The 400,574-nt window shown below is 72.7% G+C and carries 359 protein-coding genes, 10 tRNA genes, 3 pseudogenes and 1 riboswitch (1 of these 373 only partly in view); of the genes and pseudogenes, 259 read left to right on the top strand and 113 right to left on the bottom strand.

Features of this window, described 5'->3' with window-relative positions:
- Both AB4K12_RS25610 and AB4K12_RS25605 read left to right on the top strand, forming a co-directional pair.
- Positions 1-664, top strand: a 664-nt coding sequence (locus AB4K12_RS25610; protein WP_368436501.1) for a hypothetical protein, incomplete at its 5' end; no start/stop codon positions are given.
- A gap of 5 nt (positions 665-669) precedes the next feature.
- Entirely contained in the window at positions 670-1,497 is an 828-nt protein-coding gene (locus AB4K12_RS25605) for a hypothetical protein (protein ID WP_368436560.1), read from the top strand.
- Between the two features lie 91 nt (positions 1,498-1,588).
- Here the strand turns inward: AB4K12_RS25605 and AB4K12_RS25600 are convergent, their stop codons facing one another.
- Positions 1,589-2,893 carry a DUF1015 family protein gene (locus AB4K12_RS25600; protein WP_368436499.1) on the bottom strand — a complete coding sequence of 435 codons (1,305 nt, stop codon included), beginning with the start codon at positions 2,891-2,893 and terminating at the stop codon, positions 1,589-1,591.
- 75 nt (positions 2,894-2,968) lie between these two features.
- Here AB4K12_RS25600 and AB4K12_RS25595 point away from each other — a divergent pair, with 75 nt between their 5' ends.
- The gene (locus AB4K12_RS25595) at positions 2,969-4,000 is read left to right on the top strand and encodes an HAD-IIA family hydrolase (protein WP_368436498.1); all 1,032 of its coding nucleotides are present in this window, start codon (positions 2,969-2,971) and stop codon (positions 3,998-4,000) included.
- Positions 4,001-4,060: 60 nt separating this feature from the next.
- Here AB4K12_RS25595 and AB4K12_RS25590 read toward each other — a convergent pair whose 3' ends face one another.
- Both AB4K12_RS25590 and AB4K12_RS25585 read right to left on the bottom strand, forming a co-directional pair.
- Entirely contained in the window at positions 4,061-4,894 is an 834-nt protein-coding gene (locus AB4K12_RS25590; RefSeq protein WP_368436496.1) for a siderophore-interacting protein, read from the bottom strand.
- Positions 4,895-4,938: 44 nt separating this feature from the next.
- Positions 4,939-5,961, bottom strand: coding sequence for an ABC transporter substrate-binding protein (locus AB4K12_RS25585; protein WP_368436494.1), 1,023 nt, complete (start codon positions 5,959-5,961; stop codon positions 4,939-4,941).
- Positions 5,962-6,020: 59 nt separating this feature from the next.
- On the opposite strand from AB4K12_RS25585, the gene AB4K12_RS25580 reads away from it, so the two are divergent.
- The 3 genes from AB4K12_RS25580 to AB4K12_RS25570 all read left to right on the top strand — a co-directional run bounded on the left by AB4K12_RS25580 (position 6,021) and on the right by AB4K12_RS25570 (position 9,081).
- Positions 6,021-7,064, top strand: coding sequence for a FecCD family ABC transporter permease (locus tag AB4K12_RS25580; RefSeq protein ID WP_368436558.1), 1,044 nt, complete (start codon positions 6,021-6,023; stop codon positions 7,062-7,064).
- Complete coding sequence (locus AB4K12_RS25575) at positions 7,061-8,098, top strand: FecCD family ABC transporter permease (protein WP_368436492.1); 1,038 nt, start codon at positions 7,061-7,063, stop codon at positions 8,096-8,098. The genes AB4K12_RS25580 and AB4K12_RS25575 overlap by 4 nt, the downstream gene beginning before the upstream one ends.
- A gap of 137 nt (positions 8,099-8,235) precedes the next feature.
- Positions 8,236-9,081: an ABC transporter ATP-binding protein gene (locus tag AB4K12_RS25570; protein ID WP_368436557.1), complete on the top strand. Its 846-nt coding sequence runs from the start codon at positions 8,236-8,238 to the stop codon at positions 9,079-9,081.
- Here the strand turns inward: AB4K12_RS25570 and AB4K12_RS25565 are convergent.
- Positions 9,029-9,376: a sterol-binding protein gene (locus AB4K12_RS25565; RefSeq protein ID WP_368436490.1), complete on the bottom strand. Its 348-nt coding sequence runs from the start codon at positions 9,374-9,376 to the stop codon at positions 9,029-9,031. The genes AB4K12_RS25570 and AB4K12_RS25565 overlap by 53 nt on opposite strands.
- A 69-nt stretch (positions 9,377-9,445) precedes the next feature.
- On the opposite strand from AB4K12_RS25565, the gene AB4K12_RS25560 reads away from it, so the two are divergent.
- The 6 genes from AB4K12_RS25560 (at position 9,446) to AB4K12_RS25535 (ending at position 15,772) form a co-directional block, all read left to right on the top strand.
- Entirely contained in the window at positions 9,446-9,685 is a 240-nt protein-coding gene (locus AB4K12_RS25560; protein WP_368436489.1) for a hypothetical protein, read from the top strand.
- A 13-nt stretch (positions 9,686-9,698) separates the two neighbouring features.
- Entirely contained in the window at positions 9,699-10,505 is an 807-nt protein-coding gene (locus AB4K12_RS25555; RefSeq protein ID WP_368436555.1) for a TlyA family RNA methyltransferase, read from the top strand.
- The gene (locus AB4K12_RS25550) at positions 10,502-11,452 is read left to right on the top strand and encodes an NAD kinase (RefSeq protein WP_368436487.1); all 951 of its coding nucleotides are present in this window, start codon (positions 10,502-10,504) and stop codon (positions 11,450-11,452) included. Before AB4K12_RS25555 ends, AB4K12_RS25550 begins: the two co-directional genes overlap by 4 nt.
- 275 nt (positions 11,453-11,727) lie before the next feature.
- The gene (gene recN, locus AB4K12_RS25545; RefSeq protein ID WP_368436486.1) at positions 11,728-13,494 is read left to right on the top strand and encodes a DNA repair protein RecN; all 1,767 of its coding nucleotides are present in this window, start codon (positions 11,728-11,730) and stop codon (positions 13,492-13,494) included.
- Between the two features lie 271 nt (positions 13,495-13,765).
- Positions 13,766-14,512, top strand: a complete 747-nt coding sequence (locus AB4K12_RS25540; protein ID WP_368436484.1) for a hypothetical protein — start codon at positions 13,766-13,768, stop codon at positions 14,510-14,512.
- Positions 14,513-14,647: 135 nt separating this feature from the next.
- On the top strand, positions 14,648-15,772 hold the full coding sequence (locus tag AB4K12_RS25535; protein ID WP_368436482.1) for a glycosyltransferase family 4 protein: 1,125 nt from the start codon (positions 14,648-14,650) through the stop codon (positions 15,770-15,772).
- A 265-nt stretch (positions 15,773-16,037) separates the two neighbouring features.
- On the opposite strand, the gene AB4K12_RS25530 is transcribed toward AB4K12_RS25535, so the two are convergent.
- Entirely contained in the window at positions 16,038-17,687 is a 1,650-nt protein-coding gene (locus tag AB4K12_RS25530; RefSeq protein WP_368436480.1) for a PucR family transcriptional regulator, read from the bottom strand.
- A gap of 45 nt (positions 17,688-17,732) precedes the next feature.
- Positions 17,733-19,535: a glycoside hydrolase family 15 protein gene (locus tag AB4K12_RS25525; RefSeq protein ID WP_368436478.1), complete on the bottom strand. Its 1,803-nt coding sequence runs from the start codon at positions 19,533-19,535 to the stop codon at positions 17,733-17,735.
- A 447-nt stretch (positions 19,536-19,982) separates the two neighbouring features.
- Between AB4K12_RS25525 and AB4K12_RS25520 the strand changes: the two genes are divergently transcribed.
- The 9 genes from AB4K12_RS25520 (at position 19,983) to AB4K12_RS25480 (ending at position 30,948) form a co-directional block, all read left to right on the top strand.
- Entirely contained in the window at positions 19,983-21,629 is a 1,647-nt protein-coding gene (locus AB4K12_RS25520; RefSeq protein ID WP_362260510.1) for a CTP synthase, read from the top strand.
- 75 nt (positions 21,630-21,704) lie between these two features.
- Positions 21,705-22,334: an NUDIX hydrolase gene (locus tag AB4K12_RS25515; protein ID WP_086575470.1), complete on the top strand. Its 630-nt coding sequence runs from the start codon at positions 21,705-21,707 to the stop codon at positions 22,332-22,334.
- A gap of 196 nt (positions 22,335-22,530) precedes the next feature.
- On the top strand, positions 22,531-24,648 hold the full coding sequence (locus tag AB4K12_RS25510; protein ID WP_368436475.1) for a tetratricopeptide repeat protein: 2,118 nt from the start codon (positions 22,531-22,533) through the stop codon (positions 24,646-24,648).
- A 194-nt stretch (positions 24,649-24,842) separates the two neighbouring features.
- Positions 24,843-25,958 (top strand): alanine dehydrogenase, encoded by a 1,116-nt coding sequence (gene ald / locus AB4K12_RS25505; RefSeq protein WP_086570328.1) that lies wholly within the window; start codon positions 24,843-24,845, stop codon positions 25,956-25,958.
- Between the two features lie 332 nt (positions 25,959-26,290).
- Positions 26,291-27,418: a ParA family protein gene (locus AB4K12_RS25500; RefSeq protein ID WP_362260460.1), complete on the top strand. Its 1,128-nt coding sequence runs from the start codon at positions 26,291-26,293 to the stop codon at positions 27,416-27,418.
- Complete coding sequence (locus tag AB4K12_RS25495) at positions 27,403-27,945, top strand: hypothetical protein (protein ID WP_368436473.1); 543 nt, start codon at positions 27,403-27,405, stop codon at positions 27,943-27,945. Before AB4K12_RS25500 ends, AB4K12_RS25495 begins: the two co-directional genes overlap by 16 nt.
- Positions 27,942-28,973: a ScpA family protein gene (locus AB4K12_RS25490; protein ID WP_368436552.1), complete on the top strand. Its 1,032-nt coding sequence runs from the start codon at positions 27,942-27,944 to the stop codon at positions 28,971-28,973. The genes AB4K12_RS25495 and AB4K12_RS25490 overlap by 4 nt, the downstream gene beginning before the upstream one ends.
- A gap of 11 nt (positions 28,974-28,984) precedes the next feature.
- A complete protein-coding gene (scpB, locus tag AB4K12_RS25485; RefSeq protein ID WP_368436550.1) occupies positions 28,985-29,650 on the top strand; it encodes an SMC-Scp complex subunit ScpB in 666 nt (221 codons plus the stop codon).
- Complete coding sequence (locus AB4K12_RS25480; protein WP_368436471.1) at positions 29,650-30,948, top strand: pseudouridine synthase; 1,299 nt, start codon at positions 29,650-29,652, stop codon at positions 30,946-30,948. The genes scpB and AB4K12_RS25480 overlap by 1 nt, the downstream gene beginning before the upstream one ends.
- Before the next feature lie 43 nt (positions 30,949-30,991).
- On the opposite strand, the gene AB4K12_RS25475 is transcribed toward AB4K12_RS25480, so the two are convergent.
- A complete protein-coding gene (locus AB4K12_RS25475; RefSeq protein WP_086570773.1) occupies positions 30,992-31,354 on the bottom strand; it encodes a DUF952 domain-containing protein in 363 nt (120 codons plus the stop codon).
- Positions 31,355-31,386: 32 nt separating this feature from the next.
- Between AB4K12_RS25475 and AB4K12_RS25470 the strand changes: the two genes are divergently transcribed.
- The 4 genes from AB4K12_RS25470 (at position 31,387) to der (ending at position 35,441) form a co-directional block, all read left to right on the top strand.
- Positions 31,387-32,472: a prephenate dehydrogenase gene (locus AB4K12_RS25470; protein ID WP_368436470.1), complete on the top strand. Its 1,086-nt coding sequence runs from the start codon at positions 31,387-31,389 to the stop codon at positions 32,470-32,472.
- A 99-nt stretch (positions 32,473-32,571) separates the two neighbouring features.
- Complete coding sequence (gene cmk, locus AB4K12_RS25465) at positions 32,572-33,285, top strand: (d)CMP kinase (protein WP_362260450.1); 714 nt, start codon at positions 32,572-32,574, stop codon at positions 33,283-33,285.
- Between the two features lie 44 nt (positions 33,286-33,329).
- Positions 33,330-33,917 carry a lysophospholipid acyltransferase family protein gene (locus AB4K12_RS25460; RefSeq protein WP_368436549.1) on the top strand — a complete coding sequence of 196 codons (588 nt, stop codon included), beginning with the start codon at positions 33,330-33,332 and terminating at the stop codon, positions 33,915-33,917.
- A 63-nt stretch (positions 33,918-33,980) separates the two neighbouring features.
- The gene (der, locus tag AB4K12_RS25455; RefSeq protein WP_362260448.1) at positions 33,981-35,441 is read left to right on the top strand and encodes a ribosome biogenesis GTPase Der; all 1,461 of its coding nucleotides are present in this window, start codon (positions 33,981-33,983) and stop codon (positions 35,439-35,441) included.
- Between the two features lie 258 nt (positions 35,442-35,699).
- Here der and AB4K12_RS25450 read toward each other — a convergent pair whose 3' ends face one another.
- Together AB4K12_RS25450 and AB4K12_RS25445 are read right to left on the bottom strand one after the other, a co-directional pair.
- Positions 35,700-36,179 (bottom strand): hypothetical protein, encoded by a 480-nt coding sequence (locus tag AB4K12_RS25450; protein ID WP_368436467.1) that lies wholly within the window; start codon positions 36,177-36,179, stop codon positions 35,700-35,702.
- A complete protein-coding gene (locus AB4K12_RS25445) occupies positions 36,176-36,952 on the bottom strand; it encodes a hypothetical protein (protein WP_368436465.1) in 777 nt (258 codons plus the stop codon). The genes AB4K12_RS25450 and AB4K12_RS25445 overlap by 4 nt, the downstream gene beginning before the upstream one ends.
- Before the next feature lie 252 nt (positions 36,953-37,204).
- Here AB4K12_RS25445 and AB4K12_RS25440 point away from each other — a divergent pair, with 252 nt between their 5' ends.
- Both AB4K12_RS25440 and AB4K12_RS25435 read left to right on the top strand, forming a co-directional pair.
- Complete coding sequence (locus tag AB4K12_RS25440; RefSeq protein WP_368436463.1) at positions 37,205-38,455, top strand: glycosyltransferase family 4 protein; 1,251 nt, start codon at positions 37,205-37,207, stop codon at positions 38,453-38,455.
- On the top strand, positions 38,452-39,438 hold the full coding sequence (locus AB4K12_RS25435; protein ID WP_368436461.1) for a hypothetical protein: 987 nt from the start codon (positions 38,452-38,454) through the stop codon (positions 39,436-39,438). Before AB4K12_RS25440 ends, AB4K12_RS25435 begins: the two co-directional genes overlap by 4 nt.
- Before the next feature lie 18 nt (positions 39,439-39,456).
- Here the strand turns inward: AB4K12_RS25435 and ctaD are convergent, their stop codons facing one another.
- Positions 39,457-41,136 (bottom strand): cytochrome c oxidase subunit I, encoded by a 1,680-nt coding sequence (gene ctaD, locus AB4K12_RS25430; protein ID WP_368436459.1) that lies wholly within the window; start codon positions 41,134-41,136, stop codon positions 39,457-39,459.
- A 493-nt stretch (positions 41,137-41,629) separates the two neighbouring features.
- Between ctaD and AB4K12_RS25425 the strand changes: the two genes are divergently transcribed.
- Positions 41,630-41,845, top strand: a complete 216-nt coding sequence (locus AB4K12_RS25425) for a proteinase inhibitor I78 (protein WP_086570761.1) — start codon at positions 41,630-41,632, stop codon at positions 41,843-41,845.
- 87 nt (positions 41,846-41,932) lie between these two features.
- Here the strand turns inward: AB4K12_RS25425 and AB4K12_RS25420 are convergent, their stop codons facing one another.
- Both AB4K12_RS25420 and AB4K12_RS25415 read right to left on the bottom strand, forming a co-directional pair.
- Positions 41,933-42,967, bottom strand: coding sequence for a phosphatase PAP2 family protein (locus AB4K12_RS25420; protein WP_368436457.1), 1,035 nt, complete (start codon positions 42,965-42,967; stop codon positions 41,933-41,935).
- A 260-nt stretch (positions 42,968-43,227) separates the two neighbouring features.
- Positions 43,228-44,418: a hypothetical protein gene (locus AB4K12_RS25415; protein ID WP_368436455.1), complete on the bottom strand. Its 1,191-nt coding sequence runs from the start codon at positions 44,416-44,418 to the stop codon at positions 43,228-43,230.
- A 168-nt stretch (positions 44,419-44,586) separates the two neighbouring features.
- On the opposite strand from AB4K12_RS25415, the gene AB4K12_RS25410 reads away from it, so the two are divergent.
- Positions 44,587-46,167, top strand: coding sequence for an MFS transporter (locus tag AB4K12_RS25410; RefSeq protein ID WP_368436453.1), 1,581 nt, complete (start codon positions 44,587-44,589; stop codon positions 46,165-46,167).
- An 81-nt stretch (positions 46,168-46,248) separates the two neighbouring features.
- On the top strand, positions 46,249-47,433 hold the full coding sequence (locus tag AB4K12_RS25405; RefSeq protein ID WP_368436451.1) for an acyl-CoA dehydrogenase family protein: 1,185 nt from the start codon (positions 46,249-46,251) through the stop codon (positions 47,431-47,433).
- 81 nt (positions 47,434-47,514) lie between these two features.
- Here the strand turns inward: AB4K12_RS25405 and AB4K12_RS25400 are convergent, their stop codons facing one another.
- Entirely contained in the window at positions 47,515-47,961 is a 447-nt protein-coding gene (locus AB4K12_RS25400) for a cell division protein SepF (protein WP_368436449.1), read from the bottom strand.
- Positions 47,962-48,236: 275 nt separating this feature from the next.
- Here AB4K12_RS25400 and AB4K12_RS25395 point away from each other — a divergent pair, with 275 nt between their 5' ends.
- From AB4K12_RS25395 to AB4K12_RS25365, 7 genes are all read left to right on the top strand, one after another.
- The gene (locus tag AB4K12_RS25395) at positions 48,237-49,499 is read left to right on the top strand and encodes a DUF5685 family protein (RefSeq protein ID WP_368436447.1); all 1,263 of its coding nucleotides are present in this window, start codon (positions 48,237-48,239) and stop codon (positions 49,497-49,499) included.
- A 405-nt stretch (positions 49,500-49,904) separates the two neighbouring features.
- Entirely contained in the window at positions 49,905-51,791 is a 1,887-nt protein-coding gene (locus tag AB4K12_RS25390; protein WP_368436445.1) for an FAD/NAD(P)-binding protein, read from the top strand.
- Between the two features lie 100 nt (positions 51,792-51,891).
- Positions 51,892-52,929, top strand: coding sequence for an LLM class flavin-dependent oxidoreductase (locus AB4K12_RS25385; protein WP_368436443.1), 1,038 nt, complete (start codon positions 51,892-51,894; stop codon positions 52,927-52,929).
- The gene (locus AB4K12_RS25380; RefSeq protein ID WP_368436441.1) at positions 52,926-54,254 is read left to right on the top strand and encodes an NtaA/DmoA family FMN-dependent monooxygenase; all 1,329 of its coding nucleotides are present in this window, start codon (positions 52,926-52,928) and stop codon (positions 54,252-54,254) included. Before AB4K12_RS25385 ends, AB4K12_RS25380 begins: the two co-directional genes overlap by 4 nt.
- 340 nt (positions 54,255-54,594) lie before the next feature.
- Positions 54,595-55,506 carry a S1 family peptidase gene (locus tag AB4K12_RS25375; RefSeq protein WP_368436440.1) on the top strand — a complete coding sequence of 304 codons (912 nt, stop codon included), beginning with the start codon at positions 54,595-54,597 and terminating at the stop codon, positions 55,504-55,506.
- 224 nt (positions 55,507-55,730) lie between these two features.
- A complete protein-coding gene (locus AB4K12_RS25370) occupies positions 55,731-56,720 on the top strand; it encodes a slipin family protein (protein WP_368436438.1) in 990 nt (329 codons plus the stop codon).
- A gap of 282 nt (positions 56,721-57,002) precedes the next feature.
- The gene (locus tag AB4K12_RS25365; RefSeq protein WP_368436436.1) at positions 57,003-57,971 is read left to right on the top strand and encodes a S1 family peptidase; all 969 of its coding nucleotides are present in this window, start codon (positions 57,003-57,005) and stop codon (positions 57,969-57,971) included.
- 92 nt (positions 57,972-58,063) lie between these two features.
- On the opposite strand, the gene AB4K12_RS25360 is transcribed toward AB4K12_RS25365, so the two are convergent.
- Both AB4K12_RS25360 and AB4K12_RS25355 read right to left on the bottom strand, forming a co-directional pair.
- Positions 58,064-58,513, bottom strand: coding sequence for a subtilase-type protease inhibitor (locus AB4K12_RS25360; RefSeq protein WP_368436434.1), 450 nt, complete (start codon positions 58,511-58,513; stop codon positions 58,064-58,066).
- A 484-nt stretch (positions 58,514-58,997) separates the two neighbouring features.
- Complete coding sequence (locus tag AB4K12_RS25355; protein WP_368436432.1) at positions 58,998-60,035, bottom strand: DUF3533 domain-containing protein; 1,038 nt, start codon at positions 60,033-60,035, stop codon at positions 58,998-59,000.
- A gap of 156 nt (positions 60,036-60,191) precedes the next feature.
- Here AB4K12_RS25355 and AB4K12_RS25350 point away from each other — a divergent pair, with 156 nt between their 5' ends.
- From AB4K12_RS25350 to AB4K12_RS25260, 19 genes are all read left to right on the top strand, one after another.
- On the top strand, positions 60,192-63,698 hold the full coding sequence (locus tag AB4K12_RS25350) for a DNA polymerase III subunit alpha (protein WP_368436430.1): 3,507 nt from the start codon (positions 60,192-60,194) through the stop codon (positions 63,696-63,698).
- Positions 63,695-64,759 carry a hypothetical protein gene (locus AB4K12_RS25345; protein ID WP_368436428.1) on the top strand — a complete coding sequence of 355 codons (1,065 nt, stop codon included), beginning with the start codon at positions 63,695-63,697 and terminating at the stop codon, positions 64,757-64,759. Before AB4K12_RS25350 ends, AB4K12_RS25345 begins: the two co-directional genes overlap by 4 nt.
- 211 nt (positions 64,760-64,970) lie before the next feature.
- A complete protein-coding gene (locus AB4K12_RS25340) occupies positions 64,971-65,795 on the top strand; it encodes an esterase/lipase family protein (protein WP_368436548.1) in 825 nt (274 codons plus the stop codon).
- A gap of 96 nt (positions 65,796-65,891) precedes the next feature.
- The gene (locus AB4K12_RS25335) at positions 65,892-66,398 is read left to right on the top strand and encodes a DUF402 domain-containing protein (RefSeq protein ID WP_368436546.1); all 507 of its coding nucleotides are present in this window, start codon (positions 65,892-65,894) and stop codon (positions 66,396-66,398) included.
- 12 nt (positions 66,399-66,410) lie between these two features.
- Complete coding sequence (locus AB4K12_RS25330; RefSeq protein WP_368436426.1) at positions 66,411-67,943, top strand: carboxyl transferase domain-containing protein; 1,533 nt, start codon at positions 66,411-66,413, stop codon at positions 67,941-67,943.
- Positions 67,944-68,090: 147 nt separating this feature from the next.
- A complete protein-coding gene (locus AB4K12_RS25325; protein WP_368436545.1) occupies positions 68,091-69,059 on the top strand; it encodes a FecCD family ABC transporter permease in 969 nt (322 codons plus the stop codon).
- Positions 69,056-70,114: a FecCD family ABC transporter permease gene (locus AB4K12_RS25320; RefSeq protein ID WP_368436425.1), complete on the top strand. Its 1,059-nt coding sequence runs from the start codon at positions 69,056-69,058 to the stop codon at positions 70,112-70,114. Before AB4K12_RS25325 ends, AB4K12_RS25320 begins: the two co-directional genes overlap by 4 nt.
- The gene (locus AB4K12_RS25315; protein WP_368436423.1) at positions 70,111-70,935 is read left to right on the top strand and encodes an ABC transporter ATP-binding protein; all 825 of its coding nucleotides are present in this window, start codon (positions 70,111-70,113) and stop codon (positions 70,933-70,935) included. The genes AB4K12_RS25320 and AB4K12_RS25315 overlap by 4 nt, the downstream gene beginning before the upstream one ends.
- Positions 70,936-70,974: 39 nt before the next feature.
- On the top strand, positions 70,975-71,985 hold the full coding sequence (locus tag AB4K12_RS25310; RefSeq protein ID WP_368436421.1) for an ABC transporter substrate-binding protein: 1,011 nt from the start codon (positions 70,975-70,977) through the stop codon (positions 71,983-71,985).
- 130 nt (positions 71,986-72,115) lie between these two features.
- A complete protein-coding gene (locus AB4K12_RS25305) occupies positions 72,116-73,339 on the top strand; it encodes an acetyl-CoA carboxylase biotin carboxylase subunit family protein (RefSeq protein WP_368436419.1) in 1,224 nt (407 codons plus the stop codon).
- Positions 73,336-75,090, top strand: a complete 1,755-nt coding sequence (locus tag AB4K12_RS25300; RefSeq protein ID WP_368436417.1) for an IucA/IucC family protein — start codon at positions 73,336-73,338, stop codon at positions 75,088-75,090. Before AB4K12_RS25305 ends, AB4K12_RS25300 begins: the two co-directional genes overlap by 4 nt.
- Positions 75,087-76,286, top strand: a complete 1,200-nt coding sequence (locus AB4K12_RS25295; RefSeq protein WP_368436415.1) for an MFS transporter — start codon at positions 75,087-75,089, stop codon at positions 76,284-76,286. Before AB4K12_RS25300 ends, AB4K12_RS25295 begins: the two co-directional genes overlap by 4 nt.
- 1 nt (position 76,287) lies before the next feature.
- A complete protein-coding gene (locus AB4K12_RS25290; RefSeq protein WP_368436413.1) occupies positions 76,288-78,051 on the top strand; it encodes an IucA/IucC family siderophore biosynthesis protein in 1,764 nt (587 codons plus the stop codon).
- Positions 78,048-79,232 carry a type III PLP-dependent enzyme gene (locus AB4K12_RS25285; RefSeq protein ID WP_368436411.1) on the top strand — a complete coding sequence of 395 codons (1,185 nt, stop codon included), beginning with the start codon at positions 78,048-78,050 and terminating at the stop codon, positions 79,230-79,232. The genes AB4K12_RS25290 and AB4K12_RS25285 overlap by 4 nt, the downstream gene beginning before the upstream one ends.
- Before the next feature lie 186 nt (positions 79,233-79,418).
- Positions 79,419-81,275, top strand: coding sequence for an asparagine synthase (glutamine-hydrolyzing) (gene asnB / locus AB4K12_RS25280; protein WP_368436409.1), 1,857 nt, complete (start codon positions 79,419-79,421; stop codon positions 81,273-81,275).
- 81 nt (positions 81,276-81,356) lie between these two features.
- Positions 81,357-81,731 carry a GntR family transcriptional regulator gene (locus tag AB4K12_RS25275; RefSeq protein ID WP_368436407.1) on the top strand — a complete coding sequence of 125 codons (375 nt, stop codon included), beginning with the start codon at positions 81,357-81,359 and terminating at the stop codon, positions 81,729-81,731.
- Between the two features lie 83 nt (positions 81,732-81,814).
- Positions 81,815-83,206, top strand: coding sequence for a xylan 1,4-beta-xylosidase (locus tag AB4K12_RS25270; protein WP_368436405.1), 1,392 nt, complete (start codon positions 81,815-81,817; stop codon positions 83,204-83,206).
- Between the two features lie 60 nt (positions 83,207-83,266).
- Positions 83,267-83,536 (top strand): hypothetical protein, encoded by a 270-nt coding sequence (locus tag AB4K12_RS25265; protein WP_368436404.1) that lies wholly within the window; start codon positions 83,267-83,269, stop codon positions 83,534-83,536.
- On the top strand, positions 83,536-84,171 hold the full coding sequence (locus AB4K12_RS25260) for a hypothetical protein (RefSeq protein ID WP_368436402.1): 636 nt from the start codon (positions 83,536-83,538) through the stop codon (positions 84,169-84,171). Before AB4K12_RS25265 ends, AB4K12_RS25260 begins: the two co-directional genes overlap by 1 nt.
- Positions 84,172-84,233: 62 nt before the next feature.
- Here the strand turns inward: AB4K12_RS25260 and AB4K12_RS25255 are convergent, their stop codons facing one another.
- From AB4K12_RS25255 to AB4K12_RS25230, 6 genes are all read right to left on the bottom strand, one after another.
- Positions 84,234-87,731: a lipopolysaccharide biosynthesis protein gene (locus AB4K12_RS25255; protein WP_368436543.1), complete on the bottom strand. Its 3,498-nt coding sequence runs from the start codon at positions 87,729-87,731 to the stop codon at positions 84,234-84,236.
- Between the two features lie 103 nt (positions 87,732-87,834).
- On the bottom strand, positions 87,835-88,668 hold the full coding sequence (locus tag AB4K12_RS25250) for a polysaccharide deacetylase family protein (protein ID WP_368436400.1): 834 nt from the start codon (positions 88,666-88,668) through the stop codon (positions 87,835-87,837).
- A complete protein-coding gene (locus AB4K12_RS25245) occupies positions 88,665-89,711 on the bottom strand; it encodes a glycosyltransferase family 2 protein (protein ID WP_368436541.1) in 1,047 nt (348 codons plus the stop codon). The genes AB4K12_RS25250 and AB4K12_RS25245 overlap by 4 nt, the downstream gene beginning before the upstream one ends.
- 26 nt (positions 89,712-89,737) lie before the next feature.
- Positions 89,738-90,562, bottom strand: coding sequence for a glycosyltransferase family 2 protein (locus AB4K12_RS25240; RefSeq protein ID WP_362260387.1), 825 nt, complete (start codon positions 90,560-90,562; stop codon positions 89,738-89,740).
- 448 nt (positions 90,563-91,010) lie between these two features.
- A complete protein-coding gene (locus AB4K12_RS25235; protein WP_368436397.1) occupies positions 91,011-92,105 on the bottom strand; it encodes a GNAT family N-acetyltransferase in 1,095 nt (364 codons plus the stop codon).
- Position 92,106: 1 nt separating this feature from the next.
- Positions 92,107-92,451, bottom strand: a complete 345-nt coding sequence (locus AB4K12_RS25230; protein WP_368436395.1) for a hypothetical protein — start codon at positions 92,449-92,451, stop codon at positions 92,107-92,109.
- Between the two features lie 471 nt (positions 92,452-92,922).
- Between AB4K12_RS25230 and AB4K12_RS25225 the strand changes: the two genes are divergently transcribed.
- The gene (locus AB4K12_RS25225) at positions 92,923-93,726 is read left to right on the top strand and encodes an SGNH/GDSL hydrolase family protein (RefSeq protein ID WP_368436393.1); all 804 of its coding nucleotides are present in this window, start codon (positions 92,923-92,925) and stop codon (positions 93,724-93,726) included.
- Here the strand turns inward: AB4K12_RS25225 and AB4K12_RS25220 are convergent.
- Complete coding sequence (locus AB4K12_RS25220; protein ID WP_368436391.1) at positions 93,723-95,369, bottom strand: serine/threonine-protein kinase; 1,647 nt, start codon at positions 95,367-95,369, stop codon at positions 93,723-93,725. The genes AB4K12_RS25225 and AB4K12_RS25220 overlap by 4 nt on opposite strands.
- Before the next feature lie 238 nt (positions 95,370-95,607).
- Between AB4K12_RS25220 and AB4K12_RS25215 the strand changes: the two genes are divergently transcribed.
- On the top strand, positions 95,608-95,904 hold the full coding sequence (locus tag AB4K12_RS25215) for a hypothetical protein (protein ID WP_368436390.1): 297 nt from the start codon (positions 95,608-95,610) through the stop codon (positions 95,902-95,904).
- Between the two features lie 158 nt (positions 95,905-96,062).
- On the opposite strand, the gene AB4K12_RS25210 is transcribed toward AB4K12_RS25215, so the two are convergent.
- From AB4K12_RS25210 to AB4K12_RS25200, 3 genes and pseudogenes are all read right to left on the bottom strand, one after another.
- On the bottom strand, positions 96,063-96,812 hold the full coding sequence (locus tag AB4K12_RS25210) for a GntR family transcriptional regulator (RefSeq protein ID WP_368436388.1): 750 nt from the start codon (positions 96,810-96,812) through the stop codon (positions 96,063-96,065).
- A 25-nt stretch (positions 96,813-96,837) separates the two neighbouring features.
- Positions 96,838-98,204 (bottom strand): annotated as a pseudogene (hmgA, locus tag AB4K12_RS25205) (homogentisate 1,2-dioxygenase).
- Positions 98,205-98,320: 116 nt separating this feature from the next.
- Complete coding sequence (locus AB4K12_RS25200; RefSeq protein ID WP_368436386.1) at positions 98,321-98,845, bottom strand: DUF2165 domain-containing protein; 525 nt, start codon at positions 98,843-98,845, stop codon at positions 98,321-98,323.
- A 129-nt stretch (positions 98,846-98,974) separates the two neighbouring features.
- On the opposite strand from AB4K12_RS25200, the gene AB4K12_RS25195 reads away from it, so the two are divergent.
- Complete coding sequence (locus AB4K12_RS25195; protein ID WP_368436384.1) at positions 98,975-99,595, top strand: TetR/AcrR family transcriptional regulator; 621 nt, start codon at positions 98,975-98,977, stop codon at positions 99,593-99,595.
- 26 nt (positions 99,596-99,621) lie between these two features.
- Complete coding sequence (soxR, locus tag AB4K12_RS25190; RefSeq protein ID WP_086568773.1) at positions 99,622-100,071, top strand: redox-sensitive transcriptional activator SoxR; 450 nt, start codon at positions 99,622-99,624, stop codon at positions 100,069-100,071.
- 58 nt (positions 100,072-100,129) lie between these two features.
- On the opposite strand, the gene AB4K12_RS25185 is transcribed toward soxR, so the two are convergent.
- Positions 100,130-100,741: a hypothetical protein gene (locus tag AB4K12_RS25185; RefSeq protein ID WP_368436382.1), complete on the bottom strand. Its 612-nt coding sequence runs from the start codon at positions 100,739-100,741 to the stop codon at positions 100,130-100,132.
- 194 nt (positions 100,742-100,935) lie between these two features.
- A complete protein-coding gene (locus AB4K12_RS25180) occupies positions 100,936-102,288 on the bottom strand; it encodes an alpha/beta fold hydrolase (protein WP_368436380.1) in 1,353 nt (450 codons plus the stop codon).
- Between the two features lie 224 nt (positions 102,289-102,512).
- Here AB4K12_RS25180 and AB4K12_RS25175 point away from each other — a divergent pair, with 224 nt between their 5' ends.
- Entirely contained in the window at positions 102,513-103,271 is a 759-nt protein-coding gene (locus tag AB4K12_RS25175) for an SDR family NAD(P)-dependent oxidoreductase (RefSeq protein ID WP_368436378.1), read from the top strand.
- A 100-nt stretch (positions 103,272-103,371) separates the two neighbouring features.
- Complete coding sequence (locus AB4K12_RS25170) at positions 103,372-103,983, top strand: TetR/AcrR family transcriptional regulator (RefSeq protein ID WP_368436539.1); 612 nt, start codon at positions 103,372-103,374, stop codon at positions 103,981-103,983.
- A gap of 14 nt (positions 103,984-103,997) precedes the next feature.
- Here AB4K12_RS25170 and AB4K12_RS25165 read toward each other — a convergent pair whose 3' ends face one another.
- The 4 genes from AB4K12_RS25165 to AB4K12_RS25150 form a co-directional block, all read right to left on the bottom strand.
- On the bottom strand, positions 103,998-105,230 hold the full coding sequence (locus tag AB4K12_RS25165) for an acyl-CoA dehydrogenase family protein (RefSeq protein WP_368436376.1): 1,233 nt from the start codon (positions 105,228-105,230) through the stop codon (positions 103,998-104,000).
- Positions 105,231-105,235: 5 nt separating this feature from the next.
- Positions 105,236-106,258 carry a phosphotransferase family protein gene (locus AB4K12_RS25160; RefSeq protein ID WP_368436374.1) on the bottom strand — a complete coding sequence of 341 codons (1,023 nt, stop codon included), beginning with the start codon at positions 106,256-106,258 and terminating at the stop codon, positions 105,236-105,238.
- A gap of 110 nt (positions 106,259-106,368) precedes the next feature.
- Positions 106,369-107,316, bottom strand: a complete 948-nt coding sequence (locus AB4K12_RS25155; RefSeq protein ID WP_368436372.1) for an MBL fold metallo-hydrolase — start codon at positions 107,314-107,316, stop codon at positions 106,369-106,371.
- Between the two features lie 78 nt (positions 107,317-107,394).
- Positions 107,395-107,835, bottom strand: a complete 441-nt coding sequence (locus tag AB4K12_RS25150; protein WP_368436370.1) for a MarR family winged helix-turn-helix transcriptional regulator — start codon at positions 107,833-107,835, stop codon at positions 107,395-107,397.
- A 149-nt stretch (positions 107,836-107,984) separates the two neighbouring features.
- Here AB4K12_RS25150 and AB4K12_RS25145 point away from each other — a divergent pair, with 149 nt between their 5' ends.
- Entirely contained in the window at positions 107,985-109,517 is a 1,533-nt protein-coding gene (locus tag AB4K12_RS25145; protein ID WP_368436368.1) for an MFS transporter, read from the top strand.
- Positions 109,514-110,431 (top strand): NADP-dependent oxidoreductase, encoded by a 918-nt coding sequence (locus AB4K12_RS25140; protein ID WP_368436366.1) that lies wholly within the window; start codon positions 109,514-109,516, stop codon positions 110,429-110,431. The genes AB4K12_RS25145 and AB4K12_RS25140 overlap by 4 nt, the downstream gene beginning before the upstream one ends.
- A 49-nt stretch (positions 110,432-110,480) precedes the next feature.
- Here AB4K12_RS25140 and AB4K12_RS25135 read toward each other — a convergent pair whose 3' ends face one another.
- The gene (locus tag AB4K12_RS25135; protein ID WP_086568792.1) at positions 110,481-111,008 is read right to left on the bottom strand and encodes an NUDIX hydrolase; all 528 of its coding nucleotides are present in this window, start codon (positions 111,006-111,008) and stop codon (positions 110,481-110,483) included.
- Between the two features lie 31 nt (positions 111,009-111,039).
- Positions 111,040-111,924: a DMT family transporter gene (locus AB4K12_RS25130; protein ID WP_368436364.1), complete on the bottom strand. Its 885-nt coding sequence runs from the start codon at positions 111,922-111,924 to the stop codon at positions 111,040-111,042.
- A 393-nt stretch (positions 111,925-112,317) separates the two neighbouring features.
- Between AB4K12_RS25130 and AB4K12_RS25125 the strand changes: the two genes are divergently transcribed.
- The gene (locus tag AB4K12_RS25125) at positions 112,318-113,274 is read left to right on the top strand and encodes a hypothetical protein (RefSeq protein ID WP_368436362.1); all 957 of its coding nucleotides are present in this window, start codon (positions 112,318-112,320) and stop codon (positions 113,272-113,274) included.
- A gap of 35 nt (positions 113,275-113,309) precedes the next feature.
- A complete protein-coding gene (locus AB4K12_RS25120) occupies positions 113,310-114,860 on the top strand; it encodes an APC family permease (protein WP_368436360.1) in 1,551 nt (516 codons plus the stop codon).
- 18 nt (positions 114,861-114,878) lie between these two features.
- On the opposite strand, the gene AB4K12_RS25115 is transcribed toward AB4K12_RS25120, so the two are convergent.
- The 3 genes from AB4K12_RS25115 to AB4K12_RS25105 all read right to left on the bottom strand — a co-directional run bounded on the left by AB4K12_RS25115 (position 114,879) and on the right by AB4K12_RS25105 (position 117,394).
- Complete coding sequence (locus tag AB4K12_RS25115) at positions 114,879-115,283, bottom strand: (2Fe-2S) ferredoxin domain-containing protein (protein ID WP_368436358.1); 405 nt, start codon at positions 115,281-115,283, stop codon at positions 114,879-114,881.
- 61 nt (positions 115,284-115,344) lie between these two features.
- Complete coding sequence (locus AB4K12_RS25110) at positions 115,345-116,133, bottom strand: ferritin-like domain-containing protein (RefSeq protein WP_368436356.1); 789 nt, start codon at positions 116,131-116,133, stop codon at positions 115,345-115,347.
- Positions 116,134-116,344: 211 nt separating this feature from the next.
- Positions 116,345-117,394, bottom strand: coding sequence for an LLM class F420-dependent oxidoreductase (locus AB4K12_RS25105; RefSeq protein ID WP_368436354.1), 1,050 nt, complete (start codon positions 117,392-117,394; stop codon positions 116,345-116,347).
- Between the two features lie 149 nt (positions 117,395-117,543).
- On the opposite strand from AB4K12_RS25105, the gene AB4K12_RS25100 reads away from it, so the two are divergent.
- Both AB4K12_RS25100 and AB4K12_RS25095 read left to right on the top strand, forming a co-directional pair.
- Complete coding sequence (locus tag AB4K12_RS25100) at positions 117,544-118,527, top strand: aldo/keto reductase (RefSeq protein WP_368436352.1); 984 nt, start codon at positions 117,544-117,546, stop codon at positions 118,525-118,527.
- Entirely contained in the window at positions 118,524-120,677 is a 2,154-nt protein-coding gene (locus tag AB4K12_RS25095) for a helix-hairpin-helix domain-containing protein (RefSeq protein ID WP_368436350.1), read from the top strand. Before AB4K12_RS25100 ends, AB4K12_RS25095 begins: the two co-directional genes overlap by 4 nt.
- Positions 120,678-120,751: 74 nt before the next feature.
- On the opposite strand, the gene AB4K12_RS25090 is transcribed toward AB4K12_RS25095, so the two are convergent.
- On the bottom strand, positions 120,752-121,513 hold the full coding sequence (locus AB4K12_RS25090; protein WP_368436348.1) for a hypothetical protein: 762 nt from the start codon (positions 121,511-121,513) through the stop codon (positions 120,752-120,754).
- Positions 121,514-121,560: 47 nt separating this feature from the next.
- On the opposite strand from AB4K12_RS25090, the gene AB4K12_RS25085 reads away from it, so the two are divergent.
- On the top strand, positions 121,561-121,749 hold the full coding sequence (locus tag AB4K12_RS25085) for a DUF5703 family protein (protein WP_086568809.1): 189 nt from the start codon (positions 121,561-121,563) through the stop codon (positions 121,747-121,749).
- A 134-nt stretch (positions 121,750-121,883) separates the two neighbouring features.
- Here AB4K12_RS25085 and AB4K12_RS25080 read toward each other — a convergent pair whose 3' ends face one another.
- The 3 genes from AB4K12_RS25080 to AB4K12_RS25070 all read right to left on the bottom strand — a co-directional run bounded on the left by AB4K12_RS25080 (position 121,884) and on the right by AB4K12_RS25070 (position 124,602).
- Positions 121,884-122,720 (bottom strand): chaplin, encoded by an 837-nt coding sequence (locus tag AB4K12_RS25080; protein ID WP_368436346.1) that lies wholly within the window; start codon positions 122,718-122,720, stop codon positions 121,884-121,886.
- Positions 122,721-122,888: 168 nt separating this feature from the next.
- Positions 122,889-123,122 carry a chaplin gene (locus AB4K12_RS25075; RefSeq protein ID WP_362260724.1) on the bottom strand — a complete coding sequence of 78 codons (234 nt, stop codon included), beginning with the start codon at positions 123,120-123,122 and terminating at the stop codon, positions 122,889-122,891.
- Between the two features lie 151 nt (positions 123,123-123,273).
- Positions 123,274-124,602 carry a M20/M25/M40 family metallo-hydrolase gene (locus tag AB4K12_RS25070; RefSeq protein ID WP_207247184.1) on the bottom strand — a complete coding sequence of 443 codons (1,329 nt, stop codon included), beginning with the start codon at positions 124,600-124,602 and terminating at the stop codon, positions 123,274-123,276.
- A 235-nt stretch (positions 124,603-124,837) separates the two neighbouring features.
- Here AB4K12_RS25070 and AB4K12_RS25065 point away from each other — a divergent pair.
- Positions 124,838-124,922 (top strand) — tRNA-Leu (locus AB4K12_RS25065).
- 113 nt (positions 124,923-125,035) lie between these two features.
- On the opposite strand, the gene corA is transcribed toward AB4K12_RS25065, so the two are convergent.
- Positions 125,036-126,028 (bottom strand): magnesium/cobalt transporter CorA, encoded by a 993-nt coding sequence (gene corA, locus AB4K12_RS25060; RefSeq protein ID WP_368436343.1) that lies wholly within the window; start codon positions 126,026-126,028, stop codon positions 125,036-125,038.
- Positions 126,029-126,099: 71 nt separating this feature from the next.
- On the opposite strand from corA, the gene AB4K12_RS25055 reads away from it, so the two are divergent.
- The 5 genes and pseudogenes from AB4K12_RS25055 to AB4K12_RS25035 form a co-directional block, all read left to right on the top strand.
- Positions 126,100-126,798 (top strand): histidine phosphatase family protein, encoded by a 699-nt coding sequence (locus AB4K12_RS25055; protein WP_368436341.1) that lies wholly within the window; start codon positions 126,100-126,102, stop codon positions 126,796-126,798.
- 93 nt (positions 126,799-126,891) lie between these two features.
- A complete protein-coding gene (locus tag AB4K12_RS25050) occupies positions 126,892-127,482 on the top strand; it encodes a DUF3090 domain-containing protein (protein ID WP_368436339.1) in 591 nt (196 codons plus the stop codon).
- The gene (locus tag AB4K12_RS25045) at positions 127,446-128,321 is read left to right on the top strand and encodes an SCO1664 family protein (protein WP_368436337.1); all 876 of its coding nucleotides are present in this window, start codon (positions 127,446-127,448) and stop codon (positions 128,319-128,321) included. The genes AB4K12_RS25050 and AB4K12_RS25045 overlap by 37 nt, the downstream gene beginning before the upstream one ends.
- A gap of 117 nt (positions 128,322-128,438) precedes the next feature.
- Positions 128,439-129,668, top strand: a complete 1,230-nt coding sequence (mshC, locus tag AB4K12_RS25040) for a cysteine--1-D-myo-inosityl 2-amino-2-deoxy-alpha-D-glucopyranoside ligase (protein ID WP_368436335.1) — start codon at positions 128,439-128,441, stop codon at positions 129,666-129,668.
- A gap of 284 nt (positions 129,669-129,952) precedes the next feature.
- A pseudogene (locus tag AB4K12_RS25035) lies at positions 129,953-132,094 on the top strand (TIM-barrel domain-containing protein); the annotation flags it as partial.
- A gap of 36 nt (positions 132,095-132,130) precedes the next feature.
- Here AB4K12_RS25035 and AB4K12_RS25030 read toward each other — a convergent pair.
- The 4 genes from AB4K12_RS25030 to metH form a co-directional block, all read right to left on the bottom strand.
- Positions 132,131-132,619 carry a nuclear transport factor 2 family protein gene (locus tag AB4K12_RS25030; protein ID WP_368436334.1) on the bottom strand — a complete coding sequence of 163 codons (489 nt, stop codon included), beginning with the start codon at positions 132,617-132,619 and terminating at the stop codon, positions 132,131-132,133.
- An 83-nt stretch (positions 132,620-132,702) separates the two neighbouring features.
- Positions 132,703-133,788 carry a S1 family peptidase gene (locus AB4K12_RS25025; RefSeq protein ID WP_368436332.1) on the bottom strand — a complete coding sequence of 362 codons (1,086 nt, stop codon included), beginning with the start codon at positions 133,786-133,788 and terminating at the stop codon, positions 132,703-132,705.
- A 226-nt stretch (positions 133,789-134,014) separates the two neighbouring features.
- A complete protein-coding gene (locus AB4K12_RS25020; protein ID WP_368436330.1) occupies positions 134,015-134,380 on the bottom strand; it encodes a peptidase inhibitor family I36 protein in 366 nt (121 codons plus the stop codon).
- A gap of 127 nt (positions 134,381-134,507) precedes the next feature.
- The gene (gene metH / locus AB4K12_RS25015) at positions 134,508-138,014 is read right to left on the bottom strand and encodes a methionine synthase (protein WP_368436328.1); all 3,507 of its coding nucleotides are present in this window, start codon (positions 138,012-138,014) and stop codon (positions 134,508-134,510) included.
- Between the two features lie 298 nt (positions 138,015-138,312).
- Between metH and AB4K12_RS25010 the strand changes: the two genes are divergently transcribed.
- The 9 genes from AB4K12_RS25010 (at position 138,313) to AB4K12_RS24970 (ending at position 150,303) form a co-directional block, all read left to right on the top strand.
- Positions 138,313-139,077 carry an IclR family transcriptional regulator gene (locus AB4K12_RS25010; protein ID WP_368436326.1) on the top strand — a complete coding sequence of 255 codons (765 nt, stop codon included), beginning with the start codon at positions 138,313-138,315 and terminating at the stop codon, positions 139,075-139,077.
- Between the two features lie 320 nt (positions 139,078-139,397).
- Positions 139,398-140,180 (top strand): MIP/aquaporin family protein, encoded by a 783-nt coding sequence (locus tag AB4K12_RS25005; RefSeq protein WP_086569143.1) that lies wholly within the window; start codon positions 139,398-139,400, stop codon positions 140,178-140,180.
- Positions 140,181-140,224: 44 nt separating this feature from the next.
- Positions 140,225-141,760 (top strand): glycerol kinase GlpK, encoded by a 1,536-nt coding sequence (gene glpK, locus AB4K12_RS25000; RefSeq protein WP_362260746.1) that lies wholly within the window; start codon positions 140,225-140,227, stop codon positions 141,758-141,760.
- 2 nt (positions 141,761-141,762) lie between these two features.
- Positions 141,763-143,370 (top strand): FAD-dependent oxidoreductase, encoded by a 1,608-nt coding sequence (locus AB4K12_RS24995; RefSeq protein ID WP_368436323.1) that lies wholly within the window; start codon positions 141,763-141,765, stop codon positions 143,368-143,370.
- A 123-nt stretch (positions 143,371-143,493) separates the two neighbouring features.
- On the top strand, positions 143,494-144,534 hold the full coding sequence (locus AB4K12_RS24990) for a glycosyl hydrolase family 18 protein (RefSeq protein ID WP_368436321.1): 1,041 nt from the start codon (positions 143,494-143,496) through the stop codon (positions 144,532-144,534).
- A 143-nt stretch (positions 144,535-144,677) separates the two neighbouring features.
- A complete protein-coding gene (locus AB4K12_RS24985) occupies positions 144,678-145,718 on the top strand; it encodes a PAC2 family protein (RefSeq protein WP_362260752.1) in 1,041 nt (346 codons plus the stop codon).
- A gap of 141 nt (positions 145,719-145,859) precedes the next feature.
- Entirely contained in the window at positions 145,860-146,552 is a 693-nt protein-coding gene (locus AB4K12_RS24980) for an HAD family hydrolase (protein WP_368436318.1), read from the top strand.
- A 458-nt stretch (positions 146,553-147,010) separates the two neighbouring features.
- Complete coding sequence (locus AB4K12_RS24975; protein WP_368436316.1) at positions 147,011-148,606, top strand: ABC transporter substrate-binding protein; 1,596 nt, start codon at positions 147,011-147,013, stop codon at positions 148,604-148,606.
- Between the two features lie 98 nt (positions 148,607-148,704).
- Entirely contained in the window at positions 148,705-150,303 is a 1,599-nt protein-coding gene (locus tag AB4K12_RS24970; protein ID WP_368436314.1) for an ABC transporter substrate-binding protein, read from the top strand.
- A 114-nt stretch (positions 150,304-150,417) separates the two neighbouring features.
- Here the strand turns inward: AB4K12_RS24970 and AB4K12_RS24965 are convergent, their stop codons facing one another.
- Together AB4K12_RS24965 and AB4K12_RS24960 are read right to left on the bottom strand one after the other, a co-directional pair.
- Positions 150,418-151,089, bottom strand: coding sequence for a response regulator transcription factor (locus AB4K12_RS24965; protein WP_362260759.1), 672 nt, complete (start codon positions 151,087-151,089; stop codon positions 150,418-150,420).
- Positions 151,090-151,104: 15 nt separating this feature from the next.
- The gene (locus AB4K12_RS24960) at positions 151,105-152,034 is read right to left on the bottom strand and encodes a RecB family exonuclease (protein WP_368436312.1); all 930 of its coding nucleotides are present in this window, start codon (positions 152,032-152,034) and stop codon (positions 151,105-151,107) included.
- Positions 152,035-152,160: 126 nt separating this feature from the next.
- Between AB4K12_RS24960 and AB4K12_RS24955 the strand changes: the two genes are divergently transcribed.
- The 3 genes from AB4K12_RS24955 (at position 152,161) to AB4K12_RS24945 (ending at position 155,106) form a co-directional block, all read left to right on the top strand.
- Positions 152,161-153,393, top strand: coding sequence for a site-2 protease family protein (locus tag AB4K12_RS24955; RefSeq protein ID WP_362260877.1), 1,233 nt, complete (start codon positions 152,161-152,163; stop codon positions 153,391-153,393).
- 95 nt (positions 153,394-153,488) lie between these two features.
- On the top strand, positions 153,489-154,376 hold the full coding sequence (locus AB4K12_RS24950; protein ID WP_086569162.1) for a tRNA (adenine-N1)-methyltransferase: 888 nt from the start codon (positions 153,489-153,491) through the stop codon (positions 154,374-154,376).
- A gap of 163 nt (positions 154,377-154,539) precedes the next feature.
- The gene (locus AB4K12_RS24945) at positions 154,540-155,106 is read left to right on the top strand and encodes a hypothetical protein (RefSeq protein WP_368436309.1); all 567 of its coding nucleotides are present in this window, start codon (positions 154,540-154,542) and stop codon (positions 155,104-155,106) included.
- Between the two features lie 4 nt (positions 155,107-155,110).
- Here AB4K12_RS24945 and AB4K12_RS24940 read toward each other — a convergent pair whose 3' ends face one another.
- Complete coding sequence (locus tag AB4K12_RS24940; protein ID WP_086569165.1) at positions 155,111-155,407, bottom strand: ferredoxin; 297 nt, start codon at positions 155,405-155,407, stop codon at positions 155,111-155,113.
- A 242-nt stretch (positions 155,408-155,649) separates the two neighbouring features.
- Here AB4K12_RS24940 and arc point away from each other — a divergent pair, with 242 nt between their 5' ends.
- From arc to prcA, 5 genes are all read left to right on the top strand, one after another.
- A complete protein-coding gene (gene arc, locus AB4K12_RS24935; protein ID WP_086569213.1) occupies positions 155,650-157,416 on the top strand; it encodes a proteasome ATPase in 1,767 nt (588 codons plus the stop codon).
- A gap of 320 nt (positions 157,417-157,736) precedes the next feature.
- Positions 157,737-159,248: a depupylase/deamidase Dop gene (gene dop, locus AB4K12_RS24930; protein ID WP_368436307.1), complete on the top strand. Its 1,512-nt coding sequence runs from the start codon at positions 157,737-157,739 to the stop codon at positions 159,246-159,248.
- Positions 159,249-159,430: 182 nt separating this feature from the next.
- The gene (locus AB4K12_RS24925; RefSeq protein WP_086569168.1) at positions 159,431-159,649 is read left to right on the top strand and encodes a ubiquitin-like protein Pup; all 219 of its coding nucleotides are present in this window, start codon (positions 159,431-159,433) and stop codon (positions 159,647-159,649) included.
- 109 nt (positions 159,650-159,758) lie between these two features.
- A complete protein-coding gene (prcB, locus tag AB4K12_RS24920) occupies positions 159,759-160,601 on the top strand; it encodes a proteasome subunit beta (RefSeq protein WP_368436305.1) in 843 nt (280 codons plus the stop codon).
- 46 nt (positions 160,602-160,647) lie between these two features.
- Positions 160,648-161,412, top strand: coding sequence for a proteasome subunit alpha (gene prcA / locus AB4K12_RS24915; RefSeq protein WP_368436303.1), 765 nt, complete (start codon positions 160,648-160,650; stop codon positions 161,410-161,412).
- Between the two features lie 17 nt (positions 161,413-161,429).
- Here prcA and AB4K12_RS24910 read toward each other — a convergent pair whose 3' ends face one another.
- Positions 161,430-162,635, bottom strand: a complete 1,206-nt coding sequence (locus AB4K12_RS24910) for a LacI family DNA-binding transcriptional regulator (protein WP_368436301.1) — start codon at positions 162,633-162,635, stop codon at positions 161,430-161,432.
- 99 nt (positions 162,636-162,734) lie between these two features.
- On the opposite strand from AB4K12_RS24910, the gene AB4K12_RS24905 reads away from it, so the two are divergent.
- From AB4K12_RS24905 to AB4K12_RS24850, 12 genes are all read left to right on the top strand, one after another.
- Positions 162,735-164,003: an MFS transporter gene (locus tag AB4K12_RS24905; protein WP_368436299.1), complete on the top strand. Its 1,269-nt coding sequence runs from the start codon at positions 162,735-162,737 to the stop codon at positions 164,001-164,003.
- 9 nt (positions 164,004-164,012) lie between these two features.
- A complete protein-coding gene (gene pafA, locus AB4K12_RS24900; RefSeq protein ID WP_368436297.1) occupies positions 164,013-165,374 on the top strand; it encodes a Pup--protein ligase in 1,362 nt (453 codons plus the stop codon).
- 153 nt (positions 165,375-165,527) lie between these two features.
- Complete coding sequence (locus tag AB4K12_RS24895; RefSeq protein ID WP_368436295.1) at positions 165,528-166,508, top strand: FKBP-type peptidyl-prolyl cis-trans isomerase; 981 nt, start codon at positions 165,528-165,530, stop codon at positions 166,506-166,508.
- Positions 166,509-166,573: 65 nt separating this feature from the next.
- Positions 166,574-166,948 (top strand): FKBP-type peptidyl-prolyl cis-trans isomerase, encoded by a 375-nt coding sequence (locus tag AB4K12_RS24890; protein ID WP_368436293.1) that lies wholly within the window; start codon positions 166,574-166,576, stop codon positions 166,946-166,948.
- Between the two features lie 116 nt (positions 166,949-167,064).
- The gene (locus tag AB4K12_RS24885; RefSeq protein ID WP_368436291.1) at positions 167,065-168,036 is read left to right on the top strand and encodes a helix-turn-helix transcriptional regulator; all 972 of its coding nucleotides are present in this window, start codon (positions 167,065-167,067) and stop codon (positions 168,034-168,036) included.
- Between the two features lie 21 nt (positions 168,037-168,057).
- Entirely contained in the window at positions 168,058-169,020 is a 963-nt protein-coding gene (locus AB4K12_RS24880) for a helix-turn-helix transcriptional regulator (protein WP_368436289.1), read from the top strand.
- Positions 169,021-169,055: 35 nt separating this feature from the next.
- Positions 169,056-169,295: a hypothetical protein gene (locus AB4K12_RS24875; protein ID WP_107431044.1), complete on the top strand. Its 240-nt coding sequence runs from the start codon at positions 169,056-169,058 to the stop codon at positions 169,293-169,295.
- Between the two features lie 89 nt (positions 169,296-169,384).
- On the top strand, positions 169,385-169,594 hold the full coding sequence (locus AB4K12_RS24870; RefSeq protein WP_086569189.1) for a hypothetical protein: 210 nt from the start codon (positions 169,385-169,387) through the stop codon (positions 169,592-169,594).
- 218 nt (positions 169,595-169,812) lie between these two features.
- Positions 169,813-170,094, top strand: coding sequence for a Sec-independent protein translocase subunit TatA (gene tatA / locus AB4K12_RS24865; RefSeq protein WP_362260780.1), 282 nt, complete (start codon positions 169,813-169,815; stop codon positions 170,092-170,094).
- 69 nt (positions 170,095-170,163) lie between these two features.
- Positions 170,164-171,102, top strand: a complete 939-nt coding sequence (gene tatC / locus AB4K12_RS24860) for a twin-arginine translocase subunit TatC (protein ID WP_362260782.1) — start codon at positions 170,164-170,166, stop codon at positions 171,100-171,102.
- Positions 171,103-171,209: 107 nt separating this feature from the next.
- Positions 171,210-172,103 carry a diacylglycerol kinase gene (locus AB4K12_RS24855; RefSeq protein WP_368436286.1) on the top strand — a complete coding sequence of 298 codons (894 nt, stop codon included), beginning with the start codon at positions 171,210-171,212 and terminating at the stop codon, positions 172,101-172,103.
- Positions 172,104-172,147: 44 nt separating this feature from the next.
- On the top strand, positions 172,148-174,973 hold the full coding sequence (locus tag AB4K12_RS24850) for a DEAD/DEAH box helicase (protein WP_368436284.1): 2,826 nt from the start codon (positions 172,148-172,150) through the stop codon (positions 174,971-174,973).
- Positions 174,974-175,015: 42 nt separating this feature from the next.
- Here the strand turns inward: AB4K12_RS24850 and AB4K12_RS24845 are convergent, their stop codons facing one another.
- The gene (locus tag AB4K12_RS24845) at positions 175,016-175,978 is read right to left on the bottom strand and encodes a LysR family transcriptional regulator (RefSeq protein ID WP_368436282.1); all 963 of its coding nucleotides are present in this window, start codon (positions 175,976-175,978) and stop codon (positions 175,016-175,018) included.
- Positions 175,979-176,048: 70 nt separating this feature from the next.
- Between AB4K12_RS24845 and AB4K12_RS24840 the strand changes: the two genes are divergently transcribed.
- Positions 176,049-177,173, top strand: coding sequence for a TDT family transporter (locus AB4K12_RS24840; RefSeq protein WP_368436281.1), 1,125 nt, complete (start codon positions 176,049-176,051; stop codon positions 177,171-177,173).
- Here the strand turns inward: AB4K12_RS24840 and AB4K12_RS24835 are convergent.
- The 3 genes from AB4K12_RS24835 to AB4K12_RS24825 are packed head-to-tail and all read right to left on the bottom strand — an operon-like array spanning position 177,100 to position 180,746.
- A complete protein-coding gene (locus tag AB4K12_RS24835; protein ID WP_368436279.1) occupies positions 177,100-177,870 on the bottom strand; it encodes a helical backbone metal receptor in 771 nt (256 codons plus the stop codon). The two genes, AB4K12_RS24840 and AB4K12_RS24835, sit on opposite strands and share 74 nt — an antisense overlap.
- 22 nt (positions 177,871-177,892) lie before the next feature.
- On the bottom strand, positions 177,893-179,704 hold the full coding sequence (locus tag AB4K12_RS24830; RefSeq protein ID WP_368436277.1) for an ABC transporter permease/substrate binding protein: 1,812 nt from the start codon (positions 179,702-179,704) through the stop codon (positions 177,893-177,895).
- Complete coding sequence (locus tag AB4K12_RS24825; RefSeq protein ID WP_368436274.1) at positions 179,697-180,746, bottom strand: glycine betaine/L-proline ABC transporter ATP-binding protein; 1,050 nt, start codon at positions 180,744-180,746, stop codon at positions 179,697-179,699. The genes AB4K12_RS24830 and AB4K12_RS24825 overlap by 8 nt, the downstream gene beginning before the upstream one ends.
- A gap of 173 nt (positions 180,747-180,919) precedes the next feature.
- Between AB4K12_RS24825 and AB4K12_RS24820 the strand changes: the two genes are divergently transcribed.
- From AB4K12_RS24820 to AB4K12_RS24810, 3 genes are read left to right on the top strand one after another with little or no spacing between them, the layout of a single operon-like run.
- Positions 180,920-181,825 carry a 5'-3' exonuclease H3TH domain-containing protein gene (locus tag AB4K12_RS24820; RefSeq protein WP_368436536.1) on the top strand — a complete coding sequence of 302 codons (906 nt, stop codon included), beginning with the start codon at positions 180,920-180,922 and terminating at the stop codon, positions 181,823-181,825.
- A 56-nt stretch (positions 181,826-181,881) separates the two neighbouring features.
- Positions 181,882-182,739 carry a siderophore-interacting protein gene (locus AB4K12_RS24815; RefSeq protein ID WP_368436273.1) on the top strand — a complete coding sequence of 286 codons (858 nt, stop codon included), beginning with the start codon at positions 181,882-181,884 and terminating at the stop codon, positions 182,737-182,739.
- A 55-nt stretch (positions 182,740-182,794) separates the two neighbouring features.
- Positions 182,795-183,436 (top strand): hypothetical protein, encoded by a 642-nt coding sequence (locus tag AB4K12_RS24810; protein ID WP_368436272.1) that lies wholly within the window; start codon positions 182,795-182,797, stop codon positions 183,434-183,436.
- Between the two features lie 343 nt (positions 183,437-183,779).
- On the opposite strand, the gene AB4K12_RS24805 is transcribed toward AB4K12_RS24810, so the two are convergent.
- From AB4K12_RS24805 to AB4K12_RS24795, 3 genes are all read right to left on the bottom strand, one after another.
- Positions 183,780-184,529: a gamma-glutamyl-gamma-aminobutyrate hydrolase family protein gene (locus tag AB4K12_RS24805; protein WP_368436270.1), complete on the bottom strand. Its 750-nt coding sequence runs from the start codon at positions 184,527-184,529 to the stop codon at positions 183,780-183,782.
- A 29-nt stretch (positions 184,530-184,558) separates the two neighbouring features.
- The gene (eat, locus tag AB4K12_RS24800; RefSeq protein WP_368436268.1) at positions 184,559-186,031 is read right to left on the bottom strand and encodes an ethanolamine permease; all 1,473 of its coding nucleotides are present in this window, start codon (positions 186,029-186,031) and stop codon (positions 184,559-184,561) included.
- Between the two features lie 121 nt (positions 186,032-186,152).
- Positions 186,153-186,863 (bottom strand): FadR/GntR family transcriptional regulator, encoded by a 711-nt coding sequence (locus tag AB4K12_RS24795; RefSeq protein WP_368436535.1) that lies wholly within the window; start codon positions 186,861-186,863, stop codon positions 186,153-186,155.
- A gap of 88 nt (positions 186,864-186,951) precedes the next feature.
- Here AB4K12_RS24795 and AB4K12_RS24790 point away from each other — a divergent pair, with 88 nt between their 5' ends.
- From AB4K12_RS24790 to AB4K12_RS24775, 4 genes are all read left to right on the top strand, one after another.
- Positions 186,952-188,319 (top strand): glutamine synthetase family protein, encoded by a 1,368-nt coding sequence (locus AB4K12_RS24790; protein WP_368436266.1) that lies wholly within the window; start codon positions 186,952-186,954, stop codon positions 188,317-188,319.
- A gap of 12 nt (positions 188,320-188,331) precedes the next feature.
- Positions 188,332-189,699 carry an aldehyde dehydrogenase gene (locus AB4K12_RS24785; RefSeq protein ID WP_086573613.1) on the top strand — a complete coding sequence of 456 codons (1,368 nt, stop codon included), beginning with the start codon at positions 188,332-188,334 and terminating at the stop codon, positions 189,697-189,699.
- Positions 189,696-190,481, top strand: a complete 786-nt coding sequence (locus AB4K12_RS24780; RefSeq protein ID WP_368436264.1) for a 3-oxoacyl-ACP reductase — start codon at positions 189,696-189,698, stop codon at positions 190,479-190,481. The genes AB4K12_RS24785 and AB4K12_RS24780 overlap by 4 nt, the downstream gene beginning before the upstream one ends.
- Positions 190,482-190,576: 95 nt before the next feature.
- Positions 190,577-191,845, top strand: a complete 1,269-nt coding sequence (locus AB4K12_RS24775; protein WP_368436262.1) for a haloacid dehalogenase-like hydrolase — start codon at positions 190,577-190,579, stop codon at positions 191,843-191,845.
- 9 nt (positions 191,846-191,854) lie between these two features.
- On the opposite strand, the gene AB4K12_RS24770 is transcribed toward AB4K12_RS24775, so the two are convergent.
- Entirely contained in the window at positions 191,855-193,051 is a 1,197-nt protein-coding gene (locus tag AB4K12_RS24770; protein ID WP_368436533.1) for an alanine racemase, read from the bottom strand.
- A gap of 161 nt (positions 193,052-193,212) precedes the next feature.
- Here AB4K12_RS24770 and AB4K12_RS24765 point away from each other — a divergent pair, with 161 nt between their 5' ends.
- The 4 genes from AB4K12_RS24765 (at position 193,213) to AB4K12_RS24750 (ending at position 197,029) form a co-directional block, all read left to right on the top strand.
- Positions 193,213-194,061 (top strand): hypothetical protein, encoded by an 849-nt coding sequence (locus AB4K12_RS24765; RefSeq protein ID WP_368436261.1) that lies wholly within the window; start codon positions 193,213-193,215, stop codon positions 194,059-194,061.
- Positions 194,058-195,236, top strand: coding sequence for a type VII secretion-associated serine protease mycosin (gene mycP / locus AB4K12_RS24760; RefSeq protein ID WP_368436259.1), 1,179 nt, complete (start codon positions 194,058-194,060; stop codon positions 195,234-195,236). Before AB4K12_RS24765 ends, mycP begins: the two co-directional genes overlap by 4 nt.
- A 113-nt stretch (positions 195,237-195,349) precedes the next feature.
- Positions 195,350-196,090 carry an SseB family protein gene (locus AB4K12_RS24755; protein ID WP_368436257.1) on the top strand — a complete coding sequence of 247 codons (741 nt, stop codon included), beginning with the start codon at positions 195,350-195,352 and terminating at the stop codon, positions 196,088-196,090.
- Positions 196,091-196,213: 123 nt separating this feature from the next.
- A complete protein-coding gene (locus AB4K12_RS24750) occupies positions 196,214-197,029 on the top strand; it encodes an MIP family channel protein (protein WP_368436531.1) in 816 nt (271 codons plus the stop codon).
- Between the two features lie 95 nt (positions 197,030-197,124).
- On the opposite strand, the gene AB4K12_RS24745 is transcribed toward AB4K12_RS24750, so the two are convergent.
- A complete protein-coding gene (locus AB4K12_RS24745; protein ID WP_368436256.1) occupies positions 197,125-197,502 on the bottom strand; it encodes a DUF1844 domain-containing protein in 378 nt (125 codons plus the stop codon).
- Between the two features lie 385 nt (positions 197,503-197,887).
- On the opposite strand from AB4K12_RS24745, the gene infC reads away from it, so the two are divergent.
- The 10 genes from infC (at position 197,888) to AB4K12_RS24695 (ending at position 208,655) form a co-directional block, all read left to right on the top strand.
- Positions 197,888-198,526 carry a translation initiation factor IF-3 gene (infC, locus tag AB4K12_RS24740; RefSeq protein ID WP_086568975.1) on the top strand — a complete coding sequence of 213 codons (639 nt, stop codon included), beginning with the start codon at positions 197,888-197,890 and terminating at the stop codon, positions 198,524-198,526.
- 129 nt (positions 198,527-198,655) lie between these two features.
- Positions 198,656-198,850 carry a 50S ribosomal protein L35 gene (rpmI, locus tag AB4K12_RS24735; protein WP_086568974.1) on the top strand — a complete coding sequence of 65 codons (195 nt, stop codon included), beginning with the start codon at positions 198,656-198,658 and terminating at the stop codon, positions 198,848-198,850.
- Positions 198,851-198,945: 95 nt separating this feature from the next.
- Positions 198,946-199,332 carry a 50S ribosomal protein L20 gene (gene rplT, locus AB4K12_RS24730; protein WP_071964710.1) on the top strand — a complete coding sequence of 129 codons (387 nt, stop codon included), beginning with the start codon at positions 198,946-198,948 and terminating at the stop codon, positions 199,330-199,332.
- Between the two features lie 144 nt (positions 199,333-199,476).
- Positions 199,477-200,331, top strand: a complete 855-nt coding sequence (locus tag AB4K12_RS24725) for an RNA methyltransferase (RefSeq protein ID WP_362260823.1) — start codon at positions 199,477-199,479, stop codon at positions 200,329-200,331.
- Positions 200,332-200,367: 36 nt separating this feature from the next.
- The gene (locus AB4K12_RS24720; RefSeq protein WP_368436254.1) at positions 200,368-201,489 is read left to right on the top strand and encodes an ATP-binding protein; all 1,122 of its coding nucleotides are present in this window, start codon (positions 200,368-200,370) and stop codon (positions 201,487-201,489) included.
- A 138-nt stretch (positions 201,490-201,627) separates the two neighbouring features.
- Complete coding sequence (pheS, locus tag AB4K12_RS24715; protein WP_368436253.1) at positions 201,628-202,749, top strand: phenylalanine--tRNA ligase subunit alpha; 1,122 nt, start codon at positions 201,628-201,630, stop codon at positions 202,747-202,749.
- Entirely contained in the window at positions 202,749-205,259 is a 2,511-nt protein-coding gene (gene pheT, locus AB4K12_RS24710; protein ID WP_368436251.1) for a phenylalanine--tRNA ligase subunit beta, read from the top strand. Before pheS ends, pheT begins: the two co-directional genes overlap by 1 nt.
- 202 nt (positions 205,260-205,461) lie before the next feature.
- A complete protein-coding gene (locus tag AB4K12_RS24705) occupies positions 205,462-206,643 on the top strand; it encodes a PP2C family protein-serine/threonine phosphatase (RefSeq protein WP_368436249.1) in 1,182 nt (393 codons plus the stop codon).
- A gap of 85 nt (positions 206,644-206,728) precedes the next feature.
- The gene (locus AB4K12_RS24700) at positions 206,729-208,066 is read left to right on the top strand and encodes a transcriptional regulator (RefSeq protein ID WP_362260832.1); all 1,338 of its coding nucleotides are present in this window, start codon (positions 206,729-206,731) and stop codon (positions 208,064-208,066) included.
- Positions 208,067-208,124: 58 nt separating this feature from the next.
- Entirely contained in the window at positions 208,125-208,655 is a 531-nt protein-coding gene (locus AB4K12_RS24695) for an NUDIX hydrolase (protein WP_190065001.1), read from the top strand.
- A gap of 38 nt (positions 208,656-208,693) precedes the next feature.
- On the opposite strand, the gene AB4K12_RS24690 is transcribed toward AB4K12_RS24695, so the two are convergent.
- Entirely contained in the window at positions 208,694-208,951 is a 258-nt protein-coding gene (locus AB4K12_RS24690; protein WP_086568989.1) for a hypothetical protein, read from the bottom strand.
- Between the two features lie 191 nt (positions 208,952-209,142).
- A complete protein-coding gene (locus tag AB4K12_RS24685) occupies positions 209,143-210,000 on the bottom strand; it encodes a 3-hydroxybutyryl-CoA dehydrogenase (protein WP_086568987.1) in 858 nt (285 codons plus the stop codon).
- A 184-nt stretch (positions 210,001-210,184) separates the two neighbouring features.
- Here AB4K12_RS24685 and AB4K12_RS24680 point away from each other — a divergent pair, with 184 nt between their 5' ends.
- The gene (locus AB4K12_RS24680; RefSeq protein ID WP_368436247.1) at positions 210,185-211,429 is read left to right on the top strand and encodes a glycoside hydrolase family 10 protein; all 1,245 of its coding nucleotides are present in this window, start codon (positions 210,185-210,187) and stop codon (positions 211,427-211,429) included.
- 13 nt (positions 211,430-211,442) lie between these two features.
- On the opposite strand, the gene AB4K12_RS24675 is transcribed toward AB4K12_RS24680, so the two are convergent.
- Complete coding sequence (locus tag AB4K12_RS24675) at positions 211,443-211,640, bottom strand: DUF1918 domain-containing protein (RefSeq protein WP_368436245.1); 198 nt, start codon at positions 211,638-211,640, stop codon at positions 211,443-211,445.
- A 121-nt stretch (positions 211,641-211,761) separates the two neighbouring features.
- Positions 211,762-212,685, bottom strand: coding sequence for a DMT family transporter (locus tag AB4K12_RS24670; protein ID WP_368436243.1), 924 nt, complete (start codon positions 212,683-212,685; stop codon positions 211,762-211,764).
- Here AB4K12_RS24670 and AB4K12_RS24665 point away from each other — a divergent pair.
- Positions 212,684-214,129: a PLP-dependent aminotransferase family protein gene (locus AB4K12_RS24665; protein ID WP_368436241.1), complete on the top strand. Its 1,446-nt coding sequence runs from the start codon at positions 212,684-212,686 to the stop codon at positions 214,127-214,129. The two genes, AB4K12_RS24670 and AB4K12_RS24665, sit on opposite strands and share 2 nt — an antisense overlap.
- On the opposite strand, the gene AB4K12_RS24660 is transcribed toward AB4K12_RS24665, so the two are convergent.
- Positions 214,126-215,052, bottom strand: a complete 927-nt coding sequence (locus tag AB4K12_RS24660) for a LysR family transcriptional regulator (protein WP_368436239.1) — start codon at positions 215,050-215,052, stop codon at positions 214,126-214,128. The genes AB4K12_RS24665 and AB4K12_RS24660 overlap by 4 nt on opposite strands.
- Before the next feature lie 103 nt (positions 215,053-215,155).
- On the opposite strand from AB4K12_RS24660, the gene AB4K12_RS24655 reads away from it, so the two are divergent.
- Positions 215,156-216,589, top strand: a complete 1,434-nt coding sequence (locus AB4K12_RS24655; RefSeq protein WP_368436238.1) for an MFS transporter — start codon at positions 215,156-215,158, stop codon at positions 216,587-216,589.
- A gap of 118 nt (positions 216,590-216,707) precedes the next feature.
- On the opposite strand, the gene AB4K12_RS24650 is transcribed toward AB4K12_RS24655, so the two are convergent.
- Positions 216,708-217,178, bottom strand: coding sequence for a MarR family winged helix-turn-helix transcriptional regulator (locus tag AB4K12_RS24650; protein WP_362260846.1), 471 nt, complete (start codon positions 217,176-217,178; stop codon positions 216,708-216,710).
- An 88-nt stretch (positions 217,179-217,266) separates the two neighbouring features.
- On the opposite strand from AB4K12_RS24650, the gene AB4K12_RS24645 reads away from it, so the two are divergent.
- The 6 genes from AB4K12_RS24645 to AB4K12_RS24620 all read left to right on the top strand — a co-directional run bounded on the left by AB4K12_RS24645 (position 217,267) and on the right by AB4K12_RS24620 (position 223,349).
- A complete protein-coding gene (locus AB4K12_RS24645; protein WP_368436237.1) occupies positions 217,267-218,232 on the top strand; it encodes an NmrA/HSCARG family protein in 966 nt (321 codons plus the stop codon).
- 160 nt (positions 218,233-218,392) lie between these two features.
- Positions 218,393-219,421 carry an N-acetyl-gamma-glutamyl-phosphate reductase gene (argC, locus tag AB4K12_RS24640; RefSeq protein ID WP_368436236.1) on the top strand — a complete coding sequence of 343 codons (1,029 nt, stop codon included), beginning with the start codon at positions 218,393-218,395 and terminating at the stop codon, positions 219,419-219,421.
- A gap of 97 nt (positions 219,422-219,518) precedes the next feature.
- Positions 219,519-220,670 carry a bifunctional glutamate N-acetyltransferase/amino-acid acetyltransferase ArgJ gene (gene argJ / locus AB4K12_RS24635; RefSeq protein ID WP_368436235.1) on the top strand — a complete coding sequence of 384 codons (1,152 nt, stop codon included), beginning with the start codon at positions 219,519-219,521 and terminating at the stop codon, positions 220,668-220,670.
- Positions 220,667-221,596 (top strand): acetylglutamate kinase, encoded by a 930-nt coding sequence (gene argB / locus AB4K12_RS24630; RefSeq protein WP_368436234.1) that lies wholly within the window; start codon positions 220,667-220,669, stop codon positions 221,594-221,596. Before argJ ends, argB begins: the two co-directional genes overlap by 4 nt.
- Positions 221,593-222,783 (top strand): acetylornithine transaminase, encoded by a 1,191-nt coding sequence (locus tag AB4K12_RS24625; RefSeq protein WP_368436233.1) that lies wholly within the window; start codon positions 221,593-221,595, stop codon positions 222,781-222,783. The genes argB and AB4K12_RS24625 overlap by 4 nt, the downstream gene beginning before the upstream one ends.
- A gap of 23 nt (positions 222,784-222,806) precedes the next feature.
- Positions 222,807-223,349 carry an arginine repressor gene (locus AB4K12_RS24620; protein ID WP_362260858.1) on the top strand — a complete coding sequence of 181 codons (543 nt, stop codon included), beginning with the start codon at positions 222,807-222,809 and terminating at the stop codon, positions 223,347-223,349.
- Positions 223,350-223,455: 106 nt separating this feature from the next.
- On the opposite strand, the gene AB4K12_RS24615 is transcribed toward AB4K12_RS24620, so the two are convergent.
- Together AB4K12_RS24615 and AB4K12_RS24610 are read right to left on the bottom strand one after the other, a co-directional pair.
- Positions 223,456-223,532, bottom strand: a tRNA-Pro gene (locus AB4K12_RS24615).
- A gap of 97 nt (positions 223,533-223,629) precedes the next feature.
- A complete protein-coding gene (locus AB4K12_RS24610) occupies positions 223,630-224,172 on the bottom strand; it encodes a Uma2 family endonuclease (protein ID WP_368436232.1) in 543 nt (180 codons plus the stop codon).
- 173 nt (positions 224,173-224,345) lie between these two features.
- Here AB4K12_RS24610 and AB4K12_RS24605 point away from each other — a divergent pair, with 173 nt between their 5' ends.
- The 5 genes from AB4K12_RS24605 to AB4K12_RS24585 all read left to right on the top strand — a co-directional run bounded on the left by AB4K12_RS24605 (position 224,346) and on the right by AB4K12_RS24585 (position 230,167).
- Positions 224,346-225,539, top strand: coding sequence for an argininosuccinate synthase (locus AB4K12_RS24605; RefSeq protein WP_368436231.1), 1,194 nt, complete (start codon positions 224,346-224,348; stop codon positions 225,537-225,539).
- On the top strand, positions 225,536-226,969 hold the full coding sequence (argH, locus tag AB4K12_RS24600; protein ID WP_368436230.1) for an argininosuccinate lyase: 1,434 nt from the start codon (positions 225,536-225,538) through the stop codon (positions 226,967-226,969). Before AB4K12_RS24605 ends, argH begins: the two co-directional genes overlap by 4 nt.
- Before the next feature lie 63 nt (positions 226,970-227,032).
- Positions 227,033-227,584, top strand: coding sequence for a TetR/AcrR family transcriptional regulator (locus AB4K12_RS24595; protein WP_368436229.1), 552 nt, complete (start codon positions 227,033-227,035; stop codon positions 227,582-227,584).
- Complete coding sequence (locus tag AB4K12_RS24590; RefSeq protein ID WP_368436228.1) at positions 227,581-229,134, top strand: MFS transporter; 1,554 nt, start codon at positions 227,581-227,583, stop codon at positions 229,132-229,134. The genes AB4K12_RS24595 and AB4K12_RS24590 overlap by 4 nt, the downstream gene beginning before the upstream one ends.
- A gap of 199 nt (positions 229,135-229,333) precedes the next feature.
- On the top strand, positions 229,334-230,167 hold the full coding sequence (locus AB4K12_RS24585) for an alpha/beta fold hydrolase (RefSeq protein ID WP_368436227.1): 834 nt from the start codon (positions 229,334-229,336) through the stop codon (positions 230,165-230,167).
- A gap of 16 nt (positions 230,168-230,183) precedes the next feature.
- Here the strand turns inward: AB4K12_RS24585 and AB4K12_RS24580 are convergent, their stop codons facing one another.
- Positions 230,184-230,861 (bottom strand): 1-acyl-sn-glycerol-3-phosphate acyltransferase, encoded by a 678-nt coding sequence (locus tag AB4K12_RS24580; protein ID WP_086566653.1) that lies wholly within the window; start codon positions 230,859-230,861, stop codon positions 230,184-230,186.
- Between the two features lie 212 nt (positions 230,862-231,073).
- On the opposite strand from AB4K12_RS24580, the gene AB4K12_RS24575 reads away from it, so the two are divergent.
- The 3 genes from AB4K12_RS24575 to AB4K12_RS24565 all read left to right on the top strand — a co-directional run bounded on the left by AB4K12_RS24575 (position 231,074) and on the right by AB4K12_RS24565 (position 233,360).
- The gene (locus AB4K12_RS24575; protein ID WP_368436529.1) at positions 231,074-232,240 is read left to right on the top strand and encodes a glycerophosphodiester phosphodiesterase; all 1,167 of its coding nucleotides are present in this window, start codon (positions 231,074-231,076) and stop codon (positions 232,238-232,240) included.
- 76 nt (positions 232,241-232,316) lie between these two features.
- Positions 232,317-232,811 carry a sigma-70 family RNA polymerase sigma factor gene (locus AB4K12_RS24570; RefSeq protein WP_368436226.1) on the top strand — a complete coding sequence of 165 codons (495 nt, stop codon included), beginning with the start codon at positions 232,317-232,319 and terminating at the stop codon, positions 232,809-232,811.
- A 48-nt stretch (positions 232,812-232,859) separates the two neighbouring features.
- Complete coding sequence (locus AB4K12_RS24565; protein ID WP_362260873.1) at positions 232,860-233,360, top strand: GNAT family N-acetyltransferase; 501 nt, start codon at positions 232,860-232,862, stop codon at positions 233,358-233,360.
- Here AB4K12_RS24565 and AB4K12_RS24560 read toward each other — a convergent pair.
- Together AB4K12_RS24560 and AB4K12_RS24555 are read right to left on the bottom strand one after the other, a co-directional pair.
- Positions 233,357-233,779 carry a hypothetical protein gene (locus AB4K12_RS24560; protein ID WP_368436225.1) on the bottom strand — a complete coding sequence of 141 codons (423 nt, stop codon included), beginning with the start codon at positions 233,777-233,779 and terminating at the stop codon, positions 233,357-233,359. The two genes, AB4K12_RS24565 and AB4K12_RS24560, sit on opposite strands and share 4 nt — an antisense overlap.
- Before the next feature lies 1 nt (position 233,780).
- Positions 233,781-234,140, bottom strand: a complete 360-nt coding sequence (locus AB4K12_RS24555; RefSeq protein ID WP_086566660.1) for a hypothetical protein — start codon at positions 234,138-234,140, stop codon at positions 233,781-233,783.
- A 476-nt stretch (positions 234,141-234,616) separates the two neighbouring features.
- On the opposite strand from AB4K12_RS24555, the gene AB4K12_RS24550 reads away from it, so the two are divergent.
- The 8 genes from AB4K12_RS24550 to AB4K12_RS24515 all read left to right on the top strand — a co-directional run bounded on the left by AB4K12_RS24550 (position 234,617) and on the right by AB4K12_RS24515 (position 245,737).
- Entirely contained in the window at positions 234,617-235,666 is a 1,050-nt protein-coding gene (locus AB4K12_RS24550; protein ID WP_368436224.1) for a methionine ABC transporter ATP-binding protein, read from the top strand.
- A complete protein-coding gene (locus AB4K12_RS24545) occupies positions 235,663-236,421 on the top strand; it encodes a methionine ABC transporter permease (protein WP_086566663.1) in 759 nt (252 codons plus the stop codon). Before AB4K12_RS24550 ends, AB4K12_RS24545 begins: the two co-directional genes overlap by 4 nt.
- A gap of 89 nt (positions 236,422-236,510) precedes the next feature.
- Positions 236,511-237,380 carry a MetQ/NlpA family ABC transporter substrate-binding protein gene (locus AB4K12_RS24540; RefSeq protein ID WP_362261550.1) on the top strand — a complete coding sequence of 290 codons (870 nt, stop codon included), beginning with the start codon at positions 236,511-236,513 and terminating at the stop codon, positions 237,378-237,380.
- 167 nt (positions 237,381-237,547) lie between these two features.
- Complete coding sequence (locus AB4K12_RS24535) at positions 237,548-238,189, top strand: GNAT family N-acetyltransferase (protein WP_362261552.1); 642 nt, start codon at positions 237,548-237,550, stop codon at positions 238,187-238,189.
- Positions 238,190-238,294: 105 nt separating this feature from the next.
- The gene (gene cbiE / locus AB4K12_RS24530) at positions 238,295-239,497 is read left to right on the top strand and encodes a precorrin-6y C5,15-methyltransferase (decarboxylating) subunit CbiE (protein WP_368436223.1); all 1,203 of its coding nucleotides are present in this window, start codon (positions 238,295-238,297) and stop codon (positions 239,495-239,497) included.
- Positions 239,498-239,715: 218 nt separating this feature from the next.
- Positions 239,716-243,186 (top strand): nicotinate-nucleotide--dimethylbenzimidazole phosphoribosyltransferase, encoded by a 3,471-nt coding sequence (cobT, locus tag AB4K12_RS24525; protein ID WP_368436222.1) that lies wholly within the window; start codon positions 239,716-239,718, stop codon positions 243,184-243,186.
- Between the two features lie 353 nt (positions 243,187-243,539).
- A complete protein-coding gene (gene cobA, locus AB4K12_RS24520) occupies positions 243,540-244,772 on the top strand; it encodes a uroporphyrinogen-III C-methyltransferase (protein ID WP_368436221.1) in 1,233 nt (410 codons plus the stop codon).
- A gap of 146 nt (positions 244,773-244,918) precedes the next feature.
- The gene (locus AB4K12_RS24515; protein WP_086575423.1) at positions 244,919-245,737 is read left to right on the top strand and encodes an RNA methyltransferase; all 819 of its coding nucleotides are present in this window, start codon (positions 244,919-244,921) and stop codon (positions 245,735-245,737) included.
- On the opposite strand, the gene AB4K12_RS24510 is transcribed toward AB4K12_RS24515, so the two are convergent.
- Entirely contained in the window at positions 245,734-247,107 is a 1,374-nt protein-coding gene (locus tag AB4K12_RS24510; protein WP_368436220.1) for a protein kinase, read from the bottom strand. The two genes, AB4K12_RS24515 and AB4K12_RS24510, sit on opposite strands and share 4 nt — an antisense overlap.
- Before the next feature lie 687 nt (positions 247,108-247,794).
- Here AB4K12_RS24510 and AB4K12_RS24505 point away from each other — a divergent pair.
- The gene (locus AB4K12_RS24505) at positions 247,795-248,001 is read left to right on the top strand and encodes a hypothetical protein (RefSeq protein WP_368436219.1); all 207 of its coding nucleotides are present in this window, start codon (positions 247,795-247,797) and stop codon (positions 247,999-248,001) included.
- A 216-nt stretch (positions 248,002-248,217) separates the two neighbouring features.
- Here the strand turns inward: AB4K12_RS24505 and AB4K12_RS24500 are convergent.
- The 6 genes from AB4K12_RS24500 to AB4K12_RS24475 all read right to left on the bottom strand — a co-directional run bounded on the left by AB4K12_RS24500 (position 248,218) and on the right by AB4K12_RS24475 (position 248,749).
- Positions 248,218-248,292 (bottom strand) — tRNA-Val (locus AB4K12_RS24500).
- A 22-nt stretch (positions 248,293-248,314) separates the two neighbouring features.
- A tRNA-Val gene (locus AB4K12_RS24495) sits at positions 248,315-248,386 on the bottom strand.
- 14 nt (positions 248,387-248,400) lie between these two features.
- Positions 248,401-248,472, bottom strand: a tRNA-Val gene (locus AB4K12_RS24490).
- 19 nt (positions 248,473-248,491) lie between these two features.
- Positions 248,492-248,566: transfer RNA gene (locus AB4K12_RS24485), tRNA-Val, on the bottom strand.
- A 1-nt stretch (position 248,567) separates the two neighbouring features.
- Positions 248,568-248,641 (bottom strand) — tRNA-Cys (locus tag AB4K12_RS24480).
- A gap of 35 nt (positions 248,642-248,676) precedes the next feature.
- A tRNA-Gly gene (locus AB4K12_RS24475) sits at positions 248,677-248,749 on the bottom strand.
- A 188-nt stretch (positions 248,750-248,937) separates the two neighbouring features.
- Between AB4K12_RS24475 and AB4K12_RS24470 the strand changes: the two genes are divergently transcribed.
- The 3 genes from AB4K12_RS24470 to AB4K12_RS24460 are packed head-to-tail and all read left to right on the top strand — an operon-like array spanning position 248,938 to position 251,671.
- Complete coding sequence (locus tag AB4K12_RS24470) at positions 248,938-249,990, top strand: chorismate-binding protein (protein WP_368436527.1); 1,053 nt, start codon at positions 248,938-248,940, stop codon at positions 249,988-249,990.
- On the top strand, positions 249,987-250,808 hold the full coding sequence (locus AB4K12_RS24465; protein ID WP_368436218.1) for an aminotransferase class IV: 822 nt from the start codon (positions 249,987-249,989) through the stop codon (positions 250,806-250,808). Before AB4K12_RS24470 ends, AB4K12_RS24465 begins: the two co-directional genes overlap by 4 nt.
- A 41-nt stretch (positions 250,809-250,849) precedes the next feature.
- On the top strand, positions 250,850-251,671 hold the full coding sequence (locus tag AB4K12_RS24460; protein WP_368436217.1) for a GNAT family N-acetyltransferase: 822 nt from the start codon (positions 250,850-250,852) through the stop codon (positions 251,669-251,671).
- A gap of 33 nt (positions 251,672-251,704) precedes the next feature.
- Here AB4K12_RS24460 and AB4K12_RS24455 read toward each other — a convergent pair whose 3' ends face one another.
- Positions 251,705-252,211, bottom strand: coding sequence for a DsbA family protein (locus tag AB4K12_RS24455; RefSeq protein WP_086574477.1), 507 nt, complete (start codon positions 252,209-252,211; stop codon positions 251,705-251,707).
- Between the two features lie 184 nt (positions 252,212-252,395).
- On the opposite strand from AB4K12_RS24455, the gene AB4K12_RS24450 reads away from it, so the two are divergent.
- The gene (locus AB4K12_RS24450; protein ID WP_368436216.1) at positions 252,396-252,842 is read left to right on the top strand and encodes a hypothetical protein; all 447 of its coding nucleotides are present in this window, start codon (positions 252,396-252,398) and stop codon (positions 252,840-252,842) included.
- Positions 252,843-252,911: 69 nt separating this feature from the next.
- The gene (locus AB4K12_RS24445) at positions 252,912-253,055 is read left to right on the top strand and encodes a hypothetical protein (RefSeq protein WP_179199106.1); all 144 of its coding nucleotides are present in this window, start codon (positions 252,912-252,914) and stop codon (positions 253,053-253,055) included.
- 20 nt (positions 253,056-253,075) lie between these two features.
- On the opposite strand, the gene AB4K12_RS24440 is transcribed toward AB4K12_RS24445, so the two are convergent.
- Both AB4K12_RS24440 and AB4K12_RS24435 read right to left on the bottom strand, forming a co-directional pair.
- Positions 253,076-253,609 carry a CGNR zinc finger domain-containing protein gene (locus tag AB4K12_RS24440; RefSeq protein WP_368436215.1) on the bottom strand — a complete coding sequence of 178 codons (534 nt, stop codon included), beginning with the start codon at positions 253,607-253,609 and terminating at the stop codon, positions 253,076-253,078.
- A 214-nt stretch (positions 253,610-253,823) separates the two neighbouring features.
- Positions 253,824-254,237 carry an SsgA family sporulation/cell division regulator gene (locus tag AB4K12_RS24435; RefSeq protein ID WP_003959770.1) on the bottom strand — a complete coding sequence of 138 codons (414 nt, stop codon included), beginning with the start codon at positions 254,235-254,237 and terminating at the stop codon, positions 253,824-253,826.
- A gap of 191 nt (positions 254,238-254,428) precedes the next feature.
- Here AB4K12_RS24435 and AB4K12_RS24430 point away from each other — a divergent pair, with 191 nt between their 5' ends.
- The 4 genes from AB4K12_RS24430 to AB4K12_RS24415 all read left to right on the top strand — a co-directional run bounded on the left by AB4K12_RS24430 (position 254,429) and on the right by AB4K12_RS24415 (position 255,716).
- On the top strand, positions 254,429-254,860 hold the full coding sequence (locus AB4K12_RS24430) for a TIGR02611 family protein (protein WP_368436214.1): 432 nt from the start codon (positions 254,429-254,431) through the stop codon (positions 254,858-254,860).
- A gap of 74 nt (positions 254,861-254,934) precedes the next feature.
- A tRNA-Val gene (locus AB4K12_RS24425) sits at positions 254,935-255,006 on the top strand.
- Between the two features lie 56 nt (positions 255,007-255,062).
- Positions 255,063-255,581, top strand: a complete 519-nt coding sequence (locus AB4K12_RS24420; protein WP_368436213.1) for an SRPBCC family protein — start codon at positions 255,063-255,065, stop codon at positions 255,579-255,581.
- Positions 255,582-255,644: 63 nt separating this feature from the next.
- Positions 255,645-255,716: transfer RNA gene (locus tag AB4K12_RS24415), tRNA-Val, on the top strand.
- Between the two features lie 57 nt (positions 255,717-255,773).
- Here AB4K12_RS24415 and AB4K12_RS24410 read toward each other — a convergent pair.
- Entirely contained in the window at positions 255,774-256,499 is a 726-nt protein-coding gene (locus tag AB4K12_RS24410; protein ID WP_368436212.1) for a 3'-5' exonuclease, read from the bottom strand.
- 165 nt (positions 256,500-256,664) lie between these two features.
- Between AB4K12_RS24410 and AB4K12_RS24405 the strand changes: the two genes are divergently transcribed.
- The 6 genes from AB4K12_RS24405 (at position 256,665) to AB4K12_RS24380 (ending at position 263,441) form a co-directional block, all read left to right on the top strand.
- On the top strand, positions 256,665-257,243 hold the full coding sequence (locus AB4K12_RS24405; RefSeq protein ID WP_362261580.1) for a DUF4365 domain-containing protein: 579 nt from the start codon (positions 256,665-256,667) through the stop codon (positions 257,241-257,243).
- Positions 257,243-258,421, top strand: coding sequence for a hypothetical protein (locus AB4K12_RS24400; protein ID WP_368436211.1), 1,179 nt, complete (start codon positions 257,243-257,245; stop codon positions 258,419-258,421). Before AB4K12_RS24405 ends, AB4K12_RS24400 begins: the two co-directional genes overlap by 1 nt.
- An 83-nt stretch (positions 258,422-258,504) precedes the next feature.
- On the top strand, positions 258,505-260,481 hold the full coding sequence (thrS, locus tag AB4K12_RS24395; protein ID WP_368436210.1) for a threonine--tRNA ligase: 1,977 nt from the start codon (positions 258,505-258,507) through the stop codon (positions 260,479-260,481).
- 143 nt (positions 260,482-260,624) lie between these two features.
- Entirely contained in the window at positions 260,625-261,185 is a 561-nt protein-coding gene (locus AB4K12_RS24390) for an HIT domain-containing protein (protein ID WP_086573687.1), read from the top strand.
- 109 nt (positions 261,186-261,294) lie between these two features.
- Entirely contained in the window at positions 261,295-262,128 is an 834-nt protein-coding gene (locus AB4K12_RS24385) for a polysaccharide deacetylase family protein (RefSeq protein WP_368436209.1), read from the top strand.
- A 149-nt stretch (positions 262,129-262,277) separates the two neighbouring features.
- The gene (locus tag AB4K12_RS24380; protein ID WP_368436208.1) at positions 262,278-263,441 is read left to right on the top strand and encodes a hypothetical protein; all 1,164 of its coding nucleotides are present in this window, start codon (positions 262,278-262,280) and stop codon (positions 263,439-263,441) included.
- A 42-nt stretch (positions 263,442-263,483) separates the two neighbouring features.
- Here the strand turns inward: AB4K12_RS24380 and AB4K12_RS24375 are convergent, their stop codons facing one another.
- On the bottom strand, positions 263,484-265,139 hold the full coding sequence (locus AB4K12_RS24375; RefSeq protein WP_368436207.1) for a hypothetical protein: 1,656 nt from the start codon (positions 265,137-265,139) through the stop codon (positions 263,484-263,486).
- A gap of 163 nt (positions 265,140-265,302) precedes the next feature.
- Positions 265,303-267,510: an elongation factor G-like protein EF-G2 gene (locus tag AB4K12_RS24370; RefSeq protein WP_368436206.1), complete on the bottom strand. Its 2,208-nt coding sequence runs from the start codon at positions 267,508-267,510 to the stop codon at positions 265,303-265,305.
- Between the two features lie 256 nt (positions 267,511-267,766).
- On the opposite strand from AB4K12_RS24370, the gene pgsA reads away from it, so the two are divergent.
- The 15 genes from pgsA (at position 267,767) to AB4K12_RS24295 (ending at position 283,189) form a co-directional block, all read left to right on the top strand.
- Complete coding sequence (gene pgsA, locus AB4K12_RS24365) at positions 267,767-268,426, top strand: phosphatidylinositol phosphate synthase (RefSeq protein ID WP_368436205.1); 660 nt, start codon at positions 267,767-267,769, stop codon at positions 268,424-268,426.
- Positions 268,423-269,355, top strand: a complete 933-nt coding sequence (locus tag AB4K12_RS24360) for a phosphatidylinositol mannoside acyltransferase (RefSeq protein ID WP_368436204.1) — start codon at positions 268,423-268,425, stop codon at positions 269,353-269,355. Before pgsA ends, AB4K12_RS24360 begins: the two co-directional genes overlap by 4 nt.
- Positions 269,352-270,512: a glycosyltransferase family 4 protein gene (locus AB4K12_RS24355; RefSeq protein WP_086573676.1), complete on the top strand. Its 1,161-nt coding sequence runs from the start codon at positions 269,352-269,354 to the stop codon at positions 270,510-270,512. Before AB4K12_RS24360 ends, AB4K12_RS24355 begins: the two co-directional genes overlap by 4 nt.
- A 144-nt stretch (positions 270,513-270,656) precedes the next feature.
- A complete protein-coding gene (locus tag AB4K12_RS24350; RefSeq protein ID WP_368436203.1) occupies positions 270,657-271,199 on the top strand; it encodes a hypothetical protein in 543 nt (180 codons plus the stop codon).
- Between the two features lie 81 nt (positions 271,200-271,280).
- Positions 271,281-272,192: a pyridoxal 5'-phosphate synthase lyase subunit PdxS gene (pdxS, locus tag AB4K12_RS24345; protein ID WP_086573673.1), complete on the top strand. Its 912-nt coding sequence runs from the start codon at positions 271,281-271,283 to the stop codon at positions 272,190-272,192.
- A 120-nt stretch (positions 272,193-272,312) separates the two neighbouring features.
- Positions 272,313-272,903, top strand: coding sequence for a pyridoxal 5'-phosphate synthase glutaminase subunit PdxT (gene pdxT / locus AB4K12_RS24340; protein WP_086573671.1), 591 nt, complete (start codon positions 272,313-272,315; stop codon positions 272,901-272,903).
- Positions 272,904-272,965: 62 nt separating this feature from the next.
- Positions 272,966-273,718, top strand: coding sequence for a YebC/PmpR family DNA-binding transcriptional regulator (locus tag AB4K12_RS24335; protein ID WP_086573669.1), 753 nt, complete (start codon positions 272,966-272,968; stop codon positions 273,716-273,718).
- A 126-nt stretch (positions 273,719-273,844) separates the two neighbouring features.
- Positions 273,845-274,396, top strand: a complete 552-nt coding sequence (ruvC, locus tag AB4K12_RS24330; protein ID WP_086573668.1) for a crossover junction endodeoxyribonuclease RuvC — start codon at positions 273,845-273,847, stop codon at positions 274,394-274,396.
- On the top strand, positions 274,393-275,013 hold the full coding sequence (ruvA, locus tag AB4K12_RS24325; RefSeq protein ID WP_368436202.1) for a Holliday junction branch migration protein RuvA: 621 nt from the start codon (positions 274,393-274,395) through the stop codon (positions 275,011-275,013). The genes ruvC and ruvA overlap by 4 nt, the downstream gene beginning before the upstream one ends.
- A 52-nt stretch (positions 275,014-275,065) precedes the next feature.
- Positions 275,066-276,145: a Holliday junction branch migration DNA helicase RuvB gene (gene ruvB, locus AB4K12_RS24320; RefSeq protein ID WP_368436201.1), complete on the top strand. Its 1,080-nt coding sequence runs from the start codon at positions 275,066-275,068 to the stop codon at positions 276,143-276,145.
- 165 nt (positions 276,146-276,310) lie between these two features.
- Positions 276,311-276,808: a preprotein translocase subunit YajC gene (gene yajC / locus AB4K12_RS24315; protein ID WP_362261608.1), complete on the top strand. Its 498-nt coding sequence runs from the start codon at positions 276,311-276,313 to the stop codon at positions 276,806-276,808.
- Positions 276,809-276,956: 148 nt separating this feature from the next.
- A complete protein-coding gene (gene secD / locus AB4K12_RS24310; protein WP_368436200.1) occupies positions 276,957-278,771 on the top strand; it encodes a protein translocase subunit SecD in 1,815 nt (604 codons plus the stop codon).
- Between the two features lies 1 nt (position 278,772).
- Complete coding sequence (secF, locus tag AB4K12_RS24305; protein WP_368436199.1) at positions 278,773-279,891, top strand: protein translocase subunit SecF; 1,119 nt, start codon at positions 278,773-278,775, stop codon at positions 279,889-279,891.
- A complete protein-coding gene (locus tag AB4K12_RS24300) occupies positions 279,888-280,454 on the top strand; it encodes an adenine phosphoribosyltransferase (protein ID WP_368436198.1) in 567 nt (188 codons plus the stop codon). Before secF ends, AB4K12_RS24300 begins: the two co-directional genes overlap by 4 nt.
- A 185-nt stretch (positions 280,455-280,639) precedes the next feature.
- Complete coding sequence (locus tag AB4K12_RS24295; RefSeq protein WP_368436197.1) at positions 280,640-283,189, top strand: bifunctional (p)ppGpp synthetase/guanosine-3',5'-bis(diphosphate) 3'-pyrophosphohydrolase; 2,550 nt, start codon at positions 280,640-280,642, stop codon at positions 283,187-283,189.
- Positions 283,190-283,254: 65 nt separating this feature from the next.
- On the opposite strand, the gene AB4K12_RS24290 is transcribed toward AB4K12_RS24295, so the two are convergent.
- Positions 283,255-284,484 carry a DUF349 domain-containing protein gene (locus AB4K12_RS24290; protein ID WP_368436196.1) on the bottom strand — a complete coding sequence of 410 codons (1,230 nt, stop codon included), beginning with the start codon at positions 284,482-284,484 and terminating at the stop codon, positions 283,255-283,257.
- A gap of 222 nt (positions 284,485-284,706) precedes the next feature.
- On the bottom strand, positions 284,707-285,522 hold the full coding sequence (locus AB4K12_RS24285) for a peptidylprolyl isomerase (protein ID WP_368436195.1): 816 nt from the start codon (positions 285,520-285,522) through the stop codon (positions 284,707-284,709).
- A 198-nt stretch (positions 285,523-285,720) separates the two neighbouring features.
- On the opposite strand from AB4K12_RS24285, the gene AB4K12_RS24280 reads away from it, so the two are divergent.
- The 4 genes from AB4K12_RS24280 (at position 285,721) to AB4K12_RS24265 (ending at position 289,913) form a co-directional block, all read left to right on the top strand.
- Entirely contained in the window at positions 285,721-286,431 is a 711-nt protein-coding gene (locus AB4K12_RS24280) for an MBL fold metallo-hydrolase (protein WP_368436194.1), read from the top strand.
- 11 nt (positions 286,432-286,442) lie between these two features.
- A complete protein-coding gene (gene hisS, locus AB4K12_RS24275) occupies positions 286,443-287,711 on the top strand; it encodes a histidine--tRNA ligase (RefSeq protein WP_368436193.1) in 1,269 nt (422 codons plus the stop codon).
- A 59-nt stretch (positions 287,712-287,770) separates the two neighbouring features.
- On the top strand, positions 287,771-288,430 hold the full coding sequence (locus AB4K12_RS24270) for a vitamin K epoxide reductase family protein (protein WP_368436192.1): 660 nt from the start codon (positions 287,771-287,773) through the stop codon (positions 288,428-288,430).
- Between the two features lie 103 nt (positions 288,431-288,533).
- The gene (locus tag AB4K12_RS24265) at positions 288,534-289,913 is read left to right on the top strand and encodes a replication-associated recombination protein A (protein WP_368436191.1); all 1,380 of its coding nucleotides are present in this window, start codon (positions 288,534-288,536) and stop codon (positions 289,911-289,913) included.
- An 8-nt stretch (positions 289,914-289,921) separates the two neighbouring features.
- On the opposite strand, the gene AB4K12_RS24260 is transcribed toward AB4K12_RS24265, so the two are convergent.
- Positions 289,922-290,632, bottom strand: coding sequence for a DUF2470 domain-containing protein (locus tag AB4K12_RS24260; protein WP_368436190.1), 711 nt, complete (start codon positions 290,630-290,632; stop codon positions 289,922-289,924).
- Positions 290,633-290,826: 194 nt separating this feature from the next.
- Between AB4K12_RS24260 and rpsD the strand changes: the two genes are divergently transcribed.
- From rpsD to nusB, 15 genes are all read left to right on the top strand, one after another.
- The gene (gene rpsD / locus AB4K12_RS24255; protein ID WP_086566727.1) at positions 290,827-291,441 is read left to right on the top strand and encodes a 30S ribosomal protein S4; all 615 of its coding nucleotides are present in this window, start codon (positions 290,827-290,829) and stop codon (positions 291,439-291,441) included.
- A 218-nt stretch (positions 291,442-291,659) separates the two neighbouring features.
- On the top strand, positions 291,660-292,103 hold the full coding sequence (locus tag AB4K12_RS24250; RefSeq protein ID WP_086566726.1) for a DUF948 domain-containing protein: 444 nt from the start codon (positions 291,660-291,662) through the stop codon (positions 292,101-292,103).
- A gap of 8 nt (positions 292,104-292,111) precedes the next feature.
- Positions 292,112-292,441: a DUF6167 family protein gene (locus AB4K12_RS24245; protein ID WP_086566724.1), complete on the top strand. Its 330-nt coding sequence runs from the start codon at positions 292,112-292,114 to the stop codon at positions 292,439-292,441.
- Positions 292,441-295,110: an alanine--tRNA ligase gene (gene alaS / locus AB4K12_RS24240; protein ID WP_368436189.1), complete on the top strand. Its 2,670-nt coding sequence runs from the start codon at positions 292,441-292,443 to the stop codon at positions 295,108-295,110. Before AB4K12_RS24245 ends, alaS begins: the two co-directional genes overlap by 1 nt.
- Positions 295,107-295,580, top strand: a complete 474-nt coding sequence (gene ruvX / locus AB4K12_RS24235) for a Holliday junction resolvase RuvX (protein WP_086566721.1) — start codon at positions 295,107-295,109, stop codon at positions 295,578-295,580. The genes alaS and ruvX overlap by 4 nt, the downstream gene beginning before the upstream one ends.
- Positions 295,581-295,704: 124 nt before the next feature.
- A complete protein-coding gene (mltG, locus tag AB4K12_RS24230) occupies positions 295,705-297,615 on the top strand; it encodes an endolytic transglycosylase MltG (RefSeq protein ID WP_368436188.1) in 1,911 nt (636 codons plus the stop codon).
- A complete protein-coding gene (locus tag AB4K12_RS24225; protein ID WP_368436187.1) occupies positions 297,612-298,454 on the top strand; it encodes a shikimate dehydrogenase in 843 nt (280 codons plus the stop codon). The genes mltG and AB4K12_RS24225 overlap by 4 nt, the downstream gene beginning before the upstream one ends.
- A 256-nt stretch (positions 298,455-298,710) precedes the next feature.
- Positions 298,711-299,895 (top strand): chorismate synthase, encoded by a 1,185-nt coding sequence (gene aroC, locus AB4K12_RS24220; RefSeq protein ID WP_368436186.1) that lies wholly within the window; start codon positions 298,711-298,713, stop codon positions 299,893-299,895.
- Positions 299,892-300,437: a shikimate kinase gene (locus AB4K12_RS24215; protein WP_368436185.1), complete on the top strand. Its 546-nt coding sequence runs from the start codon at positions 299,892-299,894 to the stop codon at positions 300,435-300,437. Before aroC ends, AB4K12_RS24215 begins: the two co-directional genes overlap by 4 nt.
- Before the next feature lie 7 nt (positions 300,438-300,444).
- Positions 300,445-301,536, top strand: a complete 1,092-nt coding sequence (gene aroB / locus AB4K12_RS24210; protein ID WP_362261650.1) for a 3-dehydroquinate synthase — start codon at positions 300,445-300,447, stop codon at positions 301,534-301,536.
- On the top strand, positions 301,533-302,000 hold the full coding sequence (gene aroQ / locus AB4K12_RS24205; RefSeq protein ID WP_368436183.1) for a type II 3-dehydroquinate dehydratase: 468 nt from the start codon (positions 301,533-301,535) through the stop codon (positions 301,998-302,000). Before aroB ends, aroQ begins: the two co-directional genes overlap by 4 nt.
- Before the next feature lie 131 nt (positions 302,001-302,131).
- A complete protein-coding gene (locus AB4K12_RS24200; protein WP_245872103.1) occupies positions 302,132-302,800 on the top strand; it encodes an AAA family ATPase in 669 nt (222 codons plus the stop codon).
- 66 nt (positions 302,801-302,866) lie between these two features.
- Positions 302,867-303,976 (top strand): aminopeptidase P family protein, encoded by a 1,110-nt coding sequence (locus AB4K12_RS24195; RefSeq protein WP_086566708.1) that lies wholly within the window; start codon positions 302,867-302,869, stop codon positions 303,974-303,976.
- A gap of 50 nt (positions 303,977-304,026) precedes the next feature.
- Complete coding sequence (efp, locus tag AB4K12_RS24190) at positions 304,027-304,593, top strand: elongation factor P (RefSeq protein WP_086566707.1); 567 nt, start codon at positions 304,027-304,029, stop codon at positions 304,591-304,593.
- Positions 304,594-304,595: 2 nt separating this feature from the next.
- Positions 304,596-305,024: a transcription antitermination factor NusB gene (gene nusB / locus AB4K12_RS24185; protein ID WP_362261656.1), complete on the top strand. Its 429-nt coding sequence runs from the start codon at positions 304,596-304,598 to the stop codon at positions 305,022-305,024.
- A 110-nt stretch (positions 305,025-305,134) separates the two neighbouring features.
- Here nusB and bldD read toward each other — a convergent pair whose 3' ends face one another.
- Complete coding sequence (gene bldD / locus AB4K12_RS24180; protein ID WP_004948690.1) at positions 305,135-305,635, bottom strand: transcriptional regulator BldD; 501 nt, start codon at positions 305,633-305,635, stop codon at positions 305,135-305,137.
- Positions 305,636-305,871: 236 nt separating this feature from the next.
- Here bldD and pyrR point away from each other — a divergent pair, with 236 nt between their 5' ends.
- The 14 genes from pyrR to AB4K12_RS24110 all read left to right on the top strand — a co-directional run bounded on the left by pyrR (position 305,872) and on the right by AB4K12_RS24110 (position 322,415).
- Entirely contained in the window at positions 305,872-306,441 is a 570-nt protein-coding gene (pyrR, locus tag AB4K12_RS24175) for a bifunctional pyr operon transcriptional regulator/uracil phosphoribosyltransferase PyrR (protein ID WP_190065082.1), read from the top strand.
- 89 nt (positions 306,442-306,530) lie between these two features.
- Positions 306,531-307,517: an aspartate carbamoyltransferase catalytic subunit gene (locus AB4K12_RS24170; RefSeq protein ID WP_368436182.1), complete on the top strand. Its 987-nt coding sequence runs from the start codon at positions 306,531-306,533 to the stop codon at positions 307,515-307,517.
- 2 nt (positions 307,518-307,519) lie between these two features.
- Complete coding sequence (locus AB4K12_RS24165; RefSeq protein ID WP_368436181.1) at positions 307,520-308,806, top strand: dihydroorotase; 1,287 nt, start codon at positions 307,520-307,522, stop codon at positions 308,804-308,806.
- Complete coding sequence (locus tag AB4K12_RS24160; RefSeq protein WP_368436180.1) at positions 308,803-309,378, top strand: hypothetical protein; 576 nt, start codon at positions 308,803-308,805, stop codon at positions 309,376-309,378. Before AB4K12_RS24165 ends, AB4K12_RS24160 begins: the two co-directional genes overlap by 4 nt.
- A complete protein-coding gene (carA, locus tag AB4K12_RS24155; RefSeq protein ID WP_368436179.1) occupies positions 309,375-310,517 on the top strand; it encodes a glutamine-hydrolyzing carbamoyl-phosphate synthase small subunit in 1,143 nt (380 codons plus the stop codon). The genes AB4K12_RS24160 and carA overlap by 4 nt, the downstream gene beginning before the upstream one ends.
- Positions 310,510-313,821 (top strand): carbamoyl-phosphate synthase large subunit, encoded by a 3,312-nt coding sequence (carB, locus tag AB4K12_RS24150; protein ID WP_368436178.1) that lies wholly within the window; start codon positions 310,510-310,512, stop codon positions 313,819-313,821. Before carA ends, carB begins: the two co-directional genes overlap by 8 nt.
- 82 nt (positions 313,822-313,903) lie before the next feature.
- Complete coding sequence (locus AB4K12_RS24145; RefSeq protein WP_368436525.1) at positions 313,904-315,022, top strand: quinone-dependent dihydroorotate dehydrogenase; 1,119 nt, start codon at positions 313,904-313,906, stop codon at positions 315,020-315,022.
- Positions 315,019-315,870 (top strand): orotidine-5'-phosphate decarboxylase, encoded by an 852-nt coding sequence (gene pyrF / locus AB4K12_RS24140; RefSeq protein WP_086566692.1) that lies wholly within the window; start codon positions 315,019-315,021, stop codon positions 315,868-315,870. The genes AB4K12_RS24145 and pyrF overlap by 4 nt, the downstream gene beginning before the upstream one ends.
- 257 nt (positions 315,871-316,127) lie before the next feature.
- Entirely contained in the window at positions 316,128-316,451 is a 324-nt protein-coding gene (locus AB4K12_RS24135) for an integration host factor (protein WP_086566690.1), read from the top strand.
- Positions 316,452-316,523: 72 nt separating this feature from the next.
- Complete coding sequence (gene gmk / locus AB4K12_RS24130; protein ID WP_368436177.1) at positions 316,524-317,114, top strand: guanylate kinase; 591 nt, start codon at positions 316,524-316,526, stop codon at positions 317,112-317,114.
- Positions 317,115-317,148: 34 nt separating this feature from the next.
- On the top strand, positions 317,149-317,421 hold the full coding sequence (rpoZ, locus tag AB4K12_RS24125) for a DNA-directed RNA polymerase subunit omega (RefSeq protein WP_030360466.1): 273 nt from the start codon (positions 317,149-317,151) through the stop codon (positions 317,419-317,421).
- 143 nt (positions 317,422-317,564) lie between these two features.
- The gene (gene coaBC / locus AB4K12_RS24120) at positions 317,565-318,767 is read left to right on the top strand and encodes a bifunctional phosphopantothenoylcysteine decarboxylase/phosphopantothenate--cysteine ligase CoaBC (RefSeq protein ID WP_362259596.1); all 1,203 of its coding nucleotides are present in this window, start codon (positions 317,565-317,567) and stop codon (positions 318,765-318,767) included.
- A 187-nt stretch (positions 318,768-318,954) separates the two neighbouring features.
- Positions 318,955-320,163, top strand: a complete 1,209-nt coding sequence (metK, locus tag AB4K12_RS24115) for a methionine adenosyltransferase (protein WP_362259599.1) — start codon at positions 318,955-318,957, stop codon at positions 320,161-320,163.
- A gap of 107 nt (positions 320,164-320,270) precedes the next feature.
- Entirely contained in the window at positions 320,271-322,415 is a 2,145-nt protein-coding gene (locus tag AB4K12_RS24110) for a primosomal protein N' (protein WP_368436176.1), read from the top strand.
- Positions 322,416-322,512: 97 nt separating this feature from the next.
- Here the strand turns inward: AB4K12_RS24110 and AB4K12_RS24105 are convergent, their stop codons facing one another.
- Entirely contained in the window at positions 322,513-323,016 is a 504-nt protein-coding gene (locus tag AB4K12_RS24105; RefSeq protein WP_368436175.1) for a hypothetical protein, read from the bottom strand.
- Positions 323,017-323,275: 259 nt separating this feature from the next.
- Between AB4K12_RS24105 and fmt the strand changes: the two genes are divergently transcribed.
- The 14 genes from fmt (at position 323,276) to AB4K12_RS24035 (ending at position 339,250) form a co-directional block, all read left to right on the top strand.
- The gene (gene fmt / locus AB4K12_RS24100; RefSeq protein WP_368436174.1) at positions 323,276-324,220 is read left to right on the top strand and encodes a methionyl-tRNA formyltransferase; all 945 of its coding nucleotides are present in this window, start codon (positions 323,276-323,278) and stop codon (positions 324,218-324,220) included.
- A gap of 39 nt (positions 324,221-324,259) precedes the next feature.
- On the top strand, positions 324,260-325,687 hold the full coding sequence (locus AB4K12_RS24095; RefSeq protein WP_368436173.1) for an RsmB/NOP family class I SAM-dependent RNA methyltransferase: 1,428 nt from the start codon (positions 324,260-324,262) through the stop codon (positions 325,685-325,687).
- Between the two features lie 89 nt (positions 325,688-325,776).
- Positions 325,777-326,463, top strand: a complete 687-nt coding sequence (rpe, locus tag AB4K12_RS24090; RefSeq protein ID WP_362259609.1) for a ribulose-phosphate 3-epimerase — start codon at positions 325,777-325,779, stop codon at positions 326,461-326,463.
- A 169-nt stretch (positions 326,464-326,632) separates the two neighbouring features.
- Entirely contained in the window at positions 326,633-327,622 is a 990-nt protein-coding gene (locus AB4K12_RS24085; protein WP_179199007.1) for a sugar-binding transcriptional regulator, read from the top strand.
- Between the two features lie 258 nt (positions 327,623-327,880).
- Complete coding sequence (locus AB4K12_RS24080) at positions 327,881-328,036, top strand: hypothetical protein (RefSeq protein ID WP_368436172.1); 156 nt, start codon at positions 327,881-327,883, stop codon at positions 328,034-328,036.
- A 129-nt stretch (positions 328,037-328,165) separates the two neighbouring features.
- Positions 328,166-329,404 carry a hypothetical protein gene (locus tag AB4K12_RS24075; RefSeq protein ID WP_368436523.1) on the top strand — a complete coding sequence of 413 codons (1,239 nt, stop codon included), beginning with the start codon at positions 328,166-328,168 and terminating at the stop codon, positions 329,402-329,404.
- 20 nt (positions 329,405-329,424) lie between these two features.
- Positions 329,425-329,934: a hypothetical protein gene (locus AB4K12_RS24070; protein WP_368436171.1), complete on the top strand. Its 510-nt coding sequence runs from the start codon at positions 329,425-329,427 to the stop codon at positions 329,932-329,934.
- On the top strand, positions 329,931-331,262 hold the full coding sequence (locus AB4K12_RS24065) for an MFS transporter (RefSeq protein WP_368436170.1): 1,332 nt from the start codon (positions 329,931-329,933) through the stop codon (positions 331,260-331,262). Before AB4K12_RS24070 ends, AB4K12_RS24065 begins: the two co-directional genes overlap by 4 nt.
- Before the next feature lie 126 nt (positions 331,263-331,388).
- Positions 331,389-332,831, top strand: coding sequence for a GuaB1 family IMP dehydrogenase-related protein (locus tag AB4K12_RS24060; RefSeq protein ID WP_086572784.1), 1,443 nt, complete (start codon positions 331,389-331,391; stop codon positions 332,829-332,831).
- A 367-nt stretch (positions 332,832-333,198) separates the two neighbouring features.
- Positions 333,199-334,929, top strand: a complete 1,731-nt coding sequence (locus tag AB4K12_RS24055) for an amino acid permease (protein ID WP_368436169.1) — start codon at positions 333,199-333,201, stop codon at positions 334,927-334,929.
- Positions 334,930-335,051: 122 nt separating this feature from the next.
- Positions 335,052-335,618: a GNAT family N-acetyltransferase gene (locus AB4K12_RS24050; protein ID WP_368436168.1), complete on the top strand. Its 567-nt coding sequence runs from the start codon at positions 335,052-335,054 to the stop codon at positions 335,616-335,618.
- Positions 335,619-335,716: 98 nt separating this feature from the next.
- Positions 335,717-336,172, top strand: coding sequence for an Lrp/AsnC family transcriptional regulator (locus AB4K12_RS24045; RefSeq protein ID WP_086572781.1), 456 nt, complete (start codon positions 335,717-335,719; stop codon positions 336,170-336,172).
- 513 nt (positions 336,173-336,685) lie between these two features.
- Positions 336,686-337,486, top strand: a complete 801-nt coding sequence (locus AB4K12_RS24040; protein WP_368436167.1) for a carbon-nitrogen hydrolase family protein — start codon at positions 336,686-336,688, stop codon at positions 337,484-337,486.
- Between the two features lie 57 nt (positions 337,487-337,543).
- Positions 337,544-339,250 (top strand): flavin monoamine oxidase family protein, encoded by a 1,707-nt coding sequence (locus AB4K12_RS24035; protein WP_368436166.1) that lies wholly within the window; start codon positions 337,544-337,546, stop codon positions 339,248-339,250.
- A 65-nt stretch (positions 339,251-339,315) separates the two neighbouring features.
- Here the strand turns inward: AB4K12_RS24035 and AB4K12_RS24030 are convergent, their stop codons facing one another.
- On the bottom strand, positions 339,316-340,008 hold the full coding sequence (locus AB4K12_RS24030; RefSeq protein ID WP_368436165.1) for a DUF5995 family protein: 693 nt from the start codon (positions 340,006-340,008) through the stop codon (positions 339,316-339,318).
- 149 nt (positions 340,009-340,157) lie between these two features.
- Positions 340,158-341,576: a uracil-xanthine permease family protein gene (locus AB4K12_RS24025; protein WP_368436164.1), complete on the bottom strand. Its 1,419-nt coding sequence runs from the start codon at positions 341,574-341,576 to the stop codon at positions 340,158-340,160.
- A 207-nt stretch (positions 341,577-341,783) separates the two neighbouring features.
- Between AB4K12_RS24025 and AB4K12_RS24020 the strand changes: the two genes are divergently transcribed.
- A complete protein-coding gene (locus tag AB4K12_RS24020; protein ID WP_368436163.1) occupies positions 341,784-342,605 on the top strand; it encodes a hypothetical protein in 822 nt (273 codons plus the stop codon).
- Positions 342,606-342,667: 62 nt separating this feature from the next.
- On the opposite strand, the gene AB4K12_RS24015 is transcribed toward AB4K12_RS24020, so the two are convergent.
- Positions 342,668-343,879 (bottom strand): MFS transporter, encoded by a 1,212-nt coding sequence (locus AB4K12_RS24015; RefSeq protein WP_368436162.1) that lies wholly within the window; start codon positions 343,877-343,879, stop codon positions 342,668-342,670.
- A gap of 44 nt (positions 343,880-343,923) precedes the next feature.
- Complete coding sequence (locus AB4K12_RS24010; RefSeq protein ID WP_368436521.1) at positions 343,924-346,296, bottom strand: glycosyl hydrolase family 18 protein; 2,373 nt, start codon at positions 346,294-346,296, stop codon at positions 343,924-343,926.
- 375 nt (positions 346,297-346,671) lie between these two features.
- Positions 346,672-346,803, top strand: a riboswitch (FMN riboswitch).
- Positions 346,804-346,971: 168 nt separating this feature from the next.
- Between AB4K12_RS24010 and ribD the strand changes: the two genes are divergently transcribed.
- From ribD to AB4K12_RS23960, 10 genes are all read left to right on the top strand, one after another.
- The gene (gene ribD, locus AB4K12_RS24005) at positions 346,972-348,126 is read left to right on the top strand and encodes a bifunctional diaminohydroxyphosphoribosylaminopyrimidine deaminase/5-amino-6-(5-phosphoribosylamino)uracil reductase RibD (RefSeq protein WP_368436161.1); all 1,155 of its coding nucleotides are present in this window, start codon (positions 346,972-346,974) and stop codon (positions 348,124-348,126) included.
- A 1-nt stretch (position 348,127) separates the two neighbouring features.
- Positions 348,128-348,739: a riboflavin synthase gene (locus AB4K12_RS24000; RefSeq protein ID WP_086574940.1), complete on the top strand. Its 612-nt coding sequence runs from the start codon at positions 348,128-348,130 to the stop codon at positions 348,737-348,739.
- Complete coding sequence (locus AB4K12_RS23995; RefSeq protein WP_207247222.1) at positions 348,736-349,395, top strand: nicotinamide mononucleotide transporter family protein; 660 nt, start codon at positions 348,736-348,738, stop codon at positions 349,393-349,395. The genes AB4K12_RS24000 and AB4K12_RS23995 overlap by 4 nt, the downstream gene beginning before the upstream one ends.
- On the top strand, positions 349,392-350,687 hold the full coding sequence (locus AB4K12_RS23990; protein ID WP_368436160.1) for a bifunctional 3,4-dihydroxy-2-butanone-4-phosphate synthase/GTP cyclohydrolase II: 1,296 nt from the start codon (positions 349,392-349,394) through the stop codon (positions 350,685-350,687). Before AB4K12_RS23995 ends, AB4K12_RS23990 begins: the two co-directional genes overlap by 4 nt.
- Before the next feature lie 31 nt (positions 350,688-350,718).
- Positions 350,719-351,204 carry a 6,7-dimethyl-8-ribityllumazine synthase gene (ribH, locus tag AB4K12_RS23985; protein WP_086574934.1) on the top strand — a complete coding sequence of 162 codons (486 nt, stop codon included), beginning with the start codon at positions 350,719-350,721 and terminating at the stop codon, positions 351,202-351,204.
- A gap of 33 nt (positions 351,205-351,237) precedes the next feature.
- Positions 351,238-351,507 carry a phosphoribosyl-ATP diphosphatase gene (locus tag AB4K12_RS23980; RefSeq protein ID WP_086574932.1) on the top strand — a complete coding sequence of 90 codons (270 nt, stop codon included), beginning with the start codon at positions 351,238-351,240 and terminating at the stop codon, positions 351,505-351,507.
- Between the two features lie 75 nt (positions 351,508-351,582).
- Entirely contained in the window at positions 351,583-352,431 is an 849-nt protein-coding gene (gene hisG, locus AB4K12_RS23975; protein WP_368436159.1) for an ATP phosphoribosyltransferase, read from the top strand.
- 73 nt (positions 352,432-352,504) lie between these two features.
- On the top strand, positions 352,505-352,951 hold the full coding sequence (locus tag AB4K12_RS23970; RefSeq protein ID WP_368436158.1) for a PH domain-containing protein: 447 nt from the start codon (positions 352,505-352,507) through the stop codon (positions 352,949-352,951).
- Positions 352,952-353,115: 164 nt separating this feature from the next.
- A complete protein-coding gene (locus AB4K12_RS23965) occupies positions 353,116-354,447 on the top strand; it encodes a hemolysin family protein (RefSeq protein WP_368436519.1) in 1,332 nt (443 codons plus the stop codon).
- Positions 354,444-355,523: a hemolysin family protein gene (locus AB4K12_RS23960; RefSeq protein ID WP_368436157.1), complete on the top strand. Its 1,080-nt coding sequence runs from the start codon at positions 354,444-354,446 to the stop codon at positions 355,521-355,523. Before AB4K12_RS23965 ends, AB4K12_RS23960 begins: the two co-directional genes overlap by 4 nt.
- 32 nt (positions 355,524-355,555) lie before the next feature.
- On the opposite strand, the gene AB4K12_RS23955 is transcribed toward AB4K12_RS23960, so the two are convergent.
- Both AB4K12_RS23955 and AB4K12_RS23950 read right to left on the bottom strand, forming a co-directional pair.
- On the bottom strand, positions 355,556-357,466 hold the full coding sequence (locus AB4K12_RS23955) for an AAA family ATPase (RefSeq protein ID WP_368436156.1): 1,911 nt from the start codon (positions 357,464-357,466) through the stop codon (positions 355,556-355,558).
- A 523-nt stretch (positions 357,467-357,989) separates the two neighbouring features.
- Entirely contained in the window at positions 357,990-358,541 is a 552-nt protein-coding gene (locus tag AB4K12_RS23950) for a uridine kinase (protein WP_368436517.1), read from the bottom strand.
- A gap of 337 nt (positions 358,542-358,878) precedes the next feature.
- On the opposite strand from AB4K12_RS23950, the gene AB4K12_RS23945 reads away from it, so the two are divergent.
- Together AB4K12_RS23945 and AB4K12_RS23940 are read left to right on the top strand one after the other, a co-directional pair.
- Positions 358,879-360,252, top strand: a complete 1,374-nt coding sequence (locus tag AB4K12_RS23945) for a peptidase C39 family protein (protein WP_368436155.1) — start codon at positions 358,879-358,881, stop codon at positions 360,250-360,252.
- 645 nt (positions 360,253-360,897) lie between these two features.
- Positions 360,898-363,075 carry a putative bifunctional diguanylate cyclase/phosphodiesterase gene (locus AB4K12_RS23940; protein WP_368436515.1) on the top strand — a complete coding sequence of 726 codons (2,178 nt, stop codon included), beginning with the start codon at positions 360,898-360,900 and terminating at the stop codon, positions 363,073-363,075.
- Here the strand turns inward: AB4K12_RS23940 and AB4K12_RS23935 are convergent.
- Positions 363,009-363,497: a DUF779 domain-containing protein gene (locus AB4K12_RS23935; protein ID WP_368436154.1), complete on the bottom strand. Its 489-nt coding sequence runs from the start codon at positions 363,495-363,497 to the stop codon at positions 363,009-363,011. The two genes, AB4K12_RS23940 and AB4K12_RS23935, sit on opposite strands and share 67 nt — an antisense overlap.
- Positions 363,498-363,648: 151 nt before the next feature.
- Here AB4K12_RS23935 and AB4K12_RS23930 point away from each other — a divergent pair, with 151 nt between their 5' ends.
- Entirely contained in the window at positions 363,649-364,350 is a 702-nt protein-coding gene (locus AB4K12_RS23930; RefSeq protein WP_368436153.1) for a nucleotidyltransferase domain-containing protein, read from the top strand.
- Between the two features lie 17 nt (positions 364,351-364,367).
- Positions 364,368-365,039 (top strand): DUF4291 domain-containing protein, encoded by a 672-nt coding sequence (locus AB4K12_RS23925; RefSeq protein ID WP_368436152.1) that lies wholly within the window; start codon positions 364,368-364,370, stop codon positions 365,037-365,039.
- 110 nt (positions 365,040-365,149) lie between these two features.
- Here the strand turns inward: AB4K12_RS23925 and AB4K12_RS23920 are convergent, their stop codons facing one another.
- Entirely contained in the window at positions 365,150-365,923 is a 774-nt protein-coding gene (locus AB4K12_RS23920) for a class F sortase (protein ID WP_368436151.1), read from the bottom strand.
- A gap of 19 nt (positions 365,924-365,942) precedes the next feature.
- On the bottom strand, positions 365,943-366,689 hold the full coding sequence (locus tag AB4K12_RS23915) for a hypothetical protein (protein WP_368436150.1): 747 nt from the start codon (positions 366,687-366,689) through the stop codon (positions 365,943-365,945).
- Positions 366,690-367,241: 552 nt separating this feature from the next.
- Between AB4K12_RS23915 and AB4K12_RS23910 the strand changes: the two genes are divergently transcribed.
- Together AB4K12_RS23910 and AB4K12_RS23905 are read left to right on the top strand one after the other, a co-directional pair.
- Positions 367,242-368,528, top strand: a complete 1,287-nt coding sequence (locus AB4K12_RS23910; protein ID WP_368436149.1) for a globin domain-containing protein — start codon at positions 367,242-367,244, stop codon at positions 368,526-368,528.
- A gap of 87 nt (positions 368,529-368,615) precedes the next feature.
- Complete coding sequence (locus AB4K12_RS23905; RefSeq protein WP_368436148.1) at positions 368,616-369,233, top strand: pyridoxamine 5'-phosphate oxidase family protein; 618 nt, start codon at positions 368,616-368,618, stop codon at positions 369,231-369,233.
- Positions 369,234-369,281: 48 nt separating this feature from the next.
- Here AB4K12_RS23905 and AB4K12_RS23900 read toward each other — a convergent pair whose 3' ends face one another.
- A complete protein-coding gene (locus AB4K12_RS23900; RefSeq protein WP_368436147.1) occupies positions 369,282-369,650 on the bottom strand; it encodes a carboxymuconolactone decarboxylase family protein in 369 nt (122 codons plus the stop codon).
- Between the two features lie 88 nt (positions 369,651-369,738).
- Between AB4K12_RS23900 and AB4K12_RS23895 the strand changes: the two genes are divergently transcribed.
- Complete coding sequence (locus AB4K12_RS23895; RefSeq protein WP_368436513.1) at positions 369,739-370,605, top strand: LysR family transcriptional regulator; 867 nt, start codon at positions 369,739-369,741, stop codon at positions 370,603-370,605.
- A 214-nt stretch (positions 370,606-370,819) separates the two neighbouring features.
- On the opposite strand, the gene AB4K12_RS23890 is transcribed toward AB4K12_RS23895, so the two are convergent.
- Complete coding sequence (locus AB4K12_RS23890; protein ID WP_368436146.1) at positions 370,820-371,641, bottom strand: class I SAM-dependent methyltransferase; 822 nt, start codon at positions 371,639-371,641, stop codon at positions 370,820-370,822.
- On the bottom strand, positions 371,638-372,945 hold the full coding sequence (locus tag AB4K12_RS23885; protein ID WP_368436145.1) for a multiprotein-bridging factor 1 family protein: 1,308 nt from the start codon (positions 372,943-372,945) through the stop codon (positions 371,638-371,640). Before AB4K12_RS23885 ends, AB4K12_RS23890 begins: the two co-directional genes overlap by 4 nt.
- A gap of 180 nt (positions 372,946-373,125) precedes the next feature.
- On the opposite strand from AB4K12_RS23885, the gene AB4K12_RS23880 reads away from it, so the two are divergent.
- The 5 genes from AB4K12_RS23880 (at position 373,126) to AB4K12_RS23860 (ending at position 376,639) form a co-directional block, all read left to right on the top strand.
- Positions 373,126-373,353, top strand: a complete 228-nt coding sequence (locus tag AB4K12_RS23880) for a hypothetical protein (RefSeq protein WP_368436144.1) — start codon at positions 373,126-373,128, stop codon at positions 373,351-373,353.
- Positions 373,354-373,575: 222 nt separating this feature from the next.
- The gene (locus AB4K12_RS23875) at positions 373,576-373,707 is read left to right on the top strand and encodes a hypothetical protein (RefSeq protein WP_278186254.1); all 132 of its coding nucleotides are present in this window, start codon (positions 373,576-373,578) and stop codon (positions 373,705-373,707) included.
- A 19-nt stretch (positions 373,708-373,726) separates the two neighbouring features.
- The gene (locus tag AB4K12_RS23870) at positions 373,727-374,911 is read left to right on the top strand and encodes a cupin domain-containing protein (protein ID WP_368436143.1); all 1,185 of its coding nucleotides are present in this window, start codon (positions 373,727-373,729) and stop codon (positions 374,909-374,911) included.
- 29 nt (positions 374,912-374,940) lie between these two features.
- Positions 374,941-375,801 carry an aldo/keto reductase gene (locus tag AB4K12_RS23865; protein ID WP_368436142.1) on the top strand — a complete coding sequence of 287 codons (861 nt, stop codon included), beginning with the start codon at positions 374,941-374,943 and terminating at the stop codon, positions 375,799-375,801.
- A complete protein-coding gene (locus AB4K12_RS23860) occupies positions 375,782-376,639 on the top strand; it encodes a hypothetical protein (protein ID WP_368436141.1) in 858 nt (285 codons plus the stop codon). The genes AB4K12_RS23865 and AB4K12_RS23860 overlap by 20 nt, the downstream gene beginning before the upstream one ends.
- A 91-nt stretch (positions 376,640-376,730) precedes the next feature.
- Here the strand turns inward: AB4K12_RS23860 and AB4K12_RS23855 are convergent, their stop codons facing one another.
- A complete protein-coding gene (locus AB4K12_RS23855) occupies positions 376,731-377,135 on the bottom strand; it encodes an FKBP-type peptidyl-prolyl cis-trans isomerase (RefSeq protein WP_368436140.1) in 405 nt (134 codons plus the stop codon).
- Between the two features lie 899 nt (positions 377,136-378,034).
- Here AB4K12_RS23855 and AB4K12_RS23850 point away from each other — a divergent pair.
- Positions 378,035-381,736 carry an NB-ARC domain-containing protein gene (locus AB4K12_RS23850; protein ID WP_368436139.1) on the top strand — a complete coding sequence of 1,234 codons (3,702 nt, stop codon included), beginning with the start codon at positions 378,035-378,037 and terminating at the stop codon, positions 381,734-381,736.
- Positions 381,737-382,180: 444 nt separating this feature from the next.
- On the opposite strand, the gene AB4K12_RS23845 is transcribed toward AB4K12_RS23850, so the two are convergent.
- The gene (locus AB4K12_RS23845) at positions 382,181-383,704 is read right to left on the bottom strand and encodes an aldehyde dehydrogenase family protein (RefSeq protein WP_368436138.1); all 1,524 of its coding nucleotides are present in this window, start codon (positions 383,702-383,704) and stop codon (positions 382,181-382,183) included.
- A gap of 10 nt (positions 383,705-383,714) precedes the next feature.
- Entirely contained in the window at positions 383,715-385,001 is a 1,287-nt protein-coding gene (locus AB4K12_RS23840; protein WP_368436512.1) for a GAF domain-containing protein, read from the bottom strand.
- Positions 385,002-385,216: 215 nt separating this feature from the next.
- On the opposite strand from AB4K12_RS23840, the gene AB4K12_RS23835 reads away from it, so the two are divergent.
- Positions 385,217-385,465 carry a holin gene (locus AB4K12_RS23835; RefSeq protein ID WP_368436137.1) on the top strand — a complete coding sequence of 83 codons (249 nt, stop codon included), beginning with the start codon at positions 385,217-385,219 and terminating at the stop codon, positions 385,463-385,465.
- 332 nt (positions 385,466-385,797) lie between these two features.
- A complete protein-coding gene (locus AB4K12_RS23830) occupies positions 385,798-386,475 on the top strand; it encodes a hypothetical protein (protein ID WP_368436136.1) in 678 nt (225 codons plus the stop codon).
- Between the two features lie 210 nt (positions 386,476-386,685).
- Here the strand turns inward: AB4K12_RS23830 and AB4K12_RS23825 are convergent, their stop codons facing one another.
- On the bottom strand, positions 386,686-386,862 hold the full coding sequence (locus AB4K12_RS23825) for a zf-HC2 domain-containing protein (protein WP_086573201.1): 177 nt from the start codon (positions 386,860-386,862) through the stop codon (positions 386,686-386,688).
- 61 nt (positions 386,863-386,923) lie between these two features.
- Between AB4K12_RS23825 and AB4K12_RS23820 the strand changes: the two genes are divergently transcribed.
- Positions 386,924-387,559 (top strand): sigma-70 family RNA polymerase sigma factor, encoded by a 636-nt coding sequence (locus tag AB4K12_RS23820; RefSeq protein WP_368436135.1) that lies wholly within the window; start codon positions 386,924-386,926, stop codon positions 387,557-387,559.
- 77 nt (positions 387,560-387,636) lie between these two features.
- Here the strand turns inward: AB4K12_RS23820 and AB4K12_RS23815 are convergent, their stop codons facing one another.
- The 3 genes from AB4K12_RS23815 to AB4K12_RS23805 are packed head-to-tail and all read right to left on the bottom strand — an operon-like array spanning position 387,637 to position 390,919.
- Positions 387,637-388,122, bottom strand: coding sequence for a copper chaperone PCu(A)C (locus AB4K12_RS23815; RefSeq protein ID WP_368436134.1), 486 nt, complete (start codon positions 388,120-388,122; stop codon positions 387,637-387,639).
- The gene (locus tag AB4K12_RS23810) at positions 388,119-390,671 is read right to left on the bottom strand and encodes a heavy metal translocating P-type ATPase (RefSeq protein WP_368436133.1); all 2,553 of its coding nucleotides are present in this window, start codon (positions 390,669-390,671) and stop codon (positions 388,119-388,121) included. Before AB4K12_RS23810 ends, AB4K12_RS23815 begins: the two co-directional genes overlap by 4 nt.
- Positions 390,671-390,919: a hypothetical protein gene (locus AB4K12_RS23805; protein WP_368436132.1), complete on the bottom strand. Its 249-nt coding sequence runs from the start codon at positions 390,917-390,919 to the stop codon at positions 390,671-390,673. The genes AB4K12_RS23810 and AB4K12_RS23805 overlap by 1 nt, the downstream gene beginning before the upstream one ends.
- Positions 390,920-391,140: 221 nt before the next feature.
- Between AB4K12_RS23805 and AB4K12_RS23800 the strand changes: the two genes are divergently transcribed.
- Positions 391,141-392,397 (top strand): cytochrome P450, encoded by a 1,257-nt coding sequence (locus AB4K12_RS23800; RefSeq protein ID WP_368436510.1) that lies wholly within the window; start codon positions 391,141-391,143, stop codon positions 392,395-392,397.
- A 7-nt stretch (positions 392,398-392,404) separates the two neighbouring features.
- On the top strand, positions 392,405-393,403 hold the full coding sequence (locus AB4K12_RS23795; RefSeq protein ID WP_368436131.1) for an L-tyrosine/L-tryptophan isonitrile synthase family protein: 999 nt from the start codon (positions 392,405-392,407) through the stop codon (positions 393,401-393,403).
- Here the strand turns inward: AB4K12_RS23795 and AB4K12_RS23790 are convergent.
- From AB4K12_RS23790 to AB4K12_RS23780, 3 genes are read right to left on the bottom strand one after another with little or no spacing between them, the layout of a single operon-like run.
- Positions 393,396-394,193 (bottom strand): ABC transporter ATP-binding protein, encoded by a 798-nt coding sequence (locus AB4K12_RS23790; RefSeq protein WP_207247243.1) that lies wholly within the window; start codon positions 394,191-394,193, stop codon positions 393,396-393,398. The two genes, AB4K12_RS23795 and AB4K12_RS23790, sit on opposite strands and share 8 nt — an antisense overlap.
- Positions 394,190-395,266, bottom strand: coding sequence for an iron ABC transporter permease (locus tag AB4K12_RS23785; protein ID WP_086573211.1), 1,077 nt, complete (start codon positions 395,264-395,266; stop codon positions 394,190-394,192). Before AB4K12_RS23785 ends, AB4K12_RS23790 begins: the two co-directional genes overlap by 4 nt.
- Complete coding sequence (locus AB4K12_RS23780; protein WP_368436130.1) at positions 395,267-396,328, bottom strand: ABC transporter substrate-binding protein; 1,062 nt, start codon at positions 396,326-396,328, stop codon at positions 395,267-395,269.
- A 221-nt stretch (positions 396,329-396,549) separates the two neighbouring features.
- Here AB4K12_RS23780 and AB4K12_RS23775 point away from each other — a divergent pair, with 221 nt between their 5' ends.
- Positions 396,550-397,287, top strand: a complete 738-nt coding sequence (locus tag AB4K12_RS23775) for a PIG-L deacetylase family protein (protein ID WP_086573215.1) — start codon at positions 396,550-396,552, stop codon at positions 397,285-397,287.
- On the opposite strand, the gene AB4K12_RS23770 is transcribed toward AB4K12_RS23775, so the two are convergent.
- The 4 genes and pseudogenes from AB4K12_RS23770 to AB4K12_RS23755 form a co-directional block, all read right to left on the bottom strand.
- Positions 397,191-398,438, bottom strand: coding sequence for a PP2C family protein-serine/threonine phosphatase (locus AB4K12_RS23770; protein WP_368436129.1), 1,248 nt, complete (start codon positions 398,436-398,438; stop codon positions 397,191-397,193). The genes AB4K12_RS23775 and AB4K12_RS23770 overlap by 97 nt on opposite strands.
- 208 nt (positions 398,439-398,646) lie before the next feature.
- A complete protein-coding gene (dhaM, locus tag AB4K12_RS23765; protein ID WP_368436508.1) occupies positions 398,647-399,072 on the bottom strand; it encodes a dihydroxyacetone kinase phosphoryl donor subunit DhaM in 426 nt (141 codons plus the stop codon).
- Positions 399,073-399,156: 84 nt separating this feature from the next.
- A pseudogene (dhaL, locus tag AB4K12_RS23760) lies at positions 399,157-399,771 on the bottom strand (dihydroxyacetone kinase subunit DhaL); the annotation flags it as partial.
- Positions 399,772-399,857: 86 nt separating this feature from the next.
- On the bottom strand, positions 399,858-400,574 hold the 3' portion of the coding sequence (locus AB4K12_RS23755) for a glycoside hydrolase family 18 protein (protein ID WP_368436128.1). The gene runs 516 nt beyond the window's last position; the window shows 717 of its 1,233 coding nt (coding positions 517-1,233); its start codon lies beyond the right edge, outside the window; the stop codon is at positions 399,858-399,860.

Below are 400,574 nucleotides of genomic sequence, written 5' to 3'. Positions count from 1 at the left end.
CGCGACGACCGTCCCGGTGGCTTCCGTCGCGACGACCGCCGTGACGAGCGTCCGTCCTTCCGCCGTGACGACGACCGTGGTGGCTTCCGCCGCGACGACCGTGGCCCGCGCCGTGACGACGACCGCGGCGGTTTCCGCCGTGACGAGCGCCGTGACGACCGTGGCCCGCGCCGCGATGACGACCGTGGCGGCTTCCGCCGCGACGACCGTCGCGACGAGCGCCCGGCCTTCCGTCGTGACGAGCGTCGTGACGACCGTGGCCCGCGTCGTGACGACGACCGTGGCGGCTTCCGCCGCGACGACCGCCGTGACGACCGTCCGGGTGGCTTCCGTCGTGACGAGCGCCGTGACGACCGTGGCCCGCGTCGCGATGACGACCGCGGCGGCTTCCGCCGCGACGACCGTCGCGATGACCGTGGCCCGCGCCGTGACGACGACCGCGGCGGCTTCCGCCGTGACGAGCGCCGTGACGACCGTGGTCCGCGCCGCGACGACGACCGTGGCGGCTTCCGTCGCGACGACCGCGGCGGCGACCGTGGCCCCCGTCGTTCGTTCCGTGACGACCGTCAGGGCGGCGGCTACCGCGGCGGCCGTGACGACCGTTCCGGTGGCTACGGGCGCCGGGACGACCGCGACCGTGACCGCGGTGACCGGGAGCCGGTGAAGCGGCTGCCGATCCCCGAGGACGTGACGGGCGAGGAGATCGACAAGGACGTGCGGCAGGAGCTGATGAGCCTGCCCAAGACCCTCGCCGAGGACGTCGCCCGCAACCTGGTCATGGTGGCCAACCTGCTGGACGAGGACCCCGAGCAGGCGTACGAGTACTCCCGGGTCGCCCTGCGGCTCGCGTCGCGCGTCGCCGCCGTGCGTGAGGCCGCCGGCTTCGCCGCGTACGCCACGGGCAAGTACTCCGAGGCCCTCGCCGAGTTCCGTGCCGCGCGCCGGATGACCGGTTCGGTCGAGCTGTGGCCGGTCATGGCCGACTGCGAGCGCGGCATGGGCCGCCCGGAGCGCGCCCTGGCCATGGCCGGCGAGCCCGAGGTGCAGAAGCTCGACAAGGCGAGCCAGGTCGAGATGCGCCTGGTCGCCGCCGGTGCCCGCAAGGACATGGGCCAGGCGGAGGCGGCCGTCGTGACGCTGCAGAGCCCCGAGCTGGCGTCGAACTCCGTCCAGCCCTGGACCGCGCGCCTGCGCTACGCGTACGCCGACGCCCTCCTCGACGTCGGCCGGGAGGCCGAGGCCCGTGAGTGGTTCGCCAAGGCCCTCGAGGCCGACCAGGGCGGCACCACGAACGCCTCCGACCGGCTCGCCGAGCTGGACGGCGTGGAGTTCACGGACGCCATGGAGGAGGACGCCGACGAGGCCGACACCGCCACCGAGGCCGACACCGCCGTCGAGGTCGAGGCCGACGCCGAGCCCAAGGCCGAGGCCGAGGCTAAGGACGCCGACGCCGACGCCGACGCCGAGGCTCCCAAGGAGACCGGCGACCAGGGCTGATCCGTAGCGATCGCACGTCGAACAACGCCGAGGGCGGGGGCCCGGATCATCCGATCCGGGCCCCCGCCCTCGGCGTTTCGCGTATCAGGGCTCAGTTCAGGGCCAGGCTCCGCAGCACCAGGCCCGTGGCTGGCTTGGGGCCGAACGACGTGGACTTGCGCGGCATCGTCACGCCCTGCTCGGCCAGCTCCCGCACGACGTCCTCGCGGACGGGGTGCATCAGGACGGCCGTACCGCCGTGGCGCTCGGCCTGCTTGACGGCCGCGGCCGTCTCGTGGATGTAGCCGATGTGCTCCGGGTCGTCGGGAACCCGCCAGATGTTCTCCAGCAGGACCGAGTGCAGCACCGTCGCGTCCAGCTCGCGCCAGGCCTGCGGGCGGTCGGCCGGGACCGTGCGGTCCAGCAGCAGCGGGTCGGGACGGTCCAGCAGGTGGAAGCGGCCGTCGCCGGCGAGCAGGAAGGCGTTGCCCGGCCCCGAGGCGGCCTCGGCCAGCGCCTCGAGGGCGTTGGGCAGCGGGCCCTCGAGGGTGCGGACGCGGAAGGCGCCGCCCAGCGCGGCCAGGGCGTCCTGGACCGGCAGCCGGTGCAGGAGGCGGTGGATGGCCCGTACGCGCAGCGGGTAGCGGGCGGTGTCGACGAGCAGGACGAGGCCGAAGTCCCAGGGGCCCGGCGCCGGCTGTTCGGCGCGCAGCCGCAGGTAGGTGGCCCAGCGGTGGTGGCCGTCGGCGATCAGGGCGTGCCGGCGGCCGAGGTCGTGGTCGATGAGGGCGAGGTCGTCCGGGTCGGTGATGGACCACAGGCGGTGGGCGTAGCCGTCGTCGGTGGCGGTGGACAGCAGCGGCTCGGTGCGGATGACGCGTTCGATGACGGCTGCCGCGCCCTCCTCGTCGTCGCCGCCCCGGTAGGAGAAGAGGAGCGGCTCGAGGTTGGCGCCGGTGTCGCGCATCAGGGCGGCGCGGTCCTCGATGATGTGCGGCATGACGTCCTCGTGGGGGAGGACGACGCCCTCCTCACGCGGGGTGAGGTGCAGTGCGCCGATGAGGCCGCGCTGGAGTATGCCGTCGCCGCTCTGCTCGTACACGTAGAGCGCGGGCTCGGGGTCGGCGGCCAGGATCCGCTCCTCCTGCCAGCGGCGCAGGGTCTCGGCGGCCTGGCGGTGCCGGTCGGCGGCGGTGGCGGCCTGGGGGAGGATGAGGCGGACGATGTTGTGCGGGTCGGCGGTCTCCAGGTGGCGCAGGCCGTCGGGCCGCACGACGACGTCGTACGGTGGCGAGGTGACCGACGCGAGGCTGCCGACCCGCTCGGGGACGTAGCGCAGCCCTCGGAAGGGGGCGAGGCGCAGCCCCCGCTCTGCGGGGCTGCCGTTGGCGCCGTTGCCATGGCCTGGAGTGCTCATTGTGAAATGTTATGTCTCGTGGCCGGATGAGCAATGATCGTGGGAGAGACGTACAGCACAAGGAGCGAACACAGCATGAAGCAGACCGTCCGCACCCGGCCCGGCGGTAGCGAGCGGCGGCTGGACGCCGCCTATGACACGGCGCTGCTGGACCTCGACGGCGTGGTGTACGCGGGCGGCGAGGCCATCGCGCACGCCGTGGAGTCCCTGGGGACGGCCCGGGACGGCGGGATGCACCTGGCGTACGTGACGAACAACGCGGCGCGCACCCCGGAGACCGTGGCGGGGCACCTGACCGAGCTGGGGGTGCCGGCCGAGCCCGCGGACGTGATCACGTCGGCGCAGGCCGTGGCCCGGCTGATCTCCGAGCAGCTGCCGTCCGGCTCCCGGGTGTTGGTGATCGGGGCGGAGGGGCTGCGGGTCGCGCTGCGCGAGCGCGGGCTGGTGCCGGTGGAGTCGCTGGACGACGACCCGGCCGCGGTGGCGCAGGGGTACGGCGGTCCGGACATGCCGTGGTCGCGGCTGATGGAGGCGTCGTACGCGGTGGCGAGCGGGCTGCCGTGGTTCGCCTCGAACACCGATCTGACGATTCCCAGCGCCCGGGGCATCGCGCCGGGCAACGGCTCGGCGGTGCAGGTGGTGCGGATAGCCACCGGCGCGGAGCCGCAGGTGGCGGGGAAGCCGCTGCCGCCGATGCACCGCGAGACGATTCTGCGGACCGGTGCCGAGCGGCCGCTGGTGGTGGGCGACCGGCTGGACACGGACATCGAGGGCGCGCACGCGGGGGGTGTGGACTCGCTGCTGGTGCTGACCGGGGTGACGACGGCCGCGCAGCTGCTCACCGCGCCCCCGGAGCACCGGGCGACGTATGTGGCGGAGGACCTGCGGGCGCTGCTCGTGCCGCAGCCGGAGGTGTCGGAGGCCGACGGCGGGGCGTTCCGGTGCGGCGGGTGGACGGCGTCGGTGGACGGTGAGGCGCTCGCCCTCGAGGGTGACGGTGACCGCGCCGACGCGCTGCGGGCGCTGTGCGCCGCGGCGTGGACGGCGGCGGGGGACGGTACGTGCGCGCTGGACTCCGCGAAGGCGCTGGCCCGGCTGGGCTGGTAGCGGGTGTGGTCGTGATGCCGGGGCGGACGCGAACGCGTCCGCCCCGGCATCACGTTCCGGTCAGCCCAGTTCCGCCAGGAGGTCCTCTTCGGTGGCGCCGCGCCGCCAGTAGCCGGTGAAGGTCACCGCCCGGCGGTCGACGCCGCGGTCGCCGACGAGGTGGCGGCGCAGGGCGCGGACGGTGCCGGATTCGCCGGCGATCCAGGCGTAGGGCGTGCCGGAGGGCAGCCGTGCGGCGCGGACCGCGTCGAGGGTGGGCTGTCCGGCGACGCCGCGGATCAGCCAGGTGATGTCGGCGTCGGCCTCGGTGGGCAGGTCCGTCACGTCGTCGGGGTGGGCGACCTCGAGGAAGACCTTGGCCGGGGTGCCGGCCGGGAGCCAGGCGAGGATGCCGGCCGCGGCGGGCAGGGCGGACTCGTCGGCGGTGACCAGGACCCAGTCGGTGCCGGCGGGCGGCTGGAAGTCGACGCCGCCGTTCTCCTCGGCGGTGGGGCCGAGGATGGCGACGCGGTCGCCGGGGCGGGCGGTGCGGGACCACAGCGACGCGGGCCCGCTGTGCCCGTCGTCCGTTCCGTGCTGGACGAAGTCGACGTCGAGCTCGTCGGGGTCGTGGCGCAGTTCGCGCACGGTGTACGAGCGCATGACGGCCCGTACGGCCGGGTCCTGGACGCGCCATTGGGCGTACCAGCCCACGCCCCGGTCGTCCGGGAGCACCGGGGCGGGCTGTCCCGGCCGGGGGAGGAACAGCTTGAAGCGCTGGTCGCGGCCGCCGGTGACCATCTCGCCGAGCCGGTCGCCGCCGAAGGTGACGCGGACCAGGGAGGGGCCGACCCGTTCGGTGCGCAGGACGTGCAGGTCGAACCAGCGGTAGGGCGGGGGCGGGGCTTCGGACATCGCTGGGGGCGGTCCTTTCGGTCGGTGCGGTCGGGGGCCCGGCGTCAGGACGTCTTCTTGGCCTTCTCGATGGCCGCGGCGAGGTTCTCCAGGAGGGGTGCGCAGCCGGCGTAGGAGAAGCGCGGCTCGCTCAGCCAGGGGGAGACCTGGCCGGCCTTGACGGCGGGGAGCTGCGCCCAGGTGGGCTTGGCGGCGAGGTCCTTGGGCTGCAGGGCGGAGGTGCGGCTGTCGAGGATGATGAGGTCGGCCTGGTACTTGTCGGCGTTCTCCCAGCTCAGGCTCTCGAAGTAGCCGCCCTTGTCGAGCTTGTCGGGGACGACGAGGTCGACGCCGAGCTCGCGGAAGTACATCAGGTCGGCGTTGACGGCCGGGTTGGAGACGTAGAAGAGGTCGGCGCTGCCGGAGGCGGCCATGACCTTGATCCGGTTGGTTTTGGCGGCCTTGCGCAGGGTCTCGGCGGCCTTCTCGAAGCGGGCCTTGGCGTCGGTGACCTTCTTGGCCGTCAGGTCGGCGCCGAGGGAGTCGGCGAGGGCGGCGTAGCGCTTGATGGGCTCGAGCATGGAGACCCGGGCGGAGGTGAGGCCGACGCTGGGGGCGAAGCCGAGGATCTTCTTCTTGCTCTCCTCCGGCACGTACCACAGGGCCTCGGGCTCGAACATGTTGCTGACGAGCAGGTCGGGCTTGAGGGCCGCGTACTTCTCGATGCCGAACTCGCCCCAGGCGTTGCCGAGGACGGTCAGCTTGTCGATGTCGAGGTCGCCGGCCTGCGGGTCGGGCTTGCCGTCCTTGAGGGTGGTGGGGCCGAAGACGCCGACGCATTCGACGCCGAAGTCGTGGAGGGCGGCGGCGGTTCCGGTGAAGGCGACGATGCGCTGGGGGGTCCTGGCGGCCTTGACGGTCTTGCCGCGGTCGTCCTTGAAGGTCCAGGCGCCGTCTCCGCCGGAGTCGCCGGAGGCCGATGAGGACGAGCCGCCCCCGCAGGCGGTGAGGAGGGCGCCGAGGCCCAGGGCGCCGCCGGCGGTGAGGAAGCCGCGACGGGAGGGAGCAAGGGTGCGGGGGGTGCTCATGGGGTAGTGCTTCTCTCGAGTGAGGATCAGATGTGAGGGTAGGCTAACCTAACCGGGTGTTGGTCGACAGTGCCCCTCCCCCCACCGCCGCCCCGGAGGCGGAACCCCGCCGCCGCGCCGCCCCGCGCGCCGCCGGACTCCTCGCCGCGGTGGGCGCCCTCCTGCTGGTCCTCGTCGCGTCCGTCGCCGTGGGGGCCAAACAGATCCCCCTCGACCAGGTCTGGCACGGGCTCTTCCACTACACCGGCAACGAGACCGACGTGGTCGTACGCGACGTACGCGTCCCCCGCACCCTCCTCGGCCTGCTCGTCGGCGCGGCGCTCGGCCTCGCCGGCACCGTCATGCAGGCCCTCACCCGCAACCCGCTCGCCGACCCCGGCCTGTTCGGCATCAACGCCGGCGCCGCGGCCGCCGTGGTCTCCGGCATCGGCTTCCTCGGCGTCAGCTCCCTGACCGGCTACGTCTGGCTCGCCTTCCTCGGCGCCGCCGCCGTCTCCGTGGTCGTCTACGCGCTCGGCGGCAGCCGGGGCGCCACGCCCGTACGCCTCGCGCTCGCCGGCACCGCCGTCACCGCGGCCCTCAACGGCTACGTCTTCTCCGTCCAGTTGCTCGACACCGCCGCCCTGGACCGGATGCGCTTCTGGACCGTCGGATCGCTGGCCTCCGCCAACTCCACCGTCGTCACCCAGGTCGCGCCCTTCATCGTGGTCGGCGTCGTGCTCGCCCTGACGCTGGCACGGCCCCTCAACGCCCTGGCCCTCGGCGACGACCAGGCCCGCGCGCTCGGCACCCGGCTGACCGCCACCCGCGTCCTCGCGCTGGCCGCCGTCACCCTGCTGTGCGGCGCGGCGACCGCCGCCTGCGGGCCCGTCATCTTCGTCGGGCTGATGGTGCCGCACGTCGTCCGCGTCTTCACCGGCCCCGACATGCGCTGGATCCTGCCCTACGCGGCCGTCCTCGCACCCGTCCTGCTGCTCGGCTCGGACATCGCCGGCCGCGTCGTCGTCCGCCCCTCCGAACTCCAGGTCGGCATCGTCACCGCCCTGCTGGGCGGACCGCTCTTCATCCACCTCGTACGGCGCCGGAGGATGGCCCGACTGTGAAGCACGCAAGGACCCTGCGCACCCGCGGCGGGCTCTCCGTCCGCCTCGAGACGCGCGCCGCGCTCGTCGTGCTGCTGCTCGCGGCCGGGGCGCTCGCCGCCTCCGTCGCCCTCATCGGCACCGGCGACTACCCCATGACCTTCGCCGACGTCGTCCGCACCCTGACCGGCGACGGCACCCCGGCCCAGGACTTCGTCGTCCACGACCTGCGGTTGCCCCGCGTCCTGGTCGGCCTGCTCGCCGGCACCGCCCTCGGACTGGCCGGCGCCGTCTTCCAGTCCGTCTCCCGCAACCCCCTGGGCAGCCCCGACGTGATCGGGCTGGGCCAGGGCTCGACCGTGGGGGCGCTGCTCGTCATCGTCCTCTTCCAGGGCGACCCCCCGGCCGTCGCCGCCGGATCCCTCGCCGGAGGCGTCCTGTCCGGCGCCGCGATCTACGCGCTCGCCTGGAAGAAGGGCGTACAGGGCAACCGGTTCGTCCTCGTCGGCATCGCCATGGCCGCCATCCTCACCGCCGTCATCGGCTACCTGCTCACCAAGGCCAACCTCACCGACGCCGCCCGCGCCACCGTGTGGATGGTCGGCTCCCTCAACGGCCGCGACTGGGACCAGGTCCGGCCCCTGCTCCTCGCGTGCGCCGCGCTCGTCCCCCTCGTCCTCGGCCACGGCCGCGCCCTGCGCATGCTGGAGAGCGGCGACGACACCGCGTACGCGCTCGGCGTGCCCGTCGAGCGGACCCGGCTGGTCACCATGGCGGCCGCCGTGCTGCTGACCGCCGCCGCCACGGCCGCCGCCGGGCCCATCGCCTTCGTCGCCCTCGCCGCGCCCCAGCTCGCCCGGCGCCTGACCCGCACCCCCGGCCCCAACCTCATCGCCGCCGCCTGCACCGGCGCCACCCTGCTGGTCACCGCCGACTGGGGCTCGCAGCGGCTCTTCGGCGCCGACCGGCTGCCCGTGGGAGCGCTCACCGGCATGCTCGGCGGCTGCTACCTGCTGTGGCTGCTGTTCACCGAGCGCCGCGCGGGGCGGATATGAGCACGGCCCGCCCCCGTACCCCCGCACAAGGAGAGAACACCGTGAGCGACGCACGCGTGGCCACCGGCCCGCAGACCACCGCGAAGGCCGCACCCCACGCGGGCGGAGCAGCCGGCAGCACGACCACGACGAGCCGGCTGACGGCCGAATCCGTCACCCTCGCCTACGACGGACGGGTCATCGCCGAGAACCTCTCCGTCGCCGTCCCCGACAACTCCTTCACCGTCATCGTCGGCCCCAACGCCTGCGGCAAATCCACCCTGCTGCGCGCCCTGTCCCGCATGCTCAAGCCCGCCTCCGGCGCGGTGCTGCTGGACGGCGCGGCCATCGGCTCCTACCCCGCCAAGAAGGTCGCCCGCACCCTCGGACTGCTGCCCCAGTCCTCCGTGGCCCCCGACGGCATCACCGTCGCCGACCTCGTCGCCCGCGGCCGCTACCCCCACCAGGGCCTGCTGCGGCAGTGGTCACCCGAGGACGAGCGGATCGTCGCCGAGTCGATGGACGCCACCGGCGTCGCCGCCCTCGCCGACCGGTACGTCGACGAGCTCTCCGGAGGCCAGCGCCAGCGCGTATGGATCGCCATGGCCCTCGCCCAGCGCACCCCGCTGCTCCTCCTCGACGAACCGACCACCTACCTCGACATCCAGCACCAGATCGAGGTCCTCGACCTGTGCGCCGAACTCCACGAGACCCAGGGCCGCACCCTCGTCGCCGTCCTGCACGACCTCAACCACGCCGCCCGCTACGCCACCCACCTCATCGCCCTGCGCGACGGGCGCGTCGTGGCCGAGGGACCGCCCGCCGAGGTGGTCACGGCCGAACTCGTCGAGCGCGTCTTCGGACTGCGCTGCCAGGTCATCGACGACCCGCAGACCGGCACCCCCCTGGTCGTCCCCGCCGCCCGCAGGCCCCGCACGGCCCGGGCCGGCGCTACAGGATCGCCCGCAGCCGCAGCACGTCCCGCAGGCTCGCCTTCAGCCTGACCCGGCCGCCGGCCCAGGCCCGCGCGAAATTCAGCTCGCCGTCGACCAGGGCCACCAGATCGTCGCCCGTCATCTCCAGCGCGATCTCCGCCCGCGCCTCCGGAGCGCCCGGAAGAGTACGCACCTCCCGGATGTGCCCCTCGCGCAAATGGCCTACAAAGGTGACGTCGAGATCGGTGACATGGCAGCTCAGCGAGCGGTCGGGCGTGGCGGCGACACGGAGCTCGCCGCTCGCGCCCGCGAGATTCTCCGCCAGCCGGTCGAGTGCGGCACGGCACTCCTCGATCGTCGCCATCGCCATGGACGGTACACCGGCGAGCCCGGAACACCGGAGAAGCGCCCGACAAGGGGTAGCGTCGGTTTCATGACCGACGCGACCCAGCCGCACCAGCCACCCCCGGCGCCCCGCCCCCCGGGCGCCGAGCGCGCCCCCACCGGCGACGCCGGCGTGGACGCCCACCTGGCCCGGCTGGCGGACGCGGACGACCTCGAGGTGAGCGGCCACCTCGAGGTGTACGAGGATGTACACCAGGGACTGCGCGACGCGCTCGGCGCGCTCGACCAGCGCCCCGGACCCCCTCGGCCGTACGACAACAGGAGCTGAACCGCACGTGGCAGTGACCCGCCGCCGACTCGACGCGGAGCTGGTGCGCCGCAAGCTGGCCCGTTCGCGCGAGCACGCGAGCCAGCTGATCGCCGCCGGCCGTGTGACCGTCGGCGGTACGACGGCGACCAAGGCCGCCACCCAGGTGGAGACCAGCGCCGCCCTCGTCGTCACCCAGGACGACAGCGACCCCGACTACGTCTCCCGCGGCGGCCACAAGCTCGCCGGCGCCCTCGCCGCCTTCGTCCCCCTCGGCCTGAAGGTCGAAGGCCGCCGGGCCCTGGACGCCGGCGCCTCCACCGGCGGCTTCACCGACGTACTGCTGCGCTCGGGCGCCGCCCACGTCGTCGCCGTCGACGTCGGCTACGGCCAGCTCGCCTGGTCCCTGCAGAGCGACGAACGGGTCACCGTCAAGGACCGCACCAACGTCCGCGAACTGACCCTGGAGCAGATCGACGACCTGCCCGTCGACCTCGTCGTCGGCGACCTGTCCTTCATCCCGCTCGGCCTCGTGCTGCCCGCCCTCGTGCGCTGCGCCGCCCCCGACGCCGACCTGGTGCTGATGGTCAAGCCGCAGTTCGAGGTCGGCAAGGAGCGCCTGGGCAGCGGCGGCGTCGTACGCAGCGCCCAGCTCAGGGCCGACACCGTACGGGCCGTCGCGGGCCGCGCCGCCGAACTCGGGCTGGGCGTCATGGGTGTTACCGCCAGCCCCCTGCCGGGTCCGTCCGGCAACGTCGAGTACTTTCTGTGGCTGCGCGCCGGTGCGCCTGAACTGGACCCGGCGGACGTTGACCGTGCAGTGGCGGAGGGGCCCCGTTGACCACTTCAAAAGCACCATCAGCAGCACCGGCCGAGCCGGAGGCACAGACAGGACGCACCGTCTTCCTGCTCGCCCACACCGGCCGCCCGGCGGCCATCCGCAGCGCCGAACTCGTCGTCCAAGGACTCCTGCGCTGCGGCATCGGAGTACGGGTCCTCGCCGAGGAAGCCGCCGACCTGCCGCTGCCGCCCTCGGCGGAACGCGTCGAGGCCGGCCCCGGCCGGCCCGACGTCCTCGCCGGCTGCGAGCTGCTCATCGTCCTCGGCGGTGACGGCACGCTGCTGCGCGGCGCCGAGTTCGCCCGCCAGTCCGGCGTGCCCATGCTCGGCGTCAACCTCGGCCGCGTCGGCTTCCTCGCCGAGGCCGAGCGGGACGACCTCGACAAGGTCGTCGACCGCGTCGTGACCCGGGCGTACGAGGTCGAGGAGAGGATGACCCTCGACGTGCTCGTACGCACCGACGGGCACATCGTCCACACCGACTGGGCGCTGAACGAGGCCTCCGTCGAGAAGGCCGCCCGGGAACGGCTCCTGGAGGTCGTCACCGAGGTCGACGGCCGGCCCGTCTCCCGCTTCGGCGGCGACGGAGTGGTCTGCGCCACGCCCACCGGCTCCACCGCCTACGCCTTCTCCGCGGGCGGGCCCGTCGTCTGGCCCGAGGTCGAGGCGCTGCTCATGGTGCCCATCAGCGCTCACGCGCTGTTCGCCAAGCCGCTGGTGACCGCCCCCGACTCGGTGCTGGCCGTCGAGGTCCAGCCGCAGACGCCCAACGGCGTCCTGTGGTGCGACGGACGGCGAACCGTGGAGCTCCCGGCGGGGGCGCGGGTGGAGGTGCGGCGCGGTGCCGTGCCGGTCCGCCTGGCGCGCCTGCACCACGCCTCGTTCACCGACCGGCTGGTGGCGAAGTTCGCCCTGCCCGTCGCCGGGTGGCGAGGGGCGCCGCACTAGCCCGGGGCGGCCCCCTCGGGTCCGGGCCGGGGCCGGCCCGGACCCGGCCCGGGGTGCCGGTGGTCGCCGTCCGGGTGCCCGCGAGGGTGGTGAACGCGACTGCCGTGGTGACGGCGAACGACGTGTCGGGACCGCCCGGAATGTGGATGATCATGGTTCCGCCCTGTCCCCCCAAGGGATCCCCGCACGATCGGGCCGTCACCCGGAACGGCGGCGGGACTCTCCCCGGACCGGTCGACGGGGGAGGCCGTCGCGAGCGGCCCCCGGAACCTCGTATGGTCGTATCCGTGTTGGAGGAGATGCGGATCCGGTCCCTGGGCGTCATTGACGACGCCGTTGTCGAGCTGTCACCCGGTTTCACCGCGGTGACCGGCGAGACCGGCGCCGGCAAGACCATGGTCGTCACCAGCCTCGGGCTGCTGCTCGGCGGGCGGGCCGACCCCGCGCTCGTACGCATGGGGGCCAAGGCCGCCGTCGTCGAGGGCCGGCTCGCCGTCGACGCCCGCTCGGCCGTCGCCGCACGGGCCGAGGAAGCCGGCGCCGAACTCGACGACGGCACCCTGCTCGTCAGCCGCACCCTCTCCGCGGAGGGACGCTCACGCGCCCACCTCGGCGGGCGCAGCGTGCCCGTGGGCCTGCTCGGCGAGCTCGCGGACGACCTCGTGGCCGTCCACGGCCAGACCGACCAGCAGGGACTGCTGCGGCCCGTGCGGCAGCGCCAGGCCCTCGACCGGTACGCCGGCGACGCCGTCTCCGTACCGCTCGCCACCTACACCGGCGCCTACCGCCGGCTGCGGGCCGTCGCGGCCGAACTGGCCGAGCTCACCACCCGCGCCCGCGAACGCGCCCAGGAAGCGGACCTGCTCCGCTTCGGCCTCGACGAGATCGCCGCCGTCGAACCCCAGCCCGGCGAGGACGCCGACCTCGCCGCCGAGGCCTCCCGGCTCGGCCACGCCGAGGCCCTCGCCTCCGCCGCCACCGCCGCGCACGCCGCGCTCGCCGGCGACCCCGAGGACCCCGAGGGCATCGACGCCGCCACGCTCGTGGCCGGCGCCCACCGCGCCCTCGAATCCGTACGGTCCCACGACCCCGCCCTCGCCGGCCTCACCGACCGGATCGCCGAGATCGGGATCCTGCTGCGCGACGTCGCCGGAGAACTGGCCGGATACGCCTCCGACCTCGACGCCGACCCCCGCCGGCTGGCCGCCGTCGAGGAGCGCCGGGCCGCGCTCACGCAGCTGACGCGCAAGTACGGCGAGGACATCACCGAAGTCCTCGCCTGGGCCGAGCGCAGCGCCGCGCGCCTGGGCGAACTGGACGGCGACGACGACCGCATCACCGAACTCACCGAGGAACGCGACACGCTGCGCGCCGAACTCGGCGACCTCGCGCAGACGCTGAGCGACGCCCGGACCGAGGCGGCGAAGCGTTTCGCCGACGCGGTGACGGAGGAACTCGCGTCGCTGGCCATGCCGCACGCGCGCGTCTCCTTCGCCATCCGGCAGAACGAGATCGGTGGCGGAGCCGCCGACGCCTCCGCGTCCGGTATCGAGGTCGGCGGGCGCGCCGTCACCTACGGGCCGCACGGCGCGGACGACGTCGAACTGCTCCTCGCCCCCCACCCCGGCGCCCAGCCGCGGCCCGTCGCCAAGGGCGCCTCCGGCGGTGAGCTGTCGCGCGTCATGCTCGCCGTCGAGGTCGTCTTCGCCGGGTCCGACCCCGTGCCGACCTATCTCTTCGACGAGGTCGACGCCGGAGTCGGCGGCAAGGCCGCGGTCGAGGTCGGGCGGCGCCTGGCCCGGCTGGCGCGGACCGCGCAGGTAGTGGTCGTCACGCACCTGCCGCAGGTGGCGGCGTTCGCGGACCGGCACCTGGTGGTGGAGAAGACGCACGACGGCGCGGTGACGCGCAGCGGGGTGCGGGCGATGGAGGGGGAGGCGCGGGTGCGGGAGCTTTCGCGGATGCTGGCGGGGCAGGAGGACTCGGAGCTGGCGCGGGCGCATGCGGAGGAGTTGCTGGAGGCTGCGCGCGGGGGGTGCTGACGTTTGGTGCGGGTCTGTGTGCGGGTGTTCGTGCGGGTGGGTTGTGGGGCGGGGCCGGGGTGGGATGGGCCGGGCCCTTACGGGACTGGATTATTTACGGCCCGGAGCCCTCTGACGTGATGGTTGGCCCGCACCTGGGCCGCAAATAACCCTGACGTCCCTCTCAGGGCCCGGCCCATCCCACCCCGGCCCCTCCGGCCGGAGCCCCGTCCGCGGGCGGGTGGGCGCAAACGGGCCCACCGGGGCGCACCTGGCCACGTACAGTCGGTCCATGGGGATCGGGACGGCCGCGTTGCTCGCGCGGGGGACATACGAGGCACTGCGCCGCACCCGGCCCGGAGGGGCCGGGGTGTGGGACCGGAAGAACAGGTCCGGGCGGACCGTCGACCTGTGCGGTGGGCCCGCGGCGGTGACGGGCACCGTGGCGGCCGTGGTGACCGCGTCCGCGTTGTCCGGCCGGCATCGGGTCGCCGGGGCGGTGGCCGTGCTGGTGGCCGGTGGGTGCGGGGCGTACGACGATCACGCCGGTGCCGGCGATCCGCGGCGGGGGTTCCGGGCCCATGTGTCGGCGTTGCGGCAGGGTGAGGTGACCAGCGGGGCGGTGAAGCTGCTGGGTATCGGGGCGGCCGGGATCGCGGCCGGTGTCGTGCTGAAGGAGCGGCCGCTCGACCGGCTGCTGGCCGGGGTCGTGATCGCCGGCGCCGCGCACGCGGTCAATCTGCTCGACGTGCGGCCCGGCAGGGCCGGCGCGGCGGTGCTCGCGCTCGGTACGGGCGGGATGCTGCGCGGCAGGGCGGCCGGGCAGGTGGCCGCCGGGCCGGTGGGTGCGGCGGCGGCCCTGATCGCCGACGATCTCGGTGAGCGGACGATGCTCGGCGACGCCGGCGCGCACGCGCTCGGCGCCGGTCTCGGGCTCGCCGTGGTGGCGGGCAACGGCCGGGCCGGGCTGGCCTTTCACGCCGCCGTGTTGACCCTTGCGGCGGTAGTCGCGGACGCAGGGAATCCCCAAAGTGGGTGAATCCGGAGATCTGTTAGCGAGGTGGGACGGGCCGGCCTCGGGACGGTGGTGCCGGGATGTCAGCGGAGGCTGGCATCCTGGCCTCAGCACCTCGCCGTACGCCCCGCCCGACGTCGACCCAGGAGCTTCCCCCGCGTGAGCAGCACACCCGGCCCCTCGCACGGGCGGCCGCCCCTGCACGCTGTTCAGATCCTGGGCAGCGGGAGCGCGGGCAGCGGGGCGCATGTGCGGTCGCTGGCCGACGGGCTCGTGGCGCGCGGGCTGCGGGTGACGGTGTGCGGGCCGTGGGGGACGGGCGAACGCTACGAATTCACCGGCTCCGGGGCGTCCTTCACACCGCTGGGCCCGGGCGCGGGCGCCCTGACCGTCGCCGAGATCCGGGCGGCGAGCGCCGGTGCGGACGTGGTGCACGCGCACGGTCTGCGGTCCGGCGCCCTGGCCGCGCTGGCGCTGCGGGGCCGCGCGACGCCGCTGGTGGTCACCTGGCACGCCCGGGTACGGGCCGAGGGGCCGCGGTCCCATCTCGTACGGCTGATGGAACGCCAGGCGGCACGGGCGGCGGCCGTGCTGCTCGGCACCTCGTCCGACCTGGTCGATCAGGCACGGCGGCGGGGCGCGCGGGACGCCCGGCTGGCGCCGGTGGCGTTGCCGGCGCCGCGCACGCGGCCGGACGAGGACGAGTGCGTACGGCTCAAGGCCCGGGCCGAACTGGGCGCGATGGCCAGGCCGTTGATCGTCACCGTGGGCCGGCTCGAGCCCGGCCAGGGACACGGCTTCCTGCTGGACGCCGCCCGGCTCTGGCGCGAACTGGACCCCGAACCCCTGCTGATCATGGCCGGTGAGGGCGGCGGACGCGCCGCGCTCCAACGCCGGATCGAGGACGAACAACTGCCGGTCCTGCTGGTGGGGCGCCGCGACGACGTCCCGGAACTGCTGGCCGCGGCGGACGTGGCGGTCCTGCCGAGCCGGTGGGAGGCGCGGTCCCTGCTGGCGCAGGAGGCCTTGCACGCCGGTGTTCCGCTGGTCGCCACGGCCGTTGGTGGGGTGCCGGAGCTTGTCGGTGACGCGGCGGAACTCGTCCCGTACGGGGATGCGGCGGCGTTGGCGGGAGCGGTGGCGCGGCTTCTGGACGATCCCGTTCGCTGTGCGGAGCTTGTGAGTGCAGGGCGGGTGCAGTCGGCGACGTGGCCGTCCGAGGATGACACCGTGGCCCACGTCCTGAGCGTGTACGACGAGCTCAGCCAGCGCCAGCCGAGTTGACGGCCGGGCCCGTGGCCCCCAAACGGGCAGGCGGGGCGAATGCCCACCCACCGGTCCGCGGCTCGACTGACGGCCGGAGGGGCCGGGGTGGGATGGGCCGGGCCCTGAGAGGGACGTCAGGGTTATTTGCGGCCCACGTACGGGCCAACCATCACGTTCAGAGGGTTCCGGGCCGTAAATAATCCAGTCCCGTAAGGGCCCGGCCCATCCCACCCCGGCCCCGCCCCCACAACGCACCCGCACAACGCACCCGCACGAACACCCGTCACCCCACATGCCGCCGAGCCCGCAGCGCAAGACCCAGCGCCAGCACCGCCTCCGGGTCCTCCAGGTCCGTGCCGAGCAGTCGCCCGATCCGCCCCAGCCGGTCGTACAGCGTCTGCCGGTTCAGGTGCAGCTCCCGTGCCGTCTCCGCCTTGCGGCCCGCGTGGGCGAGGTAGGCCTCGAGCGTCGGCAGCAGCGCCGGCCGCGAGGCCGCGTCATGGGCCAGCAGCGGGCCGATCACCCGCTGGACGAACGCCGCCAGGTCCCCGTGCGAGCGCAGCCGCCACAGCAGCACGTCCACGTCCAGCCGCCGCACGTCGTACCAGGGCGTACCCCCCGCCTCCGCCGTCTCCGCAGCCTCCGCGGCCCCAGCCGCGTACCGCAGCCCGGCCCCCGCCGTCTCCCACGTGGCCGGCGCGCCCACGACCACCACCGGCGGCCGGAAGCCCGCCCGCTCCGCCCCCGCCCGGAGTGCCGCCGCCACCCGGTCGGCCACGGCGGGACGGTCCTTCTCGGCGCGCAGCCCGACCAGCAGCGGTACGCGCCCCTCGGGCAGCCGGACGCCGAGCAGGACGGGGGCGCCGACGCCGGCCAGCTCCTCCTGGAGGGAAGCCGCCAGTACGGCCCAGCTCTCGGCGGGGACGAGGTCGTCGGCGGTCCGGGTCACCACGGGGAGCAGAGGTCCAGGGCCCGGCCGGAAGCCCAGCACCCGGGCCTGGGCCGCGGCGTCCGCCGCGTCCAGCCGGCCCTCGGCGAGGTCGGTGAGGAAGTCGCCGCGGCCGCGGGCGGCCAGTTCCTCCTCCTGTCGGGCCCGCATCAGGACGACGGCCAGGAGCCCGGCGGCCCGGTCGGCGGCGATCCGGTGGACGGGCGCCGGAGCCCCGTGCACGGGCAGCACGACGAGCCGGGCCCGCACGGTGTCCGTACCGCCCCTCGAGCCCCCCGAGCCTCCTGAGCCCCCCGAGCCGGCTGGCCCGCCGGGAATGTCGGCGATGACGCTCCCCGGCAGCCCGGCGGCGGAGGCGCGCAGCCCGGCCCAGACCTGCAGTGGGTCGGCGGAGCCGGGTTCGGCGGGAGGGGTGGGCGGTCCGGCCGCGTAGAGCAGGCGGCCGTCGGGAGTCTCGAGGAAGACGGGGTTGCCGGCGAAGTCGGCGAAGAGCCGTAGCAGCTCGGGTACGCCGCCCCCGCCCAGGAGCACCTCGGTGCAGCGCCGGTGCACGTCCTCGGCGCGGCGGAGCAGGGCGTAGTGGGCGTTGACGAGCTCGGTGTGGATCTCCTCGGTGACGGCCACGAACGGCACCTCCCGGTGCAGCTGCACCAGGGGCAGGGCGCAGGAGCGCGCGGTGTCGACGACGGCGGCGGGGAGGGTGGTGAAGCGCGCGCCGAGTTCGACGACGAGGGCGGCGATGCCGCGGTCGGCGAGGCCGCGGACGAAGGCGCGCTGTTCGGCGGGCCGGCTGCCGAGGCCCAGGCCGGTGGTGAGGAGCAGTTCGCCGCCCTTGAGGAGGGCGGCGATGTTGGGTGCCTCGCCGGCGTGGACCCAGCGCAGGGGGCGCCGCAGCGCGTCGCCGCCGACGAGCACCTCGGGGAGGCCGCGCCGCAGGGTGGGCAGCGCCAGGGCTTCCGCCACGGTGATCGTGCCTTGTTCCATGGCGGGGAACCTAACAGGGCGGTGTGCCGCCCCCCGGCGCGGCGGTCAGCCGCCGAAGGCGCTGGAGGCGGTGAGCCGCAGCGCGGTGTCGATGAGCGGCACGTGGCTGAAGGCCTGCGGGAAGTTGCCGACCTGCCGCTGGAGGCGGGAGTCCCATTCCTCGGCGAGCAGTCCGAGGTCGTTGCGCAGGTCGAGCAGCTTCTCGAAGAGCCGGCGGGCCTCGTCGACGCGGCCGATCATGGCCAGGTCGTCGGCGAGCCAGAAGGAGCAGGCGAGGAAGGCGCCCTCGTCGCCCTCGAGCCCGTCGACGCCCGCGTCGGTGCCGGCGGTGGGGTAGCGCAGGACGAAGCCGTCGGGGGTGGACAGCTCGCGCTGGATGGCCTCGATGGTGCCGATGACGCGCTTGTCGTCGGGCGGCAGGAAGCCCATCTGCGGGATGAGCAGGAGGGAGGCGTCGAGTTCCTTGGAGCCGTAGGACTGGGTGAAGGTGTTGCGCTCCTTGTCGTAGCCCTTCTCGCAGACGTCCCGGTGGATGTCGTCGCGCAGCTCGCGCCAGCGCTCGAGGGGGCCGTCGACGTCGCCGGACTCGATGAGCTTGATGGTGCGGTCGACGGCGACCCAGGCCATGACCTTGGAGTGGACGAAGTGGCGGCGCGGGCCGCGTACCTCCCAGATGCCCTCGTCGGGCTCGTTCCAGTGGTCCTCGAGGTAGCCGATGAGGCGCAGCTGCAGCACGGAGGCGTAGTCGTTGCGGGCGAGGCCGGTCATGTGGGCCAGGTGGAGGGCCTCGATCATCTCGCCGTAGACGTCGAGCTGGAGCTGGCCGGCGGCGCCGTTGCCGACGCGGACGGGGGTGGAGTTCTCGTATCCGGGCAGCCAGGGCAGCTCGGCCTCGCCGAGCTCGCGCTCGCCGGCGATGCCGTACATGATCTGCAGGTTCTCGGGGTCGCCGGCGACGGCGCGCAGCAGCCATTCGCGCCAGGCGCGGGCTTCCTCGCGGTAGCCGGTGCGCAGCAGGGAGGAGAGGGTGATGGCGGCGTCGCGCAGCCAGGTGTAGCGGTAGTCCCAGTTGCGGACGCCGCCGATCTCCTCGGGCAGGGAGGTGGTGGGGGCGGCGACGATGCCGCCGGTGGGGGCGTAGGTGAGGGCCTTGAGGGTGATCAGGGAGCGGATGACGGCGTCCCGGTAGGGGCCGTGGTACGTGCAGTGGCCGACCCATTCCCGCCAGAACTCCTCGGTGGCCTCCAGGGAGCCCTCGGGGTCGGGCAGTGCGGGCGGCTCGCCGTGCGAGGGCTGCCAGCTGATGGTGAAGGCGACGCGCTCGCCGGGGGAGACGGTGAAGTCGGAGTAGGTGGTGAGGTCCTTGCCGAAGGTGTCGGCGGTGGTGTCGAGCCAGACCGAGTCGGGGCCGGCGACGGCGACGGTGCGGTCGCCCACCTTGTGCACCCAGGGGACGACCCGCCCGTAGGAGAAGCGCATGCGCAGGGCGGAGCGCATGGGCACCCGGCCGCTGACGCCCTCGACGATCCGGATCAGCTGGGGTGCCCCGTCGCGCGGGGGCATGAAGTCGATGATCCGGACGGTGCCGCGGGGGGTGTCCCATTCGGATTCGAGGACCAGGGAGTCGCCGCGGTAGCGGCGGCGGTCCGCGTGCGGTGGCGCCGCTCCGGAGGGGTGCGCCGGGCCGATCCGCCAGAAGCCGTGTTCCTCCGTGCCGAGCAGGCCCGCGAACGCCGCGTGGGAATCGAATCGGGGCAGGCACAGCCAGTCGGCCGTGCCGTCCCGGCAGACCAGGGCAGCGGTCTGCATATCGCCGATGAGTGCGTAATCCTCGATACGCCCGGCCACGTCATCTCCAGTCGAACGGCATCCAGGACCCCTTCAGGGGTCGAACGGCATCCAGGGCCCTGCGGGGCCCTTTGCTGGTCAAGCGATCTTCGACGAGCTCTGTTCCGGAGTGGCCCTTCCCAGAGGTAGCTGGGGGAGGGCGTGGTGCCGTGCCGGCCGGCTCGCTGCGTGTGTCCGAGCAGGATACGACGCCCAGTTGGCAGACGCGCGACGGTTGGCCGGGGAACTTGTGCCGAATGGGTGGCCTGTGACGACCGCCCGTGACGCAGGGTCGGCGGGGGCGTCGCGCCGCGTCACCGGAAGCGGCCGGGCCCGGTCGCTGATACCCTGGTACCCCGTGGACCGGTGGGCGCAAGACCCCCCAACCGCAGCGACGGCACCCCCGAAAACACCGGGTGATCGCCGGAACGCACCCTCACTCGCGACCACGGGAGCCCCCCTTTGGCCATTGCCGCAAAGCCCACGACGACCAAGCACATCTTCGTCACCGGGGGTGTCGCCTCCTCGCTCGGCAAGGGGCTGACCGCCTCCAGCCTGGGCGCGCTGCTCAAGGCCCGGGGCCTGCGGGTGACGATGCAGAAGCTCGACCCGTACCTGAACGTCGACCCGGGCACGATGAACCCGTTCCAGCACGGCGAGGTGTTCGTCACCAACGACGGCGCCGAGACCGACCTGGACATCGGTCACTACGAGCGCTTCCTCGACGTCGACCTCGACGGCTCGGCGAACGTCACCACCGGCCAGGTGTACTCCACGGTGATCGCCAAGGAGCGCCGCGGCGAGTACCTGGGCGACACCGTGCAGGTCATCCCGCATATCACCAACGAGATCAAGCACCGCATCCGCCGGATGGCGACCGACGACGTCGACGTCGTGATCACCGAGGTCGGCGGCACGGTGGGCGACATCGAGTCGCTGCCGTTCCTGGAGACCGTGCGCCAGGTCCGCCACGAGGTCGGCCGGGACAACGTCTTTGTCGTGCACATCTCGCTGCTGCCCTACATCGGCCCCTCCGGCGAGCTGAAGACCAAGCCCACCCAGCACTCCGTCGCCGCCCTGCGCAACATCGGCATCCAGCCCGACGCGATCGTGCTGCGCGCCGACCGTGACGTCCCCACCGCCATCAAGCGCAAGATCTCGCTGATGTGCGACGTGGACGAGGCCGCCGTGGTCGCCGCGATCGACGCCCCCTCGATCTACGACATCCCCAAGGTCCTGCACACCGAGGGCCTGGACGCCTACGTGGTGCGCAAGCTCGACCTGCCCTTCCGCGACGTGAACTGGACCCAGTGGGAGGACCTGCTGGACCGCGTCCACAACCCCTCGCACGAGGTCACGGTCGCGCTGGTCGGCAAGTACATCGACCTGCCCGACGCCTACCTGTCGGTGACCGAGGCCATCCGCGCCGGCGGCTTCGCCAACCGCGCCAAGGTCAAGGTCAAGTGGGTCGCCTCCGACGACTGCAAGACCCCGGCGGGCGCCCGGGAGCAGCTGGCCGACGTGGACGCGATCTGCATCCCGGGCGGTTTCGGCGACCGTGGCGTCAACGGCAAGGTCGGCGCGATCACCTACGCCCGCGAGAACAAGGTCCCGCTGCTGGGCCTGTGCCTGGGCCTGCAGTGCGTGGTCATCGAGGCCGCCCGCAACCTGGCCGGCATCGAGGGCGCCAACTCCACCGAGTTCGACCCCGCCACCGCCCACCCGGTGATCTCCACGATGGCCGAGCAGATGGACATCGTCGCCGGTGAGGGCGACATGGGCGGCACGATGCGCCTGGGCATGTACCCGGCCAAGCTCGCCGAGGGCTCCATCGTCCGTGAGGTCTACGGCGACCAGCCCTACGTGGAGGAGCGTCACCGTCACCGCTACGAGGTGAACAACTCCTACCGCGGCGAGCTGGAGAAGAAGGCGGGCATCCTCTTCTCCGGTACCTCCCCGGACAACAAGCTGGTCGAGTACGTCGAGTACCCGCGCGACGTCCACCCCTACCTGGTGGCGACCCAGGCGCACCCCGAGCTGCGCTCCCGCCCGACCCGCCCGCACCCGCTCTTCGCGGGTCTGGTCAAGGCCGCCGTCGAGCGTCAGCAGGGCTGATCTGTACGGTTGACCGGGGTGAGGGCCTCCGCTACGGAGGCGCTCACCCCGGTTTCGTATTTCTGGAGGACGCAGATGGGCAGCTTCACGGACACCCCCGCCGAGTGGCGGGTCAAGGCGAGCGCCACGCCGTTCCGGGGCAACAAGACCAGCGTGCGCACGGACGAGGTGGTCATGCCCGACGGCACCACCGTCACCCGTGACTACCAGGTCCACCCCGGTTCCGTGGCCGTCCTCGCCCTCGACGACCAGGACCGGGTGCTGGTCCTGAGCCAGTACCGCCACCCCGTGCGGCAGCGGCTGTGGGAGATCCCCGCGGGCCTGCTGGACGTTCCCGGCGAGAACCCGCTGCGCGCCGCGCAGCGCGAGCTCTACGAGGAGGCGCACGTCAAGGCCGAGGACTGGCGGGTGCTGACCGACGTCTACACCACGCCGGGCGGCTGTGACGAGGCCGTGCGCATCTTCCTGGCGCGCGGCATCTCCGACGTCGAGGGCGAGCGCTTCGAGGTCGAGGACGAGGAGCTGGACATGGAGCTGGCGAGGGTTCCGCTGGCGCTGCTGGGGCGCGGCATCCTCAAGGGCGAGCTCCACAACAACTGCCTGGTCGTCGGCGTTCTTTCGGTCATGGCCGCGATGGCCGGGGACGGCCTGGACGCGCTGCGCCCGGCCGACGCCCCCTGGCCGGCCCGCCCCTTCGAGGCGTGAGCGACGGGGCGCCCCGCGGCCGCCGCGGGGTGCCCCGGACGGGTGCCGTGGTCCGACCATCGGTCAACCCGAAGAGGTGATCTTCAGCATGGCGGGTCGGCGTTACCCGGAGTGCGGGGGGCGGTGAACTAGGCTCGATATGTTCCCGCCGCGGCCGCGGCGGGCTCGCACGTGCAGGTGGAACGGGAGTGGGCCCGTGGCGGAGCGGACGGTGGAGACCGGCGGACCGGCGGCGGCCCCGCCCGAGCGGCGGCTGCCCGCCCCCGCCCCCGGAATGAGCCCCCGTCAGACGGCCGCCGCCGTACCGGCGTCGGCGGACCGTCCGTTCGTCGGCCGGCAGCGCGAGCTCAAGGAGCTGCGCGCCGACATCATCCGGGCGGGCCTGGACACCCTCTCCGGCCGTAAACAGCCGTGCAGTCGGGTCCTGCTCATCGCCGGCCGACCCGGCTCCGGCCGCACCGCGCTGGCCGAGCGGCTGGCCGGCCAGCTCACCAGGGAGTACCCGGACGGAGTACTGCGCGCCCGCCTCACGGGTGCCGACGGCTCACCCGTGCCCACCGAACGCACCGCCCGCGCCCTGCTCGCCGCCCTCGGCGCGCCCGTGCCGGCCGGGGCCGAGGAGGACGAGCTGACCGCCGCGCTGCGCGCCGCGCTGAACGGCAAGCGGGCGCTGCTGCTGCTGGACGACGCGGCGGGCGCCGAGCAGGTGGACCCGCTGCTGCCGGACGAGCCGGAGTGCCTGGTCGTCGCCGTCTCCCGGGGGCCGCTGACCGGGGTGCCGGACGTCCGCCCGTGCGCGCTCGGCGGCCTGGACAAGGCGGCCGCCGTCGATCTGCTGGAGTGGTACGCGGGCCCGACGCGGATCACCTGCGACCCGGTGGCGGCCGGTGCCGTCGTGGAGGAGTGCGGCGGCCAGCCGGCCGCGCTGGTGCTCGTCGGCGGCTGGCTGGCCGCCCACTCGAAGATGTCGGTGGTGGACGCGGCCAAGCGGCTGCGGGAGCCGCCGCCGGCCGGGCGGCCCGAGAGCGCGGCCCGGCCGCTGGCGCGGGCGTTCTCGCTGGCGTACGAGGCCCTGTCGCCCACCGCCGCGCGCATCCTGCACCTGCTGGCGCTGGCCCCGGCCGGGCTGGCCGACGCGCATGTGGCCTCCGCGCTGGCGGGCTGCTCGCTGACCACCGCCCAGTCCGTGCTGGAGGACCTGACGGCCCGTGGCCTGCTGCGGCTGGAGGCTCCGGAGGGCGAGGGCGGCGTGCTGCCCGCGCAGTACCGCGTGCCCGGCTGCCTGGCGCCCATCTTCACGGCGCTGCTGCAGGCGCAGGAGCGGCCGGCCGAGACGGAGCTGGCGCGGGCCAGGATGCTGGAGCGGACGGTGCGGCAGCTGTACTCCTGCCGCGCGGTCACCGAGCGCGACGACCCGGCGGTCCGCCGCAGGATCGAGCAGCTGCCCAGGCCGCTGCGCTTCCCCTCGGCGCGCGCGGCCGAGGAGTGGCTGCTGGCCCGGCTGCCGGCGCTGCTCGCCGCGGCCCGGCTGGCGGTGGAGGACGGCCGGCTCGACACCCTGGCGCGGCGGCTGGTCTCCGCGCTGACCCGGGCGCTGACGGCCCATCTGGGCCCGGAGGCCGCGGCCCCCGAGCTCTACGGGCTGCACCAGCTCGTCCTCGATGTGGCCCGGCGTTGCGAGATGCCGCTGGAGAAGGCCGCGGCGCTGCTCAACCTCGGTGACCTGGACGCGCGGGCCGGGCGCACCGCGGAGGCCCTCGAGCGCTACCGCCAGGCGCTGGACTCGGCGCGGGAGGCGGGCGATCCGTACGCCGTCAGCCGGGCGCTGGAGTCGGTGGGCGCCGCGCATCAGGAGCTGGGGGACTGGCAGCGGGCCGCCGACTGGTACCGGCGCGGGCTGGAGCTGCGGCTGACCCGTGGGGAGCTCGCCGACGAGGCGCGGCTGTACGGGCGGCTGGGCGCGGTGCACGCGTACGCGGGCCAGTTGACGGAGGCGCTGCGCGACTGGCGGGCGGCGGCCGCGGCGTGCCGCCGGCTGCGGGACGTGCCCGGGCACGCGCGGGCGCTGAGCGAGGTGGCCCGGGTGCTGGAGCACGCGGGGCGGCCGAGGGAGGCGCTGCGCACGTACCAGGAGGCGGTGGAGTGCGCGCAGCAGGCGGGCGACGCCCGGCTGGAGGCCGCGCTGCGGCTGCGGCTGGCGGACGTGCTCGAGTGGGCGGGCGACGTCCCGGGGGCGGGAGCGCAGCGTCAGGCGGCCGAGCAGCTGCTGGACCGGGCGGGGCGCGCCCCGTCGCAGGACGGTGGGTCACCCTGACGGTGCAACGCAGGGTAACCGATCGTGAACCTAAGAAACAGATGGCGTAGCGCTCAAAGATTGGTGCATTGCAAGGCTAGACAGCGGGGGATCCTTCATTAGACTGGCAACGCCGCGATCGACGCGGTCTGCACTGGTGTGCCCGGGCATATCAGGAATAGCCTGTCATTCTCTGAACAAGGACCGTGATCGACGTGAAGGTCGGCATCCCCCGCGAGGTCAAGAACAACGAATTCCGCGTGGCCATCACCCCCGCCGGGGTGCTGGAGCTCGTGCGCAACGGCCACCAGGTCTTCGTGGAGAAGGGAGCCGGTCTCGGCTCCTCCATCACCGACGCCGAGTACGTCGGCGCCGGTGCCGCCATCCTGGACACCGCTGACGACGTCTGGGCCACGGCCGACCTGCTGCTGAAGGTCAAGGAGCCGATCGCGGAGGAGTACCACCGCCTCCGCAAGGGCCAGACCCTCTTCACCTACCTGCACCTGGCCGCCTCCCGCGAGTGCACGGACGCCCTGCTGCAGTCCGGCACCACCGCCATCGCGTACGAGACCGTGGAGCTCGCCAACCGCGCGCTGCCGCTGCTCGCCCCGATGTCCGAGGTCGCGGGCCGGCTGGCCCCGCAGGTCGGCGCCTACCACCTGATGCGCTCGGCCGGCGGCCGCGGCGTGCTGCCGGGCGGCGTCCCGGGCACCCACGCGGGCAAGGCCGTCGTCATCGGCGGTGGCGTCTCCGGCTGGAACGCCGCGCAGATCGCCGTCGGCATGGGCTTCCACGTCACCCTGCTCGACCGTGACATCAACAAGCTCCGCGAGGCCGACAAGGTCTTCGGCACCAAGGTGCAGACGATCGTCTCCAACGCCTACGAGCTGGAGAAGGCCGTCGTCGAGGCCGACCTGGTCATCGGCGCCGTCCTGATCCCGGGCGCCAAGGCCCCCAAGCTGGTCACCAACGAGCTCGTCGCCAAGATGAAGCCCGGAAGTGTACTTGTCGACATTGCGATCGACCAGGGCGGCTGCTTCGAGGACTCCCGTCCCACCACCCACGCGGAGCCGACCTTCCAGGTCCACGACTCCGTCTTCTACTGCGTCGCCAACATGCCGGGCGCGGTGCCGAACACCTCCACCTACGCGCTGACCAACGCCACGATGCCCTACATCGTGGAGCTGGCCAACCGTGGCTGGCAGGAGGCGCTGCGTCGTGACGCCGCGCTGGCCAAGGGTCTCAACACCCATGAGGGTCAGGTCGTTTACGGCCCCGTCGCCGAGGCGCACGGCCTGCCGCACGTCGAACTGAGCACCCTCCTCGGCTGAGTCGGCGCACGCCGTCGGCAGTCGACGAAAGAACAGCACATACCCGGCCGGGCCTTGTTCAGCAAGGCCCGGCCGGGGTGTTTCGCCATGGTTTCGCCCGACCGTGATTCTTCCGGGTTAGGGGCCGTACACCCTTGACAGAAGCCTGTTCGATTGCCGACACATCGTGCCGTCTCCGGCGGATTGTGTTGCTGCGGACCGCCGACACGCCATAGAGTCGCCAACCGTCGGCATGGTGCCACGCTGACCTATCTAGATGTTTCCTGGTCACCAAGGAGGTAGGACGACTTGTGAATGAGTCGACATTTGCTCCCGGGGGTGGTCACCCAGGAATGCCTGCGCTGGGCCAGAGTCCCGTGGGACTCCAAGCTGTCGGCTCCGTCGCTGTCCACACCTTCGCAGCCCACCAGAACATCCAGAGCATGACGACAGCCCACCAGAGCATGGACGGTCAACACGTGAACGCCATGGCCGGCAACCGGGGTGGGGCGGAATCCACCCGTCTCGCCGAGTACGAGGAAGTGTCGGACGGTCACTTCTACGACCCCGACGCGGAGTACGAGCCCGACCCCGAGTACGCGGCGACCCTCGCGCCCGACGCCGCCCGCCAGCGCCGCGAGCGCATCGGCCCCACCGGGCGTCCCCTGCCGTACTTCCCGATCCCCGGACCGCTGGCCGACCACGGCCCGGCGAAGATCATCGCGATGTGCAACCAGAAGGGCGGGGTCGGCAAGACCACCTCGACCATCAACCTGGGCGCGGCCCTCGCGGAGTACGGCCGCCGGGTGCTGCTCGTCGACTTCGACCCCCAGGGCGCGCTGTCCGTCGGGCTCGGAGTCAACCCGATGGAGCTGGACCTGACGGTCTACAACCTGCTCATGGAGCGGGGCATGTCGGCCGACGAGGTGCTGCTGAAGACGGCCGTGCCGAACATGGACCTGCTGCCCAGCAATATCGATTTGTCAGCGGCCGAGGTCCAGCTCGTCAGCGAGGTGGCCCGTGAGTCGACCCTCCAGCGGGCCCTGAAGCCCCTGATGGCCGACTACGACTACATCGTCATCGACTGCCAGCCCTCGCTCGGCCTGCTCACCGTCAACGCCCTGACGGCCGCTCACAAGGTGATCGTGCCGCTGGAATGCGAGTTCTTCGCGCTGCGCGGCGTGGCCCTGCTCACCGAGACCATCGAGAAGGTCCAGGAGCGGCTCAACCCCGAGCTCGAGCTCGACGGCATCCTCGCCACGATGTACGACTCGCGCACCGTGCACAGCCGCGAGGTGCTCGCGCGCGTGGTCGAGGCGTTCGACGATCACGTCTACCACACGGTCATCGGCCGTACGGTCCGCTTCCCCGAGACCACGGTCGCGGGCGAGCCGATCACCACGTACGCGTCCAACTCCGTCGGCGCCGCCGCCTACCGTCAGCTGGCCAGGGAGGTGCTCGCCCGGTGTCACGCCGAGTGAGTCTGCCCGGCGCCGACGAACTGTTCCGCACCACCGGCGGCATGGGACTGCAGTCCTCCTCCCCCCGCCGGAAGGCGAACGGCGAGACGCCGGCGAGGGTGCCGCAGCCGGGCGACGCGCCCGACGGGGAGCGGCCGGGCAAGACGGCCGAGCGGGACGGGCGCGCCCCGGCGGCCCCCGCCGCGGCCGGCCCGGAGCAGGACGGCGAGCGGCGCCCCGCCCCGCCGGAGCGCGACCGCGCCACCACGGCCGCCCGTACGGCCTCCGAGCCCGCCACGGGCAAGCGCCGCGGCCGCGGCGCCGGACGGCGGCCCAGCGGCCGTGAGCGGCACGACGAGAAGATCACCGTCTATGTCTCCGCCGAGGAGCTCATGGACCTCGAGCACGCCCGGCTGGTGCTGCGCGGCGAGCACGGGCTCGCGGTGGACCGGGGCCGGATCGTCCGGGAGGCCGTCGCCGTCGTCCTGGCCGACCTCGAGCAGCGCGGCGACGCGAGCATCCTCGTACGGCGCCTGCGCGGCCGCTGAGCGGCCCGGCCGCGCTAGCCTCCTGCCGTACGCCGCTTCGGCCCGTACGGCCCGTTCCGCACCCGCACCCTGGAAACCCGATGCCCGCAGTCCCCGCCACCCCGGTCCGCCGTGCCCTGGGCCACGGCCCGGACGGGCCGCCGCCCCCGCCGCAGCGGGAGCCGGAGCCGCGGGACGGGACCGCGGGGAGCGAGCCGGGGGAGACCGGGGCCGAGGCCGGTGACGGGCGGTTCACGGTCCGGCTGGACAACTTCGAAGGACCGTTCGACCTCCTGCTGCAGCTGATCGCCAAGCACAAGCTGGACGTCACCGAGGTCGCCCTGTCCAAGGTCACCGACGAGTTCATGGCGCACATCCGGGCGATGGGGCCGGACTTCGACCTGGACCAGACCACCGAGTTCCTCGTCGTCGCCGCCACCCTCCTCGACCTCAAGGCCGCCCGGCTGCTGCCCGCCGCCGAGGTCGAGGACGAGGCGGACCTCGCCCTGCTGGAGGCCCGCGACCTGCTGTTCGCACGGCTGCTGCAGTACCGGGCGTACAAGCGCATCGCGGAGATCTTCAGCGACCGGCTGGCCGCCGAGGACCGCCGCCGGCCCCGCACGGTCGGCCTGGAGCCGCACCACGCCGAGCTGCTGCCCGAGGTCGTCCTCGGCATCGGCCCCGAGCGCCTGGCGGAGCTGGCCGCCAAGGCGATGCGGCCCAGGCCCGCGCCGCAGGTCTACGTCGACCACATCCACGCGCCGCTGGTCAGCGTCCGCGAACAGGCGGAGGTCGTCGTCGCCCGGCTGCGCGCGGAGGGCGAGACGGACTTCGGCCGGCTCGTCGAGGACGCCCCGGACACCCTGACCGTCGTGGCGCGCTTCCTGGCCCTCCTGGAGCTCTACCGCGAGCGCGTGGTGGTTCTGGACCAGGGCGAGGCGCTGGGGGCCCTGAAGGTCCGCTGGACGGGCGCGGAGGACGCCGCCCCGCTGGTGACCGACGAGTTCGACCGCGAGCCGGAGACCGAGCCCGAGGAGGGGACGGCGTGAGCGAGGACCTGATGACGGACGCGAGCCGGGAGACGCCACCGGACGGACCGGCGCCCGCTGGGGCGGCGGTGACCCCGCTCGCCCTCAAGCCGGCCCTGGAGGCCGTGCTCATGGTCGTCGACGAGCCCGCCACCGAGGAGCACCTCGCCGGGGTCCTCGGGCGGCCCCGCCGCGACGTCGCCACCGCCCTGCGCGAGCTGTCCGACGACTACACCGCCCAGGGCCGGGGCTTCGACCTGCGGCAGGTGGCCGGGGGCTGGCGGTTCTTCACCCGCGCCGAGTACGCCGACGCCGTGGAGGCCTTCGTCCTCGACGGGCAGCAGACCCGCCTCACCCAGGCCGCGCTGGAGACCCTGGCCGTGGTCGCGTACCGTCAGCCGGTCAGCCGTTCGCGGGTCTCGGCCGTCCGCGGAGTGAACTGCGACGGCGTCATGCGCACCCTCCTCCAGCGCGGTCTGGTGGAGGAGGCGGGGACGGAACCCGAAACAGGTGCGATCCTGTACAGGACGACGAATTACTTTCTGGAGCGCATGGGCCTGCGCGGCCTGGACGAGCTCCCGGAGCTCGCCCCCTTCCTCCCCGAGGCGGAAGCGATCGAGGGCGACACTCAGGAAGGTGTGCCGTCGTTCGATCCGGACGCACCGGACACCGACGCAGACGACAAGACGGAACTTTGATGCGAAGCAGCGGCAGGAACAGCGGAAGCGGCAACCGGGACGACCGGGGCGGCCGGGCAGGGTCTCCCCGTCCGGGGTCCGGGGGCGGACGCGCGGGCGGCGGTCGTTCCGGCGGCGGGCGCCCCGAGAGCGGCGGCCGCTCCGGCGGCGGGAGCTACGGCGGCGGTCGCTCCGGTGGCGGCGGCTACGGCGGTGGCCGCTCCGAGGGCGGTCGCGCCGGGGACCGGCGTGACGACCGCCGTGACGACCGGCAGCAGGAGCGCCCCCGCCGTCCGCGCCCCGAGGAGCGCCGCTACGACGTGGGCCCCGACGCCGAGCGCACCCGGGGCGGTGCCACCAGCGGCCGCCAGAGCGGTCCCACGAGCGGTCGCGGTGCGGCCGCCCGCGGCGGCGCCAAGGGCGGCCCCCGCAAGAGCTCGACCGCCGGTGCCGGCGGCCGCAGCAGCGGTCCCGCCCGTGGCCACGGCTATGCCCCGGCCCGCCCGCGCGAGCTCGACGCCAAGATCGAGGAGCGCAACCGGGAGCGGCACAACAAGCCGCAGGTGAAGACCCCCAAGACCTTCCCCGGCGCCGAGCAGGAGGGCGAGCGTCTGCAGAAGGTGCTGGCCCGGGCCGGCATGGGCTCGCGGCGCGCCTGCGAAGAGCTGATCGAGATGGCGCGCGTCGAGGTCAACGGCGAGATCGTCACCGAGCAGGGCCTGCGCGTGGACCCGGAGAAGGACGAGATCAAGGTCGACGGCCTGACGGTCGCCACCCAGTCGTACCTCTTCTTCGCGCTGAACAAGCCGGCCGGTGTCGTCTCCACCATGGAGGACCCCGACGGCCGCCAGTGCCTCGGCGACTACGTCACCAACCGCGACACCCGGCTCTTCCACGTCGGCCGTCTCGACACGGAGACCGAGGGCATCATCCTGCTCACCAACCACGGTGAGCTGGCCCATCGCCTGACGCACCCCAAGTACGGCGTGCAGAAGACGTACCTCGCGGCCATCACGGGCCCGCTGCCGCGCGACATCGGCAAGCAGCTCAAGAGCGGCATCCAGCTGGAGGACGGCTGGGCCCGCGCCGACAACTTCCGGGTCATCCAGCAGACCGGAAAGAACTACCTCGTCGAGGTGACCCTCCACGAGGGCCGCAAGCACATCGTGCGCCGCATGCTCGCCGAGGCCGGCTTCCCGGTCGAGAAGCTGGTCCGCACCAGCTTCGGCCCGATCCCCCTCGGCGACCAGAAGTCGGGCTGGCTGCGCCGCCTGACGAACACCGAGGTCGGCATGCTGATGCGCGAGGTGGAGCTCTAGCAGGCCCTTCTCCCGGGGCGCTCCGGCCCCGGGAGACGGCCCGCTACGACCACAGGGCCAGGCCCGTCGCCCGGCCCTCCTCGTCCCGCTGGATCTCCATCATTCCCTCGACCGCGTCGCGGGTGATGCGCCCGAAGACGTGCGGGAAGAGGGTTCCGGGGGCCACCCCCGGCGGCGGGGCCGGGTCCGCGGCCTCCCAGCGGACCATCACGTCGAGCTTGTGCTCGTCGATCAGCAGGACCATCAGCGGGCCCGGCACGTCGCGGTAGTACGCCGTCGCCACCGCCAAGGTGGTCGCCTCGTCGGGCGAGCAGTGGACGAAGCCCTCCTCGCCGAGGGACGCGGGGGAGTAGGGACGGTCGGGCACGGCCAGCCAGTCGTCCAGGGGGACCACATGAAAGATCATGGGAACGTTCTACCCCGACTAGGCTGAGCGCCGTGAGAACCGCCCTTGTGATCGGAACCGGACTGATCGGCACGTCCGCCGCCCTCGCCCTCGCCGGCCGCGGCGTCCAGGTGCACCTAGTGGACCACGACCCCGCCCAGGCCCGTACGGCCGCCGCGCGCGGCGCCGGCACGGACCAGGCGCCCGAGGGACGCGTGGACCTCGCCGTCGTCGCCGTACCACCCGCGCACGTCGCCGACACGCTCGCCGAGGCCATCAGGGGCGGGATCGCCCGCGCCTATCTGGACGTCGCCAGCGTCAAGGGCGGCCCCCGCCGCGAACTCGAGGCGATGGGCTGCGACCTCACCGGCTACCTGGGCACCCACCCGATGGCCGGGCGCGAGCGCTCCGGCCCCATGGCGGCCACCGCCGACCTCTTCGAGGGCCGGCCGTGGGTGCTCACCCCGACCCGCGAGACGGACACCGAGGTCCTCAACCTCGCCCTCGAGCTCGTCGCCCTGTGCGGCGCCGTCCCCGTCGTCATGGACGCCGACGCCCACGACCGGGCCGTGGCGCTCGTCTCGCACACCCCGCAGCTGGTCTCCAGCCTCGTCGCCGCTCGCCTGCAGGACGCCGACGAGACGGCCGTACGCCTGTGCGGCCAGGGCATCCGCGACGTGACCCGGATCGCCGCCTCCGACCCGCGCATGTGGATCGACATCCTCTCCGCCAACCCCGGGCCCGTCGCCGACGTCCTCGCCGGCATCGCCGCCGACCTCGACGAGACCGTCACCGCCCTGCGCGCCCTGGAGTCCTCGGACGAGGACACGCGGCTGGGCGGCGCGGCCGGCATCGAGGACGTGCTGCGCCGCGGCAACACCGGCCGCTCCCGCGTGCCGGGCAAGCACGGCGCGGCCCCGGCGGCGTACGAGACGGTGACCGTCCTCATCGGCGACCAGCCGGGCGAGCTGGCCCGGATCTTCGCCGACGCCGGCCGGGCGGGCGTCAACATCGAGGACGTCCGCATCGAGCACGCCACCGGCCAGCAGGCGGGCCTGATCCAGCTGATGGTCGAGCCCGCCGCGGTGACCGGTCTCACGGCGGCCCTGCGGGACCGGGGCTGGGCGGTGCGGCAGTAGGGCGGCCGCGCGCCCGCCGGTCCGGGGCGGTCCGGCGAGACAGTAACCTTGTGTGAGCCTGATATGGATCGCTATTTCTCCGCCCCGTGCACAAGGAAGGTGTCTGACACCGTGGAAACCGCCGCCCGGACCGCCCCGGCAGCTGTCATCGTCGGCATCGACGGCCCCTCCGGCACGGGGAAGTCCAGCACCTCCAAGGCCGTCGCCGCCAAGCTCGGCATGCGCTACCTCGACACCGGCGCCCAGTACCGGGCGATCACCTGGTGGATGCTGAGCAACGGCATCGACGTCGACGACGCCGCCGCCGTGGCCGACGCCGCGGGCAAGCCCGAGATCGTCTCCGGCACGGACCCGTCCGCCCCGACCATCGCGGTCGACGGCGCGGACGCCTCCGGGCCGATCCGCACCCAGCAGGTCACCGCCGCCGTGAGCGCGGTCAGCGCCGTGCCCGAGGTGCGCACCCGGCTGACCGAGCTGCAGCGGGCCATCGCCGCCGGTGCCCCGGAGGGCATCGTCGTCGAGGGCCGCGACGTCGGCACCACCGTCCTGCCGGACGCCGACGTCAAGATCTACCTCACGGCCTCCCCGGAGGCCCGTGCCGCCCGCCGCAGCGGCGAGCTCAAGGGCAAGGAGGCCACCGACCTGGCCGCCACCCAGGCCGCGCTGGTCAAGCGGGACGCCGCCGACTCCGGCCGCAAGACCTCCCCGCTGGCCAAGGCCGCCGACGCCGTCGAGGTGGACACCACCGAGCTGACCCTGGAGCAGGTCATCGAGTGCGTGGTCACGCTCGTGGAAGAGAAGCGGTCGGCGTGACCGCATCCGGTGCCGCCGTCGGGCGGCGGATCGGCATCGGCCTGATGTACGGGCTGTGGAAGCCGCGCGTGCTGGGCGCCTGGCGGGTGCCCACCGCGGGGCCCTGCATCCTGGCCGTCAACCACACCCACAACATCGACGGCCCGATGGTGATGGGCACCGCGCCCCGACCCGTGCACTTCCTGATCAAGAAGGAGGTGTTCGTGGGTCCGCTCGGCCGGTTCCTGCGCGGGATCGGCCAGCTCGAGGTGGATCGCGCGGGCGCCGACCGCACCGCGATCACGGGCGCGTTGAAGGCCCTCGAGGACGGCGGCGTGCTGGGCATCTTCCCCGAGGGCACCCGGGGCGAGGGCGACTTCGCCTCGCTGCGCGCGGGCCTGGCCTACTTCGCCGTACGGTCGGGAGCCCCGATCGTGCCGGTGGCGGTATTGGGGAGCGCCGACCGCGCGGGACGTGTCATAAAGGGTCTGCCGCCGCTGCGCAGCGGCGTCGACGTGGTCTTCGGCGACCCCTTCGAGGCCGGCGACGGCAGCGGCCGCCGTACGCGCAAGGCGCTGGACGAGGCGACCGTGCGCATCCAGGAGCACCTGGCCGCGCACCTGGCGGACGCCAAGCGGCTGACCGGCCGCTGAACGAGACTTTTCAGTAGTGGGCCGTAAGGGTCCGCCGATGACGAAGAACGAGGAAACGACTTCATGAACGACCAGATCCACTCCGGCGACGAGCACGGTGAGCTTGGCGACGCCGAGTACGCGGAGTTCATGGAGCTCGCGGCGCAGGAGGGCTTCGACGCCGAGGAGGTCGAGGGCGCGCTCGGCGAGGCCGGTCACGGCCCGCTGCCCGTCCTCGCCGTCGTCGGCCGCCCCAACGTCGGCAAGTCGACGCTGGTGAACCGCATCATCGGCCGCCGCGAGGCCGTCGTCGAGGACCGTCCGGGCGTGACCCGCGACCGCGTCACCTACGAGGCCGAGTGGGCCGGCCGCCGCTTCAAGGTCGTCGACACCGGCGGCTGGGAGCAGGACGTCCTCGGCATCGACGCCTCGGTCGCCGCCCAGGCCGAGTACGCCATCGAGGCCGCCGACGCCGTGGTCTTCGTGGTGGACGCCACCGTCGGCGCCACCGACACCGACGAGGCCGTCGTCAAGCTGCTGCGCCGGGCGGGCAAGCCCGTCGTGCTGTGCGCCAACAAGGTCGACGGCCCCTCCGCCGAGGCCGACGCCGCCATGCTGTGGTCGCTGGGCCTGGGCGAGCCGATGCCGGTCTCCGCGCTGCACGGCCGCGGCACCGGCGACATGCTGGACGAGGTCCTCAAGGCGCTGCCCGAGGCCCCCGCCCAGACCTTCGGCGCCGCCCTCGGCGGCCCGCGCCGCATCGCCCTGATCGGCCGGCCCAACGTCGGCAAGTCCTCCCTGCTGAACAAGGTCGCGGGGGAGGAGCGGGTCGTCGTCAACGAGCTGGCCGGCACCACCCGCGACCCGGTCGACGAGCTGATCGAGCTCGGCGGCACCACCTGGAAGTTCGTGGACACCGCGGGCATCCGCAAGCGCGTCCACCTGCAGGAGGGCGCGGACTACTACGCCTCCCTGCGCACGGCCGCCGCGGTGGAGAAGGCCGAGCTCGCGGTCATCCTCATCGACGCGAGCGAGTCCATCTCGGTCCAGGACCAGCGCATCATCACCATGGCCGTCGAGGCCGGGCGCGCCATCGTCATCGCGTACAACAAGTGGGACACGCTCGACGAGGAGCGTCGCTACTACCTCGAGCGCGAGATCGAGACCGAGCTCCAGCAGATCGCCTGGGCCCCCCGGGTCAACGTCTCGGCGCAGACGGGCCGGCACATGGAGAAGCTGGTCCCGGCGATCGAGACGGCGCTGGCGGGCTGGGAGACCCGGGTGCCGACCGGACGGCTGAACGCCTTCCTCGGCGAGCTGGTGGCCGCCCACCCGCACCCGATCCGCGGCGGCAAGCAGCCCCGCATCCTCTTCGGCACCCAGGCGGGCACCAAGCCGCCGCGCTTCGTGCTCTTCGCCTCGGGCTTCATCGAGGCGGGCTACCGCCGCTTCATCGAGCGCCGGCTGCGTGAGGAGTTCGGCTTCGCGGGCACGCCGATCCACATCTCGGTGCGGGTCCGCGAGAAGCGCGGCCGCAAGAAGTAGGGGGCGCCCCGGGGGCTCGGCCGGGGGTCCGGGGGTTGTCCCCCGGGTAAGCACCGTATCGAGCGCCGACTGCGTGAGGAGTTCGGCTTCGCGGGTACGCCGATCCACATCTCGGTGCGGGTCCGCGAGAAGCGCGGCCGCAAGAAGTAACGGAGACCGCCGTCGGCGGTCACCGGCCGGCCACGGCCCGCCGGTCCGCCCCGGGCCCCCATGCGGGGTCCGGGGCTCCGTCGTAAGCGATTACGGCGGGAGCCGCGGCTAGAAGCCGCGCGTACGGCCGTCGCGCTGGCCGGGCGGCAGGGCGGGCAGCGCGCTGCCGCGCCGACCGCCGTAGTAGGAGTCCCAGACGGCGTTGTAGGCCGAGGGCCCCTGGTAGGGGGAGTTGCCCGCGGGGATCTGGCCGGTGTGGCCGCCGTACCCGCCCGGCCGGGGGCCGAAGTCCTTGAACCTCAGCTCCTCCTCTCCCGAACGGTCCCCGGGCAGGGCCCGGAACGACCGGCGGTACTCGGAGCACAGAGCGTCGTAGATCGGGGTGACCGAGCCGGGGTGACCGTCCGAGGAGGCGTCGCGGGGTGGCCGCATGCCGGGGATGTAGTTCTGGTACGAGGTCCGGGCGGGTTCGTATGAGTACACATCCCTGCCAACGACCTCGAGGCCCGTCGGATGCGGGCCCGGACGCGAATGGCCCGCCAGGACGATGTCCGTGGAGTGCACGATGCGAGCGCCGTCCTCGTTCATGTGCCCGCCAGCGGCATGGTGCCACCGACCAGCCGGCCGGCCGCGGCGGCCCGGTCCAGGGCGGCGCGCAGCAGGTCCTCGCGCGGCTGGGCGCCGATCGTGCCGGACGGGGTGCAGAGGACGAGCACCTGGCCGGACTTGTTGAGGGCGGCCCGCCATTCGTCGGCGACCTGCATCGGGCGGTGCGCCTGCCACCACGCCTGCGCCGGGGTGCCGCCGACGGCCGGCTGGAGGACCGCGTGCAGCTTGCCCAGGGCCACCAGGACCGACCAGCCCGGCAGCTGCCCGGGGATGTCGTTGACGTCGGTCACGGAGGAGAAGCCCTGCTCGCGCAGCAGGTCCAGGAAGACGTCCACGGGGCCGCTGGTGCCGGGGCGGGCGATCGGGCCGAGCGGCTCGACGACCAGGGCCGGGTGGACGTCCCCGGCGGCCAGCACCAGGCCGCTGGTCACGCCGAGCTCGGCCTGCAGCGGCACCTCGGCCTCCGCCCCGCCGCCCTCGCCGGTGATGGACCGCACGGCGCCCTGCAGCTGCTCCTCCGCGACGGGGACGACCTGGGAGGGGATGCAGGCGGCGTGGGCGAAGGCCAGCACGGCGGTCTCGTCGCCGACGAACAGCACGGTGCTGGTGCGCTCCCGCTCGGTGTTCCCGGGCGTGCGGCAGGACGTGCAGTCGTAAAGACCCGGGGCGCTGTCGCCGCCCAGCAGGCGCTCCGCCTCTTCGTCACCGATCTCGGCGCGTACTTCGTCGCTGACATCGAGCATGCGCGGCACGGGGTCTCCTCGAACTTGGGTGTCGTACTCGGTGCGGGGGTGCCGGGTTGCGTCCGGCTCCTCTGGAGACAACGGACGATCCGGGGCCGGGGTCACGCCCCGGAAAAGTTCCCGGGATCCGCTACCGATTCCTCATCGCTTGGGGAACGAGTTGGTGATCTAGGCCAACCCGGCGGGCCACGCCACGGTCTAACCTCTCAGTGGAGGCGGGCTACCGGGAATGTCCGCGGCACACCGGCTGCATGGGGACGAATGCACATCTCATTCCTGATTCACAACGCGTACGGGATCGGCGGCACGATCCGCACCACGTACAACCTCGCGGGCACCCTCGCCGAGCACCACGACGTGGAGATCGTCTCCGTCTTCCGCCACCGCGACGAGCCCGTCTTCGCCCCCAGCGGCAAGGTGCGGCTGCGCCACCTGGTGGACCTGCGCAAGGACAGCCCGGGCTACGAGGGCGACGAGCTCGAGTACCGCACGCCGGCCTCGTTCTTCCCCGCCGCCGAGGGCCGCTACAAGCAGTACAGCGCGCTCACCGACCGGAAGATCGCGGAGCACCTGCGGGGCCTGGACTGCGACGTGGTCGTCGGAACCCGGCCCGGTCTGAATGTGCACATCGCCCAGCAGGCGCGCCGCGGTCCGGCCCGCGTGGGTCAGGAGCACCTGACGCTGAGCACCCACTCGTCGCAGCTGAAGCTGACGCTGCGCACCCACTACCCCCGGCTGGACGCGGTCACCACCGTCACCGAGGCCGACGCCCGTACGTACCGCAAGCTGATGCGGCTGCCCGGGGTGCGCGTCGAGGCCGTGCCCAACAGCATCCCCGCCCCGGCGCTCGCCCCCGCCGACGGCAACGGCAAGTGGGTGATCGCCGCCGGCCGGCTCGCGCCCGCCAAGCGCTACGACGTCCTCATCCGCGCCTTCGAGAAGGTGGTCGCCGAGCGCCCCGACTGGCGGCTGCGGATCTACGGCGCCGGCGCCGAGCGCGGCAAGCTGCGCGCCCTGATCGACAAGCGCGGTCTCTACAACCACGTCTACCTCATGGGCCCCGCCACTCCTCTGGAGCCGGAGTGGGTCAAGGGCTCCATCGGCGCCGTCACCTCCAGCCTGGAGTCGTTCGGCATGACGATCGTCGAGGCCATGCGCTGCGGCCTGCCGGTGGTCTCCACCGACTGCCCGCACGGCCCCGGCGAGATCATCGACGACGGCGTCGACGGCCTGCTCGTCCCCGTCGGCAAGGTCGACGCCATCGCGGCGGGACTGCTCAAGCTCATCAACGACGACGACCTGCGCCGGCGGATGGGCGCCAAGGCCCTGGAGAACTCGGCGCGCTTCGACCCCGCCGAGGTCGCCGGCCGCTACGAGAGCCTCTTCGCCGACCTCGCCGGCCGCGGCAACCTGCGCGGCTCGCTGCACCGCACCCGGGGCGCCCTGCTCAGCAGCGCCTTCCAGGCCAAGGACAGAAGCCGCACCGCCCTGCGAAGGGTGCGTGCCGCATGACCCCTTCCACCGCGCCCGGCGACGCCGGCGACGGCCTGCCCGCAGCGGCCCCCTCGACGGGCCGTCCGACCCCCACCTCCGAGGAGTGCGCCACCGTGTCTGCCCCTCCCCTGGCCTTCGGCGCGGGGAACCCCAGCGCCGACTGCATCGCGGACTCCGCGGGCGGACTCACCTTCGACCTCGACGTTCCCGGCCACTCCGCCGCCGACGCCGCGCACTGGTCCGCGGCGCTGGTGCTGCGCCGCCGGGGCGCCGACGCCGTCGAGAGCCCCGAGGAAGAGGTACGGTTGCCGTTGACGCCCAACGGCGACGGCCGGCTGCGCGCCGTGCTGCCCAGCACGGTCGCCCTGCCCGAGGGCCGTTGGGACGTGCATGTCGCCTGCGGTGAGGCCCCCGCCCAGCGGCTGGTGCCCGGCATCGCCGACCTGCGGTCCCTGGTCGACCGCAGACCCGGCCCGAGCACCTCGCCGCTCGCGGTCCGCATCCCGTACGCGACCAAGCACGGCAACCTGTCGCTGCGCAGCTGGCTGCGCGGCCCCCACGCCGAGGCCGGGGACCTGCGCGTGGAGGCCGCCGGGATAACCGGTCGGGGCACCCTTCACCGCGTCGAGAACCCTCAGGCGTGGCTCGACGGCGCGGTCCTCGAGGCCCGCTGCCGCCGCGCCGGGGAGCTGGTGCGGACCGTGCCGGTCACCGCCGAGGGGCAGGACTTCTCCTTCACCCTCCCCTTCGCGGTGCTGTGCGAGGAGTGGCAGGGCGGCCCGGAGGTGTGGGACCTGTGGCTGCGCGGCGGCCCGGAGGGCGCCGAGGAGGTCCGCGTGGCGCGTCTCCTCGACGACGTCGCCGACAAGAAGCAGATCTTCACCTACCCGGCGCGGGACGTCGCCGCCCCCTACGCGCCCGCCCAGGTGGGGCCGTACTACACCGTCGACAACGACCTCTCGGTCCGGATCGACGAACGGCCGCCGGTGGGCGGCAGGTAGCCACCCACTCCTGAGGGATCAGCCGGCGGGCCCGGCCGCCACCGGCGGCTCGGCCCGCCGCACCGTCTCCGGGTGGTGCAGGTCGAAGGCCGGCGACTCGGAGCGGATGCGGGGGATGGCGGTGAAGTTGTGGCGGGGCGGCGGGCAGGAGGTCGCCCACTCCAGCGAGCGGCCGTAGCCCCAGGGGTCCTCCACCTCCACGCGCTTGCCGTACCGGGCGGTCTTCCAGACGTTGTAGAAGAACGGCAGGTTGGACAGGCCCAGCAGGAACGCGCCGATCGTGGACAGGGTGTTGAGCGCGGTGAAGCCGTCGGCGGCCAGGTAGTCGGCGTAGCGGCGGGGCATGCCCTCGGCGCCCAGCCAGTGCTGGACGAGGAACGTGGTGTGGAAGCCCGTGAAGAGCGTCCAGAAGTGCATCTTGCCCAGCCGCTCGTCCAGCAGCTTCCCGGTGAACTTCGGCCACCAGAAGTAGAAGCCGGCGAACGTCGCGAACACCACCGTCCCGAACACCACGTAGTGGAAGTGCGCGACGACGAAGTAGGTGTCGGTGACGTGGAAGTCCAGCGGCGGCGAGGCCAGGATCACCCCGGTGAGCCCGCCGAAGAGGAAGCTCACCAGGAAGCCCACCGCCCACAGCATGGGCGTCTCGAAGGACAGCGAGCCCTTCCACATCGTGCCGATCCAGTTGAAGAACTTCACGCCCGTCGGCACCGCGATCAGGAACGACAGGAACGAGAAGAACGGCAGCAGCACCGCGCCCGTGGCGAACATGTGGTGGGCCCAGACCACCAGCGACAGCGCCGTGATGGTCATGGTGGCGCCGATCAGCGTCAGATAGCCGAAGATCGGCTTCCTGGAGAACACCGGGATGATCTCGGTGATGATGCCGAAGAACGGCAGCGCGATGATGTAGACCTCGGGGTGGCCGAAGAACCAGAACAGGTGCTGCCACAGCAGCGCCCCGCCCCACTGGGCCTCGAAGACCACGGCCCCGAACCGCCGGTCGGCCTCCAGGCACAGCAGCGCGGCGGCGAGCACGGGGAAGGCCAGCAGGATCAGGATCGAGGTGAACAGCACGTTCCAGGTGAAGACGGGCATCCGGAACATCGTCATCCCCGGTGCGCGCATGCCGATGACGGTGGTGAGGAAGTTGACCGCGCCGAGGATCGTGCCGAAGCCGGACAGCGCCAGACCCATGATCCACATGTCGGTGCCGATGCCCGGTGAGCGGACCATGCTGCTGAGCGGGGCGTAGCCGGTCCAGCCGAACGTCGCGCCGCCCTGGGGCATCAGCAGGCTCGCGACCACGATCAGGCCGCCGAAGAGGTAGAGCCAGTACGAGAGCATGTTCAGCCGGGGGAACGCCACGTCCGGCGAGCCGATCTGCAGCGGCATGATCGCGTTGGCGAAGCCGGCGAAGGCCGGGGTGGCGAACAGCAGCAGCATGATCGTGCCATGGGCGGTGAACGCCTCGTTGAACCGCTCGTTGGTCAGCAGCTGCAGGCCGGGGCGGGCGAGCTCGGCGCGCATCACCATGGCGAGCAGGCCGGCGACGAGGAAGAAGCCGAACGACGTGATCAGGTAGAGGTGCCCGATCTTCTTGTGGTCGGTGGTGGTCAGCCAGTCCACGATGATCCGGCCGGGATGTCGTGCCCGGGCCGGGCCTTCCGTGGTGGCCTGCGCGGTGTCGGTCCCCATCCGGTGCCCCCTCGCTGTCGGCTCGCACGGGCTGCCCCGCCGTGGTGCGACGCGGAGTCAGTCGGCCATCCGCCATGATGCTCGCCGCGGGGGCGTCCGCGCGAGAGCGCCTCTGTCGACGGGCCGTCAAATCCGGCCTGCCGGGCCGGAGCCGATGTTCCCGGAATTTTATATTCCGGCCCGGGGGCGGAGGCGGAAGCGGAGGGGCCGTCAATTCTCCCGTCCTGCTGCCGCATGGGGGGGTGGGCGCGGAATTCACCGGGAGTTTCCGTGCACCGCCGGCGGAACGCGGGAAAAGCGCGGTGAATTCACCGCGAGGGTATTGCGAAGGCTTCGGCGGGGATGGGGAAAGGCACGTATGAGTGATGCGCGGCGCGGTAAACCCCCATGAGTTCACTGTGACAGAAGTGTGACCAGTGGCGGACCGGGCGGGGACGGAAGTATGCGGGGGCCCGGCTTCCGCGCCCGTCCCATGACGCCTACGGTGGCTGCCATGGCACCTCTTCCCGATCTCCCCGCAGAGCCGGACGACGACCTCGACGCCTATGTCGGCCTCGAGGCCGAGGCGGCGGCCGACCGGGCCCGCGCCCGGGGCTGGACGGACGTACGAGCGCTGGCGCCCGGCACGATCATCACCCTGCAGTATGTGTTCGGCCGGCTGAACTTCGAGGTGGCGGACGGCACGGTGCGCCGCTGCTGGAAGGGCTGAGGAGCCGGCGCCCGGGCCCGTACGCGAAGGCGGCCCCGGACGGTGTCCGGGGCCGCCTTCGCGTGTGCGCCGAGGAGAAGCCCTGGGTCAGCCGCCCGCGGTGCCGGCCGTACGGCCACGGCCCGTGGCCGGGCCGAGCGGCGCGGTGCGGGGCACGCGGTCGGCGTGCGGCGGCCGGCGGCTGCCGGTCGGGGTGACCGGCGTCCGCTCGGAGCGGATGGTGTGCGTCCGGGGGGACAGATGTGACCGGCCGTCGGCGACGCGGGGAGGCGTCCCGCCGCCTGGGCGGCTGCCGGCGCCCACGGGCTCGCGCGCGGGCAGTTCGTCGTCGACGGCGGTGCGCGGCGCGCCCAGCGCGACGGCCGCGGGGACCGGGGCCGGGACGAGGGTGACGCGGCGCTCGCGCAGCCGCCGCCACAGGGCCAGCAGCCCCGCCTCGGCGCGGGCCATCAGCGGCTCGAACCAGGGCAGGACCAGCAGCACCATCAGGCCCGCGGTCCAGCCGAGGGTCACATCGCTCATCCAGTGCGTGCCCAGGTAGACGGTCGTCATCCCCACGCCCAGCGCCAGCAGCGCGGCGATCACCGAGGCGATCCGGCGGGCGTGCGAGGTGGTGGCCAGATAGGCGAGGACGCCCCAGGTCACCACCGCGTTCGCGGTGTGGCCCGAGGGGAATATGTCGCCGCCGGCGAACATCTCGTTGGAGCCGATCGAGGTGGCGTAGTGCGGGCCGAGCCGGCCCATGCCGATCTTCGCGGCGCCCACGGTCGCGTTGAGCAGCAGCAACGACGTGCCCAGCACCAGCAGCGGGCGCAGGGTCTTCTGCTTGTGCGTGCACCAGCCCAGCCACGCGGCGACCGCCACGGCGGTCGGGCCGCGCTGGCCCAGGACCACGAAGTAGTCCAGGAAGGTGTGGATCTCCGGCCACTGCTTGTACGGCCGGAAGAGCATGACCTGCCAGTCGAACCGCACCGGCCAGGACGTGGTGAGCACGCCGACCACGATCGCCACATAGACCACGGAGGTCGCCACGAAGATCCCCAGACGGGTCCGGGTCATCCGTGGTCGCACGGGATCGGTCGGGCGCTCCTCCGCTGGGACGAGCTCGTCGTTGGTACGCACTCAATCGACGTTACATTGCGTGACGGGAAGCTTCGGCCGATCGAGGCGCTTTGTGATGACGATGTGATGTGGAATGCGTCTCAATCGTGGCGCCCCGCAGGTTTGAAACCGCGGAATAAGAAACGGATAAAGGTGCGTCAGTTGCACCTCCGGCCATTGCCCGGCCGTTTAATTCTTTTATGTACGGCGGAGTTTATCGGCGATTGGCCGGGCGGCTCCGCCACGTTTCCCGCCGGCCGCCGGGCCCCGCCGAATTACGATCATGGCGGGCCGGAGCCGTGCAGCCAGAACGCCCCGTAGACGGCCGAGGCGAGGACCACGGCGGAGACGATCGCCGCCGCGCGTACCGTGCGTAGTCGGGCCAGGGCCACCGCCAGGGGCAGCAGCAGCGGGAAGGCCGGCATCATCAGCCGCGGCTTGGAGCCGAAGTACCCCTTCGCCGTCAGCGCCAGCAGCAGCACCGTGCCCGCGTAGACCAGCAGCGGCAGCGGCTGCCCCTGCCGCACCCCGGCCCAGTACAGCCGCAGCACCAGGGCGACGCCGATCAGCAGGCCCAGCCCGGCGGCGAACGCCGGGGACGCCAGGCGCTCGGCGATGAAGGAGCCGAACGCCAGCCCGCCGTCGAAGCCGTTGCCCCAGCCGCCCTGGACGTCCAGATAGCCCGTCGGGCTGCCGGTGCGCACGCCGACCCAGACGAAGTACGCCAGCCAGCCCAGCGGCGCCAGCGCCGCGCCGAGCAGCAGCCGGGCGAGGGGCGGCCGTTCCCCGCCGTCGCGGCGCGCCCGGACCAGGGCCGCGGCCGCGGTGATCCATACGGCCGCGACCACCGCCGCGCCCACCGGCCGGGTCAGCCCCGCCAGCGCCGCGAACGCGCCCGCCCACACCCAGCGGCCGCTGAGCACGGCGTACACGCTCCACGCCGCCAGCGCCGTGAAGAGCGACTCGGAGTACGCCATCGACTGCACCACGCCGACCGGCAGCGCCGCCCACAGCACGACGAGCAGGACGCCGGCCCGCCGCCCGTACAGCCGCTCGCCGACCGCGAAGATCCCCCAGGCGGCGAACAGCGAGGCCACCCCCGCGACCACCAGGCCCGCGTCGTTCGCCGAGAGCGGCACGAGCGCGGACAGCGCCCGCTCCAGCCACGGCAGCAGCGGGAAGAACGCCAGGTCGGAGTGGACCTTGCCGCCCGCCAGATGAAGGGTGTAGCCGTAGCCGTCCTCGGCGATCCGGGCGTACCAGAGGGAATCCCAGCGCGCTGACAGCAACTGATGCGGACCCTTGCCGTCCGCCAGGCCCCACAGGGCCAGCGCCACGACGCCCAGCGCCCGCACCGCCGCGTACAGCAGCAGGGCGGGCGCGGCCAGGCTCAGGGCCCGGCCCCGGGGCGGGGCGGCCGCGCCGGAGGCCGCGCGGGAGGCCGCACCGGAGGGGGTGGCGAGAGAGGTCATCCGTCGATTGTCCCAGCACCGGCGACGTGCGACGTCGTGTGAGAGCTGCCACGTGGGTTCCGCCGGGACTCGCGTACTCTGTCGACTCACTCGCCCCTCGACACCGCCGGGGCCCATTTCCCCCAAGGCCCCCGAGCGGCCGCGAGCGCATGACACGGAGGTGTGTGGATGTCCGGGACGACCACGGCCGGGCCCCGTCGGCCGGTCGGCGTTCCCCGGCCGCGCCGCGCGGAGGACCCCGGCGTTCCCGGGGTGAGCCGGTGGACCGTGCTCGTCGTCCTGTGCGTCAGCCTGCTGCTCGTCGCCGTCGACGCCACCGTCCTGCACGTCGCGGTGCCGGCCGTCACCGAGGACCTGCGGCCGAGCGCCATCCAGCTGCTGTGGATCGTCGACGTCTACCCCCTGGTCTGCGCGGCCCTCCTCATCCTCTTCGGCACCCTCGGCGACCGGGTCGGCCGCCGCCGGGTGCTGCTGCTCGGCTACGGGCTCTTCGGGGTGGCCTCCGCGCTCGCGGCGCTCGCGACCGCGCCGGAGGTCCTCATCGCCGCCCGCGCGCTGCTCGGCGCCGGCGGCGCGATGATCATGCCGGCGACGCTGTCCATCCTGCGGCAGGTCTTTCCCGACCGGCGGGAGCGGGCCGTGGCCATCGGCGTGTGGAGCGCGGTGGCCGCGGTCGGCGCCGCGGTCGGACCGCTGCTCGGCGGCCTCCTGCTGGAACACTTCTGGTGGGGCTCGGTCTTCCTCATCAACATTCCGCTGATGGCGGTCAGCCTCCCGGTCGGCCGGTGGCTGCTGCCCGAGTCGACCGGCGACCGCGACGGCCCCTGGGACGTGCTCGGCGCGCTGATGGCCGCGTTCGGCCTGTTCGGCGCGGTCTTCGGGGTCAAGCGGATCGGCGGCGCCGACCCGCTCTCGCTGGGCACGGTCGTCCCGGCGGCGCTCGGCATCGCGCTGCTCGTCCTCTTCGTCCGCCGCCAGCGGCGCCGCCGCCACCCGCTGGTCGACCTCGCGATGTTCGCGCGGCCGGCCTTCGGCACATCGGTGGGCTGCATCGTGCTGGCCATGCTGGCGCTGGTCGGCCTGGAGCTCGTGGCCGCGCAGTACCTGCAGCTCGTCCTCGGCCTCACCCCGCTCGAGACCGGCCTGCGGCTGCTGCCGCTCACGCTCGCCGCGATGGCGGCCGGGCTGGCGGGCTCCCGGATCCTGCAGCGCTTCGGGCCGCGCACGATGGTCGTGACGGGATTCGTGCTGACGGCGATGGCGGTGCTCTCGCTGACCGTGATGGGCCGCCAGGACCAGCCCGCCGTCCTGGTCGTGGGCTTCTTGGTGCTGGGCTTCGGCCTGGAGACCACCCTCTTCGGGGCGTACGAGTCGATGCTGAACGAGGCCCCGGCCAGGAGCGCGGGCGGCGCCGCCGCGATCGGCGAGACCTCCTACCAGCTGGGCGCCGGCATCGGCATCGCGCTGCTCGGCAGCGTGATGAACGCCGCGTACACGCCGGGCGTGGAAGCCGTCCCCGGCGTCCCCAGCGCGGCGGGCGCCTCGGCGCGGCACTCGCTGGGCGAGGCCTACGCCGTCGCCGACCGGCTGGGCGGCGCGCCGGGAGCGGCGCTGCGCGCCGCCGCGCGCGACGCGTTCGTGCACGGCCTGCACGTCACCCTGGCGGTGAGCGCGGGGCTGCTGTTCCTCGGGGCGCTGGCCGCGCTGCGCCTGCCGCGCGTGATGGACTGCGGACGGCCCACGGACTGACGGGCGGCCGGCGGCCGGCCGGGTCTGGACGAGCGGGGTTACCCGGCCGTAGCGTCTGCGGTAACCGATGATCACCGCACCGTGCCGGAGGCTGACGTGTTCGACCCGCATGATCCGCTCGGCATCGACGACCTGCTCACCGACGAGGACCGGGCGATCCGCGACACCGTCCGCGCCTGGGCCGCCGACCGCGTCCTGCCGCACGTCGCCGACTGGTACGAGCGCGGCGAGATCCCCGGCATCCGCGAGCTCGCCCGTGAGCTCGGTTCGCTGGGGGCCCTGGGCATGCAGCTGACCGGCTACGGTTGCGCGGGCGCCAGTGCCGTGCAGTACGGGCTGGCCTGCCTGGAGGTGGAGGCCGCCGACTCCGGCATCCGCTCGCTGGTGTCCGTACAGGGCTCCCTCGCGATGTACGCCATCCACCGCTTCGGCTCCGAGGAGCAGAAGCGGCAGTGGCTGCCGGGCATGGCCGCCGGGGAGATCATCGGCTGCTTCGGCCTCACCGAACCCGACCACGGCTCGGATCCGGCGGGCATGCGGACCTACGCCAAGCGCGACGCCGGCGGCGACTGGGTGCTGACCGGGCGCAAGATGTGGATCACCAATGGTTCCGTCGCCGGGGTCGCGATCGTCTGGGCGCGGACCGACGAGGGCATCAGGGGGTTCGTCGTCCCCACCGACCGGCCCGGCTTCTCCGCTCCGGAGATCCGGCACAAGTGGTCGCTGCGCGCCTCGGTCACCAGCGAGCTGGTGCTGGACGAGGTCCGGCTGCCCGCCGACGCCGTGCTGCCGGAGGTCACCGGGCTGCGCGGGCCGCTGAGCTGTCTGAGCCACGCCCGCTACGGGATCGTGTGGGGAGCGATGGGCGCGGCGCGCACCTGCTTCGAGACGGCGCTCGCGTACGCGCGGAGCCGGGAGCAGTTCGGCAGGCCGATCGCCGGCTTCCAGCTCACCCAGGCCAAGCTGGCCGACATGGCGGTGGAGCTGCACAAGGGGATCCTGCTGGCCCATCATCTGGGGCGGCGGATGGACGCGGGGCGGCTGCGGCCGGAGCAGGTGAGCTTCGGGAAGCTGAACAACGTGCGGGAGGCGATCGAGATCTGCCGTACCGCCCGGACGATCCTGGGCGCGAACGGTATCTCCCTCGAGTATCCCGTCATGCGCCACGCGACGAACCTGGAGTCGGTGCTGACCTACGAGGGCACCGTCGAGATGCACCAGTTGGTGCTGGGCAAGGCGCTGACCGGCGTCGACGCGTTCCGGTGAGGGCCGGCCCAGCACTCCGCTCCACGCGCCGTACACACCCGGGGGGCGTTCCCCCGGGCCCCGGCCGGGGGCGTCGGCGGCTCAGCTCTGGTTGAAGAAGCCGCCGTTCACGCGGCCCATGGGCTCGCCGCTGACGACCTTGTAGTCGGCGGGGGTGAGCAGGAAGACGCGGTTGGCCACCCGCTCGATCGAACCGCGCAGCCCGAAGGTCAGGCCGGCGGCGAAGTCCACCACCCGCTTGGCGTCGCTGGGTTCCATGCCGGTGAGGTTGACGATCACCGGGACGCCCTCGCGGAACAGCTCGCCGATGCCCCGGGCGTCCCGGAAGCCGTCCGGGGTGACCGTGGCGATGCGGGTGCCCTGCTCCTGCGCGACCTCGTCGGCCACCCGGACCTTGGGGTTGGTCACCCAGGAGTCGCCGGGCTCGGGCCCCTCGTCCGAGTCCTCTTCGTAGCCGCCGTAGTAGCGCTCGTCATCGCTGTCGTCGACGAGGCCAAGCCAGGCACTCGCCTTGCGCACCGATCCCATGGACGCCTCCTCTCACACGCGGTGTGTTCCGCCCGCTCCTCTATGGTCGTCCATGATGCGGATGATGTGCCAAGTGGATGGCGGCCATGCGGGGATTTCGTGACGCATCTGGTGCAAAGTGGGTGGCGGTGCGTCAGAAACTCCTATGAGTGGACCGCAGGCGTTGGACCTGGGCATATGCGGCATGCTGCGGACGGGGCGGGTTCCGGCCGAGCACGATTGTCCCCGGTGAATAGGATGCCCGGGCACATCGACACCACACACGGGGGCACGTTTTGTTCGGGATCATCAGGCCATGCCGTCACCGGCTGTCCGAGAGCATGCGAACGGAGTGGATGGCCCATCTCTGCGGCCTCTGCCTGGCACTGAAGGGCGATCACGGGCAGCTTGCTCGAATAGCCACCAACTACGACGGTCTGGTCATATCCGTGCTGGTGGAGGCGCAGTCCGCCCGCCCCGACGGCCCGGAGGGCGCCGCCTCCTGGCGGCGCACGGCGGGGCCCTGCCCGTTGCGCGGGATGCGCTCCGCGCCCGTGGCGCAGGGCGAGGGCGCGCGGTTGGCCGCGTCGGTCTCGCTCGTCCTGGCGTCCGCGAAGATGCGCGACCATGTCGCCGACGGTGACGGGATGTTGGCGCGCCGTCCGGTCGCGGCGGCCGCCCGCCGCGTCGCCGCGGTGTGGGACCGTGCGGGCGCCCGTACGGGATCGGAACTCGGCTTCGACACGGCGGTCCTGGTCGACGCCGTCGAACGGCAGGCCGGGCTCGAGGCGCTGGCCACGGCCGGCACCCCGCTGCTGGAGGTGACCGAGCCCACCGAGACGGCCACCGCCGCCGCCTTCGCCCACACCGCCGTTCTGGCGGGGCGGCCGGACAACCGCGAACCGCTCGAGGAGGCGGGCCGGCTCTTCGGCCGGCTCGCCCATCTGCTGGACGCCGTCGAGGACCTGGACGAGGACGCCCGGGCCGGCGCCTGGAACCCCATCGCCGCCACCGGCACCCCGCTCGACGAGGTGCGGCGGCTGTGCGACGACGCGGTGCACGGCGTGCGCCTGGCGCTGCGCGACGTGGAGTTCGCGAGCAAGGCGCAGGGCAGGCTCGCGCACATCCTGCTGGCGCACGAGCTGGAACGTTCCGTCGACCGGGCGTTCGCGGGCGGCGGGTGCGCGACGGGCGCGGGCCATGAGCACCACGGCGACCACCCGCCCGCGCCCGAGGGCTCCTACGCCCCCTACGGCGCACCGCCGATGCCGCCGCCGCCCGGTCCGCCCCGGCCGCCGCGGCGCCGGCGCGGGCTGATCGCGGGGTGCGCGGTATGGACGGGGATGTTCTGCACCGGACAGATCTGCTGCAGGGATCCCTACCCGGACCCGTGGTCCGGGGAGCCGCGCGAGGGCTGGTGCGCCAAGTGCTGTGACAACTGCGACGGGGGCTGCGACGGCTGCAGCAACTGCGACGGCTGCTGCGACTGTTGCAACTGCTGTGGTGGCGATGGCGGCGGCTGTGATTGTGGATGCGACGGCTGCGGTTGCGACTGCTGAGGAGACGAACCGGCTGAGCGGAGCGAGGGGAGGGCGCGGCCGAACGGTCGCGCCGGTGAAGGCAGCGGGGCCGGGCGCCCGGGGGCGCGGCCGGGGGCACCTCCCGGCGGTGGCCGGGAGAGGGCGGGGTCAGCGCGTACAGGAGGCGGACCACACCCGACCGAAGTCGATGTGGTCGCGGGTGACCAGCCGCTGCCTTTGTCGCATGGGCCAAGTGGAGCAGGCATCCGTTTCTCCGTCAACTGCCCCCGGACGCCCGGTCCATAGTGTGGACGGCGTCCCGGACAGGCTTGACAGCGGGCCGTGGCACCGGCATAGCCTCGACGTCCGGCCGTGCTGAGGGGCGCGGTCGCCCTGTGAAGGCAGCTCATCCCGTGTTCGATCCCGCATCCACGGAGCCTTCGCATGCCCGCACACCCCCGTCCGTCGTCGGACGAACCCGCCTCCACCCTCGCCTCCGCCCCCGTTCCGTCCCTCGCCGTCATCGGCGCGGGCCCCCGGGGCACCGGCCTCCTCGAGCGCCTCGCCGCCAACGCGCCCGCGCTCCTGGGGGCCGGCCGCCTCGATGTGCACCTCGTGGATCCCCACCCGCCCGGCGGGGGCCGGATCTGGCGGCGCGACCAGTCGCCGCTGCTGTGGATGAACTCCCTGGCCGAGGACGTCACGATGTACACCGACGACAGCGTCGAGATGGCCGGGCCGGTGCGCCACGGACCCTCGCTCGCGGAATGGGCGGCCCGCGTCCGCGACGGTGAGGAAACGATCCCGCTCGATCCCGGAACCGCCGCCGAGGCCCACCGCCTGACGCCCAGGAGCTTCGCCGGACGACGGCTGCAGGGCGCCTACCTCACCTGGGTGTACGAGCGCGCGGTCGCCTCCCTGCCACGGGGGATCACCGTCCACGAGCACCGCCGGCGCGCCGTGCGGCTCGCCGGACCGCCCGACGGCGGGCAACGCCTGTGGCTGGAAGGACGTACCGAACCCCTCCACGCCGACCTCGTCGTCCTCGCGCTCGGCCACCTCGACGCCGAGCCCGCCCCCGAAGAACAGGCCCTGGCCGCCTTCGCCGCCGACCACCGACTGACCTATCTGCCGCCCCGGTTCACCGCCGACGCCGACCTCGGCGGCCTGCACCCCGGCGAGCCGGTGCTCGTCCGCGGCCTCGGCCTCGCCTTCATCGACCTGATGGTCCTGCTGACCGAGGGCCGCGGCGGGCACTACACCGCCGACGACGCCGGAACCCTCACCTATCACCCCTCCGGCCGCGAGCCCGTCCTGCACGTCGGCTCCCGGCGCGGCGTGCCCTACCGCGCCAAACCCGGCTACGCCTGGCATGGCGAACGGCCCCCGCTGCCCCGCTTCCTCGGCCCGGCGCGCATCGAGGAACTGCGCCGCCGCCCCGGTCCGCCCGACGCCCGGCGCGACCTGTGGCCGCTCGTCGAGAAGGAACTGGGCTTCGCCCACTACCACCGCCTGTTCACCGCCCACCCGGGACGCGTGAGCGTCGGCTGGGCCGACTTCGAGGAGAAGTACGCCGCCTGCGAGCCCGGCAGCGCCGCCCTCGACACGCTGGTCGCCGCGTCCGTGCCCGACCCGGCCGACCGCCTCGACCTCGCCGCCCTGGACACCCCGCTCGCCGGGCTGCGCCTCCCCGACGGCGACTCCCTGCAGGCCGTCCTGCGCGCGCACATCGAGGCCGACCTGGCACGGCGTCACAACCCCTGTCACAGCCCCGACCTCGCCGTCTTCCAGGCGCTGCTGTCCGTCTACGGACAGCTGGCGGGGCTCGGCGACACCGGTCCCCAGTGGCACGGCTTCTTCAGCTATCTGGCCTCCGGCCCGCCCGGCCCCCGGCTGAGGCAGCTGCTCGCCCTCTCCCGGGCCGGGCTGGTGCGCTTCCTCGGCGCGGACACGGCCGTGGAGGCCGATCCGGTGCGCGGAGTGTTCCGGGCGCACAGCCCGAGCGTGCCCGGCCGTGCCGTCGAGGCCCGCGCGCTGGTCGAGGCCCGGCTGCCCGAGCCCTCGGTGGCCCGGTCCCGGGATCCGCTGCTACGGGGACTGGCCGACGAAGCCGGTGTCACCGCCGGGGGGTTGCTCACCGTGCGTCCGGAGGACGGGCGGCTGCTGGGGCGCGACGGGCGGCCCCACCGCCGCCGGTTCGCGCTCGGGCCGCACACCGACGCCCGGGCGTCGGCGGCGTTCGCGCGGCCGCGCGGCAACGCGCCCGCGTTCCGCCAGAACGACGCCACCGCGCGCGCCGCGCTCACGTTCCTGCGCGACCGCACGGGCTGAGGCCGGCCGGCGCCCGCGGGCCCGTTCGCCCGCGCGCCCCCGGACCGGCCGGAACGACCGCCCACCCCGTTCACCCACGGCTCTCCCAAGGGATCCCTTCATGCCCGAACCCACCCGCCCCCTCCACCTCGCCGTCGCCCTCGACCGGCCCGGCGCCCACGACGCCGGGCCCTACGTACGGGCCGCCCGGCTCGCCGAGCGCGGCCGGCTGGACTTCGTCACCCTCGGCGACTCCTTCGCCCCGCCCCGGCGCGGGGCCGGCCGCCCGGACGCCGTCGCCGCCCTCGCCCGGGTCGCGCCCGCCACCGAGCGCATCGGCCTGGTGCCGACCGTCACCACCACCCACACCGAGCCCTTCCACGTCTCCTCCGCCCTCTCCACCCTGGACTGGGTGAGCCGGGGCCGCGCCGGCTGGAACGTGGCGGTCTCCACCGACGAGGCCGAGGCCCGGCACTTCGGCCGCCGCCCGGCGCCCACCGCGCGGGCGGCGTGGCGCGAGGCGGAGGCGGTCGCCGACGTCGTCGCCCGGCTCTGGGACAGCTGGGAGGACGACGCCGAGATCCGGGACGCGGCCACCGGGCGCTTCATCGACCGCGACAAGCTGCACCACGTCGACTTCCAGGGCCCCGGCTTCAGCGTCCGCGGTCCCTCCATCGTCCCCCGGCCCCCGCAGGGCCGCCCCGTCATCGCCGTCGAGGCCACCGCCGAGCCCTCCCGGGAGACCGCCGCCCGCCACGCCGACGTGGTCTTCGTCCGCGCCGAGCACGCCGGCGACGCCCGTAGGGTCCGGGCCGTCCGGGACGACCTGCGCCGACGCGCCCGCGACCACGGCCGCGACGTGGCCGGCGCCGGCCGGATCGTCGTACTGGCCTCCCTGCCCGTCGCGCTGTACGCGGCGGCCGACGCCGTCGCCCTCGCCGACCTCGTCGGCGACTGGTACGCCGACGGCGTGGCCGACGGCTTCCACTTCCGGCCCCGCGACCTCGACCGGGACCTCGCCCTGCTCGTCGACGGCACCGTGCCCGTACTCCAGCACCGCGGCCTGTTACGCGCCTTCTACCCGGGCGGCACCCTGCGCGAGCACCTGTGCCTGCCCCGCCCCGCCAACCGCTACACCCGTGTGAAGGAGACGGCATGACGCCCCGTCAGCCGAGGAAGCCGGCCCGTCGTCCGATGCACCTCGCCGCGCACTTCCCCGGGGTCAACAACACCACCGTCTGGGACGATCCCCGCTCCGGCAGCCAGATCGACTTCGCCTCCTTCACCCACCTCGCCCGCGTCGCCGAACGCGGCCTGTTCGACTTCTTCTTCCTCGCCGAGGGGCTGCGGCTGCGCGAGCACAAGGGCCGCGTCCACGACCTCGACGTGGTCGGCCGCCCCGAGTCGCTGACCGTGCTCGCCGCCCTGGCCGCCGTCACCGAGCGGCTCGGGCTGGCCGCGACCGTCAGCGCCACCTTCAACGAGCCCTACGAACTCGCCCGCCGCCTCGCCTCCCTCGACCACCTCAGCGGCGGGCGCGCGGCCTGGAACGTCGTCACCTCCTCCGACGCCTTCACCGGAGAGAACTTCCGCCGCGGCGGATACCTCGAGCACACCGAGCGCTACACCCGCGCCGCGGAGTTCGTCGCCACCGCGCGCGAGCTGTGGGACTCCTGGACGCCGGAGGGCACCCCCCGCCCCTTCGCCCACCACGGGCGGCACTTCTCGGTGTCCGGGGAGTTCGACGTCCCCCGCCCGCCGCAGGGCCACCCCGTCGTCATCCAGGCCGGGGACTCGGGCGAGGGCCGGGAGTTCGCCGCCGCTGCCGCCGACGTCGTCTTCAGCCGGCACGGCACCCTCGAGGAGGGCCGCGCGTTCTACGCCGACGTCAAGCGCAGGCTCGCGGCGTACGGCCGCGCCCCCGCCGACCTGAAGATCATGCCCGGGGTCACCCACGTGCTCGGCGACACCGCCGCCGAGGCCCAGGAGCGGGCCGCCGGAATCCGCCGGCGTCAGGTCTCCCCGCAGACCGCCCTGCTGATCCTGGAACAGGTCTGGGGCCGCGACCTGTCCTCCTACGATCCCGACGGGCCGCTGCCCCGTATCGACCCCGATCCCGGCGCGGAGGTCTCCCACGGCCGGGTCCGCCACCACGACCGGCTCGCCGTCGCCGCCCGGTGGCGGGCGCTGTCGGAGGCCAAGGGGCTCTCCATCCGGCAGACGGTGATCGAGACGACCGGGCGGCAGTCCTTCGTCGGAACCCCGCGCCAGGTCGCCGACGAGATGGCGCGCTTCGTGGCCGCGGAGGCCGCCGACGGCTTCATCCTCGTCCCGCAGCTGACCCCCGGCGGGCTCGACGAGTTCGTCGACCGCGTCGTTCCCCTGCTCCAGGAGCGCGGCGTGTTCCGGACGGAGTACGCGGGCCCCACCCTCCGCGATCACCTCGGGCTGGCCCGACCCGTGGCGAAGGGCCGACCGGCATGAGGCGGCGCGCCCGACGGTCGGATTCCGGCCGTCCCCGGGCGGTGGTCCGAGGAGCCCGGGGCCGGCGGGGGAGCGGAACCCCCTCGCGGGCCGAGGCGTCGAAGGAGTGCGGCGGGAGCCCGCGGAGCGCGGTCCCGGCGGCCGGGAGAGCCGTCGGGGCTCCTTGTCGTGCGCCGGGGGCGCGTCTGAAAGATGCTCTTGCGCTGTGCCCCCTTGCGCCCGAATACTCCCGAGCAGCGCTTGTCAGGGGCACGGCGAAAACGGAATCCGGTGTGCCTTTTGACCGCGCCTCACGGGCCCGCGCACGCCCCGGCCCCCGACCCCACTCGGGAGGAACAACGTGAGGATCAGGCGCACCACCCCCCAGGGCCGTACCGCAGGACGAGCCAGGATCGTCGCCGCGACGTCCGTACTCGTCGCCGCCTCCGCCCTCGCCGCCACCGACGCCCGGGCGCAGCCCGCCGGATTCTCGGCGGCGCGGCTGTCCTCCGCGAGCGCCGCCGTGGAGTCGGCGGACGTCGCGGGCACCGCCTGGGTCGTCGACCCCGCCACCCGCACGCTCGTGGTCACCGCCGACTCCACCGTCTCCCCGGCGGACATCGCCAGGATCAGAGCGCAGGCGGGACCCGACGCCGAGGCGATACGCGTCGAGACCGTACCCGGCGCCTTCAAGAAGCTCATCGCGGGCGGCGACGCCGTCTACGCGCCGAGCTGGCGCTGCTCGGCCGGCTTCAACGTCCGCAAGGGCAACACCTACTACTTCGTGACCGCCGGCCACTGCACCGAGGGCAAGCCGCAGTACTACGCCAACTCCGGCCACACCACGAGCATCGGCCCCACGACGGGGACCAGCTTCCCGGGCAACGACTACGGCATCGTGCAGTACACCAACGGCTCGCTTCCCCACCCGAGCGAGGTCGACCTCTACAACGGCCGCTCCCAGCGCATCACCGGCGCGGGCAACGCCTCCGTGGGCCAGAGCGTCCAGCGCAGCGGCTCCACCACCGGGGTGCACGGCGGCAAGGTCACCGGGCTGAACGCCACCGTCAACTACGGCGGCGGCCAGGTCGTCCGCGGCCTGATCAAGACCGATGTGTGCGCCGAGCCGGGCGACAGCGGCGGCGCCCTCTTCGCCGGGTCCACCGCCCTGGGCCTCACCTCCGGCGGCAGCGGCAACTGCCGCTCGGGCGGCACCACCTTCTTCCAGCCGGTCACCAAGGCCCTCAGCGCCTACGGAGTGAGCATCTTCTGATCCTCTCCGTGACCCGCCCCCTCCACCGGGGCACCGCAGACGTCTGACCGCGAGCGTTCCGCCCTTCCCCAGCCTGCGGCCAGCAGCACAGGAGCCCCCGGCCCCTCCAGGGCCGGGGGCTCCGCCACGCCCCGCGGATCGGGGCGCCGCCGTGCTCGACCGCGCCGCGACGCGGGCATACCGTGGACGTAACACCTGACGTGCACGGCGGCAGGGGGTCCGTGATGGTCGAAGACCTCGTGGTGGTGGCATTCGCCACCCTCTCGGCGGGCGTGGTGTACCTGGGCGCCGCGGCCCGGGTGGTCCGGCAGTACGAGCGCGGAGTGGTGCTGCGCCTGGGGCGGCTGCGGTCCGAGATCCGCCAGCCGGGGTTCACGCTGATCGTTCCGGTGGTGGACCGGCTGCGGAAGGTGAACATGCAGATCGTCACCATGCCGGTGCCCGCCCAGGAGGGCATCACCCGGGACAACGTCACCGTCCGGGTGGACGCCGTCGTCTACTTCAAGGTCGTGGACCCGGCCGAGGCCGTCATCATGGTCGAGGACTACCGCTTCGCGGTCTCCCAGATGGCCCAGACCTCGCTGCGGTCCATCATCGGCAAGAGCGACCTGGACGATCTGCTGTCCAACCGCGAGAAGCTCAACCAGGGGCTGGAGCTGATGCTCGACAGCCCCGCGGTGGGCTGGGGCGTGCACATCGACCGGGTGGAGATCAAGGACGTCTCCCTGCCGGAGACCATGAAGCGGTCGATGTCGCGGCAGGCGGAGGCGGAGCGGGAGCGCCGGGCGCGGGTGATCAACGCGGACGCGGAGCTGCTGGCGTCGAAGAAGCTCGCCGAGGCGGCGCAGACGATGTCCACCCAGCCGTCGGCCCTGCAACTGCGGCTGCTGCAGACCATCGTGGCCGTCGCCGCCGAGAAGAACTCGACGCTGGTGCTGCCCTTCCCGGTGGAGCTGCTGAGGTTCCTGGAGCGGTCGGGCGCCGCCCCGGCTCCCGGCGCCGCGCCGGAGACCGCGCCCGCCCCGGAGTCCGCCCCCGCTCCCGAGGCCGCCCCCGAGGTCACCTCGGGGACCGTCCCGGGCCTGAGCCCCGCCCCCGAACGGGAGCCCGGGCTGCCGGCCGGACGCGAGCGCGAGGAGGAGCCGCGGGCCGCGCGCGACGAGCCGGGGTCGTCGGCCAGGTGGGAGCCCGAGCCGCCGTTCGGGCCCGAATAGGAACCTCGGGCCCGAATAGGAACCGTGACGCGGCCCTGAGCGAAGCTTCCGTCCCACGACTCCCGTGAACGACGGGCGTCGGCTTGCGGCATGCCATGGGGGCGCGCGTATGAAAATACGCGCGACTGGAAGTCGCCCTTGTGCACTCCCTCGCCCGATCGGGACACTCGACGGACCAACTTGGCATGGACGCGACCTCCTATCGGGGGTGCGGCTGTGTCGTTCGTCCTCCGGGCCCGTGTCCTGCGCGCGCGGGCCCAACCCCCCACTGGAGGTGCCGAGTTGAAGCTTCGTCGGATGCCCGTGCGCGCCGTCCTGGCGGGCGCTGCCATCGCCGCCCTGGCCATCGTGACCCCTACGCCGCAGCAGGCCCAGGCGGCGCCCGGTGACGGCGGGGGCGGCGGGCTCGTCGCCGGTGTCGTCGACACGCTCGACCGGGTGACGGGCGCGCACCCCGGGCGGGCGCGGATCGCCCGGGCCCGGCTGGAGTCGGCCCGGGCGACGCTGGACGAACGCGTCGCGATCCCCGGCACCGCGTGGGTGACGGACCCCAGAGCCGGCCGCGTCGTCGTGACCGCCGACCCCACCGTCACGGGCGCGAAGCTGGCGAAGCTCAACGAGGCCGTCGCCGGGCTCGGCGAGGCGGTGACGATCCGCAGAACGTCCACCAGGCTCACCCGGTTCATCGCCGGCGGCGACGCCGTCTGGGGCCCCAACGCCCGCTGCTCGCTGGGCTTTCCCGTCAAGCGGGCCGGCAAGCCGGACGGCTTCCTGACGGCCGGTCACTGCGGCAACGCCGTCACCACCTGGTCCGCGACGCGGGGCGGCCCCCCGATCGCGCGGACCGAGGCGTCGACGTTCCCCGGCGCGGACCACGCCGTCGCGGCGTACACCGCGGCCGTCGACCACCCCTCCGCCGTGAGCCTCTACGACGGCACCTCCCAGCCCATCACCGGCGCCGGGCCGGCGGCCCTGGACGAGGCCGTCAGGCGCAGCGGTTCCACCACCGGGGTGCACGCGGGGAAGGTCACCGGCCTCAACGCCACGGTCAACTACCCCGAGGGCCAGGTCAGAGGGCTGATCAAGACCAATGTCTGTGCCCAGCCCGGCGACAGCGGCGGGCCGCTGTTCGACGGCCCCAAGGCGCTGGGGCTGCTCTCCGGCGGCAGCGGCGACTGCGTGCTCGGCGGGGAGACGTACTACCAGCCGGTGCAGGCGGCCCTCGCCGCCTACGGGGCGACGCTCGGCTGATCGCGCCGGCGCCCCCGCACGAGCCGCGGCCCCCGGACACACCTCCACGGTGTCCGGGGGCCGCTTCCCGTGCCGGGGCCGGGCGTCGGTCGTCAGAACTCGAAGACCGTGCCCTTGCCCGCCTTCAGCTCACAGGGGTTGGCGAAGGTGCGCTCGAAGCTGACCCGGCGGCCTTCCCATACGCCTTCGGCCGTCACCGTGCTCGGGTTCCACTCCCGAGTACAGGCGGTGCCCTCCTTGACCTTGGTGACCTTGTCGAAGTCACCGCCGGTCACGCGCAGTTGGGCGCAGGCACCGCGGGTGTTCGGGTGAGTTCCGCCGGCCTTCGGTGTGCACGTGAGGGTCACGGCGCGCTGGACGCCGGCGCTGGCCGCCGAGTCGCCCTGACCGATGGTCAGTACGAGCGCTGAGGGCGCGTACAGACTCTGGGTCTGTGCCGCGGGTATGGGCGTGGGCGAGGCGGTCGCCGACGTCGCGGCTCCCGCCAGGCCGCCCAGTGCCAGCGCGGCTCCCAGCGCGATTCCCCCAGTGATGTACCGCATTCCGAACACTCCCTTGTTCGTCGGTGCAGATAACGGACGGAAGTCTTGCCGAAGTTGTGCATGAACGCACCCCGAACGAACACTTTCAGTCGCTGGTTGAAAACCCTGCGTAGCGCCGCCACGTGGCCGGATTCGATGTGAGGCAGGTCTCCTCGTGCGCCGCGCGATGCGGGGTAGGCCCGGCGGCATGTCCGACTTGGGGGAGAAGGTGGGGAATTAATGTTTCAGGGATATTGACCAGCGCGAATTCCTTGTAATCATTGATGGAATATCAAGCTCGCCTGTGAAAGCATGATTTATGGCGCGGTCGGGTCGCTGGTTCTCATGAGTCTCGCGTCGAGCGGGGACGCCCCGGCAGCCCGGCCGAAAAGAGGCTCGCCCGCCCCGCGCGCGGCCGTCGGAGCGTTTTCGGAACGTCGCAGCAATGGCCGAAGACCACTCAGACCGACTGTTCGGTCTGTCGTCGAGGGGCCCTTCGCCGCCGTCAGGCGGAGTCGGCGGGCCGACGGCGGGCCCGGCGGGCCGCGCCGATCAGCGTGACGGCCGCACCGCCCGCCGCCCAGGCGGAGAGCACCAGCAGCGGGCAGGTCAGCGCGTTGCCGTGGAAGTAGGCGAGGGAGCGGGCTGACCAGGTGCCCGCGCCCGGCGGCAGGGCCGGGCCGATGGCGCGCCAGAACGGGGGCAGCAGGGGGTAGGGGTACGCCCCGCCCGCGCTGGGGTTGCCCAGCACGACGACGACGGCGATCGCCAGCCCGATGCCCACGATCCCCGCGAGGCCCTGGAAGGCCAGGGTGAGGGCGCCGACGGCGAGGACCACCAGCGCGCCCAGCCCCCACAGCCCCAGGATGCCGGCCGGCAGCGCCCCCAGCACCGGGCCCGCGATCACGGCGCCGAGCAGGCCGGCGACGATCGCGTAGACGGCGATCGCCCCCAGCCGGATGACCGCCCGGTGGGGGTTGGCCGGGCGGGCGCCCGCGCTGACGGCGAGGATCGCGGCGCACAGGTAGCCGCCCACGCACCAGCCCACGACCAGGTAGAACGAGCTCAGCCCGCGGGCGTCGCCGACGGCCGCCGGGTTCACGTCGACGACCTTCAGGGTGCGCCCCTCGGCCTTCTCGGCGCGGGCGACGACCGCCTCGGTGGCCTGGGCGAGCGAGGCGCCGGAGCCGGTGGCGACCAGCAGGGTGTCCGTGTCGCCGCGCGGGTCGACGATCAGGGCCCCGTCGAGGTCGCGCTCGTCGATCAGCCGCCGCGCCTCCGCCCGGTCGTGGACCGCGCGCGGGTCGAGCGGGTCGCCGGGCAGCGCGGCCAGCTTGTCCACCAGGGAGCCGGTGATCTGCCGGGGGGCGACCACCCCGATCGGGATCTCCTTCGGCCTCGGACTGTGGAAGGCGCCGATATAGGAGATGACGAACGCGAGCTGCAGCACCAGCGCGCCGATCACCAGCAGCGCCGCCCGGCCCGTCACCGCCTCCCGGACCTCCTGCGCGAAGCGGGTGCCGCCGTCGGGGGTGCTGGCCATGCCTCGAGCCTGCGGGGTCCGGGGGGTCCGCGCAGGCGGTGGGAGCCGTTCGGGTGTGCCGTTCGCATTGATTCGTACGAACGTTCGAGAAGTGGTTTATGGTGGAGACACAGGGGCGGTTTTCGGCCAGGGGGTGAGCGAGCGGCAGGAGGTGCGATGGCGTCGTTCTCGAGGACACCGTCGTCCCCGGCGGCCTCCGCGTTCACCCACCTGCGCACCGCCTCGGGCTTCTCCACGCGGTACGGCGCCGCGCACCCCGAACGGCTGGCCGAGCGGGCCGCCGAACGCGGCATGGACGCGCTCGCCCTCACCGACCGCGACAGCCTGGCCGGCGCGGTCCGCTTCGCCAGGGCCGCCGCCGAAGCGGGGGTGCGTCCGCTGTTCGGCGTGGACCTGGCCGTCCGCGAGCCGCTGCCCGCCGACGGGCCCACGGTGCGCCACCGCACCCCCGCCCGCGGGGGCGCCTTCGTCGACGAGTCCGCGCCCCGCGCCGTCTTCCTCGCCCGGGCCGGCGCACCCGCCTGGGCCGCGCTGTGCGGCCTGGTGTCCGCCGCCCACGCCGGGGGCGCCGACCGGCCGGAGCTGGCCCGGGAGGACCTCGCGGCCGCCGCCGGCGGGGCCCGCGCCCCGCTGACCGTCCTGCTCGGACCGGACTCCGAGATCGGCCGCGCGCTGGCCGCGGGACGCCCCGACCGGGCCGAGCGGCTGCTGCCGCCCTGGCGGGAAATGTACGGTGACTCCCTGCGGCTGGAGGCCGTCTGGCACGGCCGCTCCGGCACCGGCCCCGGCTCCCTGCGGCTCGCCGCCCGTACCGTCGGCTTCGCCGCACGGCAGGGCGTACCCGCCGTGCTGACCAACGCCGTCCGCTACGCCGACCCCGGCCAGGGGCCCGTCGCCGACGTCCTGGACTCCGCCCGCCGCCTGGTGCCCGTCGACCGCCGCAGGCCCGAGGCCCTCGACGGCGGGGAGCGCTGGCTCAAGGACCCCGCCGCCATGGCCGCCGTCGCCGAGCGCGTCGTGGAGGCGGCCGGATTCCGTCGCACCGACGCCCGCCGGCTGCTGGCCGCGACCGAGGACACCGCCGCCGAGTGCCTGGTCGACCCCGAGGACGACCTGGGCCTGGGCTCCGTCCACTTCCCCGAGCCGCACCTGGTCGGGGCCGGCCGCCGCACCGCCGCGCGCGTGCTGCGCTCCCGCTGCGCCGCGGCCATGGTGCTGCGCGGCCACGACCGCGACCGCCGCTACTGGGACCGGCTGGAGGAGGAGCTGCGCATCATCGAACAGCGCGGCTTCCCCTCGTACTTCCTCACCGTCGCGCAGGTCGTCGACGACACCCGGGGCCTGGGCATCCGCGTCACCGCCCGGGGCTCCGGCGCCGGCTCCCTGGTCAACCACCTGCTGGGCATCGCCCACGCCGACCCCGTCGCGCACGGCCTGCTGATGGAGCGCTTCCTCTCCACCCGCCGCAAGGCGCTGCCCGACATCGACATCGACGTCGAGTCCGCGCGCCGCCTCGAGGTCTACCGCGCGATCTTCGACCGCTTCGGCGCGGAGCGGGTCGCGACCGTCTCCATGCCCGAGACCTACCGGATCCGGCACGCCGTGCGCGACGTGGGCGCGGCCCTCGGCATGGACCCGGCCGAGGTGGACGCCCTCGCCAAGGCCTTCCCGCACATCCGGGCCCGCGACGCCCGCGCGGCGCTCGCCGAACTGCCCGAGCTGCGCGGCGTCGCCACCGGGCCGCACGGCCTCGCCGCCACCCGGCTGTGGCAGCTGGTCGAGGCGCTGGACGGGCTGCCGCGCGGCATCGCCATGCACCCGTGCGGGGTGCTGCTCTCCGACGCCACCCTGCGCGGGCGCACCCCCGTCGTGCCGACCAGCGGCGAGGGCTTCGCGATGTCGCAGTTCGACAAGGACGACGTGGAGGAGCTGGGGCTGCTCAAGCTCGACGTGCTGGGCGTGCGGATGCAGTCCGCCATGGCGCACGCGGTGGGGGAGATCGAACGGGTCACCGGGCGCCGGATCGACCTCGACGACCCCGCGCAGGTGCCGCCGGGCGACAGGAGGACCTACGAGCTGATCCGCTCCGCCGAGACGCTCGGCTGCTTCCAGATCGAGTCGCCGGGCCAGCGCGACCTGGTCGGGCGGCTGCAGCCCTCGACCTTCCACGACCTCGTGGTCGACATCTCGCTCTTCCGGCCGGGGCCGGTCGCCGCCGACATGGTCCGCCCCTTCATCGAGGCCCGGCACGGCCGCGCCCCCGCCCGCTGTCCGCACCCCGACCTGGCCCCGGTGCTGAGCGAGACCTACGGCGTGGTCGTCTTCCACGAGCAGATCATCGAGATCCTGCGGATCATGACCGGCTGCGACCGGGGCTTCGCCGACGAGACCCGGCGCGCGCTGTCCGACTCCCGCCTGGTGGGCCGGGTGCGGGCCTGGTTCGCCGAGCGGGCGCGCGGGCGCGGCTACCCGACCGACGTCGTCCGCCGCACCTGGGAGATCGTCGAGGCGTTCGGTTCGTACGGCTTCTGCAAGGCGCACGCCGTGGCCTTCGCCGTGCCGACGTACCAGTCGGCCTGGCTCAAGGCCCACCATCCGGCGGCCTTCTACGCCGGGCTGCTCACCCACGACCCCGGCATGTACCCCAAGCGGCTGCTGCTCGCGGACGCCCGGCGGCGCGGGGTGCCGATCCTGCCGCTGGACGTGAACCGCTCGGGGGCCGCCTATTCGATCGAACTGATGTCCGGTGATGCGGTGGGTGAGAGGCGCTTCGGCATCCGCCTCGCCCTGCGCGAGGTGCGGGGCATCGGCGAGGCCGAGGCCCTGCGGATCGCCGACGGCCGCCCGTACACCTCGCTGACGGACCTGTGGCGGCGCGCCCGGCCCGCGCGTCCCGTCGCCGAACGGCTGGCGCGCGTCGGCGCGCTGGACGCCTTCGGCGCCAACCGCCGGGACCTGCTGCTGCACATCGCCGAGCTGCACGGACGGCGGGACGCCGAGGGCGCCGTCCAGCCGACGCTCGTCGACAGCGCCCGGGCCGAGCCGGTCGGCCTGCCCGACCTGGACGCGGACGAACGGCTCGGCGCCGAGCTGAAGGTGCTCGGCATGGACGCCTCGCGCCATCTGATGACCGACCACCGGGCGTTCCTGGCCGAGCTGGGGGCGATCCCGGCCTCGCGGCTGCGCGACGCGCGGCACGGCGAGACCGTCCTGGTCGCGGGCGCCAAGGCCGCCACCCAGACGCCGCCGGTCCGCTCCGGGCGGCGGGTCATCTTCACCACCTTCGACGACGGCACGGGCCTGGTCGACTGCGCCTTCTTCGACGACAGCCACGCGGCCTGCGCCCACACGGTCTTCCACTCCTGGCTGCTGCTCGTGCGCGGCGTGGTCCAGCGGCGGGGCCCGCGCAGCCTGAGCGTGGTGGGCGCGGCCGCGTGGGACCTCGCGGAGCTGGTGCGGCTGCGGGCCGAGGGCGGGCTGGGGGCGGTCGCGGCGGTCCTGGCCGCGCCCCCGGGCGCGCCCGCGCCCGCGGAGACCGGCCGCCGCATCCGGCTGTCCACCGGCTACGCCCTCCACCCGTGGGCGGACCTGCGGCCCGCCGGCGAGGGGGCGGCCACCGGGCGCAAGCTGTGGCACGCGAGTCCGGGGAGCGCGGGACGATGACCGAGCGCCGGCTGTCCCCGGTCCCGCCCCTTCCCGCGACCGGAAGCCCTTCCCCCGGACCCCCGGAGGAGGCGACCGTCCTCTATGCGCACTTCCACCCGGCGACCGGCGCCGCCCTCGACGAGGAGACCTACGACGGCCTGCTCGCGCTGCTCGCCGAGATCACACCCGTCGTCCAGGCCGTGCCGCCCGACGCCGCCCTCATGGACGTACGCGGCGCCGTCCGCTACTTCGGGCACGACCCGGCCGGGCTGGCGGAACTGCTCCGGGTGCGGACCCTCGCCCGCTACGGCGCCGACTGCACGGTCGGCATCGCCGGCAACCCGATGCTCGCGCGGATGGCCGCGCACGACGGCCCGCCCGGGGCGGTCCGCAGGCTCCCGGGCGAACCGGAGGCCGTGGCCGCGTTCCTGGCGCGCAAGCCGGCCGCCGCGCTGTACGGCGTGGGACCGGCCACCGCCCGGACCCTGTGCTCGTACGGGCTCGACAGCATCGGCCGGATCGCCGCCGCTCCGCCGGCCGCGCTCCAGCGCATCCTCGGCGCGGCCGCCGGGCGGCGGATCCACGAGCGGGCGCACGGCATCGACCCGACGCCCGTCACCCCGGACGCGCGGGCCCGCTCGATGGGCGCCGAACACCGCTTCGGCGGCGACGAACTGGACCCGGAGCGGCGGCGGCACGCGCTGCTGGCGCTCGCCGACGGGCTGGGCGCCCGGATGAGGGCGGGCGGCCAGGTCGCCCGTGGCCTGAAGCTCACCGTCCGGTACGCGGACGGCTCGACGAGCACCCGGTCGAGGACCTTCGCCGAACCCACCGCGCACACCCCCGAGCTGACCGCCGCGGCCTACGCGCTGCACGCGGCCCTCGCCCTGCAGCGGGCAAGGGTGCGGGCGGTGGCGCTGCGCGCCGAGGGGCTGTGCGAGGCGGGACGCACGGCGCACCAGCTGACGTTCGACCCGGCGGACGAGAAGGCGCGGCGCGTGGAGGCGGCGGTGGACCGGGCGCGGGCGCGCTTCGGCATGGCGGCGGTGGGGCCCGCGGCGACGCTGGACGTGGCGTAATCACGCCACCGTCGATTTCGGTGAATTTGCTTGACGCAAGCATGGAAATCGCCACACCCTACTCGCAAGTAAGTTAACGCCCTTTTAATGCGCCGGTAACACCCGTTGCCGGTGCTTTTCGGCATACCCAACCCCCCACCTGCAAGGAGTTCACGTGAAGCTGCGCCGCAGAAACTGGAAGTCGCTCCGTTCCGTATGCACCGCGCTGACCCTGGCCGTGGGTGCCGCCGTCGTGCCGACCGCCGCGACCGCCGCCCCGAGCGCGGAGCGCACGGTCACCAGTGGCTGGAACGACTACTCCTGCAAGCCCTCCGCGGCCCACCCGCGCCCCGTCGTCCTCGTCCACGGGACGCTCGAGAACTCCACCAGCAACTGGTGGGCGTTCGCGCCCTACCTGGTCAACCGCGGCTACTGCGTCTTCTCCTTCGACTACGGCAAGCTGCCCGGCATCCCCGCCTTCTACGGCCTCGGCCCCGTCGCCAAGTCGGCCGAGGAGCTGGCCGGCGACGTCGACAAGGTGCTGGCCGCCACCGGCGCCTCCAAGGTCGACATCGTGGGCCACTCGCAGGGCGGGATGATCCCCCGCCAGTACATGAAGTTCAACGGCGGCGCGAAGAAGGTCAACGCCCTGGTGGGCCTCGCCCCCAACAACCACGGCACGACCCTGTCCGGCATCACCAAGCTCCTGGACATCGTCCCCGGCGCGCGCGGCGTCATCAGCGCCACCGCCCCCGGCCTGACCGACCAGGTCGTCGGCTCGGACTTCATGAAGCGCCTCAACGAGGGCGGCGACACCGTGCCCGGCGTCCGGTACACCGTGATCGCGACCCGGTACGACGAGGTCGTCACGCCCTACGAGACCCAGTTCCTCTCCGGTCCGAACGTCCGCAACGTCACGGTCCAGGACCTCTGCCCGGTCGACATCTCGATGCACCTGACCGTCGGCACGATCGACCGCGTCGCCTTCCACGAGGCGGCCAACGCCCTCGACCCCGCCAACGCCACCCCGGCGAACTGCGCGTCGATGGTGAGCTAGCGGGGAACCGGCCGGACGGAAAATGAGTGGCTCCGCGCCGCGCGGCGGGAGAGGCTGCGGCCGTTGACCGACGACGAGGCGTGGAGCGGGGATTCGATGACGAGCGGGGCATTGACGGCGGGCGGAGCGGTGACGGTCCGTCTGGTGAAGGCGGGCCGGACCAAGGTGAGCTATCCCGCCGGGGTCGTGTACGACGACGGCACCCATGTCGTCGTCACGGCGCCGTGGGCGGGGGACGGCACCCGCGACTTCGGGTTCGTGCGCTTCGAGCACGGCGACGTCTTCACCGAGCACTACTGGCGCGACCGCTGGTACGCCGTCAAGGAGGTGCGCGACGCGGCCGGCGGGCTCAAGGGCTGGTACTGCGACGTCACCCGGCCCGCCCTCGCCTCGCGGGACGCGCTCGTCGTCGAGGACCTCGACCTGGACCTGTGGGTCTCGGCGGACGGGGGCACCGTCCTGCGCCTGGACGAGGACGAGTTCGCCGACAGCGGCCTGGCCGGGCGCGACCCGGCGGCCGCCGAGGCGGCGCTGCGGGCGCTGGACGAGCTGGAGGCGCTGGCCCGTTCGGACGGATTCGACGGTCTTCTCGCCCGGGCGTGACAGGGTGACGCCATGACCGATACCGGCAAGCGCACCTCCGCCCTCGACCTCGTCCTGGCCGTCGTCGACCCCGGCAGCTGGCGCTGCTGGGACGAGCCCGTCGCGCTGACCACCGACGATCCGGACTACCGCGCCGATCTGCTCGCCGCCCGGGAGCGGACCGGGCTGGACGAGTCGGTGATCACCGGCGAGGGAAGGGTGCACGGCCGCCGAGTGGCCCTGGTGGCCTGCGAGTTCCGCTTCCTGGCGGGGTCGATCGGCGTCGACGCGGGGGAGCGGCTGGTCCGGGCCGTGGAGCGGGCCACCGCCGAGGGGCTGCCGCTGCTGGCGGCGCCCGCCTCGGGCGGGACGCGGATGCAGGAGGGGACCATCGCCTTCCTGCAGATGGTGAAGGTGGCCGGCGCGATCACCGATCACAAGGACGCGGGCCTGCCCTACCTGGTGTACCTCCGCCACCCCACCACCGGCGGCGTGCTGGCCTCGTGGGGTTCGCTCGGTCATCTCACCGCCGCCGAACCGGGCGCCCTCATCGGCTTCCTGGGCCCGCGCGTGCACGAGGCGCTGTACGGCGAGGAGTTCCCGCCGGGCGTCCAGGTCGCCGAGAACCTGCTGGCGAACGGGCTGGTGGACGCGGTGCTGCCGGCCGGGCGGCTGGCGGAGGTGGCGGCGCGGGCGCTGTCGGTGCTGTGCGCGGACGGCGCCCGCGAGCGCCCGTCCGCCCCGCCCGCCGCCGATCCCGCGCCCGCCGCGTACGAGGACGCGCCGCCGGTGGAGGAGTCGATCCGCCGGTCGCGGCGGCCCGACCGGCCGGGCGTGCGCGAGTTCCTGGGCGCCGCCGCCACCGACGTCACGCTCCTCAGCGGGACGGGCGCGGGCGAGCGCGACCCCGGGCTGCTGCTCGCGCTCGCCCGCGTCGGCGGCACGGCCTGCGTGGTGCTCGGCCACGACCGGGGCAGCCACCCCGACCCGGCCGCCGGGCAGGCGCTGGGGCCCGCCGGGCTGCGGGCGGCCCGGCGCGGCATGCGGATCGCGGCCGGACTGGGCCTGCCGCTGCTCACCGTGGTGGACACGGCCGGCGCCGCGCTCTCCCGGGAGGCGGAGGAGGGCGGGCTGGCCGGCGAGATCGCCCGCTGCCTCGCCGACCTGGTGAACCTCCCCGCGCCCACCCTGTGCCTGCTGCTGGGGCAGGGGGCCGGCGGCGCGGCCCTCGCGCTGCTTCCGGCGGACCGGGTGGTGGCGGCCCGGCACGCGTGGCTCTCCCCGCTGCCGCCCGAGGGCGCCTCGGCGATCCTGCACCGCACGACGGACCGGGCGTACGAGATCGCGGCCCGCCAAGGGGTGCGCTCCGCCGACCTCTTGGCGAACGGAATCGTGGACCGCATCGTAGAGGAAGGACGGCCGGAGGACAGGACCTTCCTTACGGTTCTCGGGCGGGTGATCGGAGGGGACATGGCTGCTCTGACGGCGCGTGACCAGCGGGAGCGGCGCGCGGCGCGCCGGTCGCGCTATCGGCGCCTCGGCGGCGCGGGTGTTGTTCAACCCTAAAGAAAAGGGATCTTTAGGGGTATACGTTCGGAGAGAATTGACAAGGTTAGGTTTGCCTAACCTAAGGTCATCCTCGTGAACGTGACCGATGCCCCGCCGGACCGGGCGTCGCGGTCCGCCGCCGGGCTGCCCGCGACAACGCGCAGGCTGCTCCTCCTCGTTGGGGGAGCGGCCCTGCTCGTCGGCTGCGCGGCCCTCAGCCTCGCGGCGGGCTCCCGCTCCGTGCCCCTGGCCACGGTGTGGCACGCCCTGACCGACGGCGACCAGAGCCGCGACGGCCTTGTCGTCACCGGGCTGCGCGTGCCGCGCACGGTGATCGGCATCGTGGTGGGCGCCGCCCTCGGCGTCGCCGGCGCCCTCGCCCAGGGCATCACCCGCAACCCGCTCGCCTCGCCCGCCACCCTCGGCATCAACCACGGGGCCGGCTTCGCCGTGGTCGTCGCGAGCTACGCCCTGCACCTCACCCACCCCGCCCAGTACCTGCCCTTCGCCTTCGCCGGCGCCGCGCTCGCCACCCTCGCGGTCCTCTCCCTCGCCCGCCGCGCCGGCGACCTGGACCCCGTACGTCTCGCGCTCGGCGGCACCGTGCTGGACGCCGTGCTCATCTCCTGGACCTCCGCGGTGATGCTCACCAGCCACCGCACCCTGGACGAGGCCCGCTTCTGGCTGGCGGGCTCGCTCGCCGGACGGCAGACCGACATCCTGCTGCCCGTCGCCGTGCCGCTGGCCGTCGGCCTCGTCCTCGCCCTGGCCATCGCGCCCGCGCTCAACGCCCTCGCCCTCGGCGACGAGACCGCCCAGGCGCTCGGCGTCCCGGTCGCCAGGATCCGCGCCGCCGGGGGAGTGGCGGTCATCCTGCTCGCCGCCTCCTCCGTCGCGGTCGCGGGCCCGCTCTCCTTCGTCGGCCTCGCCGCCCCCCACCTCGTACGCAAGCTCGTCGGCGCCGACCACCGCTGGCTGATCCCCGGCTGCCTGATCGCGGGGCCGCTGCTGCTGCTCGCCGCGGACGTCCTCGGCCGCGTCGTGCTGCGCCCCGTGGAGCTGGAGGTCGGCATCGTGACCGCCCTGCTCGGCGCGCCGATGCTCGCCTTCCTCGCCCGGAAGGTGGCGCGATGACTCCCCTGACAACAGAGACGACCCCCCGCGCGGCGGGCGGCGCGCTCGCCCGGCAGCGCCGGCGGACCGCCCTGCTCGGCGCGGCCGCCACGGCCCTGCTCGTGACGCTGACGGCGATCGGGCTCGGCACCGGCGAGGTGTCGATCCCGCCCCTGGACGCCCTGCGCGGCCTGGTGGGCCTCGGCGACCCCGGGAACGTGATGCTCGTTCAGGAGCTGCGCGCGCCCCGGGTGCTCTCCGCCGTGGCGGCCGGGGCCGGACTGGCCGTCGCCGGCGCCATCCTGCAACGGGTCGCCCGCAACCCGCTCGCCTCGCCGGACGTCGTCGGCGTGACCGGCGGCGCCTCCCTGGCCGCCGTGGCCGTCATCGCCTCCGGCGCTCCGGCCGCGCTGATCTCGCCGGCCGCGCTCGGCGGCGGCCTGCTCGCGGCCGTGCTGCTCGGACTGCTGGCCTGGCGCGGCGGGTTCACCGTCTCCCGGCTCGTCCTCGTCGGCCTCGCCGTGCAGTCCGGCCTCGCCGCCGCCGTCAACCTCCTCATCGTCCGCTTCCCCGCCGAACTCGCCTCCTCCGCCCTCCAGTGGACCACCGGCTCGGTCTACGGACGGACCTGGACCGAGGTCGACGCCGGAGGAGCGGTGATCCTCGCCGGCATCGCCGCCGCCCTGCTCGGCCACCGCCAACTGTCCGTCCTCGACCTCGGCGACGACAGCGCGGGCGCGCTCGGCCTGTCCCCGGGGGCCGCCCGGCTGCGCCTGTTGCTCCTCGCCGTGGTGCTGGCCTCCGTCGCCGCCGCCCTCACCGGGCCCGTCGGTTTCGTGGCCCTGGCAGTACCGCACATCGTGCGGTTCCTGGCCGGGCCGGCCACCGCCGGCACGCTCGTGCTGACCGCGCTCGCCGGCGCCGTCCTGCTGCTGGGCGCCGACCTCGCCGTCCTGCACCTCCTGCCCGTCCACGGGCTGCCCGTCGGCGTCCTCACCGCGACGCTCGGGGCGCCCTGGCTGCTCGTACTGATGCTGCGCCACATGAAGCCCAACGCTGGGAGTGCCACCCGATGAGCGCGACGAACGCCAACCAGCTCGCGGCCCACGGCCTGACGCTCGGCTACGGCGGCACCGTCATCGTCGACGGAGTCGACCTGACCCTCCCCGGCGACGCCGTCACCGCCGTCGTCGGCCCCAACGCCTGCGGCAAGTCCACCCTGCTGCGCGGCCTGGCCCGGCTGCTCGCCCCCACGGCGGGCACCGTCACCCTCGACGGCGCCGACATCCACCGGATGTCCGCCCGCGCCCTGGCCCGCCGCATGGGACTGCTCCCGCAACAGGCCGTCGCCCCCGAGGGCATCACCGTCGAAGCGCTCGTACGCCTCGGCCGCTACCCCCACCAGCGCATGCTCACCCCCTGGTCCGCCGCCGACCAGGCGGCCGTCGAGGAGGCCCTGACCCGCACCGGCACCGACGCGCTGCGCGACCGGGCCGTGGACGAACTCTCCGGCGGCCAGCGCCAGCGCGCCTGGATCGCCCTCGCCCTCGCCCAGGACACCCCCCTGCTGCTCCTGGACGAGCCCACGACCTTCCTCGACCTGCGCCACCAGCTCGACGTGCTGGACCTGGTCGAGGAGCTCAACTCCGAGGCCGGACGGACCGTGGTGATGGTCCTGCACGACCTCGGCCAGGCCGCCCGCTACGCCGACCACCTGGTCGTCATGCGCGACGGCCGCCCGGCAGCGGCCGGGCCCCCGGCGGACGTCCTGACCGCCGAACTCGTCGAGGAGGTCTTCCGGGTTCCCTGCCGGGTCGTCCCCGACCCGGAGACCGGCACCCCCCTGGTCGTCCCCCGCGACCGTTCCCGCAGACGCGTGACGCCCGCGGCCTCCTGACCTCCCCCCACCCCAACCGCTCGAAGAAGGAACCCCGCCATGACCGTGCTCCGACCCGCCCCGAAGAGACTGCGCAGAGTGTCCGCGACACTGCTCGCTGTGATCGTCGGCAGCTCGGCGCTCGCCGCCTGCGGTGGCGACGACAAGAAGGAGGCCGAAGGCGCGAACAAGCCGGCCGCCTCCGACGCCGGCTTCCCGCGCTCGATCACCCACGCCATGGGCACCACCGAGATCAAGAAGAAGCCGCAGCGCGTCGTCGTCCTCGACACCGGCGAGCTGGACGACGTGACCATGCTCGGCGTCACGCCGGTCGGCGCGGTCTCCCCCCACATGAAGACCGAGGGCGGCTTCCCCTCGTACCTCGGCGACAAGACGAAGGACGCCAAGGACGTGGGCCCCATGGCGGAGCCCAACATCGAGCGCATCATGTCGCTCAAGCCCGACCTGATCCTGTCCTCCAAGGTCCGTCACGCCAAGGTCTACGACAAGCTCAAGGGCATCGCCCCCACCGTCTTCACCGAGACCACCGGCGCGCCCTGGAAGGACAACCTCAAGGTCCACGCCAAGGCGCTCGGCCTGGAGAAGGAAGCGGCCTCGGCCATGGACGCGTACGAGAAGCGCGCCAAGGCCCTGGGCGAGGAGATCAAGAAGAAGAACGACGGCAAGATGCCGACCGCCTCCGTCGTCCGCTTCGTCGCCGGCCCCACCCGCCTCTACCAGAAGCAGTCGTTCAGCGGCATCGTCCTGTCCGACATCGGCCTGCGCCGTCCCGAGTCGCAGGACGTCGACAAGCCCATGCTCGAGGTCTCCCCGGAGCAGATCGACAAGGCCGACGCCGACATGGTCTTCGTGACCGTCGCCGACGACCCCAAGAAGACCCAGCAGGACGCCGTTCAGGGCAACCCGCTCTGGAAGGGCCTGGGCGCCGTCAAGAACGACAAGGTCGTCCAGGTGCCCGACGAGACGTGGATGTCCGGCATCGGCGTCCAGGCCGCCGGCCACGTCCTCGACGACATCGCCAAGGCCGCCGGCGTCGACGCCCCCAAGTAGCCGGCCCGGGCGGCCGGCGCCCCACGGCCGCCCCGCACGACCCTCCTCCCCACCTCCTGTGCCGGGCCGCGTATGCGGCGCGGCCCGGCACAGGCGCCCCCGAACACCCCTGCCTCCGAAAGGTGCCCCTGTGCGGCTGCATCTTCTCGCGCTCAACCCGACCGACTCCGTCACCGAGGGCTATCTGCCCGCCGCCGCCCGCCTGGGCCTCGCGGTCACCCTCCTGACCGACCAGCCCGAGGCCCACCGGCGCGCCTACGCGCGTCATGTCGCCGACGGCGGCGAGGCCCTGCCCCGACTTGAGCTGGTGCACTGCGACGTACGCGACTTCCGCGAGGTCATAGGCCGCATCTCCGAGCTCGGCCGCCCCGACGCCGTCTTCACCAACAGCGACCACCTGCAGACCCAGGCGGCGCTGGCCGCCGACTACCTCGGCCTGCCCGGCAAGGACTGGAAGGCCGCCCACAACGCCAAGAACAAGGCGCAGCTGCGCCGGGCCCTGGCCGACTCGGGCCTGGACGCCGTGCGCTCCGTGGAGCTGCGCCCCGAGCAGGACGTCGCCGAACTCGCCGAAGCCGGCCTCCCCTTCCCGTGCGTGGTCAAGCCCCGCGAAGGCGTCGCCAGCGAGGACGTCGTCCTCGTCCGCGACGCCGCCGAACTGGCCGAACGCTGCCGGGAGATCCGTGCCCGCCGGCCGGAGACGGCCCTCGTCGTCGAGGAGTACCTGGACGGGGAGCTGCACACCCTGGAGACCCTCGGCGACGGCACCACCCTGCACCCCTACGCCGCCTTCCGCACCCGGCTCTCCCCGCTGCCGTACTTCATCGAGGAACGCCTCGACCTGCTGCCCGAACCGCCGCGGCCCCACAGCGAGCAGGTCCTCGCCCAGCTGAGGGCGCTGGGCATCGGGTTCGGCGTCTGCCACACCGAGTACGTCGTCCAGGGCGACCGCGCCCGCCTCATCGAGGTCAACTACCGCTCCATCGGCGACCAGTGCGACCTCGTCCTCGCCCCGCTGCTGGACATACCGCTCTTCGAACACATCCTGCGCACCCACCTCGGTGAGCCACTCCCGGCCGAACTCGGTGCGCGCACCGACGGCCGGGTACGTATGGAGTACGTGTGCGCCGAGCGCGGCGGCGTCCTCAAGGCCGCGCCCGGCGCGAGCGAGACCGAGCGCGACGGGGTCCGGCTGGTCTACCGGCCGCTGCGCGAGCTCGGCGAGGAGCACCCGCATTACCGCACGAACCGCGACTACCTGGGGGTGTTGCGGGCGACCGGTACCGACCAGGACCGGATCGACCGTGCCGTCGCGGAATTCCTGGCCGCCCGGCGATGGGAGATCGTCTCATGAGCGCGGCCGAGACGACCGCACCGGCGCGCGACGCGCTGGAGGAGGAGCTCCTCGGCAGGGTGCTCAGCACCCTGCTGCGCGAGGACGCCTACCAGCTGCGCTCCAAGGCGGTCGCCGAGAGGCGTCCCGACGGCGACTGGCTCCGGCTCCCCGTCACGGGGGAAACGTTGCTGCTCCCGGTCGGGCCCGAGGGCTTCCAGTGCGAGGTCCGGGCCCGCGACGCCGTCCTGGAGACCGCCGAGGGGCCGGTGCGGGGCCTGCGCCCCGCCCTCGCCCGGCTGCGCGCGGCCGCCGCCCCCGAGGACCGGCCCGGCTTCGACGCCTTCCTCGCCGAGTGCGACGAGGCGCTCGCCGCGCTCCGCCTGCACGGCCGGGTGCGCGACGACGTCGTGCGGCGGCTGGCCGACGCCTACGGACACTCCACCGCCGCGTGGACCGGGCTGCGCGGCTCGCTCGCCTTCGACACCCTGGCCGCCTTCCGCGACCATCCCGTCTACCCCACCGGACGCGCCCGCTCGGGCCTGACCGAGCGCGAACTACGCGCGTACGCCCCCGAGTTCCACCCCTCCTTCGCCCTGCGCTGGCTCGCCCTGCCGCATACCGCCGTCACCGGCGACCGGGCCGGACTGCCCGACTGGTGGCCCACCCCCGCGGCGCTGGGCCTGCCGCACCTGGACGCCACCCACCTGGCGCTGCCCGTCCACCCGCTGACCGCCGGCGCCCCGCTCGCCGAGGCGCTCGCCGCCACCGGCCTCGCCGGCTCCGCCCACCTCGCCGACAAACCCCTGCTGGAGGTGACCCCGACCCTGTCCATGCGGACCGTCGCCGTCGCCGACGACCCCACCACCCACCTCAAGCTCCCGCTGGCCACCGCCACCCTGGGCCTGCGCAACCGGCGCACCATCCAGCCCGGCACCCTCCTGGACGGCGAGGTCGGCCAGCGGCTGCTCGAGGAGATCGTCGCGGCCGAGCCGCGCTTCGCCGGCGCCGTGCTCGTCGCCGACGAACGCACCCACCTCGGCGCCGGCCACGAACTCCTGGCCACCCTGGTCCGCCGCTACCCGGACGGGCTCGCCGGCGCCCACGTCGTCACCGTCGCCGGGCTGCTCGCCCGCACCCCCGACGGACGCCTGGTGGCCGACGCGCTCGCCGACCGGTACTACGGCGGATCGCTCGTCGCCCTGGTCGACGCCTATCTGACGCTGCTGCTGGACTGGCACACCACCCTCTTCTCGTACGGCATCGCCCTCGAGTCCCACCAGCAGAACACCTCCGTCGTCCTCGACGAGATCGACGGCCGCCCCCGGATGCGGCTGCTGCTCAAGGACAACGACGGGCCGCGCGTGCACTCCGTCCGGCTCGCCGCCCGCCTGGGCGGCGAGGCCGCCGACCTGCTGGGCTTCGACGACCGGCGCATCCTCGTGGCCGGCGACGGCCCCGTCGCCGACGTCTTCGCCACCATCACCGTCCACCTGTGCGCCGGCGCCCTGGCCTTCGAACTCGCCCGCCTGGGCCGGGGAAGCCTCGAGCAGTGGCTACGACAGCTGCGCGAGCGGCTCGCCCAGGCCGTGGGGCGGATCGCGCCCGGCCCCGCCGCCGTGCTGCGCGCCCGGGTCCTGGACGCCGACCGGCTCCCGGTCAAGGCCATGATCACCGCGGGCACCCTGCTCACCAAGGAACGCTCCGGCGCCGCCGACATCAACAAGCACTACGTCGACGGCCCCAACTACCTGCGCGGGGCCCCGCGGTGACCGCCGTCCTGGAGCGCACCGGGACACGGGCGCCCGCCGGCCTGCGCACCCGGCAGATCCACGCGGTGGCGGCCTGCTACTTCGTCGCCTCCTTCGCGGCGCTGGGCCTGCCCCCCTACCTCACGGCGATCCTGCCCTCGCTCGGCGACACCGAGGCCCGCTGGGCCGGGCTCCTCTACATCGTGCCGACCGTCTTCGGTGCCCTCGGCGCCCCCCTGTGGGGGCGGCTCGCCGACCGCTACGGCCGCAAACGGCTGCTGCTGCGCGCCCAGCTGGGCCTCGCCGTCTCCTTCCTCCTCGCCGGATGGGCGGACAGCCTGCCCGCCTTCACCGCCGCCCTCGTCCTGCAGGGCGTCCTCGGCGGCACCTTCGCCGCCTCCAACGGCTACCTCGCGGCCGCCCTCGACGGGCACCGCCTGTCCTGGGCGCTGACCCTGATGCAGGGCGCCGCCCGGCTCGCGCTCGTCGCCGCGCCGATCGTGGTCGGCTCGCTCTCCCCGTGGGTCTCCCCGCACCGCCAGTACGCCCTGCTCGCCGTGCTGCCGCTGGCCGCCGCCCTGATGCTGGCCGCACTCCCCGAGCCGCCGCGCCCCGCGCCGCCGGCGGCCGGGACGCCGGCCGCCGGCGAGGCGGAGGTCCCGGCCGCCCGTTCGCCCCGCGCCCTGTACGCCCTCGAGTTCGCCTTCGTCCTGGCCACCGTCATCTCCTACCCGTACCTGATCACCCTGGTCGAGCAGCGGCTGCCCGGCCTCGGGCCCTTCGCGAGCGGCGTCCTCTTCGCTCTGCCGCACATGTGCTACCCGCTGCTGGCCAGGCCCGTGCACACCGCCGTCGCCCACCGCCCGCTGCTCGGCGCGGTCAGCGGCTTCGCCCTGGTGGCCGTGGCCCTCGCCGGGCACTGGGGCGCCGGCACCGTGCTCTCCTTCGTCGCCCTGCGGCTGCTGCTCGGCGCCGGGATGACCCTCGGCCTGGTGAGCCTGTCCGCGCTCGCCGCCGACGCCTGCCGCGGCCGCGGGCCCGGCCGGATGTTCGGCACCTTGGAGTTCATATCCAAGGCCGGGGCCGTCGTCGCGGGGGCGGTGGCCGCCGTCTCCAACGACGTCTGGGGCCCGGCCGCACCCATCGTCGCGGGATCCGCCGTCGCCGCCCTGACGGCGCTCGTCAGCACGCCAACCCTCCTCCGCTGGAGTCGCTGAAATGTCCTCCTCCGCTTCCTCCGCCGCCTCCCTGCGCCCGAGCCCCCCGGCGCCCGACGGCCTCCCCGGCGCCGACCACGTGGTCGCCCACACGCTCCTGAACTGCCTGCTGCGCGAGGTCTCCGGCCCCGAGCACCAGACCGCCGTCACCGACGGACACCTGCTGCTGCGACTGCCCCGCGGCGGGGCCCTGCTGCGGGTCCGGCTACGCCGCGCCTCCCTGATCGGCGCCCACCGCTTCACCGGCCCGGTCACCGAGGAACGCGACGGCGTCTGGGAAGAGCTTCCCTGGCGCACCCTGGCCGCGTACATCCACCACGAGCTGGAACTGCGCACCGGCGTCCGCAACGACGAGTTCCTCGGCCAGGTCGCCGCCGGCCACGCGGGCGTGAGCGCGGCCCTCGAGGCCTGGCGCCCGGCCGCCGGCGACCTCACCCCGGCCGGGCGCTACCTCGACTCCGAGCAGTCCCTGCTCTTCGGCCACCGCTTCCACCCCACCCCCAAGGCACGCACCGGCTCCCCGGAGGACTGGGCCCGCTACGCCCCCGAGGCCCGCGCCTGCTTCCCCCTGCGCCACCTGGCCGTACGCCGCGCGCTCGTCCGCGAGGAGGCGGCCCGCCCGGGCGCCCTCGCCGCGCTCGACCGGCAGGGGAGCGTGCCCGAGGGCTACGTCCTGCTGCCCGCGCACCCCTGGCAGTACGCCATGCTCGAGGACCACCCCGCGCTGCGGGCGGCCAGGGAGCGCGGCGACGTCCTCGACCTCGGTGAGCGCGGCGCGGACTTCGCGCCCACCGCGTCGGTGCGCACGCTCTACGACGGCCGGGACTTCCTGAAGTTCAGCCTCAACATCCGCATCACCAACTGCCTGCGCAAGAACGCCGAGTACGAGCTGACCGGCGCCGTCGCCCTGACCCGCCTGCTGGAGCCGGTGGCCGGCGACCTGGCCGCCCGCTTCCCCGGCGCCGGCCTGCTGCGCGAACCCGGCTACCGCACCCTGGACCTCGGCAGCCGCGAGCTCGCGGAGGGCTTCGGCGTCATCGTCCGCGAGGGCCTCGACGCCCGCCTCGCGCCCGGCCTGACCGCCCTGCTGGCCGGGGCCGTCGCCGACGAGTACCCCACCACCGGCGCCCAGGTCGCCCGGCTGCTCGCGGGCACCGGACCCGACGCCGCGCTCACCTGGTGGGACGACTACCTGTGGCTGCTCGTCCCCCCGGTGCTGGCCGCCTACTTCGACCACGGCGTCGTCCTCGAGCCCCACCTGCAGAACGTCGTCGTCGGCGTCGACGACGACGGCATGCCCCGCCAGGTCCTGCTGCGCGACCTGGAGGGCACCAAGCTGCTCGCCGAGCACCACGGGGCCGCCCTCGCGGAGCTCGCCCCCGAGGTGGCCCGCCCGATGACGTACGACCGCGAGCGCGGCTGGGACCGCGTCGTGTACTGCCTGCTGGTCAACCACCTCGCCGAGGTGCTCGCCGCCCTCGCCGACCGCCACCCCCAGCTCGAGCCCGAACTGTGGTCCGCCGTACGCCGGGTGCTGGCCCGGCGCGCGGAGGCGCACGGCAACCCGCCGCTGCTGCGGGCCCTGGTCGCCGGCGTGCCGCTGCCCGCCAAGGCCAATCTGCTCACCCGCTGGGAGCGCAAGGCCGACCGGCACGCCGGGTACGTCCGCATCGGCTCGCCCCTGGTCTCGGACCTGCTGTCGGTGGCTCGCGGCGGTCAAGGCTCGACGGAATCCCGCACCGAACCCTGGAGCGCCACCCAGTGATCACCCCCCGAGCCGCCGCCCACGCCGAACGCCTGCCGGCCGGCGAACTGCCCGCCTACCTCTACGACCTCGCGGCCCTCGACGAGCACGCCGAGCGGGTACGGGCCGCGCTGCCACCGGACGTGGAGCTGTACTACGCGGCCAAGGCCAACCCCGCCCCCGAGATCCTGCGGGCCCTCGCCCCGCACGTCGACGGGTACGAGGTCTCCTCCGGCGGCGAACTGGCACACGTCCGCCGGGCCGTGCCCGGCCTCCCGCTCGCCTTCGGCGGGCCCGGCAAGACCGAGGAGGAGCTGCGGCTCGCCCTCGACCTGGGCGTCGAGCGCCTGCACGTGGAGAGCGAGAACGAGCTGCGGCTGCTGGCCCGGCTGGCCGGCGAGCGGCCCGGCCGGGCGCCCGTGGACGTCCTGCTGCGCGTCAACCTCCCCGTGGGGGACGGCGATCTGGGCGGCGCGGCGCTCGCCATGGGCGGCAGGCCCAGCCCCTTCGGCCTCGACCCGCGCCGCGCCGAGGCCTGTGTCCCCTCGCTGGGCCCCGGGCTGCGGCTGCGCGGCGTCCACGCCCACCTCGCCAGCGGCCTCGACGCGCCCGCGCAGCTGGCCCTCGCGGCCCGGATCACCGCCTGGGCGCGGGAGTTCGGCGACCGGCACGGCCTGGGCTCGATGGAGGTCAACGTCGGTGGCGGCATGGCCGTCGACTACGCGAGGCCGCACACCCGCTTCGACTGGGCCGGCTACGGGCAGGGGCTCGGCACCCTCGGCGAGCGGTACCCGGACGTCACCCTGCGCATCGAGCCCGGCCGGTCGATGACCGTCCACGCGGGCTGGTACGTCACCGAGGTCCTGGACGTCAAGCACAGCCACGGCGAGGCCTTCGCGGTGCTGCGCGGCGGCACCCACCACCTGCGCACCCCCGCCGCCAAGGGCCACGACCAACCCTTCACGGTGCTGCCCGTCCAGGACTGGGACCTCCCCTGGCCGCGCCCTGCGGCCCTGGACGAGCCGGTGACCCTCAGCGGACAGCTGTGCACGCCCAAGGACACCCTCGCCGCCCGGGTGCCGGTGGCGGAGCTGCGGGTGGGGGACCGGGTGGCGTTCTCCATGGCCGGCGCGTACGCCTGGAACATCTCGCACCACGAGTTCCTGATGCATCCGGCCCCGTCCTTCCACTTCCTGTCCTGAGCAGGCCGTCGTACCCTCCCGGGGCCGCCCGCCGTCGCCCCGCCGCCCACCAGCCGGTTCCCGGCCGTTTCGGCGACCGTAGATGGTGGATGCATCTATGTGGGCGTAGCGTCGTCCGACACGGTCCGCCGCACCCGCGGCGGGCCGTGCCCACGGGGGACCGTCTACCGAGAGGGGACACCGCCCATGTGCGGAATCACCGGCTGGATCTCCTACGACCAGGACCTCACCACCGCCCGCGGCACGCTGGAGGCGATGACCGCCACCATGGCCTGCCGCGGGCCCGACGCCGGCGGCGTCTGGCTGGACACCCACGCCGCCCTGGGCCACCGCCGGCTGGCCGTCATCGACGTCGAGGGCGGCCGCCAGCCCATGCTCGCCGAACACGGCGGCCGCACCCCGCTCGCCCTCACCTACAGCGGCGAGGTCTACAACTACCGTGAACTGCGCGCCGAACTGCGCTCCCACGGCCACGCCTTCCGCACCGACAGCGACACCGAGGTCGTGCTGCGCGCCTACCTCCAGTGGGGCGAGGCCTTCACCGAACACCTCAACGGCATGTACGCCTTCGCCCTGTGGGATCCGCGCACCGAGGAACTCCTGCTGGTCCGCGACCGCATGGGCATCAAGCCGCTGTACTACCACCCCACCGCCGACGGCGTGCTCTTCGGCTCCGAGCCCAAGGCGATCCTCGCCCACCCCGCCGTGCGCCCCGCCGTCGACGCCGAGGGCCTCGCCGAGCTGATGGCCTTCACCAAGACCCCCGGCCACGCCGTCTACAAGGGCATGCGCGAGCTGCGCCCCGGCCACATCGCGCGCGTGCGCCGCGAAGGCCTGATCTTACGCCGCTACTGGGCCCTCGAGGCCGACGAGCACACCGACGACCTCCCCACCACCGTCTCCCGCATCCGCGAACTGCTCGAGGACATCGTCGCCCGCCAGCTCGTCGCCGACGTGCCCCTGTGCACCCTGCTCTCCGGCGGACTCGACTCCTCCGTCATCACCGCGCTGGCCGCCAAGGGCCTGGCCGGCGCCGGACGCGGACCGGTGCGCTCGTTCTCCGTCGACTTCACCGGCCACACCGAGAACTTCCGGGCCGACGCCCTGCGGCCCACCCCCGACGGCCCCTACGCCCACGCCCTCGCCGAGCATGTGCGCTCCGACCACAGCGACATCGTGCTCGACACCGCGGACCTCGCCGACCCCGCCCACCGCGACGCCGTGCTGACCGCCCGCGACCTGCCCGTCGCCGGCTTCGGCGACGGCGACACCTCGCTCTACCTCCTCTTCAAGGCCATACGTCAACAGTCCACCGTCGCGCTGTCCGGGGAGTCGGCCGACGAGGTCTTCGGCGGCTACGCGTGGTTCCACAACCCCGAGCACGTGGCCGCCGACACCTTCCCCTGGATCGCCGCCCGCGTCGCCGACCACTTCTCCGGAGAGGGCAGCGGGGGCCGCACCGGGCTCCTGGACCGAGGACTTCTGGCCAAACTCGACCTGCCCGGCTACACCGACGCCGGCTACCGCCAGGCCCTCGCCGACGTCCCCCGCCTGCCCGGCGAGAGCGGGCGGCAGAAGCGGATGCGCGAGATCAGCCACCTGCACCTGACCCGGTTCGTACAGATGCTGCTCGACCGCAAGGACCGGGCCAGCATGGCCACCGGCCTCGAGGTGCGGGTGCCCTTCTGCGACCACCGCCTGGTCTCCTACGTCTTCAACACCCCCTGGGCGATGAAGACCTTCGACGGCCGCGAGAAGTCCCTGCTGCGCGCCGCCACCCGCGACCTGCTCCCCGCCGCCGTCGCCGACCGGGTCAAGAGCCCCTACCCCAGCACCCAGGACCCCCGCTACGCGGCCGCCCTGCGCGCCGAACTCGGCCGGGTGCTCGCCGACCCCGGCGCCCCCGTGCACCCCCTGCTCGACACCGCCGCCGTCTCCGACGCGCTCTCCGGGGACGCCGGAGAGTCCTTCCGCGCCGCCACCGAAGTGGCCCTCGGCCTCAATACCTGGCTCGCCTCCCACGGCGTCCGGCTGGAGCTCTGAAACCCAGCGGGCCTGCGGGCACGGTGGGCACGCCTGGCGCACAATGGACGGCACACCGCCCGCCCAGCCAGGAGTCCCACCGTGGCCTTGCAGATGACCGTCGACCCGGACGCCGCCGAGCCCCCCTTCGAGCAGATCCGCGCCCGCATCGCCGAGCGCGCACGCTCCGGCGCCCTCCCGGTCGGCTACAAACTGCCGACCGTACGCGGCTTCGCCGAGGAACTGGGCCTGGCCGCCAACACCGTGGCCAAGGCCTACCGCGCACTCGAGGCGGACGGTGTGATCGAGACCCGCGGCCGCAACGGCACGTTCATCGCCGCCCGCGGCGACACCGCCGAGCGCGAGGCCGCGGCGGCCGCCGCCGCGTTCGCCCAGCGGGCACACCGCCTGGGCCTGGACCAGGAGGCGGCCCTGGCCGCCGCCCGGGAGGCGCTGCGGGCGGTCTACGAGCCCTGAGCCCCACGGGCGAAAGACCCTTCGACGTCCCGCCTGCCGTGAAGGCACCGCACGTCCGTTCCGCCCCGGTTACCCTTTCCGTGATGGGACGTCATGGTGGATCTCGGACGTCGCCGCGGGCGACGTCGTGGCGGTCGTGGACGCCGCGGGCACGGCTCGTCGTCCTGCTCACGACCGCGTTCGCCGCCCTGCTGGCGGTGGTCGCCGTGAGCCTCGCGGTACGCCCCGGCGGGACCGGGGACGCCGGGGGCCGCGTCGGCGGGGCCGCCGCCGACATCGGCTGGGGCTTCACCCACACCCAGTACAGCGCCGATCTCGGCCAGGACCCCGCCCGCCGCACCGCCGCACGCACCCTCTCCGGCGACCGGCTGCCCCAGAACCAGCACATCATGGGCTGGGGCGTCGACAACCCCGAGCCCAGAAAAGGGCGTTACAACTTCTCCGACCTCGACCGGCGCGTCGCGCTCATGCGCGCGACCGGCACCACCCCCGTCCTCACCCTGTGCTGCGCCCCCGACTGGATGAAGGGCGGCGACGAGCACACCGACTGGTCCCAGAAGTCCCTGGAGAAGGCCCCCGACCGGGCGCACTACAAGGACTTCGCCAAGCTCGCCGGCGTCATCGCCAAGCGCTATCCCGACGTCCGGCACTTCATCGTCTGGAACGAGTTCAAGGGCTTCTACGACGAATCCAGGAAGCGCTGGGACTACGAGGGCTACACCGAGCTGTACAACCTCGTCTACAAGGAAGTGAAGAAGAGGAACAAGCACGCCCTCGTCGGCGGGCCGTACGTCGTCATGGACAGCGAGGCCCCCGGAGCCGACTCCAACGCCTCCCGGGTGAGCGGCCCCTGGGGCGCGGTGGACCAGCGGGCCGTCGACGCGGTGGAGTACTGGGACGAGCACAAGGAGGGGGCGGACTTCGTCGTCGTGGACGGCGCCAGCTACACCCGTACGGGCAGCAGGACCGTGCCCGACGAGTTCCGGGCCACGGCCAAGTTCACCGACGTCAGCGCCTGGCTGAGCCGCACCACCGGGCTTCCGGTGTGGTGGGCCGAGTGGTACGTCGAGCCCGCCGACGAGCACGACAACCGCCGCATGTGGAACGAGACCCACCGCGTGGCCGTGCAGGCCAGCGCCCTGATGCGGCTGGCCGAGGCGGGCGTGGCGGGCGCCTTCTACTGGAACCCCGAGGAACAGGGCGCCGACTGCCCCGGCTGCCTGTGGCGCAGCACCGAACTGGGCGACGGAGGAGGGCAGCTGCCGATGCTGGACCTGCTCACCCGCTTCGCCAAGGCCTTCCCGCCCGGCACCCGGCTGCGGGAGGTGGACGTGGGCGGCGAGGACCGCGCTCAGGTCCAGGTGCTCGGCTCCGCCGGCGCGGTGCTGGCCGTCAACACCCAGGACCACGCCGTCACCGCCCGCATCGACGGCCGCGAGGTCCGGCTAGGGCCGTACGAGACCCGCTGGCTGTGAGGCCGGCGGCACGGCCCGCCGCGAGCGGCTCCCTCCCCACCGAGCGAAAGGAAGACCGCCATGCCCGAGACCGCCATGCCGGAGGAGGCGAGCCAGGCGCTGGTCATCGCCGACGCGGAGAACAACTACTACGTCCTGCCCCGCGAGGTCGTCGAGATGGCGCGGGCGGCGCCCGAGGCCCGGGCCGCCATCGACGAACGCCTCGGCGCGCAGGGCAGGATCCCGCTCGCGGAGGGCTACACCTTCGTCGGCGTGCTGCGCCTGCCGACCGAGGGGGAGATGACCCACTACACCACCGAGGCCTCCTGGCCCGTGGCCACCACGCCCTGATGACCGCCGCCGAGCCGCCGCTCCCGCTGCGCGCCACGGTCACCCGGGCCCAGCAGCGCGCCTTCGCGGACTGGGGGTACGTGCCGCTGGCCGGGCTGTGGGACCGCGCCCTGGCCGAGGCGGTCGCGGCGGAGGGCCGGCGGCGGCACGCCGTCGCCGAGGTCCCCCGCGACGGCCCGCGCACCCCCGTCCCCGCCCGCCGCGCACCGCGCCGGCCCACCCCCACCACGAGCGGGCCGCTGCTGGCCCGGGTGCACCTGGCGCTGGTCGGCGCGGCCAGGGCGCTGACCGGCCGGCTGCTCGTGCCGACCTTCGCGGCCTACGGCTACTACGAGGGCGACGACGAGGTGTTCCTGCACGTCGACACCGAACAGTGCGATCTGACGCTGCTGACCGTCGCGTTCGGCGAGGTCGGCCCGCTGCATGTGCATCCCGGCCTGATCGGCAGCACCATGGAGCGGCTGGGCGAGCTGGAGGGCGACCCCGGCTGGGACCGCACCGGCGGCATCCGCGTCACCTACCCGGACACCGGCGTCACCGCCCTCGACGGCCACGTCCTGCCGCACCACCGGCCCGGCCGCCCGCGCCCCGGCCTCCACGCGGTGGCCGCCCTCTGCTACCGCTCCCTGTACTGACGCTGCCCCCCGCCGCCCCGGCGCTCCCGTGACGACCGGCTCACCACCGGCATACGACCGGCTTACGACAGCGTCACCAGCCGCCACACCAAGGACCCCAGCACCACCGCCAGCAAGGGCAACGCGAACCAGAACGAGCCCTGCAGCCACCGCAGCTGCCGCACTCCCGGCCGCACCCCCACCCTCACCAGCTCCCTGGCCGCCAGCAGCATCAGCAGCGCCGCCGCGGCCAGGGCGCCGACCACCGACACCGGCGTCCACGTCACCCGTGGCCCCGCCGGGCCGGGCCGGGGGTCCGGGGCGGGGCCGGCGGGCTTGTCCTTCAGCTCGTACAGCACGGCGTCGTCGTTGGTGAGCACCCGGCGCAGCTGCGGCAGCCCGTCCAGCGAGCCGCGCAGGCGCTGCTCCCAGCCGGGTGCGTAGCCCGCGCTGAACTCGAGGTAGACGGACTGGCCCCGGCTGACCATCAGATAGGCGTTGGGGCCGGCGGCGCGCAGCCTGTCCACGAGAGCGGGCGCGTGCGCCGTGTCGCGCGGGGCGAGCGTGGGTTCGTACAGGACGCGTTCCATGTCGCGCGCTCCCCACGGTATGGCGGGGGTGACGTCGTTGACGGTGTCGCTGCTCATCCACAGCAGCCGCACGGTGGGCCGGTCGTGGCGGTAGACGTACTCCATGGCCGCGACCTCGCCGGGACGGACGCGCTCGAAGGGTTCGTTGCCCCAGCGGGCCACCAGGAAGCCGAGCACCAGCACCAGCCCGGCCAGCAGCGCCGCCAGCGGAGCCCGCCATCCCCCCTCGCCCCCGGCTCCGGGCCGGGGGAACAGCGCGAGGGCGGCCAGGACGCAGGCGCCCGGCAGGGCGAACAGGAAGACGCGCAGGGCGACCTCGCCGCCGTAGGACTGCATCCCGAAGGCGAGGAACGGCACACAGGCGAGGACCAGCAGCGACCTGTCGCCGATGCCGGCCCGGCGGCGCCGCCACCAGCCCAGGGCGGCCAGGGCCAGCACGCCGCCCGCGAGGGCGACACGGACGTAGAGCACCGCCTTGTGCGTGGCGCTGCCGCCCTCGATGCGGCCGGAGACGGACGAGGAGACGTTGCCGCCGAGCGAACCCAGCCCGCCGAAGAGGTCGTCGAAGTGGCCCGACCAGTACGGCTCGGCCAGGAAGCCGACCCACACCGCGAGCGCCACCGCGCACAGCAGGGGCAGCCCCGGCAGGGACAGCCGGCGGGCCAGGGCGAGCGCGGTCACCACACCCAGCATGACGAACGGGGTCAGCTGGTGGCTGGCGACCGAGGCGACGAACAGGGCCAGCAGCAGTGCCAGCAGGACCGCGGCCTCGCCCCGGCCCACCGGCGCGACCTCGCGCTCGCCGGGCAGCAGCGCGCCGCGCAGCTGACCGGGCCAGCGGAACCACACCAGCAGCACGGCGACGAAGAGCAGATAGAACAGGTAGTTCAGCGACTGGGGGGAGAAGTAGTCCTGCCCCACCCAGCCGCTGAGCGCGAACAGCCACAGCGCCGTCCACTTCGCCCGCCGGCCGGCCCGGACAGCGCGCGACAGCAGCCACAGCGGTGCCAGGCCGAGCAGCTGGATCGCCAGGGGCCACCAGCGCAGCACCCCCTCGAGGTCGTCCATGCCCGCGGCGCGGGCGGCGAACGCGACCAGCGCGAAGAAGCCCGGCCAGCTCCAGCGGGCGTCCAGGTCGGGCGCGGCCGTGCCGAAGCGGTCGAGGTAGTCCAGGAAGCCCAGGTGCTGCCAGGCCGTGGCGAAGCGCGGCTGATCCTCCAGCACGGCGGGCACGGCGTGCAGGGACACCACGGTCGCCAGCAGCACGGCGGCCGGCAGCCAACGGCCGGGCCGCGGCAGCCACAGCGTCCAGGCGAAGGCCGCCACCAGCAGCCCCGCGCCCAGCAGCGTCGCCACCGGCAGCACGGACACCAGCCCGAACCCGCCCATGCCGTCCAGGTCCACCTCGCCGACGGCCGTCAGCGGCAGCCAGTACAGCGCCAGCGCGGCCGCCAGCAGCAGCCAGACCCCCACCACGGGCGTACGCCACCGGCGCGCGGGGCGCGGCACGACGCCCCCGGCCGGGGCCGGGGGCGCGGGGGCTCGCTCGACCGCCTCGGGGGCGGGCCTGACGTCGGGGCGCCGCTCCGGATGGTCGATGTCCAGCCGTACGCCCAGCGGCAGCGTGTCCGCGTCGAGCGCCGAGCGCAGCGCCCAGCGCGGGCCGAACCCGCCGCCCTCGCGCTCGCCCGGCCGGCCGTCCCCGCGGTCGCCGTGCACCGCGAGATCGGCCAGGTCCCCGTCGGGCGGGGTCTCGGCGTCCCGGGGCGCGGCCTCGCGCTCGGCCTTGCGCTCGGCCCGCAGGACCGAGCGCAGCTTGACGGCGGCGATGGTGACGATCACCGTGAGGCTGCAGATCTCCGCCACCCCCGCGCCCACGAGCCCCATCCGCGGCAGCAGCACCAGCGTCAGCCCCAGCACCAGCGCGCACAGCAGCCCCTGCAGATAGGCCAGTCCGGCGGTGCGGCTCTGCGCCCGCAGCACCGCGAAGTAGACCTCCATCACCACGCGCAGCGCCGCCCCGACCGCGAACCAGCGCAGCAGGGGGGTGGCCGCGTCGGCGTACCCCCGGCCGAAGACCCGCAGGACGTAGGGCGCGAGCAGGAAGAGCAGCAGGCACACCGGCACCATGAGCTTGGCCATCCGGCGCAGCGCCGCCCGGCAGTTCTCCGCCAGCCGCGCCGGGTCGTGCGAGCCCTCCACGGTCAGCGAGGCGCCCATGTTGATGGCGAGCAGATTGACCGTGCCGGCGATGGTGGAGGTGATGTAGAAGTAGGCGTTGTCGGCCGGGCCGACCTGCGCGGCGACGAGCACCGGCACCAGATAGACCACGGCCAGCGAGAACAGCGACCCCGTGCAGTCCCCGGCCAGGAAGCGGCCCATCTCCCGGTAGGAGGCCGGGCTCGCCGTCCGTTCGGTCGCCGCGACATGCGCGGGCACCAGCCGCCGGAAGACCAGCCAGCCCAGCGGCAGCACCGACACCGCGATCGAGACCACCCAGGAGACGAACACCCCGGACACCGGCAGCGCCACCGCCAGCGCCACCAGCAGGGCGAGCTTCACCACCGAGAAGACCGTGTTGCCCACCGGTACCCAGAAGGCGCTGCGCAGCCCGGTCAGCACCCCGTCCTGCAGGGTGAGCACCGACCAGGCCACGGCGGCCGCGACGAACCCCAGCCCCGCGAGCGGGCCGTGCAGGAAGCGGTACGACGGGCCCCAGCGGTCGAGGGTGAGGACGAAGACGCCCGCCGCGACCGCGACGAGCAGCGAACTCCCGGCGTACGTACGCCCGACCAGGGCGCCGGTGGTCCGCCCCGCGACCGGGATGAAGCGGGCCAGCGCCCCCGTGAGGGTGATGGCCGTCAGCCCCGCCAGGAGCTTCATCGCGGCGATGGCCGCCGAGCCCCGGCCCACCGACTCCTCGGTGTAGTAGTGCGCGGCGGCCAGCCAGAAGCCCAGCCCCAGGACGCCGCTGATGCCGGTGTTGAGCATTAGGGCGAAGGCGTTGCGGAACAGCGGGCTGCCGCTGCCGCGCCCGGGCAGCCGCAGCCGCCGGGCGGCCGGCTCCACGGCTCTTTCGGGCCGGGTGGACGTTTCAGGCACGGGATCCGTTCGCTTTCCTGATGCCGCTGTTCCTGACGAGAGGGCTGTTCCTGATGAGACCGCGGGTTCTTCGGACGACGGCGTACCCCTTGGTCAGCGCCCGGTCCCGGGCGAAGAGCCGGCCGATCGCCCTGCCCTCGACGAGCCGTTCGAACTCGGCGAGGGACGTCGAGCGGCGCACGGTCACCCGCTCCAGGGCGTACGGGCCCTGGTGGCGCGCGGCCAGCGCGTTCCCCACGGCGAGGGACACCCCGAACCCGGCCGCGCGCACCGTATCGCGCACCCGGCGGCTGGAGTAGCCGTAGGGATAGGCGAACGACTCGGGCGGGTGACCCAGTTCGGACGTCAGTACGTCACGGCAGTGCGCCACCTCGAACCGCAGCCGGTCGTCGGTGAGCTGGTCGAGCTGGGGATGGGTGTGGCTGTGCCCGCCGATCTCCAGCCCGGCCGCGGCCAGCTCCCGGACCTGCTCCCAGTGCAGCATCAGGTCCAGCGCGCCCCCCGTCTCGTGCTCGCCGCGCAGCCAGCCCGTGGAGGCGAACAGCGTGGCCGTGAAGCCGTACGCGGCGAGCACGGGAAGGGCGTAGCGGTGCACGCCCTCGTAGCCGTCGTCGAAGGTGATCAGTACCGGCCTCGGGGGCAACGCGGCGCCCGTGCGCCAGGCGGCGGCCAGCCCTCCGGCCGTCAGCGGCGTGCAGCCGTGCCGGGCCAGCAGCCCCATCTGCTCCCCGAAGGAGGCCGGCGAGACCGACAGCCCGTACGCCGCGCGGGCCGGCGAATGGGCCACCGAGTGGTACATCAGGATCGGCACCGGGCCGTCGCTCATGCGCCCGCCCCTTCGGGCGCCGCCGCGCCGCCCGGCACCGCCTCACGCCCCGTCCCCGGCGCGACCGCCGCCACCGCGAACCGGCCGCCGCCCCGGCGCGCCCGCAGCGTGCCCAGGGCGTAGCCCCCGGCCGCCGCGGCCACCCCGGCCACGATCGCCCCAGCCCGGCCCGCGCCGCCGGGCCGCCCCAGCAGCGCGTCCCGCACCCCGCGCCCGACGCCGGCCGGAAGCACCCGGGTGGTGTAGCGGCGCTCGGTCGAAAGCCCCTCCTGGGCGCCCACGCTCCGCGCCACCAGCGCCTTCGACAGGCCCTCGGCGTACGCCCGGGTGCGGAAGTAGCGGAACCGCTCGCGGACCGGCGGCACCCGGTGATGGATCACCGAGCGGTCGTCGATCAGCAGCACGGCGCCGGGCAGCGCCCGGGTCAGCCGGATGCACAGCTCCGTCTCCTCGCAGCCCAGCGGCAGCCGGTGGCCGTCGCGGCCGATGCCGGCGGCGAACCCCCCGGCCGCCTCCAGGGCCGATCTACGGAAGGAGGCGTTGCCGCCGAGGACGTTGCGCACCGCCACCTTGCCCGGCGGCAGCCCCCGGTACGTACACCCCACGACCCAGTCGAACTCCTCCGGGAACCACGCCGGACGGCGGCGGGAGGCCCACACCGGCTGGGTGCGGCCGCCCACCGCCATCACCCTCGGGTCGGCGTAGCCCTCGGCGAAGTGCAGCAGCCAGTCCCGCTCGGCGACGGCGTCGTCGTCCAGGAAGGCGACGACCTCGCCGGCGGAGGCGGCGACGCCGGTGTTGCGGCCCGCCGACAGGCCGCGGGGGCCCGCGTTGGCGAGCACCCGCACCGGCCGCGCCCCCGCGCCCGCGCCGTCGTCGCCGTAGGCCTTGGCCAGGCGGCGCAGCAGCGCGGGGTTGTGGTCGACCACGAGCAGCGTCTCCAGCGCGGGACAGGACTGCTCGCGCACCGAGGCCACCGCGGCGAGGATGTCGCCCCAGCGGTCCTCGGTGTAGACGCAGATCACCACCGAGACGGTCGGCATGCCGGTCCGTGGCGTGGGCACAGCGCTCAAGAGACTTCCCCGCGGTTGGCGGTGGGCGCGATGGCGAGCGTCCCGCGCCCCCCGGGGGAGCGGCGGCCGGTGCCGCGTTCGCGCAGGATGACCTTCAGCACCCGTAGTCCGTCGCGCACGGCCCGCAGGTTGCTGGTGCCGTGGATGCGCACGAACTCATGGCTGGGAATCTCCTGTACGCGCAGCCCGGCCTTCACCACTCTGATGTTCATCAGGGTCTCGACCTCGAAGCCGGCGCAGTCGAGGGCGATCTCGTCCAGGCAGTGCTTCCAGAACGCGTTGTAGCCGTAGCACAGGTCGGTGTAGCGCGCGCCGAACTTGTGGTTGACCATCGAGGTCAGCACGCGGTTGCCCAGTTTGCGGATCAGCGTCATGTCGTCCGTGCCGCCGCCGTTGGCGAAGCGGGAGCCCTTGGCGAAGTCCGCTCCTCCCACCAGTGCGGAGACATAGCTGACGATCTCGCCGCCGTCCGCGGAGCCGTCCGCGTCGACCATCACGATGATCTCGCCCGTGCAGGCGGCGAAGCCCGTGATCAGGGCGTCGCCCTTGCCCTTGCCGAGCTGCTCGACGACCTTGACCTCCGGGTAGAGGTCGCGGGCGACCCGCACGGTGTCGTCGGTGGAGTTGCCGTCGACGAGAACCACTTCGTGGATCCAGTCCGGCAGGGTCTTGAAGACGTACGGAAGGTTCTCCGCCTCGTTCATGGCGGGAATGACGACGCTCACCGGTGGCGCTATCGCGAAGTGCGAGGTCACCGGTCGGTAGCGGCCTGATGTCTCCGGATCCTCTTCACTGGCCGCCGGCCGCAGGAACGCACTCATGTGTCTTCTTTCCCTCTCGTCCGGTGGACCGCCTGCCCCAGCGGTCCAATCGTGTATCCGGTTCGAAAAGGGGGTACTCGCCGTGCCCGCCCGGCATGAAAGACCATGCGGGCAGGGCGAGTTGGCAAGTATCACCGAGCCGCGCGGCACGCGACCCGGCGCTGTTGACTGGCCGAGCGCGGCACCCCCTGCCGCGCCCCGCGCCGGACATCATCGCGACGCTGTGAGCCCTCCCCGAGCCGCTTGGAGATGATGGGCCGATGCGGGTAGATGTACGACGGTATTGAAGCTTGAGACTGTATGGCAAGAGGTGGGGCGGAGACTCCTCCTTTGGTGTTTTTTGCGCCTATGCAACTATCCGTACCCTCTCAGCTCTTGACGACGGCTTCGCCGGGTCCGGTCCGCCCGGTCCATCCGGTATTCCCCCCGGGCGTCGTCGCCCGGGCCGTCACTCGCCGTGCCGGATGCGCCCCACACGCTTGAGCAGCCGGTCGGCCGGCTCGAACAGCTCCGGCCGGGACAGCACGGTGTTGCGCAGCGCGCGCACCGGCGCCCGCCGGGCCCGGTAGCCCAGCGCCACCGGATGCCGCCGGGTCACCCAGCCCTCCGAGACGCTGAGCTCACGGGTCTTGAGCGAGTCCTTGTACGCCTTGCCGCCCCGGCCCAGGTCCAGGTAGGCCAGCCCGTCCGCGGCGGCCCCCTCGGCCATCCGCATGTGCAGCACCAGCCCGGGGGAGTAGCGCGCGAACTCCGGGTCGTACGCCGGGAACCAGCAGGCCAGCACCGTCGTCGAGCGCAGCCCGAAGTGCGCGGCGACCGGCCGTCCGGCGGCGTAGAGCACCGACAGCAGCCCGGCGAATGACTCCGTGCGGGTGTGGAACAGCTGCTCGACGAGATGGGATATCCAGGGGCGCGCGAAGCGGTCCGCACGCCCTGTTCTTCGGTACTGCGCCGATTTCCAGCCGGTCAGGACCCGCAGCGCGGCCGGATCGCGCTCGTCGTGGACGTACCGGATCTCCCCAACGTCGCGCGCCAGCCGCCGCTCCTTGGCCAGCGTGGTGCGGGTGAACTTCGGCGACTGCTTGCGCAGCGCCGCCAGATAGCGCTCGTAGCCCTGGTCGACGTCGATGACGGGCGAGGCGTACGAGCCGGAGGCCGCCATCTCGAACGGCTTCTGCCCCTCCACCAGGTGGTCGAACTCCCACAGCGACAGCCCGCAGGCGAGCAGCAGCTCGCGGGTGTCCCACTGGAAGCCGGGCCGGTGCACCAGGCCCTGGGCGTCGGAGACGCCCAGTCCGATGGCCCGCCCCACCCCCAGCGAGGAACGCTGGAAGGGGAAGTACGCCACCGGCTCCCCGTCCTCCCGTACGACCGCTATCCGCGCCCCGCGCCGGCAGCGCCCCACGGCCAGTGCGAACTCCGGAGCGAGGAAAGGATTCGCGAGCTGCGGCGAGCCGTCCTCCACGGCCCGTCGCTGCATCGCCGACCACTCCGCCCGGTCGGCCGCGGTGAGCTCGCCGGGCCGGTACACGCTGATGTCCACGTCACGAAGCCCGACTTCTCGTGGCGCGGCCCCGATGGCGCCACGCGTGTGCCAGCAGGAACACCAGAAGGCTGACCGCCGCGACCGCCGCGACGCCGCCCCGCACCGTCCAGGCGTGCAGTGCCAGCATGACCTGGGCGATCAGCAGGTCGACGGCCACGGCCGCGCCCGCGGCCACCACCGCCCGGCTGAGCGGGTCCAGGCCGCGCAGCGCGGCCGCCACGGCGCACGCGGGCGCCACGATCAGGAAGAACAGCGTGAACGGCGCGCGCAGGGGCGATCCGATGTCGGCGAGCGCCAGCACTCCGCCCACCCCGGCGATGGCCGCGGCCGCGCCCGCCACCACGGGGAGCGAGTCCCCCGCGGGAGCCCTTCTCCCGCCGTCACCGCCGCCCGTACCGTCCCGTTCCGCCGAATCGTCAAGACCGGTGAGATCAGTGAAGCTCTGCATTGGCGACTTAGCCCCCCGAAGCGCCGGATGCCGGGCTTCAATGTCGCGCAACGGGCAAAGGCACGTCAAGATGTGAAGGCCGTGCGAACAGCCCCCGAACGGTACGCCCGCCACAACCGGAAGCTGTCCGTCGGATGAACAGTCGGTGCGTCGTGACGATGATCCGACGTCCCGTCAATCAGGGATCCCCCGGGGTGGATTGACAACCGTCGAGAGTTCAACTGCTTCGAACGGAATGTCATATACACGACATGAATCAGCCATCCTCCTAGGGTGTCGATCACCCGGTTTTGGCATGGACACTTCCAGCAACGCCGGGCCGCTGCTACCACGGTGGTGGCAGAAAACCCTGCTAAGGGAGATTCCATGAAACTGTCCCGGGTCGCGGGTGCCGCATCCGCGCTGTCCCTCACCGCCGCCCTCGCCCTCGGCGTCCCCGGCGTCGCGCACTCTGCCGAGCGAGCGTCAACCCCCGCCTATGTGGCGCTCGGTGACTCCTACTCCTCCGGCGTCGGCGCCGGTTCCTACGACCCCGCCGGCGGTTCGTGCAAGCGCAGCACGCGGTCGTACCCCGCCCTGTGGGCGGCGCGCAACGCCCCCTCCTCCTTCGCCTTCACGGCGTGTTCCGGCGCCCGAACGGGTGATGTTCTCGCCGGCCAGCTCGGCCCGCTCAACTCCTCCACCGGACTCGTCAGCATCAGCGTCGGCGGCAACGACGCCGGCTTCGCCGACACCATGACGGCCTGCGTCCTGGGCGGCGACAGCTCCTGCCTGGACCGCATCGCCAAGGCCCGCGCGGTCATCCAGAACGAGCTGCCCGCCAAGCTGGACGACGTCTACTCGGCCATCAGATCCAGAGCCCCCCGGGCCCAGGTCGTCGTCCTGGGCTATCCGCGCTTCTACCGGACCGGCGGCCTGTGCGCGGGCCTGAGCGACACCAAGCGCAAGGCCATCAACGCGGCCGCCGACCACCTCGACACGGTCATCGCCAAGCGGGCGGCCGACCACGGCTTCGCGTACGGGGACGTCAACACGACGTTCACCGGGCACGAGCTGTGCTCGGGCAGCGCGTGGCTCAACAGCGTGTCCCTGCCGGTGGACGAGTCGTACCACCCGAACGCCGCCGGGCAGGCGAACGGATACCTGCCGGTGTTCGACAAGGCGGCCTAGCCCGAAACTCCTCCGTACAGGCCCGACCCCGACGGCTTCGACGCGGATGCCGATGCCGATGCCGAGGGTGCCGGCCCGGACGGGCTCGGCGCGGCGGGGGAGGAGGACCCGCCGCTCGGCGCCTGTGCGCAGGACACCGTGAACGGCACCCGCTCCGAGGACGCCGTGCGGGGGCTCTTGACCTCCACCGCGATCCAGTCCTTGTCCGGATCCCCGCTCCGGTGGCCGGTCTCCACGTGCTCCACGAGCTGCGTCAGCCCCGCGCCCGCGCCGAATCGCAGGGTCTTCCATCCGCCGTCGCTCACATGGCCGCTGCCCGTCACCCACCGGTAGACCACCTCCACCGGAGCCCGGTCCACGGCGATGCCCGCCTGGAAGGAGGGGGCCGAGGAGCGCGGCGGCGGGCAGGGGCCGGAGTAGCTGTCGCGCAGCGCGGTCACGACGACGTTCACCGCGGACGAGCCGGAGCCCCCGCCGGGGCCGGAGGCCGAGCCGGACGCGGCGCCGGCCCCGGCCTTCCCGTCGCCGCTCGCGGCCGACGCGCCGCCGCCCGGCGAGCCGCCCGCGCCCGACCCGCCGCCGCGGGTCAGCCCCCACACCAGGCCGGCCGCGGCCAGCGCCGCGACCAGCACGCCGGCCACCAGTACCGTCCGGCCGCGCCGCCCCCGGGACGCGGGGGCGTCCCCCTGCCCTCCCGTCCCTTCCGGCGCCGGCTCCGGTCCCGCTCCGCGCGCGGGCGGGGCCGGGTCGGCCGGTGCGGCAGCGACGGTCGGCGCGTACGCCGGGCCCGCCGCCGCCCGGTCGCCCGGCGCCGTACCTCCCGCGGCCACCGTCCGCAGCATGTTCTCCGCCTGCGGCACGCTGGGCCGTTCGGCGGGATCCTTGCGCAGCATCGCCGCCAGGACGGGGGTGAGCGCGCCCGCGCGCTGGGGCGGGGGGAGCTCGGCGTCGACCACGGCCCGCAGCGTGCTGAGCGGGGTGTCCTGACGGAAGGGGGTCCGCCCCTCGACGGCGGCGTAGAGCGTGACGCCCAGCGACCACAGATCCGACTCCGGGCCGGGCGGACGCCCCAGCGCCCGCTCGGGCGCCAGGTACTCCGGCGAGCCCACCAGCTGCCCGGTCGCCGTCAGCGCCGAGCTGCCCTCGAGCGTCGCGATGCCGAAGTCGGAGAGCACGACACGCCCGTCGTTACCTATGAGCACGTTTCCCGGTTTCACATCGCGGTGGAGTACGCCCACGGCGTGCGCGCCCCGGAGCGCGGCCAGTACCTCCGCACCGATTCGTGCCGCGCGGGCGGGATCGAGGAGGCCCTCGGCCTCGAGCAGGTCCGCGAGCGACACGCCGCGCACGAGCTCCATGACGATCCACGGGCGGCCGTCGTCGCCCACCACGTCATGGACGGTGACGACGTTGCGGTGCGACACGCGGGCGGCCGCGCGCGCCTCCCGCTCCAGCCTGGCGTACAGCTGCCGCACGTCGGGACCGGGCATCCCGGCGGGGGCCAGGACCTCCTTGACCGCGACCTCCCTGCCCAGCACCTCGTCCCGGGCCTGCCACACCACGCCCATGCCGCCGTGCCCCAGCCGCCGCTGGAGCCGGTAGCGGCCCGCCAGCAGTCGTCCCGTGCCGGAAGTCCCGTCCATGACGTCCGTCCCTCCCCCGAGAGCGATTCGGGGTGAATGTACCGCAACGGAGTGTGATTGCCCCCTGTGCGGCAGCGGAATGTCCCGGCCAACTCGCGCACGGTGACGGCAGGTTCACGCCAGGCTCGTCAACGCCCTTGACGGGGTGGTGAATCCGACCCGCGGATGCGCGGGTGACGCGATGGGGCGATAGGGTTACTCTGCCTGGGCCGGGTGCCTCGTACGGGTGGGGAGTCTCATGGATCAGATAGCAATGCGCAGCAGGCCGCGTGTGCCTGCCGTCAGCTACGGAAACGGCGCGTCCAGCGCGCGCCTCGACCGTCACCTCGCGGTGCTCGGCGGCCCCGCCGTGCCGCAGCGCGAGGCCGAGGGCGCGACCGTGCTGATGCGCGAGCTCACCGCGCGTGACAACACCCGTGCCGGACAGAGCAAGACCGCCCGGGTCTCCCTGTTCGCCCCGATCAAGCGGCTGCGCCGTTCGCTCTTCGGCAGCCACAGCGGCCCCGCCACCAGCGCCGGCAGCAGCCCCGCCTGACGGTCCCCCCCGGCCCGAACCCGCACGGCCCGCCCTCACCCCCAGGGGCGGCCGGCTCCACCGGCACTCCGTCGTCCCCTCACCCGGGCCGTCCCCTTCGCCCGGCCGGCCCGCCCGCAACCACCGGCATCCGGCGGCTCCATGGCGCCCGCGCGGTCTCAGTGCGCGTCGAGCGTGACCGTGAAGGAGAAGCGGTCGCCGCGGTAGCGGATGCGGGCCACGTCGACGGGACGGCCGGAGTCGTCGTAGGTGACGCCCGTGTAGTGCAGGATCGGGCTGAGCAGCGGCACCTGCAGCAGGCGGGCCGTCTCGGGGTCCGCCAGACGGGCCTCGACGGTGTCGGTGATGCGGCTGATGCGCACCCCGACCGCGTCCCGCAGCACCTTGGTCATCGGCCAGCGGGTCAGGTCCGCGAGGTCGATGCGCTCGGCCACCTCGGGGCGCACGAAGTTCTCCGCCCAGTTCGTCGGCTCGCCCGACGCCTCCTCGGACCGCAGCCGCCGGTAGGCCGGCACCTCGTCCAGGCCGGGGAAGTACTCGGCCAGATCGGCCGGAACCGCCGTCGGGCCGTGCTCCAGGACGGCCGTGCGCTCGCCGGACTGCTGGGCGACGATCGTGTCGACCGAGCCCAGCAGCCGTACGGGCGAGCCACGCCGGGCGCTGGGCTCGATGAAGGTCCCGCGCCGGCGGTGCCGGCTGATGAGCCCCTCCGCCTCCAGCTCCTTCAGCGCCTGTCGCATGGTCAGCACGCTCACGCCGTAGTGGCCGGCGAGGGCGTCCTCGGTGGGCAGGCGCAGCGGGTCGTCCGGGCGCCGCCCGAGTATCGAGGCACGCAGCGACTGCGTGACCTGGTACCACAGCGGGAGCTTGCGGTTGAGCGCGAGGGAGTCGGGGGCGAAGGTGGTCACGGGAAACTCCGGCTCTACGGTGGCGTCAGCGACTGAAGTGGCGCTCCAGACCCTGCCATACCCCGTCGTAGCCGCTCTGAAGATGGTCGGCCTCCGCCGCCTGCGGCGTCAGCGTCACCGGCCAGCGGGTCTCGAACATGAAGGCGAGGCCGTCGTCGACCTTGTGCGGGGCCAGCTCGGCCGCGCTCGCCCGGTCGAAGGTCTCCCGGTCCGGGCCGTGCGCCGACATCATGTTGTGCAGCGATCCGCCGCCGGGGACGAATCCGCCCTCGCCCGCGGTCTTGGCGTCGTAGGCGCCCTCGATCAGGCCCATGTACTCGCTCATCACGTTGCGGTGGAAGTACGGCGGCCGGAAGGTGTCCTCGCCGACCAGCCAGCGGGGCGCGAAGACCACGAAGTCCACGCCGGCCAGGCCCGGGGTGTCCGACGGCGAGGTGAGCACCGTGAAGATCGACGGGTCCGGGTGGTCGTAGCTGACCGAGCCGATGACGTTGAAGCGGCGCAGGTCGTAGACATAGGGGACGTGGTTGCCGTGCCAGGCGACGATGTCCAGCGGGGAGTGGTCGTACGTCGCCGACCAGAGGTTGCCGCAGAACTTGTTGACCACCTCGACCGGGCCCTCGGTGTCCTCGTAGGCCGCGACCGGCGCGAGGAAGTCCCGGGCGTTGGCCAGGCCGTTGGCGCCGATGGGGCCGAGGTCGGGCAGCACGAAGGGCTGTCCGTAGTTCTCGCAGACGTAGCCGCGGGCGGTGGCGTCCAGCAGCTCGACGCGGAAGCGGACCCCGCGCGGGATCAGGGCCACATGGCCGGGCTCGGCGCGCAGCAGCCCGAACTCCGTGCGCAGCAGCAGCCCGCCGCGCTCCGGGACGATCAGCAGCTCGCCGTCGGAGTCGCTGAAGACCCGGTCCATGGAGGACGTGGCGTGGTAGAGGTGCACGGCCATGCCGGCGCGCTGGGTGGCGTCGCCGTTGCCGCCCAGCGTCCACAGCCCGGCGAGGAAGTCCGTGCCCGGGGCGGGCTCGGGCAGCGGGTTCCAGCGCAGCCGGTTGGGGTCGGGGACGGTCTCGGTGAAGGGCGCGCCGCGCAGCGCGCCGCCCGGCACCCGGGTGAACGGCGGGTGGGCGGCCGACGGGCGGATGCGGTACAGCCACGACCTGCGGTTGTGCCGGCGGGGCTCGGTGAAGGCGGAGCCGCTGAGCTGCTCGGCGTACAGGCCCAGCGGCGCCCGCTGCGGGGAGTTGCGGCCCTGCGGCAGCGCGCCGGGCACGGCCTCGCTGCTGTGCTCGTTGCCGAAGCCGGACGAGTACACCAGCGCCTCGGCCGTCTTTCGTGCCTGCTCGTTGCCCGTACCGCTCATCGCGCGCTCCCGCTGCCGGTGGATCCCTCATGGATTCCTATGGAGGACCGTAGGATTCCTGGCGGGGCACGTCAATGGATCAGCTGCCGGAACGGGTGACGCCGCCCGGAAACGGCCGTCGCGGCGGCCGGATCCCCGAGCCCGGCGGCGCTCAGGACCCGGGCCTGCCCGGGTGCCACTGCGGGGACGGCAGATGGATCAGTACGAGGACGAAACCGGCGAGGGTGACGTTGCGGAGGGCGGCCGCGAGGCCGTTCCACTTGGCCGACTGCCACATCGCGAACCACTCGCCGCCTATGGCCATGAAGCCCAGCCCGAACAGCAGCAGGAGCATCACCAGCCCCGCCGTGGTGGCCCGCCGGGCCGGGGCGTAGCCCTGCCCGCCCGGCCGGAGGCCGCGCAGCCAGAGCAGGGTGGCCGCGATGAGCACCAGCGCGGCCAGTACCTCCCAGCCGATGATCGCGACGTAGACGGCGTCCTGGACGGTGCGGTTCGTGATCGCCCGCCACATCAGGTCCTCGTCCTGGAACGTGGTGTCCATCGCCAGGACATGCCGGACGAACTCCTGGTTGGTGCCGAAGTCGGTGATGTTGCCGAGGGCGACGAGCGTGATCAGGACCGCCACCGTGGCGGTCAACGCCGTGGCCGCCGCCGGCAGGGTGCGCTCAGCGGTCATGGCGGTATGCATGCCCGGGCGGCCGGTCCCGTACGCACCCCTAAGCGCTTGCTCAGGCGCCGGGGTATGGTGTGCGTTCCCTTCCGTCGGCGAACAGGGCCCGCAGCGGCCCGGAGAGCGGGGCACGCTATGGGCGCGCAGGCGCAGCGCACCGAGGAGTGGGCCGACGTCACGCCCGACGCCGCCCGGCGGCTGCTCACCGCGGCCGTCGAGGCCTTCGCCGAACGCGGCTACCACGCCACCACCACACGGGACATCGCCGGCCGCGCCGGCATGAGCCCCGCCGCACTCTATATCCACTACCGCACCAAGGAAGAGCTGCTCTACCGCATCAGCGGCGTCGGCCACCGCCTCGCCCTCGGCATCCTGCGGCAGGCCCGCGACGGCGCCGGCACCCCCGCCGAGCGGCTCGCCGACGCCGTGCGCCGCTTCGTGCGCTGGCACGCCGAACACCACACCACCGCCCGCGTGGTGCAGTACGAGCTCGGGGCGCTCGGCGAGGAGCACTACGCCGAGATCGTCGCGCTGCGCCGGGACACCGACGGCGCGGTGCGCGACATCATCGAGGACGGCGTCGCGGCCGGCGACTTCGACGTCCCCGACGTGCGCGGCACGACGCTGGCCGTGCTCTCCCTGTGCATCGACGTCGCCCGCTGGTTCAACGCGGACGGCAAGCGGAGCCCCGAGGAGGTCGGCGAGCTCTACGCCTCCCTGGTGCTGCGCATGGTCGGCTGCGCGCAGGAGCGTTGACGTACAGCTGACGTACAGTCGGATCCGTGCCCCAGATTCCACTGAAAGTCCACGAGCTCACGGTCGGGCAGCTCGCCGCCCGAAGCGGGGTCGCCGTCTCGGCCCTGCACTTCTACGAGGCCAAGGGGCTGATCACCAGCCGCCGCACCAGCGGCAACCAGCGCCGCTACAGCCGTGACGCGCTGCGCCGGGTCGCCTTCATCCGCGCCTCCCAGCGGGTCGGCATCCCGCTCGCCGTGATCGGCGAGGCGTTCGCCAAGCTGCCCGACGGGCGCACCCCCAACCGGGCCGACTGGGCCCGGCTGTCGGAGGCGTGGCGCACGGACCTGGACGAGCGGATAGCGCGGCTGGCCAGTCTGCGCGACCGCCTCGACAGCTGCATCGGCTGCGGCTGCCTGTCCCTGGACTCGTGCGCGCTGTCCAACCCCGAGGACCGCATAGGCGAGCGCGTCGACGGCTCGTTGCTCAGCGGCTGAGCCGCGGCGGCGGGCCGCCGGGGGCCGGCGCTCCCCTGCTCGTGCGGGGAGCGCGCCCTCACACCGTCGCGTACCGCTCCGCGAAGGCGTACCGCCGGGCCGAGAACAGCGCGGCGGGGGTGAGTACGGACACCGGGACCACGATGCCGCAGTCGGTGCAGACCGGTCCCTCGAGCGGATAGCGCTCCAGGTCGGTGCGCCACTCGATGCGCTCCTGGGCGCACACGGGGCAGGCCTCGCCGGGCGCGGACTCCATGGCCGCGATCACCCGGCGCAGGACGTCCGCGAGCCGGGCGTCCGGCGTCACATCGGGCGACGCGCAGGGCACGATGTCACAGCCGCCCCAGGTGTTGCGGTGCCAGTCGTCGACGGCACTGGGCTGGCGGATGCCGTCGTGCTTCTCGCGGCGGCGCCGGCCCGCGAACCCGGCCTCGTACGTCAGCCAGACCTCGCGCGCCTCCTCCAGCTCGGCCAGCGCGGAGATCAGCAGGGTGGGGTCGGGAGCGCGGTCGTCGGGGGCGAGGCCGGCGCGGGCGCACAGATGTCGCCAGGTCGCCCGGTGCCCGTAGGGGGCGAAGCGTTCGAGGCATTTGCGCAACGAGGTCCGCCGTAGCGCGATGGTGTTGCGGGGATTGCGGACCTCTCGGGCCAGTGCTCTGAAACCTGCCACTGCATCCCACCTCCGACGGCGCGGACTCGGATCGACATGGAAGGGACGTATCCCGTCGCCCATCGGATCCATCCGATCTTCGGATCCTCCGGACGCGCGTACGCCCGACTTCGGTCTGCTACCCCCAAAGGCCGCACAGATGTGAACTTCCGCGAACGTGGCGGATGATCGCTCACGGATGTGCCCGCCCGCGGTCAGCGGACGAGCCGCCCGGCCAGCAGGACCAGGCGCGCCAGCTCGCCGTGGCAGATGTCGCTGTGGGCGCCCGAGGGCGGGCCGCCGCGCCGGACGACCGCCGAGACGTCGACGTTCACGCAGCCTTCGGCGGGCAGCCCCTCCAGGGCCTCGGCGAGCGGCAGGGTCGTGGTGCCCTCCACGGCCTGGACGCCGTCGTGGCCCATCGCGCCCCAGCGGACGTCGCGCGGGCCGAACGCCGAGGCGGGGTCGCGGGAGATCTGGGAGGCGAGCGGGTAGAGCAGCCCCAGCGCCTGGTCGTGGTCGGAGTGGCAGCACACCACCGGGCCCCGCACCTTGGCGTGCAGCCCCTTCAGGGCGCCGCCGCGGCCGGCGTCGAAGGGCAGCCGGGGCGCGAAGGCGTAGTGCGAGAAGGCGCCTTGGAGCAGCGTGAGGGAGTGCACGCACCCGGTGCGCTCCGGAAGCGCGCCGAGCGCGAACGCCATGAGCCGCCCGCCGAAGCTGTGCCCCACCAGATGGACGCGCAGCTCGGGGGAGGTCTCGGCGAGCAGCCCCAGCACCGGCCCGAGTCCCGCGCCGCCGACCGTGCCCGCGCGCCGTTTCATCTCCCAGTACGAGCCCTGGCGCAGCAGCTCGAGGGCGCCGCTCCACAGCCGCCGGCCGAGGTCGCCGAAGAGCTCGGCCCCGGCCGCGTCGGGTGCCGCGTCGGGGGGAGCCTCCATGGCGGCCAGCGCGTCCGCGAAGCGGCCGCAGACGCGCGCCGGGTCGTCGGCGAACATCACCGGCTCCGCGGCGGCCTCCGCGTCCGGCTCCATGTCGTGCGCGGAGGGGCCCGCGGTGGCCGCGGCGTCCGTCCGGCGCGGGGCGACGAGCCGGCGCACGAGGGCCGCGAACTCCTCCAGCCGGGCCGGGTCGTCCGGCCGTTGCTCGAGCAGTTCCGCCAGCCGGTCCAGCAGCGACTCGCTGCCGGGGAAGGCGCGGGCCAGCGCCCGCAGCGTCGCGGGCTCGAGGCAGGGCGCGGGGGCCGGCGTGGCGGCCGGTGCGGCGGCTTGCGCCGGGAAGTCCGGAATCGGCTCGTCCGTGAACCGCATGGACGGCCAGATCACGCCGGCGTAGCCGAGGCGCGCGGGGCTGTCGGCGTCCCTGAGGAGGGCGGGGAAGGGGGCGAGGAAGCGGTCGTAGAGGAGGGTGGCGGTCGACCGGTCGTTGTTCCAGCCGTGCGAGAAGATCACCAGGTCGGTGAGTCCCCGCTCCGTCACCCCGCGTACCAGGGCGTCCCGTGCGCCCGCGTCGGGATCCCCCTCGGCGTCGAACGTCAGCTCCCAGTACGGCTCCACGGATATGCCCGCCATGGCGCGTCCCCCTGCCCCGGTCCGATGTGCGCGCATCTTCCTGCCGTCAAGGGGACATGTCCAGCCTCTTCCGCACCTGTTCACCCGTCCGTGATTCGCAGGGTGAACCCTTGTGCGGGGGCCGGGCGGACGTGAGCCCGGGACGGGCCGTGCCCGGCGCCCTTCCGCCCCGACATACCGACCGGTTAGTCTGCCCGGGCCGTCGGTGCGAGGGAGGCACGAGCGTGAAGTCCGTACGGAACGCGGGAGTTGTGGTCACCGGGGCGGGCGGCGGCATCGGGGCCGCGCTCGCCCGCAGGTTCGCCGCCGAGGGGGCCCGGGTCGTGGTCAACGACCTCGACCCCGCCAAGGCCGCCGCCGTCGCGGAGGAGACCGGCGCCGTCGCCGTCCCCGGCGACGCCTCCGCCGTCCTGCCCGCCGCCCGCGAGGCCCTGGGCGGAGTGATCGACGTCTACTGCGCCAACGCCGGCGTCGCCCACACCGGCGGCCCGGAGGCCGCCGAGGACGACTGGGCCGCGGCCTGGGACGTCAACGTCATGGCCCACGTCCGCGCGGCCCGCGAGCTGCTCCCCGGATGGCTCGAGCGCGGCAGCGGGCGGTTCGTGGCCACCGTCTCCGCGGCCGGCCTGCTCACGATGGTCGGCTCGGCTCCGTACAGCGTCTCCAAGCACGCGGCCCTCGCCTTCGCCGAATGGCTCTCGCTCACCTACCGCCACCGGGGCGTCGACGTGCACGCCATCTGCCCGGCGGGCGTCCGCACGGACATGCTGCGCGACAGCGGCGCGGTGGGGGACCTCCTCCTGCGGCCCACCGCCGTCGAACCCGACGCCGTGGCGGACGCGCTCTTCAGGGGCATGGCCGAGGGCCGCTTCCTGATCCTCCCGCACCCCGAGGTGGCCGGCTTCGCCGCCGCCCGCGCGGCCGACCCCGACCGCTGGCTCGAGGGGATGAACCACCTCCAGCGCAAGGTCGAGGACCTGTGACGGCCCGGGAGTCCGCCGGAGGCGGAACCGCGCGGGCGGTCGCGGGACTAGTGTGCGGGGCGTGCACGGAGCACAGCGGCGGAAGGGCGGGCAGCGGGCGATGACGACCAGGGCGGCGACGGCCAGGGCGACGGACAACGGCGGAAGGCCGGTGCCACGGCGGTTGCTGGCCGCCGCCACCCGGCTGTTCGCCGAACGGGGCTACGACCGGACGTCCGTACAGGACATCGTGGAGGCGGCGGGTGTCACCAAGGGCGCGCTCTATCACTATTTCGGGTCGAAGGACGATCTGCTGCACGAGGTCTACGGGCGGGTGCTGCGGCTCCAGCAGGAGCGGCTCGACGGCTTCGCGGGCGCCGACGCCCCGGTGGAGCGGCGGCTGCGGGCCGCCGCGGCCGACGTCGTGGTGACGACCCTGGAGAACCTCGACGACACGAAGATCTTCTTCCGGTCCATGCACCACCTCGGCCCCGAGAAGTGCAAGCAGGTGCGTGCCGAACGCCGCCGCTACCACGAGCGGTTCCGGGCCCTGGTCGAGGAGGGCCAGCGCTCCGGCGTCTTCAGCTCCGCGACCCCGGCCGACCTGGTGGTGGACTACCACTTCGGCTCCGTCCACCACCTCGGCAGCTGGTACCGCCCGGACGGCGCGCTCGCGCCCCAGCAGGTCGCCGACCACCTGGCGGACCTGCTGATGCGGGCGCTGCGGCCGTAGTACCCGCCCCCGGGTCAGCGGTGGCGCGCGAGCTCCCGGCGGGCCAGCGAGCGCTGGTGCACCTCGTCCGGCCCGTCGGCCAGCCGCAGCGTCCGCGCCGCGGCCCACAGCTCGGCCAGCGGGAAGTCCTGGCTCACCCCCGCCGCCCCGTGCAGCTGGACGGCCTTGTCGAGGATGTCCACGACCGTGCGCGGGGTGGCGATCTTGATGGCCTGGATCTCGGTGTGGGCGCCCTTGTTGCCCACGGTGTCCATGAGCCAGGCCGTCTTCAGCACCAGCAGCCGCAGCTGCTCGACGGCCACGCGCGCGTCCGCGATCCACTCCCGCACCACGCCCTGCCCGGCGAGCGGCTCGCCGAACGCCGTCCGGGTCAGCGCCCGTCGGCACATCAGCTCGATGGCGCGCTCGGCCATGCCGATCAGGCGCATGCAGTGGTGGATGCGGCCGGGGCCGAGCCGGGCCTGGGCGATGGCGAAGCCGCCGCCCTCCTCGCCGATCAGGTGGCCGGCGGGCACCCGGACGTCGTCGAAGACGACCTCGGCGTGCCCCCCGTGGTAGTGGTCCTCGTAGCCGTAGACCGTCATGGCGCGCCGGATCCGGACGCCGGGGGTGTCACGGGGCACCAGGATCATCGACTGCCGGCGGCGGACGTCCGGGGCGCCCGGGTCGGTCCGGCCCATCACGACGAAGATCCGGCACTCCGGGTGCAGGGCACCGGAGATGTACCACTTACGCCCATTGATGACGTAGGTGTCGCCGTCCCGCTCGATGCGCGTCTCGATGTTCGTCGCGTCGGAGGAGGCCACCTCGGGCTCCGTCATCGCGAAGGCCGAGCGGATCTCGCCGGCCAGCAGCGGGCGCAGCCAGCGCTCGCGCTGTTCGTCGTTCCCGAACTGCGCCAGCAGCTCCATGTTCCCGGTGTCGGGCGCCGCGCAGTTCAGGGCCGTGGGGGCCAGCTGCGGGCTCCGGCCGGTGATCTCGGCCAGCGGCGCGTACTGCAGATTGGTCAGCCCGGCGCCGCGCTCCTCGCCGGGCAGGCCGGGGGTGTCGGGGAGGAAGAGGTTCCACAGCCCGCGCCGGCGCGCCTCCGCCTTGAGCTCCTCCACCACCGGCGGTACGTCCCACGGCGAGGCGAGCTTCGCGCGCTGCTCGGCGGCGGTGGCCTCGGCCGGGTGGACGTGCTCGTCCATGAAGGCCAGCAGCCTGCCGCGGAGTTCCTCGGTGCGGGCGTCGAATGCGAAGTCCATGGGACTCAGCCCTCCTTGAGGGTGGTCAGGCCGTTGCGGACGAAGAGCGGGACGAGCTGCCCGATGCGGTCGAAGCCCGCGCCGACGGTCTGCCCCAGGGTGTAGCGGTAGTGGATGCCCTCGAGGATCACGGCGAGCTTGAAGTAGGCGAACGCGGTGTACCAGGGCAGCGCCGTGACGTCGCGGCCCGAGCGGGCGGCGTACCGCTCGACGATCTCGGCGGGCGCGGGATGGCCGGGCGCCTCGCGCGTGGTGGTGAGGGGGGAGCCGGGAACGGCCCGCTGCTCGCTGTACATCACCAGCAGGCCGAGGTCGGTCAGCGGGTCGCCGAGCGTGGACATCTCCCAGTCCAGGACGGCCCGTACGGTGTCATCGGCGCCGACGAGCACGTTGTCGAGCCGGTAGTCGCCGTGGACGACGGCCGGCGCGGGGGAGCGGGGCAGCGCCCCGCCCAGCGCCGCGCGCAGCTCGTCGATCCCGGCCAGCTCACGGCTGCGGGAGGCCTCGAGCTGTTTGCCCCACCGCCGCAGCTGCCGCTCCAGGAACCCCTCGGGCCGCCCGAAGTCCGCGAGCCCGGCCTCCTCGGGATCCACGGCGTGCAGGTCGACGAGCGTGTCGGCGAGGGCCAGCACGACCTCGCGGGTGCGCTCCGGGCCGATCGCGGCGAGCTGGGCCGCGGTGCGGTACGGCGTGCCCTCGACGAACTCCATGACGTAGAAGGGCGCCCCGAGCACGTCCTCGTCCTCGCACAGGAGCAGCGCCTGGGGCACGGGGACCGCCGTCCGGCGCAGCGCGCTGATCACCCGGTGCTCGCGCCGCATGTCGTGCGCGGTCGCCAGGACGTGCCCGAGCGGCGGCCGGCGGACCGCCCACCGCGTCGTGCCGTCGGTGACGGCGTAGGTGAGGTTGGACCGGCCCCCCTCGATCAGCCCGGCCGTCAGCTCCCCGCCCACCAGCCCGGGCAGCGCCCGGTCCAGATGGGCCCGGAGCCGCTTCGGATCGAGTCCGGGGGGATTGCCCTTGCTCATCGCACGCTCCTCGTCAGGGGAGTTGACCGCCACGTCCGGAGGCCATCATGCCGACCGGTCGGTATGCCGTCCAGAGGGAGCCCCCGGCCGGGGCCGGTGGGCGGGGCGGCTCACGCGTGACAGGCGATCGGGCGGCCGCCGTTCATCGTCTGCATGTCGGCGAGCACGGTGGGCGCGTCGAGCGGGGCGCCCAGCGGCAGGCCGTCCAGTTCGGCGTAGGCGCGGTGGAGGTTGGCGACCAGGCGCTCGCTCTCGCGCAGGGCCGCGAACTCGCCGAGGTCGGCGTCGCGGGCGGCCTCCAGCGGGGTGCGGCCGGCGGCGTGGGACGTACGGGCCAGGTCCTCGACGAAGCGCAGGTAGGCCTCGACGGTGTCGTACACCCCGGGGTCGGTGACCCGCCCGTGGCCGGGCACGACGACGGGCGCGTCGAGGGCGCGCAGCCGCTCCACGGCGCGCAGCGAGCCGCTGAGCGAGCCCATCATGAGGAAGGGCGTGCCGCCGTGGAAGACCAGGTCGCCGGTGAAGACGACGCCGTGCTCGGGCAGGTGGGCGATGGTGTCGCCGACGGTGTGGGCGACGCCGGGGTGGATCAGGCGCACCTCGGTCCCGCCGATGTGCAGGGTGAGGGTGTCGGTGTAGGTGAGCGTCGGGGCGGTGACCTCGACGTTGCCGTAGTCGACCTCGGGCCACAGGGTGTGCAGCTGCAGGCCCGCGGCGAGCACCTCGGCGCGGCAGTCGGCGTGCCCGATGACGGTGGCCTCGGGGGTGAAGACGCAGTTGCCGTAGGTGTGGTCGCCGTGGTGATGGGTGTTGACCAGGAGGGAGGGCCGCGGGGCGCCGCCAGCCGCCACCGCGTCGCGCAGCAGCAGGGCCCGCCGCTCGGTGGGCGCGGTGTCGATCAGCAGGGTGCGCCCGCCGCCGGTGACGATCCCGGCGTTGTTCAGGCACCAGCCGCCGTCGGGCTGGATGTAGGCGCTCACCCCGGGGGCGAGCGGGACGGTGTAGGGCTCGGTACCCTCGGCTCCCGGAGCGGGTGCGATGGTGCGCGTGCTGGTCATGCGAAGGCCTCCCGTGCCGTCCGCCGCCCGGCCGGGCGGATCCGATCACCCGTCAGAATACGGGCGGGGGCCGCCGCTTCACCCCCGGTGCTCGAGTCCGGGCCGCAGTCGCTCGAGGAGGCCGTACAGGGCCGTGCGCTCCGTCTCGTCGAGGGCGTCGAGCGCGCTGTGCGTGGCCTGCATCTCGGCGCGCACCCGGCGGATGGTCTCGCGGCCCTCGTCGGTGGCGACCACGTTCTTGACCCGGCGGTCGGCCGGGTCGGGCTCCCGGCGCACCAGGCCGCGCGCCTCCAGCCGGTCCACGATGCCGGTGACGTTGGAGGCGTCGCACAGCAGCAGCGCCGCCAGGCCGCGCATGGGCACCGGGCCCTTGAGCTGGGCCAGCAGCTTGGCCTGGACGGAGGTCAGGCCGTGGCGGGCCGCGGCGGCGGCGAAGTCCTGCCACTGGGCGGTGCCGAGCGCGGCGACGAGCTCCAGGAGCTGGGCCTTGGTCGGGGTGTGGGGGGTGGGGCCGGTCATGGCCTCGAGTGTACTCAAGAGCTTTATGTCATTAACCATTAACTTGACTACCTGAAGTATCCCCGCCTACCGTGGTCCGAGTTGCTTGACGATCTCAAGCATCAATGTCGTGAAGTAACACGAGCAACGTGAAGGAACACCCCCGCCCCATGACCTCCCAGGCCCCCGCCGCGCAGGGCAGTCGGCGCAACGAGACCGTCATCGTCTTCGCGCTGAGCCTCGCCGCCATGGTCGTCTCGATGATGCAGACCCTGGTGGTGCCGATCCTCGGCCTCATCCAGAACGACCTCGAGACCACCTCCGCCAACGTCAGCTGGGTCACCACGGCGACCCTGCTCTCCGCCGCCGTCTTCACCCCGCTGCTCGGCCGCTTCGGCGACCAGCACGGCAAGAAGCAGACCCTGGTCGGCGTGCTGATCGTCATGGTCGCGGGCTCCGTCCTCGCCGCCGTGACCCACTCCCTGCTCTGGCTGATCGTCGGCCGGGTCCTGCAGGGCGCCGCCACCGCGATCTTCCCGCTGGCGCTGTCCGTGCTGCGCGAGGAGATCCGCCCGGCCAAGCTGCCCGGCGCCATGGCCATGGTCAGCGGCACCCTCGCCTTCGGCAGCGGCCTGGCGCTGGTGGCCACCGGCCTGCTCACCTCCGGCGACAACCCCGACTACCGCAGCGCCTTCTGGCTGGCCACCGGCCTCGCCACGCTCGCCCTGATCGCCGTCGTCGCCCTCGTCCCCGCCACCCGTGAGACCACCGGCGGCCGCACCGACGTCCTCGGCGCCCTCACCCTGGCCGCCACCCTGGTGCTGCTCCTGTTGCCCATCACCCAGGGGCACGAGTGGGGCTGGTCCTCCGCCCGTACGCTCGGCTGCTTCGCCGGCGCCGTGGTGATGGCCGCCCTGTGGACCGTGGTCGAGCGCAAGGTCCGCGAGCCGCTGGTGGACATGCGGATGTTCGCCCACCGCCCGGTGCTCTTCGCCAACGTCGCCGGCCTGCTCGTCGGCTTCGGCTCCTTCGCCCTGTTCATCGGCGTCTCCTACCTCGTGCAGATGCCGTCGAAGATCACCGGCTACGGCTTCTCCGCCAGCGTCCTGCGCGCCTCGGTGGAGTACCTGCTGCCCAGCACCATCGTCTCGCTGCTCGCGGCCCCCGTCGGCGGCCAGCTCGTCCGCCACAAGGGCCCCCGCCTGGTGCTGCTGCTCGCCTCGCTGATCGGCACCGCCGGCTTCGTGTGGATCGCCCTCGACCACGAGCACACGTTCTCCGTCATCGCCGCCGGCATGCTCGTCGGCGCGGCCATCAGCTTCGGCTACGCCGCCATGCCCGCCGTGATCGTCGCCAGCGTGCCGCCCAAGCAGACCGGCATCGCCAACGGCATCAACTCCATCTCCCGCTCGACCGGCAGCGCCATCGGCAGCGCCATGATCACCACGGTGCTGGCCTCCAAGAGCATCGAGCACCTGCCGCCGGGCGCGCCCAAGCTGCCCGCCGAGAGCCAGTTCACCCTCACCTTCGTGATCGCCGGCACCGCGTTCCTCCTGGTCGCCCTGGTGGCCTGGGCCGGCCTGCGGAGGATCCACACCCTGCGGGCCGCCGAGGTGGCGGGCCCGGCCCCGGCGGCCGACGCTGGGACGGGCGGCCGGACGCCGGAAGCGGCCGCACCGAGCGACAAGGAGACGGCACGATGAAGGCTGTCAGCTACCGCGCCTACGGGGGCCCCGAGGCCCTGGAGTACGGCGAGCTGCCCGACCCCCGCCCCGGCCCGGACAGCGTCCTGGTGCGGGTCAGGGCCGCGGCCGTCAACCCCGTCGACTGGAAGGCCCAGGCCGGCTACCTCGCCGGCATGATCGACCCGGTCTTCCCCGTCATCCCCGGCTGGGACGTCTCCGGCGTCGTCGTCGCCCTGGGCGCCGACACCCCCGAGTTCCAGGTGGGCGACGAGGTCATGGGCTACGTCCGCGAGGACTTCCTCTCCCGGGGCACCTTCGCCGAGTACGTCGCCGCCCCGGTGCGCACGCTCGCCCGCAAGCCCGCCAACCTCTCCTTCGAGGAGGCCGCGGGCCTGCCCCTGGCGGGGCTGACCGCCTTCCAGAGCCTGAAGGCGGCGCGGGCCGGCGAGGGCGACACCGTCCTCGTGCACGCCGCGGCCGGCGGCGTGGGCTCCATGGCCGTCCAGCTCGCCCGGCACCTCGGCGCCCGGGTCATCGGCACCGCCAGCGAGCGCAACCACGACTACCTGCGCTCGCTGGGCGCCGAGCCCGTGACGTACGGCGAGGGCCTGAACGAGCGGGTACGGGCCATGGCGCCCGGCGGCGTGGACGTCGTCCTCGACCTCGTGGGCGGGGTCGTCAAGGACTCGGCCGAGGTGACCGCCGAGGGGGCCCGCCTGATCTCCATCACCGACCCGGAGGTCACCGGGCTCGGCGGCCGCCTGCTGTGGGTCCGCCCGGACGTCGCGGACCTCACCGCGCTCGGCCACCTGGCCGAGCAGGGGGTGCTGTCCGTGGAGGTCGCCCGGGTCCTGCCCCTGGAGAAGACGGCCGAGGCCCAGCGGCTCAGCGCCGAGGGCCACACCCGGGGCAAGATCGTGGTGACGCCCTAGGGGGACACCCCCTAGGCGTCCTGGGAGGTACGCCGGCCGGACGGGCCGCTCAGCCCGTCCGGCGGTGCTCCCGCAGCCGGGCGTAGGCGGCCAGCCCGTCCGGCACCCACTCCCACGCGTCCAGGCGCGAGCGCAGCTCCTCCTCCGCCAGGAAGTCCCACCAGGCCACTTCCTCCTCCTGCGGCGCGACCGGCAGCTCGCAGCGGACCTCGTAGACCGCCGACCACCACCGCCCGCCGGGCCCCTCGTACAGGAACCGGAACAGCGGCGTGGGCGCGGGCAGCCCGCTGACCCCCAGCTCCTCCTCCGCCTCGCGCAGCGCGGCCTCGTCGTAGGACTCGCCGGTGCCGAGGACCCCGCCCACGAACATGTCGTACCGCGAGGGGAAGACGAGCTTGCGGTCGGTGCGGCGGTGCACGAAGATCCGCCCCCGCGCGTCCCGGGCCTGGACGAACACACAGCGGTGGATCAGGCCCTTCGCGTAGACCTCGCCCCGCGGCGCCCGCCCGACGACCCGGTCGTGCTCGTCGACGACGTCCAGCACCTCGTCGGCCGCGAGCGGCTGCTGATCACTCATGCGGCCATCCAACCAGCCCCCGGCCCCCGCGTCAGTGCGGCTGCAGGTCCCGCACCCGCCCCTCGGGGGTCATCCCCGACGGCATCGCCGGATGGCGGCCGATCAGCACGATCCCGCACACGATCGCCACCAGGCCCGCCGCCTGCCAGGCCAGCGCCCCGGGCGTGGTGCGCAGCCGGTCGCCGAGGAAGCCCACCCCGCAGGCGATCCCGGCCAGCGGCTGGGCCGCGGTCAGCGCGGGCAGCGACATCCGCAGCGGCGCCGTCTCGAAGGCGCTCTGCACCAGCAACAGTGCCGTGAGCCCCAGGGCCGCCACCGCGTACGGCTGCCAGCTGGTGACCAGCGCCGCCGCGCCATGGGCGTCCAGGCGGTCGCCGGTCACCCGGGTGAGGGCGTCCTGGACGCCGTAGAGCAGCCCGGCGGCGACGGCCAGCAGGGCGGCCTCCGTGCTCATCCGCACCCGTTTGGAGATGGCCGCGAGCAGCAGCGCGCCGCCCACCATCACGCCGACGATCAGCCAGTGCCGCAAGGGGTCGGTGACGGTGGCGCCGCCGGTCGGCCGGCCCGCGACGATGAACGCGGCCACCCCGCCCGCGAGCAGCCACAGCCCGGCCCAGCCCGCGAGGCCCAGCGGCTGTTTGGTCTGCCAGCGGGAGAGGGCCATCGCGAACAGCAGGTTCGTCGCCATCAGCGGTTCGACCAGCGAGACCTCCCCCCAGTTGAGCGCGAGGGCGCCCAGCACCATCCCGCAGACCATGAACGCGATGCCCGCCAGCCAGCGCGGCATGCGCGCGAGGTCCAGCAGCAGCCGGAAGGAGAGGAAGTCGCTCATGGGGGCGTGCTGCGCGGCGTTCTGCTGCAGCACGAACCCGACGCCCAGACAGCATGCCGCGCTCACGGCGAAGGCGAAGACCATCACGTCGCACCTCAAGACCGTGCGGTCGAAGGGGATTTGAACGAAAGCTGGCAGAAATGCAACAGAAATACGGTAGCCGCCCTGGGGGCGGTGTGGCGCCCGAGTACCCCTCTTTCGGCCGTTCATCCGGAACAGCCGTGCCCATCCCTTAAGGTCGAACATGAGTACGTCGCATATGCATGCGTCAATCGGGGGTGCGCGGGGGCCGTCCCGCCCTGGCGGATCCGGCAACTTGTACTGACGGTACGTTACTTGACGTTACGTCAGCATCAAGATCGGTCTTGACGCGGAGCCGTGACTACCGGTTTGCTGTGCGTGATCGAGCAAGCTTATTCACCGGCGCCCGGCGACCCGGCGCCCGGAGGGGACGTACGCCGTGGAGGAAGCCCGCAGATGACGCCCCCGCCCCCCTTGGGCCGCTCCCGGAACAAGGAGGGGCCGGCCTTCGAAGCGGCCCTCGACGACCATGAGCTGGCCACCGTCCGGGACGCGCTGGCCCGGGGCCGCTGGGCCGACGCCCGGCAGCTCCTCGCCCGCACCGGAGACGACTGGGACCGCCGCGGCCACCGCCTCGTCGTCCTCGCCGAGGGCCCCACCAGCGTCGCCTGGGCCCGCGAATGGCAGCTCGCCGAGCCCGACAGCCCCGACGCCGCCGCCCTCCTGGCCTGCGCCACCGTCGCCCGGGCCGTCCACGGCAGGGACAACCCCGACGTCGCCCGCGCCCTGTGCCTGGACGCCGCCGGAATGGCCCCCCGCGACCCGACCCCCTGGCTCGGCATCCTCATCCTCGCCCACGGCACCGGCACCGACGGCGAGCGCGTCCGCGCCTTCGACCAGGTGCGCGCCCGGCACCGGGACCACCACCACGCCCACCACCTGATGGCCGCCTGCCTGGCCGAACACCAGGACGGCGACCGCGACGACCCGCTCCACGAGGTCTACGACTTCGCCTCCTGGGCCGCCGAGCAGGCCCCCGCCGACTCGCCGCTGGCCGTCCTGCCCGTCGTCGCCCACGCCGAGCGCTACCGCGTCCTCGCCCGCGCCGGCCTCGAGCCCGCCGACCCCGCCCGGTCGGGGCACTGGGGCACCCGCCGCGCCCGCCAGGTGATGAAGGCCGCATTCGACTGGTGGCTGGAATGGGACGTCGACGACGGCACCGCCCACCCCCGGCGCAAGGTCGACCTCAACTTCCTCGCCCACGCCAAGCTCCACGAGGGCCGCCCCGCCGAGGCCGCCGCCCTGCTCACCCGGATCGGACCGCACGCCACCCACGCCCCCTGGTCCTATCCCGACCGGGATCCCAGGAAGGCCTTCAGGGCCGCCCGCCGCGCCGCCCTCGGCGCCGCCTGAGCCGGCCCCACCCCACGGGAAGGACCACTCCCGCCATGCCGACGGGCACCACCAGCGAGATCAGCACCTTCAAGGGCCGGGCCAGACGCCTGCGCGCCGACCGCATCGGCGTGGCCGGCCTGCTGCTGTCGGTCGTCGCCGCCAGCGCCCCCCTGATGGTGACGGCGGGCGTCATGCCCACCACCTACGGGACGATGGGCATCGTCGGACAGCCCCTGCTCTACGTCGCCCTCGGCGCCGTCCTGACCCTCTTCTCCGTCGGCTACGCCGAGATGAGCCGGCACGTCCACAACGCCGGCGCCTTCTACGCCTACATCGCCCGCGGCCTGGGCGGCACCGCCGGAGCCGCCGCCTCCGTCGTCGCCCTCGTCTCCTACAGCACCATGCAGGTCGGGATCTACGGCATCTTCGGCCACGAGCTGGCCACCCTCCTCGACGACCACCTCGGGGTGAGCGTCGCCTGGTGGGTGCCCGCGCTCGCCGCCGTCGCCGTCACCGGCGCCCTCGGCTGGCTCAAGACGGACCTCAACGTCAAGGTCCTCGGCGTGCTGCTGCTCGTCGAGTGCGCCATGGTCGCCGTCTTCGACGTCGCCGCTTTCGCCGGCCCCGGCACCGACGGCCTGTCCTTCCACTCCTTCGACCCCGCCACCCTCTCCGGCGCCGGCCTCGGCACCGCGCTCTGCCTGACCATCGCCTCGTTCGTCGGCTTCGAACAGGCCGCCGTCTACGCCGAGGAGACCAGCCGCCCGCAGGTCGTCGTCGCCCGCGTCACCTTCCTCGCCGTCGGCTTCATCGCCCTCTTCTTCGCCGTCGGCTCCTGGGCCCTGAGCGTGGCCGCCGGCCCCTCCCGGATCGTCGAGGCGTCCCGGGACGCCGGCCCCGGCCTGCTCTTCGTCCTCGCCGAGGACCGGCTGGGCGCCGGCTTCACCGACGTCATGCACCTCTTCTACGTCACCGGGACGTTCGCCGCCCTGCTCAGCTTCCACAACGTCGTCGCCCGCTACGCCTTCGCCATGGGCCGCGAGGGCCTGCTGCCCGCCGCCGTCAGCCGCACCGCCCGCACCAGCGGCGCCCCCGCCCACGGCTCGCTGCTGCAGAGCGTCGTCTCGCTCCTGGTCGTCACCGTCTTCGCCGTCACCGACGACCGCCCCCACGGCGACCCCACCACGCCCGTCATCCGCCTGTTCACCTGGACGGGCAACGTCGGCGCGCTCGGCGTCATCCTCCTCATGGCCGCCACCAGCGCCGCCGTCATCGCCTTCTTCGTACGCCGCGGCGCGGCCCGCGCCCAGGCCCCGCGCCTGCTCGCCTCCGCCGTCGCCGGACTGGCCCTGCTGGTCATCACCGGCTACGCGGTCGCGGACTTCGGCGCCCTGCTCGGCACCGGCCCCCGCTCCGCCCTGCGCTGGCTCCCGCCCGGCGTCATCGGCCTCGCCGCCGTGGCCGGAACGGTCCTCGGGCTGGTGCTCAAGGCCGTACGGCCCGAGGCGCACGGCCGGATCGGGCTGGGCAACGAGGCGTTCCAGCTGGAGCGCGCGGCGGAGGCCGCGACGGACCCCGCCACCTCGCGCACGGGCGCCCGATGAGGCCCCGCCCGCGGCCCGTCAGCCCTCGAGCGCCTTGCCCACCCGCCGCGAGACGGTGAACTCGTAGAGGTCCAGCACCCCCGGCGCCTCCGCGAGCCCCGGCCCGCCGGCCCGCACCCAGGCCGCGATGTCCGCCAGCGCCTCGTCGTCGTTGACCAGGCCGAGCCACACGGGCCGGCCCCCGGCCGCCCGGCCCGCCGCGGACGGCTGCACCACCGTCACGTTCGCCTGGTCGCACACGTCCAGGCACTCCGACGCCCGCACCTGCGCGGCCTCGCCCACGGCCCGGCGCAGCCGCCCGATCTGCCCGGCGTGGTCGACCCCGGGCACCTTGCGCGCGTCGCCGCAGCAGCAGCCCCGGCACACCGTGATGCGGCAGGGCGCGGCGGAAGGGGCGGGAACGCGGGCACTGTTGGAGATCATCCGGCAGATGATACGCACGGCCCGCGTACGGCCCGCGGGCCCCGGGCGCGGGCGGTGGGCCTCAGGCGAACTCCGGTTCCACCGTGGCCGGACCGCCCAGGGCGTCGCGGCGCCGGGGCATCCGCAACGTGACCATCCGGCGCCAGCCGCCGAGGCGTTCGTAGGCGTACAGGGCGTGGATGCCCGCCGTCAGCGCCGCCGACTTCGCCCGGGGCCAGTCCAGGACGCGGCCCATGCGGTTCATGACGGCGAGGCTGACGTCCCGGTAGATCGCGATCTCGGCGAGCGCGCTCTCGCGCAGCAGGTCCTGGATGAGCCGGCCGTGGCCCTCCGCGGCCAGGCGCAGCAGCTCCTCGTGGCAGTAGGCCAGGTGGTTGGCCTCGTCCTGGCAGATCATCCGGAAGGCCTTGCCGATCTCCGGATGGTCGCCGAAGTGCGCGGTGAGCATGTTCATCTGCTCGGAGGCGCGCTGCTCGGTGACCCGGCTGTGGGCGAGGTAGGCGATGATGTCGCGCTCGGTCAGCGGGGAGTCGGCGCGCAGCTTGGCGTGCGGCAGACCGATGCCCTCCCGCTCGAGGATCCTCGTGTAGTCCGTCTCCGGCGGGACGTCGATCCGTCGCAGGCCGCGCCTGTGCAGCAGGGCGTCGAAGATCCGGCCGTGCTTGTCCTCGTCCGCGCCGTGCCGGGCGATCCTGGGGGCGAGCGCCCGCCGGCTCTCGGGCACGAGGGCGGCGATCCGGCCGTTCTCCCAGCCGCCCTGATGCTCGCCGCTCGCGGCGATGGAGCAGAACAGCCGGTAGGAGTCGTCGTTGTCGAGGATCTCCTGGAACAGACTTCTGGCCGTGAGCATGGCCGTCACCTCCGTAGGCACAGTCAAGTGCCCCGCACGGGGCGCGGCAATCAGGGGCCGCCGCGCGCTCGGCCGAACGGAGGATTTCGTACGGGGATTCAGGGGCCGTCCGGCGCGTAACCACCGGGGCGTCCCGGCGTTGTGCTCGGTGTCGGCCGTGGCGGGGAAGACGACCCCCGAGCCCCCACCACGGCCGCGGCCCCTCCCGGCGTTACGCCAGCCCGGCCCGCTCGAGCGCCTCGACGCCGGTGCGCAGGCCCGCGATCCGCTCGTCCAGGGTGAATCCCGCCGGGGCCAGCGACAGGGTGGTCACCCCGGCGTCGGCGTAGGCCTGCATCCGGTCGGCGATGCGCTCCACACCGCCCAGCAGGGCGGTGGAGTCGATCAGCCGGCGCGGGACGGCCGCGGCGGCGCCCGCCTTGTCACCGGAGAGGTACTTCTCCTGGATCTCGGCCGCCTCCTTCTCGTACCCCATGCGGCGCGCGAGCTTGTTGTAGAAGTTCTGCTTCGCACTGCCCATGCCGCCCACGTAGAGGGCGGTGTACGGGCGGAAGATGTCGGCGAGCGCGTCGATGTCGTCGCCCACGGCCATGGGGACGGTCGGGACGACGTCGAAGCCCTCGAGGTCCTTGCCCGCCTTGGCGCGGCCGGCCCGCAGGGAGCCCAGGGTGGTCTCCTCGGCATGCTCCGGGGCGAAGAAGATGACCAGGGCGCCGTCGGCGATCTCGCCGGTCTGCTCCAGGTTCTTCGGACCGATGGCCGCGATGTACAGCGGGATGCGCTCGCGCACCGGGTGCACGGTGAGCTTGATGGGCTTGCCGGGGCCGTCCGGCAGCGGCAGCGTCCAGTGCTCCCCGTCGTGGGTGACGCGCTCGCGGGCCATGGCCTTGCGGACGATCTCGACGTACTCGCGGGTGCGGGCGAGCGGCTTGTCGAACTTCACGCCGTACCAGCCCTCGGAGACCTGCGGGCCGGAGACGCCCAGGCCCAGGCGGAAGCGGCCGCCGGAGAGCGAGTCGAGGGTGGCGGCGGTCATCGCCGTCATGGTGGGCGTACGGGCGGGGATCTGGAAGATGGCCGAGCCGACGTCGATCCGCTCGGTCTGCGCCGCGACCCAGGACAGCACGGTCGGCGCGTCGGAGCCGTACGCCTCGGCCGCCCAGCAGACCGCGTAACCCAGGCGGTCGGCCTCGCGGGCCACCGCGAGGTTGTCCGCGTCCATCCCGGCTCCCCAGTAGCCGAGGTTGATTCCGAGCCTCATCCGACTCATCCGGGGCACCCCTTACTGATCAGTAACGTCGTCGTTGCGGGGACTCTAGCGCGCCTGCCCGGGGTACGTCATCGGCGAGTTGTCCACAGACAGTGGCGGCATGGCGACGCACCGCGGCCCGGACAGTAATCTCAGCGCTCATGGAACAAAGGCATCTCGGCCGCACGGGCCTGCGGGTATCCCGGCTCGGGCTCGGCACCCTCACCTGGGGCCGGGACACCGGGGAGCACGACGCCGCCGAGCAGCTCAAGTCGTTCCGGGACGCGGGCGGCACGCTCGTCGACACCGCCGACGTCTACGCCGACGGGGGCGCGGAGTACCTTCTGGGCCGGCTGCTGCGGGACCTCGTCCCGCGCCGCGACGTCGTCATCGCCACCAAGGCCGGCAGCGTCCTGGACCCCGGGCGTCGCGTCGACTGCTCACGCGGCCACCTGCTCGCCGCCCTCGACGCCTCGCTGGAGCGGCTGGGCACCGACTACGTGGACGTATGGCAGATACACGCCTTCGACCCGGCCACGCCGGTCGAGGAGACGCTGCAGGCCGTCGACCTCGCGGTCGGCAGCGGCCGGGCCCGCTACGCCGGCGTCTCCAACTTCTGCGGCTGGCAGCTCGCCAAGGCCGCGACGTGGCAGCTCGCCGCGCCGGGCGCGCGCACCCGGCTGGCCTGCACGCAGATGGAGTACTCCCTGCTGCAGCGCGGCATCGAGCGCGAGGTGCTGCCCGCCGCCCGCGACCTGGGGCTCGGCGTGCTGCCGTCCTCGCCGCTGGGCCGGGGCGTGCTGACGGGAAAGTACCGCCGTGCCACCCCGTCCGACTCCCGCGCCGCCTCCGAGCACCTGGCGCCCTTCGTCGAGCCCTACCTCGACGAGACGGCGACCCGCATCGTCGACGCCGTCGCCACGGCCGCCGACGGCCTGGCCACCACCTCCCTGCAGGTGGCCCTCGCCTGGATCCGCGACCGCCCCGGCGTCGTCGCCCCCATCGTCGGAGCCCGCACGGCGCAGCAGCTGAGAGAGGCACTGTCAGTGGAGGCCCTTACGCTTCCGGACGAGATCTGCCAGGCGCTCGACGACGTGTCGGCGCCCGTGCACCGCTACCCGGACCAGGACTGGAGCACGCTGTGAACGACCACCGCCTCGCCGGCGAGGCCACCGACGAGGCCCCCGAGGCGGCCACCACGGTGGCCGCCGAGGAAGGCGACGGCCCGGGCACACCCCCGGGCCCGGACCCGGACGCCCCCGCCGAGCCGGGTGAGGCCGGTGGTACGGACGCGTCCGGTGGTACCGGCGACTCCGGTGCCAGGGAGGGCTCGGGAGCCGCGGCCGCGCCGGAGCCCGGCCCTGCCGCCGAGACGCCCGGGACGCCCGAGGAGCCCGGGTCGGCCCGGCGGTCCGCCGTCGCCGAGGCGCTCGCCGCGGCCGTGCGGGCCGTGGAGAGCGGGGAGCGCCCGGCCGCGTCGTTCTTCAACGAGCCGAAGCCCGCCGCGCGTCCCGCACGCCCGGCGCGCCCCGCGCCGGCCCCGCGCGCGGCCGCCGCGCCGCCCGCCCGAGCGGCGGTGATCCCGCCCAGCGCCGAGCTGACCGAGGTGCTCGCCGCCGGCGGGGCACCGGAGCAGCTGGCCGGGCCGGTCGCCGCGACGCTCGGCGAGCACGCCGCCGAGGCCCTGCGGGAGGACCCGTGGCGGCTGCTGGCCGTGCCGGGTGTGCGGCCCGAGCAGGCGGACGGCTTCGCGCGGGCGCTGCTCGGAGCGGAGTGCGGGCCGGGCGACGAACGGCGGGCACGGGCCCTGGTCGGCTGGCTGCTGGAGCGCGCCGCCCTCACGGGGCACACGGTGCTGGAGTCCACGGCCCTGCGCGCCGAGCTCGCCCGGCGCTCCGTCCCGGACGCGGACGAGGCGCTGCAGAGCGCCGTCGCCGAGGGCTCGGTGCTCGTCTTCCGTGAGGGGCCGGAGCCCGAGGAGACCGAAGAGACCGCGGAGGCGGACGGGAGCGGGGAGCCGGTCCGGCTGCTGCTGGGCCTGGACCGCTACGCCATGGCCGAGGAGAGCCTCGCCGACGGCCTGGCCCGGCTGGCGAACGCCGCCGGCCGGGACGAGGACCTCGCCGGCTGGGAGGACGCCGCCGCCGGCGCGCCCTCGCCGTCCGCCGCCGAGCTGATCCGTGCCGTCGCGTCCGCCGGCCTGGTCACCCACAGCGGCGGAGAGGCCGCCCGGGCCGAGCCCGCCGCGCTGATCGCCGCCGCCGAGGGACTGGGCCTGCGGGCCTGCGCCGCGGCGCACACCGAGGACGGCCGCCGGCGCCTGGCCGCGCTCGGCGTCACCGACGCCGTGACCCTGACCGGCCTGCTCTCCGGCCAGGAGGGCCCGGGGCGCGACGAGGACGGCGCCCTGGCCCTGGACGTCCTGGCCGTCCTGGACGCCCCCCAGCTGGACGTGGAGACGGCCGCCCTGCTGGTGGAGTCGCTCGCCGACGGCACCCGCCTCGTCCTCTCCGGAGACCCGGGCGTCCTGTGGTCCGCGGGTCCCGGCCGGGTGTTCGCGGACGTCGTGGCCTCCCGTACGTGCCCGGCGGTCGTCTCCCGCACCCCCGACCCCGGCCCCGTCGGCGAGCTGGTCTCGGGCATCGCCGTCGGCGAGCTCCAGCAGGTGGACGCCCCCGGCAAGGAGGTCGTGATCGTTCCCGTGCGGGATCCGGGCGAGGCGGTGCACCGCACCGTGCAGCTCGTCGCGGACTCCGTGCCGCGCGCCATCGGCGTGCCCGCCGAGCGCACCCAGGTCATCACCCCCGGGCACGGCGGCCCGGCCGGCACCCGCGCGCTCAACGCGGCGCTCAAGGAGCGGCTCAATCCCGGCCCGGGCCGGTTCGGCGGCTTCGACCCGGGCGACCGCGTCGCGTACGTGCCGGCGCCCGGCCGGATGGTCCCCGGCGCCGTGGTCTCGGCGGACGCGGACGGGCTGCGGCTGGACTGCGGCGGCACGCCCGTGGTCGTACCGCCGGCCCGGGTGGCCGAGGAGGTGCGTCACGGCTGGGCCGTGACGGCCCACCAGGCCGCCGGGACGCGCTGGGAGGCCGCCGTGGTGGTGCTGCCGGGCGACGCCGCGGCGACGCTCACCCGGTCGTGGGTCTACACGGCCTTCAGCCGGGGCGAGCGGCATCTGTCGGTCGTGCACGGGGTGGACCAGGCGCTGGCCCGCGCGGTCGCCGAGGTGCCGGCCACGGAGCGCGACACCCGGCTGCGGCCGCTGCTGGAGGCCCAGCTGCGGCCCGCCGGCTGACCGGCGCGCCCCGGGGGCCGCTGGGCCTCCGGGGCGGGCCTCGGTGGATCACCGGGCGGGGCCGCCCGCGGGGATCACCGCTTGGGCGTGCGGACGCCCCCGGTGCCGGTGCCGTCCTCCTCGTCCCCGTCGAGGTCCAGCTCGTCGTCGATCCCGTCGTCCAGCCCCTCGGCGTCGTCGAGGTCGTCGTCGGGGTCGTCGCCGAGAGCCGTCTCCTCGTCGAAGACGGCGCTGACGTCGAAGCGGCAGACGACCCGCTGGGCGTCGGGCTGGTCGAAGGGCGCGGACAGCCACTCGCCGGGCTCGGCGGGATCGTCGGCGGCGGCCACCCACAGCGTGGAGTCGCCCTCCTCCAGGCCGAACTCCTTGTGCCGGGAGGCGATCTCGTCGGGTTCGTACTCCCCGAAGAGCACGCCGAGGGCCGTGTGCACGTTGTGGCCCACGCCGCCCGGGCCGGCCGCCGCCGTGTCCGTGTCGGTGGCGTCGGGATCGAGGTCGGCGACACGCTGGGCCTGGGCGAGCAGACGCTGGGGCTCGACCACGGCGTAGTCCCTGCGGATCAGCACGCTGAGCGCACTGGGTTCCTCGGGCCCGGCGTAGGCGGGCAGCGTGTCGTCCCCGGGGATCTCGAAGGGGGTGACCTCGTCATAGGCGTCGTAGAGCAGCTCGTCGTACGCCTCGGCTGTCGCGGCCAGCTCGTTGAACGCGGCGTAGACGGCCGGGTCGTCCTCCCCCGAACGGCGTTCGACGGCCTCGAGGTGGCGGTCCAGAGCGGCTTTGACCGCCTCGGCGGCGGCCCGTACCTCGGCAGCGGTTGGCTGCGCAGCATCAGACATAGTGCAGACGCTATCCGCACCGGGCCCGTTCCCGCACAATAGATGCGATGCCGGAATACGAATTCTGTGATGTGTATGTGCCCCGGGGCGTCTCCCGGAAGGCCGCCACACGACTGCTGACCGACCACGCCGAGTACGGACACTGGGAGTTGGACCGACTGCGCCTCTATCCCGACGGCAGCCGCAGGGCACGGCTGCGCCGCCGGATCATCCGCCAGATCCGGGCGACCTGGTGACCGGGTGAACACGCCGACCGGGTGACGGCCCCGCCGAAACGCGTCAGGGAGCGGGCCCCGCGACCGCGGGACCCGCTCCCTGTGTGTCCTCGGGCCGGCTGCCCGTCTTTCAGGTCGGGCAGCCCTGAGCGTCCTCAGCCCTGGGCGCCGCGCGCACGGCGGTAGAGCATGGCACCGCCGAGCAGCAGGCCCGCGCTGGCCGCGCCGGCCGCGCCGAGCTGGCCCGCACCGGTGTGCGCGAGCTCGGCGGCCTGCTGGGCCACCGTCGCCGGACGGTGCTCGGAGCCGAGCGCCGTCGGAGGCATGTGCGCGTCCTTGACCTCCATGGCGGGCTTGGCGTGGTGGTCGCCGGGCGCGCCCGGGTGACCGGCAGGCCGGTCCTGGTGGCCGGCCGGCTTGTGGCCCGGCTTCTCGTCGCCGGGCTTGCCGTGGTGGCCGCCGGGCTTGTGCTCGTGGCCGCCCGGGTGGCCGGGCTTGTCGCCGTGCGGCGGCTGGTGGCCCTGCTCGTGACCGTGGCCGTGCTCGTGACCGCCGGACTGGGCGTGTCCGTCGTTGACGCACGTGTTGCTGGTGGCCGGGTTGCCGATGCCGACGACGTTGACGCTGTTGCCGCACGCGTTGACCGGGATGCTCACCGGGACCTGCGCGGTGTTGCCGGAGACGACACCGGGCGAGCCGGTGCTCTTGCCCTGCGCCAGCGCGCCGCCCTGGTGGCCGTGGCCGCCGCCCTCGTTGACACACCGGTTGCCCGTCGCGGGGTTGAGCAGCCCGATCACGTTCACGGTGTTGCCACAGGCGTTCACCGGCACGTGGACCGGAACCTGGACGGTGTTGCCGGACGCGACACCGGGGGAGTTCGCCGCGACACCCCGGGCTCCCGAGTCCGCCGAGGCGTAACCGCCCGTGACCGCCGCGAGCACTCCACTCGCCGCCGCTGCCGTGATCAGGCCCTTCTTGGTGACCTGTCGCATTTCCTCTTGCCCCTCTACTGCTTTCTGTGCCATGCGGAATACGCAGGGGCGTCATGACCCCGCCCACGCGCGAAAGACTCACGGGTCGAAAGCCGGGTGGCTCCGGCGCACATGGCATGTGCCCCGGAGCCACCCGGTTTTCAATCCTTCACGGGATGAGACGCAACGTCACTTGTTGACGCAGACGTTGCCCGCGGCGGGGTTGAGCAGCCCGACTACGTTGATCGTGTTCCCGCACAGGTTCACCGGCACAGCCACCGGGACCTGGACGACGTTGCCCGAGACGACGCCGGGGCTGTTCACCGCAGCGCCCTGCGCACCCCCGCTGGCGGCGGCGATGCCCGCGCCCGCGAGAACGAGGCCACTGGTGGCAGCCGCAGCAGCGACGACCTTCTTGAGCATTTTTCCTCCTTGTTGGCAATGCGGTCCCAGCCGCGGACCGCACACCTGTAACGACGAGGAGGGAATGGGGCTACGTAACCACTCCGGCGTTCACTCTTTCTGGTTAACAAAACGCCAAATGTGTGCAGTCTGACGCTCGTTCAGACGCGGCTCAGCACTGATCCAGGAATCGATCGAGCACGCGCGCCCCGAATTTCAGACCATCCAACGGCACCCGCTCGTCGACGCCGTGGAACATTCCCGCGAAGTCCAGCTCGGGCGGCAGCTTCAGAGGGGCGAAGCCGAAGCAGCGGATGCCCAGGTCGTCGAAGGACTTGGCGTCGGTGCCGCCGGAGAGCATGTACGGCACCGCCCGCGCGATCGGGTCCTCGGCCCTGAGCGCCGACTGCATGGCATCCACCAGGTCGCCGTCGAAGCTGGTCTCCAGGGCCTTGTCCGCGTGGACGTCCTCCCGCCGGACCCGGGGCCCCAGGATGCGGTCCAGGTCGGCGAGGAACTCCTCCTCGTACCCCGGCAGGAAGCGGCCGTCGACGTGCGCCGTGGCCTGTCCCGGGATCACGTTGACCTTGTAGCCCGCGCCGAGCATCGTGGGGGCCGCGGTGTTGCGCAGCGTGGTGCCGATCATCTTGGCGATGCCGCCGAGCTTGGCGAGCGTGGCCTCCATGTCCTCGGGGTCGAGGGGGGTGCCGAGCGCGTCCGACAGCTCGTCCAGGAAGGACCGTACGGTCTTGGTCACCCGCACCGGGAACTCGTGCCGGCCCAGCCGGGCGACCGCCTCGCACAGCTCCGTGATGGCGTTGTCCTTGTTGGTCATCGAGCCGTGGCCCGCCGTGCCGTCCACGGTGAGCCGCATCCAGTGCATGCCCTTCTGGGCGGTCTCGATCAGATAGAGCCGCAGGTTCTCGTTGACGGTGAAGGAGAAGCCGCCCACCTCGCCGATGGCCTCCGTCACCCCCTCGAAGAGGCCGGGGTGCTTGTCGACCAGATGGCGGGCGCCGTACGTGCCGCCCGCCTCCTCGTCGGCGAGGAAGGCCAGCACGATGTCGCGCGGCGGCTTGCGGCCCGAACGCAGCCGGTCGCGGACCACCGCGAGCGTCATCGCGTCCATGTCCTTCATGTCGACCGCGCCGCGCCCCCACAGGCACCCGTCCGCGATCTCGCCCGCGAAGGGATGGTGGGTCCAGTCGTCGGCGTCGGCGGGCACCACGTCGGTGTGCCCGTGGATGAGCAGGGCCGGCCGGGAGGGGTCGGCACCCTCTATCCGCGCGACCGTGGAGGCCCGCCCCTTGTGCGACTCGATGATCTTCGGCTCGAGGCCCACCTCGGCGAGCTTCTCGGCCACGTACTCGGCGGCCAGGCGCTCGCCCGGCCCGGAGTGGTCGCCGTAGTTGCTGGTGTCGATGCGGATCAGGTCGCGGCACAGATCGACGACCTCGCTCTCGGCGCTCAAGCCGGCGGTGGCCGGCTTCGACTCGCTCACGCTGCCTCCTCGTCGTTGCCCGCCGGTCGGCCGGTCCGCGCGCGAGCGGCGGCCTCCGGCGGAGGTCCACCGCCATCCTCCACCCGGCGTTCCCCCAGCCCAAGGCCGCAATGCCGCCGACACGCCCCGGCAACGATCACGGCCCCCGCGATCCGGCCGGGTGATCGAGCACCCCCGGATGTTTGCTATTGTTTTCCATGTCGCCGCGGGGAACACCGCGAACGACAGACACCTTGTCCGGGTGGCGGAATGGCAGACGCGCTAGCTTGAGGTGCTAGTGCCCTTTATCGGGCGTGGGGGTTCAAGTCCCCCCTCGGACACAAACGAGAACCCCACTTCGGTGGGGTTCTCTTGTTTTACCCGGCGGGTGTTCTACCCGGCGGGCCGGCCGGGCCCGCCGGGCAGCCGCCGGCCGCCGGTCGCCCGGCCCGGTTCACAGCCAGCCGCGCCGCTTGAAGAGGCGGTGCAGCCAGAAGACGAGGCCCGCCATCAGGATCAGCACGGCCGGGTAGCCCCATGGCTCGCGCAGCTCGGGCATGTGGTCGAAGTTCATGCCGTACACCCCGGCGACCATCGTCGGGACCGCCGCCATCGCCGCCCAAGCGGAGATCTTGCGCATGTCGTCGTTCTGCTGGACGCCCATCTGCGCGAGGTGGGCGGAGAGGATGTCCGTCAGCAGGCGGTCCAGGCCGTCGACGGACTCGTTGGCCCGCGTCAGGTGGTCGCTCACGTCGCGGAAGAACGGCCGGGCGCGCTCGTCGACGAACGGCAGGCCCGACGCCGCCAGCCGTATCACCGGCTCGGTCAGCGGGACGGTGGCCCGGCGGAACTCCACCACCTGGCGCTTGAAGGAGTAGATGCGCGACGCCGTATGCCGGGTGTCGCCGCCCGGCGGGGCGAACACCTCGGCCTCCAGGTCGTCCAGGTCCGCCTGCAGCATGGCCGACACCTCGATGTAATGGTCGACGACGTCGTCGCTCACCGCGTAGAGCACCGCCGTCGGCCCGTGCGCCAGCAGCTCGGGGTCCTGCTCCAGGCGGCGGCGCACCCGGGCCAGCGGGCTGCCCTCACCGTGCCGGACGGTCACCACGAAGGAGTCGCCGAGGAAGAGCATCAGCTCGCCGGTGCTGACGGTGTCCGCGTCGTCGTCGTAGACCACCGGCTTGAGCACCACGAACAGCGAGTCGTCGTACACCTCCAGCTTCGGCCGCTGATGCGCGTTGAGCGCGTCCTCCACGGCCAGCGGGTGGAGCGCGAACTCGCTCGCCACCAGCTCGAACTCCTTCTCGGTGGGCTCGTGCAGCCCGATCCACACGAAGGCGTCGCCGGCCGCCCGCGCCTCGTCGAGCGCGTCGGAGAAGTCGGAGGGCCCTTCGGTGCGGTGCCCGTCCCGGTAGATGGCGCAGTCCACGATCACGCGGGGCATTCTGCCCTGCCTGCCGGAACGTAGTCGCGGTAGCCGTCCGGGGCCGTGGCGGGCGTCGTAGGCTGGCTGCCATGCCCACGCTGATCCTGGTCCGGCACGGCCGGTCCACCGCCAACACCGCGGGAGTGCTCGCCGGCCGGACTCCCGGCGTGGCCCTGGACGAACGCGGCGCGGCGCAGGCGGCGGCCCTGCCGGCCCGGCTGGCCGGCGTCCCGCTGGCCGCCGTGGTCACCAGCCCGCTGCTGCGCTGTCGCGAGACGGTCGCGCCCCTGCTCACCGCCCGGCCCGAGCTGTCCTCGTACACCGACGAGCGCATCGGCGAGTGCCACTACGGCGACTGGACGGGTCGCAAGCTCACCGAGCTCGCCGACGAGCCGCTGTGGGAGACGGTCCAGCGCCACCCGTCCGCCGCCGCCTTCCCCGGCGGGGAGTCGCTGCGCGCCGTGCAGGCCCGCGCCGTGGACGCCGTACGGGAGTGGAACGAGCGGATCGAGCGCGAGCACGGCGAGAACGCCGTCTATCTGATGTGCACCCACGGCGACCCCATCAAGGCCGTCGTCGCCGACGCCCTGGGCCTGCACCTCGACCACTTCCAGCGGATCACCGCCGACCCGTGCTCGGTCACCGCCGTCCGCTACACCCGGCTGCGCCCGTACCTGCTGCGCCTCGGCGACACCGGCGACCTGGCCGGTCTCGCCCCGGCCCCGGCGGCCCGTGAGGAGGGCCACAGCGAGGACGCGGCCGTGGGCGGCGGCGCGGGGGCCCCGTGATCGACCGGCGCAGTAGGGTGGTGACGCGGGACCGCCCCTGATCCCGCACCCGGAACAGTCACTTCCGACCACCGAACCCAATGGAGCAGGACGTTGTCCCGTCAGGTGTTCCTCTATGACCCGCCGGACCGCTTCGTCGCCGGTACGGTCGGGCTGCCGGGCCGCCGCACTTTCTTCCTCCAGGCCAGCGCCGCCGGCCGGACCACCAGCGTCGCCCTGGAGAAGGCCCAGGTCGAGGCGCTCGCCGAGCGCGTCGACGAACTGCTGGACGAGGTGGTCCGGCGCACCGGTGGCAGCGCCCCCGTGCCCGCCGTGGCCCCCGTCGAGTTCGCCGACACCGCCCCTCTGGAGTCCCCCGTCGAGGAGGAGTTCCGGGTCGGCACCATGGCACTGGCCTGGGACGGCGACGGCCAGCGCATGGTGGTCGAGGCCCAGGCCCTGGTCGAGCTGGAGGCGGACACCGACGAGGACCTCGCCGAGGCCGAGGAACGGCTGCTGCAGGACGAGCTGAACGGCCCGCCGATGCTGCGGGTGCGGCTGACCGGAACCATGGCCCGGGCCTTCGCCAAGCGCGCCCTGGAAGTCGTCAACGCCGGCCGGCCCCCGTGCCCGCTGTGCAGCCTGCCGCTCGACCCGGAGGGACACGTATGTCCGCGCCAGAACGGATACCGCCGCGGAGCCTGACCCCGCACGAGCTGCTCGCCAAGGGCGAGCTGACGGTGCGTGGGCAGATCCGCGAGGCGTCCAACGCGGTCCTCTACTGCACGGTCGAGTACGAGGGCGTGAGCGCCGCCTGTGTGTACAAGCCGGTCGCGGGGGAGCGACCGCTGTGGGACTTCCCCGACGGCACCCTCGCCCAGCGCGAGGTGGCGGCCTACGAGCTCTCCGAGGCCATGGGCTGGGGCCTGGTCCCGCCCACGGTGCTGCGCGACGGGCCGTACGGGCAGGGCATGTGCCAGCTGTGGATCGAGGCCAGCGAGGCTGGTGAGGCCGACGAGGCCGGTGAGGACGCCGAGGACACCGGAGAGGCGGCCGGGCAGGACCGGCTGCTCGCCCTGGTCGAGGGCGACGAGCCCGGCCCCGGCTGGAAGGCCGTCGGCTACGCCGACGTGGGCGAGAACCGCACCGCGCTGCTCGTCCACGCCGACGACGAGCGGCTGCGCCGGCTGGCCGTCCTCGACGCCGTGATCAACAACGGTGACCGCAAGGGCGGCCATCTGCTGCCCGCCGCCGACGGGCGGCTCTACGCCATCGACCACGGTGTGACCTTCAACGCGGACGACAAGCTGCGCACGCTGCTGTGGGGCTGGGCGGGGGAGCCGCTGACCGAGGAGGCCCTGGAGGCCCTACGGCGACTTTCGGCCGATCTGGCCGAGGGCCGCCCCCTGGCCGTCCGGCTGGCGGAGCTGATCACTCCGGCCGAGATCGAGGCCCTCCGGGGCCGGGTCGCCGAGCTGCTGCGCACCGGGCGCCACCGTGAGCCCAGTGGTCAGTGGCCGGCGATCCCCTGGCCGCCGGTGTGATCTTTACGGGCCGACGCATGGGAATACACACGTCGGGAGCGGTGCGCAAGAAGGGAACTTCGGCCAACCCCCGCGCCCGGTTCGTATCCGGAACGTGCATCCGGTTACGCTCAAGTCATGCATGCCTGGCCCGCTTCTGAGGTTCCCGCCCTGCCCGGCAGTGGCCGCGACCTCCGGATCCACGACACCGCGACCGGCGAGCGAGTGACCCTCGCCCCCGGTCCCGTCGCCCGTCTCTACGTGTGCGGCATCACGCCGTACGACGCCACCCACATGGGGCACGCGGCGACCTACAACGCGTTCGACCTCGTGCAGCGCGTGTGGCTCGACACCAAGCGGCAGGTGCACTACGTCCAGAACGTCACCGACGTCGACGACCCGCTGCTGGAGCGGGCCGTCGCCAACGGCGACGACTGGACCGCCCTCGCCGAGCGCGAGACCGCCCTCTTCCGCGAGGACATGACCGCCCTGCGGATGCTTCCGCCCCGCCACTACGTGGGCGCCGTGGAGTCGATACCCAAGATCGTCCCGCTGGTGGAGCGGCTGCGCGACGCCGGTGCCGCCTACGAGCTCGAGGGCGACATCTACTTCTCCGTGGCCTCCGACCCCACCTTCGGCAGCGTCTCCGGCCTCGACGCCGAGGCCATGCGCCTGCTGTCCGCCGAGCGCGGCGGCGACCCCGAGCGCCCCGGCAAGAAGAACCCCCTCGACCCCATGCTGTGGATGGCCGCCCGCCCGGGCGAGCCCAGCTGGGACGGGGCCTCCCTCGGCCACGGCCGCCCCGGCTGGCACATCGAGTGCGTCGCGATCGCCCTCGAGCACCTGGGCATGGGCTTCGACGTCCAGGGCGGCGGCTCGGACCTGATCTTCCCGCACCACGAGATGGGCGCCTCGCACGCCCAGGCGCTCACCGGCGAGAACCCCTTCGCCAAGGCGTACGTCCACGCCGGCATGGTCGCCCTCGACGGCGAGAAGATGTCCAAGTCCAAGGGCAACCTCGTCTTCGTCTCCGCGCTGCGCCGCGAGGGCGTCGACCCGGCCGCCATCCGGCTCGCGCTGCTGGCCCACCACTACCGCGCCGACTGGGAGTGGACGGACGCCGTGCTGACCGGGGCCGTGGAGCGCCTGGACCGCTGGCGTGCCGCCGTCTCCCGTCCCGACGGCCCCTCCGCCGACGCCCTCGTCGAGGAGATCCGCGAGGCCCTCGCCGACGACCTCGACGCCCCGGCCGCGCTCGCCGCGGTCGACCGCTGGGCGGCGGCCCAGGCCGCCGACGGCGGCACGGACGAGGGTGCGCCGGGCGTGGTCTCCCGCGCGGTGGACGCGCTGCTGGGCGTGGCGCTGTAGCCGACGCACGGGAGCCGTGAGGCCCCCGCCCCACCGGCTTCGGGGGCGCTCCCCGCGGGTCCTCCGCGGGGAGCGCCCCCGTTCGTTCTCCCGACCGGTACGGCCGTGAGAACCGTGTTCGTCGGCGCCCGCGGCGGCCGGTGCGATAAGTCCACGCGCCCGGTGCGCCAGTCCATGGTCGCCCGCACGCCCGGTGGACTATCCACGCGGTCATGAGCATGCGACAGCGAACACGACGGCTGAGAGCGGTGGTCGCCGGCGCTCTCCTGGCGGCGGTGGCGACCATGGCCGGCCCGGTCCACGGAGCGCGGGCCGTCGCCGCCGAGGAGACCGTGGGCGACGTCACCGGCTTCGCGACGGCCGGGCCCGTCTTCCACCTCCGGGCGGGCACGGCGGCGGTGCGGGTGAGCTTCGTGACGGCGGACTCGTTCCGGGTGGAGCTCGCGCCCGACGGTACGTTCACCGACCCCACCGGCAAGGACATCGTCCAGCGCCAGGGCCCGCCCCCGCAGACCCACTGGCGCGAGCGGGCCGACCGCTACGAGCTGGGCACCGCGGCGGTCACCCTGCGCGCGTACAAGCACCCGCTGCGCTTCGCCCTGCATCGCGCCGACGGCTCCCGGCTGTGGGCCGAGACCAAGGGCCTGACCTGGACCGCGGACCGCACCACCCAGACCCTGGCGCGCGGCGCGGACGAGCAGTTCTTCGGCGCCGGGATGCAGAACGGGCGCGGCAACACCTCGCACCGGGACAAGACGGTCGAGGTGGGCGTCGACTACGACTGGAACGACGGCGGGCACCCCAACTCCGTGCCCTTCTACCTCTCCTCGGCGGGCTACGGCGTCTACCGCAACACCTACGCCCCCAACACGTACGCCTTCGCCGACCCCGTGACGGCGAGCGCGCGGGAACGGCGCTTCGACGCGTACTACTTCGCCGGGACGTCGGCGAAGGACGTCATCGGCCGGTACACACGACTGACCGGACGGCCCTTCCTGCCCCCGCTGTACGGCCTGGAGATCGGCGACTCCGACTGCTACCTGCACAACAAGAACCGCGGCGAGCGCCGCACGCTGGACGCGCTGAAGGTCGCCGACGGCTACGTGGCCAACGACCTGCCGCTCGGCTGGATGCTCGTCAACGACGGCTACGGCTGCGGCTACGAGAACCTCGCCGAGGCGAACAAGGGCCTGGGCGACCGGAAGATGACGATGGGCCTGTGGACCGAGGACGGCCTGGCGAAGCTCGCCGACCAGGTGAAGGCCGGTCAGCGGGTCGCCAAGCTGGACGTGGCCTGGGTCGGCGACGGCTACAAGTTCGCCCTCGACGGCTGCAAGGACGCCTACAAGGGCATCGAGGACAACAGCGACGCCCGCGGCTTCACCTGGGCCCCCGAGAGCTGGTCCGGCGCCCAGCGGTGCGGAGTCCAGTGGTCCGGCGACCAGAAGGGCTCGTGGGACTACATCCGCTGGCAGATCCCGACCTACGCGGGCGCCACCATGTCGGGCCTCGCCTACACCACGGGCGACGTGGACGGCATCTTCGGCGGCAGCCCGAAGACGTATGTGCGCGACCTGCAGTGGAAGGCCTTCCTGCCGGCCGTGATGACCATGGACGGCTGGGCCCCCAGCGACAAGCAGCCGTGGCGGTACGGCGACCCGTACACCTCGATCAACCGGAAGTACCTGAAGCTGAAGGAGTCGCTGCTGCCGTACATGTACTCCTACGCGGCCCAGGCGACCCGCACGGGCGTCGGGCCGGTGCGCCCGCTGGCGCTGGAGTACCCCGACGACCCCAGGGCGTCGTCGGACGCGGCGAAGTACGAGTTCCTTACGGGCGAGTACTTCCTCGTGGCGCCCGTCCACGAGGACACCGACGTCCGTGACGGCATCTATCTCCCCCGGGGCACCTGGACCGACTACTGGACGGGCCGCACGTACCAGGGCCCGACCACCGTGAACGGCTACCGGGCCCCGCTGGACACGCTGCCGCTGTTCGTGAAGGCCGGCGCGAACATCCCGATGTGGCCCGGCATCCGCTCCCACGAGGACCGCACCGCGGACTCGCCCGTGGCCTGGGACGTCTACCCGAAGGGCACCTCGTCCTTCACCCTCTACGAGGACGACGGCGTCACACGGGCCCACCGCACGGGCGCGTACGCGGAACAGGAGCTGACGGTCCGGGCGCCGTCGGACGGCCCGGCCGGCGACGTGACGCTGTCCCTGTCCGCTCTGAAGGGCGACTACCGGGGCAAGCAGACGGCCCGCCCGAACCACTTCACGGTCCACACCGCCACCGCCCCGGCCACGGCCGCCCTGGACGGGCGGCCCCTGCCGAGGCTGGAGTCGAAGGAGGCCTTCGAGGCGGCCGACGAGGGCTGGTGGTACGACGCCTCCGACCGCGGCGGCGTCGTACGGGCGAAGACGGGCGTCCGGCCGACGGACCGGGGGCTGACGCTGGCGCTACGGGCGCGGTGACCCGGCCGACCGCGGCTCGGGGACGGCCGGCAGCACCGGCGGGTCGCCCTTGGTCCAGGTGATGTTCAGGACCATCCGGCGCAGGCGCCAGCCGTCGGGGGTGCGGACGGCCTCGGCGTCGACGTGGCCACCGGACTCGAAGAGGCGCTCGGGGGTGCCGAGCACGTGGGTGCTGAGCTGGTTCCAGCGGACGGTGGCGCGGTCGCCCTCGAGGTCGACGGCGATGTTCGAACCGAAGTGGACGGTGCGCGCGAAGAGCGCCATGGCCTCGCGCATGGAGGTCAGCTGGGCCTCGGCGCCTTCGTGCGTGCCGGCCGGGGTCCGGGTGGAGGCGTCCTCGGTGAAGACGGAGCGGGCCCAGCCGCCGTCGAAGGCGCGCTCGTCGAGCGAGCGGAGGTAGTCCGTGACGAGGCGTTCGATGGCGGCGCGGTCGGCGAGGGCGTGGAGTACGGAGTTCTGCTGCTGCGATTCCATGGTCATATCGTGTGACCTCAAGGGAGGTTGAGGTCAACCCCCGGCCCCGGGGGAGGGTCCGGGGGGTGCGGCCCGCGGGACGTTCAGCCGACGCGGACCCCGTAGGCGGTCAGCGGCTCCGTCACCGGCTGGAAGTACGTCGTGCCGCCCGCGGTGCAGTCGCCGCGGCCGCCCGAGGTCAGGCCGAGGGCCGTGGCGCCGTCGAAGAGAGGGCCGCCGCTGTCCCCCGGCTCGGCGCAGACAGTGGTCTCGATCAGGCCGGAGACCGTGCCCTCCGCGTACTGGACGGTGGCGTTGAGGGCGGTGACGGTGCCTCCGTGCACCCCGGTGGTGCTGCCGCTGCGCTGCACGGCCTCGCCCACGAAGGCGTCCGCGGCCCGGGAGACGGGCTGCGCCGAGCCGTTGTAGAGGTTCACCTCGGAGGGGTGCTCGATGCCGGGGCCGTACTTCACGATCCCGTAGTCGTCGCCGGGGAACCGGCTGCCGGTCGCGCGTCCGATCTCCCGGCCGCTCGCGTCGTTCCACACCGCGCGGCCGTTCGTGCAGTGACCGGCGGTCAGGAAGTACGGGGTGCCGTCGCCGCCGAGCACGTTGAAGCCGAGCGAGCAGCGGGCGCCGCCGCTGAGGACGGCGTCGCCGCCCCGGATGTAGGTCGTGAACCGCGCGTCGGTGCGGCGCGTCTCGACCTTGTCGCCGAAGGTGCCCGCCATCGTGCTGAGGTTGCCGAACCGGGGGGTGTCGACGGTGCGGTCGGCGGTGACGACGATCTTGTTGATCCTCGGGTCGATCGCCCAGGCCGTGCCCGGCGTGTTGGCCTTCTCCCGCAGCGCGGTACCGGCCGCGTCGAGCTGCGCGGTGGTGTGCTTCACCGTCCGGGGCTCGGCCCCGGCCTTGCGCACCGTCGCGGCGCCGGCCTCGTCGACCACGTTCACCACGAGCTTCTTCGTGGCGGCGTCGTAGTACGAACCCGCCGCCCCCGCCTTGAGCTCGCCGGCGAGGGACGCCGAGAGGGTTCTGGCCTCCTCGCCCGAGAGGTCGCGCGGTTCGGCGTACGAGGCGGCCGGGGCCGGGCCCGCGGCGGCGCCGGCCATGCCGAGGCCGGCGGTGAGGGCCAGGGCCGCCAGGCCGGTGAGGGCGGCCGCCGTGATCCCGGAGATCGAGCGCTGCATGGTCAACTGCCTCCTGCGGGTGGCGGGGCCCGGCCGCGCGGGGGCGGCGACCCCGGAGGGCACGACGAGCGCGCATACACCGTCACCATACGTAGGCGCATCGATGCATTGCGTAGCGACGCTCACGTTAGGGGGCGCCCCCGGGGCGCACACAAGAGTGGTGTGGCGCGCGAGTGGTGTGGCGCGCGCCCCACCTGCCCTCGCGGGACCGGGCGCCCGCGTCAGGTCAGCACGGCCGCGCGGACCGGGCCTCGAGGCCCAGGCCCGGGGTGTACGAGCCCGATGTGAGGACGACGGGCCGGCCGCCGTAGGACGGCCGCGGGTAGAGGCACCAGGCCACGCCGGTCTGGTTCTTCGCACTGCGGACCGCCGGGTCGAGGCGGGGCGCGGCGCGCGGGAACATTCTCACGCCGCCCCCCGAGTCGGGCTCCGACCAGGTGCACAGGCCGACGATGTGCGGGCAGATCGGCATGCGCGCCCGCCCCTGCGCGTCGGCCGTGGACGCCGGCAGCAGGACCGCCGTTCCCACGGCCGCGGTGGCGACCGCGAGCGTCACCGCCTTCGACATCGCATGCCTCGTCGCACGCCTCATGGCCGTTCCTCCCTCGTTTCCGGCGATGGGGCCACCGCCAGGCGGTGGCCTTTCCCGCGAGCATCGCCGGCAAACGGGGGCAACAGCCGCAATCCTCCGATCGGGTGCGTCGAGCGACTCCGCCGCGCTACCGCGCGTTGAAGTACTTCGCCTCCGGATGGTGGATCACGATCGCGTCCGTGGACTGCTCCGGGTGGAGCTGGAACTCCTCCGACAGCCGCACGCCGATGCGCTCCGGCTCCAGAAGGGCGGCTATCTTCGCCCGGTCCTCCAGGTTCGGGCAGGCGCCGTAGCCGAGGGAGAAGCGGGCGCCGCGGTACTTCAGGGCGAACATGCCCTCGACGTCGTCCGGGTCCTCCGCGCCGAAGCCCAGCTCGGCCCGCACGCGCGCGTGCCAGTACTCCGCGAGCGCCTCGGCCAGCTGGACGGACAGGCCGTGCAGCTCCAGATAGTCGCGGTAGGCGTCCGCCGCGAAGAGCTTCGCCGTCGCCTCGCCGATCCTCGAGCCGACCGTGACGACCTGGAGGCCGACCACGTCCGTCTCGCCCGACTCCTCCGGGCGGAAGTAGTCCGCGAGGCACAGCCGGCGCCCGCGCCGCTGGCGCGGGAAGGTGAAGCGGGTGCGCTCGGTGCCGTCCTCGTGCAGCAGGATGAGGTCGTCACCCTTGCTCACGCACGGGAAGTAGCCGTAGACGACGGCCGCCTCCAGCAGGTTCTCCGTGTGGAGCTTGTCCAGCAGTCCCCTCAGGCGCGGCCGGCCCTCGGCCTCGGCCAGCTCCTCGTACGTCGGGCCGCTCGTACGGGCCTGCTTCAGGCCCCACTGGCCCTTGAACAGCGCGCCCTCGTCCAGCCAGGACGCGTAGTCCTTCAGCGGAATGCCCTTGACCACGCGCGTACCCCAGAAGGGGGGTTCGGGGACGCGGTTGTCCACGGCGACGTCCGAGCGCACCGACCCCTCGGGCTCCTCGGCCTCGAGCACGGGCACGTCCCGCTTGGGCACGCGCCGCTGCTTGAGCTCCGGCAGGGCCGCGCCCGGCACCCCCCGCTTGACGGCGATCAGCGCGTCCATCAGCCGCAGGCCCTCGAACGCGTCGCGGGCGTAGCGCACCTCGCCCTCGTAGATCTCGTGGAGGTCCTGCTCGACGTAGGCACGGGTCAGCGCCGCACCGCCGAGGATCACCGGGTAGGTCGCCGCCAGCTTGCGCTGGTTCAGCTCCTCCAGGTTCTCCTTCATGATGACGGTGGACTTCACCAGCAGGCCGGACATGCCGATGACGTCGGCCCGGTGCTCCTCGGCGGCCTCGAGGATGGCCGAGACCGGCTGCTTGATGCCCAGGTTGACGACGTTGTAGCCGTTGTTGGACAGGATGATGTCGACGAGGTTCTTGCCGATGTCGTGGACGTCGCCGCGCACGGTGGCGAGCACGATCGTGCCCTTGCCCTCGGCGTCCGACTTCTCCATGTGCGGCTCGAGGTGGGCGACCGCGGTCTTCATCACCTCGGCCGACTGCAGCACGAACGGCAGCTGCATCTGGCCGGAGCCGAAGAGCTCGCCGACGACCTTCATGCCCTCCAGCAGGGTGTCGTTGACGATGTCGAGCGCCGGACGCCCGGTCAGCGCCTCGTCGAGGTCGGCCTCCAGGCCGTTCTTCTCGCCGTCGACGATGCGCCGGCGCAGCCGCTCCTCCAGCGGCAGGGCCGCCAGCTCCTCGGCCTTGCCGGCCTTCATGGACTTGGTGTCCACGCCCTCGAACAGCTCGAGGAACCGCTGCAGCGGGTCGTACCCCTCGCGCCTGCGGTCGTGGATCAGGTCGAGGGCGACCTCGCGCTGCTCCTCCTCCAGCCGGGCGATCGGCAGGATCTTGCTGGCGTGCACGATGGCCGAGTCCAGGCCCGCCTCGACGCACTCGTTGAGGAAGACGGAGTTGAGCACCATGCGGGCGGCCGGGTTGAGGCCGAAGGAGATGTTCGACAGGCCCAGCGTCGTCTGGACGTCGGGGTGGCGGCGCTTGAGCTCGCGGATGGCCTCGATGGTGGCGATGCCGTCGCGCCGGGACTCCTCCTGCCCGGTGGCGATGGTGAAGGTGAGGCAGTCGACGATGATGTCGCACTCCCGCACCCCCCAGTTGCCGGTGAGGTCGGCGATCAGCCGCTCGGCCACGGCCACCTTGTGCTCGGGCGTACGGGCCTGGCCCTCCTCGTCGATGGTCAGGGCGATCAGCGCGGCGCCGTGCTCGACCGCCAGCCGGGTGATGCGGGCGAAGCGCGAGTCGGGTCCGTCGCCGTCCTCGTAGTTGACCGAGTTGATCACGGCCCGGCCGCCCAGCTTCTCCAGGCCGGCCCGGATGACGGCGGGCTCGGTGGAGTCCAGCACGATGGGGAGGGTGGAGGCGGTGGCGAAGCGGCCGGCGATCTCGGCCATGTCGGCGACGCCGTCCCGGCCGACGTAGTCGACGCACAGGTCGAGCAGGTGGGCGCCCTCGCGGATCTGCTCGCGGGCCATCTCCACGCAGTCGTCCCAGCGGGCGTCCAGCATGGCCTCGCGGAACTTCTTCGAGCCGTTGGCGTTCGTCCGCTCGCCGATGGCCAGGTACGAGGTGTCCTGGCGGAAGGGCACGGTCTGGTAGAGCGAGGCCGCTCCCGGCTCGGGGCGCGGCGCGCGCTCGCTCGGGGTCAGGTCCCGCACCCGCTCCACGACCTGCCGCAGGTGCTCCGGCGTGGTGCCGCAGCAGCCGCCGACCAGGGACAGCCCGTACTCCCTGACGAACGTCTCGTGGGCGTCGGCCAGCTCGGCGGGGGAGAGGGGGTAGTGGGCGCCGTTCCTGCCCAGCACCGGCAGGCCGGCATTGGGCATGGCGGAGACGCGGGTGCGGGCGTGGCGCGAGAGGTAGCGCAGGTGCTCGCTCATCTCGGCGGGGCCGGTGGCGCAGTTCAGGCCGATCATGTCGATGCCCAGCGGCTCCAGGGCGGTCAGCGCCGCGCCGATCTCGGAGCCCAGCAGCATGGTGCCGGTCGTCTCGACCGTCACCTGGACCAGCAGCGGCAGGTCCACGCCGGCCGCCGTCATGGCGCGCCGGGCGCCGACGACGGACGCCTTGGTCTGCAGCAGGTCCTGGGTCGTCTCCACCAGGATCGCGTCGGCGCCGCCGGCGACGAGGCCCTCGACGTTCCGCTGGTAGGCGTCGCGCAGCGTCCCGTACGAGGTGTGGCCGAGGGTGGGGAGCTTGGTGCCGGGGCCCACCGAGCCCAGGACCCAGCGGGTGCGGCCGTCGCCGGCCGCGTACTCGTCCGCCACCTCGCGGGCGATGCGGGCGCCGGCCTCGGAGAGCTCGAAGATACGATCGGAGATGTCGTATTCGCCCAGAGCGGAGAAGTTCGCTCCGAACGTATTGGTCTCCACGCAGTCCACGCCGACGGCGAAGTAGGCCTCGTGCACCGAGCGCACGATGTCGGGGCGGGTGACGTTCAGGATCTCGTTGCAGCCCTCGAGCTGCTCGAAGTCCTCGAGGCTGGGGTCCTGCGCCTGAAGCATCGTGCCCATCGCCCCGTCGGCCACCACCACTCGGGTGGCGAGGGCCTCGCGCAGTTGCGCGGCTCGGGCGGGCAGAGGGGTCGATGGCGTACGCGAGGCCATGGATGTGCTCCCGGGTGTGCGACGGCTGTCGGCTTTACGCCCTCCCTGCAGAGGGCGCACGCCGCAAGCGTAGCCGCAGCGCGCCGCGCGGGCAGGGGGCGTCCCAGGGGGCGGACGGGCGGCGTCCGGGGGCGGTGTACGGCGGGGGTGGCCGGATTGGGCCGGGAGGCGGGTCTCAGCGATCATGGAGAAGCCTGCTGTCGGGTACCCCCTGGTCGGCATCGGCCGATAGTGTTCAGCATTGCCGAACGGATACAAACGGATACAGCCGGTCGGCGGCGTGTAAGGAGGTTGCTCGATGGCACGGACCATCCAGTCGCTCGAACGGGCTGCGGCGATGCTGCGGTTGCTCGCGGGCGGCGAGCGGCGGCTCGGACTGTCCGACGTGGCCTCCGCGCTGGGGCTCGCCAAGGGCACCGCCCACGGCATTCTGCGGACCCTGCAGCAGGAGGGCTTCGTCGAGCAGGATCCCGCCTCGGGCCGCTATCAGCTGGGGGCCGAGCTGCTGCGGCTGGGCAACAGCTACCTGGACGTGCACGAGCTGCGGGCCCGGGCCCTGGTGTGGGCCGACGACCTGGCCCGCTCCAGCGGTGAGAGCGTCTATCTGGGCGTGCTGCACCAGCAGGGCGTGCTGATCATCCACCATGTCTTCCGGCCGGACGACAGCCGTCAAGTGCTGGAGGTCGGCGCGATGCAGCCGCTGCACTCCACCGCCCTGGGCAAGGTGCTGTGCGCCTACGACCCGGTGGCGCACAGCGAGGTGGCCGAATCCGACCGCGAGGCGTTCACCCCCAGCACCGTCACGGCCCTGCCCGATCTCGAGGGCGTGCTCGATCTCACCCGCGCCCGCGGCTGGGCCGCGGACGTGGAGGAGACCTGGGCGGGCGTGGCCTCGGTGGCGGCGCCCATCCACGACCGGCGGCGGATGCCGGTGGGGGCGGTCGGCGTCATGGGCGCCGTGGAGCGCGTGTGCGAGAAGGGCGAGGTACAGGCCCGCCTGGTGGCGGCCGTCCGCGACTGCGCGCGGGCCGTCTCCCGCGACCTCGGCGCGGGGCGTTTCTAGGTCCCGGAGCGGGCCTGCGGAACGGACCGTGCGGTCCGTTCCGGGGGCCCCCGAGATCCCCTCGTTACCCACCGGTATCCATACGGAGATTTCCGGCCAGTTGGCCCAAAGTTTTCGGTCACAGAACCCTTGACGCGCCCTTAACCGTGCAGAAAACTGCCGTGCATCGGTCGGCATTGTCGAACACCTAACGACAATATTCGCTATGGTGTGCAGTGCGTGCAGTGACATGAGGCCGATCACCGCCCTCACGGAGGGCGCGGACCGCCGGAGCTACCCGGGGTTCGCCTTCCCCTGGACGAAGGACAAAGGAGTCGCGGGTGTCCAGCTCCGACATCTTCACCGGTGAGCTCATCGGTACCGCAGTGTTGATCCTGCTCGGCGGCGGCGTGTGCGCCGCCGTCACCCTGAAGCGCTCGAAGGCGCAGAACGCGGGCTGGCTCGCCATCACGTTCGGCTGGGGCTTCGCCGTACTGGCCGGTGCGTACATCGGCGCCAAGTCCGGCGCGCACCTCAACCCCGCCGTCACCCTCGGCCTCGCCATCGACGGCGCCGTCAAGTGGAGCGACGTTCCGCTCTACATCGGCTCCCAGATGCTGGGCGCGATGATCGGTGCGTCGCTGGTGTGGCTCGCCTACTACGGCCAGTTCAAGGCCCACATGACGGACCCGGAGCTCGTCGAGAGCCTCAACCCCGCCGAGGGCATGGTCGACCAGACCGCGACGCCCGAGGCCGGCCCGGTGCTGGGCGTCTTCTCGACCGGCCCCGAGATCCGCAACGTGGTGCAGAACCTCGTCACCGAGATCATCGCCACCGCGGCGCTGGTGCTCTTCATCCTCACCATGGGTCTGACCAAGGGCCTTGCCACCAGCGGCACGGGCACCCTGATGGTCGCCTTCGTCGTCGTGGGCATCGGCCTCTCGCTCGGCGGCCCGACCGGCTACGCCATCAACCCCGCCCGCGACCTCGGCCCGCGCATCGTGCACGCGCTGCTGCCGCTGCCCAACAAGGGCGGTTCAGACTGGGGCTACGCCTGGGTTCCGGTGGTCGGCCCGCTCGTCGGTGCCGCGCTCGCCGCAGGCATCCACAAGATCGCGTTCTGATCGCACCCGCCGAGACCCTTCAGACCTCAGGAGCAGACACCACCATGACCGAGACCACCGGCACCCACGCCCAGGGCCCGTTCATCGCCGCGATCGACCAGGGCACCACCTCCTCCCGCTGCATCGTCTTCGACCGCGACGGACGCATCGTCTCCGTCGACCAGAAGGAGCACGAGCAGATCTTCCCGAAGCCGGGCTGGGTCGAGCACGACGCCATGGAGATCTGGACGAACGTCCAGGAGGTCGTCGCGGGCGCCGTCGAGAAGGCCGGGATCACCGCCGCCGACGTCAAGGCCATCGGCATCACCAACCAGCGTGAGACCACGCTGCTGTGGGACAAGAACACCGGTCAGCCGGTCTACAACGCCATCGTCTGGCAGGACACCCGCACCGACGCCCTGTGCAAGGAGCTCGGCCGCAACGTCGGTCAGGACCGCTTCCGCCGTGAGACGGGCCTGCCGCTGGCGTCCTACTTCTCCGGCCCGAAGGTCCGCTGGCTGCTGGACAACGTCGAGGGCCTGCGCGAGCGCGCCGAGGCCGGCGACATCCTCTTCGGCACCATGGACTCCTGGGTCATCTGGAACCTCACCGGTGGCACCGACGGCGGCGTGCACGTCACCGACGTCACCAACGCCTCCCGCACGATGCTGATGAACCTCCGCAGCCTCGACTGGGACGAGCGCATCCTGGAGTCGATGGAGGTCCCGGCCGCCGTGCTGCCGGAGATCCGCTCCTCCGCCGAGGTCTACGGCACCGCCAAGGGCGGCGCCCTGGCCGGTGTGCCCGTCGCCTCCGCGCTCGGCGACCAGCAGGCGGCCCTCTTCGGTCAGACCTGCTTCTCCGAGGGCGAGGCCAAGTCGACCTACGGCACCGGCACGTTCATGCTGATGAACACCGGCGACGAGCCCGTCAACTCCTACAACGGCCTGCTGACCACCGTCGGCTACCGCATCGGCGACCAGAAGCCGGTCTACGCCCTCGAGGGCTCCATCGCCGTCACCGGCTCCCTCGTGCAGTGGATGCGCGACCAGATGGGCCTCATCAAGAGCGCGGCCGAGATCGAGACGCTGGCCAGCTCCGTCGAGGACAACGGCGGCGCCTACTTCGTGCCGGCCTTCTCCGGCCTGTTCGCCCCCTACTGGCGCTCCGACGCGCGCGGCGTGATCGCGGGCCTGACCCGCTACGTCACCAAGGCGCACATCGCCCGCGCCGTGCTCGAGGCCACCGCCTGGCAGACCCGCGAGATCACCGACGCCATGACCAAGGACTCCGGCGTCGAGCTGACCGCGCTCAAGGTCGACGGCGGCATGACCTCCAACAACCTGCTGATGCAGACGCTCTCGGACTTCCTGGACGCACCCGTCGTGCGCCCGATGGTCGCCGAGACCACCTGCCTCGGCGCCGCCTACGCCGCCGGCCTGGCCGTCGGCTTCTGGCCGGACACCGACGCCCTGCGCGCCAACTGGCGCCGGGCCGCCGAGTGGACCCCCCGCATGGACGCGGACACGCGTGACCGCGAGTACAAGAGCTGGCTCAAGGCCGTCGAGCGGACCATGGGCTGGATCGAGGACGAGGAGTAATCATGACAACCCCGCAGAGCGTTCCGACCCTGGGAACGCACCCGGCCGCCGGTGCCAACCCGGGCCGAGCCGAGACCCGGGAGCGACTGTCCAACGCGACGTACGACCTCCTGGTCATCGGCGGCGGCATCCTGGGCACCTCGGTCGCCTGGCACGCCGCGCAGTCGGGACTGCGGGTCGCGATGGTGGACGCCGGCGACTTCGCCGGCGCCACCTCCTCCGCCTCCTCCAAGCTCGTCCACGGCGGTCTGCGCTACCTGCAGACCGGCGCGGTCAAGCTGGTGGCGGAGAACCACCACGAGCGCCGGGTGCTGGCCAAGGACGTGGCCCCGCACCTGGTCAACCCGCTCACCTTCTACCTGCCCGTCTACAAGGGCGGCCCGGTGGGCGCGGCCAAGCTCGGCGCCGGTGTCTTCGCCTACTCGGCGCTGTCCGCCTTCGGCGACGGCGTCGGCAAGGTGATCTCCCCGGCCAAGGCCAAGGCCGACAACCCCGGCCTGCGCACGGACAACCTCAAGGCCGTGGCGGTCTACTACGACCACCAGATGAACGACTCCCGCGTGGCCGTCATGACGGTCCGCGCGGCCGTCGAGTCGGGTGCCGTGGTCCTCAACCACGCCGAGGTGACCGGCCTGCGCTTCACGCACGGCAAGGTGACCGGCGCGGAGCTCAAGGACCGCATGGACGGGACCGAGTTCGGCATCGACGCGCGCGTCGTCCTCAACGCCACCGGCCCGTGGGTGGACCACCTGCGGAAGCTGGAAGACAAGGGCGCCGCGCCGTCGATCCGGCTCTCCAAGGGCGCGCACATCGTGATGAAGCGCAAGTCGCCGTGGAAGGCCGCCATGGCCACCCCGATCGACAAGTACCGCATCACCTTCGCCCTCCCCTGGGAGGACCAGCTGCTGCTGGGGACCACCGACACCCAGTACGAGGGTGACCCGGCGGACGTGCGCGCCACCGAGGAGGACATCCAGCAGATCCTCGACGAGGCGGCGTTCTCCATCCAGGACGCGGACCTCGACCGCGACCTGATGACGTACGCCTTCGCCGGCCTGCGCGTGCTGCCCGGCGGCCCGGGCGACGTCGCCCAGGCCAAGCGCGAGACGGTCGTCTCCGAGGGCAAGGGCGGCATGCTCTCTGTCGCCGGCGGCAAGTGGACGACCTACCGTCACATCGGCCGTACGGTCATGAAGAAGCTGGCCCAGGTGCCCGGCAGCCCGCTGACCGAGGACATGGAGCCCATCTCCAGCCTGGTCCGCCGCACCCCGCTGCCCGGTGTCGCCAACCCCAACGCGGTCGCCCACCGCCTGCTGGTGGACCGCGAGCCCGGCAGCCGCATGGATCCGCTGACGGCCCGTCACCTGGCCACCCACTACGGCTCGCTGTCCTTCGACATCGCGCGCCTGGTCAACGAGAACCCGGAGCTCGGCGAGCGGATCCACGAGGACGGCCCGGAGATCTGGGCCCAGGTCGTGTACGCCCGTGACAACGAGTGGGCCGAGACGGTCGACGACGTGCTGCGCCGCCGCACCACCCTGACGATCCGCGGCCTGGACACCGAGGACGTCCGCGCCCGGGTCAAGGGCATGCTGAACGACAAGAGCTGACGCTCTCGCGGACGCGCGAGCGGAAGGGGAGGGGCGCCCGGGGTGCCCCTCCCCTTCCGCATGCGATCCGAACGCAACCGCCGTGGGCTCGAACACGTCCCTCGAAGGGAAGAGGGGGACGACATGAACCGGCCAAAAAAGCGGCGCACGACGCTGCTCAGGCGCCTCGCGGTGCGCGTCGCGATCGGCCTCGCCCTGTTGGTGCTGATACCCGTCGTGACGGCGGGCAGCGCGCTGCGGGCGTCGTACGCGGGCTCGCCGGCCCGGGACGCGGTCACGCGCGGCAGGGACGCCGTCTGGCTGGGGCACGCCTGGATCGACGGCCGCCGCGGCGAGGCCGACCTGGCCCGGCTGAAGCGGCGGATCGGGGACACCGGCATCCGCGACCTGTACGTGCACGCCGGCCCGCTCGAGAACGACGGCACGCTGCCCGCCTCGGCCTACCGCGACGCCGCCTGGCTCATCGGGGCCGTGCACCGCGAGCTGCCGGGCGTACGGGTGCAGGCGTGGCTGGGGAACAAGCTGGTGACCGGGCCGGGCGGCGCGGGGCTGTGGCTGGGCTCGCCGGCCGCCCGGGCCGCTGTGGTGGCCTCCGCGCGCCAGGTGATGCGGGCCGGGTTCGAGGGCGTGCACGTGGACGTCGAGCCGGTGCCCACCGGCGACGCCGCCTTCCTCGCCCTGCTCGACGACCTCCACCCGGCCGTGCGGTCCGCCGGCGGGGTGCTCTCGGTGGCCGCCCAGCAGATCGACCCGCTGCCCTCGATGCACAGCGCGGCCCGCGTGATGGGCAGCAAGAAGTGGTGGACCCAGAGCTACTTCGGCAAGGTCGCCCGCCGGGTGGACCAGATCGCCGTCATGTCGTACGACACCGCGCTGCCGTGGGAGAACCTCTACGGCGGCTATGTGGCCCGGCAGACGGCGCTCGCCCTCGAGGTGACCCCGGCGACGACGGACCTGCTGATGGGCCTGCCCTTCTACCACACCGACAACTGGGGCCATCAGAGCCGGGCCGAGACCGCGGCGGCCGCCGTGCGCGGCGCCCGGCTGGGATTGACCCGCGAGGACCACGGCCGGCAGCGGTTCGGGATGGCCCTCTACGTGGACTTCGCGGCCACCGAGGCGGACTGGCGTGCCTACCGCGGCCAATGGGGCGTGCGTGGCTGAAAGGCCTCCCCCACGGGGGCTGCGAACGGGGGTCGTCGAAGTCGTAGGCTTGGGGCACACGCACGACAACGACAACTGCACGGAACGGCAACCGGCGACGCCCTGGACATCCGAGGGGCAGACCGGTCGGAAGGAGGCGCTGGGTGATCGAGCTTGAGGGGGTTCCCGAGCTGATCGACCCGGTCATGATCTGTGCCTTCGAGGGCTGGAACGACGCCGGTGACGCCGCCTCCAGCGCGGTCGCGCATCTGGACCGGGAGTGGAAGGGCGAGGTCTTCGCGGCGCTCGACGCCGAGGACTACTACGACTTCCAGGTCAACCGGCCCACGGTCTGGCTGGACGGCGGCGTCCGCAAGATCACCTGGCCGACCACCCGGCTCTCCGTGGTGCGCACCGGCGGCGACAAGGGCGCGCCGCGCGACCTCGTCCTCGTGCGCGGCATCGAACCGAGCATGCGCTGGCGCTCGTTCTGCAACGAGATCCTGGGGTTCGCCCACGAGCTGGGCGTGGAGATGGTGGTGATCCTGGGTTCGCTGCTCGGGGACACCCCGCACACCCGGCCCGTTCCGGTCAGCGGCGTGACCTCCGACCCGGACCTGGCCCGCACCCTGGACCTGGAGGAGTCCCGCTACGAGGGCCCGACCGGCATCGTCGGCATCCTCCAGGAGGCGTGCACCCACGCCGGCGTCCCGGCGGTGAGCCTGTGGGCGGCGGTTCCGCACTACGTCTCCCAGCCGCCGAACCCGAAGGCCACCCTGGCCCTGCTCAACCGCCTCGAGGACCTGATCGACCTGCGCGTCCCGCAGGGCGAGCTGCCCGAGGACGCGCGGGCCTGGCAGCTGGGCGTCGACCAGCTGGCCGCCGAGGACAGCGAGGTCGCCGAGTACGTCCAGTCGCTGGAGGAGGCGCGGGACACCGCGGATCTGCCGGAGGCCTCCGGCGAGGCCATCGCCCGGGAGTTCGAGCGCTATCTGCGCCGCCGTGACGGCCAGCCGGGGCAGCCCGGCCAGCCCGGCGGGCTGGCGGCGGAGCCGGGCCTGACCGAGGGCGGCCGGGACGCCTCGTACCTGAGGGACACCACGAGCGGGCGTACGCGGCCTCCCAGGCCTCCCGCCAAGGATGAGGACGAGGGGGCGGCCGAGGGCCCCGAGAGGGGCCAGGACGGCCCGAAGGACGAGGACTGACCCTCCCGTCCCGGCTTTCGCGGTTTATTGACGCGACGCACCGTAATGGTCGGTCGTACACTTGTCTGCCCGGTGAAGGCCGGTTCACCGCCCCGTACGGGGGTGGGGGACCGGCCTTCTCGTCCCCCAGGAGGTGTGCGGATGACCAGCAGCATTCCCGCTGTCGACACCCGTTCGGAGGCGTCGGCCCTGCAGGCCGTCCTGCTCGACATGGACGGCACTCTGGTCGACACCGAGGGTTTCTGGTGGGAGGTCGAAGTCGCGGTCTTCGCCGAGCTGGGACACCAGCTGCTGGAGGAGTGGCGCGAGGTCGTCGTCGGCGGCCCGATGGCCCGCAGCGCCTCCTTCCTGATCCAGGCCACCGGCGCGCGGATCGCGCTGGCCGAGCTGTCCGTCCTCCTCAACAGCCGCTTCTCCGAGATGATCGTCCGCGGGGTGCCGCTGATGCCGGGCGCCCGCCGGCTGCTGGCCGAGCTGGCCGCGCACTCGGTGCCGACGGCGCTGGTGTCGGCCTCGCACCGGGAGATCATCGACCGGGTTCTGCACAGCCTGGGCCCCGAGCACTTCACGCTCACCGTCGCGGGCGACGAGATGGCCCGGACCAAGCCGCACCCGGACCCGTATCTGCTGGCCGCCGCCCGGCTGGGCGTGGACCCCGCGCGCTGTGCGGTGGTGGAGGACACCCTCACGGGCGTGACGGCGGCGGAGGCGGCCGGCTGCCGGGTGGTGGCGGTGCCCTCGGTGGCGCCGATCCCGCCGGCGGCGGGGCGTACGGTCGTCCGCTCCCTGGAAGAAGTCGACTTGTCTTTTCTGCGGGGCCTGATCAAGGTCTGATCCCCGCGGGGCCTGCTCACGGGAATGCACCGGCGCATGCACTGAGCGTGCGGCGCCGGAATGACCAAGAACTCTTAGCGTTTGGTCGATTGTTTTCCGTGACGAATGCGGCGGCTGAATTCACGCGGTCGGCCAGGAAATCGAGCACGTGACGTTCGTCACCGGATCCGAAGTCCGCGCGTCGCCTTGCGTCGCCCCGCGAGGGTGTTCTCGAGAGCTGAAGCGCGCCCTTGTGTCCCGTTTGGTGATCTCCTGCCGGAATCGTTCCGGCGTCCGAATATCGGACATTCACCTGTCGTTATCACTGCGTGATTTTGCGTCGACTTCGACCTGTTCCGGGGGCGGCGGCCGCGCGCACTAATCTTTTCGCGAGAACTTCACGGCTGCCCGTATGACCAACACATCGACTATCGGTAAGGTCCGGGCAGTCGAACGCACCACAGGGAGAACCCCAGACAATGAACCGCAAGACGTTGGTCCTGCCGATCGTGGCAGGCCTGCTGGCACCCGCCCTCGTCGCCTGTGGCGGGGGCGAGGGGACCGGCGGGCACAAGGCCATCGTCATCGGCACGACCGACCGGTTCGAGGAGACCACCGACGCCCCGGCGCCGTTCGACCCCGCCGCCGCGTACGACATCGGCGCCTGGAACGTTCTCCACAGCACCTTCCAGACACTCCTGCGGCTGCCCCGCTCCGGCACCGAGCCGGTCGGCGACGCCGCCGAGAAGTGCGTGTTCGGCGACCGCAAGAACGAGCAGCTCCGCTGCACGCTGCGCAGCGGCCTGAAGTTCTCCAACGGGCACGCGCTCACCGCCGAGGACGTCAAGTTCTCCATCGACCGCGCCCGGACGATCAACTTCGAGAACGGCCCGGTCTCCCTGCTGAACAACATCGACAAGGTGGAGACCCCGAGCGAGCGCGAGGTGGTCTTCCACCTCAAGTCGCCCGACGCGACCTTCCCGCAGAAGATCGCCACCCCGGCCGCCTCCATCGTCGACAGCGAGTCGTACCAGAAGGACAAGCTGGGCAACGGCTTCACGACGGTCGGCTCCGGCCCGTACACGCTGAAGACCGAGGCCAAGGACGGCCGGGTGGTCAAGGCCACGTTCAGCAGGAACGGGAGCTACAAGGGCTCCGTGAAGGTGCTGAACGACAAGGTCGAGATGCGCTTCTACGACGACTCCGCGTCGATGGAGAAGGCGCTCAAGAGCGGCGACGTCGACATCATGAACCGCGCCCTGCTGCCCGAGCAGATCGGCCGGCTGCGCACCGCCACGGACCAGGGCGTCCGCCTGCTGGAGTCGCCCGGCCAGGAGATCAGCTACCTCGCCTTCAACACCGAGGACCCGTCGGTCAAGCCCAAGGCCGTGCGCCAGGCCGTGGCCCAGCTGGTCGACCGGCAGGAGCTGGCCCGCGACGACTACAAGCGCACGAGCGAGCCGCTGTACTCCCTGGTGCCCAGCGGCATCGCCGGCCACCAGAACTCCTTCTCCAACAAGTACGGCGAGCCCAGCACCGAGAAGGCCCGCGCCCTGCTGAAGGCCGCGAACATCACCACCCCGGTGCCGCTGACCCTCACGTACACCACCGACCACTACGGTGAGACCACCGAGAAGGTCTTCAAGTCGCTGCAGAAGCAGCTCAACGGCAGCGGTCTCTTCAACGCCAAGGTGCAGGGCGTGAAGTGGGCGGACTTCCGCCCCGAGGCGGCCAAGGGCAAGTACGCCGTCTACGGTATGGGCTGGTTCCCCGACTTCCCGGACGCGGACAACTTCATCGCCCCGTTCGTCGGCAAGGACAACTTCCTCTCCTCGCCCTACCGCAACCCGAAGATCTCCAACGAGCTGATCCCGCAGTCCCGCGAGGCCGCGCAGCGCGACGCGGCCGCCAAGTACTTCCAGCAGGCCGCGGACCTCGTCGCCGAGGACGTGCCGGTGCTGCCGCTGTGGCAGGCCAAGCAGTACGTCGCGGTGCGGGAGAAGATCACCGGCGCCGAGTGGGCGCTGAACTCCGCCTCCGAGCTGCAGCCGTGGGAGCTCACCCGCGGCTCCTGACGGCCGGCGCCACCTCGATTCGAACCACCAACGCAAGTCCGGCTTCACCGGTTTCACCAGATGGTCTTCTGCGATCAAGAACTGTGAGGAAAGTGCACGTGAGGAAACGTGACCAGTGGCTCGCCGCCCCGCTCGGCGCGGGGCTTGCCGCCGCCCTGCTGAGCGGGTGCGGATCGGAAGACGGCAACGCGGCCGGCACCGGGCAGTCGGTGGTCATGGGCATGTCGGACGAGGTGCTCTCCACCGACCCGGCAGCCGGTTATGACCCGGGTTCCTGGCTGCTCTTCAACAACGTCTTCCAGTCGCTGATGAGCTTCCCCAAGGGAAGCACCACTCCGCAGCCGGACGCTGCCCAGAGCTGCAAGTTCAAGGACGACACCAGCACGGTCTACGAGTGCACGCTGGTGGAGGGGCTGAAGTTCAGCAACGGCCACGACCTCACCTCCGAGGACGTCGCCTACTCCTTCCGCCGCACGCTGAAGATCGACGACAAGGGTGGTCCGGCGTCGACCATGCTGTCGACGATCAAGAACATCAAGACGCCGGACAAGTCGACCGTCGTCTTCCAGCTCAAGCGCTCCGACGCGACCTTCCCACAGAAGATCGCCTCCGGTGCCGGCTCGATCGTGGACCACACGGAGTACCCGAAGGACAAGCTCCGCACCGACGGCAAGGCCGTGGGCTCCGGGGTCTACAAGCTGGAGTCCTTCGACAAGAAGACGAAGGCCGTCTTCAAGCCCAACGGCTCCTACAAGGGCCCGGCCACGCTGCAGAACAGCGGCATGACCCTCAAGTTCTTCGACGGCAAGCAGGACGAGCTCAAGACCGCCGTGCAGAAGGGCGACGTGGACCTGGCCTACCGAGGCCTGGCCATGAAGGACATCGCCGACATCGAGGCCGCCGACGCCGGCGACAAGGGCAGCCTCAAGGTGATCGAGGGCACCAGTGCGGAGGTCCAGCACCTGGTGTTCAACACCAAGGACTCCGTGGTCGGCAAGATCGGCGTCCGCAAGGCGATCGCCTACACCATCGACCGCTCGACGCTCGTCCGCGACGTCTACAAGCGCACCGCCGAGCCGCTGTACTCGATCGTCCCCAGTGGCATCACCGGCCACCGGACGCCGTTCTTCGACGCCTACGGCGACCGCCCGCAGCCCGACAAGGCCGCCGCGGCCATCAAGTCGGCGGGCATCTCCGGCAAGGTCAAGCTCACCCTGTGGGCCACCCCGGTGCGTTACGGCCCGGCCACCGTGGCCGAGTTCAACGAGATCGCCAAGCAGTTGAACGCCAGCGGTCTCTTCGAGGCCGACGTGCAGAGCGTGCCGTTCGACCAGTACGAGAAGGACATCGCCGCCGGCAAGTACGGCGTCTACGTCAAGGGCTGGATTCCTGACTACCCGGACCCGGACAACTTCACCGCGCCGTTCTTCGGCGAGGACAACGTGCTGGCGAACAACTACCAGTCCAAGGAGATAGCCGGCATCCTGCCGAGCACCGCCGCCCAGGGCAGCCGTGCCGCGACCGTCGCCGACTTCACCAAGGTCCAGAACGCCGTCGCCCAGGACGTGCCGGTGCTGCCGCTGTGGCAGGGCAAGCAGTACGCGGTGGCCAACGAGCAGATCTCCGGTCTGCAGTGGACCCTGGACGCCTCGACCGTCTTCCGTTTCTGGGAGATCAGCAAGGGCGCCAAGGGATAGCACTCCCCGTCGACACGACGACGCCCCGGCACACGATGACCGTGTGCCGGGGCGTCGTCGCGTCGCGGCGCCTCACCGCGCTCGCGGCCTGAGGCAGTGTCGTACGGGGTGGGGTCACTGCGCCCCGGGGCGCACCAGTCCGCTCTCGTAGGCGTAGACGGCGGCCTGCACCCGGTCCCGCAGGCCCAGCTTGGTCAGCACATGCCCCACATGCGTCTTGACCGTGGTCTCGCTGACGAACAGATCCGCCGCGATCTCGGCGTTCGACAGGCCCCGGGCCACCAGCTTGAGCACCTCGACCTCACGGTCGGTCAGCGTGTGCAGGGTGTCCGGCAACGGCTCCTCGCCCGACGGCAGATGCCCGGCGTACTTGTCCAGCAGCCGCCGCGTGATGCTCGGCGCCAGCATCGCCTCGCCGCCCGCCACCACCCGGATCGCCTGTACCAGCTCATGGGCGGGCGCGTCCTTGAGCAGGAATCCACTGGCCCCCGCCCGCAGCGCCTCGACCACGTACTCGTCGAGGTCGAAGGTGGTGAGCACCAGCACCTTCGCCGGGCCGTCACGCTCCGGGCCGGTGATCTGCCGGGTGGCCTCGACGCCGTCCATGCGGGGCATCCGGATGTCCATCAGCACCACATCGGGCTGCAGGGCCCGGACCTGGTCGATGGCCTGCAGACCGTCCCCGGCCTCCCCGACGACCGCGAGATCCTGCTCGGCCTCCAGGATCATGCGGAAGCCGGTGCGCAGCAGAGGCTGGTCGTCGACCAACAGGACGCGGATCGCCACAGGAGAACTCCTTCGCTAGACCGCGTCCATTCTGCCCTGCGCCTCGCCGGCCGGGGCAGTCGGACCGTCGTCCGGCGCCGTCCGCGGCGCCGGAACGGGCAGCGGATACGGCGGGGGAGTGCCGCCGAACTCCGGGCAGAGCGCCTGGTGGTCGCACCAGCCGCACAGCTTCGTCGGCCGCGGCCGCCAGTCGCCGGTGTCGGTGGCCAGGGAGATCGCCTCCCACAGCGCGCGCAGCTTGCGCTCCACCGCCAGCAGCTCCGCCTCCACCGGGTCGTACGTCAGCACATCGCCGCTGCCCAGGTAGACCAGCTGCAGGCGACGCGGCATGCGGCCCTTCAGCCGCCACATCACCAGCGCGTAGAACATCATCTGGAACAGCGGGGTGTCGCGGTACCGCGGGGCGGGGGCCTTGCCGGTCTTGTAGTCCACGATGCGCACGTCGCCCGACGGGGTCACGTCCACCCGGTCGACGATGCCGCGCAGCTTCAGCCCCGAGTCCAGCACCGTCTCCACGAACAGCTCCCGCTCGGCCGGCTCCAGCCGCGTGGGGTCCTCGAGGGTGAACCACCGCTCGACCAGCCGCTCCGCGTCCGCCAGCCACGTCGCGAGCCGGTCGGCGTCCTGGCTGCCGTCCTCCCGCAGGAACAGCTCCGCCAGCTCCGGCTTCGAGCCCAGCAGCCGCTCCCACTCGCCCGGGACCAGCCCCTTGGCCCGCGGCGCCGTCCGCTCGGCCGCCGGGGCGTCGAAGAGCCGCTCGAGCACCGAGTGCACCACCGTGCCCCGGGTGGCCGCCGCGCTCGGCTTCTCCGGGAGCTTGTCGATCACCCGGAAGCGGTAGAGCAGCGGACACTGCATGAAGTCGGCCGCGCGCGACGGCGACAGCGAGGCCGGGCGGGCGGCGGCCGGCGCCGGGGCGGCGGAGGGCTCGGGGGCGGTATCCATGACACAAACCCTACGGCCGGTCACTGACAGTCGGACGCATACCATCGACGGTAGACCCCTTCGCACTGCATGATCGTAAGAATGCACCACGTGGGTGCGAATGACCGGATCCGACGAGGGGACACCGTGGACAACAGCGGGCAGGGCCAATCCGGCGGCGTCGGAGGCGCCGGCCGACCGGCCGGGCCCGGGGACCGTAAGCCGCAGCGCCCGCGCGAGAGCGGCGGCGGCATCCTCATGGGCCGGCCCTTCGGGGTGCCCGTCTACGTCGCTCCCAGCTGGTTCCTCGTCGCCGCCCTCATCACCTGGGTCTTCGGCGGCCAGCTCGACCGCGTCCTGCCCGAGCTGGGGCGCGTCCGCTATCTGGTCGCCCTCTTCTTCGCGGTCGCCTTCTACGCCTCCGTCCTGGTCCACGAGCTGGCCCACACGGTCGCCGCACTGCGCTTCAAACTGCCGGTGCGCCGCATCCAGCTGCAGTTCTTCGGCGGCGTCTCCGAGATCGAGAAGGAGACCGAGACCCCCGGCCGCGAATTCGTGCTGGCCTTCGTCGGGCCGCTGCTCTCGCTCGTCCTCGCCGGGCTCTTCTATCTCGGCGTGCTCGCCGTCGAGCCGGGCACCGTGCCCGCCGTGCTGCTCGCCGGGCTGATGGTCTCCAACCTCCTCGTCGCGGCCTTCAACCTGCTGCCCGGCCTGCCGCTGGACGGCGGCCGCATGCTCCGGGCCATCGTGTGGAAGATCAGCGGCCGGCCCATGACCGGCACCGTGGCCGCCGCCTGGGTGGGCCGCGCCCTCGCCGTCTCCGTCCTCGTCGGCCTCCCGCTGCTCACCCACCGCGACTCCACCGAGGAACTGGGCGGCCTCGACACCCTCACCGACGCCCTGCTCGCCGCCATCCTCGCCGCGATCATCTGGACGGGCGCCGGGAACAGCCTGCGCATGGCGCGGCTGCGCGAGCACCTGCCCGCCCTGCGGGCCCGCGCCCTGACCCGGCGCGCCGTCCCCGTCGAGACCGACACCCCGCTGTCGGAGGCCCTGCGCCGCGCCAACGAGGCCGGGGCCCGCGCCCTGGTCGTCGTCGACGGACAGGGCAACCCCACCGCGCTGGTCCGCGAGGCCGCCATCGTCGGCGTGCCCGAGCACCGCCGCCCCTGGGTCGCGGTCGGCACCCTCGCCCAGGACCTGCGGGACGGCATGCGCATCCCCGCCGAGCTCTCCGGCGAGGACCTCCTCGACGTGCTCCGGGCCACCCCCGCCACGGAGTACCTGGTCGTCGAGGACTCCGGCGAGGTCTACGGCGTCCTGTCCACCGCCGACGTCGAGCGCGCCTTCGTCGCGGCCATGGCCAGGCCCTCGTCCTGAAGGCTCCGCGGGCCTCCTGGTGCTTCGTGGTGCTTCATGGCGCCTCGCGGCGCCTCGTGGTGCTGAGGCCTCCGCGGGCCCGGTAGGCTGGTCACATGTCCGAACCGACCGGTGCCGCCCGCCGTCGCGGGCCCTTCCAGGTCGGGGACCAGGTCCAGCTCACCGACCCCAAGGGACGCCACTACACGTTCACGCTCGAGGCCGGGAAGAACTTTCACACCCACAAGGGTTCTTTCCCGCACGACGAGCTGATCGGTGCTCCCGAGGGCAGTGTTGTCCGTACCACGGGAAACGTCGCCTACCTCGCGCTGCGCCCCCTGCTCCCCGACTACGTCCTGTCCATGCCCCGCGGTGCCGCCGTGGTCTACCCCAAGGACGCGGGGCAGATCCTGGCCTTCGCCGACATCTTCCCCGGCGCCCGCGTCGTCGAGGCCGGTGTGGGCTCCGGTTCGCTCAGCAGCTTCCTGCTGCGGGCCATCGGCGACCAGGGCATGCTGCACTCCTACGAGCGCCGCGCGGACTTCGCCGAGATCGCGCAGGCCAACGTGGAGCGCTACTTCGGCGGCCCGCACCCCGCCTGGCAGCTGACCGTCGGTGACCTGCAGGACAACCTCTCCGACACCGACGTCGACCGGGTCATCCTCGACATGCTCGCCCCGTGGGAGTGCCTGGAGGCCGTCTCCAAGGCGCTCGTGCCCGGCGGCATCCTGTGCTGCTACGTGGCCACGACCACCCAGCTCGCGCGGACCGTGGAGTCCATCCGTGAGATCGGCTGCTTCGCCGAGCCGCAGCCGTGGGAGTCGATGATCCGCAACTGGCACGTCGAGGGTCTCGCGGTCCGCCCGGACCACCGGATGATCGGTCACACCGGCTTCCTGGTCACCGCCCGCCGCCTGGCGGACGGCGTCGAGCCCCCGATGCGCCGCCGCCGTCCGGCCAAGGGCGCCTACGGCGACGACTACGAGGGCCCCAACAAGGGCTGACGCCCGCCCGTACCACCGAGCGCCGCCGCCGAGTTCCATGAACTCGGCGGCGGCGCTCGTGCGTTGAGTGAATCCAGGGCCCATGCCCGCCGTAGGACGGCCGGGCGTCGTATGGCACGATGCGGAAGATCCTCGTCCCCAGCTCTCACAGGAGTCGGTGCGCGTGCAGTCCCCGGCAGGACCCGAGCCCCACCCGCACACCCGTCCCCGCCCGGTCCACTGGCTGGCCACCGCCGCCGCCCTGGCCGGCGTGATCGCCGGCGTGGCCCTCCTGGGCCCCGGCGACGCCACCGCCACCGCCACCGCGCCGGCCACCGCGGCCGCGGCGCCCGACGCCCGGGCCGTGCGGTATCCGGTCCACTGCGGGCCGGCGCGCGCGGAGGTCGTGCGCGCGGTCGCGGGAGACCTCGACGGCGACGGCCGGGCCGAGACGGCGGCGGTCGTGCGCTGCCCCGCGGGGGCGGGCACCCCGCCCAGCGGCGTCTACGTCCTCGCCCCGGCGGCCGCCCCGGGGGCCGCGCCCCGGATCGTGGCGACGCTGGTCGACCCCGGGCAGAAGATGAACGTCACCGGCCTCACCGTCACCGAGCGCACCGTTTCGGCCACTCTTCTCGGCTACTCCGCGGCAGCCGTCCCGCGCTGCTGCCCCGACCTGAGGCGTGCGGTCAAGTGGCACTGGCGCGAGGGGAAGTTCGCGCTGACCCCGCTGCCGGTCGCCACGCGTGCGTGAGCCGTTACGCCGCGTCCGGCCCGTACACCTCGACCTTGTCCGAGACGCGCCGGACGTGGATGCAGTCGCCCGGGCACTCCCGGGCCGAATCCCGCACGTCGTCGAGCAACGGCAGCGGGACGCGCGTGGTGGCACCCTTGTCCTGGAGCAGCTCGTCGTCCGCGCTCTTCACATAGGCGAGACCGTCGATGTCCAGCTCGAAGACCTCGGGGGCGTACTGGGCGCAGATGCCGTCACCGGTGCACAGGTCCTGGTCGATCCAGACTTCCAGCTCACCGAGTCCCTCTTCCTGCACGGTCATCTCGCCTGCCGTTTCCTGCGTACGTGAACCAATTGGAGCCAGCCCTGACGGGTGTTGACCGACTCGACGATACAACCGCCCGCTTTCCGATGTTGATGGGTGGGTATTCCCCTCACGTGAGGACGTGCGCAAGGGTGAAGATCGGACACACTCCGACCGGGTTTGTGATCTAGGGGTTTCAACCTGCACCGGCCCAGGTAGGGTCAGGAAGCGTCCAGCTCCCCTTGGAGGAGGTGAGGACCGTGGCAGCCCACGACGACGACATGAACCGCGGCATCCGGCCGGGACGAGGGTCTGACGACCCCGCGGGCCAGGTTGCCTATCTCGAGCAGGAGATCGCCGTCCTGCGCCGCAAGCTCGCCGACTCTCCGCGCCACACGAGGATTCTCGAAGAGCGGATCGTCGAGCTCCAGACGAACCTGGCCGGCGTCTCCGCACAGAACGAGCGCCTCGCGAACACCCTCCGCGAGGCCCGGGACCAGATCGTGGCCCTCAAGGAGGAGGTCGACCGGCTCGCGCAGCCGCCGGCCGGCTTCGGGGTCTTCCTGGCGGCGAACGACGACGCCACCGCCGACATCTTCACCGGGGGCCGCAAGCTCCGGGTGAACGTCAGCCCCGGCGTCGGGCTCGAGGAGCTCAGGCCCGGCCAGGAGGTCATGCTCAACGAGGCCCTCAACGTGGTCGACGCCATGGCGTACGAGCGGCACGGCGACATCGTCACCCTCAAGGAGATCCTCGAGGACGGCGAACGCGCCCTGGTCATCGGGCACACCGACGAGGAGCGGGTGGTGAGGCTCGCCGAGCCGCTGCTGGACACCACCATCCGCCCCGGCGACGCCCTGCTGCTCGAGCCCCGCTCCGGCTACGTCTACGAGGTCATCCCGAAGAGCGAGGTCGAGGAACTCGTCCTCGAAGAGGTCCCGGACATCGACTACACGAAGATCGGCGGCCTGGGGAACCAGATCGAGCTGATCCGCGACGCGGTCGAGCTCCCCTACCTCTACCCCGACCTCTTCAAGGAGCACGAACTGCGGCCGCCCAAGGGCGTGCTGCTGTACGGCCCGCCCGGCTGCGGCAAGACGCTCATCGCCAAGGCGGTGGCCAACTCCCTTGCCAAGAAGGTCGCCGAGGTCACCGGCAAGCCCGCGGGGAAGAGCTTCTTCCTCAACATCAAGGGTCCCGAGCTGCTCAACAAGTACGTCGGCGAGACCGAGCGGCACATCCGGCTGATCTTCCAGCGCGCCCGGGAGAAGGCCAGCGAGGGCACGCCGGTGATCGTCTTCTTCGACGAGATGGACTCCCTCTTCCGCACCCGCGGGTCCGGGGTCAGCTCGGACGTGGAGAACACCATCGTCCCCCAGCTGCTCTCCGAGATCGACGGCGTGGAGGGCCTGGAGAACGTCATCGTCATCGGCGCCTCCAACCGCGAGGACATGATCGACCCGGCGATCCTCCGCCCGGGCCGGCTCGATGTGAAGATCAAGATCGAGCGCCCGGACGCCGAGGCCGCCAAGGACATCTTCTCGAAGTACCTGACCGAGACCCTGCCGCTGCACGCCGACGACCTCGCCGAGCACGGCGGGTCCGCCAGGGCGGCCGTCGGGGGCATGATCCAGTCGGTCGTCGAGCAGATGTACGCCGAATCCGAGGAGAACCGCTTCCTGGAGGTCACCTACGCCAATGGTGACAAGGAAGTCCTCTATTTCAAGGACTTCAATTCCGGGGCGATGATCCAGAACATTGTGGACCGGGCGAAGAAAATGGCCATCAAGGCCTTCCTGGACCACAACCAGAAGGGCCTGCGCGTCTCCCACCTGCTCGCCGCCTGCGTGGACGAGTTCAAGGAGAACGAGGACCTGCCCAACACCACCAACCCGGACGACTGGGCCCGTATCTCCGGAAAGAAGGGCGAGCGGATCGTCTTCATCCGCACCCTGGTCACCGGAAAGCAGGGCGCCGACACCGGCCGCTCCATCGACACCGTGGCCAATACCGGCCAGTATCTGTAACACCGCCGTCCGGCTGCGGATGTCCCTGAAGTTCCGCCTTCCCCGCCTCCGGGCGGGGGAGGAACCAGGGCGTCCGCAGCCGGACGCGTTTTGCACCATGTGTTGCACCACTTGTGGGACTCGCACAAGCGATGTTTTCCGACCGCCACAAGAACCGGAGCAATGACTGTAATGATCTCCCCAGGGCCGCAAAGCCGTTCTAGGCTCTTCGGTACCGCCGCCGAGCGCAGTGGGGGATCGGGGACCGTGCACGTTCTGGATGCGCAGCGGTACTTGAGCGGCCACCCCACCCGGGGGCGCCGCCGGGCAAGGAGGGCCGCATGACCGTACGGCGAGTAATGGGCATCGAGACGGAGTACGGGATCTCCGTCCCGGGTCACCCGAACGCCAATGCCATGCTCACCTCGTCCCAGATCGTCAACGCCTACGCGGCCGCGATGCACCGGGCACGCCGTGCCCGCTGGGACTTCGAGGAGGAGAACCCGCTGCGGGACGCCCGCGGCTTCGACCTCGCCCGCGAGGCCGCGGACTCCAGTCAGCTCACCGACGAGGACATCGGGCTGGCCAACGTCATCCTCACCAATGGCGCACGCCTGTACGTCGACCACGCCCACCCGGAGTACAGCTCCCCGGAGATCACCAACCCCCGGGACGCCGTCCTCTGGGACAAGGCGGGGGAACGGATCATGGCCGAGGCCGCCGAGCGGGCCGCCCAGCTGCCCGGAGCCCAGCCGATCCACCTCTACAAGAACAACACCGACAACAAGGGCGCCTCCTACGGCACCCACGAGAACTACCTGATGAAGCGGGAGACCCCCTTCTCGGACATCGTGCGCCACCTGACGCCGTTCTTCGTCTCCCGCCAGGTCGTCACCGGCGCCGGCCGCGTCGGCATCGGCCAGGACGGCCACGAGCACGGCTTCCAGATCAGCCAGCGCGCCGACTACTTCGAGGTGGAGGTGGGCCTGGAGACCACCCTCAAGCGGCCCATCATCAACACCCGGGACGAGCCGCACGCCGACGCCGAGAAGTACCGCCGGCTGCACGTCATCATCGGCGACGCCAACCTCTCGGAGATCTCCACCTACCTCAAGCTGGGCACCACCGCCCTGGTGCTGTCGATGATCGAGGACGGCTTCATCGCCGTCGACCTCGCCGTCGAGCAGCCCGTGCGCACCCTCCACCAGGTCAGCCACGACCCCTCCCTGCGACGCCTGATCACGCTGCGCAGCGGCCGTACGCTCACGGCGGTGCAGCTGCAGATGGAGTACTTCGAGCTGGCGCGCAAGTACGTCGAGGACCGCTTCGGGGCGGACGCGGACGAGCAGACCAAGGACGTGCTCACCCGCTGGGAGGACGTCCTGAACCGGCTCGAGCACGACCCGATGAGCCTGGCCGGGGAGCTGGACTGGGTGGCCAAGCGGGAGCTGCTCGAGGGCTACCGCCGCCGCGACGGCCTGGGCTGGGACGCGGCCCGGCTGCACCTGGTGGACCTGCAGTACGCGGACGTGCGGGCGGACAAGGGCCTGTACAACCGGCTGGCGGCCCGGGGCCGGATGAAGCGCCTGCTGGACGAGGCCGACGTGGCCCGCGCCCGCACGGCCCCGCCCGAGGACACCCGGGCCTACTTCCGCGGCCGCTGCCTGGAGCAGTACGCCGAGGACGTGGCGGCCGCCTCCTGGGACTCGGTCATCTTCGACCTGCCCGGCCGTGACTCCCTGCAGCGGGTCCCCACGCTGGAGCCGCTGCGCGGCACCCGCAACCACGTCAAGGAGCTCCTGGACCGCTGTCGCACCGCCGAGGACCTGGTGCGGGTGCTCTCGGGCGGCTGACGCCGGGATCTCCCCGGCGATGCCGGGGGAAGGGTCTGAGAAGCCCGGGATGAGGGAATCATCAGGGTGGTTCCGGGACGTTGTAGCAAGTGCGGGGCCGATGCCGGGCCCTGCTTGTAGGGTCTGATCTTGTACGGCGCTACATCCGGAAGTTTCGTCCGAACACGAGCGGGGTGAGGGGTATGGCGACCAAGGACACCGGCGGCGGGCAGCAGAAGGCCACGCGTTCGACAGAGGAGGTCGAGGAGCAGGCGCAGGACGCGCAGGTCTCCGAGGACCTCAAGGAGCGCCAGGAGAAGCTGTCGGACGACGTGGACTCCGTGCTGGACGAAATCGATGACGTGCTCGAAGAGAACGCCGAGGACTTCGTACGTTCGTTCGTACAAAAGGGCGGACAGTAGGGCCGGCACTCCGTCCCGTGTCCCGTGCCGGGGCACGGGACGGACGGCTTGACGGCCCGGCGGTATGGTCCCGTTCAGTATTTCTAGATGATCTCTTCGAAGGATTCGTGTGGAAGCCAACTTTCCCAGTACAGGGCGTCTGCCGGCTGCCTTCCTGACGCCCGGCTCCTCGTCGTTCATGGACTTCCTCGGGGCGCACCAGCCGGAGATGCTGCCGCGCAACCGGCAGCTGCCGGCGCAGGGCGTCATCGAGGCCCCGCACGGCACGACCATCGTCGCGGTCACGTTCCCGGGCGGAGTGGTGCTCGCCGGTGACCGGCGGGCCACCATGGGCAACGTGATCGCGCAGCGCGACATCGAGAAGGTCTTCCCCGCCGACGAGTACTCCGCGGTGGGCATCGCCGGCACGGCCGGGCTGGCCGTGGAGATGGTCAAGCTCTTCCAGCTGGAGCTGGAGCACTTCGAGAAGGTCGAGGGGGTCTCGCTCTCGCTGGAGGGCAAGGCGAACCGCCTGTCGACGATGATCCGCAGCAACCTCGGCATGGCGATGCAGGGGCTGGCCGTGGTGCCGCTGTTCGCCGGCTGGGACGTGGACCGCCAGAAGGGCCGCATCTTCTCCTACGACGTGACCGGCGGGCGCTCCGAGGAGCACGGCTACGCGGCGACGGGCTCCGGTTCGCTGTTCGCGCGCGGTGCGCTGAAGAAGCTCTTCCGGGAGAACCTGACGGAAGAGCAGGCCGCCACGCTCGTCGTGCAGGCGCTCTACGACGCCGCCGACGACGACTCGGCGACCGGTGGGCCCGACCTCGCGCGCCGCATCTACCCCATCGTCACCGTCATCACCGACGACGGCTTCCGCAGGCTCACCGACGCGGAGGCCGCCGAGGTGGTCCGCGCCATTCACGAGCGGCGGCTCGAGGAGCCCGACGGCCCGCGGGCCGGGCTCCTGTGACGCCTTCGACACTGACGGAATCCCACACGAGAAGGGACGGATAACGGTGTCGACGCCGTTCTATGTCTCACCCCAGCAGGCCATGGCCGACCGCGCCGAATACGCCCGCAAGGGCATCGCGCGCGGCCGCAGCGTCGTGGTCCTCCAGTACAACGACGGCGTCCTCTTCGTCGCCGAGAACCCCTCCCGCGCGCTGCACAAGGTGAGCGAGATCTACGACCGGATCGCCTTCGCGGCGGTCGGGAAGTACAACGAGTTCGAGAACCTGCGCATCGGCGGCGTGCGCTACGCGGACCTGCGCGGCTACACCTACGACCGGGACGACGTCACGGCCCGCGGCCTGGCCAACGTCTACGCCCAGACGCTGGGCACGATCTTCTCCAGCGCGGGCGAGAAGCCGTACGAGGTCGAGCTGATCGTCGCCGAGGTCGGGGCCGGCCCCGAGGACGACCAGATCTACCGCCTGCCGCACGACGGCTCCATCGTGGACGAGCACGGCTCGGTCGCCGTCGGCGGCAACGCCGACCAGATCAGCAACTACCTCGACCAGCGGCACCGCGACGGCATGACGCTCGCCGAGGCGCTCAAGCTCGCCCGGGCCTCCCTCGCCCGCGACACCAACGGCACCGAGCGCACGCTGACCCCCGAGCAGCTGGAGGTCGCCGTCCTGGACCGGACGCGGCCGCAGCAGCGGAAGTTCAAGCGGCTGCTGGGCCGGCAGCTCTCGCTGCTGCTGGAGGAGGGCTCCGGCGCCACGTCCGTCGCGGACGTGGCCGACGAGTCCGGCGAGGACACCGGCTCGGAGGGCTGATCCGCCCTCCCCACCGACTACCCCACCGACGCCTCACGCCGCGCGCCCCGCCGGGTCTCCCGCCCGCCGGGGCGCGCGGCGTCGTACGGCCCGCTGGTCCCCCGGGTGACCAGCTCCACCGGCACGGTCGTGGCCGTCGCGGGCTCCCCGTCGAGCACGGCCACCAGGGCCCGCATCCCCGCCGCGCCCACTGCCTCGGCGGGCAGGCGGACGGTGGTCAGCTCCGGCTCCACGGCGGTCGCGAGCGAGAGATCGTCGAAGCCGGTCACCGACACCTCCTCCGGCACCCGCAGCCCCAGCCGCCGGGCGGCCTTGCAGGCGCCCGCCGCCAGGACGTCGTCGTCGCAGATCAGGGCGGTCGGGCGGGGTCCGGGCCCGGTCAGCGCCCGCTCGGCCGCGCGCAGGCCGGCGGCCACGGTCAGGGCGGCCGGCTCGGTGCGTACCACCGCCGCGTCCGCCGTGGCCCCGACGGCGTCGGCCAGGGCCCGGGCGCGGACCCGGAAGGTCCAGGAGTCGACGTCGGCCGCGAGGTGCGCGACGCGCCGGTGGCCCAGGGCCAGCAGATGCTCCGTCACCTGGCGCATGCCGTCGGCGATGTCGAGGTTGACGGTCGCCACGGCCTCCGTGCGGTCGGGGTCGCTGTCCAGCATGACCAGGGGCAGGCCGCCCTCGCGCAGGTCGCTCAGGGCGTCCGCCGCCATGGAGGAGGCGATCACGCCGTCGAGGGTCGCCCGGGCCGAGGCGAAGGGGTCACGGGCCGGGCCGGTGCCCTCGGGGGAGGGATAGAGGACGACGCCGACGCCGTGCTCGGCGGCGACGCGGGCGGCGCCGGTGTAGACGCCGGCGAAGAACTCGTTGGTGAGGGCGGGGACGACCAGCAGCGCGGTGCGGGTGCGGCCCAGGCGCAGGTTCCGGGCGGCGAGGTTGGGGCGGTAGCCCAGCTCGCGGGCGGCGGCGCGCACGGACTCGGCGGTGGGCTCCGAGACCCGGCCCCGCCACTTGCCGCCCATCACCAGGGAGACGGTGGCCTGGGAGACGCCCGCGGCGCGCGCCACGTCCCGGCTGGTGGCCCGGGCGGCCGCGGCGTGCCTGCCCCGGACGGTCGGCCAGCGCGTCCCGGCGCCCGTGTCGTCCCCGTCCCCGCGCTTGTCCTCGGCCACCGCCGCGACACCCCTCTCCGCTGCCTGCAGAACCGCGCGGGTGGACCCGCGGGCTGCCGTCATGGTACGTATAACGGCGCTAGTTATACGTAAAACCGGGATGGCTCGGTCATAAGACTACCGGGCCTGTCAAAAACAGACCGGTTTCAGGAGAGGCGGACCATGGCGGCGGCGGGCGGCGGATACGTCGAGATGCTCAGAACGCGGCACGCGGCGCGACTGCTCACCGGCACCCTGGTGGGGCGGCTGCCCAACGCCACGGCCGCGCTGGCGATCGTGCTCTTCGTGCGCGCCGAGGGCGGCAGCTTCACCCTCGCCGGAGCGCTCTCCGCGGTCTACGGCGTGGCCAACGCCGTCGGCCAGCCACTGCTCGGCCGGGCCGTCGACCTCTACGGCCAGCCCCGCGTCATCCTGCCCTCGGCGCTGATGACCGCGCTGGGCATGGCCTGCTTCACCGTCGTGGGCCTCGACCCGCTGCCGCTGTCCTACCTGGCCATGATCGTGGCCGGCTTCTTCGCGCCGCCGCTCGAGGGCGGCCTGCGGGCCCTGTGGCCGTCGGTGCTCAAGAACGAGGACGACCTCCACGCCGCGTACTCCCTGGACGCGATCGCGCAGGAGCTGATCTACGTGGTCGGCCCGCTGATCGTCACCCGGATCGTGGCGATCTGGTCCGAGGCCGCCGCGCTGAACGCCCTCCACCTGATGGGCGTCGTCGGCGCCCTCGCGGTGGTCACCTCGCCGCCCTCCCGGAAGTGGCGCAGCGAGCCCCGCGAGGCGCACTGGCTCGGCGCGCTGCGCTCGCGCGGGCTGCTGGTACTGCTGGGCACCTTCTTCTTCATCGGCTCGGCGCTGGGCTCCATAGCCGTCGCCGCGGTGGCCTACGGCGACGCGCACGGCGGCGGCAACATCGCCGGCTGGCTGCTGTCGGCCCTGGGCGTCGGCGCCCTGATCGGCGGCTCCGTCCACGGCGCCCGGCAGTGGCCCGGCAGCCCCGAGCAGCGCCTGCGGGTGCTCGTGGGCGGGCTGGCCCTGCTCTACGTGCCGCTGGTGCTGACGCCCGGTGTGGTGGCCATGACGGTCCTGGCCGGCGTGGCGGGCCTCTTCCTCGCGCCCTGCCTGGCCACCGCCTTCGTGGTCGTGGACCGGCACGCGCCGCGCGGCACGGTGACCGAGGCGTTCTCCTGGCTGGTGACCTCCTTCGGCGTCGGCGCGGCCATCGGGACGGCCTTCGTGGGGCCGGCGGTCCAGTCCGGCGGCGCCCGGGCGGGCTTCCTGGTGGCGGTCGGCGGCGGGGCCGCTGCCCTGCTCGTCATGGTGCTGGCCCGGCGCTCCCTGCGGGCCCCCTCGGTCCCCTCGCCCGTGGTGGCCCGGTCGGAAAATGATCGAAGCGGTGCTGTCGAACCCGGTTTCAGCGCAGGGCATCAGGCGTAGTGTTCAGGCATGGACCGCCGCATTTTCGGGCTGGAGAACGAGTACGGCGTCACGTGCACCTTCAGAGGACAGCGCCGGCTGTCCCCTGACGAAGTGGCGCGGTACCTCTTCCGCCGTGTCGTTTCCTGGGGCCGCAGCAGCAATGTCTTCCTGCGCAACGGCGCTCGCCTCTACCTCGACGTGGGTTCGCACCCGGAGTACGCAACACCGGAGTGCGACAGCGTGACCGAGCTGGTCACCCACGACAAGGCGGGGGAGCGCATCCTCGAGGGCCTCCTCGTCGACGCCGAGAGGCGTCTGCACGAGGAGGGCATCGCGGGCGACGTCTACCTCTTCAAGAACAACACCGACTCCGCCGGGAACTCCTACGGCTGCCACGAGAACTACCTCGTCGCGCGGCACGGGGAGTTCTCGCGTCTCGCGGACATCCTCATCCCCTTCCTGGTCACCCGGCAGCTGATCTGCGGCGCCGGGAAGGTCCTGCAGACCCCTCGCGGCGCGGTCTACTGCGTCAGCCAGCGGGCCGAGCACATCTGGGAGGGCGTCAGCTCCGCCACCACCCGCTCGCGCCCCATCATCAACACCCGGGACGAGCCGCACGCCGACGCCGAGCGCTACCGCCGGCTCCACGTCATCGTCGGCGACTCCAACATGTCCGAGACCACGATGCTGCTCAAGGTCGGCGCCACCGACCTCGTGCTGCGCATGATCGAGGCCGGCACGGTGATGCGCGACCTCACCCTGGAGAACCCCATCCGGGCCATCCGCGAGGTCAGCCACGACATCACCGGCAGACGCAAGGTGCGCCTGGCCAGCGGCCGGGAGGCCTCCGCCCTGGAGGTCCAGCAGGAGTACTACGAGAAGGCCGTGGACTTCTGCGAGCGCCGCGGCATCCGCACGGGCACCGTGGAGCGGGTGCTCGAGCTGTGGGGCCGCGCCCTGGAGGCGATCCGGGACGAGGACCTGGACCGTATCTCCACCGAGATCGACTGGGTGATGAAGCACCAGCTCATCGAGCGCTACCGCGCCAAGAACAACATCACCATGTCGCACCCGAGGATCGCCCAGATAGACCTCGCCTACCACGACATCCACCGCCGCCGGGGCCTGTACTACCTCCTGGAGCGGCGCGGGCAGGCCGCCCGGGTGTGCGACGACCTCAAGATCTTCGAGGCCAAGTCGGTGCCCCCGCAGACCACTCGCGCCCGGCTGCGCGGCGACTTCATCCGCCGGGCCCAGGAGCAGCGCCGGGACTTCACCGTCGACTGGGTCCACCTCAAGCTCAACGACCAGGCGCAGCGCACGGTGTTGTGCAAGGACCCGTTCCGGTCGGTGGACGACCGGGTGGAGAAGCTCATCGCCGGAATGTGACGGCGGGGGCGGCGGAGGCCGCAAAAGGCACGCGTGTGCGCCGGGTTCACCGTACCCGGCGCACATCCGTGTCGGACGGGGTTGATCGGCGCGATACAGGCCGTAGAGTGACGGGCACTGCCCAGCCGACCCCTATAGCCCGAGTTGGACTTGATGAACCACACGAAGAACGCGCGTCGCCTCGCCGCGGCGTTGGCCGTGCCCGTCCTGCTGCTGACCGCCTCGGCGTGCGGGTCCGACGACGGCGGCTCGTCCGACGCCAAGGTGACGGTGGAGGGGAAGTTCGGCGAGAAGCCCGAGATCTCCGTGCCGAAGGACACCAAGCCGGCGGACAAGCTCGTCGTCAAGACCCTGACGGAGGGGACGGGCGCGAAGGCCGAGAAGGGCTCGTTCGTCCGGCTCGATTTCGCCGGGCAGACGATGAAGGACAACAAGCCGCTGGGCGGTACCTGGGCAACCCAGGACAAGTCGGGCAGCAAGGGCCCGCGCCGCCAGATGGTCCAGCAGCTCGGCCAGCCCAGCCAGGAGATGCCCGCCAAGGTGCTCGACGCCGTGATCGGCCAGAAGGCCGGCTCCCGCATCGAGGTCGAGGGCACGGCCAAGGCGCTGATCGGCGACCAGCTCAACCCGCAGGCGGGCGTCAAGCCCGAGGACGGCCTGGTATGGGTCATCGACGTCGTCGGTGCCCAGAAGGTCGACCCCAAGGCCGAGGTCAAGGGTGAGCAGGCCAAGCCGGAGGAGGGCATGCCGGAGGTCAAGGCCAACGCCCAGAAGGCCGCGGACATCACCATTCCCAAGGACACCAAGCCGCCGACGGACCTCAAGGACCAGGTCCTGATCAAGGGCAGCGGCCCGGAGATCAAGGCCGGCGACGGCCTGATCGCCCAGTACACGGGCGTGAAGTGGGAGGACGGCAAGAAGTTCGACTCCTCCTGGGACCACTCCGGGGCCACCGCGTTCCAGATCGGCACCGGCTCGGTCGTCCAGGGCTGGGACAAGGGCCTGGTCGGCAAGCATGTGGGAGACCGGGTGGAGCTGGTGATTCCGCCGAAGTTCGGTTACGGGGGCCAGCCGGGCAGCGAGCTGGACAAGAACACCCTGGTCTTCGTCGTGGACATCGTGGGCAAGGTCTGATCCGCTGATCGGGATCTGCCAGAATTGCACGGTTGTCCGCAGGATTGATTCGTAGGAGCACGTTCGTGAACATCGAGAAGCCCGAGATCGACTTCCCCGAAGGCGACGTCCCGTCCGACCTCGAGATCACCGAGATCTGGGAGGGCGACGGCCCCGTGGCCAAGGCCGGCGACTTCGTCAAGGTCCACTACGTGGGCGTGGCCTTCTCCACCGGTGAGGAGTTCGACGCGAGCTGGAACCGCGGCAGCGCGCTGGAGTTCAAGCTCGGCGCCGGCCAGGTCATCGAGGGCTGGGACAAGGGCATCCAGGGCATGAAGGTCGGTGGCCGCCGCAAGCTGGTCATCCCCGCCCACCTCGCCTACGGCGAGCGTGGCGCCGGCGGCGGTGTCATCGCCCCGGGCGAGACGCTGATCTTCGTTTGCGACCTGATGGGCGTCTGAGACACCCCGAACGAAGGCCGAGGGCCCGTGCCAGCCTGGCGCGGGCCCTCGGCTTTTGTCGTACGAGCCGTGAGCGGTACGGTCAACGGTTGAGAGCACAAGTAGAGAGGGCGTCGATGGCGATTGCCAAGGCCGAGCGGCTGATGAACCTGGCGTTGTGCCTGCTGGGCACGCGCCGCCCGCTCAGCAAGGGGGAGTTGCGGGCTTCGATCGAGGCATACATCGAAAGTGGTGCAGGGGCCTCGGGCGAGTCCGGGAACGACGACGCCTTCAACCGGATGTTCGAGCGTGACAAGGACGACCTCCGCGAGCTCGGCCTGATCATCGAGACCGTCGAGGGCCTCGACGGCGAGACCGGCTACCAGGCCCGCCGCGACAGCAACCGGCTCCCCGCGATCACCCTCGACGTCGAGGAGGCCGCCGCCCTGGGGCTGGCCGCCAAGGTCTGGCAGCAGGCCCGGCTGGCCGGCGCGGCCAGCGGCGCGCTGCAGAAGCTGCGGGCCGCCGGGATGCCGCTGGCCGAGGACGGCTCCCACAGCGTCCTCGAGACCCGCATCCCCGCGCACGAGGCCGCCTTCGAGCCCCTGATGCTGGCCGCCCGCGACCGCCGCCCCGTGGTCTTCGACTACCGCAAGGCCAACGCGGTCCACCCCGAGCAGCGCCGCGTCGAGCCCTGGGCCCTGGAGTTCTGCCGCGGCCACTGGTACCTGGCCGGCTGGGACCGCGACCGCCAGGCCGAGCGCGTCTTCCGCCTCTCCCGCATCACCGGCAAGGTCCGCTCCCGGTCCCTGCCCTTCACCGCGCCCGTGCCCGACCACGTCACGGTCCGCACGACCGTGGAGAGCTGGGCCGGGGAGACGGCCACCGGCACGGCCCGGATCAAGGTGCGGGCGGGCCACGGCTACCCGCTGCGGGCCCGCGCCGGCGCCACGCGCGACCTCGGCGACGGCTGGGACGAGCTGGAGATCCCCTCCGGGCACGGGCTGGACGCCTGGCTGGTGGAGTTCGGACCCGACGTGATCGTGCTGGAACCCGCCGAACTGCGGGCCGATGTGATCGACCGGCTGCGTGCCGTGGCCAAGGGCTGAGAGGAACGGGAGCGACTTCTGATGGCAGCCAACGCCATTGACCAGACCCGGCGGATGCTGTCGCTGGTCACCTACCTGCGCGAACGGCCCGGTGCCCGGGTCGCCGACGTCGCCCGCGCCTTCGGCATCACCGAGGACGAGCTGATCGGCGACCTCGACGTGCTGCCCATGTGCGGCACCAGCTTCCGCGGCGGCGACCTGCTCGACATCGACACCGACGGCGACCGCATCTGGTGGCACAACCCCGACGCCTCCGGCACCAGCACCGGCGAACCGCTGCGCCTGGCCGCCGACGAGGCCACCGCGCTGCTGGTCGCGGCCCGGGCCGTGGCCACCCTGCCCGGCCTGCGCGAGAGCGACCGGCAGGCGCTGCTGCGCGCCACCGCCAAGATCGAGGCCGCGGCCGGCGAGGCGGCGGGCGCCAGCTCCCGGCTGTCGGTCCGCTTCGAGTCCGAGGGCGGGGTCTTCGCCGACGTCGACCGGGCGATCTCCGAGCGCCGCCGCGTCTGGCTGCGCTACTACTCGCCCGCGCGCGACGAGCTCACCGAGCGCGAGGTCGACCCGATCCGGCTGTTCGCCGTGGGTCACACCTATATGGAGGCGTGGTGCCGGCTGTCCGAGGCGCGGCGCACCTTCCGCCTCGACCGGGTGGCCGAAATCCGACTGCTCGACGAGCCCTCCGACCCCCCGCCGGTCGAGCTGCGCGACCTGTCCGAGGGCCTGGTCCAGCCCGCCGCCGAGGACCCCGAGGTGGTCATCGAGGTCGGCCCCGGAGGCCGCTGGGTCGCCGAGTACTACCCCCACGACAGCGCCGAGGAGCTCCCCGAGGGCGGCCTGCGGATCACGCTGCGCACCCCCGACCCCGCCTCGCTGCGCCGCCTGGCGCTGCGGCTGGGCCGGGACGGGCGGATCGTCTCCCCGCCCGAGCTGTCCGTCAGCGCGCGGGAGGCGGCACGCGAGGCCCTTGCGGCGTACGGCGAGTGAAGGGGAACGTGAAGGTGGACGGCGCAGGGGACGTCATGGACGCGAGGACGTCGGTGGCCGCGGTCTTCAAGGCCGCGTGCCCCGACTGCCGGGGCAGCTTCGAGCTGGCGGCCGGCGCGCTGCGGCTGGCGATCGGCGCCAGCGACCGCACCACCTTCTACTCCTTCACCTGCCCCGACTGCGGCTCCGCGGTCCGCAAGCCGGCCGGCGAGCGGATCGTCGAGCTGCTCACCGACGGCGGCGTGCGCACCCTGCGGTTGCACATCACCGCCTGACCCCACCGCCCCACCCCACCCCGCCCGACCAGCGAGATCCGGCCAAGTGTTCCCCCGGCCGGTCCTCGCCCCCCGATAGGCTCGTCCCCATGTTCTGGCCCATGCTCGCCATCGCCCTCGGCTTCTGCGGCATCGCCGTCCTCGCGGTCCTCGCCGCGCGCGTCTTCGCCGAGGTACGGCGGCTCTCCCGGCAGGTCTCCGAGGCCTCGCACCGGATCACCCGGGCGGCCGAGGACCTGGAGCGGGCCGCGTCCCCGCTGGCGGCACAGACCGCCCGTACGCTGCGCGAAGGCCGCTGAACGTCGCATACGGGGGCTCTCCTGCGGTTTCGGGCGGACGGTACGCTGGTCGAGGTGGCCCTGTTGACGAGGCGGAGGGTCGCGACTGGGAGTATGCACAGGGATTGCCGAGCGTTTACCCCTGCGCGTTACGATCGCTGCCGTACGGCTGATGGACATATGTCCGGTCAGCCGGCCGGTCCCACACCCATCCCGCTTCGGTGAGAAGGTAAACCCTTATGTTCGGACGGCTCGGAGCTCCGGAGCTCATCCTCATCCTCGTCGTCGTCTTCCTGCTGTTCGGTGCGAAGAAGCTTCCGGACATGGCGCGCTCCCTCGGCAAGTCCGCCCGCATCCTCAAGAGCGAGGCGAAGGCCATGAAGTCCGAGAACCAGGACAACGCCGCCGCCCCCGCCGACCCGCCCGCGGCCGAGCAGGCCCCCCGTACGATCAAGGCCGCGCCCGGCGACGTGACCTCCCGCCCGGTCGGCGAGCCGAGCGACCGTACGACCCAGCGCTGACCCCCGGACAGACTTCAGACGGCCGCCGTGTTCGGGCGACCGTCTGCCGCACGAGAATAGGGACGTGGGTTGCCGAAGTCCGCCCGCAAGAAGGAGAAGGACCCCGAGGGGCGGATGCCGCTCGCGGAGCATCTGCGTGAGCTGCGCAACCGGCTGGCGAAGTCCGTCCTCGCCATCGTGATCGTCGCCGTGGTGGCCGCCTTCTACTACAAGGACATCATCGAGGTCTTCAAGCACCCGATCCAGGAAGCGATCGGCTGCAAGATCTCCTTCGCGGAGCTCGCGAACAAGGACAGCCGCCAGCAGTGCGCCAACATCACCATGTCCGGCCTGGTCGGACCGTTCACCCTGATGGTGAAGGTCTCGCTGGTCTCCGGCCTGGTGCTGGCGAGCCCGGTGTGGCTCTACCAGCTGTGGGCGTTCCTCGCGCCGGGGCTGCACAAGACCGAGAAGAAGTACGCCCTGGGCTTCGTCGCCGCGGGCGTGCCGCTCTTCGCGGCGGGCGGTTTCTTCGCCTACAAGGTCCTGCCCTCCGCGGCGAAGGTCCTCATCGAGTTCACCCCGGGCGGCGTCGACAACCTGCTGCCGCTCGATGAGCTCATCGACCTCGTCACCCGCCTCGTGGTCGTCTTCGGCCTCTCCTTCGAGCTGCCGCTGCTGCTGATGATGCTCAACTTCGGCGGAGTGCTCACCGGCCGCCGCATGCTGGGCTGGTGGCGCGGCATGATCATGGGCGTCACGGTCTTCTCCGCCGTGGCCACCCCGACCGTCGACCCGTTCTCGATGTTCCTGCTGGCCGGCCCGATCATCGTGCTGTACTTCATCGCGGTGGGCATCGCGCTGCTGAACGACAAGCGCAAGCGCGAGGCCAACCCCGACCAGCTGCTCTCCGACGACGAGGCCGCCCCGCTCGACCTCACCCCGCAGCCCATCGGCGACTCCGAGCCGCTGCCCCCGCTGACCGAGCAGTCCGCAGGCCACGGCAAGGGCTACGACGACGTGACGTGACCGGGCGCGCACGACGCACCCGGACCCGACCCGCGAAGGGGCGGCCGCTGATCCCAGCGGCCGCCCCTTCGTCGTACCCCGCCCCCGCCGACCGGTAGTGTCCCCGGGTGACCAGCGACATCACGTTATTCGTCAACCCCACGGCCGGCCGGGGCCGCGGCGCCCGGGCGGCCGCGCCCGCCGCCCGCGTGCTGCGGGACGCCGGATTCCACGTCCGTACGGTGGTGGGCGCCGACGGCCCGGACGCGCTGCGGCGCGCCCGCGAGGCCGTCGCCGGAGGCACCGGAGCGCTCATAGCCGTCGGCGGCGACGGCATGACCTCGCTGGCCCTGAACGCCGTCGCCGGCACCCCCACCCCCCTCGGCGTGGTGGCCGTCGGCACCGGCAACGACTTCGCCCGCGCCGCCGGACTGCCCGTCCGCGACCCCGTCGCGGCCGCCACGGTGGTCGCCGCCTCCCTCAAGGGCGACGGCGGCCGGGCCGTCGACCTCGGCAGGGTCGGGGAGCGCTGGTTCGGCACCGTCCTCGCCTCCGGCTTCGACTCACGGGTCAACGACCGCGGCAACCGCATGCGCTTCCCCACCGGGCGACTGCGCTACGACGCGGCCCTGCTCGCCGAGCTGGCCGCGCTGCGCCCCATCCCCTACCGGCTGCGCCTCGACGACGGCCCCGAGCTGCACCTCCGGGCCACCCTCGTCGCGGTCGGCAACGGACGATCCTACGGCGGCGGCATGCGCATCTGCGCGGGCGCCCGCCTCGACGACGGCCTCTTCGACGTCACCGTCGTCGGCCCCTGCCGCCGCTCCACCCTGCTCACCGTCTTCCCGAAGGTCTACCGCGGCACCCACCTGAGCCACCCCACGGTGACCACCCACCGGGCCGCGAAGGTGACCCTGGAGGCGGACGGCGTCACCGGCTACGCCGACGGGGAACCCCTCGGCCCGCTGCCGCTCACCGCCGAGACCGTACCCGCCGCCGTGCGGCTCCTGGGAGCTCGATAAAGATCGGGTGGCTGTCGGAGGTCCCCGGTAGGCTCGTAGACAAGATGACCGACGACATGTCCCCTGCTGAGCGCTACGCCCTGGCACGGCAGCGCGCCGCGGAGCAGGCCACCGCGCTCGCCCCCTTCCGCGAGATGTACGAATTCGAGCTTGACCCCTTCCAGATAGAGGCCTGCAAGGCCCTGGAGGCCGGGAAGGGAGTGCTGGTCGCGGCACCGACCGGCTCCGGAAAGACCATCGTGGGCGAGTTCGCCGTCCACCTGGCCCTCACCCAGGGCCGCAAGTGCTTCTACACCACGCCGATCAAGGCCCTGTCCAACCAGAAGTACAACGACCTGGTCCGGCGCTACGGCGCCGCCAAGGTCGGCCTCCTGACCGGCGACAACAGCGTCAACGCCGACGCCCCCGTGCTGGTGATGACCACCGAGGTCCTGCGCAACATGCTCTACGCGGGCTCGCAGGCGCTCATAGGCCTCGGCCACGTGGTCATGGACGAGGTGCACTACCTCTCCGACCGCTTCCGCGGCGCCGTCTGGGAAGAGGTGATCATCCACCTCCCCGAGTCGGTGACGCTGGTCTCCCTGTCGGCCACCGTCTCCAACGCCGAGGAGTTCGGCGACTGGCTGGACACCGTCCGCGGCGACACCGAGGTGATCGTCGCCGAGGAGCGCCCCGTCCCGCTGTGGCAGCACGTGCTGGCCGGCCGGCGGATGTACGACCTCTTCGAGGAGGAGACCGACCACGGCGGCCGCGGCGCCGCCCGCCGCGAGGTCAACCCCGACCTGCTGCGCATGGCCCGCATGGAGAACAGCCGCGTCTACAACCCCCGCGAGCGCCGCCGCGGCAAGATGGTGCGCGAGGCCGACCGCGAGCGCGAGCGCCGCCAGCGCAGCCGCATCTGGACCCCAGGCCGCCCCGAGGTCATCGAGCGCCTGGACGCCGAGGGCCTGCTGCCCGCCATCACCTTCATCTTCAGCCGCGCCGGCTGCGAGGCCGCCGTCCAGCAGTGCCTCTACGCCGGCCTGCGGCTCAACGACGACGCGGCCCGCGCCCGGGTCCGCGAGATCGTCGAGGAGCGCTGCGCCCCCATCCCGGACGAGGACCTGCACGTCCTGGGCTACTTCGAATGGCTCGAGGGGCTCGAGCGGGGCATCGCCGCCCACCACGCGGGCATGCTGCCGACCTTCAAGGAGGTCGTCGAGGAGCTCTTCGTCAAGGGCCTGGTCAAGGCCGTCTTCGCCACCGAGACCCTGGCCCTGGGCATCAACATGCCCGCCCGCACCGTGGTCCTGGAGAAGCTCGTCAAGTGGAACGGCGAGCAGCACGCCGACATCACCCCCGGCGAGTACACCCAGCTCACCGGCCGCGCCGGCCGCCGAGGCATCGACATCGAGGGCCACGCGGTCGTCCTGTGGCAGCGCGCCATGGACCCCGCCGCGCTGGCCGGCCTGGCCGGCACGCGCACGTACCCGCTGCGCTCCAGCTTCAAGCCGTCGTACAACATGGCGGTCAACCTGGTCTCGCAGTTCGGCCGGCACCGCTCGCGCGAGCTGCTGGAGACCTCCTTCGCCCAGTTCCAGGCGGACAAGTCGGTCGTCGGCATCTCGCGTCAGGTGCAGAAGAACGAGGAGGGCCTCGCCGGGTACCGCCAGGCCATCGAGTGCCACCTCGGCGACTTCGAGGAGTACGCCCGCCTGCGCCGCGACCTGAAGGACCGTGAGACCGAGCTGGCCAAGCAGGGAGCGGTCCAGCGGCGGGCCGCCGCGTCCGCCTCGCTGGAGCGGCTCAAGCCGGGCGACGTCATCCACGTCCCCACCGGCAAGTACGCCGGCCTCGCGCTCGTGCTCGACCCGGGCGTGGCCCCCGCCCGCACCGACCGCCACCGCGGCTACGACCACCACGAGGGCCCGCGCCCGCTCGTCCTGACCGCCGAGCGGCAGGTCAAGCGGCTCGCCTCGATCGACTTCCCGGTGCCGGTCGAGCCGCTGGAGCGGATGCGCATCCCCAGGTCCTTCAACCCGCGCAGCCCGCAGTCCCGCCGCGACCTCGCCTCCGCGCTGCGCACCAAGGCCGGTCACCTCGATCCCGGCCGGCAGCGGCGGGGTCGGGCCGCGGCCGCCGACGACACCGAGATCGCCCGGCTGCGCACCGCCCTCCGCGCGCATCCCTGCCACGGCTGCGACGAGCGCGAGGACCACGCCCGCTGGGCCGAGCGCTACCACCGCCTGCAGCGCGACACCCGGCAGCTGGAGCGGCGCATCGAGGGCCGGACGAACACCATCGCCCGGACCTTCGACCGCATCTGCGCGCTGCTCACCGAGCTGGGCTATCTCCACGGCGACGAGGTCACCGAGAACGGCCGCCGGCTGGCCCGGCTCTACGGCGAGCTGGACCTGCTGGCCTCCGAGTGCCTGCGCGACGGCGTCTGGGACGGCCTGAAGCCGGCCGAGCTCGCGGCGTGCGCCTCGGCGCTGGTCTACGAGGCCCGCGCCGCCGACGACGCGGCCCCGCCGAAGCTGCCCTCGGGCGCGGCGCAGGACGCCCTCGGCGAGATGGTCCGCATCTGGGGCCGGCTCGACGCCCTGGAGGAGCAGCACAAGATCAACCAGACGGAGGGCGTCGGCCAGCGCGAGCCGGACCTCGGCTTCGCCTGGCCCGCCTACCGCTGGGCCCTGGGCCACGGCCTGGACGAGGTGCTGCGGGAGATCGACATGCCGGCGGGCGACTTCGTGCGCTGGACGAAGCAGCTGATCGACGTCCTCGGCCAGATCGCGGCGGCGGCCCCGCCCGGCAGCCCGGTCGCGCGCAACGCGCGCAAGGCCGTCGAAGGACTGCTGCGTGGCGTCGTGGCGTACTCGTCGGTGGGCTGAATCCGCCTCAGGGCGTGTCTGATGCCCCGGACGGGCCGGTGCTCACCGGCCCGTCCGGGGCTCCTCCGCGTCCGCCGGGCGCGAGCGCGTCAGTCCCAGCAGGTCACGCGCCGGCCCCACCGGCCGGTGGCCCGTCGGCCACACCGCGCGCAGCGCACGCCGCAGGGGGACGTCCGCCACCGGGATCTCCACCAGGCGCCGCCCCGCCAGCTCCTCGCCGATCGCGAGTTCGCTGATGACCGAGGGGCCCGCCCCGCTGACCACCGCGGCCTTCGCCGCCGTCGTCGAGGCCAGCTCCAGCAGCGGCTCGGCCGCCGCGAGCCCGCCGTGCGCGGCCAGTGCCGCGTCCAGGACCTGGCGCGTCCCCGACCCCCGCTCCCGAAGGATCAGGGGTGTCGCCGCCAGCTCGCCCGCGCTCAGCGCCGCCCGGCGGCGCGCCCAGGGGTGCTGCGGGGCGGTGACGACGACGAGCCGGTCGTGGCCGATCACCGTGCCGTCCAGGCCGGGCGGCACGTCCAGCCCCTCGACGAAACCAAGGTCCGCCTCCCCGGCGAGCAGCCGCGCGGCGACGGCGGTGGAGTTGCCGGCGAGCAGCGAGACGGCCGTGTCCGGCCGCTGCGTGCGCAGCGCGACCAGCCATCCCGGCAGCAGGTACTCGGCGATGGTCATGCTGGCGGCGACCCGCAGGCGCGCGTCGCGCCGCCCCCGCAGCGCCTGCGCGCCCGCGTCGAAGGCCTCGGCCGCCTCCACGATCCGCCGTGCCCAGTCCGTGACGAGCACCCCGGCGTCCGTCAGTCGCGAACCGCGTGGCGAGCGCTCCACCAGCGCGACCCCGAGCTGACGCTCCATGCCGCGCAGCCGGCCGCTCGCGGCGGGCTGGGTGATCCCCAGCTCCCTCGCCGCCCGCCCCAGGCTGCCCAGCCGGGCCACGGCGAGCAGCAGCTCGAGCGCCCCGAGGTCGGGCACCCGGTGCGCCAGCGGCACTCGGAACGGCTCCTGGGTCATCAGTCCAGCTTATGCCCTCATAGCCACATCGTCCCTGGTGAGGGCCTCGCCCCGGGGAGAGGGTGGAACCATGAGCACGCACAGCCACCCCACACCCCTGCGCCACCTCGGCCCCAACTGGTACGCCACCGTCATGGGCACCGCCATCGTCGCGTCCGCCGGGGCCGCCCTGCCCGTCCACGTGCCGGGCCTGCGCGGGGCGTACGAGGCGGTGTGGGCGCTGGCCGTGCTGCTCCTGCTCGCCCTCCTCGCCGCCCGCGCCGCCCACTGGGGCCGCCACCCCGACCAGGCCCGGCGGCACCTCGGCGACCCGGCCGTCGCGCCCTTCTACGGCTGCCTGGCGATGGCCGTGCTCGCCGTCGGCGGGGCCACGCTCTCCGTGGGCTCCGGGGTCGTCGGCGAGCGCGCGGCCGTGGCCGCCGACGCCGTGCTGTGGGTGGCCGGCACCGGCATCGGGCTGGCCGCGGCGGCGGCCATCCCGTATCTGATGGTCACCCGCCACCGGATAGCGCCGGGCGACGCCTCCCCGGTGTGGCTGCTGCCCGTCGTCGCGCCGATGGTCTCCGCCGCGCTCGGCCCCGCGCTCGTGCCGCACCTGCCGGCCGGACAGTGGCGGGAGGCGATGCTCCTGGGCTGCTACGCGCTGTTCGGCGCGAGCCTGCTGGCGACGCTCGTCATCCTGCCCGCCGTCGTCGCGCGCCTGATCCACCACGGGCCGCTGCCGCTCGCGCTGACCCCCACGCTCTTCCTCGTCCTCGGCCCGCTGGGCCAGTCCACGACGGCCGTGGGCAACCTCGCCGACGTCGCACCGGGAGCGGTCGCGGCCCCCTACGCCGACGCCCTGGCCGGCTTCGCGGTCCTCTACGGCGTGCCCGTCATGGGCTTCGCCCTGCTGTGGCTGGTCCTGGCGGCTGCCATGACCATCCGTGCCGTCCGCGGCGGCATGGGCTTCGCGATGACCTGGTGGGCCTTCACCTTCCCCGTCGGCACCTGCGTCACGGGCGCCGCCGGCCTCGCCCGGCACACCGGGCTGACCGCCCTGACCTGGGTGGCGGTCGGGCTGTACGCCCTGCTGGTGACGGCGTGGGCCCTGGCTGCGGCCCGCACGGCGGCCGGGCTGGTCAGTGGCCGGCTGCTCGCAGCGCCGCGCCCAGCACCGCCGGCGCCCGCACGAGCGATGGCCCGTACCACGTGAGATGACGCCCGCTGACGAGCGCGGACGGCAGGCCGGGGAAGGACTCCGGCCCGTCGTCCGCGCCGAAGCGGTACGGCTCGTCGGGCAGCACGACCAGCTCGGCGCCGCAGGAGTTGAGCTCCTCGAGCGGGATGCGCGGGTAGCGCTCGCCGTGCCCGGCGTGGACGTTGGCCACCCCGAGGCGGGCGAGGACGTCGCCGGCGAAGGTGTCCCGGCCCAGCACCATCCAGGGCCTGCGCCACACGGGCACGACGGCCCGCGTCAGGGGCCCCTCCGCCCGTACGTCGCGCCACGCGTCGCGCGCGTCGTCGAGCCAGCCGGGACGGGCCAGCCGACAGCCGCGCACCAGGACGCGCTCCAGCTCGGCGAACGCCTGCTCGAGCGTGCGGACTTCGGTGACCAGGACGTTCAGCCCGGCCGCCCGCAGGGCGCCGAGGTCGGGGGCGCGGTTCTCCTCCTCGTTGGCGACGACGAGGCCGGGGGCCAGGGCCACGATCCGTGCCACGTCGGGGTTCTTGGTGCCCCTGACGCGGACGACGTCGAGGTCCGCGGGGTGTTCGCACCAGTCGGTGGCCCCGACCAGCAGCTCCGGCGCCGTGGCGGCCACGGCCTCGGTCAGCGAGGGGACCAGGGAGACGACGCGGCGTACGGCGGGGCGAACCCTGGACGCGGGACACGTCGGGGTCGTCGGGGTCACCGCCCCACCGTACGCCTGTTCGTCAGTTGCCGGCAGGCGCCATCCTGTCGGCGTAGCCCGGGTGGGCGTCGAGCCAGCGGCGGGCGGACTCCTTCTCCTTGCCCTTGCCGCCGTTCTGGATCTCCGCCTCGAGCGAGGAGAGGTCCTTCTCGGTCATACGGAAGTTCTTCATCCACTCCGCGACGCGCGGGAAGTCCTGGGCGAAGTCCTTCTTGCCCACCGCGTGGATCTCCTCGCCCTTGCCCCAGGCGCCCTTGGGGTCCTTGAGCTTCTTCAGGTCGTGGGTGCCGTACGCCCAGTGCGGCGACCAGAGCGTGGTGACGATGGGCTCCTTCTTCTTGATGGCCCGGTCGAGGTCGGCGAGCATCGCGGAGGTGGAGGACGAGACGACCTTGTACTCGCCGTCCAGACCGTACTCCTTGAGCACCGTGTCGTTGAGCCGGGACATCATGCCGGCGCTGGCCTCGATGCCGGTGATCTTGCCGCCGAACAGCGCGCCCTTGCCCTTGAGGTCCGCCAGGGAGTCGACGCCCTTGACGTAGGAGGGCACGGACAGCTCCAGCGAGGTGGGGCCGTACCAGGAGCCGAGGTCGGCGAGCTTGTCGCCGTAGCGGTCCATGTACTGCTTGTGGGTCGTGGGCAGCCAGGCGTCGAACTGCAGGTCCATCTGGCCCTGCGCGAGGGCGGTGTAGAGCGGGCCCGGGTCGAGCTGCTGGACGGTCGGCCTGTAGCCGCGGTCCTCGAGGACGTTCTGCCAGAGGTAGGTGGAGGCGACCGCCTCGTCCCAGGGGAAGTACCCGAGCTTGATGCTCTTGCCCCGGCCGACGTTCTGGCCGGCGGCCACGCTCTGCCGGCCGTCGTCGCCGCCGACCAGGCGCAGGCCGCCGCCGAGGAGCGCGAGGACGACGATGCCGACGGTGGCCACCGCCGTGCCGGGACGGTAGCGCAGGAACGCGGGGGTGGCCCGGCGCGCCGAGGCGGCGGCCTTGGCCGAGGCCCGGCGGCCGAGCGGGGAGACCCGTCGGCCGAGCGCGCCGGTGATGCGGTCGAGGTACATGGCGAGGACGACGACCGCGAGGCCGCTCTCGACGCCGCCGCCGATGTCGACCTTGGTGACGGCGGAGTACACGGCCTCGCCGAGACCGCCGGCGCCGGCCATGCCGGCGATGACGACCATGGACAGCGCCAGCATGATCACCTGGTTGACGCCCGCCATGATGGTGGGCAGGGCCAGCGGGAGCTGGACGCGCACGAGGGTGTCGCGCGGGGTGGTGCCGAAGGCCCGGGCGGCCTCGACGAGTTCGCCGTCGACCTGGCGGATGCCGAGCTCGGTCATCCGCACGCCAGGGGGCATCGAGAAGACGATGGTGGCGATCAGGCCGGGGATGGGCCCGATGGAGAAGAACATCACGCCCGGGATCAGGTAGACGAAGGCGGGCATCGTCTGCATGACGTCCAGTACGGGCCGCAGCACCCCGCTCACCCGGCGGGAGCGCGCCGCCCAGATGCCGAGGGGGACGGCCACGAGCAGGGTGATGAGGCTGGCGACGAGGACGAGCGAGAGCGTCGCCGTCGCCTCGTCCCACAGCCCGAAGGAGTCGATCAGCGCGAGCCCGGCGAAGGCGAGCACGCCGGCGGCCAGTCCGCGCAGCCACCAGGCGAGGACGGCGAGGATGCCGGCGGTGATCAGCGCGTCGGGCGCGCCGATGACGGCGTCGACGCCCTCGTACAGGCCGGTCAGCACGGTGTTGACGGCGTCGAAGAGCCAGGAGAGGTGCGTCTGCAGCCAGCCGACGGAGCTCTCCGCCCAGCCGCCGAGGTCGATGCTAGGCACGGGCGGTCACCTCCTCGGTGGTGGTGCGGGGTTGTTCGCCCAGCGCGGCCAGCAGTCCCTCGCGGGTGACGACGCCGGCCGGTTCGCCGTCCTCGCCGGTGACGGCGACGGGGGAGCCGCTGCGGGAGAGGGGCGCGAAGAGCTCGGCCACGGGCGTGCCGGCGTCGACGGTGGTGGCGGTGGCCGGGACGGCGGCGGACGGCTCGTCCATGATCGAACCGGCGGTGAGCACGCGGGAGCGGTCGACGTCCTGGATGAAGGAGGCGACGTAGTCGTCGGCGGGCCGCACGAGGATGTCCTCGGCGGTGCCGTTCTGCACGATCCGGCCGTCGCGCATGACGGCGATGCGGTCGCCCAGGCGCATGGCCTCGTTGAGGTCGTGGGTGATGAAGACGATGGTCTTCTTCAGCCGCTTCTGCAGGTCCAGCAGCTGGTCCTGCATGTCGCGCCGGATGAGGGGGTCCAGCGCGCTGAAGGACTCGTCCATCAGCAGCAGGTCGGCGTCGGTGGCCAGCGCGCGGGCGAGGCCGACGCGCTGCTGCATGCCGCCGGAGAGCTCGTCCGGCCAGGAGGTCTCCCAGCCGGCGAGGCCGGTCAGTTCCAGGGCCTCGGCCGCGCGCTCCTCGCGCTCGCGGCGCGGGACGCCGCGGACCTCGAGGCCGTAGGCGGCGTTCTCCAGCACGCTGCGGTGCGGGAAGAGGGCGAAGTGCTGGAAGACCATGCTGATGTTGCTCGAGCGCACCTCGCGCAGCTCGCGCGGGGACAGCGCGGTCAGGTCGCGGCCGTCGTAGCGGACGCTGCCGGAGGTCGGCTCCAGCAGTCCGTTGAGCATGCGCAGCAGCGTGGACTTGCCGGATCCGGAGAGCCCCATCACCACGAAGATCTGGCCGGCCTCGACCTCGAACGACGCGTCGATCACCGCCGCGGTGGTGCCGTCGGCGCGCAGCTCGTCGCGGCTCGCGCCGTCCTCGAGCCGTCGGACGGCGGCTTCGGGTCGTCTGCCGAACACCTTGTACAGGTGCTCGGCCTTCAGCCTGGACACATAGACCTCTCGGGTTGAACTCGTTCCCGCCCGCCTCCCCCAACCGGGCCGGGCCACTCCGGGCTCGCGCCTGCCCCGGGCCATTAAGGGCAAACCGAACAGTGATCCACTTCACATCCCGGTGCGGCGCTGTCGGTGGCGTGCGGCATGATCGAGCCGTGACCCGACGCCTGATGCTCCTCGACACCGCCTCCCTGTACTTCCGCGCCTATTACGGGGTGCCGGACTCGGTGAAGGCCCCCGACGGCACGCCCGTGAACGCGGTGCGCGGCCTGCTGGACTTCATCGCCCGCCTGGTCCAGGATCGCCACCCCGACGACCTGGTGGCCTGCATGGACTTCGACTGGCGGCCGCACTGGCGGGTCGAGCTGATCCCCTCGTACAAGGCGCACCGGGTGGCGGAGGAGACGACGTCCGGCCCCGACGAGGAGGAGGTGCCGGACACCCTCTCCCCGCAGGTGCCGGTGATCGAGGCCGTGCTGGACGCGATCGGCATCGCGCGCGTGGGGGCGGCGGGGTACGAGGCCGACGACGTGATCGGCACGCTGACCGGGCGGGCGGCGGGCCCGGTGGACATCGTCACCGGCGACCGCGACCTCTATCAGCTCGTCGACGACCGGCGCGGGATCCGGGTGCTGTACCCGGTCAAGGGCGTGGGCACGCTGAACGTCGTGGACGAGGCGGTGCTGCGGGAGAAGTACGGGGTGGACGGCCCGGGCTACGCCGACCTGGCGCTGCTGCGCGGCGACCCCAGCGACGGGCTGCCGGGAGTTCCCGGGATCGGGGAGAAGACGGCCGCGAAGCTGCTGGCCTCCTTCGGCGACCTGGCCGGGATCATGGCGGCGGTCGACGACCCGGCGGCGAAGGTCACCCCGGCGCAGCGCAGGCGGCTGGACGAGGCCCGCCCCTATCTGGCGGTGGCGCCGAAGGTGGTGCGGGTCGCCTCGGACGTGCCGCTGGCACCCTTCGACGCGGCGCTGCCGGCCGCTCCCCGCGATCCGGCCGGCCTCGAGGAGCTCTCGGCGCGCTGGGGGCTGGGCGGATCCCTGCAGCGGCTGCTCTCCTCTCTTCCCGGGTGAGATGTTAGGTTAGGCAGGCCTAACTTATCGTGATCAGGGGATCAGGGGAGAACGCCATGGCAGACCGTCCCGTCCGCAAGAAGCCGCAGCTCACGCAGGCGCACGTGGTCCGCACCGAGCGGATCGCGCCGCACATGGTGCGGGTGGTCCTCGGCGGCGAGGCCCTCGCGGACTTCGGCGCCGGTGAGTGCACCGACCACTACGTCAAGCTGCTCTTCCCGGTGCCGGGCGTGGCCTACCCGGAGCCCTTCGACATGGAGGTCATCCGCGGCGACCTGCCGCGCGACCAGTGGCCGCGCACGCGCACGTACACCGTGCGCTCCTTCGACCGCGCGGCCCGCGAGCTGGTGATCGACTTCGTCGTCCACGGCGACGAGGGCCTGGCCGGCCCGTGGGCCGCGGCGGCGCGGCCGGGCGACGAGATCCGCATGCTGGGCCCCGGTGGCGCGTACGCCCCGGACCCGGCCGCCGGCTGGCACCTGCTGGCGGGCGACGAGAGCGCGCTGCCCGCGATCGCCGCGTCCCTCGAGGCGATGCCGGAGGGCGCGGTCGTGCGGGCCTTCGTCGAGATCGCCGACGAGAGCGAGGAGCAGAAGCTGGAGCTGCCCGCCGGCGTGGAGGTCACCTGGCTGCACCGCGGCGGCTCCCCGGTGGGCGAGGCCCTGGTCGCGGCCGTGCGCTCGCTGGACTTCCCGGCCGGGGACGTGCAGGCCTTCGTGCACGGCGAGGCCGGGTTCGTGAAGGAGCTGCGGCGTCACCTGCGCATGGAGCGCGAGGTGCCGCGCGAGCGGCTGTCCATCTCGGGCTACTGGCGGCGCGGCCACGACGAGGACGGCTGGCAGGCCTCCAAGCGCGAGTGGAACCAGCAGGTGGAGGTGGAGCAGGAGGGCGGCCCCGCGACCGCCGCCGGCTGAGGCCGGAGGTGACCTGACGGACCGTCCGCCACGGCCGCTCTCGTATTCTCGCCGCATGAACCCTGCCCGGACCTCGCTGGCGGCCCTGGCCGCGGCGGCCCTCGTCCTCACGGCCGCCCCCGGCGCCGCCGCGGACCCCTCCCTGTCCGACTCCGAGAGCTCGATATCGAGCGGTGCCCCCACCCAGCGCGGCCGCGAGGTGGTCTTCACCGTGACCACCGGGCAGACCACGCTCGACGAGCACGACGGCTATCTGACCGTCGAGTCGCCGGCGTTCGCCAAGAAGCTCACGCTGCGGGCGAAACGTTTCCAGGAGGGCAAGAACGGCGAGCTCTACACCAAGGTCGCGGGCATGGTGCTGTGCGACATCGAGCCCGGCACCTACCCCGTGGAGCTCAGGGACGGCGGCGAGGACGAGCCGGCGGACTCCGTCGAGCTGACGGTCGTCTCCGCGATGGACCCGGGCAACCGCGAGTTCTGCGCCGGCCCCGCCGACTACGACTCCGCCGTCGACAGGACCAGCGAGACGGCGCCGGACGAGGACGAGGAGGAGGACGGGGGCGTCACCCTGGGCGAGCTCGCCGCCGTCATCGCCGGCACGGCGGCCCTGGCCGCCGCCCTCGCGGCGACGGCCACCTATCTCCTCACCCGGCGGCGTCGCGGCAAGGGGCCGGAGGGGCCGGACACCCCGGCGTGACCGCCGGACGGGAACGGCACCCGGCCCCACCCGCCCGGGTGGACCGCGCCCAAAGCCCGGACGCCGGGGCGCCGGGCCGGGAACGATGCCGGGCATGCCGGCCGACCCTCACCCCGCGCCCCGTGCCCCTCTCGTGCGGTGCAACCGCTGCCACCACCCCCTGTGGTGGGACCTGACGCCGGGGCGGCCCCCGTGCTGGTACTGCTCGCCGTGCGGGCACCCGGCGGAGCGCAGGATCAACGCCGCCGCCGTCCCGCCCCCGTGCCCCCGGGGGTGTTCCTCGCCGGTCACCGAGATCCGGGACGGGGCGCGGCGGCACATCTGCCACTGAACGCCGCGGGCGTCACCGGCGCGAGGCCGCCGCCCGCACCAGCGCCTGGGCCAGGCGCAGGTCGTCCCGGGCCTCGGGGTGCCACTGGACGCCCAGGGCGAAGCGGTCGCCCGGGTACTCGAGGGCCTCCACCGTGCCGTCCTCCGCGTGGGCCGTGGCCGTCAGCCCGTCGCCCAGCCGGGCCACCGCCTGGTGGTGGTGGGTGGCCACGTCGAGGGCGTCGGGCAGCAACCGGGCGGTCAGCGTGCCCGGGACCGGCTTGACGAGGTGGCCGGTGAAGACGCCCGCCCGGGGGTTGTGGGCGTCGTGGCCCACCTCGTCCGGGAGGTGCTGCAGCAGCGTGCCGCCCGCGTGGACGTTCATCAGCTGCATGCCGCGGCACACGCCCAGCACCGGAACGCCCTGGTCCAGCGCGGCGGCCAGCAGGGCCAGCTCCCAGCGGTCGCGTTCGGGGACGGCCGCGCCGGTGCGCGGGTGGGGCTCCTCGCCGTACAGGGCCGGGTCCAGGTCCTCGCCGCCGGCGAGCACCAGGCCGTCCAGCCGGCCGATCACGGAGGCGGCGGCCGCCGGGTCGTCCGGCGGCAGCATCACCGCCAGGCCGCCGGAGCGCTGGACGTACTCGGGGTAGGCGGCCGGGAGCAGGGCCGCGGGCAGGTCCCACGCCACCCCCCAGCGGGCCCGGGTGAGGTAGGTGGTGACGCCGATCAAGGGTGTCCCGTCGGACCGTGACCGGGGCGGCTGTGACTGAACGTTCAATTCCATGGTCCTTTCCTGCCTGTCGCGCCCGCGCGTCAATCGCGGGCCAGTTCCGCTTCCGCCCGGGCCAGCGCCGCGAACTCCTCCTCGGGTGCGCTCGCCACCAGGCGGTGCCGGCTGTAGAGGGCGAAGTACGCCGCGGCGACGGCGTACACGCCGAGCGCGATCAGGGCCGCCGTCACGTCCACCAGGAACGTGGCCACCAGTGCCGAGCAGGCCAGCAGGAACGCCACCGTCGAGGTCACGGTCCCGCCCGGCGTGCGGTAGGGCCGGGCCAGGCCCGGCTCACGGCGGCGCAGCACGATGTGGGAGAGCGACATCAGCGCGTACGAGATGGTGGCGCCGAACACGGCGACGTTGAGCATCCGCGCCCCGTCGCCGCTGGCGGCGGCCAGGGCGAAGCCGAGCGTGCCCGGTACCAGCAGGCCCAGCCAGGGGGCCTTGCGCCGGCTGGTGAGGGAGAGGAAGCGGGGGAGGTAGCCGGCCCGGGAGAGGGCGAAGAGCTGACGGGAGCCGGCGTAGATGAGGGAGAAGAAGGAGGCCACCAGGCCGGCCAGCCCCGCGTAGTTGACGATCCGGCCGAGGGTGGTGGGCCGGCCGTCCGGCTGCAGCGCGGCGACCAGCGGATTGCCCGCGTCCTTGATGGCGTCGGCCCCGCCCGCCCCGGTGGAGGCGAGGAAGGTCACCAGGGCCAGGACCAGCAGGATGCCCATCGAGGTGGCCATGGCCCTGGGCAGCGTACGCGCCGGGTCGCGGGTCTCCTCGGCGGCCAGCGGCACGCCCTCGACGCCGAGGAAGAACCACATGCCGAAGGGGAACGCCGCCCAGATGCCCAGCAGCCCGAACGGCAGCCAGGACGAGGACCCGAAGGCGTGCGGGTCGGCGGGGATGTCGTTGAGGCGGGCGGCGTCGAAGTCGGTGAAGGCCCCCACGGCGAAGACGACCAGGGCGGCCACCGCCACGCCCGTGACGACGAAGCTGAACCGCAGCGCCTCGCCGACGCCCCACAGGTGGATGCCGATGAAGAGCGCGAAGCAGGCGAGATAGACCGGCCAGGAGGAGGTGAGGCCGAACAGGTGGAGGGATTCGACGTAGTCGCCGATGAAGAGGGAGATGGCGGCGGGGGCCAGGACGTACTCGATGAGGATGGCGGTCCCGGTCAGGAAGCCGCCCCAGGGGCCGAGGGCCCGGCGTGCGAAGCCGTAACCGCCGCCCGCCGTGGGGAGGATGGCGGCGAGCTCGGCCAGGGCGAAGACCATACAGGTGTACATCAGGCCCATCAGGGCGGCGGCGACGGCGAGTCCGCCGAATCCGCCCTGGGCCAGGCCGAAGTTCCAGCCGGAGAAGTCGCCGGAGACGACGTAGGCGACGCCCAGGCCCGTGAGCAGGAGGGGTCCGGCGCTGCCCCGGCGCAGGGTGCGCCGGTCGAGGTAGCCGGTGGATCCGGGGGAGCCGCCGGGCGGGGCGGCGGGGGGCGGTGCGCTGGGGGAGTCCGTGCGATCGGCCATGAGCCGCTCCTGCCTGGAAATGCCGGGGGGCAAAGGTTTTGCGCCATACCTTTGCCCCGGCGGCGGCCGCAACGCAACCCCTGTGCGTTAAACCCGGGTTACTTCCCCTCTCCCGCGCCGGTCACGCCAGGAAGCCGCGCAGCAGCGCCGCGGTGCCGCAGCAGTGCTCGCGCATCACCTCGCGCGCACCGTCCGCGTCCCGGTCCAGCACCGCCTCCACCAGCGCGGTGTGCTGCCGCTGCGAGTGCTCGAGGTTGCGTACGAGCAGCGGGATGCCGTCCAGCAGGTCGTTGACGGTGGCGCGGACGGCGGCGTACTGCGCGGCCAGCGTCGCCGACCCCGACAGCTCGGCCAGCGTCAGGTGCAGCAGGGTGTCCAGGCGGCGGTAGTCGGCCAGCGGCGCGTCGTGGGTGGCGGCCAGCGCGGCGCGCAGCCGCCGCGTCTGCTCGCCGGTCAGCCCATGGGTCGCGCACAGGCCGGCCGCGCCCACCTCCAGCACCTCGCGGAAGCGCAGGGTGTCCTCGACGTCCACCGCCGCGACCCGGCGCCGCACCTCCTCCTCGCTCGCCGAGCGCGTCCTGGCCAGCACGAACGTCCCGCCGTAGCGGCCGCGCCGGCTCTCCACCAGCCCCTGGTCCTGCAGCACCTTCAGCACCTCGCGCAGCGTCACCCGGCTGATGTGCAGACGCTCGGCCAGTTCGCGTTCGGCGGGCAGCCGTTCGCCCTGGGGCACCAGTCCCAGCCGCACGATCTGCAGGATCTGCTCCAACGCCTCCTCGAAGCCGTTGCCGGCCCGGACGGGCCGCAGTACCGGCGCCAGCCGGTCGTCCATCTCGTGCCCGGTCATCATTCCCCCCTTCCCAATCAATGGTCTACGGCCCTACCTTAAGACCTCCGGCCGCACCGACAGGAGGCCCACCGTGGCAGACCGCACGCCCCCGCTCACGGTCGACGAGCTGCGCCGGCTCGTGGACACCGGGGAGATCGACACCGTCGTCCTCGCCTTCACGGACATGCAAGGACGGCTCCAGGGAAAGCGGTTCGCCGCCCGGTTCTTCCTCGACGACGTCCTCGAACACGGCACCGAGGGCTGCAACTACCTTCTCGCGGTGGACGTCGACCTCAACACCGTCGACGGCTACGCGATGTCGTCCTGGGAACGCGGCTACGGCGACTTCGCCATGCGCGGCGACCTCTCCACCCTGCGCCGCACGCCCTGGAACCCCGGCACCGCCCTGATGACCGCCGACCTGGCCTGGCACGACGGCACCCCCGTCGTCGCCTCCCCGCGCCAGATCCTGCGCCGCCAGCTGGACCGGCTCGCCGAGCACGGCTGGAGCGCCTACGCGGGCACCGAGCTGGAGTTCATCGTCTTCAAGGACACCTACGAAGCCGCCTGGAACCGCGGCTACCGCGAGCTGACCCCCGCCAACCAGTACAACAGCGACTACTCCGTCCTCGGCACCGGCCGCGTCGAACCCCTGCTCCGCCGCATCCGCAACGAGATGGGCGCCGCCGGCATGACGGTGGAGTCCGCCAAGGGCGAGTGCAACCTCGGCCAGCACGAGATCGCCTTCCGCTACGACGAGGCGCTGACCACCTGCGACCAGCACGTCGTCTACAAGACCGGCGCCAAGGAGATCGCCGCCCAGGAGGGCATGGCGCTCACCTTCATGGCCAAGTACAACGAGCGCGAGGGCAACTCCTGCCACATCCACCTCTCGCTGCGCGACGAGGCCGGGCGGCCCGTGCTCGCCGACGACTCCGGCCCGTACGGCATGTCCCCGCTGATGCGGCACTTCCTCGCCGGACAGCTCGCCGCGCTGCGCGACTTCACCCTCCTCTACGCCCCCAACATCAACTCCTACAAGCGCTTCCGGCCCGGCTCCTTCGCCCCCACCGCCGTCGCCTGGGGCCCCGACAACCGCACCTGCTCCCTGCGGGTCATCGGCCACGGCCACTCCCACCGCTTCGAGAACCGGCTGCCCGGCGGCGACGTCAACCCCTACCTCGCCGTCGCCGGCATGGTCGCCGCCGGGCTCTACGGCGTCGAGCACCGGCTCGAGCTGCCCGAGGCCTGTACCGGCAACGCCTACACGGGCGACGCGGCACACGTCCCCGCCACCCTGCGCGAGGCCGCCCAGCTGTGGGAGAACAGCCCGATGGCCCGCGAGGCCTTCGGCGACGACGTCGTCGAGCACTACCTGAACATGGCGCGTGTCGAGCAGGAGGCGTACGACACCGCCGTCACGGACTGGGAGCGGTTCCGCTCCTTCGAGCGGATGTAAAGGACAGCCGCCTTGGACATCGTCAACCCGGCGACCGAAGAGATCGTCGCCACCGTCCCCGACACCACCCGCGAGGACGTCGACGCCGCCGTCGCCCGCGCGGCGAAGGCCCAGACGGCATGGGCGGCACTGCCCCCCGGCGACCGCGCCCGCCATCTGCGCCGCTTCGCCGACGCCGTCGACACCCACCTCGAGGAGCTCGCCCAGCTGGAGGTCCGCGAGGCCGGCCACCCCGTCGGCAACGCCCGCTGGGAGGCGGGCAACGCCCGTGACCTGCTGGAGTACGCGGCCGGGGGAGTCGAGCGGCTCAACGGCTCCCAGATCCCCGTGCCCGGCGGCCTCGACGTCACCTTCCACGAACCGCTCGGCGTCGTCGCCGTCATCGCCCCGTGGAACTTCCCGATGCCCATCGCCGCCTGGGGCTTCGCCCCCGCGCTCGCCGCGGGCAACGCCGTGCTTCTCAAGCCCGCCGAGACCACCCCGCTGACCGCCCTGCGGCTGGCCGGCCTGGCCCTGGAGGCCGGGCTGCCCGAGGACCTCTTCCAGGTGCTGCCGGGCGCCGGGCCGGTGGCGGGCGACGCACTCGTCGGGCACCCGGGCGTCGCCAAGGTCGTCTTCACCGGCTCCACCGCCGTCGGCAAACAGATCATGGCCAAGTGCGCGGCGGACGTGAAGCGCGTGACCCTCGAACTCGGCGGCAAGAGCCCCAACATCGTCTTCGCCGACGCCGACGTCGAGCGCGCCGCCGCGGCCGCCCCCGGCTCCTTCCTCGACAACACCGGCCAGGACTGCTGCGCCCGCAGCCGCATCCTCGTCCAGCGCCCGGTCTACGACCGCTTCATGGAGCTCCTGGAACCGGCCGTGAAGTCCTTCGTCGTCGGCGACCCCACCGACCCGGCGACCCAAATGGGCCCGCTGATCTCCGCCGCCCACCGCGAGCGCGTGCGCTCCTACGTCCCCGAGTCCGCCCCCGCCGCCATCCGCGGCGAGGTCCCGGCGGGCAAGGGGTTCTGGTACCCCGCCACCGTGCTCGAGGGCCGGCCGGAGGACCGTACCGCCGTCGAGGAGATCTTCGGCCCCGTGGCCGTCGTCATCCCCTTCGAGGACGAGGCGGAGGCGGTACGGATCGCCAACGCCACCGACTACGGCCTGGCCGGCTCCGTGTGGACCCGCGACGTCTCCCGCGCCCTGCGGGTCTCCCGGGCCGTCGCCGCCGGCAACCTCTCCGTCAACTCCCACTCCAGCGTCCGCTACTGGACGCCGTTCGGCGGCTTCAAACAGTCCGGCCTCGGCCGGGAGCTCGGCCCCGGCGCGGTGTCCGCCTTCACCGAGACCAAGAACGTCTTCATCGCCATCGACCCCGTGGAGGAGTCCAAGTGACCGACCAGAGCCCCGTCTGCCGCCGCCTCGTCGGCCGCACCGCCGTCGTCACCGGAGCCGGCAGCGGCATCGGCCTGGCCACCGCCCGCCGGCTGGCCTCCGAGGGCGCGAACGTCGTCTGCGCCGACATCGACGAGAGCGCGGGCAAGGCCGCCGCGGCCGAGACCGGCGGCCTGTTCGTCAAGGTCGACGTCACCAGCCCCGAGGAGGTCGAGGCGCTCTTCAGGACCGCCCACGACACCTACGGCTCGGTCGACATCGCCTTCAACAACGCCGGCATCTCGCCGCCCGACGACGACTCCATCCTCACCACCGGCCTCGAGGCCTGGAAGCGCGTCCAGGAGGTCAACCTCACCTCCGTCTACCTCTGCTGCAAGGCCGCGCTGCCGTACATGCAGCGGCAGGGCAAGGGCTCCATCATCAACACCGCCTCCTTCGTCGCCGTGATGGGCGCCGCCACCTCCCAGATCAGCTACACCGCCTCCAAGGGCGGCGTGCTGGCGATGTCCCGCGAGCTGGGCGTGCAGTTCGCCCGCGAGGGCATCCGCGTCAACGCGCTGTGCCCGGGGCCGGTGAACACCCCGCTGCTGAAGGAGCTCTTCGCCAAGGACCCCGAGCGCGCCGCCCGCCGCCTGGTGCACGTGCCCGTCGGCCGCTTCGCCGAGCCCGAGGAGATCGCGGCCGCCGTCGCCTTCCTCGCCAGCGACGACTCCTCCTTCGTCAACGCCGCCGAGTTCCTCGTCGACGGTGGCATCGCGGGCGCCTACGTCACCCCGCTGTAGGGTCCATGATCAAGTGCCGGGACCGGCCCACGGCGTACGCTCCGGCGCCGGTCCCGCCGCGAGCCCTGCCCTCCTCACGCACCAAAAGAGAGCACATGCGCACCAAGTCCGCCATCGTCGTCGGCCTCGCCGCCGCCGCGGCCCTCGCCGCGTCGGTCCCGGCCACCGCCGCCCCCGCCCACGAGGCCCCCCGCCGCAACTGCCCCCAGCTCGACACCAAGCTCCCGTGGGCCGGCGACAACCGCGCCAGGCTCCAGAAGATGATCGACGAGCGCGGCACCTGTTCCGGCAAGAACGGCCCGCGCCCGGTCGCCGCGTTCGACTGGGACAACACCGTCGTCAAGAACGACATCACCGACGCCACGCTCGCCTGGGCCCTCAAGCACGACAAGATCCTGCGGCCCAGGAGCTGGAAGGACACCAGCGCCTGGCTCACCACCGCCGCCGACAAGGCCCTGACCAAGGCCTGCGGCACCGCCGTGCCCGTCGGCCGGCCGCTGCCCACCTCGAAGAACACCGCCTGCGCCGACGAGATCTTCGAGATACGCGAGAAGTCGCAGACCATGTCCGGCGAGACGGCCTTCGCCGGCGACTGGAACCACCGGCGCACGGTGCCCGCCTACGGCTGGATCCCGCAGCTGTTCTCCGGACACACCCCCGCCGCCCTGACCTCCTTCGCCCGCCAGGCCCGCGCCGAGCAGCTCGCCGCGCCCGTCGGCGCCAAGCAGACCGTCGGCACCCACACGATCGCCGGGTACATCCGCTACTACGACCAGCAGAAGGACCTGATCCGCACGCTCAAGGCGGCCGGCTTCGACGTCTACATCGTCTCCGCCTCCTCCGAGCCGATCGCCGAGGCCTGGTCCAGCGGCGTCGGCCTGGACCGCAAGCACACCATCGGCATCCGCAGCATCACCAAGCGCGGCCTCCTCACCCCCGCCCTCAAGGGCTGCGGCGGCGTCGAGACCGGCCGCGGTGACGCCCTGCCGTACATGGACGGCAAGCGCTGCATGATCAACCAGGAGATCTTCAAGATCAAGGGTGCCAAGGCCTGGAAGCAGCAGGACTTCTCCCACCGCATCGCCCTCGGCGCGGGCGACGCCGACACCGACGTGACCTTCGTCAACGACGCCACCGGCGCCCACGTCGCCATCAACCGCAACAAGTCCGAGCTGATGTGCCGGGCCTACGACGACGTGGACGGCCGCTGGGTGGCCAACCCGATGTTCATCGACCCGATGCCGCGCAAGTCCGGCGCCTACCCCTGCTCGACGACCGGCGCCACGGCCGAGGACGGCTCGAAGGTGCCCGTCCGGCGCGCCGACGGCTCCGTCATCGCGGACCAGGTGGACAAGGCGTTCTGAGCCGAGCGCTCACAGGAACGTCCGCCCCTCGCCCCGGTAGGTGGCGACCGTGTCGACGACGCGGTCGCCATCGACGAGGTGCAGCGCGGGGAAGCGCTCGCACAGCTCGCCGGCCTTCGCGTGCCGGAACCACACCCTGTCGCCGATCAGCAGGTCGTCCGCCGCCTGGCCCAGCAGGGGCGTCTGCACCTCGCCGGCGCCCTCCCGGGGCGCGAGCCGCAGCCCCGCCGGGAGATACGGCACCGGCAGCCGGTCCGCTCCGGCCGTGCCGGACGCGGGGTAGCCACCACCCAGCACGGTCACCACGCCCACTCCCGGCCGACGCACCACGGGCAGCGCGAACAGCGCCGCCGGGCGGGCCCGGAACGCGCTGTAGTCGTCGAACAGGCGGGGCGCGTACAGGCCCGAGCCCGCCGCGACCTCCGTCACCGCCGGCTCGGAGGCGGTGTCGTGCACGCTGCCGGTGCCGCCGCCGTTGACGAACTCCAGGTCCGCCACCTCCCGCACCGCCCGCACGGCCTCGTCCCGCAGCGCCCGCAGGTGGGTGCGGGCGGCGGACTGCATCAGGCGGACCGCACGGGCGCGCAGCGGACGGCCCGCCGGGCTGTCACCCACGCCCGCCACATGGGCCTCATAGGCCATCAAACCCACCAGTCGGAAGCCCGGTCTGCGATGGACGGCCCGGGCCAGCTCGGCCAGTCTGCCCGGATCGCTCACTGGTGACCGTAACGCCCCGATCCGTACCCGCCCGCCGAGCAGCCGCAGCGAGACGTCCAACTCCAGGCACACCCGTACCTCTTCGCGCCCCTGCCGGGCGGCGTCGATCAGCGCCAGCTGGGCCGGGTCGTCCACCGTCACCGTGACCGCGCCCGCCAGCTCGGCGTCCGACGTCAGCTCGGCGAACCCCGCGCGGTCGGCCGAGGGATAGGCCAGCAGCACGTCCGCCACACCCGAGCGCGCCAGCCACAGCGACTCGGCGAGCGTATGGCTCATCACGCCCGCGAAGCCCTCCCGCGCCAGCACCCGGTCCAACAGTGCCCGGCAGCGCACCGACTTGCTCGCCACCCGCACCGGCTTGCCCCGCGCCCGCCGCACCAGATCGGCGGCGTTGGCGTCGAACGCCCGGAGGTCGACCACCGCCAGCGGAGCCTCGAGGTGGGCGGTGGCACGGTCGTAGCGCACTCGGTCCGACGGCATGGCGCGCAGCTTGCCAGAAGGCGAATCGCGCTGGATAGGGGGAGGGCGCGGGCGAATGGCACCCGCCGTGCCACGCACCGTAAAGTGGCGCGCACGCCGGGCCCTTCGGGCCGCGGCCGATGTCCGACATGGGGCGGTTCGGCGAGCCGGGCCCGCGAGGGGGAGCGCACGTGAGCACCGAAGCGGATGCCCTCGTGCCGCCTGCCGCTCCGCTGTACCCGCCGCCGCCTCCGGGGCCGCCCCCGGCCGCCGGCGCACGGCCCGCCGCCCGCAGGAGCGCGGCCGCCGCCGTATGCCTGTTCGCCGGACTGGGGCTCATAGCCGGGGCCGCCGCCGGAAGTTGGCTCACGGGCGGCCGGCCCGAGCCGCCCGCCGACCGCGCGGCGTACGAGCGCGGCGCCACCGTCTGGCGCACCGTACCCGTCGACGAGCTCTTCCCCCGCAGCGTGCACGGCGACGCGGCGGGCCCCGGCGGGGCTCGGCGCGACTGGACCCGCGTCGGCGTCGCCCCCGACGGCGACTGCCGGGGCGCCTTCGACCCCCCGCTGGCCGAGGCCCTCGCCCCCGTGGGCTGCCGGCGCCTGCTGCGCGCCACCTACGCCGACGTCACCTCCTCCAGCGTGACCACGGTCGGCCTGATGGTCACGGACACCGGCACCTCCGGCATGCGGGAGCTGCGCGAGCGGTTCGCCGCCGAACGCCTCGACGAGCGCGCCGGCCTGATGCCCCGCCCGTACGCCCCCCGGGGCACCGTCGCCGAGCGGTTCGGCGACGCCCAGCGCGCCAGCTGGCGCATCAGCGTCCTGACGGACGTCCCCGCCGTCGTCTACTCCGTCACCGGCTTCGCCGACGGCCGCACCGGCACCCCGCCCCAGCCCGCCGCCCGGGCAGTCGCCCCCGGCGCGACCACCGCGCCGGCCCAGGCGGGCCTCGGTCACGACGCGACCGCCCTCGAGGAGGCAGTGGAGCGCGTATTCCGCCGGAACGCGCACAAGCCGGGCTCCGGGAGCGGCCGATGACGATCCGGCGGCGCCGCCCGCGCGTCCTCGCCCCGCTCGCCGCCGCCCTCGCCCTCGCGCTGGTGGCCGCGCCGCCCGCGCACGCCGACGCCATAAGGGCACAGGAGTGGGCGCTTCAGGCGTTGCACGCCGAGGACGCGTGGCGGACGACCAAGGGCGCGGGCGTGACCGTCGCCGTGCTCGACACCGGCGTCGACGACGGGCACCCGGACCTGCGCGGCCGGGTGCTGCCGGGCAAGGACCTGATCGGGTTCGGCGCGGCGCCGGGGGAGCGCTCCTGGGCCCGGCACGGGACCGCCATGGCCGGCATCATCGCCGGCCGGGGCCACGGCCCGTACGACGCCGGCGGCGTCATGGGCGTGGCACCCGAGGCCAGGATCCTGCCCGTGCGCGTGATCCTCGAGGACGCCGACCCCGCCCGGCCCAAGGCCCGCGGGGCGCGCGGCAGCGCCCTCGCCGACGGCATCCGGTGGGCCGCCGACCACGGCGCCGACGTCATCAACCTCTCCCTCGGGGACGACAGCGACACCGCGCACCCCGAGCCGCGCGAGGACGCCGCGGTGCAGTACGCGATCGGCAAGGGCGCCGTCGTCGTCGCGTCGGCCGGCAACGGCGGCGAGAGCGGCGACCACGTCTCCTACCCCGCCGCCTACCCCGGCGTGATCGCCGTGACGGCCGTGGACCGCTACGGGGCGCGGGCCGCGTTCTCCACCCGGCGGTGGTACGCCACCGTCAGCGGGCCGGGCGTCGACGTCGTGATCGCCGACCCCGACCGGCGCTACTACGAGGGGTGGGGGACGAGCGCGGCCGCCGCGTTCGTCTCCGGCGCCGTCGCCCTGGTCCGGGCGGCCGGCCCCGGCCTGAGCCCGGCCGAGATCCGCGCGTTGCTGGTGCGCACGGCGCAGGACGCTCCGCCCGGCGGGCGCAGCGACGACCTGGGGGCCGGGCTGGTGGACGCGGCGGCGGCGGTGGCCGCCGCCGGCCGGGGCACGCTCTCCACACGCGGCGGGGCGGCGGAGGCCCCGCGCTACTTCGGCGGAGGCCCGGGCCCCGCCCGCCGGGACGGCGCCGGCGACGCGCCGCCGACGCCGGCCCTGGCCGCGGGCGGCGCGGGAGCGGTGCTGCTCGCCGTGGCGGCGGTCCTGCGCCGGCGGCGCCCGCGCGGGGCGGCCTGAGCCCGTCCGCGGCCGCGCCGGGAGCCGGTCCCCGGCCCGCACCCGGACCCGGGCCGGCCCCCGGTCCCCGACGCCCCGCGAAGGCCGCCGGCACCGCCCGATAGGCTCGCCCCGTGGCCCTGAAGAACATCCCCGATCCCGGTTTCTCCGACGACGACGGCTCCGCCGACCCGGCGCTGACCGAGGCGCTCGCCGCCTGGGCGGCCGACCGGTCCGCCGAGGGGCGGGTGCTCGCGGCGCTGCCGGGAGCACGACTGCTCGTCCCCGTCGTGGCGGTGCTCGGCGAGGTGGAGACCGGGCCCGACGGGCTCCGGCGCGAGAAGACCAGCGACATGGCCGTGCCGACGCTGCAGGCGCCGGACGGGCGGCGGGCGCTGCCCGCGTTCACCTCGACGGAGTCGCTGGCCCGCTGGCGCGCGGACGCCCGGCCCGTGGCCGTACCGCTGCACCAGGCGCTGCAGGCGGCGGCGCACGAGAAGGCGGACACCATCGTGCTCGACCTGGCCGGACCGGTGACGTACCCGCTGACCGGCCCCGCGCTGCTCGCGCTGGCCGAGGGGCGCACCAGCGCCGACCCGCTGGCCGACCCGGCCGTCGCGGACGCGCTGCGCGGCGTGCTGGCGGCCGAGCCGGGCGTGCTGCGGGCGCACCTGGCCCCGGCCCCGGAGGCGGACGGCACCCTGGTGCTGACGCTGGCGCCGCAGGCGGCGGCCGGCGAGGTCGTGGGGCGGCTGGCCCGGGCGCTGGCGGCCGACGAGGTGCTGCGGGCCCGGCTCGTGAAGGGCCTGGAGGTGGCCCTGCTGCCGGCCGGGGCGACGGTGCCGGCGGGCGCGGAGGCGCTCTTCAGCCGCTGATCTCCGAGAGGCGCCGGGGGAGAGACCGTCCGACAATTGCGTACGGACGGTCCACGAGATCCTCGGGAGGACGCCATGGACGCCCTGAAGAACGTGAAGCCGGCGTGGGAGAACCTCGACCCGGTGAAGACGAGGGCCATTTCCGCCGAGTTCCTCGGGACCCTGCTGCTGGTCTTCTTCGCCGTCGGCTGTGTCGTCCTGGCCGCCGACTACATCGGTGTGCTGGGCATCGCGCTGGCCTTCGGCTTCACTCTTCTGGCCCTCGCGTACGCCCTCGGACCGGTCTCCGGCTGCCACGTCAACCCGGCGGTGACGCTGGGGCTGCTGCTCGAGCGCCGGATCTCGCTGCACACGGCCATCGAGTACTGGATCGCCCAGGTGCTCGGCGCGATCGTCGGCTCGGCGATCCTCTTCCTGCTGGCCAAGCAGGTGCCGGGGCTCAAGACCCACGGCGCCTTCGGCAGCAACGGCTTCGCCGAACGGTCGGCCGTGCACCTCAACACCGGCGGCGCGTTCCTGGCGGAGGTCGTGATGACCTTCCTGCTGGTCTTCGTGGTGCTCTCGGTGACGCACCGGGTCGCCGTGGTCGGCTTCGACGGGCTGGCGATCGGCGTGGCCCTGGCCGTCGTCCACCTCATCGGCGTGCCGCTGACCGGCACGTCCGTGAACCCGGCCCGCAGCATCGGCCCGGCGCTCTTCGCGGGCGGCGGGGCGCTGTCCCAGCTGTGGCTGTTCATCATCGCCCCGCTGATCGGCGCCGCACTCGCCGCCTGCGCGCACCGGGTCACCCACCCCCTGCACTCGCCGGCCATCGTCGCGGACGACATCGCGGCCCCCGAGCGGCTGGCCGCGCGGCCGGCGGCCGGCCCGCGGGGCGGCCCCGGCGGCACGGCGGACGAGCGGGGCCCGGAGGGCGGCGCGGGGACCGGCCCGGCCTGAGCCCGGCGGGGCCGGCCGCGCCGGCCGTCAGGAGGACGCGGCCGTCAGGAGGACGCGGCCGTCAGCAGGACGCGGCCGTCAGGAGCAGGCGGTCGTCAGGAGTAGACGGGCCCGGTGAACTTCTCGCCGGGCCCCTTGCCGGGCTCGTCCGGCACCACGGACGCCTCGCGGAAGGCCAGCTGCAGCGACTTCAGGCCGTCGCGCAGCGGCGCGGCGTGGAAGTTGCTGATCTCGGTGGCGCTCGCGGTGACCAGGCCGGCCAGGGCGTGGATCAGCTTCCTCGCCTCGTCCAGGTCCTTGTGCTTCTCGCCCTCCTCGGCGAGGCCCAGGTTGACCGCCGCGGCGCTCATCAGGTGCACGGCGACGGTGGTGATCACCTCGACCGCGGGGACGTCCGCGATGTCGCGCGTCATGCTGTCGAAGTCCGGTGCGCCCTCGTTGTCGGGGGTGGCCTCGGGGGTGGCGTCGCTCATCGTTGCTCTTCCGTTCTTCACGTTCTTCGTTCCGCGGCGGTGCGCACCAGCCTAGGGGCAGGGCCCCGGCGCGCTCGGGTGGGGACCTGACCGGCTCGCTGGTATGCTGGACCACGACCGGCCGGACACCCGTGTGCCCGGCCCACAAGTGGAGGCTCCGATCTCCCACCTGACCGACCCCTGGTCGGCAGGTCTCGGGTCAGACAGGTGGCCCATCGTTCCGTACGGACGATGGGGAGCTGTCTATCGCGCCTCGCGGCTCACCGCGGCGGTGCTCCCTGAGTGTGAGGAGCCCTGCCTGTGACCCGTCCGGGGCGTTTTTTGCGTCTCGCGCGACGCGGCGGTCACACCGAAAAGACGTTACGCGGCTGTCCGCCAGGCGGCCGTGTGGTGCTACCGAGGAGGCCCCATCAGCGCCGAGCCCCGCATCAACGACCGGATCCGAGTCCCCGAGGTGCGACTTGTCGGTCCCAGTGGCGAGCAGGTCGGCATCGTGCCGCTTGCCAAGGCACTGGAGCTTGCGCAGGAGTATGACCTCGACCTGGTCGAGGTCGCGGCGAACGCCCGTCCGCCGGTCTGCAAGCTCATGGACTACGGGAAGTTCAAGTACGAGTCGGCCATGAAGGCCCGTGAGGCGCGCAAGAACCAGGCGCACACGGTCATCAAGGAGATGAAGCTCCGGCCGAAGATCGACCCGCACGACTACGACACCAAGAAGGGTCACGTCGTCCGGTTCCTCAAGCAGGGCGACAAGGTCAAGATCACGATCATGTTCCGTGGTCGCGAGCAGTCCCGGCCCGAGCTGGGCTACCGACTGCTGCAGCGCCTCGCGGAAGACGTCCAGGACCTGGGTTTCGTCGAGTCGAACCCCAAGCAGGACGGCCGCAACATGATCATGGTCCTCGGTCCGCACAAGAAGAAGACCGAGGCGATGGCCGAAGCCCGCGAGGCGCAGGCCGCCCGCAAGGCGGAGCGCCAGGGTGGATCCACCGCGGACGCCGCTGAGGAGCCCGCAGAGGCGTGATCCCGGGGCCCGCAGCGGCCCCGGCGCTCACTCCGGGGCGTCCCCGCCCCGGAACAGCAACCAACAGTTGACGCTCCCATGCGCCCTGAAACGGGCCGGGAGTGCCACCGACGAGGAGAGAACGGCGCTATGCCGAAGAACAAGACGCACAGCGGTGCCAAGAAGCGCTTCAAGGTGACCGGCTCCGGCAAGGTGCTCCGTGAGCGCGCCGGCAAGCGCCACCTGCTCGAGCACAAGTCGTCCCGCCTGACGCGTCGCCTCACCGGCAACGCCGAGATGGCCCCGGGCGACGCCGCGAAGATCAAGAAGCTTCTCGGCAAGTGACGTCCGGCGCCTCCGCGCCGAACGCCCGCACCGGGACCCAATCGAATTCGGGCCGTGTGAGAACCCACCACGGCCCCGCTACAAGGAGTTAACAAGTGGCACGCGTCAAGCGCGCAGTCAACGCGCACAAGAAGCGTCGGGCGATCCTCGAGGCGGCCAGCGGTTACCGCGGCCAGCGGTCGCGTCTGTACCGCAAGGCCAAGGAGCAGGTCACCCACTCCCTGGTCTACAACTACAACGACCGCAAGAAGCGCAAGGGCGACTTCCGTCAGCTGTGGATCCAGCGCATCAACGCCGCTGCCCGCCAGAACGGCATGACCTACAACCGCCTCATCCAGGGTCTGAAGGCCGCCAACATCGAGGTGGACCGCAAGATCCTGGCCGAGCTCGCGGTCAACGACATGAACGCGTTCGCCGCGCTCGTCGAGGTTGCCCAGAAGGCGCTGCCGGCCGACGTCAACGCGCCGAAGGCTGCCGCCTGATCCAGGCGCCACCAGGCGTTGAAGCGGACCCGCAGGCCCCCGCGGCCTGCGGGTCCGCTGCCTTTTGCCGCTTGACGCCGCTTGCCGCTCGCCGCGCAGTCCGCGAGGCCGTACGACCCCACCCAGTGAAGTGAGCCGCCGCCCATGGGCACCCCCGAGCTGATCTCCCCGCGTTCCCCCCGCGTCATCGCCGCACGGCGGCTGGCCAAGCGTAGTTTCCGGGTGAAGGAGCGCCGGTTCATCGCCGAGGGCCCCCAGGCCGTGCGCGAGGCGATCGAGCACCGCAGCGGCGGCGAGCCGACGCTGATCGAGCTCTTCGCGACCGTCGAGGCCGCCGAGCGGCACGCCGAGATCATCGGCGCCGCCCAGGACGCCGGGGTGCGCTGTCACCTCGCCGCCGACGATGTGATCGCCGACCTGTCGCAGACCGTGACCCCGCAGGGCCTCGTCGGCGTCTGCCGCTTCCTCGACTCGTCCTTCGAGGAGATCCTGGCCGCCCGCCCCCGGCTCGTCGCCGTCCTGGCGCATGTGCGCGACCCCGGGAACGCCGGCACCGTGCTGCGCTGCGCGGACGCCGCGGGCGCGGACGCCGTCGTGCTCACCGACGCCTCGGTCGACCTCTACAACCCCAAGTCCGTGCGGGCCTCCGTCGGCTCGCTCTTCCACCTGCCGGTGGCCGTGGGCGTTCCGGTGGAGCTGGCCGTGCAGGGGCTGCGGGCCGCGGGCGTACGGATCCTGGCCGCCGACGGCGCGGGCGACCGCGACCTGGACGCCGAGCTGGACCGGGGCACCATGGGCGGGGCCACCGCCTGGGTCTTCGGCAACGAGGCCTGGGGCCTGCCGGAGGAGACCCGGGCGCTCGCCGACGCCGTGGTGCGCGTGCCCATCCACGGCAAGGCCGAGTCGCTCAACCTCGCCACGGCCGCCGCCGTGTGCCTGTACGCCTCCGCCCGTGCGCAGCGCGCGTCCGGAGGGTGCCGCTCCGTGACCTCCAGCTAGTAGGGTGGCGCTCCGGGGGCTCGGGAGGGGGTGCGGATGAGGTACGTCAGAACTTCCGGGAGCGTGGCCGGCACCTGCCCGGCGGCGTCCCCCGCGGGCTTCGGCCTGCACCCCGACGACCTGCCCGACGGCCTGGTCGTCGCCGATGCCGCCGGCCGTGTGACCTGCTTCAACTCCGCCGCCGCCCGCATCACGGGCGTCCGCGCGGGCGACGCCGTGGGCAGGCCCCTGGAGAGCGCGCTGCCCCTGGAGGACCTCGACGGCCGCCGCTGGTGGGCGCTGACCGACCCCTACGGAGGCCTCGCCACCCGCACCGGGCAGCCCGAGCGCAATCTGCTGCTGCCCGGCGGCCGCCAGGTGCTGGTCTGCGCCCGCTACGTACGGGAGCGGCCGGGCGGCCCCGTGACGCGCGTCGTGGTCCAGCTGCGCGGCACCGAGGCGCGCCGGCGCACCGAGCGCAGCCACGCCGAGCTGATCGCCACCGTCGCCCATGAGCTGCGCTCCCCGCTGACCTCCGTCAAGGGCTTCACCGCGACGCTGCTGGGCAAGTGGGAGCGGTTCACCGACGACCAGAAGCGGCTGATGCTGGAGACCGTCGACGCCGACGCCGACCGGGTCACCCGGCTGATCGCCGAGCTGCTGGACATCTCCCGCATCGACTCCGGCCGCCTGGAGGTGCGCCGGCAGCCCCTGGACATCGCCGCCGCCGTGCACCGCCACGTCCAGGCGCACGTGCGCGCCGGGCAGAGCGAGGACCGCTTCGTGGTCCATGTCGCGAAGGAGCCGCTGCCCGCGCTCTGGGCGGATCCGGACAAGATCGACCAGGTGCTGGGCAACCTCCTGGAAAACGCGGTGCGCCACGGCGAGGGAACGGTCACCATAGAGGTGGCACCAGCAGTGATGAAGGCCCGTGCGGAGGGGACGGCGGTCACCGTGAGCGATGAGGGCCCCGGCATCCCCGAGGAGTCGATGGCCCGCGTCTTCACCCGCTTCTGGCGGGGCAGCAAGCGCGGCGGCACGGGCCTGGGTCTGTACATCGTCAAGGGCATCATCGAGGCCCACGGCGGGACGATCACGGTGGGACGCGCCCCCCGCGGCGGCGCCCAGTTCCGATTTACCCTGCCCGTGAGCGCCCCGGCCTTCCTCACCCAGGCCTGAAGCCGCGCCCCACGGGCTCACCGGACCACACGCGCCCCTTAGACTCGACCTTTGGCACCTTTGGCATCACCTGGCCAATGTCGTCGGGCAAAAGCCGCGCAGCGAAGCGAAGCCAGCCAACTGGAAGCACGGGAAGAGATGTCGGCACCGAATAAGTCGTACGACCCTGTCGAGGTCGAGGCACTGAAACCGCAAGAGATCGAGCGCATGCGGGACGAGGCGCTCGCCGCCTTCGCCGCCGCCGCCGACCTGGAAGCCCTCCGCGAGGCGAAGGCCGCCCACATGGGCGACCGCTCCCCGCTGGCGCTGGCCAACCGCGAGATCGGCGCCCTGCCCCCGCAGGCCAAGGCCGAGGCGGGCAAGCGCGTGGGCATGGCCCGCGGTGCCGTGAACAAGGCCCTCGCCGCCCGTCAGGCGGAGCTGGAGGCCGAGCGCGACGCCCGGGTCCTGGTCGAGGAGGCGGTCGACGTCACGCTGCCCCACGACCGTGTCGCCGCCGGCGCCCGGCACCCGCTCACCACGCTCTGCGAGCGCATCGAGGACGTCTTCGTGGCCATGGGCTACGAGGTCGCCGAGGGCCCCGAGGTCGAGGCCGAGTGGTTCAACTTCGACGCCCTGAACTTCGAGCCGGACCACCCGGCCCGCGCCATGCAGGACACGTTCTTCGTCCAGGGCGCCGACAAGAAGGCCGAATCCGGCATCGTCCTGCGCACCCACACCTCCCCGGTGCAGGTCCGCTCGATGCTGGACCGCGAGCCCCCCATCTATGTGGTCTGCCCGGGCCGCGTCTACCGCACCGACGAGCTGGACGCCACCCACACCCCGGTCTTCCACCAGGTCGAGCTCCTCGCCATCGACGAGGGCCTGACCATGGCCGACCTCAAGGGCACCATCGAGCACATGGTGCGCTCGCTGTTCGGTGAGGGCCTGACCACCCGGCTGCGGCCGAACTACTTCCCGTTCACCGAGCCCTCCGCCGAGCTGGACATGGAGTGCTACGTCTGCCGCGGCGAGTCGGTCGGCAACCCCGAGAAGGCCTGCCGGACCTGCTCCAGCGAGGGCTGGATCGAGCTGGGCGGCTGCGGCATGGTCAACCCCCGGGTGCTGGTCTCCGCGGGCATCGACCCGGAGAAGTACAGCGGATTCGCCTTCGGGTTCGGCATCGAACGGATGCTGATGTTCCGCCACAACGTCGAAGACATGCGAGACATGGTCGAGGGTGACGTGCGCTTCACCCGGCCGTTCGGGATGGAGATCTGATGCGCGCCCCGCTTTCCTGGCTGCGGGAATACGTCGACCTGCCGGCGGGCGAGACCGGCCGTGACGTACAGGCCAAGCTCATCGCCGCAGGCCTCGAGGTCGAGCGCGTCGAGCAGCTCGGCGCCGACATCAAGGGCCCCCTGGTCGTCGGCAAGGTGCTGACCATCGAGGAGCTCGAGGGTTTCCGCAAGCCGATCCGCTTCTGCACCGTCGACGTCGGCGACGCCAACGGCACCGGCGAGCCGCAGGAGATCGTCTGCGGCGCCCGGAACTTCTCCGTCGGCGACAAGGTCGTCGTGGTGCTGCCCGGCGCCGAGCTGCCCGGCGGCTTCGCCATCGCCGCCCGCAAGACCTACGGCAGGGTCTCGCACGGCATGATCTGCTCCGGCGAGGAGCTGGGCATGGGCGACGACGGCACGCACGGCATCATCGTGCTCTCGCCCGAGCACGAGGCCGGCACCGACGCCATCGAGCTGCTGCAGCTCGTCGACGAGGTCCTCGACATCGCCGTCACCCCCGACCGCGGCTACTGCCTGTCGATGCGCGGCATCGCCCGCGAGGCCGCCACCGCCTACGGCCTGCCGCTGCGCGACCCGGCCCTGCTGGACGTGCCCGCGCCCAACAGCTACGGCTACCCCGTCCAGGTCGCCGACCCCACCGGCTGCGACCGCTTCACCGCCCGCACCGTCACCGGCCTCGACGCCGAGGCGCGCTCCCCGCTCTGGCTGCAGCGCCGCCTGCAGAAGGCGGGCATGCGCCCGGTCTCGCTGGCCGTGGACATCACCAACTACGTGATGCTCGAGCTGGGCCAGCCGCTGCACGCCTACGACCGCTCCCGTGTGGACGGCACCCTCGGCGTGCGCCGCGCCCTGCCCGGCGAGAAGCTCGTCACCCTCGACGGCACCAAGCGCGTCCTGGACGCCGAGGACCTGGTCATCACCGACAACCGCGGCCCCATCGGGCTCGCCGGTGTGATGGGCGGCGCCGACACCGAGATCGCGGACCACGCGGCCGGCCAGGGCACCACCGAGGTCGTCATCGAGGCCGCGCACTTCGACCCGGTCGTCGTCGCCCGGGCCGCCCGCCGCCACAAGCTGTCCTCGGAGGCGTCCAAGCGCTTCGAGCGCGGCGTCGACCCGGAGGCCGCCTCCGCGGCCGCCCAGCGCACCGTCGACCTGCTGGTGCTGCTGGCCGGCGGTACCGCCGAGGCCGGCGTCACCGAGATCGTCGCCCCCAGCGGGCCCCGCACGATCACGATGCGCGCCGACCACCCCGACCGCGTCGCGGGCGTCGAGTACGGCCGTGAGACCGTCGTGCGCCGTCTGCAGGAGGTCGGCTGCGACGTCTACGGGCAGGACGAGCTGATCGTCACCGTGCCCAGCTGGCGGCCGGACATGACCGACCCCAACGACCTCGCCGAGGAGGTCATCCGGCTCGAGGGCTACGAGAACCTCCCCGCCACCCTCCCGCAGCTGCCGGCCGGCCGGGGCCTGACCCCGCGCCAGCGCCTGCACCGCCGGGTCGGCCGGGCGCTGGCCGGCGCCGGGTACGTCGAGGCGCTCAACTACCCCTTCATCGGGGAGTGGGCCCTGGACCACCTGGGCCTGGAGGCCGACGACCCGCACCGCACCGCCGTGCGCCTGGTCAACCCGCTCTCCGACGCCGAGCCGCTGCTGCGCACCACGCTGCTGCCGGGGCTGTTCGCCGCCCTGCGCCGCAACGACAGCCGTGGCGAGCACGACCTGGCGCTCTTCGAGACCGGCCTGGTCTTCCGCCCGACCGGCGACGAGATCGCCCCGGTGCGCCTGCCCGTCGACCGCCGTCCCACCGACGAGGAGATCGCCGCGCTCGACGCCGCGCTGCCCCGGCAGCCGCGCCGCGCCGCCGTGGTCCTCGCCGGGGCCCGCGAGCGGGCCGGCTGGTGGGGCCAGGGCCGCCCGGCCACCTGGGCGGACGCCGTCGAGGCGGGCCGTGCCGTGGCCCGCGAGGCCGGCGTCGAGCTGATCGTCCGCCAGGACCAGCAGGCGCCGTTCCACCCGGGCCGCTGCGCCGCGCTGCTCGCCGTCGTCGACGGCGAGGAGGTGCTCGTCGGCAACGCCGGTGAGCTCCACCCGCGCGTCACCAAGGCGTTCGGCCTGCCGGAGCGCACCTGCGCGATGGAGATCGACCTGGACCGCCTGGAGCAGGCCGGCACCGGCCCGGTCATGGCCCCGCACGTCTCCTCCTTCCCGGTGGCCACCCAGGACGTCGCGCTCGTCGTGGACGCCTCGGTCGCCGCGGCCGACGTCGAGGCCGCGCTGCGGTCCGGCGCGGGCGACCTGCTCGAGTCGCTGCGCCTGTTCGACGTCTTCACCGGCCCCCAGCTCGGTGAGGGCAAGAAGTCGCTGGCCTACGCGCTGCGCTTTCGCGCCGACGACCGCACGCTGACCGCCGACGAGGCCTCCGCGGCCCGTGACACGGCGGTCCAGGCGGCCGTGGAGAGCACGGGCGCGGTGCTGCGCGGCGCGTAGCGCCCGCAGCGGCCGACGCGCCGTACGCACGCGCGAGGGGCGCCCCGGACTTCCGGGGCGCCCCTCGTGTTTGTCACGCATCGTCAGCGAGGCACGCTCCGAATATCACTCAATGGGGTGGAATCAGGGGGTCAGGTCGTTACTTTCGCGTGACCGCTCGCAAGAATCGAGCGCGTCATTGCTGCAATGGGGGGCCGACGGCATGATCCGTGAACGGGCGCTTCAATGGCGGCGGGCTCTGGTGGTGGCGCTGCCCGGGCTGTGGGTCCTCGGAGTCGTCTGCTGGGAGCTGCTGAGCCCCCTGGGAACCCAGTTCGTCCAGCTCCTCGCCGCCGCGCCCGCGATCGCCTGCGCCGGCAGCGGACGCCGCCAGTGCGTCGTCCTGGGCGGCGCCTGCGCGCTGTTCGCCCTGGTGCCGCTGGGCTCCACCGGCCGCGCCGACGACGCCACCCGGCTCGGCACCTGCTGCGCGATCCTCGCGGTCCTCGGCGCCGGCTGCCTCACCTCGGGCCGCGGCCGCCGCCTCGCCCAGGAGCTCGAGCACGTCAGGGCGGCGGCCGCCGCCGCCCAGCGCGCCCTGCTGCGGCCCCTGCCGCCCCGGCTCGAGGGCCTCGCCCTGGCCGGCGGCCATCTGTCCGCCAGCAGGGGAGCCCTCGTCGGCGGCGACCTCTACGAGGCGCTCGACACCCCGCACGGCGTCCGCGTCGTCATGGGCGACGTCCGCGGCCACGGCCTGCCCGCCCTGGGCACCGTCGCCGCCCTGCTCGGCAGCTTCCGCGAGGCCGCCCACGACGAGCCCGAACTGCCCGGCGTCCTGCGCCGCCTGGAGCGCGCCCTGCAACGGCACCTGCGCGAGAGGGCCCGCGCCGACGCCGGGCCCGGGAGGGAACGGTGCGACGCCGAGGAGTTCGTGACCGTCCTGCTGCTGGAGGTCGGCGAGGACGGCGAGATCACGGCCCTCAACTGCGGGCACCCCTGGCCGCACCGCCTCACCGGCACCGGACACGGCGGCCCCCGCGCCGTCGCCGTCACCCCCGGCGACCCGCTGCCGCCGCTCGGCATGTTCCCGCTGCCCGCCGAGCTGCCCCCGCTCACCCTGGGCCGGCTGCGCCCCGGCGACGCCCTGGTCCTGCACACCGACGGCGCCGAGGACGCCCGCGACGCCGCCGGGGCGTTCTTCCCCCTCACCGGCGTCCTCACCGAGGCCGCCCGCCGCCCGCCCCTGGCCCCCGCGGCCGTCGTCGAGCACGTCCAGGACGCCCTGCTGCGCCACACCGGCGGCCGGGTCGGCGACGACTTCGCGCTGCTGGCCCTGCGCAACGACCGCCCCCGCGTCCCCGCCGAAGCGTCCCCCGCACCGCTCGCCCGCTGCGCCCGGCACTGAAGGACCGTACGGCGGTGGCTCGTTCACACCCCGTGCGAAGCGGCCTCCACTACGCTGATCCCACCGAGCGCACCGGAGGGCGGGCATGGAGCCCAACACACTGCTCGACGCCATCCTCGACGAAGCGGGAATATCCCACGCCGGCCTGGCCGCCCACATCAACGCGGCGGGCCGGGCGCGGGGGCTGGCGTTGCGTTACGAACACACCGCCGTCGCCCGCTGGCTCAAGGGCCAGCGGCCCCGCGGCCAGGTGCCGGACCTGATCTGCGAGGTCCTCGGCGAGCGGCTGCACCGCGCGCTGACCCTCGACGACATCGGCCTGGGCACCCCCGGCACCCCCCGGGCGCCGGGCACCCCGCTGTCGGGCTTCGTCGAGCGCGCCACCGCCCTGTGGCGCTCCGACGAACAGCAGCGCGAACACGTCGTCCAGGCCCCCGCCGTCACGGGCACCCCCGCCGTGATCCCGGTCTGGGAGTGGGAGAACCCTCCCGAGGACGCCGACGTCTCACGCCGCGGGCTGACCCGCGTCTCGCCGACCGACATCGAGATGCTGCGCGCGGCCCGCGCCCACTACGAGCAGATGTACCGCAAGGCCGGGGGCGTCGCGACCCGGGCCAGGGTGGTCGGCTTCCTCAACGCCGAGGCGGCGCCCCTGCTGCGCGGCAGCTACTCCGACGCCACGGGCCGTCAGCTGCACCGGGCCACCGGGGGCCTGGTGGCCGTCGCGGGCATCTGCGCGTACGACTCCGACGCCCACGGCCTGGCCCAGCGCTACTTCCACCAGGCGCTGCGGCTGGCCAAGGCCAGCGGGGACCGGGGCCTGGGCGCGTATGTGATCGCCCTGCTCGTCAACCAGTCGCTCTTCATGGGGGAGTACCGCCAGGCGGTCGCGTTCGCCGAGTCCGCGCTGCGGGCCGCGGGCTCCGACCTCACCCCCGCGCTCGCCGCCGACCTCTACGCCATGCAGGCCAAGGCGTACGCGCGGCTCGGCGACGGCGCCGGGGCGCTCGGCTGCATCCGGCGGGCCGAGGCGGCCGCCGAACGCATCCACCGCGGCCAGGAGCCCGCCGAGACCGGCTATGTCCAGCCCGGCCTGGTGAACGTACAGGTGGCGGAGGCGCTGCTCAGCCTCGGCGACCTCGGACCCGCCCGTGAGCACGCGGACCGGGCCGTCGACACCCCCGCTCACGACCGGGGCCGTGTCCACCGGCTCGCCATGCTCACGCACATCGAGCTGCGTCAGGGAGACGCGGACAAGGCGGTGGCCACCGCACGGGAGATGACCGAGCAGGCGAGAGGCATGGAATCGCAGCGCTTACGGGACCGGCTCCGAGCGGTGCGCGAGCACCTGATCGAAAGTGGGTGCGCGGCCACGGCCGAGGCCGCCGAGATGATCGACGGGGCGCTGCGCGTGCCCTTGTGAGACACGTCGCCGGGACGACGCCCGGGAGGTGGCCACCTCGGCGGAAGGTGGCTTACACGTGCGCTGGAAGAATCTCAGGGAGCTGACCGTCTACGAGAACCGCTGGTTCCAGGTCAATCTCGCGGACGTCGAACTCCCCGACGGCCGTCACCTCGACCACTTCCTCATCCGGCTGCGGCCCGTCGCCGTGGCCACGGTGGTCAACGCGGCGAACGAGGTCCTGCTGCTGTGGCGGCACCGTTTCATCACCGACAACTGGGGCTGGGAGCTGGCGGCGGGCGTCGTCGAGGACGGCGAGGACATCGCCGGCGCCGCGGCCCGCGAGATGGAGGAGGAGACCGGATGGCGGCCCGGCCCGCTGCGGCACCTGATGTCCGTCGAGCCGTCCAACGGTCTCACCGACGCCCGGCACCACATCTACTGGACGGACGAGGCCGAGTACATCGGTGACCCGGAGGACGGCTTCGAGTCGGACCGCCGGGAGTGGGTGCCGCTCAAGCTGGTGCCCGACCTGATCGCCCGCGGTGAGGTGCCGGCCGCCAACATGGCGGCCGCCCTGCTGCTCCTGCACCACATCCGGCTCGGCTGACGCCTCCCGCGTCGTCGGCCGTCCCCGTGGTTCCGCGTTCATCGGCCGACCGCCTGCCAGACGGCGACCGCCAGTCCGGCGAGGCCGGTGAGCGCGGCAAGTGACGGCAGCGGCCATGTGCCGTGCTCCAGAGCCCGTACCCGCTCGGTCATCTCGGTCAGATCGCGCTCCGCCTGGTCGCTGCGCTGGGTGAGCAGGGCCAGGTGCCCGTCGATGCGGACGACGCCGACGTCGAGGCTGCGCCTGAGCTCCGCGAGCTCGGCCGCCCTGACGGCGTGCTCGGGATGGATGGTCACGGTCCGTACCCCTTCCGGAAGGTCCATGCGTGGTGACGACGATCCGAGTCAATCGCGCGGACGGGCGGGGCGGGAGCGTGTGCGGAGGGTATCCGCGGGTCACCGGCGCACACCCCGTGTGAACGCGGAACCCCCGCCGGCGGGCCGGCGGGGGCGCGGTCGGTGACCGAGGGTCAGCGCACGGGGTGCTCTCAGTAGGTGTAGAAGCCCGAGCCCGTCTTGCGGCCCAGGCGGCCGGCGTCGACCATGCGCTGCAGCAGCGGCGGGGCGGCGTACAGCGGCTCCTTGTACTCCGCGTACATGCTGTCGGCGACCGAGGCGACGGTGTCCAGGCCGATCAGGTCGGACAGCCGCAGCGGGCCCATGGGGTGGGCGCAGCCCAGCTCCATGCCGTTGTCGATGTCCTCGCGGCTGGCGATGCCGGACTCGAACATCCGGATCGCCGAGAGCAGGTAGGGGATGAGCAGGGCGTTGACCACGAAGCCCGAGCGGTCCTGGGCGCGGATGGCGTGCTTGCCCAGCACCTTGGCGACCAGCGCCTCGGCGCGCCGGATGGTCTCCTCGCCGGTGGTCAGCGCGGGGATCAGCTCGACGAGCTGCTGCACCGGGGCGGGGTTGAAGAAGTGGATGCCGATGACCTTGTCCGGGCGGGAGGTCGCCACGGCCAGCTTGACCAGCGGGATGGAGGAGGTGTTGGAGGCCAGGATCGCGTCCGGGCTGGTCATCACCTGGTCGAGGACCTTGAAGATCTCCGTCTTGACCTGCTCGTTCTCCACGACGGCCTCGATGACCAGGTCGCGGTCGGCGAACTCGCCGAGGTCGGTGGTGAAGCTCAGCCGCGCCAGGGTGGCGTCGCGCTCCGCCTCGGTGATCTTGCCGCGTTCGGCGGCCTTGCCGAGGGAGTTGGTCAGGCGGGTGCGCCCCAGCTCCAGAGCGTCACCGGTGGTCTCGGCGACCTTGACGTCCAGTCCCGCCCGGGCGCACACCTCCGCGATGCCCGCGCCCATCTGGCCGCAGCCCACCACTCCGACGCGTGCAATGCCGGCGATTGAGTCTGTCACCTCGTGCCTTTCGCTGATCTTCGTCGATTGCCGCGGGTGGTCGAAGGTCGTCCGGCTCCCGCCTTGGCAAAGACGTTACTCCGCGGTCGGCGGTGGTGAGAGGGCCGGGGCGGGCATGCTCTGCGCGAATGGTGTGACACACGAGGCATCCTCAAGCAGGGAGGATTCGCAAATGGGGCGTTTGACCAGAAGAGGGTTCGGGGTGGCCGCCGCGGGTGCGATGACGGCGATACTGGCGACGGGCGAGGCGGGCGCGCTGCCGGCGCCCGAGGACGCCGGACGGAACCGCAAGCGGGAGTTCCGGGGCATGTGGACCGCCACGGTCGTCAACGTCGACTGGCCGTCGAAGCCCGGACTGCCCCCCGAGCGCCAACAGGCCGAGCTGACCGCGCTCCTCGACGTCGCCGTGGCCCGCCGGCTCAACGCCGTGGTCCTGCAGATCAGGCCCACCGCCGACGCCTTCTGGCCGTCCCGCTACGAGCCGTGGTCGGAGTACCTGACGGGCACTCAGGGCCGTTCGCCGGGCTGGGATCCGCTGGCCTTCGCGGTGCGCGAGGCCCACAAGCGCCGCCTGGAGCTGCACGGCTGGTTCAACCCGTACCGCGTCGCCAACCACACCGACCCCGGCCGGCTGACGCCCACCCACCCGGCCCGGGTGCACCCCGGCTGGGTGCTGCCCTACGGCGGCAAGCTCTACTACAACCCCGGCCTGCCGGAGGTCCGCCGCTTCGTCCAGGACGCCATGCTGGACGCGGTCTGGCGCTACGACCTGGACGGCGTGCACTTCGACGACTACTTCTACCCCTACCCCGTGGCCGGGCAGACCTTCGACGACACGGCGGCCTACGAGCGCTACGGCGCCGGCTTCCCCGACCGGGCGGCCTGGCGGCGCGACAACATCGACCGGCTGGTGCGGGAGATGGCCGAACGCATCAACAGGCGCAAGAGACATGTGCGGTTCGGCATCAGCCCGTTCGCCGTCTGGCGCAACCACGCCACCGACCCGCTGGGTTCCGACACCCGGGCGGGCGTGCAGACCTACGACGACCTCCACGCCGACACCCGCAAGTGGGTCCGTGAGGGCTGGATCGACTACATCGTCCCGCAGTGCTACTGGCACATCGGCTTCACCGTCGCCGACTACGCCAAGCTCCTGCCCTGGTGGGCGGAGACCGTACGCGGCACCGGCGTCCACCTCTACATCGGTGAGGCCCTCTACCGCGCCGGGGACCCCGCGCAGCCCGCACCCTGGCAGGACCCTGCCGAGCTCTCCCGCCACGTCGCCCTCGGCAGGACGTATCCGGAGGTGCTCGGCAACGTCTACTTCTCCGCGCAGCACGTCGCCCGGGACCGCATCGGCGCGATGGCGCGCGTGGTGAAGGACCACTACCCCCACCGCGCGCGTCCGCCGCGCTGACGTCCCGGCGCGGCTACTGGTCGGCGGCCTTGCGGTGGTCCACCACGGAGTCGGGCCCCGGCGACATGATGCTCTCGTGGCCGTTCTCCGCCCGGACCCGGTACGGAGGGGTGCCGTCACGGCCGAGGACCTCGACGATCTCCACGACGTGGTCCTGCTGGCCGACAGTCCTGCCGTGCACTACCAACCGGTCGCCCTTGCTCGCATGCATCGACGTGACCCTTTCGTCGCGAGAGACAGGTCCACTCGGATACTCCCAGCCTAGGGCGACCGGCGGTATAGGGCGCGCCCAGGAACCGCCGCTCACCCCGCCGCCCGCCGCGCCACGGCGGTCAGCGCGCGGCCCGCTGGGTCACGCCGATGCACACCAGCACGGCGAGGGCGGCCGCCGGGGCCGCCGGCGTCAGCCGTTCGCCCAGCAGCACCACCGACCACACCAGGGTGAGCAGGGGCTGGGCCAGCTGCAACTGGCTGGCCCGGGCCACGCCGATCACGGCCATGCCCCGGTACCAGATCCACAGGCCGACGAACTGCGAGCCGACCGCCACCCACAGCAGCCCGGCCACGGTGTGGGCGGTCAGCCGCACCGGCTCGGCCGACAGGGCCCACGCCGCCCCGGCGGCCGCCACCGGCAGGCACAGCACCAGGACCCAGGCGGTGACCTGCCAGCCGGGCATCTCCCGCGCGAGCCGGCCTCCTTCCGAGTAACCCGCCGCGCACACCAGCAGCGCGGCGAAGAGGTACAGGTCCTCGGTGGTCGGCGCCCCGCCGCTCTGCCACAGGGCGAAGCCCGCCACCACGGCCGCCCCGGCCACCGCCGCCGCCCAGAACAGGCGCGAGTGCCGGGCCCCGGTGCGCAGCGCCGCGTAGGCCGCCGTCGTCAGCGGCAGCAGGCCGACGACCACGGCCGCGTGGGAGGTGGTGGAGGTGCGCAGGGCGAGCGTGGTCAGCAGCGGGAACCCGACGACCGTGCCGCCGGCCACCACGAGCAGGGCGGGCCAGTGCCGGCGCGCGGGCAGGGCCACCCGCCCCACGAGCAGGGCGGCCGCGGCGAGCAGGCCCCCCAGGACCAGCCGGCAGGTGGTGACCGACCACGGGCCCATGCCCTCCAGGGCCCAGGCGGTCGCGGGGAAGGTGAGCGAGAAGGTGGCGACTCCCAGGGCGGCGAGCAGGGTGCCCGTGCCGAGCTCGGACCGGTCCGGGCGGCGATCCACCGCTATCGCGACCGGGGGAGTAGCGCTATCGTGAGCTGTCATGCACGAGCGTAACAGCGTGAGCGAGCTGGCCGGGATCCTGCGCGGAGAGCTCCACCGCTACTCTCCGGGTGAGAAGCTGCCGTCCAGCCGCTCCCTCGTCGACCGCTTCCGCGTCAGCCCCGTCACCGTCTCCCGGGCGCTCGCCGCCCTGACCGCCGAGGGCCTGGTCGTCACCCGCCCCGGCGCCGGCGCCTTCCGTGCCGAGCCCCGCCCCGCCCCCGCCCGGACCGGCGACACCTCCTGGCAGCAGGTCGCGCTGAGCGCCGAGACCGGCGACGAGGCCGTTCCCCGGTCCGTCGACGCCTCCGGCGTCGTCTCCAGCCTCGCCGTCCCGCCGCCCGGGGTCATCGAGCTCGTAGGCGGCTACCTCCACCCCACGCTCCAGCCCGAACGCGCCCTGGGCGCCGCCCTAGCCCGGGCCGGGCGGCGGCCGGGCGCCTGGGAACGTCCTCCGCTGGAGGGCGTGGGGGAGCTGCGGGCCTGGTTCGCCCGCGAGATCGGCGGTCCGGCCGGCCCGCTCGCCGCCTCCGACGTGCTGATCACCGCCGGAGGGCAGAGCGCCCTGACCACCGCGCTGCGCGCCCTCGCCCCGCCCGGGGCGCCCGTGCTCGTCGAGTCCCCCACCTACCCCGGCATGCTCGCCGCCGCCCGCGCCTCGGGGCTGCGGCCCGTGCCCGTCCCCGTCGACGTCCACGGCCTGCGGCCGGACCTGCTCGCCGACGCGTTCCGGGCCGTCCGCGCCCGCGTCCTGGTCTGCCAGCCGCTCTACCAGAACCCCACCGGAACGGTCCTGGCCGCCGACCGGCGGCGGGAGGTGCTGCGCGTCGCCCGCGCGGCCGGCGCCTTCGTGATCGAGGACGACTTCGCGCGCCGGCTCGCCCACGAGGACGCCCCGCCGCTGCCGCCCACCCTCGCCTCGGACGACCCCGACGGCGTCGTGGTGCACGTCTGCTCGCTGACCAAGTTCACCTCGCCCAGCCTGCGCGTGGGCGCCCTCGCCGCCCGGGGCCCGGTCCTGGACCGGCTGCGGGCCATCCAGATCGTCGACAGCTTCTTCGTCCCCCGCCCGCTGCAGGAGGCCGCGCTCGAACTCGTCGGCTCGCCCGCCTGGTCCCGCCACCGGCGTACCGTCGCCGCCGAGCTGCGCGTCCGCCGCGAGACGCTGCTGGCCGCGCTGCGCCGGGAACTCCCCGGCCTCACGGCGGAGTACGTGCCGCCCGGCGGCTTCCACGTCTGGCTGCGCCTGCCGGACGGCACCGACGAGAGCGCCCTGGCCGCCGCCGCGCTGCGCGCCGGCGTCGCCGTCACCCCGGGCCGGCCGTTCTTCTGCGCCGAGCCCCCGGCGCCGCATCTGCGGCTGTGCTTCGCGGCGGCCGCGAGCACCGCCGAACTGGAGGAGGGCGTCCGCAGACTGCGCACCGCCTGCGAGGAGACGGCCGGCTAGGGGGTGTCCCCCTGGGGCGCGTCCTGCTCCGCCGGCCCGCTCGTGATCCGCGCCACCGCCGCACGCAGCCAGCGGTGCGCCGGGTCGGTGTCCAGCCGTACGTGCCAGGCCATGCCCGTGGTCACCGCCGGCAGCTCCAGCGGGATCTCCCGCACGGCCAGCGGCAGCTCCTCGGCGGCCCGGGCCGCGACGGCGGCGGGCACCAGGGCCAGGACGTCGCCGCGCAGCGCGAAGAAACACGCGGTGATGTGCGTGGGAACGGTGGCCAGCACCCGGCGGGTCAGCCCGAGGGCGGCCAGGCGGTCGTCGACGACGCTGTGGAAGCGGCCCCTGCGCGAGGCGGTGATGTGCGGGATCGCGGCGAAGGCCGCGGGGGTCAGCGGCTCGTCCGCGCCCGGTGCGTCCCGGCGGCACACCGCCGCGAAGCGGTGCCGGGCCAGCTCCCGGCCGCGTACGTCCTGCGGGAGGTCCGGCAGGTGGCCGATGTCGAGGTCGACGCGGTCCCGCAGATCCGCGGGGTCCTCGTCGCCCTCGGGCAGCCAGCGCAGCTGGATGCCGGGCGCCTCCCGCGTCACCCGCTCGGTCAGCGCGGGGCCCAGGACGACGGCGAGCCCGTCGTCGGAGCGCAGGGTGAACCGGCGCCGCACCGCCGCGATGTCCACGGGCTGCGCCGGCCGCAGCGCGGCCAGCGCTCCGGCCAGGGCCGCCTCCACCGACGGTTGCAGCTGAAGCGCCCGCGGCGTCAGGGCCAGCCCCCGCCCGGCCGGCACCAGCAGCGGGTCGTCCAGCACCCGGCGCAGCCGGCCCAGCGTGCGGCTCATCGCGGAGGGGGAGATGTTCATCCGGGTCGCGGCCCCGGTCACGCTGCCCTCGCGCAGCAGGGCGTCGAGGGCCGGCAGGAGGTTCATGTCGGGCAACTGCATGCCGCCATAGTTGCACGGGAGTCACACTTGGCTTGAGTATTCGGACCTTGTGGTCAACCGTCGCGCGTTCCACGATGGGCGGGACGAGAAAGCGATGGAGCAGATGATCGATACCAAGCAGCGCAACACGGCCCTCCTGGTGGCGGGGTGCTTCTTCATGGAGAACCTGGACGGCACGATCGTGTCGACGGCCGCGGAGTCCATGGGGGAGTCCCTGGGCGTCGCGCCGACGGCGATAGGGCTGGTGGTCACCGCCTACCTGGTGACGCTGGCCGTCCTGATACCGCTCAGCGGCTGGCTGACCGCCCGCTTCGGGCCCCGGCGCGTCTTCCTGACGGCCATCGCCGTCTTCTCCCTCGCCTCGCTGGGCTGCGCGCTGAGCTCCAGCCTCGGCGAACTGGTGGCCATGCGGGTCCTGCAGGGCGCGGGCGGCGCGATGATGGTGCCGGTCGGGCGGCTGATGGTGGTCGCCCGGGCCGCCAAGCCGGACATACCCCGCCTGGTCTCCTACGTCGTCTGGCCCGCCCTGGTCGCCCCCGTGATCGCGCCGCTGCTCGGCGGCCTGCTCACCACCTACGCGAGCTGGCACTGGATGTTCCTGGTCAACCTCCCCCTCGGCGCCACGGCCTTCGGCATCGCATGGCGCCTGATCGACGCCGCCCCGCCCGGCTCCGACGTGCCGCGCCTGGACCTGTGGGGCGTCCTGCTCACCTCGACCGGCCTCGGCGCACTGACATGGACGGCGCACCTGCTGTCCGCCGCGGGCGAGCCCTGGCAGCCCGCGGCCGCCACCGGCGCCCTGGCCGTGCTGCTGCTCGCCGTGGCCGCGTGGCACCTGCTGCACACGGACCGGCCGCTGATCGACCTGCGCACCCTGAAGGTGACGACCTTCCGCGCGTCGGTGTCCGGGGGCTCGCTGTTCTGGATCGTGGTCGCGGCCGTGCCCTTCCTGCTGCCGCTCCTCTTCCAGGAGGTCTTCGGCTGGAGCGCGGTGCGCTCGGGCGCCGTCGTGCTGTTCGTCTTCGTCGGCAACATCGGCATCAAGCCCGCGACCACCTACCTGCTCAACCGCTTCGGCTTCCGGCCGCTGCTGCTCGCCGCCACGCTCGGTGTCGGCGCCACGACGGCCGTCTGCGCCTTCCTCACCGCCGCGACGCCGCTCGCCCTGATCGTCGTGGTCACCGTGGTCAGCGGCGCCGCCCGCTCGCTGGGCCTGACCTGCTACCAGGTCATCGCCTTCGCCGACATCCCGCACGAGCGCATGCGGGACGCCAACACCCTGCAGTCCACCGCCCAGCAGGCCGCCGCGGGCCTCGGCGTCGTCGCCGCCACGGTCGCCCTGCGCGCCGGCGGCCCGCTCGGCGACCTGCTGCCGGGCACCCCGTCCCCGGGCACCGCCTACGGCATCGCCTTCTGCCTGCTCGCACTCGTCAGCCTCGGCGCCCTGGCCGGGGCCGTGCGCCTGCACCCGACGGCGGGCGACGCCGTGCGCCGCCCGGCTCCCGCCCGCGAGCCGGCGCCGGCCGGCGGCCGCTGACGCCCACCGGAACCGATGGGGGCGGCCGCGTCGCGGCCGCCCCCATCCGGCTGTGCCCGCCCGAGGTGGCCGGAAACCGACGCCCCGGGCAGGAGCCCGCCGCTCGGCGGGAGGGCGTTCAGCAGGGGTCCGACTCGTGCTCCTCGAGCCGCTCGGAGATCGCCTCGCACGCCTCCGCGAACCGGTCGAGCAGCTCGGGCCCCAGCACGTCGGCGAACATCGCCCGGACCGAGGCCGCGTGCGTCGGCGCCGCGCGGACGATGGCCGCGTAGCCCTGGTCGGTCAGCACCACCTCCGGGTAGCGGGCGCCCGGCACCGCCTCCCGGCCGACCAGGCCGCGCCGCTCCATCCGGGACAGCTGGTGGGACAGCCGGCTCTTCTCCCACTGGGTGGCCCGGCCCAGGTCCACGGCCCGCATCCGCCGCCCCGGCACCTCGGAGAGGTTCACCAGGATCTCGAAGTCCTGCGGGGACAGGTCGAACTTCCGCTGCAGCTGCCGACCCAGATGGGTGTTCAGGCGTTTGCTCATGGCCAGGTATGCCCGCCACGCCCGCTGTTGCGTCTCGTCAAGCCAGGGTTCCTCTGCCATGGGACGCATTCTAGCCATAGGTTGACGCATCAACCCGAGCCCTCTACGTTGGTTGCCATATCAACCTGCAGTTCGGGGAGGACTGGAAATGAGCGAGCAGAAGATCATCGCGGTGGTGGGGGCGACCGGCGCTCAGGGCGGCGGGCTGGCCCGGGCGATCCTGGCCGACCGCGACGGGGGGTTCGCCGTCCGGGCGATCACCCGTAACACCGGGTCGGCCAAGGCCCGGGCGCTCGCCGACCTCGGAGCCGAGGTCGTGGCGGCCGACCTCGACGACGAGGCCGCGCTGCGGGCCGCGTTCGAGGGCGCGTACGGCGCGTTCGTGGTCACCAACTTCTGGGAGCAGCGCTCGGAGGACGAGGCGCGCACCCGCACCGCGGCCCAGATGGAGCTGACCCAGGCCGGCAACGCCGCGCGGGCCGCGAAGGCCGCGGGCGTGCGCCACGTCGTCTGGTCCACCCTGGAGGACACCCGCCCGTTCTTCGGGCTCGGTGGCGAGCGGGTGCCGACGCTCGACGACGGCACGTACACGGTGCCGCACTTCGACGCCAAGGCCGAGGCCGACGACATCTTCCGCGAGGCGGGCGTGCCGACCACGTTCCTGCGCACGAGCCTGAACTTCGACGCCTTCCTGACCATGATGGCGCCGCGCCGTGACGAGCAGGGCGCGCTCGTGCTCGCCCTGGCCATGGGCGACGCGAAGATGTCCGGGATCGCCTCCGAGGACGTCGGCCGGAGCGCGTACGGCATCCTCCGCCGCGGCGGCGACCTCATCGGCCGGACGATCTCCGTCGCCGGCGACCACCTGACCGGCGAGGAGTACGCCGCGGCCATGAGCAAGGCCTTCGGCGAGCCGGTGACCTACTACGCGCAGCCCTTCGAGCAGCTGCGCCAGTTCTCCGTCGAGACCGCCAACATGTTCCAGTACTACGCCGAGAACGAGAAGGAGTTCGTCGGCGCTCGTGACCTCAGCCTGGCCCGGGAGCTCAACCCGGAGCTGCAGTCCTTCGAGGCCTGGCTGGCCGCCCACGCCGACGCCGTCCCCCGGGGCTAGGCGAGGGATCCGACGGCCAGGACCGGACACCCGGTCCTGGCCGTCGGCGTTTCCGCGTGCCGGCGTTCCCGCACGTCGGCGTTCCCGCACGTCGGACGGGGCATTGCATAAAACTTCCTGTCTCCGTATAGTCATGCTGCATACGGAGGAGGGCCGATCCATGGCGATACGTGCGGCAGTGGCCGGAGCGAGCGGATACGCGGGCGGCGAGGTGCTGCGCCTGCTGCTCGGACACCCCGAGGTGCGCATCGGCGCCCTGACGGCGAACTCCAACGCCGGACAGCGCCTGGGCGCCCTCCAGCCCCACCTGCCCCAGCTCGCGGACCGGGTGCTCGAGCCCACCGGCGCCCAGACGCTCGCCGGGCACGACGTCGTCTTCCTCGCGCTCCCGCACGGACAGTCGGCGGCCGTGGCCGACGAGCTGGGCGACGACGTGCTCGTCATCGACTGCGGCGCGGACTTCCGGCTCAAGGACGCCGGCGCGTGGGAGCGCTTCTACGGCACCGCGCACGCCGGCACCTGGCCGTACGGCCTGCCGGAGCTGCCCGGCGCCCGCAAGGCGCTGGGCGGAACCCGGCGGATCGCGGTTCCCGGCTGCTACCCCACCGCCGTTTCGCTCGCCCTCTTCCCCGCCTACGCCGCCTCCCTGGCCGAGCCCGAGGCCGTGATCGTCGCCGCCTCCGGCACGTCCGGCGCCGGCAAGGCCGCCAAGACGCACCTGCTCGGCAGCGAGGTCATGGGCTCCATGAGCCCGTACGGCGTCGGCGGCGGCCACCGGCACACCCCCGAGATGGCGCAGAATCTCTCCGCCGTCGCCGGGGAGCCCGTCACCGTCTCCTTCACCCCCACCCTCGCGCCCATGCCCCGCGGCATCCTCGCCACCTGCAGCGCCAAGGCGCGCCCCGGCGTCACCGCGCAGGGCGTGCGGGCCGCGTACGAGAAGGCCTTCCAGGACGAGCCGTTCGTGCGGCTGCTGCCGGAGGGACAGTGGCCGGCCACGGCGCACGTCAACGGCTCCAACGCCGTGAACGTGCAGGTCGCCCTCGACGAGGCGGCCGGCCGGATCGTCGCCGTCAGCGCGATCGACAACCTCACCAAGGGCACCGCCGGCGGCGCGGTGCAGAGCATGAACATCGCCCTCGGGCTCCCCGAGGAGCTGGGCCTCCCGTACACCGGAGTGGCGCCGTGAGCGTACGCCGGGCACTCGCGAGCCTTCTGGTGCGGCTGACCCCGTGCCACACCCCCCAGGACATGACGACCATCGAGTCGGTACACAAGGAGATGGCGTGAGCGTCACCGCAGCGAAGGGATTCACGGCCGCGGGCATCGCCGCCGGGATCAAGGAGAGCGGCAGCCCCGACCTGGCCCTGGTGGTCAACCGCGGCCCCCGCCTGGCCGCCGCCGGCGTCTTCACCGCCAACCGGGTGAAGGCCGCGCCCGTCCTGTGGTCCCAGCAGGTCCTGCGCGGCGGCCAGGTCTCGGCCGTCGTCCTCAACTCCGGGGGCGCCAACGCCTGCACCGGCCCCGAGGGCTTCCAGGACACCCATGCCACCGCCGAGAAGGCCGCCCAGGTCCTCGGCCACAGCGCGGGCGAGATCGCCGTCGCCTCCACCGGCCTCATCGGCGTCCGGCTGCCCATGGACAAGCTCCTGGCCGGCCTCGAGAAGGCCGCGGTCGAACTCTCCGAGCACGGCGGCGAGAAGGCCGCCATCGCCATCAAGACCACCGACACCGTCCACAAGACCGCCGTCGCCCAGGGCGACGGCTGGACGGTGGGCGGCATGGCCAAGGGCGCCGGCATGCTCGCGCCCGGCCTCGCCACCATGCTCGTCGTCCTCACCACCGACGCCGACGTGGACGCCCCCGGCCTCGACGCCGCCCTGCGCTCCGCGACCCGGCAGACCTTCGACCGGGTCGACTCCGACGGCTGCATGTCCACCAACGACACCGTGCTGCTGCTGGCCTCCGGCGCCTCCGGCGTCACCCCGGAGGCGGCCGCGTTCGCCGAGACCGTACGGACCGTCTGCGACGACCTCGCCCGCCAGCTCATCGGTGACGCCGAGGGCGCCAGCAAGGACATCCGCATCGAGGTCGTCGGCGCGGCCACCGAGGACGACGCCGTGGAGGTGGGCCGCTCCATCGCCCGCAACAACCTCCTCAAGTGCGCCATCCACGGCGAGGACCCCAACTGGGGCCGGGTGCTCTCCGCCATCGGCACCACCTCCGCCGCCTTCGACCCCGACAGGCTGAACGTGGCCATCAACGGCGTGTGGGTCTGCCGGAACGGGTCCGTCGGCGACGACCGCGACCTCGTCGACATGCGCTACCGGGAGGTCCGCATCACCGCCGACCTGGCCGAGGGCACCGAGTCGGCCGTCATCTGGGCCAACGACCTCACCGCCGACTACGTCCACGAGAACAGCGCGTACTCCTCATGACCGCGACCGCCGAGCCTCAGAGCACCCGCAGGCACACCGCCCTGCCCAAGGCCCGCACCCTCGTCGAGGCGCTGCCCTGGCTGACGCGCCATCACGGCAAAACCGTGGTCATCAAGTTCGGCGGCAACGCCATGGTCGACGAGGCGCTGAAGGCCGCCTTCGCCCAGGACGTCGTCTTCCTGCGCCAGGCCGGCCTCAAGCCCGTCGTCGTGCACGGCGGCGGCCCCCAGATCAGCGCCCACCTCGACCGGCTGGGCCTGGAGTCGGAGTTCAAGGCCGGGCTGCGGGTCACCACGCCCGAGGCGATGGACGCCGTACGGATGGTCCTGGCCGGCCAGGTCCAGCGCGAGCTCGTCGGACTGCTCAACCAGCACGGCCCGCTCGCCGTCGGGCTCACCGGCGAGGACGCGCACCTGATGGCGGCCACCCAGCACTACGCCCACGTCGACGGCGAACGCGTCGACATCGGCCGGGTCGGCGAGGTCACCGGGATCGACCCGGGCATCGTCCGCACCCTGCTGGACGACGGCCGCATCCCGGTCATCTCCTCCATCGCGCACAGCGCCGACGCCGACGACGCCCGCGGAGTGTTCAACGTCAACGCCGACACGGCCGCCGCCGCCCTCGCCGTCGCGCTGGGCGCGGAGACGCTGATGGTCCTCACCGACGTCGAGGGCCTCTACGCGGACTGGCCGCACAGCGACGACGTCATCAGCAGGCTCACCGCGAGCGAGCTCGAGGAGCTGCTGCCCGAGCTGGCCAGTGGCATGGTGCCCAAGATGGAGGGCTGCCTGCACGCCGTGCGCGGCGGCGTCACCACCGCCCGCGTGATCGACGGGCGGGTCCAGCACTCGATCCTGCTGGAGATCTTCACCGACGAGGGCATCGGCACCATGGTCGTTCCCGACCCCGAGGGGCAGCAGTGAACAACGCGGACCTCACCCGGCGCTGGCAGGGCGCGCTGATGGACAACTACGGCACCCCCCGCATCCCGCTCGTGCGCGGTGAGGGGACGGCCGTATGGGACGCCGACGGCACGCGCTACCTCGACTTCGTCGGCGGCATCGCCGTCAACGCGCTCGGCCACGCGCACCCCGCGATCGTCCGGGCGGTCTCCGACCAGATCGCCACCCTCGGCCACGTCTCCAACCTCTTCACCGCCGAGCCCACCGTCAGGCTCGCCGAGCGGCTGCTGGAGCTGGCGGGCCGCCCCGGACGCGTGTACTTCTCCAACTCCGGCGCCGAGGCCGTCGAGGCCGCCGTCAAGATCGGCCGGCGCACCGGGCGTACGCACATGGTCGCCGCCGCCGGCGGCTTCCACGGCCGCACGATGGGCGCCCTCGCCCTGACCGGCCAGCCCGCCAAGCAGGAACCCTTCCTTCCGCTGCCCGGCGACGTCACCCACGTCCCGTACGGCGACACGGAAGCGCTGCGGGCCGCGGTCACCACCGACACCGCGCTCGTGGTCCTGGAACCCGTCCAGGGCGAGAACGGCGTGGTCGTGCCTCCGCCCGGCTATCTCGCGGCGGCACGGGAGATCACCCGGGCCACCGGAACGCTGCTCGTCCTGGACGAGATCCAGACAGGTATCGGCCGCACCGGCGACTGGTTCGCGCACCTCGAACAGGGCGTCGAGCCCGACGTCGTCACCCTCGCCAAGGGCCTCGGCGGCGGCCTGCCCATCGGCGCCACCCTGGCCTTCGGACCCGCCGCCGACCTGCTGACGCCCGGTCAGCACGGGTCCACGTTCGGCGGCAACCCCGTCTCCTGCGCGGCCGCGCTCGCCGTCCTGGACACCCTCGCGGCCGAGGAGACCCTCCGACAGGTCCGCCGTACGGGCCGCCTGTTGAGTGACGGGATCGCTGCGCTCGGGCATCCCCTGGTGGACCACGTCCGTGGCACCGGCCTGCTCCTGGGTATTGTCCTTTGCGAGCCCCTCGCACCGAAGGTGCAGCAGGCGGCCCAGGAAGCCGGTCTCCTGGTGAACGCGGTCGCGCCCCACGTGGTGCGGCTGGCCCCGCCACTGATCATCACCGAGGATGAGGTGGGGGCGTTCCTCCGGGCGCTGCCAGGCGTCCTGGACGCCGCCGCCGGCAGGGCCCACGAGGAATGACGATCCGGAGACTGACGACAACGATGACCGAGGCGCAGGAGACCGAGCCGGGCCACGGCGGACAGGCCGTGCCGCAGACCCGTACCGCACGCCACCGCCGGATCGTGGACATCCTCAGCCGGCAGGCCGTGCGGTCCCAGAGCCAGCTCGCCAAGCTGCTGGCGGACGACGGGCTCTCCGTCACCCAGGCCACGCTCTCCCGCGACCTCGACGAACTGGGTGCCGTCAAGATCCGCAACACCGGCGGCGAGCTGATCTACGCCGTCCCCTCCGAGGGCGGCGACCGCACCCCCCGCGCCCCGCTGGGGGAGTCCGCCACCGAGGCCCGCATGGGCCGCCTCGCCGCCGAGCTGCTGATCTCCGCCGAGGCCTCCGCCAACCTGGTCGTGCTGCGCACCCCGCCGGGCGCGGCCCAGTTCTTCGCCTCGGCCATCGATCAGGCGGGCGTCCACGAGATCATCGGCACCATCGCCGGCGACGACACCCTCCTGCTGATCAGCCGCGACCCGGCTGGCGGCCAGGCCCTGGCGGATCACCTGCTGAGGCTCGCGCAGAAGGAAAGCTGAGCGCCCCCGCGGCGGGGGCCCCGGCCCCCGCCGCGGGCGATCGCCCGGATAACGCGAAAGGCCGTTTCCGCGTCTGCGGAAACGGCCTACGACCTGCGAAAATCGCTGGTCGGGACGGCGGGATTTGAACCCACGACCCCTTGACCCCCAGTCAAGTGCGCTACCAAGCTGCGCCACGTCCCGGTGCGACGTTCCCTCCGGGCTTTTCTTCCCGGTGGGGCGTGCAGAAAGAAAATATCCTGTTCCGCGCCGTGATCCAAATCCGGGGGTCCGGTGGGGGTCAGGTGCGGCGTTTGAAGGTGTCCGTGGGGATGTCGATCCGGCGTCCGTCCGGCAGGTGGAGGGGGATGGTGTCGCCGTACTTGAACAGAACGCGGTGGGCGTAGATGTCGTCCCTGGGGCGCGTGAGCAGGGTGCACTCCCCGAGGAACGGGTCGATGATCAGGTAGACGGGGACGCCGAAGCGGGCGTACTGCCGCACCTTGATCGCGTAGTCGTTCTTGTCGTACTTCGACGAGACGACCTCGATCGCGGCCAGGAGGTCCTCGTAGGTGAACTTCTCCGTGGCCTCGTCCTCGACGATCGACAGGTCCGGGCAGCGCTTGGGCTCCCCGGGGAAGGCGAACTCGACGTCGGAGAACACGCGGTCCTTGCGGATGCCGGCTGTCACGGCGGCGTCGCGGACGTCAAAGATGGTCAGACTCTGGACGCTGCTCTGCGGCGTCATGATGATGCGGTCCCCCACTGCTTCGATCTTGAAGCCGTCCAGCACCGCCGCGATGCGTTCGATGGTTTCCTGCAGGGAATCGCTCTGCGCGGTCATGGTCAAAACAGCCTCCCCTACTCGGGCCGATCGATAGTCGCATCGTAGACCTCGCCCGAACGCGCCGAAGCCCGAACATTCACCCTCACGCGCTATTGACGAAACATACGGCGCAGTGCATAGTTATGCCTAACAGCGCATGGAACAGCGCACTGCACCGTAAGGAGAAACCCGTGACCGAGCGCGTCGTACTCGCCTACTCCGGCGGCCTTGACACCTCCGTCGCCATCGGCTGGATCGCCGAGGAGACGGGCGCCGAGGTCATCGCCGTCGCCGTGGATGTCGGCCAGGGCGGCGAGGACCTGGACGTCATCCGCAAGCGCGCGCTCGCCTGCGGTGCGGTGGAGGCGGAGGTCGCCGACGCCAGGGACGAGTTCGCCGAGGAGTACTGCCTCCCGGCGATCAAGGCCAACGCCCTCTATATGGACCGGTACCCCCTGGTCTCCGCCCTCTCGCGGCCCACGATCGTCAAGCACCTGGTGGCCGCCGCCAAGAAGCACGGCGCGACGACCGTCGCCCACGGCTGCACCGGCAAGGGCAACGACCAGGTCCGGTTCGAGGCCGGCATCTCCTCGCTCGCCCCCGAGCTGAAGTGCATCGCCCCGGTCCGGGACTACGCCATGACCCGGGACAAGGCCATCGCCTTCTGCGAGGCCAAGGGCCTGCCGATCGCGACGACCAAGAAGTCGCCGTACTCCATCGACCAGAACGTCTTCGGGCGGGCCGTCGAGACCGGCTTCCTCGAGGACATCTGGAACGCCCCCATCGAGGACGTCTACGACTACACCGCCAACCCGGCCACCCCCCGGGAGGCCGACGAGGTCGTCATCTCCTTCGAGCGGGGTGTGCCCGTGGCCATCGACGGCAAGCCCGTCAGCGTGCTGCAGGCCATCCAGCAGCTCAACGAGCGGGCCGGGGCCCAGGGCATCGGCCGGATCGACATGGTCGAGGACCGGCTGGTCGGCATCAAGTCCCGGGAGATCTACGAGGCGCCCGGCGCGATCGCGCTGATCACCGCCCACCAGGAGCTGGAGAGCGTCACCGTCGAGCGCGAGCTGGCCCGCTACAAGCGGCAGGTCGAGCAGCGGTGGAGCGAGCTGGTCTACGACGGCATGTGGTTCTCCCCGCTCAAGCGGGCCCTGGACGGCTTCATCGACGAGGCCAACGAGCACGTCACCGGCGACATCCGGATGACCCTGCACGGCGGCCGGGCCGTGGTGACGGGCCGGAAGTCCGCGCAGTCCCTCTACGACTTCAACCTCGCCACCTACGACACGGGCGACACGTTCGACCAGTCCATGTCGAAGGGCTTCATCGAGATCTTCGGTCTCTCCGCCAAGATCGCGGCCAAGCGGGACCTGGTGTGAGCGACGAGCAGCAGGACGTACGCCTGTGGGGCGGCCGGTTCGCGGACGGACCGGCCGAGGCCCTCGCCAAGCTGTCCGCCTCCGTCCACTTCGACTGGCGGCTCGCCCCGTACGACATCGCCGGCTCCCGGGCCCACGCCCGGGTCCTGCACAAGGCCGGGCTGCTCACCGACGACGAGCTGAAGCGCATGATCGAGGGCCTGGGGCTGCTCGAGGCCGACGTCGCCGCCGGTACGTTCATGGGCACCATCGCCGACGAGGACGTGCACACCGCCCTCGAGCGCGGCCTGCTGGAGCGGCTCGGCGCCGACCTCGGTGGCAAGCTGCGCGCCGGCCGGTCCCGCAACGACCAGGTCGCCACGCTCTTCCGGATGTACCTGCGCGACCACGCGCGGATCATCGGCGGCCTGATCGCCGACCTCCAGGACGCGCTCGTCGGCCTCGCCGAGGCGCACCCGGACGTCGCCATGCCGGGGCGTACGCATCTGCAGCACGCCCAGCCGGTGCTCTTCGCCCACCATGTGCTCGCGCACGTCCAGGCGCTCTCCCGGGACGCGGAGCGGCTGCGGCAGTGGGACGAGCGCACGGCGGTCTCGCCCTACGGGTCGGGCGCGCTGGCGGGCAGCAGCCTGGGCCTCGACCCCGAGGCGGTCGCCGCCGACCTCGGCTTCGAGCGGGGCTCGGCGGGGAACTCCATCGACGGCACGGCCTCGCGCGACTTCGTCGCCGAGTTCGCGTTCATCACGGCCATGATCGGCATCGATCTGTCGCGGATCGCCGAGGAGGTCATCATCTGGAACACGAAGGAGTTCTCCTTCGTGACCCTCCACGACGCCTTCTCCACCGGCTCCTCGATCATGCCGCAGAAGAAGAACCCGGACATCGCCGAGCTGGCGCGCGGCAAGTCCGGGCGGCTGATCGGCAACCTCACCGGGCTGCTCGCCACGCTCAAGGCCCTGCCGCTGGCGTACAACCGCGACCTGCAGGAGGACAAGGAGCCGGTCTTCGACTCCTGCGACCAGCTGGAGGTCCTGCTTCCCGCCTTCACCGGGATGATGGCGACCCTCACGGTCCACCGCGCCCGGATGGAGGAGCTGGCCCCGGCCGGGTTCTCGCTGGCCACCGACATCGCCGAATGGCTGGTCAAGCAGGGCGTGCCGTTCCGCGTGGCGCACGAGGTCGCGGGGGAGTGCGTCAAGGAGTGCGAGGCGCGGGGCATCGAGCTGGACGGGCTGAGCGACGAGCAGTTCGCCGCCATCTCCCCGCACCTGACCCCCGAGGTCCGCTCGGTGCTCAGCGTGCCGGGCGCGCTGGCCTCGCGCAGCGGGCGCGGCGGCACGGCTCCCTCGGCGGTCGCGGTGCAGTTGCAAGAGGTCAAGGCGGACCTGGCCGTCCAGCGGGAATGGGCCGACGCGACGCGACACAGCTGATCATTTTGAGACGGCCACCACCCGAATGAGACATCCGTGTCTCATTCGGGTTATGGTCGTCTCATGAGCCTTGACCGCCGCGAGCATGTACTGAGAGCAGCCGCAGCCCTGCTCACCCGTAAGGCGACCGCCTCCATGGACGAGATCGCCAAGGCCGCCGGCATCAGCCGCGCCACCCTCCACCGCCACTTCGCCGGCCGCGACGCGCTCGTACGGGCCCTGGAGAAGCTCGGCATCGAGCAGTTCGAGCGGGCCCTGGACGAGGCCCGGCTGGACGAGGGCGACGCGGCGCAGGCCGTGCGCCGGCTGATCGTGAAGGCCGAGCCGGCCGCCGGGCTGATGTCCTTCCTCTACTCCGAGAACCAGCTCTTCGAGGGCGAGGTCAACGAGGGCTGGAACCGCCTCGACGCCCGCGTCCACGCGCTCTTCCTGCGCGGCCAGGAGGAGGGCGCCTTCCGGGTCGACCTCTCACCCGCCTGGCTCACCGACGCGCTGTACGGGCTGATCGCCTCCGGGGCGTGGGCCGTGCAGGATGGGCGGGTGGCCGCCAAGGACCTCACCCGCATGGTCTCCGAGCTGTTGCTCGGCGGGGCGCAGCGGAGGGCCGAGCGGTGAGCGCCAAGACCGCCGATCCGGCGCCCGGTGCGCCCGCGTCGGTGGAAGCGCCGCGGCCGGGCCGCTGGCTCGCCCTGGCCGTCCTCGCCCTGGCCGTGCTGCTCGTCGCCGTCGACGCCACCGTCCTCGGCCTCGCCACGCCCTTCCTCAGCGAGGACCTGCGCCCGACGGGCACCCAGCTGCTGTGGATCGGCGACGTCTACTCCTTCGTCATCGCCGGGCTTCTCGTCTCCATGGGCAGCCTCGGCGACCGCATCGGCCGCAAGAAGCTGCTGCTGTGCGGCGCGGTGGCGTTCGGCGCGGTGTCGGTGCTCAACGCCTACGCCTCCAGCCCCGAGATGATGATCGCGGCCCGCGCGCTGCTGGGCGTGGCGGGCGCGACGCTGATGCCCTCCACCCTCGCCCTCATCCGCAATCTCTTCCACGACCCTCGGGAACGCAGCCTGGCCATCGGCATCTGGGGTGCCATGGCGTCGGCCGGCGCGGCCGTGGGCCCGGTCGTGGGCGGCTTCCTGCTGGAGAACTTCTGGTGGGGCTCGGTCTTCCTGATCAACCTGCCGGTCATGGCGGTGCTGGTGCTGGTCGGCATCAAGCTGCTGCCCGAGTCCCGCGACCCCTCGCCGGGGCCCTGGGACCTGCTCAGCGTGGTGCTGTCGATGGTCGGCATAGTGGCGGTCGTCTACGCGATCAAGGAGGTGGCGACCCACGGGCCGACCTGGTCCATGGCCCTCGTGGGCGTGACCGGCGCGCTGGCGCTGGTGTGGTTCGTACGCCGTCAGCTCACGCTCCCCTCGCCGCTGCTGGACATGAGGCTCTTCCACCACGGGGGCTTCTCCGGCGCCGTGCTGGCCGACCTGCTGACCGTGCTGGGACTGTCCGGGATGGTCTTCTTCCTCTCGCAGTTCCTGCAGCTGGTGCAGGACCGCAGCCCGCTGGAGGCGGGGCTCGCGGAGCTGCCCGCGGCCGTCGGCGCGGTGACGGCGGGCCTGCTCGCCGGCCAGGCGGCCCGGCGCTTCTCGGTGCGGTCGGCGGTCACGGCGGGCCTCGCGGCGATCGGGGTGGCGCTGGCGGCGCTGATGTGGCTGTCCCCCGACACCGACTATCCGGTGCTCGGCGCGGTGCTGCTGATCGTCGGCGTGGGCGCCGGCCTCTCGTTCACGGTCACCGCCGACGTGATCCTCTCCAGCGTGCCCAAGGAGCACGCGGGTGCGGCCTCGGCCGTCTCGGAGACGGCGTACGAGCTCGGTGCCGCGCTCGGCATCGCCCTGCTCGGCTCGATCGTCACCGGCGTCTACCGCGACTTCACCGTGCCCCCGGGCGTGCCGGCCGCGCAGGCGGGCGAGGCCCGCGAGTCGCTGGGCGGCGCGGTCGAGTCGGCGTCGACGCTGCCCGCCGACACGGGCCAGGCGCTGCTGTCCTCGGCGCAGGAGGCCTTCGTGGACGGGCTGCGGATCGCCTCCGGGGTGGGTGCCGCGGTGCTGCTGATCACGGCCGTCGCGGCCTGGTTCCTGCTGCGCGGACAGCGGCTGGAGGAAGGGTACGGCGGCTGAGCCGGATACAGCTCGGATGAGCAAACATCACAGGGGCCGGGGCTGACAAGCCCCGGCCCCTGTGATGTTTACCGGCCGGTAACTCTCTTGACGGCATCCTTATGCGCCGGAGAACATCACGTCCACCGGTCGACATTGTCGAACGTGGTTCGGACGAGGGCGTCCGCAGTGGGACGCCGTATTCAAAGGAATCCCCCACATGCGTCTGCGTACCACCGCACGGTTCCTGGTCGCCGCCGCGGCCACCGCCGCACTGAGCCTCATGGGGCTCACCGCCACCCCGGCGTCCGCCTCGCCGCTGGACATCCCGCCCAAGGGCGCCAACGACTGGTCCTGCAAGCCGGACTCGGCGCACCCGCAGCCGGTCGTGCTGGTCAACGGCACCTTCAAGCTGATGGCCGAGAACTGGGCCAAGCTCTCCCCGGCGCTGAAGGACGCGGGCTACTGCGTCTTCGCCTTCAACTACGGGCACATGGAGACCGACCCCATCCCGCAGGCCGCCGCCGAGCTCTCGGACTTCGTGGAGGCCGTGCGCGGCGCCACGGGCGCGGAGAAGGTCGACATCGTCGGTCACAGCCAGGGCGGCATGATGCCGCGCTACTACGTGAAGTTCCTCGGCGGCGCCGCCAAGGTCGACGACCTCGTGGGCATCGTCCCCTCCAACCACGGCACGAAGAACCCGCTCGCCATCCCCGCGGGCTGGACCTTCTGCCCGTCCTGCGTGGACCAGCAGGTCGGCTCCGACCTGCTCAAGAAGCTCAACGAGGGCGACGAGACCCCGGCCGGCCCGGACTACACGGTCATCACGACCCGCTACGACGAGGTCGTCATCCCCTACACCAGCGCCCTGCTGACCGGCCCGGCCGAGCACCTCACCAACGTCGTGCTGCAGGACAAGTGCCCGCTCGACCTCTACATGCACGACCAGGCCACCAAGGACCCGGTCGTCGCCCAGTGGGTGCTCAACGCGCTGGGCCGCAAGGGCCCGGCCGACGCGGGCTTCCAGCCCCGCTGCCTCGGCGGCGGAGCGTAGCCACCCGGCGCCGCCGTCAGGCGGCCTTGGCCTCGCGGGCCTTGGTGGCGTACATGTCGACGTACTCCTGGCCCGACAGCTCCATCACCTCGCTCATCACCTCGTCGGTGACGGCGCGCAGCACATAGCGGTCGCGGTCCATGCCCTCGTAACGGGAGAAGTCCAGCGGCGCGCCGAAGCGCACCGTCACCGGCGCGATGCGGGGCAGGCCCTTGCCGCTCGGCTGGACCTTCTCGGTGCCGATCATGGCGAACGGCACCACCGGCGCGCCCGTCATCAGCGTCAGGCGGGCGATGCCGGTCCGGCCGCGGTAGAGACGGCCGTCGGGGGAGCGGGTGCCCTCCGGGTAGATACCGAAGATGTTGCCCTCCTCCAGGATCCGGCGGCCCGTCATCAGCGCGGCCACACCGCCGTTGCCGCCGTCACGGTCGACCGGGACCATGCCCGAGGAGCTGAAGAACCACGCCATCAGCCGGCCCTTGACGCCCTTGCCGGTGACGTACTCGTCCTTGCCGATGAAGAAGACCTGGCGCTTGACGATCAGGGCGAGGAAGAGCGAGTCGATGAACGTGGTGTGGTTTCCGGCGAGGATCACCGGCCCGCTGTCCGCGATGTGCTCGGCCCCCTCCACCTTCGGGCGGTACAGGACGCGCATGAGCAACCCGAGAAACGCCTTGAGCAAGATGCGGGACAACGGACCCTCCGGTCGTGGTGTATCGGACTGGCGCACAGGGCGCGGTCGCTGACGATACTCGTGGGTACCACCCCTGTGCACGCGGGGTTGACCGACTCGAAACAGAGTGTTGACGTGACTTTTCACTCCGTTCCGTTTCCGTTTCTTCAACAGGGAAGTCGTACGTGCATACGATCACCCGGCAGTGCACCACCACGGAACGAGGAGAGTTCATGCAGCAGGAGCAGCGGCCCGGCAGGCGTACGGTGCTGGGAGCGGCGGCGGCGCTCGGCGCGGGAGCGGTCGCCCTCGGCGGCGGCATCACCCCGGCGTCGGCGGCCGAGCCCTCGGCGCGGCGGGGCGGCCACGGCGGCACGTACCAGGACCTGCCCGTGCCCACCGTCATCGGACACCGCGGCTGCAGCGGCTCCCGGCCCGAGCACACCCTCGGCTCCTACCAGTTCGCCCTGGACAACGGCGCGGACGTCATCGAGCAGGACCTCGTCCCCACCAAGGACGGCCACCTGGTCTGCCGCCACGAGAACGACATCACCGGCACCACCGACGTCGCCTCCCGCCCGGAGTTCGCCTCCCGCAAGACCACCAAGACCGTCGACGGCGAGGCCCACACCGGCTGGTTCACCGAGGACTTCACCCTCGCCGAGCTGAAGACGCTGCGCGCCAAGGAGCGCATCCCCGGCACCCGCCAGCACAACACCCTCTACGACGGCCGCTGGCAGGTGCCCACCTTCGAAGAGGTCCTCAAGTGGGCCGAGGAGCAGGGCCGCAAGCGCGGGCGCCGGATATGGCTGCACGTCGAGACCAAGCACCCCACGTACTTCCGCAAGGCCGGCCTGGGCCTGGAGGAGCGCCTGGCCAAGCTGCTGCGCCGCTACGGCCGCGCCGGCCGCGACGGTCACACCTTCCTGCAGTCCTTCGAGCCCAGCAGCCTCCAGCGGCTGGGCAGGCTCGGCATCGACTGCCCCAAGGTCCTGCTGCTGGACGACCTGCCGACCCGCCCCTGGGACTTCACCGAGGCCAAGGACCCGCGTACGGTCGCCGACCTCATCACCCCCAAGGGCCTGAAGTGGGTCTCGGGCTTCGCCCAGGGCATCGGCCCGTGGCTGAACCTCGTCATCCCGCGTGACAAGGACGACAGGCTCACCAAGCCCACCACGCTGGTGCGCGACGCGCACGCCGCCGGGCTGATCCTGCACCCGTACACGATGCGCAACGAGAACAGCTTCCTGCCGGCCGACTTCCGCCGGGGCACGGACCCGAACGCCTACGGCGACGCCTTCGCCGCGTTCCGGACCTACTTCGCCACCGGCATCGACGGCATCTTCACCGACAACCCCGACACCGGTGCCCTCGCCCGCGCGGACTTCGTCAAGGGCTGACCCTCGCCGTCCCCCGTACGGGTGGTGCCCGGTCGTCGCGGAAACCGCCGGCGGCCGGGCACGCGTCACGGTTCCCGTGACGCGGAGTGATCTTCTGACCGGGCTGGGCGCGCTGCTGAAGGCGGAGTGCGCCGCCGAGGCGGCCGCGGTCGGCGGCGTGGAGGCCGCCGACCTCGAACAGGGCGTCTGGGTCCGGCTGCTCGACGACGGCCGCACCGCCGTGACGGCGGTGCGGTTACGGGCGACCGTACGGGCCGAGGCCCGCGCCGCACGGCGCCGGGCGCGCCGCGAGGTGCCCTACGACCCGACCGCGCAGCCGCCGCCCACCACCACGCCCGGCGTCGAACAGACGGTCCTGGACGCCGAGGCGCGCCGCGAACTGCGCGCCGCCGTCCGCCGGCTGCCCGGCCGCTGCCCCCGCCTGCTGGGCGCCCTGCTCTCCGCGAACGACCCGACCTACCGGGAAATCGCAGGGAAGTTGGGTATGTCACAAGGATCTTTGGGACCGGTACGTTCCCGTTGCCTGGGATGCCTGCGCAGAATGCTCTTGGCAGAGATTGCGGCTCCTTGACCCGGGGGAAAGGAGCGGTAAGCGACCCACCAGGGGAGGCATGCGCACATGGGTATGAGCGTGACCATCTCGGCCGCGGCCGGGGAAGATGCCGAGCAGATCCTCAAGCTCCAGTACCTCTGTTATCAGAGCGAGGCCGCACTCTACGGCGACTACTCCATCGAGCCCCTCACCCAGACCCTCGACGACCTGCGCGCCGAACTGGGCCGCGGCTGCGTGCTCGTGGCCCGGCTCGGCGAGGAGGTCGTCGGCTCGGTGCGCGGCACGGTCGACGACGAGGGCACGGCCGTGATCACCGGCCTCATCGTGCACCCCAGGATGCAGCGGCACGGCCTGGGCGGACGGCTGCTCGCCGCCCTCGAGGAGCGCCTGGCGGGGGAGTGGGCCGCCAAGCGCTACCGGCTTGCCACCGGCCAGCGCAGCGAGGGAAATCTGCGGCTGTACCGCAAGTGGGGCTACGAGCGCACCGGATCCCAGGTGGTGACCCGCGCGTTCACGCTGGTCACCCTGGAGAAGGAGGCCCGGACCGCGCTGGCGGCCGGCGTCTAGTCCCGGGGTGCCCGGCGCAGCCACATCATCGCGGTCACCGGAAGGATGACCGGGATGAAGAGATAGCCCATGCCGTAGTCCGACCAGACCGTGGCGTCGGGGAAGGCGGACGGCTCGAGCAGCGTCCACGTCCCCACCGTCATCACGCCCGCCAGCTCGGCGGCGCAGCACACCAGCGCCGCCCGGCGGGCCGACTCCCCGCCGCGCACCAGCGAGTACGTGATGAAGGCGTACACCACGGCCGCGCCGGCCGAGAGCACGTACGCGAGCGGCGCCCTGCCGAAGTCCATGATCATCTGGACGATGGAGCGGGACGCCGCCGCGACCGTGAACACCCCGTAGAGCCAGACCAGCAGCCGGCCGGGGCCCTGGCCCAGGTCGAAGCCGGAGCGCTGCCGCGTGTCGGTGGACTCGGCCATGTCAGCCTCCCCAGATGTCGTAGAGCCGCACCTCGAGCACGGCGAGGATCACGGCGCCCGCCGCGACGGTGGCCGAGCCCCAGCGGGTGCGTTCGGTCAGTGACATGAAGCCCGCCGCCGGCACCGCGGCCGCCGCGCCCAGCAGATAGGCGACGAAGATCGCCGTGCCCTGCTCGGGCTTGTCGCCGCCGGCCAGCCGCACCACGCCGATGACGAGCTGCACCACGGCGAGCAGGGAGACCACGGCCATGCCGATGAAGTGCCAGTCCTTGGTGGACTGGTCCCGCGAGAAGGCGAAGCCGCACCAGGCGGCCAGCGCGAGCGCGGCCAGACCGGCCGCCAGCGTCAGCGCGTGGATCACCGCGGCCCCCGGTCGGTGAGGGTGTGCGGATGGGGCATGACAGGCATAGGGCGACTCTAATGGCCCGCGCCCGGCCGGCCGTGCGCGACCCCGGGCGTCCACGGACTGAACCACCCTGTCCGCTATACGGACAGGCTTGGCTTATTCGCACACGCTTCTGTTTTACTTGCCCGCATGACCACGACGAGCACCCGCATCCTTGCGACCGAGGCGATGACGACGCCCGGTGCTGCTCGTCGCATGTGTCGAATGTGTGACTGCTGAGGGCCCCCGTCCGTGCCTCGCGCCCCGAAGCGAGACCCCGTAGAGCCCGTCCCGGCCACCCCGGCCGGAACGAACAGCTCCCCGCCCCGCGTCACCAGGAACCCCTTCACCGCGCCACAGCGCATTGTGAGGGGACCCCTATGCCGCGTTCCGCAATGAATTGCCCGTGCCGGCATTCACCGCCGCGCACTCGACAGTGACGGAAACCCCCTGTGATCACCACTACGGGCCTGACAAAGGTCTACCGCTCAGGCGGCCGCGAGGTCACCGCCCTCGACGGCGTCGATCTGCACGTCCGTGAGGGCGAGGTGTACGGCGTCGTCGGCCAGAGCGGCGCCGGCAAGTCGACCCTCATCCGCTGCGTCAACCTCCTGGAGCGCCCCAGCTCCGGCACGGTCACCGTCGCCGGACAGGACCTGACGGCCCTCGCCGGCCGGGGTCCCCGCGCGGGCGCCGAACTGCGCCGGGCACGCAGCCGCATCGGCATGGTCTTCCAGCACTTCAACCTGCTCTCCTCGCGCACGGTGCAGAGCAACATCGAGCTGCCGCTGGAGATCCTCGGCATCTCCGGCAAGGAGCGCGAGCGCAAGGCCCTCGAGCTGCTCGACCTCGTCGGCCTCGCCGACAAGGCCAAGGCCTACCCCGCCCAGCTCTCCGGCGGCCAGAAGCAGCGCGTCGGCATCGCCCGCGCCCTGGCCGGCGACCCCAAGGTGCTGCTCTCCGACGAGTCGACCTCCGCGCTCGACCCCGAGACCACCCGCTCCATCCTCCAGCTGCTGCGCGACCTCAACCAGCAGCTGGGCCTGACCGTCCTCCTCATCACCCACGAGATGGAGGTCGTCAAGACCATCTGCGACTCCGCCGCGCTGATGAAGGGCGGCCGCGTCGTGGAGTCCGGCACCGTCTCCGAGATCCTCGCCACCCCCGGCTCCGAGCTCGCCGCCGAGCTCTTCCCCGTCGGCGGCGAGGCCTCCGGCCCCGACCGCACCGTCGTGGACGTCACCTTCCACGGCGAGGCCGCCACCCAGCCGGTCATCTCGCAGCTCTCCCGCACGTACAACATCGACATCTCGATCCTGGGCGCCGCGATGGACACCGTCGCCGGCAAGCAGGTCGGCCGGATGCGCATCGAGCTGCCCGGCCGCTTCGAGGAGAACGTCGTGCCGATCGGCTTCCTGCGCGAGCAGGGCCTGCAGGTCGACGTCGCCGACACCAAGAACCCGGCACCCGCCGACGCGCTCCTGAAGGAAGGTGCCAAGTGACCTGGACCGAGATGCAGCCCCTGCTGCGCGACGCCTGTCTCGACACCCTCTTCATGGTGTGGTGGTCCACCGTCTGGGCGATCATCGGCGGAATCCCGCTGGGCCTGCTGCTGGTCCTCACCGACCGCGGCGCGCTGCTGCAGAACGTCGTGGTGAACAAGGTCGTCGGCGCGGTCGTCAACCTCGGCCGCTCGCTGCCCTTCATCATCCTGCTGGTGTGGCTGATCCCCTTCAGCCGCCTGGTCGTCGGCACCTCCATCGGCCCCAGCGCCGCCGTCGTGGCCCTGGTCATCGGCGCCGTGCCGTTCTTCGCCCGGCTGGTGGAGACCGCGATCCGCGAGGTCGACCACGGCCTGATCGAGGCGGCCCAGTCGATGGGCGGCGGCACCCTCACCGTGATCTTCAAGGTGCTCCTGCCGCAGGCCCTGCCCTCCCTCATCGCCGGCCTGACCACCACGGTCATCGCCCTCCTGGGCTACTCCGCCATGGCCGGCGCGGTCGGCGGCGGCGGCCTGGGCAACCTCGCCATCACCTACGGCTACATGCGCCACGAGACCGATCTGATGAACGTCACGATCCTGCTGCTCATCGCGATCGTCACCGTCGTCCAGCTCGCCGGCGACCTCGTCGTACGACGCCTGTCCCACCGCAGCGGACGCCAGGCCCCCGCCGCGGGCCTGCGCCGGCTCCGGTCCGCCGCCGTCCCCAAGCCCCGCACCGCCCCCGAGGCCGCGGAGCCCACCAAGGCGGCATAAGGCCCACGGCCGCACCCCCCCAGAACCCACGAGCCCGGACCCTTTGCCGGGCGGCAACACCTCGTGAGAACAAGAAAGAGGCACTCTTCGTGCGTACCACCCTCAAGCTCACCGCCGCCGTCGCGGCAGCCGCCGCACTCACCCTCGGCCTGAGCGCCTGCAGCGCCCCCTCCGACACCTCCTCCGGCTCCGGCAAGAAGGGCAAGGACGCCGACCCGGCCGCCAAGCTCGTCGTCGCCGCCAGCCCCACCCCGCACGCCGACATCCTGAACTTCGTCCGCGAGAAGCTCGCCAAGGACGCCGGCCTGAACCTGGAGGTCAAGGAGTTCAACGACTACGTCCTGCCGAACACCGCGACCCAGAACGGCGACGTCGACGCGAACTTCTTCCAGCACAAGCCCTACCTCGACGACTTCAACAAGAAGAACAAGACGGACATCGTCCCCGTCGTCAACGTCGAGATCGAGCCGCTGGGCCTGTACTCCAAGAAGGACAAGAAGGTCGGCGACCTCGGCTCCGGCTCCACCATCGCCGTCCCCAACGACGCCACCAACGAGGGCCGCGCCCTGAAGCTGCTCGCCGACAACGGCGTCATCAAGCTCAAGGCGGGCGTCGGCGCCGAGGCCAAGCTCTCCGACATCGAGGACAAGAAGGGCGTCGAGTTCACCGAGCTCGAGGCCGCCCAGATCCCCTCCCGCCTGGCCGACGTGGACGCCGCCGTCATCAACGGCAACTTCGCCATCGGCGCCAAGCTCAACCCCGCCAAGGACTCCCTGGCCCTGGAGAAGGCGGAAGGCAACCCCTACGCCAACTTCCTCGCCGTCAAGAAGGGCAATGAGGGCGACCCCCGCATCGCCAAGCTCGTCAAGCTCCTCAACTCCGACGAGGTCAAGAAGTTCATCGAGCAGAAGTTCAGCAACGGCGCCGTCATCCCCGCCTTCGGCACCCCCAAGAGCTGACACCTTGTAACCTCGGCCCTTCGTACGGTCGCAGGCCCCGCGCACACGAACCGCCCGTGCGCGGGGCCTGACACTTGGCGTATCCACCTGCCGATGCTGCATGCTGGTGCACCCGAGCCAGACCGGTACCACCCCCGAGCCATCTCGCACCGGCGTTGGAGCAGCACATGACATCCACCTTTCCGGACATCTCCATCAGTACGGACCGGCTGGTGCTGCGCCCGTTCGAGGCGGGAGACGTCTCCCCGCTCGCCGAGATGATGAACGACGAACTCATCACCGCCTGGACCTCCGCCCCGCACCCCTACACCACCGCCGACGCCCGCGACTGGGCCCTGCGGCGGGCCCCCTCGGAACGCATCTCCGGGCGCGGAATCGTCTTTGCGGTCACCGAATTCCTCACCCAGCGCCTCGTCGGCACCCTCCACCTGCGCAACACCGACTGGCGCACCCTGACCACCGAGGTCTCCTACGTCACCGCCCCCTGGGCCCGCGGCGAGGGCTACGCCTGCGAAGCGGTGCTCGCCGCCGCCCAGTGGCTCTTCCGCGACCAGAAGTTCGAACGACTCGAACTGCGCACCGCCGCCGACAACAGCGCCGCCCAGCAGGTCGCCCAGAAGATCGGCTGCGTCAGCGAGGGCGTCCTGCGCAACGCCTGGATAGCGCGCAGCCGCACCGAGGACGCCGGCTGGACCGAGATCCGCACCGACCTCATCGTCTGGAGCCTGCTCCCCGAGGACCTCGACGAGTTCCGCGACGCCCCGACCGGCGGCTACGACTACGCCGCCACCTTCCCCGACTGGCGCTGAGCGGCCCCCCGCCCGCCCCGGGCCCCGCACACCCGACCGGGGTACCCTCACCCTGCCCGCGCGCATGCGGGACCGACCCGCGACAAGCCCAGGAGACTGACGACGATGGCCGACCGGGTCACGGTGATCGGATGGGACGGCTCACCGCTGACGGACGCGGCCCGCTCCGCCCTCGGCGCCGCCACCCTGGTGGCCGGCGCCGCACACCACCTGGCCCTGCCCGAGGTCCCGCCCGCCGCCGAACGCATCCGCCTGGGCAGCATCGACCTCGCCGCCCGCCGCATCGCCCAGCACCGCGGCTCCGCCGTGGTCCTCGCCGACGGCGACCCCGGCTTCTTCGGCGTCGTCCGCACCCTGCGCGGCCCCGAGCACGGCCTCGAGGTCGAGGTCGTACCCGCCGTCTCCTCCGTCGCCGCCGCCTTCGCCCGCGCCGGCATGCCCTGGGACGATGCCCAGATCGTCGTCGCCCACAGCCGCGACCTGCGGCGCGCCGTCAACGTCTGCCGCGCCCACCCCAAGGTCGCCGTCCTCACCTCGCCCGGCGCCGGCCCCGCCGAGCTCGCCCTCCTCCTCGGACCCGTCCACCGCACCTTCGTCATCTGCGAGGAACTGGGCACCGACCGCGAGGAAGTCACCGTCCTCACCTCCGACCGGGCCGTCGACCACGTCTGGCGCGACCCCAACGTCGTCATCGTCATCGGCGGCTCCGGGACACCCGTACGGGGCGGCGGCTGGATCGCCGGCCGCGACCCCTCCGCCGTACGCGGCTGGGCGCTGCCCGCCGAGGCCTACGCCGGCCGCCCCGGCGAGGGCGAGTCCACCGAACTGCGCGCCGCCCAACTGGCACGACTCGGACCGCGCGTGGGCGACCTGGTGTGGGACATCGGCTCCGGCAGCGGCGCCGCCGCCGTCGAGGCCGCCCGGTTCGGCGCGGCCGTCATCGCCGTCGACCAGGACCCCGAAGCCTGCCACCGCACCACAGCCGCGGCCCGCCACCATGGCGTGCAACTGCAGGTGGTCCAGGGTGTCGCCCCCCAGGTCCTGGAGGACCTCCCCGAACCCGACGTCGTCCGCGTCGGCGGCGGGGGCGCACCCGTCGTCGCCGCCTGCGCCGACCGCCGCCCCGAACGGATCGTCGCCCACGCCGCCACCCGCGACGACGCCGAGGCCATCGGCCGCGCCCTCGCCGAAGGCGGCTACACGGTGGAGTGCACGCTGCTCCAGGCAGTGGAGTTGGACACAGCCGCCTGGACCGAACGCGAGCGCGCCGTAGCCTTCCTCCTGAGTGGCCGTCGCACGCACCCCTGAGGCCCCGCTAAAGGGCGGAGGGTAGGCTGGCGGATCGTTGTGCAGCCCCCCGGTGTCCGACACCACAGTCGCCAATGCTCCGAACGCCCCCCTCGATTGGCGCGTACAGGGCAAGGTGACACGGGACGGCACACAACGTGCCGCGAGGCATGCACGCTCGTTCTTCTCTATGGGCGTGAGCGGTTGGAAGGAGCACTACCGATGGGCGAGGGGTACGCATGACCGACACCGGCCGGTTCCCGGACGAGGGACAGCCGGAGAACGCAGGCGCCGCGGCCCCTGCCGACACCGGAACTCGCGGACCCCACTCGACGTACGCCTTCCTCGAGGGGGACACCGCGGACGAGGACGACCTGCTGCTGATGCCGGGCGCCCAGGGCGCCTGGATGGAGCAGCCGCCCGCCCAGGCCGGTACGCACGAGACGGGCGGCCGCGACACGGGCTCCCTCGACTACACCGACGTGCGCACCCCGCCCCCGGCGACCGCGCCCGCCGCCACCCCGCCGCGCCGCCCGCTGCACATGGGCCCGCCCGTGCCGGACCCCACCAGCGGCGTCGTCCGCTCCCTCGCCGACCGCGGCCCCGCCACCCAGCAGCAGCCCGTCGGCTCCCCGGTCCCTCCGCCGGCCCCGCCGGTCGGCGGCGTCGAGTACCTCGACGCCCCGCTCGAGGAGACGGCGCCGGCGGCGCCTTCCTTCGTCCCGCCGCAGACGGCCGAGGCCCAGGCCGTCGCCGTCGCCCCGGCGCCCGAGACGCTCCTCGAGACCACTCCGCAGGCTGACGTTCCGTCAACGGCCCCGGCCGTTCCCGCCGCGCCGGCGGAGAGCCTCGACCTGGGCACCGAGCCGGCCGCGGCCGCGCAGCCGGTGCCGCCGGTGCCGAGCGCGGACGCCGCGCTGGCGGTCATCGCCAGGGCGACGCAGGAGGTCGCCTCGGCCCTGACGCAGCCGGCGCCGGTTGACGTCCCGTCGGAGCAGCCCGCCCCGGAGGCGGCGGAGGCCGTAGCCGAACCGGCCCCGGCCGCCGAGCCCGAGCCCGCCCCGGTCGCCCCGGTGGCCGAGGCTCCCGAGGCCGTGCCCGCCGCCGAGGAAGCGCCGGCCGAGCCGGTCCCGGCGGAGCCCGTCGTGGCAGAGGCCCCGGCTCCGGTCGCCGTACCCACCGAGGAGCAGCCCGCAGAGCCGGTTCAGGAACCGGCCCAGGAGCAGGAGCAGCCCCCGGCGGAGCCCGTCGCCGAGCCGGTGCAGGCCGCCCCGGCGCCGGTCACCCCTGAGCCCGTCGCCGTGCCCGCCCAGCCGGAGCCCGAGCCGGCCCCGGTCCCGGCCGCCCCCGCGCCGGAGCCGGTGCAGGCCGAGATCCCGCAGCCCGCGCCCGTGGAGCAGACGCCGGAAGCGGTGGCGCCCGCGCCGGAACCCGCGGCCGAGCAGGAGACGGAGCCCGAGGCGCCCGCCGAGCCCGCCGTGACGCAGGAGCCCGTGGAAGCGACGGAGCCGCAGGCCCCGGAGCAGGTACAGGCCCCGGCACCCGAGCAGGCCCCGGAGCCCGAGCCGCAGCCCGCACCGGCCGCGGAGGAGACCCCGGCACCCGAGGAGACCCCGGCGCCCGAGCAGGCGCCGGTCGCTGAGCAGGCCCCGGCCCCTGAACCCGTACCGGCCCCCGAACCCGTACCGGCCCCGGAGCCCGAGCCCGCACAGGAGCCCGCCCCGGAGCCGGCAACGGCAGCGACCCCCGAGCCGCAGCCCGCACCGGAGCCGACGCCAGTGCTGACTCTGGCACCGGAACCGACCCCGACCCCGGAACCGACCCCGGCACCGGAGCCGACCCCGGAACCCGAACTGACCCCGGAACTGACCCCGGAACCGGCACCGGAACCGACCCCGGCACCCGAACCGACCCCGGACGCGACGCCCGAACCCGAACCCGAGCCGATGCCCGAACCCGAACCGGAGCCCGTAGGCCCCCCGGCGGTCGGCTACGACGAGGCGGAGCGCGCCGCGGTCCACCGCGTGATGCGCGAACGCCGCGACATCCGCAACGGCTTCCGTCGCGACCCGATCCCGCACGAGGTGCTGCTGCGCGTCCTGGAGGCCGCGCACACCGCGCCCAGCGTGGGGCACTCCCAGCCGTGGGACTTCGTGGTCATCCGTTCCGAGGAGACCCGCCGGACGATGCACGAGCTGGCCACTCGCCAGCGCGATGCGTACGCCAAGTCCCTCCCCAAGGCCCGGGCGAAGCAGTTCAAGGAACTGAAGATCGAGGCCATCCTCGACACCCCGGTCAACATCGTCGTCACCGCCGATCCCACCCGGGGCGGACGCCACACCCTGGGCCGGCACACCCAGCCCCAGATGGCGCCGTACTCCTCCGCGCTCGCGGTGGAGAACCTCTGGCTGGCCGCGCGTGCCGAGGGCCTCGGCGTCGGCTGGGTCAGCTTCTTCGACGAGCGCGAGATGGTGCGTACGCTCGGCCTTCCGGAGCACCTGGAGGTCGTCGCCTACCTCTGCGTCGGCTACGTCGACGAGTTCCCGGACGAGCCCGAGCTGATGCAGGCCGGCTGGTCGAAGCGGCGCCCGCTGTCGTGGGTGGTGCACGAGGAGGAGTACGGGCGCAGGGCGCTGCCCGGCGAGGACCCGCACGACCTCCTCGCGGAGACCCTGCGCGGCATCCGCCCGCTGGACGCCAAGGCGCTCGGTGAGGCGTGGGAGCGCCAGAAGCGGATGACCAAGCCGTCCGGCGCGCTCGGCATGCTGGAGATCATCTCCGCGCAGCTGTGCGGCCTGTCGCGCAAGTGCCCGCCGCCGATCCCGGAGCCCGCCGCCGTCGCGATCTTCGCGGGCGACCACGGGGTGCACCACCAGGGCGTCACGGCGTGGCCCCAGGAGGTCACCTCCCAGATGGTCGCCAACTTCCTGGGCGGCGGGGCGGTCTGCAACGCCTTCGCCAACCAGGTCGGCGCCGAGGTCGTCGTCGTCGACGTCGGCGTGGCGGCAGAACTGCCCAGCACGCCGGGCCTGCTGCCGCGCAAGATCCGCCCCGGTACGAGCGACTTCACCAGCGGCCCCGCGATGACCCGCGAGGAGGCGCTGCAGGCCGTCGAGGTGGGCATCGAGACGGCCCGCGACCTGGTCACGGCCGGCAACAAGGCCCTGCTCACGGGCGAGATGGGCATCGCCAACACCACCGTGTCGGCGGCCTTGATCTCGGTGTACACGGGCGCCGACCCGGCCGAGATCACGGGCCGGGGCACGGGCATCAACGACGAGATGCACGCCCGGAAGATCGACGTCGTCCGCCGCGCGCTGGAGCTGCACCAGCCGGACCCGCAGGACCCGATCGGCGTCCTGGCCGCGGTCGGCGGCTTGGAGCACGCGGCGCTCGTCGGCCTGATCCTGGGCGGCGCGTCGCTGCGCACACCGGTGATCCTCGACGGGGTCAGCGCCGGAGCCGCGGCGCTGGTCGCCCGTGCGATCGCGCCGGAGGCACTCGCGGCGTGCATCGCGGGCCACCGCAGCGCCGAGCCCGGCCATGTCGCGGCCCTGACCAAGCTGGGTCTGCGCCCGCTGGTCGACCTCGACCTGCGGCTGGGTGAGGGCACGGGGGCGCTGCTGGCGCTTCCGGTGGTGCAGAGTGCGGCTCGTGCGATGCACGAGGTCGCCACGTTCGACACGGCGGGCGTCACCGAGAAGGGCTGACGCCCTTGGGAGTACGGGTGTGGGTGCGGCCCGGTGGTCGGGTTTGTGCCCACCCGTCCCGCCTTGCGGGACCATTGCCCACAAACCGGGGGGCGAGTGCCCACCCACCACCCACCCACCCGCGGACTGGGCTCCGGCCGGAGGGGCCGGGGTGGGAGGGGCCGGGCCCTGGGAGGGACGTCAGGGTTATTTGCGGCCCAAGTACGGGCCAACCAACCCCGTAGAGGGCTCCGGGCCGTAAATAATCCAGTCCCGTAAGGGCCCGGCCCCTCCCGCCCCGGCCCCGCCCCACAGCGCCCCCGCCCCCACGTAAGGTGTCCCCACCAGCGCATTCGCACGAGGAGCCCGCATCCATGGCCGAGCTGCACGCACACGTCGCCGCCTATCCCGTCGGACTGCGCCTCGCCGGGCGCCGGGTCGTCGTCCTGGGTGCCGGTCAGGTGGCCCAGCGCCGTCTGCCCGCCCTCCTGGCCGCCGGTGCCGACGTCCTGCTGATCTCCCCCTCGGCCACCCCTTCCGTGGAGGCGATGGCCGAGGCAGGCGAACTGCGCTGGGAGCGCCGCGGCTACCGCGACGGCGACCTGGACGGCGCCTGGTACGCCCTGATCTCCACCGACGACCCCGCCGCGAACGAGGCGGCCTCCGCCGAGGCCGAGGCCCGCCGCGTGTGGGCCGTACGCAGCGACGACGCCGACGCGGCCTCGGCCTGGACCCCGGCCACCGGCCGCGCCGCGGGCGTCACCGTCGCGGTGCTCACCGGCCAGGACCCCCGCCGCTCCGCCGCCGTGCGCGACGCGGTGGTCGAGGGCCTGCGCGACGGTTCGCTCGCCGCCCCCCACCACCGCGCCCGCGCCAAGGGCGTCTCCCTCGTGGGCGGCGGCCCCGGCGACCCCGACCTGATCACAGTGCGGGGCCGCAGGCTCCTCGCCGAGGCGGACGTGGTCGTCGCCGACCGCCTGGGCCCGCGCGACCTCCTCGACGAACTTCCCCCGCACGTCGAGGTCATCGACGCGGCCAAGATCCCCTACGGCCGGTTCATGGCCCAGGAGGTCATCAACAACGCGCTGATCGAGCACGCCAAGGCCGGAAAGGCCGTGGTCCGCCTCAAGGGCGGCGACCCCTTCGTCTTCGGCCGCGGCATGGAGGAGGTCCAGGCCCTGGCCGAGCACGGCATCCCGTGCACCGTCGTCCCGGGCATCTCCAGCTCGATCAGCGTCCCGGCCGCCGCCGGAATCCCCGTCACCCACCGTGGGGTGGCACATGAGTTCACGGTGGTCAGCGGTCACGTGGCGCCCGACGACCCGCGCTCGCTCGTCGACTGGGAGGCGCTCGCCCGGCTGCGCGGGACGCTGGTCCTGCTGATGTCGGTGGAGAACATCGCGGCGATCGCGCAGACGCTGATACGGCACGGCCGGCCCGCCGCCACGCCCGTGGCGGTGGTGCAGGAGGGAACCACGGCCGCCCAGCGCCGGGTGGACGCGACGCTGGAGACGGTGGGGGAGAGGACGGCGGTGGAGGGCATACGCCCGCCGGCGGTCATCGTGATCGGCGAAGTGGTGAACGCGGCCCAGCCGAACGAAGGCTGAAGCGACACGAACCCCACCGGCCACCCCAGCCCACCCCCACGTCCACCCCCACCCTCACCCTCACCCCCACCCCCACCCCCACCCCCACCCCAGGCTGGGTCCGGCACCCGATTTCGAACCAGGCGAACCAGGAAAAAGAACAGACCATGGCCGACCTCATCACCATCGACGACCCCGACGACCCCCGCCTGCACGACTACACCGGCCTGACGGACGTCGAACTGCGCCGCCGCCGCGAGCCCGAGGAGGGGCTGTTCATCGCGGAAGGCGAGAAGGTGATCCGCCGCGCCGGGCAGGCCGGCTACGAGATGCGGTCGATGCTGCTGACGGCCAAGTGGGTCGAGGTGATGCGGGACGTCATCGAGGAGAGCACGGCCCCGGTCTACGCCGTGACCCCGGACCTGGCGGAGCGGGTGACGGGCTATCACGTCCACCGCGGAGCTCTCGCCTCCATGCGGCGCAAGCCGCTGCCGGAAGCCGGTGAGCTGCTGCGCACGGCGCGCCGGGTCGCGGTGCTCGAGGGGCTGGTGGACCACACCAACATCGGCGCGATCTTCCGCAGCGCGGCCGCGCTGGGGATGGACGCGGTCCTGCTGTCCCCGGACTGCGCCGACCCGCTCTACCGCCGCTCGGTGAAGGTCTCGATGGGCGCGGTCTTCTCCGTCCCCTACGCCCGCCTGGACAGCTGGCCGGCCGACCTGGAGGCGGTGCGCGAGGCGGGATTCGGCCTGCTCGCCCTCACCCCGCACGAGAAGGCGACGTCCATGGACGAGGCGGCTCCGCACCGCCTGGAGCGGGTGGCGCTGATGCTGGGCGCGGAAGGTGACGGCCTGTCCGACCGCGCGCTGCGCGCGGCGGACGAGTGGGTCCGGATCCCGATGGCCCACGGAGTCGACTCCCTCAACGTGGGCGCGGCGGCGGCGGTGGCGTTCTACGCGGTGACGACGGGCCGCCCGACGGCCTAGCGGCCGACCGCCGCCCCGGCCCCCGGGCCGACCGCCGCTCCCGAAACCCCCACCGGCGCTCCCGGCGCGAGCGGCGCCCCCGGCGCGAGCGCCGTTTCCGGCACGAGCGGCACGAGCGGCGCCACCGGCACCCCGGAGACCTCCCCCATACTCCGGGCAGGCCCTTGGCACCCCTGCGCGGCCGCGATCCCGAGCGCGACCAGCAGGGTCACCACGACGAAGACGATGAGCCGCTGCCGCAGCAGCTTGCGGTCCGGCCCGGGCCGCCGCCCGCCGCCGCCCGGGCGCGTACGGGCGCCGGTACGGGCGCCGGTGCGCGAGGTGTTGCGGTCGCGTGCGCCCCGCTGGGCCGCCACCGGCCCCCGCCGGTCGATGGCCGTCGGGCCGGGCGCGGGCGCGCCTTGCGGGACCTGCGGGGCGTGCGGCCGCGGCGTGGGGGCGCTGCCGGGCCGCCGCTCGGTGCGCTGGCGCTCGTAGTCGGCGGCCCGTCGGGCCGAGGGCCGGTCGGGCTCGCGGCGCGGGGACGGGGGCCGGCCCTCGGCCAGCCCGTGTGCCTCGCGGGCCGCGATCTCCTTCAGCCGCAGGGAGAGCTGCAGGGTGCTGGGCCGCTCCTCGGGGTCCTTGGCGAGGCAGGCGTGAATGAGCGGGGCCAGGGCGTCGGGGACGCCCATGAGCTGCGGCTCCTCGTGGACGACGCGGTAGAGCATGACCTCCGAACTGCCCTGCCCGAACGGAGAGTCGGCCGTGGAGGCGTAGGCCAGCGTGGCGCCGAGCGCGAAGACGTCGGTCGCGGGGGTCACGGCGGCGCCGCGCACCTGCTCGGGGGCGAGGAAGCCGGGGGAGCCCACGGCCGTGCCCACGTGGGTGAGCGTGCTCGCCCCGGTGGCCCAGGCGATGCCGAAGTCGATGATGCGGGGGCCCTTGGGGGAGAGCAGGATGTTGGAGGGCTTGAGGTCCCGGTGGACGACGCCGGCGTCGTGCACGGCCAGCAGTCCTTCCGCCAACGCGGCCCCGATGGAGGCGGTCTGAGCGGCCGACAGCGGCCCTTCCTCGGTCACCTTGTCGTGCAGGGAGGGGCCCGGCACGTACTGCGTGGCGAACCAGGGCCGGTCCGCCTCCAGGTCGGCGGCCACCAGCCGCGCCGTACAGCCGCCGCGGATGCGCCGGGCGGCGGAGACCTCGCGGGCGAAGCGGGAGCGGAACTCCTGGTCCTCGGCGAGGTCCGGACGGATGACCTTGAGCGCCACGCGCTGCCCGCGCCGGTCGGAGCCCAGGTAGACCACGCCCATGCCGCCCGCGCCCAGTCTGCGGTGCAGCCGGAAGGAGCCGACGACACGCGGGTCCTCGCGCCGGAGCCGCATCATCGTCATGTTCGTCCCCTACCTCCGGTGGGGCTGCCCCACATCGCTGCCCTTCGGCCGTCCGGCCCTTTGGTCGGGCCGTCAGGCCCCGTTGGCCGCCCGGCCTCTGACGTGGCACAGCTTACGGATTGACGGACGGTCGCGCTGCGAGGCCGCGCATGCGTCGGCAAGTGGATTGTCGGTGCCGGGCGGGATGCCCGAAGTGCGGGCGCGGGGCGGCGGAAGGCCGCCCCCGGCGCCGGACCGGCGGCTCAAGGGGCCGCTGCGAAAGGGGGATTGGCGCCCTCAGGGGGGACCGGGCGGAGAGGATCTTGGACGCCGGGGGCAGGACTCGAACGTATGACGTGACGGTGGGCATGGCGGCCCCGAGGGCGGAGGCGGCGGCCCGCCGGGACGTGGTGGAAGTGAGCGAAGTCACCCGGTGTCCACCGCCGCGGGCGGACGGGAGGGGGCGTCCCCTCGGGGAGAACCCCCAAGGCGCGGGGGAGGGGTCTCCACCCACGGGAGTAGCCCCGGGGGTGCGGCCTCATCCTCGCGGAGAACCGTCAAGCGGTACGAGGGCATGACGCCGGGCGGCGGCCCCGCGCCTAGTGTTGAAGGCAAGCGGCGGGCGCGAACACTCGTCCCCCGAGGTCAGGTGCCCGCCGCCCCCGAGCAACGCACGAGCGGGCACCACGGGTGGAAAGGAGAGGACCGATGGCGCACTACGCGGAACGTCCCGGCGGCCGGGCAAGGACCCGGCAGTCCGCGGACGTGTTCGGGCAGCGCCCGTCCTCCACTCGTCACCCGCTGGTCGCGGCGGCCATGGTGCTGCCGCTGGCGGCCCTCCTGGCCGTCGTCTTCGGCGGCTGGGACGCCGTCGTCACACAAGCGTCGTCCGTGGCCGGAATGCTGGGGCGCTGACGCGCCCCGGGTCCGGGAGAGCGGCCCGGGCCGAGAACGGTCATAACCCCGTGGGGACGGGGGTGCGGCGGACGGCACGAGGGGCCGGGTACCTGGGGAGGTGCCCGGCCCCTCGCGTTCTCGTACAACCCACGGCTGCGACGTACCGCGGCTGCGACGTACCGCACGAAAAAGACCGGTGGCCGGAGCCCTGAGTGCCCCGGCCACCGGCCGTGATGGTGCGCGATACTGGGATTGAACCAGTGACCTCTTCCGTGTCAGGGAAGCGCTCTCCCGCTGAGCTAATCGCGCGGGAAGATCCTTGCGGATCCGGTGGACGATACTGGGATTGAACCAGTGACCTCTTCCGTGTCAGGGAAGCGCTCTCCCGCTGAGCTAATCGTCCGGGGTGGTGCTGCGTGCGCGATACTGGGATTGAACCAGTGACCTCTTCCGTGTCAGGGAAGCGCTCTCCCGCTGAGCTAATCGCGCGGGAAGATCCTTGCGGATCTGGTGGACGATACTGGGATTGAACCAGTGACCTCTTCCGTGTCAGGGAAGCGCTCTCCCGCTGAGCTAATCGTCCTTGGAGGTGGAGACGGGATTTGAACCCGTGTAGACGGCTTTGCAGGCCGTTGCCTCGCCTCTCGGCCACTCCACCAGGAGTGCGGGGGTTCGGGAAGATCCCCCTACTCGAGCGGACAACGAGACTCGAACTCGCGACATCCACCTTGGCAAGGTGGTGCTCTACCAACTGAGCTATGTCCGCAGGTGCCTCCCCCGGATCACCGGGAGCTGCTCCGCCGTTTCGCTTCCGCGTCCCGGCGACGTGTTGAACTTTAGCGGATTCCGGCGCCAGCTCAAATTCCGTTTGCCCAGCGTGCTGCGCTGATCCCGCGCGAGGGCCGGTCGCGGACCCCGCGCCATAGACTCGATGACGTGCAGAGCCTCCCTCCGATGTCCTCCCCGATGGCCCGCTTCGGCGGCCTGATCGCCACTGACCTGCGGGATGTCACCAGTGACCCGGCCGCCCTGGAATCCACCGGCTGGTGGGCCGTCGTCGCCGACTTCGAGGGCGGCCTGACGTGCGCGCGCTTCGGCGACGTCCGGCCCGCTCCCGCGCCCGCCCCGGTGCCCGGCCGCTGGCGGGGCCCGGCGCCCGAGGACTGGACCAGCTCCCTGGACCGCGACGCCTACGTCGCGGGCGTCCGGCGCGTACGCGAGCACATAGCGGCCGGCGAGGTCTACCAGGCCAATCTGTGCCGCGTGCTGAGCGCGCCGCTGCCGGACCCGGACGCCGCCGACGTGGACGCCCTGACCGCTCTGCTCGCCCGGGGCAACCCCGCCCCCTACGCCGGAACGGTTCGCCTGCCCGCGCACGGGGTGGAGGTGGCCACCGCCTCGCCCGAGCTCTACCTGCGCCGCTCCGGCCGCACCGTCGAGTCCGGACCCATCAAGGGGACCGGCCGCACCGCCGAGGACCTGCTGGAGAAGGACCACGCCGAGAACGTGATGATCGTGGACCTGGTCCGCAACGACCTCGGCCGCGTCTGCGCCACCGGCTCCGTGACCGTCCCCGCGCTCTGCGCGGTCGAGCCGCACCCCGGACTGGTCCACCTCGTCTCCACCGTCCGCGGAGAGCTCGCCGACGACATCGGCTGGGCCGGGCTGTTCGGCGCGACCTTCCCGCCCGGCTCCGTGACCGGCGCCCCCAAGGCCAGCGCCCTGGACATCATCGGGTCCCTGGAACCCGCCCCGCGCGGCCCCTACTGCGGAGGCGTCGGCTGGGTGGACGCCGACCGGGGCACCGGCGAGCTGGCCGTCGGCATCCGCACCTTCTGGATCGACCGCGCGGCACCCGGCGGACCGGTCCTGCGCTTCGGCACCGGAGCCGGCATCACCTGGGGATCCGACCCGGAGCGCGAGTGGGCCGAGACCGAGCTCAAGGCGTCCCGGCTGCTCGCGATAGCGTCGGGAACACACCGGCCGCTGGAAGGGACGAAACGGTGAGTATCTGGCTCAACGGTGCGCTGCGCGACGCCGACAGCGCCCATGTCTCCGTCTTCGACCACGGCCTGACGGTCGGCGACGGCGTCTTCGAAACGCTGAAGACCACGGCCGGCCGGCCCTTCGCCATGACCCGCCACCTGGCCCGGCTCGCCCGCAGTGCCCAGGGCCTCGGCCTGCCCGAGCCCGACCTCGACGAGGTCCGCCACGCCTGCGCCGCCGTCCTCGAGGCCAACCCCATGCCGCTCGGCCGGCTGCGGATCACCTACACCGGAGGGCTCTCCCCGCTGGGCTCGGACCGCGGCACCGCCGGCCCCACCCTCGCCGTGGCCCTCAGCGAGACCACCCGGCGCGCCGACACCACGGCCGCCGTCACCGTGCCCTGGACCCGCAACGAGCGCGGCGCCCTCGCCGGCCTGAAGTCCACCTCGTACGCCGAGAACGTCGTCGCCCTCGAGCGGGCCCGGCAGCAGGGCGCCACCGAGGCGCTGTTCGCCAACACCGTCGGCGCGCTCTGCGAGGGCACCGGATCCAACGTCTTCGTCGTCCTCGACGGCGAGCTGCACACCCCGCCCGTCGCCTCCGGCTGCCTGCCCGGCATCACCCGTGCCCTCGTCATGGAATGGACCGGCGCCCACGAGAGCGACCTGCCCCTGGACGTCCTCGACCGCGCCGAGGAGATCTTCCTGACCTCCAGCCTCCGCGACGTCCAGGCCGTCCACACCCTCGACGGCCGCCAACTCCCCGGCGCGCCGGGGCCGGTGACCGCCAAGGCGATGCGGGTCTTCGACGAGCGCGCGGCCGCGGACATCGATCCGTAAATCCCGTGACGGGGAGCCGCCGGGCCGGTACAACACCAGGAATGACCACCACCCTGCGGCCCACCGCACCCGAACAGCGCACCGACGACGGCGCCCGGTCCCGTTCGTACGAGGTCCGCGTCAACAGCCGGCGCGTCGGCACGGTCGACATCTCCACCGAGCCCCGCCTCGGGCCGACCGTCGGCAGGATCGCCCACCTGGTGATCAACGAACGCGACCGGCACCGCGGGCGCGCCACGGTCGCCGCGCTCGCCGCCGAGGAGGTGCTGCGCGGCTGGGGCTGCGCGCAGATCGTGGTGGGCGTCCCCGCGAGCGCGACGACCGCCCTGGGACTGGCCGGGGCGCTCGGCTACACCGAGCGCAGCCGCAACATGTCCAAGCCGCTGGCCGCCGTCCCCGAGCTGCCCGCCGGCAGCACACCCCGCCCCATGGACGAGGCGGAGTTCCTCCGTTGGCTGGACCACTCCCGCCGGTGCTACGCCCAGGACTGGATCGAGCGGGGCCTGCCGCCCGCCCTGGCCGAGGCCAAGGCCCGGCGCGACCACGAGGGCGCGCTCGGACAGGGCCTGGCCACGCCCGACACCACCCTCGCCGTCCTGTCCCACGACGGCGAGGACGTCGGCACCCTGTGGGTGGGGCCGCACCCCGACGGCCGCTACGTCTTCGACGTCGAGGTCGGCGAGGCCCACCGCGGCCGCGGGCACGGCCGCACCCTGATGCTCCTCGCCGAGCGCGAGGCCCTGGCGGCCGGCGCGGCCACGCTCGGGCTCCACGTCTTCGCCGGCAACACCGCGGCCCTGCGGCTGTACGAGTCGCTCGGCTACCGGCCGACCGCCTTCAACCTGTACAAGCCGCTGCTCTAGCCACGGTGTCTTCCCCGTGGCGCGCCCGAGGGTTCAGCCCGCGAGCAGCCGGTCGGCGATCTCCTCGATCCGCTCCCGCAGGCCCTCCTGGCTCTTGCCGCCGTCCAGCCGCTCCCCGTCGATGACATAGGTGGGCGTCCCCGTCACGCCGATGGCCTTGCCCTCGGCCTGGTCGGCGTCGACGATCAGCATGTGCCGCCCGTCGATCAGCGCGGTGTCCACCTCCTCGGCGTCCAGCCCCAGCTCGCCCGCCGCCTCCACGAGCACCTTCTCGCCCCGGGCGCCGAGCTCCGCGGTGCGCTCCAGCAGGGCCTCGGCGTACGGCCACGCCGTGCCCTGCTCCGCGGCCTCCTCGGCGGCCTGCGCCGCGGCGTAGGCGTGCTTGTGCTTCTCCAGCGGGAAGTGCCGCAGCCGGATCTCCAGCCGGTCGCCGTAGCGGGCGCGCAGCGCGCGCACGTCGTCGAGGGCCTTGTGGCAGTCGGGGCACTGCAGGTCGCACCAGACGTCGAGGACGGCGCGGACGGTGTCGGTATCGCTCATGGGGCCAGTCTCCCAGCCCCCGCTCTCCCCGCCCCCGCCGCCCGGGCGTGATCCCCTACCTGAGGAGGAGGCCGGAGGGGCCCGGACCCGGAGTTCTCCCCGAGGACCGGGCCGGTCGTGGCATGTCCGGCTCGGCCCGGTGCACGATGGAGACGAGGAGAACGTCACCGGCAGGAGGCCCCGGATGCTGACCTCGACCGTATGCGTTGCCGTGTCCGCGGCGGGCCTGGGCATCGCCCTGCTGACGGCCTACCGCAGGCGCTTCCTGGCCGCGGCCCGGATCGCCGCCTGGTCGCTGGTGCCCGTAGGGCTGGTGATGACGGGCGTCGTGGACTGGCTGGCGGGCATCGTGTTCAACCCCACCGTCTGGGCCGGCTTCGGCGTGCTCGCGCTCTCCGCCGTGCTGTTCCTGATCACCCGGAGCGTCGAGCGCCGCCGCGCCGGAGGCCGCCGCGAGCGCCGCGAGGCCGCGGCCGCCGGTCGGCCCGGAGCCGTGGCCCCGGCCGCCTCCGCCCCCTCGCTCGGCCCCACCCGCGCCAAGGACCCCCGGCCTGCCGGGACGAAGGCCCCGGCCGGCGACGCAGAGGACTTCTCGGACATCGAGGCGATCCTCAAGAAGCACGGGATCTGACGAACTCCCCCTGGCAGTTGGCGCGTTGGTGAGCGGGCGGCCCCGCCGCTGCGCCATGATCTGTCGGAGATGAACGACGAACCACCGGCCCAGATCACCGACGAGCCGCGCGGCTGCCTGTTCGCGCTGTCCCAACCGCCGCTGATGTTCTTTCTCGCCTTCGTCGCCACGCTGGTCCTGCTGACCGCCGTGCACGACCTCTACCGCTGGTGACCCCGCCGGCCCGGCGGTCGTCAGTCCGCGGCCCCCCGGCGACGCGCCCGGTACGCGGCCACGTGCAGCCGGTTCCCACAGGTGCGCCCGTCGCAGTAGCGGCGCGAGCGGTTGCGGGAGAGGTCGACGAACGCCCGCCCGCAGTCCGGCGCCGCACAGCGCCGCAGCCGCTCGCGCTCGCCCTCCACCAGCAGGAACGCCAGCGCCATGCCGCCGTCGGCCGCCAGGTGCTCGGCCAGGGAGGCGCCGGGCGCGAAGTAGTGGACGTGCCAGTCGTAGCCGTCGTGATCGGTCAGCCGGGGCGTCGTGCCCGCCTCGGCGACCAGTGCGTTCAGAAGCGTCGCGGCCGCCCGCGCGTCCTTGGTGTCGAACACCTGGGCGAAGCGGTCGCGTACGGACCGGACCGCCGCCAGGTCCGGCTCCCGCAGGACGTCGATGCCGCTGATCTCGTGGCGCTCGACGAAGCCCCGCAGCGCCGCCAGATCGTCGAGCTCCATGTTCAGCAGGTCGACGACGGTGTCGAGCGTGCGGCGGGTGTCGTGGTTGATCAGCACGGAACGTTCGCTCCCTGGCCGGACGGACGGAGGGCGGCAGGTGTTCGACCGCGGGGAGCAGACTCTAGCGGCTCCACGACGCGACGGCGCCGTCGTCCGCGGTGGATCCGCGGCGACGGCGCCGTGTCGTGGTGTTCGATGTGCGGTTGTCCGGATGCGCGGCGCCCGGCCTCCCCGAGTGGGCCGGCGCGCCCTGGTCAGCTACGGCCCGGCATCAGCTCTCGGCCAGGATGTGCGAGAGCTCGGTGTCCAGATCGAAGTGACGGTGTTCGGTGCCTGGTGGCACCGCGGCGTCGGTCCGCTTCAGGAACGACTCCAGTGCCCGCGCCGGCGCCTCCAGCAGGGCTTCGCCCTCGGGAGAGCTCAGCGCGATGCAGACGACGCCCTGGCCATGACTGCGGGACGGCCAGACGCGGACGTCGCCCGTGCCCGTGGGCCGGTGAAGGCCCTCGGCGAGCAGATCACGGGCGAAGACCCACTCGACCGTCTCTTCGGCTCCGGTGTGGAAGGTGGCGTGCACGGCATACGGATCGGCCGTGTCGTACCGCAGGCCCGCGGGTACGGGCAGTGAGGATTCGCTCGACACAACGAGGCGCAGGTGCAGCTCGCAGCTGACCGTGGTGTTCATAAGCGCCAAGGCCTTTCGCTCAGTGTGCGCTCGGGGATTCGCACGTCGGCGAAATCGACATGCCACCTACGGTGCCGTTGTAAACCCCTCTGCCCGTTTTGAGGCTCTTCGGATACCTCGGACGGCCCAGCGCTCACGCCACGCATACCGCCGAACCGGTGATGTCACGCCCTTCGGGTACGTTGGACCTCATGAACGCGGAGAGTGACGAGCGGAGATCCGCTCCGGCGGACGGCGACGCCGAGCCCGGCAAAGGCCTCGGCTCGCGAGCCCCGCACTTCATCAAAAGATCCCGGCCGCTCCACCTGAGCTGGCAGGTCGGCGTCTTCGTCGTCGGCCTCGCCGTCGTCGTCGCGGGCATCATCATGCTGCCCCTGCCCGGCCCCGGCTGGCTGGTGATCTTCGGTGGCATGGCCATCTGGGCCACCGAGTTCGTCTGGGCCCAGCTCGTCCTGCGCTGGACCAAGCGCAAGGTCACCGAGGCCGCCCAGCGCGCCCTCGACCCCAAGGTCCGGCGCCGCAACATCACCCTCACCGTGCTCGGCCTGCTGATCATCGCCGGACTCGCGGGCTTCTACGTCGCCAGCTACGGCCTCACCCTGCCCTGGAAGGCCGCCCACTGACCCTCCCGGCCCCCTGACCAGGCACGGGTGGCGCGAAGCACCGTCTGACATGCGGTAATGTTTGCGGTGCGCCCGGGCGATTAGCTCAGCGGGAGAGCGCTTCGTTCACACCGAAGAGGTCACTGGTTCGATCCCAGTATCGCCCACATCCCACCGAGGGTCCGCAAGGTTCACACCCCCTTGCGGACCCTCGGTTTTTCGTATGCCCTTGGTCCCCATGGCCCGCCGCCGCACGCACTCGCCGCATCACTACCGCTTCCGCGACGCCTGGACCCTCCCGGCGCCGCCCGACACCGTCTACACGGTGCTGGAGGCCGTCGCCGACTACCCCTCCTGGTGGCCCCAGGTCCGCCGCGTCCACCAGGCCGACGACATCAGCGGCACCGTCCACATCCGCTCCCTGCTGCCCTACGGGCTCACCCTCACCGCCCGCCAGAGCCGCCGCGACCCCCACGCCCGCGTCCTGGAGGTCGTCGTCCACGGCGACCTGGAGGGCTGGGCGCGCTGGACCGTCCTCCCGCACGGCACCACCGGCAGCATCGCCCGCTTCGAACAGGACGTGGATGCGACCAAACCCCTCATGCGGCACCTGGCCGTCCCCGCCCGCCCCCTCTTCCGCGCCAACCACGCGTGGATGATGCGCTGCGGACGACGCGGCCTGCGCGCCCTCCTGGAGAGCCGGCCACAGGGCCGCCCCGAGGCCGGGCCGGAGGGGATTTGAAGGAGGGCCGCCGCGACCTGTATTGTTCAGTGCGTCGCCGGGGAAACCCCCGAAGACAGCCCCGGGCGATTAGCTCAGCGGGAGAGCGCTTCGTTCACACCGAAGAGGTCACTGGTTCGATCCCAGTATCGCCCACGCCCGGGAAGGCCGGTCCGTCAACTGACGGACCGGCCTTTCGCATTACCGGCCCCCTCACGCCGCCGCGGGCAGCTCCGGACGCAATGGCCACGCCGGATCGCACTCCTCGTCCGAACCGTTGCGCGCGAACCACGCCTGCAGCCCCCGCGCCTGCGCCGCGTGCCACACCGCCTGCCGGGTGTGCAGCTCCGCCGGACTCAGCCGCTCCAGCCGCGAGGCGAAACGCCGCCCCACCGCCCGCACGACCTCCAACGCCGCCGTGGCGTCGACGGCCGCGTCATGCGCCCCCGCCAGGTCCACCCCGTACTGCGCACACAGGTCCGTCAGCGTCCGCCGACCCTTGCGATAACGGTCCAGATGCTTGTCCAGCACCCACGGATCCAGCACGCACAGCGGCGCACCGCCCAGATAGTCCGCCAGCGACGACGCCCGGTGCCGGCGCAACTCCCGGTCCAGCAACGTCAGATCGAACGGGGCGTTCATCACCACCAGCGGCACACCACGCGCCGCATGCCCCGCCAGGGCCCTCGCCACCTCCTCCATCACGGGGGCCGGCCACCGGCCGTACCGCTGCAGATGGTCCTCGCTCAGTCCGTGTATCGCGGTCGCCTCGGCGGGAACGGGAATCCCCGGATTCACCAGCCAACGGGTGGCCACCGGCGCGGCCCCCGCCTGCGACTGCGTCACGAAAGCCGCCGAAACGATCCGGTCCTGCTCCACGTCCACCCCGGTCGTCTCGGTGTCGAAGGCGGCCAACGGCCCTTCGAGCCAGCACGGCATGACACAACTCCTCGCGCTTGTGCGGCATATGGCGTGTTTCCCCTCCCCGCCAGGTGATACCCGGCCACCCGAGTGCCCGAACCGCCGCCGTTTGCCGGGGAGTTCGCGTGGAGACAACACAGATGTACGACCAAAGAACCGGCGAGCCCGGAAGGTTTTTCGGACATGGCGCTCGCTCAGCCCGACCCGGCCACCCCCCACGGCCGCCGGCCCCCCGGGCACCTGACCGCGCCCCGCGGCAGCCTCGCCGTCACCGCGTGCATGGAGACCCTCCAGGTCGGCTACCTGCACGCCGTCGCGGCCGCCGCCGGCTGCTCCCTCGCCCAGCCCTTCCCCGACAACGGCATCGACTGGCACGTCAGCCACAGCGCCCCCGGCCACACCACCGACGACGAGGTCACCATCAAGGTGCAGCTCAAGAGCACCTACCAGCTCGGCCCCCGCCCACCCGGCCCGACCTTCGGCTTCACCCTCGACAACGACCACCTGGTCAAGCTCGCCCGCACCCCCGTCTCGGTCCACAAGATCCTCGTCGTGATGATCGTTCCGCGCACCCAGGACGACTGGCTACGGGCCGGCCCCGACCACCTCGAACTGCGCCACTGCTGCTACTGGACCAACCTCGCCGGCCACCCCGTCACCGGCCGACGCAGGACCACCGTGCGGATCCCGACCACACGCGTCTTCGACGACCGCGCACTGCGCGAGATCATGACCCGGGTCGGGGCGGGAGGGAGACCCTGATGCACCGGCCGACCGACGACCCCCCGCACCACCCCCACGACCCCGCCGTCCTCGGCACCCTCCTCGCCCGCCACGGCTGGCGACGACACGGCGGAGCCCCCGGCCGCTACCACCGCTGGACACCCCCCACCGGCCCCGGCACCAGCCTCCTCGTACCCGCCGGCAACGCCTTCCCCGACAGCGCCGACCTCCTCACCGAAGCCCTCACCGCCCTCGAACACAGCGCCGCCCCCTCCGCCCGCGAGATCCTCATCGCACTGCGCACCCCCAGCGACGAGATCCGCTGGCACCGCGAGAACCCCGCACACCGCGCACCCACCGCCGCCTGGGCCGACCAGGAACGCCTGCGCACCGGCGCCCGCGCCATGCTGCTCGCCGGAGCCCTCGCCACCCGCGCCCGCACCGGCCACCACGGCGCCCGCCACCGCCGCCAGGCCGAGACCACCCTGGCCCCCCTGCTCCTCGGCCCCACCCCCAACGGAAGCGACCTCACCGTCTTCCTGCCCCTCGAAAACCCGGCCGCCACCGGCGGGCACACGGGACGGAACACCACCGACGGCCCCGACCGCCTCGCCGCCACCCTCCTGCGCGCCCTGCAGACCACCCGCGACGCCACCGACTACCGACGCGCCACCGGCCGGCCCGACGCCTTCGACAAAGCCGTCGAAGCCGGCGTCAGCCGAGAGCTCACCGACGCCCTCGTCACCCTGACCGCCGGATCCCAAGGCATACGGATCACCGTGGAATGGGCACCCGCCGCCGGCCCGCCCAAAGGCTTCGCCACCCGCCCCGAACCGCTGGAATTCTCCCCCGGCGACCTCCCCGCCCTCCGCGAAGCCGGAGCCCGGTACGTACGTGACGAGCCCTCCGTCCCCGTCCGGATCACCGCGGCCGTGGTGCGGCTGCGCCGCGAGACACCGGGCGGGACGGGCACGGTGCGCCTGCGGGTGCTCGAGGGAGCCGACGTCCCCCAGGTGCGGGCCACCCTCACCGACGACGACTACCGCGCCGCCGGCCACGCCCACCTCGCCGGCCTCCCGGTCAGGGTGAGCGGGCGCCTGGAGAGCCACGGCGGCTTCCGCCGCCTGGCCGACGCCCACAGCGTCACCCCCGTCCCGGCGGACGAAGCCGAACGGGACGGACTGCTGAAGTCCCTGCAGTCCCCGGAGGAGGAATAACCGTTTAGCGACCAGGGGGCCGGGCTCGGTACGATTCAAGCGCGCAGCGACCGCTGTCGTGCCCCATAAGTCAGGAGAGACCGGTGTCAGACGTCCGTGTGATCATCCAACGCGATTCCGAGCGGGAAGAGCGCGTGGTGACGACGGGCACTACTGCCGCCGACCTCTTCGCCGGAGAGCGCACCATCGTCGCCGCGCGCGTCGCGGGCGAGCTGAAGGACCTGGCGTACGCCGTCGCCGACGGCGAGGAGATCGAGCCCGTCGAGATCTCCTCCGAGGACGGCCTGAACATCCTGCGCCACTCGACCGCCCACGTCATGGCCCAGGCCGTGCAGGAGCTCTTCCCCGAGGCCAAGCTGGGCATCGGCCCGCCGGTCAAGGACGGCTTCTACTACGACTTCGACGTCGAGAAGCCCTTCACTCCCGATGACCTCAAGCTCATCGAGAAGAAGATGCAGGAGATCCAGAAGCGCGGTCAGCGCTTCTCGCGCCGCGTCGTCACCGACGACGCCGCCCGCGAGGAGCTGGCCGACGAGCCGTACAAGCTCGAGCTGATCGGTCTCAAGGGCTCCGCCTCGCACGACGACGGCGCGGACGTGGAGGTGGGCGCGGGCGAGCTCACCATCTACGACAACATCGACGCCAAGACCGGCGAGCTGTGCTGGCGCGACCTGTGTCGGGGCCCGCACCTGCCCACCACCCGTGTCATCCCGGCGTTCAAGCTGATGCGCAACGCCGCCGCCTACTGGCGCGGCAGCGAGAAGAACCCCATGCTCCAGCGCATCTACGGCACCGCCTGGCCGTCGAAGGACGAGCTGAAGGCGCACCTGGAGTTCCTCGCCGAGGCCGAGAAGCGGGACCATCGCAAGCTCGGTAACGAGCTCGACCTCTTCTCCATCCCGGAGCAGATCGGCTCCGGCCTGGCCGTCTTCCACCCCAAGGGCGGCATCATCCGCCGGGTCATGGAGGACTACTCCCGCAAGCGGCACGAGGAAGAGGGGTACGAGTTCGTCTACACCCCTCACGCCACCAAGGGGAAGCTCTTCGAGACCTCGGGTCACCTGGACTGGTACGCCGACGGCATGTACCCGCCCATGCAGCTCGACGAGGGCGTGGACTACTACCTCAAGCCCATGAACTGCCCGATGCACAACCTGATCTTCGACGCGCGGGGACGCTCCTACCGTGAGCTGCCGCTGCGCATGTTCGAATTCGGGACCGTGTACCGGTACGAGAAGTCGGGCGTCGTGCACGGCCTGACCCGTGCCCGCGGCTTCACCCAGGACGACGCGCACATCTACTGCACCCGTGAGCAGATGGGCGAGGAGCTCGACCGCACCCTCACCTTCGTGCTCGACCTGCTGCGCGACTACGGCCTGAACGACTTCTACCTGGAGCTGTCCACCAAGGACGAGACCAAGTTCGTCGGCTCGGACGAGGCGTGGGAGGAGGCGACCGAGACCCTGCGCAAGGTCGCCGAGAAGCAGGGCCTCGAGCTCGTCGCCGACCCGGGTGGCGCGGCCTTCTACGGCCCGAAGATCTCGGTGCAGGCGCGGGACGCCATCGGTCGTACGTGGCAGATGTCGACCATCCAGCTCGACTTCAACCTGCCGGAGCGATTCGACCTGGAGTACACCGGCGCGGACGGCACCAAGCAGCGCCCGGTCATGATCCACCGGGCCCTGTTCGGAAGCATCGAGCGCTTCTTCGCGGTGCTGCTGGAGCACTACGCGGGTGCGTTCCCGGCGTGGCTGGCCCCGGTCCAGGCGACGGGCATCCCGATCGGTGACGCGCACATCGAATACCTGCAGGACTTCGCCGCCGAGGCGAAGAAGAAGGGTCTGCGGGTCGAGGTCGACGCCTCCTCGGACCGCATGCAGAAGAAGATCAGGAACGCGCAGAAGTCCAAGGTGCCGTTCATGATCATCGCGGGTGACGAGGACGTCGCGAACGGTGCGGTGAGCTTCCGCTACCGCGACGGGTCGCAGGAGAACGGCGTCCCGCGTGACCAGGCTCTCGCGAAGCTCGTTGATGTGGTGGAGCGTCGCGTACAGGTGTGATGCGTTCTTCGCGTGAGCGGAGGTGAGCCGGACCTGTGCCGGGGACCTCACCTACCGACGACGTGACTCTCCGCGCAGGCGGAGGTAGAGGGGCGGCCCCACCAGGGCCGCCCCTCGTCGCATTCGCATCCACCTCAAGGAATATGCTGACTCGCATGACGAGTGAGCCGGAGCAGCAGTTCGGGGTGGGGACGCCAGACGCCTTTCAGCGGTTGTGGACGCCTCATCGGATGGCGTACATCCAGGGTGAGGGCAAGCCCACCGGGCCCGGGGCCGATGACGGCTGTCCGTTCTGCTCGATTCCGGCGAAGAGTGACGAGGACGGGCTGATCGTGGCCCGGGGCGAGCTCGTTTACGCCGTGCTGAATCTTTACCCCTACAACGGCGGGCACCTGATGGTCGTGCCGTTCCGGCATGTCGCCGACTACACGGAGCTGGACGAGGCCGAGACGGCCGAGCTCGCCGCGTTCACCAAGCGCGCGATGCGTGCGCTGCGTGAGGCGTCCGGGGCGCACGGCTTCAATATCGGGATGAACCAGGGTGGCGTCGCGGGTGCCGGCATCGCCGCCCATCTGCATCAGCATGTGGTGCCGCGTTGGGGTGGTGACACCAACTTCCTGCCGGTGATCGGGCACACCAAGGTGCTGCCGCAACTTCTCGCGGACACCCGCAAGATGCTGGCGGATGTCTGGGCGGCCGTCTAGGTCGTGGGTGGGTGTGGCAGTTCCGGTCGGATGGCGACCGGACAGGACACACCCCGCCCAGAATCGGGCAAATCTCACCAATTCTTCTTAAAGAAGCTCTAATAGGACGGTGACCTTTCTTCACCGTCGTACCGTGCTGCGCGCGGCCGCCGGCAGTGCCCTGGCCGGGGCCGCCGGCGGTGCGGTCGCGGGCTGCGACGCCGAGCGGTCGGCCACCGAAGGGGCCCGGCAGCGCACTCCCCAGCCGGCGGGCGCGTCCGCCCCGGCGCGGGCGGGGGCTCGGGCCAGGGCGTCGGCGCCGCCCGGGCCGGGCCTGCTGCTGGCGAAGCTGCCCTCGGGGTTGCCGGCGCAGATCGACCACGGTCCGCGGAAGGGCCGTTCGGTGGCGCTGACGTTTCACGGCCGGGGTGATGCGAAGTCGGCGACGGCGTTGCTGGCGGAGGCAGAGCGGGCCGGGGCCCGGGTGACCGTACTGGCCGTCGGGGACTGGCTGGACGCCGAGCCGCGGATGGCTCGCCGGGTGCTCGACGGCGGGCATGAGCTGGGCAATCACACCATGCGGCATCTGAACATCTGCTCGATGCCCGCGAAGGCCGCCTACGCCGAGATCACCGAGTGCGCCGACCGGCTGCGCAGGCTCACGGGCGGTATCGGTCGCTGGTTCAGGCCCTCGCGCGCGCAGCGGGCGACCGATCAGGTGGTGCGGCTGGCGAGAAAGGCCGGTTACCCGCACGTCCTGTCGTACGACGTGGACTCCCTCGACTTCACCGACCCGGGCGCCGAGGCGGTCCGGCGTACCGTGTTGAACGCGGTACGGCCGGGGTCGGTGGTCAGTCTGCACTTCGGGCACGCCGGCACGGTCGCCGCGCTGCCCGCGATCCTCGACGGCCTGCACCGCCGCGGCCTGCGTGCGGTGACGACTACGGAGCTGCTGACCCGATGATCCAGTTCTCGCATCACCGTCCTCGACGCTCTGTCCGTTCTCTCCGCTCCCTCGGCCCCCTCCGCTCTCCTGGTGCGTTCCGGTCGTCTCTGCCCGGCCGTTCCCTGCCCGGGTTTCCCTTCCGCTCGCGGGGCCGGCGCCGGGCGGCGTTGTTCGCCACGGCCTGTGCGCTGCTGGTGGCCGGCTGCGGGGGCGGTGACGGCGGTGACGGTGCCGCCGCCCGGCAGCCCCGGCAGCCGGGCGGGGGTGCGCACAGTCAGGGGGCGGCGCGGGGTGTTCCGCAGGGGTTGCCGGGGATGCCGCCGCTGCTGGATCCCCACGATCTCTACGCGGCGGACCGGCCGAACGCGTTGTCGCCGGTGGTGAAGGACTTTCCGTCGCGGGTGTACGTGCCGAACACGGAGTCCGACACGGTCAGCGTGATCGACCCGGCGACGTACAAGGTGATCGAGACGATCCCGGTGGGGGAGCAGCCGCAGCATGTGGTGCCGTCGTGGGACATGAAGACGCTGTGGGTCAACAACGACCGTGGTCATACGCTCACCCCGATCGACCCGGCGACGGGGAAGAAGGGGAAGACGGTCGATGTGCACGACCCGTACAACCTCTACTTCACCCCGGACGGCAAGTACGCGGTGGTGATGGCGTCGATGGACCGTGAGCTGGTGTTCCGGGACGCGCACACGATGAAGCGGATGAAGACGGAGCATGTGAACTGCCTGGGCGTGAATCACGCCGACTTCTCGCCCGACGGGCGGTACTTCATCGTCAGCTGTGAGTTCTCGGGGGAGTTGCTGAAGGTCGACACGGCGCGGATGAAGGTGATCGGTCAGCAGAAGCTGCCGTTCGACGGGGCGATGCCGCAGGACGTGAAGATCTCCTCGGACGGCCGGACCTGGTACGTGGCGGACATGATGGCCGACGGGGTGTGGGTGCTGGACGGGGACAAGTTCACCGAGCCGTGGCTGATGCCGACGGGCAAGGGGGCGCACGGTCTGTACGTCAGCCGGGATTCGAAGTCGCTGTACATCTCCAACCGGGGTGAGGGTTCGATCTCGGTGCTGGATCTGCCGAGCCGCAAGCTGGTGAAGAAGTGGGAGCTTCCGGACGGCGGGAGTCCGGACATGGGCGGTGTGTCGGCGGACGGCAAGGTGCTGTGGCTGTCGGGGCGTTACAACAGCGAGGTGTACGCGATCGATACGACGGACGGGCATCAGATCGCGCGGATCAAGGTGGGCGACGGACCGCATGGTCTGGCGGTCTATCCGCAGCCCGGGCGGTACTCGCTGGGCCACACCGGCATCTTCCGGTAGTGGCCCGGCCGTGTGGCCGCCACGCCGTGTTCCAGGCGTCTTCTAGGCGTCGTAGACGTCGACCCTGCCGGGCTTGGCGTCCTGGACGGCGCCGCTGAGGTTGCCCGCGCGGGAGACGAACTTGGAGGTGTCGACGCCGTTGTCCTTCAGGACGCGCAGGGCCGCTTCGTGGACGACGCGCAGGACGGGGGTGGCGGCCCGTAGCGCGTCGTCGGCCATGAAGCGGTGGCGCCAGGGCTTGTCGGCCCAGGCGTGGCGGAGTCCGAAGGGCTCGGGGAGGACGAGCTTGCCGCCCCAGTACTCGAGGAGGGGCGGGTACCAGGTGAGGGGGGCGCGGGCGGCGAGCCGTACGACCTCCCTGGGTTCGACGATGGGGAGGGTGCGGGTCCAGGTCTCCCAGAACTTGATGCCCTTTTTGAAGGTCTTGGTGCGGTTCTTGGGGCGGCCGTTGAAGACGGAGTGGGTGGGGCCGAGGGCGTAGCCGGTGACCTCGATGCGCAGGGTCTTGTGGAGGACGGTGACGTTGATGAGGAGGTTGATGACGAGCTGGCCGTCCCAGAGGACGAACTGGACGCCGAGGTAGTGGCGGTCGCCGCTGCCGAAGTGCTGTTTGTCGCAGATGTCCTGGAGCTGGGCGCCCCTGATCTGGTACGAGGCGGCGTCGGTGCCGCCGGGGCGGGACACGGCGGAGGCGCCCTCGCCGATGGGGACGACGACCCAGTGCTCGACGTGGGGCGCGGTGAGGCCGCCGGTGTTGATGGGGGTGCGCTCGAGGAGCTTGAGCTGGTCGTGGATGGCGCGGGCGATGTCCCAGCTGCGGAAGGGGTTGATGTCCCGGCCGGGCTCGGCGGGGACGAGGTCCTCGGCGAGCTGCCAGCTGCCCCAGCGGGTGCCCATGCCGAGTATGCCCTTGGGGCCGGCGTAGAAGACGATGTTGCTCTGCTGCTCGGCGGAGAGCTTCTGCAGGCTCTGGCGGAGCTGTTCGGCGGCGCTCTCGCCGGGGTCGCGGGGCACGCTCTCGGGGATCTTGGCGGCGACGGCGCCGCCGTCGAGCAGCCCGGTCCAGCGGTCGCGCAGGTCCTTCGCGGTGCGCTCGCAGGCGGTCTTCGCCCAGAAGCCGCCGATGAGGGGGGCGATGACCATGGCGCGGAGGTAGAGGCCCCAGAAGCCGTGCAGCGGCGCCTTGACCATGGCGACGGCGATCACGACGGCGAGGGCGGCGAGGAGGGTGGTGCCCAGGGCGCCGGCGCGTTTGTTCTGGGCGCCGGCGAGGCTGCGGCGCAGCTGGAAGGCGCCGAACCAGAGGAGGACGCCGGGCAGGAAGAGCAGGCCGAAGACGGCCATGATGACCGTCAGCTGGGCGTCGCGGATCTTGCGGATGCGGTTGGCGGCGAGGCAGTGCTCGACGATGACCTGGGGTTCGAGGCCGAAGGACTGGATGAGGGGCTTGCGGCCGCCGCCGAGCATGCGGGTCTGCACGGCGCGGGCGAAGGCCTCGCCGAGGTTGGGCTCGAAGAGGGAGATCAGGGGTTTCTTGACCTCCGAGGTGGCCCAGTCGGAGTTGGCCTTGAGGAGCTCGTCCACGGGCCCGTCGCGGTAGGCCGCGGAGGCCAGGGCCTGTGTCGCCGCGGTGCCTCCGGCACCGCCCGATACCGGGATCTGCGCACCCGGGCTGAAGTCGTACCCGTCTCCTGCCACCGCTGCCCCCAACCCCGCGCGCCCGGACGCGGGCCCGCTCCCGACTGCCGCCCACGGTCTGTGTCATGGGTCGCGTGCTCAGCGTAATGGGGCGGGGTGCCGGCTGTCGTGGGAGATCGGAAAGCCGCCCGCCCCAAGTGAGTTGAGGCGGGCGGCTTGCGAACTATGAGCCGTTCTCGGCCTGTTCGCGAACGCGGTCCGCGATCTGCGGGGGCATGGGCTCGTGCCGCGCGTAGGAACGGCTGAACCGTCCCGTGCCGTGCGACAGGGAGCGCAGGTCCACCGCGTACCGGCCGATCTCGATCTCCGGTACCTCGGCGCGTACGAGCGTGCGGCCGGAGCCGGACTGCTCGGTGCCCACGACCCGGCCGCGCCGCCCGGACAGGTCGCTCATGACCGGGCCGACGTAGTCGTCGGAGACCAGGACGCGGACCTCGGCGACGGGCTCGAGGAGGTGGATGCGGGTCTCGGCGGCGGCCTCGCGCAGGGCGAGGGCGCCGGCGGTCTGGAAGGCCGCGTCCGAGGAGTCCACCGAGTGGGCCTTGCCGTCGAGGAGGGTCACCCGCACGTCGACCAGGGGGTAGCCGGCGGCGACGCCGCGGGCGGCCTGGGCCCGTACGCCCTTCTCGACCGAGGGGATGAACTGACGGGGGACCGCGCCGCCCACGACCTTGTCGACGAACTCGATGCCGCTGCCGCCCGGCAGCGGCTCGACCTCGATCTCGCAGATGGCGTACTGGCCGTGGCCGCCGGACTGCTTGACGTGCCGGCCGCGGCCGGTGGCGCGGGAGCCGAAGGTCTCGCGGAGCGAGACCTTGTGCGGCACCACGTCGACCTGGACGCCGTAGCGGGTGCGCAGCCGCTCCAGGGCGACGTCGCGGTGGGCCTCGCCCAGGCACCACAGGACGACCTGGTGGGTGTGCGGGTTGTGCTCCAGGCGCATGGTGGGGTCCTCGGCCACCAGGCGCGCCAGGCTGTGGGAGAGCTTGTCCTCGTCCGCCTTGCTGTGGGCCTCGATGGCCACGGGCAGCAGCGGATCGGGCATGAGCCAGGGTTCCATCAGCAGCGGGGCGTTCTTCGCGGAGAGGGTGTCCCCGGTCTCGGCGCTGACGAGCTTGGCGACGCAGGCGATGTCGCCGGCGATGGCCTGGGACAGCTGCCGCTGCTGCTTGCCGAAGGGCTGGGACAGGGCGCCGATGCGCTCGTCGACGTCGTGGTCCTCGTGGCCGCGGTCCTCGAGGCCGTGCCCGGAGACGTGCACGGTCTCGTCGGGCCGCAGGGTGCCGGAGAAGACGCGGACCAGGGAGACGCGGCCTACGTAGGGGTCGGAGGCGGTCTTGACCACCTCGGCGGCCAGCGGCCCGGCCGGATCGCACGTCAGCGGCGGGCGGGAGCCGCCGTCGGGGGAGGTGACCTCCGGCGGTGTCCGTTCGGGCGGGGTGGGGAAGCCGCCGGTGACCAGCTCCAGCAGCTCCACGGTGCCCAGCCCCTGCCGGGCGCCCTCCTGGGCGGGGGCCGCGGCCAGCACCGGGTGGAAGCTGCCCCGGGCCACGGCCCGCTCGAGGTCCTCGACGAGGGTCTTGACGTCGATCTCCTCGCCGCCCAGGTAGCGGTCCATGAGGGTCTCGTCCTCGCTCTCGGCGATGATCCCCTCGATGAGGCGGTTGCGGGCCTCCTCGATCAGCGGGAGCTGGTCGTCGTCGGGCGCGGTCTCGGTGCGCGTGCCGGAGGAGTAGTCGAAGACGCGCTGGGTGAGCAGTCCGACGAGCCCGGCCACCGGGCGGTGGCCGTCGGGGCCCTCCTTTCCGTGCAGGGGGAGGTACAGGGGCAGGACGCCGTCGCCGGACTCGCCGCCGAAGGCGGCGCGGCAGGTCTCGGTCATCTCCTCGAAGTCCGCCCGGGCCGCCTCCAGGTGGGTGACGACGATGGCGCGCGGCATGCCGACGGCCGCGCACTCCTCCCACAGCATGCGGGTGGCGCCGGCGACCCCCTCGACGCCCTCCGCCGCCGAGACGACGAAGAGGGCCGCGTCCGCGGCGCGCAGACCGGCCCTCAGCTCGCCGACGAAGTCGGCGTAGCCGGGTGTGTCCAGCAGGTTGATCTTGATCCCGGCCCATTCGACGGGCACCAGGGACAGCTGTACGGAGCGTTGCTGGCGGTGTTCGATCTCGTCGTAGTCGGAGACGGCCGCGCCGTCCTCGACCCGGCCCGCCCGGTTCACCGCGCCGGTCGCCAGGGCCAGCGCCTCGACCAGCGTCGTCTTGCCCGAGCCGCTGTGGCCGACCAGCACCACGTTCCGGATGTCGCCCGGCCGGTCGGCCGCCACTGCTCTGCCCGCGGCCCCTGGATGTGCACTCGTCTTCTCGCCCATGTGCCTCGCCTCTCGGTCGACACCTGCGGTCCTTCGAGCTTTCCACCGTGGTCACGCTGCGTCCATACGTCGCACACGGGCGCGCAACCGTCCGCCCCCCGGGTGAGCCGGCGGCAGGGGGCGGCCGCGACGGGCGTGACCTGCGCCATGGCCCGGGGGAGCGATGTGTGCGCGGCGGCCCGGGACGGGCTGGCTACGATGGGCCAGCCGGTGGCCTTCCGACCACCCGGCCCGATCACTACCTTCCGGGAAGGCCATGCTGAACAAGTACGCGCGTGCTTTCTTCACGCGTGTTCTCACACCGTTCGCCGCCCTGCTCATCCGCCTGGGGGTCAGCCCCGACGCGGTGACCCTCGTCGGTACCGGTGGAGTGGTGGCGGGCGCGCTGGTCTTCTACCCCCAGGGAGAGTTCTTCTGGGGAACGATCGTCATCACGCTGTTCGTCTTCTCCGACCTCGTCGACGGCAACATGGCGCGGCAGCTGGGCCGCTCCAGCCGCTGGGGCGCCTTCCTGGACTCCACCCTCGACCGCGTCGCCGACTCGGCGATCTTCGGCGGGCTGGCGCTCTGGTACGCCGGGCGGGGCGACGACCTCGCGCTGTGCGCGGTGGCCATCTTCTGCCTCGCCAGCGGCCAGGTCGTGTCGTACACCAAGGCGCGCGGCGAGAGCATCGGCCTGCCGGTGAACGTCAACGGCCTGGTCGAGCGCGCCGAGCGTCTGGTGATCTCGCTGGTGGCCTGCGGCCTCTCGGGTCTGCACGCGTTCGGCGTGCCGCACATCCAGGTGCTGCTGCCCGTGGCGCTGTGGATCGTGGCCGTCGGCAGCCTGGTCACCCTGATCCAGCGGGTGATCACCGTCCGCCGCGAGTCCGCCGAGGCGGACGCCGTCGCGGCCGGCGGGGGCGAGGCCGGGTGAGGGAACGCCTGACGGACGCGCTGTACGGGCTGGGCTGGGGCACGGTCAAGAAGCTCCCCGAGCCCATGGCCACGGCCCTGGGACGGAACATCGCCGACGCCGCCTGGAAGCGGCGCGGCCAGGGCGTCACGCGCCTGGAGGCCAACCTCGCCCGCGTCGTGCCCGATGCCGGACCGCAGCGGCTCGCGGAGCTGTCCCGGGCCGGCATGCGTTCGTACATGCGCTACTGGATGGAGTCCTTCCGGCTGCCCGTCTGGAGCGAGGACCGCATCCGCTCCGGCTTCGACCCGGAGGGCCTGCACCACCTGGAGGAGGCGCTGGCCTCCGGGCGCGGCGTCGTCGCCGCCCTGCCGCACATGGGCAACTACGACCTGGCCGGGGCGTGGGTCACCACCCGCCTGGGGGTGCCCTTCACCACCGTCGCCGAGCGGCTCAAGCCCGAGACGCTCTACGACCGCTTCGTCGCCTACCGCGAGGGGCTCGGCATGGAGGTCCTGCCGCACGCCGGCGGCAGCGCCTTCGGCACGCTGGCCCGGCGGCTGCGCTCGGGTGGCCTGGTCTGCCTGGTGGCCGACCGGGACCTGTCCGCCTCCGGCATCGAGGTGACGTTCTTCGGCGAGGCGGCGAAGATGCCCGCCGGCCCCGCCGCGCTCGCCCTGCAGACCGGCGCCGTGCTGCTGCCGGTCACCCTCTGGTACGACAGCTCTCCGGTGATGCGCGGACGCATCCACGCCCCGGTCGAGGTGCCCGGGGAGGGCACCCGGGGGGAGAAGGCCACGGCCATGACCCAGGCGGTGGCCGACGCCTTCGCCTCCGGCATCGCCGAGCACCCCCAGGACTGGCACATGCTCCAGCGGCTGTGGCTCGCCGATCTCGACCGGCGGCCGCGGCCCGGCCACGACAAGAGCTCCGGAACGGAGAAGCTTTGAGGATCGGGATCGTCTGCCCGTATTCGTGGGACGTCCCCGGGGGCGTGCAGTTCCACATCCGTGACCTGGCCGAGCACCTGATCCGGCAGGGCCACGAGGTGTCGGTGCTGGCGCCCGCGGACGACGAGACGCCGCTGCCGCCGTTCGTCGTCTCCGCCGGGCGGGCCGTGCCCGTCCCCTACAACGGCTCGGTGGCCCGGCTGAACTTCGGCTTCCTGTCGGCCGCGCGGGTGCGTCGCTGGCTGCACGAGGGCGACTTCGACGTCATCCACATCCACGAGCCCACCTCGCCCTCCCTGGGCCTGCTGACCTGCTGGGCCGCGCAGGGCCCCATCGTGGCGACCTTCCACACCTCCAACCCGCGCTCGCGCGCCATGATCGCGGCCTATCCGATCCTGCAGCCCGCCCTCGAGAAGATCAGCGCGCGCATCGCCGTGAGCGAGTACGCCCGCCGCACCCTGGTCGAGCACCTGGGCGGCGACGCGGTCGTCATCCCCAACGGCGTCGACGTGGACTTCTTCGCCCGCGCCGAGCCCCGGCCCGAGTGGCAGGGCGGCACCATCGGCTTCATCGGCCGCATCGACGAGCCCCGCAAGGGCCTGCCCGTCGTGATGCGCGCCCTGCCCCGGATCCTCGCCGAGCGCCCCGGCACCAGGCTGCTGGTGGCCGGGCTGGGCGACGAGCGGGAGGCCGTGGCCTCCCTGCCCCCCGAGACGCGCGCCCAGGTCGAGTTCCTCGGCATGGTCAGCGACGAGGACAAGGCCCGCCTGCTGCGCAGCGTCGACGTCTACCTCGCGCCCAACACCGGCGGCGAGTCCTTCGGGATCATCCTCGTCGAGGCGATGTCGGCGGGCGCGCCCGTCCTCGCCAGCGACCTCGACGCCTTCGCGCAGGTCCTGGACCAGGGCGCGGCGGGCGAGCTGTTCGCCAACGAGGACGCCGACGACCTGGCCGCCGCGGCCGTACGGCTCCTGGGCGACGCCGATCGCCGGGCCGAGCTGAGCGAGCGCGGCAGCCGGCACGTACGGCGCTTCGACTGGGGCACGGTCGGCGCCGACATCCTGGCCGTCTACGAGACGGTCGCGGCCGGCGCGGCGTCGGTGGCCACGGACGAACGCAGCGGCTTCCGCGCGCGCTTCGGCCTCGCCCGCGACTGACCGGGCCTCGGCCGGCCACCGGCCGGGCCTTGCCCGCGTCCGGTTGGGCCCCGCCCGCGTCCGGTTGGGCCCCGCCCGCGTCCGGCCGGGCCCCGCCCGCGACCGACCGGGACGAGCCGGGCGGGCCCGGTACTGTGACCTCGCGTGACCACATTGATCTGGATCGCGGCCGCCCTGGTCGTCATCGGCGTCTACCTGAGCTGGACCGCGGGCCGCCTGGACCGGCTGCACAGCCGCATCGACGCGGCGCGCGCGGCGCTGGACGCCCAGCTGCTGCGCCGCGCCTCGGTCGCCCAGGAGCTCGGCACCGCGGGCGTCCTCGACCCCGCCGCCTCGATGGTCCTCTACCAGGCCGCGCACGCCGCGCGGCAGGCGGAGGAGGAGCACCGCGAGGTCGCCGAGAGCGAGCTCAGCCAGGCGCTGCGCGCCGTCTTCGCCGAGGCGCAGCAGGCGGACGTGGTGCGGGAGGCGCCCGGCGGCGAGGAGTCGCTGGAGGAGCTGACCCAGGCCGTGCGGCGGGTGCCCATGGCACGGCGGTTCCACAACGACGCGGTGCGGGCGGCCCGGGCGCTGCGCCGGCACCGTAAGGTGCGCTGGTTCCGCCTCGCGGGCCACGCGCCGTTCCCGATGGCCTTCGAGATGGACGACGAGCCTCCGGCCGTATTGGGCGACCGGACAGGCCACTGACCACGGATTGGCCCTTTTCCCGGCCCTCGCACCCTGGGTTTGATGACGCTGCAGCTTCACCGCCCTTGATAGCGAGGTCACATCGTGTCCACCCCCACCACCGCCCAGACCCCCGAGACCGGCACCGCGCGCGTCAAGCGCGGCATGGCCGAGCAGCTCAAGGGCGGCGTGATCATGGACGTCGTCAACGCCGAGCAGGCGAAGATCGCCGAGGACGCCGGCGCCGTCGCGGTCATGGCCCTGGAGCGGGTGCCCGCCGACATCCGCAAGGACGGCGGCGTGGCCCGGATGTCCGACCCGAACATGATCGAAGAGATCATCGAGGCCGTCTCCATCCCGGTCATGGCCAAGTCCCGCATCGGCCACTTCGTCGAGGCCCAGGTCCTGCAGTCCCTCGGCGTGGACTACATCGACGAGTCCGAGGTCCTCACCCCGGCCGACGAGATCAACCACTCCGACAAGTGGGCGTTCACCACCCCCTTCGTCTGCGGTGCCACCAACCTGGGCGAGGCCCTGCGTCGCATCGCCGAGGGTGCGGCCATGATCCGCTCCAAGGGCGAGGCCGGCACCGGCAACGTCGTGGAGGCCGTGCGCCACCTGCGTCAGATCAAGAACGAGATCGCCAAGCTGCGCGGCTTCGACAACAACGAGCTGTTCGCCGCCGCCAAGGACCTGCGCGCCCCGTACGAGCTGGTCAAGGAGGTCGCCGAGCTCGGCAAGCTGCCGGTCGTGCTGTTCTCCGCCGGTGGCGTGGCCACCCCGGCCGACGCCGCGCTGATGCGCCAGCTCGGCGCCGAGGGCGTCTTCGTCGGCTCCGGCATCTTCAAGTCCGGCGACCCGGCCAAGCGCGCCGCCGCCATCGTGAAGGCCACCACCTTCTACGACGACCCGAAGATCATCGCGGACGCCTCCCGCAACCTGGGCGAGGCCATGGTCGGCATCAACTGCGACACCCTTCCCGAGGACCAGCGCTACGCCAACCGCGGCTGGTAACACACGTTCTCCCCGGGTGGGCGGGACCGCGCACGCGCGCGGTCCCGCCCACCCGGCGCCGTCCGCCCACCGTCCCCGGTGGGGCGCTTCGCGCACAGCATTTCTGAGAGGCAGCACCCCGTGTCCACCCCCACCATCGGCGTCCTCGCCCTCCAGGGCGACGTCCGCGAACACCTCATCGCCCTCGCCGCGGCCGACGCGCTCGCCCGCCCGGTGCGCCGCCCCGAGGAGCTCGCCGAGGTCGACGGCCTGGTCATCCCCGGCGGCGAGTCCACCACCATGTCCAAGCTCGCGGTCGTCTTCGGGATGCTCGAGCCGCTGCGCGAGCGCGTACGGGCCGGAATGCCCGTCTACGGCACCTGCGCGGGCATGATCATGCTCGCGGACAAGATCCTGGACGGCCGTGAGGACCAGGAGACGCTCGGCGGCATCGACATGATCGTGCGCCGCAACGCCTTCGGCCGGCAGAACGAGTCCTTCGAGGCGTCGGTCGAGGTGGCCGGCATCGACGGCGGCCCCGTCGAGGGCGTCTTCATCCGCGCCCCCTGGGTCGAGTCCGTGGGCGCCGCGGCCGAGGTCCTCGCCCGGCACGACGGGCACACCGTCGCCGTGCGCCAGGGAAACGTGCTGGCCACGTCCTTCCACCCGGAGCTCACCGGCGACCACCGCGTCCACGGCCTGTTCGTGGACATGGTGCGCGCGGCGCAGTAGCCCGGTCCCGGTAGGATCTCTGTCGTTCGTTACGAATTGGGTTACGCGAAGGAGACAGGCGGATGTCCGGCCACTCTAAATGGGCTACGACGAAGCACAAGAAGGCCGTGATCGACGCCAAGCGCGGCAAGCTCTTCGCGAAGCTCATCAAGAACATCGAGGTCGCGGCCCGCATGGGTGGCGTCGACATCGAGGGCAACCCGACGCTCTACGACGCCATCCAGAAGGCCAAGAAGCAGTCGGTTCCGAACAAGAACATCGACTCCGCGGTCAAGCGCGGCGGCGGCCTCGAGGCCGGCGGCGCCGACTACGAGACCATCATGTACGAGGGCTACGGCCCGAACGGCGTCGCGGTGCTCATCGAGTGCCTCACCGACAACCGCAACCGTGCCGCCTCCGACGTGCGCGTCGCCATGACCCGCAACGGCGGTTCGATGGCCGACCCGGGCTCGGTGTCCTACCTGTTCAACCGCAAGGGCGTCATCATCGTCCCCAAGGGTGAGCTGACCGAGGACGACGTGCTCGGCGCGGTCCTGGAGGCCGGCGCCGAGGAGGTCAACGACCTCGGTGAGAACTTCGAGGTCATGAGCGAGGCCACCGACCTGGTCGCGGTCCGCACCGCGCTCCAGGAGGCGGGCATCGACTACGACTCCGCCGAGGCCAACTTCGTCCCCACCATGCAGGTGGAGCTCGACGAGGACGCCGCGCGCAAGATCTTCAAGCTGATCGACGCCCTCGAGGACAGCGACGACGTGCAGAACGTCTTCGCCAACTTCGACGTCTCCGACGACGTCATGGCGAAGGTCGACGCGTAGGCGTTCCGGCTGCGGTCGGCGGACGGGCCGGCGGGACACGCGTCCCGCCGGCCCGTCGCGTTGTCAGTGGCGGCCGATAGCCTGCTGCGGCAGGTGGAACCGGCCGATCAAAGGGGGAGGGGCGCTATGCGCGTGCTGGGTGTGGACCCGGGGCTGACGCGGTGCGGTGTCGGGGTGGTCGAGGGCGTCGCGGGCCGGCCGCTGCGCATGGTGGGAGTCGGCGTCGTACGCACCCCCGCGGACGCGGAGGTCGCCGACCGGCTCGTCCTCATAGAGCGCGGCATCGAGCAGTGGCTCGACGAGTACCGCCCCGAGTACGTCGCCGTCGAGCGCGTCTTCAGCCAGCACAACGTCCGTACGGTCATGGGAACCGCCCAGGCCAGCGCGGTCGCCATGCTCTGCGCCGCCCGCCGCGGCCTGCCCGTCGCCCTGCACACCCCCAGCGAGGTCAAGGCCGCCGTCACCGGCTCCGGCCGGGCCGACAAGGCCCAGGTCGGCTCCATGGTCACCCGGCTGCTGCGGCTCGACGCGCCACCGAAGCCCGCGGATGCCGCCGACGCCCTGGCGCTGGCGATCTGCCACATCTGGCGGGCCCCGGCGACCAACCGCCTGCAGCAGATCGCCGCCGCGCACCGGCGCGTCACCGCTCCCGTACGACTCCCGAAGGGCACCCGATGATCGCCTTCGTCTCCGGGCCGGTCGCGGCCCTCGCACCGGACACCGCCGTCGTCGAGGTCGGCGGGATCGGCATGGCCGTCCAGTGCACCCCCGGCACGCTCTCCGGGCTGCGCGTCGGCCAGCAGGCCCGGCTCGCCACGTCCCTCGTCGTCCGTGAGGACTCCCTGACGCTCTACGGCTTCGCCGACGACGACGAGCGGCAGACGTTCGAGCTGCTGCAGACCGCCAGCGGCGTCGGCCCCCGGCTGGCCCAGGCCATGCTCGCCGTGCACAGCCCCGACGCGCTGCGGCGCGCCTTGGCCTCCGGCGACGAGAAGGCGCTCACGGCCGTGCCGGGCATCGGCAAGAAGGGCGCGCAGAAGCTGCTGATCGAGCTCAAGGACCGTCTCGGCGCCCCGGTCGGGTCCGCCGCCGCGGCGGTGGGCGCCCCCGTCACGCAGGGGTGGAGCGACCAGCTGCACGCCGCGCTCGTCGGGCTCGGTTATGCCACGCGCGAGGCGGACGAGGCCGTCGCGGCGGTCACGCCCCAGGCCGAGGCCACCCTCGCCGAGGGCGGCCTGCCGCAGGTGGGCTCGCTGCTGCGCGCCGCGCTGCAGACCCTGAACCGGGCCCGCTGAGACTGCCGAGAAGTACCCCGCCGAGCACTTCCGACCGTGAGGTTTTGAAACCGTGAACTGGGACGACGAGTCCGCACCCGTCACCGCGGGTGATGGCGACCGCCTGGTCGAGGCCGCCGCCGACGGCGAGGACCGGGCCGTCGAGGCCGCGCTGCGCCCGAAGGACCTGGGCGAGTTCGTCGGCCAGGAGCGGGTCCGCGAGCAGCTGGACCTCGTGCTGAAGGCCGCCCGCGCCCGGGGCGCGACCGCCGACCACGTCCTGCTGTCCGGCGCTCCCGGGCTCGGCAAGACCACCCTCTCGATGATCATCGCGGCCGAGATGGGGGCCCCGATCCGCATCACCTCGGGCCCCGCCATCCAGCACGCCGGCGACCTGGCCGCGATCCTGTCCTCCCTCACCGAGGGGGAGGTGCTCTTCCTCGACGAGATCCACCGCATGTCCCGCCCCGCCGAGGAGATGCTCTACATGGCGATGGAGGACTTCCGGGTCGACGTCATCGTCGGCAAGGGCCCCGGCGCCACCGCCATCCCCCTCGAGCTCCCGCCGTTCACCCTGGTCGGCGCGACCACCCGGGCCGGTCTGCTGCCGCCCCCGCTGCGCGACCGCTTCGGCTTCACCGGCCACATGGAGTTCTACGCCCCGCTCGAGCTGCAGCGCGTCATCCACCGCTCGGCCCGGCTGCTGGACGTGGAGATGGAGGAGGCGGGCGCCGCCGAGATCGCCGGCCGCTCCCGGGGCACGCCCCGCATCGCCAACCGCCTGCTGCGCCGCGTCCGCGACTACGCCCAGGTCAAGGCCGACGGGGTGGTGACCCAGGAGATCGCCGCCCAGGCCCTGCAGGTGTACGAGGTCGACGCCCGGGGCCTGGACCGGCTGGACCGTGCCGTGCTCGGCGCGCTGCTCAAGCTCTTCGGCGGCGGTCCCGTGGGCCTGTCCACCCTGGCGGTGGCCGTGGGCGAGGAGCGCGAGACGGTCGAGGAGGTGGCGGAGCCGTTCCTGGTGCGGGAGGGGCTGCTGGCGCGTACGCCCAGGGGTCGCGTGGCCACTCCGGCGGCCTGGGCGCACCTCGGGCTGACGCCTCCCGGGCAGGGCTCGACGGGCCCCGGCCAGCAGGGACTCTTCGATCGGTGACGGTGTGGGGACTGGTCCGCCCAGGAACCGCGGTGCCATGCTGGGCGTTGTTCCATAGGTGCGGGCTCGCTTAGACTCCGCCGATGCCGTCCGTACCGGTGCGGCATACCACCCCCGTAGACCAGGCCGCGTCCCCAAGCGGTCGTGTGAAGGAATCCCCGTCCCGTGAATATCGTGACTCTCCTGCCGTTCATCGTGCTTATCGGGGCCATGTTCCTGATGACCCGGTCGGCCAAGAACAAGCAGCGCCAGGCGATGCAGATGCGCGACCAGATGCAGCCGGGTACCGGTGTCCGGACGATCGGCGGCATGTACGCCACCGTCAAGGAGATCCACGAGGACACGGTCCTCCTCGAGGTCGCCCCGAGCGTGCACGCGATCTTCGCCAAGAACTCCATCGGCGCCGTGCTCGAGGACGCGGAGTACAACCGCATCGTCCACGGCCTGGAGCCGGAGGAGACCCCGGTGGTCCCGGACGACGCCTCCGCGCTGACCGAGGCCGTCGAGACCGGTGAGCCCCCGGCCGAGCAGAAGATCGACCTGGGCAAGGGCGCGGCCGCCGGCGACGAGGCGAAGAAGGCCGACGAGCCGAAGAAGGCCGACGACCCGGCCGAGGCGGAGACGAAGGACGCGAAGCGGGACGGCGACACCGACGCCAAGTAGCTGCTTTCCGGAACCGCGGAGCACCCGACGAGCGGTGCGCCGCGGTTCCGTTACGGTCTAGGCTCCGGCGGGGGCAGGTCCCCACAACACATCGTGGCCGTCCGGCGAACACCCGACGCCCGGCGGTTGGACAGGGAGAAACGACAAGGTGGCAGCACCGAAGAAGGGCCGCAGGTCCCCGGGCGGCCAGGGGAGGCCGGGCCGTGTCCTGGCCCTGATCCTGATCGCCATGGTGGCGCTCACCGGGGGGATGTTCGCCTCCGGGCACACCACGCCGCGGTTGGGCATTGATCTGGCGGGTGGCACGAGCTTCACGCTGGAGGCCAAGAACCAGCCCGGCAGGCCCAACGCGATCAACGCGACCAACATGAACACGGCCGTCGGCATCATCGAGCGGCGTGTCAACGGTCTCGGTGTCACCGAGGCCGAGGTCCAGACGCAGGGCGACAACCACATCATCGTGAACATCCCCAAGGGGACGGACGCGAAGCAGGCCCGTCAGCAGGTCGGCACTACCGCCCAGCTCGGCTTCCGGCCCGTTCTGACCGCCACTGCCGGTGTCAAGACCCCTGAGCCCACGCCCGGCGCGACGGGCAAGGACAAGGGCGACAAGGGCAAGCAGGACGAGAAGAACGGCGAGAAGAGCAAGGACGACAAGAGCACCGGGGCCACGACCAAGCCCTCCGGCTCGCCGTCCCCGACCGCCAGCGCCAAGCCCCAGGGCCGTCCGGTCACCGACGCCCTGAAGGCCGACGAGGCCGACGCCACCCCGGGTGCCTCCGCGTCCGGCAAGCCGGACGCGAAGAAGGACGACAAGAAGGCGCCGACGCCCACCCCGGCGCCCGGTGGCGACGCGGCCGCCCTGCAGAAGAAGCTCGACGCCCTGGACTGCTCCACCAAGGAGGGCCGCGCCAAGGCCAACGAGGCCGCCGCCGCCGCCCTGCCGACCGACATGATCGCCGCGTGCCGCAAGGACGGTCAGGTCAAGGAGATCCTGGGCCCGGTGGCCGTCGAGGGCACCAACATCAGTGGCGCCAACGCCGTCTTCGACACCCAGCAGGGCAAGGGCTGGCTCGTCCAGCTGAAGTTCGACTCCGCCGGCGCCAAGAAGTTCGCGCAGGTCACCGGCCAGCTGGCCACCAAGCAGTCCCCGCAGAACCAGTTCGCCATCGTCCTCGACGGCGAGGTCGTCTCCGACCCGTCCGTGAGCAGCTCGATCGGTGGCGGTCAGGCCGAGATCTCCGGCGGCTTCACCCAGCAGAGCGCCTCGGAACTGGCCAACGTGCTGTCCTACGGTGCCCTGCCGCTGTCCTTCGACGTGGCCAACGAGACCACCGTGACCGCCGCGCTCGGCGGCGAGCAGCTGCGCGCCGGTCTGGTCGCCGGTGCCATCGGCCTCTTCCTGGTGATCGTCTACCTGGTCGCGTACTACCGCGGTCTCGCGCTCGTCGCCCTCGCCAGCCTCGCGGTCTCCGCGATCCTCACCTACACGATCATGGTGCTCCTCGGCCCGGCCATCAGCTTCGCGCTGAACCTGCCGGCCGTCTGCGGCGCCATCGTGGCGATCGGCATCACCGCCGACTCCTTCATCGTCTACTTCGAGCGCATCCGGGACGAGATCCGCGAGGGCCGCACGCTGCGCCCGGCCGTGGAGCGCGGCTGGCCGCGCGCCCGCCGCACCATCCTGGTGTCGGACTTCGTCTCCTTCCTCGCCGCCGCGGTGCTCTTCGTCGTCACCGTCGGCAAGGTGCAGGGCTTCGCGTTCACGCTCGGCCTGACCACGCTCCTCGACGTCGTCGTGGTCTTCCTCTTCACCAAGCCGCTCATGACGATCCTCGCCCGCCGGAAGTTCTTCGCCAGCGGTCACCCCTGGTCCGGCCTGGACCCCGTCCGGCTGGGCGTCAGGCCGCCGCTGCGGGCCTCCCGCCGCCGCTCCGCCCCCGTCGACCCGAAGGAGGCGTGAGATGTCGCGACTCGGCAACCTCGGTGCCAGGCTCTACCGCGGTGAGGTCGGCTACGACTTCGTCGGCAAGCGGAAGATCTGGTACGGCATCTCGATCCTCATCACCATCACGGCCATCGTCGGCCTGGCGGTGCGCGGCCTGAACATGGGCATCGAGTTCTCCGGCGGCGCGGTCTTCAACACCCCGAAGACCTCGGTCTCGGCCACCCAGGCCCAACACGTCGTGGAGGAGGCCTCCGGGCACGCCGCCATCGTGCAGAAGCTCGGCGACCGCACGTTGCGCGTTCAGGTCAGTGAGCTGACCACCGAGCAGTCCCGGACCGCTCAGGAGGCGCTGGCCAAGAAGCTGGACGTCCCGGTCAACAAGATCAACACCGACATCGTCGGCCCGAGCTGGGGCGACCAGATCGCCAAGAAGGCCTGGACCGGCCTCGGGGTCTTCATGATCCTCGTGGTGATCTACCTGGCCATCGCCTTCGAATGGCGGATGGCCGTGGCCGCCCTGGTGGCGCTGATCCACGACCTCACCATCACCGTCGGCGTCTACGCGCTGGTGGGCTTCGAGGTCACCCCGGGCACCGTGATCGGTCTGCTGACCATCCTCGGCTACTCCCTCTACGACACCGTCGTCGTCTTCGACGGTCTCAAGGAGAGCGCGAAGGACATCACCAAGCAGACCCGCTTCACCTACAGCGAGATCGCCAACCGCAGCCTCAACGGCACGCTGGTCCGCTCGATCAACACCACCGTCGTGGCGCTGCTGCCGGTCGCCGGCCTGCTGTTCATCGGCGGTGGCTTCCTCGGCGCGGGCATGCTCAACGACATCTCGCTCGCCCTCTTCGTCGGCCTCGCGGCCGGCGCCTACTCCTCGATCTTCATCGCCACCCCGCTGGTCGCCGACCTCAAGGAGCGCGACCCGCAGATGAAGGCCCTGGCCAAGCGCGTGCGCGCCCGGCGCGCCGCCGACGCGGCCAAGGGCGAGGCGGGCGACGCGTCGGCCGACGCGGCGGGCGAGGACGAGGACGTGCAGGACGCGGCGGCGGGCGTCGTCGGCCAGCGCGGCGAGGGCGCCGGTCGCAGCCGCGGCCGTGGCGGTCGTCCCTCGGGGAAGCGCCGATGAGCGCCGCCGGCGCCTTCGGCGCCGACCAGGAGCTGCGCACGCTGCTGCTCAGCCGGATCCACGACGTTCCGGACTACCCCAAGCCGGGCGTGACGTTCAAGGACATCACCCCGCTGCTCGCCGACGCCACCGCGTTCGCCGCGCTGACGGACGCCTTCGCCGGGCTGTGCCGCGAGTACGGCGCCACCAAGGTCGTCGGTCTGGAGGCGCGCGGCTTCATCCTCGCCGCCCCCGTGGCCGTACGCGCCGGGGTCGGCTTCGTGCCCGTGCGCAAGGCCGGCAAGCTGCCCGGCGCCACGCTCGGCCAGGCCTACGCGCTGGAGTACGGCACCGCCGAGATCGAGCTGCACGCCGACGCGCTCGCCCCCGGCGACCGGGTCCTCGTCATCGACGACGTCCTGGCCACCGGCGGCACCGCCGAGGCCTCGCTCAAGCTGATCCGCCGGACGGGCGCCGAGGTGGCGGGCGTCGCGGTGCTGATGGAGCTCGGCTTCCTGCCGGGCCGCGAGCGCCTGGCCGGCGAGCTCGCCGGGGCGCCCCTGGAGGCGCTGATCACGGTCTGACCGACCACCGCGCCGCACGGCGCGCGAACGGCCCCGAGGCGGGCACCGGGAAGCTCCCGGTGCCCGCCTCGCGTTATCCCTGACGTCCCCTGTGACGCCGGCGGCCGCACGGCGGTCCGGCGGCCGGGATCGATACCATGGCAGTCCGGACCTGATCGGGGGGCCGGAACGCATGAGGAGTGCTCTTGCCAGACGAGGTCCAGCCGCTCTCCCCCAGACTCCGTCCGGGGGGACCCCCAGCCGCCCAAGAAGACACGACGTCTCCCGAGGCCGCGGCGGGCAAGGGCACGCCCGCCGGCCCCGCCCGGAGCACGAGCGGTCCCGCGCCCGCGACCGACGGGAGCAAGGCGGCCGAACCGCCCCGCAAGGCCGCCCCTCAGGCCCCCGCCCCGGCCGCACCGGCCCGCGCGGCCGCCGGCCAGGGCGCGGTCTCCCGCACCGGCTCCTCCAGCCGGGTCCGCGCCCGCCTCGCCCGTCTGGGCGTACAGCGCTCCAGCCCGTACAACCCGGTGCTCGAGCCGCTGCTGCGCATCGTGCGCGGCAACGACCCCAAGGCCGACACCACCACGCTCCGCCAGATCGAGCGCGCCTACCAGGTCGCCGAGCGCTGGCACCGCGGCCAGAAGCGCAAGAGCGGCGACCCGTACATCACCCACCCCCTCGCCGTCACCACGATCCTCGCCGAGCTGGGCATGGATCCGGCCACCCTGATGGCCGGCCTGCTGCACGACACCGTCGAGGACACCGAGTACGGCCTGGAGGACCTGCGCCGGGACTTCGGCGACCAGGTCGCCCTCCTCGTGGACGGCGTCACCAAGCTCGACCGCGTGCAGTTCGGCGAGGCCGCGCAGGCCGAGACCGTCCGCAAGATGGTCGTCGCCATGGCCAAGGACCCGCGCGTCCTGGTCATCAAGCTCGCCGACCGCCTGCACAACATGCGCACCATGCGCTACCTCAAGCGGGAGAAGCAGGAGAAGAAGGCCCGCGAGACCCTCGAGATCTACGCCCCGCTGGCGCACCGGCTGGGCATGAACACCATCAAGTGGGAGCTCGAGGACCTCGCCTTCGCGATCCTCTACCCCAAGATGTACGACGAGATCGTCCGCCTCGTCGCCGAGCGCGCCCCCAAGCGCGACGAGTATCTGGCCGTCGTCACCGACGAGGTGCAGGCCGACCTGCGCGCCGCCCGCATCAAGGCGACCGTCACCGGCCGCCCGAAGCACTACTACAGCGTCTACCAGAAGATGATCGTGCGGGGCCGCGACTTCGCCGAGATCTACGACCTGGTGGGCATCCGCGTCCTCGTCGACACCGTCCGCGACTGCTACGCGGCGCTCGGCACCGTCCACGCCCGGTGGAACCCGGTCCCGGGGCGGTTCAAGGACTACATCGCGATGCCCAAGTTCAACATGTACCAGTCGCTGCACACGACGGTCATAGGGCCCAGCGGCAAGCCGGTCGAGCTGCAGATCCGCACCTTCGACATGCACCGCCGCGCCGAGTACGGCATCGCCGCGCACTGGAAGTACAAGCAGGAGGCCGTCGCCGGCGCCTCCAAGATCCGTACCGACGTGCCCAAGAACGCCGGCAAGAACCAGGACACCGTCAATGACATGGCCTGGCTGCGGCAGCTGCTGGACTGGCAGAAGGAGACCGAGGACCCGGGCGAGTTCCTGGAGTCCCTGCGCTTCGACCTCTCCCGCAACGAGGTCTTCGTCTTCACGCCCAAGGGCGACGTCATAGCACTGCCCGCCGGCGCCACCCCCGTCGACTTCGCCTACGCCGTCCACACCGAGGTCGGCCACCGCACCATAGGAGCGAGGGTCAACGGGCGGCTGGTGCCGCTGGAGTCGACCCTCGACAACGGCGACCTGGTCGAGGTCTTCACCTCCAAGGCGCCCGGTGCCGCACCCTCCCGGGACTGGCTGGGCTTCGTGAAGTCCCCGCGCGCCCGCAACAAGATCCGCGCCTGGTTCTCCAAGGAGCGCCGCGACGAGGCCATCGAGCAGGGCAAGGACGCCATCGCGCGGGCCATGCGCAAGCAGAACCTGCCGATCCAGCGCATCCTCACCGGCGACTCGCTGGTCACCCTCGCCCACGAGATGCGCTACCCCGACATCTCCTCCCTCTACGCCGCCATCGGCGAGGGCCACATCGCGGCCCAGGGCGTGGTGCAGAAGCTCGTCCAGGCGCTGGGCGGCGAGGACGCGGCCACCGAGGACATCGAGGAGGAGGCGGCGCCGATCCGGGGCCGCTCCAAGCGGCGCTCCAGCGCCGACCCGGGCGTGGTCGTCAAGGGCGTCGACGACGTCTGGGTCAAGCTGGCCCGCTGCTGCACGCCCGTCCCCGGCGACCCGATCATCGGCTTCGTCACCCGGGGCAACGGCATCTCGGTGCACCGCGCCGACTGCGTGAACGTCGACTCGCTCTCGCAGCAGCCCGAGCGGATCCTCGACGTCGAGTGGGCGCCCACCCAGTCCTCGGTCTTCCTCGTCGCCATCCAGGTGGAGGCGCTGGACCGCTCGCGGCTGCTGTCGGACGTCACCCGGGTGCTGTCCGACCAGCACGTCAACATCCTCTCGGCCGCCGTGCAGACCTCCCGCGACCGGGTGGCCACCTCGCGGTTCACCTTCGAGATGGGCGACCCCAAGCACCTGGGGCACGTGCTCAAGGCGGTGCGCGGTGTGGAGGGCGTCTACGACGTCTACCGCGTGACGTCGGCCCGCAGGCCGTAAGCGGACATGCGTAAGGGGCTCCGGCCATGGCCGGAGCCCCTTACGTCATGCCCTTATGCCGGCGTTCAGCCGCCGAACTCCTCCAGGCCCTTCAGGGCCTGGTCCAGCAGCGCCTTGCGGCCCTCGAGCTCCCTGGCGAGCTTGTCGGCCTTGGCGTCGTTGCCGGCGGCACGCGCCTTGTCGACCTGCTCCTGGAGCTTGTCGACCGCCGACTGCAGCTGCCCGGTCAGACCGGCCGCACGCGCCCGAGCCTCCGGGTTCGTACGCCGCCACTCGGCCTCTTCGGTCTCCTGGATGGCGCGCTCGACCGCGTGCATCCGGCCCTCGATCTTCGGGCGGGCGTCGCGCGGTACGTGACCGATGGCCTCCCAGCGCTCGTTGATCGAACGGAACGCCGCCCGCGCCGACTTCAGGTCCGTCACCGGGAGCAGCTTCTCGGCCTCGACGACCAGCTCCTCCTTGAGCGTGAGGTTGCCCTGCTGCTCGGCGTCGCGCTCGGCGAACACCCCGCTGCGCGCCTGGAAGAAGACGTCCTGCGCGCCGCGGAAGCGGGCCCACAGCTCGTCCTCCGCCTCGCGCTGCGCGCGCCCGGCGGCCTTCCACTCCGACATCAGATCGCGGTAGCGCGCGGCCGTCGGGCCCCAGTCCGTCGAACCGGAGAGCGCCTCGGCCTCGGCGACCAGCTTCTCCTTGACCTTGCGGGCATCCTCGCGCTGCGCGTCCAGCGAGGCGAAGTGCGCCTTGCGTCGCTTGGAGAACGCCGAGCGGGCGTGCGAGAAGCGGTGCCACAGCTCGTCGTCGGTCTTGCGGTCCAGGCGGGGCAGGCCCTTCCAGGTGTCCACCAGGGCGCGCAGCCGCTCGCCGGCCGAGCGCCACTGCTCGCTGGCCGCCAGCTCCTCGGCCTCGGCGACCAGCGACTCCTTGGCCGTACGAGCCTCCTCGGACTGCTTGGCCTTGGCCGCCTTGCGCTCCTCGCGGCGCGACTCGACGTCGGACACCAGCTTGTCGAGCCGGGTCCGCAGCGCGTCGAGGTCACCCACCACGTGATGCTCGTCGACCTGGGTGCGCAGGTGGTCGATCGCCACCGACGCGTCCTTGGCCGACAGGTCGGTGGTCCTCACCCGGCGCTCGAGGAGGCCGATCTCCACGACCAAGCCCTCGTACTTGCGCTCGAAGTAAGCCAGGGCCTCTTCGGGAGACCCCGCTTGCCACGATCCGACGACCTGCTCGCCGTCGGCGGTACGCACGTACACGGTCCCCGTCTCATCGACGCGGCCCCACGGGTCGCTGCTCACAGCGCCTCCTCCACATGATGCCGGGGCCGGTGTGCGGCCCGCGTGCATCGTCCACAGTTGATCCGGCCGGGGCCGCGCCCCGACCGGTCCGACAGCTTGATCATCCGGGTGCGTACAGCCGCCGGATCAGGCACCCTACACAACGCCAACATAGGCGAACGGCGCCCCGGCTGTCCGTATCCCGCGCGACCGAAATTTCGCCGCGAGGGCGTCAGGATCGCGTCAGGACTTCGCCACGGTCGCCTTGTCGATCACCACGGTGGCGTTCGGAGCGCCGTCGCCGGCTCCGGTCTGCTCTCCCGCGTCGGCGATCTTCTTCAGGGTCTTCATGCCGTCGGCGCCGATGGTGCCGAACGGGGTGTACTGCGGGGGCAGCTGGCTGTCCTGGTAGACGAGGAAGAACTGGCTGCCGCCGGTGTGCGGCTGGCCGGTGTTGGCCATCGCGATGGTGCCCGCGGGGTAGACGTTCCCCTTGAGCTTCTCGTCCTTGAGGTTCTCGTCCGGCAGCGTGTAGCCGGGGCCGCCCTGACCGGTGCCCTTGGGGTCGCCGCACTGCAGGACGTAGATCCCGCCGGTGGTGAGCCGGTGGCACTTGGTGTGGTCGAAGAACCCTTCCTTCGCGAGGAACTCGAAGGAGTTGACCGTGTGCGGGGCGTTCGCGGCGTCGAGCTTGACGTCGATCGCGCCGCAGGTGGTCGTCAGGTTCATCGCGTACGACGCCGACTTGTCGACGCCCATCTCCGGCTCCGACTTCCACGTCTTGGCGGCCGGGGAGCCGGGGGCCGGCTTGGCGCAGGGGTCCGGACCCTTCTTCGGGGTCGGCAGGGCGTCCGCGGCGTCGGCCTTGTCCTTCTTGTCGCCGCCCGACAGCGCGCCGGTGGCGTACGCGGTCGCGCCGCCGACCACCACCATGGCGAGGACGGTGGCGATCACCGCGTTGCGGCGGCGGGCCTTGCGGCGTGTCGCCTCGCGACGCTGCTGCTGCCGTTCGAACTTCTCACGGGCCAGCTGTCGCCGCCGCTGCTCGTTACTGACCACCGGGGTTCTCTCCTCGTGCCGTTTCGTGCATGTCCTGAGCCGCGAATCGCGAGTGTGCCCGTACCGTATACGGGTTCGCGGCGGCGGGAGTGCCGCCGGTAGGCTCTGATCGGTCGGGTGTCCCCACCAGGGGCTCCGGCAGGGGCCCACCGCTCCGGCCGTCGACCGACCGAAGACCGACCGACATTAAGGACGAACGTGCTCATTGCCGGGTTCCCCGCCGGGGCCTGGGGGACCAACTGCTACCTGGTCGCCCCTGCCGCAGGCGAGGAGTGCGTGATCATCGACCCGGGCCACCAGGCGGCCCAGGGCGTCGAGGAAGCGCTGAAGAAGCATCGGCTCAAGCCCGTCGCCGTCGTCCTCACCCACGGCCACATCGACCATGTCGCCTCGGTCGTCCCGGTGTGCGGCGCCCATGACGTCCCGGCCTGGATCCACCCCGCCGACCGCTACATGATGAGCGACCCGGAGAAGGCCCTCGGCCGCTCCATCGGGCAGCAGCTCATGGGCGAGCTGACCGTGGGGGAGCCGGACGACGTCAAGGAACTGACCGACGGCAGCAGGCTCGAGCTCGCGGGGCTCGAGTTCACCGTCGCGCACGCGCCCGGCCATACCAAGGGGTCGGTGACCTTCCGGATGCCCCAGACGACCGAGATCCCCTCGGTGTTCTTCTCGGGCGACCTGTTGTTCGCCGGCTCCATCGGACGCACCGACCTGCCCGGCGGTGACCATGCCGAGATGCTCCAGTCGCTGGCCCGAGTGGCCCTGCCGCTGGACGACTCGACCGTGGTGCTGTCCGGCCACGGCCCCCAGACGACCATCGGCCAGGAGCGCGCCACCAACCCGTATCTGCGGGAGGTGGCCGCCGGCCTCGGAGCCGGATCCCCGGCTCCGCGACGAGGAATGTGACGAAAGCTTCCGTGAGCACCTTCAAGGCCCCCCGGGGCACGTACGACCTGATCCCGCCGGTCTCGGCGGTCTACCTGGCCGTTCGCGAGGCCATCTCCGCGCCGCTCAAGCGCGCCGGCTACGGCTACGTCGAGACCCCCGGCTTCGAGCAGGTGGACCTGTTCTCCCGCGGCGTCGGCGAGTCGACCGACATCGTGACCAAGGAGATGTACACCCTCACCCAGCGCAGCGAGGGCAGCGAGCGCCTCGCCCTGCGCCCCGAGGGCACCGCCTCCGTGCTGCGCGCCGCCCTGGAGGCCAACCTCCACAAGGCCGGCAACCTCCCCGTCAAGCTCTGGTACTCCGGCTCGTACTACCGCTACGAGCGCCCGCAGAAGGGCCGCTACCGCCACTTCTCGCAGGTGGGTGCCGAGGCCATCGGCGCCGAGGACCCGGCGCTGGACGCCGAGCTGATCATCCTGGCCGTCGACGCCTACAAGTCGCTGGGCCTGAAGAACTTCCGGCTGCTGCTGAACTCGCTCGGCGACAAGGAGTGCCGCCCCGCCTACCGGGCGGCCCTGCAGGACTTCCTGCGCGACCTCGACCTGGACGAGGACACCCGCCGCCGCGTCGAGATCAACCCGCTGCGCGTCCTGGACGACAAGCGCGAGGCCGTGCAGAAGCAGCTCACCGGCGCCCCCATGCTGCGCGACCACCTGTGCGAGGCGTGCAAGGAGTACCACGAGCAGGTCCGCGAGCTGCTGACCGCCGCCGGCGTCGCCTTCGAGGACGACGAGAAGCTGGTGCGCGGCCTGGACTACTACACCCGCACCACCTTCGAGTTCGTCCACGGCGGCCTCGGCTCGCAGTCCGCGGTCGGCGGCGGCGGCCGCTACGACGGCCTGTCCGAGATGATCGGCGGCCCCGCGCTGCCGTCCGTCGGCTGGGCGCTGGGCGTGGACCGCACGGTGCTGGCGCTGGAGGCGGAGGGCGTCGAGCTCGAACTGCCCGCCACCACCGAGGTCTTCGCCGTGCCGCTGGGCGACGAGGCCCGGCGCGTGCTGTTCGGCCTGGTGACCGAGCTGCGCCGGGCGGGCGTGGCCACGGACTTCGCCTTCGGCGGAAAGGGCCTGAAGAACGCCATGAAGTCGGCCAACCGTTCCGGCGCGCGTTTCGCCCTCGTGGCGGGCGAGCGGGACCTGGCCGAGGGCGTGGTGCAGCTGAAGGACCTGGAGAGCGGCGAGCAGAAGGCCATCCCGTTCGACACCGTGGTGAGTGAAGTCCGTTCGGCCCAAGGCTGATTCACAGCCTACTGGTGCAGAATGGGCGACTACGGCCTACTGATGGGATCGACAGCGCTATGACGACTTCGGCACTCGACCGCGACACGGATGGCGCGGAGCGGGACGGACCCGCCACGGGTGCGGTGGGCGGCAGCCGTGCGTTCGCGTGGCTGCTGGTGATCACCGGCGCGGCGGGACTGCTGGCCTCCTGGGTCATCACGATCGACAAGCTGAAGATCCTCGAGGCCAAGGTCGAGGGGAAGACGTTCACCCCCGGGTGCAGCCTCAACCCCATCGTCTCCTGCGGCAACATCATGGAGAGCGCCCAGGCCAAGGCCTTCGGGTTCCCCAACCCCATGATCGGCCTGGTCGCCTACGGCGTGATCATCGCGATCGGCCTGGGCCTGCTCGCCGGTGCGCGCTTCCGCCGCTGGTACTGGCTCGGCATGGAGGCCGGCTGCCTCTTCGGCGTCGGCTTCGTGACGTGGCTGCAGTACGAGTCGCTGTACGTGATCGGCTCGCTGTGCCTGTGGTGCTGCCTGGCCTGGGTCGCCACGATCGTCATGTTCTGGTACGTGACCGTGCAGAACCTCCGCCACGGCTTCATCCCGGTGCCGGAGGGCCTCAAGCGGGGCCTGCTGGAGTTCCACTGGGTGGTGCCGGTGCTGTGGATCGGCGTCATCGGCATGCTGATCCTCACCAAGTGGTGGTGGTTCTGGACGGGCGGCACGGCCTGACCGTCCTCCCAGGGCGTGTCCCGCCCTCGCACCCGGCTTGATCGACGCCGCCGGACCTCCGGGTCCGGCGGCGTTGTCAGTGGGGTGGCATAGGGTTTCGAGCGTGGAGCCCGACCTGTTCACCGCGGCCGCAGAGGACCGCCAGGAGAAGGACCCGGCGGCCAGTCCGCTGGCCGTCCGGATGCGCCCCCGCACCCTCGACGAGGTGGTGGGGCAGGCGCATCTGCTCAAGCCCGGCAGCCCGATGCGGCGACTTGTCGAAAAGGGTGCGGAGGGCGGCGGCCCCGCCGGCCCCTCCTCGGTGATCCTGTGGGGCCCGCCCGGCATCGGCAAGACCACGCTGGCCCATGTGGTCAGCCAGGCCACCAACAAGCGCTTCGTGGAGCTGTCCGCCATCACCGCCGGGGTCAAGGAGGTGCGGGCCGTCATCGACGGCGCCCGCCGCGCCTCCGGCGGCTACGGCAAGGAGACCGTCCTCTTCCTCGACGAGATCCACCGCTTCAGCAAGGCCCAGCAGGACTCCCTGCTGCCCGCCGTGGAGAACCGCTGGGTCACCCTCGTCGCGGCCACCACCGAGAACCCCTACTTCTCGATCATCTCGCCGCTGCTCTCGCGGTCCCTGCTGCTGACCCTGCAGGCCCTGACCGACGACGACCTGCGCGGCCTGATCCAGCGCGCCCTCACCGACGAGCGCGGCCTCGACGGCGCGGTGACCCTCCACGAGGACGCCGAGGCGCACCTGCTGCGCATCGCGGGAGGCGACGCCCGGCGCGCGCTGACGGCGCTGGAGGCGGGGGCGGGCTCCGCCATCGCCAAGGGCGAGGCCGAGATCAGCCTGGAGACGCTGGAGGGCGCGGTCGACCGGGCGGCGGTGAAGTACGACCGCGACGGCGACCAGCACTACGACGTCGCCAGCGCCCTGATCAAGTCCATCCGCGGCTCGGACGTGGACGCGACGCTGCACTACCTGGCCCGGATGATCGAGGCGGGGGAGGACCCGCGCTTCATCGCCCGCCGGCTGATGATCTCCGCGAGCGAGGACGTCGGGCTGGCCGACCCCACGGCCCTGCAGACGGCGGTGGCCGGGGCGCAGGCGGTGGCGCTGATCGGCTTCCCGGAGGCCCGGATCACGCTGAGCCAGGTGGCCGTGGCGCTGGCCCTGGCGCCGAAGTCGAACGCCGCCTACCTGGCCATCGACGCGGCGCTGGCGGACGTACGCGCGGGCCTGGCCGGCCCCGTCCCCGCCCACCTGCGCGACAGCCACTACAAGGGCGCCCAGAAGCTGGGCCACGGGCAGGGCTACGCCTACCCCCACGACGTCCCCGGCGGCATCGCCGCGCAGCAGTACGCCCCGGACTCCGTCCACGGCAAGCGGTACTACGAACCGACCCGCTACGGCGCCGAGGCGCGCTACGCGGACGTCGTGGAGCGGGTGCGGGAGAGGCTGCGCGGCGAGCGGCCGCCGGGCAAGGACACCCCCTAGGGCGTGCCCTACTCCGCCGCCTCGAAGAGCCGGTGCATCTCCGCGCGCAGGCCCACGATGTCCCGCACCGGGCGGGGGAACTCGAACCGGGCGTCGAAGGAGCGGTCCGCGGCCGTGCCGCCGCCCAGGCGCCGTGTGAAGCGCACGCGCAGGCCGAAGCGGTCCAGTGCCAGCGGCACCGCCCGCTCGAAGGCGTCCGGGCCCTCCTCGCGCCCGCCCAGCAGCGCGGCGAGACCGCGCACCTGCTCGCCGTGGCCGGAATGCAGGTGCTGCAGCAGCTCCGCCTCATGGGCGACGAGGGGATCGGGGGCGGCCCCGGCGAACTCCTCCGGTTCCACGTCCTCCGCGCCCCACAGGTCGTCGACGCTCACCTCGCCCAGCTCCAGGCGCAGCAGCATCCGTCCCGGTTCGGCGATCCCGGGGACGCAGGTGAGCCAGCCCGACAGCCGGGCGCGGCCCCGGATGCGGTGGGGAACGGAGACGGGCGCCACGTCGGTGAGCTCGAGCACCGCCGCCAGTTCGTCGTCCTGGGCGTGGGTGGCGGCCCGTACGGCCGGGGAATCGGCGGGCATGACGAGGAAGACCTCACCGTCCGGGCCGATGGTGCGCACCTCGGGGATCAGATGGTCGGGGAAGGCGGTGGGAGCCCCCGGAATCAGCAGCACGGCGGAGCATGTACTCTGTACGAGAGTTCGTGTGCGCTCGGCTGCTGACGGCATCCGTGCGATTTCAAGTCCGCTGGGACGCGGCTGACCACGATCTGATCGGACCTCCGTCACATCGACGCCATCGCCATCGGGCGCTTCGGCCTCTTTCGTGCTGTCCGTGATGTGACTGGTGTTCCCCGGGCGAGACATGCGATCTCCTTGAGTAAGGTAAGCCTAACCTAACTTACAACGGAGGTCTGGAGAACGTGCCTAACCAGTCGCGTCCCAAGGTCAAGAAGTCTCGCGCGCTCGGCATTGCGCTGACGCCGAAGGCCGTCAAGTACTTCGAGGCCCGCCCCTACCCGCCGGGCGAGCACGGCCGTGGCCGCAAGCAGAACTCGGACTACAAGGTCCGTCTGCTCGAGAAGCAGCGTCTGCGCGCCCAGTACGACATCAGCGAGCGCCAGATGGCGCGTGCCTACGACCGCGCCAAGAAGGCCGAGGGCAAGACGGGCGAGGCGCTGGTCGTCGAGCTCGAGCGTCGCCTCGACGCCCTGGTCCTGCGTTCGGGCATCGCCCGCACCATCTACCAGGCCCGCCAGATGGTCGTCCACGGCCACATCGAGGTCAACGGTGGCAAGGTCGACAAGCCGTCCTTCCGCGTTCGCCCGAACGACGTCGTGATGGTCCGCGAGCGCAGCCGCGCCAAGGCCCTCTTCGAGACGGCCCGCGCCGGTGGCTTCGCCGCCGAGGGCGAGACCCCGCGCTACCTCCAGGTCAACCTGGGTGCGCTGGCCTTCCGCCTGGACCGCGAGCCGAACCGCAAGGAGATCCCGGTCATCTGCGACGAGCAGCTCGTCGTCGAGTACTACGCCCGCTAATTCGGACGTAACGCTCTCCTGCGTACAGCCCGTCGTCTCGCCTGCCCCCGTGGCCGGCGAGCCGGCGGGCTCACGCGTTTCCGGGCCCGCCCGTCCGTGCACCGCGCCCGTGCATCCGTGCTCGTACGGACCGGTAATGCGGTACGGGCGAAGAGGCCCGGCGCGATAAGGTCGATACCCGACGTTCAAGCGAAACTACAGCTAGGGAGCGGTGCAGCGTGTCCGGTGGAGAGGTGGCCGGGATCCTCGTGGCCGTCTTCTGGGCGATCCTGGTGTCCTTCATCGCCCTGGTCCTGGTACGGCTCGCGCAGACCCTGAAGGCGGCCACCAAGCTGGTCGCCGAGGTCTCCGAGCAGGCCGTGCCGCTGCTGGCCGACGCCTCCGCGACCGTCCGCTCCGCGAACACCCAGCTCGCCCGCGTCGACTCGATCACCGCCGACGTCCAGGAAGTCACGGCGAACGCCTCCGCGCTCTCCTCGACCGTCTCCTCCGCCTTCGGCGGCCCCCTCGTCAAGGTCGCCGCGTTCGGCTACGGCGTGCGACGCGCGCTGGGCCGCAAGCCGGAGCCGGCCCGGGAGGGCACCGTCTTCGCGGGCCGGACCGTCGGCAACGACCTGCCGTCCGCCCGGCTCGGCGGCCGCCGCATCCGTGGGAAGGGCTGACCCCAGAAATGTTCCGCCGCACGTTCTGGTTCACCACCGGTGTAGCAGCCGGTGTCTGGGCCACCACCAAGGTCAACCGGAAGCTCGCCAAGCTCACCCCGGAGAGCCTGGCCCTGCAGGCGGCCGACCGCGCGGTCATCGCCGGCCGCAAGGTCAAGCTCTTCGCGCTCGACGTCCGCGACGGCATGGCGCACCGGGAAGCGGCGCTCAAGGACGCGCTCGGCCTCACCGCCGCGCCGCCCGCACCCGAGCACCGCGCCCTGCCCGAGCAGCGCCGCCTGGTCGCTCTCGAACAGCACCACACCCACCACCCGTTCCCCCGGAAAGAGGACCACTGATGGAGTCGGCTGAAATCCGCAGGCGCTGGCTGCGCTTCTTCGAGGAGCGTGGGCACACCGTCGTGCCGTCGGCGTCGCTCATCGCGGACGACCCGACGCTGCTGCTGGTCCCCGCGGGCATGGTGCCCTTCAAGCCCTACTTCCTCGGCGAGGTCAAGCCGCCCTTCCCGCGCGCCACCAGCGTGCAGAAGTGCGTCCGCACCCCGGACATCGAAGAGGTCGGCAAGACCACCCGCCACGGCACGTTCTTCCAGATGTGCGGCAACTTCTCCTTCGGCGACTACTTCAAGGAAGGCGCCATCAAGTACGCCTGGGAGTTGCTGACGACTCCCGTGGCGGACGGCGGCTACGGCCTGGAGCCGGAGAAGCTCTGGATCACCGTCTACCTCGACGACGACGAGGCCGAGCGCATCTGGCGCGACGTGATCGGCGTGCCCGCCCAGCGCATCCAGCGCCTGGGCAAGAAGGAGAACTACTGGTCCATGGGCGTCCCCGGCCCGTGCGGACCGTGCTCCGAGATCAACTACGACCGCGGCCCCGAGTTCGGCGTCGAGGGCGGCCCGGCCGTCAACGACGAGCGCTACGTGGAGATCTGGAACCTGGTCTTCATGCAGTACGAGCGCGGCGCGGGCGAGGGCAAGGAGGACTTCCCGATCCTCGGCGACCTGCCCAGCCAGAACATCGACACCGGTCTCGGCCTCGAGCGCCTGGCGATGATCCTGCAGGGCGTGCAGAACATGTACGAGACCGACACCCTGCGCGTCGTGATCGACAAGGCCACCGAGCTCACCGGCGTCCGCTACGGCGCCTCCCAGAACACCGACGTCGCGCTGCGCGTGGTCGCCGACCACATGCGCACGTCCACCATGCTCATCGGCGACGGCGTCACCCCCGGCAACGAGGGCCGCGGCTACGTCCTGCGCCGCATCATGCGCCGTGCCATCCGCAACATGCGCCTGCTCGGCGCCACCGGCCCCGTCGTGGCCGAGCTGCTGAACGTCGTCATCCGCACGATGGGCCAGCAGTACCCCGAGCTGCTCACGGACCGTCAGCGCATCGAGACCGTGGCGCTCGCCGAGGAGGCCGCCTTCCTCAAGGCCCTCAAGGGCGGCACCAACATCCTCGACACCGCCGTCACCGAGACCAAGTCCGCCGGCGGCACGGTCCTCTCCGGCGACAAGGCGTTCCTGCTCCACGACACCTGGGGCTTCCCCATCGACCTCACCCTCGAGATGGCCGCCGAGCAGGGGCTGTCCGTGGACGAGGACGGCTTCCGCCGTCTGATGAAGGAGCAGCGCGAGCGCGCCAAGGCCGACGCGAAGGCCAAGAAGACCGGCCACGCCGACCTGTCCGCCTACCGCGAGGTCGCCGACTCCGTCGGCGAGACCGAGTTCACCGGCTACTCCCTCACCGAGAACGAGTCCACCGTCGTCGGCCTGCTCGTCGACGGCGTGCCCTCGCCCGCCGCCACCGAGGGCGACGAGGTCGAGGTCGTCCTGGACCGCACCCCGTTCTACGCCGAGGGCGGCGGCCAGCTCGCCGACCAGGGCCGCATCAAGCTCGACAACGGCGCCGTGATCGAGATCCGCGACGTGCAGAAGCCCGTCCCGGGCGTCAACGTCCACAAGGGCGTCGTCCAGGTCGGCGAGGTCACCGTGGGCGCCTCCGCCTACGCCGTGATCGACGTCCGGCGCCGCCGGGCCATCGCCCGCGCCCACAGCGCCACCCACCTCACCCACCAGGCGCTGCGCGACGCCCTGGGTCCGACGGCCGCCCAGGCCGGTTCGGAGAACTCCCCGGGCCGCTTCCGCTTCGACTTCGGCTCGCCGGCCGCCGTGCCCGGCTCGGTCCTCACCGACGTCGAGCAGCGCATCAACGAGGTCCTCTCCCACGAGCTCGACGTCCACGCGGAGGTCATGAGCCTGGACGAGGCCAAGAAGGCCGGTGCCATCGCCGAGTTCGGCGAGAAGTACGGCGAGCGCGTGCGCGTGGTGACCATCGGCGACTTCTCCAAGGAGCTGTGCGGCGGTACGCACGTCGCCAACACCGCCCAGCTGGGTCTGGTGAAGCTGCTCGGCGAGTCCTCGATCGGCTCCGGCGTGCGCCGCGTCGAGGCCCTCGTCGGCGCCGACGCCTACAACTTCCTGGCCAAGGAGCACACGGTCGTCGCCCAGCTCACCGAGCTGGTCAAGGGCCGTCCGGAGGAGCTCCCGGAGAAGATCTCCGGCATGCTCGCCAAGCTCAAGGACGCCGAGAAGGAGATCGAGCGCTTCCGCGCCGAGAAGGTGCTGCAGGCCGCCGCCGGTCTCGCCGAGGGTGCCAAGGACGTGCACGGCGTCGCCCTGGCCATCGGCCGGGTGCCGGACGGCACCGGCGCCGACGACCTGCGCAAGCTCGTCCTGGACGTCCGCGGGCGCATCCAGGGCGGCCGGGCCGCCGTGGTCGCGCTGTTCACCGTGGCCAACGGCCGCCCGCTGACCGTCATCGCCACCAACGAGGCCGCCCGTGAGCGCGGTCTCAAGGCCGGCGAGCTGGTCCGTACGGCCGCCAAGACCCTCGGCGGCGGTGGCGGCGGCAAGCCGGACGTCGCCCAGGGCGGTGGCCAGAACGCCGACGCCCTCGACGAGGCCATGGCCGCCGTCGAGCGCCTCGTGGCCGAGGCGGCCTGAGCATCGTGCGACGAGGCAGGCGTATCGCCGTGGACGTGGGGGACGCCCGTATCGGGGTCGCGTCGTGCGACCCCGACGGGATCCTCGCGACCCCGGTGGAGACCGTCCCCGGACGTGACATCCCGCAGGCCCACAAGCGGCTCGCGGCGATCGTCGCGGAGTACGAGCCGGTCGAGGTCGTCGTGGGTCTGCCCCGCTCCCTCAAGGGGGGAGAGGGGCCGGCCGCGGCCAAGGTGCGGACGTTCGCCCGGGAGATGGCCCGGCGGATCGCCCCGGTGCCGGTGCGGCTCGTCGACGAGCGCATGACGACCGTCACGGCCGCGCAGGGCCTGCGCGCCTCCGGCGTCAGCTCCAAGAAGGGGCGCTCCGTGGTCGACCAGGCGGCCGCCGTGGTCATCCTGCAGAACGCCCTGGAGATCGAGAAGATCTCCGGGCGCCCCCCGGGCGAGGCCGTCGAAGTGGTCATCTGATCGCAATACGGTAACGTTCCGCGCGACATGGCAGCTGTTCGAATGTCTGCCGGGCAGGACCAGACGTCGGACTTTCGCGCTTCACCTGGCGCACTGGCTGCCGCTGTGCGGCTCTAGGGGATAGATGACTGAGTACGGCCGGGGTTCCGGCTCCCAACCGTGGCATCCCGAGGACCCTCTGTACGGGGACCAGGGATACGGCGGGCAGCAGTACGCGCAGCACCAGCCGCAGTCTCAGCCCACCTACGAGCAGCCCTATCCCGATCAGCAGCAGCAGTACGGCTGGGACCCCTCGCAGAACGCGGGGGGTCCCGGCGACCCGTACGCCGGGCACGGCGGGACGTACGGGGGCGGCGGGCAGCCGGACCACTACCAGTACGACACGGGCACCAACCCCTACCCGCCCCAGCACCAGGCCCCGTACGCCGGGGACCAGCACACGGGGCAGCACCCGGTCCAGCAGCAGACCGGGCAGCACCCCATTCAGCAGCACACGGGGCAGCACCCGATCCAGCAGCACACGGGGCAGCACCCGATCCAGCAGCACACGGGGCAGCACCCGATCCAGCAGCAGACCGGGCAGCACCCGATCCAGCAGCACACGGGGCAGCACCCGATCCAGCAGCACACGGGGCAGCACCCGATCCAGCAGCAGACCGGGCAGCACCCGATCCAGCAGCAGACCGGGCAGCACCCCATTCAGCAGCACACGGGGCAGCACCCGATCCAGCAGCACACCGGCCAGCACCCCGTTCAGCAGCAGACCGGGCAGCACCCCATCCAGCAGGCCCAGGTGCCGGCGGAGGCGTCCGCGGAGGTGGTCGAGCAGAAGATCTCCCTCTTCGACGACCCGCTGCCGCCCGCCCCCGCCCCCGCCCGGGACGAGGACGAGTACGAGGACGACGACCCCGAGCCGCGCGATGAGCCCCGCAGGGGCCGGGGCGGCCGCGGCAAGGGCAAAAGCAAGGAGAAGGCGCCCAAGCGCCGCAGCGGCACCGCCTGTCTGCTGGTCGCCGTGGTGCTCGTCGGCGTCGTGGGCGGTGGCGGTTACCTCGCCTACGACTACTGGCAGACCCATTACGGCTCCGCGCCCGACTACGACGGCGAGGGCTCCGGCCAGGTGACGGTCGAGATCCCCAAGGGCTCCTCCCTGACCCAGATGGGCCAGATCCTGGAGAAGGCCGGCGTGGTCAAGAGCGTCGGCGCGTTCACCTCGGCCGCCGCCAAGAAGTCCATCCAGCCGGGCACGTACACCCTCCGCAAGGAGATGTCCGGTGCCGCGGCCGTCGGAATGATGACGGACTCCGGCAACTTCCTCACCCTCCACGAGGGCATCCGGGCCGTCAACGTCTACGCCGCCATCGACAAGAAGCTGGGCCTCGCCTCCGGCACCACCAAGGGCGTCGCCGCGAGCCAGGCGAAGAACCTGGGGCTGCCCGACTGGGCGAACTCCGACCCGAAGATCAGGGACCCGCTGGAGGGGTTCCTCTACCCCTCGCAGTACAGCGCGGGCAAGGGAACCAAGCCCGAGGACGTCCTCAGGCAGATGGTCGCCCGGGCCAAGGAGAACTACGCCAAGCAGGACCTGGAGGGCAAGGCCAAGGAGCTCGGCCTGAAGTCCCCGCTCCAGCTGATCACCGTGGCGAGCCTGGTCAACGCCGAGGGCATGACGCACGACGACTTCCGCAAGATGTCGCGGGTCATCTACAACCGCCTCAAGCCGACCAACGTCCAGACGAACGGCAAGCTCGAGTTCGACTCGACGGCCAACTACGCCAAGAACCAGAGCAAGCTCGACCTCAACCCCCAGGAGCTCCGGAAGTACGACCACCCGTACAACACGTACTTCATCAGGGGCCTGCCGCCCGGCCCCATCGGCAACCCGGGCGCGGAGGCGCTCAGGGCCGCGATGGATCCCGAGCCGGGTGACTGGTACTACTTCGTCTCCATCAACGAGAAGACGACGTTCACCAAGAACCTCCAGGAGCACCAGAAGCTCGTGGACGAGTTCAACAAGAGCCGGAAGACGTCATGACCGACCCGCAGCGGCGCCACCGGGCCGCGGTGCTCGGCTCGCCGATCGCCCACTCCCTCTCGCCCGTGCTGCACCGGGCCGCCTACGCGGACCTGGGCCTGGCGGAGTGGACGTACGGCCGTCACGAGGTCGGCGAGGCGGCCCTTCCGGCCTTCCTCGACGGCCTCGACGACACCTGGGCCGGGCTTTCCCTGACCATGCCGCTCAAGCGCGCGGTGATCCCGCTGCTGGACGAGGTCAGCGCCACCGCGCGGTCCGTGGAGGCCGTCAACACCGTCGTCCTGACGGAGGACGGCCGCCGCGTCGGCGACAACACCGACATCCCCGGCATCGCGGCCGCGCTGCGCGAACGCGGCGTGGAGAAGACGGAGTCCGCCGCCGTCCTCGGCGCCGGAGCCACCGCCTCCTCCGCCCTGGCCGCCCTCGCCCGCATCTGCACCGGCGAGGTCACCGCGTATGTGCGCAGCCCCGAGCGGGCCGCCGAAATGCGCCAGTGGGGTGAGCGGCTCGGCGTGTCCGTGCGCACCGCCGACTGGTCGCGGGCCGCCGAGGCGCTCACCGCGCCCCTGGTCGTCGCCACCACCCCGGCCGGCGCCACCGACGCCCTCGCCGGCGCGGTCCCGGACCGCCCCGGCACGCTCTTCGACGTGCTGTACGACCCGTGGCCGACCCCCCTGGCCGCCGCCTGGGCGGCCCGCGGCGGCACGGTCCTGGGCGGCCTGGACCTCCTGGTCCACCAGGCGGTCCTCCAGGTCGAGCAGATGACCGGGCGCGCCCCCGGCCCGCTGGCCGCGATGCGGGCCGCGGGCGAGGCGGCCCTGGCGGCGCGCGGCGCGTGACTAGGAGTCGCTGCCCTCGTTGAGGTGGGAAAGCCGAATTCCCCGCGCTTGCGGGGGTGACCCGCCGTAGTTCTGGATTCCGGCTAGCTCGGCTTGGTGGTCCCCGCGCTCGCGGGGTAGGGCGGCAGCGGGTTTCGCTGCCGCCCACATGCTGTCCTCATGCGTCCGCACCTTGGACCTGCGCCCGGTACTGGCGACAGCTCGTGGGAGGATCAGAGCGAGCATTTCGCAAGGCCATGGCTACTGAGGAGCACCGTTGAGCAGGTTGCGCTGGCTGACCGCGGGGGAGTCGCACGGCCCCGCACTCGTGGCGACGCTGGAGGGTCTTCCCGCCGGCGTGCCGATCACCACGGAGATGGTGGCGGACCACCTGGCCCGGCGGCGCCTCGGCTATGGGCGCGGTGCCCGCATGAAGTTCGAGCGCGACGAGGTCACCTTCCTCGGCGGCGTCCGGCACGGCCTGACGATGGGCTCACCGGTCGCCGTCATGGTCGGCAACACCGAGTGGCCCAAGTGGGAGAAGGTGATGGCGGCCGACCCGGTCGATCCCGCCGAGCTCGACGGTATGGCCCGTAACGCCCCGTTGACCCGTCCCCGTCCCGGTCACGCGGACTTGGCGGGCATGCAGAAGTATGGCGTGGCCGACGCCCGCCCGATCCTGGAGCGCGCCTCCGCCCGGGAGACCGCCGCCCGTGTCGCCCTCGGCGCCGTGGCCCGCTCCTTCGTCAAGGAGGCGGCCGGCATCGAGATCGTCTCCCACGTCGTGGAGCTGGCCGCCGCCAAGGCCCCGTACGGCGTGTACCCCAAGCCCTCCGACGTCGAGAAGCTCGACGCCGACCCGGTGCGCTGCCTGGACCGGGCCGCGAGCGAGGCGATGGTCGCCGAGATCGACCAGGCCCACAAGGACGGCGACACCCTCGGCGGCGTCGTCGAGGTGCTGGCCTACGGCGTGCCGGTGGGCCTGGGCTCCCACACCCACTGGGACCGCCGCCTGGACGCCCGCCTGGCCGCCGCCCTGATGGGCATTCAGGCCATCAAGGGCGTCGAGGTCGGCGACGGCTTCGAGCTCGCCCGGGTGCCCGGCTCCCAGGCGCACGACGAGATCGTGGCCACCGAGGACGGCATCCGCCGCACCTCCGGCCGCTCCGGCGGCACCGAGGGCGGCCTGACGACCGGTGAGCTGCTGCGCGTACGGGCCGCGATGAAGCCGATCGCGACCGTGCCCCACGCGCTGGCGACGGTGGACGTCGTCACCGGCGAGGCCGCGCAGGCCCACCACCAGCGTTCCGACGTGTGCGCCGTGCCCGCGGCCGGCATCGTCGCGGAGGCCATGGTGGCGCTGGTGCTCGCCGACGCCGTGGTGGAGAAGTTCGGCGGCGACAGCGTCGCCGAGACCCGCCGCAACGTCCGCGGCTACCTCGAGAACCTGGCCATCAAGTGACGGCACCCGGCACTCCCGCGGTCGTCCTGGTGGGCCCGCCCGGCGCGGGCAAGTCCACCGTCGGCGCCCTGCTCGCCGAGCGGCTGGGCACCGGCTACCGCGACACCGACGCCGACATCGAGCGCATGGCCGGCAAGCCCATCCCGGAGATCTTCATCGACGAGGGCGAGCCGCACTTCCGCGAGCTGGAGCGGCGGGCCGTGGCCGCCGCCGTGGCCGAGCACCCCGGTGTGCTCGCCCTCGGCGGCGGCGCCGTCATGGACCCGGACACCCGGGCCCTGCTCGCGGGCCTGCCCGTGGTCTTCCTCGACGTCGAGATGGCCGACGCCGTCCGCCGGGTGGGCCTGGACGCCCCGCGCCCGCTGCTCGCCGTCAACCCCCGCAAGCGGTGGCGCGAGCTGATGGAGCAGCGCCGCCCGCTCTACACCGAGGTCGCCCGAGCCGTCGTCGGCACCGGCGACCGCACCCCCTCCCAGGTAGCCGACGCCGTGATGGAGGCGCTGCGGCTGCCCCGGGCCCACACACCGGACACCACGCAGTGAGGAACGCATGACCGACGCCCCCACCCGCATCCAGGTCGCCGGCAGCGCGGGCACCGCGCCGTACGAGGTCCTGGTCGGGCGCCAGCTGCTGGGCGAGCTGCCCGGCCTGATCGGCCCGAAGGCCAAGCGCGTGGCCGTGCTGCACCCGGAGGCGCTCGCCGAGACCGGCGAGGCGATCCGAGAGGACCTGGCCTCCCAGGGCTACGAGGCCATCGCGATCCAGCTCCCGAACGCCGAGGAGTCCAAGACCGTCGAGGTCGCCGCCTACTGCTGGAAGGCGCTCGGGCAGACCAACTTCACCCGCACCGACGTGATCGTCGGCGTGGGCGGCGGGGCCACCACCGACGTGGCCGGCTTCGTGGCCGCCACCTGGCTGCGCGGGGTGCGCTGGATCGCGGTGCCCACCACCGTGCTGGGCATGGTCGACGCGGCCGTCGGCGGCAAGACCGGCATCAACACCGCCGAGGGCAAGAACCTCGTCGGCGCCTTCCACCCGCCGGCCGGCGTGCTGTGCGACCTGGCCGCGCTGGACTCGCTGCCGGTCCACGACTACGTCAGCGGACTCGCCGAGATCATCAAGGCCGGCTTCATCGCCGACCCGGCCATCCTCGAGCTCATCGAGGCCGATCCCGAGGCCGCCCGTACGCCCGCCGGCCCGCACACCGCCGAGCTGATCGAGCGCTCGATCCGGGTCAAGGCGGAGGTCGTCTCCTCCGACCTCAAGGAGTCCGGCCTGCGCGAGATCCTCAACTACGGGCACACGCTCGCCCACGCGATCGAGAAGAACGAGCGCTACAACTGGCGGCACGGCGCGGCCGTGGCCGTGGGCATGGTCTTCGCGGCCGAGCTCGGCCGGATCGCCGGGCGCCTGGACGACGCCACCGCCGACCGGCACCGCGCGGTCCTGCAGTCGGTGGGCCTGCCCGTCACCTACCGGGGCGACCAGTGGCCGAAGCTGCTGGAGACCATGAAGGTCGACAAGAAGACGCGCGGCGACCGGCTGCGCTTCATCGTCCTGGACGGCCTGGCCAAGCCCACGGTCCTGGAGGGCCCGGACCCGGCGATGCTGCTGGCCGCGCACGCCGAGATCGCGGCATGAGCGGCATGAGCGGCGTGAGCGGCGGGGCCCGGCGGGTCCTGGTCCTCAACGGCCCCAACCTCGGCCGGCTCGGCTCCCGCGAGCCCGACGTCTACGGCTCGACGTCCTACAAGGGGCTGGTCGAGGAGTGCGCCCGGCTGGGCGCCGAGCTCGGCTTCGACGTCGAGGTCCGCGAGACCAACGACGAGGGCGAGCTGGTGCGCTGGCTGCACGAGGCCGCCGACGGCGCGCTGCCCGTGGTCATCAACCCCGGCGCCTTCACGCACTACTCGTACGCCATGCGGGACGCGGCGGCGCAGCGCACCGCGCCGCTGATCGAGGTGCACATCTCCAACCCGTACACCCGGGAGGAGTTCCGCCACACGTCCGTGATCGCGGCGGTCGCCAGCGGCACCGTGGCGGGCTTCGGCATCGGCTCCTACCGGCTCGCGCTGCGCGCGCTGGCGGAGGAACTCGCGGGCTGACGGCCCGTCGGGCACTTCGTGTCACCCCCGGCCGTTGAGCGGTGCGACGGCCGGGGAGGGCGGTCTCGGGTACTCTCCCGTCTGGCCCAGCGCCCTTCACCACGCGACCGCACGAGACGGAGTGCCACCGGATGCAGTACCCCGTGGGACCGCCGCTGCCACCGGCCCACCCCCCGATGCCGGCCGTTCCCCCGCCGGGGAACGAGGCCGCCGGACACCTTCCCCCGGCCCCCGTGGCGGCCGACGCCTCCACCGCCGCCGTCGCGGTGCTCCTCATCGGCCCCGCCGGCGCCGGCAAGACCACCGTGGCCCGGCACTGGGCGGACACCCGCCGGGTGCCCACGGCCCACATCAGCCTGGACGACGTGCGCGAATGGGTGCGTTCCGGCTTCGCGGACCCGCAGTCCGGCTGGAACGACCACTCCGAGGCGCAGTATCGCCTCGCCCGGCGCACCTGCGGCTTCGCCGCCCGCAACTTCCTCGCCAACGGCATCTCCTGCATCCTCGACGACGCCGTCTTCCCCGACCGGCCCGTGGTGGGCCTGGGCGGCTGGAAGCGGCACGTGGGCCCCGGCCTGCTGCCCGTCGTGCTGCTGCCGGGCCTGGAGGTGGTCCTCGAACGCAACGCCGAGCGCAGCGGGAACCGCCGGCTCAGCGACGAGGAGGTCGCCCGGATCCACGGCCGGATGGCCGGCTGGTACGGCTCGGGTCTGCCCATCATCGACAACACCCACCAGGACGTCGCCACCACGGCCCGGCTCCTGGACGAGGTCGTCGCCCGCGCCCTCACCTCCTGGTAGCGCGCGGGGCCCCGGTCGGAGTCCTCCGAAAGGCCGGAAAGCTCCGCCGAACGTACGCTCGGAGGCATGTCCGAGGTGTACGCGGCACGGCGCTCCAGGCTGCGCGAGCGGTGCGAGGCGGCCGGCAGTGAGGCCGCCCTGGTCTCCGGCGAGGCCAACGTGCGCTATCTGGCGGGCGGAGCCCCGGCCGGCGCCGTGCTCCTCCTGGGGCCGGGCCCCGATGTGCTGGTGTGCGGCATCGACCCCTTCGCGGACGTCACCGGCGCCGGCCGGCCCGCCGACGACCTGGGCGTCCTGGTGCTGCCGAGCCCGGAGGGGGATCCGGCCGTGGCGGCCGCGGAGCGGGCCGTCGAGGCCGGGGCCGGCTCGCTGGCACTGGAGGAGCACCATCTGACCGTGGCCCGGCACCGGGCGGTGCGCTCGGTGGCGCCCCGTGCGCGCCTGGAGGACCTGGGCACGGCCGTGGAGCAGCAGCGGATCGTCAAGGACGACGAGGAGATCTCTCATCTGCGGATCGCCGCCGAGATCACCGACCAGGCGCTGGGGGAGCTGCTGGAGTCGATACTCGTCGGGCGCACCGAGCGGCATCTGGCGCTGGAGCTCGAGCGCCGGCTGATCGATCACGGGGCGGACGCGGCGGCGTTCCCCACCTCGGTGGGGGCCGGGCCGAACTCGGGGCGCGCCGGTCATGTGCCGACCGACCGCCGGGTGGAGGAGGGCGACTTCCTCAGCGTCTGCCTGGGTGCGGACTATCGTGGATACCGGAGCGAAATCGCTCGTACGTTTGTGATCGGCTCCTCCCCGGCGGACTGGCAGATCGAGCTGTACGAGCAGGTGTTCGCAGCCCAGCGGGCGGGTCGGGAGGCCCTGGCGCCCGGCGCGGCGTACCGTGACGTGGACCGCGCGGCACGGGTCGTGCTGGAGGCCGCGGGCCACGGCGAGCGGGTCGGACCCCGCATCGGCCACGGCGTGGGGCTCGAAAACGACGAGGACCCTCGGCTGGCACCGTCGGCAATGGGTAAACTGGACGCTTGCGTGCCGGTCACCGTAGATCCGGGAGTCCACCTCCCGGGACGGGGCGGCGTCCGGATCGATGACACGCTCGTCGTCCGCCCCGAGGCGGACGGCGGACCCGAGCTACTCACCATTACGACCAAAGAGCTGCTCGCGCTCTAGCGGGGCGCATCGCACTTTCTGGTTCCACCAGCCCAGGAGATACCGCAACCGTGGCATCCACGAACGACCTCAAGAACGGCATGGTGCTCAAGCTCGAAGGCGGCCAGCTCTGGTCCGTCGTCGAGTTCCAGCACGTCAAGCCCGGCAAGGGCCCCGCCTTCGTCCGTACGAAGCTGAAGAACGTGCTCTCCGGCAAGGTGGTCGACAAGACCTTCAACGCCGGCGTGAAGGTCGAGACGGCCACCGTCGACAAGCGGACGATGCAGTTCTCGTACATGGACGGCGAGTACTTCGTCTTCATGGACATGGGCACGTACGACCAGCTGATGGTCGACCGCAAGGCCGTCGGCGACGCCGCCAACTTCCTGCTCGAGGGCTTCGAGGCCACCGTCGCGCAGCACGAGGGCTCCGTCCTCTACGTCGAGCTCCCGGCCGCGGTCGAGCTGGTCATCGAGCACACCGACCCGGGTGTCCAGGGCGACCGCTCCACCGGCGGCACCAAGCCCGCGAAGCTCGAGACCGGCTACGAGATCCAGGTCCCGCTCTTCATCACCACGGGTGAGAAGATCAAGGTCGACACGCGCACCGGCGATTACCTCGGCCGGGTGAACAGCTAACCGTGTCCGCCCGCAGCAAGGCACGTAAGCGCGCCTTCCAGATCCTCTTCGAGGCCGACCAGCGCGGTTCCTCCGTGCAGAACGTCCTCGCGGACTGGATCCGGCATGCCCGGTCCGACGACCGTCAGCCGTCGGTCAATCCGTACACGATGCAGCTCGTCGAGGGCTACGCGCAGCACATCGCGCGGATCGACGAACTGATCGCCACCTACGCGGTCGACTGGGACCTGGACCGGATGCCCGCCGCGGACCGGAACATCGTCCGGCTCGGCGCGTACGAGCTGATCTGGGAGGACGAGACCCCGGACGCGGTGGCGATCGACGAGGCGGTGCAACTCGCCAAGGAGTTCTCCACCGACGACTCGCCCGCCTTTGTCAACGGCCTGCTGGGCCGTTTCAAGGAGCTCAAGCCGAGCATTCGGCGCTCATAAGGCACAGTCGCCGTAACGCACAACCGCCGTGGGGCGGGAAACCCGGCCGGGTTTCCCGCCCCACGGCGGTTTGTTATCGGCAAAAGAAGGCCTGGCGGCCCTGGTGACCGCTACGCGTCCTCGTGCTGCACGGCACGACGCGCGTCGGCGTCCAGGACGCCCCAGCTGATCAGCTGCTCGGTGAGCACCGAGGGCGACTGGTCGTAGATCACGGCGAGGGTGCGCAGGTCGTCCTGACGGATCGAGAGGACCTTGCCGTTGTAGTCGCCGCGCTGGCTCTGGATGGTCGCGGCATAGCGCTGGAGCGGGCCCGCCTTCTCGGCCGGGACGTGGGCGAGCCGCTCCAGGTCCAGGACCAGCTTCGGCGGGGGCTCGGCGGCGCCGCCGGGCGTGGTGCCGGGCAGCAGCTCCTGCACGGGCACACCGTAGAAGTCGGCCAGCTCGGCCAGGCGCTGCACGGTCACGGCACGGTCGCCGCGCTCGTACGAACCCACCACGACGGCCTTCCAGCGCCCCTGGGACTTCTCCTCGACACCATGGAGGGAGAGGCCCTGCTGGGTGCGGATGGCGCGGAGCTTGGCCCCGAGCTGTTTGGCGTATTCGCTGGACATAAAGCTCCCCGGACGCTGTATCGACGTGCGGCGGCGTCTTCTGCGACTGCCGCGTGTCTGGTAACTCACTGTGAGGTTACGCAGCGTAATCTCGGTTCGTCAAGCCGAATGCCGTCCGCTCTGGGCCGTCAGGGGGTGATGGCAAGAGGCGCCCGGCGGTGCTGGTACGGTGAAACATGTAAATCCGACGTCCTTTAAAGTCCGTCCCGTGAGGCGGAGAAGGAGGTCCGTTTCGTATGGACGCAATTCCTGCTGCGCGTCCCGTGCTGGAAGCACCGGACATCGCCCGGGTCCTGACCCGGATCGCTCATGAGATCGTCGAGCGCGCCAAGGGCGCCGACGACGTCGTACTCCTCGGCATTCCCACGCGTGGCGTCTTCCTCGCCCGGCGGCTGGCGGCCAAGCTCGAGGAGATCACCGGCGGCAAGATGCCCGTCGGCTCCCTCGACATCACCATGTACCGCGACGATCTGCGGCTGCGCCCGGCCCGTGCCCTCGCGCGCACCGAGATCCCCGGCGAGGGCATCGACGGCAAGCTCGTCATCCTCGTCGACGACGTGCTCTTCTCCGGCCGCACCATCCGCGCCGCCCTCGACGCCATGAACGACCTCGGCCGGCCGCGCGCCGTCCAGCTGGCCGTCCTCGTCGACCGCGGCCACCGCGAACTTCCCATCCGTGCCGACTACGTCGGCAAGAACCTCCCGACGTCGTTGCGGGAGACGGTCAAGGTCCACCTGACCGAGGAGGACGGCCGCGACAGCGTGCTCCTCGGCGCGGGCGCGACCGCCCCGGCCGACGGGCAGTAGTCCCCCGTCACGGACCCGGTGATCCCGGGGCCGTGCCGCGGCATGCCCGTCCGTACCCCCGCATACCTCCTCAACCACGGAGCAACCGGATGCAGCGCCATCTCATCTCGGCCGCCGACCTCACCCGCGACGACGCCGTCCTGATCCTCGACACCGCCGAGGAAATGGCCCGGGTCGCCGACCGGCCCATCAAGAAGCTGCCGACCCTGCGCGGCCGCACCGTCGTCAACCTCTTCTTCGAGGACTCGACGCGGACCCGCATCTCCTTCGAGGCCGCCGCCAAGCGGCTCTCCGCCGACGTCATCAACTTCTCCGCCAAGGGCTCCTCGGTCTCCAAGGGCGAGTCGCTCAAGGACACCGCCCTGACCCTGGAGGCGATGGGCGCGGACGCGGTCGTCATCCGCCACCACGCCTCCGGCGCCCCCTACCGGCTGGCGAACTCCGGCTGGATCGACGGCGCCGTCGTCAACGCCGGCGACGGCACCCACGAGCACCCCACCCAGGCCCTGCTGGACGCCTTCACCATGCGCCGCCGCCTGGTCGGCCGGGACGCGGGCCTGGGCAAGGACCTGGCCGGGCGCCGCATCACGATCGTCGGCGACGTGCTGCACAGCCGCGTCGCCCGCTCCAACGTGCTCCTGCTGCACACCCTGGGCGCCGAGGTCACGCTGGTCGCGCCGCCCACGCTGGTGCCGGTGGGCGTCGAGAGCTGGCCGTGCGAGATCTCCTACGACCTGGACGCGGTGCTGCCGAAGTCCGACGCCGTGATGATGCTGCGGGTGCAGCGCGAGCGGATGAACGCCGCGTTCTTCCCGACCGAGCGTGAGTACGCGCGCCGCTACGGCCTGGACGGCGACCGCATGGCGAAGATGCCGGAGCACTCCGTCGTCATGCACCCCGGCCCGATGAACCGCGGCATGGAGATCACCGCCGAGGTCGCCGACTCCCCGCGCTGCACGGCCGTCGAGCAGGTCGCCAACGGCGTCTCGATCCGCATGGCCGTCCTCTACCTGCTGCTCGGCGGCTCCGAGCCGGCCGTCACCACGAACAACGCCCGCACCGAGGAGAACAAGTAACCATGACGAAGATCCTGATCCGTGGTGCGAAGGTCCTCGGCGGCGAGCCGCAGGACGTCCTGATCGACGGCGAGACCATCGCCGAGGTCGGCACGGGCCTGAGCGCCGAGGGCGCCACCGTCGTCGAGGCCGAGGGCAAGATCCTGCTGCCCGGCCTGGTCGACCTCCACACCCACCTGCGCGAGCCCGGCCGCGAGGACTCCGAGACCGTCCTGACCGGCACCCGGGCGGCCGCGAGCGGCGGCTACACCGCCGTCTTCGCCATGGCCAACACCTTCCCCGTCGCCGACACCGCCGGCGTCGTCGAGCAGGTCTGGCGCCTGGGCAAGGAGTCCGGCTACTGCGACGTGCAGCCCATCGGCGCCGTCACGGTCGGTCTGGAGGGCAAGAAGCTCGCCGAGCTCGGCGCCATGCACGAGTCCGCCGCCGGGGTCACCGTCTTCTCCGACGACGGCAAGTGCGTCGACGACGCCGTGATCATGCGCCGTGCGCTGGAGTACGTGAAGGCCTTCGGCGGCGTCGTCGCCCAGCACGCCCAGGAGCCCCGGCTCACCGAGGGCGCCCAGATGAACGAGGGCGTCGTCTCCGCCGAGCTGGGCCTGGGCGGCTGGCCGGCCGTCGCCGAGGAGTCGGTGATCGCCCGCGACGTCCTGCTCGCCGAGCACGTCGGCTCCCGGGTGCACATCTGCCACCTGTCCACGGCCGGCTCGGTGGAGATCGTGCGCTGGGCCAAGGCGCGCGGCATCGACGTCACCGCCGAGGTCACCCCGCACCACCTGCTGCTGACCGACGAGCTCGTCCGCTCGTACAACCCCGTCTACAAGGTGAACCCGCCGCTGCGCACCGAGCACGACGTGATGGCGCTGCGCGAGGCCCTGGCCGACGGCACGATCGACATCGTGGCCACCGACCACGCCCCGCACCCGCACGAGGACAAGGACTGCGAGTGGGCCGCGGCCGCCATGGGCATGGTGGGCCTGGAGACCGCGCTGGCGGTCGTCCAGCACACGATGGTCGAGACCGGGCTGCTGGACTGGGCCGGCGTCGCCGAGCGCATGTCGTACAAGCCCGCCCGCATCGGAAGCCTCTCCGGTCACGGCCGCCCCATCGCCGCCGGGGAGCCCGCCAACCTCACCCTCGTCGATTCCGCTTACCGTGGTGTCGTGGACCCCGCGGGCTTCGCCTCCCGCAGCCGCAACACCCCGTACGAGGGTCGTGAGCTGCCGGGTCGCGTCACCCACACCTTCCTGCGGGGCCGGGCGACGGTCGTGGACGGGAATCTCGCGTGACATCTGCACTCATCAATCTGGCGGCCGAGCAGAAGTCTGCCGACGTCACCGACTGGGCCGCGCGCATCGGCTGGGTGGTCGGGCTGCTGCTCTTCATCGCGCTGGTCTACTGGCTGATGCGCGAGGGATGGAAGTGGCGCGGCACGCTCCAGGGCGGCCTGCCCGAGCTGCCCGCGGCCCCCGCCGGGACGGGCGAGCCCACCCTCGTGACGACCGGCCGCTACCACGGCTCCACCACCGCCGGACAGTGGCTCGACCGCATCGTCGCGCACGGCCTGGGCACCCGTAGCAAGGCCGAGCTCACCCTGACGGAGCAGGGCGTGGCCGTCACGCGGCCCGGCGCCCAGGACTTCTTCATCCCGGCCGCCGCGCTGCGCGGCGCCCGGCTCGACAAGGGCATCGCGGGCAAGGTCCTCGCCGAGGGCGGCCTGCTCGTGATCACCTGGCAGCACGGCGACACCACGATCGACTCCGGCTTCCGCTTCGACCGGGCGGCCGAGCACACGGACTGGGCCGAGGCCCTGACCACCCTGCACAACCAGCACAGCACCGACATGGAAGGCGCACGATGACGACCTCCACCAGGGGGACCGGCAAGCTCCCCGCCGTACTTGTCCTGGAGGACGGACGTACGTTCCGCGGACGCGCCTACGGGGCCGTGGGGGAGACCTTCGGCGAGGCCGTGTTCTCCACCGGCATGACCGGCTACCAGGAGACCCTGACCGACCCCTCGTACCACCGCCAGGTCGTCGTCATGACGGCCCCGCACGTCGGCAACACCGGCGTCAACGACGAGGACCCCGAGTCCGGCCGCATCTGGGTCGCCGGCTACGTCGTCCGCGACCCCGCCCGCGTCCCGTCCAACTGGCGCTCGCGCCGCTCCCTGGACGAGGAGCTGGCCAAGCAGGGCGTCGTCGGCATCAGCGGCGTCGACACCCGCGCGCTCACCCGCCACCTGCGCGAGCGCGGCGCGATGCGCGTCGGCATCTTCTCCGGCGAGGCGCTGCCCGACGAGGGCCTCATGCTCGCCAGGGTCCGGCAGGCCCCCGAGATGAAGGGCGCCGACCTCTCCGCCGAGGTCGCCACCAAGGAGACCTACGTCGTCCCCGCGATCGGTGCGAAGCGCTTCACCGTCGCCGCGGTCGACCTGGGCATCAAGGGCATGACCCCGCACCGCATGGCCGAGCGCGGCATCGAGGTGCACGTCCTGCCCGCGACCGCCACCGCCGAGGACGTCTACGCCGTGAACCCCGACGGCGTGTTCTTCTCCAACGGCCCCGGCGACCCCGCCACCGCCGACCACCCGGTCTCCGTGATGCGCGAGGTCCTCTCCCGGAAGACCCCGCTGTTCGGCATCTGCTTCGGCAACCAGATCCTCGGCCGCGCCCTCGGCTTCGGCACCTACAAGCTGAAGTACGGCCACCGGGGCATCAACCAGCCCGTGCAGGACCGTACGACCGGCAAGGTCGAGGTCACCGCCCACAACCACGGCTTCGCCGTCGACGCCCCGCTCGACGCCGCGACCGACACGCCCTACGGACGGGTCGAGGTCTCCCACGTCTGTCTCAACGACAACGTGGTCGAAGGCCTCCAGCTCCTCGACCAGCCGGCATTCAGCGTCCAGTACCACCCCGAGGCAGCCGCAGGACCGCACGACGCCGCGTACCTGTTCGACCGCTTCGTCTCCCTGATGGAGGGCCAGCGTGCCTAAGCGCACCGACATCCAGTCCGTTCTGGTCATCGGCTCCGGCCCGATCGTCATCGGCCAGGCCGCGGAGTTCGACTACTCCGGCACCCAGGCCTGCCGGGTGCTGAAGGCCGAGGGCCTGCGGGTCATCCTGGTCAACTCCAACCCGGCCACGATCATGACCGACCCGGAGATCGCCGACGCCACGTACGTCGAGCCGATCACCCCGGAGTTCGTGGAGAAGATCATCGCCAAGGAGCGCCCCGACGCGCTCCTGCCCACCCTCGGCGGCCAGACCGCGCTCAACACCGCGATCTCGATGCACGAGAACGGCGTCCTGGAGAAGTACGGCGTCGAGCTGATCGGCGCCAACGTCGAGGCCATCCACAAGGGCGAGGACCGCGACCTGTTCAAGGGCGTCGTCGAGGCGGTGCACGCCAAGATCGGCCACGGCGAGTCCGCCCGCTCGGTCATCTGCCACACCATGGACGAGGTCATCGCGGGCGTCGACGAGCTCGGCGGCTACCCCGTCGTCGTCCGTCCCTCCTTCACCATGGGCGGCGCCGGCTCCGGCTTCGCGCACGACGAGGAGGAGCTGCGCCGCATCGCCGGCCAGGGCCTCACGCTCTCCCCGACCACCGAGGTGCTCCTGGAGGAGTCCATCCTCGGCTGGAAGGAGTACGAGCTGGAGCTGATGCGCGACAAGCACGACAACGTCGTGGTCGTCTGCTCCATCGAGAACTTCGACCCGATGGGCGTGCACACCGGCGACTCCATCACCGTCGCCCCGGCGATGACGCTGACCGACCGCGAGTACCAGATCCTGCGGGACGTCGGCATCGCGATCATCCGCGAGGTCGGCGTCGACACCGGCGGCTGCAACATCCAGTTCGCGGTCAACCCCGAGGACGGCCGGGTCATCGTCATCGAGATGAACCCGCGCGTCTCGCGCTCCTCGGCGCTCGCCTCCAAGGCCACCGGCTTCCCGATCGCCAAGATCGCCGCCCGCCTGGCCGTCGGCTACACGCTGGACGAGATCCCCAACGACATCACCGAGAAGACCCCGGCGTCCTTCGAGCCCACGCTCGACTACGTCGTGGTCAAGGCGCCCCGCTTCGCGTTCGAGAAGTTCCCGGCCGCCGACGCCACCCTCACCACGACCATGAAGTCGGTCGGCGAGGCCATGGCCATCGGCCGTAACTTCACCGAGGCCCTGCAGAAGGCGCTGCGCTCGCTGGAGAAGAAGGGCTCGCAGTTCGACTTCGTCTCCGAGCCCGGCGACAAGGCCGAGCTGCTGGAGAAGGCGATCCGTCCCACCGACGGCCGGATCAACACCGTCATGGCCGCCATCCGCGCCGGCGCCACCGCGGAGGAGGTCTTCGACGCGACGAAGATCGACCCGTGGTTCGTCGACCAGCTCTTCCTGATCAAGGAGATCGCCGACGAGCTGGCCGCCGCCGAGAAGCTGCAGCCCGAGCTCCTGGCCGAGGCCAAGCGCCACGGCTTCTCCGACGCCCAGATCGGCGCGATCCGCGGCCTGCGCGAGGACGTCGTCCGCGAGGTGCGCCAGGCCCTCGGCGTCCGCCCGGTCTACAAGACGGTCGACACCTGCGCCGCCGAGTTCGCCGCGAAGACGCCGTACTTCTACTCCTCCTACGACGAGGAGACCGAGGTCGCGCCGCGCGAGAAGCCCGCCGTGATCATCCTGGGCTCGGGCCCGAACCGCATCGGCCAGGGCATCGAGTTCGACTACTCCTGCGTCCACGCCTCGTTCGCGCTCAGCGACGCCGGCTACGAGACCGTGATGGTCAACTGCAACCCCGAGACCGTCTCCACCGACTACGACACCTCCGACCGGCTCTACTTCGAGCCGCTCACCCTGGAGGACGTCCTGGAGATCGTCCACGCGGAGCGGCAGGCCGGCCCCGTCGCGGGCGTCATCGTCCAGCTCGGCGGCCAGACGCCGCTGGGCCTGGCCCAGGCGCTCAAGGACAACGGCGTGCCGATCGTCGGCACCTCGCCCGAGGCCATCGACCTCGCCGAGGAGCGCGGCGCCTTCGGCCGCGTGCTCACCGAGGCGGGTCTGCCCGCGCCCAAGTACGGCACGGCCTACTCCTTCGACGAGGCCAAGGGCATCGCCGCCGGTATCGGCTACCCGGTCATGGTCCGCCCGTCCTACGTGCTCGGCGGCCGCGGCATGGAGATCGTCTACGACGAGCCCTCGCTGGCCGGCTACCTCGAGCGCCACGCGGGCCTGATCTCCGAGCACCCGGTGCTCATCGACCGCTTCCTCGACGACGCCATCGAGATCGACGTCGACGCGCTCTACGACGGCCACGAGCTCTACCTCGGCGGCGTCATGGAGCACATCGAGGAGGCCGGCATCCACTCCGGCGACTCCGCCTGCGCGCTGCCCCCGATCACCCTCGGCGGCTTCGACATCAAGCGGCTGCGGTCCTCCACCGAGGCCATCGCCAAGGGCGTCGGCGTGCGCGGCCTGATCAACATCCAGTTCGCGATGGCCGGCGACATCCTCTACGTGCTCGAGGCCAACCCGCGCGCCTCCCGCACGGTCCCCTTCACCTCGAAGGCGACCGCCGTGCCGCTGGCGAAGGCCGCCGCCCGCATCTCCCTGGGCGCCACCATCGCCGAGCTGCGCGAGGAGGGCATGCTGCCCAAGGCCGGCGACGGCGGCAGCCTGCCGCTGGACGCGCCGATCTCCGTCAAGGAGGCCGTGATGCCGTGGTCGCGCTTCCGTGACGCCTCCGGCCGCGGCGTGGACACCGTCCTCGGCCCGGAGATGCGCTCCACCGGTGAGGTCATGGGCATCGACAAGGTCTTCGGCACGGCCTACGCCAAGTCGCAGGCCGGCGCGTACGGCGCGCTGCCCACCAAGGGCCGCGCGTTCGTCTCCGTCGCCAACCGGGACAAGCGATCGATGATCTTCCCGGCCCGCGAGCTGGTCGCCCACGGCTTCGAGCTGCTCGCCACCTCCGGCACCGCCGAGGTCCTGCGGCGCAACGGCATCAACGCCACCGTCGTGCGCAAGCAGAGCGAGGGCGAGGGGCCGAACGGCGAGAAGACCATCGTCCAGCTCATCCACGACGGCCAGGTCGACCTGATCGTCAACACCCCCTACGGCACCGGCGGCCGCCTCGACGGCTACGAGATCCGCACCGCCGCCGTCGCCCGGGCGGTCCCCTGCCTGACCACGGTCCAGGCGCTGGCCGCCGCCGTCCAGGGCATCGAGGCGCTGAGCCGGGGCGAGGTCGGCGTCCGCTCCCTGCAGGAGCACGCGCGGCAGCTGACCGACGCCCGCGAGGCGTAAGGCTCCCGCATCGAGGGGGACACCGGAAGGTGTCCCCCTCGGCATGCGCCCCGTCCGCCCCTCCCGCCCCGGAAGGCCCGCCATGTACCGCCTCTTCTTCGACCTGATCTTCAAGCGCATGGACCCCGAGAAGGCCCACCACCTGGCCTTCGCCTGGATCCGCGCCGCCGCCCGCGTACCCGTCCTGCGCACGCTCGTCGCCGCGGTCCTCGCCCCCCGCCACAAGGCGCTGCGCACCGAGGCCCTGGGCCTGCGCATGCACGGCCCGTTCGGCCTCGCCGCCGGCTTCGACAAGAACGCCGCCGCCATCGACGGCATGAGCATGCTCGGCTTCGACCACATCGAGATCGGCACCGTCACCGCCCAGCCGCAGCCCGGCAACCCCAAGAAGCGCCTCTTCCGCCTCGTCGCGGACCGCGCGCTCATCAACCGCATGGGCTTCAACAACGACGGCTCGGCGGCCGTCGCGGAGCGCCTGGCGGCCCGCGAGGCGATCTTCAGGACGACGGTCGGCGTCAACATCGGCAAGACCAAGGTCGTGCCGGAGGAGGAGGCCGTCGCCGACTACGTCACCTCCACCGAGCGCCTGGCCGCCCACGCCGACTACCTCGTCGTCAACGTCTCCTCGCCCAACACGCCCGGCCTGCGGAACCTGCAGGCCACCGAGGCGCTGCGCCCGCTGCTCGCCGCCGTCCGCGAGGCCGCCGACCGCACCGTCACCTCGCGCCGTGTGCCGCTGCTGGTCAAGATCGCCCCGGACCTGGCCGACGAGGACGTCGATGCCGTCGCCGACCTCGCCGTCGAGCTGGGCCTGGACGGCATCATCGCCACCAACACCACGATCGCCCGCGAGGGCCTGGGCCTGCGGACGCCGAAGCGCACCGTCGAGGCCATCGGGGCCGGCGGCCTGTCCGGCGCCCCCCTCAAGGAGCGCTCGCTGGAGGTCCTGAGCCGCCTGTACGCCCGTGTGGGCGACCGGATCACCCTGGTGGGTGTCGGGGGCATCGAGACCGCCGACGACGCCTGGGAGCGCATCCTGGCGGGCGCCACACTGGTCCAGGGCTACAGCGCCTTCATCTACGAGGGCCCGTTCTGGTGCAGGAAGATCCACAAGGGCCTGGCCGAGCACCTGGCCGCCAGCCCCTACGCCACCCTCGCCGAGGCCGTCGGCGCCGAGACCCGGAAGAAGGCAGCCGCATGACCTCCCCCGAGCCCTTCGGCGCCCGCCTGCGCCGCGCCATGGACGAGCGCGGTCCGCTGTGCGTCGGCATCGACCCGCACGCCTCCCTGCTCGCCGACTGGGGCCTGTCCGACGACATCGCGGGCCTGGAGCGCTTCACGTACACCGTCGTGGAGGCCCTGGCCGACCGGGTGGCCGTCCTCAAGCCGCAGTCGGCCTTCTTCGAGCGCTTCGGCTCGCGCGGCGTCGCCGTCCTGGAGCGGGCCGTGGCCGACTCCCGCGCCGCCGGCGCGCTCGTGCTGATGGACGCCAAGCGCGGCGACATCGGCTCGACCATGGCCGCGTACGCCGCGACCTACCTCGACCCCGCCTCCCCGCTGTTCTCCGACGCGGTCACCGTCAGCCCGTACCTGGGCTACGGCTCCCTGCGTCCGGCGCTGGACCTGGCGCGCGAGAGCGGCACCGGCGTCTTCGTCCTCGCGCTCACCTCCAACCCGGAGGGCGCCGAGGTGCAGCACGCGGTGCGGGCGGACGGCTCGAGCGTCGCGGCCACGATGCTGGACCACCTGCGGGCCGAGAACGCGGACGCCGCGCCCATGGGCTCGTACGGCGCCGTCGTCGGGGCCACGCTGAGTGACTCCCTGAGCGCCGCGGGTGCCGATCTGGCCATCAACGGCCCGCTGCTCGCCCCCGGCATCGGGGCCCAGGGCGCCACCGCCGCCGACCTGCCCAGGGTCTTCGGCGCGGCCGTGCGGGACGTTGTCCCGAATGTGAGCCGTGGAGTGCTCCGGCACGGGCCGGATACGGCCGCTCTGCGCGAGAGCGCGGCGCGTTTCGCCGCCGAGGTGCGCGAAGCGGTGGCCGGGTAGCGCGTCCCAGGCCGGAGGGAGCGGCGAGTTAACGCCAAACACCAAGGAAAATTGTCGGTCATTATGTCCGGAAAAGTCCGGGTCGATCGAGGCTGACCAGGACTTTTCGCTTGTTCTCGCTGACTGGAGCGGGATCGGCCGCTAGTCTCCGACGAGAGCGAACGTGCAAGCGCGTTGCTCGTTGCTCCGCAGGTGTGGGCCGACTAGGTTCCTCACCGGTCCGTATCCGACAGTTCGACATCCGAGGTGACGTAGGCGTGGCTCTTCCGCCCCTTACCCCTGAACAGCGCGCAGCCGCGCTCGAAAAGGCCGCCGCGGCTCGCCGGGCCCGCGCCGAGGTCAAGAATCGACTCAAGCACTCCGGCGCCTCCCTGCACGAGGTCATCGAGCAGGGCCAGAAGGACGACGTCATCGGCAAGATGAAGGTCAGCGCCCTCCTGGAGAGCCTGCCGGGCGTGGGCAAGGTCCGCGCCAAGCAGATCATGGAACGGCTCGGGATCTCCGAGAGCCGCCGGGTGCGCGGCCTCGGCTCGAACCAGATCGCTTCCCTGGAGCGCGAGTTCGGCGGCAAGGCCGCCTGACGGGCGGCCCGCGGGCCACCCGGCGGCGGCCCGGCGTTCCCAGGCACTCCCGGGAACCGGGATAATCGCTGCATGAGTACTGCAGTCTCCCGGGGGACGTCCCCCGTCCCTCCGGCCGGACAACCGCGGCTGACCGTGCTCTCCGGCCCCTCCGGGGTCGGTAAGAGCACGGTCGTCGCCCACATGCGCAAGGCCCACCCCGAGGTATGGCTCTCGGTCTCCGCCACCACCCGCAAGCCGCGTCCCGGCGAGCGGGAGGGGGTCCAGTACTTCTTCGTCGAGGACGAGGAATTCGACAAGCTGGTCGCCAACGGCGAACTGCTGGAGTGGGCCGAGTTCGCGGGCAACCGCTACGGCACTCCGCGCAAGGCCGTGCTCGACCGCCTGGAGGCGGGCGAGCCGGTCCTGCTGGAGATCGACCTCCAGGGCGCCCGGCAGGTCCGCGAGACCATGCCGGAGGCCCAGCTGGTCTTCCTCGCGCCGCCGAGCTGGGACGAGCTGGTCCGCCGGCTCACCGGCCGGGGGACCGAGTCGGCCGAGGTCATCGAGCGTCGGCTGAAGGTCGCCAAGGTCGAGCTGGCGGCGGAGTCGGAGTTCGACACCACGCTGGTCAACACCTCGGTCGAGGACGTCGCGCGCGAGCTGCTAGCCTTGCTGAGCTGAACATCTTTCTTCACCCCCCTTCGGAAGGCAGAGAGTGTCCTCTTCCATCACCGCGCCCGAGGGCATCATCAACCCGCCGATTGATGAGCTGCTCGAGGCGACCGACTCGAAGTACAGCCTGGTGATCTACGCCGCCAAGCGCGCGCGTCAGATCAACGCGTACTACTCGCAGCTCGGCGAGGGCCTGCTGGAGTACGTCGGCCCGCTGGTGGACACCCACGTCCACGAGAAGCCGCTCTCCATCGCGCTCCGCGAGATCAACGCGGGCCTGCTGACCTCCGAGGCCGTCGAGGCCCCGGCGCAGTAAGCGCAGTTTTTTCGGCATTTTTTCGGAGTTTCTTCGGAATTTCCGTCACCACGGGCCCGGCAGCGCCCCTGCCGGGCCTTTGGTGTGTCATAGACCCGTACACACGTGCGTGCGTACCGGGATCGTGGGGAGAAGCGAGAGCGATGGACAAGCCCAAGATCGTCCTGGGGGTCAGCGGCGGGATCGCCGCCTACAAGGCGTGCGAGCTGCTGCGCAGGCTCACCGAGTCGGGGCACGACGTACGGGTCGTACCGACCGAGTCGGCCCTGCACTTCGTCGGCGAGGCGACCTGGTCCGCGCTCTCCGGCCACCCCGCCGTCACCCAGGTGTGGGAGACCGTCCACGAGGTGCCGCACGTGCGGATCGGCCAGCAGGCCGACCTGGTCGTGGTGGCTCCCGCCACCGCCGACATGCTGGCCAAGGCCGCCCACGGCCTGGCCGACGACCTGCTGACGAACACCCTCCTGACCGCCCGCTGCCCGGTGGTCTTCGCGCCCGCCATGCACACCGAGATGTGGGAGAACGCGGCCACCCAGGAGAACGTGGCGACGCTGCGCCGCCGCGGCGCGGTCGTCCTCGAGCCCGCCGTCGGCCGGCTGACCGGCGTCGACACCGGCAAGGGGCGCTTCCCCGAGCCGGGCGAGATCTTCGAGGTCTGCCGCCGGGTGCTGGCCCGGGGCGCCCAGGCGCCCGACCTCGCGGGCCGGCACGTGGTCGTCAGCGCCGGCGGCACGCGCGAGCCCCTGGACCCCGTCCGGTACCTGGGCAACCGCTCCTCGGGCAAGCAGGGGTACGCCCTGGCCCGTACCGCCGTGGCCCGTGGGGCCAGGGTGACGCTTGTCGCAGCCAACAGCGAGCTGCCCGACCCCGCCGGCGTGGACGTGGTGCACGTGGGCACCGCCGTTCAACTGCGGGAGGCCGTGCTCAAGGCGGCGGCCGACGCGGACGCCGTGGTGATGGCCGCGGCCGTGGCCGACTTCCGGCCCGCCCGGTACGCCGAGGGCAAGATCAAGAAGCGGGACGGCCAGGAGCCCGAGCCGGTCGAGCTCGTGCGCAACCCGGACGTCCTCGCGGAGCTCTCCGCGGACCGCGCGCGCCCCGGCCAGATCGTCGTGGGCTTCGCAGCGGAGACCGACGACGTCCTCGCCAACGGCCGCGCCAAGCTCGCCCGCAAGGGCTGTGACCTGCTCGTCGTCAACGAGGTGGGGGAGCGCAGGACCTTCGGGTCCGAGGAGAACGAGGCGGTCGTCCTGGCCCCCGACGGCACCGAGACCCCGGTCCCGCACGGCCCCAAGGAGGCCCTCGCGGACACGGTCTGGGACCTGGTCTCCCCGCGCCTGACCTGACCCGCGCAAGGGGTGACCTGTCGTGTTCTCGTGACGGGAGTCACAGGGCGTGCCCCATGTCATGTGGGGCGGGATGTCCGAAGCCACAGAACGCCGGATAAACTGGCTCCGGATCCGGGTCGAGCGCAGCTCTCGGCAGGATCCGTCAAATGATCAGCCAGCAGCCGCTGCAACCCCAGGGAGCATTGTGTCCCGTCGCCTTTTCACCTCGGAGTCCGTGACCGAGGGGCACCCCGACAAGATCGCTGACCAGATCAGCGACTCCATTCTCGACGCCCTCCTCAAGGAGGACCCGACGTCCCGCGTCGCCGTCGAGACCCTGATCACCACCGGCCTGGTGCACGTGGCCGGCGAGGTGACCACCAAGGCGTACGCGCCGATCGCCTCCCTCGTGCGCAACAAGATCCTCGAGATCGGCTACGACTCGTCGAAGAAGGGCTTCGACGGCGCCTCCTGTGGCGTCTCGGTCTCCATCGGCGCCCAGTCCGCGGACATCGCGCAGGGTGTCGACACGGCCTACGAGTCGCGCGTCGAGGGCGACGAGGACGAGCTCGACAAGCAGGGCGCCGGCGACCAGGGCCTGATGTTCGGCTACGCCTGCGACGAGACCCCGAACCTGATGCCGCTGCCGATCGAGCTGGCGCACCGGCTCTCGCGCCGCCTGTCGGAGGTCCGCAAGAACGGGACCATCCCCTACCTGCGCCCCGACGGCAAGACCCAGGTCACCATCGAGTACGACGGCAACAAGGCCGTGCGCCTGGACACCGTCGTCGTCTCCTCCCAGCACGCCTCGGACATCGACCTGGACTCGCTGCTGGCGCCCGACATCCGCGAGTTCGTCGTCGAGCACGTCCTCAAGGAGCTCCTCGAGGACGGCATCAAGCTCGACACCGACGGCTACCGCCTCCTGGTGAACCCCACCGGCCGCTTCGAGATCGGCGGCCCGATGGGCGACGCCGGCCTCACCGGCCGCAAGATCATCATCGACACCTACGGCGGCATGGCCCGCCACGGCGGCGGCGCCTTCTCCGGCAAGGACCCGTCCAAGGTCGACCGCTCGGCCGCCTACGCCATGCGCTGGGTCGCCAAGAACGTCGTCGCCGCGGGCCTGGCCGCCCGCTGCGAGGTCCAGGTCGCCTACGCGATCGGCAAGGCCGAGCCGGTGGGCCTGTTCGTCGAGACCTTCGGCACCAACACGGTCGACACCGAGAAGATCGAGAACGCCATCGCCGAGGTCTTCGACCTCCGCCCGGCCGCGATCATCCGCGACCTCGACCTGCTCCGCCCGATCTACGCCCAGACCGCGGCCTACGGCCACTTCGGCCGTGAGCTCCCCGACTTCACCTGGGAGCGCACCGACCGCGTCGAGGCCCTGAAGAAGGCCGCGGGCCTGTAGGCCCGGCCGTCCGGCTTCCGAAGGCGCCCCCGCTTCGAGCGGGGGCGCCTTTCGTCGTCATCCGCCGTCCGTGCCGGCTGTCAGTGCCCTCTGGTAGGACTGGAGCCGTGAGCAGCGAGAACGGGCGGTCCGAGCGGGAGGCTCCCGAGGTGGAGCAGCTCGCGCTCATCCGGGAGAGCGTGCGCAAGGCCAAGGTGCCGCGGGCCAAGCCGCGGACGTGGCGGGGGGCGGCGCTGGCGGCGGAGCTGCCGGTGGCGCGGGTGCTGGTGGACAAGGGGCCGGTGCATCTGGACCGGCTGTGGGACTACGCCGTGCCCGCCGAGCTGGACGCCGACGCCCGGCCGGGGACGCGGGTGCGGGTGCGGTTCGGGGCGGGTGCGCGCAATGTGCGCGGGGGACGGCGCGAGGGGGGCGGGCTGCTCGACGGGTTCATCGTGGAGCGGGTCGCCGAGTCCGACTACCAGGGGCCGCTGGCCGCCATCGCCCAGGTGCTCTCGCCCGAGCCCGTGCTCGGCCCGGCGCTGCTGGGACTGTGCCGGTCCGTCGCCGACCGCTACGCCGGCTCGCTGGCGGACGTGCTGCAGCTGGCGGTGCCGCCCCGGCACGCCCGGATCGAGGCCGAGCCCTCGCCCGAGCCGCTGCCGCCGCCCGCCGTGCCGGAGGCGGGCAGCTGGGCGCGGTATCCGGCCGGGCCCGCCTATCTGGACGCCGTCGCCCGGGGCGACTGCCCGCGGGCGGTGTGGACCGCGCTCCCCGGCCCGCACTGGGCGGCCGAGCTGGCCCGGGCGGCCGCGGCCGCGCTGGCCTCGGGGCGCGGCGCGCTCGTCGTGGTGCCGGACGGCCGGACCGCCGCCCGTGTCGACGCGGCGCTGACCGCGCTGCTCGGCGAGGGACGGCATGTGCTGCTGACCGCCGACACGGGTCCCGAGGAGCGGTACCGCCGCTGGCTGGCGGTCAGCCGGGGCGCCGTGCGGGCGGTGGTCGGCACCCGGGCCGCGATGTTCGCGCCCGTCCGGGACCTGGGGCTCGCCGCCATCTGGGACGACGGCGACTCCAGTCACAGCGAGCCGCACGCGCCCCAGCCGCACGCCCGCGAGGTGCTGCTGTCGCGCGCCGCGCACGAGAAGGCGGCGTTCCTGCTGGGCGGCTTCGGCTGCACCGTGGAGGCGGCCCAGCTGGTCGACACGGGCTGGGCCCTGCCGCTGGCCGCCGACCGGGAGCGGCTGCGGGCGCTCGCGCCCCGCGTGCGCACGGTGGGGGAGGCCGACGAGGCGCGGGACGCGGCCGCGCGTGCCGCCCGGCTGCCCACGGTCGCCTGGGAGGCCGCCCGCGAGGGGCTCAAGCACGGACCGGTGCTGGTGCAGGTCCCGCGCCGGGGGTACGTACCCCGCCTGGCCTGCGAGCGGTGCCGGGAGCCGGCCCGCTGCGTGCGGTGCGCGGGGCCGCTGGAGGCCCGGGGCGAGGGCGGGGCGCTGCACTGCGGCTGGTGCGGCGAGGAGGCCCGCGACTGGCACTGCGGCGAGTGCGGCGGCTTCCGGCTGCGCGCACAGGTGGTGGGGGCTCGGCGGACGGCCGAGGAGCTGGGGCGGGCGTTCCCGGCCGTGCCGGTACGGACCTCGGGGCGCGACCACGTCCTGGACACCGTTCCCGGCCGGCCCGCGCTGGTGGTCTCCACGCCCGGCGCCGAGCCCGTCGCCGAGGGCGGCTACGCGGCCGCCCTGCTGCTGGACGGCTGGGCCCTGCTGGGCCGCCCGGACCTGCGGTCGGGAGAGGAGGCGCTGCGCCGCTGGCTGGGGGCGGCGGCGCTGGTGCGCGGCGCGGAGGCGGGCGGCACGGTGGTGGTCGTGGCCGATCCGACGCTGCGGCCCGTCCAGGCGCTGGTCCGCTGGGATCCCGCCGGGCACGCGGTGCGCGAGCTGGCCGACCGGGCCGAGCTGGGCTTCCCGCCGGTGTCCCGGATGGCGGCCGTCTCCGGGCCGCCGGCCGCCGTCGCGGAGCTGATCGGGATGGCGGACCTGCCGGACGGGGCCGAGGTGCTCGGCCCCGTGCCTCTGCCGGAGCCCCTGCCGGGCCGGCCGCGGCGGGCGGGGGATCCTCCACCGGGGGAGCGGTGGGAGCGCGCGCTGATCCGGGTGCGCCCGGGCCAGGGCGCGGCGCTCGCCACCGGGCTCAAGGCCGCCCAGGCGATACGGCTGGCTCGCCGCGACGGCGAGCCGGTGCGGCTGCGGGTGGATCCGCCGGACATCGGGTGACGCGATCCCGTCAGGGGTGCGGGCCGGCCCGCCGGGTGCGTGCCTGGGGGCCGAGGACCGTCGCTCAGCGGCGCCGTCCCCGGTGCCGGGCGGCGGCTCAGCCGTTGCGCGGGCCGGGGAAGGCGGAGGCGGGGCGGGGCTCCTCGCGGTGCACGGGGGCACCGGGGCTGGTGCGGGCGGCCGGGACGACGGGGACGGTGGCGGGTTCCGCCGTGCGGACGGACTCGGCCGGCTCGGGCGTGCCCTGCGCGCCCGAGCGGCGGGCGCCGTAGCGGCGGTGCACCGCCTGCTTGGTGACGCCGAGCGCCGAACCCACCGCGTCCCACGAGAAGCCCAGCGAGCGGTCGAAGTCCACCGCCGCGGTGACCAGCGTCTCGACGCTGTCCCGCAGCTCCTGCGCCAGCCGGACCGTCGGCGCGGGGGCGCGTCCGTAGACGACGAAGCCCGCCGACGGGCCGGTGCGGCGTGGGCGGTAGACATTGCCCAGCTGAGCGGTGAGAGTGCGCAGCGCGTCCACCTGACGGCGGACCCTCTCGATGTCCCGGACCAGGAGATGCAGGCTGGCCCGTGCCTGGGCGTCGTGGGTTGCGTGGTCGGGCATGAACAAGCCTCTCGGACCGGCGGTGAAGGGGACGGAAAAGGACGCAAGTTGACGCGTGGACAACCAACGCGGGGGAAGCGGGCCGCTGTTGCGGCCCGGTTCGGTCAATCTCTCTTGACCCAACGCGCCACAGGCCGCTGGGTCACGGTATGGGGGCGTACATCCGCCGGAATGGGGCGCGCGTCATCCCGCACGCCCCCTGAGGGCGTGGCCCCTCTAGACTTGGCCGTTGCCCCGCGAGAGAGGTTGTTCGCCACCCATGAGGCTCGTCTTCGCCGGTACCCCCGAGGTCGCCGTACCCGCCCTCGACGCCCTGATCGCCTCGGACCGTCACGAGGTCGTCGCCGTCGTCACCCGGCCCGACGCGCCCGCCGGGCGCGGCCGCCGGCTGGTCGCCAGTCCCGTCGCCGAGCGCGCCGAAGAAGCGGGGATCGAGGTGCTCAAGCCCGCCCGGCCACGTGACGAGGACTTCCTCGCCCGGCTCCGCGAGATCGCCCCCGACTGCTGTCCGGTCGTCGCCTACGGTGCCCTGCTGCCCAAGGCCGCGCTGGAGATCCCCGCCCACGGCTGGGTGAACCTGCACTTCTCGCTGCTGCCCGCCTGGCGCGGTGCCGCCCCCGTGCAGCACGCGATCCTCGCCGGTGACGAGGTCACCGGCGCCTCCACCTTCCAGATCGAGGAGGGCCTGGACTCCGGGCCCGTCTACGGTGTGCTGACCGAGCTGGTGCGCCCCACCGACACCAGCGGCGACCTGCTGACGCGCCTCGCCTTCGCCGGGTCCGGGCTGCTCGCCGCGACCATGGACGGCATCGAGGACGGCACCCTCGAGGCCGTGCCGCAGCCCGCCGACGGCATCTCGCTCGCCCCGAAGATCAGCGTCGAGGACGCCCGCGTCGACTGGGCCGCGCCCGCCCTGCGCGTGGACCGCGTCGTGCGCGGCTGCGCCCCGGCCCCGGGCGCCTGGACCACCTTCCGCGGCGAGCGCCTCAAGCTGATGTCGCTGGACCTGACGCCGGACCGCGGTGACCTCGCCCCCGGCGAGATGGCCGTCGCCAAGAGCTCCGTGCACGTCGGCACCGGCTCGCACGCGGTGCGGCTGCAGTGGGTGCAGCCGCAGGGCAAGAAGCCGATGCAGGCGGCGGACTGGGCCCGCGGTGTCCGCATTTCCGCAGGCGAGCGGCTCGGCGTGGCGGAACGGGCGTAGTCTGGAGCCCTTCGCCGTCACAGCTCCGGAGCACCTTTCGTGAACGATCAGGCCCCTCGCAAGCGCCCCGCAAAGCCCTACCGCCGGCCCAAGAAGGACCCGGTACGGATGCTCGCCTTCGAGGCGCTGCGGGCCGTGGACGAGCGGGACGCGTACGCGAACCTCGTGCTGCCGCCGCTGCTGCGCAAGGCCCGCGAGAAGGAGGGCTTCGAGACGCGCGACGCCGCGCTCGCCACGGAGCTGGTCTACGGCACGCTGCGCCGGCAGGGCACCTACGACGCGATCATCGCCTCGTGCGTCGACCGGCCGCTGCGCGAGGTCGACCCGCCGGTGCTGGACGTGCTCAGCCTGGGCGCCCACCAGCTGCTCGGCACCCGGATCCCCTCGCACGCGGCCGTCTCGGCCAGCGTCGAGCTGGCCCGGGTGGTGCTCGGCGACGGGCGGGCGAAGTTCGTCAACGCGGTGCTGCGCAAGATCGCCGCCCATGACCTGGACGGCTGGCTGGAGCGGGTCGCGCCGCCCTACGAGGACGACCCCGAGGCCCACCTGGCCATCGTCCACTCCCACCCGCGCTGGATCGTCTCGGCGCTGTGGGACGCGCTCGGCGGCGGCCGGGCGGGCATCGAGGACCTGCTCGAGGCGGACAACGAACGCCCCGAGGTCACCCTCGTCGCCCGCCCCGGGCGGTCGACGCCCGAGGAACTGCTGGCGGCGGTGGGGGAGGACTCCGGCCTGCCCGGCCGCTGGTCGCCGTACGCCGTCCGGCTCGCCGAGGGCGGCGAGCCCGGCGCGCTGGAGGCGGTGCGCGAGGGCCGCGCGGGCGTGCAGGACGAGGGCAGTCAGCTCGTGGCCCTCGCCCTGGCCGACGTCCCGCTGGACGGGCCGGACGAGCGCTGGCTGGACGGCTGCGCCGGCCCCGGCGGCAAGGCGGCCCTGCTCGGCGCGCTCGCCGCGCAGCGCGGCGCCGCCCTGCTGGCGTCCGAGAAGCAGCCGCACCGCGCCCGCCTGGTCGAGCGCGCGCTGGCCGGCAACCCCGGCCCGTACCAGGTCATCGCCGCCGACGGCACGCGCCCGCCGTGGCGCGAGGGCTGCTTCGACCGGGTCCTGGTCGACGTGCCCTGTACGGGCCTGGGCGCCCTGCGCCGCCGCCCCGAGGCCCGCTGGCGCCGCCGTCCCGAGGACGTGTCCGGTTTCGCCCCCCTGCAGCGCGACCTGCTGCGCGAGGCGCTGCGCGCCGTGCGCGTCGGCGGCGTCGTCGGCTACGCCACGTGCTCGCCGCACCCGGCGGAGACCAAGGCGGTCGTCGACGACGTGCTCAAGCGCGAGGGCGTGAGCGCCGAGTGGATCGACGCCCGCCCGTACATGCAGGGCGTCCCGGTCCTGGGCGACGGCCCCGACGTGCAGCTGTGGCCCCACCTGCACGGCACGGACGCCATGTACCTGGCGCTGCTGCGACGCACGGCGTGAGCCGTGCCGGGCGGCCGGCGTCCGGTGGCGGGGGCCTCGCGGCCCCTCCCGTGTCACCGCCGCCCACGCGGCATGGCAGGCTTGGGGGCATGGCCGCGCAGATCAATCCCAGCATCCTGTCCGCTGACTTCGCCCGTCTCGCCGAGGAGGCGGAGGCCGTCAAGGGCGCCGACTGGCTTCACGTCGACGTCATGGACAACCACTTCGTGCCCAACCTCACGCTCGGCATGCCGATCGTGGAGTCGCTGCTCAAGGCCACGGACACGCCGCTGGACTGCCACCTGATGATCGAGGACCCGGACCGCTGGGCCCCGCAGTACGCCGAGGCGGGCGCGGGGTCGGTCACCTTCCACGCGGAGGCGGCCGCCGCCCCCGTGCGGCTCGCGCGGGAGATCCGGCGCCAGGGGGCCCGGGCGTCGATGGCGCTCAAGCCCGCGACGCCGATCGAGCCGTTCGAGGACCTGCTGCCCGAGCTGGACATGCTGCTCATCATGACCGTCGAGCCCGGCTTCGGCGGCCAGGCGTTCCTCGACATCATGCTGCCCAAGATCCGCCGTACCCGGGAGCTGATCTCGCGGCACAACCTGCAGCTGTGGCTCCAGGTCGACGGTGGGGTCTCCGAGTCCACCATCGAGCGGTGCGCCGAGGCCGGAGCGGACGTCTTCGTGGCCGGATCCGCCGTCTACGGTATGGACGACCCGGCGGCGGCCGTACGCTCGCTGCGCGCGCAGGCGGAGCGGGCCACCGCCGGAGCACCCTGGGCCTGCGCGCACTGACCGCCCGGCCGCTCGCCCGAATTGCTGAGGGCGAAGGTCAAGGCCTGATCAAGGACCGTCGTATCTGACAGGATGACGGTCGAGTCCACAACTCCAGAGCTCTCCCCGGGACAGCTCTTGAACACATAGTGAGGAGACCGCGGTGTCGACGGGCCGTTCAGCCACGCCTATGGGGCCCGCCGAGCTGGTGCAGGCGGCGGCGATGGCGCGCCGCTTCTACCTCGAGGGCAAGTCGAAGATCCAGATCGCCGAGGAGTTCGGCGTGAGCCGCTTCAAGGTCGCCCGGGTGCTGGAGACGGCACTGGAGCGCGATCTGGTGCGGATCGAGATCCGGGTGCCGGCGGAGCTGGACGCGGAGCGCTCCGACGCGCTGCGCGCCCGCTACGGCCTGCGGCACGCGGTCGTCGTGGAGTCCCCGGCCGACGCGGCCGACGACGCGCCCGACCCCGAGAACCTCGGCGAGGTGGCAGCTGACCTGCTCGGCGAGCTGGTCCACGAGGGCGACGTGCTCGGCCTCGCCTGGGGCCGCTCCACCATCCACATGGCCGCGGCCCTGCACCGGCTGCCGCCGTGCACGGTCGTCCAGCTCACCGGCGTCTACGACGCCGGCACCGCCGAGCGCGGCTCGGTGGAGGCAGTCCGCCGGGCGGCCCAGGTCTCGGGCGGCGAAGCCCACCCCATCTACGCCCCCATGCTGCTGCCCGACTCCGCCACCGCCGCGGCGCTGCGCGGCCAGACGGGCATCGCCAGGGCCTTCGACTACTTCGACAAGGTCACCGTCGCCGCGGTCTCCATCGGCTCGTGGGAGCCGGGCATCTCGACCGTCTACGACATGCTCACCGAGGAGGAGCGGGCGCACTACGCCTCCCTCGGCGCCGCGGCCGAGATGTCCGCGCACCTCTTCGACGCCGAGGGCCGGCGCATCGGCCGTGACCTGGGCGAGCGCTGCATCACGGTCGAGGCCGACCGGCTGCGCCGTATACCGGAGGTCGTCGCGATCGCCGGCGGGCAGCGCAAGGCGGCGGCGATCGGGGCGGTGCTGCGGTCCGGCCTGGTGACCAGCCTGGTCACGGACACGGCGGCGGCCGACTATCTGCTGCTGGAGACCGGCCCCGGTCCCCGCCCGGCGCTGGACCGTGCGGACCCGGACGGCTCGTAGCGGCACGTTCGTTCCACGATGTGAGGGCGGCTCCCCCGGGATCATTCCGGGGGAGCCGCCCTCGTCGCGTAGGGGGACCGGACGTAAGGGGGCCGGATGTACGGGCCGGACGTAGGGGGGAACCGGAGGGGAACAACTGTTTTGAGCCAGCGCTATTTTGCCAATCATTGACACTCTATTGGCGAGAGCTTTACCGTCGGATCTCGCGGCGCGGGGGCGCACCCGAGCCGCGCACTTCCCACCTTTCGGAGGTCCGTCATGGAACAGCTCATCAAGAAGATGGCCCAGGACACGGTCTGGCAGGGCTGGGTCGCCGCCAACTCGGCGAGCGCCGCCGCCAAGGCCGGCTGCATCAGCGCCGCCCCCAAGGCCGGCTGCATCAGCGCGGCGCCCAAGGCCGGTTGTATCTCGTAACGCCCGGTGCTCCACGCCTCGGAGCGGGCGCCGCGGACCGCCTCCGCACACCGGCCGCCCGCTCCGGGGCATCGCCCCGGGGTCCTCGCCCCGGGGTTCTCGTTGTCCGAGCTCACCTTGGGGGTGGCAGTGAACGGTCAGCCGGCCGCGGACGTCGTCGATCTGATCAGGGATGTGCCGATCTACCGGACCTCGATCGAGCGGGGCCACTTCCCGATCCTGGAGAAACCCGAGATAGCCCGCGGCTTCCCCGACAACTGGATGACGCCCGCCCTCGCCGCGGCGCTCGAGGGGGGCGAGGCGGAATTCGTGCTCTCCACGGGCACCAACCACGCCCGCATGCAGATCATCCGGCCCCCGTACTTCCTGCTCGACTCCTACTACCGGCTGTGGAGCGAGCACCCCGACATCCACGACACCTGGGACGAGGGATGCCGGCGCGTCTCCCTCACCACGGTGCTGGCCACCGAGCACGTGGCCCGCGTCAACGCGAAGAAGCGCGGGGCGGATCCGTCGCCCGTGCCCACGCCGGACGAGCGCCGGCTCGACGCCCGTACCGCCTACCTCAATCTCCGGCTGGACCCGGCGCTGTGGGAGCGCGAGGACGTCGAGCGCATGCTCGGCGAGATCAGGGCGGCCGCCGCGGCGCATCCCCGGGGCCGGTACCACCTCGACTGCTCCGGTTACCACCTGGCGCATCTGGCGCACAAGGTCGGCGAGTGGGGCCTGTGGGACGCCTTCCCGGCGCCCGCCAGCATCATCCACGCCTACGAGTACACGCCGGTGAACGTCCGCCGCTACCTGGGCCGGCACTTCGCCTGCCCCGTCGTCGACCTCTTCGGCAGCACGGAGCTCGGCTACCTCTACTACAGCGACCGCCACGGCCGGTACCGGCCCTACCTCGACAAGATGAGCGTCGAACTGATCCCCGTCGCCCCCGGCAGCGAGATCTTCGGCCTCATCGTCACCAGCGTCCGCAACCCGCACATGCCGCTGATCCGCTACCGCTCGGGGGACTGCGCGCGCACGCTGGACGGCACCCCGGACCCGGCCCGCATCTCCCGCTTCTGCGGCCGGGAGAAGGAGCTGCTGGACACGCCGCGCGGGCCCGTCGCCCAGGCCGACCTCGACGACCGCATCGCCGACGCCTGCCACCGGGTCTTCCTCCACCGCCTCCACGTGGACGGCGGCGACCGGGCCCGGCTGCTCGTCACCACCTTCGACGGCGCCCCCCTCGACGCGGCCGAGGCCGCGGCCCTCGCGGAGAGCGCCGGCGACCTGACCGGCCGTCACTGCGGCGTCGAGCACGTCCCGCACATCCCCGTCGGGGCGTCCGGGAAGTACGCCTGGCTGGTGAAGGACCTGTGACCCCCCGGACGGAAGAAGCCATGAACCGACAGCCCCACGTCCGCGCCGACGACCTCACGGCCCTCCTCGGCGCGTCGCTCCACGAGGAGGTGGTGCGGTACTTCGAGCGGTCCACCGGGGCGGACCGCGCCCACGTCGAGCGCCAGGTCCTCGAATGCCTGCGGTACCTCCACCTCGTCTCCCGCCACCGCGAGCGGCTCGGCGGCCTGTTCCTGCCCGTGGAGCAGGAGATCGACGAGATATGGCACTACCTCATCCTGCAGACGCGCGAATACCGCGCGCTGTGCGAGGAGAGGCTGCCCGGCCGGTTCTTCATAGAGCACCGCAGCATCGCCTACGAGGAGTACGAGCGGGAGCCGGGCCGGGAGCAGGCGGCCGAGGAGGCCCTGCGCTGGATCCCGTTGTACTGCCGGGAGTTCGGCCCGTTCGACGAGGGGGCGCTGCCGCACTGGACGATCGTGCGCTTCCTGCACGAGCGGATGGAGATGACGCTGGAGGACATCTCGGCGCTCGAACCGCTGGGCTCATGAGCGCCGGCACCTCCGAAGTCCGGGGAGCGGCAGCGGACTTCGCACACGACGAGCCCCCCGAGCAGCGGCGGATCCTGACCGTCCTGGTGCTCGCCCAGCTGCTCAGCGGCGCGGGGCTGGCGGCGGGGATCACCGTCGGCGCGCTGCTCGGCGAGGAGATGCTGGGCTCCACCGGCCTCGCCGGCGTGCCCAGCGCCCTGTTCACCGCGGGCGCCGCCTTCGGGGCCGTCGGCGTGGGCCGGCTCTGCCAGCGGTGGGGCCGTCGCCCCGGGCTCGCCGTCGGCTACGCGACCGGCGCGGTCGGCAGCCTCGGGGTCGTCGCGGCGGCCGCCCTCGACAACGTGCCGCTGTTGTTCCTCTCGCTCCTGGTCTACGGGGCAGGGACCGCCACCAACCTGCTGGCCCGGTACGCGGGCGTGGACGTGGCCGCGCCCGCACGCCGGGGCCGGGCCGCGGGCCTGGTCCTGTTCGCCACCACGCTCGGCGCGGTCATCGGCCCCACCCTGGTGACGGTCACGGGCGAGGTGGCGCACGACTGGGGCATCCCCCGCCTCGCCGGGCCGTTCCTGCTGGCGGTGGGGGCCTTCGCGGCGGCCACCGTCATCCTGGGGGTGTTCCTGCGCCCCGATCCGCTGCGGCTGGCCCGCGAGCGGGCCGCCGGCGCGGCGCCGCCCCCGGCCCCGGGCGAGGGGCGGAGCGCCCCGGCCGGGCGGGGGCACGCGCGCGGCGTCGCCACCGGCACGGCGGTCATGATCCTCAGCCAGCTCGCGATGATCGCGATCATGACGATGACGCCCGTCCATATGCGGGCGCACGGCCATGACACCCAGGCCGCCGGGCTCGTCATCGCCCTCCACGTGGGGGCCATGTTCCTGCCCTCGCCCCTGACCGGCTACCTCGTCGACCGCCTCGGCCGGGTGCGCGTCGCCCTCGCCGCCGGCGTCACTCTGCTCGCCGCCGGGCTCCTCGCGGCCCTGGCCCCGCCGCACTCGACGGCCGCGCTCGCGGTGGCGCTCGTCGTGCTGGGCCTCGGCTGGAACCTCGGCTTCGTCAGCGGCACCGCCATCGTCACCGACTCCGTGCCGCTGGCCACCCGCGCCTCGACGCAGGGCCTGGTGGACGTCGGCATCTCGCTGGCCGGCGCGACCGGCGGGATGGCATCGGGCCTGGTCGTCGCGCACGGCGGCTTCCCCGTGCTGGCCGCGGGCGGGGGAGTCCTCGCGCTCGCGATCCTGCCCGTCATCGCCCTGATGAGCCGGCCGTCACGTCCCCTTGGCGAAAGCCACAAACGTCCTCCCGGCGACTCTGGGAGAAGTCACAGAATGTGACTCATATTGGCCAGAACCCAGGAGCATCATGGATGATGGGTCCAGGAACCTCAGCCCGATCCGGCGCTGGTTCGGAGCTGACTCCCCACCCGCTTAGTCATCAAAACCGCAGGTGAGAGAGCCAGTATGCGTTTCCTTAACGATCAGAAGCCGCCGTACGACCTGACGTACGACGATGTGTTCATGGTGCCGAGCCGCTCCGCGGTCGGTTCCCGTCAGGGTGTGGACCTCTCCGCACCGGACGGCACGGGCACGACCATCCCGCTCGTCGTCGCCAACATGACCGCGATCGCCGGCCGCCGCATGGCCGAGACGATGGCCCGCCGCGGTGGCCTCGTGGTCATCCCCCAGGACATCCCGATCGAGGTCGTCACCGACGTCATCTCCTGGGTCAAGAGCCGCCACCTGGTGCTCGACACCCCCATCGTCCTCGCGCCGACCCAGACCGTCGCCGACGCGCTGTCGCTGCTGCCCAAGCGGGCCCACGGCGCCGGTGTGGTCGTCGACGACCAGCACCGCCCCGTCGGCGTCGTCACCGAGCACGACCTGACCGGCGTGGACCGCTTCACCCAGCTGTCCGAGGTCATGTCCACCGAGCTGCTGCTCCTGGACGCCGACATCGACCCGCGCGAGGCCTTCAACACGCTCGACGCCGCCCACCGCAAGCTGGCGCCCGCCGTCGACAAGGACGGCAAGCTGGCCGGCATCCTCACCCGCAAGGGCGCCCTGCGCGCCACGCTCTACACCCCCGCCACCGACGCGGACGGCAAGCTGCGCATCGCCGCCGCCGTCGGCATCAACGGCGACGTGGCCGGCAAGGCCAAGGCGCTGCTGGCGGCCGGTGCGGACACGATCGTCGTGGACACCGCGCACGGTCACCAGGAGTCGATGATCGCCGCGATCAAGGCCGTCCGGGCGCTCGACCCGCAGGTCCCGATCGTCGCGGGCAACATCGTCGCCGCCGAGGGCGTGCGCGACCTCATCGAGGCCGGCGCGGACATCATCAAGGTCGGTGTGGGCCCCGGCGCCATGTGCACCACCCGCATGATGACCGGCGTGGGCCGCCCGCAGTTCTCCGCGGTGCTCGAGTGCGCCGCCGAGGCCAAGAAGTACGGCAAGCACGTGTGGGCCGACGGTGGCGTCCGTCACCCGCGCGACGTCGCCATGGCCCTCGCGGCCGGCGCGTCCAACGTCATGGTCGGCTCCTGGTTCGCGGGCACCTACGAGTCCCCGGGCGACCTGCAGCAGACCGCCGACGGCCGGCTCTACAAGGAGTCCTTCGGCATGGCCTCCGCCCGTGCCGTGCGCAACCGCACCTCGGAGGAGTCCGCCTACGACCGGGCCCGCAAGGGTCTGTTCGAGGAGGGCATCTCCACCTCCCGCATGTTCCTCGACCCGGCCCGCCCGGGCGTCGAGGACCTGATCGACTCGATCATCGCGGGCGTCCGCTCCTCCTGCACCTACGCGGGCGCGGGCTCCCTCGAGGAGTTCGCCGAGCGTGCCGTCGTCGGCGTCCAGAGCGCCGCCGGCTACGCCGAGGGCAAGCCGCTGCACGCCAGCTGGCAGTAGATCTCCACCTGGCGGTAAGCCTCCCGGGCACCCGAAAGGGGCGCGATCCGATTCCGGATCGCGCCCCTTTTTCGCGCTCGATGTACCGATTCATAACGCGACGAGCAACGATCACCCGTTTCGACTCCCCGGACGCAATGATCCACCGGGCATACGCAAGAATGGTGCATTACGAGCGCGGCCCCTCACCTCGTAGGGTCTGCGCAGAACGTGGAGTGGCGGGTACCGCTTGCTCGGCGGTACCCCTCGCTACGGGTTTGCTCTGCCATGCCGGCGCGCCCTGGGTACCGCCGTCGGCCGTCGCTCCCGACCGGATCCCCCCGACCGGCAGTGATTGAACGGAGCGACCCCTGTGGGAGCGACCCCAGTGTTGGACAAAGGCGCAGCCTCAGCCGCCATCGGCGACGACCGGCGTGCCCCGCTGCCGACCACCGGCTTCGGCGCGCGCCTGATGCGCCGCAAGCCCGTCGAGCGCCTGGTCGCCGAGGGCGGCCAGGGCGAGGGCGGCAACCTGCGCCGCTCGCTCGGCATGTGGCAGCTGACGATGATCAGCATCGGCGCGACCCTGGGCACCGGCATCTTCGTCGTCCTGGGCTCGGCGGTGCCCAAGGCCGGCCCCGCAGTGGTGATCTCCTTCGTCATCGCCGGTCTCACCGCGCTCTTCTCGGCCCTGTCGTACGCCGAGCTCGCCGGCACCATTCCGGTCTCCGGCTCCTCGTACTCGTACGCCTACGCCACCCTGGGCGAGATCGTCGCCTGGGTCTGCGGCTGGTGCCTGATCCTTGAGTACGGCGTCTCCGTCGCGGCCGTCGCCGTCGGCTGGGGCCAGTACCTCAACGAGCTCCTCGAGGGCACCATCGGCGTCACCATCCCCACGTGGATGGCCAACCCGCCCGGCGTGGACGGCGGCGTCTTCAACCTGCCGGCCCTGCTCGTCGTGCTCCTGTGCATGGCGTTCCTGCTCGGCGGTGCCAAGGAGAGCGCCCGCGCCAACGCCATCATGGTCGGCGTGAAGATCGTGGCCCTGCTGCTCTTCTGCGCCGTCGCCTTCACCGGCATCCGGGCCGGCAACTACAGCCCGTTCATGCCGCTCGGCCTCGGCGGCGTCAGCGCCGCGGGCGCCACGCTCTTCTTCTCGTACATCGGCTTCGACGCCGCCTCCACCGCGGGCGAGGAGGCCAAGGACCCCAAGCGGGACCTGCCCAAGGCCATCATGCTCTCGCTGCTGATCGTCACCGCGCTGTACGTGCTGGTCGCGGCGATCGCGGTCGGCGCCATGCCGTGGGACAAGTTCGAGGGCTCCGAGGCCGCGCTCGCCGGCATCATGAAGGACGTCACGGGCCACGGCTACTGGGCCGTCCTCCTGGCCGCCGGCGCCGTCATCGCCATCGCCAGCGTCGTGCTGACCGTGCTCTACGGCCAGACCCGCATCCTCTTCGCCATGTCCCGCGACGGTCTGGTCCCCAAGTCCTTCGCCAAGGTCACCAAGAAGGGCGTGCCGCTCGCCAACACCGTGATCGTCTCGCTCTTCTGCGGCGTCCTGGCCGCGGCCGTCCCGCTCGCCAAGCTCGCCGACGCCACCAGCATCGGTACGCTCTTCGCCTTCGCGCTGGTCAACGTCGCCGTCATCGTGCTGCGGTTCACCCGCCCCACCATGAACCGCACCTTCCGGGTACCGCTTTCGGGTGTGCGTGTTCCCTTCGGCGACACCACGGTGCCGCTGGCCCCGGTCTTCCCCGCCATCGGCTTCGGTCTGTGCGTCTACATGATGTTCAAGCTGGACGTCGTGACCTGGGAGGTCTTCGGCGGCTGGATGCTCCTCGGCCTGGTGATCTACTTCGCCTACGGCATGCGCAGCTCCCGCCTGGCCCGTGAGGCCACGGGCGAGCAGGTCACGGCCGAGGCCGCCCCGGAGGCGGAGGCCGCCCAGAAGGCGCCCGAGGCCGCCGTGAAGGCGTCCGAGGCCCCCGCCAAGGCGTCCGTGGCCGCCAAGAAGGCGACCCAGGCTCCCGCGAAGGCGGAGAAGGCTCCGGCGAGCCCCCGCAAGGCCGCCGGCAAGGCGCCCGCGAAGGCCCGGAAGACTTCTGTGAAGAAGTGATCTTCGCCCGCCGCGCCCTATGATCCCTGGCTGCCGGGTCCGCTCCTCGCGGACCTGGCAGCCATTCGGGCATTCGACGGCCCCGGCCCGGCCGACCGGGGCGCGGAAGGGATCACATTCCGATGAGCAGCCCCCACCTCCTGCTGACCGGCGACCGCCTCGCCCTGGGCATGCCCCGCGACGCGATGCTCGCCGAATATCACAAATGGGAATCCGACCCCGGCACGATCCTCGGCCGGGGCAGCCGTTTCCCCCAGGCCTGGGAGGCCCACGCCGAGGAGTGGGACCGCCAGCTCGACGACCGCGACCACGCCCGGTTCGAGATCGTCCGACTGAAGGACAAGCAGGCCATCGGCCTGACCGCGCTGCGCGTCGACCCCAGGGAACGCAGGGCCGAGTTCACGATCTTCCTGGCCCCGCACCAGCGCGGCAAGCGCTTCGCGGAGGAGGCCACCCGGCTCACCCTGGACTGGGGCTTCCACCTGGCGGGCCTGCGGGCCGTCTGGCTGAAGGTCCTCGAGCCCAACCGGGCCGGGATCACCGCCTTCGAGAAGGCCGGTTTCCGGCCCACCGGCCGCTTCCGCAAGTCGGGCCACTGGCTGGGCCAGTACGTCGACGAAGTGCTGATGGACGCCCTGGTCGAGGACTTCCCCGGACCCTCCGCCATGTGCACCGCACTGGGCACCTGACGTCCGGTATGCGCACCCGCCGGGCGGGACCACTCCCGGGCGCGTGATCTACTGCTGGTAACGACAGCAGGTTCCCGTAGAAATGTGATCCACCCGCCGTGCGATTGAATGAGCTCGACGAACGCATCGTGCATGCCCTGGCCGAGGACGCCAGGCGCTCCTACGCCGACATCGGAGCGGAGGTCGGCCTGTCGGCCCCCGCCGTCAAACGGCGCGTGGACAGGCTGCGCGCCGAGGGGGCCATCACGGGATTCACCGTCCGGGTGGACCCCGCGGCGCTCGGCTGGGAGACCGAGGGCTTCATCGAGCTCTACTGCCGCCGCAACACCTCGCCCGAGGCGATCCACCGCGGACTCAGCCGCTACCCGGAGGTGGCGTCCGCCTCCACCGTCACGGGCGAGGCCGACGCCATCGTCCAGATCTTCGCCTCCGACATGCGTCACTTCGAGCGGGTGCTGGAGCGCATCGCCGGCGAGCCCTTCGTGGAGCGCACCAAGTCGGTGCTGGTGCTCTCGCCGCTGCTGCGCCGCTTCAGCTCCGGCGCGCCGTCCTGACCGCTCCCCGCGTGGCGGTCGGACCGGCGGTCAGCCCCGCGGCAGCGGCTGCGGCTCCCACCGCGCCACCTGGAAGTCCCCGGTCTCCACGATCTCGTACGGAGCGGAGCTAAGGCACTTCGGCACCTCCTTCATGCCGACCGGGTCGTTGGTGGCCGCCCGGTGTCGCCGGAGTGGCGGTACATCTTGGCGGAGCCCGCCGCGGGCGCGTCGGGCCGCCGGACGATCACCGCTCAGCCGTACGGCGGGCCGCCGGACGATCACCCTCGCCCGTACGGCGGGCAGCGCGTGCGACCCCGGCTGTACGGGCCCCGGTCCCGGCCCGTGGAACGCCGCGCAACGAATCGCCGCACCAGGCCCGGAACGCGCAACGTTTTTGCCGTCGTCGCGCAACGTCCATGCCTTGTCCAGGTCAGAGCCGGAACCGTACCGTCGAGACGTTTACACGAAAGTGTGTTTGACCCGGCTCCGCCTAATGGACCCACCGCGAAAACCCACCGCGAAAGAGGACGCATGACGCCGCTGCGCATCGCGCTGTACCAAGGCCCCAGCGGCGTTCCCGCGTCCACCGCCGACAGCCTGGCCGCGCTGGCCGACGCCGCCCGCCGGGCCGCGGCCGCCGGAGCCCGGCTGCTGCTCACCAACGAGCTGTACCTGACCGGCTATGCCCTCGGGCCCGCCGTCCGCGACCTCGCCGAGCCCGCCGACGGCCCCGCCGCGCGGGCGGTCGCCGCGATCGCCGCGGAGCACGGCCTGGCCGTCGGTTTCGGCTATCCCGAGCGCGACGGCGAAGCGGTCTTCAACTCGCTGCAGATCGTCGGCCCCGACGGCGGTCTCCTCGCGAACTATCGCAAGGCCCACCTCTTCGGCGACTACGAGACGACCTTCTTCACCCCTGGTGACCAGGCCGTCGTCCAGGCGGACCTCGACGGCATCCGCCTGGGCCTGCTGATCTGCTACGACGTGGAGTTCCCCGAGGCCGTGCGCGCCCATGCGCTGGCCGGGACGGAGCTGCTGCTCGTGCCCACCGCCCTGATGCGCCCGTACGAGATCGTTCCGCAGACGATCGTGCCGGCCCGGGCGTGGGAGAGCCAGCTCTACATCGCGTATGCCAACCGCTGCGGCGACGAGGGCGACTTCACCTTCGCCGGGCTGTCCTGCCTCGCCGCCCCCGACGGGACCGTACGGGCCCGGGCTGGCGCCGGCGAGGACCTGATCGTCGCCGACGTGGACCCGGGGCTGCTGAAGGCCTCGCGCGCGGAGAACACCTACCTGAGCGACCGCCGCCCCGAGCTCTACGGCTCGCTCACCTAGACCACGGGCCCTGCCCGCCCCCTGCCCCACCCCCTTGCCAGTAGGAGAGTCCAGCCGATGACGTCCACGGTGCCCACCGCCGTCCACGACGAGCACGAGCAGGCGCAGCCCGTCGAGCCGCCGATCACCATGTTCGGCCCGGACTTCCCCTTCGCCTATGACGACTTCCTCGCCCACCCGGCGGGCCTCGGCCAGATCCCGGCCACCGAGCACGGCACCGAGGTCGCCGTCATCGGCGGCGGTCTGTCGGGCATCATCGCGGCGTACGAGCTGATGAAGATGGGCCTCAAGCCCGTCGTCTACGAGGCCGACCAGATCGGTGGCCGCCTGCGCACCGTCGGCTTCGAGGGCTGCGACGAGGAGCTGACCGCGGAGATGGGCGCGATGCGCTTCCCGCCGTCCTCCACCGCCTTCCAGCACTACATCGACCTGGTGGGCCTGGAGACCAAGCCGTTCCCCAACCCGCTCGCGCCCGAGACCCCCTCCACGGTCGTCGACCTCAAGGGCGAGTCGCACTACGCCGAGACGGTCGAGGACCTGCCGCAGGTCTACCGTGACGTGGCCCAGGCGTGGAACGCCTGCCTGGAGGAGGGCGCCGACTTCTCCGACATGAACCGCGCCATGCGCGAGCGCGACGTGCCGCGCATCCGGGAGATCTGGGCGAAGCTGGTCGAGAAGCTGGACAACCAGACCTTCTACGGCTTCCTCTGCGAGTCCGAGGCCTTCAAGTCCTTCCGGCACCGCGAGATCTTCGGCCAGGTCGGCTTCGGCACCGGCGGCTGGGACACCGACTTCCCCAACTCCATCCTGGAGATCCTGCGCGTCGTCTACACCGAGGCCGACGACCACCACCGCGGCATCGTCGGCGGCAGCCAGCAGCTTCCGCTGCGGCTGTGGGACCGCGAGCCCGCGAAGATCGTCCACTGGGCGCCGGGCACCTCGCTGTCCTCGCTGCACGGCGGCACCCCCCGCCCGGCCGTCACCCGTCTGCACCGCACGGCCGGCAACCGCATCACCGTCACCGACGCGAGCGGCGACATCCGCACCTTCAAGGCGGCCATCTTCACGGCGCAGTCCTGGATGCTGCTGTCGAAGATCTCCTGCGACGACTCGCTCTTCCCCATCGACCACTGGACGGCGATGGAGCGGACGCACTACATGGAGTCGTCCAAGCTCTTCGTGCCGGTGGACCGGCCGTTCTGGCTGGACAAGGACGAGGAGACCGGCCGGGACGTCATGTCGATGACGCTCACCGACCGCATGACGCGCGGCACCTACCTGCTGGACAACGGTCCGGACAAGCCGGCCGTCATCTGCCTCTCCTACACCTGGTGCGACGACAGCCTCAAGTGGCTGCCGCTGTCGGCGAACGAGCGCCTGGAGGTCATGCTCAAGTCGCTCGGCGAGATCTACCCCAAGGTCGACATCCGCAAGCACATCATCGGCAACCCGGTGACGGTCTCGTGGGAGAACGAGCCCTACTTCATGGGTGCGTTCAAGGCCAACCTGCCGGGTCACTACCGCTACCAGCGACGCCTGTACACCCACTTCATGCAGGACCGTCTGCCCGAGGACAAGCGCGGCATCTTCCTCGCGGGTGACGACATCTCCTGGACGGCCGGCTGGGCCGAGGGCGCCGTCCAGACCGCGCTGAACGCGGTGTGGGGCGTCATGCACCAGTTCGGCGGCGCCACGGACGCCACCAACCCCGGCCCGGGCGACGTCTTCGACGAGATCGCGCCCGTCGAGCTGCCGGAGGACTGAGGCACGGGGCCGGTGCGGGGAGGTCCGTCCCCGCACCGGCCGCCCGGCCCCTCGGGGCCGGGCGTTCAACCCAGGGGGGTGAGCAGACATCGCCCCACCATCCCCACGCTCGCGTCGACGCGGTCGGTGAACTCCTCGGCCAGGTCGGGCAGCGTCCGCAGCGCCCACAGCGCGCGGAAGGAGGCCCAGGCGGCGTTCCGCGCGGCCTCGAGCGTCCAGGAGCCGACCAGATGCGTCAGCGGGTCGGCCACATCCAGCAGATCCGGGCCGGGCATCAGCTCCTCCCGGATCCGCTCCTCCATCATGACGAGCAGCTCGCCGATGCGGTGGAAGTCGCCCTCCAGCGCGCGCGGCTCCACGCCGAGCGCCCGGCAGGTGTCGGTCAGGGCCAGGGCCAGGTCGTGGCCGATGTGGGCGTTGATCCCCGCGAGCGCGAACTGCAGGGGTCGTACGGCCGGGTGCCCCCGCAGCTGGAACAGCGGCCGCCAGCAGGCCGGCGCGGGGCGTCCCGCGGCGACCTGGTCGACGGCGCGCAGATAACGCCCGGCGAAACGCACGTCGAGCTCGGCCGCCGCCCGGTGGTCGCGGAAGGCGCCCGCTCTCACCCGGCGGCCGATCTCCTCCGTGACCGACAGATAGACGCGGTTGAAGACCGCCACCCCGTCCCCGGGCGGGAGCCCGGCCTCGAGCCCCCGCATTCTCGCCACCACCCCGTCGATGCCGACGGAAACCGCCAGCCGCGCCCCCACCTTCGTCATGGACACAGAGTGACAGCTGAACACGGAGCGTAGGCGATTCGGGGCTCTATTTAGCCCGAACGGGTGAACGGTTCTGGTGAAACGATTCCTTCGGGACCCGGCCGGGCGGGCCCCAGCCGGGGTCAGGTCCCGCCCGCGACCCGGCGGGGTCAGGCCCCGCGCGGCTCCGGGCCCTCGCCGGCCGCGCCGCCGGCCACCCCGTCGCCGTAGCCGCTGGTGCCCGCGTCCAGCAGTGGTTCCTGCGCCTTGAGGTGGGCCGGGGCCAGGGCGCGCAGCGCGTGGTAGCCGCTGATGACCACGATCGTGCCGAGGGCGATGCCGCTCAGCTCGAAGTTGTCGCTGATCTTCAGGCTGACGCCGCCGACGCCGATGATGACGCCCGCCGCGACCGGCACCAGGTTCAGCGGATTGCGCAGGTCGACCTTGTTGTGCACCCAGATCTGCGCGCCCAGCAGGCCGATCATGCCGTAGAGGATCACGGTGATGCCGCCCAGCACGCCGCCCGGGATCGCGGCGACGACCGCGCCGAACTTCGGGCAGATGCCGAAGAGCAGGGCGAAGCCCGCCGCGGCCCAGTAGGCGGCGGTGGAATAGACGCGGGTGGCCGCCATGACGCCGATGTTCTCGGAGTAGGTGGTGTTGGCCGGGCCGCCGACCGCCGTGGAGAGCACCGTGGCCGCTCCGTCCGCGGCGATCGCGGTGCCCAGCTGGTCGTCCAGCGGGTCGCCGGTCATCTCGCCGACGGCCTTGACGTGACCGGCGTTCTCCGCGATCAGCGCGATGACGACCGGCAGCGCCACCAGCGCCGCCGACCAGCCGAAGCTCGGCGCGTGCAGCGAGGGCAGGCCGATCCAGTCCGCCGTGCCGACGCCGGACAGGTCCAGCCGCCAGTGGTCGACGGCCTGCGTGCCGCCGTGCACCGAATGGATCTTCCCGAAGAGCCGGTCGAGGAGCCAGGAGAGGGCGTAGCCGAAGACCAGGCCGAGGAAGATCGCCACGCGGGACCAGAAGCCGCGCAGGCAGACCACGGCGAGCCCGGTGAAGAGCATGGTCAGCAGCGCGGTCCACTGGTCCTGGGGCCAGTAGACGGTCGCGGTCACCGGCGCCAGGTTGAAGCCGATGAGCATCACGACCGCGCCGGTGACCACCGGGGGCATCGCCGCGTGAATGATCCGGGCGCCGAACTTCCGTACCGCCAGCCCGCTCAGGAACAGCGCCACGCCGACCACGAGGATCGCGCCCGTGACCGCCGCGCTGTCCCCGCCCTGGGCCCGGATGATCGCCGCGACCCCCACGAAGGAGAGGCTGCAGCCGAGGTAGCTGGGCACCCGGCCGCGGGTCGCCAGCAGGAAGATGACCGTGGCGACGCCCGACATCATGATCGCGAGATTCGGGTCGAGGCCCATCAGGACGGGCGCCACGAACGACGCGCCGAACATCGCGACCACATGCTGCGCGCCCAGGCCCGCGGTCCTCGGCCACGAGAGCCGCTCATCCGGTCTGACGACGGCTCCCGGGGCGGGGGTGCGCCCGTCTCCGTGCAGGGTCCAGCGCACGCCGAGGCCCATGGCTGCTCCATATGTCGCGTTGTGGTGATCCGGACCATGCTAAGCCGGGCCGCGTGGTGCTCCGTCTCGACGGTGGAGGGGGCGGGTGTTGCTGCGATCGGCGCAATTAGCCCCCCGTAGGACTGTACGGCCAGGAACACCGGCTGTTTATCAGTTCATGGGAGGTATGCGTGTTGTGTCCGATTTCCTGCAATTCAGGAGACACACATGCGTAACCTCGTCGGCCGCACAGCGGCCGCCGCGTTCATCGCCGGCGCAACCATCATTCCGCTCGCCGGAGTGGCCCAGGCCGCGCCGCAGATCGCGTCGGGCGCCCAGTCCGCGAGCTGGGACGACGACCACGACCGAGGCCGTGACCGCGGCCGCGACCGTGACTGCGACCGAGACAAGGGCAACCGCCACGACCGTGACAAGGGTCGTGACAAGAACAAGGACCGCGACAAGGGCCGGGACAAGGGCCGCGACCGCGACCGCGACCGTGACCGCGACCGTGACCGCGACCGCGACTGCGACCGCGGGCGCGACCGTGACCGGGACCGTGACCGGGACGACTGCGACCGCGGGCGTCACCACCGGGACCACGACCGGGACGACTGCGACCGCGGCCACCGCCACGGCAGCTGGAGCCGCGACTACAGCTGGAGCCACAGCAACTGGGGCCACAACAACTGGGGTGGCAACTGGGGTGGCATCTTCATCGGCAAGTGGAAGAACAACGGCTGGGGCGGCCACGGCGGTTGGGGCGGCCACCACGACTGCGGCCACAACAACTGGGGCGGCGGCTGGGGCGGCCACAACAACTGGGGTGGCGGCTGGGGCGGCCACAACAGCTGGGGTGGCGGCCACAGCAGCTGGGGCCACGGTGACGACTGGGGCGGCGGCCACCACCGCAAGTCGGACGACTGCGACGACAAGTGGGGTGGCGGCCACCACGGCGGCGGCCACGACCGCGGCCACGACGACTGCAACGGTCACGGCGGGCACGGCGGCCACTGGGGCGGCGGGCACGGCTGGGCCATTGTGATCTGACCCTTCCGCGCCTGACGGTTCCCCTCCACCGCGGGCCGTGGCCGAACCCTTCGGGGTCCGGTTCACGGCCCGCGGCGGCGTGTCGTACGGGCGAGGGCGGGGGACGGCCGGGCGGCGGGTGGCACGCGCAGGACGCCCGCCCCCGCGACCAGTCCCGCCGCCAGCACGGTCACCAGGGCGAAGGACACCACGAGCGACGTGGCGTTCGCGATCTGCCCGATGACGGCCGGCGCCACCAGCGCCGAGGAGTAGACGATGGTCGCCACTCCGGCGATGGCCTGGTCCGGCCGCGGCCCGCCGCGCCCGGCGGCCGCGAAGGCCAGCGGGACGACCACGGCGATCCCCACGCCCAGCAGGCCGAACCCGGCGATCACCGGCGCCGGCCCGGCCGAGGAGACCACCAGCGCCCCGCCGAGGACCGCCACGACGCCGCTCGCCCGTACGGTCCCCACCGGACCGAACCGTCGTACGACGGCGTCGCCGGCGAAGCGGGCCAGCGCCATCGCGCAGGCGAACGCCGTGGTGCAGGCGGCGGCCGTGCCCGGATCGGAGCCGATGACATCGCGGAGGTAGACGGCCGACCAGTCCAGGCTCGCCCCTTCGGCGAAGACCGCGCAGAACCCGACCGCCCCGATGGCCAGCGCGGACCGCGGGGGCGGCGAGAACCGCGGCGGGGGCCGCTCGTCGCCGGCCGGGCGCAGGTCCAGCACCCCCTGACAGGCGGCCACGCCGAGCAGGACGAGCCCGCCGGACGCCAGGGCGAAGTGGAGCCGGGCGTCCGTCCCCGCGTGCGCGGCGACCGTGCCCGCGGCGGAACCGGCGAGCGCGCCCGCGCTCCACATCCCGTGCAGTCCCGACATGATCGAGCGGCCCAGCCGCTCCTCGGTGCGCACGCCGAGCGCGTTCATGGCGACGTCCGCCATCCCGGACGTCGCCCCGTACACCGTGAGCGCGGCGCAGAGGGTGGGCAGGGAGGGGGCCAGGGCGGGCGGCACCAGCGAGACGCACCACAGGACGAGCAGCAGGCGCAGCCCGGCCCGGGTGCCGAGGCGATGGGCGACGCGCCCCGCGAGCGGCATGGCGACCGAGGCGCCGACCGCGGGGCAGACGAGCGCGAGGCCGAGCAGGCCGGATCCGATGCCCGTGTGTTCCTGGATCCAGGGGACGCGGGTGGCGAAGCTGCCGGTGACCGCTCCGTGGGCGGCGAAGACCGCCGCGATCGCGATCCGTGCCCGGCGCAGCCGGGGATCCCCGGGTTCCGCAGGTGTGCGCATGCCGCTCCCGTTCGCCGTCGGCCCGCTCGTGCGCTCTCAGTCCATCAGCAGGAGCCCTGGTCCTGCCAGACCCCCCATGGGCCGGTGGTGCCGGGCTCCTCGCCCCGCGTCCACCACTTGGCCTTCCAGGAGTGGGACTTCCACGAGACCGTGGCGCCGCCGTTGTAGGCGGCCTCCTGGTCCCAGGCCGGCGCGGTGCAGGTGCCGCCGGTGGGAGTGCCGGTCGGGGTTGCTGTCGGGGTCGCCGTCGGGGTCGCGGTGGGGGTGCCGGTCGGGGTTCCGGTCGGCGTGGGCGTCGGTCCGCCGGGGTCGACCACGGCGGTGCCCCGGGCCAGGTCGCCGGCCAGGGCGTACGTCCGGCCGCCGAAGCTCACGGTCCAGTTGGAGGGCGTGGACGTCGGCAGGTAGTAGACGAAGTCGATGTCGGCCGAGGCGCCCGGCGCGAGCGGCTGGGAGGCCGGGAGCTTCACCGAGACCCGGTGGTAGTCGCCCTTGAGGCCGCCGATGTTGCCGGTCCCGGGGTGGTCGCTGCGGATGACCTTCAGGCCCCAGCCCGACTGGTCCTTGGCGTTGCCGGGCGCGGAGGTGGCGTAGTCGAACTGCAGCTCGGCGCCGCCGGGGATGGTGGTCTTGGTGTTGTTGGTGAGGTGGATCTTCGGGTTGATCGGGTAGTTGGAGTCGCCCAGGGGGAAGCCGGTGACGTCGACGCCGAGGTCGATCGCCTGGCTCGGCAGGTCCGTCGTCGCGCGCCGCGCGCCGTAGCCGGGGGCGGACCTGAACGCGTCGTACAGGGCCGTGGTGAGCGTGGAGCCGGGCTCGTACTGTCCCTTGCCGGCGTTCCAGCCGTAGTCGCCGGCGAGCTCCCAGATCATGGTGCCGCCGAGCCCCTTGTCCACGACGTACTGGGCCTTGGCCTTCACCGACTGCTCGTCCTCGGTGGAGAGGAAGACCTTCTTCTCGGCGTTCCACAGCCAGGGAGCGGTCAGCGTGGCGTCGTAGCGGCGGGCGTAGGTGCCGGTGAGCTTGGTGCCGGCCGGGAAGCCGTACGCGGGGGCGTAGTCGCCGACGACGCCCTTCTCCAGGTTCTTCGCGTGCCACATCGGGTTGGACCCGGCGGGCGACTCCTTGCCGTCGTCGTCCTTGTCGTGCCAGAGGTTGTCGATGCCCACCGCGCCGTCGCCGCAGGTGGTCAGGCCCGACCCGGCGGGACAGGAGGACGACTTCGCCGTTCCCCACAGGCCGTCGGTGCCGCCGGTGACGTTCTTCCAGCCGCGTGTGTAGTACGGCAGGCCGAGGTTGACGCGGCCCGGCGGGAGGGCGCCGCGGAAGTAGTGGTAGGCCCAGTCGCCGTTGAGGTAGCCGATGCCGCCGTACTGCCCGGCGGTGTAGACGCCCCACTTGGCGAGTTCGGCGTCCTTTCCGTCGTCGTACAGCGCGGCGTTGGGGCCGACGAACTCGTTCCAGGCGCCGTGCAGGTCGTACGACATCACGTTGACGTAATCCAGGTACTGCGTGCTCCGGTACGTCTCCATGCCCCGCAGAAGATAGCCGGACGAGGGTGCGGCGACGGAGAGGAGATAGTGCTTTCCATCGGTGGCACCGGCCCGGTCGAGTTTCTCGCGAAGCGTTTTGAGGAGGGCCGCGTATCCCTTGTTGAGACCGCCGCGCCGGGCGTTGGCGAGGGCCCAGTCCTTCGGGTGCCCGGCGTCCTTCATCGAGGTCGGGTACTCGTAGTCGATGTCGACGCCGTTGAATCCGTATTTCTTGACGAACGCGACGGCGGAATCCGCGAAGGTGTCGATCCCGGCCTGGTTGACCGATCCGTCGGCGTTCGTCGCGGTCTTGTAGAAACCGCCGGAGTCGACGCGCTTGCCGTTCTCGTCGATATAGCCGCCGGTCTCCGCCCAGCCGCCCACGGAGATGAGCGTCTTCACCTGCGGATGCCGTTTCTTGTACGTGTTCAGCAGGTTGAAGTGGCCCTTGTAGGGGAGGGCCGGGTCCATGTCGGCGCCGGGGACGCCGGGCCAGGTCATTCCGGTCGCCGGATTGTTCGCGCCGTCCGCGCCGACGGAGATCCTGTCGTCGGGGCCGACGTGCGCGAAGGCGTAATTGAGGTGGGTGACCTTGTCCCAGGGGATGTCCGGGGCGAGATAGGCGGGAGTGCCGTCCTTGCCGGTGCGCCAGCCGGTGAAGTAGCCGATGACGCGGCGCTGGTGGTCGGCGCCCATCTTCTCGCGGCCGGCGGCGTCGTAGACCGAACAGTAGGGGACGTCGACGCCGGGCGTGGCGTACAGGCCGTCGGGGCGGCAGGCGGACTGGTCCTCGGCGTGCGAGGGCGTCGCGGAGAGCGTGCCGGCCAGGAGCGCGGCCACGGCGGTGGCCGCCGAGGCGAGGGCGACGCGCCCTCGGACGCGGATACCGGCCGATCGGTTTCCGGTGGGTCTGCCGGGGGTTCTCGTACGGGACAACACGTTCGGTTCCTCCAGTGGGGGGCTCGTGACCGAGCGATGCGGGGGGTGTGCGACGTGCTGTGGCCCGTGGTGCGCGCGCACCGGCGGGCCGTACTCCGCGGAGGTGTGGCAGAGGTTAAAAGGACTAGACCAGTGCGTCAATAGGTATGGACCAAGTGCGCGGCGATCCGGCGGGCCCCTCCGGGTGTGAGCCCGCGCACTCTGTCAAGTCCCCGTGGACACCGTGGCGCCGTCCGGCGTACGCTCGGACTCGTCGGAGCTGCGGCATTTGATGATTCCGCAGGTCAGACACCTTGTACTGTAAAATTGATCGAATTTACGCAGCGCACTCCGGGGTCGGTGAAAGTCCGAACCGGCGGTTATAGTCCGCGACCCGACCGCACACCAGCGGCCGGTTGACCAGGTGGAATTCCTGGACCGACGGTTAAAGTCCGGATGGGAGGCAGTGCGCGGCGGGCACGCATCGGCACACCGTCACAGGTGGCACGGAGCGGGCGCCCCTCGTGGCGTACCCGCATTCCCGTCCCCCTGCCCGGTGATCATCCGCTGTGGCGTACCCGCTTCCTCGTCGTCCCGTACGACAGCCCCGGAGTCCGTGCCCGAAGAGGCAGGAGGACCCCGGTGGCCACCGCTACCGAAGCAGACGCGATGCGACGCGCCATCGTGCTCGCGGCCCGCGCCCTCGGCTCCACCAGCCCCAACCCCGTCGTCGGCTGTGTCCTCCTCGACGCGGAGGGCCGCACCCTCGGCGAAGGACTGCACCACCGCGCCGGCGAGCCGCACGCCGAGGTCAACGCCCTGCGCGCCGCCCGGGAGGCGGGCCACGACGTCCGCGGTGCCACCGCCGTCGTCACGCTGGAGCCCTGCGACCACACCGGCCGCACCGGCCCCTGCACCCGCGCCCTGATCGAGGCCGGCGTCGCCCGCGTCGTCTACGCCGTCTCCGACCCCACCTCCGACGCCCGCGGCGGCGCGGCCACGCTCGCCGCCGCCGGCATCGACGTCGAGGGCGGCCTGCTGGCCGACCGGGCCGCCGCCGGCAACGCCGCCTGGCTCTCCTCCGTCCTGCACGGCCGCCCCTTCGTGGTGTGGAAGTACGCCGCCACCCTCGACGGCCGCAGCGCCGCCGCCGACGGCACCAGCCGCTGGATCACCTCCGCCGAGTCGCGCGCCGACGTCCACCGGCTGCGCGCCGAGGCCGACGCCGTCGTCGTCGGCTCCGGCACCCTGCGCGCCGACGACCCGCACCTGGCCGTCCGGGGCGCGCCGCCGCAGCGCCACGAGCCCGTCGTCCAGCCGCTGCGCGTCGTCGTCGACACCAACGCCACCGTCAAGCCGGGCGCCCGGGTCCTGGACGACGCCGCCCCCACCCTGATCGCCGTCGCCGAGGACGCCGACACCACGCACCTGCCGGGCGTCGAGACCGTACGGCTCCCGCGCGCCGCGGGCGCCCCCGGCCTCGACGTGCGCGCCCTGCTCCGCGCCCTGCACGAGCGCGGCGTGTGCTCCGTCCTGCTCGAGGGCGGCTCCACCCTCGCCGGCGCCTTCCTGGCCGCCGGCGCCGTCGACCGGGTCATCGGCTACCTCGCCCCCGCGCTGCTGGGCGCCGGTCCGACCGCGCTCGGCGACGCCGGAATCGGCACCATCGCCCAGGCGTTGCGCCTGGACGTCACCGACGTCGCCCGGCTCGGCCCCGACCTGCGGATCACCGCCACCCCCCAGGCTTCCGCCTTCGCCACCGCCCCCGCCTTTGCCAACGCCACCGAGGAGAACTGAAGTGTTCACCGGAATCGTCGAAGAACTGGGAGAGGTCGTCACCGTCGAGAAGCTCGACGACGCCTCCCGTTTCCGGCTGCGCGGCCCCCTCGTCACCGAAGGCGCCAAGCACGGCGACTCGATCGCCGTCAACGGCGTCTGCCTCACCGTCGTCGACACCGAGGACGGCGAGTTCACCGCCGACGTGATGGCCGAGTCCCTGAACCGCTCCAGCCTCGGCGCCCTCGTCCCGGGCTCCCGCGTCAACCTCGAGCGCCCCATGGCGCTCGGCGGCCGCCTCGGCGGTCACCTCGTCCAGGGCCATGTGGACGGCACCGGAACCATCCTCGAGCGCATGCCCGCCGAGCACTGGGAGATCGTCAGGATCGGCCTGCCCGAGGGACTGGGCCGCTACGTGGTGGAGAAGGGCTCGATCACCGTCGACGGCATCAGCCTCACCGTCGTCGCGGCCGAGGCCGACTGGTTCACCGTCAGCCTCATCCCCACCACCCTCGCCCTGACCACCCTCGGCCTCAAGCAGGCGGGCGACCCGGTCAACCTCGAGGTGGACGTCCTCGCCAAGTACGTCGAGCGGCTGCTCGGCCACCGCGCCGGTCAGGAGGGTGCCGCGTGAGCGCCCTCGCCTGGCTCAACGGAGAGGCCTTCACGGCCTTCGGCCAGCATGTGATCTGGTCCGACATGATCGGCAACTCCGTCGGCCTCGCCGCCCTCGCCCTCGGCTGGCGCCGCTCGATATGGACCTGGCCCGCCCAGTTCCTCTCGGGCGTCATCCTCGTGGCCGCCTACGCCTCCGCCCACCTCAGCGGCGGCATCGGCAAGCAGCTGCTGGTCATCGGCGTCGCCACATGGGGCTGGCGGCAGTGGACGCGCGGCAGCCGCGGCGCCCAGGACGGCTCCATCGCCGTCCGCTTCGCCACCTGGCGCGAGCGCGCCGTGCTGCTCGCCGGCACCGCCGTCGGCACCCTGGCTGTCGGCTCCCTGTTCACCGCCGTGCCCGAGCTGTCCTGGAACCCCTGGCCGGACGCCTACATCTTCGTCGGCACCCTCGCCGCAATGGTGGCCCAGGCCCGCGGCCTGGTGGAGTTCTGGTTCGCCTGGCTGCTCGTCGACGTGGTCGGCGTCCCGCTCGCCTTCGACAGCGGGCTCGCCTTCTCCGGCTTCGTCTACGTCGTCTATCTCGTCCTCGTCCTGTGGGGCATGCGCGACTGGTGGCTGCGGTCGCGCACGAGCCTCAAGGCAGCGTCCGTCGCGGAAGGAGCAACGGCATGACCGCCGTGCAGAGCTGGTACGAGACCGAAGGCGGGGACGCCGACGTGCTGGCCCTCGATCCCGTCGAGCGCGCCATCGCCGACATCGCCGCCGGCCGGCCCGTCGTCGTCGTGGACGACGCCGACCGTGAGAACGAGGGCGACCTCGTGGTGGCCGCGGAGAAGATCACCACGGAGATCGTGGCCTTCATGATGAGCGAGTGCCGCGGCCTGATCTGCGTGCCCCTGGAGGAGCCGGACATCGACCGGCTCGACCTGCCCCAGATGGTTACGCGCAACACCGAGTCCATGCACACCGCCTTCACCGTCTCGGTGGACGCCTCCCGCGCCCACGGCACCGACACCGGCATCTCCGCCGCCGACCGCGCCACCACCATCCGGCTGCTGGCCGACCCGACCGCCGTCCCCGGCGACTTCGTCCGCCCCGGACACGTCTTCCCCCTGCGCGCCAAGCCCGGCGGCGTCCTCGCCCGCAACGGCCACACCGAGGCGGGCGTCGACCTCGCCCGGCTGGCCGGGCTGCGCCCCGCCGCCGCCATCGTGGAGATCGCCGGGGAGGACGGCGCGATGCTGCGCCTGCCCGAGCTGGTGCCCTTCGCACGCAAGCACGGCCTGTCGATCATCTCCATCGAGGACCTGATCTCCTACCGCAGGTCGGCCGAGCCCACCGTCCGCCGCGAGGCCGAGACCCGGCTGCCCACCGCCTTCGGCGACTTCCGCGCCTACGGCTACCGCTCCACCGTCGACGGCGTCGAGCACATCGCGCTCGTCGCCGGCGACCTCGGCGAGGGCGACGACGTACTGGTCCGCGTCCACTCCGAGTGCCTGACCGGCGACGTCTTCGCCTCGCTGCGCTGCGACTGCGGCCCCCAGCTGCACGCCTCCCTGGAGCGGATCGCCACCGAGGGCCGCGGCGTCGTCCTCTATCTGCGCGGCCACGAGGGCCGTGGCATCGGCCTGCTGCCGAAGCTGCGCGCCTACGAGCTCCAGGAGGACGGCCGCGACACGCTCGACGCCAACCTCGAACTGGGGCTGCCCGCCGACGCCCGCGACTACGCCGCCGGCGCGCGCATCCTCGCCGACCTCGGCGTGCGCTCGCTGCGCCTGCTGACGAACAACCCCGACAAGACCGCGGCCCTCGTGCGCCACGGGCTCAAGGTCACCGGCCGCGAGCCCATGCCCGTACAGGCCGGCGAGCACAACCTGCGCTACCTGCGGACCAAGCGGGACCGTATGGGGCACGACCTGCCCTGGCTGGACACCGAGCGCGTGTCCGCCTGCGGCAACCAGTGATCACACCACACCGACCGAGGAGTACAGACACGTGAGCGGCAAGGGCGCCCCCCAGCTGAGTGTGAAGAACTGCCAGGACCTGCGGGTGGCCGTGATCGCCGCGCAGTGGCACGAGAAGGTGATGGACGGACTCGTCGACGGCTCCCTGCGGGCCCTGCACGAGCTCGGCATCGACGAACCGACCGTCCTGCGCGTCCCCGGCAGCTGGGAGCTGCCCGTCGTGGCCAAGGTCCTCGCCGGCCGCGGCTACGACGCCATCGTCGCCCTCGGCGTCGTCATCCGCGGCGGCACGCCGCACTTCGAGTATGTGTGCCAGGGCGTCACCGAGGGCCTGACCAAGGTGTCCGTCGACACCGGCGTCCCCATCGGCTTCGGCGTACTGACCTGTGACACCGACGAGCAGGCCCTGGACCGGGCGGGGCTCGAGGGCTCGTCGGAGGACAAGGGCCACGAGGCGGTCACCGCGGCCGTCGCCACGGCGGTGATCCTCCGTTCGGTGTCCGAGCCCTGGCACTGACGGCGGGGCGGACCGGCGTAGGGTAGGACCACCATGTCCAAGAAGACGTTCGAGGAGCTCTTCGCCGAGCTCCAGCAGAAGGCCTCCGCCGACCCCGCCACCTCCCGTACCGCCGAGCTGGTGGGCAAGGGCGTCCATGCCATCGGCAAGAAGGTCGTCGAGGAGGCGGCCGAGGTGTGGATGGCCGCCGAGTACGAAGGCGCCGAAGCCACCGCCGAGGAGATCTCCCAGCTGCTGTACCACCTTCAGGTGATGATGGTGGCCCGGGGGATCTCCCTCGACGACGTATACGCTCATCTCTGACCGGCAGGACGTCGCACTTCCCGCCCTTCCGGCTCATCCGGCACAACAACCCCACGCACAAAGGAAACCGCCCTCATGCTGCGCATCGCCGTCCCCAACAAGGGTTCTCTCTCCGAGCCTGCGTCGGCGATGCTCCATGAGGCCGGCTACCGCCAGCGCAAGGACCGAAGGGAACTCGTCCTCGTCGACGCCGAGAACGAGGTCGAGTTCTTCTTCCTGCGCCCCCGCGACATCGCCGTCTACGTCGGCTCCGGCAAGCTCGACATCGGCATCACCGGCCGCGACCTGCTGCTCGACTCCGGCTCCCGGGCCGAGGAGATCATGCAGCTCGGCTTCGCCGGCTCGACCTTCCGCTACGCCACCCGTCCCGGCACCGCCAAGGACGTCGGCGACTTCGGCGGCATGACCATCGCCACCTCCTTCTCCGGCCTGGTCACCAAGCACCTCGCCGACAACGGCGTGGACGCCGACGTCGTGCACCTCGACGGCGCCGTCGAGACGGCCATCCAGCTCGGCGTCGCCGAGATCATCGCGGACGTCGTCGAGACCGGCACCACCCTGCGCAACGCCGGGCTCGAGGTCATCGGCGAGCCCATCCTCACCTCCGAGGCCGTGGTCATCCGCCGGCACGGCGCGCCGGTCGACGACCCCAAGGTCCAGCAGTTCCTCCGCCGCATGCAGGGCGTCCTCGTCGCCCGCCGCTACGTGATGATGGACTACGACATCCGGGTCGAGCAGGTGGACCGCGCGGTCGCCCTCACCCCGGGCCTGGAGTCGCCGACCGTCTCCCCGCTGCACCACGAGGGCTGGGTCGCGGTCCGCTCGATGGTCCCCTCCCGGGACGCCCAGCGCATCATGGACGAGCTCTACGACCTCGGCGCCCGGGCCATCCTCACCACGGGCATCCACGCCTGCCGCCTCTGACCGCGTCCCGCGCCCACCGAGACCACCGAGAGAGCACCGAGAAAGAACGTACGACGTGTCCACCCCCGTGCCCGTGAGTGGCCTTCCCCTGCTGCCCGTCACCTTCCGCCCGACCCGTACCCGGGTCGTGCTGCTGAGCATCGGCACCGCCCTGCTGGTCGCGCTCACCGTGATGTCGCTGCTGCTGGAGACGCTCACCACGGGGGACCGGATCACGTTCATCTGCACCGGCCTGCTCGGCCTCGGCGTGCTCGCCCTGCTCAGCCGCCCCAAGGTCGTCGCCGCCGAGGACGGCGTCACCGTCACCAACCTCACGACGACCCGGCGGCTGGACTGGGCGCAGATCGTCCGCGTCAACCTGCGCTCAGGCGACGCCTGGGTCCACCTCGACCTCTCCGACGGCACCAGCCTGCCCGCCATGGGCATCCAGCCCGGCATCGCCCGGGACCGGGCCATCGCCGACGCGCGCGCCCTGCGCGCGCTGGTCGAGGCGCACGGCACAGGCCACTCCGCGACCTGAATCGCCGCCACTCCCACTTCCTTGATTACTCTGGTGCCACGGGCACACACGTGCCCCGCCCCACGACCGGGGCACCTGCGGACCAAGGAGTGAATCCCTCCGGCGATGGACGGATCGTCCTGTAGTACCTGCGCCGCCCCCCACGGCGAGGCGGCGTCATGAGTATCACCGTGTCCCTGCTGCTGCTCGCGGCAGCCCTGCTCCTCATCCTGGCGAACGGCTTCTTCGTCGCCGCCGAGTTCGGTCTGGTCACCGTCGAGAAGCCGGAGGCCGAACGGGCCGCGGCCGACGGAGACCGCCGCGCCGGTACGGTGGTCGCCTCCCTGCGGGAGCTGTCCTTCCAGCTCTCCGGCACCCAACTCGGCATCACCATCACCTCCTTGGTGGTCGGCATGCTCGCCGAGCCCGCGCTCGGCCGGCTGCTCACCGTCCCGCTGACCGCCGCCGGCCTGCCGGACGGCGCCGCCCCCGGCGTCGCCGTCGTGGCCGGCATGCTGCTGGCGTCCGCCGTGCAGATGGTCGTCGGCGAGCTGGTGCCCAAGAACTGGGCCGTCTCCCGGCCGCTGCAGGTCGCCCGGTTCGTCGCCGGCCCGCAGAGCGTCTTCGCCCACTTCTTCCGGCCCGTCATCACCCTGCTCAACACCGTCGCCAACCGCCTGGTGCGCGCCCTGGGCGTCGAGCCCGCCGAGGAGCTGGCCTCGGCCCGCACCCCCGGCGAACTCGTCTCGCTCGCCCGGCACTCCGCCCGGGCCGGCGCGCTCGAGCAGGACACCGCCGACCTGTTCGTCAGGACCCTCTCGCTCGGCGGCCTGACCGCCCAGCATGTGATGACCCCGCGGGTGAAGGTCAGCGCCCTGCAGTCCACCGCCACCGCGGAGGACGTCCTCAACCTCACCCGTGCCACCGGCCTCTCCCGTTTCCCGGTCTACCGGGAGCGCCTGGACGAGGTCATCGGCATGGTGCACCTCAAGGACGCCCTCGCCGTGCCCGGCCACGACCGGCTGCGCACCCCCGTCGGACGGATCGCCGTGGCCCCCCTCCTCGTCCCCGGCAGCCTGCCGGTGCAGCCGCTGCTCGAGCAGCTGCGCAGCAGGCAGCCGATAGCCGTGGTCGTCGACGAGTACGGCGGCACGGCCGGAGTGGTGACGCTGGAGGACATCGTCGAGGAGCTCGTCGGCGAGGTCCGCGACGAGCACGACGCCCTGGACGCCGGCCGGCCCGACCTGGCCGCCGTCCCCTGCGAGGACGGCCGCCCGGCCTGGGAGGCCGACGGCGCCTGCCGCGTCGACGCGCTGCGCCGCATCGGCCTGGAGGCGCCCGACGGGCCCTACGAGACCGTCGCCGGACTCGTCGCCGGCCTGCTGGGACGCATCCCCGTCCCCGGGGACGGCGCCGAGCTGCCCGGATGGCGGCTGTCGGTGCGCAGGGTCGGCCACCACCGGGCGGAGCGCGTGCGCTTCGTACGGACGGACGTCCCGGCGGGAGTGCGCCGATGAGCGTGCTGCAACTCCTCCTCGCCGTGCTGCTGGTGCTCGCGAACGGCTTCTTCGTGGGCGCCGAGTTCGCCCTCGTGTCCGTACGCCGCAGCCAGATCGAACCCCGGGCCGCCGAGGGCTCGGGCCGGGCCCGCACGGTCCTGACGGGTCTGGAGAACCTGCCGCAGATGATGGCGGCCGCGCAGTTCGGCATCACCGTCTGCTCGCTGACGCTGGGCGCGGTCGCCGAGCCGACCGTGGCGGAACTGCTGGAGCCCCTCTTCCACGCGGCGGGGCTGCCGCAGGGGCTCATCCACCCGCTGGGCTATGTGATCGCGCTGGCTCTCGTGATCTTCCTGCACCTGGTCATCGGCGAGATGGTGCCGAAGAACCTGGCCATGTCCGCGCCCGACCGGGCCGCGCTGTGGCTGGGCCCCGGGCTGGTCACCTTCGCCCGGCTGTGCCGGCCGGTCACCCGGCTGCTCGGCGCGTGCGCGCACGGCGTGCTGCGGCTGTTCAGGGTCGAGCCCAAGGACGAGGTCGAGGCCGTCTTCACCAGCGAGCAGCTCAACCGCCTGGTCGACGACTCCCGCCAGGCCGGGCTCCTGGAGCCGGAGCAGCAGGAGCGGCTCGAGGACGCGCTGGGGCTGGGCAGCCGGCCGGTGACGGAGGTGTTGCTCGACCCGGCCACGCTGGTGACGGTCGACCCGTCCGTGACGCCCCGGCAGATCGAGGAGCTGACCGTGCGCACCGGCTACTCCCGCTTCCCGATATGCACCTCCCCGGGCGGTGCCTTCATGGGCTACCTGCACGTCAAGGACGTCCTGGACCTGGAGGACCGGGAGCGGGCGGTGCCGCAGCACATCTGGCGGCGCGTGCAGACCGTACGGGCCGAGCTGCCGCTCGACGACGCGCTGACCGTCATGCGCAGGGCCGCCGCCCACCTGGCGGCGGTGACCGACGCGTCCGGGCGGGTGCTGGGGCTCGTCGCGCTGGAGGACGTGCTGGAGATGCTCGTCGGCGAGGTCCGCGACCCGGCGCACCGGGAGGTCCCGGAGGCACGGGCCCCCGAGACGCAGGACGCGATGGCGGGCTGAGACGTGGGGTGAGGGGGCCGGATCCGGCCCCCTCACGACGAGGGGTCCTGCGGATCGCGCGCGTCGCCCTGGCGGCGGCGCGGAGCCCCCCAGCCAGGCCCCGAGAGGATCTCGCCGTAGGCCTGCATGAGGTCGGGCAGGCGCAGGGTGGCGAGGTCGTCGCGGGTGGGCGTGCCCGGGTACGCCGACAGCCGCAGGTCGCGGTACGCGCAGCTCTTCTCGTACAGGGTGCGCAGGAAGCGGCCGTTGCCCAGCTCGTCGATCCAGCCCTGGTCGACGACGTGGCCGCTGATGCTGCGGAGTTCCTCCAGGGCCTCCTCGTCCCACGCGTCGCCGTTCTCCGCGGCCAGCACCTCGCCGATCGAGGTGAGTTCGGCGGGGCGGTAGCTCGGGAAGTCCACCCGGGTGGTGAAGCGGGAGTGCAGCCCGGGGTTGGCGGCCAGCAGGCGGTCCATGCCCTCGGGGTAGCCGGCGAGGATGACCACCAGGCGGTCGCGGTTGTCCTCGGCGCGCTTGAGGAGCACCTGCAGCGCCTCGTCGCCGTAGGCGTCGCCCTTGCTGTAGCCGGAGTTGGAGAGGCTGTACGCCTCGTCGACGAAGAGCACCCCGCCGAGGGCGGAGTCGATCAGCTCGTTGGCCTTGACCGCCGTCTGGCCCAGGAACTCGCCGACCAGGTCCGCCCGCTGGGCCTCGACCAGATGGTCCCCGCCGAGCAGACCGAGGGCGTAGAACACCCGGCCGAGGATGCGGGCGACCGTGGTCTTGCCGGTGCCGGAGGGGCCGGAGAAGACGAAGTGACGTTTGGGCGGCTGGACGGGCAGGCCCTGGCCGGCCCGCAGCCGGGCCATGTGCAGCTGCGCGGAGAGCGCCCGCACCTGCCGCTTGACGGGCTCGAGGCCGACCATGCGCTCCAGCTCGGCGAGCGCCCTGGCCAGCAGCACCGGGTCCGACCGGCCCGGCAGCGGCGCCGGGCCGCCCTGGGCCGGGACGCGGAACTTCTCGCGCACGCCGTCGGCCTCGACGGGGGCGCTGCCGACGGGGTCGGTGTCCGGGCCGGTGCCCGTGAGGACGTCGAGGGCGTCGGGCACCCCCTGCGGCTCGCTGTCGGCGGCCGGGTCGGCGGCCGGGCCGCCCAGCGGCACGGAGGCGAGGTCCAGGTGGTCGTCGTCGAGGCCGTCGCCGTCCGCGTCGGCGATGGCGGTCAGCCGGGCGGCGGTGTCCATGAAGGAGGGGTCGACGCGGTGCACGGCGCGGTAGAGGGGGAGGGCCGCGGCGCTGCGGCCGGTGCCCTCGTGGGCGCGGGCGAGCCAGTAGCGCAGCTCCTTGCGCTGCGGCTGCTCGCTGCGGCAGCGCATCAGCGCGGCGGCGAGCAGCGGCTCGGCGTGTCCGTACATCTCCAGCCGGACCCGGGCCATGCCGCCGAAGAGCCCCGCCTCGATGCCCAGCAGCGGGTCGTCGAGCAGGGGTTCGGTGTGCCGTACGAGCTGGTCCCAGTCCTTGACCAGGTAGGCCCGGCACGCGTGGAGGAAGCGCACCTGGGGGTCCGCCTCGACGGGCGGGCAGTCGGCGAGAGCCCGGTCCAGCTCGGGGACGTGCCGGCCGTCGAGCCAGTGCGAGGCGTGGGCCAGCAGCAGGTCGCGGCCGCTCTCCAGCACCGGCTGAACCCACCAGCCCAGCCAGTACCAGGAGTTGAGCGGGCGACGGTGGCGGGCGCGCTGCTCGCCGAAGCGGTCGCGGTGCCGGTACATGCGCAGCAGCGCGGTGGTGGTCTCGGCGCGCAGCGCGTGCAGGCCGAGCCAGGCGTCAGCCATTCCGGGATCGGCGCGCACCGCGGCCCGGAACTCCTGCTCGGCCTCGGTGTAGGCGCCCATGGTGTAGGCGTCGACGGCGCGCAGCCAGGCGAGATCGGCCGGGGCGGGCGGGCCCTGCATGCCGAGATCCATCACGTCCCCCACAAACCTGCCCCCGTAGCGTGCAGTGCCGCCGGGCGAGTGCCTTGGCCGCGCCTTTCCGAACCATTGTGCTGTGGACGGGAGTTGACCATCACTGTCGTGGTGCCGGCGCGCCCGGACCGGCGGTGCCCGCCGACGGGTGCGCCGCCTCGCATCGTACCTGCGCGATCGGTGTCGGCCGAAGGGTGCGGGGGCGCGCTTGACGGTGGGAACGCGAGCCGGGGGCGGTCGTGGAAGCGCCCCGGAGAGTGGTCACGGTGGGTGACGCGGGGGCGGACCGGACGGTGAGGCAAAGCGCTCAAATCGTGACGCGGCGGGCAGTACGAAGCCCCCGATCACGGGGGAACAACCGGGGGCTTCGCGTCTGCAAGCGGCCTGGGTGGGCCGCACATTGAGAACGTAAGACCTGTACGGCCCCTGGGTCAAGCCGAGTTGGGGCAGTAGGCGGGGATCGTTCGCAGGGGTGGCACCGGCCGGCCGCCGACGGATCACGGACGGTGAGGGAGGGGGTCGGTCAGTCGGTTTTCCGAGGCCCCGGAAGCAACTCGTACCCCTCATTACCCTGCAGCACCAGGAGTTCGGCGTAGGGCCGGGAAGGGTCGGTAGTGAAATGGGCGCGCTCCGCTCGCTTCCAGCCGTCCCAGAATTCGGTCAGTTCGGGGCCGTCGCGAAGTTGACCCCTTTCCCAGGAGCCCTCGTTGGCCAACTCCATCCACAACAGGCAGGCGAGATAGGGGCGAAGAGCCCTCCGGCCCGCGCCGACGCCCTCCACCAGCACCACCGGCGCCGCCGGCAGCTCCCGCTCCGCTCCGAAGCGCCGCGCCACCCAGTCGTACGCCCGGTACCGCGCGCTCTCCCCCCGGGCGAAGGGCGCGAGGATCCACTCGGTGAGCCGTCCGGTCCACTCGAACAGCTCCTCGTGCGTCGCGAGATCGTCCAGATGGAGGACCGGAGCGCCGCCCAGCGCCGCGGCCAGCCGCTCGCCGAAGGTGGTCTTCCCCGATCCGGCGTGCCCGTCGACGGCGACCAGGCGCACCGGGCCCACGGACGGCGGCAGCGCACGCAGCCGGCGGGCGAGCGCGGCGAGCGCGCCGGGGCCGGTCGGGCCCGAGGGATCCGGGTGGTCCGAGGGGTCTGTGGGTTCCGAGGGTTCCGAGGGATCCGATGGGTCCGACGGGTCCGGGCGGTCCGAGGGGTCCAGGGGCCGGAATTGATCGTTCACCGGACCACCCTAGGACCGCCCCGCGCCCCGCACGGCATTCCCGCCGGTATCGGGGACGCGCCGCGCGGGCATCACTGGCCGTGGACCGCCGCAGCCGCGATAGTGGTCCGGCCGGTGCGGACCTCCACCGGGCCGGACCGCGCCCGCAGCCCCATCCACCGACGACTGGGGGACCACCGTCATGACCAGCAGACCCACGCCCCGCCGAGCCGTGCTCACCGCCGCCCTCGCCGTCGCGGCCGCCGCCTCGCCCTTCGCCTCGGCCACGCCCGCCTTCGCGGGCGCGTCCGGGAGCGGCCCCGGTCCCGCCGAAGGGGCCGTCGACCACCGCGCCTGGGCCACGTTCCCGCAGTGGTCCGGCGGCCGGGGCGCGGGCACCCGTGTCATCGGCAGCACCCGGCCCGGGCTGGTCGTCGGCGACCCCATCGGCACCCACGAGTACCGCGACCCGCACACCGGGACGACGGCGGCGTGGGAGTACGCCACCTGGCTCTCGCCCGTGCGCACCCTGCCCGCACCCGCGACCGAGGTCGTCGTCTCCTTCAACGCCCGCACCCCCGCCGGCACCTGGCTCCAGACCGAACTGCGCGGCACGTACACCGACCGTACCCGCACGCCCTGGTACGTGATGGGCCGCTGGACCTCCGGCGACGCGTCGGGCGACATCCGCAGGACCTCCGTCGACGGCCAGGGCGACGGAAAGAGCAGCGTCTCTACCGACACCCTCGCCGTCGACAACCCCGCGAGCGGGCTGCGCCTGGCCTCCTACGAGCTCCGGCTCACCCTCTACCGCCGGCCCGGCACCCGTCTGACGCCGACCGTCTGGCGGCTCGGCGCGATGGCCTCCGACATCCCCGACCGCTTCACCGTCCCCGCCTCCAGGCCGGGGGAGGGGGCCGGCCACCGGCTGCGGGTGCCGCGCTACTCGCAGGAGATCCACAAGGGGCAGTACCCCGAGTACGACAACGGCGGCGAGGCCTGGTGCAGTCCCACCTCCTCGCAGATGGTCATCGAGTACTGGGGCCACCGGCCGAGCCGGGAGGACCTCGCCTGGGTCGACCCCGCCTACGCCGACCCCCAGGTCTGCCACGCCGCCCGGCACACCTACGACAACCAGTACAAGGGCTGCGGCAACTGGCCCTTCAACGCCGCCTACGCCGCCACCTACCCCGACCTGCAGGCCGTGGTCACCCGGCTGCGCTCGCTGAACGACGCCGAGCGGCTCGTGCGCGCGGGCATCCCCCTCATCACCTCGCAGTCCTTCCTCGCCTCCGAGCTCGAGGGCGCCGGGTACGGGACGGCCGGCCACCTGATGTGCGTGGTCGGTTTCACGGAGAGCGGCGACGTGGTGGCCAACGACCCGGCGAGCCCCTCGAACGCGGCCGTCGAGCACGTCTACCGGCGCAGGCAGTTCGAGAACATCTGGCTGCGCACCAAGCGCCACAACGCCCAGGGGGAGGTCAGAAGCGGCTCGGGCGGCATCTGCTACCTGTACTTCCCGCTGCGCCCGACGACACGTCAGGCGCGGGCGCTGGCCTCGGTCGGGGTGCGCTGAGCCGCGCCCGGGCGGCGGCTCGTCGGCCGCCGTCCGGGACCCCCGCACGTACGGTGCATAGCTCCTTCATGTGATCATTTGCTCCAGTGACCCGATGAAGCGATCAATGGTGTGATGTTTGGCGCGTTCCGGCGCCGGGCCGGCATGGCCCGGGTTCCCCGGCGAAGGAGATGCATGTCACGCGGTCGGGTGGTTTCGAACCACCTCGAACGACACACCCGCAGGAGGCGAAGGTGAGTGGTGGCCGAATGCGGATCGCCCATTTCCGCTTGCTACTTCCATTCGAACGGGCGATCAGTAGCCTCTGCTCAACACCCCTGAGATGAGCTGGAGACACAGTCTGATGGAGCGTTCCACCCGGGCCCCCCAGGGCATCGACCCGTCCGTACCGAACGAGCCGGGCCCGGCGGTCCGCACGCGGGGGGAAGGATGGCGGGGTGCGGGCCGAGCGGTCGGTTCTGCATCGCTGATGGGCCCTCAAAAAGGCGGTGCGCGCGGCGCCGCGGAGCGGCGGTCGGGGGCGGTCGCGGCGGCCCCGACCGCGTATGCAGGACCGGCAGGGGTGGGGCGGAAGCCGTGAGCCGAGTGAGCAGTGGCAGAATGCTGCCCGTGAATCAAACCGCCTCCCCGGTTTCGTACGTCGCCATGGGTTCCTCCGGGACCGCCGTGGAGACCGTCGGCTCCGATGCCCGGGACGACCGGCTGAGGCGCTTCGCCGCCATCTGGAGCCGCGCGGTCCACCCCGCCCTGACGGCACCGGCCATGGCCCGCGCCGAGTTCGAGCGCTATCTCGTTCCGCTCGCCCGCACGCTCAGCGACGCGCTGAGCGCCCGGCCGTTCGACCCCCGGCCCGCCGCATCGGTCGGCGAGGCCCTGGTCCGGGCGCACTGCACCGACCCGGACGCCCTGCCCCTGATACTCGGCGTCATCGACGCCTACCTCGTGCTCTACTGCCCGCCCGACCGGCCCATGCCCGCCGAGGAGAGCCGGGCCCGCTGCTCGCGGCTGCAGCACGCCGTCGCCGCCGGCTTCGCCCGCGCCCTGCACGAGCGCACCCTCGTCGAGCAGGAGGCCGTCTGCGGCGCCGCCCTCGCCGCCCAGGCCGAGACCGAACAGGCTCTGCACCGCAGCGAGGCCCGCTTCCGCGCGGTCTTCGAGGGAACGGCCGTCGGCGTCGGTATCGCGGACATCGAGGGCCGCATCATGGACGTCAACAAGGCGACCCTGCGGATGTTCGGCAACCTCCAGAGCACCCCCACCGGCCGCAACGTCGGAGAGCTCGTCCACCCCGACGACGCCCCCGACTTCTGGGCCCTCTACCACCAGCTGGTACGCGGCGAACGCGACCACTACCGCGTCGAGAAGCCGTACTACCGCAGCGACGGCAGCGTCCTGTGGACCGACCTGTCCGTCGCCCTGCTCCGCGACACCTCCGGCCGGCCCCAGTACCAGCTCGCGCTCATGGAGGACATCACCGAGCGCCGGCAGCTGCACGAACGGCTGCGCTACGAGGCCACCCACGACGCCCTCACCGGCCTGCCCAACCGCACGCTCTTCTTCGAGCGCCTCGACCACGCCCTCGAACCCCGCGCCGACGGCTCGCGCCGCGTCAGCCTCTGCTACCTCGACATAGACGGCTTCAAGGCCGTCAACGACAGCCTCGGCCACACCGTGGGCGACCAGCTGCTCGTCGCCGTCGCCGAACGGCTGCGGGCCTGCGTCACCGGCTCCGGCGAGCTCGTGGCCCGCCTGGGTGGCGACGAGTTCGTGGCCCTGATCACCGGCCCCGCCGCCCCGGGCGACGCCACCGCCCTCGCCCGCCGGATGCTGGCCGCCCTCGCCGAGCCCGTCCACCTCGACGGCCGCCACCTGTCCGTACGCGCCAGCATCGGCGTCGTCGACGGCGCGGCCGGCAAGCGCGGCGCGGCGGAGGTGCTGCGCAGCGCCGACATCACCATGTACCGCGCCAAGGCCGCCGGCGGGAACCGCTACGAGCTCGCCGACGCGGACTCCGACGCCCGCGCCATCGCCCGGCACAGCCTCACCAACTGCCTGCCCGCCGCGCTCGACAACGGCGAGTTCTTCATCGAGTACCAGCCGCTCGTGCGCCTGTCCGACGGCACCGTACGAGGCGCGGAGGCCCTGGTCCGCTGGCTGCACCCGGCCCACGGCGTGCTCGGACCCGACCAGTTCATCCCGCTCGCCGAGAGCACCGGGCTGATCGTGCCGCTGGGGCGCTGGGTCCTCGAGGAGGCCGCCCGCCAGGCCCGCTCCTGGAAGTCCGCCGGACAGTACGAGGGCCCGCTGCGCGTCAACGTCAACCTCTCGCCGTCCCAGCTGCGCTACCCCGGCCTGGTCGCCGACACCGTCGCCGTCCTCGACGACGCGGGCCTGGACCCCACCGCCCTGTGCCTGGAGGTCACCGAGAACGCCCTCATCGGCGCCGACGAGGACGAGCTCCGCCCGCTGCGCGAGCTCGCCGACCTCGGCGTCGACATCGCCCTCGACGACTTCGGCACCGGCTACTCCAACCTGTCGTACCTGCGCCGGCTGCCGGTCAGCACCCTCAAGCTCGACCGGTCCTTCACCCGCGGCATGCAGCGCGCGCCCGCCGACCCCGTCGACGTGAAGATCGTCGAGGGCATCGTCTCCCTCGCCCACACCCTCGACCTGTCGGTGACGGTCGAGGGCGTGGAAACGGGTACCCAGGCCGACCACCTGCGTTTACTGGGCTGCGACACCGCCCAGGGCTGGTACTACGCCCGGCCCGGCCCCCCGGAGCGCCTGCACACGCTCTCCCTCGCGGACGCGTCCTCGTCCTGAGGGAGGCCCGCCGCGCCCTCGGCGGCGTCCCCGTCGCCGAGGACCCGCGCCTCGTGATCCGTCAGCAGCCGCGAACGGATCAGGAAGCGCACCCCCTCGGGGGCCTCGAGCGAGAAACCGCTGCCGCGCCCCGGCACCACATCCACCGTCAGGTGGGTGTGGCGCCACCGCTCGAACTGGTCGGCCGACATCCAGAACCCGACCGGCTCGTCCACCTCGCCGACCACCAGCTCGGCCAGGAGCACGTCGGAGGCGCCCGTACGGAACTCGCCGCGCGGGTAGCACATCGGTGAGCTGCCGTCGCAACAGCCGCCGGACTGATGGAACATCAGCGGTCCGTGCCGGGTGGTCAGGTCGCGGACGAGCCGCGCCGCGGCGGGCGTCAGCGCGATCCGCGACACGTCGGGTAAGCGTGCGTTCATGGGCCATCTCTCCTTATTGCGTCTCGAATCGTGTCGAGAGAGGTCAGCCTGCCCCGTGCCGGGCCTGATCGCCAGAGCAGGGCCCGGGCCGCCCGGCACGGGAGAGAAAACCGCTGGTGGCAGGGGCCGCACCGGGCCGAGAATGACCGGCATGGCGCAGCAATGGGACCATCTGGTCGAACAACACTCCATCCTGACCGTGGTCGTGGGGTCGCGTGCCTTCGGGCTGGCGACCGCCGGATCGGACACCGACCGGCGCGGCGTCTATGTGGCCCCCACCGAGGACTTCTGGCGGCTGTCCAAGCCGCCCACCCACCTCGAGGGCCCCCTCCCGGAGCAGTTCGCCTGGGAGGTCGAACGCTTCTGCGGGCTCGCCCTGTCCGCCAACCCCAACCTCCTCGAGGTCCTGCACAGCCCGCTCGTCGAGCACCGCACACCGCTCGGTACGGAACTTGTCGAGCTCGCCCCGGCCTTCCTCTCCCGGCGCGTCCACCAGACCTTCGGCCGCTACGCCGAGACGCAGTTCGCCAAGGCCCGATCCGCCCGGGAACGCGGTGGCGAGCCCCGCTGGAAGAACGTCGTCCATATGCTCCGCCTGCTGATCAGCGGCTCCGTCCTGCTCGAGACCGGCACCCTGCGGACGGACGTCGGGGACGACCGGGACCGCCTCCTCGCGGTGCGCCGGGGGGAGGTGCCGTGGGAGGAGGCCCAGGCCTGGCAGGAACGGCTGGCCACACGCCTGGACCGGGCGCTGGAGCACAGCCCGTTGCCCGAGCGGCCGGACGCCGCGAGGGTGGAGGACTGGCTGGTCTCCGTACGGCGCCGGGCGCTGGGTACGGGGCTGGGCGAGTGAAGTCACCGGAGCATCACATGCACGACCAGCATCAGCATCAGCACCAGCATCACCACACGTACGGCCCCACCGCGGTGCGCCGGCACGACACGCGCCACGAGCCTCGGAAGCATCAGATCCGCGCGTCGTACACGGACTCCACGGTCACCGTCTACCAGGCGTACGCCCCGGCCATCGGGCTGCCCGCGGCCCGCGACGGACGCTTCCCCGGCAGCTGGAAGCGCGACCGCATGACATGGATCAAGCCGTCGTTCCTGTGGATGATGTACCGCTGCGGCTGGGCCGCCAAGGAGGGCCAGGAGACGGTCCTGGCCGTCGAGATCAGCCGGGAGGGCTTCGAATGGGCCCTCCGCAACGCCTGCCTGTCGCACTACGAGCGCGGCCTGCACCCGGACGCGGCGGAGTGGAAGCGCCGGCTGAGGCAGGCGCCCACCCGCGTCCAGTGGGATCCGGAGCGTGACCTCCGCCTTCAGGCCCTGCCGTACCGCTCCCTGCAGCTGGGCCTCGCGGGCGAGGCGGCCCGCCGCTACGCGGACGAGTGGACGGTCTCGATCACCGACGTGACGCCGCTCGCGGCCGAGATCCGCCGCCACGTGCACGAGGGCGCGCTGGACGACGCCGCCCGCCTGCTGCCCGACGAGCGTCCCTACCCGGCGGACGACGCCCTCCTCGGCCATCTGCGGGCCTGACCGGCCGGGCGGCCCCGACCGGCCGGGCGGTTCTGACCGATCAGCCGGCTCTGACCGATCAGGCGGTTCTGACCGATCAGGCGGTTCGCCGGCGGCCGGGTGACGTCGGGTCAGGACTGCCGTGGCTCTCCCGCCGCCACCGCCGTGCCGCTGGTGCCGGATCCGCTGCCGCTGCCCGTTCCGCTGCCGGAGCCACCGCCCGGTGCGACCGGGCCGGGGGCGGCGTGACCGGTCCCCGTCAGGTAGGCGGAGACCACCACGTTGGCCTTGTACTCGCGCTGCGCGCGGTCGTAGTCGCCGCCGCACGTGATCAGGCGCAGCTCGGCGCGCTTGGTGTCCGCCGGCCCGTAGACCTTGTCGACGTCGAACTTGTCGTTGGCGACGAGGGAGACGTCGTCGACGGTGAAGTTGGCGGTGCTGCCGTCGGACCGTACGACGGTGATCGCCGTGCCGCGCTTGATGTTGCTGAGCTCGTAGAAGACCGCCGGTGAGCGCTTGGTGTCCACATGCCCGACAAGGACGGCCGCGCCCGGGCTACCGGGCTGGGGACCGTCCTGGTACCAGGCCACCGCGTTGGGCCGTTCATAGGGTGGCGCCTCGACCCCGCCCAGCTGATCGAGCCCATGGGCCTCGATCGGGGCCCGTAGGCCCAGGGCTTTGATGATCAGTGCTTGGGGGCCGGCCCCCGGCACGGGTACGTGTACCGGGGGCAGGCCGAGCGCGGGAGGGCGGTCTTCGGCGGCGACGACGTCACCGGTCTTCGGAGCCTTGGCTATCGGCTCCTCGACGGTGTCGTTGCCCACCAGCCACAGGGCCAGCATCATCGCCGCCCAGGCCACCCCTGTCAGCAGGCGGCTCGCGCCGCCTGTGCGCTTGTCTGACATCACTCCGATTCGCTCCCTGTTACTGCTTGGCCGCGTTGGCGCGACGGCGGTACCAGATCAGCCCACCGGTGGCGACACCCAGGGTCGCGCCCGCGAGGACCATGGCGGAGGTGTCGGGAGACTCCGACGCGGCCAGGGACGCGGTCGCGCCACCACCCGCGTGCGCGTGGTGGTGGGGCCGGCCGTGCTCGTGGTGACCGCCCTCGTGCTCGCCTCCGTGGTCCCGGCCATGCTCGTGGCCGCCTCCGTGCTCCTTGCCGTGGTCGCCGCGGCCGTGCTCGTGGCCGTGGCCGCCTCCGTGCTCCTTGCCGTGGTCGTGGTCCCGACCGTGGTCGTCACGCCCGTGGTCGTGGTCGCGACCGTGGTCGTCGTCCCGGCCCTCGTGGTCACGTCCGTGGTCGTGGTCCTTGCCGTGGTCGCGGTCCCTGCCGTGGTCGTCGTCGCAGTCGTCGTCGTCCCGGCCCTCGTGGTGCTTGCGACCGTGGTCATCGCGACCGTGGTCGTCGCGGCCGTGGTCGTCGTCGCAGTCGTCGTCGTCCCGGCCGTCGTGGCCCTTGTGGTGGTCACGGCCGTGATGCCGGCCGTGGTCGTCGTCGTCGCAGTCGTCGTCGTCGCCGTGGTGCCCGGCGGGTACGCCGGCCTTGACGGTGGAGAGGTCGACGTGCGCGGCCTTGGCGGCCGGGTCGTTGAGAGCGTAGGCGGCGGGGGCCGCGCAGACGGCGAACGCCGTCAGAGTGCCGCAGACAGCGGTACGGATTGTTTTCACGGGTTGTACCTCCTTGGTCCGAGGTTCACCCGCCGCCTTCACAGGGGCATCCGCAGAGTAGTCGTATTGCTCCATTCGGTAACAAATTCGCTTCGGATTCGGCGAAACCGCAGCTCAGAGGGGGTGCGGAGCGCCAGTCGACCCTTCACTCGCACGGCCGCGCCGACGAGGCGTCAGGGCGGGGGCAGGCGGTCGGCGGGGTGGTGACGGCGACTCGATAAATGCCCCAAATTGCGATACCGCCCGGATCGGGCCTGGGCAAGGCGACAAGATCTGGCCCCGAGTTCTAGTGGATGCGTCGCTTCCGCGCGCTCGTGATCCTCCCTGAGGATCGTGGGGCATCCGGAAGCACTCAGTCCGCTTCGTCGCCTCTGTACTCCGATGAGGACTCATGTTGGCCCTGCTCGACCCCCATGCCGCTCCTTCTTCGTGGAGATTCGGTGAAGGTTCCGCTTTCGGTGCGCCTCGAGGGCGAGGTGCCGTGGGCGAGAACACGTGGCGGTACGCCCGGCAGGAGTCATGGCGCTCGGCGGACGGGGGAGCGCTGTCCCCTTGAGATTCCGGATCGGTCGTGCCAGCAGCACACCCGCGCACCTGCCTCCAGAGGAGCCGGTACCCGCCCAGGCCGCCCAGGCCGCCCAGGCCGCCCAGGCCGTCCAAGCCACCCAGGCCGTACGGACCGGAGAGCCGGAGCCTGTCGAACCGCCCCTGTCGGACCACGAGATAGGCCTCATCAGGGCGTCCCTGACAGTGGTCGAGCCGCTCGCGGGGGAACTGACGGTCTACTTCTACGCGATCCTCTTCGCCCGCTACCCCGAAGTCCGTCCGATGTTCCCGCACGGGATGGACGCCCAGCGCGACCGCCTGCTGCGCTCGCTGTTGCGCATCGTGGACCTGGTCGACGACCCCGAGAACCTCGTCCGCTTCTGCGGACATCTCGGCCGCGACCACCGCAAGTTCGGCACCCTCGCCGCGCACTTCCCGGCCGTCGGCGAGTGCCTGCTCGCCTCGCTGGCCCGGTACGCCGGCCCCGCGTGGACCCAGGAGATCGCCGCCGCCTGGGCGAAGGCGTACGGCACGGTCGCCCAGGTCATGATCAGCGCGGCCGAGGAGGACGAGGCGGTACGGCCCGCCGTGTGGCCCGCCACGGTCGTGCACCGCGTCCCGCGCGGCCACGGCATCGTCGAGATCACCGTGAGCCCCCACACCCCGTACGCGTACGCCGCAGGCCAGTATGTGAGCGTCGAAACCCCCTGGTGGCCGAAGCGGTGGCGCTACTACTCCGTCGCCAACGCGCCGCGCGAGGACGGCACCCTCACCTTCCACGTGCGCGCCGTGCCCGGCGGCTCGGTCAGCGAAGCGCTGGTGCACCGGGCGGCCGTGGGCGACGTGATCCGGCTGGGGCCGCCGATGGGCGACATGGTCCTGGACGCCGCCGACCACGATGACCTGCTCTTCGTGGCCGGCGGTACCGGCCTCGCCCCGATCCGCGCACTCATCGAAGAGGTCGCCCGGCGTGGGGGGCGCCATCAGGTGGAGCTCTTCATCGGCGCCCGGACCGGGGCCGAGCTGTACGGGGTCGACGAGATGCTCAGGATGGCCCAACGGCACCACTGGCTGACCATCAGGGCCGCGGTCTCCCACGAGTACATCCCCGGAATCCGGGGATCCCTGCCGGAGGTACTGGCGGAGTACGGGCCGTGGTACGAGCACGACGTCTTTCTCAGCGGCCCGGTCCACATGATCGCCACGGCCAGGGAGACGCTCGCCCTCCAGGGCACCCCGCCCGGTCGTATCCATCACGACCCGTTCGAGACGCCCGTCCTGTCGACGCCCTGAGCTGCCCCGTCAGCTCCCCTGAGTCGCCGTCTCTGAGCCGCGCCCCGCGAGCCGCATCCCCTGTCCGCCTTGCTAGGAGACCCCTTCGTGACCTTGCCTCCGCCGTCTTTCGGATCAGCGGGCGAGCATCATCTGCAGCAGCAACTCGGCACCGCCGACCGCGCCGCCCGGTTCTACGACCAGCAGGTGCGTCGCCATCTCACGCCCGAAATGCGGGAGTTCATCGGCCGCCAGGCCATGGTCTTCCTGGCCACCGCCGACTCCCGTGGCGAGTGCGACGCCAGCTTTCGGGCCGGGCCGCCGGGATTCGTCCACGTCATCGACGACCAGACGCTCGCCTACCCCGAATTCCACGGCAACGGCGTGATGGCGAGCGCCGGCAACATGGTCGAGAATCCGCACCTCGGCATGCTCTTCGTGGACTTCACCCACCATCACGTGGGCCTGCACGTCAACGGCGAGGCCCATGTCTACCGCGACAGCGACCTGCGCCGCCTTCACCCCGGCCTCCCCACCGACGTCGCACCCGGGCGCAGTCCGGAAGTGTGGGTCCGTATCGCCGTCGAGGAGGCCTACATCCACTGCTCCAAGCACATACCCCACCTGGAACCGGCCCCCCGCCCCGCCGGCCGGGACGCGGGCCGCCCCCAGGACTCGAACTACTTCACCAAGCCCCGTACGGAACACTGGCCGAGCCTTCCGTGAACGTGAACGTGAACGTGCACCGGGCGGCGTGGGGCGGCGCCGTCCTCGTCAGCGCCCTGAGCGTCCTTCCCCGGTGGGTTCCGCGGCGCCCTGGTTCTCCTCGTGCAGTCGGTGCGCCAGCAGCGAGTGGGCCATGGCGCCTCCCGCGCTGACCGCCGAGGCGACGAAGGCGACCTCCGTCATCTCCTGGCGGGTCGCGCCGGCCTCGGCGGCGCCACGGGTGTGGGTGTCGATGCAGTAGGCGCAGCGGGTCGACGTGGCGACCGCCAGAGCGATCAGCTCGCGGTACTTGAGCGGCACGGCTCCGCCCTCGCGGAAGACGGCCGCGTGGAAGTTCAGGAAGGCGTTCGCCTCGGTCTTCGCCAGCTCCCGGACAGCGGGAACGCGGTGCAGGTCAGAGGGTTGTTGGTAGCTCATGAAGCGATGGAACCAGGAGGCCCGCGACCCGGTCCAAGACCGTTTCGGTCGCCCTGCCAACGCGTTCGATATCGTCATGGGCGTGGACATGCGCAGGCTCCAGTACTTCGTCGCGGTAGCGGAGGAGGGCAACGTGGGCAGGGCCGCCCGTCGGCTGCTCATGTCCCAGCCGCCCCTCAGCCAGCGCATCCGCGAACTCGAGGCGGACCTCGGCTGCGCACTGTTCGTCCGTACTCCGCACGGCATGACGCTCACCCCGCCGGGCGAGGTGCTGCTGACGGAGGCGCGCCGACTGCTCGAGGGCGTCGAGCGCGCCCGCGACCTGGTGCGCCGGGCAGCCGGCCGGCGGGTGCTGCGCGTGGGCGTCGTCGGCCCCGGCGAGGCGGCGCTGTCTGCCACCATGGCCCGCACCTTCGCACAACAGCATGAAGACGTGGAAGTCAGCCTGATACAGGGCGACCTGAGCGACCCGACCGTCGGCCTGGCGGCCCAGAACGTGGACGCGGCGATCACCTTCACCCCCTTCACCCGGACCGGCCTGGCCACACGCACCGTCCGACAGGACCGGTGCTACGCCGCCGTACCGTCCGCCGACCCCCTGGCCGCCGCCCCCACCCTCTCCCGCGCCGACCTGCGCGGCCACCTCTCCATCCGCCTGGCCGACGACACCGACTCCCTCTTCCGCGCGCACTGGCAACCCGACGCATCGTCGGAGGGCCCGGTGGTCCGCTCGCTGGACGAGTGCCTGCACGCCGTCCTGTGGCGCAAGGCCGTGGCACTGGTCCCCGAACAGGTAGTACGCGGCCACCGGATCGAGGGCATCACCTACGTCCCCGTCAGCGACCTCCCCCCGGTAGACCTCGTACTCGCCTGGCGCCGCTCCGACCGCAACCCCCTCGTAGCCCACTACGTCGAATCCTTCTGCGCGGCGGTCCGGTCGCGGCCCGGGGCCTGAAGCAACTCACCCGCTTGCGCGGCGGGCCTGTGCGGGGATCCGGCAGACGGGATGCGACTTCTCCGCCTCAGCACCCCACGACCGGCACTCGTGCACGGAGCTCCCGCCATCCCGGAGCCTGAGGCTCCGTCGGAGGCATGGCGGTGACGTCGGAACCGGCGCCCGTTGGGGCTCGACTCATCTCCCGACATGACCCAATTTGCTTGCAGAAGTCCTACGAGCAGGGCCTCCGGCAGACGAGCATGCCGCCCAGGCAGGTGACACGAAACCCGCCCTCTGCCTGAATGACCTCGTTGACCCGCTCTCGCGCGCGCTCGATCGTCTCCCGAAACGGAACGCCCATCTGGTCCGCCCAGGCTTCGTACGAGGCCAAGTGGGCGACGACCGGTTCAGCATCAGTCACCTCGATCACCCCTGGAAGGGGGATCGTACGGATGTCGGCGAAGACCGCGCCGAGGATCGCTGGGGCGTCCTCCAGGGTGAACCGGGCGGACAATTGCACTCGGGCTGGCCCCTCCGGAATGTCCAGCACATCGCCTGCGGCCTGGCGCCAGAGGTGCTCCAGTTCCCGCTTGTCGGTCTGGCTGTTGGTGGAGACGATCGCGATGCCGTCGGGCGCCAGGACGCGACCCAGCTCCGACACGGCTTGGGCCTGGTCCTCGACGTGGTACAGCATGTGCAGCGCAAGGACCGCGCCGAGGGCTCCATCTGCGATGGGCAGCTGTTGAACGTCCGCGACGACGGCTCCGGGGACGGTGCCGAGAATGCCGTGAGAGACGTCCATGGGGAGCACGGTCAGGTCGGGACGGTCCTCCCGCACACGGGCGACGAACTTCCCGTTGCCGCAGCCCACATCCGCGACCGCGCCGCGTATGTCGGTCAGTTCGTTCACGACGATGCCCGGAAGATCGTGGCGCGGGGTCTGCCACTGATAGAGAGACTGGCGAGCGGCCAGGTGCTGACCCGTGCCGTACGCCTTGGTGGAGAGGAGGCTGCGGTCGGTGACCAAATGATCAGGCGTGGGCTGGGCGGTCATCGTGGCTCCGTGGGGTTGCCGGCGAGATCAGGTCGGTGGGTCACCTCGTGGATGTGTGCGCGGAGGTCGACTGCCGACTGTGCGTCACGGTACGGCTCGCTGCCGAGGAGCGCGGCCAGATTGCGCAGCCTGATGGTGATGCTTGCCGTGTATGTCTCGGCAGCGAAAACCTCCGAGAGCTTCACGCCGGCTCCTTCGACCTCGCCGCTCGCGAGGTAGGCCGTGGCCAGGTCCAGATGCGCGGCCTGTAGATCGCCAGGGGATCGGTCTCCTTCCGGACCGGCCTGGTACAGCTCTACGGCGTGGTTGGAAGCGGTGATGGCCTGCTGGATCTGCTCGTTGCCCCCAACGGCCAGCAGGGTGGTACCGGTGTAGGCCCACTGCTTGGCCTCGGGAAACGAGAAGACCCCGGACAGCTCGTCGGGTCCCGTAGTGCTCCGTGCCTCATGGGCCAGAGCGAGGGTTCGCAACGCGCCGCGGTTGTCTCCATCGGCTGCGCGGGCACGTGCCTCCAAGCTCAGCAGCCGGGCCTTGATCGTTCCTGTGCCGGGGCCTCGGCCTTCGTCATGCCCGGCCTGCGCAAGCTCTGCTGCCCGCCGGTAGTCCCCCGCCCAGTAGGCGGCCAGTGACTGGAACGACCGCGCCCAGGCCCGTAGCTCCAAGTGCCCAACGACCTCCGCGCACTGCACCACGGTCCGGACATGGGTGGAAGCGGCGGAGCGGTCACCGAGGTCGAGCGACACATGCGCCGCAAGACCGCACAGCCAGCCTGCGACCACGTACAGATGACGAGTCTGACTGGGATACTGGCGACCCTCCAGCAATCGGAACACCTCCGCCCGGATGGTGCGGATCTCCGGGACCAGGAGAGGCAGAGGCCGGCTGACAAAGTCCCGAGCGAGTCGCTCAACGTCAGCATCGAACTGCTCCAGTACGAGGGAGCTGACGTTGGTCTCCGCTGCGTACCGGGCCATCCGGGCAGACAGTTCCGTATCGGTGGCCAGGGATCGGACATCATCTGTCGGAGCCTCTGGGGTCGGCTTTCCTCCCTGTGCGGCGGACCCCTTCGGGTAGAGGCCCAGTTCCACCTCGCTGGCTACCTGAAACACCGCGCACAGGGCTGCCCTGTAGTCGCCGGAAGGCCAGGTGATGACTCCACGCTCAAGGCGGGAGATCCAGTTTGCATCGAGCTCCGGATCGCGTCCGGTGGTGGCCTGGACCTGGGCGCACACGCGTTCCGCGGCCTGCGTCTGAGTCCACCGACGAGCGCGTCTGTGCTCGCGAAGAACCTCGTTCGCCATCATCCCGCCGTCCACTGGTCGAGTTGGGCGCCGAAAGCGTAGCCGGATTCTGCCTTCTGAGTGCCTACAACGTGCCTAGCGGAATGCCCTGTTCGGGGTCTGGCCAGCGGCGTTGACTGGTCACAGCCGCCCGGAGGGGCGGCCCAGCAGTGCAGTGCCCGACCCAGACCAAGGAGGGACGCCGTGTCTCCTCAGAGTCGTAATCGTCAGCGTCAGACCATTCCCGGCTGGGCCAGCGAAGGCACCCTCATTCATGACCCGCTCAAACGCCGGACCGGCGTCGTGCAGTTCATCGGCGAGTTCGCGTACCCGAAGACCCGCGCGGTCATCCAGAACGCGGTCTTCGCCCAGCCCGAGGGCGGTGGGGTGGAGTGGGTGGTCGAGGACCCCTCCAGCCTGGAACGCGACTGAACGAGCGCGCCCCGTGGGTCTGGCGCCAACAGCTCGCCGTTCTTCTCCACATCGCCGCTGTCAGCGTCTTGGTGGTCGTCTTGGCCCTCGCCGGCAACCCCAGCCGCTGGCCCACTGATCTCCGCCCCGCTTTCCCGAGCACCTCCCGGGGCGGATGCACCACCCGCAAGATCCCCCGCCGGAACCCCGGTGGGACCCAGCAAGGTCAGGAAGGAGTACGTGATGAACGAGAACGCTCCCACCGAGCAGAACAGCGGTCTGCTGATCGGTGTCCGCCGCATCACCGCGGCCCGCTCGCGTGCCGAGGAAGCCTCGGACAACACCGGCGGCAAGTCGGACATGAACGACACCTGATCGACCGAGGAGACCCACGGTGATCGATTCCGCATCGTGGGCGGAGCGTCTGGGCGGGGACACGTTCCTCGCCCAGATGTGCTTCCGCGCCCACAAAGTGATCCGCTCCAACGGCACCACCTCCCCCGCGCCGCTGACCTGGGACGACCTCAACGAGATCGTGTCCGCTCACCGGCTCGAACCGCCCCGGATGCGGCTCTCCCGCTCCGGGGAAGCCGTCCCTGCCGCTGCGTACTCGATCCTCCGCACGAACCGTCGTGGGGTGTCCTGGTACCAGCCCCAGCCCGTCGAGTTCCACGCCCGGCTTGCCGAAGGCGCATCCCTCGTCATCGACGCGATCGACCAGATCCACCCGCCCGTCCGGGAAGCCGCCGCCGGCCTCGAACGGCTCTTCCGCACTCCCGTCCAGGTCAACGCGTACGCCTCATGGACCGCTGAGGAAGGCTTCGGCACCCACTGGGATGACCACGACGTGGTGGTGCTCCAGCTTGAAGGATCCAAGCGGTGGAAGATCTACGGCCCCACGCGTCAGGCCCCTGCCTGGCGCGACGTCGAAGTGCCCGAGGCGCCGACGGGCGAGCCGATCACGGACATCGTCCTGACGTCCGGCGACATGCTCTACCTGCCGCGCGGCTGGTGGCACGCCGTGAGCGCCGACCAAGGTACCGCCTCGCTTCACCTCACCTTCGGACTCGCCACACAGACCGGAGCCGAGTTCCTCGGCTGGCTGTGTGACGGCCTTCGGGCCAGCACGACCGTCCGCGCCGACGTGCCCCGCTTCGGCACACCTGAGGAGCGGACGGACTACCTGGCCGCCGTACGGAAGGAGGTGCTGGCCGCCCTGGAGGACCCGAGGGTTCTCGAACGCTGGGACAGGTCGTTGGACACCACCCACCCGGGTCTTCCGCGCTTGTCCCTGCCCTACCTCACCGCCCTTCCGCCCCAGCCGGGGATCACCGTCCAGCTCACCGCTCCCCGCGCTCGCATCGACCAGGACGACGACGCGGTGACGTTCTCCGGCGCCGGGAACGAATGGACCTTCGCCCTACCCGTCGCCCCGGCGCTCCGCCTCCTGGCCGACGGGAAGCCGATCACGCTCGAGGTGCTGGCCGTCGAATCCGGCCTCAGCGTCAGGCAGACGGCCGAAGTCGTCACCGCTCTGGTCATGGGTCAAGCCGTCGCCGTCGTCGGGGGCTCCAGGTGACCGCTGCCCTCGGGCTGGGGACGTACCGGGTGCGCGCCGTTGAGCAGGCGGCGCGCACCGCGTGCGCCGACGGAACAGTGTGGATCGACACTGCCCCCAACTACAAGGACGCCCACCAGCTGCTCGGCCCCGTCATCTCCCATCACCCGCGCGCCATGGTCGCAACGAAGACGGGGTTCTTCAGCAAGGCTGAGGGCGAGGCCGCAGTACAGGTCGGACTCCTCACCTCGCAGCAGGTAACCGCCGGCCACAGCCTCGGTCCTGCCTTCACCCGCTGGCAGACGGACCGCTCCCTTGCCGCACTCGGCCGCGCCGACCTCGTGTTCGTCCACAACCCCGAGCACTCCCACCTCGACCGCGCCGCGCTGCACGATCGGCTGCGTGTCTTGTTCGCCGTCCTGGAGGAGTTCGCCACCGCAGGCAGGATCGGCGGATACGGCGTGGCCACCTGGTCGGGCTTCCAGCACGGTGCCTTCACCGTCCCCGAACTTCTGGGCCTGGCGAAGGAAGCAGCCGGATCGGGTGAACATCACCTGCGAGCCATCCAGCAACCAGTCAGCCTCGTCATGGCCCGGCCGATCGCCCTCGCTCTCGACGGTCGGGGCCCCCTGGTCCAGGCCCGTGCGGCCGGCCTGATCACCTTTGGCTCCTCGCCCCTGCACGGCGGCGAACTCCCGGCCCTCACCACGCCCGAACTCGCCGAATTCATGCGCCCTGGGGCCTCGTCGGCCGCCGCGTGCCTCCTGGCTGCGGCCTCCTGCCCGAGCCTGGACGTGGTACTGCTATCCGCAAGCACTGGACAGCACTGGGACGCCGCGAAGGACGCCATCGCCTCCCCGCTCGACCCGGGCCGGCTCAGGAAGGTCACCGATGTACTCGCCCAAGGATGAGACCACCAGGGCACGCATGGAGGACGCCTTGGCGCACGCCGCCGGAAGGCTGTCCACCACGACGACCGGGACACCGGCGTGGGGCTGGCTGGGCCGCACCATCGGCAGCCGCACCGAGGGCGGCCACTGGCTCCGCGTCCACTGCGGTGAGGCGTCCAAGACTCCTGCCCAACGGAACGAGGGCATTGCGCTCGCCGAGGAACGGGTGTCCGACAAGGTCTCTCGCCCGCACCTCCGCGACCTTCACCGCTGGGACGGAGGGGAGTACGTCTTCGAGGCGGAGCTGATCGACTACATCGCCCAGCCGGTCATCTCTCCGGAGACGCCCGACCTCACCGAGGACCCGGGGCTGCCGGACTCCTGGTGGACGACCCTGCGGGAGAGCCTGGAAGCCCTGAGCACCGCCGAACCGCCCCGCGAGACCATCCGGCAGTCCTGGGCAGACCAGGTCTTCCCCGAGTTCCTGGGCATCCCCGCGCCGGCCATCACCGAACGCATCACGGGCCACGCCGATCTCCAGTGGGCCAACCTCACCCACGATCCCCTCGTCATCCTGGACTGGGAACGCTGGGGCGCCGTCCCCGTAGGCTACGACCCGGCCATGCTCTACGTGAACAGCCTCCGCGTCCCCGCCGTAGCCGACCGCATCCGTGTCGAGTTCGCCCACATCCTCGACACTCCGGTCGGCAGGATCGGCGAACAGATCGCCCTCGCAGAAATGCTCCAGGCCGTCGGTCGCGGCTGGTACGTCGAGCTGGCCCCGATCCTGCGACAGCGCGCGGAGGAATTGACCGGCGTCTGCCCTCCGGCCTCGGCTCCAGCCAAGGCAACTCCCTGATACGGCCGTACCGGCGCCCGCTCCGCACACCCGCCGTCCGTCACCCCTGGCAGACGGCGCAGCGCGTCGAAGGGGAGGAACGGCAGGGTCATTAGGCGTTGCTCCACCCGGCTGTGCTGGAATACGAGTCAAGCAGGTCCACCACGAAGACCAGGGTCGAGCCCGGCGGGATCAACGGCGAGGGCGACTGCTTGCCGTAGCCGAGACGCGGGGGAACGATGATCTCGCGTCGACCGCCGACCTTCATCCCCCTCACCCCCCGGTCCCAGCCCTTGATGACCCTGCCACTGCCCAGGGCGAACTTGAACGGCTGGCCCCGGTCCCAGGAGGCATCGAACTCCTTCCCAGACTCGAAGGTCACCCCGACATAGTGGACCCTAACCACCATGCCCGGCTGCACCTCAGCCCCGTCCCCGACGACCAGGTCCCGGATGGTCAGCTCGGTAGGAGCGTCACCCTCGGGAACGTCGACCTCGGGCTTCTTCAGTTCACTCATTGCAGCCTCATCACTCTCCGTCGAAAGCCCCCGCACGGACCAGCCGGACACGTGGACCACCCCATGCAGCAGATGGCCACGCTACCGAGAACGCTGATCGGCTGGAGCACATCCAACCTCACGGAGCACGGCGCGGCCTGACTGGCGTGCTACGTCTTCGGTATGGCCATGGTGAGGCCTGAGCTGAGTCCGCTGAGCCCCCTGGCGCGCGGTGAGTGTTCCAGTTCGGCGGGCGCTGCTGGCGCCGTTCACCAGTGTGCGCGCGTTTCGCCTGTGGTGGCGGGGCAAGAGAGTGCTCTCCTACGACCCCGCGTGGCGCGAGGCACGCAGGGTCACGTCTCCGGACGGGGTGGTACCGCCTGCACGGCCATCAGACGACAGCGTGGCGGGTCTCCAACACGTGGAGTGCCCCCCGACACCGAGGCGATGCCGGGAATGGGCTTGACGCTTGGACCAGGGGTAGGGAAGAGGAAGCCGATGTGGCTTCCGAAGACGCTCAGAAGAACCCCAGCTTCTTCGCCGAGTAGCTCACCGGCAGGTTCTTCGTCTGCTGGTGGTACAGCAAGTACACCCATGCTGACCTGGGAAAACGGTGCTTTGTGAGGCTTTCGTGCGGGGCTGGTCCGGAAATGGTCCGGATCTCGGTCCCGGAACTCGTGGGGTGAAGAGGATGGAGGCTGTGAGGTTCTGGGAATGATCGAGAGCGCGCTGGTCTCGTGGGTGATGCGGTACGTCCCATGCCTCCGGGCTCGTGGGAGCTGTCACGGTAGATGGCGCCCTGTGTGGAGTTGAGCTTCTCCAGGCTGGAAGCCATCGCACATGTGGCCGGACTGTCCATGGCTGTCACACCTCGCCCCTACGCTGAATCCCACAAATAGGTCTCGACACCGGGGGGTTGTGTGGCGATCGACGGTGGTCGCGTTGCTGCTCGTGGGTTCCAGTATCAGTACCTGCGCACGGTGGAAGCTTTGTTGGTCGGCATGCAGCAGAGTGAGGTGACTGCTTGTCGTGTCGAGGGGCCGGGGAATGCGGTGTCGGTCCACCATGTGGATTCGGTCGATTTCGATCTGGTCGACGCCTCTGGTCGCTCGCTGCTTGCGGTGCAGGTTAAGAGTGCTGGTGCGGGACGGATCGTAAGGGCGCGCGAGGCGGTGTCGGTGCTGGTTCACCTGGTCACCGGCTTCGAAGCCGACCAATACCGTTTGATCACGTCCGCTGTGCCGGACGAAGGCTGTCTGCGTCTGGGTGAGCTGCTGAAGCGCCACGGTGGGGACGTTTCGCGTCTCAAGGTGGGGCTTGAGGAGCTCCTGGTACGGGCTCCGGCCGCCTGGGGCCTCTGTCAGGCGTTGTCCGAGGAGCACTGGGACCGCTTGGGGCGTGCGGGCATTGAGTTCGATGGCCGCAGTGATGAGCAGTTGCGTGAAGACCTCCAGGGTGCGCTGCGTTTGGAGCGGGAGCGCGCTGGGCGAGGTCTGTCCGGTCGGGCCGGTGGGCTTGTACTGGGCTGTTTGGTTGCAGAGGTGATGCGTCGGGCAGCTGATCCCGGTCTGGCTCAGTGGGATGTGAGCGATTTTCGCCGGTCGGTGCTGGTCAGTGATGAGGAACTGCGTTCGGCTTTGGGCCGGCAGGATCTGGGCATCGTGTTTGGGCAGGTGCCTCCGGTTCCGGAGGTGGACCGGTCCCACCTCGTCGAGAAGGTGGGCGAGGTACTGCTGGGTGGACAGGATTCAGCGCAGGGTGTGCTGACGTGTGTCATCACGGGTTTGTCGGGCCTGGGGAAATCCAGTCTTGCTGCCGCGTACATCGCGGCTGAGGCCTTCCGCTATGACGCTGTGTTCTGGGTTGATGCTGAGACCGAAGAGTCTTTGGTGGCGTCGTTCGTCAGGGTGCTGGCACACCTAACGGGTAGGACGGAGCAGACGGAGGTGCGCGACCCCAGGCTGTTACGTGAGCGGGTTCACGCCGAGCTGCAGTCGCTGCCTGGGCGTTGGCTCATGGTTCTTGACGACGCGAGCCAGTCTGTTGTCGGCGCCTGGATTCCCCGTCAGGGACGTGGCCGGGTCATCGTGACGGCGCTGGGTGGTCATTGGCCGAGGGTGGACGGGCGCATTGATCTAGATCCGATGAGTCGCGAGGAAGCACTGGAGCTGCTGCAGTTGCGGCTGTCGGTTGGTGCACAGGAGGCCGCCGAGCACGCATCGGCGCTGTCCCGGCTGGCGGACGTATTGGAGTACTGGCCGTTGGCCATCGAGGTGGCGTGTGGCTATCTGGTCAGCTGCGGTGTGGGCCTGGAACGGATTGCGGCCTATTCGGAGACCTTGGTTCACCGGGCGGCCGATGATGAGCAGTCGGTGCCTGCCGGGTACCCGCGGACTCTGGCCGCTGCGGTCGCGCTGACAGTGGATCGCCTGGCGATCAGTGCGCAAGGCCGCGGCCTGCTGCAGCCAACTCTGGTCACGGTAGCGGCGCTGTGCTGGCTCGCACCGCGTCGGGTGCCAGTGCATCTGGCTGCGGCATGTGCGTTCTACGACCCCGAGAACATGCCGCCTTCTCCGAGGTGGCTGGTCTTCGATGAGGTGCATGTACCGGTACGGGAGGTCATGCGCGAGTTGCTCAACGTCTCCCTTGTGCGCTGGGACGAGCCGCTGCCGGGCCGGGGCGAGTCGTTCCCCGGCAGTGATGACACTGTGTCAATGAACTCGGTACTGCAGCAGATCATCGGCCGGTACCTGGAGATGGACGAGGAAGAGGGCACGGCCGCTTTGTCGGCTCTTGCCTTTCACACGGACCGCTGGCTGCGTGGGGCCCTCCTTACCGGCCAGGCCGAGCGGACCTGGGAGCTGGCCCAGCACGCCACTGCGCTCGTGGGGCACATCCGCTCGGCAGGGACAGCAGACACATTCACGGCTCTGCTCATGGGCAACCTCGCCGCGTTCCATCACGCCCATGGCCAGTACGAGTCCGCGCAGCGGCTGCTCGAGCAAGAACTGGAATGGCTGGTGCAGGCCGGCGACCCGGACGAGGGAATGGCCGCCCAGGCGCGTACGTCGCTCGCCCATCTCGTTCATATGCGCAAGCAGGACGGCGGCGCCGCCTGCATTGCCGACTATCTGGGCCCTGTGCTGGGCTATCTGCGCAGGCTTGAGGGCCACCTGCACGACAACGTCTCCGACCTGCCAGGTAAGGCATCCTTGATCTTGCAGATGCAACTGCGTAGAGAATCCGACCCTAGGCTGGAGGATCTGCTGAAGGGGTATCGTGCCCTTGCCGACGGTCTGCCCTCAGCCGAGAGGGAGCAGACGGTGCAGGACCTCCTGACTATCCAGGACTTGATCGGGCAGGGAGAGGCCGAGCGTGCCGAACACGCCGTTACCAAGGCCCTGGTCGGATGTGCTGATCCTTGGTCTTCGAGCACTGCCGACCTGAGGCGTCTGTTGGTCGAGGCGTTGGTTCTGCAGGACAAATGGGCCGAGGCCGATGCCGCCTTCACCGACTTCGTGCCCTATGCCGGCCCCCACACCCTCCACGGGTTTGCCGTTCATCACTTGGTGCACAACGTCGGCTGTCAGTCCGCCTGGAAATGGGTGCTGACCGGGGAGCAGCGTGCGGTGCAGTTGCTCGGGCGCCTGCTGCAAGAGACCTGCATCGCCGACAATCCGGCGTACGAGACAGGTACCGACGAAGCACGGTTCATCTTGTTGCAGGCGGTCCACGAAGGCTGGCGCGCCATGCACGAGGGCGCCGACGACGCGGATCCTCTTGTGCTGCTTGCCCGCCTTAGGGACAAGACGTTCACCGATCCGCACGATCCCGGGAGTGTGTGGGAGAGGATCTACCAGGGATTGATTCCGCGGCTATCAGCCGTTGCGGGTGAGACCGCACACCGCCTCCAGCAAGAGGTCGGCGAATCCGTGCTTGCCGAGTTTTCGCCGATGCTGCAGGCGAATGAGGACCTGCGTGCCGTGTACGAGGAGGCCAGCTGCCATTCGGTGTTGTCGCTGTCCACGGACCCGGTCTACGGGTTTCTCGCTGGCCGCTCCAGCCTTGACATTCTGCTGCCTGAAATCAAGAAGCTGATGCCGGCGTCGAGAGCTTTGGCCATCCTGGAGCCTGATCAGATGATCGGCGCCACTTTGCTCGAGAACGGTGAGACAGTCGAGCTGCAGATCCACCGGGCCTGCGGCAAGGGTCTGCGTCGTCTGGTTGGGCCACAGCCGACCATCCCCTCACCGCGGCACCTCACGCTCACCATCGCGGGCCGAAGGCTGACTCTCGAGCACGACGACGGCACCGTGATTGCCCGCGCCAATGCCATGGCATCAGGCCGGTGGCGGCAGGCAGCACGCGATCGTGGCAGCGTGCTCGTGCTGTACGGCTACGGTCTAACCCTCAGCGACCCGGCCGCGCATCGGCAACTCATGACGGACCCTTCAGAAGTACACCGCCGGTTCGCCGAGGCGAGCGGCAACGGCCTGCTTGCGGCTGCCCTCGTCTCCGTGCGCATACAGCCCGGTTCGACCAGTCCGGAACCAGCCGCAACGGCAGTCCGCCAACAGCCTTCGCGTACTACCCGCGCTCGGCGGAAAGGGCGACGCAGGTAGGTTCCTGGCGCTTTGCTGGCAAGCAGATGAAAGCGGCGACAGCCGTGGCTGGCCAGCTCGGTAACCAGGATGGCTCTGTTCACGAGAACGCTCCCGTGAACAGAGCCCCTAGGAGCCTTGACTCCTGAGCTCGCCGTGATGGTCGGCTGCCGATCCCCTGTCGTGACAGTGTCCACAGCCGCTTAGGGCGTCCGCCTCGGACTAGAGGCCTCCCCACAGAACCTCCGCCGAACGGAGGTCTTGACTTTGGAGAGCGGTTGGCCGCAGCCCAGGATCTTGTCTTGCCCATCCATGTAAGGACATGCCGTTGGTCCGCGACTGGTCCGGACAGGCCTCCGCAAAGCAAACGGAGAACGCCCAGGGTTTCGATCTGATTACCTGGAGTGACTTCGATGGCTTCTCCGAGAGGCTTAACGCCAGCTCCCGGCAATGGACTTCACGCCTCTAGAAGAACCCAAGCTTCTTGGGCGAGTAGCTACAAAGAATATTCTTCGTCTGCTGGTAGTGGTTCAGCATCATCTTGTGGGTTTCCCGGCCGATGCCCGACTGTTTGTAGCCGCCGAAGGCGGCGTGGGCCGGGTAGGCGTGGTAGCAGTTGGTCCAGACTCGGCCTGCCTGGATGGCTCGGCCGGCTCGGTAGGCGGTGGTGCCGTTGCGGGTCCAGACGCCGGCGCCCAGGCCGTAGAGGGTGTCGTTGGCCAGGGTGACGGCGTCGTCGAGGTCGGTGAAGGACGTCACGGCGACGACGGGGCCGAAGATCTCCTCCTGGAAGATCCGCATGCGGTTGTGGCCCTCGAAGATGGTGGGCTGGACGTAGTAGCCGCCCGCGAGTTCGCCGTCGAGGTGGGCGCGGGCGCCGCCGGTGAGGGGGCGGGCGCCTTCCTGGCGGGCGATGTCGAGGTAGGAGAGGATTTTTTCCAGCTGGTCGTTGGAGGCCTGGGCGCCGATCATCGTGTCGGTGTCCAGGGGGTGGCCGGGGCGGATGAGTTCGGTGCGGGCGACGGCGGCGTCGAGGAAGGCGGCGTAGTGGCCGCGCTGGACGAGGGCCCGGGAGGGGCAGGTGCACACCTCGCCCTGGTTGAGGGCGAACATGGTGAAGCCCTCGAGGGCCTTGTCGAGGAAGTCGTCGTCGGCGGCGGAGACGTCGTCGAAGAAGATGTTGGGGCTCTTGCCGCCCAGTTCGAGGGTGACCGGCTTGAGGTTCTCCGAGGCGTACTGCATGATCAGCCGGCCCGTGGTGGTCTCGCCGGTGAACGAGATCTTGGCCACCCGGGGGCTCGAGGCCAGCGGCTTGCCGGCCTCGACGCCGAAGCCGTTGACGACGTTCACCACGCCCGGCGGGAGCAGGTCCGCCACGAGGTCGAGCCAGATGTGGATGGAGGCGGGGGTCTGCTCGGCCGGCTTGAGGACGGCGGTGTTACCGGCGGCCAGGGCGGGGGCCAGCTTCCAGGCGGCCATCAGGATGGGGAAGTTCCAGGGGATGATCTGCGCGACGACGCCCAGGGGTTCGTGGAAGTGGTACGCGACCGTGTCCTCGTCGAGTTCGGAGAGGCCGCCTTCCTGGGCGCGTATGGCGCCCGCGAAGTAGCGGAAGTGGTCGATGGCGAGCGGGATGTCCGCGGCGAGCGCCTCGCGGATCGGCTTGCCGTTCTCCCAGGTTTCGGCGACCGCCAGGATCTCGAGGTTCTGCTCCATGCGGTCGGCGATGCGGTTCAGGACGAGGGCGCGTTCGGCGGGGGAGGTGCGGCCCCAGGCGGGGGCGGCGGCGTGGGCGGCGTCCAGGGCGCGTTCGACGTCCTCAGCGGTGCCGCGCGCGATCTCGGTGAAGGGGAGGCCGGTCACCGGGGTGGGGTTCTCGAAGTACCGGCCCTGCTTGGGCGGTACGTACTCGCCGCCGATCCAGTGGTCGTAGCGCGGCCGGTAGCTGACGATGGCCTCGGGGGTGCCCGGGCTGGCGTAACGGGTCATGCCGGGGACGCTAGGCCCGCGCGGGTTGCGCGAACGTTGCCCGCAAGCCCCGCGCACGCGCCGCCACCGCGCCGCGGTGCGGCGCGCTCTCCGGCAGCGCCGCCAGGAGCCGCTCCCACACCTCCAGGTCGTCCTCGCCCCACGGGCTGTCGGCCCACAGCTGGAGCGCCGCCGCGTCCCCGCTGCCCAGGACCGCCCGCCGCAGCCGGTCCTCCAGCAGCCGGCGCAGCCGGCACACGCCCGGTGCCTCCGACGCCGGGAGCAGCGGGCCGTCGTACGCCCGGACCGCCGCCCGCAGGTCGCCCGCCGCCAGCCGGTGCTCCACGTCCGCCACGTCCGTCTCGACCCGCCCCGTCAGCCGGTACGGGCGGGAGGCCAGCAGGTCGCCGGCCAGCCGGCGCAGGCGCGAGATCTCCGCGCGCAGCGTCACCATGGGCACCGGGCGGTCCCCGTAGAGCGCGTCGGACAGCCGCTCGCCGGTCAGGCCGTCGGGGTGCGCGGCCAGCAGGACCAGGATCTCGCTGTGTCGTCTGCCCAGCCGTACGCGCCGTCCGTCCGTCGTCAGCAGCGCCTCGTCCCGGCCCAGTGCCGACAGCGCGTCGCGGGGGCCGGGGGCTTCGGCCGCCAGGTGGGCCTCGGCCGCGCGCGCGGTGGCCTGGACCAGGGCCAGGCTGTGCGGGGCCGCCAGGTGGTCGCCGCCGGTGATGTCCACCGCGCCCAGCAGCCGGCCCGTGGCGGGGTCGTGGACGGGGGCGGCGGCGCAGGTCCAGGGCTGGGCCAGGCGGTTGTAGTGCTCGGTGGCGAAGATCTGCACGGCGTGGTCCAGGGCCAGCGCCGTGCCCGGCGCGTTGGTGCCGGCGTGCCGTTCGTCCCAGCGGGCGCCGGGGACGAAGTTCATGTGTTCGGCGCGGCCGCGGACGCCCGCGTGGCCCTCCACCCAGAGCATCCGGCCTGACGCGTCGCAGACCGCGAGGAGGTGGGCCCCGTCGTCGGCGATCGAGCCCAGGAGCTCGCGGAAGACGGGCATCGCGCGAGCCAGCGGGTGGGCGCGGCGGTAGCCCTCCAGGTCCGCGTCGGTCAGCTCGAGCGGTGCCACGAACTCCGGCGCGGGCAGCGCCGCGGCCGAGCGGCGCCAGGAGTCGGCGACGACCGTACGCAGCGCCGGGTCGATCTCCCGGCCGGAGACGAACGCGCCGAGCTCGCCGCCGGAGACGAACGCCGCGTGCGCGGAACCGACCGCGCCCCTGCGCTCGGCGGGATCGACGCCGGACGCCATCGCCAGCCACGGGTTGACCACGTGGCCCTCCCCTCCCATGGAGTCGGCCGCCCGCCGAACGATACCGCTCAACTCCGGTGCCGTTGAGGGTCGTCGCGGGTACAACCACGTCAGGGAAAGCTTGCGGTGCACATGTCACAGCGGCGACGCTGGCCCCTGCAGCAACGGCAACTCCCTTACGTACGAGCAGAATCCAGCACTTCCGAATGCCAGCACTCCCGAATGGAAAGACAGCCATGCGCCAGGTCCTCGCCGACATAGCCGAACGCACCCTCGCCGCCTACGTGACCACATTCCTCGGTCTGATCATCGCCGACGGGTTCGACCTCACCGACGTCTCCGCGCTCAAGGCCGCGGCCGTCGCCGCGCTGCCCGCCGCACTGTCGGTGATCAAGGGCGCGATCGGCAGCCGCATCGGCGACAAGGGCAGCGCGGCCTGGCTCCCGCGGCGCGCCGGCCGGGACGCCTCGTCCGGGGCGCGGTAGCGGAACGGCGTCGTTCACACGGGGTGTGCGCGGAGCACCCGCGCACACCCCCTCGCACACGCTCCCGCCCGGCGCCGGTACGCGGTTGACTCGATCTCGCGAGTCCCACTGGCGCGACGGGACCGGGTTGCCGGTCATTCCCCCCGAGCCGGCGGCCCACCGCCCCGTACCGCCGGGCGGACGGTACGGGGCGGAGCCATGCGCCCGGGCGGGGGGTCGTACGGGCATCTTCGCGCCCCCGGTGTCGGGCCGCGGGGGACGGGTGCAACGATGTCCCCGTCATGAAAGAAGGGCAGCAGACCGGACAGGGGCCGCGCACGCTGCGAGCCGGTGTGTTCGCAGCGGTCTGTGTGCTGCTCGCCGCCCTGGGCCATGCCGTCATGTCCGGGACCACCGTCCCGTGGTGGGCCATAGCCGTCGCGCTGACGGTGACGGGCAGCTGCGCGTGGTTCCTCGCGGGCCGCGAGCGCGGCCCGCTGCTGATCACGCTCGCGACGGTGGGCGCGCAGACGGGGCTGCACTCCTTCTTCTCACTCGCCCAGAACGTCGCCCGGAACGTCGTGCTCACCGCGGCCACCCCGGGCTCCGGCCCCCTCCCGCAGGTACCCGGTGACGCGACCTGCGGCGGCATTCCCCCGGCCGACGCGGCCTCCGGCATGGGCGTGCCGCCCGTGCCCCTGGACCCGGGCATGAGCATGGGGACGGGCGGCATGGGCGGCATGCACGCCGGCCACGGCGCCCTCGGCATGTGGTCCGCGCACATCCTGGTCGCCCTCGTCTGCGGCCTGTGGCTCTCCGGCGGCGAACAGGCGGCCTTCCGCCTCGGCCGGACCCTCGGCGCACGGCTCTTCGCGCCGCTGCTCTTCCTCTTCCACGACGTACCGGCCCGCCCGGGCCCGCCGCGCGTCCGCGCCTCCCAGGCGCGCGCAGCGCAACGGCTGCGGCAGCTGCTGTACGCCCACGTCCTCGCCCAGCGGGGTCCTCCGGCGGCCCTCGTCGCCGTCGCCTGACGGCGGCCGACAGGCCGTATCCACGTCACCGGGCAGGCCCGCCCATGAGGCCGGGCGCCCGGATTCCAGGAAGGACCCAGGGCGATGACCCCTGCCCTCATCCCGCCGGCGCCGCCGGAACCCTCACCTTCGCCGAGCTGTTCCCGCCGCTCCCGCCGCTCCCGCCGTTCCCGCCATGCGGACCGTTCACGCCGGCCCTCGTCCGGCCGCTCACGCCAGGTCGAGAGCCGCCGCGAGGACTCTCAGCCGGCGCGCCCGTTCGCCCCAGCCGTGGCAGTCGGCGCATGCGTCCAGATGAGCGTCGAGCGCCTCGGGACGGACATCCGGCGGCAGCTCCTCGCCGTCGACGCGGGCGGATATGGCGGTACGGGCCTCACTGCAGTGCACCCAGCCATCGTCCCCGGCGGCCGCCGCGCCCCGCGCACCACCCCCCGTGCGGGAGGCCGCCGTGCGTGACGACGAGAGCGTGACCGCCTGGGCGCTCGCCGCGCGCGGCGGCGACGCCGACGCGGTGGAACGTTTCATCCGCGCTACGCAGAACGATGTACGGCGCTACGTGGCCCGTCTGAGCAACGATCCGCAGGGCGCGGACGACCTCGTACAGGAGACGTATCTGCGGGCCCTGCGTTCGCTGCCGCGCTTCGAGGGCCGTTCCTCGGCCCGGACCTGGCTGCTGTCCATCGCCCGCCGGACGGTCGTGGACCGGCTGCGCTTCCAGGCCGCCCGCCCGCGGCTGTCCGACACGGACGACTGGCAGTCGGCCGCCGAGCGCGCCCAGTCCGCGGAGTTGCCGGGCTTCGACGAGGGCGTCGCGCTCTCGCAGCTGCTCGACCGGCTGCCCTACGAGCGGCGTGAAGCGTTCGTCCTCACCCAGATGCTGGGGCTGCCGTACGCGGAGGCCGCGATCGTCGCGGGCTGCCCGGTCGGTACGGTCCGCTCCCGCGTGGCACGGGCGCGTGAGGCGCTGATCGTGCAGCTGGAGACGGCCGAGCGGGCGGTGAGCGCGTCCGCGCCTCCCGCGGTGCGGACGCCCGCCGTCCGCGCCTCCGCGCGGGCGGCGCGCGTCCCGGCGCTCGCGGGGTAGCGGCCCGCCGCACCCATGACGAGGGGGCCACGGTGTACGTCCGTACACCGTGGCCCCCTCGCGCGTCGTCGCCGCCCTCAGCTGCCCGGGCGCACGACCACCGCCTCCGCCCGGACCACACCGCTCTCGCGGAAGCGCAGGACGAGCGGGAGCCGCTCGCCGACCTGCAGCTTGGGCGGCCGGTAGACCATGATGTCCAGGCCGTGCGGCGACATCTCCAGCGTGCCGCGCGCGGGGACGGTCGCGGAGCCGACCATCTTCATGGAGCCGGCGCCGTTCTTCACCACCGTCCGGCTGAGCATCGCCCCGCCCGCCGTCGGCACGTCGACGCCGACGAGCTCGTCGGCCACGTCGCCGGTGTTGCGCAGCCGGACCGTCGCCGCCGTGTTGTCCAGGCCGAAGGGGAGCAGGACGCGGGCGTCCTCGACCGTCACCGACGCCGGGCGGCCCGCCGCCCCGGACGCCGTCCAGGCGGTCAGCCCGCCCAGGGCCAGGGCGCACGCCGCCACCGGGACGAGGGCGGCCCGGGCGGTGCGGACGAGGGAAGCCGTCGAGTCGTTCATTGGATGCCACCTCGTGCCCGTGCCGGTGTCTGTTCCTGCGCCTGTACCTGTGCCTGTGCCTGTGCCTGTGCCGGCGTTTCCTCCCGTGCCTGTTCCCGCGCCGGAGTCCGCTGGGGCGCGTTCCGTGCGGGCCTGGTCCGCGCGGCGCCCGCGGGGCGCGGCTGCCAGCCGCGCAGCCGCAGGCTGTTGCCCACGACCAGCAGCGAGCTGGCGGACATCGCCGCCGCCGCGAGCATCGGGCTCAGCAACCCGACCGCGGCGAGCGGCACGGTGACCAGGTTGTAGCCGAACGCCCAGAGGAGGTTGGACCGTACGGTCAGCGAGGTGCGCCGGGCGAGGCGGACCGCGTCGGCCAGGGCGCTCATGTCCTCGCGTACGAGCGTGACGTCCGCCGCCCCGATGGCCGCGTCGGTGCCGCCGCCCATCGCGATGCCGAGGTCCGCCCCGGCGAGGGCCGCGGTGTCGTTGACGCCGTCGCCGATGACCGCGACCCGGTGGCCGCGCTCGCGCAGGGTGCGGACGAGGTCCGCCTTGTCCTCGGGGGTGGCTCGGGCGTGGACCTCGCCGATGCCCAGCTCGGTGGCGACGGCCCGGGCGGCCGCCTCGCTGTCGCCGGTGGCCAGCACCGGGCGCAGCCCGAGGCGCTTGAGGTGGTCGACGGCGCGGTAGCCGCCGGGGCGGACGGTGTCGCCGAGGGCGATGACGGCCCGCGGGGTGCCGTCGATCGTGACGACGACGGCGGTACGGCCGTGCTCCTCGGCCCGGCGCAGGGCGTCGGCGAGCGGCGGCCGCAGGGCCGCCGGCCCCTCGGCGTCGCCGGCCCGTTCCCCCTCCGGCCGGACCACCTCCACCACGCGGCCGTCCACCACGGCCCGTACGCCCACGCCCGGGGTCGCCACGAAGTCCGTCGCCGGGGGGAGGGGGGCGGAGGTCGTCGCCGACGCGTGGGCGTGGATCGCCCGGCCGACGGGGTGTTCGGAGCCGGACTCGGCCGCGGCCGCGAGGCGCAGGATCTCCTCGTCGTCGACCGGAGCGGCGACCGGCGCGCCCGGGGCCGCCGCCCCGGTGCCGGTGGCCTCCGCGCCCGTGACCTCCGCGCCCGTGAGCTCCCCGTCGGTGGCCTCCGCGCCCGTGAGATCCCCGGCCGTGAGCTCCGCGCCCGGGCCCCCGGCGACCGCGACCTCGGTGACCGTCATCGACCCCGTCGTCAGCGTGCCGGTCTTGTCCAGCACGACGGTGTCCACGCGCCGCAGGCTCTCCAGCGCCTGCGGGCCGCTGACCAGGATGCCCAGGCCGGCGCCCCGGCCGGTGGCGGCCAGCAGGGCGGTCGGCGTGGCCAGGCCCAGGGCGCACGGGCAGGCCACCACGAGCACCGCGACGGCCGCGGTGACGGCCGCCTGCGGGGAGGCGCCCGCGCCCAGCCAGAAGCCGAGCACGGTGACGGCGACGGTCAGGACCGCCGGGACGAAGACGCCCGCGACCGCGTCCGCGACGCGCTGCACGCGGGCCTTGCCCGCCTGCGCCTCCTCCACCAGCCGGGCGATGCGGGCGAGTTGCGTGTCCGCGCCGACCGCCTCGGCCCGTACCTCCAGGAGGCCGCCGGAGTTCACCGCGCCGCCCACCACGGCCGAGCCCGGCCCGGCCTCCACCGGTGCGCTCTCGCCCGTGACCAGCGACAGGTCCAGCGCCGAGCTGCCGGCCACGACCACGCCGTCGGTCGCCACCCGCTCGCCGGGCCGGACGACGAACCGGTCGCCGACCCGCAGCCGCCCGATCGGCACGCGCTCCTCGGTGCCGTCGGCCGCCCGCACCACCACGTCCTTGGCCGCGAGCGAGGCGAGCGCCCGCAGCGCGGAGCCCGTGCCGCGCCGCGCCCGCGCCTCGAGCAGCCGGCCGGTCAGCACGAACAGCGGGACGCCGACCACCGCTTCGAGGTACACGTCCGCCGTGTCGCCCATCGCCGTCGGCACGAGGGTGAACGGCATCGTCATCCCCGGCTCCCCGGCGCCGCCGAGGAAGAGCGCGTACGCCGACCAGAGGTAGGAGGCCAGGACGCCGAGGGAGACGAGGGTGTCCATGGTGGCGGCCGAGTGCCGCAGCCCGCGCAGCGCCCGCTGGTGGAACGGCCACGACCCCCACACCGCGACAGGCGAGGCCAGCACGAAGCACAGCCACTGCCAGTTGCGGAACTGCAGCGCCGGCACCATGGACAGCACCAGCACCGGAACGGACAGCGCGGCCGTGATCATCAGCCGGTCGCGGGCCGGGGCGTCCGGCCTGCCGCCGTCGTCCTCGGTCGGCGCGTCGGCGGTCGGCGGCTCGGGCAGCGCGGCCGTGAAGCCCGCGCCCTCGATGACGGCCACCAGGTCGGCGACGGTCACGGACTCCGGGTGGCTGACGCGGGCCCGGCCGGTGGCAAGGTTGACGGTCGCGCTGACGCCCTCGAGGCGGCCGACCTTCTTCTCGATGCGCGCCACGCACGCCGCGCACGTCATCCCGCCGACGACCAGTTCGGTCGTGGTGACGGCGGGGTCGGTCGTCGTACTCATCAGTGCCTCATCCCCGGCATGCCGCCCATGTCCCCGCCGGATCCGTTCCGCGAGCCCCCATCGGAGCCGGTTCCGGACCCGGACCCGGACCCGGAGTCGCCACCGCCGGTGCGGTGCATACCCGGTGACACCGGGCCGGCCGCCGAGCCCGCCGCGTAGGACACGCCGAAGACGGCGGACAGCAGCAGGACGAAGCCGGCCAGGGTGGCGTACGGACGAAGAGGAGGGCGTGTTCGGCGTGCGGTCATCGCCGCATCGTGACACGCCGCGAGCCGCCCGCGTCCTTCCGCGCAGCCCGCTCGGCGCGTGAGGATTATCCCTTTCGCACCCGGGAACCAGCGGGCCCCCGCAGCCGACTACCCAGAGATTGCGGCAGGTGGTTCCGCTGCTTCCGCATACGCGTACGAACCCCCGGGAACTCGCCCCGCGTTCCGTACGACTTCCTTGGGGTCCACGACTTCGCGAGGAGATCCCCACCGTGTCCCTGCCCGACCCCGTACCTCTCTACGGCCCCGAGTACAAGCGCGATCCGTACCCGCTGTACGAGCGGATGCGCGCCGCCGGCCCCGTCCACCGGGTGCTCTTCCCCAGCGGGGTCACGGCCTGGCTCGTCACCGGGCACGCCGCCGCCCAGCGGACCCTCGCGGACCCCCGGCTGGGCAAGAACCACGCGCTCGGCAACGATCGCTGGCGCGAACGCGCCTCGATCATGCCGGAGCCCCAGCACTCCCAGCTCCAGGTCCACCTGCTCCACCAGGACGCGCCCAAGCACACCGCCATGCGCCGCCTGATCACCGACGCGTTCGCGCCGCGCCGCATGGAGGAGCTGCGGCCGCGCTTCCAGGAGATGGCCGACGCCCTCGTCGACGCCATGCCCGCCGAGGCGGGGACGGCCGACCTCGTGCGCTGCTTCGCCGCCCGCTTCCCCTTCCAGGTCCTCGCCGAGGTCATCGGGCTGCCCCCGCACCTGGCCGCCCGCTTCCGCCGCGACTGGGGCAAGGTCGTGGCGCCCGTCGGCCCCACCGACCCCGGCCGCCCCGCCTACGAGGCGCTGCTGCGCGAACTGCAGGAGTACATCGCCGAGGTCGTCGCCGACCGCCGGGAGCACCCCGGGGACGGCCTGCTCAGCCGCCTGGTCACCGCCCGTGACGAGGGCGAGCTGAGCGCGGAGGAGCTGGACTCCATGATCTTCCAGCTGCTGGTGGCGGGCCAGGAACCCGTCACCAACCAGATCACCACCGCCCTGGTGTCCCTGATGCGCCATCCGCGGGCGATGGAGCGGCTGCGGGCCGAGCCCGCCCTGATGCCGGCCGCGGTCGAGGAACTGATGCGCCTCGACAGCGCCTTCGAGCTCACCACCTGGCGCTTCCTCGCCGAGGACGCCGACCTGCACGGCACCCGCGTCCCGGCCGGCGACTCCGTGATCGTCTCGCTGTGCGCCGCCAACCGCGACCCCGAGCGCTTCCCCGACCCCGACACCCTCGACCTGGACCGGGCCCAGGGCCCGCACCTGGCCTTCGGGCACGGCGTCCACTTCTGCCCCGGCGCGGCCCTGGCCCGCATCGAGATGCAGGTCGCCCTCGGCACCCTCCTCGCCCGGCTCCCGGGCCTGCGCCTGGACGTCGACGACGACGAGCTGCGCTGGATCCCCGCCGTCCTCGGCCGTGGCACCGCCGAACTCCCCGTCGCCTTCGAGGGGCCCGTGTGCCCCCGCTCCCGTGGATGACCGCCGCATGTCCCACACCACCCTGACCGCGAGCCCCGTGACCTCCGTGACCTCCACGACCACTCCGACCACGCCCTCCGCGACCTCGGTCGAGACGCGCATCCTCGGTCTCCTCCTGCCGTACCACCGCACCACCGCGGCGCCGGCCCCCGACCCGGCGGACCACCCCGAGCAGCTGCGCCAGATACGGCACTTCACCGACGCCGGCGAGCCCGTCCTCTTCACCCTCCCGGGCTTCCCCTGCAAGTCCCCCAACCCCGCCAAGGTCCTCGGGCACCTGCCCGACGAGGGCGAACGGCTCTCGCTCGCCTTCCTCGACCGGCTGTGCGGGCGCATCGGCGAGATATACGCGCCGGGGGCCCGCATGCTCATCTGCTCCGACGGCCATATCTTCGGCGACCTCATCAACGTCCCCGACGAGCACATCGACGCCTACGGCGACGCCCTGCGCGCCCTGATCCAGGATCAGGGCCTGCGCCACCTGGACACCTTCGACCTGCGCCACGTCCACGGCGACGCCGACTACGACACCAAGCGCGCCCTGGTCACCGAGGCCTACGCGCCCTCCCTCGAGGCACTGCGCGCGACGGCCCGCACCGACGACGAGACCGCCCGCCTCTACCGCGGCATCACCCGCTTCCTGTTCGAGGACACCGCGGACTTCCCCGGCACGCGCTCCGCCCTGCAGCGCGAGTGCCGCAGCCGGGCGTACGGCGTCATCGCCCGCAGCCGGGCGTGGGGCGACCTCATCGCGGACCACCACCCCCGGTCGGTGCGGCTGTCGATCCATCCCCAGCGGCCGGGCGCCGAGAAGTTCGGCATCCGTCTGCTGGAGGCGGCCGACGCCTGGGCGACGCCCTGGCACGCCGCCGTGCTGCGGGAGGCCGGGGGAGCGGCACGGCTGATGCGCCGCTCGGACGCCGAAAGGCTGGGGCGCCTCGTCCTGCGGGACGGGCACCCCAGCCACTACGAGGCCGGCCACGACGCCGGCGCGGCGGTCAGCTGACCGCCACCGCCTCGACGGAGGCCGGCGCCCGGTGATCGAAGGCGATCAGCGGGTCGCCGGTCAGCGGGTGCTCGACCACGGCCGCCCGCACCCCGAACACCTCGGCCAGCAGCCCGGGGGTGAGCACCTCGCGCGGCGTCCCGGACGCCACCACGGCCCCGTCGTGCAGCACGTGCAGCCGGTCGCACACGGAGGCGGCGGCGTTGAGGTCGTGCAGCGCGAGCAGTGTCGTACGGCGCTGCTCGCGCAGCAGGGCCAGCAGCTCCACCTGGTGACGGACGTCCAGGTGGTTCGTCGGCTCGTCCAGCACCAGCACCTTCGGGTCCTGGGCCAGCGCCCGGGCCAGCAGCACCCGCTGCCGTTCGCCGCCGGACAGCGCCGAGAAGCGCCGCCGGGCCGCGTGCGCCATGCCCACGCGGGCCAGCGCGCCGGCCACGGTGTCCCGGTCGGCCGCGTCCTCGCCCGCGAAGGCGCGCTTGTAGGGCGTACGGCCCATGGCGACGACCTCGCGGACCGACAGCTCGAAGTCGGTGCCCCGCTCCTGCGGCAGGGCCGCGACCTGCCGCGCGGACTCCACGGGCGTCAGCCGCCGGATGTCCGTACCGCCGACGAGCACCCGCCCGGCGTGGGGCGCCAGGTGCCGGTAGACGGTGCGCAGCACGGTCGACTTGCCGCTGCCGTTGGGGCCCACGAGCCCGGCGATCTCGCCGTCCTCGGCGAGCAGGTCGACTCCGGAGACCACCGTCCGCCCGGACAGCCTCACCTCGAGTCCCTCGATGGCGATCCTCACGGCCGCTCCAGTCGTCGGTCCAGCAGGTACAGCAGCGCCGGCGCGCCGATCAGCGAGGTGACCACGCCCACCGGCAGCTCCTGGTCGGGCAGCGCGGTGCGGGCCACCAGGTCGACGACGGTCAGCAGCACGGCGCCGAACAGCGCGGACACCGGCAGCAGCCGGCGGTGGTCGCCGCCCACCAGCATCCGGCAGGCGTGCGGCACCATCAGCCCCACGAACCCGATCGCCCCGGACACCGACACCAGGACACCCGTCAGCAGACTGGTGACGACGAACAGTTCGCGCCGCAGCCGGGTGACGTCCACGCCCAGCCCGGCGGCGGTCTCGTCGCCCATGAGCATCGCGTTGAGCGGCCGCGCCCGGGCCAGCAGCACGGCCGTCGCCAGGACGGTCGCCGCGGCGGGCAGGGCGAGGGTGGACCACTGGGCGCCGCCGAGGGAGCCCATCAGCCAGAACAGCGCGCCGTGCGTCTGCTGCTCGTCCCCGGTCTGCAGCACCAGGTAGTGGGTGAAGCCGGACAGGAACTGCCCGATGCCCACGCCCGCCAGCACCAGCCGCAGCGGCCGGAAGCCGCCCCCGCGCCGGGCGAAGGTCCACACCAGCGTGAAGGACGCCAGCGCCCCCACGAACGCCGCCGAGGACAGCCCGAGCCCCAGCGCCCCGCCCGCGCTCGCCCCCAGCACGATCGCCGAGACCGCGCCCAGCGACGCCCCGCTGGAGATGCCCAGCAGGTAGGGGTCGGCCAGCGGATTGCGGACCAGGGCCTGGACGGCCGTGCCGACCAGGCCCAGCCCCGCCCCCACCACGGCCGCCAGCAGGGCCCGGGGCATGCGCAGCTGCCACACGATCAGGTCCTGGGTGCCCGGCGCGGGCTCGCTGCCGCTGATGCCGCGGGCCACCGCCGACCACACCTCTCCCAGCGGCACCGAGGTCGAGCCCAGGCACACCGAGGCGGTCAGCGCCACCAGCAGGGCGACGCCCAGCGCGGCGCCGGCCCAGCCGGCGCCCACCGTGCGTACGCCCCGCTCCCGCTCCTCCTCCGCCTCTCCGGCGGTGGTGAGCGCCGTCATCTACTTGACCCGGTCCGGGTGCAGCGTGTGCGCGATCTCCCGCACCGTGTCCGCGCTGCGCACCCCGCCGATGGTGGTCTGCTCGGAGCGGATGCGCAGGAAGCGGCCGTCCTGGACGGCCTTGAGGTCCTTGGTCGCGGGGAAGGACTTGAGGAATTCGGCCGCCTCGTCGAAGGCCTTGGCGTTGGCCTCCTCGCTGCCCCGGTTGCGGACGGCCAGCTGGATGAAGTCGGGGTTCTTGGCGACGACGTCCTCCCAGCCGACGGGCTTGAAGTCGCCGTCGCAGTCGGCGAACACGTTGCGGCCGCCGGCCTGGGTGATCACGGCGTTGGCGACCTGGCGGTTGCAGACGGCCATCGGCTGCTTGGTGCCGGCGTCGAAGTCGAAGAGGAAGTAGGTGGGCCGCTTGTCCTCGGGCACGTCCTTGAGCGCGTCGCGCACCTCGCCCGTCTTCTTGCGCATCCCCGCGACCAGCTCGCCGGCGCGCTTCGAGGTGCCGGTCACCTTGCCGAGCTCCTCGATGTCGGCCTCCACGCCCGACAGGTCGGTGCGCGGGGACTTGTTCATCGACGCGCAGGCGGAGGACTTCAGGAAGACGTGCCGGATGCCGGCGGCCTTGAACTCCTCGGCGGTCGGGGCGTCGCCCATCTTGCCCATGTTCTTCATGGACGAGAACGAGTCGACGTACAGGTCGGCGCCCGAGCCCAGCAGCTTCTCCTTGGAGATCACGGTCCTGCCCAGCACCGGCACCTTCGCGCCCGCGCCGGCGTACTCGCCGGGCAGCGCGCCCTTGCCGGGCGGGAAGCCCGTACCGACGACCTTGTCACCCGCCCCCAGCCACAGCAGCAGCTCCAGACCGGCGGCATTGCTGGTGACGATCCGCCGGGGCGCCGAATCGAAGGTCGTCTTCGCCCCCACGCAGTCGCCGACGCTCACCGGGAAGCCGGCCCGGCCGGCCGCCGCCGCTCCCGCGTCGTCGGCCTTCTTCCCGTCACCGCCGCCACAGGCCGTCGCCGACAGGGCCACAGCGGCCAGCACACCGCACCACGCACGAGGGCGCATCAGTAAACACTCCAGAGTCGGACGTCATCGCATTCACCGGGGCCGCCGTTACGGTCCCGGACCAGATAGTCGGACGGCACGTCCGCCCAGTTCCCGCGTGTCGCGAAGAGGAGTGAGGAAAAGGGCACGGAAGGACGCATACGCTGGCCAGGGGCTCATCGGCCGGCTCGCCGGCCGGATCCGTCCACCGGCTCATCGCCCGCCTCGCCCGAGGAGTGCCCATGACCGAGCAGCTCGCCGAGATGCCCACCGACTGGCGACGGGCCCTGGCGATCGTCGCCCACCCCGACGACCTCGAGTACGGTGGCTCGGCCGCCGTCGCCGCCTGGACCGACGAGGGCCGTGAGTGCGCCTACCTGCTGGCCTCGTTCGGCGAGGCGGGCATCGACACCATCGGCCCCGCCGAGGCCGCGCCGCTGCGCGAGCGCGAACAGCGGGACTCGGCGGCCGCCGTGGGGGTGACGAGCGTGGAGTTCCTCGGCCACCTCGACGGCGTCATCGAGTACGGGGTCCAGCTGCGCCGAGAGTTCGCCGCCGCCATCCGCCGGCACCGCCCCGAGCTGGTGATCACCCTCAACCACCACGACACCTGGCCCGGCGGCACCCACTGGAACACCCCCGACCACCGGGCCGTGGGCCGCGCCGTCCTGGACGCCGTCGCCGACGCGGGCAACCGCTGGATCTTCCCCGACCTCGTCGAGGACGGCCTGCCGCCGTGGCAGGGCGTGCGCTACGTGGCCGTCGCGGGCTCGCCCCACCCCACGCACGCCGTCGACGCCCGGGCCGGCCTCGAGCGGGCGGTGCGTTCCCTGCTCTGCCACCGCACCTACATCCAGGCGCTCACCCGGGACGACCCGGAGACCTACTGCCGCACCTTCCTCGAGGGCAGCATGGCGGCCGTCGCCGAGCGGTTCGGCGGGCGGCCCGGCGTGGCCTTCGAGCTGTTCGTCACCGGCTGACCCACAGCTCCTTCGTACGCGGGCGCGTCGGGCCCGGGAGCCGCCGGCGCGCGTTCCATCACCAGCACCGCCACGTCGTCCTGCAGCCTGCCGCCGGTGTGCGCGGCCAGGTCGGCCCGCAGCCGCCGGAGCAGCTCGGGGGTGGGCAGGGCGGCCCAGGCGTCCAGCCGCTCGGCCAGCGGATAGAAGCCGCCGTCCCCGTCGCGCGCCTCGGTCACCCCGTCCGTGCAGGCCAGCACCCGGCAGTCGGCGGGCAGCGCGATCCGCCGGGCGGGCCGGGGCGCCGCCGCGAGCTCGCCCAGCCCCAACGGCAGGCCGGGCTCGGGCGGTTCCAGCTCGCGCACGCCGCCGTCCGCGCCGATGAGGAACGGCGCCGGATGGCCGCAGTCGACGAAGACCACCGGCACCTTCCCCTCGGCGGCGGCCGGCCCGTCGCCGTCGTGCTCCGTCCCGATGACCAGCGCGGTCACGAACTCCTCCGCCGCGTGCGCCTCCGGCGTGCTCGACCGGTACTCGTGCGAGCGGTGGTAGCGGGACAGCCCCTGCTCCATCGCCACCACCCCGCTGTCCAGCTCACGCCGGTGGTACGCCGCCTCCCGGAACGCCGTCAGCACCGCCGCCCCTGCCCCCAGCGTGCCGAGCCCCTTGCCCCGCACGTCGCCGATCAGCACCCGCGTCCCGTACGGGGTGTCGAGGACCTCGTAGATGTCGCCGCCGACCAGGGCCTCGCGCTGGGAGGAGACGTAGAAGCCGTCCACGACCATGCCGTGCGTGCGCAGCGGCAGCGGCCGCAGCAGGGCCCGCTGCGCCGCCTCCCCGGTGGCCCGCACCCGCTCCAGCAGTTCGTCGCCGTCCCGCCGCAGCCGGGCCACCGCGATGCTCACGCCGACCATGAGGGCGTTGCCCACGAAGGAGCCCACGCGGTTGACGGCCGCCACGTCCCCGGGCAGGACGCCGTGGTGGGCCACCATCAAGGAGAAGTCGGCGATCCCGATGAACACCGTCTGCGGGTAGGTGCACAGGACGGAGGCCATCACCGGTGCGAGGGCGGCGTAGACGTCGAACCGCAGGTCCGCCGGTGTCACCAGGTCGATGACGACGATGATCAGGAGATAGGTCAGGACGAGCGCGAAGGGCAATCTGCCCGACATCGACAGCGTGCGCGACACCGCGGCAGGACCTCCGGCCGGAAGGGGAAGGGAACGTGCGGAAACGGAACACGTCGACATTTCCAGACTTCGGCGGCGAATGCGTGGCGGCCGCCGCCGTGTCGGCGCTGTCCGTTCGGTTATTTCCGGACACCCTTGCTGACGCGGCGGCTTGACGCGGTGGCCTGACGCGGTGGCTCGACGCGGGGCGTCAGAGCTTGCGGTACGTCCGCGCGTCGGCGGTCGCCGCGAGGACGGCGTCGAGGTCGCCGCCCATCGACGCCGTCACCACCGCCGCCACCGCGCCCTCGACGAAGGGCGCGTCCGCGATGTGCGCCCCCTCGAACTCCTTCTCGGCCAGCAGCGTCCTGACGGTCAGTACCGCGCTGCCCATGTCGCACAGCACCACCACCCCGGCCCGCTGGTCGGCCTCCTCGACCGCGCGGCGGATCAGTTCGGCGTTGGTGCCGATGGCCCCGTCCGGCAGGCCGCCCGCCGGTACGGCCGGCGCCGGGTCGCCCGTGCCGACCAGGGCCCTGGCCAGCGCGGCGGTCGACTCGGCCACCTCGCGGCTGTGCGAGACGAGGACGACGCCGACCCGCCCGGCCGGCCGCTCCGGCGCCGCCCCGCTCGTCACCGAGGCCTCCACCTCGGCTTCCGTCCCGGCCTCCGCCTCGGCTCGCGGCGCGGCGGCGCACAGCGCCGGGTCCGTGGCCTCGTGGAGCGCGGTGACCAGCAGCGCGGAGGAGGTGGCGCCCGGGTCCTGGTGGCCGATGCTGCGCTCGCCCAGATAGCTGGCCCGGCCGCGCCGGGCGCGCAGCGGGATCGTCGCCTCGGCGCCCGCGCGGGCCGCCCGCGCGGCGGCCTCGAGGGCCGCGGCCGCGTCGCCCTCGCCGAGGGCCTCGGCGTAGGCGTCGGCGGCCGGCTGCAGCGCGTCGACCATCGTCTTGTCGCCGGGGGCCGAGTCGCCGAGCCGTCGTACGCTCGCCACGGCGGCGGCCAGCGCGCGCCCCAGGACGGCGGGTTCGACGACGGGGTCCTCGCCCAGGATCTTGCCCATGCGGCGCAGGACCGTGCCGTACAGCGGCCCCGAGGCGCCGCCGACCGTGTTGGTCAGGTGGGCGCCGACGGCGGTCAGCAGGGCGCCAGGGGTGGCGGGCGGGTCGGCGGCGAGGGTGTCGGCGGCGGAGGCGAAGCCGCGCTTGAGGTTGGCGCCGTGGTCGGCGTCGCCGATGGCGGCGTCGAGTTCGGTCAGGCGAGCGGACTCGGCGACGATGACGCGCGTCGCACGGTCGAGGAAGCGCTGGAAGAAGGCCAGGTCGAGCGTGACGGTCATGGGCGGCGGCTCCTTGTGCGGGCTCGGGTCCGCTCAGGGTAGTTCGGCCGGGCTGCCCATGACCGGATCGGAGGCGGGGCCTCGGATCAGTTGATCGCCTTGATGAGTTCGCCGTTCGCGGTGTCGCCGCTGAGCTCCCAGAAGAACGTGCCGCCCAGGTTCTGCCGGTTCTTGTAGGCCATCTTCCCGGCGATGGTCGCGGGGGTGTCGTAACTCCACCAGTCCGCGCCGCACTTGGCGTAGGCCGTGCCGCCCACCGTGCCGTTGGCCGGGCAGGTGGACTTCAGGACCTTGTAGTCCTCGAAGCCGGCCTCGTAGGTGCCCTTCGCCGGGCCGGTGGCCGTTCCGCCGGGTGCGGACTGGGTGACTCCGGTCCAGCCGCGGCCGTAGAAGCCCAGTCCCAGCAGGAGTTTGGAGGAGGGGATGCCCTGTGCGAGGAGCTTGGTGACGGTGGCGTCGGTGGAGAAGCCGGCCTTGGGGATGCCGCTGTAGGAGGTGAGGGGGGAGTGCGGGGCGGTGGGGCCCTTGGCCTCCCAGGCGCCGAAGTAGTCGTACGTCATGGGGTTGTACCAGTCGACGTAGCGCGCCGCACCGGCGTAGTCGACGGCGTCGATCTTGCCGCCGGGGGAGGCGTCGGCGGTGATGGCGGCCGTGACCAGGTTCCTCGTGCCGAACTTCGCGCGCAGCGCCGCCATCATGTCGCGGAAGGCGGTGCGGCCGCTGGTGTCGCAGGTCAGGCCGCAGGCGTTGGGGTACTCCCAGTCGATGTCGATGCCGTCGAAGACGTCGGCCCAGCGCGGGTC

This window comes from Streptomyces sp. C36 (assembly GCF_040932295.1).
Lineage (GTDB): Bacteria > Actinomycetota > Actinomycetes > Streptomycetales > Streptomycetaceae > Streptomyces > Streptomyces triculaminicus.
This window is presented reverse-complemented; position numbering and strand designations above follow the sequence as displayed.

Bases quoted from the DNA above. Each gene is read 5' to 3' on its own strand.
- AB4K12_RS25600 (WP_368436499.1), bottom strand. From the start codon at position 2,893: ATGAGCACTCCAGGCCATGGCAACGGCGCCAACGGCAGCCCCGCAGAG.
- AB4K12_RS25595 (WP_368436498.1), top strand. From the start codon at position 2,969: ATGAAGCAGACCGTCCGCACCCGGCCCGGCGGTAGCGAGCGGCGGCTG.
- AB4K12_RS25590 (WP_368436496.1), bottom strand. From the start codon at position 4,894: ATGTCCGAAGCCCCGCCCCCGCCCTACCGCTGGTTCGACCTGCACGTC.
- AB4K12_RS25585 (WP_368436494.1), bottom strand. From the start codon at position 5,961: ATGAGCACCCCCCGCACCCTTGCTCCCTCCCGTCGCGGCTTCCTCACC.
- AB4K12_RS25565 (WP_368436490.1), bottom strand. From the start codon at position 9,376: ATGGCGACGATCGAGGAGTGCCGTGCCGCACTCGACCGGCTGGCGGAG.
- AB4K12_RS25560 (WP_368436489.1), top strand. From the start codon at position 9,446: ATGACCGACGCGACCCAGCCGCACCAGCCACCCCCGGCGCCCCGCCCC.
- recN (WP_368436486.1), top strand. From the start codon at position 11,728: ATGGTCGTATCCGTGTTGGAGGAGATGCGGATCCGGTCCCTGGGCGTC.
- AB4K12_RS25540 (WP_368436484.1), top strand. From the start codon at position 13,766: ATGGGGATCGGGACGGCCGCGTTGCTCGCGCGGGGGACATACGAGGCA.
- AB4K12_RS25530 (WP_368436480.1), bottom strand. From the start codon at position 17,687: ATGGAACAAGGCACGATCACCGTGGCGGAAGCCCTGGCGCTGCCCACC.
- AB4K12_RS25515 (WP_086575470.1), top strand. From the start codon at position 21,705: ATGGGCAGCTTCACGGACACCCCCGCCGAGTGGCGGGTCAAGGCGAGC.
- AB4K12_RS25500 (WP_362260460.1), top strand. From the start codon at position 26,291: ATGCCTGCGCTGGGCCAGAGTCCCGTGGGACTCCAAGCTGTCGGCTCC.
- scpB (WP_368436550.1), top strand. From the start codon at position 28,985: ATGACGGACGCGAGCCGGGAGACGCCACCGGACGGACCGGCGCCCGCT.
- AB4K12_RS25480 (WP_368436471.1), top strand. From the start codon at position 29,650: ATGCGAAGCAGCGGCAGGAACAGCGGAAGCGGCAACCGGGACGACCGG.
- AB4K12_RS25475 (WP_086570773.1), bottom strand. From the start codon at position 31,354: ATGATCTTTCATGTGGTCCCCCTGGACGACTGGCTGGCCGTGCCCGAC.
- AB4K12_RS25460 (WP_368436549.1), top strand. From the start codon at position 33,330: ATGTACGGGCTGTGGAAGCCGCGCGTGCTGGGCGCCTGGCGGGTGCCC.
- der (WP_362260448.1), top strand. From the start codon at position 33,981: ATGAACGACCAGATCCACTCCGGCGACGAGCACGGTGAGCTTGGCGAC.
- AB4K12_RS25450 (WP_368436467.1), bottom strand. From the start codon at position 36,179: ATGAACGAGGACGGCGCTCGCATCGTGCACTCCACGGACATCGTCCTG.
- AB4K12_RS25440 (WP_368436463.1), top strand. From the start codon at position 37,205: ATGCACATCTCATTCCTGATTCACAACGCGTACGGGATCGGCGGCACG.
- AB4K12_RS25435 (WP_368436461.1), top strand. From the start codon at position 38,452: ATGACCCCTTCCACCGCGCCCGGCGACGCCGGCGACGGCCTGCCCGCA.
- ctaD (WP_368436459.1), bottom strand. From the start codon at position 41,136: ATGGGGACCGACACCGCGCAGGCCACCACGGAAGGCCCGGCCCGGGCA.
- AB4K12_RS25425 (WP_086570761.1), top strand. From the start codon at position 41,630: ATGGCACCTCTTCCCGATCTCCCCGCAGAGCCGGACGACGACCTCGAC.
- AB4K12_RS25415 (WP_368436455.1), bottom strand. From the start codon at position 44,418: ATGACCTCTCTCGCCACCCCCTCCGGTGCGGCCTCCCGCGCGGCCTCC.
- AB4K12_RS25410 (WP_368436453.1), top strand. From the start codon at position 44,587: ATGTCCGGGACGACCACGGCCGGGCCCCGTCGGCCGGTCGGCGTTCCC.
- AB4K12_RS25400 (WP_368436449.1), bottom strand. From the start codon at position 47,961: ATGGGATCGGTGCGCAAGGCGAGTGCCTGGCTTGGCCTCGTCGACGAC.
- AB4K12_RS25390 (WP_368436445.1), top strand. From the start codon at position 49,905: ATGCCCGCACACCCCCGTCCGTCGTCGGACGAACCCGCCTCCACCCTC.
- AB4K12_RS25385 (WP_368436443.1), top strand. From the start codon at position 51,892: ATGCCCGAACCCACCCGCCCCCTCCACCTCGCCGTCGCCCTCGACCGG.
- AB4K12_RS25380 (WP_368436441.1), top strand. From the start codon at position 52,926: ATGACGCCCCGTCAGCCGAGGAAGCCGGCCCGTCGTCCGATGCACCTC.
- AB4K12_RS25370 (WP_368436438.1), top strand. From the start codon at position 55,731: ATGGTCGAAGACCTCGTGGTGGTGGCATTCGCCACCCTCTCGGCGGGC.
- AB4K12_RS25360 (WP_368436434.1), bottom strand. From the start codon at position 58,513: ATGCGGTACATCACTGGGGGAATCGCGCTGGGAGCCGCGCTGGCACTG.
- AB4K12_RS25355 (WP_368436432.1), bottom strand. From the start codon at position 60,035: ATGGCCAGCACCCCCGACGGCGGCACCCGCTTCGCGCAGGAGGTCCGG.
- AB4K12_RS25350 (WP_368436430.1), top strand. From the start codon at position 60,192: ATGGCGTCGTTCTCGAGGACACCGTCGTCCCCGGCGGCCTCCGCGTTC.
- AB4K12_RS25345 (WP_368436428.1), top strand. From the start codon at position 63,695: ATGACCGAGCGCCGGCTGTCCCCGGTCCCGCCCCTTCCCGCGACCGGA.
- AB4K12_RS25335 (WP_368436546.1), top strand. From the start codon at position 65,892: ATGACGAGCGGGGCATTGACGGCGGGCGGAGCGGTGACGGTCCGTCTG.
- AB4K12_RS25330 (WP_368436426.1), top strand. From the start codon at position 66,411: ATGACCGATACCGGCAAGCGCACCTCCGCCCTCGACCTCGTCCTGGCC.
- AB4K12_RS25320 (WP_368436425.1), top strand. From the start codon at position 69,056: ATGACTCCCCTGACAACAGAGACGACCCCCCGCGCGGCGGGCGGCGCG.
- AB4K12_RS25315 (WP_368436423.1), top strand. From the start codon at position 70,111: ATGAGCGCGACGAACGCCAACCAGCTCGCGGCCCACGGCCTGACGCTC.
- AB4K12_RS25310 (WP_368436421.1), top strand. From the start codon at position 70,975: ATGACCGTGCTCCGACCCGCCCCGAAGAGACTGCGCAGAGTGTCCGCG.
- AB4K12_RS25300 (WP_368436417.1), top strand. From the start codon at position 73,336: ATGAGCGCGGCCGAGACGACCGCACCGGCGCGCGACGCGCTGGAGGAG.
- AB4K12_RS25290 (WP_368436413.1), top strand. From the start codon at position 76,288: ATGTCCTCCTCCGCTTCCTCCGCCGCCTCCCTGCGCCCGAGCCCCCCG.
- asnB (WP_368436409.1), top strand. From the start codon at position 79,419: ATGTGCGGAATCACCGGCTGGATCTCCTACGACCAGGACCTCACCACC.
- AB4K12_RS25270 (WP_368436405.1), top strand. From the start codon at position 81,815: ATGGGACGTCATGGTGGATCTCGGACGTCGCCGCGGGCGACGTCGTGG.
- AB4K12_RS25265 (WP_368436404.1), top strand. From the start codon at position 83,267: ATGCCCGAGACCGCCATGCCGGAGGAGGCGAGCCAGGCGCTGGTCATC.
- AB4K12_RS25260 (WP_368436402.1), top strand. From the start codon at position 83,536: ATGACCGCCGCCGAGCCGCCGCTCCCGCTGCGCGCCACGGTCACCCGG.
- AB4K12_RS25255 (WP_368436543.1), bottom strand. From the start codon at position 87,731: ATGCTCAACACCGGCATCAGCGGCGTCCTGGGGCTGGGCTTCTGGCTG.
- AB4K12_RS25250 (WP_368436400.1), bottom strand. From the start codon at position 88,668: ATGAGCGACGGCCCGGTGCCGATCCTGATGTACCACTCGGTGGCCCAT.
- AB4K12_RS25245 (WP_368436541.1), bottom strand. From the start codon at position 89,711: ATGCCGACCGTCTCGGTGGTGATCTGCGTCTACACCGAGGACCGCTGG.
- AB4K12_RS25240 (WP_362260387.1), bottom strand. From the start codon at position 90,562: ATGAGTGCGTTCCTGCGGCCGGCGGCCAGTGAAGAGGATCCGGAGACA.
- AB4K12_RS25225 (WP_368436393.1), top strand. From the start codon at position 92,923: ATGAAACTGTCCCGGGTCGCGGGTGCCGCATCCGCGCTGTCCCTCACC.
- AB4K12_RS25220 (WP_368436391.1), bottom strand. From the start codon at position 95,369: ATGGACGGGACTTCCGGCACGGGACGACTGCTGGCGGGCCGCTACCGG.
- AB4K12_RS25215 (WP_368436390.1), top strand. From the start codon at position 95,608: ATGGATCAGATAGCAATGCGCAGCAGGCCGCGTGTGCCTGCCGTCAGC.
- AB4K12_RS25200 (WP_368436386.1), bottom strand. From the start codon at position 98,845: ATGACCGCTGAGCGCACCCTGCCGGCGGCGGCCACGGCGTTGACCGCC.
- AB4K12_RS25195 (WP_368436384.1), top strand. From the start codon at position 98,975: ATGGGCGCGCAGGCGCAGCGCACCGAGGAGTGGGCCGACGTCACGCCC.
- AB4K12_RS25180 (WP_368436380.1), bottom strand. From the start codon at position 102,288: ATGGCGGGCATATCCGTGGAGCCGTACTGGGAGCTGACGTTCGACGCC.
- AB4K12_RS25170 (WP_368436539.1), top strand. From the start codon at position 103,372: ATGACGACCAGGGCGGCGACGGCCAGGGCGACGGACAACGGCGGAAGG.
- AB4K12_RS25165 (WP_368436376.1), bottom strand. From the start codon at position 105,230: ATGGACTTCGCATTCGACGCCCGCACCGAGGAACTCCGCGGCAGGCTG.
- AB4K12_RS25160 (WP_368436374.1), bottom strand. From the start codon at position 106,258: ATGAGCAAGGGCAATCCCCCCGGACTCGATCCGAAGCGGCTCCGGGCC.
- AB4K12_RS25155 (WP_368436372.1), bottom strand. From the start codon at position 107,316: ATGACCAGCACGCGCACCATCGCACCCGCTCCGGGAGCCGAGGGTACC.
- AB4K12_RS25150 (WP_368436370.1), bottom strand. From the start codon at position 107,835: ATGACCGGCCCCACCCCCCACACCCCGACCAAGGCCCAGCTCCTGGAG.
- AB4K12_RS25145 (WP_368436368.1), top strand. From the start codon at position 107,985: ATGACCTCCCAGGCCCCCGCCGCGCAGGGCAGTCGGCGCAACGAGACC.
- AB4K12_RS25140 (WP_368436366.1), top strand. From the start codon at position 109,514: ATGAAGGCTGTCAGCTACCGCGCCTACGGGGGCCCCGAGGCCCTGGAG.
- AB4K12_RS25135 (WP_086568792.1), bottom strand. From the start codon at position 111,008: ATGAGTGATCAGCAGCCGCTCGCGGCCGACGAGGTGCTGGACGTCGTC.
- AB4K12_RS25130 (WP_368436364.1), bottom strand. From the start codon at position 111,924: ATGGTCTTCGCCTTCGCCGTGAGCGCGGCATGCTGTCTGGGCGTCGGG.
- AB4K12_RS25125 (WP_368436362.1), top strand. From the start codon at position 112,318: ATGACGCCCCCGCCCCCCTTGGGCCGCTCCCGGAACAAGGAGGGGCCG.
- AB4K12_RS25120 (WP_368436360.1), top strand. From the start codon at position 113,310: ATGCCGACGGGCACCACCAGCGAGATCAGCACCTTCAAGGGCCGGGCC.
- AB4K12_RS25115 (WP_368436358.1), bottom strand. From the start codon at position 115,283: ATGATCTCCAACAGTGCCCGCGTTCCCGCCCCTTCCGCCGCGCCCTGC.
- AB4K12_RS25110 (WP_368436356.1), bottom strand. From the start codon at position 116,133: ATGCTCACGGCCAGAAGTCTGTTCCAGGAGATCCTCGACAACGACGAC.
- AB4K12_RS25105 (WP_368436354.1), bottom strand. From the start codon at position 117,394: ATGAGGCTCGGAATCAACCTCGGCTACTGGGGAGCCGGGATGGACGCG.
- AB4K12_RS25100 (WP_368436352.1), top strand. From the start codon at position 117,544: ATGGAACAAAGGCATCTCGGCCGCACGGGCCTGCGGGTATCCCGGCTC.
- AB4K12_RS25090 (WP_368436348.1), bottom strand. From the start codon at position 121,513: ATGTCTGATGCTGCGCAGCCAACCGCTGCCGAGGTACGGGCCGCCGCC.
- AB4K12_RS25085 (WP_086568809.1), top strand. From the start codon at position 121,561: ATGCCGGAATACGAATTCTGTGATGTGTATGTGCCCCGGGGCGTCTCC.
- AB4K12_RS25080 (WP_368436346.1), bottom strand. From the start codon at position 122,720: ATGCGACAGGTCACCAAGAAGGGCCTGATCACGGCAGCGGCGGCGAGT.
- AB4K12_RS25075 (WP_362260724.1), bottom strand. From the start codon at position 123,122: ATGCTCAAGAAGGTCGTCGCTGCTGCGGCTGCCACCAGTGGCCTCGTT.
- corA (WP_368436343.1), bottom strand. From the start codon at position 126,028: ATGCCCCGCGTGATCGTGGACTGCGCCATCTACCGGGACGGGCACCGC.
- AB4K12_RS25055 (WP_368436341.1), top strand. From the start codon at position 126,100: ATGCCCACGCTGATCCTGGTCCGGCACGGCCGGTCCACCGCCAACACC.
- AB4K12_RS25045 (WP_368436337.1), top strand. From the start codon at position 127,446: ATGTCCGCGCCAGAACGGATACCGCCGCGGAGCCTGACCCCGCACGAG.
- mshC (WP_368436335.1), top strand. From the start codon at position 128,439: ATGCATGCCTGGCCCGCTTCTGAGGTTCCCGCCCTGCCCGGCAGTGGC.
- AB4K12_RS25030 (WP_368436334.1), bottom strand. From the start codon at position 132,619: ATGGAATCGCAGCAGCAGAACTCCGTACTCCACGCCCTCGCCGACCGC.
- AB4K12_RS25025 (WP_368436332.1), bottom strand. From the start codon at position 133,788: ATGCAGCGCTCGATCTCCGGGATCACGGCGGCCGCCCTCACCGGCCTG.
- AB4K12_RS25020 (WP_368436330.1), bottom strand. From the start codon at position 134,380: ATGAGGCGTGCGACGAGGCATGCGATGTCGAAGGCGGTGACGCTCGCG.
- metH (WP_368436328.1), bottom strand. From the start codon at position 138,014: ATGGCCTCGCGTACGCCATCGACCCCTCTGCCCGCCCGAGCCGCGCAA.
- AB4K12_RS25010 (WP_368436326.1), top strand. From the start codon at position 138,313: ATGGCACGGACCATCCAGTCGCTCGAACGGGCTGCGGCGATGCTGCGG.
- glpK (WP_362260746.1), top strand. From the start codon at position 140,225: ATGACCGAGACCACCGGCACCCACGCCCAGGGCCCGTTCATCGCCGCG.
- AB4K12_RS24995 (WP_368436323.1), top strand. From the start codon at position 141,763: ATGACAACCCCGCAGAGCGTTCCGACCCTGGGAACGCACCCGGCCGCC.
- AB4K12_RS24990 (WP_368436321.1), top strand. From the start codon at position 143,494: ATGAACCGGCCAAAAAAGCGGCGCACGACGCTGCTCAGGCGCCTCGCG.
- AB4K12_RS24980 (WP_368436318.1), top strand. From the start codon at position 145,860: ATGACCAGCAGCATTCCCGCTGTCGACACCCGTTCGGAGGCGTCGGCC.
- AB4K12_RS24975 (WP_368436316.1), top strand. From the start codon at position 147,011: ATGAACCGCAAGACGTTGGTCCTGCCGATCGTGGCAGGCCTGCTGGCA.
- AB4K12_RS24960 (WP_368436312.1), bottom strand. From the start codon at position 152,034: ATGGATACCGCCCCCGAGCCCTCCGCCGCCCCGGCGCCGGCCGCCGCC.
- AB4K12_RS24950 (WP_086569162.1), top strand. From the start codon at position 153,489: ATGTCCGAACCGACCGGTGCCGCCCGCCGTCGCGGGCCCTTCCAGGTC.
- AB4K12_RS24940 (WP_086569165.1), bottom strand. From the start codon at position 155,407: ATGACCGTGCAGGAAGAGGGACTCGGTGAGCTGGAAGTCTGGATCGAC.
- dop (WP_368436307.1), top strand. From the start codon at position 157,737: ATGACCGTACGGCGAGTAATGGGCATCGAGACGGAGTACGGGATCTCC.
- AB4K12_RS24925 (WP_086569168.1), top strand. From the start codon at position 159,431: ATGGCGACCAAGGACACCGGCGGCGGGCAGCAGAAGGCCACGCGTTCG.
- AB4K12_RS24910 (WP_368436301.1), bottom strand. From the start codon at position 162,635: ATGACGGCAGCCCGCGGGTCCACCCGCGCGGTTCTGCAGGCAGCGGAG.
- AB4K12_RS24905 (WP_368436299.1), top strand. From the start codon at position 162,735: ATGGCGGCGGCGGGCGGCGGATACGTCGAGATGCTCAGAACGCGGCAC.
- pafA (WP_368436297.1), top strand. From the start codon at position 164,013: ATGGACCGCCGCATTTTCGGGCTGGAGAACGAGTACGGCGTCACGTGC.
- AB4K12_RS24895 (WP_368436295.1), top strand. From the start codon at position 165,528: ATGAACCACACGAAGAACGCGCGTCGCCTCGCCGCGGCGTTGGCCGTG.
- AB4K12_RS24885 (WP_368436291.1), top strand. From the start codon at position 167,065: ATGGCGATTGCCAAGGCCGAGCGGCTGATGAACCTGGCGTTGTGCCTG.
- AB4K12_RS24880 (WP_368436289.1), top strand. From the start codon at position 168,058: ATGGCAGCCAACGCCATTGACCAGACCCGGCGGATGCTGTCGCTGGTC.
- AB4K12_RS24875 (WP_107431044.1), top strand. From the start codon at position 169,056: ATGGACGCGAGGACGTCGGTGGCCGCGGTCTTCAAGGCCGCGTGCCCC.
- AB4K12_RS24870 (WP_086569189.1), top strand. From the start codon at position 169,385: ATGTTCTGGCCCATGCTCGCCATCGCCCTCGGCTTCTGCGGCATCGCC.
- tatA (WP_362260780.1), top strand. From the start codon at position 169,813: ATGTTCGGACGGCTCGGAGCTCCGGAGCTCATCCTCATCCTCGTCGTC.
- AB4K12_RS24850 (WP_368436284.1), top strand. From the start codon at position 172,148: ATGACCGACGACATGTCCCCTGCTGAGCGCTACGCCCTGGCACGGCAG.
- AB4K12_RS24845 (WP_368436282.1), bottom strand. From the start codon at position 175,978: ATGACCCAGGAGCCGTTCCGAGTGCCGCTGGCGCACCGGGTGCCCGAC.
- AB4K12_RS24840 (WP_368436281.1), top strand. From the start codon at position 176,049: ATGAGCACGCACAGCCACCCCACACCCCTGCGCCACCTCGGCCCCAAC.
- AB4K12_RS24820 (WP_368436536.1), top strand. From the start codon at position 180,920: ATGCTCCTCGACACCGCCTCCCTGTACTTCCGCGCCTATTACGGGGTG.
- AB4K12_RS24815 (WP_368436273.1), top strand. From the start codon at position 181,882: ATGGCAGACCGTCCCGTCCGCAAGAAGCCGCAGCTCACGCAGGCGCAC.
- AB4K12_RS24810 (WP_368436272.1), top strand. From the start codon at position 182,795: ATGAACCCTGCCCGGACCTCGCTGGCGGCCCTGGCCGCGGCGGCCCTC.
- AB4K12_RS24805 (WP_368436270.1), bottom strand. From the start codon at position 184,529: ATGGAATTGAACGTTCAGTCACAGCCGCCCCGGTCACGGTCCGACGGG.
- eat (WP_368436268.1), bottom strand. From the start codon at position 186,031: ATGGCCGATCGCACGGACTCCCCCAGCGCACCGCCCCCCGCCGCCCCG.
- AB4K12_RS24795 (WP_368436535.1), bottom strand. From the start codon at position 186,863: ATGGACGACCGGCTGGCGCCGGTACTGCGGCCCGTCCGGGCCGGCAAC.
- AB4K12_RS24775 (WP_368436262.1), top strand. From the start codon at position 190,577: ATGCGCACCAAGTCCGCCATCGTCGTCGGCCTCGCCGCCGCCGCGGCC.
- mycP (WP_368436259.1), top strand. From the start codon at position 194,058: ATGACGATCCGGCGGCGCCGCCCGCGCGTCCTCGCCCCGCTCGCCGCC.
- AB4K12_RS24745 (WP_368436256.1), bottom strand. From the start codon at position 197,502: ATGAGCGACGCCACCCCCGAGGCCACCCCCGACAACGAGGGCGCACCG.
- rpmI (WP_086568974.1), top strand. From the start codon at position 198,656: ATGCCGAAGAACAAGACGCACAGCGGTGCCAAGAAGCGCTTCAAGGTG.
- AB4K12_RS24725 (WP_362260823.1), top strand. From the start codon at position 199,477: ATGGGCACCCCCGAGCTGATCTCCCCGCGTTCCCCCCGCGTCATCGCC.
- AB4K12_RS24720 (WP_368436254.1), top strand. From the start codon at position 200,368: ATGAGGTACGTCAGAACTTCCGGGAGCGTGGCCGGCACCTGCCCGGCG.
- pheS (WP_368436253.1), top strand. From the start codon at position 201,628: ATGTCGGCACCGAATAAGTCGTACGACCCTGTCGAGGTCGAGGCACTG.
- pheT (WP_368436251.1), top strand. From the start codon at position 202,749: ATGCGCGCCCCGCTTTCCTGGCTGCGGGAATACGTCGACCTGCCGGCG.
- AB4K12_RS24705 (WP_368436249.1), top strand. From the start codon at position 205,462: ATGATCCGTGAACGGGCGCTTCAATGGCGGCGGGCTCTGGTGGTGGCG.
- AB4K12_RS24700 (WP_362260832.1), top strand. From the start codon at position 206,729: ATGGAGCCCAACACACTGCTCGACGCCATCCTCGACGAAGCGGGAATA.
- AB4K12_RS24680 (WP_368436247.1), top strand. From the start codon at position 210,185: ATGGGGCGTTTGACCAGAAGAGGGTTCGGGGTGGCCGCCGCGGGTGCG.
- AB4K12_RS24675 (WP_368436245.1), bottom strand. From the start codon at position 211,640: ATGCATGCGAGCAAGGGCGACCGGTTGGTAGTGCACGGCAGGACTGTC.
- AB4K12_RS24665 (WP_368436241.1), top strand. From the start codon at position 212,684: ATGCACGAGCGTAACAGCGTGAGCGAGCTGGCCGGGATCCTGCGCGGA.
- AB4K12_RS24670 (WP_368436243.1), bottom strand. From the start codon at position 212,685: ATGACAGCTCACGATAGCGCTACTCCCCCGGTCGCGATAGCGGTGGAT.
- AB4K12_RS24660 (WP_368436239.1), bottom strand. From the start codon at position 215,052: ATGCAGTTGCCCGACATGAACCTCCTGCCGGCCCTCGACGCCCTGCTG.
- AB4K12_RS24655 (WP_368436238.1), top strand. From the start codon at position 215,156: ATGATCGATACCAAGCAGCGCAACACGGCCCTCCTGGTGGCGGGGTGC.
- AB4K12_RS24650 (WP_362260846.1), bottom strand. From the start codon at position 217,178: ATGGCAGAGGAACCCTGGCTTGACGAGACGCAACAGCGGGCGTGGCGG.
- AB4K12_RS24645 (WP_368436237.1), top strand. From the start codon at position 217,267: ATGAGCGAGCAGAAGATCATCGCGGTGGTGGGGGCGACCGGCGCTCAG.
- argC (WP_368436236.1), top strand. From the start codon at position 218,393: ATGGCGATACGTGCGGCAGTGGCCGGAGCGAGCGGATACGCGGGCGGC.
- argB (WP_368436234.1), top strand. From the start codon at position 220,667: ATGACCGCGACCGCCGAGCCTCAGAGCACCCGCAGGCACACCGCCCTG.
- AB4K12_RS24620 (WP_362260858.1), top strand. From the start codon at position 222,807: ATGACCGAGGCGCAGGAGACCGAGCCGGGCCACGGCGGACAGGCCGTG.
- AB4K12_RS24610 (WP_368436232.1), bottom strand. From the start codon at position 224,172: ATGACCGCGCAGAGCGATTCCCTGCAGGAAACCATCGAACGCATCGCG.
- AB4K12_RS24595 (WP_368436229.1), top strand. From the start codon at position 227,033: ATGAGCCTTGACCGCCGCGAGCATGTACTGAGAGCAGCCGCAGCCCTG.
- AB4K12_RS24585 (WP_368436227.1), top strand. From the start codon at position 229,334: ATGCGTCTGCGTACCACCGCACGGTTCCTGGTCGCCGCCGCGGCCACC.
- AB4K12_RS24575 (WP_368436529.1), top strand. From the start codon at position 231,074: ATGCAGCAGGAGCAGCGGCCCGGCAGGCGTACGGTGCTGGGAGCGGCG.
- AB4K12_RS24565 (WP_362260873.1), top strand. From the start codon at position 232,860: ATGGGTATGAGCGTGACCATCTCGGCCGCGGCCGGGGAAGATGCCGAG.
- AB4K12_RS24560 (WP_368436225.1), bottom strand. From the start codon at position 233,779: ATGGCCGAGTCCACCGACACGCGGCAGCGCTCCGGCTTCGACCTGGGC.
- AB4K12_RS24535 (WP_362261552.1), top strand. From the start codon at position 237,548: ATGACATCCACCTTTCCGGACATCTCCATCAGTACGGACCGGCTGGTG.
- cbiE (WP_368436223.1), top strand. From the start codon at position 238,295: ATGGCCGACCGGGTCACGGTGATCGGATGGGACGGCTCACCGCTGACG.
- cobT (WP_368436222.1), top strand. From the start codon at position 239,716: ATGACCGACACCGGCCGGTTCCCGGACGAGGGACAGCCGGAGAACGCA.
- cobA (WP_368436221.1), top strand. From the start codon at position 243,540: ATGGCCGAGCTGCACGCACACGTCGCCGCCTATCCCGTCGGACTGCGC.
- AB4K12_RS24515 (WP_086575423.1), top strand. From the start codon at position 244,919: ATGGCCGACCTCATCACCATCGACGACCCCGACGACCCCCGCCTGCAC.
- AB4K12_RS24510 (WP_368436220.1), bottom strand. From the start codon at position 247,107: ATGACGATGATGCGGCTCCGGCGCGAGGACCCGCGTGTCGTCGGCTCC.
- AB4K12_RS24505 (WP_368436219.1), top strand. From the start codon at position 247,795: ATGGCGCACTACGCGGAACGTCCCGGCGGCCGGGCAAGGACCCGGCAG.
- AB4K12_RS24470 (WP_368436527.1), top strand. From the start codon at position 248,938: ATGTCCTCCCCGATGGCCCGCTTCGGCGGCCTGATCGCCACTGACCTG.
- AB4K12_RS24460 (WP_368436217.1), top strand. From the start codon at position 250,850: ATGACCACCACCCTGCGGCCCACCGCACCCGAACAGCGCACCGACGAC.
- AB4K12_RS24455 (WP_086574477.1), bottom strand. From the start codon at position 252,211: ATGAGCGATACCGACACCGTCCGCGCCGTCCTCGACGTCTGGTGCGAC.
- AB4K12_RS24450 (WP_368436216.1), top strand. From the start codon at position 252,396: ATGCTGACCTCGACCGTATGCGTTGCCGTGTCCGCGGCGGGCCTGGGC.
- AB4K12_RS24445 (WP_179199106.1), top strand. From the start codon at position 252,912: ATGAACGACGAACCACCGGCCCAGATCACCGACGAGCCGCGCGGCTGC.
- AB4K12_RS24435 (WP_003959770.1), bottom strand. From the start codon at position 254,237: ATGAACACCACGGTCAGCTGCGAGCTGCACCTGCGCCTCGTTGTGTCG.
- AB4K12_RS24430 (WP_368436214.1), top strand. From the start codon at position 254,429: ATGAACGCGGAGAGTGACGAGCGGAGATCCGCTCCGGCGGACGGCGAC.
- AB4K12_RS24420 (WP_368436213.1), top strand. From the start codon at position 255,063: ATGCCCTTGGTCCCCATGGCCCGCCGCCGCACGCACTCGCCGCATCAC.
- AB4K12_RS24410 (WP_368436212.1), bottom strand. From the start codon at position 256,499: ATGCCGTGCTGGCTCGAAGGGCCGTTGGCCGCCTTCGACACCGAGACG.
- AB4K12_RS24405 (WP_362261580.1), top strand. From the start codon at position 256,665: ATGGCGCTCGCTCAGCCCGACCCGGCCACCCCCCACGGCCGCCGGCCC.
- AB4K12_RS24400 (WP_368436211.1), top strand. From the start codon at position 257,243: ATGCACCGGCCGACCGACGACCCCCCGCACCACCCCCACGACCCCGCC.
- AB4K12_RS24390 (WP_086573687.1), top strand. From the start codon at position 260,625: ATGCTGACTCGCATGACGAGTGAGCCGGAGCAGCAGTTCGGGGTGGGG.
- AB4K12_RS24370 (WP_368436206.1), bottom strand. From the start codon at position 267,510: ATGGGCGAGAAGACGAGTGCACATCCAGGGGCCGCGGGCAGAGCAGTG.
- pgsA (WP_368436205.1), top strand. From the start codon at position 267,767: ATGCTGAACAAGTACGCGCGTGCTTTCTTCACGCGTGTTCTCACACCG.
- AB4K12_RS24335 (WP_086573669.1), top strand. From the start codon at position 272,966: ATGTCCGGCCACTCTAAATGGGCTACGACGAAGCACAAGAAGGCCGTG.
- ruvC (WP_086573668.1), top strand. From the start codon at position 273,845: ATGCGCGTGCTGGGTGTGGACCCGGGGCTGACGCGGTGCGGTGTCGGG.
- ruvA (WP_368436202.1), top strand. From the start codon at position 274,393: ATGATCGCCTTCGTCTCCGGGCCGGTCGCGGCCCTCGCACCGGACACC.
- secF (WP_368436199.1), top strand. From the start codon at position 278,773: ATGTCGCGACTCGGCAACCTCGGTGCCAGGCTCTACCGCGGTGAGGTC.
- AB4K12_RS24300 (WP_368436198.1), top strand. From the start codon at position 279,888: ATGAGCGCCGCCGGCGCCTTCGGCGCCGACCAGGAGCTGCGCACGCTG.
- AB4K12_RS24270 (WP_368436192.1), top strand. From the start codon at position 287,771: ATGACGACTTCGGCACTCGACCGCGACACGGATGGCGCGGAGCGGGAC.
- AB4K12_RS24260 (WP_368436190.1), bottom strand. From the start codon at position 290,632: ATGCCGTCAGCAGCCGAGCGCACACGAACTCTCGTACAGAGTACATGC.
- AB4K12_RS24245 (WP_086566724.1), top strand. From the start codon at position 292,112: ATGTTCCGCCGCACGTTCTGGTTCACCACCGGTGTAGCAGCCGGTGTC.
- alaS (WP_368436189.1), top strand. From the start codon at position 292,441: ATGGAGTCGGCTGAAATCCGCAGGCGCTGGCTGCGCTTCTTCGAGGAG.
- mltG (WP_368436188.1), top strand. From the start codon at position 295,705: ATGACTGAGTACGGCCGGGGTTCCGGCTCCCAACCGTGGCATCCCGAG.
- AB4K12_RS24225 (WP_368436187.1), top strand. From the start codon at position 297,612: ATGACCGACCCGCAGCGGCGCCACCGGGCCGCGGTGCTCGGCTCGCCG.
- aroB (WP_362261650.1), top strand. From the start codon at position 300,445: ATGACCGACGCCCCCACCCGCATCCAGGTCGCCGGCAGCGCGGGCACC.
- aroQ (WP_368436183.1), top strand. From the start codon at position 301,533: ATGAGCGGCATGAGCGGCGTGAGCGGCGGGGCCCGGCGGGTCCTGGTC.
- AB4K12_RS24200 (WP_245872103.1), top strand. From the start codon at position 302,132: ATGCAGTACCCCGTGGGACCGCCGCTGCCACCGGCCCACCCCCCGATG.
- AB4K12_RS24195 (WP_086566708.1), top strand. From the start codon at position 302,867: ATGTCCGAGGTGTACGCGGCACGGCGCTCCAGGCTGCGCGAGCGGTGC.
- bldD (WP_004948690.1), bottom strand. From the start codon at position 305,635: ATGTCCAGCGAATACGCCAAACAGCTCGGGGCCAAGCTCCGCGCCATC.
- pyrR (WP_190065082.1), top strand. From the start codon at position 305,872: ATGGACGCAATTCCTGCTGCGCGTCCCGTGCTGGAAGCACCGGACATC.
- AB4K12_RS24170 (WP_368436182.1), top strand. From the start codon at position 306,531: ATGCAGCGCCATCTCATCTCGGCCGCCGACCTCACCCGCGACGACGCC.
- AB4K12_RS24165 (WP_368436181.1), top strand. From the start codon at position 307,520: ATGACGAAGATCCTGATCCGTGGTGCGAAGGTCCTCGGCGGCGAGCCG.
- carA (WP_368436179.1), top strand. From the start codon at position 309,375: ATGACGACCTCCACCAGGGGGACCGGCAAGCTCCCCGCCGTACTTGTC.
- AB4K12_RS24145 (WP_368436525.1), top strand. From the start codon at position 313,904: ATGTACCGCCTCTTCTTCGACCTGATCTTCAAGCGCATGGACCCCGAG.
- pyrF (WP_086566692.1), top strand. From the start codon at position 315,019: ATGACCTCCCCCGAGCCCTTCGGCGCCCGCCTGCGCCGCGCCATGGAC.
- gmk (WP_368436177.1), top strand. From the start codon at position 316,524: ATGAGTACTGCAGTCTCCCGGGGGACGTCCCCCGTCCCTCCGGCCGGA.
- coaBC (WP_362259596.1), top strand. From the start codon at position 317,565: ATGGACAAGCCCAAGATCGTCCTGGGGGTCAGCGGCGGGATCGCCGCC.
- AB4K12_RS24105 (WP_368436175.1), bottom strand. From the start codon at position 323,016: ATGCCCGACCACGCAACCCACGACGCCCAGGCACGGGCCAGCCTGCAT.
- fmt (WP_368436174.1), top strand. From the start codon at position 323,276: ATGAGGCTCGTCTTCGCCGGTACCCCCGAGGTCGCCGTACCCGCCCTC.
- rpe (WP_362259609.1), top strand. From the start codon at position 325,777: ATGGCCGCGCAGATCAATCCCAGCATCCTGTCCGCTGACTTCGCCCGT.
- AB4K12_RS24085 (WP_179199007.1), top strand. From the start codon at position 326,633: ATGGGGCCCGCCGAGCTGGTGCAGGCGGCGGCGATGGCGCGCCGCTTC.
- AB4K12_RS24080 (WP_368436172.1), top strand. From the start codon at position 327,881: ATGGAACAGCTCATCAAGAAGATGGCCCAGGACACGGTCTGGCAGGGC.
- AB4K12_RS24070 (WP_368436171.1), top strand. From the start codon at position 329,425: ATGAACCGACAGCCCCACGTCCGCGCCGACGACCTCACGGCCCTCCTC.
- AB4K12_RS24065 (WP_368436170.1), top strand. From the start codon at position 329,931: ATGAGCGCCGGCACCTCCGAAGTCCGGGGAGCGGCAGCGGACTTCGCA.
- AB4K12_RS24060 (WP_086572784.1), top strand. From the start codon at position 331,389: ATGCGTTTCCTTAACGATCAGAAGCCGCCGTACGACCTGACGTACGAC.
- AB4K12_RS24050 (WP_368436168.1), top strand. From the start codon at position 335,052: ATGAGCAGCCCCCACCTCCTGCTGACCGGCGACCGCCTCGCCCTGGGC.
- AB4K12_RS24040 (WP_368436167.1), top strand. From the start codon at position 336,686: ATGACGCCGCTGCGCATCGCGCTGTACCAAGGCCCCAGCGGCGTTCCC.
- AB4K12_RS24035 (WP_368436166.1), top strand. From the start codon at position 337,544: ATGACGTCCACGGTGCCCACCGCCGTCCACGACGAGCACGAGCAGGCG.
- AB4K12_RS24030 (WP_368436165.1), bottom strand. From the start codon at position 340,008: ATGACGAAGGTGGGGGCGCGGCTGGCGGTTTCCGTCGGCATCGACGGG.
- AB4K12_RS24025 (WP_368436164.1), bottom strand. From the start codon at position 341,576: ATGGGCCTCGGCGTGCGCTGGACCCTGCACGGAGACGGGCGCACCCCC.
- AB4K12_RS24020 (WP_368436163.1), top strand. From the start codon at position 341,784: ATGCGTAACCTCGTCGGCCGCACAGCGGCCGCCGCGTTCATCGCCGGC.
- AB4K12_RS24015 (WP_368436162.1), bottom strand. From the start codon at position 343,879: ATGCGCACACCTGCGGAACCCGGGGATCCCCGGCTGCGCCGGGCACGG.
- AB4K12_RS23990 (WP_368436160.1), top strand. From the start codon at position 349,392: ATGACCGCCGTGCAGAGCTGGTACGAGACCGAAGGCGGGGACGCCGAC.
- AB4K12_RS23980 (WP_086574932.1), top strand. From the start codon at position 351,238: ATGTCCAAGAAGACGTTCGAGGAGCTCTTCGCCGAGCTCCAGCAGAAG.
- hisG (WP_368436159.1), top strand. From the start codon at position 351,583: ATGCTGCGCATCGCCGTCCCCAACAAGGGTTCTCTCTCCGAGCCTGCG.
- AB4K12_RS23960 (WP_368436157.1), top strand. From the start codon at position 354,444: ATGAGCGTGCTGCAACTCCTCCTCGCCGTGCTGCTGGTGCTCGCGAAC.
- AB4K12_RS23955 (WP_368436156.1), bottom strand. From the start codon at position 357,466: ATGGATCTCGGCATGCAGGGCCCGCCCGCCCCGGCCGATCTCGCCTGG.
- AB4K12_RS23945 (WP_368436155.1), top strand. From the start codon at position 358,879: ATGACCAGCAGACCCACGCCCCGCCGAGCCGTGCTCACCGCCGCCCTC.
- AB4K12_RS23940 (WP_368436515.1), top strand. From the start codon at position 360,898: ATGGGTTCCTCCGGGACCGCCGTGGAGACCGTCGGCTCCGATGCCCGG.
- AB4K12_RS23935 (WP_368436154.1), bottom strand. From the start codon at position 363,497: ATGAACGCACGCTTACCCGACGTGTCGCGGATCGCGCTGACGCCCGCC.
- AB4K12_RS23930 (WP_368436153.1), top strand. From the start codon at position 363,649: ATGGCGCAGCAATGGGACCATCTGGTCGAACAACACTCCATCCTGACC.
- AB4K12_RS23925 (WP_368436152.1), top strand. From the start codon at position 364,368: ATGCACGACCAGCATCAGCATCAGCACCAGCATCACCACACGTACGGC.
- AB4K12_RS23920 (WP_368436151.1), bottom strand. From the start codon at position 365,923: ATGTCAGACAAGCGCACAGGCGGCGCGAGCCGCCTGCTGACAGGGGTG.
- AB4K12_RS23900 (WP_368436147.1), bottom strand. From the start codon at position 369,650: ATGAGCTACCAACAACCCTCTGACCTGCACCGCGTTCCCGCTGTCCGG.
- AB4K12_RS23895 (WP_368436513.1), top strand. From the start codon at position 369,739: ATGCGCAGGCTCCAGTACTTCGTCGCGGTAGCGGAGGAGGGCAACGTG.
- AB4K12_RS23890 (WP_368436146.1), bottom strand. From the start codon at position 371,641: ATGACCGCCCAGCCCACGCCTGATCATTTGGTCACCGACCGCAGCCTC.
- AB4K12_RS23885 (WP_368436145.1), bottom strand. From the start codon at position 372,945: ATGATGGCGAACGAGGTTCTTCGCGAGCACAGACGCGCTCGTCGGTGG.
- AB4K12_RS23875 (WP_278186254.1), top strand. From the start codon at position 373,576: ATGAACGAGAACGCTCCCACCGAGCAGAACAGCGGTCTGCTGATCGGT.
- AB4K12_RS23860 (WP_368436141.1), top strand. From the start codon at position 375,782: ATGTACTCGCCCAAGGATGAGACCACCAGGGCACGCATGGAGGACGCC.
- AB4K12_RS23855 (WP_368436140.1), bottom strand. From the start codon at position 377,135: ATGAGTGAACTGAAGAAGCCCGAGGTCGACGTTCCCGAGGGTGACGCT.
- AB4K12_RS23845 (WP_368436138.1), bottom strand. From the start codon at position 383,704: ATGACCCGTTACGCCAGCCCGGGCACCCCCGAGGCCATCGTCAGCTAC.
- AB4K12_RS23835 (WP_368436137.1), top strand. From the start codon at position 385,217: ATGCGCCAGGTCCTCGCCGACATAGCCGAACGCACCCTCGCCGCCTAC.
- AB4K12_RS23815 (WP_368436134.1), bottom strand. From the start codon at position 388,122: ATGAACGACTCGACGGCTTCCCTCGTCCGCACCGCCCGGGCCGCCCTC.
- AB4K12_RS23810 (WP_368436133.1), bottom strand. From the start codon at position 390,671: ATGAGTACGACGACCGACCCCGCCGTCACCACGACCGAACTGGTCGTC.
- AB4K12_RS23805 (WP_368436132.1), bottom strand. From the start codon at position 390,919: ATGACCGCACGCCGAACACGCCCTCCTCTTCGTCCGTACGCCACCCTG.
- AB4K12_RS23795 (WP_368436131.1), top strand. From the start codon at position 392,405: ATGTCCCACACCACCCTGACCGCGAGCCCCGTGACCTCCGTGACCTCC.
- AB4K12_RS23785 (WP_086573211.1), bottom strand. From the start codon at position 395,266: ATGACGGCGCTCACCACCGCCGGAGAGGCGGAGGAGGAGCGGGAGCGG.
- AB4K12_RS23780 (WP_368436130.1), bottom strand. From the start codon at position 396,328: ATGCGCCCTCGTGCGTGGTGCGGTGTGCTGGCCGCTGTGGCCCTGTCG.
- AB4K12_RS23775 (WP_086573215.1), top strand. From the start codon at position 396,550: ATGACCGAGCAGCTCGCCGAGATGCCCACCGACTGGCGACGGGCCCTG.
- AB4K12_RS23770 (WP_368436129.1), bottom strand. From the start codon at position 398,438: ATGTCGGGCAGATTGCCCTTCGCGCTCGTCCTGACCTATCTCCTGATC.